This is a genomic window from Pseudoruegeria sp. HB172150 (assembly GCF_013184805.1).
In the GTDB taxonomy this organism is placed as follows: Bacteria; Pseudomonadota; Alphaproteobacteria; order Rhodobacterales; family Rhodobacteraceae; genus Psychromarinibacter.
This window is the reverse complement of record NZ_JAATNG010000001.1, coordinates 849,920-1,297,292: the sequence shown is the minus strand read 5'-3', so window position 1 is coordinate 1,297,292 and position 447,373 is coordinate 849,920. Positions and strand designations below refer to the sequence as shown.

The window sequence follows — 447,373 nt, the reverse complement described above, 5'->3', positions numbered from 1 at the left end:
GGCAACGGCTTCGGCTTGCATGCGGCGGGCTTCGCGTTCGATCTCGGCGAAGTCTACACGCCCTTGGTCAAGATGTTTCATCGGTTCGTTCCTCTGCTCGGGTCGCAATCAGCTTCCCCCCTTGACCCAGAACCTAGGCGCATAGCTTTCTGAGTAGGAGACCCAATACAGCAATTCCGCCATGCGTATGCTGCAACGCAGAAATATGGCTTGTTAGCGCTAACTTAAAATGGTACATTAACCTCAACCCCAGCCAGACCGGAGATCCCATGACCCTGAATCCCCGGATCGAAGCCGTGACAGAGCGCATCCGCGCCCGCAGCTCCGACAGCCGCCGCCGTTACCTCGACAAGATTTCCGCGCTCGCAGATGCAGGTCCGCGCCGCGCCCACCTCACCTGCGGCAACCAGGCCCATGCCTATGCCGCGATGGGTCAGGACCAGTCCGCGCTGGCCGAAGGGCGCGCGCCCAATCTGGGTATCGTGACGGCCTACAACGACATGCTCTCGGCGCATCAGCCGTTCGAACGGTTCCCAGACCTGATCCGCGCCACGGCACGCCGCGTCGGCGCCACGGCACAGGTCGCGGGCGGTGTTCCGGCGATGTGCGATGGCGTCACGCAGGGCCAGCCCGGAATGGAGTTGTCGCTGTTCTCCCGCGACGTCATCGCCCTAGCTGCCGGTGTGGCGCTGTCCCACAACTGCTTTGACGCGGCGGTCTATCTCGGCGTCTGCGACAAGATCGTTCCGGGCCTCGTGATCGCCGCCGCCAGTTTCGGCCACATCCCGAGCGTCTTCATGCCGGCAGGTCCGATGACCAGCGGACTGACCAACGACGAAAAGGCACGCGTCCGCCAGCAGTTCGCGGCGGGCGAGGTTGGCCGCGACAAGCTGATGGAGGCCGAGATGGCCTCCTACCACGGCCCCGGCACCTGCACCTTCTACGGGACCGCGAACACCAACCAGATGCTGATGGAGTTCATGGGCCTGCACCTGCCCGGCGCATCCTTCGTGAACCCGAACACGCCGCTCCGCGACGCGCTGACAGAGGCGGCCGCCGAGCGGGCACTGGCGATCACCGCGCTCGGCAATGAGTTCACGCCGGTGGCCGACATCCTCGACGAGCGCGCCTTCGTCAACGGCATCGTCGGGCTGATGGCGACGGGCGGGTCCACGAACCTCGTGCTGCACCTGCCCGCCATGGCGCGCGCGGCGGGCGTCATGCTGGATACCGAGGATTTCGACGAGATCAGCAACGTGGTGCCGCTGATGGCCAAGGTTTATCCCAACGGCCTCGCCGACGTGAACCATTTCCACGCCGCGGGCGGACTCGGTTACATGATCGGCGAGTTGCTGGGGGCCGGCCTGCTCCATCCCGACACCAAGACCGTCGCTGGCGAGGGCATGGCCCGCTACACGCAGGAGCCGGTTCTGCAGGACGGCGCACTGGCCTGGCGCGATGGCGCAAGCGAAAGCCTGAACGATCAGATCCTGCGCCCGGCTTCCGACCCGTTCCAGCCGACCGGCGGGCTGAAGGACCTGCAGGGCAACCTGGGCCGTGGCGTGATGAAGGTCTCGGCGGTGAAACCCGAACGGCACGTGATAGAGGCGAAGGCGCGGATCTTCCACGATCAGGCGGACGTCAAGACGGCCTTCAAGAACGGCGAATTCACCGAAGATACCGTGGTTGTAGTGCGATTCCAGGGGCCGAAGGCGAACGGCATGCCGGAACTGCATTCCCTGACGCCGATCCTGGCGGTGCTGCAGGATCGCGGGCTGAAGGTGGCGCTGGTAACCGACGGCCGCATGTCCGGCGCGTCCGGCAAAGTGCCGGCCTGCATCCATGTCTGCCCCGAGGCCGCGGCCGGCGGCCCCCTCGCCCGCCTGCGCGACGGCGATCTGGTGCGGGTCGATGCGGCGGCGGGCCGTCTGGAGGCTGTCGGCATCGACCTTGCGACGCGTAAGTCCGTCATGCCCGACCTCTCCGCCAATGGCATCGGCCTTGGGCGCGAGCTGTTCGAGGTATTCCGGCAATCGGCAGGCGACGCGGTGAACGGCGCGGGCGTGGTTGTCTAGGCACCGTCCCGGCGGCGCGCCGAAAAAGGTCTATGCCTCCGGCGGGGATATTTGTAGCCAGTAGAAGATGCGGATCTGAAGGAGCGACGGGGATGATCACTGCCAAGGAAGCGAGCGAACGGTCGCTGGAACTGTGCCGGCTAGCGCCGGTCATCCCGGTTCTGGTGGTCGATGACATCGCCGTTGCGGTGCCTTTGGCGCAGGCGCTGGTGGCGGGCGGCTTGCCCGTCCTCGAGGTGACGCTGAGAACTCCGGTGGCGCTGGAGGTGATCCGGGCCATGTCCAGCGTCGCGGGCGGCGTCGTCGGCGCGGGGACGGTCCTGAGCGAAGCGGACGTGATCGCGGCGAAGGCAGCCGGCGCGCTCTTCGCAGTCTCGCCCGGCGCGACGGACGCACTCTGCGCCGCCTGCGAGGCGCATGAACTGCCGCTTCTGCCGGGCGCGGCGACCGCGACAGAGATGATGCGCCTTATGGAACGCGGCTACACCACGGCGAAATTCTTCCCGGCAGAGGCCGCGGGCGGCGCGAAGGCGCTGAAGGCGCTGGGTGCACCCCTGCCGCAGATCACCTTCTGCCCGACAGGCGGCGTGAGCCCCGCGAATGCCGCGGATTACCTCGGTCTGTCGAACACGGCCTGTGTGGGCGGGTCGTGGGTTGCGCCGGGGGACAAAGTGAAGTCAGGCGACTGGGCCGGGATCGAAGCGCTGGCGAAGGGCGCGGCAGCCCTGCCCCGCTAACCCTGCGCGTTGGACACAGCCGCGCCAGCGGCGTCCGACCTCAGGTGCGCCGCGCCGCCCAGCCACCGCGGCGGCGTGGCTTTGGCTGAGGCGCAAGGCCTTCCTTGAGCACCTGTGTCATCGGATGGTCCGGATCGGCGTATTCCTGCAGCAGGCGAGTGATTGCCTCGTGCGGCGACGTACCCTCGGGCAGTTTCAGCGCCCATTCCATGAAGATGGATCGGCATTGGGCGGGCGTGATCCCCTCAATGCGGTAGGCCTCGCGGATAAGGCCGGAACGATCGATGTAATCCAGATCCATGGCACAGACGTAGTGCGGCGCCCGCGCCCAGCAAAGCGAAATTGCGACAGTCCCGCGGAAAAGAACGGCACGGCTTGCCCGAAAACGCTCCGCGACCGTATTCTGCGCCCGCAACCGGCAGGAATGGCCGGCGCATCGGAGGACAGAGCAATTACGACGCAAGCGCCGCGGGTCTCCGCCGTCGTCCCATGCTATCAGGAAGAGGCCACGCTGCCAGAGCTGCACCGGCGGCTGACCGGGGCCTGCGCGGACGCGGTGGGCGACGCCTACGAGATCGTGCTGATCGACGACGGCTCCTGCGACCGCACCTGGGAAACGATTGCGAAGCTCAGCGACGCCGACCCGAGAGTGGTGGGCGTCAAGCTGGCGCGCAACCATGGCCACCAGATTGCACTGACCGCGGGACTGGAACTGTGCCGGGGCGACCGCATCTTCATCCTCGATGCCGACCTGCAGGACCCGCCCGAACTGCTGGCGCCGATGATGGCGAAGATGGACGAGGGCTTTGACGTCGTTTACGGCCAGCGCCGGGAACGTGCCGGCGAAACCTGGTTCAAACGCGCTTCGGCCAAAGCCTTTTACCGGCTGCTCAGCCGGCTCTCCGACACTCCGATCCCGCGCGATACCGGGGATTTCCGGCTGATGTCCCGCCGGGTCCTCGATGTGCTCAAATCTATGCCCGAACGCCAGCGCTTCGTCCGCGGTATGGTGGCCTGGGCCGGGTTCTCGCAGGTGGCCTTTCCCTACGAGCGCGACGCGCGCCATGCGGGCGAGACCAACTATTCGCTGAAAAAGATGCTCGGGCTCAGCACCGATGCGATCACCGGTTTCTCGATCGTGCCGCTCAAGCTCGCCTCCTGGCTTGGCTTCGTCTTCGCGGCGATCGCGATGGGCCTGATCGTCTATTCACTCGCAAGCTGGCTGTTCTTTTCCACCGTATCGGGCTGGACCAGTTTGATTATCGTGTTCCTTGTCCTGAGTAGCGTACAGCTGTTGGTGCTCGGGGTGATCGGCGAATACCTCGGCCGGCTGTTCATCGAAGCCAAACAGCGGCCGGTCTTCATTGTTGACAGGGTACTCGTGGGAGGTACCGAGATGCCGCCCAAGCTGCGGCTGGAAGAAGCGTCCGGGAGTTCGCTGGCGTGAGCGAAGCGCGGGCAGCCGGCACACGTCTGGCGGTCGACTTCGCCAAGTTCGGCGCGGTCGGCGTCGTCAACACGCTGGTCGGTTACCTGACCATACTAGCTGCGATGACTTGGGCCGGCCTGGCGCCTGTGCCTGCGAATGTCGTCGGCTACGCCGTGGGGCTCTGCGTTTCCTTCGTGTTGAACCGGCGTTTCACCTTCGCCGGGCGCGGAGGTGGCGGCATCGGTCAGGTTCTGGGATTTTTCGCCGTGTTCGCACTGTCCTACGGCCTGAACCTGCTGGTGCTGCGGGAAGCGTTATTCCTCCTCGCACCCGCCTGGGCGCAGGCACTGGCGATGGTATCCTATACCGTCTGTTTTTTCCTCCTGTCGCGGGCATTCGTCTTTCCGGAAACCGAGGCAAAGGTGCCTCCGGTCTTCGCTGCACTCGATACCGTCGCGCGCTCCCCGGTAAGCTGGGCGTTCGGGCTGATCATCCTTGCCGTGCTGTCCGCACCGCTCGGACTGCCGCACGGCTGGGGCGGCAACGAGATCAATTATTTCGATCTCGGCCACCGCGTGATGCATCCCGAGAAATTCACCGAACTTCACGCCGCGAACGACGATTCCAATGCACGTCTGGTGAGCCTCGGGCTTATCGGCATTGCCATCGACCTGTTCGGCTTCGAGGGGGCGCATACGGTTCTGACGTTCCTTTGCTGGGCGGCGATGTGCCTGGGTCTCGTATACCTGGCGCGCGGCCTGAGACTTTCGCCTGCGGCCCTGATCCTTGGACTTGCTGCCTATTTCGGCGGGCGTCAGATGCTGATCGGCGGCGAATGGCTGTTTGGCGGCGTCGAGGGCAAGGTCCTGGCCTACGCGGCGGTCTTTTTCGCCCTGGGTCTCGCGTTGCGCGGCCGTTACATGCCTGCGGTCATGCTGGCAGCGCTGGCAGCCTATTTCCACTTCCTCGTCGGCGGCTTTTGGGGGCTCGCGCTTCTGGCTCTGGGCCGCCTCCAGGGCCGGTCCTGGCGCGATCTCGTTCCGCCCTTCGCGCTTTTCGTTCTACTGCTGCTGCCTCTGGCTGGACTTCTGGTTCAGGAAAGGCTGCTGGCCGAAAAGCCCGACCTGACCGGCCTGCCGTTCGGACCCGAGGTCATCTATGCGGTCTATCGGAACCCGCACCACCTGGCGCCCTATGCCTCGCCGGAATGGTTCGCGGCGAACTGGCGGCCCGGTCTGATCTGGGCCGGTCTCATGGCGATGACGCTGCTGATGCTGATCAGGATCGTGCCGGAACGCCGGGTCGCGATGAGCTGGGTGGCCGGGTTGAACATTTACATCGTCGCGGCCTTCGTGATCGCCTGGCTCGACCGGCACACACATGCACTTGCGCCGTTCTATCTGTTCCGTCCGATGTCGCTGACCACGCTTCTGACGCTGATGCTGGGAACTCAGGCCCTGATCGCCCCTCTGCCCGCAACCGGGCAACGACTGTTTGCCGCAGCAGCGGTTGCGGTATTCGCCGTCCTTTCGGTTCCCGCCGCGCTGACCGCCGCGCGCGAGGCATTCACAGAACCCGATCTGGCCGAGGAACTGGACGACGAGGAACGCGCACTGGTCGACTGGCTGCGGACCGAGACGCCCGGGGATGCCGTACTGCTATTCGACATCTGGCCGCAGCAATATGTGCGGCGGGCATCCGTGGCGTTTTTCGGGCTGGAGCGGCTGACCGAACGGCCCTTGATGGTAATGTTCAAGTTCGTGCCAACCGGCACAACCGGTCTGGTGCGGTGGTACCGGCTGATCCAGTGGCGGGAAGAAGTCTTCGCCGGCGATTGCGACGCGGTGCTGAAGGAGCCCGTGGATTATCTGATCACGCGGGAACTGCCGGCCGAAGGGCTGACTGCTTGTACCGAACCTGCCTGGCAGGACGGCAGCTTCACCGTGCTGAAGGTGATACGGGACTAGCCCGGCGTGCGGGTCAACGCAGCATCGATGATCGCGGCAGCTTCCTCCGCCAGTTCCGTCAGTTCCGCCGCCAGGCCGTCGAAGCTTTCGGCACCAGTCTGGCGCAACAGAAAGTTGCGGCCGCCCTCGCCCAGTTCCTCCACCTTCAGGCTGCCGCCGGTCAGCAGGCGCGAGGCTGCCTGGACCTGCCAGAAACGGCGATAGGCATGGGTAAGACGTTGGACGTCTTCGGGACTGAGCCAGCCGACGCCCTGTCCCGCCAGCAATTGCTCCGGTACGCGCCGCTCGGGTTTCCCGGCTAGCAGCGTGGCGGCCTGTGCGAGCAATTCGATATCAGTCATCCGCCCCGATCCCCGCTTGCCCTCCCATTGGGTCTCGGCAGGCTTCGCCTCGGCGACACGCTGGCGCATCTCGGCGACATCGTGAAGCACCTTGGCCGCATCGACAGCCTTCGATAGCAGCTCCTCCCGAAAAGCCTCTATCTCGGCACCCAGCGTTCGGGTGCCCGCGACCACACGGGCACGGGTCAGGGCGAGGTGTTCCCAAGTCCAGGCTTCCTCGCGCTGATAGGTCCGGAACGCGGACCAGGATGTGGCGACCGGTCCCTGCCGGCCCGAGGGACGCAGGCGCATGTCGATTTCATACAGAATCCCCTCTGCCATCGGTGCCGTCATCGCAGTGACAAAGGCCTGGGTCAGACGGGAATAATAGGTTCCGGCGGACAATGGGCGTCTGCCGTCCGAAACGGAATCGCTCTCTGCGTCGTAAATGACGATCAGATCGAGATCGGACCCGGCCGAAAGCTGGCGCGCGCCAAGCGATCCCATGCCCATGACTGCCGCGCCTCGGCCCGGCATGTCACCATGTTTGCGGGCGAAATCGCGTACCACCACGGGGCAGACGACATCCAGCACCGCCTCGGCCAGATCCGCATATTGCTGGCCCGCCTCCTCGGCGTCGATCAGCGCGCGCAGGTGGTGCACGCCGACGCGGAAATGCCATTCCTTCAGCCAGCGTCGCGCGGCATCCAGCTTTTGCTCGAAATCGTCCGCCGCGACGATCTGTGCGGTGAGGCGCTTCTTCAACGCTTGAAGACCGGGCCACGGTTCGAAAAAGGCGCCGCCGATCACCGCATCAAAAACCTGAGAGTTGCGGCCCAGATACTGCGCAAGACCCGGCGCCGTTGCGGCGATATCGGCGATCAGGTCGATCAGCTGCGGGTTCGCCTCGAACAACGAGAACACCTGAACACCCGCAGGCAGCCCGTGCAGGAACCCGTCGAAGCTTTCCAGCGCCTCCAGCGGCCTCGCCGACTGTTGAAGCCGCTCCAGAAGATCCGGCTTCAACCGCTCGAAGATCGCAACCGCGCGCGAGGAACGCAGCGCCGGATAGTTCGACCAGCGGTCGACAATGGCCTGAACATCCTCATCGATTTCCGGCGCTTCTCCGTTGTCATGCGGTGCAAAGAAGCTTTCCGTCAGTTCGTGTACCGTCGACAGCCGCTCGAACAGATCCTGCCGCAGATCGGCCTCGTCCCGGTCCATGAACGCGGCCAGCCGGGCAAACCCCTCGTCGTCCTGCGGCAGTTCATGGGTCTGCGCGTCCGCAATCATCTGCACCCGGTGCTCTACCTCTCGATGCGCACGGTAGGCGTCGGTCAGCGTGTCCGCGGCATCTTCCGGCACCCACCCGGCTGCGACAAGCCGCGCCAGCCCCTCGACCGTTCCACGTACCCGCAACGACGGATCGCGCCCTCCGGCGATGATCTGTCGCGTCTGAGTGAAGAACTCGATCTCGCGGATGCCGCCGCGGCCAAGCTTCATGTCATGGCCCTCGAGCGTAATCGGCCCGTGCAGCCCCTTATGGGCGCGGATCCGCAGCCGCATGTCGTGCGCGTCCTGTATCGCCGCGAAGTCGAGATGCTTGCGCCAGACGAACGGAGTGAGATGCTCCAGGAACCGTTCACCCGCCACCAGATCCCCGGCGCACGCCCGCGCCTTGACATATGCGGCACGCTCCCACGTGCGGCCGACGCTTTCGTAATAGGTCTCCGCCGCCTCCATCGACAGGCAGACCGGCGTTACCGAGGCATCGGGACGAAGCCGCAGGTCGGTGCGAAAGACGTAGCCGTCCCTCGTGATGTCCGACAGCGTATGCGCCATGTTGCGTGTGGCCCGCACCAGCGCGGCGCGGGCGTCGTGGTAATTCTCGCGATGCCGCTCGCCGTCAAACAGGACAATGAGGTCTATGTCGGAGGAATAGTTCAGCTCTCCCGCGCCCATCTTGCCCATGGCCAGCGCAAACGTACCCGCCGCGTCGGCCACATCCGCGTCGGTGGCGCCGGGAAGCTTTCCGCGAGAGATCTCTGTCGCGACCGCGGCCTTCAATGCCAGGTCGGTGGCGAGATCCGCGAAACCGGTCAGCGCGCCGGTGACCTGTTCCAGCGCCCAGACGCCGCCAAGATCCGCAAGCGCAATCAGCAACGCCGCGCGCCGCTTCGCCCGCCGCAGACCGGCGTGCAAGTCGCTGATTTCCAACGCGCTTGTATCGGACAGGATGTTTTCGAATGCGGCTTCCGGCGGCTGGGTCAAAGCCGCTTCCAGCCACTCGCTTTCCTTCGCGATCAGCCCGCCGAGATACGGGCTGCAACCCGCCGTTCCTTCCACCAGTGCGCGCAGTTCGGGGGCCAGCCCGGGGAACAACGCAGCGGCTTCCTTTCCTCTGTCCGCATCATACGGACGTGGGCAACGAGACAATCGGGACGCAAACACCATGCCAGATATCTGGGGTGCCCGGCCCTGCCGGGTCAAGCCTCAGACCGGGGCCGGGTCATCGGTGGAGCTGTCCTGACTGAACGTGTTCAGCCAGCGCCCCCCACGTTCCTCCCAGATCGAACTGACATACATCGCCTCGGACGTGTCCGCGCCCTTCCGGATGTAGTCGGCACGATACGCCAGCAGCGCCCTGCCCGGCCCCAGGGGCACCAGCCGCGGCGCGCTGATTTCATAAAGTTCAACAGTCGGGCCATCGGAAATCTGGTCCACATGGCAGGCGCGTTCGGCATAACCTGTGGAATAGACGCCAAGGAAATCCTCAGCCAGCAGCGCCTCGTCCGCAGCAGCATCGCCGGCCACCAGCGCCTCCCAGACCTGCGTTTCGAGGGAAAGGAAAAAGTCCAGATCATTCATGAGTCGAACGCTTGCACCCATTCTCCCGGTCCGTAAAGTGCCGCGACCGGCGAAAACGGAGGCGGGTATGAGCAAGAGCCTGAAACGCGTGCGCGCCGCCCTGGAAGCGGCACAGCTTGAGGCCGACATCCGCGAGGTCGGACAGGCCCGCACGGCAGCCGAAGCCGCCGAATCCGCAGGCTGTCATTTAGACCAGATCGCCAAGTCGATCATCTTTCGCGGCGAAGAGAGCGGCACGGCGCTGCTGTTCCTGACCGCGGGCGGTAATCAGGTCGTTGCCGACAAGGCCAGCGCGCTCGCGGGCGAGGCGCTCGGCAAGGCCGATGCCGACCTGATCCGCGCTCAGACCGGGTTTGCGATCGGCGGTGTTGCGCCGATCGGTCACCTCAACCCGATCCGCGCCTGGCTCGATCCCCGGCTCGCGGAGTTCGATGTTGTCTGGGCCGCTGCTGGTACGCCACGCCACATCTTTCCGATATCGCCTGCGGATCTGGAACGCCTGACCGGGGCAGCTAAGGCCGATTTCATCGCCTGAGGCAGTCGGATCAGGCCGCCGGCCCTCGTCCAGCCAGCCTTAAAATGTCTTCGCGATATACATCTATCCATTTGACGTAAAACGGTTTTCAAAATTAATGTAAAAAACATTCACATCCCCTCTTGAACGGCGGCCGGATTCGGCCAATCTAGGCAATGTGAAAGACATTCACATAAAGTCACACCGAACCGGAAAGGACAAGACAGTCATGAGTTCCGTCGCCACCTGGCCTTCGCAGGCCGAGACCTGGCTCGATGAGCGCGGAAAAGGAGCATGGATCATCGCGATGATCCTCGGCTTTATCGTCTTCTGGCCCATCGGCCTCGCCCTTCTGGCATACATGATCTGGAGCAAACGTATGTTCAATGGATGCAGCCGTCGCGGCCATAACCACCAGCACCGCCATATGCGGCACGGGCTGAAACCCACCGGCAACCAGGCTTTCGACAGCTACAAGTCGGAAACCCTGCGCCGCCTCGAAGAAGAACAGGAAGCCTTCGAAGCCTTCCTGCAGCGGCTTCGGGAAGCCAAGGACAAGGCCGAGTTCGACCAGTTCATGGAAGACCGTGCCAAACGTCAGCAGGATGACGAAGATATCAAGAACGGCGCCGAGCCCGTCACCATCTGACCGGCGCCCGTCAGAACCGGCCCCTTTGTCCCCAGGGGCCGGTTCACGTGTGGAAAAAAGCTTCACAATTGAATGATGTATCCCCATTTCGGGGGAGTCCGTAGGGGCTTGGCGACAGCGCCCGGCATTGCTAACCTCGCTGCAATTGACGAACTGCCGGGCTCATGCGCCATACACTCCCCATCGCGCCGCAATTCTATGTGACGGCTCCTCAACCCTGCCCCTATCTCGAGGGGCGGATGGAACGGAAGTTGTTCACGGCATTGCAGGGGGAATATGCCGAAAAGCTGAACGACACGCTATCTGCGCAGGGCTTCCGGCGATCGCAGAACGTGTTGTACCGCCCCTCCTGCGCAGAATGCTCAGCATGCCTGTCTGCCCGGGTACGTGTGGCAGATTTCAAACCGTCTAAAAGCCAGCGCCGCACTGAAAAGCGCAATTCCGATCTGAAACGCGAGGCGACCTCGCCCTGGGCGACGGAAGAGCAGTACCAGCTGTTCCGCGATTATCTCGACAGCCGCCACGCGGATGGTGGCATGGCTGACATGGATATCTTCGAGTTCGCCGCGATGATCGAGGAGACGCCGGTCCGCTCGCGCGTCATTGAATACAGTGCGCCCGACGAAAACGGCGTGGAGCAACTGGCGGCCGTTTGCCTGACCGACGTGCTCGATGACGGGCTGTCGATGGTTTACAGCTTCTACGATCCCGACCGGCCGCGGTCGAGCCTTGGCACCTACGTGATCCTCGATCACATCCGCATCGCGCAGGAGGCGGGGCTGCCCTACGTGTATCTCGGCTACTGGGTGCCCGGCAGCCCCAAGATGGGTTACAAGGCCAACTTTGCCGCGCTCGAGGTTTACAAGGAAGGCGAGTGGCAGGAGATCGGCGATCCGGCGCGGCATTCGGCGGCAACGCACCCGCTTTCTACCGATCCGATCGCCGAACAGGTCGCCCGCATCAACCTCCCCGGCAGTCATCCGGTCAAGGGCTGAGAGCTTCCGAAGGATCCAGCAACTGTTGCAGGTCTTGCTGAGGCGGCCGCGTGTGCCGGAAAGGCTATTCGCAGGGCCAGGCGGCCAAGGCCTGATCGACCGCCGGGTGACGCATCTCGCTGCCCGGTGTGATGCCAAGTAACGCCGCCATGCCGCCGTTGACCTCCAATACGAACTGGATGTCATTTCCACCGGGAATCGGGGTCTCGTCCAACGGCACCGCATTCTCATGCACCTTGCGCACGACCCCATCCGCACCCATGAAAATCATGTCGAGCGGAATCAGAGTGTTGCGCATCCAGAACGCCACCGTCGCCGGTTGCGGATAAACGAACAGCATTCCGGCCTTCGCAGGCATGCTTTCGCGATGCATCAGCCCTTGGGTGATTTCCTCGCGGTCATCTGCAATCTCGACAGTGAACTGGGTCTGGCCACTCTCGGTGCGGAACTCCGCCGAGCTATCCGAACAAGCGGCCCACGCACCACCCCCATGGGTCAGGGCGATCAGCGCCGCCCCGGCGAAGTATTGCTTCAAGGTTTCGTCCTCAGCACCGAATCCCAGGCCGCAACCTGCGCAGCCATGCGTCCACGATGCCCCTGCACCACCCGCAAGGCAACCGCCTCACCGGGTTGCAGGTCCGCCAAACCGGAACGACGCAGCACTTCTATGTGAACGAACACATCTTCGGGCCGGCCGAACACATTGGCGAAACCAAAGCCCTTCGCCTTGTCGAACCACTTCACCCGTGCCGGCTCGTAAGGGATATCGTCAAGCTGCACATCGCCAGCTTCGGCAGGGATTTCCGCAAGCGCCGGTGCGCCATCGTCCTCTGGCGGTTCGATGCTGCGGACCTCGACCGCCTGAACGCCGCGCGGAGTTTCCTGCACGAGAAGAGTTATTCGCGATCCGTCGGCGACCGAACTCTGTCCGAAATTGCGCAGAACATTTGCATGCAAAAGAATATCCGGCCCGCCGAAATCGGGTACCACGAAGCCGAAGCCTTTAGATGGGTCGAACCATTTAACCTGGCCCTCGACCGCATCAAAATTATGATTCCCGTCCGTCATCCCTAGTCATCCGGTCCCCCGGCCGCTTCACCGGGTGTCATTAATTAACACGTTGTCACAGATCGGAGGGAAGATTCCATCCTAAACACGAAAATAATTAACATTGCACCTCACTTTCGAGGTGGGGCTAGGGACTTAACCTGTCGACTGCCCAGTCCGACAGCAAATCGGTACGCCGCCATCGAAAGCGGTCATGCAGACGGAACTCCCCGTCTGCCCAGAACTCGAACTCCAATGGCCGGATCCGGAAACCGCCCCAGTGCGGCGGCCGGTTCGGAGCCGTCCCGTGGATAACACCTGCTCTGGCTACCTCGGCCATCAGTGCAGCGCGGCTCTTGAGAGGTTGCGACTGCTTGGAGGCCCATGCGCCCAGTCTGCTTTGCAGCGGGCGGTTCGCGTAATAGTCGTCGGCCTGGGCGCCATTCTCCTTCTCGACCAGACCACGCACGCGAATCTGTCGCTTGAGCGATTTCCAGTGCAGCACAAACGCCGCCTTACCGCTAGCGTCAAGTTCCCTGCCCTTTTGGCTATCGTAATTGGTATAAAAGACGAAACTGTCGTCGTGCAGCCCGCGCAGCAGCACCATCCGTACATTGGGAAGACCGGATTCGTCGACAGTGGCCAGGGCTATCGCATCGGGATCGGACGGTTCGCTCTCGCGCGCCTCGTCCATCCATGCGCGCACCAGCGCAAATGGATCGTCACCGGCAAACTTGCCGCTGCGTTCGCTGCCGTTGCCTCCGCTCATCGCGCCTCCCCCGATCCTGAACACCGCAACGGCGTAATCCGCTTCGCCTTTGGAAACAACCCTATTCGCAGTCGGCGGTACCCTTGATGCGACCGATCCAATGGCCTAAAGCAATCCGCACCGATTTGGACCGAGAGGCAGCCCATGACGACAAACCTGATGGCGGGAAAGCGCGGCTTGATCATGGGGCTGGCCAATGACAAGTCGATCGCGTGGGGTATAGCCAAGGCGCTGTCCGACGCCGGCGCAGAGCTTGCCTTCTCCTATCAGGGCGACGCACTCAAGAAGCGAGTTGACCCTCTGGCGGCACAACTTGGATCCGAGCTTGTGCTCCCCTGCGACGTTTCGGACGAATCCAGCATCGACGACCTTTTCGGCACACTTGCCGAAAAATGGGGCAAGATCGACTTCGCGGTGCATGCAATTGGCTTCTCGGACAAGAACGAGTTGCGTGGCCGCTACGTCGACACGAGCCGCGACAATTTCACGATGACGATGGATATCTCCGTCTTCTCGTTCACCGCCGTGGCAAAGCGCGCGGCGGCGATGATGCCCGATGGCGGTTCGCTGCTGACCCTCACCTACTACGGGGCCGAGCGGGTCATGCCGCATTATAATGTGATGGGCGTCGCCAAGGCGGCGCTGGAGGCATCGGTCCGTTATCTGGCGGAAGACCTTGGCAAGGACGGCATCCGCGTCAACGCGATCAGCGCCGGGCCGATCAAGACCCTGGCGGCCAGCGGCATCGGCGACTTCCGCTACATCATGAAGTGGAACGAGTACAACTCGCCGCTCCGCCGCAACGTGACGACCGACGACGTGGGCAATTCCGCGCTGTACCTGCTGTCCCATCTGGGAGCCGGGGTTACCGGAGAGACCCATCATGTCGATTCCGGCTATCACGTCGTGGGCATGAAGGCGGTCGACGCTCCCGATATCCAGAAGGCCTGAGGCGGCGCGATGGACCTCGCCCATCTCCTCGCTTTCAACATTGCCATCATAGGTGCGCTGGCGTCTCCGGGTCCCGCCTTCCTGTCAGTGATGCGAAGCTCCCTGACCGGCGGGCGCCGGGCCGGGATCCTTTGCGCCATAGGTCTTGCTGTGGCCGTGTGCGTCTGGAGCCTTCTGGCGATCGTCGGACTGACCGCGCTCTTCGCGCTGGTGCCATGGGCCTATCTGGCACTGAAGATCGCCGGCGCCGGCTATCTTATCTGGCTGGCGGTCTCGTTGTGGCGCAACGCCGACAAGCCGGTCGAGACCGGTGACGGCAAGGGGCTGTCGGGCTTCCGGCTTGGCCTCTTCGTCAATCTGTCGAACCCCAAGGCCGTGTTCTTCGTCGCCGCGATCTTCGCCACGGTGTTTCCGGAAATGCCGCGCGGCGCCGATGCAGCGCTGATCCTGGCCAACCACTTCGTGCTCGAAGCCCTGTGGTATTCCGGCTGCGCGCTGATATTCGCCTCGGCACCGGTTCGCAGCGCCTACATGCGCGCCAAGGCATGGCTCGACCGCGCCGCAGCCGCCATTCTCGGCCTTCTCGCCGTTCGCATCGCCAGTTGAGGACAGTTCCATGACCGACCGCCTGCCGCATGAAAAGGGATTTCACGTTTCCTGGGACCAGATTCACCGCGACTCGCGCGCCCTGGCGTGGCGGCTCGACGGCAAGGGACCGGATGAAGGTGCCTGGCGGGCGGTGGTCGCGATTACAAGGGGCGGCATGGCCCCGGCGATGATCGTCGCGCGAGAGCTGGATATCCGCACTGTCGATACGATCAGCGTCAAAAGCTACGACCACCAGTCGCAATCGGACGCGAAGGTACTGAAGGCGCCCGACGCGGACATGATGGGCGACGGCACTGGCATCCTCGTGGTCGACGATCTGGTCGATACCGGCAAGACGCTGGAACTGGTGCGCGATATGTATCCGCACGCGCATTTCGCGACGGTCTATGCCAAGCCTCAGGGCGAACCGATGGTGGATACCTTCATCACCGGGGTCAGCCAGGACACCTGGATCTTCTTCCCTTGGGACATGGCGCTGCAATACGTGGAACCCTACCGGGGCCGCGACTAGGACCAGCCCGCTTGGACAGAACGCCGGACCGATCAGTCCCGGCCAACAGGCGCACGGCAGCCCTTGCTCCCCTGTCCCGCCACCATTACACACCGCTGACACGCGCAAGAAACCGAAGGAACCCGGTCGATGGCTAAGAAGAAATCCGCATCCCAAGTCGCGGTCTGGGTCATCCTGGCTCTGTTGATCGTCGGCCTCGCGGGCTTCGGCGCGACGAATTTCGGAGGCTCTGTCAATTCCATCGGCACCGTCGGTGACCGCGAGATCACGGTGAACCGCTACGCGCGCGAACTGCAGCAGGAGATGAACCGCCTGTCGCAGCAGTTCGGCACCAATATCGGCTTCCCGCAGGCGCAGATGTTCGGCATCGACCAGGCGGTGTTGTCCCGCATCTTCGCCACGGCGGCGCTGGAGAACGAGGCCGAAGAAATCGGCATCTCGGTGGGCGACAACCGCGTGCGCGACCAGCTTACATCGATGCCCGGCCTGCAGGGGCTTGACGGAGAATTCGATCGCGAAGGCTATCGCTTCGCACTGCAGCAGGCGGGCATGAGCGAGGGCGAGTTTGAAGACGGTCTTCGCTCCGACATGTCGCGCGGGATCCTGCAAAACGCGGCCACAGCTGCCGCCGGGATACCGGAAAGCTACATCAACACGCTCCTGAACTACGGCGGCGAAACCCGCGACATCACCTGGACCTCGCTGACACCGGAAGATCTGGCGGAACCCATCGCAGATCCGACCGAAGAAGAGCTGCAGGCCTATTGGGAAGAGCATCAGGACGCCTTCATGCTGCCCGAGACCCGCGACGTCACCTATGCCTGGGTCACTCCCGCGATGATCGCCGGCACCATCGAAGGTGACGACGAGGCCCTTCGCCGTCTCTACGAAGACCACGCAGACGAATACATCCAGCCCGAACGGCGCCTTGTCGAACGGCTGAACTTCACTTCGGCGGATGCGGCGCAAGAGGCTCTGGACGCCATCGAAGCGGGCGAAAAGACTTTCGAGGACGTGGTCGCGGAGCGCGGCCTGACACTGGCCGACATCGACCTTGGCGACATGACCGAGGCCGATCTCGGCCCCGCCGGCGAAGCCGTCTTCGCGCTGACCGGGCCGGGCCTTGCCGGCCCCGTCGCCAACGACCTTGGGGCTGCGATCTACCGGATGAACGGCGTTCTCGAAGCGCAGGAAACGCCCTTCGAGGAAGCGCGCGAACAGCTGCTGGTCGAATACCGCACCGACGCCGCCCGCCGCGCAATCGCGGACATGATCGACAGCACCGACGACCTGCTCGCAGGCGGCGCCACGCTCGAGGAACTGGCGGACGAAACCGACATGGAAATCGGACAGATCGACTGGACCGACGGGTCCAGCGAAGGCATCGCCGCCTACCCCGAGTTCCGCGAGGCGGCTGCCGAAACCAATGTCGGCGACTTCCCCGAGATCCTGCAAACGTCCGACGGCGGCATCTTCGCCCTGCGGGTCAACGCCGTGAACGAAGCGCGCGTCGAACCCTTCGAGGACGCCCGCGACAAGGTCGAAGCCGAATGGCGCCGCGCCGAAACCGTGACGGCCCTCGCGGAACAGGCCGCATCGCTGGCCGCCGACATGGGTGAAGGCACCCTGCCGACCGGACAGGACACCGCGCCCGAAGTCGCTGCCGACGGTGACACAGCCGAGGAAACAGCCGAAGCCCCGGCGGACGACGACAGCACGGCCACCACCGAGGAAGCGACCGCCGAAGACACCGACGCCGCCACCCCGGAAGAAGAAACAGCCGAAGCGCCCGAACCGGCCGCGCCGGTCATGAACACCGAGACCCGCCTCGCCCGCGACGGTTTCGTCCCGGACACCCCGGATGATTTCGTCGACACCGTCTTTGCGATGGCCCCCGACGAGGTGAAGGTCATCGAAGGCAACGAAGGCGTCTTCGTCGTCCGCGTCGACGCAGTCACGCCGCCGGATCTCGACGATCCGAATATCGCGCAGATCGCCGATCAGCTGCGCACCCAACTGACCGGCGCCGTTGGCGACGACATTCTGTCCTCCTTCGCCAGCGCGGTTCAGACAGAGGCCGGAACGACCATCAACCAGTCGGCGCTGAATGCCGTCCACGCACAGATGCAGTAACCGATGGCACAGCTGATCCCTTCCTACGAAGCCTTCGCCAAAGGCTACGAAAGCGGCGCGAACCAGATTGTCTATGCCCGGCTGGCCGCCGATCTCGACACACCCGTGTCGCTGATGCTGAAACTGACCGAAGCACGTCAGGACAGCTTCATGCTGGAATCCGTGACCGGCGGCGAGGTGCGCGGGCGCTACTCGATCATCGGCATGAAGCCGGACCTGATCTGGCGCTGCAACGGCGAGGCATCCGAACTGAACCGGACGGCCCGCTTCGATCCCGACGCCTTCGACGTGCTGCCGGGCTCTCCGCTCGACACGCTGCGCGGCGTGATCGCCGAAAGCAGGATAGACCTGCCCGACGATCTGCCCGCGGCCTCCGCCGGCCTCTTCGGCTATCTCGGCTACGACATGATCCGGCTGGTGGAACGTCTGCCGGACATCAACCCTGACCCGCTCGGCCTGCCCGACGCGATGATGATCCGCCCCTCGGTGATCGCGGTTCTGGACGGGGTCAAGGGCGAGGTCACCGTCGTGTCTCCGGCCTGGGTCGGCTCCGGCCTGTCGGCCCGCGCCGCCTATGCCCAGGCGGCAGAGCGGGTGATGGACGCGGTCCGCGACCTCGAACGCGTGCCCGCGGATACCAGCCGGGACCTCGGCGAAGAGGCGGTCCTGGGAGAGATGGTGTCGAACTTCACGCACGAGGGCTATCTGGCCGCGGTGGAGAAGGCCAAGGAATACATCCGCGCGGGCGACATCTTTCAGGTCGTGCCGTCGCAGCGCTGGAAGCAGGACTTCCCGCTGCCGCCCTTCGCGCTCTACCGCTCGCTCCGGCGCACCAACCCGTCGCCCTTCATGTTCTTCTTCAACTTCGGCGGCTTCCAGGTCATCGGCGCGAGCCCCGAAATCCTCGTCCGCGTCTTCGGGGGCGAGGTGACGATCCGTCCGATCGCCGGCACCCGCCCCCGCGGCGCGACGCCGGAGGCCGACCGCGCCTATGAAGAAGAGCTGCTGGCCGACACGAAGGAGCGCGCCGAACACCTGATGCTTCTGGATCTCGGCCGCAACGACGTGGGACGCGTGGCCAGGATCGGCACCGTGCGCCCGACCGAGCAGTTCATCGTCGAACGCTACAGCCATGTGATGCACATCGTCTCGAACGTGGTGGGCGAACTGGCCGACGATCAGGACGCCCTGTCCGCCTTTCTCGCGGGCATGCCTGCGGGCACCGTGTCCGGCGCGCCGAAGGTGCGGGCGATGGAGATCATCGACGAACTGGAACCGGAAAAGCGCGGCGTCTACGGCGGCGGCGTGGGGTATTTCAGCGCCGGCGGCGACATGGACATGTGCATCGCGCTGCGCACGGCGGTTCTGAAGGGCACGGACCTCTACATCCAGGCCGGTGGCGGCGTGGTCTATGACAGCGATCCCGAGGCGGAGTTCCAGGAAACCGTGAACAAGTCCAAGGCGATCCAGGCAGCAGCGCAGGACGCCGGCCGGTTCACCGGGAACGGCAACCGCTGAGGCTAATCAGTTAAGAGCAATCAGTTAAGAGAGCGCCTGCGGCGCGATCTTTCTGGCACTTCGTGCGATTGGGGGCTCCGCCCCCGTCGCTGCGCGACTCCCCCGGGATATTTCCGACCAGAAGAAGCGGGCGCGACGGCCAGGTACCGCGGCAGGCTATTCCATCGCCATCAGCACCGCCGAGGCGGGCGCGACCGTCACCGTGGCGGCGCGGCTGCCAAGCAGCCATTCCGTCAGGGTCGAGATCGTTTCCGACCGAAGCTGACCGCTGACCAGCACCGCGCCTTCCTGCGCCGCCCGGAAGGCGCCGACGTCGAGGAAACGCTTCATCGCCAGCGGGTCGGTCTTGCCGTTGTCGAACTCGCGGAACACGGCGATGGCCGGGACGCCGGCACTGTTGGCGACCTGCAGGCCGGAGTTCAGACCGCGTTCATAGGTGATCAGCCCCTGCCCCGTCGCCTGCAGGATCTCGGTCACCTGACGGGCGCGGGCGCGGTTGGACTGCAGATCCGCCTCCGGCACATCGAGCACGGCAACCGCCTGCGGAACCGTGTCCATGTAAACTTGGAACGACTGCTCCACATCGCGCGGTCCCGCGCCTTCGGGAACCCGCGCCAGCATCGCCACCTCGTGGCCCGCGGCACGATAGGCCCGCATCGCATCGGCGGCGCCGGGCAGCGACGGATCGAGCCCGATGGTCAGCCGCACCGGAAACTCGGCCAGCGTCGCCGGATCGGGCCGCAGGTCCGGACCCGGATCGAGCAGCAGGATCGCCATCATCGGGCTGCCTTCCGCCGGCTCGAACGGCGCGGCATAGGCAGCCAGCGCGGGACGGTCGTCCTCGACGGCCTCTTCCTCGATCGCGGGTTCCGCGATCTCCGGTGTGTCGCCGATGCTGGGCAGCCGGTTGGTCAGAACGCCGGAGGCGACGCCGTTCAAGCCCGGCTCGGGCAGGCCGAGCGGCGCAGGGCTCTCGGCGGCGGCGGGTACGGCCAGCTCTGTTTCAGCGGGTTCTTCGGCTTCCGCCTCCTCTGCCGGGCTTTCGACAGCGGAGGGAGGCGCGGTCGTCGCCGATGCGACTGTGTCTTCCGACGGCGCATCGGGCGCGGCCGGCGGCGCTGTCGCCGCGATGGCCGTTGATGCGTTTTCCTCGGGCGCGGCGGTCACGTCCGGCGCAGCCTCGGGGGCAGCCGGCAGTGCCGGTGCATCCGCCGAGGTAATCGCGGCAGGTGCGCTGTCTGCGACGGGCGCGGCTTCCATCGCGGCGGGAGTAACCACACCGGGCGCAACGGCTGGCGAAGGAGCGGAAGTTTCGGCTGTGGCAGGCGCCGATACGCCTTCGTCGGGCGCGGCGGGGGCCGGTTCAGGCTCGGGGGCGGCCACCTCGACAGGCGTTTCGGCGTCCGGCGGCTGCACGGCGGGCGGTGCCTCTGCGGCGGGCGCCGCCGGCCGCACGGTTTCGGACGTGGGCGCGATCGGATCCGTCGCCAGCGCCATCTCGGGCCCCGCTTCGGGCGCAGCGGGCTGATCCAGCGCGGTCTCGGGCTCGGTTTCCAGATCGGGCGTCCCGGCGGGCACCGTATCGGGCACCGGCGGCATCGTGGACTCCGGCGCCGTCACCTCGGGCGCGGCGCTGGCCACGGGGGCGGTTTCCTCCGACGGCACGACCGGATCCGTTTCCGGCGGCGGGCGGTTGAATTCGGATCCGGCGGGCACTTCCACCGGCGCCGCTTCCGGCGCCTCGGTCCGCAGCTCCACCATCCGATTGCCGACTGACATCATGATCAGCGCCACCGCCCCGATGAGTACACCGAAGACTGCGCCCGACAGAAATCCGCGCAACTTGCCCGCGCCCCCTTGCGCCATTGTTATTCACGCCAGGCACCTTGACCCTTGGCCCGGCCTCTGAACATGTATAGCGCGATGCAAACCTCGGGGGCACCCCCTAACGAAAAGAGGCCCGCGTGATACTGCTGATCGACAACTATGACAGCTTTACATACAACCTCGCCCACTATCTGGGAGAGCTTGGGGCCGAAGTCGTCGTGCGCCGCAACGACGCTCTGGACGTACAGCAGGCGATGGGAATGAAGCCCGACGGGATCGTCCTTTCGCCCGGCCCCGGCGTACCGGATCAGGCCGGCATCTGCCTCGCCCTGACCGGCGCCGCCGCCGAGACGAAGACCCCGCTTCTGGGCGTCTGCCTCGGGCACCAGACTATCGGTCAGCTCTTCGGCGGCGACGTCGTCCGCTGCCACGAGATCGTCCACGGCAAGCTGGGCACGATCACCCATGAGGGCAAAGGCGTCTTCGCCGGCCTGCCCTCGCCCTTCCACGCCACGCGCTATCATTCGCTGGTCGTCGACCGCGACACCCTGCCCGACACGCTCGAAGTCACGGCAGAGCTGGAAGACGGCGTCATCATGGGCCTGAAACACCGCGAGCTGCCGATAGAAGGCGTCCAGTTCCACCCGGAATCCATCGCGACCGAACACGGCCACAAGCTGCTGCAGAACTTCCTCGGCAAGGTTGCGATCCCGGCATGAGCGACGCCCTGAAACCGCTGATCGGCGCCGCCGCCGACCGCCCGCTGGACCGGGAAGAGGCGATCAGGGCGTTCCAGATCCTGTTCGACGGCGAGGCGACGCCAAGCCAGATCGGCGGGCTGCTGATGGCGCTGCGCACACGCGGCGAAACGGTCGAGGAATATGCGGCCGCGGCCGGCGTCATGCGCGCCAAATGCCATCCGGTGAAGGCGCCCGATGGCGCCATCGACATCGTCGGCACCGGTGGCGACGGCAAGGGCACGCTGAACATCTCCACCGCCACCGCCTTCGTGGTGGCGGGCGCCGGAGTGCCGGTCGCCAAGCACGGCAACCGCAACCTGTCGTCCAAATCCGGCTCGGCCGACGCGCTGACCCAGGTCGGCATCAACGTGATGCTCGAGGCGGCGGCAGTCGAAAAGGCGCTGGAAGACGTCGGCATCTGCTTCATGATGGCGCCGATGCACCATCCGGCGATGGCCCATGTCGGGCCCACACGCGCGGAACTCGGAACCCGGACGATCTTCAACATCCTCGGCCCCCTGACCAACCCGGCGGGGGTCAAGCGGCAGCTGACCGGCACCTTCTCGAAGGCTCTGATCCGGCCGATGGCGGAAACCCTGCTGAAACTCGGCTCCGAAGCCGCCTGGCTGGTCCACGGCTCGGACGGCACCGATGAACTTTCCATCGCGGGCGTCTCCTGGGTGGCCGCGCTGGAGGACGGCTCGGTCCGCGAATTCGAGATTTCGCCAGAGGATGCGGGGCTTCGCGTCCACGCCTTCGAAGACATCCTTGGCGGCACACCAGCGGAAAACGGCAAGGCCTTCCGCGCCGTGCTGAACGGCGATGCCGGCGCCTATCGCGATGCGGTTCTGCTGAACTCCGCCGCCGCGCTGAAAGTCGCCGGCATGGTGAAGACCCTCAAGGAAGGCGTTGAAATCGCGTCGGAAAGCATCGACAGCGGCAAGGCCTGGGCAAAGGTCGATGCGCTGGCCAAAGCGACACAGGGGGCGAAATGAGCGGCACCGTTCTGGACCGGATCAAGGCCTACAAGCTGGAAGAGGTCGCCGCCCGCAAGGCGGCGCGGCCCCTGGCCGATGTCGAAGCAGCGGCGAAAGCCGCCCCCGCCACGCGCGGCTTTGCCGAATGCCTGCGGGAGGCGTCGGCCACCGGCTACGGCCTGATCGCCGAGATCAAGAAGGCGAGCCCGTCCAAGGGCCTCATCCGCGAAGATTTCGATCCGCCGGCGCTGGCGAAAGCCTACGAAACCGGCGGCGCGACCTGCCTCTCCGTCCTGACCGACACGCCCAGCTTTCAGGGCGCCGACGCATTCCTCACCGCCGCCCGGTCCGCCGTGTCCCTGCCCGCGCTGCGCAAGGACTTCATGTACGACACCTATCAGGTCGCCGAGGCGCGCGCGCTCCACGCCGACTGCATCCTGATCATCATGGCCAGCGTCTCCGACGCTCAGGCGGCGGAACTGGAAGACGCGGCCTTCGGCTGGGGAATGGACGTGCTGGTCGAGGTGCATGACAGCGCCGAACTGGACCGCGCGCTGGCGCTGAAATCGCCGCTGCTCGGTATCAACAACCGCAACCTCAAGACCTTCGAGACCACGCTCGACACCACGCGCACGCTGGCGAAACGGGTGCCAACGGACAAGCTGCTGATCTCGGAATCCGGCATCTTCACTCCCGCCGACATGGCCGACCTCGCCGGTCACGGCGCCCGCTGCTTCCTGATCGGCGAAAGCCTGATGCGGCAGGCGGACGTGGCGGCCGCCACGCGCACCATCCTGGCAGATCCGGTTCCCGCCTGATGCCCGATCTCACGCATTTCGACGCCAAGGGCGACGCCCACATGGTGGACGTCTCAGACAAGGAAGTCACCGCACGCACCGCCGTCGCTGGCGGCTGTGTGAAGATGTCCAGGGAAACCCTTGAAATGATTACCGAAGGACGCGCCAAGAAGGGCGATGTCGCCGGTATCGCCCGCCTTGCGGGGATCATGGGCGCCAAGAAGACGTCAGAGCTGATCCCGCTCTGCCATCCGCTTCCGATCACCAAGGCGTCGGTGGAAATCGTGCCGGACCCGGCGCTGCCCGGGCTCAGGGTTCAGGCCACCGTAAAGACGACCGGCCAGACCGGTGTGGAGATGGAGGCGCTGACCGCCGTCACCACCGCCTGCCTGACGATCTACGACATGGTCAAGGCGGCCGAGAGATCCATGGAGATCACCGATATCCATCTGCTCTACAAGGATGGCGGCAAGTCCGGGCGTTACGAAGTTCCATGATTACAGTCGCCGAGGCGCTGGACCGGGTCTTTTCCCTCGCCAGTCCGCTTGGCACGGAAACCGTGCCGCTCATGCGCGCCGCGGGCCGGGTCCTCGCCACCGATGCGGTGGCCTGTCGCGACCAGCCGCCATTTCCGTCCTCCGCGATGGACGGCTATGCCGTCCGCAACGATGAAGTGCGGCCCGGGGCAAGTTTCCGGGTCATCGGTCAGTCCGCCGCCGGGCACGGCTTTTCGGGCAGCGTCGGCGCGGGCGAGGCCGTGCGCATCTTCACCGGTGCGCCAGTTCCCGAAGGCGCCGACCGCGTGGTCATTCAGGAAGACACGGCCGCCGACGGCGATACGATCACCCTCGGGGATCAACTCGACGAACAGCTCTATGTCCGTCCCTCCGGCGGTGATTTCCATTCAGGAACAGTCGTTTCCGCGCCAAAGCTGATACGGCCGCAGGACCTGTCGCTGCTGGCCGCGATGAACATCGCGGAGGTCGAGGTAAGCCGCCGGCCCGTCGTTGCGCTGATCGCTACGGGCGATGAACTGGTAATGCCCGGCGAAGATCCCGGCCCGGACCAGATCATCGCGTCGAACACTTTCGGACTGAAGGCGATGCTGGAGGAAGCCGGCGCCGAGGCGCGCATGCTGCCCATCGCACGCGACAACGCGGCCTCTCTGAAGATGGCTTTCAAGTTCGCGGAAGGCGCCGACCTGATCGTCACCATCGGTGGCGCTTCGGTCGGCGACCACGACCTTGTGGCGCCGGTCGCCGAAGAGCTTGGGATGGACCGCGCCTTCTACAAGATCGCGATGCGCCCCGGCAAACCGCTAATGGCCGGCAAGCTTGGCGGGGCCGCCATGCTGGGACTGCCCGGCAACCCGGTGTCTTCCCTGGTGTGCGGCCATGTCTTCCTGCTGCCGCTCGTGCGCGCCATGCTCGGCCTCGGCCCGCATCCGGCACAGCGCCGGACCGCAGTTCTTGCCAGCGACATCGGACCCAATGGCGCGCGCGAGCATTACATGCGCGCTCACCTCACCGCCGACGGCATCGCGCCCTTTGATCGTCAGGACAGCTCGCTCCTCACGGTTCTGGCCGCCGCCGACGCGCTGCTGATCCGGCCCGTTCAGGACGGGCCGCGCAAGGCGGGCGAAACCGTCGACTACATCCCCCTCTGACGCAGAGCGTTGACACATAACGGGAACGGGCGTAGAACATTCCTCGAACGTGGGGCCGCGCGAACGATGGCCCGCGACCGAAGGGAAGAAGCCATGCTGACGAAGAAGCAACTGGAACTTCTGGATTTTATCAACAAGCGCATGCAGCGTGACGGTGTTCCGCCGTCTTTTGACGAAATGAAGGACGCGCTGAACCTTCGCTCCAAGTCCGGCATCCACCGCCTGATCACCGCACTTGAGGAACGGGGCTTTATCCGCCGCCTCGCCCACCGCGCCCGCGCGATCGAGGTGGTGAAGCTGCCCGACGCTCTGGACAAGTCCCCGGGCTTCACCCCTCGCGTGATCGAAGGCAGCCGCGGCGAGAAACCCCGCCACGCGGTCCCTGTCGAGACCGGCAATGCCATCGACCTTCCCCTGATGGGCCGGATCGCCGCCGGTGTCCCGATCGAGGCGATCTCGCACGCCGAACACGACGTCTCGGTGCCCGGCAGCATGATCTCCTCCTCCGGCCACCACTACGCGCTCGAGGTGCGCGGCGACTCGATGATCGACGCCGGCATCAACGACGGCGACATCGTGGTGATCCGCGAAACCTCGACGGCGGATAACGGCGACATCGTCGTCGCACTGGTCGAGGGGCACGAGGCGACGCTCAAGCGGTTCCGCCGCAAAGGCAGCGCCATCGCGCTCGAGGCGGCCAACCCCGCCTACGAAACCCGCGTCTTCCGCGACGATCAGGTGAAGGTGCAGGGCCGGCTCGTCGGCCTGATCCGCACATACTGACCGCCTCTCACGGCACGCTTCACGGCCCGGACCACAACCGGCGCGCCCGGCTGCGCGCGCCGACGATCCGCAGGCTGCCCACCTCGGCAAACACCGCCAGCGCCCCGGTTTCGCGCAGTTTTGCCTCGTCCATCAGCAGGCACGGCCCCGCCGCCTCCGCCGCGCGGTTGATGACGACCAGCGAGGCCGTGCGGCAGCTTTCCTCCACCCGCTCCGCCGCCCCCCGCCCGGTCAGGTGCACGATGCTCCCCGCGCCCAGGTCGTACCGCCCCGCCTCCGCCCGTCCGAACGCCGCCAGCTGTTCCGCTGCGTCGCCGTCATTCTCCAGCCAGCTCAGCGCGACGAACCCCTCGCCCCGCGGCTTCGAAAGCGCCCGCCCCTCCGGCGTCATCACACCCACCAGCCCCCCGGTTTCCGAGATCAGCACAGGCGGCCTCTCCGCCTGCGACCACAGCAAGAAAGCCAGCGCCACAGGCGCCAGCCCCGCGAACCGCGCACGACCCTGCCACAGGATCAGCCACAGCATCCCCAGCGCGAATAGCGGCAGCACCGCCGCCCCCGGCACCACCACCGGCGTCACTGCGCCCTCCCACGCCGCCACCCGATGCGCCACGCCCAGGATCCACTCCACCGCCGGGCGCATCACCCCCAGCGCCAGCCACGACAGCCCCAGCGGCCACAAAAGCCCCGCCAGCACCGCCGCCGGCATCACCACCGTGCCCATCAGCGGCACCGCCAGTAGGTTCGCGATCAGCCCGTAATCCGCAATGCGGTTGAAATGCGCCGCCGCCACCGGCGCGGTCGCTGCCCCAGCCACCGCCGAGGAGATCACCAGCGCCGCCACCGGCCGCAGCCAGCGCGGCACCGACCATCGGTTCCAGTCCCGCAGCCAGCCGAACACCGCCACCAGCGCCGTCGTCGCGGCGAATGACATCTGGAACCCCGGCTCGGTCAGCGTTTCGGGCCGCAGACACAGCACGATGATCGCGGCGATCGCCACCGCGCGCAGCGTGATCGCCCGCCGGTCGACCAGCACCGCCGTTAGCATCACGGAAATCATGATCATCGCCCGCTCGGTCGCGACATTCCCGCCTGACAGCAGGTAGTAAAAGAACGCCGCCGCCAGCGCGCCGACCGCCGCGATCTTCTTCACCGGCCAGTGCAGCGCGCAGAACGGCACCAGCGCCATCGCCAGCCGCACCGCGCCAAAGACGAACCCCGTCAGCAGCCCCATATGAAGCCCCGAGATCGCGAGCAGATGCGCCAGGTTCGACGCGCGTAGCGCCTCCAGCGTCTCGTGCCCCATTCCCGACCGGTCCCCGGTCGTGATCGCTGCGGCAAAGGCCCCGGCCTCCCCCGGCAGCGCCGCCTGCACCGCGGCCGAGATCCGCATCCGCAGCCGGTGAATGCCCAGCCCCGCCGCGCCTTCATCAGGCGGCGCCAGCACCAGCACCGGCGTGCGCGTATAACCCACGGCCCCCAGCCGGTCGAACCAGGCCAGACGCCGGAAATCGAACCCGCCCGGCTCCACCGGTCCCGCCGGCGGCGACAGGTTCGCGGTCATCATCACGGTCAGCCCCGGCTCCGGCGTGACCCAGCGCTGGTCTCCATGCAGCGAGACGCGCACCCGCGTGGGCGTCCGATCCGGCGCGACGCGTTCCAGCACCACACGATCCAGCGTCAGTCTCGGCACGTCCGAGACCGACCGGTCGATGGCCACGATCCGCCCCTCGACCGGCCCGTAATAGCGAAAACCCAGCACCGGCTCCGCCACGAGGTTCGCGCGCAGCCCGCCCAGGCACAGGCCCGCGAGCAGCAGCGCCGGGGCAAGGCAGAACGGCGCCGCGCGCGCGCCAGACCACAGCACGGCCACCGACAGCGCCGCAATTGCCACCAGACATCCGGCGTACTCCGCGGGCACCGGCTCCCGCAGCAACGCGAAATACAGCCCGATCCCTGCACCCAGCACAACCGGCACCCAGGGAAACAGGTGTCCCCGCTGAGCCTCCACCGCCGAGGCGAGCCAGCGGAACAGCGCCACACTTGTCCTCCCTCAGCCGATTGACTAGACCCTGCCGGGACTAGCCAATCATCCTTTCCAAAAAGTAAAAGCGCCCCCATGAACGACGCTCCCGTAGTCACCCGTATCGCCCCGTCGCCGACCGGCTACATGCATATCGGCACCGCCCGGACGGCGCTGTTCAACTGGCTCTACGCGCGCGGCCGCGGCGGAAAGTTCCTGCTTCGGATCGAGGACACCGACCGCGCCCGTTCCACGCCGGAGGCGACCGAGGCGATCTATCGCGGCATGCGCTGGCTCGGCCTCGACTGGGACGGCGACGCGGTCAGCCAGTTTGCCCAGGCGGACCGGCACGCCGAGGTGGCCCACGAACTGCTTGCCCGGGGCAAGGCCTTCAAATGCTTTTCGACGCAGGAAGAAATCGCCGAGTTTCGCGAGGCCGCTCGGGCCGCGGGCAAATCGACCCTGTTCAGGTCGCCGTGGCGCGATGCCGACCCGTCGACGCATCCGGATGCGCCCTACGTGATCCGTATCCGGGCGCCGCTGGAAGGCACGACCGTGATCAGGGACCGCGTTCAGGGCAACGTGACCATTCAGAATGACCAGCTCGACGACATGATCCTGTTACGATCGGACGGCACACCGACCTACATGCTTGCCGTTGTCGTCGATGACCACGATATGGGCGTGACCCATGTGATCCGGGGGGACGACCACCTCAACAACGCCGCGCGCCAGATGCTGGTGTTCGAGGGAATGGGATGGGATATTCCCGTCTGGGCGCATATCCCGCTGATCCACGGCCCCGACGGCAAGAAGCTGTCCAAGCGCCACGGCGCGCTGGGGGTCGAGGAATACCAGGCTATGGGCTTCCCCGCCGCCGCGATGCGCAACTATCTGGCCCGACTCGGCTGGTCCCATGGCGATGACGAATTCTTTACCGATGAGCAGGCAAAGGAGTGGTTCGACCTTGATGGAATCGGAAAGTCGGCGGCCCGCTTCGACATGCAGAAACTTGAACATCTGTCCGGCCAGCACATCGCCGTCGCCGGTGATGATGCACTCGTAGCGGAAATCGTCGCATATCTCGCCGTTGCCGGGCTTCCGGCGCTGGATGAACGGCAGATCGACGGCCTCAAGCGCGCCATGTTCTGCCTGAAGGATCGCGCGAAGAACTTTCCGCAGCTCCTTGAAAAAGGGCATTTTATCCTGTCCAAACGTCCGTTCGAACCGGATGAGAAGGCGGCGAAATCACTGGATGATGTATCCCGTGGTATACTGGCTGAATTGACGCCGCAGTTGCAAAATGCTAGCTGGAACCGCGACACTCTGGAAGGTGTCGTGGCGCAAGTGGCAGAGGCCAACGGCACCAAACTCGGTAAGGTGGCGCAGCCGCTTCGGGCCGCCCTCGCCGGACGCACGGTGTCTCCCAGCGTCTTTGATATGATGCTCGTAATCGGCCGCGAGGAAACCCTCGCACGGCTGAACGACGCAACCGCTTGACCCGGGCCTTCGGGTCCTATGGCCGCCCGCTTCTGGGCGCACCTTTACGAAAGGGGATGAGGATGGCAGACAGCAACAAGACGGCGACGCTGACCTTCGATAACAAGAGCTTCGAATTGCCTATGCACTCGCCGACCGCCGGGCCCGACGTCATCGACATCGGCAAGCTCTACGGTCAGGCTGACGTGTTCACCTTCGACCCCGGTTTCACCTCGACGGCGGCCTGCGCCTCGACCATCACCTTCATCGACGGCGACAAGGGCGAACTGCTGCACCGCGGTTACCCGATCGACCAGCTCGCCGAGAAATCCCATTTCCTCGAGGTCTGCTACCTCCTGCTTTACGGAGAGCTGCCGACCGCCGAGCAGCTCGAGGATTTCGAGAACCGTGTGACCCTCCACACGATGCTGCACGAGCAGATGACCTATTTCTACCGCGGCTTCCGCCGCGACGCGCACCCGATGGCCGTCATGGTCGGCGTGGTCGGCGCGATGTCGGCCTTCTACCACGACTCGACCGACATCAACGATCCGTGGCAGCGCGAAGTCGCCTCGATCCGGCTGATCGCCAAGATGCCGACCATCGCTGCCTGGGCCTACAAGTACCACATCGGCCAGCCCTTCGTGTATCCGCGCAACGACCTCGACTACGCGTCGAACTTCCTGCGCATGTGCTTCTCGGTCCCGGCCGAAGAGTATGAGGTGAACCCGATCCTCAGCCGCGCGATGGACCGGATCTTCACCCTGCACGCCGATCACGAGCAGAACGCCTCGACCTCGACCGTGCGCCTCGCCTCGTCGTCCGGCGCCAACCCCTTCGCCTGCATCGCAGCCGGCATCGCCTGTCTCTGGGGCCCCGCCCACGGCGGCGCCAACCAGGCCTGCCTCGAAATGCTGCGCGAGATCGGCACGCCCGACCGGATCCCGGAATTCATCGAACGCGCCAAGGACCGGAACGACCCGTTCCGCCTGATGGGCTTCGGCCACCGCGTCTACAAGAACTTCGACCCGCGCGCGAAGGTGATGAAGCAGTCCGCCGACGAGGTGCTGGAGCTTCTGGGGATCGAGGACAACCCGACCCTCCAGACCGCCAAGGAACTCGAAAAGATCGCGCTGGAGGATGATTACTTCATCGACAAGAAGCTCTATCCGAACGTCGATTTCTACTCGGGCATCATCCTCGACGCGATGGGCTTCCCGACATCGATGTTCACCCCGATCTTCGCGCTGGCCCGCACCGTCGGCTGGGTCGCGCAATGGAAGGAACAGCTGTCCGATCCGGCGCACAAGATCGGCCGCCCGCGCCAGCTTTATACCGGCAAGACGTTCAGAGATTACGTGGAGGTGGAGAACCGCTGACCTCAGCGGGACTTCGGCAGAGAGAGGGCGGGCCCAACCGGGCCCGCCTTTTTCTTTGAACCTTACGCTGCACCGGCGCGACCCATATCCGAAGGCGCTTGGATCGCGCCACCCGCGCCGTCTCTCCCCGGTGTGGGGGCAGGACCCCCAGGGCGGTCCCGGGCCCGCACGGCTTCCGCAAAAGCCGTGCGGGTTCCGCCTCTTACGGCAATCACCTCATCTGCTTTTACGCCAGCGCATCCGCCAGCCCGGTCAGGCTGTCGGTGACGAAATCCCAGTCCTCCTCAGCCTTCAGATCGGCTGTCTGCCCGGGCCCGTACTCTGTGGTCCGCAGGATGAACGCCGTCTGCAGCCCCAGCGCACGCGCCGCACGCAGATCGCCGTTATGCGCCGCCACCATCATGCAGTCGCCCGGCGCCAGATCCAGCGCCTCGGCCGCCCGCAGATAGACCGCCGCGTCGGGCTTGTACGCCCGCGCGATCTCCGCCCCCAGGATCGCGTCCCACACCAGCCCGCCATGCCGCGACAGGTTGACCATCAGCGCGATGTTCCCGTTCGACAGCGTCGCCACGATCCGCTGCTGCTTCAGCCGCGCCAGCCCGGCCGCACAGTCGGGCCATGGGTCGAGCCGGTGCCACACCGTCGTCAAGTGCCACAGATCGTCCCCGCTCAGCCCCCTGATCCCGTGCCGCGCCAGCAGAACCTCCAGGTTCTCCCGGTGCAGAACGTCCAGCGCCACGTACTCGCGCGCCCCGCTCCGCACCGCATCCATCGCCGGCTGGTACAGCGCCCGCCAGTCCAGCGCGAACTGCTCCCAGTCCAGCACGACCTCCCGCGGCGCAAAGAACGTCTCCAGCTCCGAAATCACCGAACTGCGCCAGTCCACCACCGTCCCGAATACGTCGAATAACAAAGCCTTGGGGCCCGTCATTGAAACCTCCTCCGTCTCCCTTTCCGCAAGCATACCGGCACGAGCCGGAACCCGAAACGGCCTTAATAACCTCCCGCGACAGCAGGGCGCGCACAGCAGGGACTCGCCCCCGATCCCGCCACGCGGTAGCTCTGACGCAGGAACGGAGCGGTACCGATGATGCAGACCCTACCCCTGACCCGCGAACTGGTGCTGATCGGTGGCGGCCACACCCATGCGCTGGTGCTGCGCCGCTGGGGGATGAAGCCGGTACCGGGCGTCCGCCTCACGGTCATCGACCCGAACCCCACCGCGCCCTATACCGGCATGCTGCCCGGACACATCGCGGGGCATTACGACCGCGACGCGCTGGAGATCGACCTTGTCCGCCTTGCCCGCTTCGCCGGCGAACGGCTGATCCTCGGCGCGGCGACGGGCATCGACCGCAACGCCCGCCGCATCCACGTCGCCGGTCGCCCGCCGATCCCCTTTGACATCGCCTCCATAGACATCGGCATCGGCTCGGCGCCGCCCGCCCTGCCCGGTTTCGCGGAACACGGGGTCGCCGCCAAACCGCTGGGCCCCTATGCCGAGGCCTGGGCCGCCTTCTGCGCCCGTGTCGCGGACGGTGTCGCACCCGACATTGCGGTGATCGGCGCAGGTGTCGGCGGGGTCGAACTGGCCATCGCCATTGCGCATGCGCTGCAAAACCAGCGCAAAACCCCGCAAATAACGGTCTTTGACAGCGCAAAAGCGCTGCCCGGCCTGCATTCCCGCGCGCGGGGCAAACTGCTGCAGGAACTTACCCGCCACGGCATCATCCTCCGGGAAGAAACCGGAATCACCGAGGTCACCGCCACAGAGGTCCGGCTTGCCGACGGCTCCACGGTCGCCTCACAGTTCACGCTGGGCGCCACCGGTGCGCAGCCGCAGGGCTGGCTCTCCGAAACCGGCCTCGACCTGACAGACGGCTTCATCACGGTCGGCCCGACGCTGCAAAGCTCCGATCCGCAGATATATGCCGCCGGCGACTGCGCCCACCTCTCCCACGCCCCGCGCCCGAAGGCCGGGGTTTATGCCGTCCGCGCCGCCCCAGTGCTCTATGACAACCTCCGCGCGGCGCTCACCGGCCAGAACCGCCAGCGCCCCTTCCGTCCGCAGGGCGACTACCTGAAACTCGTCTCGCTCGGCCGCAGATCCGCCCTGATGGAGAAATGGGGCATCGCTCTCGCCTCACCGGTTCTCTGGCGCTGGAAGGACGGCATCGACCGGAAATTCATGCGAAAGTTCCACGAGCTGCCGGAGATGCCGCAACCAGCATTGCCACGTACCCACGCCGAGGGCATGGCCGAGGCGCTCGGCGACAAGCCCGCCTGCGGCGGCTGCGGCGCCAAGATCGGTGGCGGCACGCTGGGGCGCGTTCTGGCCAGCCTCCCCTCCGCCCACCGCAAGGACGTTGAAACCCGCCCCGGCGACGATGCCGCCGTCCTGAACCTGAACGGAACCCGTCAGGTCGTCACAACCGACCACCTCCGCGCCTTCACCGAGGATCCGTGGCTGCAGGCCCGCATCGCCGCCGTCCATGCGATGGGCGACATCTGGGCGATGGGGGCGGAACCGCAGGCAGCGCTGGCGCAGGTGATCCTGCCACGCATGGCGCCGCCGATGCAGGAGGCGTGGCTGGCAGAGATCATGGCCGCCGCGGCGGACGTTTTCGGCGCGGCAGGGGCGGAAATCGTCGGCGGCCACTCCTCGCTTGGCACCGAGCTGACCGTCGGCTTCACCGTCACCGGCCTGTGTCACCGCCCGCCGATCACCATCGGCGGCGCGCAGCCCGGCGACACGCTGATCCTGACGAAACCCATCGGCTCGGGCACGCTGCTTGCGGGGGAAATGCAGGGCAAGGCCAGCGGCCGTGACGTGATGGCGGCTCTGGCGCTGATGGCGGAACCGCAGGGCCAGGCGGCAGAGATCCTGAGCACCGCCCACGCCATGACCGACGTCACCGGTTTCGGCCTCGCCGGACACCTGCAGGCGATCTGCGAAGCGTCCGGTGTCGCCGCCGAGCTAAGCCTCGCCGCCGTCCCGACCATGACCGGGGCCGAGGCACTGGCAGCCGGGGGCATCCGCTCCACGATCTACCCGGAAAACCGTGCGCTGGCCGCGCGCATCACCGTCGCTGAAAGCGCGAAAGCGGCGCTTCTTTTCGATCCGCAGACGGCAGGCGGGTTACTAGCGGCAGTGCCGCCGCAGGAGGCTGACCGCCTCCTGTTCCAGCTTCAGGATCGCGGCATCCCGGCGGCGCGCATCGGCGCGATCACCGATGGGGCGCCCTTCGTCACTGTGACCTGACCTGCCAGCCACTTACCGCGTCGGCGATCCGGTCTGCGGCCCGTTCCAGATCGTCGCCGTCCAGCGTTCCCGCCTCGACCTCGGCCAGCACCTCGCGGTCGTGGCCCGACCGCCATTTCTCGTAACGCGGATCGTAATGCCGGGCCATCAGCTCGCCCGCCAGCGAAACGTCGTCACCCACCGCCGCCATCGCCTGCCACGCCTCCACCTGCGCCCGGCCCTGATACGGGATCAGCTGGTCCAGCGTCGACGCCAGCAGCTCCCGGTCGGCGGTGATGTCGGCATAGGCCCGCGCCAGATAACGCGCCCGCGCGCGCAAGGATGCGACGATCCGGATCGCCGGCGCCGCTCGCATCGCCGCCCAGACAGAAGGCGGCACCAGCAGCTCGCCGATCTTCGACGACTCCGCCTCCACAACCACCGGCCGCGCCGGATCGGCCCGGGTGAATGCCTCTGCCAGCGCCGACTCGAACGCCTTCTGCGACGGCTGCCCGCCCGTCACCGCGCCGAACAGCGACCCGCGATGCGCCGCCAGCCCTTCCAGGTCCACCACCTGCACCCCGCGCACCGCCAGCAGTTCCAGGAACTCCGTCTTCGCGCTGCCGGTATTGCCGTCCAGCAGGATCAGCCGGTGCGGCAGCGCCGTCTCGTGCAGCATCCCCGCCACCAGCCGCCGGTAGGTCCGGTACCCGCCCTCGACGGTCTGCGTCCGCCAGCCGATCTGGCTGAGGATCGACGCGAAGGCGCCCGACCTCTGCCCGCCGCGCCAGCAATAGACCAGCGGCTGCCAGCCGCCATCCTTCTCCGCCAGCGGCCCCTCCAGATGCGCCGCAACGTTCCGCGCCACCAGCGCCGCGCCGATCTTGCGCGCCCGGAACGGGCTTTCCTGCGTGTAAATCGTGCCGACCCGCGTGCGTTCCTCGTTCGACAGCGCCGGCAGAGAGATCGCGCCGGGCACGTGATCCTCGGCATATTCCGCCGGAGAGCGCACGTCGATCAGCGTGTCGAACGGGGCCTCGTAGAACTCGGTAAGCGTGGCGAAACTCAGCGGCATGACCGTCTGGTTAGACGAAAACCCCGCCCGCTGGAATGCCCGTTTCGGCGCCCCGCCCGCTCAGCCGACGTGAAACAGCGACTCGAACAGCCGCGGGTCGAGGCTGGCATTGGCAAAGGTCCGCCCCTCCGTCAGCACGGACACCGCATCGTGCGAATGCAGGCTCTCCTGATGGCTCGCCACCACCCGGAAATCGCCGATCCGCGGGTCGGCGATCAGCTGCTCGGAAAACAGCCGCGCCGCATCCTCGACGAAGATCGGGTTCGCCGCGTTCAGCTCGGCAAAGGCCTGCTCGTCCTCGCGCTTGACCATCACCTGCGTCTCGGTCGGCACCGCCCGGCGGCACATGTCGATCAGGTCCTCGAACCACAGGATTTCCTGCCCTTCCGCCACCACGACCGACACCCGCGCCACCGACCGCTGCGAATGCGGCGTGGCCAGCTGACCGCGCGTCGCCCGGGCATGCTCGGACAGCTCCAGCGAGCACGGACAGGTCGACGAATAGACGTAATCCAGATGCACCACGCGATACTGCTGGCCGTCCTGCTCCACCAGTTCCAGCGCGATGTCGTAATACTGGTACCCTTCCAGCCCCGACCGCAGGCTTTTCACCTTCTCGGGAAACCGGAACCGCATCATGATCCGCGCGTCGAAGCTGCCCAGATCGGCCTTGTAGTCCTCTAGCGTGTCCTGAATCACCTCGAAACTGAAGGTCTTCTCCGAATGCCGGTAGAAAGACCGCATGATCCGCGACATGTTGATGCCCTTCTTCTCGGCCTCAAGGCTGACCGTACCGGTCACCGAGGTTTCAAGCGTCAGGTCGCCGTTGTTGCGGGTGTGATACCGGATCGGCAGGCGGAAGTTCGAGATGCCAACATGCTGGATCGCCCGCTTGGCGCCGCGGATCAGGCTTTCCGGCCCGTTCTGCAGGTCCGGCAGCGTCGCAAGATAGTTGGGACCGGCGGTGAAATCCTCCGGATAGGCCCGCGCCAGCGCCGGATAGGTTTCCGCGCCGGGCTCGGCCAGCAGCCGCGTCAGCGCCGGGTCCAGGGCGGTGATCTCCTGCGGATGCGCCGCAGTCGCCCAGTCGCGCAGCACCGCAAGCGCACGCTCCGCCGCTGCACGATCGGGTTTTCCATTGGGGATCTGGGTCCGCACGTTCATCTCTGCCTCCGAGTCTGCCGGATCGGAATTAGGGTCATCTGACCGTCGTTGTAATCGAACATACTACCATACGATGTCAAAGGCGTTTTGGATCATCCAACGCGAGAAATAGGTATCCGCCCACCTCCAGCCGATCAACGGGTCCGGATCGGTGGTGTTCAGATAGCTCGCCCCTGTTTCCGGAACAGGGGAAAAGAAAGCGAATGTCATCAACTGCAAATGAAACTGGAACGGGCGGGTGTGGTCAGGCTGTTCGACCCTGCGTTCCCAACCACGCTCCGGCAAGCCGCGATACGGCAGGCGGAACGCAGACCCGTTGGTCACATGCGCGCACCGAAAATCCTCCCGGCGGTTTACCAACGGTTAAGAAATCGGCGATAACCAATGTAACAGTGGTATGAAGGGGTAACGAGTTTGGCCGGCAAACCATTGGTTGCCGGCCTGTTTCTGCCCACCTTATCCGTCAGACTCGCGCCAGCGCCTGTTCCACGTCCTTCAGCAGATCGCCCGCGTCTTCCAGGCCCACGCTCAGGCGTACCAGCCCTTCGGTAATCCCCAGCGCCGCGCGCTGCTCCGGAGTCAGCCGCTGATGGGTCGTGGTGGCCGGATGCGTCACGATGCTTTTGGAATCGCCCAGGTTGTTCGAGATCGTGCAGATCTCCAGCGCATTCAGGAACCGGAACGCCGCCTCCTTGCCGCCGGCAATGTCCAGAGACAGCACAGTGCCGCCGCCCTCCATCTGCCGCTTCGCAAGGTCAAATTGTGGATGCGAGGCGAGGTGCGGGTAGATGACCCGCGACAGCTTGCCGTGCCCCTCCAGCGATTGCGCCAGCTTCAGCGCCGTGTCGGACGATGCCCTGACCCGCAGGTCGAGCGTATCCATACCCTTCAGCATCACCCAGGCGTTGAACGGCGACAGCGCCCCGCCGGTATGCTTCAGATAGGGCTCCAGCGTCTTGCGGATGAAGTCGCGCGTGCCCAGCACGACGCCGCCCAGGCAGCGCCCCTGCCCGTCGATATGCTTGGTCGTGGAATAGACGACGACATCGGCGCCCTGTTCCAGGGCACGGGAAAAGATCGGTGTTGCAAAGACGTTATCCGCGATCACCAGCGCGCCCACCTCGTGCGCCAGCGCCGAAACACCCTCGATATCAATCACTTCCAGCGTCGGGTTCGACATGGTTTCGAAGAACACCGCCTTGGTGTCGGGGCGCAGCGCCGCCTTCCACGCGTCCAGATCGGTGCCGTCGACGAAATCCACCTCCACGCCATAGCGGGTCAGGATGGTCTCGAGGATGTACAGGCAGGACCCGAACAGCGCCCGCGACGAAACCACGTGGTCGCCCGACTTCAGCAACGACATGACCGTGGCGTTGACCGCCGCCATGCCGGAGGCCGCAGCAAACGCATCCTCAGCCCCCTCCAAAGCGGCGATGCGCTCTTCGAACATGCGCACCGTCGGGTTGCCGTAACGGGCGTAGATGAACTCGTCATCGCCGACCTCGATGAAACGGGCCTCCGCCTGTTCAGCGCTGTCGTAGACGAAGCCCTGTGTCAGAAAGATCGCTTCGCTGACCTCGCCGTACTGACTTCGACGAATGCCCTCGTGCACCAGTTTCGTGCGGGTGTTCCAGTCCTTGCTCATGCCTCGCGCCTCCTTATGCGCATTAAAAAACCCCCACCGCAGAGAGCGTCGGGGGTTCGGGACCGGCCGCGACCTCTTTAGCGGCATATTTAACGTGGCCCGCAATCCGGTGAACAAATCGCCACGGTCCCCGCGATAGACGCATTTCCGCAACGGGTCAACACCGTCACATGGATGTAATAAGTTATTCACAGGCATGTCGTATGGGACGCTTATCCGGGCGCCACAAGATCTAGTAGTGGATGCTAGGGGCCATGCCACTCCTCAGGGTGAATGCCGGGGCCGACGGTCCGGTCCTTCACGGGGCCGGTAACCTGGAAGCCGAAGTCGCGCAGGCGGTTGCCCGCCTCGCGCCGGGGGATCCGATCATCCTGATCGTCCACGGCTTCAAGTTCTCGCCCGCCTCCGCAGAAACCAGCCCGCACGACCATATCTTCTCGCTCACGCCCGCGCGGACCTGCTGGAAGGCGCTGTCCTGGCCGCGCCATCTGGGCTTTGGCCGCGACCGCGACGGCGAGGGCCTGTGCATCGCCTTCGGTTGGGAGGCGCGCGGCACGATCTGGCGCGCCTGGTCAGAGGCACGGCAGGCCGGGCTGGCAATGGCGGACCTGATCACGATGATCCGCCGCCACCATGACGGTCCGGTGGACATGGTCGGTCATTCGCTCGGTGCGCGTGTCTGCCTGACCGCGCTGCGCTATGCCCCGCCGGCCAGCATCGGACGCATGGTACTGATGGCCGCCGCCGAATTCCGCGCCGCGGCCGCCGCGGCGATGGCGTCACCGGCCGGACGTACCGCGGAAGTGCTGAACATCACCACGCGAGAAAACGACGTCTTCGACGCGCTGATCGAATGGTTCCTGCGCGCACCGACCCGGGGAGACCGGGCGCTCGGCCTTGGCCTGCCGCATGCCAACTGGCTCGACATCCAGATCGACGCCGACCGCACCCGCGCCGCCCTCGACCGCCTCGGCTTCCGCATCCCGGCGCCGAAACGCCGCGTATGCCACTGGTCCTCCTACCTCAGGCCCGGCCTCATGCTGTTCTACGCCGACCTCCTGCGGAACCGCGAAACCCTGTCGCTCAACCGCCTGCGCCACGCCCTCCCGCGCGAGGCAGAACCCCGCTGGGCCCGCCTCCGCCCGCATCACGGGCTGTTCGACCACGACGACGATTGCCCCGTCATCCCGGAACCCCGAGGCCCGGGCCTGCTGCAATAGGCAGCTGCAGTTTCCACGAAATCTGCGTTATCAGGAAACCTGCCGATAATATCCCGGGCGCTTGATCACCGCTCACGCCCCGCCCGGCGTCCACGCCGGGCAGCGATCAACCAAAAAACCCAAGTCAGCGCGGCCCCAGGGCCCCGCTCACTCCTTCTCCACCCCGTATTCCTGGAACAGCTTCCCCTGCAGCATGAAGAACGCGAACAGCCCGATCGTCAGCCCGAAGGTCTTGAAGTTCACCCAGGCATCCGTCGACATCGTCCGCCAGATCACCTCGTTCAGCACCGCCAGCACCAGGAAGAACACCGTCACCCGCTTGGTCAGGATCATCCACCCCTCGTGCCGCATCGGCAACATCTCTTCCATGACCAGCTGCATGTAGCTCCTGCCCCGCAACAGCCCGAACCCGAGGATCCCCGCGAACAGCAGGTAGATGATCGTCGGCTTCATCTTGAAGAACCGCTCGTCATTCAGCCACACCGACAGCCCGCCGAAGATCACCACCAGCACCAGCGTCACGATCTGCATCTTCGACAGCGTCCCGGTCAGCCGCCACAGGATGAACGTCGTCAGCGCCAGCAGCGGAATGAAACACGCCGTCACCACGATGAACCCGGAATATTCCGTGCCCCCGATCATGAACACCCGGTCCCGCAGCAGGATATAGCCCACGAAAAACGCGATGATCGGCCCCATATCCAGCGCCAGCTTCACCCCGCCGTTGATCTTCTTCTCAGCCATAAGCTCTCTCTCAGCCCCCAAGTTCAACTATCACGGCGCCCGCCGCGATCAATGCCATCAGCAGAAGCCGCCGCGGCCCCACCGTCTCCTTCAGCACCACCCAGCCGATCAGCGCCGCGAACACGGTCGAGGTCTCGCGCAGCACCGCCGCCTCGCCCACCTTGTCCAGCCGCGTCGCCACCATGATCGACCCGAAGCTCGCAAAGGCCACCAGCCCGCCCACAACGCCCCGCCCCATCAGCGGCCCCAGCGCCGGGCGGTGGATCATCGACCGCCAGCGCAGGGCCGCCAGCACCGGCATCACCAGCCCGTCGATGAAGAAGAACCACGCAAGGAACGTGAACGGATCCGCCGTCGCGCGGATGCCATAGGCGTCATAGGTGGTGTAGAACGCGACGAACCCGCCCGTCACCACCGCCAGTCCCATCGCCACCGGCAGCCGCTCGCGGTCCACGTCCAGGAAAATCAGGTTGTAGACCGCCAGCCCGAAGATCCCGCACAGAAGCACCGCGACGCCCAGCCACTGCACCGGCGTGAACACCTCGCCGAAGATCAGGTAGGCGCCGATCACGGCGAAAAGCGGCCCGGTCCCGCGTACCACCGGATAGACGACGGTATAGGCGCCGCGCGAATAGGCCATCGCCTGCAGCAGCTTGTAGACAGAGTGAATGACGAAGGCCCCGGCAAGGATCGGCCACAGATGCGGCTCGGGCCAGGGCACCACGAAGAACGCGAACGGCGCCGCCATCGCGCCATAGCTGAAATCGATCGCCCCGCGCGACAGCCACGGATCGTGCCGGCCCTTCTGCAGCGCACCGAAGACCGCGTGCAGGAACGCGGCGATCACCGCCAGCCACAGCGCCAGCACATGCCCCGCCTCGGTCCCTTCCAGCGAGATCAGCCAGCCGCTCACGCAGGTTCCCCCTCGAATCCCGGCGCCGTCATGTTACCGTCACGCAATGAACCGCAATCCGGTGAACCGGCCATGTGGACTGAAATCGTCAACGAACTGACCGGCAGCTTCGCCTCGGTGCCGTGGCCCGTCGCGGCCATCCGGCTGATCTCGGCCATGGTGCTGGCGGGCCTTATCGGGTTCGAGAGGGAATGGCGCGACAAGCCCGCGGGCCTGCGCACACATATCCTTGTCGCGCTCGCCGCCTGCCTGTTCATCCTGGTCAGCCAGGAGCTGTCCGCCCTGCCCTTCGGCCCGTCCGAGGAGGCCCTGCGCATCGACCCGCTCAGGCTGGTCGAAGCGGTGACCGCCGGCGTCGCCTTCCTCGCCGCCGGCATCATCTTCGCCTCCGGCGGCAAGGTGCACCACGTGACGACAGGCGCCTCGATGTGGCTCGCCGGCGCCATCGGCCTCGCCTGCGGCGCCGGGCAGTTGCCGCTGGCGGCGCTCGCGACCTTCATCACGCTGGCCGTGCTGCTGCTCCTGCGGCTGTTCGAAAAGGGCATCGGCACGCGCTGAGCGTGCCGCCCGCCCCTGCCATGTCTCACCCGGCCGTCTCCAGCCCGGTCAGCGCGGCGGCGAACTCCTCGGGGTCGAACGGCGCCAGATCGTCGATCTGCTCGCCCACACCGATGGCATGGATCGGCAGCCCGAACTTGTCGGCCAGAGCCACCAGCACGCCGCCCTTGGCGGTGCCGTCGAGCTTGGTCATCACCAGCCCGGAGACATCGGCGATATTGCGGAAGATCTCGACCTGGTTCACCGCGTTCTGGCCCGTCGTCGCATCCAGCACCAGCAGAGTATTATGCGGCGCGCTTTCATCGCGCTTGCGGATGACGCGCACGATCTTCGCCAGCTCCTCCATCAGGTCGGCGCGGTTCTGCAGCCGCCCGGCGGTGTCGATCATCAAGAGGTCCGCGCCCTCCGCCTCGGCCCGCGCCATCGCGTCATAGGCCAGGCTCGCCGGATCGGTGCCCTGCGCCACTGTCATCACCGGCACCCCGGCGCGCTCGCCCCAGACCTGCAGCTGTTCGACCGCCGCGGCGCGAAAGGTGTCGCCTGCCGCGATCATAACCGACTTGCCCGCCGCGCGGAACTGGCTCGCCAGCTTGCCGATGGTGGTGGTCTTGCCGGACCCGTTGACACCCACGACCAGCACCACCTGCGGCTTTTTAGGATAAAGCGGCATCGGCTTCGCGACGGTCTCCATGATCCGGCCGATTTCCTTCGCCAGCAGTTCCTTGATCTCTTCGACCGACAGTTTCTGCCCGAACCGGCCCTCGGCCATGTTCGCGGTCACCCGCAGCGCCGTGTCGACGCCCATATCGGCGGTGATCAGCAGCTCTTCCAGGCTTTCGAGCATGTCGTCGTCCAGCACCCGGCGCACGACGGTCTTCTGCTCGCGGCCAAGGATACGCCCCAGAAAACCGCCGCGCGGCGCGGGAGCCGTCCGCTCCGTCGGAATCTCCATCGGCGCCGGACCCGTCGGCGTCTCCCGCGGCGGCGCGGGCGGCACCTCGGGCGGAGCGGGCGGCGTTTCGGCCGGCGCGGGCGGCACCTCGGTCGGTTCCGGAGGCCGCACCGGGTCCGGACCGGGATCGGGCGGGGTTTCAGGCGGCGTCTCCGGCTGCGGCTCAGGCGCAGGTTCCGGCTCCGGCTTCGGCGCGGGCGAAGGATCGGGCGCGGGCGTGTCGGGCACCGCCGCCTCGACCACCTCTTCCACGCCCCCGTCCTCGACGATCGCATCGAGCCCCTGCTCGAGCTTCGACGAGGATTTGAACATCCGCTCTTTCAGTTTTCCGAAAAAGGACATCCGCCCTCCTGTTCTCAGCGTTCCGTTCAGGTAATCCGTTCCGCCCGCCGTGGAAAGGCCCCCTCCCCGGAAACGCCGCGATGCCGATCCGCTTCGGAGCCACCCTTGCCTGAGACAGGGCGGACGGGCGGCGGGGCGGCGATCAAGGAGAATCGCCGAGGGGCCCCGCTTGCGGGGAGACGGCTATTCTCCTTGAGCGGCGTGCCGGCGGCTGTCAGCAAAGGCGAAGGCCAGGGAGGCTTCGAAGCGTGCATCCGCCTTGGTGAACCTGAAGCTGACCCGTAACCGCGCCACAGGCCCCCGGGCCGACAAAAGCGTCGCCCGACCGCAGGCCGGAATAGGCGCGCGCGGAAGCGCTCCGCTGACCCCGGCCACCGTGACGGAGGGACTGGTTCGCGCTGCCGCTTTCTGGCACTCTCGCGCCATGCGTTTGCTTGCATCCATTCTGCTCGCCGTTACCGTGCCTGCCTGCGTGCTGGCCGAGGACGTCATGAGCGGCGCCGAATTCGAGGCCTATGTCGAGGGCCGGACCCTGACCTATCACGATCAGGGCGTGGCCTACGGGATCGAACAATACCTGCCCGGACGGCGCGTCCGCTGGGCCTATATCGGCGACGAATGCTGGGACGGCTACTGGTACGAGGACACGCAGAGCAATATCTGCTTCGTCTACGAGGACAATCCGGAGCCGAAATGCTGGCGCTTCACCCGGCGCGAGGGCCGGATCTCGGCGCTGTTCATGGGAACCGATGAGGGCCGCGAACTCTACGAGGTGATGAACAGCCCCGAACCGCTGACCTGCATGGGACCCGACGTCGGGGTCTGAGGCCGGGGGCGCCTCGCCCCGGGTTTCCGGACGGCGCGCGCCATCCGAATTTCCCGCCCGCGAAACGCTAGGCGTCCCCACCCTACGTTTGCGCTAACATGCCTGAAATCAACCACTTGACCCCCCGTCCCCATGGGGACGCCTCAGAAAAGCGACCCCTGTTCCGGCGGCTCATCGGCCGGTTTGCCCCGCCGCGCCGGCCCGCCCCCGCCCAGCTTCAGCCGCCCGTCGGCGAACTCGATCTCCAGCCCGTGCGCCTGCTCCGCCGCCGCCTTCCGGGTCACCACCGCCCCGTCGCCCCGCACCACCGCATAGCCCCGCCGCAGCGTCTCGGTATAGCCCAGGCTCTGCCGCAGCCGCTCCAGCCCGTCGAGCCGCCGCGCCCAGCCCTCGACCTGCCCCCGGCCCGCCGCCGCCAGCCGCGCCACCACGCGCCCGAACGCCTCCGCCTGGCGCCTCAGATCCCTCTGCAGCACCGTCCCCCTGAGCCGCCCCGCCGTGCCCCGGAACCCGCGCTCCTTCTCCGCCGCGACCCGCCGCAGCGCCGGCGCCAGCCGCCCGGCGACCTGATCCACCGCCCGCCGCCGGTCCGCCACCGCCCGCCGCAGCATGCCCGGCCGCAGATGCACCGCCGCCTCCGCCAGCCGCGCCCGCTTCCGCTCCCGCGCCGCCTCCAGCGCCCTCGGCAGCCGTTCGCCCAGATAATCCAGCCGCTGCCGCGCCTGCCCGACCAGAGCCTCCGGCCGGGGCAGCGCCCGCGACAGATCCGCCAGCCTTTGCCGCCGCCGGGTGACGCCCAGCGTCACCGCCCGGCTCAGCCGCGCTTCCTGCTGGTCAGCCCACGCTAAAAGTTCCAGCCGCACCGGCACCGCCAGTTCCGCCGCCGCCGTCGGCGTCGGCGCCCGCCGGTCCGAGACGAAATCAATCAGCGTCGTGTCCGTCTCATGCCCCACGGCAGAGATCAGCGGGATCTCCGACGCCGCCGCAGCCCGCGCTACGCTCTCCTCATTGAAACCCCAGAGATCCTCGATCGACCCGCCGCCCCGCGCCACGATCAGCAGATCGGGCCGCGGCAGCGCCCCGCCCGGTGACAGCCGGTTGAACCCCTCGATCGCCCGCGTCACCTCGGGCGCGCATCGCTCACCCTGCACCGCCACCGGCCAGATCAGCACCTTCCGCGGGAACCGGTCCCGCAGCCGGTGCAGGATGTCCCGGATCACTGCCCCCGACGGCGAGGTGATCACCCCGATCACCTCCGGCAAGTAGGGCAGCGGCCGCTTCCGCACCTCGTCGAACAGTCCCTCCGCCGCCAGCGCCTTCTTGCGCTTTTCCAGCATCGCCATCAGCGCGCCAACGCCGGCGGGCCGGATGTCGTCGATCACCATCTGGTACTTGGACTGGCCGCCGAACGTCGTAAGCCGCCCCGTCGCCACGACCTCCAGCCCCTCCTCGGGCTGCGTCGCCAGCCGCGCCGCAACGCCTTTCCAGACAACCGCCGACAACACGTTCCGGTCGTCCTTCAGATCCATGTAGATATGGCCTGAGCGCGGCCGTGACACGCGCCCGACCTCGCCCTTGACCCGGACCTTCCCGAACTCGCCTTCGATAACGCGTTTCACCGCCCCGGAAATTTCCGAGACTGTGTACTCGTGGGCATTCTCGCCCGGGGCGGGATCGTCGATCAGGTCGGACATGGCCCCGATCCTGCCCCATCGGCGCGACGGGCGAAAGGCCCCGAAACCGGGTTGACTTGCATTTACGGATAATAGATATCCTTATGGATATTGAGTGTCTCCAATAAAAACGGACCAAGGAGCTGCCCCATGTCCCAACGACTCGATTACACGAACGCCGCCCCGACCCCGGCGCGGGCCTATTTCGCCTTCAGCCAGTCGCTCGACGGCAACCGGCTGGACCCGATCCTGCGCGAACTGGTCAACCTGCGCGCCTCGCAGATGAACGGATGCGCCTTCTGCACGGACATGCATGTGAAATCCGCCCGCATTCACGGCGAGCGCGAGCTGCGGCTGCACCACGTCGCCGTCTGGCGGGAATCTCCGCTCTTCGACGAACGCGAACGCGCCGCGCTGGAATGGACCGAGGCGCTGACCCAGATGACCCCGGCCGGCATCAGCGACGAGCTTTACAACCGCGTCAAATTCGAGCTGGGCGAGGATCTGCTGGCCGAACTGACCTTCGCCGTGGTGGCGATCAATGGCTGGAACCGCGTGGCCGTGGCCTTCACGCCGGTTCCCGGCTCGTCCGACCGGATGCTGGGCCTCGACAAGGCGGTGCTCGCCTGATGCAGATGCGCAACCAGGTCGAATGGGTGCTGCATTGCTGCTCCCTCCTGGCCGCGTTGCCCGAGGGCGGGCGCCTGTCGACCAAGGCGCTCGCCGATTTTCACGGCGTGCCGAAGGAATACCTGTCGAAGGCACTGCAAAGCCTGTCGCAGGCGGGGCTTGTCGAGGGCTCTCTGGGGCCCTCGGGCGGCTACAGGCTGGCAAAACCAGCCAGCGAGATCACGTTTCTCGATATCGTCGAAGCGGTCGAGGGCAAGGGCCGCAACTTTGCCTGCACCGAGATCCGGCGCAACAATCCCTGCCTGCAGGGCCATGACCCCAAGGGCCCCTGCCAGGTGGCACGGATCATGTGGCAGGCGGACGCGGCATGGCGCCGGGAGCTGGCCGCGGTGAAGCTGTCGGAACTGACGGTCACGCTGGAAAGGGAACTGCCGGCCGACCTGCAGGAACGCGCCACGACATGGGTCGCGGCGCGCCTTGGCGGCTCGGTCTAGACGCCCGGACGCACCGGGCGCCTCGTTCGTAAAACTCAGGCGGCTTCGCGCTGGTGCTCGCCTTCGGAAATCTCCTCGACCAGCTTGGCGCAGAACGCCTCCAGGTCGCCCGGATTGCGGCTGGTCACCAGCCCCTTGTCGGTGACGACCTCGCTGTCCTCCCAATTCGCGCCCGCATTCTTCATGTCGGTCGCGATGGATTTGTACGAGGTCAAACGGCGGCCATGAGCGATGCCGGTTTCCGCCAGCAACCACGGAGCGTGGCAGATTGCGCCAATCGGCTTGCCCGCATCGAACATCCGCCGGATGAACCGCAGCGCATCGTCATTGATGCGCAGCAGGTCGGGGTTGATCTGGCCTCCGGGCAGGACCAGCGCGTGATAGTCGTCAGAGCTGACATTGCTCAGCTTGCGGTGGACCTTGACCGGGCGGCCCCAATCCTTGCCTTTCCAGCCTTTGATTTCGCCGTCCTCCGGCGAGACCACGTGAACTTCGGCGCCCGCCTCTTTGAGCTTCTCAAGCGGAACCTCCAGTTCGGACTGTTCGAAACCGTCGGTTGCGAGAATGGCGACTTTCTTTCCGTCGAGCTTGGGCATGACATGCCTCCTTTCCTTCTCTCGATTGCCCTCTCAACGGTTGCCCAGCGGCCACAGTTCCATTTTGTCCTGCGTCGTCTTGCCACCTGCCGCCGCGCCGCCTAATCAGGCGCCGGACGGAACCTGGAGGCGGCGATGAACATCCTCATTCTCGGCGGCGGCGGGCGCGAGCACGCGCTGGCCTGGGCGGCGATGCAGAACCCGAAATGCGACCGGCTGATCGTCGCGCCGGGCAATGCCGGGGTCGCGGAGATCGCCGAATGCGCCTCGCTGAACATCGAGGATGGCAGCGCCGTAGCAGATTTCGCCTCGGCCAATTCCATCGACTTCGTGATCATCGGACCGGAGGCGCCGCTGGCGGCAGGCGTCGCCGACGACCTGCGTGCCTCGGGCATCCTCTGCTTCGGCCCGTCGAAGGCGGCGGCGGAACTGGAAGCGTCGAAGCGCTTCACCAAGGAGGTCTGCGACGCTGCGGGCGCGCCCACGGCCGCCTGGGCCAGGTTCGACGCCGCCGGGCCAGCCAAGGACTACATTCGTTCCCAGGGCGTGCCCATCGTCGTCAAGGCAGACGGCCTCGCCGCCGGCAAGGGCGTGATCGTGGCCATGACCGAGGCAGAAGCGCTCGCCGCCATCGACGAGATGTTCGGCGGCACCTTTGGCGAGGCGGGCGCCGAGGTGGTGATCGAGGAATTCATGCAAGGCGAGGAAGCGTCCTACTTCGTGCTCTGCGACGGCGAGACCGTGCTGCCAATCGGCACCGCGCAGGACCACAAGCGCGTGGGCGACGGCGATACCGGCCCGAACACCGGCGGCATGGGTGCCTATTCCCCCGCCCCGATCCTCGAAGGTGCGGTGGCGGAACGCGCGCTGGAGGAGATCGTGAAACCCACCATGGCCGAGATGGCGCGGCGCGGCACTCCGTATCAGGGCGTCCTATATGTCGGGCTGATGATCGAGGACGGCGCGCCGCGGCTGGTCGAATACAACGTCCGCTTCGGTGACCCCGAATGCCAGGTGCTGATGATGCGGCTCGGCGCGCAGGCGCTGGACCTGATGCTGGCCTGCGCCGAGGGGCGGCTGGGCGAGACACAGGTGAATTGGGCCGACGATCACGCCATGACGGTGGTGATGGCCGCGAACGGGTATCCGGGATCCTACGAGAAGGGTTCGGTGATCGGCGGGCTGGATGCGATGCCCGAGGACAGCGCGCACATGGTTTTCCATGCCGGCACCGCCGAGCGCGACGGCAAGGTCGTGGCCAATGGCGGCCGGGTGCTGAACGTCACCGCACGCGGCAGCGACCTGGCCGAGGCGCGGGAGCGGGCCTATGCGATGATCGACGGCATCGACTGGCCGGGCGGGTTTTTCCGCCGCGACATCGGATGGCGGTCTCTGGACGGTTAATTTCCGGCTTCACAGAACCAACCTGAATGTCCGGCATTAGGCATTCTTTTGGAAAGATCACATCACTTTTCGAACAATCCCGGCCTGCCGCCTAAGGCAACGTCGCAGGGGGCTGTCTGCCCCCATCGCCTCCGGCGATTCCTCCGAGGATATTTTTGACCAGAAGAAGGTGCGGATCAGTCGCAGGCCAGAGCCGCCGCGAAGGATGCCGGGCCGTCGAATGCGCCGATGTCCCGGAATTCCAGCCGGCCGTCCTTCAGCCTGGATGCAACAAGGCGGCTCCAGCCCCCATCGGCAGTGACAATTTCCAGCCCCTGCCCGCAGTCGCGGATACCGCCGGAAATGTGATCCTGTCCGATGCGGTGATTGGTCAGGCCGCTCGCCGCCGCGATCTCGGTCAGTTCGCCGTCTTCGTAACGCCAGACACGCAGGGTGCGCGCCAGGTGCGGCCGGTCGACATAGGCCAGCTCCATCAGGCCGTCTCCGTCAAGATCGGCGGCGCCAAGCGGCGCAAGCCAGCGGTGGCTGGTACCGATATAGGGCGTGGCGGCGTCGAGGATCAGGTCGCTGCCGGTCCAGCGGTAGACGGCCAGATGCGCGCCCTGCCGCACATGGCTTCGGACTACGATCACCTCGTTCGTCCCGTCGCCGTCGAGATCGACAAGCCGCGGTGCGATATCCTCAAATACGTGGGTCTTGTCGAGGGTGACCGAATGTCCGCAGGTCCCTTGATTGCCCTCGGCATCTACCCAAAGCGTCTCCGGCTCGGTGTCGCGCCCGAGGATGCCGTGCTGGTAGCGCGTCACGGGATCGGCGAACCAGGCGCGGCCGACCGGGCCGGCCTTGGTGGCATCCGTCACCACGCTGCCGGGATAGTCGGTCTCCCGCCAGGCCGGGGCCTCGCAGGCCGCCGCGCCCGCGCCGGTCAGGCACAGCAGCGCGACAAGCGCCTTCATCAGATCTGCTTTTCCGGCATCTGCACGACCAGACCGTCCAGCGCGTCGGTCACCTTGACCTGGCAGGTAAGACGGGAACGGGCCGGATCCGGTTCGAAGGCGAAATCGAGCATGTCCTCTTCCATCGCCTCCTTCTCCGGCAGTTTTCCGACCCAATCCGGGTGGACGTAAACATGGCAGGTCGAACAGGCGCAGGCGCCGCCGCAATCGGCCTCGATGCCCGGGATGTTATTGTCCCGCGCGCCTTCCATCACGGTCAGCCCGTTCGGGACATCGACCGTGTGCTCGGTGCCGTTGTGTTCGATATAGGTGATCCGCGCCATCCCGTCCTCTTGTCGTCCAACTGTCGTGTTCCCTGCGGGATAAGGGCTTCACTTGGGATTGGCCAGTCTCTTTCTGGTGAAAGCACTTTGCGCGGATCGCGAAGGGTTCTATATTTGTTCTCGTGACCGAGCACCCCAAACTCCTTCAGCACCCCCGCTGGCCGCGTCCGCCCGCCTGCTGCCCGCATGTGCTGCTGAATCTGCCGCCAGAGAAGGCCCGGGTTACGGTGGCGGGATTGGTGCTTGTGCGACAGCGCCCCGGAACAGCGAACGGCGTGATCTTCGTCACGCTGGAGGATGAAACCGGGATCTCCAACATCATCGTCTGGCGCACGATCTATGAACGCTTCCGCCGTGCGGTGATCGCAGGGCGGCTTTTGCGCGTCACCGGGAGGATCCAGCGAGAATCCGGCGTCACCCACATCATCGCCGAAGAAGTCGAGGATCTGTCCTGGATGCTCGACGATCTGCTCCGCCCGGAGGAGGCTCGCGCCGACGGCACGCCGTAATTCTTTCGCGAACGCGTGTTTTCCGGTACGATCCGCAACAGAGTGCCCCCGAAGAGGCCGCGAGCAGTGCTGGAAATCAGAAAGATCCTGGCAATCTGGGTGGTGACAGGCGTTGCCGCCTGCGGCGCGGACACTCCCGGTGCGGCCTCGCGCATGGACGACCACGGCTCGATCCCGACCTTCGCGCAGGAACCGTCCGGGCCAACCGGCACCTGCCACGCACAGGACACGCCCCCCACCCGCCGGCAGACCGTCACCGAGGACGTGATGGTCATTCCTGCCGAGACCGAAGCGGACGGAACCGTGATCAACCCGCCGGTCTATCGCAAGGAAACGGTCGAAAAACCTGTCGAAACGCGCCTGCCGCACTGGTTCGAAAGCGTCTGCTCGGACCAGTTCACGCCGGAATTCATCGCGTCACTGCAACGCGCGCTGGCGGCGCGCGGCGCCTTTTCCGGGCCCGATGATGGCGAGATGACCCAGGATACCCGCGACGCCATCCGCACCACGCAGGCCGCGCGAGGCGTCGACAGCGAGGTATTGTCGCTCGCCCTCGCCCGCGAATTCGGCCTCGTCCCGACGCCACTCGATAGCAACTGACCGCCAGCGCCGCTCAGATGGATCCTTCCGTCTCGATATGGATCAGCGCCCCGCAATGCTTGCAGTGAACCGCGTCGGGATCGTGCAGCAAAAGCCCGCACTCCTTGCATTCCTGGCGCACTTTTGGCGGGCGGAACAGAACCTGCGCCAGCCGCAGGAACAACGTCACGCCGAAGATCATCACCCCCACCGACAGCATCCGCCCCGCGGTGCCCGTCAGCGTAATGTCCCCGAAACCGGTCGTGGTGAGAGTCGTCACGGTAAAATACAGCGCATCGGCATAGTTCCGTATTTCCGGGTTCACCGAGACCTGCAGCGCATAGATCAGGCCCGTCATCACGAAGAGAAAGACGAACAGGTTGATGATGGCGAGAATGACCTCTTCATGCTGGCGGAAATGCGGGAAATCCTGCCGCAGGCGGCTGAGCAGCTGATAGGTATGCAACAGCCGCAGAGTCCGCAGGATGCGGAGAAAGCCAAAGCCCTCTCCCGCGATTGGCGCCAGGAAGGACACCATCGCCACGATATCGGCCCAGCTCGACAGCCGCGTGAAGTAGCGCAGCTTCTGTTGTTCCAGTACCAGCCGCACCAGGAAATCGGTGAGGATGACGACGCCGAGAATGACGTCCACCACTTCCACGACGGCGCTGTGCGGCAGGAACGAGGTGACGATGACGAAGGTGATCGTGACGATGTCGAAGGCCAGAAGGGCATAGCGGAACCTGTGGGCCGCGGCCGAATGCCCCTCGTAAAGGTTTCTCAGTCTTTCCAGCATTCCGGCTCCCCGCGCATCCGCAAGTGATGCCAAATCACCGGCATTATGACCAGAGACACTGGCAGGACCGGCACAGCCGGCGCCCGCGCAACGAAAAAGGGCGCCCTTGCGGACGCCCCTCTTCCATTCCGGGTGACGGAGATCAGCCTTCTTCGAGGCCCAGCGCAACGAAGCGGGGTTCGCCCTCGCGGCGGACCAGCAGCAGCAGCGACCGGCGGCCGGCCTCCTGTGCTTCCGAGATGCGATCCTCCAGGTCGGCGGCGGCCGAAACCTTCTGCTGGCCGGCTTCGGTGATCAGGTCACCGGCGCGCAGACCCTTCTCGTAGGCTTCGGACATTTCGTCGACCGACAGGACGACCAGGCCGGTCGCGTCCTCGTCAAGGCCCAGCTGGGTGCGCAGCTCGTCGTTCAGCGTGCTGACGGTGATGCCGAGGATCTCGGCCTCTTCCGGGTCGGCTTGCTGCTCGATAGAGGCAGGCACCGCGGTCTCGGCTTCTTCGCGACGGCCCAGCGTGACCATCAGGGTCTCGGTCTCACCATCGCGGAAGACTACGACACGAACCGATTTACCGATCGGAGAGCTGCCGACAACACGGACCAGCTGGCGGGTATCCTCGACATCGGTTCCGTCAAAGCTGAGGATCACGTCGCCCGACTGCATGCCGGCTTCCATGGCCGGACCTTCCGGCACATCGGTCACCAGCGCGCCGGCGGCTTTCTCGAGACCCAGCGCATCGGCCATGTCCTGATCGACGTCCTGGATGCGGACACCCAGCCAGCCGCGGCGGGTTTCGCCAAATTCCTGAAGCTGGTCGACCACGTTGGTGACGACATTCGACGCCATCGAGAAGCCGATACCGATCGAACCGCCGTTCGGCGACAGGATCGCGGTGTTCACGCCGATGACATCGCCGTCCATGTTGAACAGCGGGCCGCCGGAGTTGCCGCGGTTGATGGCTGCGTCGGTCTGGATGTAATCGTCATAGGTGCCGGACAGCGCACGGTTGCGGGCGGAAACGATGCCCACGGAGACCGAAAAGCCCTGGCCCAGCGGGTTGCCCATGGCCATCACCCAGTCGCCGACGCGCGCGGTGTCGCTGTCGCCGAAGGACACGAAGGGCAGCGCGTCGTCCGACTCGACCTTAAGCAGGGCGATGTCGGTGTTCGGGTCGGTACCGATGATTTCGGCATCGAGTTCCTCGCCCGAGAAGAATTCGATGGTCACTTCGTCAGCGCCTTCGATGACGTGATTGTTGGTGACGATGTAGCCGTCTTCCGAGATCACGAAGCCGGAACCCAGCGCCGAGGAGCGGCGCGGGCGGTTCGGACCCTGGTTGCGGTCCATGAAGTCGCGGAAGAAATCCTCGAAGGGCGACCCCTCGGGAACCATCGGGTTCGGGGCGGCAGGGCCGGAAACGCTGGTCGCGGTGGTGATGTTGACCACGGCGGGGCTGATCTTGTCCGCCAGATCGGCGAAGCTGCCAGGGCGCTCCTGCGCCAGAGCGACCATTGCCTGTGCAAGCAGGAAGGTCAAACCCAGCAGGGTCAGCCAGACCGCGCGAAGCCGTGGGCCTGATTGGGTTGGGACAGTGATTGCCTGAGGTGTCACAGTAAACTCCGTTTTGTTTGCGTCCCGGCGGAATGGCGGCCGGGTCGGTCTGTGCGTGGGAACATTCACCCCGATGCGAAAATGCACAACACAAACCCTATTCGCGATAACTCAACACAGTGTGAGTATCGCTTTATCGAAGTCAGTGTTGCACGGAGCCGGGCGCAACACCAGAGATGCATAATATTGCTTGAGGTGTGGCGCGATTCTCCGCCAGCGGCACAAACCGGTTCAGGCGCCGATAACTTTCGCTAGCCAGACCAGCGCCACGCCGCTCGCCAGTGCCGCAAGTCCCATCAACCGGCGGGTATCGACCGGGATCTCTGCCAGCAGCCGCAACAGATCTTCGAGTCGCGAAGGGACCAGTGCGAACACCAGCCCCTCGACGCATAAGACCAGCCCGAGGGCCAGAACGACCGTAGGCATCAGCCGCCCGTCGCTTCGTTTTCCGCCTCCGCCGGCACGTCTTCGGCCTGCTCGGGCGCGGCAGCTTCGGGCGCCGGCCCCGACGGGGTATCGGACGCGGCCTCTTCCCCGGCGGGCGCCTCGGTTCCTTCGGGCGCAGGCAGCGCCAGCGGGCGGCCATTGCGGCCCGCGGAACTGCCGAGGTAGTCGAAGAACTCACTGTCCGGCGTGATGACCAGCATCGAATTCTCGCCATGCAGCGCCGTGGAATAGGCCGACAGGGAGCGGTAGAATTCAAAGAATTCCTCGTCCTGTCCGAAGGCTTCTGCGTAGACGCGGTTCCGTTCCGCATCGGCTTCACCGCGGATGATCTCGCTTTCGCGGCGCGCGTCAGAGGTCAGCTCGATCACGGTACGGTCCGCCTGTGCCCGAACCCGCTGCGCCGCTTCTTCACCGCGCGCGCGCTCGTCCTCGGCTTCCCGTTCACGTTCGGCCCGCATCCGCGCGAAGGTCGCGTCGAGGTTCTGCGACGGCAGGTTCGTCTGCTTCAGCCGCACGTCGATCACCTGCAGCCCCAGCGGCGCCGCCCGTGCCCGCGCTTCTTCCGTGATCCGCGACATCAGGGCGGACCGGTCGGATGACAGGATCGTGTTCGACGTGACGCCCTCGGAACCCAGAACGGCGCGGATCTGCGCGTTCAGGATGCCTTCCAGCCGGTCCTCGGCCGAACGGACACCGCCGACGCCGACCGCCTGCCGGAACTGGACCACATCGTCGATCCGGTACCGCGCGAAGGCGTCGACAACCAGACGCCGGTCGTCCGAAGGCGTTACCTCGGTCGGCGGCGTGTCGAGCGACAGGATCCGGTCGTCGTAGTAGACCACTTCCTGGATGAACGGGATCTTGAACGAAAGGCCGGGTTCTTCCTTCACGTGCTTGATCTGTCCGAATTGCAGCACCAGGGCTTTCTGCTTTTCGTCCACGATGAAGATGGACGAGGCAAGCAGCGCGATGGCAACAACGATGATCGGGATGATGATAGTAGATTTACGCATCTTCTCTCTCCCTTACTCGCCGCGCCGCAATTCGTTGAGCGGCAGGTAGGGTACAATGCCCTGCCCCGCACCGCCTTCCGAGATGTTGCTGTCTAGGATGACCTTGTCGATGTCGCCCATCACCCCTTCCATGGTCTCAAGATACAGGCGCTTGCGGGTCACTTCCGGCGCGTTCTTGTACTCTTCAAGAACTGCCAGGAAACGGCTCGCCTCACCTTCAGCCTGGTTCACAACCTGCGCACGGTATCCTTCGGCTTCTTCGAGGATCTGTGCCGCCTCACCGCGGGCACCGGCCAACACCCGGTTCGCATAGGCATCCGCGGTGCGCTCCAGCCGGTCACGTTCCTGCTCGGCCGCCTGCACTTCGCGGAACGCGTCGATCACCTCGCCCGGCGGATCCGCCTTGTCGAGGTTGACCCGCAGAATGTTCACACCTGCGTTATAGGCATCGAGCGTGTCCTGGATCAGTTCCTGCGCGGTGTCGGAAATGATCGCACGATCGCGGTTCAGAATCGGGGCCAGTTCACTGGCCGCGATGATTTCCCGCATGGCGGATTCGGAAACCGCGCGAATTGTCGCCTCCGGATCAGCGAGGTTGAAAAGATATTGCGCCGGATCCTTGATGTTCCACACGACCTGGAAGTCCAGATCGACGATGTTCTCGTCCGTGGTCAGCATCAGGCCGGAATCGTTGCTACGAGAGCCGGAAGTTCCGATATTCTCGGTCTGCTCTCGCGTGACCGGCAAGACCTCGTAGGTCACCAGCGGCCAGGGAGCAAAGTTGAGGCCCGGATTTCCGGTGGCCGAATACTGACCCAGAAACAGCTCGACGGACTGTTCTTCGGGCTTGACCGTGTAAAGCGACGCAAACAGCCACACTGCCAATACAACAAGCGCGCCGATGGCGATCGTGCCGCGGGTAATCCGCGGGCCGCCACCGCCGCCGTTTCCGGAACCGTTCGGCCGTTTGCCGCCGCCTCCGCCCATCAGAACGCGCAGCTGTTCCTGGCCCTTTTTCATGATCTGATCGATCTCTGGGATCTGCGATCCTTCGCCCGGACGCCGCTGGCCCTGACCGTCAGCCGGGCGACGATCGTCGTCACCCCCGCCGCCGTTGCCGCGATTTCCGCCGCCGCCTCCCCCCCAGGGGCCGCCTGAATTACTGGCCATATACCTGTCTTTCCCTTGTATCTCGCGGATTGTTCGTAGCTACCTGTGCGTGCATGCGCAAGAAATCAAGCGGTGCGCGACGGGCTCCGCATGGTCACGAGTTCTTCAGCCATCGTCGGGTGCACCGCACAGACCCGATCGAAGTCTTCCTTCGTGGCGCCCATTTTCACTGCGATCCCCGCAAGCTGGATCATCTCGCCCGCCTCCGGGGCCACGATGTGACAGCCCAGAACCTTGCGGGTCTCCTTGCTCACGATGAGCTTCATCAAAACCCGGTCATTGCGTCCGGCGAACGCCTTGTTCATCGGCTTGAACGAGGTGCAGTAGATCTCGACCGGCTCCTGTTCGGCCGCCGCTTCCTCGGTAAGACCGACCGTGCCCAGCTCCGGCTGGGTGAAAACGGCAGACGGCACCAGGTCATGATCCGGCTTGGTCGGGTTCCCCTTGAACACTGTCTCGGTGAAAGCCATCCCCTCGCGGATCGCCACCGGGGTCAGCTCGATCCGCCCGGTCACGTCACCGATCGCATAGATCGAGGGCACCGAAGTCTGAGAGTAGTCGTCGACCACGATCTCGCCCTTGCGGCCCAGCTTCACGCCGGCCTCTTCAAGCCCCAGCCCCTCCGTCGACGGGCGCCGCCCGGTCGCAAAGAACACGTGGTCATAGACCGCCTCGGTTCCGTTCGTCGCCTTCACCCAGACCGGCTTGCCCTTGCCGTTGCCACGGGCGCCGGATTCCGGACCTGCGGCATCGCTTTCGGTTAGGTGCCCGATATGCGCGTCGCCGGCCGGCGCCATCTCGACGATATTCGTTCCAAGGTGCAGGTCGATACCCTGCGCTTTCATCTCCTCGGCCACGAGCCCGCGCGCTTCCTCATCGAACCCGCGCAGGATCTGCGCGCCGCGATAGAACTGCGTCACCTCGACACCAAGACCGTTGAGGATGCAGGCGAATTCGCAGGCGATGTACCCGCCGCCAATGATCAGGACCGATTTCGGCATCTCCTCCATCAGGAAGATGTCGTTCGACACGATCCCCAGATCGGCATTCGTGATCTCCGGTGTCACCGGATGCCCGCCGGTCGCGACGAGGATGTGTTTCGCCGTCACCCGCGTTCCGTCCGCCAGTTCCACCGTGTGCGGATCGGCAAGCTTGGCGCGCGTGTCGTAGACGGTCACCGCGCTCCGGTCGAGCAGCGAGCGGTATACGCTCTCCAGCCGGTCCAGTTCCGCATGCAGCTTGCCTCGGAACGTCCCCCAGTCGAACTTTCCCGGTTCCAGATGCCAGCCATAGGCCTGCGCATCCTCCATCATCGCCGAGAAACCCGAAGCGAATACCATCAGCTTCTTCGGCACGCAGCCGCGGATGACGCAGGTGCCGCCCATCCGGTATTCCTCTGCCAGCGCCACCTTGGCGCCGGTTTCTGCGGCCGTCCGCGCCGCGCGAACACCGCCGGACCCGCCGCCGATGACGAATAGATCATAGTCGAAGGACATGCGCCTGCCTTGTTCCGTGCTTAATCCGTGATATCCGAGAAGATGTTGTCGCTCTCGACAAACTCGATCCGGTCCTCTTCATGCGTCCCGGCATTGATATCGTCCACTTCCACGCGACCGTCGCCATAACCTACGACGACCACGTCGCAGATATCGACGAACAGCCCGTTTTCAACCACACCCGGGATCTGGTTCAGCACCAGACCCAACTGGCGGACATTGGAAATCCGCTGCAGGTGCAGATCCACGATGAAGTTGCCTTCGTCCGTGACGTAGGGCGCCTCGCCGTTCAGCCGCAGCGACACGCGGTCTCCCAGCACATCGAGCCCCGAGATCGTTTCCTCAATCAGCGCCTTTGTCGTCTGCCAGCCAAAGGGCACGACCTCTACGGGAAGCGGAAACAACCCCAAGGTTTCGACGCGCTTCGAGGCATCGGTGATCACGATCATCCGGTCGGACGCGGTCGCCACGATCTTTTCCTGCAGCAGCGCACCGCCGCCGCCCTTGATCAGGTTGAGATCCGGGTCGACTTCGTCGGCACCGTCAATTGTCAGGTCCAGCCATTTCGCCTCGTCAAGGCTGACGACATCGATCCCCACGCTGCGTGCCAGTTCGGCGGTCCGGCTCGAAGTCGGCACCCCCTTGATCCGCAGCCCGTCCTCGCGGACCATCTCGCCCAGGCACCGCACCATCCAGGCCGCAGTCGAACCCGTGCCCAGGCCCACCCGCATGCCGCTTTCCACGAAATCGACGGCCCGCTTGGCGGCGACGAATTTTGCGGTGTCGATGGGCGAAAGGTTCATCGGTTGCGCTCTCCTGGCAAGTCTCCGGGGTTATAGACAAGCTGCCCGCCGGGGGCGAGGGTGAATTGGCCGCAGCCGGAGACCGGTCGCAATCGCATGAATTCGGCATATGTTGCGCTCGATGGCGGGCGGCAGGCAGGCGAATGGGCAGGCATCTCTTTCTGGTCCTCGGATGGCTTTCGGTCGGGCTCGGCATGATCGGTGTCGTGCTCCCGGTGCTGCCGACCGTTCCGTTCATGATCCTCGCCGCCTTCCTCTTCGCCAAAGGCTCGCCCCGCGCCCGAGACTGGCTGCTGAACCACGCGCATTTCGGCCCGCATATCCGCGACTGGGAAGCCCGCGGCGCGATCTCGCGGCGCGCCAAGATCGCCGCCGCGGTGACCATGGCGGGCGTCTTCCTGCTGTCTGTGTTGATGGGCCTGCGCCCGATGCTGCTGGCGATCCAGGCCGCCTGCATGATACCTGCCGCGATTTTCGTACTGACCCGCCCCGAGTGATGCTTCCCTCATCACAAACCGGCAGCGACTCCGCCAACATGCCGGATTCCGTCGGTTTCCGGCTTATCCGCCCGGGCGACATCTGCCAGAACACGTGAAAAGGAACCGGCGCGCGCACTCATGTTCATCTCCGTCTTCGACATGTTCAAGGTCGGCATCGGCCCGTCCTCGTCCCACACGATGGGACCGATGGTCGCCGCCGCGCGCTTCCTCGACACTTTGCGCGCCTCACCCTTTACCCCGCACGGGCTCCGCGCCAGCCTGCACGGCTCGCTCGCCTTCACCGGCGTCGGCCACGCCACCGACCGAGCCACCATCCTCGGCCTCGCCGGCTTCACGCCGGAAGACTACGACCGCGACAAGGCCGAGGCCGCGCTTGCGGAGATAAACAAACGAAAGACGTTCACTCCCGAAGACCTCCCTGAATTGGCCTTCGACCCCGAAAACGACCTGCTTTTCGCCTATGGCGAGCCGCTGCCGGGCCATGCCAACGGCATGATCCTCGCCGCCACCGACGCCCAGGGCGATACGATCCTGCAGGAAACCTATTACAGTGTCGGCGGCGGCTTCGTCCTGACCGCCGCGGAACTGGCCGAGGGCCGCAACAGCGATGATGGCCCGCCCGTCCCCTACCCGTTCCATTCCGCCGAAGAGATGCTGCGGATGTGCGCCAACGAGGGCAAAAGCATCGCCGACCTCAAGCGCGCCAACGAACTAAGCCGAATCTCCCGTGCCGCGCTGGACACTGGGATAGAGCGGATCTGGGATGTCATGCGCGACTGCATGGATCGCGGTCTCAACGCCGAGGGCATCCTCCCCGGTGGCCTGAACGTCAAACGCCGCGCCGGTAAGATCCACCAGTCCCTCCTGGCCGAACGCGGCATGAACCTCGCCCCTCCGCACACCATAAATGACTGGATGAGCACCTACGCCATGGCGGTGAACGAGGAAAACGCCGCCGGCGGGCAGGTCGTCACCGCCCCCACCAACGGGGCCGCCGGCGTCGTGCCAGCCGTCATCCGCTACTGGCTCGACCATGTGCCCGGCGCCGCCCCCTCCCGGCTCCCCGATTTCCTGCTGACCGCCGCCGCAGTAGGCGGCCTCGTCAAGCACAACGCTTCGATCTCCGGTGCCGAATGCGGATGCCAGGCAGAGGTCGGCTCCGCCTCCGCCATGGCCGCCGCCGGTCTCTGCGCGGTATTAGGCGGCACACCTGAACAGGTGGAAAACGCCGCCGAAATCGCGCTGGAACACCACCTCGGCATGACCTGCGACCCGGTCCGCGGCCTCGTCCAGGTCCCCTGCATCGAGCGGAACGGCCTCGGCGCCATCAAGGCCGTCTCTGCCGCCTCCCTCTCGATGCGCGGCGACGGGACCCACCTCGTCCCGCTGGACGCCGCCATCGAGACGATGCGGCAGACAGGGGTGGACATGAGCGAAAAGTACAAGGAGACCTCGCTCGGCGGACTTGCGGTCAACGTGCCCAACTGCTGAAGATGCGCGCCGGGAGGCTCCGATGCGCAAACAGGTCCGGAACGACAATGTAACGCTCGCGACAGAGGCGTTCGGCGATCCATCCGATCCGCCGCTGGTCATGATCATGGGCGCCACAGCCTCGATGCACTGGTGGCCCACCGAGCTTTGCAAAGCATTGGCCGACAGCGGCCGCTTCGTCATCCGCTACGACAACCGCGACACCGGCGCCTCGACCGCCTGCCCGCCGGGGGAACCGGATTACGCGGTGGAGGATATGGCCGACGACCTGATCGCCATCCTCGACGCATACGGCATCGCCCGCGCCGACCTCTGCGGCATGTCACTTGGCGGCCTGATCGCCCAGATCGCCGCTCTCACCTGGCCCGCCCGCATCGGCCAGCTGATCCTGATCGGCTCGGAACCGCTCGGCTGGGAAGGCGATCCGCTGCCTTCCCTCGCCCCCGTCTTCCTCGATCACTTAGAGAACTTCGCAACGCTCGACTGGTCCGACCGCGCCGCCGTCATCGCCTTCCAGTTGGAAGGCGCACGCCTCAGCTCCGGAACCGGCGCGCCGTTCGATCCGGTTCTCGAAACCGCAAAGATCGAAACCGAACTCGACTGCAGCCCCGATCCGCGCACCGCCTTCAACCACGGAGCACTGACTTTGCGCGACGACTGGACCGGCGCCGTTTCCCGCATCCCGCAGCCCGCGCTGATCCTCCACGGCCGCGACGACCCGATCCTGCCGCTTCCGAACGGAGAAGCCCTCGCCGCGACGATCCCGGACGCCCGCCTGACGATCCTCGAAGGCGTCGGCCACGAACTGCCGCCAAGGGCGCTGCCACAGATAGTCGAAGAGATAACCGGGTTCCTCACCGACGCCCCGGCCTGACCTCAATCGCCATCCTTCCAGGCAAACTCGGGCCCGGTCCGGAAAAAGCTGACATTGTTGGAAAAATAGCTTTCCGGCACCAGCCGGATCATCCGCCCGTCCGGGTCCTCGATCCGCGCCACGTTCTCGATGAACCACGGGTTCCACGCCGCTTCGTCCGACCCGAGATACTTGGTCAGCAGCCGCCGGAACCGCGCCGCATCCATCGGCACCACCTCTGCCCGGCCGCGCAGCCCCAGATGCAGTAATATCCCTGTATCGTTCTCGAACCGCACGATCTCCACCGCGCAGCGCGGATCGTCCTGCAGCCGCTTCACCGACGATCCCGTCTTGTTCGCCAGCATCCAGAGCGCGCCATCCTCCCAGATGAACCACACCGGCGCATTGCGCGGGCCGTCCGCCGACATCGTCGCGAGGTTCGCCATCAGCGGCGCGGTCAGCACCGCCTCCGGATCAAAGCTCTGTCCCATCCGCCATCTCCTTGTCCTGTCGGGTAAACCCTAACCACGACCCGCGCGCACTTGCCACCGCACCGGCCCCGGCATAGCGTCCGCGCCGATGAACGCCGACCGCCCCCTCACCGGCATCCTCCTGATGCTCGCCTTCTGCGTTCTGGCGCCGCTCGGGGATTCGCTGGCCAAGCTCATCGGCGACGCCGTCCCGCTCACCCAGCTCATAACGCTGCGCTTCACCTTCCAGGCGCTGATCCTGATCCCCCTCGCCTGGGCTTCCGGCATCAGCCTCTCCATGCCGCCGCGCCTGCTCGCGCTCACGGCGCTGCGTACCCTGCTCCACATGACCGGCATCGGCGCGATGTTCCTCAGCCTCCGCTACCTGCCGCTGGCCGATGCCGTCGCCATCGCCTTCGTCATGCCCTTCCTGATGCTGCTGCTCGGCTGGCTGGTCCTCGGCGAAGAGGTCGGACCGCGCCGCCTTGCCGCCTGCGCCGTGGGGTTCGTCGGCACGCTGCTGGTCGTCCAGCCCAGCTTTGCCGCCGTCGGCCCGCCCGCGCTGCTGCCGCTTCTGGTGGCCGTGGTGTTCTCGTTCTTCATGCTCGTCACCCGCACCGTCGCCAAGCATGCCGACCCGATCGCGCTTCAGGGCGTCTCCGGTGTTATGGCGATGGTCCTCCTGCTGCCGCTCATGGCCTTCGGCGCGTTCCATGAAATCCCCGTCATTGAACCGGTCAGCCCGACACCGGAAATCTGGGCCTACCTCGTCGCCCTCGGCGTCCTCGGCACCTTCGCGCACCTGATGATGACCTGGTCGCTCCGCTTCGCCCCAGCGGCCACCCTCGCGCCGATGCAATACCTGGAGATCCCCTTCGCCACACTGATCGGCTGGCTGATCTTCCGCGACTTCCCGAACGGCCTGGCACTGCTCGGCATCGCCATCACCATGGCGTCCGGCCTCTACATCATCCTGAGAGAGCGCAACCTCAGCCGCGTCAGGATAAAAGTGCCCGCACCACCGAGCTGAGTTCGCTTCGCGGCAGAATCACCAGCATCCCGTCGCCGTCGAATTCCAGCGTCACTTCCGTCTCAACCGCCTCGTTAGAGGTCCCGACACGGCCATTCGGCGCGAAATGCAGTCCCTCGATCGGCCAGCGCAGGCCCTCCGACCGCCCCGTTACCGGCGCCATCGGGAACAGCGACACCCGCGAACCGACGGGCAAATCCAGCCGCAGCGACCGCGGCGCGTGAAAGCACACATCGTCGCTGCCCAGCACGACAACCCGCGCCTTGCGCCGTGCCATCACCGCGTAAACGGCAAGCTCATGATCCAGCCGTGCCCCGGTAAAACCCACCGCAATCACCAGCGGAGCCTCGATATTTCGCAGGGCCTTGTCGAAATCCGTGCTGTTCTGTTCCGCGATCTCGCAGATCGTTTCCGGGTCCAGTCGGGTTCGCGCTTCCGGCGGCAAGGAGTCCATGTCGCCGATGACAGCGGCGGGCACCAGCCCCTCCTCCAGGGCACGCATGGCGCCTCCATCCGCTGCGATCAGTAGCGGCGCCATATCCAATGATTCGCGCAAGCGCGCACTGTCCACGGGTGCGCCACCCAGCAACGTAACCATATGTTCGGATTCGACAAACGCGGTAACCATGACGATATTAATGGGATATTCGTGGAATGGTCACAATCTGACCCAGAAAAAATACCGCAAATACCCCGGTTCTGTTCCGATTCTGGAACCGCAACATGGTAAACGTTGTGTGCTGGATCGGGGGAGAAAGCGACGATCTTATGGTGAACGCCAGTAAAATTCTGACGGTATCCTACGGGACATTCTCCTGTACGCTCGAAGGATTCGACGACCCGTTCTCGGCGATGCGGTCGATTGCGGAGTATTTTCGCGATCTCGCGGCCGATGACCGCTATTTCGGGGCCGAACCTCCGCAGCCGGATGCCGAGATGCTGCACCAGATCGCCGAGCGTGAGATCAAGCGCCGGGTCGAGGCGCGGATTCAGGAAAACGGCGTTCACCTGCGTCAGATCGACGATGCGGCCGCTCCGGCCCCCGTCGCACCGAAGCCTGCCCCGTCACCCGTTCCCACAGCTGCCCACACGGCCCGCGCCACGCAGGAGCATCCTGCACCGGCGCCGCAATCCGATGCCGACGTGGCAGAGACCGTCGCCGAAAAGCTGAAGCGCATTCGCGCCGCCGTCGCACGTGCCCAGAATGAGCCGCAGCTCGGATCCGTCTTCGCCGAAGACGAAAGCCCGGCGGCACAGTCCGCCCCGGACATGGCCGAGGAAGCCGAGGATCCCGAGCCTGCGATTGCCGAAGACACTGCTGCCGAAGCCGAACAGGCTGCGGACGAACCCGTTGCCGAAGCCGAACAGGCTGCGGACGAACCCGTTGCCGAAGCCGAACAGCCGGCCGAGGAAACCGCCGCCGAAATCGAAGAAATCGCGGAACAGTCTGACGCTGGCGAAGAGTCCGTAATCGAAGCGCTGGCCGGAGCCGAACAAGAACTGCCCGACGCTGAAACCGAGGAAGCGGACGTCGCCGAAGCTGAAACCGACGTGGAAGTCGCCGAAGTCGAAGCTGAAGCCCACACCTTTGAGGAAGTGACCGACTTCAGCGAAGACTCGGCCTCCGACGAGAGCGAGACGACCGAAGAAACTGTCGATGCCTCCGACGATGAGGCCGAAGACGAACCCGCCGAAGAGCAAGGCTTCGACGCTGGCGCCTTTGCTGCGGTTCTCGCCGGTCAGGCCGCCGTCAACGCGATCCGCGAGGACGAAGACGAAGCCCGGCACGAAACGGACGATACGGACGAAAACGAACAGGACGACCTCGCCTCCCGCATCGCCAGCCTCACCCTGCCAGAAGACGCCAGCACCGAGGCCGAGGAAGACGATGCGCCGGAAGAGGCACCCGATCTCGCCGCCTTCGGTCGTGACAGCCTCGTCGGCGGAACCGACGAAGCAGACACCGAAACTGACACAGCCGACAACATCTTCCCGATCGCCGGCGCCGAACGCGCCGGGCCCGAGCAGGAAAACGACGCCGCTCTGACGGACGACGAAACGGCTGTTGTTGAAGAAGACCTGCCTGAAGTCGCCGAAGCGGCGGAGCCTGAGCCCGCCGAGGCGGACGAAGTCGCATCCGAAGAGGCCGAGACTACCGGAGAGCCTCTCGTTCTCGAAACGTCAGAAGACGAGCAGCCCGAGGAAGAGCCGGTCCTCGAGACCGACGGCGAAACCGAATCCGCGACGATCGAACCGGGCGAGGATGAGGTCCTTGACCTCTCCAGCCTTCTCGACGCCGACGACGACACCCCTGGCGACGCCGAAGAAGAAACCGCAGCCAGCGATGATGTCGTTCAACAGGACACGGCCGAAGAGCCCCAGGAAGAAGAGGAAACGGCTGCCAAGCTGCCGCCGCTCTCCCTTATGCCCTCCGCCCGCGTCGACGACGAGTCAGATGGCGGAACCGACACCCCCGCCGGCCCCACTGTCCGCGTCGTCAAGATGTCGCGCGAGGAGTTCGACGCCGCCCGCAGCGCCGCCGAAGCCGCGGGCGCGACCAACCGCGAAGAAATCCGCGCCGTCCTGGGCGAAACCGGCCTCTCCGCCGAGGACGAAGCCGAACTGATCGACGAACTGGTCGAAGCGCAAACCGACGATACGGCACCGGCACCGGCTGCAACCGACCGCGCTGCCATAGCTGCCGACCTCGCCACCGCAGCCGCGGAAGTCGAACGGCGCAGCGGCAAGAAAGGCTCCGACCCCAGCGTTCCGGTCAGCCGTCTGCTGGCCCAGGCCGATACAGAATTCCGCGCAAACGAGAACTCGCGCCGCCGGTCGGCCATCGCGCACCTCAAGGCCGCCGTAGCCGCCGTCCGCGCGGATGGCGGCAAGTCCGAGGCGGTCAAAGACGCCGAGACCGAACGCGCGATGGATCAGTACCGCGACGATCTCGCCAGCGCCGTCCGCAAGGAACTGCCGGCCGCGCCGGAAGAAGACCTGGAATTCTCGCAGGCGGAATTCGCCGATGACGGAGAGCCCGAGGCGGTCGTTGCCGAAACGCCGGCCGCGCCGGCCGAACAGTCGCGCCCCCGGCGCAAGCGCTGGATGGCGCCACTGATGCTCGTGTCGGAACAGCGCGTCGACAAACCGGATCCTGACCCGGCTGCGCGCCTCGTACGTCCACGCCGCATCCGGTCCGAAGACCTGGACCTGAAGGAACAGAAGGACGAAAGCAAGTCGCCCGCGATGGCGGAAAAGCACGTCGAGATCCAGGACGAGGAAGCCGCCTTCCAGCAATTCGTCGAAGATACGGCACCGGAAGGTTTGCAGGACATGCTTGAAGCGTCCGCTGCCTTCGCCAGTGTCATCGTCGGAGAAAGCTCGAACACCCGCCCGCAGATCATGGCCCGCGTCGCCGGCTCGATGCCCGACGGCGGCTTCAGCCGCGAAGAGGGCCTCCGCGCCTTCGGCGTGCTGCTGCGCGAGGGCCGGATCGTCCGGGTGGAACGCGGCCGTTTCACCGTGGCCCCGTCGAGCCGCTTCAACCGGGCAGAGCTGCGCACCGCAACCGGCTGATTTAAAATATTTTTCGAATGTTCGTGTGCTTGTAGACCAGCAAGCCGACTGGCGGAGTGTGCAGACACTCCGCCATTTTTCTTCCGCCCCGGCTAGCGCTCGTCGTCCGGCGGGGCCTGTCCCACGCCCTTGAACACCGCCTTGAACGGAAGCGCCCAAAGCACGCCGAGCCCGACGTAGATCAAAATCTCCAGCAGCACGTTCGGCCGCCCGATCAGGCTCGTCAGGTACCAGGCAAGACCCAGATAGACCGGCAGGCCCACCAACAGGATCAAAAGCGACAATCGCCGGCGCGTCTTGTACCTCAAAGCCATCAGTCAGCGAACGGATCGGTGACGAGGATCGTGTCCTCGCGCTCGGGGCTGGTCGACAACAAAGCCACCGGGCACTGGATCAGCTCCTCGATCCGCCGCACGTATTTCACCGCCTCGCCCGGCAGATCCGCCCAGCTCCGCGCGCCAGCGGTGGATTCGCTCCACCCCGGCATCGTCTCGTAAACCGGCGTGACCCGCGCCTGTTTCTCCGCCGCGATCGGCAGGTAGTCCAGCACCTCGCCGTCCAGCTCGTACCCGGTGCAGATCTTCAGCTCCTCGAACCCGTCCAGAACGTCCAGCTTGGTCAGCGATATCCCGTTCACGCCAGAGGTCGCACAGGTCTGCCGCACCAGCACCGCATCGAACCAGCCGCAGCGGCGCTTGCGCCCGGTCACAGTGCCGAACTCGCGCCCGCGCTCGCCCAGCCGCTGGCCATCCTCGTCGAACAGCTCTGTCGGGAACGGTCCTTCGCCCACCCGCGTGGTGTAGGCTTTCACGATCCCCAGAACGAAATCGATGGCGCCCGGCCCGATTCCCGTTCCCGTCGCCGCCTGCCCCGCGATCACGTTGGACGAGGTCACGAACGGATAGGTCCCGAAATCGATATCCAGCAGCGCCCCCTGCGCCCCTTCGAACAGGATGCGCTTCCCGGCCTTTCGGTTCTCATTCAGCACCTTCCAGACGGGGGCCGCATATTCCAGCACCTTCGGCGCGATTTCCCTCAGCCCCGCCAGCAGAGCCTCGCGATCCACGGGCTCCAGCCCCAGACCGCGGCGCAGCGCATCGTGATGCACCAGCGCCCGGTCGACGCGCTTCTCAAGCGTCTCGTCATCGGCAAGGTCCGCAACACGCACAGACCGCCGCCCCACCTTGTCCTCATAGGCCGGCCCGATACCGCGCCCCGTGGTGCCGATCTTCGCGACCGAGTTCTGGGCTTCACGCGCCCGGTCCAGTTCACCGTGGATCGGCAGGATCAGCGGCGTGTTCTCGGCAATCATCAGGGTCTCGGGGGTGATCTGCACCCCCTGCCCACGGATCGCCTCGATCTCGTTGATCAGATGCCAGGGATCCAGAACGACACCATTGCCGATCACCGATAGCTTGCCGCCACGCACCACGCCCGAGGGCAGCGCGTTGAGCTTGAAGGTCTCGCCGTCGATCACCAGCGTATGGCCGGCATTATGTCCGCCCTGAAAGCGCGCGATGACATCGGCCCGCTCAGAAAGCCAGTCGACGATCTTGCCCTTCCCTTCGTCACCCCACTGGGCGCCTACGACGACGACATTGGCCATGTTCCGTTCCCCGGATCGATTGCAAACGGCGCCGGTATACTGACCCGCCCGGCGCAGTAAAACCGAAATCTCGCGCGCCGGCCTGGCTCAGCTCAGAAACTCGATCATGTCCATGAACGTAATGACGCCGCGTTCCGCCAGTTCCCCGAACTGCTTCAGCATCACGCGCGCCGTCAGTTCCGTATCGACAAGCGCATCATGAAGGTCGCCTTCATTGAACGTCAGACCGTAGTGACTCGCGCAATCGGCCAGCCGGTGACGGTGCAGCTCCGGATGCAGGCGGCGCATCAGTTTCAGCGTATCGACGTAGTAGGTCGTCTGCACTTCCACGCCATGACGGCGCTCGGCGGCTTCCACAAACGGGATGTCGAAAACCTTTACGTTGTGGCCCGCCACGACCCGAGTGCCGACGCGGGTGCCGAAAGCCGGCAGAACCTCGTCCATCCCCGGCTGGCCCTGCAGGCGCGCGTCGGTAATCCCGGTCAGCCCGACGACCACCGGGTCCAGCGGCAAATGCGTCGTGCCCGGATTCACCAGTTGCTCCCAGCTTGCGCCGATCTCACCCTCATCCACCATGACCAGCGCAACCTGAATGATCCGGTCGCGATGCGGGAACAGGCCGGTCGTCTCGAGATCGAAAACCGCGATGTCCAGCTCTATCAGAGCCGCATCGAACAGCGGATGGCTCATAAGCGCCACCTCCCCTTGAACTCCTCCTGAACCACATTTGCAGGCAGGCGGCGATCCGCAAAGGCAATTCGCCTTCCGTATGGGAAAGTTCCTTCGTGCTGTTGCATCGGATCAGTGTGCGCCTTTCAGGCCCGCGTGCCGGAATCGAGGGGTTGCGGGCTGCCCGCCAAGCATCTAGATACCCCCCGTTGCAACGCCGAAGGCCCGACCACATGGAAAACGTCGTCCTCATCGTCCACCTCGTACTCGCGCTATGCCTGATTGGCGTGGTGCTGCTGCAGCGCTCCGAAGGTGGCGGGCTCGGCATGGGTGGCGGCGGCGGCGTGATGTCGGCCCGCGGCGCGGCCACGGCACTGGGCAAGCTCACCTGGGGCTTTGCCATCGCCTTCATCGCCACATCGATCCTGCTGACCGTGATCGCGGCCCGGAATTCGGCGGAAACCTCGGTTATAGACCGGCTTGGCATCGAATCCTCCGTCCCGGCAGAAGAAGACAGCGGCCCGGCCCTGCCGTCCTCCGGCGACCTGCTGCCGCCCACCACTGGCGACGCCCCGCTGACCCCGCCCCGCGCGGACTGAACAATCCACTAAACGTTGCGGGGACAATCTCCGCAGTCCACTGCATGTTGCGGTCGTATTGCGCGCCCCGCGGGAATCGGTTATTATCTAAGTCCCGTGGGTAAGCGTTTCTGAATGCGCCGCGCCTGCATGATTCTAGGCGACTTCACGGGAGTTCCACAGACAATGGCGCGCTTTGTTTTCATCACCGGCGGCGTGGTTTCCTCGCTTGGCAAGGGCCTGACCTCCGCCGCGCTCGGCGCACTGCTGCAGGCCCGGGGATTCACCGTTCGCCTGCGCAAGCTGGACCCCTATCTGAACGTCGACCCGGGCACCATGTCGCCCTTCGAACATGGCGAGGTTTTCGTGACCGATGACGGCGCCGAAACCGACCTCGACCTCGGCCATTACGAACGTTTCACAGGCGTCGCGGCGCGCTCGACCGATTCCGTATCTTCCGGCCGGATCTATTCCAACGTGCTCGAGAAGGAACGCCGCGGCGACTACCTCGGCAAGACCATTCAGGTAATTCCCCACGTCACCAACGAGATCAAGGACTGGATCGCCATTGGCGAGGACGAGGTCGATTTCATGCTCTGCGAGATCGGCGGCACCGTCGGCGATATCGAGGGGCTCCCGTTCTTCGAAGCCATCCGCCAGTTCAGCCAGGAACGACCCCGCGGCGAATGCATCCTGATGCACCTGACGCTCCTGCCCTATCTCGCCGCCTCCGGCGAGCTGAAGACCAAGCCCACCCAGCACTCGGTCAAGGAACTCCGCTCCATCGGCCTGCAGCCCGACATCCTGGTCTGCCGCTCCGAACACGAGATCCCGGAAAAAGAACGCCAGAAGATCGCGCTCTTCTGCAACGTCCGCCCCGACAGCGTCATTCCCGCCTATGATCTGAAATCCATCTACGAAGCGCCGATGGCCTACCACAAGGTCGGCCTCGACCAGGCCGTGCTCGATGCGTTCGACATCTCTCCCGCACCGAAACCGAACCTCAACCGCTGGATCGACGTCGAGGACCGCCTCCACCACGCCGAGGGCGAGGTCCGCGTCGCCATCGTCGGCAAGTACACCCAGCTCGAGGACGCGTACAAATCCATCGCCGAGGCGCTGACCCATGGCGGTATGGCGAACCGGGTGAAGGTCAAATCCGAATGGATCGACGCCGAGATCTTCGAACGCGAGGATCCGGCCCCCTACCTCGAAGGCTACCAGGCCATTCTCGTGCCCGGCGGCTTCGGTGAACGCGGCACAGAGGGCAAGATCCGCGCGGCCCAGTTCGCGCGCGAACACAAGGTCCCCTATCTCGGCATCTGCCTCGGCATGCAGATGGCGGTGATCGAAGCGGCCCGCAACCTCGCCGGCGTAAAGCGCGCCGGATCAGAGGAATTCGACCACGAGGCCGGCGAAAAACGCTTCGAACCGGTGGTCTATCACCTCAAGGAGTGGGTTCAGGGCAACCAGAAGGTCCAGCGCAAGGTATCCGACGACAAGGGCGGCACCATGCGGCTCGGTGCCTACGACGCGTCGCTCAAGGCAGGCTCGAAAGTCGCCGAGATCTACGGCAACCTCGCCATCGACGAACGCCACCGCCACCGCTACGAAGTCGACATCAAGTACCGCGAGGCGCTGGAGAAGCAGGGCATGTGCTTTTCCGGCATGTCCCCCGACGGCCGCCTGCCCGAAATCGTCGAATGGCAGGACCACCCGTGGTTCATCGGCGTCCAGTTCCACCCCGAGCTGAAATCCAAACCCTTCTCTCCCCATCCGCTGTTCGCGGATTTCGTCCGGGCGGCGAAGGAGATGTCGCGGCTGGTGTAATCCTGTCTACTCCTTGATTTCTTTTCTGGCGACTATGGGTACGTAAGTCGACGAGATCGCGGCAACATGGCTTTGAGGCAGCCAGTACATCTTTTTCTGGGCTTTCTTATCTGGGAATTTTTTCAAGATTAGCTCTGTTAAAACATTGCCATGAAAATCTCTAACCGCTCGGGTCGCTTCAAGATTCCATTCCATCCACTCACTGCTGATATTCAATCTCTCTTCGACGGTAGCCCTGTTCGATGTATGTCTGTTGAGTCGCCCTGAGAACATGACTTCTTCCCCGAGGGGATACCAACAATTTCCATCCATTGTATGTAAATGGAACGCTATTTCCGCGCCATCTGCGACGTGTTTCATGTTCTTCATGGCCGCGTCATAACTGTAGTGATTTGTGACTTCATGCCGTATCAGGCGCACTACGGAATATTTATCTTGGCTCCTAATTCGCGAGAATTCTTCCTGAGCGCTGGAGATTAGCTCCCGAAACTCTGCGCCCCAATCCGACTTAGGCACAATTTTCTCTATGAAACTGAAAAATTCGAAAATCTTGGCGGACCATGTTCGTAGTACAATGAATCTCTGAATGAAGTTTAACCTATCTATGACCTCCGCGCCGATTTCCGGAGGCGAGGCAAAAATGTAGACTCTTGAAAAGACATTAATCTCCGTTATTGCGAAGCAAGACATTGCGACCAGAACTTTTTCATGATCCTTCAACTGGTCGAATTGTGACTTAGATATCCTATACTCGTAGAGAAATTCGATCTGGGTCTCGTCTTCGTCCATGCAGCATTCTCACAGGGATTTCTACTCGAAACAACCTTTAGCTTGATAAGATTGTGTACTCTGATCAACTCCTTCCATTAAGCAAAGGCCCAGCGTACGATTACCTGTACCGCTTCAATCACGCCAGAAGACACAGTCATGGTCATTGAGCGGGACGGATGCTCCCACCTATCGCCTCGTCCCATCGGCTAGCACTCACCCCGCCAGCACCCGCTGCACGATCCCCGGCTCTTTCTCGATCATTGCCAGCAGTACCCGCGCGGGCCCCTCCGGCCGCCGCCGCCCGTGCTCCCAGTTCAGTAAGGTCGCCTTCTTCACCCCGATGCTGCGCGCGAACTGGGCCTGGCTCAGGCCCGTCAGCGTCCGGATCGCCTTGACGTCCGGTTCGCCCACCTCGATCTCGTGCAGCACACCCGGCCCCTCACCGCGGGCAATGGCCATCGCTTCCGTCAGCCCGGCTTCGATGCTCTTGAACGCTTCGCTCATTCTCGTCTCCCATAGCTCGCCGCCAGTGCGGCCCCCAAGCGTCGAACGGCCTCCGTCTCCGATGGGGTCAGGTTCGCCTTTTCGTTTTTGGCGAAGACCGTCAGCAGAAACACCGGCATGTCATCGCCACCGAAGAAATGGATCACCCGATAGCCGCCGCTCTTGCCGCCGCCCTGCCGGGCGAACCGAAATTTTCGGACGCCTCCGCCGATAGACACACCGGCCTCGGGGTCCTGCGCGACGAAATCGATCAGCGCGTGCCGTTCCTCATCACCCATCAACACACGAGCGCGCCGCTGGAATTCCGGCGTCTCTACCACTGTTACTAGTACCATGATTTTAAATAGGCGCCATTGGCGTATACGTCAATGACGCTCAGGCCCGTCAGTTCGGGTCCAACACGCCTCTAAAACCAGACGCTGGCGCTGCAACGCGCGAAAACAGGGACATACCCCCGTCCCTCACGGGGACGCTTCCCACGGCCTTCGAAATTGCTCCTGAAATGAGCGAGTGTAACCACCTCTGCCCGCGAGCCTTAACAGCCCGCGACACCCAACACTTTCACACTCGCCTACGCGGCAAAGCGTCGATACCCATGCATTCGACTGCCGCGTAGGGTCTTATTCCGCTGCCAGCAGCTGCTGCCCGGGCACCAGCACCGGCATCCGCATCACGGTATAGTTCCGCTTGTCCGCCGGGTCGTGATAGGGCTCGCCCATACGCTCCAAAGGAAAGCCCAGCTGCCGCAGCACCCGGATCAGGCCCACGGCGGAGATACCCATATACTCTGAAACGCCCTGCGCCTCGGCGATCTGGTACAGCCCGTCACCGATCACCTGCAGGCATTGCGCGCGGTCTTCCTGGGTCCTCAGATCCGGCGAGATGACAAGCCGGGTCATTTCCCAGACGGTCGGAGACACCACATCGGATCGCATGGCCGAAGGAGGAATCGAATCCAGCACGCCTTTCTGTGCATCGCGCAGCATGTAGGAATGCTTGCCCCAGCGCGACGTCGTCGGCATCACCCGCGTGCCCCCGATCACCTCACCGTCGCGAAGGCAAAGCGAGTACCAGGCAGTCGGGTTGTCGTACTGATCCATCTCGTACTCGTCGTTGTGCGGGATGTCCCAGTGAAGCACATCAACGAAGAATCGCTTCCGGAGTCGGAGATAGTCGAAGTAGGCCGAGCCGTGCTGATGGAGGCTCGACAAGTCGAAAGAGATGTTTTGCATGGGTCACTCTCCTATATGGAGAGCGATTTAACCCGTTTAATGAACAGTTGTTAATGACCATTCACCAAAAAACGCAATGGCCTGCGGATATTAGCGGAACGGGAAACCCGGTCAGATCAAACCATAACTTGTGGCCATCGTGGCGGCATGGGTACTAGTTTTAGCGTTAAGCTTCGATTTGGCGTTCTTGAGGCGCTGTTTGACGGCTCCCTCGCTTACGCCAAGTAAATCTGCGATTTCCTTCATCAAAAGGCCGTTCTTGACCATCCCAAGGGCCTCCAGCTCGGCTCTGGTGAGGTTCGTGGGGGGCACCAGCGAATCATGCATCGCCTTCAGATTGAACTCCAAAGTCTCAATCTCGTGACTGGTGAATTCGCGGTCTGACCGCGCGAAGGACCCGAATGAACGCTGCCCGTGCGGCCCGGCATCGGCGCAGCAAACGGCCACCCCGAAAGCGAGGCCGAATTCCGCAGCCTGATCCATCACTCCGCGTGGATCGTCGATGTCCATCGCGCTCCACCGGGTGGCCCCGGTATTGGAATAGAGCCAGTGCATCACCGGGTCGGCCAAAACGAGGCCGAGGCCCGAGTAGCGTTCGATCCATCGCGCCGGCAAGGAGTTCTGCTCAAAGATGGGAAAGGCAAACCCGATCCGCAGTGCCAGGAAGTGACCCGCAGGCGACAAGGCCGCGAAGCAGTCGGTGTCTAGGTCTAGCCCTTTGTTCATGCCCATATGCCACGCCTTTTTTAATCATCCGGTTTTTGTGCTAACAGACGGTTGGAATCGCCTTGCGGGACCTTAAAACGAACAAGGTAGACCGCGCAACTTTATAGAGAGTTCTCCGAAAAACCGTGGACAAAAGAGCGAGCATCGCCGGCCTGTTGTCTGAAATTGACGATATGTGCCCCCTCGGCTTCGCCATCGCGTTGCACATCAAGTACAACGCGCCGACGTTTCTGTTTCAGACGTTCCCTGAAAACTGGATGGAGAACTACTCCCGCAACGGCCTTGTGATCAGGGATCCCGCAGTGCGCTGGTCCTTTGAAAACACAGGGTTTATTCGCTGGCGCGACCTCGCGCTGGACGACCCGAGCGGGGTGATGGAACAGTCCCGCCTGTTCGGTCTGACCTACGGTTTCACCTACTCCATCCACAACGACACATCGCGTACTTTGGCCGGTTTTGCCCGCGCCGACCGGGACTACCTTGACGTCGAGATTCAGGACATTGCGGCCAAATTGCACGAACTCGATGTCGTAACTGCCGGAATTCAGGCGCTTTCTAGGACGGATACGGACGCTCTCCAAGAAATGTCCATACGGATGACACATAGGTAAGCGGACAATCCGTCGATTTCGCACGGATTATTTTCGCGTCGGAAACGGGCGGCCCTGCCAAATGCTTGGGCAACAACAAAACTTCCGCGACTTCCCAGCGAATCGCTCGCCCTTGGGTTGGGTCGATCTAGTCTTTCCGTCGTCTGCCACACGGCCTATATCTCACAGCCATGTTCGGAGATCTTCTCAAACGGCTGACACAGCCAGAGCCGCAGCAGCTGCCTGACACCGATGCCCGCCTTGCCCTGGCGGCGCTCCTCGTCCGCGTGGCGAAGTCGGACGACAGCTACGACGAAGCAGAGGCAGAGCGCATAGATCGCATCCTCGCGGCACGGTATGACCTGACGCCCTTCGAAGCACCGAAGCTCCGGGCAGAAGCGGAAGCACTGGAAGCAGAGGCGCCCGATACCGTCCGTTTCACCCGCGCCATCAAGGATGCCGTCGCCTACGAGGACCGCGAAGCGGTGATCGAGGCGCTGTGGTCGGTGGTTCTGGCCGACGGGGTGCGCGACCATGAGGAAGACGCGCTGTTGCGCCTCGTCGCGAATCTTCTGGGTATCAACGACCGCGACAGCGCACTCGCGCGGCAGCGGGTGGAGGCAAGGCAGGCATGATCGCCGCCCTGCCGATGTATGACTGGACCGAGGAAGAGCCTGCCATTGACGCTCTGTGGCAGCTGATCCGAAACGCACTCGACAACGTCGGGCTGGCCTCGCCGGAACGCCTCGCACGCGGTCAGTCGCTCTGGGACATCTGGGAAGCACCGGACCTGATCCTCGGCCAGACCTGCGGCCTTCCCTACCGGTCGCGCCTGCACGGCAACGCCCGGCTTGTCGGCACGTTCGATTATGGCCTGCCCGGCGCGCCGCCGGGACACTATTACAGCCATATCGTCGCCCGCGCCGACGACCCGCGACGCAGCATCGCGGATTTCGACGGCGTGATCCTCGCGCTGAACGGCTTCGACAGCCAGTCAGGCTGGGTAGCCGCCGCCGATGTCGCCGACATTGCTGGCCTGCATTTCCGCGATTTCCACCACACCGGCGCACATCGCGACAGCGCGCTGGCGGTTGCGGACGGCCGCGCCGGACTTGCCGCCATTGATGCAGTCACGTGGCGGCTCGTCGAACGGCACATGCCCGGGACGTCGGCGGACCTGCGAATCGTCACCTCCTCCACCCCAACTCCGGCGCCGCCTCTGATCTGCGGCGCGGATCTGCCTGTCGAATTGATCGCCGAGGCTGTGGCGACGGCAACCGCACAACTCCCGGAGTCACTGGCCGCCCGCCTTGGCATTACGGGATTCGTCAGGATCCCCGCAGAAGACTACCTGGCTGTGCACACGCCTTCAGCACCAACCCAGACAGAGCCCGTTCTTTAGGCATTTACCCCCGGGAACCCCCGGATTCGGCGTTGCATTCGCCCGCTTTTTCCGCACTACTTTCAGCCTGCGTAATTGGGAAAAGTCTGCCGAGTGACAGAAACACCGCCCGTCATCGAGATCACCGAGCTGCACAAGAGTTTCGGGTCGCTGGAGGTTCTCCGCGGCGTGAGCATGTCGGCTCCTCGCGGTCACGTGATTTCGCTGATCGGTTCCTCCGGCTCCGGGAAATCCACCCTGCTCCGCTGCGCCAACCTTCTGGAAGACAGCCAGCAGGGCGAGATCCGGTTCGAGGGAGAGCCGATCCGCTGGAAAGGCACCGGCGCCTCCCGGCACCCCGCCGACCGCGCCCAGGTCCTGCGCATACGCACCAACCTGTCCATGGTGTTCCAGCAGTTCAATCTCTGGTCCCACATGACCATCCTGCAGAACGTGATGGAAGCGCCGGTCACGGTGATGGGCCGCGACAAGGCCGAGGTAGAGGCGAAGGCCCGCGAATATCTCGACAAGGTCGGCATCGGCGACAAGTGCGATGCCTGGCCCGCCCAGCTATCCGGCGGCCAGCAGCAGCGCGCCGCCATCGCCCGCGCACTCTGCATGGAACCACGCGCGCTGCTCTTCGACGAGCCGACCAGCGCGCTCGACCCCGAACTCGAGCAGGAAGTCGTCAAGGTCATCAAGGCGCTGGCCGAGGAAGGCCGCACCATGCTGCTCGTAACCCACGACATGCGGCTGGCCAGCGATGTCAGCGACCATGTCCTGTTCCTGCACCAGGGCAGGATCGAAGAGGAGGGTCGGCCTTCCCAGGTCTTCGGCAACCCGCAGACCGCGCGCCTGCAACAGTTCCTGTCGGCCACCAGGGCCGCTTGATACCCATACCAAACAGGGAGAAACCCAATGAAAAAGCTACTCATCACCACAGCCGCCCTGGCTGTCTCGGCTTCGGCCGCGATGGCGCAGGACGTGATCCGCATGGGCACCGAGGGCGCCTACCCTCCGTGGAACTTCATCAACGACTCGGGCGAAATCGACGGCTTCGAGCGCGAGCTTGGCGATGAACTCTGCGCCCGCGCCGAACTGACCTGCGAATGGGTCAGCAACGACTGGGATTCGATCATTCCGAACCTGGTTTCCGGCAACTACGACACCATCATCGCCGGCATGTCGATCACCGACGAACGCGACGAGGTGATCGACTTCACCCAGGCCTATACCCCGCCCGATCCCTCCGCCTATCTGGCCACCAGCGAGGATGTCGATATCGAAGGCGGCGTGATCGCGGCGCAGACCAACACCATCCAAGCGGCCTTCATCGCCGAACAGGGCTGGTCGCTGCTCGAATTCGCCACGCCCGAGGAAACCATCGCCGCCGTCCGCGACGGCGAAGCCGACGCTGTGCTGGCGGACATGTCCTTCCTCGCCGCAGCCGCGGCCGAGGATGCCGATCTGATGCTCCTCGAGCGCACCGAGATGATCGGCGGCGGCGTGGGCATGGGCCTGCGTGAATCCGATGCCGAGCTACGCGAAAAGTTCGACGCCGCCATCCAGTCGATGAAGGACGACGGCACGCTGAACGAGATGATCACCAAGTGGGAAGTTTCCACCACCTGGTAAGCGTTTGCGGGCGGGCCGCACAGGCCCGCCCCAACTCGCATGTGGTCGCTGGACACGACATATGACACCTCGGCCGGGCAGGTTCGCGCGGGCAGCGCGGGCGACGGCCCGCCGCTGGTACTGGCCCATGGCTGGCCTTGGTCCTCCTATACCTGGCACAGGGTGATACCCGCGCTGGCGGGCGAATTCCGCCTCTATTACTACGACATGCCCGGTTTCGGCCGCTCGCAGATGGACACCGCCCGCCCCGCCTCGCTCGACACGCAGGGTGAGGTTATGGCCGAAATGCTGGAACACTGGGGCCTTACCGCTCCGCGCCTTGTCGCGCACGATTTCGGCGGCGCCGTCAGCCTCCGCGCGCATTTGCTGCACGGCCAGGAATACGACCGGCTGATCCTGATGAACGTCGTCGCGATGCGCCCGTGGGGATCCGAGTTCTTCGCCCATGTCGGCCGCCATATCGACGCCTTCACCGGCCTCCCGCCTCATATCCACGCCGCAGTCGTCGACGCCTATATCCGCAGCGCGCTCGCTTCACCCCTGCCCGACGAGGATATCGTCGCGCTGAAAGCTCCCTGGCTCGACGAGAGGGGCCAGCGTGCCTTCTACGCGCAGTTTGCCCTTGCCGACGAGCGTTTCACTGCCGAGGTCGAACCGCAGTTCGGCGCCCTGCGCTGCCCCACCGCCGTGCTCTGGGGCACCGAAGATCCCTGGATCCCGCTCGCCCGCGGCGAGGCACTCGCCGACCGCATCGGCGCGCCCCTGAAGCCGCTCCCGAGCCTCGGCCACCTGCCCCAGCTGGAAGCGCCCGAACAGGTCGCCGACCGGCTCCTGGCAGAGCTTCGGTAGGGCCCGCATATGTTCACCTATTGCACAGACCCCGACACGCTCGAAGGCCTCGCCTGGCTTGCCTGCTATCTCACCACGGGCAAGCACATGCTGTTCTACGTCTCATTCGGGACGGTCCTCGTGCTGCTTGCGATTACGGCGCCGGTCGCGCTGGCTTTCGGATTTTTAGGCGCGATCGCCGCGCGGTCCCGCTTCGCGCCACTCAGCGTGCTCGGCCGGATCTACATCGCCATGGTTCGCGGCGTGCCGGATATCGTCTACTTCATGTTCTTCGTGATCGCGCTGGATCAGGGGCTGGAATGGATCCGCCACAAGGTCAAATGCCCCGACTGGGATCAGCCGATCCGGCAGGGCAATGATTTCATCGTCTGCTCCGCCGCCAAGCTGCCGCTGTCCTCATCCGCGCAGTTCTGGCACGAGCTTTACAATTTCTCGCTCGCCGTCTTCACCTTCGGCATCGTCTTCGGCGCTTTCGCCGGCAACGTGCTTCAGGGAGCCATGCGGGCCGTGCCCCGGGCCCAGCTCGAAACGGCCGAAGCCTACGGCATGACGCCCCGCCAGTCCTTCTGGCGCATCCTCGTGCCGCAGATGTGGACCTACGCCCTGCCAGGCCTGTCGAACCTGTGGATGATCCTGATCAAGGCGACGCCGCTGCTGTTCCTGCTGGGGGTGGAGGATATCGTCTACTGGGCCCGCGAACTCGGCGGCACGGCCAACCCGCGCTTCACCGCCTATCCGCACGGCGACTGGCGCATGTGGTATTTCCTCGCGCTGCTCGTCTTCTATCTCGCCTTCACCAAGGTGTCCGAGGTCGTTCTGGCCCGGATCACCAAGCGGCTGTCCCATGGCCAGGCGACGCTCGGCGGCGTGAAACAGGCGAGGGCCGCATGAACAGCTGCTGGGACACCATCCAGGCCTATGCCTTCCGTTCGCTGGGCTACGGGGAACGCCTTCTTCCCCGCGACGGCTACACGCTCTGCGAACATTTCACCCTGATCGGCTCCGGGCTGATCTGGAACATCTACTACGGCACGCTGGCACTGCTCTTCGGCTTCTGCCTCGCGATCTCGCTGGCGATGGCCAAGGACGCCCACTCACCGTGGGTCCGCAAGCCCGCCGAATGGTTCATCTTCGTCTTCCGCGGCTCGCCGCTCTTCATCCAGTTCTTCCTCGCCTACTTCTTCTTCCTGTCCCTGAAGCAGTGGCAACCGTTCTTCAGCCCGCTGACCAGCGCCGCCCTCGGCGCGCTGATCGTGCTGTTCCTGAACACCGCCGCCTATGCCGGAGAGATCTTCTACGGCGCCCTGCGCTCGGTCCCCAGGGGCGACATCGAGGCCGCCGACGCCTACGGGATGACCGGATTCACCCGGTTCCGGCGGGTGCTGTTCCCGACCATGCTGCGTCTCGGCTGGCCCGCCTACACGAACGAGGCGATCTTCCTGTTCCAGGCCACGACGCTGGTCTTCTTCTCCGGCTTCCCGGCGCGGCAGCAGATGGGCGACGCGCTCTACTACGCGAATTACTTCGCCGACAAGACGTTCAACCCCTTCATCCCCTACCCCATCGTCGGGCTGTATTTCATCCTGCTGACCCTGACGCTCATCGGGATCTTCGGCCTGATCAACGCGCGCCTGAACCGCCACCTGCCGCAGGCCTACCGCAGCCGCGTCCGCTACAGGCCCGCGATCATCCGCTAGCGCCTCCCCTTGCCGCCGCTCCCGGCGGGCTCTAATCTCGCGCAAACCGACTTACAGGGGTTTCATGCACATCGGTATCCTGCAGACCGGGCACGCGCCGGAGGCACTGGTTGACCAGTTCGGCGAGTATCCGGCCATGTTCGAACAGCTTCTCTCCGGCAACGATTTCACCTTCGACACCTACCCGGTGGAAGATATGGTCCTGCCCGGCTCGATCCACGCCGCCGACGGCTGGCTGATCACCGGATCGAAGCACGGCGCGTACGAGGATCACCCCTGGATCCCGCCGCTCGAACAGTTCATCCGCAACTGCTACGGCGCCGAGGTTCCACTGGTCGGCATCTGCTTCGGCCACCAGATCATCGCCCAGGCGCTCGGCGGCCATGTCGAGAAGTTCAAGGGCGGCTGGTCCGTCGGCCGCAAGCTCTACGACTTCGACGGCATCGGCGACCTCGCCGTGCACGCCTGGCATCAGGACCAGGTCACTGCCCTGCCCTCGGACGCGAAAGTCGTCGCCTCGAACGACTTCTGCGCCAACGCCGCCCTTGTCTACGACAACCGCGCCTTCACCGTGCAGCCGCACCCCGAATACGGGGCAGGCTTCATCGAGGGCCTGATCACCCACCGCGGTCCCGGCGTCGTCCCCGACGCCCAGCTCGCCGCGGCCCGCGAAAGCCTCGCCGCCCCCGTCGACCAACCGAAACTCGCCGACATGATCGCCCGGTTCTTCAAGGAACGCCGCTATGCTTGACTGGACCACCGCCATTCCCGAAGCCGCGCAGGCTTATCTCGAAGGCCGCCGGCTCGACGAGGTCGAATGCCTCGTCGCCGACTTCGCCGGGGTCGCCCGCGGCAAGGCCATGCCGGCCAACAAGTTCGCCAAGCAGCCGCATTTCTACCTGCCGAACTCGATCTTCCTGCAGACCATCACCGGCGACTGGGTCGATGACGGCTCGGACTTCACCGAGCCCGACATGATCCTGAAACCGGACTTCACCACCGCCACCGCCGCGCCGTGGACCGCCGACTGGACCATGCAGGTGATCCACGACATCGAGGACCGCGAGGGCAACCCGGTCCCCATCGCGCCGCGCAACGTGCTGAAACGGGTCGTGGACCTCTACAACGCCAAGGGCTGGGAGCCCATCGTCGCGCCAGAGATGGAATTCTACCTCGTCGCCCGCAACGTCGACCCGAACCAGCCGGTCGAACCGCCGATGGGCCGCTCCGGCCGCCGCGCCGCCGCGCGGCAGGCCTATTCCATGTCCGCCGTCGACGAATACGGCACCGTCATCGACGACATCTACGATTTCGCCGAAGCGCAGGGGTTCGAGATCGACGGCATCCTGCAGGAAGGCGGCGCCGGCCAGATCGAGATGAACCTGCGCCACGGCGACCCGGTGAAACTGGCCGACGAAATCTTCTATTTCAAACGCCTGATCCGCGAGGCGGCGCTGCGCCACGACTGCTTTGCCACCTTCATGGCCAAGCCGATCCAGGACGAACCGGGCTCCGCGATGCATGTCCACCACTCGGTGGTGAACCGCAAGACCGGGCGGAACATCTTCTCCAACCCCGACGGGTCGGAAACCCCGTCCTTCGGCCATTTCATCGGCGGCATGCAAAAGCATCTGCCCTCGGTCATCGCGGTGCTGGCGCCATACGTGAACAGCTACCGCCGCTACGTCCGCGACCACGCCGCGCCGATCAACCTCGAATGGGGCACCGACAACCGCACCACCGGCATCCGCGTGCCGGTCTCGGACCCCGAGGCGCGGCGGGTCGAAAACCGCCTCGCCGGCATGGACTGCAACCCCTATCTCGGCATCGCCGCATCACTGGCCTGCGGCTATCTCGGCCTGATCGAACAGGAAGACCCGCGCCCCGCCTTCACCGGCAACGCCTACGACCTCGACCCGGCCCTGCCGCAGGTTCTGGGCGACGCGCTGGATCAGTTCGCCATAGCCGACAAGGTCCGGGACGTGCTTCACCCCGAATTCTGCCGCGTCTACGAAGCGGTGAAACAGGTGGAGTATCAGGAGTTCATGCAGGTCATCAGCCCGTGGGAGCGGGAACACCTGCTGCTGAACGTATGAGGCTGAAGGCACCCTGACACCGCTCGACCCGACGGAGGCTTCGACAACCGGCCTTCCATGAATTCCAGCACCTCCTGGCGAAGCATCGCATGAACCTCCTCCACTCCAACGACCGCCCGGGCCAGTACCCCGACAGCTGGTACGCCGCCAGCGCGACGCCGCTGCCGCCCTTCCCGCCGCTTCAGGGCGAAACCCGCGCCGACATCGCCATCGTGGGCGCCGGCTTCACCGGCCTTTCCACGGCACTCCACGCTGCGCAGAAGGGCTACGATGTTGTCCTGATCGATGCCCACCGGATCGGATTCGGCGCGTCGGGCCGCAACGGCGGGCAGGTCGCGGCGGGACAGCGGCAGGATCAGGACTATCTCGAACACGCCTTCGGCAAGGACGATGCCCGCAAGCTCTGGGACGTCTCGGTGGACTCCGTCGAACTGGTGAAATCCCTGATCGCCGCGCACGGCATCGACGCCGAATGGCGCGACGGGGTGGCCCATGCCGACTGGACCGAACCCGCCGCGACAGCCGCACGGGAATACTCCGAGCGCATCGCCCGCGACTATGATTACGACAAGCTGGAAGTGCTGGACCGCGACGGCATCCGCGCGCTGATCGGATCCGAGGCGTTCCATGGCGGCGCCGTCGACTGGGGTTCCGGCCACATGCACCCGCTGCGCTTCGCCATCGGCCTTGCCCGCGCGGCGCAGGCAGCGGGCGTGCGGATCCACGAGATGACAGAGGCGACAAGCGTCGAACAGGGCCTCGTCCGCACCGCCAACGGCACGATCCGGGCGGACCAGGTCGTTCTCGCCTGCAACGGCTATCTCGGCACGCTGAACCGCCCGACCGCGCGGCGCTTCATGGCGATCAACAACTTCATCGTCGCGACGGAACCGCTGGGCGACCGGGCGGCGCAAGTGCTGGCAAAGGACATCGCCGTCGCCGACAGCCGCTTCGTCGTCAACTACTGGCGCCTGTCCCACGACAAACGCCTGCTGTTCGGCGGTGGAGAGAATTACGGCTACCGCTTCCCGAAGGACATCGCCGGCCTCGTCCGCAAGCCGATGCTGGAGATCTATCCGCACCTTTCCCACGTGAAGATCGACTATGCGTGGGGCGGCACCCTCGCGATCACGCAGACCCGGATGCCCGATTTCTCCCGCCCCGCGCCGGGCCTCTGGTCCGCCTCCGGCTATTCCGGCCACGGCGTCGCGCTGGCGACGCTTGCTGGCAAGATCGTGGCCGAGGCGATCCACGGCGACCTCACGCAGTTCGACACGATGGCCCGCGCGCGGCCGCCGGCCATCCCGATGCCGCTGGCGCCGGGTCTGCGCATGGCCTCCGTCGCGGTGGTGATGTCGTGGTTCGCCCTGCGGGACCGGTTGGGGATCTGACTGGTAGCGCCGGCAGGCTGCATCGGGTGACACCCAGTAAACTCCCGGTTTTCTCCACATGATCTCCAAGCAGTCGGTCACGGAAACGCCCATTGTTCCCGCCGACTCGATTGACCTTATGCGGATGGAATAAATGACCCCGAAAACGAGCATCTTCGGCCTGATAGCCGCGGCATTGACCTTAGCGGCAGCGTTTCCCGACGCCGCGCGGGCACATCAGTGTACTTCTAGTGTCGGCGGGAAGTTCAAAGGTGACATCACCTACGAAGAGAGATCACTCTCGGATGACTTCGACGAGAAAAAAGGCAGCGAGATAGTAGGTGCCTACACAACTCCCGAATGGTTCTGGGTTCGCAACACCTCGAACTATGAAATGGATGACGTAAAAGTCTTTCTATACTGCGGGGATTCCGAAGATTCCAACTCCGAAGAGTACATAGGTGATGTAAAACGCGGAAAAAACGTGAAAAAGAATCACTTCGCCAAATTTCTGGTCCCCTGGACCAAAAACTGCAAATTCAAAGTCGAATGGAGGTGGTACGGAGGTTCCAGGAGCTACCAGAATAGATGGATCTCAATCGACACGACATCTTATACCAATCTTGGAGTGAACAACGGCCTTATTATCCGCCGGCATGGTAGCGACAAAACGGATAAGCTCTACAGCTGTGGGTAAATCGAACAGAGAGCGCTGCTTTCGCGTGACGCTCTCTGCTGGCGGACCGGCAATGCGGAATTGCCGGTCCGACGCACACGTTGCCGGAACCTTTTGACAGGCCATCGAAAATCGTTTGCCAAGTCCCGGCCGCGGGACTTTTCGTCATTCGTTTGAACGAGATGTTTTTTGGATCGACGAAAGACGATACCTGGCGACGGAACCGGCAACCGGCAGCAACCGCTGGACTCTGCCATCGGTAACCATCCCGAGGATCGCAAACGATACGCCGTGCGCCTTTCTCGGTGGACCTTTAACAGACCCTGATTACGTAAAAACGGCTCAGTACAGGCCGCCGGAAGACAGCGTACCGAAATCCGCCTTGTCGGGGATCACGGTCACCTGCCCGTCCGAGGTCTTCACCGTCACGCCTTCCTCGATGATTGTCGTGTCCTCTCCCGGCGCGAACAGCGGCAGGTTCGACCCCATCGCCCAGCCGCCATCGAACATCACGCCGAACAGCGGCTCCTCGCCGTCACGGAAGTATTCCGCAACCACGTTCTCGCCACTGGCTTCGTCCGGCAGGCGTTCGCCGGTATATCGGTCGATCTTGATGAAATGCCCGCCCGGCGGCACATCGAACGGCCCGCCGCCGTATTTTTCGACGGCATGCTTGATGAACTGGTTGAAGACCGGCGCGCACATGCCACCGCCCGAGGCGCCCGGCATCCGTTTCGGACGGTCGTATCCGATGTAGCACCCCGCGACGATGTCCGAGGTGAAACCGATGAACCATACGTCCTTCGCATCGTTCGTGGTCCCCGTCTTGCCGGCGACCGGCACACCGACGTTGACACGCCCCGCCGCCGTTCCGCGCTGCACCACGCCCTGCATCATCGAGGTCAGCTGATACGCCGTAATCGCGTTCATCACCCGTTCGCGGTTCGACGTGATCATCGGCGCGAAGCCAGCATCCAGCGACGCGATCTGACAATCCTCGCAGCTCCGGTCGTCATGCCGATACACGGTCTCGCCCCAGCGGTTCTGCACCCGGTCGACCAGCGTCGGCTCCACCCGTTCGCCGCCATTGGCGAACATCGCGTAGGCCGCGACCATCTTGAACAGCGTCGTCTCCTGCGATCCCAGCGCGTTCGCCAGGAACGGCTCCAGCCGGTCATAGACGCCGAACCGCTCGGCATATCCGGCAACCACGTCCATTCCGATTTCCTGCGCCAGCCGCACCGTCATCAGGTTCCGCGACCGTTCGATTCCCGTGCGCAGCGGCGTCGGCCCGTAGAACTGGTGGCTCGCGTTGGTTGGCCGCCAGATGCCGTCGCCGGTATCCACCTGGATCGGCGCGTCGATGATGATCGTGGCCGGCGTGAACCCGGAATCCAGCGCCGAAGCATAAACGAACGGCTTGAACGACGACCCCGGCTGCCGCGCCGCCTGCGTCGCCCGGTTGAACACCGAATCCTGGTACGAAAACCCGCCCTGCATCGCCAGCACCCGGCCGGTATGCACGTCCATCGCCATGAACCCGCCCTGCACCGTGGGCACCTGCCGCAGCGTCCACCGGATAAAGCTGCCATCGGCATCCTTGGTCATCCGCCGCACGAAGACGACGTCGCCGACCTCGAAATTGTCGTGGAAGCTGCCCTTGATCCACGAGATATCCTCCCGCGGCACGTAGAACGGCTCGGCATCGGTCTCTTCCACGCCCTCGATGCCGATCCGCATCCGCTGGTCGCCGATCTCCAGCACCACCGCCGGGAACCAGCCTTCGATATCGCGCGGCACGTCTGCCGAGGACAACGCCGCGCGCCATTCTTCTTCGGAACCAAGCTGATCCGGCTCGATGGACGCCTGCTTGCCATGCCAGATGCCCAGGCCCCGGTCATAGCTCTCAAGCCCCGCCTGCAAAGCCTTCGCCGCTTCGTCCTGCAGTTCCGGGTCCACCGTCGCGCGGATCGTCAGGCCGCCGCCGAAAAATTCGTCCTGCCCGAAGTCGCGGGAAAGCTGCCGCCGAATTTCATCGGTAAAGTAATCCCGTGGCGGAAGCTGCGCCCCGAACGGTTCGAAGTCGCCGTTCTGCACGGTCAGCAGCGGGTCGGCCGTCGCCACCTCATAGGATGCCTCGTCGATGAATCCGTTCTCCCGCATCTCGCGCAGAACGTAATCACGGCGCGAGATGGCGAAGTCCCGGTCGCGCACCGGATGGGTTTGCGCCGGCCGCTGCGGCAGCGCCCCGAGATAGGCGGCTTCCGCGACCGTCAGCTCCTCCAGCGTCTTGTTGAAGTAAACCTGCGCCGCGGCGGTCACGCCATAGGAGTTCTGCCCGAGGTAGATTTCATTCAGGTAGAGTTCTAGGATCTCCTCTTTCGACAGCGTGTTCTCCAGCCGCACGGACAGGATCAGTTCCTTGATCTTGCGCTCGGCCGACCGGTCCGAGGACAGAAGAAAGTTCTTCACCACCTGCTGCGGGATCGTCGACGCACCCCGCAGCCGCCCGCCGCGCGCCGCGTCAAGCGCCGCCGCCGCCATACCGCGCGCGTCATAGCCCTTGTGGTGATAGAAGTTCTTGTCCTCGGCGCTGATGAAGGCTTCCTTCACGATGTCCGGGATATCCTCGATCGGCGTGAACAGTCGCCGCTCCTTGGCGAATTCGTCGATCAGCCGGCCCTCGCCGTTATAGATCCGGGAAATCGTCGGCGGCGCGTAAAGGGCCAGCTGCTCATGGTTCGGCAGGTCCCGGCCATACATGTAGAACACCGCCCCGATCAGCAGGGCCGCCATGAACAAGCCATTGGTAATAAAACTGAAAATGGCGCCCAGGAAGGACGCGAAGAAAAGCAGCATGACTGCCCCCGGGCCAAGGTTGCGGTCGCCAATATATCCCCAACCCCGAAAGGTCAAAACCCCTATCGGCGGCATCGCGCGCATGTGATCCCGCCCGCGCCGAACCCCGCTTGCGCCGCCCCCGGCCGGGCCCTAACCGTCCCTCATGGGCCCGGAAGACATCCTGCACACCTATGAACGAGTCGCGCGCGGTTACGCCGCCTCGCGCAGCCGTTCCCTGTTCGAGCGGCGCTGGCTCGACCGCATGCTGAACCATGCCCCCGGCCGCCGGGTGCTCGACCTCGGCTGCGGCCCCGGCAAACCCATCGCCGAATATCTCTCCGACCGCCGCTGCGCCGTCACCGGCGTCGACGGCGCCCCCGCGATGGTGGCGCTGTTCCGGCAGAACCTGCCGCAGGCCCGGGCCGTCCATGCCGACATGCGCCATCTCGATCTGGGTGAGGAATTCGACGCCATCCTCGCCTGGGACAGCTTCTTTCACCTGTCGCCCGACGATCAGCGTGCCATGTTCCCGGTCTTCGCCGCGCATGCCGCGCCGCGCGCGGTCCTGATGTTCACCTCTGGCCCCGCCGCCGGCGAACCCATCGGCAAGGTAGAGGGAGAGCCGGTCTACCACGCATCGCTGAACCCCGACGACTACCGCGCCCTGCTCGCCGCAAGCGGGTTCGAGGTGATCGCCTTCCAGCCCCGCGATCCGGACTGCGCCGGCCACACCATCTGGCTGGCACGCCGCGCCTCTACTGCCTGAGCAGTTCCGCCTCTTCCGCATCCGCCCGCGACCAGGCGATCAGCGCGTCGCGGATACCCTCCGCCGCTCTCCCACGCCAGTCCTCCGACAGCAGCTTTTCGCGGTCCCGGTCCGATGACAGGAACCCCAGTTCCACAAGGACAGACGGGATGTCCGCCGCCTTCAGAACCGAGAAGGAGGCTTCCATCCTCGGCCGCTTGTGCAGGGTGCCGATGCTCTGCGTCAGCGCCGCGACCAGTTCATCCGCCAGCCGGTCGGCCCGCGGCGCGGTCTCGGTCCGCGCCATGTCCATCAGCACATGCGCCACGCGGTCGTCCTGCTCGGTCAGGTCCACCCCCGCCAGCAGATCGCCGCGGTCATGCCGCTCCGCCAGTTTCTCCGAGGCGACGTCGGTCGCCTCCTCGGCCAGCGTATAGATCGTGGCGCCCTGCGCGCGCCCCTCGGCCAGCGCGTCGGCATGGACCGAGATGAAGACGTCTGCGCCGGCCATCCGCGCCAGCGAGACACGCATCTCCAGCGGAACGAAGATGTCGTCGTCCCGGGTCATGAAAACCTCGAAACCGCCCGCCCGCTGCAGAACCTCGCGCAGTTCGCGGGCGAAGGTCAGCATCAGGTCGGCTTCGCGGTACCCGTCGCGCTCGGCCCCCGGATCGATGCCGCCATGGCCGGGATCCAGCACCACGACGACCGGGCGCGAACCGTCCTGCCGGCGATGCGGCGCTTCCATGTCCTTCGCCGGTTCCGGCAGCGAAAACAGCGCACTGGCGGGCGCTCCTGCCGCAAGTGCGAAATCCTCCGCGCTGGCAGGCTGCAGCCGCACGGTGACGGTGACATCCTCACCCGTTTCCATCCCGGCCTCGGCCACGATCAGCGGCGCATCCAGTTCCAGAACCATCCGCGACCAGCCCGGCCGGAACGCGCCCATGGTGACGCCGGCCACGGCCTCAGAGCCATCGAAGGCCTCCGCATCCAGTCCCGTCCAGTCCACGGTCGAGAAATCCAGCACCAGTCGCCGCGGCGCGTCGAGGGTGAAGACGCGATAGGGCACCGGCTGCGACAGGCCCAGCACCAGCTCCACGCCGCCGCCGGCATCGCGCAGCGAAGACGCCCCGGCGTCCACCCGCGCCAGTCCGGTCAGCACCTGCGCCGCCGCCGTTCCGCCCCAGATCAGGGCGATGAAAACCGCCAGTATCCTGCTCATACCGCCTCTTGTCATTTTTCCCGGACCTTACCCAATCCGTTTCCCCCGGAAAAGCATTGCTTCGGGGCCACCCTCGCCTGAGACGGGCTGGACGGGCGACGGCGCGGTGATCAAGAAGAATCGCCGAGGGGCCCCGCATGCGGGGAGACGGCTATTCTTCTTGAGCAGTGCGGCGGCGGCTGCCAGGCAGGGCTCAGGCGAGGGTGGATCGGATGCATTGCTTCGGTGAACCCGAGCCCTCTTCCACATCAGCCACGCCAGGCAAGCCGCCCTCCACCCGCTTGATTCCCCGAAATATCTTCACGGGCCGGCAGGCCCGTTCCGCCTAGCTACCGCGCAGCCATGAACGCCTTCAGCCGCGCCAGCCCCTCGCGGATATCCGCCGTCGACCGCGCGTAGGAGAACCGCAGCGTTCCCGCCCCCCGCGCCTCGTCGAAATCCAGCCCCGGCGTTACCGCCACGCCGGCCAGCGCCAGGATCTCCGCCGCGAAAGCGCGGCTGTCCGACGTGAAGTCCGACACGTCCGCATAGACATAGAACGCCCCGTCCGGCGGCGCGATATCGGTGAACCCGGCCTCCGGCAGCCCCTCCATCATCAGCCGCCGGTTCTCGGCATAGACCGCAAGGTTCGCCTGCAGTTCCACGCCGCAGTCCATCGCCGCCAGCGCCGCCACCTGGCTTACATGCGGCGCGCAGATGAACATGTTCTGCGCCAGCCGCTCCACCACCCGCACATGATCCTCCGGCACCACCATCCAGCCCACGCGCCAGCCGGTCATCGAGAAATACTTGGAGAACGAGTTGATCACGTAGACGTCGTCCGAGATCTCCAGCGCCGTCACCGCTTTCCGCTCGTACTCGATCCCGTGATAGATCTCGTCCGAGATGAACGCCGTCCCCCGCGCCGCCGCCGCCCCGATCAGCGCCTCCAGCGCCTCGCGATCCAGCATCGTCCCCGTCGGGTTCGCGGGCGACGCCACCATCAGCCCCGCCAGCCCCGCCGGCAGATCCTCCGGCACCAGCTGCAGCCGGTGCCGCGGCGCCGCCTCGATCATCATCGCCTCAAGGCCCAGGGCCGTCAGGATGTGCCGGTACGACGGATAGCCGGGCGCTCCGATCCCCACGCGATCCCCGGAATCGAACAATGCGCTGAACGCCAGCAGGAACGCCCCCGACGACCCCGCCGTCACCACCACCCGCGCCGGGTCCAGATCCACCCCGTACCACTCGCGATACAGCAGGGCGATCCGCGCCCGCAGCTCCGGCAGCCCCAGGGACACCGTGTATCCCAGGGCATCCGACGCCATCGCCCGCGACACCGCCTCAAGCGCGCCCTTCGGCGCCGGCGTTCCGGGCTGCCCCACTTCCATGTGGATCACGTGCCGCCCGGCCGCTTCCGCCGCCCGCGCCGCTTCCATCACGTCCATCACAATGAAGGGATCGACCTCGCTCCGGCTTGAGTTCCGCATCGTCCTCTCTCTATGCTCGCCCGAGGCAGGACCTGCACCCGGAAAGGCAGACAGTCAATGGCGAGACCCCTCGGCCAGAGGATACGCATGGCCCTGATGGCGCTGGTCTTTTGCGGGGTCGGTCTGCCCGCTGCGGCCATCGGCCTGATCCGCGACCCGGACATCGAGCACGCGCTCAAGGAACTGGCCCGCCCGGTCATCACCGCCGCCGGTCTCAGCCCGTCGCAGATCAAGATCCTCGTGGTAAACGACCAGAAACTCAACGCTTTCGTCGTCGACACCCAGCACATCCTTCTGCATTCCGGCCTGATCCTGACGGTCAAGACCGCCGAGGAACTGCAGGCGGTCCTCGCCCACGAGGTCGCCCATATCGCCAACGGCCACATCTCGCGCCGGATAGCCAACCTGAACACCGCCAGCGTCGCCGCCCGGTTCGGCCTGCTGATGGCGCTGGCCGTCGGCGCGGCCTCCGGCAGCGCCGAGGCCGGCGCGGCCGTCGCGCTCGGCACCGCGTCCAGCGCCAGCCGCGTCTTCCTGAGCCACACCCGCGCCGAAGAAGCCAGCGCCGACCAGTCCGCTCTTCGCTACCTCGCCACCTCCGGCATCGACCCGACGGCGATGTCCGACGTTCTGGACTATTTCCGGGGGCAGGAAGTGCTGTCCGAAACCCGTCAGGATCCCTACGTCCGCAGCCACCCACTGACCCGCGACCGGATCCGCGCCGTCGAAGGATACGCGGCCGCCTATGCCGGGCGCGCGCAGGAGCATCCTCAGGCGCAGTACTGGTTCCTGCGGGCGCAGGGCAAACTCTCCGCCTTCCTCCGGAAACCCGGCTGGACCCTCCAGCGCGTGAAATCTCCCAAAACCGACGTCGACCTGATGCGCCTCGCCGTGGCGCTGCACAGCGCCGGTCAGCACGAAAAGGGGATGGCCGCGATGAACCAGCTGATCGCCGCCCGCCCCGGCGATCCCTATTACCTGGAACTCAAGGGACAGCTGCAGCTCGAGGGACGGGAGTTCGCAGCGGCCGCCTCCACCTACGGCGCCGCCGCCAACGCCGCGCCCGGCGACCCGCTGATCCTTGCGGGCTATGGCCGCGCGCTCGTGGCGACCGGCCAGATGGGCAGCGCGGTCGGCGTGCTGGAACGCGCCCGCGCCCGCGACCCCGCCGATCCCCGGATGCTCCGCGACCTTGCCGTGGCCTATGCCAAGACCGGCAATAACGGCATGGCCTCCATCGTCACCGCCGAACGCTACGCCGTGCTCGGCAACCTCAAGACCGCCGCGATCCACGCAAAACGGGCCGAGGCCCTGCTGCCGCGCGGCTCGCCCGGATGGATCCGGGCCCAGGATGTGCTATCTGCGGCGAAATCCGCCGGAATCAAAATCAAAGAAGGATGAATTGATGCTTAGCCGTTTGCCTCTGGCTGCCGCGATGATCGCGCTGACCGCGAGCCCGCTTGCCGCGTTCGACATCAACGCGATGAACGATGCCGAGCGGGACGCCTTCCGTGCCGAGATCCGCGCCTACCTGATGGAAAACCCCGAAGTGCTGCTGGAAGCCATCGACGTGCTGGAACAGCGCCAGGCCAATGAACAGGCGGCCAGCGATGTCACGCTGGTAGAGACCAATTCCGACGACATCTTCAACGACGGCTTTTCCTATGTCGGCGGCAACCCCGATGGCGACATCACCGTGGTGGAGTTCATGGATTACCGCTGCGGCTACTGCCGCCGCGCGCATCCGGACGTGAACGCGCTGGTAGAGACCGATGGCAACATCCGCTACGTCATCAAGGAATTCCCGATCCTCGGCGACCAGTCGGTGCTGGCCGCGAAATTCGCCATCGCCGTGCAGCAGGTCGAGGGCGAGGACGCCTACTTCGAAACGCACAACGACCTGATGACGATGCGCGGCGACGTCACGCCCGAGGCGCTGACCGCCATGGCCAACGACAAGGGCTTCGATACAGAGGCCGTGATGGCCGCCATGGAAAGCCCCGAAGTGGCAGAGGTCATCAACGCAAACCACGCGCTGGCACAGCGGATGCAGATCTCGGGCACGCCCACCTTCGTGTTCGAAACCCAGCTGGTGCGCGGCTACGTCCCGCTGGACGGCATGCTGGGCCTTGTCGACGAGCTTCGCGGAGAGGGCTGAGCCGCCCCGCATGGAAGACGAGGATTACGCGCTTTACCTGGCCCGGCTGGGACTGGACGGGGTGCCGGTCTCGCCGGACGGCCTGCAACGGCTGCAACAGGCGCAGATGAACGCGATCCCCTTCGAGGGGATCGACGCCTTCCTCGGCCTCGTCCCCGACCTGTCGCTGAAGACGCTGGGCGACAAGATGCTGCGCGGCCGCCGCGGCGGGTATTGCTACGAGCTGAACACGCTCTACGGCGCGGCCCTGCACCGCGCCGGTTTCTCTGCCCGCCGTGTCCTCGGCCGCGTGCGGCAGCGCCGGCCCGTCCCCGGCCCGCGCAGCCACCTCGCCTGGATCGTCGGGACCGGCGGAAACCGCTACCTCTCGGATACCGGCTTCGGCGGTCCGATGCCGCGCCAGCCGCTGGCCATCGACATGGGCGAACAGACGGTCGCGGATGGCGCCTACAGGCTCTCGCAGGACGAAACCACGGGCGAGACAGTCGTGGAAAAGCGTGGCGATGACGGCTGGATGTCCTGCTACGGCTTCGACGAGGCGCATGTGACCGACAACGACATCGTCGCCGCGAACTACGTCTCCGCCACCTGGGCGGGCAGCCCGTTCGGCTCGAACCTGATGGTGGCGGGCTATGACGGCGACTGCCGCCTCGGCCTGTTCAACCGGATGTTCAGCGAGGACGGCCCGTCCGGCGCAATCCGCCGCGACCTGACCTCGGCCGACGAACTCGCCCGGGTCTTCGACCGCCTCGCCCTGCCCGCCCCCGACGCGCTGGCCGCCGCCTGCTGGGAACGGCTGTCCTGATGCCTCTGCGCCACTGGATGCTGCCGCTCCTGCTGGCCCTGCCCGTCCCGGCACCTGCGCAGAACGCGCTGGAACGCCTGAAAGAGCTTGCACCTCCCACCGCGCCATCCGCCGCCGACATCTATGCCGACGAGATCGCCGCCGACCGCGACTTGATCGCCAGCGAGGCGGATAGCCTGTTCGATCCGGCCCGCCCCGGCTACGGCCCGCAGGACGCGCCCGTGGCCATCGTGATCTTCACCGGCCCCGGCTGCGCCGAATGCGCACAGGCCGAGGATGAGATCGCCGCGCTGGCGGACAGCCTGAACATCCGCGCCTCGGTGATCGACACAGCCGAGGCAGAGAACGCGGCGCTGATGGACCGCCTGACGCTCGACCTTCTGCCGTCCTACGTGCTGCCCGGCAGCCTGATCCGCGGATCGATGCCGGCCATGGTGCTGGAGCGTTACCTGGCGCCATAACGTTTCGGCGCTTCAGGCGACCCGATCGCGGCTGACCGCAACACGCAAGGCGGGGACCACCTCAGTGGCAACCGGACAGGTCGTCATAACCGAACTTGCCTTTGCTCCCCAGCCAGACTTCGATCCCGGCCTTTTTGCCATCGTAAGCATCGTGGACTCGATGAAAGTCCCCGTGTTTCGACCACTTCACTTCCATCTGGAGCCTGCAGGTGTCATTCCACCGAATTCGGATCCTCGCCGCGTTTCTAAAGGCGATTTTATGATGGATGACCTCTCTGATGATGACCTCCTCACCGTTACTGTCTTCGCAGAATTGGAGAACTTGTACCTCCTTGATTGACCTCCCGAAAATAACGTCGGGGTGGTTACCATTTCGAAGCCAGAAGGTCGTGGATTTCGTATAGTCCAGTCCAAGACTATCAAATTGATCGCGCATGTAATTGTTGTTGAAATCCACATGTTCAGAGCCATCGTCGTCCTTACAAATGTATGTTCCGGCGCTACACATGGAAGTTGCAGCAAGCGACGCTGCGATGACATATGCAACAAGTGATTTCATTTTCGGATTCCGCTGCTTTAGTTCATTGTTGTAGTGGCAGATATTTTTGCGGGGAAAGGCGTCCGACCATCACTCCCAAAGATCCTTCGCCTGCCTGGCGCCATAGCGTTTTGGCGCTTCAGGTGACCCGATCGCGGCTGACCGCAACACGCAAGGCGGGGACCACCTCAGCGGCAACCGGACAGGTCGTCATAACCGAATTTGCCTGTCGTCCCGACCCAGACCGAGATCCCGGCCTTTTTGCCATCGTAAGCATCGTGGACTCGATGGTAGTCCCCGTGGCTCGACCACCGCACCTCCACCTGGAGCCTGCAAGTGTCATTCCACCTAAGTCTGTTCCTCGTCGCATTATAATAATGGATATCTTCGGTAAGAACTTGTCTGATAACGTAATCCTTTCCGTCACTGTCCTCACAGAATTGGAGAAGCTGTACGTCCTTGATCTTCTGCCCCCAAATAATTGTGGGATCGTTGCCATTTTGAATCCAGAAGGTCGCGGATTTCGTATATTCCAGACCAAGCTGATCAAATTGGTCTCGCAAGTAATTGTTGTTATACTCCACACCATAGCTGCTATCGTCACCGTCGCAAGTGTATGTCCCTGCGTCACACATGGACGTTGCGGCAAGCGACGTTGCGACTAAGTATCCCAGAAGTGCTTTCATTTTCGGGTTCCGTTACTTTTACTTCATTGTTGTAGCTGGCAGCATCTGTTACCGGGAAAGAAACGCCTGGCCGTCTAACTCACAGGTCATTTTCCGTTGCGGTTGGCAGGTACATTTGCCGCCGGACCGGGCCATTTTCCGTCACATCATCCTGGCGCGGGTCGGCTGCCGAAACTTGGAGTTTTCCTGCGGAGACTCTGGATTTTCGCCGCCGGCAGCACACGTATTCGTTTCTTTCGATAGGCTGTCGGGATTTCTTGCGACCAAGGCTAAGTCAACCCGACGCATCGCCCCAAAGGGCTTCGACGTCAGGTTGCGATCGGGCCGTCGGTCCGAAGACCCGCCGAAACCACCAGGAAGCGGGAAGGCCGCACAGGCGCGTTCACCAACCGTTACTTGCAATCGTGCATTGTTATGCTTTCCATGCCCGTGTCGGCAGCTTTGACGCTGATGCCGTTGTCTTCGCCATTGTAAGAATCGGAAACCCGCTGGTAGTGCGTGTATCCTTTCCAACGAATTTCGGTCTGAAGGCGGCAGCCATCTACCCAAGGAAGATCAAATATCGCTGCTGTGTTTGCCTTGGTGTAAAAGTAGCCGTTTATGTCCGGTCCACGAACGGTTCTTGCGACGTCCATGCCATCACAAAACAGGAGCATCTGAATGTCGTCGATTGATGTGAATGGGCTGTAGTTCATAACGTAGAACTTCACGATCTCTGCGCTTTCACTTCCGCCTGCGTCGTAGAAAGCTTGTTTCAGCGTCGTGTCTTCGTATTTCCTTGTCGCTCCCTCATAGACACTGTCGTCCGGAAACGTACAGCTCGTCGCAAATGCGGGCGACGTCGCGATGATGCTGAGGGGTACGCATGTGGCAGCGCATAGTAACTTGATGACCGGCTTCATTGATTTTTCCATTTCAGTTCTAATGACCGCAGAGTCACCCCGAGCTGCGGTTGAGCTTTCTGACGCTATTGGTCGCATACGTTCCGCGATATTTGCTTGGAGTAAATAGGTAGAAATATTGGAGAAATTCTGGAATTCGCTCGCCTCAGTCGGAAACCTATTGGCGCCTCGCGCCTGGTCCAATGGGCTCACACGTTACGCGGCGCGTCTCCAGACACCGGGTGCGACACCGTGCCAAAAGAGGAACCCGCCAGACATCTTCATCGGACAGGGCTGCACGAACTCAGGGTTGGGCTCGGGACGCCTCAACGGGACTCCCTTTGCTTGGCGCACCGAGTTCGTGTTTCCCGCTATCGGGAAGATATGCATCGCCCATCATCATTTCTGCCTGACAGAAGCGCAGGTCGACACGGGCGCATCCGTCATCGCGTAAAGTCACGACGTAACTGACGACAATCGAGCCTTGAAGCCAGCTTCCCGAACCGGCTCGCCCGCCCCACCGCGATGCAATTCACGGGCAGGGTCGATTGGCGTCCATGCTCCAGAAACTCTGCGCCTCGAAAAATACCTGAATTATCCAGCCGCTCTCCAAGATCGGGGGAAGCACCTGAGTATATAATCGCCATCGGTCAAATGCTGATTGGAAGCAGGGCCGGATCAAAGTCAAATCATAGAATCAGGATACGATCCTTGACTACACCTAACAGTACAATGTCGATCAAACCTGAAACAGGAGCATCATACGTGAAGAACACAAAAGAAACTGCAATCGGCATCACCGCGACCCTGTTTTCACTTGCAGCCGTGGCCCCCGCCCATGCCTACACTTGCGACGACTATGAAGGTAGAATGGGTAGCACGACATATTTTGATTCGACACTGGCTGACGACTACAGGGACAGGACAGGCGACGATGATCCGGAAATCCAATACTTCTGGGTAATGAATAGTAATACCTACGATCGGATCGACGATGTCCAGCTGCTCCTGTTTTGCCCCTACGACGACGGGGATCTCGTGGCGCGCACGGTGCGCGGCCCGAATATTCCCCTTAACGACGCCGCGAGATTCGAAATCCCCTGGCCTGAGAAGTGCAGACTTCAGGTCGAAGTGCGTTTTGAGAAAGGATCGAATGACTATCACCGCATCTCAGACTCGGAAGCCTTTACGTATGACGAAGACGCGGAAGAATATGGTCACCCCGTAAACGGCGTCCAGGTCAACGATTACCTTCAGTGGAATCATTGGACGCTTCACAACTGCCAATAACTCCATCGATTGGTCAGCGGGCGGATCAACCTGCCCGCTGCCAGCTAGCGGACGAGGTCCGTCTCGCTGCTGTCGTGCGGCCAGGTAGGGTGGGCAATCTGCCCGCCCCACCGGACCAGCCGCAGGCCGTGCATGTAAAAGCACCATCGTCGCACCGCCCTAAGAACCGCAGGCACTTTTCGGACCCTGTGCTGCCGCAAGCCGGCTGCTGCCCAATCGGCCAATGCGGCAACCGTCCTCACACCGACGTTTGCGCTAACATGCCTGAAATCAATGGGTTGACCCCCCGTCCCCATGGGGACGCTATTCGGCCGCCTGCTCCGCCGCCGCCGTTTCGGCCTCGATCTCGGCCGCCTTTTTCTCCACCTGCTCGACGATATGGTCGATCATCTGATCGTTCGACATCCGGTGGCTCTGCTTGCCCGCCAGATAGACCATCCCGTTCCCGGCCCCGCCCCCGGTGAAGCCCACATCCGTCATCAGCGCCTCGCCCGGCCCGTTCACCACGCAGCCGATGATCGACAGGCTCATCGGCGTCTTCACATGCTCCAGCCGCTTCTCCAGCGCCTCGACCGTCCTGATCACATCGAACCCCTGCCGCGCGCAGGACGGGCAGGAGATGATGTTGACCCCCCGGTGCCTAAGCCCGAGGCTCTTCAGGATCTCGTAGCCGACCTTCACCTCCTCGACCGGATCCGCCGACAGGCTCACCCGCAGCGTATCCCCGATCCCCATCCACAGGAGGTTCCCCAGCCCGATGGCCGACTTGATCGTCCCCGACATCAGCCCGCCCGCCTCGGTGATCCCGAGGTGGATCGGCGCATCCGTCGCCTCCGCCAGCGCCTGATAGGCCGCCGCGGCCAGAAACACGTCCGACGCCTTCACCGAGATCTTGAACTCGTGGAAGTCGTTGTCCTCGAGGATCCGGATGTGGTCCATCCCGCTCTCGACCATCGCGTCGGGACAGGGCTCACCATACTTCTCCAGCAGGTGCCGTTCCAGCGAGCCGGCATTCACCCCGATCCGGATCGAGCAGCCATGATCCTTCGCAGCCCGGATCACTTCCTTCACCCGCTTCTCGTCACCGATATTGCCGGGATTGATCCTGAGGCAAGCCGCCCCCGCCTCCGCCGCCTCGATGGCACGTTTGTAGTGGAAATGGATATCGGCGACGATCGGAACCGGGCTTTCGCTGACCACCTCGCGCAGCGCCTTGGTGGCGGCCTCGTCTGGGGTTGATACCCGGACGATATCAGCCCCGGCCTCGGCGCAGGCCAGCACCTGCGCCACTGTGGCCCCCACGTCCGAGGAGTCGGTGTTGGTCATGGTCTGCACCGTAATCGGCGCATCACCCCCGACCGGCACATTGCCGACCATGATCTGACGTGACTTCCGGCGGTAGATGTTACGCCAAGGGCGCACATGGTTCAGCGACACGGGGTTCCCCTCCGTCTGCGAATGCTTGTCTCTGAGGTAGTCCTTCGGGCCATCGCCTGCAACGCCCGATCAGGTCACTCCTCGGTGGGCAGCGCCTCGAGGCTGGCGACGATCTTGGCAAGCTCGCGGTCCTGCGTGAGGTCAGCGACCGCGTAATTGCCCCGCAGATCTTCATGACCAAGCGGAACATTCTTCACCACCGCCCCGCCTTCGCCGGCCGGACCATAGGTTTGACCGCCCACCAGGAAATAGACTGCTCCAGCATTGCCAGCGCGCAGTTTTGGCGCTTCTTCGGTCTGCGGCAACACATAGGGTTCGCCGGAATCCAGGATCTGCTCAAACAGCACCGTTCCGTCCTGCGAAGTTACACGCACCCAAGACGGGCGGACCGCGAACATGACGACCTTGGGTGCGGCATCCTCAACAACCTTGACCGGGGACGCGTCCGCGAGCATGCGCGGGTCTGGTTCAGCATTTGCCGGCGGCTCTGCTTCAGTCTGCGCGATCGAGTTGCTGGATTCGGCAGGGCTGGCGAACGTTCCGATGCTGGAGGGATCGAGCGTCGCAATCGGCCCATCACGCGCGGTGAGAACCGGTACATCAAGCGCCTGCGGCCGGTAGAGGCGGTCAAATGCATCCGCAGGCGGTGGCGCCAGACCGGCACTCTCCGTACCTATGGCCTCGGACGGCGCTAGACGGTCCACCTCCATGGCGACGCCGGGCGTCTGGTCGACCGGCGTCAATTGAACCTTCTGAACTTGCTGAAGAACGGCCCAACCACCATAGGTCAGTCCGGCTATCAGAGCGGCCAGAACGGTCAGCGAGCCAAGAGCGCCCGGTTCAATGCGCGCAAAAACACTTTCGCCGCGCGGAGCAAAGGGGGTGTTGGGATCTTCAAACGGATCGCGGGACACCGTCGCCCGTGCCGCTCCATCGGGCCTTTTGGGCTTCTCCTGCCGGTTGCGTGCCGCAGAAGAAAGTCCATGCGAAACCTGGAAGTTTCCTTCGTCGCAAAACTGCCCGTAGGCCCATTCCGGGTCGAGCTGCAGATACCGTGCATAACTGCGGACGTACCCGGCGACAAACCCGGGCGTTTCGAAAGCGGAGGGATCCGCATTCTCGATCGCGGCAATGTAACTTGCCTTGATCTTCAGTTCGCGTTGTACATCCAGCAAAGACTTGCCGAGCGTGGCGCGCTCGCCGCGCATCACGTCGCCCAGGCGCACCTCATAATCGTCGAAGCTTTTCGGCCCCATCGATTCTGCAACTACGCCGTCCGGTGGAGGAGCTGTCCGCCGCCCGATCATGCCCCGTATTACCCTTAACGTCCCGTTCGCTGCGGGTCATGATTCGCCTCCCGCAGTCATGTATTAGCAACACGCTAACATAGGCGGAGCGTCAATGCACTTTAGGAACAATCACGCCGACAATTCGGCGCGATTCAGCGCACAATGGGACCACAAGTCATCCAGCCCACGAATGAGGCGGTCGATCTCGTCCGGACCGTGGACCGGCGACGGCGTGAAACGCAGTCGCTCGGTCCCGCGCGGAACCGTGGGGAAGTTGATTGGCTGCACGTAGATGCCATGCTGATCCAGCAGCATGTCGCTGATCGTCTTCGTGTGGATCGGGTTGCCAACGATCACCGGCACGATGTGCGAGCCATGGTCGATGAACGGCAAGCCAAGTGCCCGAAGCCGAGTCTTAAGGATCTTCGCCTGTTCCTGATGCTTATCGCGCAGCCCCTGATCGGTCTTCAGATGCCGGACGGACGCAGCCGCGCCCGCCGCAACCGCCGGTGGCAGCGACGTGGTGAAGATGAAGCCCGGTGCATAAGACCGTATTGCATCACACATTTTCGCACTTGCGGCGATATACCCGCCAACCACACCGTAGGCCTTGCCCAGGGTGCCGTTGAAGATGTCGACCCGATGCTGCAGCCGGTCGCGCTCGGCCACGCCGCCGCCACGCGGGCCGTACATACCAACCGCGTGCACCTCGTCACAGTAGGTTAGCGCGCCGAACTCATCGGCGAGATCGCAAAGCTCCTCTATCCGCCCGAAATCGCCGTCCATCGAGTAGACGGATTCGAAGGCGATCAGTTTCGGCGCTTTGGGATCGTCGGCTTCCAGCAATTCGCGCAGATGTTCGATGTCGTTGTGGCGGAAGATGCGCTTTGCGCCGCCGTTACGGCGGATACCCTCGATCATCGAGGCGTGGTTCAACGCATCGGAATAGATGATCAGACCCGGGAACAATTTGGGCAGTGTGCTCAAAGTCGCATCGTTCGCAATATAGGCGGACGTGAACACAAGCGCGGCTTCCTTGCCATGAAGGTCCGCAAGCTCCGCCTCGAGCTGCTTGTGGTAGATTGTCGTACCGCTGATGTTCCGCGTCCCGCCTGAACCGGCGCCTGCAGAATCGATGGCGTCATGCATGGCCTGCAGCACCACGGGATGCTGCCCCATTCCGAGGTAGTCGTTGCCACACCACACCGTGACCGGACGTTCCGTCCCGTCGGGACGTTTCCACGTCGCGTTCGGAAATGCACCGCGCGTGCGTTCAATGTCGATGAAGGTGCGGTAGCGCCCCTCGTCATGCAACTGCTGCAGCGCCTGGTCGAGATGAGCGGTATAGTCCAACGTGATTCCCCCGCGGTCTTGATTTATTCTCATTAAAGGCTCGGGCCTCATATTCCAATGGCGGAATACCCGACTGATACCTTTTGCCGCCCTGACATGGATCAATTTCGGAGCGCGATCACGCAGTCCTTATCAGGTGCCCTTGCGTTACATTCTTCGAGCGCCGTGCTTTCGGCATCCTCCCCGGTTCCGACCGCGAACGCACCGGTTGTGGAAGACGAAGCAAGGGCTTTCTCACCGGCTTCTTCTAGATAGCCTTCGAATGCCCGGGTAGCATCCTGTGACAACTGGAACCTGGCGGGCCTCCATCGCTGCGGCAATAACTGAGCAGCGATAATGCAAGGTGAACCGTCCGGTTTCCTAGACGCCTCGCAGGCGGCACGTGCCGCTGCGTTTGCGTCTTCGACCGAATGAAAGTTGAAGGCGCCCTGAAGCGACTCTGACAAAAGCCCCTCTTCCGGTGCGAAGGAGATGGCGCCGTAGTACCCGAACCCATTGGATTCAACGAGAATGTCCAGGGTATTACGGTCCTTGTCCGACAGTTCGGCCGCCGGGTTTACCGCGACGACCAATTCGTCGGCATTGAACAGCAGGTCTTTTGCCTCCGCGCCAGTAAGCGGCTGGGCGAAGGCATGAGTTGCCATGCAAAGGCTCGGCAAAAAAACCATGGCGACGCGGCGCATCTCAGACTCCTGCAATTCGTTGCGCAACCAACCTAGCGCGCGGAGGCACTGTCGGCCACCTACGTCTCTGGACAGCCGTAGGACAATCGCTACCGTGCGCAGGGACTCACCCCGACTGAAGGACCGACGATGAGCCTCGACGCCGTACTCGCCCGCATTGATGACGACCTGCCCGCCGCGTTGGAGCGGCTGATGGAACTGCTGCGGATCCAGTCCATCTCCACCGACCCAGCCTACAAGTCCGCGTGCGATACGGCAGCGGACTGGCTGGTTGCCGACCTGCTTTCACTGGGCATCGCGGCGGAAAAGCGCGCCACGCCCGGGCATCCGATGGTCGTCGGCCACGTAGACGGCGACGGTCCGCATTTGATGTTCTACGGTCATTACGACGTTCAGCCAGTTGATCCGCTCAATCTCTGGAACAAGGACCCGTTCGACCCGCAAGTCGAGGAGACGCCGAAGGGCAAGGTTATACGCGGGCGCGGTGCATGCGACGATAAGGGGCAGCTGATGACCTTCATCGAAGCCTGCCGCGCCTGGAAGGCCGTTAACGGCACTCTGCCCTGCAAGCTGACCTTCTTCCTCGAAGGCGAGGAAGAGTCCGGTTCACCGTCTCTTGTCCCCTTCCTGAATGCGAACACTGAAGAATTCAGCGCGCCCGATCTCGCGCTGATCTGCGACACCGGTCTTTTCGACGACAACACTCCCGCCATCACCACCATGCTCCGCGGTCTGCTGGGTGAAGAACTTACCATCACCGGACCCGACAAGGATTTGCATTCGGGCATGTATGGCGGCATCGCGATGAACCCGATCCGGGTGTTGTCGAAGATCATAGCGTCCCTGCATGACGAGACCGGCAGGATCACGGTTCCCGGCTTCTATGACGGCGTCCCGGAGATCTCCGACGAAATACGTGCGCAATGGGAGCAGCTTGGCTTCGACGAGTCGGGATTCCTAGGCGGCGTTGGTTTGTCGGAAAAGGCTGGTGAACAGGACAGGTCCGGGCTCGAAATGATCTGGTCGCGGCCGACCTGCGAGGTGAATGGCATCTGGGGTGGCTACACCGGCGACGGCTTCAAGACGGTTCTGCCGTCGAAGGCACACGCCAAGATCAGCTTCCGCCTCGTCGGCACACAGGACCCGCTGGAGATCCGCGAAAGCTTCCGCGCGATGGTGCGGGACATGCTGCCGCCTGATTGCAGTGTTGAGTTCAAGGGCCACGGCGCCTCGCCGGCCAGCGTTATGGCCACCAGCGACCCTGCCTTTGAGAAAGCGCGCCTCGCTCTCTCCGATGAATGGCCGAACCCGGCGGCCTTTATCGGCTCCGGCGGTTCGATCCCGATCGCGGGCTACTTCAAGTCAATTCTCGGCGTGGACTCAATGCTGATCGGTTTCGGCCGCGACGACGACCAGATCCACAGCCCGAACGAGAAATATGATCTGGAAAGCTTTCATAAAGGCGCGCGCAGTTGGGTGCGCGTTCTGGACGCTCTGACACGCTAGGCGCGCCAGCCAAAGGCAAATGAAAGCCGGAGGCCCGAGGGCCTCCGGCTCTTCTGCGATCAGGATCGCGTCAGTTTGCGATTTTTACCGACGTGGCTTCATGGGCATGCTCGTTCATGTCCCAGACCACGCTGACCCTTTCGCCGACCTTCAGGCCAGGATCCTGAAAATTCGGCGGAAGCGTGTAGGAAATTCCGTTCTCCAGCGTCAGGCTGCGTTTTGCCATGTCCAGCGACTTGATCGTGCCAACGGTTGTGGTGGTGGCAAAGGCCGCACCGGACATAACGACACTGGCCGCCACGATGGCGGGCATCAGGAACTTACGCATTTTGAAGGGTCTCCAAATTCCTGCGGTCTTGGCCGCAGGGTCTTTGCGTCACCGTCTTGGCCTGTCGCGTCGGCTGATCTGAGAGAGCAGCCCGGCAGGTCCCGGTGGCGCTGGTATTGGATATAGGTGCGTCGGCCATCCGCATAGCCCTGCGCACAGCGAAGTGTTTGCATGCGACTGTGCGCGACCGGCTGGATAGCCAGCGCGAACCTTGCCAGGTCTGCGAAGCGCAACTCTCCAATATCTGGGGGAGTGGCGCGGTTGACGGGGCTCGAACCCGCGACCCCCGGCGTGACAGGCCGGTACTCTAACCAACTGAGCTACAACCGCGTGCCGACGGGACATATGCCACGGCGAAACGGGCGTCAAGCGACTTTGGCAAGGGATCTCGCGGAAACTTCTAGCTTGGCGAGAGAGCCGCGAGACGACCGGATTCAGTCCATTCAACCGGATATGTTTGCACCATTTCACCGTATAGGTTTTCAACCCGTTCCGGCCCCTCGACACCACCAATTTTCCTGTAAAATGCTCGCGCGCCAGCGTTTTCTCGGATGACCGTCAACCAGATGCGGCCGATACCCTCCTCCGCCAATTGTCGGGCAGCACGCGCCATCAGCGCTCGCCCCACGCCTTGTCCTTGCGCCCACCCGGCAACGTGGAGATTGTCGACATAGGCTCCGGCTCCTTTGTTGCGGTCGACCGAAACGAATCCTGCAAGTCGCGGACCAAGCCAGGCAGTGTCGACCGTCCAGCCAGTTCCGGGAAGGACACTCCAGCGCGTGCTCAGTTCGTCTACAATAGTCGACGAAAGAAAGTCTGCTGATAGGATTCCCTTATATGCTCTGCGCCAGCTTGCAATCTGGAGATCGCGAATATCAGTCAGGTCTCCCGTTGTCGCGGCACGCAATTCCAATGGCATAGCGGTTCCTCGGCGGCCAATCCAAAAGCAGGTCCTACGTCCCTTATCGCCGACGGACAACAGCCCAAAGCCCTCCCAAAAAGAACCGTATCTGCGTTAAGGGGAGTTTCATTCCCCGATGCCAGAACATGCTCCGACGGCGCGAACGATTCGGCGCAGATCCCGGTTAAGCGGAGCTTGCATTGTCCAACTTCAACTCCATGCAGACCAAGCAAATCCTAGCACGCTCGGGTTTGGCCGGCATGCATTCGTCGACCGCTGATATCGAAGATCTGTCATGACTGCCAGCAACCCCAAGGTCATCGCCGTCTGCCAAGGCGAATTGTCGGTGTCGGGCGATCCGAACGTGGTGCTTAGCTGCATTCTGGGGTCCTGCATCGCCGCATGCCTGTGGGATCCCACGGCTAGGGTCGGTGGAATGAACCACATCCTCCTGCCAGGCCGCCGGAATGACGCTTCCGGGCACAACAAGTTCGGTGTGTTCGCCATGGAAGCCCTGATCAACGAGCTGATGCATATCGGTGGGCGAAAGACAAATCTCGTTGCCAAGATCTTTGGCGGTGCGAACACGTTCGAGAACGGGCTTGGCATCGGCGAGGCAAACGCAGCCTTCGTGCGCGATTTCCTGGAAGCGGAGAGCATACCGATCAAGGCCGAGAGTATTGGCGGTCGCCAGGCCCGACGAGTCCGTTTCTTCCCGGAGAGCGGGCACGCGAAACAGCTTCTGACGGCCGAGGCCGTTCCAATAGAAGAGACAAAACCACCGAAGACACCGCCGCGTGATCGGCGCCCTGCAGTTCCGCCCGGCGGGTCGGGTGAAGTGGAGCTGTTCTGAACCCTTTCTCACTTAACTGCTCCTTAGGGAAAACGATGCAAACCTCATTCGAACAAAAGCCCAGCCGATGGAGATATTACGGGCCGCCACTTGGCGCCGGCAGGCTGATCAAGCCGTGCCGCCCGGGTTCACATCGTCTGTTGAGGAGCTGACCGTGATGGCCGGAAACGAAGATACGACGCTGCTTCAATTGCCCTCGAAGCTGAAAGGCGCCGAAGCGACAGGGTTGATGAACACATTGAAGGAAAGGCGCGGCCGCCCTGTTGCGCTGGACTTCGCCCCTGTCACGCAGATCGGCGCGCAATGCCTGCAGGTTTTGCTGGCAGCGAAGCTGGCCTGGCAGTCGGATGGCGTTCATTTCGAAATCCAAAACATGTCCGGAGATATACGGGACGGCCTGCGGATCTGCGGTCTGAACCCGTCGCAGGTCGGCGCGAAGGAGGCACAGAATGACACTTAAGGTGCTCGCAATCGATGACTCGCGCACCATGCGCGATCTTCTTCAGGTGTCACTTTCAGAATCCGGGTTCGACATCACGTTGGCAGAAGACGGTATCGACGGACTCGACAAGCTAGACGCTGCAAATCCCGACGTGGTGATTACTGACATCAACATGCCGCGTCTTGACGGCTTCGGCGTAATCGAAGCTGTCCGCGCCAAAGACGCGTACCGAGCCACCCCAATCCTGGTGCTGACCACGGAAAGCTCGCCGGCGATGAAGGCACGAGCCCGGGACGCAGGCGCCACGGGATGGATCGTGAAGCCTTTCGACGATGTCGCGTTGGCCTCGGCCATCCGCCGTGTTTCCGCATGAGGTGCGCCCATGAGTAAGACCGACGAACTGCGCGCCACGTTCTTCCAGGAATCGGAAGATCTTCTGGAACAGTTGACCGACGGACTCGACGAAATGTCCGGCGGCGAGGTCGATCCGGAGACGGTGAACTCCGTCTTCCGAGCAGTGCACTCAATCAAAGGTGGCGCCGGGGCATTCGCGCTGGATGCCGTGGTACGCTTCGCACACAGGTTCGAAAACGTTCTCGACGCACTACGCAACGGGGAACTGGCTCTGAACGGTAATGTGCTGGACGTGATGATGCGCAGTTCAGACCATCTGACCGTCCTTCTGGAAGCCGCCCGTGACGGCAGCGGTGATGAAGAGGATGCGGCGGGTGAGCCGTTGCTCGCCGAATTGCGCGCGCTCACTGGCGAAGAGGATGATACCCCGGCAGAGGTCGACGTCGACTTCACTCCAATGACATTGGCCCTGGACGAGTTCTCGGGGCCTGCAGCTTCGGAACTACGGTTTTCGGTCGACTTCCATCCAAACGACGAACTTTACAGGAGTGGCAACGAGGCCGTGTTCCTCCTGCGGGAGCTTTGCGCGCTGGGAGAGGCAGAGGTCGATTGCGACTTATCCGGCCTCCCGGAATTCGACTCTTTGGATCCGGAGCAAAGTGTTCTCAAATGGCACGTGGCACTGCAGACGGAAGCTTCGGAAACCGCATTGCGCGAGGTTTTTGAGTTCGTCGAAGGTCTTTGCGACCTGACGATCACCGAAACAGCTGGCGATGGAACAGCAGAGCTCCCACCGCTGCCGGACCTATCAGGGCAATCGGTAACCGAGACTACTGCGTCGGAAATGGAAGCGGTCGACGCGCCGGCACCGTCGGCCGCGGTTAACAGCTCAGCGCCGGCTCTTTCCGCTTCCCCTGCTGCTCCGGACAAAAAAGTCGCGGCTGATTCCGCTAAGGCCCAGCCCGTTGCCTCTACGATCCGTGTCGATCTGCACCGCATCGACCGGATGATCAATCTGGTGGGCGAGTTGGTGATCAACCAGGCCATGCTCACACAGGCCGTGAAGCGCGATGGTATTTCCCAGGGCAGCGATATCGATGTCGGCCTCGAGGAGCTTCGGACCCTTACCCGCCAGATCCAGGACAGCGTGATGGCGATACGTGCGCAGCCGGTCAAGGCACTGTTCCAACGGATGTCCCGGATTGCACGCGAGGCCGGAACGGACACGGGCAAGACCCTGCGCATGTTGACCGAAGGTGCATCGACCGAGATTGACAAGACTGTCATCGAAAAACTCGCGGATCCGCTGACCCACATGATCCGCAATGCGGTCGATCACGGGCTTGAGAATGCAGAGGACCGGATCTCCGTCGGCAAATCGCCCGAGGGAACGATCCGGCTGTCGGCGGCGCATCTCTCGGGCCGAGTGGTGATTGAGATTGCAGATGACGGTGCCGGCATCAATCGCGAAAAGGTCCGTAAGATCGCCGAGGAAAAGGGCTTGATCGCGCCTGATGCGCAGCTGACCGCGAACGACATAGACAACCTTATCTTTCAGCCAGGCTTTTCGACCGCAACGACGCTTACCGCGCTTTCGGGCCGGGGCGTCGGCATGGACGTGGTTAAAAAATCGATCCAGTCGCTTGGCGGTCGCGTCTCGATCGCGTCCGACCCGGGCAAAGGGAGTACCTTCTCGATCGTCCTGCCCCTGACCCTCGCGGTGCTGGACGGGATGGTGATCGAGGTCGGCGGCCAAACCGTCGTCGTTCCGATTTCGTCCATCGTCGAGACGATGCGTGTCCCCACCGACCAAGTATTCCAACTCGGCAAGAACAATGCCGTCGTTCGTATTCGCGGAAACTACGTCCCCATCGTCGATGTGGGCGCGGTCATGGGGTACCGTCCGCCCGTCGATATCACTGGCAGTCACGTCATCCTGCTGGTTGAAACCGCAGACGGGGTACGCGCCGCGCTGTTGATTGATCTGATCCACGATCAACGCCAGGTAGTAATCAAGGGGCTTGAAGAAAATTACGGCCAGGTACCCGGTGTGGCGGCAGCAACGATCCTCGGAGATGGCCGGATTGCCCTGATCCTTGATCCTTCGGCCATTGTCGGCAGTGGCGCCGGCGGTGGCGCGGTCCTTTCCACCCCAATTGCAGCGGAGTGACCAAATGTCAGAGATGAACGAAAACGATGCGGAAGACGTCAATGAACTGATCGCCTTCCGCATTGCCGAGCAGGACTTTTGCTTCAACATCATGTCCGTCCGTGAAATTCGTGGTTGGACGCCTGCCACAGTTATTCCACAGGCACCGCCCTATGTACGCGGTGTCATAAATCTGCGCGGCGCGGTAGTGCCCATCGTTGATCTGGCTGCGCGGCTAGGTTTGGAAGTGCCCGAGCCAAATGCGCGCAATGTCATCATCATTACCCAGATAGACGGTCCGATTGTCGGGCTCCTGGTGGATGCGGTATCTGACATTCTCAGCGCCACCGACAAGGAGGTTCAGCCGACACCGGACGTCGCCGGAACCGGTGCAGAGTTCCTGTCTGGAATCATCACCCGTGAGGATCGCATGATCAGGCTTCTCAACCTCGGGGCGATTCTGCCCGAAAAGACCGGTGCTGCTGCATGAATGAGCCTCTCGCTGCCAGCGTGATCCAAAACGCGTCGACAAAGTCGCGTGAGCTGTCGTTGGCCGAGTTCCATCGAATCGCTGACCTGTTGCTTCGTGAAGCCGGAATCGAACTGACAGAGAGCAAGCTTCCCTTGGTCCATTCGCGCCTTTCCGGCCGACTGCGTAGCCTCGGTCTAACAACTTACCGCGCATATTGTGATTTCATCGAGGGCATTGACGGAGAGACAGAGCGCTTGGAAATGCTGTCCGTTCTGACAACCAACGTCACCCGCTTTTTTCGCGAACCCCACCATTTCGATTATCTTCGACAGCACATGATCCCCGAATTGAGGATCACGCTACAGAGTGGAGGGAGCGTTCGAATTTGGTCCGCCGGCTGCGCATCCGGAGAGGAACCATATACACTGGCTCTGACTTTCCTACAGGAAATTCCTGATATCGCCCGATACGATTTTCGCATCCTAGCGAGCGATATCGATCCGGCCATTCTGCAACTGGCATCCGCAGGGACATACTCGTCCCGATCTCTGGCCCAAGTACCTCAAGACCAGAAGGACCGCTATTTTCGCCCCTGCACCGACGACCCCGATAGTTGGCAGGTCGGCTCGGAACTGCAGTCGCTGATTACGTTCCGGCGCCTGAACCTCATCGGTGAATGGCCATTCAAGCGAAAGTTCGATGTCATCATGTGCCGCAACGTTGTGATCTATTTTGGCGCCGAGACAAAAGCGGCTGTCTGGAAGAGGTTCGTTGAAAATCTTCATCCTGGCGGGTGGCTGATCACCGGACATTCTGAACGACTGACTGATTGCGCTGCAACCCTGACCGAACCGCTCTACACGACGACCTACCGCCGTCGTGAGGCGACCCCGAGGCCCAAGGAAGAACCGACATGTCATTGAGGGATAAACTGAAAATTCTCGTGGTCGACGATATGGCTGTAAGTCGCGGGCTTCTCACGCAGGCACTCGATCAACTCAACATCAAGAATTATGACTATGTGAGCAATGGGCAGGAAGCAATCCACTACTTGTCCAGAACGCCCGTTCACCTGGTAATCTCTGACTATAACATGCCACAAATGGACGGCCTGGGACTGTTGCGGGCAATTCGATCGACCGCGTCAACCGCGAAGACCGGTTTCATCATGGTAACCGGTTCGGAAGATGCCAGGGTCATCCAGCAAGGGGCACAGCTAGGTATGAACAATTTTCTGAAGAAGCCATTCACCGCTGCCAACCTTCGGGAATGCATCGAAAAAGTATTCGGCAGGCTTTGAATGACAGTGAATGACGACGACGTGCTGCCCGAGCCGATGCCGGTCACTGTCGACCGAAGCATATTTCTGAATCGTCTCTCTGAAGAGATTTCCGGGCTCGGCGCCATGTCCGCCGAACTGCAGGAGGCAATTCACAACCTGCCGTTGACCGGCAGCGATAGCCATACGCGGCAAGTCCTGCAATCAGCAGACATGCTGACGCAGAGCCTTGTCTGTCTTAGTGCCGCCGTCCACGGGTTGTCTGACCTTCCGGTGGCAACGCACGAGTACGACTTAACGCACGTACTTGACGGCGTTTTCCTGGAGGACATGCGAGATCGTTTGACCACTGGGCTAGAAGCCAGCTCTGGTCGCGACCGAGCACATCCTGGCAAGGTCGAGCTGTTCTGAGCCGTCCTAGCGTAAAGTCACATTCTATGTATTTTCGGATCAGGGCTAGGTTGGCCATTTTGCAGCACTACCAACCGACCCTTCTGACAATAATCCTTCTGGAGGGATGACGGGTGGAGCAAGAGAAGTGCATCCAACCAGGATCTTAAATATTTGAAAATCTGTTTCGACTAAAGAGGCGGTATGACTAGTCGCCTCACAAGAGCTGGCCGTCTCAATGCAGAGTGGAGTGTACACTTGAAAATCCTAGCCCTTTCTTCGGCCATCGTAATGCTGGCCGGCACGGCCGCAGCGGATGAGTTTCGCCCGGCTCTGGAAGCCTATCTCGAAGCTGAACTGCGCGGCTGGATCAATGATCCGGTACTTGTTGCAGCAATAAAAGAGCAAAACACGCGGACAATGGGCTTCAGTTCTGCCGACATCGATCAACTCGACCGTGAATGGCGTGACGGTCTCGCCAGCGGGTCATCCGACATCGTTGACGACGTATTGCGTAATCCAGCCGCCGATTTCTTGCGCTCACGTGTCGAAGAATCGGAAGGCGCCATCACCGAAGCATTCACGATGGATGCAATTGGTTTGAATGTATCGGCCAGTTCGGCGACCTCCGACTACTGGCAAGGAGATGAAGCCAAATTCCAAAAGACTTTTGGCCTCGGCGCTGGATCCGTCCACTACAGCGAAATCGAATTCGACGAGTCGAGCCAGACCTATCAGGGCCAAGTTTCCGTTGTCATCGTCGATCCGTCAAACAACGAAGCCATTGGCGCCATAACGATCGGCATTAACGCGGAATCGCTGCTTTAAGGCGTGTTGGATGAAACGGAAATACTGCGTGCCTGCATGATGCTCCTGCTACGAAGGTCACAGTGCAGAACCCCGCAGGATGTGCCCGAATAGAGCGTGCCATGTCAATTGAGCATCCAGAGTTCAGTCGGACCACGATCTACAGGTCAATTTTCTTCAAAAGCACCTTTATTGTCGCTCTTTGCACCGCCCTTGTAACCCTTTCTCTAGAGATTGCGTCATACTATTCCATTCGCGACTTTGCGGACAACGCGACACGAGCCCGAGGCGAAGAGGTCACTCGCTTGATCGGCCAGCAGGCCGGCGGTGCACTCCGTTTCGGAAAGACAGAGGCTCTGGAGGAACTGCTGGGTCGCAGCGCGGAAAGTGACGCCGTGAGCGGCGCAGCGGCGGTGAAACCGAATGGCGACCTGCTGACGTCTGTTGGCGCATTTGCCGAACTAAATGACATTGAAATGGCCCTGGTTCAGGAGACCCTCGCGACAGCCGGATTGCGGCAGGCCGAAGATGGATTTCTGATCGCGGCGCCTGCCGCCTTTGGCAACGGTGATGTTGCGGGCGTGATTCTCATCCGCTGGACCTCTGAACCGGCCCGCAGAGCAATGCTTGAGGAGCAAGGGCGTTCAGTTGTCATTGCGACCGCGATTTTTCTCGTGGCTTTAATCGGTGCCGCCTTTTTCCTTCGCGCTCAAGTCTCCAGACCGCTCATTCTCCTACAGGAGGCAATCGTCCGCATCGCCGGCAAGGCTTATGACACCCGAGTGCCCGGCGGCCGTCGAAATGACGAAGTCGGCCAGATTGCACGAACTGTCGAAACATTTCGCGACACATTGAGCGAGGCAGAAAATACCACGCGGGATGCTCAGTTCAAAAGCGCGGCCTTCGAGGAATCTCCGGCCCCGATGCTGATGACCGATACCGCGCTAAGGGTGCTTTATTCTAACGCGGCCTGCAGGGAGTTACTCGCAAAACACGCCGACTATTTTCGAGCGCGGGACGACGTGTTCGATGCTGAGTCTCTGGTGGGCAGATCCACCACAGATTTCATTGATCCAGAATACCTTTCGGCCGATATCGCTTCGGATCCTAACAGGCTGCCGAGGGAAACCGATCTGCGGATCGGCGCGAAACGTCTGAACCTCACGGTCAACGCGGTCCATGATGATGTTGGTGTCCAGATCGGCTGCGTTCTAGAATGGGCCGAAGTCACTGAAGCGCGCCTGAATGCGGCGATACTGAACGCATTGGATGCCGATCAGGTCCATTTAGAGTTCAGCGCGGATCGCAGACTGTCGCTGGCAAACCAGAACCTGCGAGACGCCCTTGAACTCAACAATGAAAATCTGCCGACCTTAATCTATCCGGACCTGGTCAAAGGCTATGTGGGCAATGGTGAGACCGAGCCCGTGGATTGGTCGGCACTGACGGATGGGGAACGCATCCACCGGCGGTTCCTTTTACAGGTTGAGGACGGCCCAAAGGTCATCGTGGAAGGTGCAATGTCCCAGGTACATGATTCCGGCGGACACCTTCTACGCGTTATTCTGATCGGCAATGACGTCACCCGTTCGCAGGAAGCACTAGAAGACGCCGAAAAAATTCGCGCAGAGATGACGGCGATGCAGGGGCGCGTGGTGTCGGCCGTGTCCGAAGCCCTCGATCAACTGGCGGATGGCGATCTCGCGTCGCGGATTTCGTATGACCTCGGAGAGGACTACGATAGGCTCCGCGTAAACTTCAACAATACTGTCAGCCAGTTGCACGGCACAATGGCGACGCTGATCGACAGCACCGCCAGGATCGGACGTGAAGCAGCAAGCATATCTTCCGGTGCCGATGATCTCTCTGAACGCACCGAGCGTCAGGCCGCGACGCTTGAAGAAACCGTCGCGGCTATCGGTGTACTGACCGCTTCAGTGCGCTCAGCCGCAAAAAGCGCAATGCATGCTAGCGAGATGGCAGGAGCTGCCCGCGACAATGCAGAACAGGGTGAAGCGGTTGCGAAGGACACTGTTTCAGCCATGGACCAGATAGCCAGAAGTTCCGAGGAAATATCGAAGATCATCAATGTGATCGAGGATATCGCCTTTCAAACGAACCTACTCGCACTGAATGCGGGTGTGGAAGCGGCGCGCGCGGGCGACTCGGGGCGCGGTTTTGCAGTTGTCGCTTCCGAAGTCCGTGCTTTGGCGCAGCGATCCTCCTCGGCGGCGCAAGAGATAAATACACTGATCTCGCAAAGTAGCCAACACGTCCACCGCGGTGTCGGGTTGGTCGATAACATGGGTGGCGCGCTTCGCGAAATCGTAGGTTCTGTTGCCGACATTTCGGCCCATGTCAGTGGCATCGCCGCCTCAGTGAAGGAACAATCCGGATCGCTGGACGAAATCAACATTGCGATGGGCGAACTCGATCGGGTGACCCAGCAGAATGCGGCCATGTTCCAGGAAACCACCGCTGCAAGCCACGCCCTTACCAGCGAGGCAACGGCCCTGGGCGAACTCACCGCTCGGTTCGGTCTCGGCGAGGCGAAATCTGCGAGGATCGGCGCCACTGAAAACACAACGCCTGAAGTGGAAACCACTACCGCAGCGACAGGTTAACCGCTCGTCCCTCCTGGTTTCGCCGTGCATCACCGCGCATACCAGTGGACACCCGCCGCCGGCAGGTCTTTTTCGCCGTAGCGTGCGGGTCCTGAACCGTAGTTGAAAACGAAGCGGTGAACGGAAGTGTCGCGGACGCGCACGCCTTCCGGCATATTTTCCGTCGCCACACCAGCACGATCACAAAGACGCTGCAGGATCCGAGCCAACGCACTCTCGTCCGGCCAACCGGGAAGGTAATGCAGACCGCCCACCCGCAGCATTGCGGGACGACCATCCGCAGTCACTTCCACCACGTCTGCGGCACCTTCCATAAGCTCGAACCAGCGGACGAACGCGCCACCCGCAGCCAGGCCGACAGATGCCCCCGGGGACAGGCTTTCCACACCTGTCACGACGGCATCAAGACCGGCCAGATTTGGCGGCAAAGGGACAGGAATCTCTATTTCCTCGGTCTTAGCGTTACTTCGTGGACCTACCAGCGCGACGCCGTCGAACCGTTCCAGCTGCTCAAGGAGATCCCCGGGCATCGTTGCAAGACCAGGCACCAGAACCAGCTTGTATGCGGACAGATCGCATGCATCCGCTGGAAGGATATCGATGGACAGCCCGAGCTTTCGAAGCCCCCTGTACATCGCAAACACAAGGTCGAAATAGTTGAAGTCCTGCCCTTGAGGCTGAATATCCCAGGCCCACGCCGCGGCATAGTCGAAGATCAACGCAACCGGTGCGGTCGTAATGTCGGTTTCCGGCAAGGCTTCCAGTTCTTCTGCAACCTGAACCGCCTCTGCCAGTGCCGGCGCCGGTGCGCCGTCGGGGCGCAAAAGCCCGGCATGCATCTGCTCTTGCGCAAAGGGTACCTGACGCCAGCGGAAGTAACAGACGGCCTCGGCGCCGTGGGCAAAAGCTTCCCAGGCCCACAGCCGTACCATTCCGTCCAGTGGCGCCGGGTTCCACGGCGCCCAGTTCACCGGCCCTGGTTGCTGCTCCATGACCCACCAACGCCCCCGCCCGACCGCCCGGTAGAGATCATGATGAAACGCCTGATTGTCCGGATCGCCCTGGCGCATGTAGCGCAGTTTGTGAAGTTCCGTCGCGCCCAACCGATCCGAAAGAAAGCCCAGAGGATAGCTGTCCCAACTGGCGATATCGAGATCGGCACCAACGTCGAAATGGTCGAAATCGAGGTAGCGCCCCATGTAATTGTGGATGATCGGCGCGTCGGTATGCCGGCGCAGAACGTCCACCTGTACCCTGTTGAACCGCACCACCTGGTCCGAACTGAAACGGCGAAATGCCATCGCGTGGGCCGGATTTGCCTCGGTAACGGTCAGGTTCGGCAGGCCGACCTGCGAGAAATCGGCATATTCCATCGACCAGAACACGTTGCCCCAAGCCCGGTTCAGCGCCTCCGGCGACTGATAGCGTTGCGCACACCAGTCGCGAAACGCCTTCTCCGCAGCCTTCGAATAGGACAGGACCGTGTCGTGACAGCCATATTCGTTGTCGGTTTGCCAGGCCTGGACATACGGGTTCCGCCCGTAGCGCTCCGCGAGAAGCGTCACGATACGCCGGCATTCCTTCATATAGCCCTCGTGGCTGAAGCAATAATGCCGACGCGAGCCGAAACCACGCGGACGCCCTTCTGCATCAAGCGCCAGCATGTCCGGATGCTTGTCCAGCATCCAGCGCGGCGGTGTGGCGGTTGGCGTACCAAGAACCACCTTCAGCCCCGCCTCTCCCAGCACATCGATGGCGCGGTCCAGCCAGTCGAACTCAAGCCGTTCGGGTACCGGCTCCAGCCTGGACCATGCAAACTCCCCGATGCGGACCCAGGTCAGACCGGTTTCCGCCATCCGTCGCGCGTCGTCGGGCCAATTCTCTTCTGGCCAGTGCTCCGGATAATAGCAGACGCCAAGCGCACGCCGTGTCATCGGTGGCTCCCTTTCAGGATCACAGCCTCTCGCCCTCCAGCACCCAGATACTCGCAGGGAAGCTCCATGGAAGCGACAGCCCCTGTGCCATCAGGTAGGCGCCGCTTAAAGCTACCGGACTGGATTTCAGCGCGGGGATACCGCGAGACAGCCCGACAGCATCTGACCGGTTTCGAAGGCTGACATGATACCGCGCATCGGGGTCGAGCCCAGTCAGGCGCAACGGACGCGGCGCAATCTGCAAAGACGTTCCGTCCTTTCCAGCAAATACCACGAAACGGCCGCCATTCCGCGCAATCTGCAATTCGGCCGTCACCGAAGGATCGGCACTGTCCAGCCGCAGGATATCGGCTCGCATCATCCAGTCGCGATTTGCCTTCCACCAGGCCGTGACATCGCGCAGCACACTCGCCTCTTCTTCGGTCAGTTCGCGCGGGTCCATCTCGAACCCCATGTGGCGCTGCGCAGCGATCCAGGCGCGCAGGCGAATATCCAGAACGCGGCCGCTGGTGTGGCACCTGCGCGGACCGACATGGCTGCCGGTGACAGCGGCGGGCAGGAATAGCGCGGCATCGTGCTGGATCCGAAGCCGTTCGAGCGCGTCGTTGGAATCCGACAGCCAAACACGGTGCGTCCGCGAAAGGATCCCGAAATCGATGCGTCCGCCGCCGGACGCGCAGCTTTCGAACTCAACCGCCGGGAAAGCTTCCCGCAGCCTGTCGAACAGGTCGTACGTCCCCCGCGTTTGCGCCGCGTCCGGCATCGGCAACACGCGGTTGTGGTCCCATTTGACATAATCGACAGGATACTCGCCCAGTACGGCCGCGATCCGGTCGAACAGATAGTCCCGCACCTCTGACAGCGCCATGTTCAGCACCACCTGCTGGCGGCCCGGGATCTGATCCGTCGGCCCAAGCACCCAATCCGGATGCGCGCGATACAATTCGCTGTCGGGGTTCACCATTTCCGGTTCGAACCAGATCCCGAACGTCATGCCCAGCGTCTGAATGTGGTCGGTCAGTGGCGTCAGGCCCTCCGGCCATTTGCGCCGGTCAACTGTCCAGTCGCCAAGCGAACTGGTATCGTCATCACGCCTCCCAAACCAGCCATCGTCCAGAACGAACCGCTCGGCCCCCATTTCCGCTGCTTTCGAGGCAATCTCTTTCAAAATTCGAACATCGTGATCGAAATAGACCGCTTCCCAGCAGTTGTAATGTACCGGACGGGGCCGCCGGGCATCGGGCCAGGAAACGATCCGGTCGCGCAAATGCCGCTGAAACGCAACGCCACAGCCATTCAGGCCGGTATTGGAATAGATCAGATACAGCGGTGCCGTTTCACACGTGGTCGCTGCGTCCAATTCGGTGCCGGAGGCATGCCCGAACTGAACCTGGCGGCGTCCGTCCGGCAACTCCTCGGCCACCATCCTATGACCGCCCGACCAGCCATATTGATAGCCCCAAGCCTCTCCATGCATGTTCGTCGTGCCATGCCCCAACACCAGCAGACCGGGGAAATGTTCATGCCCGGTCCGTCCCGTCCGGCTTTCCCGCATGTGGATACCCGGCGTCCAGCCCATACGGTTCAACTGAAACTCGCCGCACCACCTGCCCGAGACGTCGATCATCCCGTCCGACAGTTGCGGCGCGGGAATGACCGGCGCTGCCAGCCAGTGAAGTCGGATTGGCGCGTCCGAAGAAATCTGCGCGCTGACGGTAATCACGTGCGTCACATCGTCGATCGCGAACCGGCCGGAATAACGCAGGCCAAGTGCCGCATCGGTATAGTGTAGCACCAGCGCCCCGTCGCTCTCCTCCGCCGCTTCGTACAGCAGCTTCGGTACAAGCGGCGCGCCTGCCTCGTCCGCCAGCACCAGCCCCGACTGTCCGGGAAAGCTGCGAATAGCTTCCGGACTGATCGAAAGCGGCGGATGCTCGTCCAGCATGCCGCCGGTCACATCCTGAATGGCCGCTTCCGCCAGATCCGCCGCCTCATCCGCCACAGGCGGCCCCCAGTACACGACCTCCGGCAGAGCGTCACCCCGCGCCGCCAGCACCAGCGACTGCCGGGCGTCGTCGAGCCGCCAGGACCGGATCCCCTGCCCGCTCATCGCGCTACTTCACCGCGCCGAGGGTCAGGCCGGCGATGAAATGGCGCTGCATCGCGAAGAACATCAGCACCGGCGGCATCGCCGCGACGATGGAGCCCGCCGAAACCAGATGCCACGACGCGATCCACTGTCCATTCAGGGAGTACAGGCCCGCCGTCACCGGCTGTGTTGTCGCCGACGTCGTCAGCACTGTCGCCCAGAAGTAATCGTTCCAGATGAAGGTGAAGACCAGCACCGACAGCGCCGCGATGGCTGGCCTCATCAGCGGCAGTACGATAAACCAGAAGATCCGCCATTCCGCCACGCCTTCGACCCGCGCTGCCTCGATCAGTTCGCGCGGCAGCGCGCGGATGAAGTTCCGCATGAAGAGCGTGCAAAATCCCGACTGAAAGGCGACATGGAACAGCACCAGTCCGCTGACCTTGTTGTACAGCCCAAGGCTGACAGTCAGGTCGCGCACCGGGACCATCAGGATCTGGAACGGCACGAAGTTCCCGGCCACGAACATGAAGAAAATCAGCAGGTTGCTCCGGAACCGGTACACCCCCAACGCAAAGCCCGTCATGCAGGACAGTGCCACGGCACCGATCACCGTAGGGATCGTCACCTTGAACGAATTCAGGATGTACTGGCCAATCGGCGAATTCTGGAACACCTCGGCGTAGTTCGAAAACGCGATGGCAGAGGGCCAGCCGAAATAGTTCCCGGCCGCCAGATCGCTCGACGGCCGGAGCGACGTCATCGCCACGCCAAGAAGCGGCAGAAGCCAGATGAACAGGACGATCGGCAGGGCGATCTGATACCCGATGCGCGCAGCCGAGCTGCGGTCCTGAACCGGACGGGGAAACATCAATACCCCTCCTTCTCGTCGCGGATCATCTTCCAGATGAAGCCGGAAATGAACACCATCATGATCAGGAACAGGATCACCGCGATGGCCGCGCCATAACCCATGCGGTAGCCGTATTCGGACAGCGCCTGCTCGTACATGTAGAAGCTGAGCACGCGGGACGACCCGAACGGCCCGCCGTCGGTCATGATGGACACCAGATCGAAGGACCTGAGCGCCCCGATCACTGTGACCACGACTGCCAGGAAGGTCGCAGGACGAAGCTGCGGCAGGATCACATACCACAGCATTTTCAGGCCCTTCGCCCCGTCCAGCCGCGCCGCCTCTATCTGGTCGGGCGAGACGTTGTTCAATCCGGTCAGGTACAGGATCATGCAATAGGCGATCTGCGGCCAAAGCCCTGCGACGATGATGCCGTAGGTCACCAGGTCCGGGTCGGCCAGAACGGCAACGCCGGTGCCGGTCAACCATTCAACCAGCTTGTAGAACAGTCCGAACCCCGGTGCGTAGAACCATGAGAACATCAGACCGACGACGACCTGACTGATCACGAAAGGAAAGAAGAACAGTGACTTGTAGATACGAATACCGATGACCGCCTGGTTGAGGAACACCGCGATCGCCAGCCCTGCGGGCACCGCCAGCAGGTACAGCACCAGCCAGATCACGTTGTTCTTCAGAGACGTGTAGAAGGCATCGTCGTCGAACAGTTCGACATAGTTGCCCCAGCCCAGCCAGGTCTTCTCTCCCAGCCCGTCCCAGTCATAGAACGACAACCAGAACGACTGAAAAATCGGCAGGATGACGTAGATCACGAACATGACGATGCCGGGGGCCAGGAACAGCCAGGGCGTCAGGCTCTGCTGGTTCCGTCGCCACCAGGATCTGGTCCGTGGATTGGTGTCGGGAAGCACTGCGGTTGTCATGGCACGCGGTCTCGCATGTCGAAACGGGGCACGGCGACCCGCGAAAGCGGGCCGCCGCAGTCAGTTTACTTGTAGATCCGGCCGCGGGCCTTCTCGAGCCGCTCTAGAATGTTATCGAGCTGCTCCGGCTGCACCATGAACTGCTGGAAGCCTTCCATCCCGACCTTCGCCATTTCCGCCGGCGCATCACGGTCGAAGAACTGGGCAATGCCCCCCGGTGTCGTCGAAAGAAGCTCGAACCCGGCCTCGATGAACGGATCGTCGGCGACGGACGAGTCCTTGTTGATCGGCAACTGGCCCAGCGCCTCGTTTACCTTGGTCTGCGCGTCGGCCGTGGCGAGGTAGGCGAGGAATGTCTTCGCATCCTCGACATTCTTCGCACCAGCCGGGATATGCACCGTGTCGGTCGGCGCCTCTTCCGCGCGAGCCACGTCGGGATTGATCGTCGGGAACGGCATGAAGCCCAGCGTGTTGTCGGTCATGCCACCGTCCTTGAACACCGCCACGGCAAAGTTGCCCATGATATAGTTCGCGGCCTTGCCCTGGATCAGCAGCGACGCGGCATCCTGCCAGTCGAGCGCGGCATGGTTTTCGGTGATATAACCCGGCTCAACCAGTTCCATCCAGTTTGCGAAGACTTCGCGGACCCGGTCGTCGGTCCATTCCACCTCGCCATTGGTCAGCGCCATGTGAAAGTCGTAACCGTTGGTGCGCAGATCGAGATAGTCGAAAATGCCGGCTCCGGGCCACAGGGCTTTCGTCCCGGTGGTGACGCAGTCGATGCCGGCTTCCTTGAACTTGGCGCAGTTCTCGATGAACTGCTCCCAGGTTTCCGGCACCTCGGCGCCGACCTCGTCGTAGACTTCTTTGTTATAGTAGATGCCCCACTGGTAGTAAGTGTAGGGCACACCCCACTGCTTGCCGTCGATCGTCATCGACGCTTCGGCAGATCCCAGCGCTTCCGACAGGTTATTGTCTGCCCAGACATCCGAGACGTCTTGGAATTGCCCCGATTCCACAAAGGGCGCCATCCGGTTCCCCGCATACCAGTTTGCCAGGTCCGGCGCATCGGCGGTCAGGAAGTTACGGATCGCAGTCTTGTAACCTTCGTGGTCGAAGTTCTGCAGCACGACATCGATGTCGGGATTGGCCGCCTCAAAATCCGCGATGATCGCCTCGAAGGCCGCAAGCGGCGCCGGGTCGAAGTCGGCGTAGTAGGTCAGCGTGCGTTTGTCCTGCGCCAGCGACGCCCCGCCGGCCACGGCAAAGATCGCAAGCGCCGCGACGGACGCTTTTCTGATGGAACGCATGGTCTCCTCCCTATTTGTTCCAGTATGTGAAACTTAGTTTTGTATATTGAAAAAGATTTCATGAGTCGGTAATTCTGTCAACACGTTTCCACGGTGGGTTGTGTGAGTTCCGTGGGCAGGGAGGAATAGATGGCCGCGAAGGAAGCCAGCGACGAGAATGGCGCGGCGCCAAAGGGCGACGGCAGCGTCGCCAAGGCCTGTGATATTCTGGATCATGTAGCCCGGTTTGGCCGCCCGGTCCGGTATTCCGAGATCCTCGCAGAGTCCCCCTACCCCAAGGCCACGCTTTACCGGTTCCTGCAATCTCTGACGCGTCAGGGCATGCTGCGCTTCGACCCGGATATGCAGGCCTACACTCCTGGCCTGCGCCTCGTGCGGCTAGCACACGCAGCGTGGGAGCAGACATCGCTCGCGCCGCTCGCGCGGCCCTACGTCGACCGGCTCGCGCAACTTGTAGGTGAAACAGTGCACCTTGCGCAGCTCGACAACGGGCAGGTCCTCTATGTCGACAAGCGCAACGCCAACCGTCCCATCGAGATGTTCTCGGCAGCCGGCAAGGTCGGACCCGCCTATTGCACGGGCGTCGGCAAGGCGATGCTCGCCTATCTGGCAGAGGACGAACAGGCAGTTGCGCTGTCGCAGCAATCCTTCCACCGCTACACCGAACACACCCTGCCGGACGCCACTGCCCTGCGCAAAGAACTCGGGCAGATCCGTGCACGCGGCTATGCCTTCGACAACGAGGAACACGAACCGGGGATCATATGCATAGCGATGCCGATCCTGACACGCTCGGGCAAGGTCCTGGGCGCGTTGTCGGTCACCAGCTCAACGAACCGGACCGATCTGGGCGCACTGGAACAACTGGCACCAGTCATGCGGCCGGCCGCGGCGGACATCGCAGCGGATGCACAGCACTGGCGCTTCCCGGATCGCTCCGAAGGTTATTCAAGACGGGAGGCTTGAACACATGTCGGGAGTCACGCTGGAAGGCGCGATAAAGCGCTATGGCGAAACCCAGGTCATCCACGGGATCGACCTGGAGATCGAGGACGGTGAATTCTGCGTCTTTGTCGGTCCATCCGGCTGTGGCAAGTCGACACTTCTGCGCATGGTGGCCGGTCTGGAGAAGACAAGCGCCGGCACCATCCGCATCGGCGGCCGCGACGTGACCCACGATGATCCCGCCGAACGGGGCGTGGCGATGGTGTTCCAGACTTACGCCCTTTACCCGCACATGACGGTCGAGGAAAACATGGGTTTCGGCCTGAAAATGACCGGCCACCCCAAAGCCGAGATCAAGGAAAAGGTCACCGAGGCAAGCCGCATCCTCAAGCTCGACGACTACCTGAAGCGCAAGCCCAAGGCGCTGTCCGGAGGTCAGCGCCAGCGCGTTGCCATCGGCCGTGCCATCGTGCGCGGTCCCGAGGTTTTCCTGTTCGACGAACCGCTCTCGAACCTCGACGCAGAACTCCGCGTCGACATGCGTGTGGAAATCGCCCGTCTTCACAAAGAGATCGGTGCAACGATGATCTATGTCACCCACGATCAGGTCGAGGCGATGACGCTGGCCGACAAGATCGTCGTTCTGCGAACTGGACGGATCGAGCAGGTCGGTGCCTCCCTCGACCTCTACCGCGACCCGGACAACAAGTTCGTCGCAGGTTTTATTGGCTCCCCCTCGATGAACTTCTTCAAGGGCACGGTCGAGGATGGCAGCGTTCGCGTCGCGGGTCTGGGCGACGCCCTGATCCCGGCGGACGTGTCCTTGCCGGCCCCCGGTCAGACCGTCACGGTCGGCCTTCGCCCGAACCACCTGTCGATTGACCCGGACGGCGAGACCCACTCCGTCGACCTTACGGAGTCATTGGGCGGGGTCTCCTACATCTACCTCTTCGCGCCGAACGGCGACCGCCTGATCGCCGAAGTGCAAGAGGACGAACCGGCGCCAAAAGATGGCAAGGTCGGACTACGGTTCTCCCCGAACCACGCCTACTTCTTCGATGCCGGCAGCGAACAGCGCCTGCGCTGAACCTAACGCTCCGCCGCCTCGATCACCTCCCAGGCGCGCACCGAGAAACGCCGCGCAAGTGGCGCGAAGCGCATCGCCTGCGGGTCCGCAGCATTCCCGGCTCGTGCCCGATCGGCGATACCGACGAAGATCACTGCGAAGCGGAACAGCGAGAACGCAAGGTGAAACGCGGACGGCGGCGGCATGTCCGGCAAAATACTCCGATACCGCGTAACGAACTCCGCTTCCTCCGGAATGCCCAGCGCGGCAATATCCTCGCCGAGGATGCCTCCATACTCATCCGGTGAGCTGTGCCAGGGCAGACAGCAAAATGATAGGTCCGCCAACGGGTGGCCCAAAGTCGCGAGTTCCCAGTCCAGAACCGCGACAACATGCGGCTCGGTTGGATGAAACATCAAATTCCCGACGCGATAATCTCCGTGAACAACGGACACCCTCCCATCGTCTGCCGGAATCCGTGCGGTCAGCCATTCGCCCAGTTCTGCAAGCCCCGGAATCGCCTCGCCTGTCGACGCCTCCAGTGCCCGGCTCCACCGGCTGATCTGGCGCGCAAAATAGTCTCCGGGTTTCCCGAAATCCACCAGCCCTACCGCCGCCGGATCCCCCGCGTGCAGCCGCGCCAGCGTCTCGGCAATCGAACCATACATCGCGCGCCGCTCCTCCGGCGCCGCACCGGGCATCGACGCATTCTCGAACACGCGGCCGTGCACCTCTTCCATCAGGTAGAAGGGCGTGCCGAGCGGGTCCGGATCGTCATGATACAACAGCACCTCGGGTACCGGCACGTCTGTCTCGGCAAGCGCCTTCAGCACCCGGAATTCCCTGTCGATCGCATGCGCCCCGCGCAGCAGCTCTCCCGGAGGTTGCTTGCGCAGGATCATCCGCGTGCTCCCATGTCGCACGCGATAGGTCGGGTTCGACTGACCGCCGCCGATACGCGACACCTGCAGATCCTCGGATCGTCCAAACCATCCGTTCAGAAGTTCACCAAGCGCACCCGGTTCGATTTCCCCGCTTTCGGCGCTGCTCACTCTCGCCTCCGGTCAATCCGCATCGCCAGCGACATCCCAGCTCCAGAAACCACGCCCCTGCTCCGTCAAATGCCGGTTCAGCAGCATCTTGTGCACCTCGTCTGCGCCATCGACCAGCCGCGCCTGTCGAGCGTAACGATAGATCCATTCGAGCGGGGTATCCTGCGAATAGCCTCGCGCTCCGTTGATCTGGATCGCTGTGTCAGCGGCGGCATGCAGCAGGTTGGCCACATGGATCTTCGCCATCGACACCTCCTTTTGCGCATAACCGCCGCGGTCGATCTCCCAGGCTGCCTTCATCACCAGCAGCCGCCCGATCTCGATCCGCATCGCCAGATCGCCCAGCATCACCTGCACGCTCTCGCGGTCGGCGAGCCTGACCCCGAAGCCCTCGCGATGCGCCGAATATTCCGTCGCAATTTCCACGCAGCGCTTAGCCAGCCCCAGCCAGCGCATGCAATGGGTCAGCCGCGCCGTCCCCAGTCGGGTCTGCACCACCTTCAACCCGCGCCCCTCCTCCAGCAGCACATTTTCCTTCGGGATCCGCAGCCCGTCGAACCGCAACTCGCAATGCCCGCCATGCTCCTCCGGTCCCATGATCGGGATGCGCCGCACAATCTCCCAGCCGGGATCGTCCCGGTGGAACAGAAAGGCGGTGTGCCCGCGCCTCGCATCGTCGCTGGTACGAGCTAGCAGGATGAAAACCTCCGCACCCTCTGCCCCGGTGATGAACCACTTGTGCCCGGAGACAATCCAGTCACCGCCGTCCCGCACCGCCCGCGTCTGCATCATTCCCGGGTCCGACCCGCCGCCCGGATGCGGTTCTGTCATCGCAAAGGCCGACCGCGACTTTCCGTCGACCAGAGGCGCCAGGAACCGCGCCTTCTGCGTGTCTGTCCCCAAGGACTCCAGTACCATCATGTTGCCGTCATCTGGCGCCGCCGAATTGAAAACGACCGGGCCAAAGATCGAACGGTTCATCTCTTCATAGACGACCGCCATTCCGGTCTTGCCCAGCCCGCCACCGCCGGTCTCGCGGCGCAGCTGCAGGCACCAGAGCCCTTCTGCGCGCGCCTCGCCACGCAGCGCCTGCAACGGCGCACCGGCGATGTTCCCGTGACTGTCATAGGCAGCACGATCGGATTCGACGGGAAGGATGCGATCCTCCATGAACCGCGCGATCCGCATACGCAGACCCTCGACTTCCGGCGATATGGTGAAATCCATCGCTACGCTCCCGGCCTGGCCCGATGCGGCAGGTACGGCATGCTGTCATCCTCCCCCGGCACGCTCCGGTGCCATTGTCTTGAATGGACTATCGACAGCCGAACAGGGCCGGTCAATCCATGCCCTCATTACCAGCGCAATCCCGGTAAGCCACACCAAGAGGTCTTGGACATCCCATCCGCCTCAGCTATGGCCGCCGGAGGGGTGCAGCCGGCCATGACCGCGCCAGTCACCTCGCTTGCGCAGAGCAGGCCCGAAACAAGATGCCATGACAGGACGTTCCATGACCGCATATCCCAACACGCAACTCTTCATCGACGGCGCCTGGTGCGACAGCCAGTCCGGCAAGACGATCGACGTGGTAAACCCGGCAACCGAAGAGGTCATCGGCACCGTCGCCCATGCCGGCATCCCCGACCTCGACAGCGCGCTGGCCGCCGCCGAGAAAGGCTTCGCTGTGTGGTCCGCAACCCCGGCCTTTAACCGCTCAAAATTGATGCGCAAGGCCGCGGACCTGTTGCGGGAACGCGCCTCGGACATCGCCGTCCACATGACGCTGGAACAGGGCAAGCCACTCACCCAATCGAAATTGGAGGTACTGGGCGCTGCAGACACCATCGACTGGTTTGCCGAGGAAGCCCGCCGCACCTACGGCCAGGTGATCCCGGCTCGCGCAAACGGCGTCATCAGCATGACCATCAAAACGCCTGTAGGCCCCGTCGCCGCCTTCACGCCATGGAATTTCCCGCTGAACCAGATCGTCCGCAAGCTGTCTGCCGCGCTGGCAACCGGATGCTCGATCATCGTCAAGGCACCCGAAGAAACGCCCGCCTCACCTGCCGGACTGATACAGTGCTTCATCGACGCGGGCGTGCCGGAGGGTGTGGTTGGCCTCGTCTACGGCATTCCCGCCGAGATCTCTGAGTATCTGATCCCACACCCGGTAATCCGCAAGCTGACCTTCACCGGCTCCACCCCGGTCGGCAAGCACCTCGCCTCCCTTGCCGGTCTGCATATGAAGCGTGCAACGATGGAACTCGGCGGTCACGCTCCGGTCATGGTCTTCGACGATGCCGACATCGACACCGCGCTGGCGCAGATCGCGCCGCACAAGTACCGCAACGCCGGTCAGGTCTGCGTCTCGCCAACCCGTTTCCTCGTCCAGGAGAAGGTCGCCGACAAGTTCACCGAGGGCTTCATCGCCGCCTCAAAGGACCTGAATGTCGGTGACGGTATGGAAGAAAGCACCCAGATGGGCCCCCTCGCCAACGAGCGTCGTATCCCTGCAATCGAGGGGATGATCGCTGATGCGGTGGAACATGGCGGCGCGCTTGCCACCGGCGGTAAGAGGATCGGAAACAAGGGCTACTTCTTCGAGCCCACGGTGCTGACCGACGTGCCGACCAGCGCGAAGATCATGAACGACGAACCCTTCGGCCCGGTTTCCGTAATAAACCGCTACGGCTCACGCGACGAGATCCTCGCGGAGGCGAACCGCCTGCCCTTCGGTCTTGCCGCCTATGCCTACACGACCTCCTCGGCCAACGAGCAGGCACTGCGCAGCCAGGTGCAGGTGGGCATGCTGACGATCAACCACCTCGGCCTCGCCCTGCCGGAACTGCCCTTCGGCGGCATCCAGGATTCCGGCTACGGCACCGAGGGTGGTTCGGAAGCGGTCGAGGCCTATCTCGACACGCGGCTCGTCACCTCGATGAATGCCTGAAAACCGAAGGGCCGGTCTCCGGACCGGCCCATCTGGTACCCGCGGCCGGATTCGAACCGGCACGGCCTTTCGGCCTAAGGATTTTAAGTCCTCTGTGTCTACCATTCCACCACGCGGGCCCGGCGCGGACCATAGCGGTGGCAGTCACGGGCGGAAACCGCAAACTTGCCGGTACAAACCGTTTCGCACCTTACAACCCGCCTTCCTTCACCGTCTGCATCGCCACGTGGGTCGAGGTGTGCGCGACATGCGGCAGCGTCGAAATATCCTCCGCCAGCACGCGCCGGTAGCCGGCCATGTCAGAACAACGCACCTTCAATAGATAATCGAAACTCGCCGCCAGCATGTGGCACTGCTCGATCTCGGGCACCTTACGCACCGCCGCGTTGAACGAGGCCAGCGCCTTCTCTCGGGTGTCGTCCAGCTTTACCTCGACAAAGGCGACGTGATCGCGCCCGATCCGGATCGGATCCAGCATCGCCCGGTACCCGGTTATCACCCCCTCTCGCTCCAGCCGTTTCAGCCGCGCCTGTGTCGGTGTCTTCGACAGACCGATCCGCGCAGCTAGATCGGTAATACTGATGCGGCCATCGGCGGTCAGCGCATCCAGAATCGCATGATCGAAGCGGTCGAGTTGAGGAAGATCATTCGGCATGGATAGCACCGGAGAATTGGACGAATTCACCAAGATATGCCGGAGATAAGGAGAAATACCAAGGCCCGACTGCGCTACTCTGGCCGGAAAGGAGCCTCGCCCATGACGCTGACCGCCCTGCGCGACCGGATCGACGCCGCCACCTACTCCGACGAGGACGCGACCCTCTCCCGTCTGATCGCGACGGCAGATCTGGACGACAACGCCCGCCACCGCATCTGCACCCGCACCGCGCAGCTGGTCCGCGACATCCGCGCCTCTGCCCGTCCCGGATTGATGGAGGTTTTCCTCGCCGAGTATGGCCTGTCCACCGACGAGGGTATCGCACTGATGTGCCTCGCCGAGGCACTGCTCCGCGTCCCCGATGCCGACACCATCGACGCGCTGATCGAGGACAAGATCGCCCCCGCCGACTGGGGCCGCCACCTCGGCCATTCCTCCTCCTCGCTGGTCAACGCCTCGACCTGGGCGCTGATGCTGACGGGGCGCGTGCTCGATGACCGCCAGCCCGGCGTTGCCGGTGCCCTCCGTGGCGCAGTCAAGCGACTGGGTGAGCCGGTAATCCGCAAGGCGGTCGGCCGCGCGATGCGCGAGATGGGGCGGCAGTTCGTGCTGGGCGAAAGTATCGAGGCGGCGATGGAACGCGCCAAGGGCATGGAAGCAATGGGCTACACCTATTCCTACGACATGCTGGGCGAGGCCGCCCGCACCGACGCCGACGCGCAACGCTACTTCGATGCCTATGCGCGCGCCATCACCGCCATCGGACGAGCGGCGAAAGGCGATATCCGGGACACTCCCGGCATCTCGGTCAAGCTCTCCGCCCTGCACCCGCGCTACGAGGAAGCCCAGCGCGACCGAGTGCTGGCCGAACTCACGCCCCGCCTCGCCGCACTTGCGAAGCAGGCCGCTGACGTCAACATCGGCCTCAACATCGACGCAGAAGAGGCCGACCTCCTGTCACTGTCCCTCGACGTGATCGAAGCGGTCCTGCGGGACGAAGGCCTCGCCCAGTGGGACGGATTCGGCCTTGTGGTCCAGGCCTACGGCCCCCGAGCCCTACCCGTTATCGATTGGCTCCACGGACTTGCCGAAACCCTCGACCGCCGCTTCACGCTCCGCCTCGTCAAGGGCGCCTACTGGGACAGCGAGATCAAGCACGCGCAGGTGATCGGCGTCGACGGCTTCCCCGTCTTCTCCCGCAAACCCGCCACCGATGTCTCCTACATCGCCTGCGCCCGCCGCCTGCTGACGCTCACCGACCGCATCTATCCGCAATTCGCCACCCACAACGCCCACACCGCCGCCGCCATCCTCGAAATGGCCGATAGCCGCGAGACATGGGAATTTCAGCGCCTCCACGGCATGGGAGAGCGCCTGCATGACCTGCTGATGCAGGATCCCGGCGCCCGCTGCCGCGTCTACGCGCCGGTCGGCGCGCATCGCGACCTGCTCGCCTATCTCGTCCGGCGCCTGCTGGAGAACGGCGCTAACTCGTCCTTCGTGCACCAGATCGTCGACGCTTCGGTACCCCCCGAAACTGTCGCCGCCGATCCATTTACCGCGCTGGATTCCACCCCGGTCCGCGTCCGCAAAGGACCGGAGATCTTCCTCCCTGACCGCAGCAACTCTAAAGGCTGGGATCTCGCCCACCGCCCTGCGCTAAAGACGCTGAACAAGGAACGCGACGCACATCGCGCCACGCCATTCGCAGCCGCCCCGATCCTGGCAACGGACGCACTTCCACAGGGCAACGACGAGCCGCAATGCAACCCTGCCAACCCGGACGACCTGGTCGGCCACGTCAAGAACGCCACACCGGACGAGGTCGAAGCGGCCCTCGCCCAAGCCCGCCCGTGGGAGGCCCCGCTGGAGGAACGCCAGCGCATCCTGATCCGCGCAGCCGAGCTCTACGAGGAACACCATGCCCGCCTCTTCGCTATCCTCGCACGCGAGGCTGGCAAGTCGCTTCCCGACGCCATCGGAGAGCTGCGCGAGGCTGCCGATTTCCTGCGCTACTACACCGAGCGCGCCGCCGACCTCGACCGCCCGGCCATCGGCACCTTTACCTGCATTTCGCCCTGGAACTTCCCGCTCGCGATCTTCACCGGACAAATCGCGGGTGCCCTCGCTTCCGGAAATGCCGTGCTCGCCAAGCCCGCCGAACAGACCCCGCTGATTGGCCATGCAGCCATCGAACTGCTCCATGAGGCGGGCGTGCCGCGCCACGCCCTGCAATTCCTGCCGGGCAGCGGCCCTGTCGTCGGCGCCGCCCTTACCTCCGATACGCGTGTAAACGGTGTCGCCTTCACAGGCTCCACCGAAACCGCGCAGGCGATCCGCCGCGCCATGGCGAAGAACCTTACCCCAGGCGCCCCCTTCATCGCAGAAACCGGCGGCATCAACGCGATGATCGTCGACTCAACCGCCCTGCCCGAACAGGCCGTCCGAGACGTCCTCGCCTCCGCCTTCCAGTCCGCCGGCCAGCGCTGCTCGGCGCTCCGTTGCCTCTACGTGCAGGAGGATATCGCCGACAGCTTCCGCGCTATGCTCTTCGGCGCGATGGATACCCTGATGCTCGGCGACCCGTGGCACCTGGCAACGGATGTCGGACCGGTCATCGACGCAGAGGCGAAGAACAGCATCGACGCCTATATCGCAACGGCACGGGACCAGAACCGCATCCTGCACCGCCTGAATGCCCCCGCATCCGGCCATTTCGTCCCGCCCACCGTGATCCAGGTGCGCGGTATCGCCGATATCGAACGGGAAGTCTTCGGTCCCGTCCTGCACATCGCCACCTTCAAACCGGAACAACTCGACACGGTCCTGCAGGACATCCGTAATTCCGGCTACGGGCTGACATTCGGGCTCCACACCCGCATCGACGACCGCGTGCAATACGTCACCGAACGCCTCTCCGTCGGCAACGCCTATGTGAACCGCAATCAGATCGGCGCAATCGTCGGCTCGCAACCCTTCGGCGGCGAAGGACTTTCCGGTACCGGCCCAAAGGCTGGCGGACCGGAATATCTGGCCCGCTTTACTGCATCCGAGAGGGTAAGCTTTCCAGCCGACCGCGGCGACAGTCTTCCGCTTCAGACGGCACAGTCCCGCATCGACGCAGCAATTCAGGCGGTTAAGCCGATCGAAACCGTCAATCTTCCCGGACCGACCGGCGAGTCAAATCGCCTGACCCGCGTCGCCCGTCCACCGCTTCTCTGCCTCGGGCCGGGTGCACAGGCTGCCGAGAACCAGCTACAGGCCATCGAGCGTCTCGGCGGCACCGGCATTGCATACCCCGAGACACTGGCACCTGGGGATCTGACTGATCTTCAAGGCTTTTCCGGCGCCGTCTGGTGGGGCGACGATGGCACTGCGCGCAGCTTCGCTATGGCGCTTGCAGAGCGCGCCGGACCGATCCTGCCACTGATCACCGGGGCGCTCACCGCGCCGGACGTGCAGCTTGAGCGCCACCTCTGCATCGACACCACGGCGGCAGGCGGAAATGCCGCGCTTCTGGCAGAGGTATCAGGCGCTTGACCTTCCGGCGCCAGCCCCCAAGTTAGGCGCCATGTTTCCGATCCGCGATCACAACCCGTCGCAGAAGACACCCTATGTCACTTACGCGCTGATCGTGGTGAACATCGCTGTCTTTCTCCTCACGCTGCCGGCGATGTCCGACAATCGCGAGTCGATGAACCTGCTCTACCACTGGGCAATGATCCCCGCCCGCATATCCGAGGGCGAAGCGTTCTACACGCTGCTCACGTCCGCCTTCCTGCATGGCGGCGCCATGCACATCTTCGGGAACATGCTGTTCCTGTGGATCTTCGGCGACAACATGGAGGAGCATTGCGGCCGTGTCGGTTTTCTTGCCTTCTACGTGGCCTGTGGCGTCGGTTCGGGCCTGATCCACTATCTGACGGCCCCCTACTCCACCGTGCCCACCGTCGGCGCGTCCGGCGCGATCGCCGGGGTGATGGGAGGCTACCTGCTCCTTTTTCCCAAGGCGCGAGTGGACGTTCTGTTCATCTTCATCATCATCTTCAAGATCTTCCCGATACCGGCCTGGATCATGCTCGGCTTCTGGCTGGGCCTGCAGGTGGTAAACGGGTTCGGCACCGATGCGTCGGTCGCCGGAGTCGCGCATTGGGCCCATGTCGGCGGCTTCGCGATTGGATTTCTGCTGACCCTGCCGGGCTGGCTCAGACTCGGCGGAACCGGTTTCTGGAACCGTACGCACGGTCATCCCGACCATGAGCCAGTGCCCTACAAGTTGCAGCGCAGCAGCATTCCCCGCGTCAGCAGGAACCGCCGATGACCGAACAAAGGAAACTCAGCTGCCATTGCGGCGCCGTCGAACTGCGTATTCGCCCCAGTCAGCCGCTGACCGACGCCAAGCGCTGCGATTGTTCCTTCTGCCGCCGACGCGGTTCGCCGATGCTGTCGGTGCGGCTCGACGACCTGGAGGTCGTCCGTGGCGCAGACAAGCTTACGCTTTACACTTGGGGCACGGGCACCGCGCAGCATTACTTCTGCTCGGTCTGCGGGATCTACACCCATCACCGCCGCAGGTCCGACCCCAGCCAGTACGGGGTGAACCTCGGCGCCATCGAAGGCGTCAATCCTAGGGAAATCGGCGAATTCGCTTGGACCGACGGCGTCAACCACCCGTCCGACCGCAAACCCGTCTGACCGGATCAGCGGTCGCTGCGGATGACCCCCGCGAACTGGTCGAAGATCCGCTCGTTGCCACAGATCAGAGCGCCGTCTTCCAGAAGGTCGCCGCCCGGTGTAAGCGGTTCGATCAGCCCGCCCGCCTCGCGCACGATGACGACGCCCGCCGCCACGTCCCACGAATGCAGCCCGCGCTCCCAGAAGCCGTCCAGGCGCCCTGCCGCGACGTAGGCCATGTCCAGCGCCGCCGCACCCCAGCGCCGGACACCGGCGCAGACAGGCAGCAGGCGACCGAGGTCGCGCAGTGACGCAGGCAAGTTCGCACTGCCGCCGAACGGCAGGCCCGTGGCAAAGATCGACTCGATCATCCGGCTCCGGTTCGACACCCGCAGCCGGGTTTCGTTCATCCAGGCGCCGGCCCCCTTCTCGGCCACGAACATCTCGTCCTTCGCAGCGTCGAAAACCACCCCGGCCACGACCTCGCCTTTGAATTCCAGCCCTATGGAAACAGCCCAGTGCGGCAGCCCATGCAAAAAGTTCGTGGTCCCGTCCAGCGGATCCACGATCCAGCGCCTGGTCGGGTCCTTGCCCTCCTCGGCGTCGCTTTCCTCGGCCGCCCAGCCATAGTTCGGCCGCGCGCCCATCAGTTCCTCACGGATGATGGCCTCGGCCGCGATGTCGGCCCTGCTGACGAAATCGCCCGCGCCCTTCATCGAGACCTGCAGGTTCTCGACCTCGCGGAAATCCTTGACCAGCGACCGCCCCGCCTTGCGCGCGGCCTTGATCATGAGGTTGAGATTGGCACTGCCCTGCATTGTTCCGGCTCCTGTTAAGTCGCGCGCGACATAGGCCAGCCGGAGGCAATTGCCAAGGGCGGCTTAACCCTACAGCTGGCTGAATGCCCCGCCCCGAAGGTGCCAATGGGCAAACGCGATCTTGTCCCGCACCCGCTGTGACAGCACGAACGGGTAGACATCCGGCAGATCAAGCCCACGGTTCACGTGGTTCACAGCGATCGAAACGGCCACGGCCTCGCTGATCAGACGCTCGGTATCCACCTCTGCATAGGCATCGTATCCCGGGGGCGGCCCCTCGGGCAGTGACAGTCCGGCGGCCGCCGCACAGTCAAGCAGATCGACGAGGTGCAACAGATGCGCAATGGTCTCCGCCCAGTCCTCGTGCGGGTGTGCGCTTGCATAGCTGGTGATGTATTCGTCCCCGGCTTCCTTCGGCGCCGCGTAATGTGCCTTCAGCGCCTCGCCGTAATCCGCCCGCTCATCGCCGAACATTTCGCGAAATGCGTTGAGGAACTCCATTCGTTCCGCCAGCCGCAAAAACAGGAAATGCGCCGTTTCATGACGCATATGGCCCAGCATGGTCCGGTAAAGCTCGCCAAGATTTTCCTGTCGCTCCGCCAGCACCGCGTCGCTCGCTTCCGAGACGTTGATAGTAATCGTGCCCTGCGCATGGCCCATCGTCACGTCGGCCTCACCCGCCGCTGTCTGCTCCGACAACAGCTTGAACACCGGGCGCGCACCTTCGTCCGCAGAGGTGAACCACCCCCATCGCCCGAGGTTGGCCAGCATCCACCTTTTGGACAGTTCGGTCGCAGTCCAGAGCGGCAGGTTTGCCGGTTCGCCAAGGTCCGGCACGGTTTCTGTCATCGCACAGGACCGGCACAGTCCGCCACTTTCCGCAACCCAGTTGCAGCCGATCTCGGCCCGGTTCTTGCAGAACGCGCCACCAGTCTGCATCACCTGCCGCTCGGGATCGAACGTTACCTCCTGGCCGCAACTGCAGGCAGTGTTATGAAAATAGACCCGCGAGCTGCAGGTCGGGCATCGGAAAATCTGCATGAAGGCGACTCCTGTCTTGCGCCCTTAACTCGGGAGTGCGATCCCGGTTCCATTTTCGATTTCGCGGGTCGGCAAACTTCCTGTCGCACCGCTGTCAGCCAAATGGATGCGGGCCCAACCGCAATTGGACCTCGTCTGCGCTCACTCAAGCAAGGCAGGCTCGCCGCGCTGCAGCTTCATAGGAATTGTCCGTGCCAGTTTCAGAAGATGCGCCATGAAAGGTCGCGCAGTGTCCTCGCCCCGCGTCGCCGCATAAAGCCGCCGGGTCAGTCCCTTCTCTGTCAGCGGGCGCGTCACGTAGTCCGAATGGTAGCGCACTTCGCGCACCACCCAGTCCGGCAGCACTGCAACGCCGCGGTTCGATGCCACCAGCAGCAGGATCACCGCCGTCAGCTCCACCTGCCGCACCCCGCGCGGCTCTACCTTGGCCGGCGTCAGCAGCTGGCTGAACACGTCCAGCCGGGCCCGGTCCACCGGATAGGTGATCAGCATCTCGCCCCGGAAATCCTCCGCCTCGATGAACTCCTTCTGCGCCAGCGGGTGCTGTGACGAAGCGACGAAAACCGGCTCGTAGTCGAACAAGGGAGTGAAATCGACCGCATCGATCTGTTCTGGGTCAGAAGAAATGACCACGTCCACCTCTTCCCGCTTCAGAGCCGGCAATGCATCGAAAGCCAGGCCAGGACGTATATCCACGTCCACGTCAGGCCAGGCACGGCGAAACTGCTCCAGCACCGGGAACAGCCATTCAAAACAGGCGTGGCATTCGATGGCGATATGCAGCCGTCCGGACCTGCCCGATTCCAGCGCGCGAAACTCGTCCTCCAGCGCTTCGATCTCCGGCAGAATCCGCTCCGCCAGCCGCAACAGCTTCATCCCCGCCGCCGACAGGCGCAAAGGTTTGGTCCGCCGCACGAAAAGCTCGACACCCGCCTGTTCTTCCAGCCCTTTCACCTGATGTGAAAGGGCTGACTGTGTGATGTTCATCACCTCGGCCGCACGCGCCAGGCCACCCGCCTCGTGGATCGCCTTGATGGTGCGCAGATGTCGGAACTCCAGATGCATATTCCGGTCCTGCTCATAACCTTCTTGAGGATTATGAATTTGTCTCACATCGTGCCGCACCATACAACAGTCTCAACACGATTACCGGAGTCTGCCATGACAACCCCGCACCTTTCTTTCGAATTTTTCCCGCCCCAGTCCCTGGATGCGTCGTTCCGTTTGTGGGACACCGTGCGGACCCTCGCTCCGCTCGACCCGCAATTCGTTTCCGTCACCTACGGGGCCGGCGGCACCACTCGCGACCTGACTCACGATGCAGTCGCCACCATTCACAACCATTACGGCCTGAACGTCGCGGCGCACCTGACCTGCGTCGAGGCGACGAAGGCAGAGACGCTGGAGATCGCGGAACGCTACGCTCAAGCCGGCGTGACCGAGATCGTGGCACTCCGTGGCGACCCTCCGAAAGGCCAGGGCAAGTTCACGCCGAAGGCCGACGGTTTCGCCGACAGCTGCGAGCTGATCGAAGCACTGGCTGAAACTGGTAAATTCCACATCCGCGTCGGCGCATACCCGGATCCGCATCCGGAAGCCGCCGACGACAACGCGGATATCGACTGGCTGAAGCGCAAGGTCGACGCCGGCGCCAACTCCGCCATCACCCAGTTCTTCTTCGAGGCCGAGACCTTCTTCCGGTTCCGCGACCGCTGTGCAGAGGCCGGCATCGACGCCCCGATCATCCCCGGCATCCTGCCGATCGAGAACTGGAAGGGTGTCCAGAAATTCGCCGCCCGGTGCGGCGCGCAGGTTCCGGCCTGGGTTGGTGAGGCATTCGAGAAGGCAGAGCGTGACGACCGCCATGATCTGCTGGCCACCGCGATCTGCACCGAGCTTTGCTCCGACTTGATAGAGGGCGGCGTAGAGGATCTGCACTTCTACACCCTGAACAAGCCGGCCCTCACCCGCGAGGTCGCCCACGCTCTCGGGATCACTCCCAGGGTCGCCCTCCGCGACGTGGCGTAACGAAAACGCGGCGTTGCCCGCCGCGCAAGGCAGTGCTTAGGCTCCGGAACATCCCTTCCGGAGCCTTTCTCATGCCGCAATACGCCGCCCAGATTCCCGAAGAGCTCGCCACCTTCGAGCAACTCACCTCAATGTCCGGGCTCGACTTCATGCGGGCCGTTGCAAGTGGCGATATCGCCGGTCCGCCGATTGCCGGACACCTGAATTTCCGGGTCGACTCCGTGGATGAGGGTGAGGTGGTGTTTCGCGGCACACCAGAATTCGCAGCGCTGAACCCGATGGGAACGGTGCACGGCGGATGGTACGGCACACTGCTCGACAGCTGCATGGCCTGCGCCGTGATGACGATGGTTCCGAAAGGTCATGTCTACACCACGCTCGAGTATAAGGTGAACATTGTCCGCCCGATACCGGTCGGTATGACCGTCCTCGCCCGCGGCCGCGTCCAGCATGCGGGCCGTTCCACAGGCATCGCGAACGGAGAGATCACCGGCGCCGAGGATGGCCGGGTCTACGCCACAGGATCCACGACCTGCATCATCATGAAGCCCGGCTCGGCCTGAATCCGCCGATACCGCGTATCATATTCCACACAGCAAACCCTGTATCTGCCGTCGGGTCCTCCACAAGATGCGCGAAAGGGCTGGATTTGCAAATGCGCCCATTGTAGAGTTCCCGAAACTAGATTTCGGAAAAGGTGAAACCATGACGCTTGCCCCGAACGTCTATGACGCCGAACCCATCCCCGAAGCCGCCCGCGCCGAGATCGAGCGCCTTCTGACCAGCGGTGATCTCTTCCGCTACACCTCAGCCGACGACAGCCCGGTCGCCCTTCTCGAACGGGAGTTCGCCGACATGATCGGTGCCAAGTATGCGTTGGCCGTGGCTTCCTGCTCCGCCGCGCTGTTTCTCTCGCTCAAGGCGCTCGGCCTGCCCCGTGGCGCCCGTGTCCTGATCCCCGCCTTCACCTTCGCCGCCGTCCCCTCCTCCATCGTCCACGCCGACTGCGTGCCGGTGCTTGTCGAGGTTGGCGACAACTACCGCATCGACATCGCCGATTTCGAGGCGAAGCTTGATGGCGCCGACGCGGTCATGATCAGCCACATGCGTGGCCACACCTCGGACATGGATGCGATCATGGCGCTGGCCGAGGAACGCGGCCTGCCGGTGATCGAAGATGCGGCCCACTCGCTCGGCACTGAATGGCACGGCAAGAAGATCGGCACGATCGGCAAGATCGGCTGCTTCTCCTTCCAGTCCTACAAGCTCCTGAACGCCGGCGAGGGCGGCATCCTGATCACCGACGATCCGGATATCATTGCGCGCGCCGTGATCATGTCTGGCGCCTACGAGCACAACTGGAAGAAGCACAAAGGCCCGCATGGTGAGAACTCACCTGCCCTGCAGGAAGCCTTCGCCCGCTGGCAGAACCAGCTTCCGCTCTACAACACCCGCCTCGGCAACATGTCGGCGGCAATGGTACGTCCGCAGCTGGCCGAGGTACCGCGCCGCGTCCGTGACGGCCGCCAGAACCACGACTACGTCGCCGGGCAACTGAACGCCTCACCGTGGTTGACGGTGCCCAAGAAACTTGCCCCGGAAGACCGCGCCCCTGACTCCATCCAGTTCAACCTGGTCGGAATGACCGATGCCGAAGCCAAAGCCTTCCAGGACGCCGCCGCGCGCCGGGGCGTCAAGGTACAGATCTTCGGCTTGTCCACGGACAACGCCCGCGCCTTCTGGAACTGGCAGTTCCTTGGCGACCTACCAGAGCTTCCAAGGACCCGCGCTATGCTGATGCGCGCCTGCGACGCCCGCCTTCCAGCCCGGTTGACACGTGAAGACTGCGATTTCGTCGTCGAGGCGCTGGTCGGGGCCGCCGAGGATATCAAAAGCCCGGAACTGGCCTACGGCACCTGACTGGTTGACCCACAAGTCGCGCCGGGCTATCTGTCCGGCGCCGAAAAAAGGCTCACGCCGGGAAGGTCACCCGGCACGTGCTCTCCACGCGCCTTGTTAATCATCGAACCCGCGGCACCTGAACCCCAATCCGGGGCGGGTGCCGGCGCGCGTTCATGCGGCCGTTTCCTGTCCCGACAACAGGAGACGCGTATATGAAACCGCACCTGAAAATGACCCTTCTGACCACCGCAATGATGAGCTGCTTCATGTCGCTCTTCTTTTCCGGCTTCTTCACACTCCTGGCGTTTGGACCGACCGCCGCCTGGCTCGCAGCCTGGCTGCGTGGTTTCGCAATCGGCTGGCCTTTGGGCTTCGCACTGGCGATGGCCGTTGGACACCCCATTCGCAAGCTCTCGCTTCGGCTGGCAGGACTTGATCGTTGAACCAACACCTGGGCGGGGAAGTCATTCCCCGCCTTTCAGCTTTTCTCGACCCTCAACTGCCCTTCAAGCCAAGGCAGCCGCGCCAATCCCGGTGCGACGATCTTTTCCTGCAGGAGCACGCGGAGGCTCTGTGCGGTCCGCTCTGGTATATCCTCCATGACGCCCCGCCGGGCCGTCAGCGAGATACGCCGTGTCAACGGCGCCAGCGGCAGCGGCAGCACGTCCGCCTGGTCCCGGAACCGCGCAGCGTGCAGATAGCCCAGCGGCGTCAGGATCGTCCAACCCTCTCCCGCCGCGACCATCGCCATGATCGCATGGTAACTGTCCAGTTCGAACCTGTGCGACAGCCGGAAATTCTGTTGCGCCAGATGTGAGGCGATCATCCGCCCCATGTGATGCCGTTCGGTATAAAGGATCAGCGGAATACGCCGCAGTTCCGCCATCACGTCCGCATCCGCCGCGACCGATCCCTTCGGCACCGCAGCAATGAACGGCTCGGTCAGAACCGGATGCACCTCCATCCAGTTCGCTTCGCCTCCCAGTTCGGCGGCGATGATCATGTCCAGCGCACGTGTCTCCAGCTTGTCGAACAGGCGATGCGACGGGCCCGTTTCCAGCAGGAACTGACAGCCCGTCATCTCTTCGGCCATGTCGCGCAGCAGCCGCGGTGTCACCTCCGAGTCGAAGTCTTCAATCACACCCAGTCGCAGTCGCGTCAGCATCCGGGGGTCGCGGCGCGCAAGCTCGGCCCGCGCCCGTGCCGCCTCATTCAGGATCGCCTGCGCCCGCCGCAGGAACAGAGTTCCTGCCGGTGTCAGGCTCATCGGCCGTTCGTTTCGGTTGAGAAGCGCCGTGCCGAGCGCCGCTTCCAGATTAGTTAGCTGCTGGCTGACTGAGGAGGGGCTCGCACCCAGCCGTTGTGCCGCGGCTGAGATCGATGCCTCTTCCGCCGTCGCGACGAAGACCTCGATATGCCAGAGTGTTATGCGTCCTGCCGTCTCGGCCATCCCGAAGCGTCCTCGCTGCGCAATCTGACGCTACGGCCAATGCACCACTGGCGCAACGCACAGGTGAACCGGAATAGCGACATCGGGAAACATGGTAGAGCTACCAGGTTGAAAGCAATTGCTTCACGCCTACCCTCGATAAAAAAGCAACAGGCCGGTTTGCCGGCTATTGGGAAATTGCATGCTTCGCGCGCGCTGTGTAACTCTCCACCAGTGAGGGGGCCTTACACCGAGACCTGCGAGGTGGCAGTGCGGCTCTTCGGATCAATTGGGAATGTGAGTGGATTGAGTAAGCCAGGCAGCTTGGAACGGCTTTCCTACATGCCGAGAGTTCGCGCGGTGTCCACGATCGCCGCGCTTGCGCTCGCGGCATGTCTGTTACTGGTCGCGGCAATTGGTTTCAACAGGCTGATCTATCGCAACTACCTGCAGGAGTTACACCTCTCGGTAACACTCGAAATGGTCGAACTGAGGGAAGATCTGGAAAAGTCCGTTTTCGAACAGGTTCTCGCTCTTCAGCATCTCACCACTCTCATTTCGGAAGACCCCGATATCGACCAGGAAGGTTTTTCCAATGCCACCGCGCACGTGTTGGATGCGACGTCCCACACAAGGGATAGCGTCAGCGACCTGGTACTCATCGTCGCCGGAGCGCCGGATCTGGTTGTAAGGTACGCCCATCCGCTCGACGGCAACCAAGAAGTGTTGGGGTTCGACTACCGGGAACACCCGGAAAGAATGCAAAGTGTTCAGCAAGCCATCGATACCGGGATCAGCATTCTGCAGGGCGCCGTCGACCTGGTCATTGGCGGGCAGGGAATGGTTATCCGTCAGCCGGTCTTCATCGATACGGACGACACTGAAAACCCGGAACTCTGGGGCATCGTTTCGCTTGTCCTCGACCAAGACGCATTGTTCGACAGGTTGTTCAGCGAGGCCGACGCCGAGTACGATATTGCGATAGCCACCGGCAAAAATTTTGCAGCCGAGGGTGCACTGCTATTCGGCAATCCCAATGTGTTTCAACGCTCGCCCGCTATTCTGGAATTCGATTTTCCCGCAGGCAACTGGATCCTCGCCGCAACAACAGACGGTGGCTGGCCGAAATACGCCCCTCATCATCTCCGGAACTGGTTGATTTCGGGCGTTATCATCATTCTCATCCTCTTCGCGCTTGGCCGGATCATGATACTGTCGGAACGTCGCCGGATCACCGAACGCCGGTTCGAAAATGCCATCCAGGCCATGGACAGCGGCTTTTCGATGTACGATTCCGAAGGCAGGCTGATCGCCTACAATCGTAAGTACCTCGAATTCTACGATACCCTTGCGCCGTTCATACGCCGCGGCATCCACTACCGGGACCTGCTGCAAATCGCCCGGACTAAGGGCCAGCTCACCACAGACGCGGACCGCGAGACCGTCGACGGCCCGGCATTTCCAGAAGAGATAACCGCAGACGCCAATCGGGAAACGGAGCAACAACTTCCGAACGGCCGCCGCCTCCGAGCCACTGACCACGTCACCGACAGTGGCGATCTGGTGTGCCTGCGGGTGGACATAACCGAACTGAAACACGCCAAGGAGCAGGCCGAAGCCGCGAACCGGGCGAAGACGGAATTCCTGAACATCCTGAGCCATGAACTTCGGACGCCTTTGACCGTTATCCTGGGCATCTCCCGAATTTACGAAAACGTCGCCCGCCTCGACGCCTCCAGAAAGCTCATGGATGAAGCCTTCAAGCAAAGCCCTGACCTGCCCAGGATCCGGCAGCGAATTTCAGATCTCTTCGAGAACATCGAAAAGAACCTCGGCATCCAAAGCCGCTCCTGCAACCACCTGATGTTCCTTATTAATGAGATGCTCGACTTCGCCAAGATCGAAGCGGGGACCATGTCTGTGCACCTGAGCCCCTGCAACGCCCGCAACATCGTCGCCACCGTCGAGGAACAGATGCGTCCCGAGGCCGAAAGGAAAGGGTTGACGTTCGAAGTCGACTGCGACGACGAAATGGTCCTTGCCGACAAGGTCCGTACCCGACAGATCCTGCTGAACCTTCTCGGTAACGCCGTGAAGTTCACTGACAAGGGCAAGATCTCTGTCACCGTTCGCCGCGTGGGCCGGCACGTCCAGTTTGCGGTTCAGGATACCGGTATCGGCATGTCTCCCGAAGGTCTGGAGAAAGTGTTCCTGCCTTTTCTCCAGTTGGACTCCACGGACACCCGGGCACGCTCGGGCACAGGCCTCGGCCTGGCGATCTCGCTGGAACTGGCCAATGCGCAGGGCGGTAAGCTCAGCGTCGAAAGCAAACCCGGCGTCGGCAGCACGTTCGTCCTGTCGCTTAAGGGAGCAGAGTTCTTCACGCAGGACGATCCGGTCGAAACGGCCGTCGCCGGCTGAAAGATCCTTTTGTCAGCGGCCTACCGCGTAGGCCTGCATCAGGCGAGCGGTGGCGCCGGCGTATAGCTGGCCGTTGGGGCGCCTCAATGCCGCGGTCAGCCGTCCAACAGCCCAGGGTTCCGCCGCAGTAACCACGTGACCGCGGGCGCGCAACTCGGCCAAGGTCTCACCCGGGAACCGGGACTCTGCTATCAACTGGCCGGTCTGAACCCCGCGTGGGTAAAAGCTCGACTGCAAGTGCCCGGTATGAAACAGCGGCGCATCGATCGCCTCCTGAAGGTTCATTCCATGATGCAGGTGCCGCAGGAAAAAGCTCAGTTGCCACTGCTCCTGCTGGTCGCCTCCCGGCGTGCCGAATGCCATCCAGCTGCCATCCGGCCCTAGCGCCATTGACGGTGTCAGTGTCGTCCGCGGCCGCCGCCCCGGCGCCAGCGAATTCGGTAGCCCCTCGTCGAGCCAGAACATCTGCCCTCGCGTTCCCAAAGGCACACCGAGCCCAGGGATGACCGGGTTCGACTGCAGCCACCCGCCCGACGGCGTGGTCGATACGACGTTGCCCCACCGGTCGATAACGTCGATATGTACCGTGTCGCCCCGCCGGTCGCTCAGATGCGCCATCGTGGGTTCGCCCGCGCCGACAGCGGCCCCGGCATCGCTGTCGCGCGCAAGCCGATCGAGGTAAGCCGCCGCCAGCCCCTCCTGCCCCGGCACGGCGCCCGGCCGGTGATGCGCCGCCGCTTGCCCACCAATCAGCGCACGCCGTTCCACGCCGTATTGCACGCTCAGCAGACGATCCAGCGGAACGTCAGCCTTCGCCGGATCCCCGTAATAGGCTTCGCGGTCGTCAAACCCGAGCTTCAGCGTCTCGGTTACCAGATGCACGAAATCTGGCCCGACAGGGTCGAGCGCACCGACATCGTCATCCGCCAACGTATTCAGGCATTGCAGCAGCATCGGCCCCTGAGACCACGGCCCCGCCTTCCATATGGTCCAGCCGTGGTATCCGGTGGACACCGGCGTCTCGACCTCGGCCCGCCAGCCTGCGATGTCCTGCCCGGTCAGCACGCCCTTGCGCCGCTCTCCCGCGGCATCCATCACGCAGGCATCGCGCAGGTACGCGTCGATGGCCTCCGCCACGAACCCCTCATAGAATGCCCGCTGCGCTGCCTCGATCTGTGCCTCACGTCCTTCCACGGCCTCGGCTTCCCGCAACAGCCGCTTCCAGAAATCGGCCAGGGCGGGATTGCGGAACAGCTCCCCCGCCTTCGGCGCGGCACCCCCCGGCAGCCAGGTCTCGGCAGAGGTCGGCCACTCCGCGCGAAAGAAATCGGCCAGCCCGCTGATCGCGGCTGCTGCGCTTCCCAGCATCGGGTGCCCGGCCTCAGCGTAATGGATCGCCGGCTCCAGCACTTCACGCAGCGACAGCCGACCGTGATCCCTCAGCAGGGCCATCCACGCCCCGAACGCCCCCGGCACGGTCGCCGCAAGCAAACCCGACCCAGGGATCAGCTCTAGCCCCTCCGCTCGGTAATGCGCGATTGTCGCGGCGGCCGGTGCCACGCCCTGCCCGCAAATCACCACCGGCGCTTCGGAATCCGTACCGCGGACAAGCAGCGTCATGTCTCCCAGCGGACCATTCAGATGAGGTTCTACCACGTTCAGCGCGAACCCTGTCGCCGCTGCCGCATCGGCGGCAGTTCCGCCAGCCTCCAGGATCTTCATCCCGACCGCCGAACCGATCCAATGGGTCGAGGCCACCATGCCGAAGGTGCCGGAGAGTTCAGGTCGGGTGGTAAAACGCATCTTGGCCTCCGGTGATCGACGTCAGCCGGCCACCGGGCCAACCAACCCAGCCGAACCTATGTAATACCGTTTCCTAGGGCTGAACGAAGACGGCTACGGCTTCCTTATCTCTGCCAGCAGCAGGTCCGCAACCGCCGCCGCTCCGGCAGCCCGCGGATCTTCCGGCGGCTCGGCACTTGTGTCCGCCAGCCGCCGCTGCCAATCGACACAGGCGCGCGTCATGCCGTCGGGCAATCCGAGATCGGTCAGCGTCTTTGCCACCTCTTCCATCTCTGCCGCCCGGCGCGCGCCATGCACCATCGCGCGCTCCAGATTGTATCCCATCTGCGCGTCCCAATCGACGCCGGGATAATTGTTCGACAGCGACGGTACGACCTCGGCCGTGACGCCTGCTGCAACCGCAGCCAGCGCGCATTCCGCCGACAGTGCCTCGATCCCCTTGATCATCACCGAACGGATCATCTTGATAGACGACGCGCGGCCTACTTCGCCCTCGACCACGCGTAGTGACATCGGCAGCGCTTCCAGCAGCGGCGCAACTTCACCCGCGTGCGGACCCCCGATCAGCAATGGGACCATGTTCAGCTTCGGATGCACGGGAGACATGACCGCGACATCGACATACCGCACCTGCCCGGCCTCAATCACTCCGGCGGCCTCGCGCTTCGAGGACGGCGCGCAGGAATTCAGGTCCAGCCAGTAGGCTCCCTGCGACATGTGCGGCGCAGCGACCCGCGCAGCGATGACCGCCTGATCAGCTGTGACGGTGCAGAAAACCAGATCCGCACCGGCCACAGCCTCTGCCGAACTGGCGCAGCCCTGCACGCCCAACGCCGCATACCGCGCACGCATCGCGTCCGCCTGCGCCGCGTCCTCGGTCTTGATGTCATAAGCCCGGATCGTCCCGTGCGCCTCGCCCCATCCGGTCACCAGGGCCGACCCGGCCTCGCCAAACCCGATGATCGCGATCTGCATGGTCCTACTCCTTGCCAGGTACCGGTGGTGTCCCGTGGGTATGGAAGGTCTCGATTGTCTTCAAGCCCCAGGCCTGACCCTTCTTGCGGTCGCTCTCGGTCCAGGCCACGGGCTCCCAGCTCGGATCAAGGATCAGCCGCGCGCCTGCATTGGCCAGCTCGATCCGGTTCCCCGCGGGTTCCCAGACATACAGGAAGAACGACCCCTGAATCGCATGCTTGTGCGGCCCGGTCTCGATATGTACGCCGTTCTCAAGCATGATGTCCGCCGCCCGCAGAATGTCTTCGCGCTGATCCGTGGCGTAGGTGACGTGATGCAACCGCCCGGTCCCGCCGCCCCGCTCCTCGGAACAAACGAGGTCGTAGGTCTTGTTGTTGCAGGTGAACCAGACCCCGCCGAGCCGCCCGTTGTCGAGCTGGATGTACTCGGTCAGCTGGTGATCCAGACAGGTTCCGACGAATTCCGCGAATTCTTTCGCATTCTCGCCCAGCAGGTTCACATGGTCGATCCGCCGCGGGCAGGCACCCTGCGCATGGAACCGGCTCGACAGGTTCTTTAACGCCGACGCATCCTCCGGCGGCGCGATATATTTGTTGGTATCCCAGTAGAGTTCGAAGATATGACCGAACGGGTCCTCGAACCGGTAGGCCCGACCATGGCCCAGATCGCCGTCGACCCAGCCGATGCTCTTGTACGGACTTGCCTCGATGGCCTCCACCCGCCGCATCAGCGCTTCCTCGGAAGAGGTGCGATACGCGATATGCCCCACACCGGTGGTGTTAGCGGCCGTCAGCTTCATCGAATGAACTTCGTAATCATCCCAGGCCCGCAGATAGGCGCTATCACCCTCCTGCGCGCTCAGCTTCAGCCCATAGACCCGCGTGAAGAAATCGAGGCTCTCGTCGAACTTGTCCGTAAAGACCTCGACATGTCCCAGATGCGCGATGTCGTTCATGCCTTCCTCCCCGAGCAGATGTCGTCGCAGAGGCAATCTGGCACAGACGGCGGCAACTCCACCAGCAGAAATGAATACAAAAACCGCGAGTTTTTGCCGCAAGACGGGTCATTTCATTGAATTTGTATACACTACCGAAGAAAACAGGTTGTGAACCGACCCAATGCAGCGGTCTTCGCCTATCGCAACGACTGCAGCAACGCAGCCGTTGCCACTCCCGTCACCGGCAAACCGCGGCTCCGCTCATAGGCCTCGATTGCTGCTTCGGTATCCGGTCCGACAACCCCGTCCGTGCCATCCGTATCGAACCCTGCTGCTGTCAGCCGCCGCTGCAACTCCTTGCGGTCTTCCAGCGTCAGACCCTGCGCATCCGGCGGAAAACTGCTCCGGATCGGCCCGCCGCCCTTCAGCCGGTCAGACAGGTGCCCGACCGCGATCATGTAGTTCTCGGCATTGTTGTACCGGCCAATGACCCCGAAATTGTGGAACACCAGGAATGCCGGGCCGCCCGATCCTGACGGCAACAGTATCGCCGCCGACCCATAATCCGGCAGCGCCCCGCCGCCCGCCGTCGTCACGCCCTGGGCGGACCATTGCGATACGGCACGGTTTCGGCCCCGCCCTGCTTGCCCGGCATTGAATCCTGACGGCACACGCGCCTCCAGCCCCCATGGCTGCCCCGCCCGCCACCCGGCCTTCGCCAGGTAATTGGCAGTGGAAGCCAGTGCATCGCTCGGGTCGTCAGCCCATATGTCGCGCCTTCCGTCGCCGGTGAAATCAACTGCGTAGGCAATGTAGGAGGTCGGGATGAACTGCGTATGGCCCATCGCTCCGGCCCAGCTGCCGGTCATCCGCGCCGGAGTGGTGTCCCCTGCCTGCAGGATCCTCAGCGCGGCTATCAACTGCTGCTCGAAGAACGATCCCCGCCTCCCGTCATAGGCTAGCGTCGACATCGCCGAGATCACCGGGACGGTACCGCGCCGCGCGCCGTACCGGCTCTCGATCCCCCAGACCGCGGCCACCACGTGCCGGTCCACACCGTAGCGACCCTCGATCGCGGCCAGCGTGTCGCCATAGCGGCGCAGCATCGCCCGGCCCGTCGAAACACGCTCCTCGTCCGCCGTCAGCGCAAGGTAATCCTGCAGCGGCCGCTTGAATTCGGTCTGGTTCCGATCCCGTTCGATCACATCAGGCAGGTAGCCGACATTGCGAAACGCCGCGTCGAACGTGCCCGCGGAGATACCAGCGCCCAACGCCCGACCGCGAAACCCGGCAACCCAGGTGTCGAACCCGGCATTCGCCACCGGCTGATAGCTCGAGGCAGACACGTCGGGCGCCGCAGGTCCCAGCCTGCCGCCACCGGAACATCCGGCCAGAATCGCCGCCGACATCCCGAGCAGGGCTGCGCGCCGTGTGTGAATCATCCCCGTGGGGCCGGAGTGAGGGGGCTTATGCGCCATCCGATTATCCTCGCTCGAAATCTGCTCACCCCCACCCTATCGCGGAAGGCCGGCACACGTCGAGCGGCTCCGGCGAGACCGGCAATCCACCGCCCCTTTGCGGATCTCAGTAGGTCGCCCGCCCTCCTGACAGATCGAAAACGGCGCCTGTGGTGAACCCATTCTCGCGGGATGCCATCCAGACGATCATCTCCGCTGCTTCCTCGACTTCAAGGAACCGCCCGCGCGGGATCTTCGACAGCATATAGTCGATGAATTCCTGCTTCATCTGGTCGAAAATCCGCGTCCGCGCCGCCGCCGGCGTCACACAGTTGACTGAAATATCCTCGCCCGCCAGTTCCTTGCCCAGCGATTTGGTGAACCCAATCACCCCCGCCTTCGACGCCGAATAGGCAGACGCGTTGGGGTTCCCTTCCTTCCCGGCGATGGAAGCGATATTCACGATCCGCCCATATGCCTGCTGCCGCATCGCGGGCACCACCGCCTTGTTGGTGTGAAAGGTCCCCAGCAGGTTGATGGCGCAGATCCGGTGGAATTCCTCGACCGGATAGTCCTCGACGCTCGCATTCAGCCCAGCAATCCCGGCCGAATTCACCAGAACGTCAATCCGACCCGCTTCCTCCAGCGTTGCGCTGGCCGCCGCCTCGACGCTCACCCAGTCCGCGACATCGACCGCAAAGGCCAGCGTTTCACCGCCGATCTCCGCCGCCGCTGTTTCGGCAAGAGCGATATCCATGTCCCACAGAACGACCCGCGCGCCGCAACTGTACAGCCGCTCCGCAACCGCCCGCCCGATACCCTGCGCGCCGCCGGTGACAACGGCAACCTGTCCGGAAAAATCCATTCCGCTCCTCCCTCTGACCCGCGTCACAGTTCCGCGAAGTCAGGGAAGCGTCAAGCGGCCTCCACTCTCCGGGCACCGCCAGGGGTCGAGACCACCCAGACCTCGTCGTACGGGTAGCTGTCCTCCGGCCCGGCCGCGAGCTTGCGGATCACCTCCACCTGGAATTCGATCCAGCCCATCGCGTAGGGTTCCGCCCCGTTCCCCTTCAGCTCCGCATCCAGATCCCGCAGACGCCAGAATGGCACCGAGGGAAACGCATGATGCGCTGTGTGATAAGGCATCTGCCAGCACAGCCAGCGCATCGCCGCATTGGTCCGCGTCGATCTTGTATTGCGGAAGATGTCGTCCTCGTGACTCAGCCCCAGATGCTCGATTGTGTTCTGCAACTGGTGCACCGGCTTCATCACCAGCATCGGCGCAAGCCACAGGATCACCGCCGCCCAATTTTGCGCGGCCACCGATACCACCAAAACCGCCGCATACCCCGCCATGTGCCAGCGCGCCTCGCGGATCACCAACGCATGCTGCTCCGGCCGCACATAAGGCTCCAGCACGATCCCGCGCGAAAACCGCAGCAAACGTGCCACGCGACTGTGCCAATAGGTAATCCCCGACATCCACAGCAGGTAGGACCCGAGCGTATAGGGCTCCCGCACCAGCTCACCGTCCTTTTCCCAGTTCTGCGTCCACTGGTGATGCGCCGAATGCTGGATCCAGTCGAAATCCCGCGGATAGAGCAGCAGGAACCCGAACAGCCGCCCGAAGACCATGTTCGGCCACTTGGTCCGGAACACCGTCCCATGACTCAACTCGTGCTGCCCCGCATAAAGGAAGTTCAGCAGCACCCCGTGCACCATGAACACAGGCACCGCCCACAAGGTACCCCACAGCACCCACAAGGCTGAACCGCTGACGCCCAGCGCCAGCAGGTGCGAGCCCAGTTGCACCGCGCCTCGCACATCCGAGCGCTGCATCAGGGATCTCAGCCGAGCCGGCGCGATCAGGTTGCGCCGCGAAAACCGCATCTGCATTTCCGGCCTCCTTCAGTCCCACGCTCACCTATTTCCATCGCAGAACCAAGTGCTTCGCATGGCACCTGTCCCATTTGCGTCGCCCGGCGTCTCTTTTGGACTATCGCTGCCCGTTCCCCGTGCGAAAGGTGCAGACATGAAGCAAAGGTTCGCGACTCACGCGTCATGAAGTACTCCGCCGCGCAAATCCTCTGGCAAGGGCTGACCGGTAACAAGGGCTGGAAACCGGCCTGGCGCGACCCTGCGCCGAAACCATCCTACAGGGTCGTCATCATCGGCGGCGGCGGGCACGGCCTGTCCACCGCCTACTACCTGTCGAACGAATTCGGCATTACCGACGTCGCGGTGCTCGAAAAGGGCTGGCTCGGCTCCGGCAATATCGGTCGGAATACTACGATCATCCGCTCGAACTACCTGCTCGAGGGCAACCAGCCCTTCTACGAGTTGTCGATGAAGCTCTGGGAAGGGCTCGAGCAGTCCTTTAACTACAACGCCATGGTCAGCCAGCGCGGTGTGCTGAACCTCTGCCACTCCGATGGTCAGCGCGACGCCTACGCCCGGCGCGGAAACGCGATGATCCTGTCAGGCGCCGATGCCGAACTCCTCGACGCCGCCGGAGTCCGCGCCCTCTGCCCGTTCCTCGAATTCGAAAACGCCCGTTTCCCGATCAAGGGCGGGCTGCTGCAGCGCCGCGGAGGCACTGCCAGACACGACGCCGTCGCCTGGGGCTATGCCCGCGGCGCCGACCGGCGTGGTGTCGACATCATCCAGAACTGCGAGGTCACCGGCTTCGATATCGAGAATGGCACCGTCAAAGGCGTCCAGACCTCCCGCGGCGCGATAAAGGCCGACATCGTCGTCTGCTGCGCCGCCGGCTCTTCCTCCCGAGTCCTGTCGCTCGCCGGGCTGCGACTGCCGATCGAAAGCCACGTCCTGCAGGCTTTCGTCTCCGAAGGGCTGAAACCCACCATCCCCGGCGTCATCACCTTCGGCGCCGGCCATTTCTACATTTCGCAATCCGACAAGGGCGGGCTGGTCTTTGGCGGCGATATCGACGGCTACAACAGCTATGCCCAGCGCGGCAACCTGCCGGTGGTCGAGGATGTCTGCGAAGGCGCGATGGCCGTCATGCCCATGATCGGCCGCGCCCGTGTTTTGCGGAACTGGGGTGGCGTGATGGACATGTCGATGGACGGCTCACCTTTCATCGACCGCACGCCGGTCGATAACCTGATCTTCAACGGCGGCTGGTGTTATGGCGGTTTCAAGGCCACCCCGGCCTCGGGCTTCTGCACCGCGCATCTCGTGGCCACCGGCAACCCGCACCCGACCGCCACCGCCTACCGTCTCGACCGCTTCCGCCGGGGGGCACCTATCGACGAAAAGGGCGCCGGCGCCCAGCCGAACCTGCACTGACATGATCCAGACGTTCAGCCTTTCGCCACCCGCACTCGTTGCTTTGCAGAATGAAGCGACGGACACCGCGTATTTCCGAGGTCGCGCATGATCATCAATCACCCGCTCCTCGGCCCGCGCGATGCCTCCGAGTTCACCTATCTCGGCGATGCCAGCCTGATCGACCGCCCTGACGGCGGCGACATCGACGCCTTCCACGCCTACCTGCACCTGCGCGACAACCCCGCCGGCGAGCACCGCGAACTCTGGTACCACGAATACGGTGACCGCTCCTGGCTGGTAGTCACCCGCAACACCCTGACGCATGAGATCACCCAGGTCGAACTCGCCCGTGACGTAGCCCGCGCGAAAGGCCGGTCCCGATGACCCAGCCGTTTCGCCTCGGCACCGGCGGCCTCATAGACCGCGACCGCCCCCTCATCTTCCGTTTCAACGGCAGGACCTTCCAGGGCCATCCCGGCGACACGCTCGCCTCGGCCCTGCTCGCGAACGACCAGCGTCTTGTCGGTCGCAGCTTCAAATACCACCGTCCCCGCGGCATCTTCTCAGCAGGCAGCGAAGAGCCAAACGCCCTCGTCACCCTGCGCCGCGGCGCCCATGCAAACCCGAACACCCGCGCCACGATGGCGGAACTGTTCGACGGGCTGGAGGCCACCAGCCAAAACCACCGCGGCCCGCTCGAATGGGACCTCCTGTCAGTCAATAACATCCTGTCCCCGTTCCTCTCCGCCGGTTTCTACTACAAGACCTTCATGTGGCCCCGCGCCTTCTGGGAAAAGCTCTACGAGCCCGCCATCCGCGCCGCCGCCGGCCTTGGCAGGCTCTCCGGAGAGCCGGACCCCGACAGCTACGACCACGGGTTTCTGCACTGCGACCTGCTGATCGTCGGCGCCGGCCCCGCTGGCCTGTCCGCCGCGCTCACCGCCGCCGGAACCGGGGCCAAAGTCATCCTCGCCGACGAGGATTTCACGCCCGGCGGCCGCCTAGCTGCCGAGACGCATGAGATCGACGGTCAGCTCGGTTCTCAATGGGCCGCCGCCACCTGGGCCGCCCTCGCCGAGAACCCCAACATCCGCCTCCTGCCCCGCACCACCGTTTTCGGCACCTACGATCACGGCATCATGGGCGCACTGGAACGGAACACCGATCACCTCGCCGAAGCCCACGGCAAACCCCGCCAGACCCTCTGGCGCCTCTACGCCAAACGCACCCTCCTTTGCACCGGCGCCACCGAGCGCTCCATCGCCTTCGCCGACAACGATCGCCCCGGCATCATGCTTGCGGGCGCGGTGCGCGCTTATGCCAACCGCTACGCCACGGCTCCTGGCAGACGGGTAACGGTCCTGACAAACAATGACGACGGCCTCCGCACCGCCGTCGACCTCAAGGCCCACGGCATCGAGATCGCCGTCATCCTCGACACCCGCGAAGGCAAGGCCATCGCAGCCACCCACGGCCGCAAGGCGCTCTCCGCAATCACTCTGACCGACGGCACGAAGATCGAGACCGACTGCCTCGCCGTCTCCGGAGGCTGGAACCCGAACGTCCACCTGTCTTGCCACCACCGCAACCTGCCGGTCTGGAACGAGACGCTGGCCGCCTTCGCCCCCGGCCCTTCGCTGCCGCCCGGCATGTATTGCGCAGGTTCTGTCACAGGCGCCTTCTCAACCGCACGGGCCCTTGCCGAAGGTGCGTCGAAAGCCACGGAAATCCTTATCGACCTCGGCTACGCACCCGCCAACACAACGCCCCCGAAGGCCAGCGACGAACCCTCCGACATCACTCCCCTCTGGCACATGCCCAGCCGCAAGCGTGCGTGGGTCGACCTGCAGAACGACGTCACCACCAAGGATGTGAAGCTCTCCCATCAGGAAGGTTACCGCTCCGTCGAGCACCTGAAGCGCTACACAACCCTCGGCATGGCCACCGACCAGGGCCGAACCTCCAACGTCCTCGGCCTCGCCATCCTCGCCGAAGCCGCTGGAAAGACTATCCCGGAAACCGGCACCACAGTCTTCCGCCCACCCTACACGCCCGTCCCCATTGGCGCTTTCGCCGGACACGCTCGCGGCGAGCAATTCCGCCCGACCCGCCTGCCGCCGTCCCACGACTGGGCCGCCGTCAATGGCGCCAGCTTCACCACCGCCGGGCAGTGGCTCCGCGCCGAATGGTACGCTCGCCCTGGCGAGAATGGCTGGCGCGACAGCGTCGACCGCGAGGTCACAACGGTTCGCAAAAAGGTCGGCTTCTGCGACGTCTCGACACTCGGCAAGATTGACATCCAGGGCCGCGACGCGACCGAGTTTATCAATCGCGTTTACGCCAACCCCTTCGCCAAGCTTGCCGTTGGCAAAGTCCGCTACGGCCTGATGCTGCGCGAGGATGGCTTTGCCTATGACGACGGCACCACGGCGCGCTTTGCCGAAACCCACTACGTGATGACGACCACGACCGCCAACGCCGGCCTCGTCTTCCGTAACCTCGAATTCTACCGCCAGTGCCTCTGGCCCAATCTAGACGTTCACCTCGCCTCGGTCACCGACGCATGGGCGCAGTTCTCCGTCGCGGGCCCCAACGCACGAGACCTCCTCTCCCGCCTCGTCGACCTCGACCTGTCAAACGACGCCTTCCCCTTCATGGCCTGCGCCGAGACCACCTGCTGTGGCGTCCCAGCCCGCCTGTTCCGCATCTCCTTCTCCGGCGAATTGGCCTACGAGATCGCCGTTCCCGCCCGCTACGGTGCCTCCCTCGCAGAAACACTCGTAACGGCCGGCAAGGATCTCGGCATCGCCCCCTACGGCACCGAAGCGCTCTCGGTTCTTCGCATCGAAAAGGGCCACCCGGTCGGCAACGAACTCAACGGCCAGACCACCGCCGCCCAGCTCGGCCTTGCCCGCATGGTCTCGCAGGAAAAAGACGCCATAGGCACCACGCTGTCCCAGCGTGAGGAAATGATCCGCGACGACGACTTCCGCCTTGTCGGCTTCCGCCCCGTGGACCGCGGCACCCTGCTCAACGCTGGTGCGCATTTCCTCAACACTGGTGCCCCCGCCGACATGGCCCACGACCTCGGCTGGATGACCTCGGTGGCCTGGTCACCGACCTTTGGCTGCTCCATCGGCCTCGGCTTCCTGAAGAACGGCACCAACCGCATCGGCGACACGGTCCGCGCCTATGATCCCGTCCGCGCCAAGGACACGCCGGTCGAAGTCGTCTCGCCGCATTTCTACGATCCGGAAGGAGCGCGCCAGCGTGGCTGAGTACACCCTCACCCCGACGACACCTCTGGCCGGTCTCGATCTTCAGCAAGGCGAGACCCGCCTGCGCGAGATCACCGATCTCGCCCTGCTGTCCCTCGCGATTCCACAGAACGGCGAGGCGAAGGCGGTCGAAACGCTGAAATCCGCATGGAACCTCGAAACACCCAATTCGGGACGCTTCACCCAATCAGGTATACATAAGTTGATCCGCATCGCCCCCGATCAGCTGCTGCTCGCCACGCCGGACACCGCGCCCGACGCCGCCCGCAATCTCGCAGTCACCGCCCGCGACGCCTTATACTCCACCGAGCAAACCGGCGCCTGGACCGTTATGGAATTGACCGGAACGGGCAGCATTTCCACGCTCGAACGCCTCTGCATGCTCGACCTCGCAGAACCCGCGATGCCGGTGGGCGCCGCGAACCGCACCCTCATATCACACCAAGGCGTGATGCTCCTGAGGCTAGAATTGTATACATTTTGGTTGATGTCGGCGTCCAGCTCTGCCAAGAGCTTGGCACATTCGGTGGAAACCGCTATCGGGTCCGTCGCCTGAAACGGACCGAACCGGGAGGACAGGATGAGCGCCAAGATCATCGATGGCAAGGCCTTCGCCGCGACCGTACGAGAGAAGGTCGCCAAGCACGTCGCACAGCTGAAAACGCAGCACGGCATCACCCCCGGCCTCGCCGTGGTGCTGGTCGGCGAAGACCCCGCCAGCCAGGTCTATGTCCGCAACAAGGGCAAGCAGACCGCCGAAGCCGGCATGAATTCCTACGAGCACAAGCTCGACGTCACGACCTCGCAAGAGGAGCTGCTGGCGCTGATCGACAAGCTGAACAACGACGCCGACGTCCACGGCATCCTTGTCCAGTTGCCGCTCCCCGATCAGATCGACAGCGACACGGTGATCAACGCCATTGATCCGGCAAAGGATGTCGACGGGTTCCACATCTCGAACGTGGGCCTGCTCGGTACCGGCCAGAAATCCATGGTACCCTGCACCCCGCTCGGCTGCCTGATGATGCTGCGCGACCAGCTCGGTTCGCTCTCCGGCCTCGATGCCGTCGTCGTCGGCCGCTCGAACATCGTCGGCAAGCCGATGGCGCAGCTTCTGCTCGGCGACAGCTGCACCGTCACGATAGCCCATTCCCGGACCAAGGACCTGCCCGCCGTTGTTGGCCGTGCCGATATCGTCGTCGCAGCCGTTGGTCGCCCGCGGATGGTGAAGGGCGACTGGATCAAGCCTGGCGCGACCGTGATCGACGTCGGCATCAACCGCATCGACGCACCGGAGCGCGGCGAAGGCAAGACACGTCTCGTCGGCGACGTGGACTATGACAGCGCCGTGGAAGTCGCGGGCGCCATCACTCCGGTTCCCGGAGGTGTCGGCCCGATGACCATCGCTTGTCTGCTGGCCAACACCGTGACCGCCTGTTGCCGCGCGAATGGGATCGCAGAGCCGGAGGGGCTCACCGCCTGACACTCCGCAAATTGTCGCTTCAAAACGTCTTCAGCGAGGGCCCTTAAGACCCTTGCCAATCCCCGACAGTCAGGACCGCTCAAACCCGCGATTGATCTCCCAGTCGGTCACGCGCCGGTCGTATTCTGAAACTTCCCACTCTGCCGCATGGACGTAGTGATCGACTACATCATCCCCCATCGCCGCGCGTAGCATCTTCGACTTCTTCAACAGCGCCGCCGCATCCCGCAGCGTTCCCGGGATCTGCCGCGCCCGCCGCGCGGCGTAGGCGTCGCCGGTGAACTCGTCCTCCAGTTCCAGCCCTTCCTCGATCCCCGCCATCCCCGCGGCCAGCTGCGCCGCGAAGGCGAGATACGGGTTCAGGTCCGCCCCGCCGATCCGGTTCTCGATCCGGATCCCCTTGGTCCCCTCGCCCACCAGACGGAACCCGGCAGTCCGGTTGTCGCGCGACCAGACTGCCTTGGTCGGCGCGAATGTCCCGGCGACGTAGCGCTTGTAAGAGTTGATGTTGGGCGCCAGGAACAGCGTGATATCCGGCGCATACGTCAACAGCCCGGCGATGTAGCTCTTGAACGTCGCCGACATTCCGTGCGGATCGTCCTTGTCGAGGAATAACGGCGTCTTGCCGTCCGCCGACCACAGCGACTGGTGCACGTGGCAGGATGATCCCGCCGGCGCATCGTTGTACTTCGCCATGAAGGTCACCGCATGCCCCGCCTGCAGCGCGATCTCCTTGGTCGCGTGCTTGATTACGGTGTGATTGTCCGCCGCCTCCAGAGCGCCTGCATATTTGACGTTGATCTCTTCCTGTCCCGCCCAGGCCTCGCCCTTTGAGCATTCCACCGGAATCCCCGCGCCATAGAGCCCGTTGCGCAACGCGCGCATCACGACCTCATCCCGAGCGGTAGTGAGGATGTGGTAATCCTCGTTGTAAGGGCTCAGCGGCTCCATGCCGCGATAGCCGGCATCATGCGCTTCCTCAAAGCTCTGGCGGAACAGATAGAATTCCAGCTCAGACGCCATCACCGCCGACATGCCCTTTTCCGCCAGCCGGGCGAGCTGCCGCTTCATGACCGCGCGCGGCGAGATAGCGATATCGGCATTGCCGTGGTGATCCATCACGTCGCACAGAACCAGCGCGCAACCTTCCTGCCACGGCAGCCGCCGCAACGTGGAAAGGTCCGGCTTCATCATATAGTCGCCATAACCCTGCGCCCAGGACGCGGACTTGAAACCCGGGACAGGCTCCATCTCCATGTCCACTGTCAGAAGGTAGTTGCAGGAATGGGTTTCCTCATGCGCGCTTTCAAGGAAGTGCCGAACGTGGAACCGCTTGCCCATCAGCCGCCCCTGCATGTCCACCTGCGCCGCAATGACGGTGTCGATCTCGCCGGAATCGGCCGCCTCTTTCAGGGCGTCGAGTGTCAGGGGTGCGGTGGTCATTCGGTCTCTCCAGTCGGTTAGGTCCGGCAATTGCTGACGGTTTTTCACCGCCTTGTCGAGACTCGCGCAGGGGCAGCAGCCAGTTTCGCGCTGCCGGTCAACAGAAAGGCGAAAGGAAAGACCGTTTGCCCGCGCGCCGTTCAGTCCGCGCGCGGCGCGTTGTACTCCTCGTCGGTCACATGCTCTTCCCAGTCGATGTGCTTGCCGTCGAGCGCCTCGTGAATTGCAAGGTGGCACATCGCGATCTCCGGCGACGCACCGTGCCAGTGCCGCTCTCCGGGCGGGATCCAGACGGTGTCGCCCGGCCGGATCACCTGCACCGGCTCACCCTCCTTCTGCACCAGTCCGTAGCCCGAAAGCACATGCAGCGTCTGGCCCAGCGGATGCGTATGCCAGGCGGTGCGCCCGCCGGGCTCGAAAGTCACGATCACTGCGCGGGCGCGGGCCGGTTCCGGGCAGGTAACGATCGGATCCTGCCGGACCGTACCGGAAAAATACGCGGGGTCGCCATAGACTGACGGGCGTTCACCGTTTCGGACAATATCCATGGAAATCTCCTCTCTGTTGCGCGGATGAGAACACGTCCCGGCGTCGCTGCCAAGTGCCGCCACACGCCCAAGATGTGAGACATGATCTTGTACACGGAGGGCGCTAGACGGATCGCGCGGCAGTTGCAATTCACCCACCGTAAAGCATTGACCTGACGTCAAATTGGCCGACTAAAAGCGCCGATCCCATTGCCGACTGGCAGCCACTAATATAAGTATTTGATCCGTTACATGCGTGGGGGCATGGATGTTTACTAAAGAACTTTTGGCTTGCGCCGCGACGGCGCTGCTTGCGCTTGGAGTCGTTCCTGCGAACGCCTCCGCCGTTAGCTATGGTGGCAGGGATCCATTCCCTGGCACGCTCTTCGGATCCGCACATATGGTCCGGTGCGACGTCGAATCGCAAAGCGCGACGACGTCCTCACCGATCGCGTGCAGCGATTGGGACGACAGAACGTCGGCCGGGCACTACGTGTCTCCGTTCACCTTGCATTCGGGACCGGCCGGACGCGCGCTGCGAGCGTATGGTCCGACCGCCACGGAGGGTCCCGTTCTAGCCTCCAACCCTCCATGGCATGACGTAGACGGCCACGGACGGCACCGCAACGGCCCTGGCGTACAGTTCTTCGCGGGCGGCTTTGCTGGCGGGTCCGGCGGAAGCAACGTGGACAGCGCTGGCCCGGCGACCGGCACCTCCGGTGGCTCCAAGACGGTCGCAGGTTCCGGCGGTTCCAAGACTCCGGGCTTCATTCGGCCCCATCCGGACGAGGCCGGTTCGCCCAGCGACAATGACACCGAAGTCAGCGCGGTTCCGCTGCCGGCCACTGGGCTGCTGTTGCTGGCCGGTCTCGGCGGCCTCGCGGTTTTCCGACGCAAAATCCGGGCCTGAGTTCAGCTCTCGCTACTAGGCGGCGGGAACAGGATAAGCCGGTGCGCAAACAGCGCCCGGCCCCGGTAAGCAACCTGCGGTATCCCTAAAGCCGGACTACGATATTTCGTTGGAACCAATACCTGTTCGACAAGATCAGGGCTTGTGTCACACACCTTCAGGTTTATGCTGCCAGTACATTTTCTGGTCGGCTTGGAGCGTACCATGATGAGGCTTTTGATTTCCGCGGCGGCATACCTGATCTCCAATGCCGTCGGATTGCTTATTGCGATGCTTATCCTTCCGGGATTCACCATCAGCCCGGTCGCCTTTGTCGTCGCCGTGGCGATTTTCTGTATCGTGCAGACGCTGGCTGGCCCGCTCCTCACCAAGATCTCGCTCAGAAGCATGCCGCAACTCCGCGGCAGTGTCGCGCTTGTGACGATATTCGTAGGCCTCTGGATCACGTCGCTGATCGTCGACGGCATGGTGATCGGCGGGATCGCCAACTGGCTGGCGGCAACATTGCTGGTCTGGCTTGGCAGCCTGATCGCGACGATCCTGCTGCCGATCTACGTCTTCAAACAGCTGCGCGACAACCGCAACAGCGGTCCCGATATCGCGATCTGATCGCGGCCGAAGTTCACCGGCCGATGGAAACAAAAAAGGCGCGGGAACCACCCCGCGCCGTTTTATTTTTCCAGACCAGTAATTTACAGCGTCGAGTAGATAGGAAATTGCCGGCAAAGCTCGGCGACTTCGGCCTGAACCTTGGCCTCGACATCGCTGTTGTCATCCTCGCCATTCGCGGCCAGCCCGTCGATCACTTCGACAATCCAGTCGGCGATCTGCCGGAATTCCGGCTCGCCGAACCCGCGGGTCGTGCCCGCTGGCGTCCCCAGGCGGATACCGCTGGTGACAAAGGGCTTCTCCGGGTCGAACGGCACGCCGTTCTTGTTGGTGGTGATGTGAGCCCGGCCCAGCGCCTTTTCCGCGGCCTTGCCGGTCACGTTCTTCGGCCGCAGGTCGGCCAGCATCAGGTGGTTGTCGGTACCACCCGAAACGATATCGATACCGCCCTTCTGAAGCTGATCCGCCATAGCCCGGGCATTGGCCACCACCTGTGCCGCGTAATCCTTGAACTCCGGCCGCAGCGCCTCGCCGAACGCCACCGCCTTGCCGGCGATCGCATGCATCAGCGGCCCGCCCTGCAGGCCCGGGAAAACGGCGGAGTTGATCTTCTTCGCGATGTCCTCGTCATTCGACAGGATCATCCCCCCACGGGGCCCGCGCAGCGACTTGTGGGTTGTCGTCGTAACCACATGCGCGTGCGGCACCGGCGAGGGATGCACGCCGCCGGCCACCAGGCCGGCGATATGCGCCATGTCGACCATCAGGTACGCGCCGACTTCGTCCGCGATCTCGCGGAAGGCAGCCCAGTCCCAGACCCGGCTATAGGCGGTACCGCCCGCCAGGATCAGTTTCGGCTTATGTTCCAGAGCCTTGGCGCGGATGTCTTCCATGTCCAGCAGATGATCCTGGGCACGCACGCCGTAGGACACCACGTTGAACCACTTGCCCGACATGTTGACGGGCGATCCGTGGGTCAGGTGGCCGCCTGAATTCAGATCCAGCCCCATAAAGGTGTCGCCCGGCTGCAGCAGCGCCAGGAACACCGCCTGGTTCATCTGCGAGCCCGATGACGGCTGCACATTCGCGAAGCCCGCGCCGAAAAGCTCCTTCGCCCGTTCGATCGCCAGCGTCTCGGCGATGTCGACGTACTGGCACCCGCCGTAATAGCGCTTGCCCGGATAACCCTCGGCATACTTGTTCGTCATGATTGACCCCTGCGCCTGCAGAACGGCGAGGGAGACAATGTTTTCCGACGCGATCAGCTCGATCTCTTCGCGCTGGCGTCCAAGTTCCTTCTGGATCGCGCCGAACAGGTCGGGATCGCGGTCGGCAAGGGCTTCGGTGAAGAATCCGGCGTCGCGGTGGGGTGCGTTCATGAGCATATTCCCTTTGGGCTGCTGGCACTCCGCGGCGTCATACCTTAACGATGCCGGGGCTTGAAGCCCTCAAAACGACACCGCTACGACCGGTTCCGGCAAAGCCCGGTATCGCTTGTCTTTTTCCCGCACGGCTGCAATCTGGCGGCAGGAGACACGGAATGACCCGCATTGCCTTTGTTGCCAGCGAGATAGGCCCCGCCCGGGACGCCCTGTGCGAGCTGTCCGAGCGCTATGGAAACGTCCCACTGGAAGAGGCGGAGGTCATCGTGGCGCTTGGCGGCGACGGGCTGATGCTGCAGACGCTGCATGGAACAATGCACCTCGACGTGCCGGTATATGGCATGAACCGGGGAACAGTCGGCTTCATGATGAACGGTTTCGACGCCGAAAACCTACTGGAACGCCTGGCCGAGGCGGAAGAAACGGTGATCCACCCGCTGCACATGACCGCGGAAACGCCCGACGGAAAGCTGCATGAGGCGCTTGCGATAAACGAGGTCTCACTGTTGCGCGCCGGGCCGCAGGCGGCCAAGCTGAAAATCACCGTGGCGGGTCGTGTTCGGATGGAGGAACTGGTTTGCGACGGCGCGCTCCTGTCCACGCCGGCCGGCTCCACCGCCTATAACTATTCCGCCCACGGACCGATCCTGCCGATCGGCTCCGACGTGCTGGCCCTGACGGCCATCGCACCGTTCCGCCCTCGCCGCTGGCGCGGCGCGCTGCTGCCGATGAACGCGACGGTGCGCTTCGACGTGCTGGAGGCAGACAAGCGCCCCGTCCGGGCCGACGCAGATAGCCGCCCGGTCCAAAGCGTGGTCGCGGTCGAAATCCGCTCCGAACCCCATGTCCGCCGCCGCCTGCTGTTCGACCCCGGCCACGGGCTTGAAGAACGGCTCATCCGCGAGCAGTTCATCTAGCTTCGCGGCGCCCCACCATCGCGATGAACGCGCCGGATCACTCCGGCGCATCCTCCTTCTTCTCCTCGCGCACGATCTCGATCTTCACCTTCGCGAAGAAGGCCGCGATCACACCCAGCACCGCCAGCACAGGCGCGGCCAGAACGATCACGCCGCCGGCCACCGCACCGAATGTCAGCGGCAGGTCCACCGCGATGTCGCCATCCGGCTCCTTGATGCGGATCCGCCGGACAGAGGCTTCGGCCGCCAGTTCCTTGACCTTCTCCTGCAGCTTCTCGGCAGAAACTTCGATTTCTTCCGTCCAGGTCCGTTCGTCCTTGTCGGGGTCGCGCTTCATGTCATCGGTCATTTCGGCACCTCATCGTTTCTGGTGCGAGTCTATTCGTTTTGCACGACGCGACCATGATCTGGGTCAGCCGGAACGCCACTATCGTCAAACTCGGCCGTCTCGCGCTCATTTCCCCGCCCTCAAGGCCAGACCGCTTCGCACGACCACGCGCTCGGCATCTGGACGCCACCCCTGCATTCGCGCTAATGCCCCGGCCAGAAAAACTCCGGGAGGTTCCATGTCGTTCAGCCGCCAGATCAAGATCGCCCCGTCGATCCTGTCCGCCGATTTCGCCGATTTCGGGCGCGAGATCCGCGCCATAGAGGATCAGGGCGCCGACTGGGTGCATGTCGACGTGATGGACGGCCACTTCGTTCCCAACCTCACCTTCGGCCCGCCGGCGGTGAAGGCGTTCCGCCCGCACGTGAAGACGGTCATGGACGTCCACCTGATGATCGCACCGGTCGATCCCTATATCGAGGCCTTCGCCGAAGCGGGCGCCGACATCATCACCGCCCATGTCGAAGCCGGCCCGCACATCCATCGCACCCTGCAGGCAATCCGCGCCGCCGGCGCCCGGCCTGGCGTGGCGTTGAACCCCGGCACCCCGGCCGAGGCGGTCGAACATGTGCTGGATCTCGTCGACCTCGTGCTGGTGATGACCGTCAACCCCGGCTTCGGCGGCCAGAAGTTCATCGCATCGCAGATAGAAAAGATCCGCCGCCTCCGCACGATGATCGGCGACCGCGAAATCCATCTCGAGGTCGACGGCGGAGTGACCCCGGAGACCGCCCCCCTCGTTGCCCGCGCGGGCGCCGACGCGCTGGTCGCGGGCTCGGCAGTGTTCAAGGGTGGAACAGCGGACAATCCTGCCCCCTACGGAGAAAACATCCGCGCCATCCGCAATGCCGCCGAAACCGCCACAGCCCGCGCCGCCTGACGCGGGTTTCCGCGACCTGCTGAAAGAATCTGTAACAGACTCTTGATTTTCCCGGCAGATTTGCCAAACTCCGGCCCGAAGATCCGAAAAAGGATCGCGGCAGACAAAACGGCCGGGGACAGATGAGGGAAAATTTCGTTCAACAGCCGAACCGGCTGCGCCTGATGATGTTGGGCGCGCTATTGTTGCTGACCGCCGCCTGCGGCAAGGTCAGGGAAATCGAAAGCCCGTCGGTGAATGATGAACTTGTCAGCCGCGCCGTCATCATCGCCTCTGAAATGAACTCCGCCGGTCAGCGCGTCTGGTGCGTGCCCTTCGCCCGCAACGCCTCCGGCATCGACATCCACGGCAACGCGAATACCTGGTGGCGTCAGTCCGCCGGTGTCTACGAACGCGGCCACGCTCCGATCCCCGGCGCCGTCATGGCCTTTTCTGGCACCGGCAAACTGCCGATGGGTCATATCGCGGTGGTTTCCGAAATCGTCTCTGACCGCGAAATACTGATCGACCACGCTAACTGGAGCCGTAATCAGGTGTCGCTCGATATGTCGGTCATCGACGTCTCCCGCGGTAACGACTGGTCCAGCGTCCGGGTGATGAGCAATCCCGGCGCATATGGCAGCGTCTACAGGATCGACGGGTTCATCTCGCGCCCGCAGGGCTGAACCGCCGCTGCGCGCACCGCTCCTAACGGCTGGCCTCGCAGAACCGCAGCCCTATACTGCCGCGCATAGACCCGGAGGAGAGTCCCATGCCCAGCACCCCTGTCTGCGATTTCGGTACACCTGCAACGGATTTCACGCTGCCCGCCACTGACGGCAAGTCCTACTCGCTTCAAGACATCCGCGGCGAAAACGGCACACTGATCATGTTCATCTGCAATCACTGCCCGTATGTTAAAGGCATCCTCGACCGCCTCGTCACCGACATGAAGACCCTGCAGGACATCGGCATCGGCGTCGTCGCGATCTCAGCCAATGACGTAAACGACTACCCCGCCGACAGCTTCGAAAACATGAAGAAGGTGGCAGAGGCGAACAGCTTCCCTTTCCCCTATCTCTACGACGAAAGCCAGACGACCGCCCGCGCCTACGGTGCCGTCTGCACCCCGGATTTCTTCGGCTACAATCAGGACTTGGAACTGCAATATCGCGGACGTCTGGACGAGGCCGGCAAAAACCCCGCCGCCCCCGGCACGCCGCGCGAACTGGTCGACGCCATGCGCCGCATCGCCGAGACGGGCGAAGGCCCTCGCGAACAGGTGCCGTCGATGGGCTGCTCGATCAAGTGGAAGGCGGCGTGAGCGCTGTTATCTTCGACCTCGACGGCACCCTTATCGATGCCAGCCGCGATATCCACGCCTGCGCCACCGAGATGCTGGAAGCTGAAGGGCTGAAGCCATTGGACCTCGGAACCGTGACCAGCTTCGTTGGCAGCGGGCTCAGCCGCCTGATCTCAAGCTGTATCGAAGCCGAGGGTCTGGAGGACACACCCGAACGTCACGACCGCATGTACCGGAATTTCCACGCGAAATACGTGACCGCGGTCGAACACACGACCCTCTATCCGAACGTCATGGACGCGCTCGACGCCCTGAAATCCGACGGCTACCGCCTCGCGTTGTGCACCAACAAGCCCGAGGGCCCGGCCCGTGCCGTCACCGCGCATCTCGGCCTTGCGCCTTATTTCGACGCCTGGGCCTTCGGCGACGGCCCCTACCCGCGAAAACCCGATGCCGCAGCCGTCAACCACGTGATCGACCAGCTTCACGCCCGCCGGTTCCTGTTCGTCGGCGACAGCGAGGTGGACTCCGACAGCGCGAAGAACGCTGGCATCCCGATGGCGCTTTTCACCCACGGGTTCCGCAAGGCGCCGGTCGAGGATCTCTATCACGACGCGACCTTCGACGATTTCGCCGAACTGCCCGCCATCGCCGCCCGCCTAGCGCCGCGCCCGGAATGATCTCTGCCGATCAATTCCTCCCGAGGGCCACAGTTTCCAATTGCATAGTTTGCGGTTTTGCCGCTTAGGATGATCTTGCGAACACCGCTAGGCGCGGGGGCCTGCCCCCTACGTCACCGGTCCGGATCTGGCGGCCGGCCTTTCAGCACAGGATGGACCGCGCATGATGATGGTGCGCTGCTATCTCGCCCCTTCGCGTATCGAGGGGCTGGGTGTTTTCGCTCATACCGACATCCGCAAGGGTGGGCTGGTCTGGCTTTACGATCCGCGTTTCGACGTGTCCTACGAGCGCGAGGACATCGAGCGCGCGCCGAAGCATTTCCGCGAGTTCCTCGAACGCTATACCTACGAGCACCCCGGTGATCCGGACCGTGTCGTTCTGGACTGCGACGAGGGCCTGTTCATGAACCATGCGGACGTGCCGAATTTGGACCTGTCGAACCCGTCGCGCGGCGTCGCCACCCGTCTGATCCCGGCGGGCGAGGAACTGACCTGCCACTACGGCCAGTTCACCGTTGGCCGTGTCGAGTTCCAGCCGCCGCGCCATCGCGTCTCGCCAGTACATCTGGCTGCCGAGTAGCGCACGCATAGTTAACTGCGCGTGAACTGCGCCCAGGCTATTCCCCGTGCCGTGGCCACGGCGCGGGGGTAGCTTTCTGCGCAAATGACAGACGATCCGGTCCCCAAGACCACCTCTTCATTGGGTGCAGGGACGGTCAGCCAGGCAACCGGCGGAAACGCCGGGACCGAACGGGCATGTCGAGGGCGGCGCCGCCACTTTATCAGGTACGGCAGAACCTCAGGAACAGGCAGAGACGGATGGACCCCGGGGCGAGAGTGGCCTCGTCGGGTACATTTTCGCGTGGTTTTCCGTTGCCCGTTGACAGTGATTGCTCCAGCCTAGTGCGCCTCGGCCCAGTTCGCCCCCTGCCCGGCATCCACCACCAGCGGCACGTCCAGCTTAACCGCCGGCATCGCCGCGCCTTCCATGACGTCGCGGACGCGGGTAATCACGTCTTCCTCGGCGCCCTTATCCACCTCGAAGATCAGTTCGTCATGGACCTGCAGCAGCATTCTCGCGGGCAGCCCGTCGATGGCGTCGTCCATCCGGACCATCGCGCGCCGGATGATATCCGCCGCCGAGCCCTGGATCGGCGCGTTGATTGCCGCGCGCCGCGCGAAGCCCGCATGCGGCCCCTTGGCGTTGATCTCGGGCGTGTGGATGCGCCGACCGAAAAGCGTGGCGACATGCCCGTTTTCCTTGGCGTATTTCACCGTCGCATCCATATAATCCTTGATCCCCGGGAAGCGCTCGAAATAGCGGTCGATGAAGCCCTGCGCCTCGCCCCTCGGGATCCGCAGGTTCCGAGCCAGCCCAAAGCCCGAAATCCCGTAGATCACCCCGAAATTGATCGCCTTGGCCTGACGCCGGATATCCGGCGTCATCTCGTCCAGAGGAACGTTGAACATCTCCGACGCGGTCAGCGCGTGGATGTCGACACCATCCTCGAACGCCTGTTTCAGCTCGGGAATATCCGCGATATGCGCCAGGATGCGCAGCTCGATCTGGGAATAATCGAGCGACAGCAATAACTTGCCGTCCTCCGCCACGAAAGCCTCGCGGATGCGGCGGCCTTCCTCAGTCCGAACCGGGATGTTCTGCAGGTTCGGATCGGTCGAGGCGAGCCGTCCGGTGTTGGCGCCCGCGATAGAATAAGAGGTGTGGACCCGCCCGGTATCCGGGTTGATGTGGTCCTGCAGCGCGTCGGTATAGGTGGATTTCAGCTTCGACAGCTGCCGCCAGTCCAGCACCCGCGCCGGCAGTTCGTGGATCGTCGCCAGATCCTCCAGCACATCCGCCGGCGTCGAATAGGCGCCGGTCTTGCCACGTTTGCCACCCTCCAGTCCCATCTTGTCGAACAGGATCTCGCCCAGCTGCTTCGGCGAACCGACATTGAAAGTCTCGCCCGCCAGTTCATGGATCTCCGCCTCCAGCGCCGCCATCTTTTGCGAGAACGCGTTGGACATGCGCGACAGCGTGTTGCGGTCGACCTTGATGCCCGCCATCTCCATCCGCTTCAGCACCGGAACCATCGGTCGTTCCAGCGTCTCGTAGACGGTGGTGACGCGGGCGCGGTGCAACTGCGGCTTGAACAGCTTCCACAGCCGCAGCGTGATGTCGGCGTCCTCGGCGGCGTATTTCACCGCCTCGGCCACGTCGACCCGGTCGAAAGTGATCTGCGATTTGCCGGTGCCGATCAGCTCCTTGATCGGGATGGGCTGGTGGCCAAGATACTTCTCACTGAGCAGATCCATCCCATGCCCATGCTCGCCGCCATGCATCGCGTAGGACATCAGCATGGTGTCGTCGATCGGCGCCACCTCGATCCCGTAGCGAGCGAATATCTTGGCGTCGTACTTCATGTTCTGGCCAATCTTGAGGACGGCGTCGTTCTCCAGCACCGGCTTCAGCAACTCCAGCGCCTCGTCCAGGCCCATCTGCCCCTCGGCCAGTTGTCCGTCGTCGAACAGCCCGCCCTCGGCTGATGCCTTGTGCGCCACCGGGATATAGCAGGCTTCGCCCGGCTCCACCGACAGCGAGATGCCCACCAACCCCGCGATCATCTCGTTCAGGCCGGTGGTCTCTGTATCGACGGCGACCCAGCCGCGCTCGTTGATGCGGTCGACCCACACCTGCAGCGCTGCGGCGTCCTTCACCCATTCGTAGTCTTCGGGTTTGAAGGGGACCTGTTCCTCGGCCTCAGGCTCCTCAACCGGCGGGGCAGTATCCTCGATCACCGGCGCCTCGACGCCCAGCGCCTCTGCCACACGCTTGGTGACCGTCCGGAATTCCATCGCGGCGAGGAAATTCATTAGAACCGTGGCGTCCGGCTCTTTCACTTCCAGATCGTCCAGTGTCACCTCGACCGGCGTGTCGCAGTCGAGCGTGACAAGCTTCTTCGAGAGCTCGATCTGCTCGCGGTTGTCGATCAGGGTCTGCCGCCGCTTCGGCTGCTTGATCTCCTCCGCCCGGTCCAGAAGGTCCTCCAGCGAGCCGAACTCGTTGATCAGAAGCGCCGCGGTCTTGATGCCGATGCCCGGCGCACCGGGGACGTTGTCGACGGAGTCGCCGGCCAGCGCCTGCACGTCTATCACCCTGTCCGGGCCGACGCCGAATTTCTCCTCGACCTCCTCGACGCCGATGCGGCGGTTCTTCATGGCGTCGAACATCTCGACCCCGTCGCCGACCAGCTGCATCAGGTCCTTGTCGGAGGAGATGATCGTCACCCGCCCGCCGGCGTCGCGGGCCTGGCAGGACAGTGCCGCGATGATGTCGTCAGCCTCGTAGCCTTCCTGCTCGAGGCAGGCGATGTTGAAGGCGCGGGTGGCGTCGCGGGTCAGCGGGATCTGCGGGCGCAGGTCCTCGGGCATCTCGTCGCGGTTGGCCTTGTAGAGGTCGTACATGTCGTTCCGGAAGGTATGGGAGCCCTTGTCGAAGACGACGGCGACGTGGGTGGGGGCGTCGGGACCCTTGTTATCCTCGACCATCTTCCAGATCATGTTGACGAAGCCGGAGACGGCGCCGATGGGGAGGCCGTCGGACTTTCGGGTCAGGGGCGGGAGCGCGTGGAAGGCGCGGAAGATGAAGGCCGATCCGTCGATCAGGTGGAGGTGACAGCCTTTGCCGAAAGCCATGGATGGGGCCCCTTTTTCCGAGTGGCTCATTGGTAGCCTCATGGGGCGGGAGGGTCCAGATATGAGGTGCGTCCGGACGGGCTCTGTCGGGGCGTCCTCATGGGGACGCCTTTCAAGTGGTTGAAAGGGTGAGGGTAACGCGAAAGTAACGATTTGGGCGAGGTTTGGGGGCTGGTTTTTCGCATGGATCTGACGGCCAATAATCGCTGTTCAGTCACGCGAAATGGAGCGGCGTCCAGCGCAGGCTTTCAACGCTTCGACGAGGCGGGCGAAGGTACCCTTCGACATCCGGCCATAGACGTAGCCGCCGCCAGGCGCCGATCTGACCAGGTCGTAACCCGGCCAGTCGAACGAATTGATGTCGCGCAGGTTGATCCAGTGGTCCTGTCCATCGAGGCCCATCGTCCTGCATTCGGCTGGCGTCAGCTTCAGCCGGAAGGGTTCGTCGCCCGGACTTGGGGGAGAATGGCTGATCGCGACGAGGCTTACCCTTGTCTGCACCCCTGCCTTACCGCAACGAGGATCGCCGCCGGGTGGGGCTTGCCCGCGTTTTCCATTCCAGCATCGGCCTGTTCCCGGAACAGGAAGTCGTAGCCGATAACAAGGCCGGGCCGCGGTTCGGGAAGCGCCACCTGTCAGGCGGGATCGTCGTAGGATGCAACCGCGTCGTCCAGCGCCTCGAAGAAAGCATCGTCCGCTTCTTCGATACGGGTCAGTTCGCGCTGGCGGCGTCGGAGCGTCTCGAGTTCTTCCAGCACGGCCGGAGAAATGAAGGCTCCTACTGTCCGCTTGTGGCTGCGAACAGCTATGATGCCATGCTCGCGGACGTCTTCCTTCATCTTGGGGAAGTTGCGTGCGAACGTGGTAGCAGGGACTTCGACGGTCATGCGCTTGCGCTCCGGTTTTGCGTAAATTACGCATTTTACGCATTTTTGTCAAGGCTGGCGGCCCGCCTCCTCAGCACCCGAACCCTGCCCAGCGTGCCGCCGGGCGGAGCAGGTGGGATGGGCGGTGGCATCTCTTCACCGTGTCCGATCTCCGCCCGAACATCGCCTTGCCGACCACTGGCATTCTTGACTTGTACGGCGTTATACCGTACATATTTACCTCCGAAGGAGACCGACCATGTTTTCCATCAAGACTGTGACCCCGACCCCGGGCAAGATGGAAGCGCGCAAGGAACTGCGCATGCACCGCGCGGATGAAGAGCGCATCAGGGCCGCCGCCGCCGCGACCGGCCTGCAGGAAGCCGACTTCATCCGTCAGGCGGCTCTTCTGCGCGCGCAGGAGGTCGAGCAGCGTGCATCGCTTTCTGTCCTGCCTGTCGAGGCGTTCGATGCGTTCAGGGCAGCTGTCGAGGCTCCCGGCAAGGTCGTGCCCGGTCTGGCGCGTGCTGCGGAAGCCTCGAAGGGCCTTCTGAAGGATGCCGGCTGAGACCGCGGCTCACCTGCCCTCTCTGACGATCGCGAGGTTCGACAAGGCGCTGCATGACCGCAGCGCCTTCTCCTGTGGCTTCGGACCCATCGACAACTTCCTGAAATCGTCGCTCTCGGACCAGATCAGGGCCGGGATGGTCGCCGCATGGATCGCAACGGCAGAGGGCGATCCCGCCGTGCTGGGCTTCTATGCGCTCGGCGCAATGGCTGTCCGCGCAGAATTCGGCCCGGAGAAGTGGCAGCGCGCAGGCGTGCCAGACATACCGGTCATCTACATCCGCGCGGTGGCTGTGCGCGAAGACATGCAGGGCAAGGGGCTGGGAACCGCCCTCGTCGTGGATGCCATGAGGCGATGTCTGGGCATCGCCGATCAGATGGGCGCCGCAGCTATTGTCCTCGATGTCCTCAGGGACGACCACTTCGAACGGCGCTGGAATTTCTACGAAGATCTTGGGTTCCGGCCTCTTGGCGATCCTTTGAATCCGGAGAGGGTCTGTATTCCGATGGCGGACGTGCGCGCGACGCTTGGGTGAATTACTGCTGTTATCAAGATTCTTGGTCGGCACATCTGCCTCGATCAGCAGCGCGACACCCGAACATTGCGAAAAAGGCAGCGCCCGACCCTGGGTGGGCGCTTGCGGCGCCTGCCATGGGCGGTGGGTCATCGTCTGCCCGGCGGCAGTGCCGATTGCAAAGGTGCAGAAGCGCCCTCCCGGGGGGAGGGTCGGGCGCTGCCCGGCGTGCCGCCGGGCGGAGCGTCTGGCATAGGGTGCGCCGAGACTTCGGGCCATCGGCGCGGTTGGGGCGGAGGCTACGCCCAGTCCCGGCAGACGTACTTGATCTCCATGAACTCCTCCATTCCGCGCCGGGCACCTTCGCGGCCGAGACCGCTCTGCTTGGTGCCGCCGAAGGGGATCGGGGCGCCGGTCACCTTGGTGCGGTTGACCGCGACCATGCCGAACTGCAGGGCGCGGGCGACGCGGTAGATGCGGCGGGGGTCGAGGCTGTGGAGATAGGCGACGAGGCCGTATTCGGTGGCATTGGCGCGGGCTATCGCCTCTTCCTCTGTATCGAAGGGGGCAATGGCGGCGACCGGGCCGAAGGTCTCCTCGTGAAAGATCAGCGCCTCGGGCGGCACGTCGGTCAGCACCGTCGCCTGATAGAAGAGCGGCCCCTGCCCGTCCCGCCGGCCGCCGCAGGCGAGCGTCGCGCCATGCTCCAGGGCATCCGCCACATGCGCCTCCTGCTTGGCCACCGCCGCCTCGTTCATCAGAGGGCCGAGGTCGCAGTCGTCCATGCCCGGCCCGAGGGTCAGCGCCTTGGTCGCTTCGGTGAACCGCGCGCAGAACGCGTCATAGACGGAACGCTCCACGAAGATCCGGTTGGCGCCCAGGCAATCCTGCCCGGTCGTGGCGAACTTGGCCTTGATGGCTTCCGACACCGCCTCGTCCAGATCGGCATCGGCGAAGACGATCAGCGGCGCGTGGCCGCCCAGTTCCATCACCAGCTTCTTCACCGTGTCGGCGGAGTTGCGGTAGAGCAGCCGCCCGATCTCGGTCGACCCGGTAAAGGACAGCGCGCGGACGCGGGCGTCATCTGTCCACGGCGGCACCACCACGGGTGCGCTGCCGGTGACGATGTTGAAGACCCCCGGCGGAAACCCGGCGCGTTCGCCCAGTTCGGCCAGCGCCAGCGCGGAATAAGGCGTCTCGGCAGAGGGGTGCGCGACCACGGTGCAGCCGGCGGCCAGCGCCGCGGCGGCCTTGCGGGTCAGCATGGCGGAGGGGAAGTTCCACGGCGTGATCAGGGCCACCACGCCCATCGGTTCCAGCCACAGCTCGACCTCGGCATCGGGAAGGTGGCTGGTGACGCCCTCGATATTCGGGCGCTTGGCCTCTTCGGCGTAATACTCCACGAAGCTGGCGGCATAGTCGATTTCGCCCCGCGCCTCGGAGAGCGGCTTGCCCTGTTCGGCGACCATGATGCGGGCCAGATCCTCGCGATGGGCGATCATCAGCTCGAACCAGCGGCGCAGGATGGCGCTGCGCTCCTGCGGCAGCTTCGCAGACCAGTCTGCGAACGCCTCCTGCGCGACATCGACGGCGGCGGCGCTTTCCTCGGCCGAGAACGCAGCGACATCGCCGATGCTATGGCCGGTGGCAGGGTCGGTCACGGGGAAGGTATCGCCACCCGCCGCATCCGTCCAACTGCCCCCGACATAGGCGCGGCTCCGGATCAGGTCGGTGTCGGCGATATCGGTTCTGGTCGTCAGGGCGCTGCCCGGCATGGTGGTCCTTTCCGTTTCCTCTGTCTCATTCGGACCCCAATGGTAACGCACATGGCCCGGATGACCACCGGATCGCCCTGCCCCGATGCCGCATGGCGACGGCGGCGGCGGCCGCGCTATAGAAGGGCATGGACATGCACGGCGTCTTCATCATCATCGGGCTGTTCCTGCTGGCCGGGCTGGTCGCCGACGTGGTCGGGCGGCGCACGCGGCTGCCGCGGGTGACGCTGCTGATGCTGTGCGGCGTGATCGTCGGGCGGTCCGGGTTCGGCCTGATCCCGCCGGAGGTCGAGGCATGGTTCGAGTTCCTGACCATCGCGGCGCTGACCATGGTGTCGTTCCTGCTGGGCGGCTCGCTGACCAGGGCGAACCTGACGGCGCACGGGCGGACGATCATGTGGATTTCCGTCGCGATCGTGGTGGCGACCATCGTGCTGGTCGCGTTCGGACTGTGGCTGATCGGGATCGACGCGGCGGTGGCGCTGGTGCTGGGCGCGGTGGCGGCGGCGACGGACCCGGCGGCGACCTCTGACGCGCTGAAGCAGGCGCGGATCGAGGGCGATTTCGCCGACAGCCTGCGCGGCATCGTCGCCATCGACGACGCCTGGGGGCTGATGGCGTTCAGCATCGTGCTGGTGATCGTGAACGTGATGGGCGGGTCGGCGGATTTCTCGGCCCTTGGCGAGGGGCTGTGGGAGATCTTCGGGGCATTCGGGCTGGCGGCGGTGCTGGGATTTCCGGCGGCGTTCCTGACCGGGCGCATCCGGCATGGCGATCCGATGGAGGCAGAGGCCATCGGGCTGGTGTTCCTGACCGCCGGGCTGGCGCTGTGGCTCGACGTTTCCTACCTGATCGTCGGCATGGCCGTGGGGGCGATCATCGCGAATTTCGCCAGGCACCATAAGCGGACCTTCTTCGAGATCGACCGGTTCCAGTGGCCGTTCATGATCCTGTTCTTCATCCTCGCCGGGGCGTCCTTCGAGGTGCAGGCGCTGGTGCTGTTGGGATGGGTCGGGGTGGCCTATCTCGTGTTGCGCGTGGTGGCGCGGGTGATCGGGGGACAGGTCGGCGCGATGCTGGGCGGCGCGCCGAAGCTGCAGCGGCCGTGGTTTGGGCTGGCGCTGCTGCCGCAGGCGGGGGTGGCCATCGGCATGGCGCTGGTCGCGGCGGAGGAGATGCCGGAGCATGCGGCGACGATACTGAGCCTGACCATCGGCTCGACCATCGTGTTCGAACTGTTGGGGCCGGTGGCGACGATCTTTGCCGCGAAGCGCGTCGCGCGGCTGGAGTCGGCGGGTTTGTCCAGTTGATTACCCGGCTGCCTTCGATTAGGCGATGTGCGGGATTTTCATCATGTTAACGCCCCGGGTCGCGCGGCAGAGCGACCGCGCCATGCCGCGACCGGGATCGAGGGAGACAGAGAATGGGTAACACCCCCGACATCATCTACACCAAGGTCGACGAGGCGCCGGAACTGGCCAGCGCGTCGCTGCTGCCGATCATCCGGTTCTTCGCCGATGCAGCGGACGTGACCGTCGAGACCCGCGACATTTCGCTGGCGGGCCGGATCATCGCCGCGTTTCCGGAGCGGCTGACCGACGAACAGAAGCAGTCGGACGACCTGGCCTGGCTGGGGGAACTGGTGAAGACGGCGGAAGCGAACGTCATCAAGCTGCCGAACATCTCTGCTTCGGTGCCGCAGCTGACGGCGGCGGTGAAGGAACTGCAGGCGCAGGGCTATGACCTGCCGGATTACCCGGAAGCGCCCTCCACCGACGCGGAAAAGGCGGCGCGGGCGAAATACGACGCGATCAAGGGTTCGGCGGTGAACCCGGTGCTGCGCGAGGGCAACTCGGACCGGCGCGCGGCGGAGGCGGTGAAGAACTACGCCATGGCCAACCCGCACCGGATGGGCGAGTGGTCGCAGGATTCGAAGACGCGGGTGGCGTCGATGTCGGGCGGCGATTTCTTCTCGAACGAGGTGTCGGCGACGCTGGACGGCGCGGCGACCGCGAAGATCGTGCTGGAAACGGCGGATGGCGAGACGGTGCTGAAGGACGGCGTGTCCTACCCCGCCGGGACCGTGGTGGACGCGACCTACATGTCGGCGAAGGCGCTGGATGCGTTCCTGGCGGACGAGATCGAGAAGACCAAGACGGAAGGCACGCTGTTCTCGCTGCACATGAAGGCGACGATGATGAAGGTCTCGGACCCGATCATCTTCGGCCACGCGGTGACGGCGTGGCTGGCGCCGGTGTTCGAGCAGTATGGCGACAGGCTGACAGAACTGGGGGTGAACCCGAATTCCGGCATGGGCGACCTGCTGGAGCGGGTGAAGGGCGATGCGGAGATCATGGCGGCCATCGAGGCCTGCACTGCCAGCCGTCCGCCGATGTACATGGTCAACTCGGACCGCGGCATCACCAACCTGCATGTGCCGTCGGACGTGATCATCGACGCCTCGATGCCGGCGCTGATCCGCGCGGGCGGCAAGGGCTGGGGCCCGGACGGCAAGGAAGCGGACACCAACTGCGTGATCCCCGACAATTCCTACGCGCCGGTCTATGACGAGGCGGTCGAGTTCTTCAAGGCGAACGGCAAGCTGAACCCGGCCACCGCCGGCACGGTGCAGAATATCGGGCTGATGGCGCAGAAGGCGGAGGAATACGGGTCGCACCCGACCACCTTCGAGATCCCGGCGGATGGAACGGTGAAGATGGTGCTGGAAGACGGCACGGTGCTGCACTCGCATGCCGTCGAGGCGGGCGATATCTGGCGCTCTGCCTCGGCCCGGAAGGCGCCGATCGAGGACTGGGTGAACCTGGCCATCGACCGGCAGAAGGCGACCGGGTATCGCGCGATCTTCTGGCTGGACGCCAGCCGCGCGCACGATGCGGAGCTGATCAAGTACGTGAAGCCCATCCTCGAAGCCAGGGGCGTTGCTGACAAATTCGAGATCATGGCCCCGCGCGAAGCGACGCGGGCCTCGCTGGAGACGATCACCAGGGGCGAGTCGACCATCGCGATCACCGGCAACGTGCTGCGCGACTACCTGACCGACCTGTTCCCGATCCTGGAGCTGGCGACAAGCGCCAAGATGCTGTCGATCGTCAAGCTGATGCAGGGCGGCGGGCTGTTCGAGACCGGCGCGGGCGGCTCGGCTCCGAAGCACGTGCAGCAGCTGGTGGAAGAGAACCACCTGCGCTGGGATTCGCTGGGCGAGTTCTGCGCGCTTGGCGAAAGCTTTAAGTTCCTTGCCGATGCCAAGGGCAACGCGAAGGCGGCGGTGCTGGGCAAGGCGGTGGACGCAGCGACGCAGGGCATCCTCGACAACGACCGGTCACCCAGCCGCAAGGTCGGCGAGCCGGATAACCGCGACAGCCACTACTGGTTCGCCCGCTACTGGGCCGAGGCGCTGGCGGCGCAGGGCGAGGACGCCGCGCTGGCCGCGCATTTCGCGCCGGTGGCGAAGGCTCTGGCCGACGGCGAAGCCGCCATCGTGGCGGAACTGGCGGCGGCGCAGGGCAGCCCGGCGGATATCGGCGGTTACTATCACGCCGACCCGGCGAAGGTGGCGGCGGTGATGCGGCCGAGTTCGACGCTGAACGCGATCATCTCGTGATGGCAAAGGCCCCGGGAGACCGGGGCCTTTTGTTTGGGGGGGTCGCCCGTGCGTTTGGTCGGGGGGCTTTTCCGGCATTGGATCGTAAGCACGGAGCCGCGCGTCGGGGGGCCGCGGCGCGGCGATCTGTCTGTTGGGCTGTGGCGCTTTATGCTGGCCACGCCCCTCCTCGCTTTGAGCTATGCGCCTGTGGCGGCCAGATCGCCGGGCCCGGGGGGCGGCCCGGCGATGCGCGGCGGCTTCGCCGCTGTTCGCGCAGGGGGTTTAAGTCGGGCCGGAGAGAGCGCTCTGCGCTTTCGTCCGGCCAAAACGACAGCCGCCATCAGGGTTCGGTCAACGGGTAGTCCGGCGAATGGGCGAAATAGATGTCCATTCCGCCAATACCGCCGGGGCGGTCGGACTGGAAGATCAGGAGGCTGCCGTCGGCTGTGGGCGAGGGCATGATCTCTTCGTGCTCGGTGTTGATCCAGTCGCCGAGATTGACCGGCTGGGTCCAGCCGGAGGCGTAGTCGCCGTTCTGCGGGGCGTAGCTGGTCTGCCAGATATCGCTGCCGCCCTGCCCGCCGGGCCAGTCCATGCCCCAGATCAGGCCCTTCTCGGGTTCCAAATGCGAGTCGCCCTGGGGGGTGCTGATGCTGATCTTGCGGGGCAGCGCGAAGGCCTGGCGGTCGGGGTCCCAGTCGCTGGTCATGAAATCGGGCAAGGCGTCGGGTCTGCCGGAGATCTGGATGTAGAAGAGGTGGAGGGTGCCGTCGGTTTCCACCACGGTCGGGCAGGATTCGACGAAGGGGCCGTTGATGTCGGGCTCGAGATTGATGGCGGGCCCCCAGCCCGCGTCGTCGGCGGGGTCGGTCCGGTGGGAGACGTAGAGGTCGCCCTGCCCCGAGCCTCCCGGGCGGTCGCTCATGAAATAGAGGGAGAGGCCGTCTTCGGAGAGATAGGGGCTGTGGTCGGTGGAAGGGCTGTTGATGGGGGCCGGCAGCATGGTCAGGGGCGACCAGGGCGCGGCCGTGTCGGCGCGGTGGGAGACGTAGATGTTGTAGTTGGAAAAGAGGTAGAAACCCCCGGGCTCGCCGCCGCCCATGTCGCTGGGGCGGTCGGAGGAGACGTAGAGGGTCAGGCCGTCGGCGGTGATGGTCGAGAAGGCCTCGTGCCACTCGGAATTGATCGTGTCTCCGGCATTCTCGATGACCGGGGGCTCGCTGGCGTGGCCGGTGGATGTGACGGATGTGAGAGCCGTGGTCAGAAGGATGAGGTTTTTCATCGGTGCCTCCGCTGCGTGCAGGGTCGCGTTAACGCTCTACCTGAGTGAGAGCCGTCGCGGAAGTCGGACCGTATTAGCGGCCCCACGGCCTAGCCGTGCAGTCTGCGATAGAGCCCCGCGGCCAGGGCCATGTCCCAGTGGTCGCCCGGCACGTAGCAGTCCTGATCCCGCAGGACTTCCTGCCAGTTGCGCCAGCGTCCGTTGTCCCAGTGTTTCAGGAAATACCGGGCGAAGTGGCTGTGGACCGCGCAGGTGCGGCCGGCCAGCACCCTGCGGTCGCCGGCGGGGATCTTCAGGAGCGCCGCGCCCACCGCGTCGCCGGATGCCGGTGCGATCCGTGTCAGTTCCAGCCCGCCACGGGCGACCAGCCAGGGATGGAAACCGGCGGTCCAGCGCCAGGCGGGCTTGCGGGGTGTCCGGCGGAGTTTCTGGCGCCAGGTGGCCTTTTGCGGCAGGCATTCCATGTATCCGCACGCTGCCAGCGCCTCGCAGACACCGGTCAGCATCGGATCCGACGTCGCGACGATGGCGCCCATCGCGCGCAGATCCTCGACATCGGGGGCATGGCATACCAGCGCCTCGAGCAGCGTATCGAGATCGGCGCGGCGCGCGGTCTTGGCCAGGCCGTCAGGCTCGGCGTGCGGTTCCACGACACGCCAACGCTCCGCCTCCAGGCGCAGCAGGCCGATGCGGGACAACGACGCACAGACGATTTCCAGGCAAACCGGATCGTCATGGCGCGGAGCCCCCTCCTGCACACAGGGGACGGAAAGCGACAACCGCACCTCGCGCAGCAGCCACGCCGCCAGCACGGAGTGAAGCGTCCGCTCTGCGGGGCTCAGCAACCGGTTCCTGTCTGTCGAGTCGGCCAATACCACCTTCATGCTCTGATGACGTGGTTCAGGCGCGCGGGTCGGTGCTCGGTGGCATTCCTTACCCGGCACCTGCACCACACAGCGCAGCCTGGCGGGGTCCGCACCCGGCAGCGCGGCGCCATGCCTATTGGGCCTGACGATTTTTTCAACGTGGCGGTTCCGGCTGTTGAGACGGGCCGCCCGCCGGGGCGTACGGAAACGGGTCTGGTCAGGTGTCGGAATCACCGCAAAGGCTCCTTGTCGGTCCACGGGCCGATGCGGTCCGGGCGGGCAACCGCGCGTGTTGTCGGGGGGATATGCCACCGGGAAGGCTTTCGCGCTTGCAGGTGATCTGCCGATAAGCGGTATTTTTCGTGCAGACGGGCTGGAGACGGATGCGCGCCGGTATACGGAAAACCGGGGTCCTGGTGCATCCGGCGCGACCTTCACAAGGGCCGCATTACCGCAAGCCGAACGGTAAACCGGATCGTGATCCCGGAGCTGACAGGGATGAGTATCGGTACAGAATATACTGATATTATTTAATTAAATTTAGTAATAGCCTTCCCCTTGGCCGGCAGTCGCGGCGGTATGCCGCGGGCTTCCGTGGGATCAGGGAAAACTGTGAATTGACTTTTCCGATCAATTCACTCAACTAATAAGCCGTACCCAACGCGAAGACTCTGACGATGATCATCTGCCACTGCCAGAATATCTCGGATCAGGAAATCCACAGCGCCATCGACTGGATGCGCGCCGCCGATCCGGACACTCTGATCACGCCCGGCAAGGTCTATCGCGCTTTGGGGAAGGCCGCGGATTGCGGCGGTTGCCTGCCTCTGTTCATGGACACGATGTCCCGGAACGAGAACTTGGAAGTTCCTATGAACCTGCGTAATCTTCGCGGTGGAAGCAGGAAAGGATCCAAGCCATGCAAGGCGACAGCAAGGTCATCGAATACCTGAACAAAGCCCTTCGTAGCGAACTGACGGCGGTCAGCCAGTACTGGCTGCATTTCCGGCTGCAGGACGACTGGGGTCTGGCCCACATGGCGAAGAAAAGCCGTGAGGAGAGCATCGAGGAGATGAATCACGCCGACAAGCTGATCGACCGGATCATTTTTCTTGGCGGGCATCCGAACCTGCAGAAACTCGACCCCCTGCGCATTGGCCAGACCCCCAAGGAGACGCTGGAATGCGACCTTGCGGCGGAACTGGAGGCGGTGGCGCTTTACAAGGAGGCGCGCGCCTATTGTGAATCGGTCAGCGACTATGTCTCGAAGAACATCTTCGAGGAGCTGCTGACCGACGAGGAAGGCCATGTCGACTTTCTCGAAACCCAGCTCGACCTGCTCGAGAGTATCGGGGCAGAGAAATACGCCCAGCTCAACGCCGGAAAGATGGACGAGGCAGACTGAGTTTTTCTACCGTTTTCTGATGTTCTGGACCCGGCCGGTAATGCGGCCGGGTTTTTTCATGGCAGCGGACCGCTGTGTGGGACGGGCCCGGTTTCCGCGCCAGCATCTTTCCCCTAGGGTTCGCCGCAGACGCTTTCACCCGGCGGAGATATGCTGACGTACCGCATCCTTCTGAGCCTGGCATTTCCCTTTGTCCTGGCACGGCTTTGCTGGCGCGTGCTGCGCGGCCGGGAAACCGTGGCGGATCTCGGCGAACGGCTGGGCGGCGGGGGCGGCAGACCGGGGGCTGTCTGGCTGCACGGCGCGTCGAACGGCGAGCTGACCTCGGCCCGGCCGCTGGTGCTGGCGCTGATGGAGGCGCTGCCGGACATGCAGATGGTGGTGACCGCGAACACGGTGACGGGGCGCGACCTTGTGCGCGGCTGGGGCCTGCCACGTGTCGAGGCTCGGCTTGCGCCGCTGGATCTGCGGTGGGCGCTGTCGCGGTTCCGGCGCGCATGGGCCCCTAGCCTGCTGATCGTGATGGAAAACGAGCTGTGGCCGAACCGGATCGTCACCGAAACGGCGCCGGTGATCTGCGTCGGCGCGCGGATGTCGGCACGGAGCCATCGGCGCTGGAGCCGGTTCCCGGCGCTGGCGGCGCGGCTTTTGGGCGGGTTCCGGCGGCTCTGGCCGCAGGATGCGGCCTCGGGACGGCACTTCGCGGCGCTGGGATTGCCGGAGGACCGGCTGGGCGCGATCGGCACGCTGAAATCGGCGGTGGAACTGGCCGACCCGGATCCGGGCCTGCTGTTGCGCTATGGCGCTGTGTACCGCCGGACCGATACCGTACTGGCCGCCTCCACCCACGAGGGTGAGGAGGATATCGTGCTGGCCGCGTTCCTCGCCGTCCTGCGCTCGCGCCCCGGGCTGCGGCTGATCCTTGCGCCGCGCCACCCGAAGCGCGGGGCGGAGCTGGCGCAGATGCTGCGCCAGATGGAGTTGCGTTTTGCGCGCCGCTCTGTGGGGGAGGAACCGGACGAGACGACAGCGGTCTACCTGGCTGACACGCTGGGGGAGATGCCGCTGTGGTATTCGCTGGCCGGCGTCACGTTCGTCGGCGGTTCCTTTGTCGCGCGCGGCGGTCATACCCCGTTCGAGCCCGCCGCCGCCGGGTCCGCCATTGTCCACGGGCCGGACGTGTCGAATTTCGAGGGCCCATATGCCGCGCTGGACCGGACCGGCGGCGCGATGGCGGTGCTGGATGGCGGGGAGCTGACCAGCGCGCTCCTGCGGCTGTCGACGGCGGAGGCGCAGGAGGCTCAGGCGGCCCGGGCGCGGGAGATCCTCGACGAGATCGGCAGCAGCGGCGCGCTGATCGCGGAGATCACGGACGAGGTGCGCAGGCTGCTGGGGGAGCGGTGACGCCGGTGGTTCGGGTCAGTTGGCGCGCGGCAGGTGATCGGTGAAGCCTTTGGTTTTCAGGAGGTCGAATGCCGCCAGCACATGGTGGGGGATCGCCACTTCGGCCTGATAGCCGGGGGCCGGGTAGGTCCGCATACGTTCGACATCGCCCACCATCTCGCAGACGAGCGCGCGGAAGCCGTGATGGGCGGTGGGCTGATCCTCGAAGGCGGTTAGCGGCGCGGTGACCATCGCCCTTATTTCGGGCCACTGCGCCGCCAGCGTTGCACGGCAGCGAAGCTGCGTCTGCGGCTTGGTCACGAAGATGGCCGTGCGGATATCCGGCAGGAGGCGGGCGGAGAAGGTCACGTTCTCTCCGATATTTGTGGCGGCGGTTTCGATGGCGATGGCTTCCGGCGGCACGCCTGCGGCGGTGGCGCGGTCTGCGAAGGCTTCCGCCTCCGTGGCCGGGAACAGGTTCCGTGTCCAGTTGCCGGTGGCGCCGGTGAAGAGGAGCCGGGGGGCGTAGCCTTCGTTGTAAAGCCGGGCGCAGCGGTCGGCGACGCGCAGGTCGTAGGAGCCGAGGCCGACGATGACGTCGGCGTGTTCGACAGGGTCGGAGACGCTGTGGAAGGTCCAGAGGGTTCGTGCCGCCTGCCGGATGTCGTCGGTCACATCGTGCTCCGTTCGGGTCGCCCCGGGGAGTAGTGGCGGAAAACGGGACGGGTGGAAAGCGGCGGTGGGACTGTCTGTTGGCCTGATGCCCTGAAGCGTCCAGGGCAGCACTCCGGCGCGGGGCTGCGCCCTGCCCTTCGCGAGTCATGCCCTACCGGCATGAAAAAGCCGCCCGGACTTTCGTCCGGACGGCTTTCGATCTCACTTCATCGCGTCGTTACGCAGGCTCGGCGACGACGCCTTTTTCCTTCGCCAGTTCCTGCATGCGTTTCTGCAGCTTCTCGAAGGCGCGGACCTCGATCTGGCGGATACGCTCGCGGCTGACGTTGTAGACGCCGGACAGTTCCTCGAGCGTCACCGGCTGGTCCTGCAGGCGGCGCTGGGTCAGGATGTCCTGCTCGCGCTCGTTCAGCACGGACAGCGCCTCGGCCAGCAGCTCGCGGCGGACCTCAAGCTCGTCCTTCTCGGCATAGGCGCCGGCCTGGTCGGCGTCTTCGTCTTCCAGCCAGTCCATCCACTCGGTGGCGCTGTCGCTGTCGGAGCCGACCATCGCGTTCAGCGAGGCGTCGCCGCCGGACAGGCGCCGGTTCATCGAGATGACCTCGTCCTCGGTCACGCCGAGATCGGTCGCGATCTTGGCCACCTTGTCGGGGTGCAGGTCGCCCTCTTCCAGCGCGCCGATGCGGGCCTTGGCCTTGCGCAGGTTGAAGAACAGCTTCTTCTGCGCCGAGGTCGTGCCGAGCTTCACAAGCGACCAGGACCGCAGGATGTATTCCTGGATCGAGGCGCGGATCCACCACATGGCGTAGGTCGCGAGGCGGAAGCCTTTTTCGGGGTCGAACCGCTTCACGGCCTGCATGAGACCCACGTTCGCCTCGGAAATCACCTCGGCCTGCGGCAGTCCGTAGCCGCGATAGCCCATGGCGATCTTGGCCGCGAGACGCAGGTGCGACGTGACCAGCTTGTGGGCCGCGCCGGTATCCTCGCGCTCCACCCATGCCTTGGCGAGCATGTATTCCTCTTCCGGCTCCAGCATCGGAAACTTGCGGATTTCCTGCAGGTACCGGTTCAGCCCCTGTTCAGGAGACGGGGCGGGAAGCGTCGTGTAATTGCTCATAGATATCCCTCTCACCGCCCGATGTTTCGGGCTTTAACATTCTATTTAGGAATGCGACCGGGCCATTCAAGATGTCGCACACCTCTCAGGTCGATACGCAGCATGGTCCGTTTTCCGTCGCGTCGCCAGTCATGTCATCAAATCTCACGCCGACGTGTCGCCGGGTGACCGGGAACGGGTGATCGTTGCGGTCAGGGGCGGGATCTGGCCGGGAAAAGGGTATTTCCGAGGATTTTCTTAAGAAATCGTTACGTTTTGGCGCGCAGACCGTTGCTGCCGGATTCGCTATATATGCGTTTTTGCATGATTAATATCGGCATTTCGGCAATTCCCATACACTTCGACATAAGTATGTTGCGCCTCACCCGACACCGGAAGGAGGCCACCATGCACCGTATTTCCCCTGACTCTGCAGCATCGCACATGGACTATCGCATCTGCGCAGCCCTTGCGGGCACGCTTTATCTGGTGGTCATCGCGGCCGGGCTGAGCGCCGAGTTCGCGATCCGTCAGCCGCTGATTGTTCCCGGCGATGCCGCGGCGACGGCCGGAAACATCCGCGCCTCTGCCGGGCTGTTCCGGGCCGGGTTTGCGCTGGACGCCGCGATGGCCCTGGCGGATGTGGGGCTGGCGGTTGCGCTGTTCCTGCTGTTCCGTTCCGTGCAGCCGGGGCTGGCGCTGGCGGCGATGGTGTTCCGGCTGGTGCAGGCGGCGGTGCTGGCGATGAACCTGCTGTTCCACACGGGCGCGCTGCAGATGGCCCTTGGCGGTGGGTCGGACACGGCGGTGCTGTGGCTCGTGGAGACGCAGGCGGCGGGCTATGACCTCGGGCTTATCTTCTTCGGGGTGAACTGCCTGCTGATGGCCACGCTGATCCGGCGGAGCGGGTTCGCGCCGCGCGGGCTGGGTGTGCTGGTAGGGCTGGCGGGCGTCGTCTACCTGACGGGCAGCTTCACGCGGTTTCTGGCGCCGGAGATGCTGGCGCTGATGCAGCCCGCCTATGTCCTGCCGATGGCGGCGGAAATCTGGTTCTGCGGCTGGCTGCTGTGGACCGGCTTTGGCCGGACGCGGGCAGCGGTGGCCGCCTAGCCGCGCAGGGCGGCCAGCAGGGACTGCATATCTTCCGGCAGGGGCGCTTCGAAGCACATCATGTCACCACTCACGGGATGCTCGAAGCCGAGCGTGGCGGCGTGAAGCGCCTGACGCGGGAAGGCGGCGGCCGCCTCGGCGCCGCCGGGAGGGAGAGCGCGGGCAGACAGCCTGCGCTTTCCGCCGTAGACCGGGTCGCCGATCAGGCCGTGGCCGGCATGGGCCATGTGAACGCGGATCTGGTGGGTGCGGCCGGTTTCCAGCCAGCAGTCGACGAGGGAGGCCGCGACAGGCTGACCGAAGGTTTCCACCACGCGGGCGCGGGTGACGGCGTGCTTGCCGCCGTGAAAGGTCACCGCCTGCCGCTGCCGGTCGGTGCGGTGGCGGGCGAGCTGGGTGGTGATCTTGAGGATATTGCCATCCTCGAAGGACACGCCCCTGACCCCGCGCAGGCGCGGGTCGGCGGCATCGGGCGCGCCGTGGACCACGGCGAGGTAATGCCGCTCGACCGTGTGCGCCTCGAACTGGGCGGCGAGGGCATGGTGGGCCTGGTCGGTCTTGGCGGCGACAAGCAGGCCGCTGGTGTCCTTGTCGATGCGGTGGACGATGCCGGGCCGCGCCACGCCACCGACGCCCGACAGGCTGTCGCCGCAATGGGCCAGAAGCGCGTTGACCAGCGTGCCGCCGGGGCTGCCCGGCGCGGGGTGGACGACCATGCCGACGGGCTTGTCGATGACGATGAGTTCGGCATCCTCGTAGACGACGTTCAGCGGGATCGTTTCGGCCACCATGTCCGTCTCGGCGGCTTCCTCGATGACCAGTTCGTAGGTCTCGCCCTCGGCCGGTTTCGCCTTGGCATCGGTGACGGGATCGCCATCCTTCAGAACCGCGCCCTCGGCGATCAGCCGGGCCAGCCGCGAGCGGCTGAGCGCCGCCGCCTCTGGCACGTCGCGCGCCAGTGCCTTATCAAGGCGCGGCGGCGGATCGGCGGCGATCGTCACGCGCAGGCGGGAGACGGACATGGAGGAAGCTCCGGAACAGGCTGGCGATTTGCGGTCGCTGAAGCTCCTGAAAGGGCTGGTGACCGTGCTGATGGTTGTGATGATCGTCGGGTTCATAGTGCTGATCGCCGTGCTTGTCACCAACTTCCCCGGAACGCGCAGCGGCGGCGGGCCCGCCCTGCCCGACAGCATCGCCCTGCCCGAGGGCGCGGTGGCGGAGGCGTTCACGCAGGGCGACGGCTGGTATGCGGTGGTAACGGAGGATCAGCGCATCCTGATCTTCGATGCGGCGTCCGGCGACCTGCGGCAGGACGTGGAGATATTGCCGGCGGAGTGAGGGCCGGGTTTGCGCGGCTCAGGCGCCGACGGCGCGGCGCGCGAGCTTCCAGTAGATCCGTTCCACACGCTCCCGGCTCAGGCGGCCGCCCTCGCGGCACCAGCCGGTCACGCCGGTCATCATCGCCAGCAGCGCCTTGGTGGTCAGTTTCGCATCCGGGACGCGCATCAGGTTCTGCTGCATGCCGTCGCGCAGGATGCGTTCCAGCTCATGCTCGTAGGCGCCGCGCAGCGCGGTGATCGCGACGTAGTTCTGCGGCGCAAGGTTGCGGAGTTCCATATAGGCTACGAAGACGGCATCGGGCCGGGCGAGCATGTGGTCGATATGAAACCGGACGAAGGCCTCGAGCCGCTGCAGCGGGTCGTCGCCCTTCGGCATCGCGCGCCATTCGGCCAGCAATTCCTCGAGATGATCGCGCATCAGGTCGTAGAGAAGTGTCTGCTTGTCGGGGATGTAGATGTAGAGCGCGCCGGCCTGCACCCCGACTTCGGCCGCAAGCTGCCGCATCGAGACGGCGGCATAGCCATGCTCCGCAAACAGCTTGATCGCCGCATCGCGGATCCGTGTGGCGGTGTGGTGTTCTTTGTAATGCAAAGCCCTTACCATGCGTAATATAGTACCGTAGGCCAGCCCCCTATCAAAGCGTTCCTTGCGCAGAGGGGGATTTGGCCCATACTTGGGGCGCTGATCTCAACCCAAAGGCGCACCCATGCGGCCTGCTCTCTTATGCGTTGCCTGCGTGGCGATTCTCTCTGGCTGCTCGGATTTTCCCGACCTGGATTCGGCCGTCTCGCCCGAGGCGCGGCGGGCGGAGTATCCGGAACTGGTGCCGATCGACGGCATCCTGGCGCGGCGCGGCATGGCACAGCTTGACGGGTCCGAGGCGGAGATCCTGGCGGCGCGCGCGGCGAATTTGCGGGCGCGGGGCCAGCTCTTGCGTGACATCGCGGTCAACGAGGACACGCGGCTGCGCCTGACGCCGGAGCTGGAGCGTCTGGGCGGCTGACGCCGGTTTTGCCGCGTTGCACGGGGCCGGAAGACCGGCTAACCAATGCGCCGGAATGCAATCGCCAACGGAGATATCACCCATGTCCACCCCCCTGCGCCTTGGCATCGCGGGCCTCGGCACCGTCGGTGCCGGTGTCGTCAAGATCGTCCAGCGCAAGGCGGAGCTGCTGACGGCCCGAACCGGACGCAGCGTGGAGATCGTGGCGGTCTCGGCGCGGAACCGGGACAAGGACCGGGGCGTGCGGCTGAAGGACTATGCCTGGGAAGATGACCCGGTGGCGCTGGCCCGGCGCGACGACGTCGACCTGTTCGTGGAACTGATGGGCGGGTCCGACGGGCCCGCGAAGGCGGCGACCGAGGCGGCCATCGCCGGTGGCAAGGACGTGGTGACGGCAAACAAGGCGATGCTGGCGCTGCACGGGCAGGACCTGGCCCTGGCCGCCGAGGAGGCGGGCGTGGCGCTGCGCTTCGAGGCGGCGGTGGCGGGCGGCATCCCGGTGGTCAAGGCGCTGACCGAGGGGCTTGCCGGTAACGAGGTGCAGCGCGTCATGGGCGTGATGAACGGCACCTGCAACTATATCCTGACGCGGATGGAGCATGCCGGGCTGCCCTATGAGGAGGTGTTCGAGGAGGCCAATGCGCTTGGCTATCTCGAGGCCGACCCGACGCTGGACGTGGGCGGCATCGACGCGGGGCACAAGCTGTCGCTGCTGTCGGCCATCGCGTTCGGGACGCAGGTGGATTTCGGCTCGGTCGAGCTGGAGGGGATCGAGCGGATCGAGATCGCCGATATCGAGCAGGCCCGCGACATGGGGTTCCGGATCAAGCTGCTTGGGGTGGCGCAGATGACCGGCCGCGGGCTGGAACAGCGGATGGCGCCGTGCCTGGTTCCGGCGGACAGCCCGCTGGGCCAGCTGGAGGGCGGCACCAACATGGTGGTGCTGGAGGGCGACGCGGTGGGCCAGATCGTGCTGCGCGGCGCGGGCGCCGGTGAAGGGCCGACGGCCTCTGCCGTGATGTCGGACGTGCTGGATATCGCGCGGGGCATCCGCGTTTCGACCTTCGGGCAGCCGGCGTCTTCGCTGGAGAAACCGGTGCCGGCCAAGGCGACGGCCCCTGCCCCATTCTATCTGCGGATGGAGTTGCAGGACAAACCCGGCGCGCTGGCCAAGGTGGCGACGGTGCTGGGCGAGGCCGGCGTGTCTATCGACCGGATGCGGCAGTACCGCCACCAGCGCACGACCGCGCCGGTGCTGTTCGTGACGCACAAGTGCCCGCGCGAGGCGCTGGACCGGGCGCTTGTCGCCATGGGCGCGACCGGGGTGGTCGAGGGCCATCCGGTGGCGATCCGGATCGAGGAGGTCTGACGGGGCGGTCTTTCGCGGGCGACGGCCGTTGTAGGGCGAGCGCGACTGTCAGGCGCTGATCTCGATGCGCCACCATTTCGGCCTGCCGCCCCGGTACGAATGCGAAGCCGGCACGAGATCCTTGCGCCCCGTCCTGTCGAAGCTGGCCACCAGCAGGCCGACCGTCGGTGCATCGTCGATTGCGCCCAGCGTGCTGCCGCAGACCGGGCAGAAGGCGCGGCTGGAGTAATCGGAGGACCGGAAGGTTGCGGGCGCGCCACCGGGGCCGGTCCAGGTGACGGCTTCGCTTGGGAATTCGACCCATGCGGTGGTCAGCGCGCCGCTGTGGCGCTGGCACATCCTGCATGAACAGGTGTGCGGTTTCCGGGCCGGGCCCTGTGCCTCGAACCGGATATGGCCGCAGAGGCAGCCCCCGGTGTGGATCGTCTGTCTTGCCATAGCCTGCGCCTTTCCGGGACTGTCCCGTGTTCAGACCTGCATCGCGGTGCCTACCCGCTCCCCCTGCCCGGCCACCGCACCGCCGTGCCGCCGTCGATACGCGCCGGGCGGCAGGCCGTGGGCGCGGCGGAAGGCGCGGGTGAAGGAGCTGACGTCGACATAGCCCAGCACCTCGGCGATCTGTTTCAGCGGCAGGTTGCCGCCTTCGAGCAGTTCGCGCGCGCGGGCAATGCGCACGGCGCGGCAGTATTCGCCCGGGGTCATGCCGGTGGCGGCGGCGAAGCGGCGCAGGAAGGTCCGGCGTTCGAGCCGGGCGGCGGCGGCCATGGCGGCGAGTGTCACGTCCTGCCCGTCCTTCAGGTGCACCGCCTCCTGCGCGCGCAGGACGGCGGCGTCGCAATGGGCGTGCGGCGGGGTGAAGCGCGGCAGCGGCGCCGACCGGGCGGCGGGATCGGTGAGAATGAAGCGCGCGGTCTCGTCCCGGACGCGGGCGCCAAGCAGGCGTTCGACGAGCAGCAGGCCGACATCGACCCAGGCCATGAAGCCGCCGGCGGTGAGCAGGCCGGGGTATTCGATCAGGCGTTCCGAGATGTCGACGGCCACCTGCGGATGGCGCGCGGTGATCTCGGCCGCGTAGTTGCGGTGGGTCGAGACGGTGCGGCCGTCGAGCAGGCCGGTCGCGGCGAGCAGGACGACGCCGGAGCAGAGCGAGACCAGCTGGACGCCCTGCGCGTGGCGGTCGAGGAGCCAGGCGGCGATGCGGGCGGTGGTCGCCGGATCGGGAAGGTCGACCATGGTCGGCGGCACGATCAGGATGCCGGGCGGTGCATCGCCGGCGGTGCTGCGGTAGGTACAGACGAACTCCGCTGTGCCGCTACGGCCCGGGCTCCAGTGGGATACGGCGAGGGCCGGACCGCCGGTTTCGGCGGAAAAGCGGCTGGCGATGGACAGAAGATCGGTCAGCCCGTGGACCGCGGCGAGCTGGGCGCCCGGGTAGGCCAGGATACCGATTTCTTCGGGGGCAGCACCGGCGGACATCGGTGTCACTTTCGGTCAAGGAATTGACACCTGCCGTCATACCAGAAACGCCGAAGCACAGCCATCATGATGCATGTGTGACTCACCATTATCCGCGGCCTTTGCGGCTGCCTGCTCAATTATTCGCCTTGCACGGTGGCGATGGGTGCCACGCGGCGGGCCCGAGACAAGGAGGCACGACAATGCATGAGGAAGATTTCACCGGCGCCGGCAATGTAAAGGTTCACCTGCGATCCTGGGACCCGGCGGGCGCGCCGCGCGCCGTGGTCGCGATCTGCCACGGTCTGAATTCCCACAGCGGACAGTACATCTGGCCGGCGGAGCAGTTCGCGGCGCGGGGGTACGCGGTGTTCGCGGTCGACCTGCGCGGGCGCGGCAAGTCGGAAGGCGAGCGTTTCTATGTCGAGGACATCGCCGATTACGTGGCCGACGTGCGCGGCATGATCGGGATCGCGAAAGAGCGGCATCCGGGCCTGCCGGTCTACCTGCTCGGCCACAGCGCGGGCGGGGTGACGGTCTGCACCTATGCGCTCGACCATCAGGACGAGATCGACGGGCTGATCTGCGAGAGCTTCGCCTTCCAGGTGCCGGCGCCGGGTTTCCTGCTGTCGGCGATCAAGGGCCTGTCGCATATCTCGCCGCATCTTGGCGTGCTGGCACTGTCGATGAAGGATTTCTCGCGCGATCCCGCGGCGGTGGCCGCGCTGGAGGCGGATCCGCTGACCAAGGACGAGAAGCAGCCCGCGGCCACGGTCGCGGCGCTGGTGCGGGCGGACGAGCGGCTGCATGACAGTTTTGGCCAGATCACCCTGCCGGTGCTGATCCTGCACGGGACCGACGACAAGGCGACGGTGTGCAGGGGCAGCGAGTATTTCTACGAGCATGCCGGGTCGGCGGACAAGGTGCTTAAGCTCTACGAGGGGCATTACCACGACCTGCTGAACGACATCGGCAAGGAAGAGGTTTTCGCGGATATCGCGGGCTGGGTGGAGGCTCAGCTTGGCAAGCACGACCGTCAGCCGGTCAGCGCGGAACTGGCGGCCTCCTGAGCGGGAGGGCGGACACTGCTGCGCCCTGGGTCGGGCGCAGCGGGCAAGCTTTGGCGCGCCGCCCGTTTCCGGGCCGGCCGCGTCTCAGCCCTGGCCGCCCGTCGCCAGCTTTTCCGGCGCGCTGCCGTCAAGCAGATGCGCGATATCCTCTTCGGGTATCTCGAGGAATGTGGCCACATCGGCGGCGTTATCGACCACCGAGACGGTCAGGCGCGAGCCATCGGCCTCTGCCAGGGTCTGGAACATGCGCGCCATGCCGTAGCTGAGCGCATTCGGAGCGAAAAGGCACATGCGCGTCCAGACCTGCAACCTGTCGAAATACTGCTGAACGTCCTGCGCGCGGCGCATCATCGCGTTGAAATCGATATCGACCTCGGTCACGTCCGACATGTCGACCAGCCGCTTCATGCCGGGCCGGAATGCGTCCGAGGAGGTGGATCGCAGGAACGCGTCCCGCATGCTTGGCACGTCGACCCTGCCGTGGTGACGTGTGTAGACAAGCCCCAAACGGGGGATAATCATGGAATCCGTGGCCAGGGAAGTCCCCTTTCTTGCTGCATCTGCCATGTGCAAAGTTTCGAATATCAGGTTTGGCTGCACCGGGAAAACCGAAAAGCGCGGCCAGGTGCGGCCCTGACCCGGCTTCAACGTCAGCCTGTGTCCCGCAAGGCACTTTGCCGCCGGACCCGATGCGCGAAAAATGTTAGCGACCAAAGCGGTGGCGGCGCACCTTGCGGCAAACCGTGGGGCTGGTAGGAAGGTTGCACCAGTATTCATTGCCGCAGGGACATCCAGATGCCTGACACTTCCGCCGATATCGTCTTTCACGACCGCATGCTCTCGTTGGGGCTGGCGCGGGTTTCGGAGGCCGCGGCGATGGCCTCTGCCAAGCTGGTGGGGCGCGGCGACGAGAAAGCCGCCGACCAGGCCGCCGTCAACGCGATGCGCGACCAGCTGAACCTTCTGGACATCAGGGGCGTCGTCGTCATCGGCGAGGGCGAGCGCGACGAGGCGCCGATGCTGTATATCGGCGAGGAGGTCGGCAACGGCAACGGGCCAGAGGTGGACATCGCGCTGGACCCGCTGGAGGGCACCACACTGACCGCGAAGGACATGCCGAACGCGCTGACCGTGATCGCGATGGCGCCGCGCGGCACGCTGCTGCACGCGCCCGACGTCTACATGGAGAAGCTGGCGATCGGGCCGGGCTATCCGGTGGACGCGGTCAGCCTGGACATGTCGCCGTCGGAACGGGTGGCGGAGCTGGCGAAGGCCAAGGGCTGCGATCCGTCCGACATCACCGTCTGCGTGCTGGAACGGCCGCGGCACGAGGACATGATCGCCGAACTGCGCTCGACCGGCGCCGCGATCCGGCTGATCACCGATGGCGACGTGGCGGGCGTGATCCACTGCGCCGAGCACGAGAAGACCGGAATCGACATGTACATGGGCTCGGGCGGCGCGCCGGAGGGGGTGCTGGCCGCGAGCGCGCTGAAATGTATGGGCGGGCAGATGTGGGGCAAGCTGCTGTTCCGCAACGACGACGAGCGGGGCCGCGCCGCGAAGGCGGGGATCACCGATCTGAACCTGATCTATTCGCGCGACGACATGGTCACGCAGGACGTGATCTTTGCCGCGACCGGCGTCACCGACGGCTCGATCCTGAGCGGGATCAAGCGCGAGCCGGCCTTCCTTGAGACCGAGACGATCCTGATGCGGTCGAAGACCGGGTCGGTGCGGCGGATGGTCTATCGCAACCCGACATCGCGCCCCGCGACGGGGCGGTAGCGGCCGGGGATGCGGCTGTCGGGCTCCTGCCTCTGCGGCGAGATCGGGTTCGAGCTGGAAGGCTGGGTCTCTCCGATACAAGCCTGTCATGCGCGGCGCTGCCGGAAGGCGACCGGCGCGCTGTTCGCGCCGGAGATCGCGGCCTCGGCAGAGGCGTTCCGCTGGATCGGGGACGAAGGGCGGATCGCAAGTTACGAGGCGCCGGTCCTCGACCAGCCGCCGGCCTACCGGCGGAACTTCTGCAACAGGTGCGGCTCGCCGCTGCCGGTGGTGGTGGAGGGTGCCGGGATGGTCATCCTGCATGCCGGTATTCTGGATGATGCGCGCGGGCTGACGGTGTTCCGGCATGCGTTCACGGGGCAGAAATCCGAAGGCTACGTGATCCCGGACGGGGCGCCGCAATTCGAGGGGCAGCCGCCGGTTCCGGATCTTTCCGACCTGTTGGAGTAAGTCCGGGACGCCTTGGCTTAGGGTTGCGCCTGTGTCGGGCGCCGAGGGGGCTCTGCCCCCGTCGCCTGCGGCGACTCCCCCGGGATATTTCGGACCAGAAGAAGCGGGGGCGTGGCGCTTTGGCGAGCAGGTTGCACGCGGGCGTGCGCTACTTGTGACTTCGCTCCGGCGTGATGAGTAGCGGGCCGAGAGGGATCTCGTGGGCGGTGTTTTCCGTCAGGCGGAAACGGATGCCATGGCCGGCGCCGTCGGGCGGAAGGGCGCGGCCGGTTTCGATACGGTAGCCAGGGGCGGCGAGGCCGACATCGGCGAGGCCGGCGCCGAGGACGTTTTCGAGGACGAGGCCGTTCGGGATCGCGGGCAGCAGGTGGACGGCCCATTCGGCCATGTAATGCGGCGCAATCGGCAGGCCGGCGGCATGGGCCAAGTCGGCGGTGCGGAGCCACGGGGTGATGCCGCCGATGCGGGCGATATCGGCCTGGACGATGTCCACCGCTTCGGCGCGGAGGTAGAGGGCGATTTCGTCGGGGGTGTAGAGGCTTTCGCCGACCGCGACCGGGATGCCGGTCTGGGCGCGGAGGGAGGCGTGGCCGAGGATGTCCTCTGCCGGAAGCGGCTCCTCGAACCATGCGAGGTTGAAGGGGGCGAAGGCGCGGGCGCGGCGGACGGCTTCCTCGAGGTCGAGGCCCATGTTGGCGTCGACGGAGAGCTTCGCGTCCGGGCCGATGGCTTCGCGGGCGGCGGCGAGGCGGGCGAGGTCGTCGTCGAGATTCGGCAGGCCGACCTTGATCTTGAACCAGTCGTAGCCTTCGGCGCGGAGTGTTGCGAGATGCTCGCCAAGCGTGCCGGGGGGCCGGAGGTCGATCAGGCTGGCATAGGCGGGGATGCCGGGGGTCGCGGCGCCGGCCCGCTGCCAGAGCGGCTGACCGTCCGCCAGCCCGTTCAGCTCCCATAAGGCGGTGTCGATGGCGGCGAGCGCCAGCGTGGTCACGGCGCCGAAGCCGGTGCGGTAGAGATGGTCGCGCAGGTTCTGCCAGATCGCGCCAATGTCGCGGGCGTCGCGGCCGATCAGGTGCGGCAGGCAATCGTCGCGCAGCAGGGCCGCCGTGGCGGTGCCGCCGACCCCGGCGGTATAGCCGAGGCCGGTGGCTTTGCTGTCGCCGGAGGTGAGCTCGACGAGTATGAACTCGATGCGGGTGACGACATGGGTCGCATCCTCCATCGCCGTGGCCGGCGGGATGCGGAACAGGCGCACGGTGGCGCTGTCGATGGCGAGCGTGTCGGACATGGCTTCCTCCCGTTCACCAGGATGCGATGGAACGTGTGAAAGGGGAAGCGACGTCTGTGCTTGCCAATCGGCGCGCACCTTGCAACATCGAGACATGGGCGAGTTTTTGAATGTGTCCGCCTCTCTGACCGGGAGGCGTTGGGTGGGTCCGTCCGTCGAGGCGGAACGGCTGGCGCAGGCGATGGGGCAGAGCACCGGACTGCCCGACGCGGTGTGCCGGACCCTGACGCGGCTGGGCGTGCCGGAGATCGAGGCGGTGGCGTACCTGTCCCCTGCCCTGCGCGACCTGCTGCCGGATCCGCTGACGCTGAAGGACATGGGCGCGGCGGCGGAGCGGTTTGTGAAGGCGGTGAAGGGCCGCGAGCGGATCGCGGTGTTCGCGGATTACGACGTCGATGGCGGATCCTCGGCGGCGCTGCTGCTGACATGGCTGCGGGAGATGGGGCACGGAGCGACGCTCTATATCCCCGACCGGATCGACGAGGGGTACGGGCCGAACGTGCCCGCGATGCAGGCGCTGGCGCGGGATCACGACCTGATCGTCTGCGTCGATTGCGGAACGCTGTCGCATGAACCCATCGCGGCGGCGGAGGGGGCAGACGTGGTGGTGCTGGACCATCACCTTGGCGGCGAGACGCTGCCGCCGGCGCTGGCCGTGGTGAATCCGAACCGGCAGGACGAGGATGGCGAGCTTGGCCATCTCTGCGCCGCCGCCGTGGTGTTCCTGATGCTGGTGGAGGTGAACCGGCGGTTGCGTGGCGAGGGCGTCAAGGGCCCCGACCTGATGGCGATGCTGGACCTTGTGGCGCTGGCCACGGTGGCGGATGTGGCGCCGCTGACCGGGGTGAACCGGGCGCTGGTGCGGCAGGGCCTGAAGGTGATGGCGCGGCGGGCGCGGCCGGGGCTGGTGGCGCTGGCCGACGTGGCGCGGATGGATACGGCGCCGAACTGCTATCATCTGGGTTTTCTGCTGGGGCCGCGGGTCAACGCGGGCGGACGCATCGGCGCGGCCGATCTGGGCGCGCGGCTGCTGTCGACGGCGGATCCGCATGAGGCGGCGGCGCTGGCGGAGAAGCTGGACGCGCTGAACACCGAGCGGCGAGAAATCGAGAACCGGGTGCGGGATGCGGCGCTGGAACAGGCGGCGGCGCGCGGGCTGGACGGGCCGCTGGTCTGGGCCTGCGGTGCGGGCTGGCATCCGGGTGTCGTGGGAATCGTGGCGTCACGGCTGAAGGAGGCGACGAACCGCCCCGCCGTGGTGATCGGCGTCGAGGACGGGGTCGGCAAGGGATCGGGCCGGTCGGTTTCGGGGATAGACCTGGGGGCCAGCGTTCACCGTCTGGCGGCGGAGGGGCTGCTGGAAAAGGGCGGCGGCCACCGGATGGCCGCGGGGCTGACGGTGGCCGAGGACAGGATCGAGGCGGCGATGGAGCGGCTGGGCGAACTGCTCGCCCGGCAGGGCGCCGCGGAGGTCGGGCCGAAAGACCTGCTGCTTGACGGGCTGCTGATGCCCGGCGCGGCGCAGGTGGACCTGATCGACAAGCTTGAGGAGGCCGGCCCGTTCGGCGCCGGGGCCCCGGCCCCGCGCTTTGCCTTTCCGGAGCAGGCCATTCATTACGTTCGCAGAATCGGGGAAAACCACGTGAAGCTCAGCTTTTCCGACGGCATCGGGCCGCGGCTGGAGGCGATCGCCTTCGGCGCCTATGACGGGCCGCTGGGCCCGGCGCTGGAGGCGCATGGCGGCGCGCGGTTCCACCTTGCCGGCAAGCTGGAGGTCAATCACTGGCAGGGCCGGCAGACGCCGCAGCTGCGGTTGGAAGATGCCGCGAGGGCCGGCGCATGAGCGCGCTGCTGGTAGCGCTGGCGGGCCTGCCCGGGGTCGGCAAGACCACGATATCGCGCGCGGCCTCGGCGGAGGTTGGCGCGGTCTATTTGCGGATCGATTCCATCGAACGCGGCCTGACCACCAGCAGCCTGCGGCTGAAGGATGTGGCCGACGCCGGCTATGCCGCGGCGATGGCGGTGGCGCAGGACAACCTGTGCGGCGACACCGTGGTGATCACCGACAGCGTCAACCCGCTGCCCGCGACCCGTGCCGCCTGGCGCGCCGTGGCCGCCCATGCCGAGGCGGCGATCCTCGAGGTTGAGGTGATCTGTTCCGACCGCGACCTGCACCGGAAGCGGGTCGAGGCGCGGGCGGCGAGCCGGCAGGAGCTGACGGTGCCGCACTGGCCGCAGGTCGCCGCGCGCGACTACCGCCCCTACCCCGGCGCGCATCTGGTTCTCGACACGGCAAAGCTGGCCCCGGACGACGCAATCGCGGCGCTGGTCGAGGCAATCCGCGCCCGCTGCACCTGACCCGATTTCGCGCCGTTACGGAAATTTCATCAGCCGGAAAAATTCGCTTGCAGAGGCGCAGGGGCTCCACTAGATAACGCCCCACGCTACGGCCATGGCCCGTTCGTCTATCGGTTAGGACGCCAGGTTTTCAACCTGGAAAGAGGGGTTCGATTCCCCTACGGGCTGCCATATCTCCATCTAACATTTTGTTATACATCGGATTTTCCGCCCTTTTTGTCCAACCGATCGGAAAGGTTGGACACGTTTCCGCTTGAGAGTTTGGCAAATCCGCTGTCCGCAAGGCGTGAACGGTTTGCCTTCTTCGCATACGTTGCCGCCTGCTTGGTGTCAGTGTGGGCCAGATACGAGGCAATCTCCCATTCCGTAGCGCCCGCATTTGCCAAGCGAGTCGCCCCAGCCTTTCTCAGTCCATGCAGCGAACCAGGCACGTTGGCTTCCTTGCACCTGTCCCGAAACCAGTTTCCGAGCGAAGCCACTGCGTAAGGCGCATCGCGGTTGTCCTGAGTAATGAACAGCAATCTGTCAGACGGGACATGCCGCAGCTCTGCGGACAGCTCAGGCAGTATCGGCAGGTCTGCCGCCACCGATGTCTTCCCGCGGCGGTATGCTATCCGGCCGTCCCGAACATGCTGCCAGCCGACGCGTGCGAGATCCTGTCGAGCCATTCCTGTGTTGAGGGCTAGTAGCATTACCAGCCGCGCCTTCGTGCCCTCGCCATGCCGCTCGAGAAAGCGCGACACTTCCCCATCGGTCCAGGTGTGGTAACCATCCGGGTTGGTCTTCATCCGCTCTGCGAAGCGAGCAGGGTTTGGGCCGGTGTATCCGAGCTTTTTGGCCGCAAAGTTGAATAGCATAGAAAGATTCTTCTTGACCGTGTTCGCAGCGGTGGGTCCGTTCTTTTTCGCCATGAGAGCTTCAATATGTCGGACTTCCAGCCGCTCGAATTGATATTTCCCCGCTTCTTTGCGAAGCCAATCCAGCTCAAGCCGAATTGTCCTCTTGCGACTGTCGGACAGGTTCTGAAAGCGCAGGCTGCGAAGGTATTGCTCTATCAGCCACGCAAGCGTACCCGCCAAGGCGGTCGAGGCGCTGGTAGCCTTGGAACCGGCAAGCGCGGCCTCATAGGCCGCCAGAAACTCGGGTGATCCGTAGGGTCCGGGAATGTTGGTGCGAAAGTCGCCGCACTCAAACTTCCAATAGATACGCCCTTTGACCATGTTCTTGCGAACACCGGGATATGGGTTCTTGCGCCGCGTCATTTCAGCAGCTCGTCGGGATCGGGGCCGGCAGCTTGAGGTGCCGCGCCTTCCGGGAATACAACAACGCGGCCAGTAGCATGGTCCACTTCGACCCTACCAATACGCAAGCCGGCAGACAGGGCCGCTTGCAGAGTGCGCTTGATTTCGGCTTGCGAGACAAGGGACTGCCGGGTTGCCATCACTCTGCCCCCGTGGCCAATCGGATCGCGGGGCGCGGCAATCGGTCGATCACCATCTGTGCCAAGGCTCCAAGGCAAAACAGCATGACCGGGCCTTGAACGTAGGCTTCGCCGTGCTGGATGTTGCCGAAAAAACTATCGTCCGGGTCCTCATCGTCGTGGAAGAATTCCAGAGAACCGTCAGCCCAGATGACAAGCCAACTCGGATGCTTCATGCCCGAGATACCGGCGAGTTGTTCAGCCGCCTTGACCATAATTTCTTGGCTGCGGGCCACCTCAAGAAAATCAAGGCGAAAATCATCCCCGAGCTGCGCCTTGAAGTAGGAAACCTCGTCGCCGGATATCTCTCCAAGCTCGGCTTTGGCTTTATCCCGAACGGACTGCGAGAACGCTTTAGTGCTCCAGATCGTACTTTGAAAAATGGCGCGGGCGGCATGCCCCGCAAACTCTTTAGCGGCTTCCGGGCTGGTCCCACGCGAAACCAGCATTCCCATGACGAACATTACCAGCATGTCCGCCAAATTGTAGCGCGCATGGCCTTGTTGCCGAGGAAGGTGCCCCGCGCGACGCCAATTCCGAACCGTGGCCTGTTTGACCGCCGTGATCTCCTCGGCCTCACTCGGAGTGTAAGTCTCTAGTTCGAGTTGCATCGGCTCTGCCCTTGCTTTGTGTAGCCATACACGAAGCGAGCATATTGTGTCAATGTACACGTTTCCTGGTGTGTGAGACTCTCTCTACTGAGGCTAAGTCGCCAGGTAGGTGCTTCTCACGGTATGCGGCGAGTGCGGGCGAAACTGCGCCGCATACAAGCCAATCAATACACGCGCCCTCAGCTCTGACCCACTCGATCAACTCGTCGGTAACCAAAATCTCCTCCGGATGACCTGGATCGAACTCTAAAGCCGGGGCAACAACACCGAAGTGGTGACAGAACCAACAAATGCGTTCGAGCATTGTATTGAGGTCATTTTCGAGCAAGCGTTTTTCATTCGCGCGGGCGCGTTGTTCAGTCATTTTGAGATCTCCATTTGCATAAAAAGTTGCATCGTGAGATATATCAATCACACGTCTGTAACGCAATAGGATTATATCACTGTGAGCGTTTTATATCATGTCACGGGACGCCAACTGGCGGCAGGGCGAGTCCTCGCTGGCTTCTCACAGGAGAAAGTCGCGAAGGACGCCAATGTCTCTATCGCCACGTTGCGCAGAATCGAAGCAAGTTATGGAATACCGTCCGCATTACCAAACAATGTCGACGCAGTGAAACGCGCTATCGAAGGGCTTGGAATTGATTTCACATTTGATCAGCAGGGCCGCGAGGGTGTGAAGGTCAACGCTCGAGGTATAGCGCGGCCTCCCCAATAGACCTATATTCCCAGCAAAATATTACGTCAAACAAATGAGGACGAAGGATGTTCGAAGTTGGAAAAAGCTACCGAATCACAGAATTAGAAAGGGAATCCAACGGTCTTTACCGTAGTAACAACGATTGGAAGGTCACCGCGGTAGATGGTCATCTTGTGACCCTCGAAGCCTTTCACCACCCGGAACCAAGAACGCTGAACACAATGAGTGCGTTCTTCCATTCTGCTGTACCAGTGACAGGCGATCTGACCAAAGAGCCCGTATTCGAGGACGGCGAAGAAGAAAGCGAAGATGAGCAGGTGGGCCGTAACGAAACCACTGGGTACTAAACGCGCCGCGCCCTCGCAATCAGAAAAGGACCGCGCGCTGTCGGGGTTTTGCGGCACTCACCGACTGATCCGGGGTGCTTCGGGCTCGACGAGAACCCAGGCGCACCCAGCCATGTTCAGTACAGAGCGACGATCCCAGTCGCAGAGCTGGTTTCTAGAATGCGAGAGGGCCTGATCGGCAGCACTGCGCCAGCCGACAGGCCAGCAAAGGTCAGGTTAGTGCCGTCCATCATCGTTACGTCCAGCGACCCTGCGCCCCCTATGTAGAGGGCACGCGGGATTTCGGTCAGGTCGGTGTCATCGTCTGGCGTCACTGCGAAACCGCCGATCGCGGGACTTACGGGGCCGGTTTTGAACTGATCGTATCGGTCAGCCATTCTTGTCTCCTATTCTTTCCAATCGAGTAGATGCATCGCGCCGGAAAGTACTTCGGGCGAAATGCCTGCTTCCTTCGCTTCAGCCATCGTCTTGACGATCGCCGAGAGCGCACGAGCGCGACCGCCGGCGTCAAACGCCTGCAGCGGGCGGATCGTGTCGATCGCAACATCATTTCCCAGCTTGGCGGCCGCTTCCGCTGCCAGCAGCTCCGCAATTGGCTGAAGGGTCCAAATGGCCAATTGGCGCTGCGCCTCTCGAACCACTGGGCCGGTTGCAGCACGGTTTAGCAGGGCCGGTAACACGCCAAAGGCCATGGCGATTCCCTCGCGTGCCGCCGCCAATGTCTCATCCGTCATGGACCTCGATAGATCCGGCGAAAGCTGATCCGGCCGTTGCCCGAGTTGTGGGTTCATGCCCGCTGCGGTGGCCTGGGCAACGCCCTCGATCACAAGGGTGCTCCCGCGCCGACCCCGGAATGCGGATCGCATCGTTTCCATGTCATCCGCGCCAGTGTCCGGCAGAGGCACGATTTGCGAACCGAGAGGCGCATTCTCAAACGTTTCTGACAGGGCCGCCTCAACCGCGTGAAGCATTGCTCCGGTCAGGCTGGAACGGCGAAGTGGTGCGGTGCCGATCCATGGCGTCAGCGCGTCCGAGCCGATCCGCAGATGCAGTACCTCAGCCGCCAGTGCAGTCACAGTGCGACCACCACCGGCTTCAGGGATGGACAGGCGATAGGCGCGAGGCTGTCCGTCGCGAGTCGTCACGTCCCAGTCGGTCGCTGGCACAAGCCCCGTTCCAGTGATCAGGTGGACCGACTCTCCGTTAAGGGCGGCTGATCGCGCGATGATCGCCATGTTCTGCCGGGTCAACAGGTCGGTCCCGGCGACGTCAGCCATCGCGAAACCGCCCTCCCAGAGACTTATGCAACTTTGAACGGTCGCCGTCAGCTCTGCTACGCCGCGGCGACCACTGATATAGCTGTCGCGTGCCGCCATGACCTGCGCGGTATACCCCGAGCCACTGGAACGCGCCTCAATTGGCCGGAGCCGGTTCATCAACCATCCGAGCATCTATTCACCTCCAGCGGCTGGAAGGGTGGCGGTCGACAGCCTGTCGCGCGACCTGGCCGACGGGCTGCCAGTTACGGGCCTCAACCTGCGCCAGCGGATAAGCCGGCTTCGTGACCGCGGATATCTCGACCAGTTCGGCCGTGTTGACGACCCGCATGAGGCCCGTTCCATCGCGCTTCACGATCGCACCGCCGTCAGGGACACGGAAGCCGGGCGATATGCCGCCGACCAGGCCGGCCGCCAACGTTCCGAGGAAATCGGAGACATAGCTCACATTGCGCATGTCGGGTGCCAACCGTGCCTCAAAGGAGAGGGCGTCGTCGTCATCGATGAGTGTGAGACTGCCGGCCGATCGCGAAGCGAGCGGGCGATCGAAATCATGGTGCACCAGCAGATGAATGTCCGCCTCATCTGCCACGGAGTCGCCGAAAGCCCGTGCCTGGAACACCTCGCGGCGCCGATCCCGACCGCCCTGAAGGACGGTTGGCACCGAATACGGGAAGCGACCGGCGAGGACGGTCGAACCTTCCTCGCCAGACCGAACCTCGATCCCGCCTTTGGAACCGCCCCAAAGCATCACTGGATGCCCGAGACGACTTCGAGCTGCTTCGGCCGGGCAACCGTCACATCTGCGGTGACAAGCCCGGTGAGACGCAGCCCGCCCGATTGTGCGTCGGTGTAGGGGTCGCGGATCAGGTCCACTGCCCCCCAGGTGCCAACGAAAATCGGAGCGACGCCGCCCGCAGAGGTCGTCAGAAGTGCGATGCTCTCGGCCGGGTCACCGGCCGGGGCGGCCAGGCCGTTGGTGGTCATCGCGATGTTTTGCATCGGGATGTTCTTCACCAGGCGATCCCATTCGGTCACCCCCGTGCCGGTGTCGATGTACGTGTCATCCATCGTGTCCCAGACTTCGGGACGGATCATCATCCGAACCGCGGAAGGCGACCCCGCCGCGTTGGCCGTCATGAACCGGACCACGGCGGCGCGGAACGCTGACCAGGCAGCTGCGCCGGACAAATCCGTGTCGGTGATCCCGTAAGTCGATGCCCCGGTGATCACGCCGAGAGGTTGCCCATTGGCGCCCGTGCCCAGGAAGATTGCTGCGTCCAGCGCCTGAGCCATGCAGCTTTGCATATCCCGGCGGATGGCCGCCTCAAGCGCCGCTCCGGACTGTTTCAGCGACTTCCTGGTAACACGCATCTGGATACCAAGGTTCTGATCCGGCGCCAGCGCCTTGTCGGTCGTGGCGAAGGTCGTCGGACCGGCGACGTTGGCAGTTTCGCCATCGGCCCAGCCCGCTGCCACGCTCGACGTCACGACCGGCCATTCGACTTCGCCATGATCGATGTTGATCATTTGGGTTCCCATCCGAGAGGCAACCGAGTCCGGAAACAGCCGATCGATGATCGGTCGCGTCTGGATCGGATCGGGTGTGCCGCTGGCAACCGTTTCGCCTGCACGGATCTCCAGCGCCTGCCATGGCACGGGAACGCCGCGATAGCCGCCCTTTTCCCGCAGCTCTGTAACGATCTCGGCCGTCTGGCCGGATAGCGCCCGGCCTTCATCAAGGGCCAGCGCAACCTGGCGCATCTCAAACCGCGCCATCAGTTCGGACCATTCCTTGTCCGACCGGGTCTCCAGCTCATCGCCGGCTTCGCGCCGTTCCTCGTCTTCGGCGATCAGCGAAGCGCGGTAACGCGTCTCATTCTGCCGATACTCACGGTCCATGTCGTCCATGGAGCGTGTTTCATCGTCGGTAAGGTCCTCCTTACCGACCAGTTCCGCGAGGGCCTGACGGATTTCCGACTGGCGCCGCGCGATCTTCACAGAGTCAAGCATCGTTCAAGTCCTTCTGTATGATGCCTCGTTTGCCGGGGCGCGACAGCGCCTCGACCGCTTTCCGCCAGTCCTGGCGGTCCTCTCGGGGCGGGGGATGCCCGCACTCGATTCTTGTCTTTCTGGTGTGGCAACCGGGGCAAAGAGCCTGAAGGTTGCTTGCGTCATAGGACAGCTCGGGGTGCGTCCTAACCGGCTTGATGTGGTCCACCTCGAGCCGCCCGCCGCAGCCGCAGGACTGGCAGCGATATCGGTCCCGTTCGAGGATTTCGGCCCGTAGTGCCTTCCAGCGTTTGGTCCGAGTGACCTTGCGCGAATGCCGCTGATGTTCCTTACGGATGCTCATGCGATCTCATCCGTCTGGGCAGTGATTTCGAGGAAGCCTCTGTTATCGGGGACCTCTTTGATGCCGTCGATCTCGAAGGTGACACCCTCGTGGATGATCCGGTCAGTCCGATTGATACCGCGCCCGAATGCGGTTGCACGGACGACGAAGCGGCTCACCAGCTTGTTGTCCCAACCGCCGGCGCTCAGGCGCTCAGCGTCTGACACATCTCGACGCCGGGCGAAGATCGGCTGACCGTGATCGTTCCACTCGTTTTCGAAGCCGCCAGATCCGTCCGGCGTAGCGGTGGCCCGCTGAACTTGTATGCGTCGGTTGAGGCTTCCTGCGTTCAGAGCCATGCCATTCTCGCTTTTGTCTGGGGTTGGGCTGCGATACGCGCGCCCTGGGCAACCGCGAGGACCGCGGCTGCAGCGGCATCAATCCGTCCAGTGGAGCGGGCTTTCGCGATTTTGATATTGTTGGCCGGATCTCGCAGGCAGACCGTGTCTGCGAAGGCGGAGCGCAGCAGCAGCGAGGGGCGGGCTTTCACCTGACCGTCGAAAGCCGCGCGGCGGAACCGTTCCGCATCCTCTCCGCCGTCCCGGAAGCCCTGCCCTCGCCAGATCCACGGCGCACGTATTCCGGCGCGATTGAGCGCTTCCGATAGCTCAGCTTGCTTGTAGCGATCCATCGTGATCGCGCTGACATGTTCACCCTCGACATGGCGCATTACTTCCGCCAGCCACGGCGCCACGGGCACCGTCTTGTCGCCCAGGACGGTCAGTTCGCCTCGGTCGTGCATCTCGACATAGCGCCCGGCGACGCCGTCCGCCTGGCCCCGGTCCAAGAGACTGGGAACGGACGGGAAGGTTCCCAGGCATTCGAGCCTCCCGGTTTCAGGCCAATAGAATGCCGCCGCCGTCATCGAGGCAGAGCCGCCCAGGTCGATCCCGATTATCACGCTGCCCTGGCGTGGAGGCAGCGTGTCCGTCTCGCAATGCTGCCATTCGTCCGGCGTGATGAGCATGTCCCGCGACTCGCCGGAGATGCGCTCGTTTCGATTGTAGAGTCGGAAGCTGGTGAGGCTGGATCCGCCACGTGCGATCGCACGTTGCGCCTGGGCTTCGAGCCAGTTGATCGAACCACCGATGCCGTGAGGTGCGCCCGGGTTGGCGATCAGAAGCGATTCCCGGTCATCTGCCGGCAGTCCCGGCGAAGGACGATGCTCCTGCACATAGGAACCGGGTGCAGGATCATCGATCCACCGAGAAAACGGGTGCGTGTCGTCGCTGGCGGACGTGCTGATCAGGAAGGCACGCCCCGAACGTTTTCCGAGGCCGGATACCAGGGCGTGTTCGAGTTCGTCTCCGCGATCCAACGCCCAGTGCCCACGCTCGTCCAGGATCGCCATCGTCGGAGCTCCGCCCAGAGCGGACTTGCCGTCAGCAGCGATGACGCGCAGAACGTGCCCGCCGCCATCACCCTCAAATTCGATCTCGAGGCGGGGAGCGCGGCGATAGATCAAGCGGCGCTGAAGATCGAGAGGCAGGCTTGCAGCGAAGCCGGCGACGAAATCCCAGATGATCCGTCCCTGATCGCGGGTCCGCGCAGCTGCGACGATCTCACGGCGGGGCTGATGATCCCAAACGCCGAGAAGACCGCCCAAGCCAAGCCCAGCCGTTATCGCGGACTTCCCGTTGCCGCGTCCGATGCTGAGAACTGCGGCGGCAATGTCGGCAGCCAGCGCACCTTCGATGAATTTCCGTTGAAATGGTGCGAGCGAAACAGGCTTTCCGGCGTTCGGACCTTCCGGAATGGCGAGCGTTTCCATGAACCTGACCGCCGCGGCGGCCGGCGCCAGATCCTCGCCCTGCGCGAAAAGAGAAAACTCAGCAGCACGGTCACCGGAATTGGCCAAAGTCGCGGCATTGGGACCGCTTCCGAAGAGGTCTGGCTGTCCTGTACCGAAGTTCGTTCGCATTGCTTGCTCTCTCGCGCGTATCACTCAGTTCAACCGTTGCTCTCGCCTCACCTGCTCAATGGTGAGGTTCGGAGCGAAGGGCATAGGACGACTGCCCACAGCGCGCGGCCGTGTCAGTCCCTATGCCCTCCGCGTGAAGATCCTGCTCAACGGAGCCGGTCCATCGCTTTGGGCCCGTCCGGTCACGCGTTCCTGCCGGTCGGTCAGTTGCTGCTTTCGACGCACGAACGCTGCGCCGGGGATCGGGCCTCAACCTCGCGGACTGCCCTTGCCTTTGATCCCGCCCATGGTAAGCTGCACACAAGTGGTGCCACCGTTGGCAACCCGAACCACCACTTGTGGCCCTGCGTATGGTGGCGCGCAGGGTCGCTGTGTCTCACCCCTCGATCAGTTCGATTTCCTTAGACGGCTCAGTGCCCAGCTCGGAAACGAGGCGGCGCATGATCTGTTCTTGCTTCAGAGTCGGGGTCCAGGACGGACGCTTTCCGTGCCGGGCTATCGACCGGACGAACCCTTTCAGCCATTCGTCGGAGCCGTCGGCCATTACTCGGCGCACAACGATCGGCCAGTGATAGGTCAGGACTTCATCCAGCTCGCGCTCGCTCATACGTTCGCACGCATCGTCCACGTCGATGTCCTCGACGCGCCGCATGACTTGACGGACCCGCTCCAATCGACGGTCGTTCATACCTGCACCCCGCGATACCTGGCGCCGATCCGTGCCATGTGCGGCGATGCGGTCAGGGACTTGGAGTCCATTGGTGACCGCCCATCGTAATGCAGCGCGGCCTGATCCATGAGTGCTTGTGCGAGGTCCGGCGGAACATCCGATGCAGCGTCACCGAACCCGGCCATATACTCGATCGTCATCCGGCTGGGGGTCAGGCTGAAGTACGCCTCCTTCCACCAGATGTACGCCCGATTTCCGCCAGCAAACTCGAACTCACTGAATGCCTCGCCATCAATCGTAACGGTGGGCGTATTGTCATCGTCCACTGGGCCAATCGGCAGTCGTAGCCCCTGCTCGCCGCACGGATCGAAGATCGTCACGCGTATCGTTTGGGTCAGCAGCGCAATCTGAGCGAACTGCTCGATCTCAGCTGCCGCCGTCGCTCCGATGTTCTCGATCGCGCTATCTTCGGAGTCGTCAGGCGCACGAAGGTGAAGCTTCAGATCGTCGAGAACAAATGGCAGCTCAGCGCTTCCAGCAGTCCGGTGCACAAGCATCTTCATGCCGCGGCATCCTTCACAATACCCCACAGAGCGGCCTCGGCAGTCTGTTGAGCGTGGTCTTCATCGAGGCTGGAAAGAGCTGCAAAGGCGAGCGCGGCGCGCTCAGCCGGCGACAGTCTAACGTTAATGACGAAGCAAAACTGCCGCCATGCGGCTTCGCTGCCGAGCGTCAAAGCATAGCCGAGCATCCGTGATGCACGCTTGTGTACAGGCTTAATGAAAGCGGCGAAAATCGGACGCTTTCTCAGGTTGGACAAAGTGGGATTTTCCACTTTGATATCAAAAGGGGTATCTTTGCAGGTTGGACGACTTATGCCGTTGTTTTTGCTGGAAACTGTGACAACCCTACGGGCTGCCATTTCTCCGTCCATCTCATTGTCGGCGAAGGCTTTTCGGGCATCACCCGGAACGGCGCGGTAATCGATGACCTGTCCCGTTTGCCGGGCGCTCGATTCTCAGCGGCCGACGTGCTGCTGGCCCCACTTACATCAGCGACGGCAGCCACAGCGACAGCTCGGGGATCAGGATCAGCACGACCAGCACCAGAAGCTCCATCGCGATGAACGGCAGGAGGCCGGCGAAGATCGTTCGCAGCGGCACGCCGGTCTGTGAGGCGGCGACGTAGGCGTTGAGGCCCAGAGGCGGGGTCAGCAGGCCGATCTCCACCGATTTCGTCACGATGATGCCGAACCAGACCGGGTCGTAACCCAGCGCCATGGCCGCCGGAAAGGCCAGCGGCATCGCCAGCGACAGGATCGCCAGCTGGTCCATGAACATGCCCATGACCAGCAGCACCAGCACGATCAGCACAAGGATCACATGGCGCGGCATCTGGCTGGCCGAGACCGCCTCGAGCAGCGTGTGGGTGACGCGGGTGAAGGCGAGGTAGTTCGAGAAGATCGCGGAACAGGCGACGATGGCGACGATCATCACCGTGGCGGAGATCGCGCGGCTGACCGAGGTGCCGAAGCTGGCGGCGCGCAGGGTTCTCTGCGCGAGGCAGATGATCAGCGCTCCGAAGACGCCCAGCGCCGCGGCCTCTGACGGAGAGGCGATGCCGCCGTAGATCGCCCCGATTACCGCGACGATCAGCAGGATCATCGGCAGGACGTGGCGGCTGGACCTGAGCGCATGGCCCAGTTCGAACGGATCGCCCTGCGGCGCGTAATCGGTGCGGTGTGAGATCAGCTTGACCACGGTGGCGAGGCCCAGCGCGGTCAGGATGCCGGGGATCACCCCGGCGATGAACAGCTTGCCGATGGAGGTCTCTGTCAGCACGCCATAGACCACCAGCACGATCGAGGGCGGCACCACCACGGCAAGGGTGCCGCCGACGCTGACCACCGCCGCGGAGAGCCGGTCGTGGTAGCCGTGGCGCCGCATTTCGGGGAAGGCCGAGGACGCCATCGCGGCGGTCGAGGCGGTGGAACTGCCGACCAGCGCCGCCAGCAGTACCGAGGCGCCGATGGTCGCCATCGCAAGCCCGCCCTTCAGGTGCCCGATCCATGCCTGACAGGCGGTGATCGCGCGGCGGGTGACGTCGCCCGCCGTCAGCACCTCTGCCATCAGGATGAACAGCGGGATCGCCACGAGGATGAAGGACGAGGTGTTGTCGTAGAACGCCCGTTCCAGCACGGCCAGCGCCGGGCGCGGGCCAAGCTGCACCGCCAGCCCCGCCGTGCCCGCGATCCCCATCGCAAAGGCGATGGGTGTGCGCAGCACCATCAGGACCGCGAGAAGCAATAGGACGACGGCGAAGGATGTCATTCGGTCTGCTCGCTTGCACTTGCGGCGCGGACAGGTCCGCGCCGCGTGCCCTGTGCCTGTGTCCGGCGGATCAGTTCATGTTCATCGGCTTGAAGCCGTCGAGCACGGTCTGTGCCGCGTCGGAGCCGCCGCCGATCCGCGCCAGCCAGTCGGCGCTGACCTCTTCCAGCGCGGTGTTGACCGCCGACAGTTCCTCGTCGGTCAGTTCGTAGGTGTCGACGCCAGCGGCCTTCCATTCTTCCAGCAGCGTGCCGATGGAGTCGTCCTGCGCCTTGGCCACGTTCATCGCGGCTTCCTTGCCGGCATCGATCATCGCGGTCTTGGCCTCGTCCGACAGGCCGTCCCAGACGCTCTGGCTGACCACGACGACGAAGCTGTAGCCGCCGAAAGCGCCGTTGGTGGAGATGTGGCTGACGACCTCGTTCAGCTTGTAGGCGGGAACCGAGGCGAGCGGGAACAGGATGCCGTCGAGCCGGCCGCGTTCCACCGCCGTATAAATCTCCGGCCCGGGCAGAGAGATGCCCACGGCACCGAGGCTGCGGGCGGTCAGGCCCTGCGTCGCGCCGCTGGTGCGGATGTCGAGACCTTCCCAGTCGGCGGGCGCGCCGAGCCGGGCCTTGGCCAGCACCTGATACGGCGGCAGCACGAAGGCGAAGATCGGCACCACGCCCTGCGCCGTGAATTCGTCGCGGAGCGGCCCGTCCTCGAACATCGCCTGCAGCGCCTCGGTGCCTTCGGTGGCGGAGCCGTAGAGCCCCGGCAGGCCGATGACCGAATTGAGCGGCATCAGTTCGGAATGGTAGCTCGGCCCGATCAGCGCGGCATCGAGGATGCCGTTCTTGACCGCGTCGAGCAGCGCGTTCGCCTTGGCGGCCTGTTCTGCCGGGAAGTGCTCGAAGGTGATCTCTCCCCCCGTCGCTTCCTCGACCGCTTTCATCCAGTGGGTCGTGCCCTCGACGGATACGATATGCGTGGGCGACTGCCAGTCGCCGATGCTGAGCGATTCCGCCGAAACGGTGCCTGCGAGACCGATAAGCGCCGCCGAGGCGAGCGCGAGTGTCCTCAGTTTCATCTTCATTCTCCTCCCATTGCGTTGATTTCCATTCTGTCCGGCCCTGTTTCTTCCGGCCGGATCGCGTCGACGAGCAGCCGCAGGACCAGCACCCCGCAGCCGAGCGGGACGGCCGCGTAGGCCCATCCCAGGGGCCAGTCGACCGCCCCCCATTCCACGTCCCCGCGCTGAAACGCGCCGAGGGCGAATTGTCCGGATTTCCAGGTGACGGCGGCGAAGAACACCGCCGACACGATCAGGATGCCGCGATGCACCAGCGGCGAGGCCGCGCCGAAGGCGTCCTTCGGAATGAATTCCAGCGCGAGATGCCCGCCCTGCCGGTAGACTCGAGCCAGCGGCAGCATCGCCAGCGCCGGCATCAGGTAGATCTCTGTCAGTTCGAACTGGATCTCGACGGGCCGGTCGAACAGCAGACGCAGGATAATGTCGGCATTGATCAGCGCCGCCACCGCGACAAGGGCGAGGCATCCCGCGACATGCAGGATGTCCTCTACCACCGACAGTCCCTTTTCGAATGCGTGCAACCCGTCCTCCCCGGTCGGCCGCTGGTTCAGCGTTTCGGCAGCTCCACGATGGCCGAGCCCATGGCCGACAGTTCCTCGTCCTGCTGCACCGCCTGCTGGCGGATCTCGACGAGGTACTTGCCGCCTTCCTCGTACTTCCGCACCACCTGCCCGTGGATGAGGACGATGTCGCCCTCGGGGTTGTGGCGGCGGACCTGGCACTTCGCCTGCCGCAGGAAGCCGTCGTCGCCCATCCAGTTGGTGATGTGATGGGTCAGCCAGGAGCAACGCTCGGGCCCGTAGTCATAGGCGCCCGGCGCCCCGACCTCGAGCGCGAACTCCTCTTCCCAGTGCACCCGTTCGGGGCAGTCCGGGATGCCGAAGCGGTTCTTGATCCCGGCGCCCGGATGTTTCTGCTGCAGCTGCCAGGCCAGCTTGTTGGCGCGGATGTAGAGCCCGCCCCAGCCCTGCGCGTAGGCAATGAAGCCGGTGACGGTCATCGGGCCCTTGACCATGGTCGGCAGATCCTCACCCTCGGTCACGTCGTCCCAGTAGCGGGGTGTGGCGCCGCGGATCTCTTCCTGCTCGTAGTACTTCGTGAAGCTGTCCAGCTCTTCCTGCGTGTAGACCCGCGGTTTGCGGCTTTTCACGTCGGTGTACTTGGTGCCCTTTTCGCTGGCGTGGTTCCGTTCCGTGCGGAAGCACCAGCTGTCGGCGGCGGCCAGCATGTCGCCGCTTGCCGCATCGAAGAAATCCACGTGGTAGATCTGCTGGATCGCCCGGCCCGCGAAACGCGTCTCGTGCTCGATCAGGTCCTTCAGATAGGCCTCTGTCCGGATCTCGGTGTTGCGCGGGATCGGCTTGTGCCAGGTCCAGTCGGCGCCGGACCACATCGCGTGAACGCCCGACAGCCCGCCGACATAGCCGGAGATGATGCGGCTGGTCGCGAAGAGGAAGGACGGCAGGGCGATCACGTCGCCGAATTTCGTGCCCTTCGCGTAATCCGGGTCGCACCACAGCGGGTTGTCGTCGCCGATCCCGTGCGCGTAGTGCCGGATGTTGTCGCGCGTCGCCTCGTAGCACCACGGCTCAACCGTCTTTTCGATCTTCACGCCGATCCGCTGGCGCAGGTCCTCGAGCCCTTCGGGCGTGATCCTCGGGAACTGCCTGTGCACGGTCTCGTTCATTCGCTTCCTCCGTCTTCGTCGCTTGCCGGCGCTCAGGCCGTGTTTTCCGTCTGTTTCGCTTCCGCGTCGCGCAGGGCCTTGCGGTTCACCTTGCCGGCGGGGGTCTTGGGCAGGTCGGCCACGAAGGCGACCTGACGCGGGTATTCGTGCCGGGCCAGCCGGTCGCGGACGAAATCCTGGATCTCGGTGGACAGTCCTTCGGTCTCGTCGCCCTTCAGGACGATGAAGGCCTTCACGACCTGACCGCGCACCGGGTCGGGCACGCCGATCGCGGCGGCCTCGGCGACCTGCGGGTGTTTCAGGATGGCGTCCTCGACCTCGACCGCGCCGATGGTCCAGCCGGCGGAGATGATCACGTCATCGGCCCGGCCGCCGTGGTAGAAATAGCCGTCTTCGTCGGTTTTCCCGAGGTCCTTGGTCGGGAACCACTCGCCCTTGCGGCGCACCATCAGTTCGCCGATCTGGCCCGCGGGCATCTCCCTGCCCTCGGCATCCTGCACCTGCACCTCTACGCCGGGCACCGCCTTGCCGAGCGAGCCCTCGCGCACCTCGAAATCGTCCGCGCCGGGGTAGTTCGCGAGGATCACGCCGATCTCGGTCGTGCCGTACATCGAGCAGACCGGGGTGCCGAAGAGCTGGCCTATGTAGGCGCCGGTCTCGCTGTCGATGGGTTCGCCGGTGAAGGACAGCTTGCGAATGGAATAGCGGAAGTTCTCCGCCTCGCCCGAATTGCGCATCATCCGGTAGTGGGTCGCGGCGGCGGAGAGGTTGGTAATTTCGAAGTCCTGAAGCGCCTTCAGCAGGCGCACCGGATCGAACTTGCCGCTGAAAGTGCCGGTCGAGACGCCCAGCGCCAATGGCGCCAGTGTTCCGTGCCACAGGCCGTGGCCCCAGGCGGGCGAGGACGGGCAGAAGAACCGGTCGCCGGGGCGGATGCCCGTGGCATAGAGCGCCGCGACCATCAGGGTCACGATGGAGCGGTGCGTGTGTTTCACCGCCGCGGGCAGCGCGCGGGTGGTGCCGGAGGTGTATTGCAGCACGGCAAGATCGTTGCCGGATGTTGCCGGTTCGTAGCTTCCCGGCAGGTCCGACAGCCCGTCGAGGAACTGCTGATCCGCCACGACGACCTCGGCGCCGCCGGCTTCGCGGGCGTCGGCGGCCTTTTCGGCGTTGGTGAAGATCACCTTCGGGGCGCAGTCATCGACCCGCAGGCGGATCCCGTCGGGCCCGAACAGCGTGAACATTGGCACCGCCACCGCGCCCGCCTTCATCGCGCCGAACATGGCGACGTAGAAGGGCAGCGACGGCTCCAGCATCACCGCGACGCGGTCGCCGGGGGCGATGCCCCTGCCCCGCAGATGATGCGCGAACTGCGCCGAGCGGCGCGCGATCTCGGCGAAGGTGATCACCTCGTCACGCCCGTCCGCATGGGCCACCCGGATCGCCACGGCATCGCCATTCGCGTGCCGGTCGATGCATTCCTGCGCGATGTTCAGCCGCTCGCGGGTCCCGTCGAACAGCTTCCACAGCGCCTCGTTCGAGAAGTGCTGCTGAGCGTCCGAATAGGACGTGTAATCCGTGAGCTGCGGCATCGCGGCGGTGTCTCCCTGATCTCCTCCAGCGCCGTTGCGACTGTCGTCACCCGGCGCATTGACAAGGCTGCGGTGACTCGGGTTTATTGTCAATACGCCTATTTCATTGTATATAGACAACAAATGATGGGCGACGGGAGGAGACAGATCGCCATGGAAGAGGCTCAGGACGGCCCGAAAAAGCGCGCGGTTCCGGCGGTCACGCGGGCCGTCGCGATCCTGCGTGCGTTGGGAAAATCGGACGAGCCGATGGGCGTGCAGCAGCTGGCGCGGGAGCTGGGGCTGGTGCCCTCGACCGTACTGCACATCCTGCGGGTCCTGCACGATGAAGGCCTCGTGGCCTTCGATTCGCAGTCCAAGCGCTATTCCATCGATGTCGGCATCCTCGCCATCGCCCGCAGCGCGATCCAGAAGAACGCCTTCGTCTCGCTGATCCAGCCGAGGCTTGACGCGCTGGCGGTGGAATTCGGCGTCACCACCATCGCCACGCAGTTCACCGATCCCACGCATATGGTCGTGGTGGCGCTGAGCCAGGTGCAGCTTGCGTTTCGGCTGCAGGTGGACCTTGGCAGCCGCTTTCCGGCGATGATCTCTGCCACCGGGCGCTGCTTTGCGGCCTACAACCGGCCGGATGAGGCGGAAATGAAGGCGCGGTTCGAGCGGTTGAACTGGGATCATGCCCCCGATTACGCGCGCTGGCTGGCGGAGGTCGCCGAAACCCGTGCGCGCGGCTATTCGGTGGACCGGGGCGACTACATCTCCGGCGTGACGGTCGTGGCGGTGCCCTTCTTCGACGCCGCCGGGCGGATGGACCATTCCATGGTGGCCATCGGCATCACCGAGCGCGTGGACGCGATCGGGCAGACCGTGCTGGCCAAGGCGATGCTGAAGGTTCGCGACGGGGCGAGCCAGATGCTGCTGGGCGCCGGCGCAGCGCCGGGGGCGGCATGATGGACACGCCCGAGGGATGGAAAGCGATGAAGATCGGCGGGCTGTGGCAGACCATCGGTCCGCTGCTGGCGCGGCGGGATGGCGATGGCTGGCGTTATGGGCTGGCAACGGACGAACGGCACGGCAACGTGCTGGGCCTCGTCCACGGCGGCACGGTCACCTCGCTGATGGATCACGCGATGACTCTGGTTGCGTATGAGGCCTGCGAGCGGCAGCCTGCGGTGACCGTGCAGATGGAGACGCGGTTCATTGCGGCGGCCCGGCCGGGCGACCTGCTGGAAGCGGCAGCGGAGCTGCGCGAGAGGACCGGCAGCCTGCTGTTTCTCGATTGCCGAATCGCCGTGGGCGACCGCGCGGTCGCGGCGGGATCGGCAGTGATGAAGCTGCGGAGGACAGCGTGAGGGAGGAACGCATGCAGGGATGGGGCGCATCGGGGCGCGGCGGGCCGCTGGCCGGCGTGAAGGTGCTGGATTTCTCACGCATCCTGTCGGGGCCCTACGCCACCATGGTGCTGGCCGACATGGGCGCCGACGTGATCAAGGTCGAGCCGCTGGGCCGGGGTGACGAGACGCGCGGGTTCCCGCCGTTTCACGGGCCGCTCAGCCACTATTTCATCGCGCTGAACCGCAACAAGAAAAGCCTCGCGTTAGACCTGAAGGACCCGCGCGGGGCGGAGATCGCCCGCGCGCTGGCCGCGGAGGCCGATATCGTGATCGAGAATTTCCGGCCCGGCGTCATGGAGCGCCTCGGCCTCGGCTACGACACGCTGGCGGCGGACAATCCCGGCCTGATCTATTGCGGGATCTCGGGCTTCGGCGCCGACAGTCCGCTGCAGGACAAGCCCGCCTTCGACATCGTGGCGCAGGCGCTGTCCGGGGTGATGAGCGTGAACCGCGAGCCGGGGCAGCCGCCCAACAAGCTGGGCCTGCCGCTGGGCGACATGGCTGGCAGCATATTTTCCGTCTTCGGGGTGCTGGCGGCGCTGCACGAGCGCGACCGCACCGGCAAGGGCCGCCGGGTCGAAGTGGCGATGCTGGATTCGCTGATGGCGATGCTCGGTTATCTGTCGCAGATCTACTTCGTCACCGGCAACGCGCCGCAGCCGGTCGGCACAAAGCATCCCAGCATCGTTCCCTACGGCGCGTTTCCCACGTCCGACGGGCATGTCATCGTCGCCTGCCTGACAGAGACCTTCTGGAAGAACTTCGCCCGCTGCCTTGGCATGGAGGAGCTGACCACGGATCCCCGCTTTGCCGAGTATCGCGCGCGGCTGGCGAACCGCGAGGCGCTTGAGACGCTTATCGACGCGCGGATGCGGACCGAATCCACCGAACACTGGCTGGCACGGCTTGACGAATTCGACGTGCCGAACGCCCCGATCCTTGACGTGGCGCAGGCGCTGGAACAGCCGCACGTGGCCGCGCGCGGGCTGGTGGAGACCGTGACCCATCCGCAGGCCGGAGACATGCGGGTTCTGCGCGGGCCGATCCGCTTTGGCGGCGAACCGGCGGCGGCCAGCAGCGCGCCGCCGCTTCTGGGGGAAGACACGCTGGCCGTGCTGAGCGATATACTGGGGAAGGACCGGGCGGCCTGCGAACGGCTGGTCGCCGAGGGCGTGGTGGCGGTGCCCGAACGGGAGACCGCCCCGGCGGAGGAAGACTGAGGAGAGGCATGCAGATCAGATCGGGGTTCATTCCGGCGTCGGAAGAGGCGCGTGCCAACCGCGCCGCGCATCTCGCCGCGCTGGAACAGGTGGCAGAGGCGGCGCGTCTGGCGGCCGAAGGCGGCGGGACGCGCGCCCGCGACCGGCACCTGTCGCGCGGCAAGATGCTGCCACGCGAACGCGTGGCCAACCTGCTCGACGCGGGCTCGCCGTTCCTTGAGGTCGGCGCGACGGCGGCGCATGGCATGTACGACGATGCCGCGCCCTGCGCCGGTGTCATCGCCGGGATCGGCAGGGTCATGGGCCGCGACGTGATGGTCGTCTGCAACGACGCCACCGTGAAGGGCGGCACCTATTACCCGATGACGGTCAAGAAACACCTGCGCGCGCAGGAGATCGCCGAGGAATGCCGCCTGCCCTGCGTCTACCTTGTCGACAGCGGCGGCGCCAACCTGCCGAACCAGGACGAGGTGTTCCCGGACCGCGACCATTTCGGCCGCATCTTCTACAATCAGGCGCGGATGAGCGCGGCGGGCATTCCGCAGGTCGCCGTCGTCATGGGCTCCTGCACCGCGGGTGGCGCATATGTGCCTGCGATGTCGGACGTGACCATCATCGTGAAGGAACAGGGCACGATCTTTCTCGCCGGCCCGCCACTGGTGAAGGCGGCGACGGGCGAGGTGGTCACCGCCGAGGATCTGGGCGGCGGCGACGTGCACACCCGCCTGTCCGGCGTGGCGGATTATCTGGCCGAGGACGACGCCCATGCGCTGGCGCTGGCGCGGCGCGCGGTGGGCAATCTGGCGCTGGTCCGGCCCGAGGGGCCGCCGCGCGAGGCGCCGGAAGAGCCGGCTTACGATCCCGAGGAACTGCTCGACGTGGTCCCGGCCTCTCTGTCGACGCCCTACGACATTCGCGAGGTGATCGCGCGCGTGGTCGACGGCTCGCGCTTTGACGAGTTCAAGGCGCGTTTTGGCGAGACGCTGGTGACCGGTTTCGCGCATGTGATGGGCTGGCCGGTGGGGATCGTGGCGAACAACGGCGTCCTGTTCTCCGAAAGCGCCGCCAAGGGCGCGCATTTCGTCGAGCTCTGCTCGCAACGGAAGATTCCGCTGGTATTCCTGCAGAACATCACCGGGTTCATGGTCGGCCGGAAATACGAAAGCGAAGGCATCGCCCGCCACGGCGCCAAGATGGTCACGGCGGTCGCCACAACGTCGGTCCCGAAGATCACCATGATCGTCGGCGGCTCCTTCGGCGCGGGCAATTACGGGATGGCGGGCCGCGCCTATCAGCCGCGCTTCCTGTGGAGCTGGCCGAACAGCCGGATCTCGGTGATGGGCGGCGCGCAGGCGGCGGGCGTGCTGGCCACGGTGAAACGCGATGCGATCGAACGGTCGGGCGGCACGTGGACCGACGAGGAAGAGGCAGAGTTCAAGCGCCCGACGCTGGAGATGTTCGAGCGGCAGTCGCACCCGCTTTACGCCTCTGCCCGGCTCTGGGACGACGGTATCGTCGACCCGAGAAAAAGCCGCGAGGTGCTGGCCCTGTCGCTGCAGGCCGCGCTGAACGCGCCGGTAGAGGAAACACGCTTTGGCGTGTTCAGGATGTGAGGACGCCATGACTCTGGACGAAGCCCTCGCCAGGTATCCCGGCGCCGAGACCTTCCGCTTCGGCGACAGCGCAGAGCTTTGCGCGGAACTGCTGGCGCTTGTCCGTGCGGGCCGGAAGACCGCCACCTGCGGCGCCCTGCGCGACTTTCAGGCCGATGGCGAGGCGATGCCGGAGCCGGGCCGGAAGGACATTTCCCTGACATGGGACGGCGTCCCGGCGCTGGTGATCGAAACGGTGGAGGTCACGATCCGCCGGTACTGCGACGTCGACGCCGGGTTCGCGCTGGCCGAGGGGGAGAACGAGACGCTGGAAGGCTGGCAGGAAGACCACCGCCGGTACTTCGAGAGGAATGGTGGCTGGGATCCGGAGATGGAGCTGGTCTGCGAACGCTTCCGGCTGGTCGAGGATCTGGAGTAGGCGATGTTCAACAAGATCCTGATCGCGAACCGGGGCGAGATCGCCTGCCGTGTCATCGAGACGGCGCGGCGCATGGGGGTGGCCACGGTCGCGGTCTATTCCGACGCCGACGCCGCCGCGAAGCATGTGGCCATGGCGGACGAGGCGGTGCGGATCGGCACGGCGCCCCCCGCCGAAAGCTACCTGAAGGGCGATGCCGTGATCGCGGCGGCGCTGGAGACCGGCGCGCAGGCGATCCATCCGGGATATGGCTTCCTGTCGGAGAACCCGGTTTTCGTCGAGGCTGTGGAGGCCGCCGGTCTGACGTTCATCGGGCCGTCGGCCAAGGCGATCCGCGCGATGGGCCTGAAGGATGCCGCCAAGGCGCTGATGCACGAGGCGGGTGTGCCGGTGGTGCCCGGCTATCACGGCGAGAACCAGGACCCGGAGCATCTTTCCGGTGCGGCAGATGCCATCGAGTACCCAGTGCTGATCAAGGCGGTGGCGGGCGGCGGCGGCAAGGGCATGCGCCGCGTCGACATGCCGGCCGAGTTTGCCGAGGCGCTTGCCAGCGCACAGCGCGAGGCGCAGTCGGCGTTCGGCAATCCCGCCGTGCTGATCGAGAAGTTCATCGAGCAGCCGCGCCATATCGAGGTGCAGGTCTTCGGCGACGGGATGCAGGCGATCCACCTTTACGAGCGCGACTGCTCGCTGCAGCGCCGGCACCAGAAGGTGATCGAGGAAGCGCCCGCTCCCGGCATGACGCCCGAGATGCGCGCCGCGATGGGCGAGGCCGCCGTGCGCGCGGCGGAGGCGATCGGCTATTCCGGCGCGGGCACGGTGGAGTTCATCGTCGACGGCTCGCGCGGCCTGCGCCCCGACGGGTTCTGGTTCATGGAGATGAACACGCGGCTGCAGGTGGAGCATCCTGTGACCGAGGCGATCACCGGGCTCGACCTTGTCGAATGGCAGCTTCGCGTGGCATCGGGTGAGCCGCTGCCGATGCGGCAGGAGGATGTGCCGCTGACCGGTCACGCCTTTGAGGCGCGGCTTTATGCCGAGGATGTGCCTGCGGGTTTCCTGCCCGCCACCGGCACGCTGTCGCACCTGCAGTTCCCGCAGGATGCGCGGATCGACAGCGGCGTGCGTTCCGGCGACACGATCAGCCCGTTCTACGATCCGATGATCGCGAAGGTGATCGCCCACGGCCCCACGCGCGAGATCGCCCTGCGCCGCCTTGCCTCGGCGCTGGACCGGACGGAGGTGGTGGGCTGCGTCACCAACCTGTCTTTCCTCGCGGCGCTGGCGCGGCACAAGGGATTTGCGGCGGGAGAGGTCGATACCGGGCTGATCGCGCGGGACATCGACGGGCTGACGCGTGTCGAGGCGCCCTCGCCTGCCCGTCTCGCGCAGATCGCGATGGCGGGTGCCGGGCTGCTGGAGGATGGCGGCGCGGTCAACGGTTTCACCCTGTGGCAGCCGCTGGTCCGGTCCGTGGTGCTGGGTCTTGGCGAAACGGAGGTGACCGCGAAGATCGCCTGCCACGGCGCGGACGCGGCGGATGTCGATGTGGATGGGACAACCGTTTCCGCGGAGCGGGCGGGTGCAGGATGGCGGTTCGACGGCATGCCCGCCGCAGCCTGGCAAATCGCCAGCGGCGCGGTCACGCTGTTCGGCCCCGGCGGGTTTTCCGCGCGTATCGTCGATCCGCTGGAGCGTGACGCGGCAGGTGCTGCGGGCGCCGACGTGATCGAGGCGCCGATGCCGGGAATGCTGGCGCAGGTTCTCGTCTCTGCCGGTGATACGGTGTCGGCCGGGCAGAAACTCGCCGTGCTGGAAGCGATGAAGATGGAGCACGCGCTCACCGCCCCGCGCGAGGCGGTGGTGGCGGAGATTCTCGTCGCCGCCGGTACCCAGATCGAGGCACATGCGCCGCTGATCCGGTTCGAGCCGGAGGATGGCGGATGACCGACCTGGCGGAGATATTCGAGGTCGGCCCGCGCGACGGGCTGCAGAACGAAAAGGCGGTGATTCCGACCGACCGAAAGGTGGCCTTTGTCGACCTGCTGTCGCAGGCGGGGTTCCGGCGGATCGAGGTCGGGTCCTTCGTGAACCCGAAGCGCGTGCCGCAGATGGGTGACAGCGGTGCTGTTTTCGCGGCGATCCGGCGGGTGCCGGGCGTGTCCTATGCGGCGCTGGTTCCGAACCTGCGCGGGCTGGAGGCGGCGCAGGCGGCAAAGGTGGACGAGATCGCCATCTTCGCCTCTGCCTCGGAAGGCTTCAGCCAGGCGAATATCGGCGCCAGCATCGCGGACAGCCTCGACCGGTACCGCGAGGTTGCCGAAGCGGCCAATGCGGCGGGGCTGCCGGTGCGCGGCTATGTCTCCTGCGTCGCGGTCTGCCCCTATGACGGCGATGTGGCGCCGGAGGCGGTGGCCCGCACCGCCGCCGCGCTCGATGCGATGGGCTGCTACGAGATCAGCCTTGGCGAAACCCTGGGACGCGGTACGCCGGAGGCGATCGGCGCTATGCTGGCGGCGGTCACCGACCGCATCCCGCCGGGCCGGCTCGCCGGGCATTTCCACGATACCGGCGGCATGGCACTGGCGAATATCGAGGTCTCGCTGAAGGCGGGGCTGCGCGTCTTCGACGCCGCCTGCGGCGGGCTTGGCGGCTGTCCGTTTGCCCCCGGTGCGGCAGGCAACGTGGCCACGGACGCGGTGTACCGGCGGCTGACGGAGCTTGGGTTCGAAACCGGGCTCGACCCGGACATACTGGCGCGCGCCGAAGCAATTGCGCGCGGACTGACCACGGTGGGAGGCGAGGTTTGACCGGAACGATCAGGATCGAAACCGACGCGCGCGGCATCGCCACGCTGTCGCTCGCACGCGCGGAAAAGCACAACGCGATGTCCGCGGAGATGATCGAAGCGCTGACGGAGGCCGCCGCGACGCTGGGCGATGACCCGAAGGTCCGCGCAGTGATCCTTGCCGGGGACGGCCCGACTTTCTGCGCCGGTGGCGACCTTGGCTGGATGAAGGCGCAGATGGAGGCGGACCGCTCGGCGCGCATGGCCGAGGCGCGGAAACTGGCGGAAATGCTGAGGGCGCTGGACCGGATGCCGAAGCCGCTGATCGGCAGGATCCACGGCAATGCATTTGGCGGCGGCGTCGGGCTCGCCTCGGTCTGCGACGTCGCTATCGGCACGCCGGCGGTGAAGATGGGGCTGACGGAGACCCGGCTTGGCGTGATCCCCGCCACCATCGGGCCATACGTCGCCGCCCGCGTAGGGCCAGGCGCCCTGCGCGCGGTGTTCTTTTCCGGCCAGCGGTTCGACGCGCAGGAGGCGTTGCGGCTGGGGCTTCTGACGCGCTGCGTTCCGCCCGACGACTTGGACGCCGCCGTCGCGGCGGAGGCCGAAGCCTACCTTGCCTGTGCACCGGGGGCTGTCGCGGCGGCGAAGGCGCTGCTGCGAGGCTTTGCGCCTCCGGTGGACGACGCGCTGCTTGACCGGACCGTCGCCGCGCTGGCCGATGTGTGGGAAACCGAGGAGGCAGCCGCAGGCATCGCCGCTTTCTTCGACAGGCGTCCGGCCCCGTGGATCGTCGGATAGCGCCGGTTGACCGGCGGCGTACGCCATGTGATCCCGACTTGCGCAACAGGTGACGCCGGAGGCATTCTGCGAAGCACACGGCGAAAATGGATTTCAAGATTTCGCCGAAACGACAAGAATTCGTTGCGATACCGGGCGAAATTCGCCAGTTAGAAGAAAATCAGTTTCGCGGAGCCATACCATGACGATTCCCGGCATCACCCGTCTCGACGCAGCCGACGCGCAGGCCGGCGGGCAGGAGCGCCCGTTCTCCAAGGCCGTGCGTGCAGGCGATTTCGTCTACGTCTCCGGTCAGGTCCCGACCCGCGACGGAGAGGTCATCGCGGGCAACATCACCACACAGACCGAAGCGGTGATCGAGAACATCAGGGAAGTCCTGGCACTTGCCGGATGCGGTATGGAGCATGTGGTGAAGGTCAACGCATGGCTCGATGACGCGCGCGACTTTTCTTCCTTCAATGCCGTGTTCAAAAAGCATTTCTCGGCGCATCCCCCGGCGCGCTCGACGGTGCAGTCGCCGCTGATGGTCGATGCCAAGGTGGAGATGGACGTGATCGCCTACTGCCCGCTGGAAAGCTGAGCCCAGATGAAGATCCTGATCCTCGACGATGCCGGGGCCGCCTCGGCGCGCGCCGCCGGGCTGATCGCCGACCACGTGCGCGAGAAGCCGGAAACGGTGCTCGGGCTCGCCACCGGCGGCACGATGGAGGCAGTCTATGCCCACCTGATCGCGCTGCACCGGGCCGGCGAGGTCAGTTTCGCCGGGGTGTCGAGCTTCAACCTGGATGAATATGTCGGGCTGGCGGGCGATCACCCCTGCTCTTACCGGCGCTACATGGCCGAGAAACTCTTTGACCAGATCGACATGGCGCCGGGCGCCGGGCATCTGCCGAAGGGCGAGGCCGAGGATCCGGAGGCGGAGGCCGACGCCTACGAGGCCAAGATCGTGGCGGCCGGGGACCTTGACCTGCAGCTTCTGGGGCTGGGGCAGAACGGGCATATCGGGTTCAACGAACCCACCTCCAGCCTGTCGTCGCTGACGCGGCTGAAAACGCTGACCCGCTCCACCCGCGAGGCGAACAGCCGGTTCTTCCCGGCGGGCGAGGAACCGCCGCGACTGGCGATCACCATGGGCATCGGCACCATAATGCGGGCGCGCGAGGTGCTGCTGGTGGCGACCGGCGAGGCCAAGGCCGAGGCGGTGGAACAGGTCGTCGAAGGCGCGGTTTCGGCGCGCTGGCCGGGGTCGATCCTGCAGATGCACCGCAAGGCGACGCTGATCCTCGACCGCGCGGCGGCCTGCCGGCTGGAACTGACCGACTATTACATGGACGTGCACCCGGAATAGCGCGCCCGCGCGCCGGGTCAGTCCAGCAGCGCGCGCAGGGCGGCGACGGTCGCCGCGTCGGTGCGGCGCGCGCAGGCCTCCTGAAATCCGAATTTCGCGAGCTTCGCATCGGTCGGTGCTGGGGCTGACGCGGAGGCATGCACTTCAACCGGGTCGAGCGCTGTCAGCAGGGCGGGCAGTGTCGCGGGCGAGATCCCCGAACCGGGCATGATCACCAGCCGTTCCCCTGCCCTGTCCTGCATCGCTTTCAGGCGGTCGATCCCGTCCGCGGCCCGCAGCGCGCCGCCGGAACTGAGTATGCGCGAAATTCCAAGGTCCGCCGCCTGATCCACAGCGGTCAGCGGGTCGCTCAGCAGGTCGACGCAGCGGTGCAGGGTTATGTCCAGCCCCTCGGCGGCGCGCGTCAGGATGCGCAGCGCGGAAAGGTCCAGCGCGTCACCGTCGAGCGCGCCGATCACGATCCCAGCCAGCCCCGCCTCGGACGCCGCGACTATCTCTGTTTCCATCGCCGCGAGTTCGCGGTCGCACCACTCGAACCCGCCGGAGCGGGGCCGGATCATCGCCGTGACCGGGATCTGAGTCGCCGCCGCCTCGACCATCAGGCCCGGCGAGGGCGTCAGCCCGCCGAGAGACAGCGCGGAGCACAGCTCGATCCGGTCCGCGCCGCCTTCGACGGCGGCTTCCAGACCTTCAAGGTCGTCGACGCAGATCTCCAGAACGCGGTCCATGTCCGATCCTCTCACACCGCGGCCCGGATTTTCCAGCCTTCCAGCATGAGCAGCCCAATTCCGCCGATGGCCCCCGCCACGGCGCCCATCATGGCCACCGTCGGGTAGCCGCCGAAGGCGGTTCCGAGGGCGAAAAGGCCGGCGGCGAGCGCGCCCGCGAGGAACATGTTGATCGACAGCAGCGACGAGGACAGCCCCGGACGATCCGCGATCAGTTCCTGCAGATAGCCGAGCGGCAGGGTGATGATCGCCGCCGCCCCGACGCCGCCGACGCAGGAGGCCGCGATTACAGCGGCGGGCGACATCGCATGCGCCAGCCAGACGAGGTAGACGACGTAGAGCGCCACGCCGAGCCCGAGGCTGGCGACGATGGACAGTGTCTTCACGATCCGCGCCCAGACGAGGATGAAGGCAACCTCGATGGCGGCGACGAGGCCGACGATGACACCCACATCGCCCGGCACGCCGCCGGCCTGCCCAGTGACGATCAGGGGCATGACCGCGCCGTTCACGTGCAGCGTAGCGGTGATCAGCGCCGCCGCCAGCACCCGAAGCGCCACAGGCAGGCGCAGGAGCAGGCCGAATGCCACCAGCAGTGACACGCGTGGCGGCCGGGTGGAGGCATCGCCGCCGCCGCCGCGCGGCATCATCAGCTTGATCACCACGAGCACGACCAGCGCGACGATGGCTGCGATCAGGAAGGCCGGCAACAGAGTCTCGGACCGCGACAGCGCCAATCCAACCAGACCGGGCACGAGGATCCACGCGACCGAGATCAGGGCGCGCAGGACCGAGGAGACGGCGGCCTGCTCGGATTTCGGCAGCCCCAGCGAAAACACCCGCCCCGCCGCGAAGAGCAGCGAATAAAGGCCGCCATAGACCGACAGCGGGATCAGCACCGAGAACACGAAAACCCAGGGCGAGCGCACGAGGTAGATCGCCCCGAAGCCGAGGATGCCGCAGGCGGCGAGCCACATCAGCAACCTGCGATACCCGGAATCGCGGTCCGCCAGCGTGCCGAGGATCACCGAGACCAGCACGTTGATCACCGCCGCCATCAGCGTCACCGCCGAGAAGGCGGCGTCTGACAGTCCCAGTTCGCGGATGGCCACGACGGACTGGTAGGGCGCGGTCGCCGCCCCGGCGAAGCCGAAGAAGAAAATCGCGACCGCGCAGGCGCGCAGGCCGGGCGTGGTCCAGACGGTGGTCAGCGTGGAAAGCATGGGGTTGGGCTCGGCTCAAATTCGACTGGCGCGGGAACGCCACTGAAACGGAGGCGCGGCGGGCCCTGTTACAGGCCCGCCGCGAAGACGTCTATCGGCTGCGGCCGGGCGGCCGCGTTTATTCTGGCGCGCGGGCCGACCGGACCGGTGCTGGCGTGAAGGTGGCGTCGGGCGCCCACGGATAGATCCCCGTTGCGCGGTTACGGCTTTCCAGCCGCGGGATGTCCTGGTTCACCACCCCGTCGGTCAGCGCCATCAGGTTCGGGTTGGCCAGCGGCGCCAGTTCTGGCGACAGATAACCTGACTTCACCACCAGCAGCGCAACCGCCCCCGGGTCCAGCCCGAGTGCGGCCAAATCGGCGATGTCGTGATAGGGGCGGCGACGTGCGGCCAGCACCACGGTGATCCCGCCGGTGCGCACGACCGCCTGCCGGAACGCGCCTCCGGCACCTTCGTCCAGCCGCAGAACTTCGAACATCGCCTTGACCGACGCGCCCTTGGGATCGAGGTTGCCGCCAACGGTCAGCTCCAGAATTGCGCCCTTGCCTGCTGCAAAGCACAGGTCGACCGCCGGCGCGTCGGTGATCCCGGCGACCAGCGCGTCCTGCCAGTCGCGTTCCACCAGCGCCGCCAGCACATTGCCACGGTCGCCCACCCCGCCGCCTGTCGGATTGTCGCCGCTGTCGGCGAGGATCACGGGGCGCGTTTCCGACTTCGCCGCGATCTCGAGCATGTCTTCCAGCGGGCCCGTTACCGGACCGAAGGCGAATTTCGTCCGTGCGTCCCAGTAGGCCCCGGCCAGATCGCGCGCGGCCGCCTCGGCCTCGGCCTTGTCCGTCGCGGTCACGACGGCAGCGGCCGTGACGCGCGGTTCGTCGGCCCAGACGTACCCGACCATCTGATCGGCGCTCCAGATTCCGGGGCGTTCGTCGTGGCCCGGCAGGGCGGCGTAGAGCGACGCGGCGGGTTCGTCCTCGGTCGAGGAGCGTTCCCCCGGCATCAGGACGGGGATCTTCGCCCAGGTCACGAAGGGCCGCTCGCCTGTCCGCAGGCAGCGCAGCAGCATTGCCCAGGCCCGCTTCATCGTTTCTGCCACGTCGATATGCGGCGCGGTGCGGTAGGCGGCGAACATGTCGATCTGGTCGACGATCCGCTGGCTGACATTGCCGTGCAGGTCGTAGCTGACGGATATCGGAATGTCCGGGCCCACCAGATCGCGCACCGCCTTGATCCAGTCGCCCTCGGCATCCTGCATGTCGTCCACGAACATCGCGCCGTGCATGGCGAGGTACACGCCGTCGACCGGCAGCGCCGCCTTCAGCCGCGCCAGCAGATCCGCCTTGAACGCGTCATAGGCGGCGCGGTCCACCGGGCCGCCGGGCACGGCGCGGGCGTGCAGCAGCGGCAGGATTTCGACATCGTCTTCCGGCAGGAAGGCGAAATAGGCGGAGGCGGTCAGATCGTCGCCCCGCATCAAGTGGAAATCCGCTTCGCGGATCAGCACCGGGTTGTAGGTGGAGCACTCGGTATGGATGCCGCCGACGGCGATCCGTTTCTTCTCAGTCATTTACAGTCCCTGGTTGATGTTCTGCCTTAAGCGCGGGGCAAGTCAGCCCCGGCGGGTCAGAACACCGGATGCAGCTTTACGATGGCCGCGTAGCGGTAGAGGTCCTTGCGGTCCTTCGGTGTCCAGGCGGCTTCTGCCACGCCGCAGAGGCGCGGAAAGACCAGCCGGTTGAAATAGGCGCGCGAGGTGAAATGCTCGCACCAGATGCAGGACTGGATGCCCTTCATCCGGGGACGCAGTTCCTCGGGGAAATCGCCCTCGGCCTCGTAGGTGTAGGAATTCACCGGCGTCGAGGTTCCGGCCCAGCCCGCACCTGGCTCCAGCCATTCGTCCGCCTGCACCATGTCGAGGTAATAGGCCTGGCCCGGCGTCATCACGACGTCATAGCCCTGCCGCGCCAGCTCGATGCCGACCTCGGGCCGTTCCCACGCCATGAGGAGCGTGCCTTCGGGGTCGACGCCGCCGCCGTGGGCGACCTCGTTCCAGCCGGCCAGCTTCTTGCCGCGCTCTGCCAGCATCTTCGCCACGCGGCGCATGAAATGGCTCTGGAGTTCGAAGGTGCCCTTAAGCCCCTCCTTCTCCATCAGGAGCCGCGCATAGTGCGAGTTCAGCCAGGAGCCGTCAGCCACCTCGTCGCCACCGATGTGCAGGTATTCGCCGGGGAACAGGTCGACCATCTCGTCGAAGACATTGGCGAGGAAGTCGTAGGTCTCTTCCCGCGCGGGGTTGAGTGCATTGTTCGCGTAGCCCTGGATGGAATGGTAGCTGTGGGGCGCTTCCTGCGGATCGGCGAGACCGTCGATCACCGTCAGCGCGGCGGTGGAATGGCCGGGGATGTCGACCTCTGGCACCACGGTGATGCCCAGCGCCGCGGCATGCGCAACAACCGCGCGGATCTCTTCCTGCGTGTAGAATCCGTGCACCGGCTTCGCCCCGTTGCCGAGTTGCGGCGTCAGCGGCTCGTCCGGGCCGCGGGTCGCCCCAGCCTGCGTAAGTTGCGGATATGCCTTGATTTCCAGCCGCCAGCCTTCGTCATCGGTCAGGTGCCAGTGGAAGATGTTCATCCGGTGCCACGCGAGGATATCGAGGAAGCGCGAGACGTCCGTGGCGTTCCAGAACTGCCGCGACACATCCAGATGCGAGCCACGCCAGGAATAGCGCGGCGCGTCCGTGATGGTGCCGCTGGCGGGGAAGCGGAATGCATCGTCAACGACCGCGCCGTGCAGCATCTGGCCCAGCACGATCAGGCCGTGACGGATGCCGTCGTCATCGGCGGCTTTGACCGTGATCGTTTCTGCTACCTCGATGGCATAGCCGCCGGTCCCGAAGTCTCCGCCCCTGGCGATCGCGACGGGCCGGGTTCCGGGCATGGGGAGCATGGAGAATACCGCCCGCGCTTCGGGGTAGAGCCTGCGATGCAGCGCCTCTACCTGGCTGAAGGCGGCCAGCGCGGCGGCATCGCTGCCCGGAGCGGGGCACAGCGCCAGCGGGGTGTCGCCGGGCTGCAGATCCAGCGCGATCGGCCACGGCAGAACGGCATAGGGTTCGTCCAGCTTGCCTTCGGGCAGCAGCGGGCCGGGTTCCGGCAGGTCGCGGCCTTCGGGGAACAGGTCGGACACCTCGACATCCACATGGGTCGGTGTACCGGACGCAGTCAGCGTCAGGATCCCGGATTTCGCGCCATCGGTGCGGTGGCGCGGGTCGCGGTTCAGGTTCGTTACTTCGAAGGTCCAGCTTTCCCCCGGCGCTATTTCCAGCCCGGCGGGCGGCGCGAACCGGTGATAGTTGGCGTCGCGCAGCTCCAGCTCTGCCCCTTCGACCGCGAACGGGCGCATCGCGCGGGTCAGCGAGGTGTAGGCCAGGCGGAAATCGCTCAGCACTTCGTCCGAAAGGTTCCAGAGCGTGACCTTGAGCGTGCCGTAGGGCGCAGGCTCGGGCGACCAGGTGTTTTCCAGGCGGTATCGGTACATGTGACCTCGGTTCGTGGTGACTTGGGTTGTGGCGGGCTCAGTCGCCCAGAAGCTGGCTGTCGTCGCCGTCGCGGTGGCGGATCAGGCTCTCCTTGATCCGGCGCAGGGTGGCGGCGGTGGCGGTGCGGTCGGCATAGGCGACGAGGTTGGCAAGGATATCGAGCACGGCGAGCATCGCGTAGCGGGTCGAGGTCGGGCGGAAGATGTTCTCTCCCTCCGGCAGATCGACTGTGAGCACCAGATCCGCGGCATCGGCCACGGGCGAGCCCGACTGCGTCAGCGCGATGGTGGTGGCGCCCTGATCGCGGGCGAGGGCAAAGGCGCGCACCAGCTCGACATTCCGGCCCGAGAAGGACGATCCGAAGACCACGTCGTGCGGCGTCACGGCGGAGGCCTGCATCATCTGCATTCCGTGGTCGGTGCTGACGGTGATCCGGCAGCCCAGACGGAACAGACGGTTCTGCATTTCGTTCACGATCATCGAGGAATTGCCGCCCGACCCGAAGGCATAGATCATCCCCGCCCGCGACAGGACCGACGCCGCTTCCTCGACCGCCTTCAGGTCAAGCTGGCGGTGCACGACAAAGAGCGCGTTCTGCGCCTTGGTGACGATATCCTCGGCCACTTCCGGGGCCGTCCAGGATTTTGCGTCGGGCTTCAGGTAGCGCAGGCCGACATAGGACGACTTGGCCAGCGTCACCTTGAAATCGGAGAAGGAGTTGCAGCCCAGACGGCGGCAGAACCGGGTCACCGTGGGCGGCGACACCTCGGCCCGCGCGGCAAGGTCGGTGATTGAGGCGTTGACCGCGAAATCGAGATCTTCGAGGACGAGATCGGCAAGGCGCTGCTCGGATTGCGAGAGCTTCATTCCCTCCTGCATCAGCGTCGAGAAGATATCCATCGACCGTCCCTTTGCGCCCTGTTTCCGGACATTGCAGCGTGAAGGAAACCCGCCGAGTCCGAAAATGATTTTCTTATTTACGTTGACACTCTGGCATGCACTCCCAAAACTGACCAGTGAAAACCGCAATCCACGAAAAGAATTTCAACATGTCAGCCGAAACCGCCCAAAACCCGCGCGACCCGATGAAGAACCCCTTCGCGCCCGATGACAGCGCCCGCCATGCCATCTGGGAGATGCTGGTGCCGCGCGATATCGACGCCTTCCTCGCCGCCGACTGGTCGATGGTCGAAGGCGATTTCATCGCCGAGAATTTCACCGGCATGAACGGCAATTTCGACCCCAACCCGCAGAAATGGACGCTGTCCTTTGCCGCGCTCGACGCCTATCGCGACGAATGGCTGCGTCAGGCCACGGCGAACCGGTCGACCGAGTATGCCGAGGATCCGCGCGCCGCGATCTTCTCCGCGACCCGGCTGGAAGAGATAGAGATCGACGGCCCCGCCGCGCTTGTGCGAAAGAAGTTCGACGGGCGCATCAAACGCGCCGACGGAGGCGAGGACCGCATGCTCTGGCAAACGCTTTACTGGTGCCGTGAATCGGCCGAAGGCTGGAAGATCGCCGGCTTTGTCGGCTACCTGCCTTACGCGGGGTCCTGATGGACGCTCCCTGGCCCGCACCTGGAACGCCGCTGACCGAACTGATGACGCCGCTGCCGGTGATCGACGAGGCGCGGCTGGCCGGGAATATCGCCCGCGTGCAGGATTACATGACGGGCATCGGCCGGAATTTTCGTCCGCATATCAAGACGCACAAGCTGCCGGAACTGGCGGCGGCGCAGGTCGAGGCCGGTGCCGTCGGCATCAACTGCCAGAAGGTGACGGAGGCGGAGGTTTTCGCCGAGGCGGGCTTTGACGACATCCTGATCACCTACAACATTCTCGGGCCCGCCCGGCTGGCCCGCCTCAGGGCACTGAACGATCGGATCGCGGCGCTGTCGGTCACCGCAGACAACGCTGTCACGGTGCGCGGGCTGGCGGATACGTTCGGCCCCGACCGTCCGCTGACCGTGCTGGTGGAATGCGACACCTCGGCCGGGCGCTGCGGCGTGCAGACGGCCGGGGACGCCGTGGCGCTGGCGCAGGAGATCGCCAGAGCGGAGGGCCTCCGTTTCGGCGGGCTGATGACCTACCCGCCCAGCGGCGGCGCCGCTAAGGTCGAGGCGTTCCTGTCCGAAACCCTGACGCTGCTGTCGCAGGCTGGCCTGCCCTGCCCCACCGTGTCCATCGGCGGCACGCCGGACCTGTTCCTGTCCGATCAGGTGCCTTCCGCGACCGAGCACCGCGCGGGCACCTATATCTACAACGACCGCGCCATGGTCCGTGCCGGCCATGTCGGGCCGGAACACTGCGCCATGCATATCCTCGCGACAGTGGTGTCCCGCCCGACCGAGACCCGCGCCATTGTGGATGCCGGGTCCAAGGCGCTGACATCGGACCTGCTGGGGTTCCAGGATCACGGGCTGATCGAGGAATACCCCGATGCCCGCATCGTCGCCCTGTCCGAGGAGCATGGCACCGTCGACCTGTCCGCCGTGGAAGGTCCTGGCCCGCAGGTCGGAGAGATGGTGCGCGTCGTGCCGAACCACACCTGCGTGGTTACCAACCTGTTCGACCGGATGGTGTTTCACGACGGCGCGCGGGTGACCCGCGTGGTGGACGTCGCGGCGCGCGGCAAGGTCTGGTAGGGGGCTGCCACCGGCGCCAGCCGGATACGGAACCGCAGCCGGAAAGCGGGCCGGACCGCCGAGGCGCGATCCGGCCGTATCGCAGGTCTATTCGGTAACGGCATCCTCCGGCTCGGCCGCCGTCTCCGGCGCCGGCCTGATCCAGAATTCCGGCATCGCGGCCAGACGGCAGCGGTCGTCGATCTTCATGGTGGGATCGTTGATGAAAGCCACGCTCATATCCTGCACGCAGGGCTGATACGCGATTGCGCCGTGCCCGGCCTCGGGGATGATGATCGACTGACCGTTCGGCAGCGTTTCGACCGCCAGTTCGGCCCAGCTCGCCGCTGTCTGCGTGTCCCAGCCGGATCCGATGGAAAGCGTGGGAATGTCGCTGACCACCGGGTCCTGGAACCCCTCGCGCGGCGATTGGTCGAACGATTTGCACATCTCGAAGAAGATGCCGATTTCTTCCGCCCAGATACCGCGCACCGCCGGGAAATTACCCGCCGCCGTCGCCTCCTCGAACCCGTCCATGGTGTTGTAGGGAAGGTCCTCCTGACAGGCATAGACCCCTAGGTGCAGTGTCTTCAGGTACTCGTGCTCGGGGCGGTCGGCCGCCTTGGCAATGACGCGGTAAACCTGCTCCACCTCCGCTTCGTTCATCGCCTCGATCAGTGCCAGAAGCCGCTCCTCGTCTTCGAAATGCTTCGCCACGAAGGCCGCCAGCCGGACCTTGTTATGCGGCCCGTTCTGAAGTGCAAGGTAGTCCCGCGCCGCCGCCAGTGCCGCGTCGCGGTCGGTCTGCCACTCTCCGCCGGACCGCTGCAACTCGCGGTCGAACAGCGCGCCCAGCGGCCCGAGATCGCGGTCGCGCAGGACGGCAAGGCGTAGATCCTCGAGCGATTGCCGAAGCGCGACTTCGGCCGCGCGGAACAGGTCCGCCTCCGCCATGACGGTTTCGGCGGCGCGCAGTGGATCGCCTTCCAGTTCCTTAACCTGCGCTTTCACCTTCTCGGACCGGATGTTGCTGAGGCTGTCCAGGTCGAAACCCTCGACCTTGATCTTGTCCCATAGCGGCGTCTTGTCTTCGGTCAGTTCGTACATCAGCGCCGGGATGACGGGCGTTATGCTTTCCTTGCGGAATGACCCGTTGCGCACCATGAACGGCAGCAGGGCCACCTCCAGCGGAAGCGGTTCGCCGCCCACCTCCAGTTCGCCCGCCGCGGCAGCTTCCAGCACCCCGGTTATGACCGACCCAAGATCCGGATATGCCGCGTCGCAGGCGTCGTCCGCGGCGCACAGGTCCACGACCATCTGGATCGCTTCGTCCACCGGTTGCGCCACCGTATCGTAGAGCTTCACCGCCGGCGGCGCGACGCCGTCGATGACGACGGCCCGCAACCCTTCGGGCACCGAGCGCATGACCTCCAGCGACAGCTTTGTTCCGTAGGAAATGCCGTAGAGGTTGTAGGTGTCGTATCCCAGCCCGGTCAGGACCGCGCGCACGTCGCGGGCATTTTCCAGCGTGTTGTACTTCGACAGGTCAATGTCCATCGCCTTCAGTTCAGCGGTGCATTGCGCCGTCAGGCCAGGTCCGTCTTCGATCGGCGCGGTCCCGTATCCCTCGAACTCCGGATCGACCATCACGTCGATATGCGCGCGCATCGCTTCGAAGCAGGAGGTGCTGGCGCCGGACAGGCCGGCGGCGCGCTGATCGAACATCACGAGGTCGCGGGTCTGGCGAAATGGATCGAATACCTGCGCGAACCCGGCAAAATTGCCCATGATACCGCCGCCGGGACCTCCGTGAAGGTGCACCAGCGGATCCGGAGACGGGTAGTCGGAATGGGATTTCAGGACAGTGAAGGCAAGGTCGATCCGCCGGCCCTCGGGCGCTTCGTGATCCTCGGGCACCGAAATCGTGCCGCAGATGACGGTCTGCCCTTCGATCTCCTCCGTCAGAAGGGGACGGGCGCAGGGCGAAATCTCTACCGGATAGGCCGGGTCGAACCCGCCCGCCACAAGCTCCGGAAAGCCGCCGGCGCCGGGTTCACTGGCGAGAAGCCCCGCGACAGTGGCAATGATCTGATCGTAATTCATGGGAAAAGTCCTCTACTCTGGGGATAACTCGCATCGGGTCTGTTCACCGGAAGGTTATCTTGGCCATCCTCAAGCGACCAAACGGTTTTTCCCCTGTGGGCCAGAAATATCCGGTGCCAGGACACCGGATCGAATGAATGGCACCGGTCCGCCCCGCCCGCCGCCTCGTCCCCGGTTGTCTTTCCGGCGGCGGAGTGGTCTGGTGGCGCGGAAAAACTTTGGATGCCGGACGGATATACATCATGACCATCGAAACCACCCATGTCGGAAGCCTGCCACGCGGCGATACCCTTTCCGCGCTGCTGATCGCCAAGGACAAGGGGGAATCCTTTGATCCAGCCGAGTTCGAGGACGTTGTGCAGGAGGCCATCAACGAGGCCGTGAAACACCAGCGCGAGGCCGGCGTCACCATCGTATCGGATGGCGAACTCGGGAAGGTCGGTTATTCGACCTACATGCAGGAACGCCTCAGCGGCTTCGGCGGCCATATCGACCGCAAGCCCGCAAAGGACCTCGCCGCGCATCCCGGCCTCGCGAAGAAGCTGAGCGCCATCATGGGCAGCCAGGAATTCACCCGTGCCTCCTGCATCGGCGAGGTGAAGCTGGTCAACCTGCAGCCCGCGCTCGACGACATCCAGCGGTTCAAGACCGCACTGGAGGCCGAGGGCTACGGTACGCGCGCTTTCATGAATGCCGCGTCGCCGGGGCTGATCACGGCGTTCCAGGTCAACAAGTACTACCCGAGCCACGAGGCCTATCTCGACGCGCTGGCCACCGCGATGCGGCCGGAATACGAGGCCATCCTCCACGCAGGCTTCGATATCCAGTTCGACTGTCCCGACCTCGCGATGTCGGCACATACCGGGTATCAGGATCTGTCGCAGGACGAGTTCGTCAAGATCGCCGCGGCGAATGTCGAGGCGCTGAACGCCGCGACCGAAGGGCTGCCGAAGGACCGGATGCGGATGCACCTGTGCTGGGGGAACTACGAAGGCCCCCACGACCACGACATCCCGCTGGAAAAGGTGATCGACACTGTTCTTGCCGCAAATCCGTCGACGATCCTGTTCGAAAGCGCGAACCCCTGCCACGAACATGAATGGGTGGTCTGGCGCGACGCGGATATCCCCGAGGACAAGATCCTTGCCCCCGGCGTCATCGACACCTGCTCCAACTATGTCGAGCATCCGCAGCTTGTCGCTCAGCGGTTGCAGCGCTTCATCGACATTGTCGGCGCGGACCGGGTGGTCGCCAGCACCGATTGCGGCTTCGGCACCTTCGCGGGTTACGGCAAGATCGACCCCGAGGTGACATGGAAAAAGCTGCGCAACCTGCGCATCGGGGCGGATCTGGCGGCGGCCTGAGCGCCGGTCCTCGGATTGTCCCGCAGATGAAAAGGGCGGCCCTCTGGCCGCCCAATTCTCCGCGAGTGTGGGGTAATTTCATTGAACCGCCTGCACGGTTTCGGGCATCGGCAGGCCGGTATCGACCCGCCGCTCGAAGGCCATGCCGTCATCGCCGAACAGATGGCAGTCGGCCCCCTTGAAGGACAGGCTTACCGGCTGCTCCGGCGCCACCGGGGCGGATCCCGGAAGAAGCGCAGACACAGTGCCGACGCCGTCCAGATGGGCATAGGCCACCGTGTTCACGCCCAGCCGTTCGACGACGCTCGGAACCACCGTGATTGACAGCTCCGCCGGCGTCAGCGACAGGTGCTCGGGACGGATGCCCAGCGTCACCGGCTCGCCCACCTGCCCCGCAGCCGCAGCGACGGGAACGGTGATCGTGCCGCCCAACTTCAGTTCCACCTCCACGCCGGCATCGGAGACGCCGCGGCAGGTGCCGGGCAGGAAGTTCATCTTCGGATTGCCGATAAACCCGGCGACGAACAGGTTGTCCGGCTTGTGATAGAGTTCCAGCGGCGCGCCGACCTGGCTGACCCGGCCGGCATCCAGCACCACGATCCGGTCGGCCATCGTCATCGCCTCGATCTGGTCGTGAGTGACGTAGATCATCGTCGCCTTGAGCTTCTGGTGCAGCGCCGTCAGCTCGATCCGCATCTCTGCGCGCAGAGCGGCGTCGAGGTTCGACAAGGGTTCGTCGAACAGGAAGATCGACGGTTCGCGGACGATGGCGCGGCCGATGGCGACACGCTGGCGCTGGCCGCCCGAGAGGTTGCCGGGCTTCTGGTCCAGCCGGCTTTCCAGCTGCAGGACCGCCGCCGCGCGGTTCACGCGTTCGGTGAGCTGATCCTTCGGCATCTTCTCGACACGCAGCGGGAAGGCGATGTTCTCGAACACCGACATGTGCGGGTAGAGCGCGTAGCTCTGGAACACCATCGCGATGCCGCGCTTGACCGGCGGCAGGTCATTCACCCGGACGCCGTCGATGGTGCAGTCGCCCTCGGAAATTTCCTCGAGCCCGCAAATCATGCGCAGAAGCGTGGACTTGCCGCAGCCCGACGGGCCGACAAAGACGACGAACTCGCCATCCTTGATGTCGAGGTCGATGCCGTGGATGACCTCAAGGTGCTCGAAGCGCTTCTTGACACCGTTCAGGGCCAGCTGTCCCAAGGGGAATTCCTTTCTCCGTCAGGGGTCCGGGCCCGGAGGCCCGGACCAGAGAGCCTGTTGGCTCAGATCACTCCAGCTCTTTCAGCTCGGCATCGGCTTTGGCCAGCGCATCCGCCGGTTCGGCCTTGCCGGTCACGACCGACTGCACCATCTCGATCATGATGTTCTGGAAGGCGCGGTAGTCGGTGAACAGCGGCTCGGGTCCGCCATACTCGATGCCCTCGATGTAGGGCGCCCAGTAAGGCTTTTCCGCCACCAGCGCGTCGATGGTCGGCGACGGACGCAGCGGGGTCAGGCCGGCGTTCAGGTCGTATTCCTCCTGCGCGGCGGGCGCGGTGAGGAACTTGGCGAGGCTGATCGCCTGCTCTTCGACGCCGGTGCCCGAGAACACGGCCAGCGAGTCGGTGATCAGCAGCGTGCCGGGACCCTGTGCTTCGGGGCCGAGCGGCAGGTTGGCGACACCCCAGTTGATGTCGGTGTCGGCAAGGCGCGACACGGCGCCGATGGAGGCGTGGATCATCGAGACGCCACCGTCGAGGAAGATCGCGCGGACCTCGTTCTGCTCGTAGGCGGTCGGGCCTTCTTCCGAGTAGGGAACGAGGGTCTTGTAGGCTTCCAGCGCGGCCAGGTTTTCCGGCGAGTTCAGGACGATGTTGCCGTCGTCGTCGATGACCTTGCCGTTGTTGGTGTAAACCCAGTGCAGGAACTGGTGCATCGTGTTGTCGAAGGTCTTGGCGACCAGACCGAAGCCGGCGGCATCGGTGTTCTCGGTCACGGCCTTGGCGTCGGCGATCACCTCTTCCCAGGTTGCGGGCGGGGTTTCAGGATCAAGCCCGGCTTCCTCGAACAGGTCCTTGTTCCAGTAGAGCGCCTTGGTCGAGAAGGCGACCGGGATGCCCCACTGCTCGCCCTGGTAGGTCACAGTGCCGACCACGTTCGGGTAATAGGAGGCCTTTTCCTCGTCGCTCATCGGGATCGGTTCGATCAGGCCGAATTCCGCGAATTCCTTCAGCGTGCGCGAGCCGACATAGGCCAGCGCGACCGGCGTACCGGCGACGGCAAGGGTGGTCACCTTGTCCTGGCACTGGCCCCAGCCCACGACTTCGGGCGCGACAGTCCAGCCTTCGTTGGCCGCTTCCCATTCCCCGATGTACTTCTCGTGGATCGGGTCCATGGTGTCGCCGCAGACGATCATGGTGATCTCTTCGGCCGCAGCCGGCAGCGCCGCCGTCAGGGCGGCAACCGCGGCTCCGGTGCGCAAGATGGTTTTCGTCATGTCTTCCTCTCCTGTTGCTGCCTGTTCGGCGGTTCTAGAGTCTGGTTGGTGCCTCGTTGGAGGCCGGTTCACCCACGCTGGCTACTGCTTCACCGCCCCGGCGGTGAGGCCGGCCACGAGATAGCGTTGCAGCGCGAAGATCAGGATCATGGCGGGCGCGATGCCGACGAAGCTCGCCGCCATGAGTTCGTTCCAGATAACCTCCTGCCGGCCGAAATAGGCGAAAAGCCCGATCGGCAGCGGCATGAACTCTGTCTTGGAGTTGAAGGTCAGGGCAAAGATGAACTGCTGCGCGTAAGCGCCGATGAAAGTGGTGATCGCCACGACGATGATGCCGGGCATCGCCAGCGGCAGGATCACCCGGCGCATGATGTAGAAATGCCCTGCCCCGTCCACATAGGCGGCCTCGTCCAGTTCGCGCGGGATCCGGCGCATGTAGGTCTGCAGCAGCCAGATCGCCGTCGGGATCAGGAACGCGACACCGGGCACGATCATCGCCCAGTAGGTGTTCAGAAGCCCGTAGGTACGCATCAGCCGGAACAGCGGAATCAGCAGCACCGCGCCCGAGAACATGTTGACCGCGAGGAACGCGCCCAGCAGATAGCCCGCATTCTTGAACTCGATCCGGGCAAAGGCATAGGAGGCCGGAACCACCAGCAGCAGCACCACCAGCGTGATTACCGTCGAGATGAAGAACGAGTTGAAGATGTAGCGGCCGAAGCCCGGCACGCTTTCCCACATCGTGCGGTAGGCCGTGAAGGAGCCGTTCTCGGGGATGAACTTGTAGGGGGTCGAGAACAGCAGGCCGAGCGGTTTCAGAGAGACGAGGAACCCCTCGATGAACGGCGCCAGGATGAAGAACAGGAACAGCGCGATCCCGCAATACATCAGCACCACTTCCCACCAGCGGTAGCGGTTGATCATGGCGTTGTTCTTCATCATGTCGCCATCCTGTTGCTGAGCTTGGTGACCGCCCGGAAGTAGAGGATCGCAAAGGCCGACAGGAACAGGCAGATGATAACCGCCCGCGCCGCGCCCTCGCCGAATTTCTTCGACCCGATGGCGGTGGAATAGGTGTCGATGATCATCGTCGTGGTTGCGCCGGACGGCCCGCCCTGGGTCAGGATCCAGATGATATCGAAGGAGTTGAAGGTCGAGATCAGCGAGATCATCGACATCGTGATCGCCGCCGGGAAGATCATCGGCAGGGTTATGCGCCGCAGGCGGTAGAACCGGCTGGCGCCGTCGACCCACGCGGCCTCGTTCAGGTCCTGCGGCACCGCCTGGATCGCGGCCAGCATGTACATCGTCACCATCGGCACGCCGATCCACACGTCGGTGACGATCGTGGCCCAGAAGGCGGAACTGCCGTAGGCGAGGAAGGCGACCGGCCCGTCCGACAGGCCGAAGCGTTGCAGCAGGCCCGAGATCATCCCGAACTGGCCGTTATACATCCAGCCCCACATGAAGATGCCGATGGCCATCGGCACGATCCACGGCGGCATGGTCAGGATGCGGAACACGGCGCGTCCGGGCAGAGCGGCGTTCAGAAGCAGCGCGCCGCTGGTGCCGATAATCATCTTCAGAGACACCGACAGGAAGGTCCAGACGAAGGTGCGGATGATGATCGTGGCGAATTCCGCGTCGAAGATCTTTTCGTAATTCGCCCAGCCGATCCAGTTCGTCGTCTTGCGCAGCGACGCGTCGGTAAAGGAGAGGTAGAAGGTGTCGACCAGCGGATAGGCGACGATGGCCGCGACATAGAGCACGGCCGGAAGCAGCAGGAGCCAGGCGAAGAGGACGGCGGTCTTCTGCCCCGGCATGTCAGGCCACCACTTTAGCCATTAGCGCCTCGTCATATCGGTCCCAGACCGGCGCCATGTCGATCACGGTCCGTTTCGCGCGCGCCTCGTCCATCGCCATCGCCAGAAGCCCCGCCTCCAGCGCGTCGAGCACCGAGACCGGCTGTTCCGCGCCGGTGAGGACCGAGGCGACGACACCGGCCGCCATTTCCTCGTCCGCACCGTAATGCTGCGACAGGGCGGTGGCCTTGTAGGTCTTTTCGACCAGCGCATCCGAGGTATGGCTGTCGGTCACGTTGAGGAAACCACGCACGAAATCGCCTTCGGCCATGCCGCGGGTGCCGATCACCGCGAAGCGGCGGAAATCGTCGGGCACGTTCAGGTTGGTATGAAACGACAGCGCCGCGCCATTGGCGTATTCGACGATGGCCACCTGGTAGTCGATGATCTCGGCATCGCTGTCGAACACCTTGTCGGTGCCGTTCCAGCCCACCGGCTTGCGGTGATAGACCTCGAGATCGTTGATGCCCCGGTTGCGCGGGTCGTTTGCGGGCACGAAGGTACGGCGCCCGCCGAAGCTGCTGACCCGCGAAGGCCGCGCGCCGATCACGCCGTTATAGAGGTCGATGTCGTGGCAGCACTTTTCCAGCATGAAGCCGCCGGCGTAGCGGTCGTACCGCCGCCAGTCGCGCATGAAGAAGGCGCCGTGATAGGGCGGGATATGCTCGGACGCCTCGATGGAGACTATGTCGCCCAGATGCCCAGCCGCCTGCGCCGCGCGCAGGTCGCGGTAGAGCGGCGCATAGCGCAGCACCAGCCCGATCAGAAGGTTCTCGCGCCCGTAGCGCGACAGGAGCCCGGCCAGTTCGAGGCTTTGCGCGGTCGAGACGACCACGGGCTTTTCCGAGAACACCTTTACCCCCGCCTCGAACCCGGCGCGGATATGATCCAGATGCATGTGATTGGGCGAGCCGACCATCAGAAGGTCGAGCTTTTCGCCCTTCAGCATCTCCTCGACGGTGTCGTACCGGGTGCCTGCCGAGATGCCGGCCTTCTGCAGTCCTTCAAGGCCGGCGGGCGCCGGATCGACGTAACCGGCAATCCGGAAATCCGGATGCATTTCGGTGAAGACCTTGCCCAGATATCCAAGGCGATATCCCAGACCGGCAATGCCGACTTTCATTCCTGGCCCCTGTCTTTGCCTTACGGGATCCGTCGACCGGCGCTGGCGACTCCGCCCCGAATTGCGAAATTTATTTTCGTAGACTGCGGCGCGTTTTCATGGCAGTCAATAAGAAATTGCAAAACGCCAGCGGAAGATGAAATTCATTTTCATAATCAGCCCGATCAAGAGGCATGAAAACGCAACAGGGGCTCACGTGATCCGCACGAAAAAGGCTCAGGGCAGATGACGGACGGGGTTTCTCCGGGGGCGCGGCGCCTGTTCGACGGCGTGCGCTGGCATGAAAATGCCGCCCTGCGGATCGAAAATGGCCGCGTCGCGCAGGTGATTCCCGCCTCTCCCGAGGCAGACCTGATCGTTCCGGGGTTCGTCGACCTTCAGGTCAATGGCGGCGGCGGGGTGCAGTTCAACGACGCCCCCTCCCCCGAGGCCATCGCGACAATTGTCGCGGCGCACCGCAAGGGCGGCACCACCGCCATGCTGGTGACGCTGATCACCGACGCGCGCGAGGTGACCGAAGCCGCCATCGCTGCCTGCACGCAGGCGCGCGCCGCCGGTCAGGAGGGGCTCTGCGGCCTTCACCTCGAGGGGCCGCATCTGGACCCTGCGCGCAAGGGCACTCATGCGGGTGAGCTGATCCGCCCGATGGAAGATGCGGACCTGCAGAGGATCGTTGCCGCGCGCGAGGGCTGCGGCTGCCTTTTGACGACCGTCGCGCCGGAGGCGGTCAGCACGGCGCAGATCAGGACGCTCGCCGAGGCAGGCGTGATCGTCTCGCTGGGCCACAGCGACTGCACCGCCGAAACCGCGCAGGCGGCATTTGCCACGGGCGCCACTATGGCGACGCATCTTTTCAACGCGATGAGCCAGCTGGGCCACCGTGCGCCGGGTCTCGTCGGTGCGGTCCTCGATACCGGCGCGGTCTCGACTGGCCTTATCGCCGACGGCTTCCATGTCGCGCCCGAGTCCATGGCCATCGCCCTGCGCGGCAAGCGCGAGCCGGGGCGGATCTTCCTCGTCTCCGACGCGATGGCAGCGACCGGTTCAGACCTGACCGAATTCACCCTGAACGGCCGCACGATCCACCGCGCCGGCGGGCGGCTGACGCTGACCGACGGCACCCTTGCCGGGGCGGATATCACCATGCTCGACGCGGTGCGCTATTGCACCGGCACTCTCGGGCTGGATCTTGCAGAGGCGCTGCGCATGGCGTCCCACTACCCGGCGGAAGCGGCGGGCCTGCATGGAAAAGGCCATCTGGAACCCGGCGCGGACGCGGATTTCCTGTCACTCGACAAGGACTTGCAGCTAACCTCCCTGTGGGTAGGCGGCGAGGAGAAGGGTGCGTCATGATTGTCTGCTTCGATATCGGAGGCTCCGCCATCAAGGCAGCCTGGGCGACCAGCCCGAACAGTGTGCGCCCCACCTCGCGGCGCCCGACCCCCGTGGACGATTTCGACGCCTTCGTCGCCGCGCTGCGCGATGGCATCGCCGAGGCCGGTTCGCGCCCGGAGTCCGTGGCGATCTCCATCGCCGGGGTCGTCGATCCGAAGACCCTCGAAGCCACCGTCGCCAATATCCCCTGCCTGACCGGCCGCCGCATCCAGCCGGAGCTGACCGCAGCCCTCGGCCTGCCGGTCCGCATCGCCAACGATGCCGACTGCTTCGCACTGGCAGAGGCCACCGTGGGGGCCGGGATCGGGCACGAGGTTGTCTTCGGCGCGATCCTTGGCACCGGCGTGGGCGGCGGCCTTGTGGCGAATGGCCGGCTGGTCGCGACGCTGGGTTATGCAGGCGAATGGGGCCACGGCCCGGTTGCCGCGCGGATGCTGAACTGTCTCGACGCGCCCCTGCCCGTCTATCGCTGCGGCTGCGGGCTGGACGGCTGCCTTGACGCGATCTGCTCTGCGCGCGGCATCGAGCGGCTCTACAGGCACCTGACCGGCACGGATCTCGACTCGACCGCCGTGCTGCGTGCCTGGCACGCGGGCGACGACGGCGCCGCGCTGACGGTTACCGCGTGGCTGGAGCTGCTTTCCGGACCGCTCGCCATGGTCATCAACGTGACCGGCGCCACGGTCGTACCCGTGGGAGGCGGCCTGTCGAACGACCCCGCGCTGATTTCCGCTCTCGATGCCGCGACGCGCCCGCTGACTCTGGCAAAGCCGACCGAGCCGCTGGTCGTTCCTGCCGCCTGCCGCACCGAGCCGGGGCTGATCGGCGCAGCGATCCTGGCATTGCAGGAGACCCACCGCGATGCGGCGTGACAGGCAAAGCACGCCGCATCAGGCGTTCCGAACCCCATGGAAGGACACCGCGTGAGGATCTTCACCGCATCGCTGGCGACCGAGACCAACACCTTTTCGCCCCTGCCCACGGACCGCGCCGCCTTTGAGGCGTCGTTCTACGCGGGTCCCGGCGAGCATCCGGAAACGCCGACGCTGTGCTCCTCTCCCGTTCCGATCCTGCGCCGCCGTGGCGCCGACGAGGGCTTCACCGTGATCGAGGGCACCTCGACCTGGGCCGAACCGGCGGGACTGATCAAGCGCGAGACCTTTGAGGAACTGCGCGACGAGATCCTCGATCAGCTGCGCGCCGCGCTTCCTGTCGACGGCGTGGTGCTGGGCCTTCACGGCGCGATGGTTGCGCAGGGCTATGACGACTGCGAAGGCGACCTGCTGGAACGGGTGCGCGGCATCGTCGGGCCGGAGGTGCTGATCGCCGCCGAGTTCGACCCGCACAGCCACCTGACCCGGCGCCGTGTCGCGCAGCTCGACATCGCGGCCATGTTTCTTGAATTCCCACACACAGATTTCCAGGAGCGCGGGGAACATGTGGTAGACCTTGCCCTGCGGACCCTGCGTGGCGAGATCCGCCCGGTGATCTCGACCTTCGACTGCAAGATGATCGGCATCTACCCCACGAGCCAGCAGCCGATGCGCGGCTTTGTTGACCGCCTGAAGACGCTGGAGGGCAAGGTTACGATCCTGTCCGCGTCGGTCGTGCATGGCTTCATGGCCGGCGACGTGCCGGAGATGGGCACGCAGATCCTTGTCGTCACCGACAATGACCCCGAGGCAGGTGCGGCGCTGGCGCGGAAACTTGGGCATGAGCTTTACCGGCTGCGGGGCCAGACGGCGATGCCGATCCTCGACTACGAGGCCGGCATTGACGCGGCATTGGCGACCCGCCGGGATGATCCGGACCTGCCCGTAACCATTGCCGACACCTGGGACAATCCCGGTGGCGGCTGCGCCGGGGACGGTACATTCGTGCTGATGTCGCTGATCCGGCGCGGCATCGACCGCGTCGCCGTCGGTGCGATCTGGGATCCGATCGCGGTGTCCTTCTGCCATGCGGCGGGCCTTGGCGCGACGCTCAAGCTGCGGTTCGGCGGCAAGGCGGGGGCAGAGGCCGGGCCGCCCATCGATACCGAGGTGCAGGTGCGCCACCTCGCACAGGAAGGCTGGCAGAGCTTTCGCGCCAGCCGCGTCACTCTGGGCCGGACCGCGGTGGTGCGCATCGCCGGGACGGAGATCGACGTTGTCCTGATCTCCAGCCGCTCGCAGACCTACGAACCCACGATCTTTACCAATCACGGCATCGACTATGCCGAAAAAGAGATCCTGCTGGTGAAATCCACCAACCATTTCCACGCCGGATTCGCGCCGGTAACATCGCGCATCATCCATGTCGACAGCCCGTCGAGCTATCCGACCAACCCGGCCAAGACCGCATATCAGAAGGCAGGCGCCGATTTCTGGCCGAAGGTCGCCGATCCGCTGGGTCTTGGTGCCTGCGACGCCGCCGAAGAGGAGGCGGACGCGTGAACCTTAACGGCAAGCGTGTTGTCCTGACCGGCGCGGGTGGCGGCATCGGCAGCGCGCTGTTGGCGTCGCTGACGGCGGCGGGCGCACAGGTGGTGGCGTGCGACCGCGAGGGGATGGACATTCCGGACGCCGCCGAAACGGTGCTTTTCGACATTACCGACAGTGCGCAGACCGAGGCAGCGGCGGCGCGCATTGCAGACCGGCCGGTTGACGTGCTGATCTCCAATGCGGGCGGTACTCGGATCGAGACGCTGGACGCCACGGACACTGCCGGCATCCACTTTGACCTGACGCTGAATTTCACCGGCGCGGCGGTGTTTTCGCGCGCGCTGCTCCCCTCCCTGCGCAACCGGCCCGATGGAGCGGCAATGGTCTTTGTCGCTTCGGTGAACGCGCTCGCGCATTTCGGGAACCCTGCCTATTCGGCGGCCAAGGCCGGGCTGATCGCGTGGTGCCGCGCCATTGCAACCGAGGAAGGCCGGAACGGCGTTCGCGCCAACGTGGTCGCGCCCGGTTCCGTTCACACCCCAGCCTGGAACGAACGCAAGGCGCAGCAGCCCGAGATCTTTGACAAGGTCACTGCGCTTTATCCGCTCGGGCGTCTGGTCCGGCCAGAGGAGGTGGCGCAGGCCGCGCTGTTTCTCGCCTCGCCCGCCGCCAGCGGGATCACCGGGGCGGTGCTGCCGGTGGATGCCGGGCTGACCGCGGGCAACCTGCCGTTCCTCGACATCATCGCCGGCTGATCCGCCGGGACGCCCGACTGCTCATGCGGCGACGGTTTCTTCCGCTGTCAGGAAGGCCCCTTGTGCTCGGAGGAGGTCCTGCGTCGCACGCGCATCGAACCGGTTCTCTGCCGCCAGCGCCGCCGCACAGCCCGCTGCCTGCCCGGTGGCCAGCGAAGTGCCCATCACCCGGATTGCTGCCCCTGCCCGCCGGTCGCCATCGGCAAGCCGCCCCGCGCCGAACAGGTTTGGCGTGTCGCGGCTGGCAAGGCAGGACAGCGGGATCTGGTAGCTGCCGCGTTCCGGCGGGTAGTCGAAGCTGGACTTGTAGGTTTCGCGGTCGTGCCACTCTGCCCCCCAGGCGCCGATTGCGATGCAGTCGTCGAAGTGGCGGCGCGCTTCGATATCGGCCCAGGTGAAGCTGCGCTGTGCCTCGATATGGCGGGATTCGCGGGTGCCGAACTCGGGGCCTGTGGAGACGAGATATGCGTTCTCGCAACCCGGCAGGGTGCGCAGCGCGGCAAGGTAGCGCCAGGCCTGTGCGCGGCCGTTCGCCTCGGCGCGGGATTGCGAGACGGCGTCGCGCGGGTCGTAGGCGGCGGAGGCGACGAAGGCGATCAGGTCGCCGGAGATTGGAACACGGATCATCACGCTCTTGTCCTTGGTGACATCCGTGCCGTTGGGATACAGGCTGTGCACGGCTTGCGCGTAGTCTGCGGCCAGCACCTCTGTGCCCGGCGCGATGCCTCCGAACCGCGTTCCGAGCGTGCCGAGATTCACCCCGTCCGGATTCCCGTATCGCGTCGCGGCACCTCCGAAAGCGGCGAGATCACCGTCCCCTGTGCAGTCGACGAATGCGTTCGCAGCGAAGGTCTGAGCGCCACCATGCCCGGCAGTCGCGACACTGCAGATGCGGCCGTTCTCGCGCTCCGCCCCGGTGATCTGGAGGTTGAACAGGACCTCGACACCGGCATCCGCGCACAACTCGTCCAGAACGAGTTTGAGTGCCTCGGGATCGAATGGCGCGAAAACGCCGCGGAACCTCTGCGGCGGGGACAGGGCGCCCATGTTCCTGAGGCGATCCAGTATGTCTCCGCCGACGCCGTTGACGACACGGCGCGGTTCCTCGCCCAGCGTGTAGAGCCCGCAGAAGGTCGCGACGTTTCGCATCGTGGCCGCGCCACCGAGGCAGCCGTTGCGTTCGATCAGAAGCGTTTTCGCCCCGGTCCGCGCGCTGGCCACGGCCGCCGCGACGCCCGCGCAGCCGCCGCCCGCGACGATGACATCGTAGGTCATTCCCCTGCCTCCTGCCGTACCGGCCGCCGGATCTTGCGCAGGCTGGTGAACACGCCCCAGCCGATCAGCAGGATCGTTGCCGACAGGAACACCGCGCTGATCGGGCGTTCGAAGAAGACCAGCAGGTCCCCCCGCGACAGCAGCAGTGCCCGTCGCAGGTTCGTTTCGATCAGGGGACCCAGAACAAAACCCAGAAGAAGCAGCGCCGGGTTGAACCGCATCAGCGCCATGATGTAGCCGAAGGCCCCGATGAACACGACCGACATCACGTCGAAGGCCGATCCGCGCACCGAGTAGACGCCGAGGCAGACGAACACCGTGATCGCCGGATAGAGGTAGCTGAACGGGATCCGCAGCAGCGCCACCCAGATGCCGATCAGCGGCAGGTTCAGCACGATCAGGAACAGGTTGCCGATGCCGAAGCTGGCGATCAGGCCCCAGAACATCTCGGGTCGTTCAACCAGCATCAGCGGACCGGGCTGGACGCCGTGGATGATCATCGCGCCCAGCATCAGGGCCATGATCACGTCGCCCGGGATACCCAGCGTAAGTGTCGGGATGAAGGCGGTGATCGCCGCGGAATTGTTCGCGGATTCCGGGCCGGCAATGCCCTCGACCGCGCCCTTGCCGAATTCTTCGGGATGGCGCGACACCTTCCGCTCGACGGCGTAAGAAAGGAAGGTCGCGATGGTGCCGCCAGTGCCCGGCAGCGCGCCGAAGAAGGCGCCGAGGCCGGTGCCGCGCAGGATCGAGAACTTGACGCGCTTGAGCTGACGACGCTCACGCAGCAGGTCTTTCGGGCCGACCTTTTCCTCTACCTTCCGGGCGCCGGAGGTACGGACGTTCGAGATCACTTCGGAAATGCCGAAGAGTCCCATCGCAAGTGCAACGAGATTGACGCCGTCGAGCAGTTCCGTCTGGCCGAAGGTGAAGCGCAGCGCGCCGGAGTTCACATCGGCACCGACGCAGCCGAGGATCATCCCTACGACCACCATGGCCATCGCCTTGGCGGGCGCTTCGGAACCGACGGTGGACGCGGCGACGAGGCCGAGGAGCATCATCGAGAAGTACTCGGCGGCCCCGAATTTCGTGCCGATCTGCGCGAGGAGTGGCGCGAAAAGGACGAGAATGGCGATGCCCAGAATGGAGCCGATGAACGAGCTGGACATCGCCACGAACAGCGCCGCGCCCGCCTTGCCCTGCCGGGCCAGCGGGTAGCCTTCCAGCGCGGTGACTGCGGATTGCGGCGTGCCAGGCAGCCGGAGCAGGATCGAGGCGATGGACCCGCCGTATTGCGCGCCGTAGTAGACGCCTGCCAGCATCACCAGCGCGGCCTCGGGCGGCATGTAGAAGGTGATCGGCAGCAGCAGCGAGATCGCTGCCAGCGCGCCGACACCGGGCAGGACACCGATGAAGGTGCCGAGAAAAACGCCGAAAAAGCAGTAGAACAGGACCACCGGCTGGGTCGCGACGCCGAGGCCGTAGATCAGACCGTCGAGTGTGTTCATCTCAGCGGCCCCAGGGGAAGACGTCGAGCGGCATGCCGAGCCCGGCGACGAAGATCGCCCAGGAGATCGCCGACACGACGATGGCGGTGACGACGCGCCAGAGCAGCCCCGGTTTTGGCGCGGGAATGGTGGTGATCAGCACGGTGACGAAGGTCGACAGCAGGATACCAACCCGCTCGATCAGCACGGCGAAGACGACGACGGCGGCGAGGATGAACAGCGCTTCCTTCAGGTCCACCTTCGGGGTCGTCCCGCTTCGCAGGAAAGCAGGCACCGCCACGGCGATGCCGAGCAGCACGAGGATACCGCCCAGCACCGTCGGGAAGAACCCGGGGCCGATGCGCCGCAACTCGCCGAAGTCGTAGTGATTAACCGAGTAGAAGGCGACGGCGAGGCCGAACACGGCCAGGGCCACGCCGCCCCAGATGTCGAGATGATCGCGCTGCATAAGCCCTCCGCTACAGCCCGTAGAAGTCGATGACCGCGGGCAGCATGTCGTCCAGCAGGATCACCTTCTTCCGCGCGATCTTCCATCCGCCGGCAGTGTTGGCCAGCGTGAACTCGTAATGGCCGCAGTTGGAGGTGCGCTTGCCGACGCGGGGATCGTAGTGCTGCACATTCCAGGCGGCGGTGCCTTCGATTTCGGTATCGCTTTGCGACACGACCAGAATGTTGGAAACCATGTGGACCGTGCGCGGCAGCGGCATCGCGGTGACCGACTTGCGGGTGCGGATGCGCAGCACACGTTCCTCGAGCCCGGTGCGGCTGGTGTGATAGATCAGGGACATCTGGCTTTGCGGATCGGTGGTCGCGGTGTCCTCGTCCATCCAGATCGGCACCCAGTAGGTACAGTCGGGCGCATAGAGGTCGAGCCACGCGTCCCAGTCCTGCAGATCGAGGAACCGGCCTTCCATCGCCAGAACCTGCTCGGCGATGCGGGCGGCGCGGATGTCGGCGGTCAGCGCGTCGGGCTTCTGGTCAAGCATGGGCCACCTCCTCTGCCTCGGCGTCGCGGGAAAGGCCGCGTTCGATCAGACGAAGCCATTCGCGGTAGCCGGCATGGAACACGCTTTCGTCCCCAAAGGTGACGGGGCCGTATTTCCAGTCTGCTGTCGGGTGGTTCAGTTCCTTGGCAAAGGGGTCTTCGGCCAGCGCACCCTCCCCCAGACCACGCAGGTAACCGGAGGTGTCGCCCGCATCGCCTGCCTCGTAGCCGTACTGGACGTACTCATACATAAGGTTATCGTCGGACGCGCCGAGGCCGGTGGGATTGAAGAAATCCTCATAGTTCCGGATGCGAAGGGCGCGGGTTTCCGGCGCTTCTCCGATGGGGGCAAGGCAGTGCGTGCGCATCTCTGTCTTGCCCGGCGACAGCGGCCGCCAGGTGCGGAGCTGCATCGCCGAGATGTCGACGAGCTGCATGTTCGGAAAGACGGTCAGGTTACGCTGGCGGAGAATCCATTTGAGCTGATCCTCGCCGGCGCGGTCGCGGATCTCGTCCAGAACGGCAGGATCCTTGGCAATGGGGCGGACGTGCACCCTGCCCTGCTTGCGGATCGCGTACATCATGGCGTGGCCGTGAACGTAGCTGTAGGTGCCCGTCGCCTCGTCAACGCCGGCACCTTCGTAGGTCTTGCCGGGGGCCATGGTGCCGGTCTTTTCGCGGTGCTTCATCACCTCCATGTAGGAGGCGTGGGTGGCGGCGAAGTGGTAGAAGTCGAGCCCGTTCTCGAACTGCAGTTTCCAGTTGCCGTCAAAGGTATAGGCGACCTCTCCGGGGACGTATTCGACACCCTGCGGGCCCTGGTCCGCGGCAAGGTCGAGGAACTTGGCGGCGCCGCCGAGGTGGTCCTTCAAGGGCGGTACGTCGTCGGTCAGCGAGCCGAAGATGAAGCCGCGGTAGCTTTCCAGCCGGGCGATGCGCATCAGCGGCCAGTCGGCCTTGTCGAAGCTGTCGTGGTATTGGCCGTCCTCGGCCTGCGAGACCGCGACGCAATTGCCGGAGCTGTCGTAGCTCCAGGCGTGGTAGCGGCAGACGTGAACCCGTTTGTTGCCCTGCTTGTAGGGGCAGAGTACCGCGCCGCGATGGCGGCAGGTGTTGTAGAAGCAGTGGATCTCGCCGTCATGGTCGCGCTGCAGGATCACCGGATGCCGGCCGATATGGGCAGTCACATAATCGTCCGGGTTCGGGATCTGGCTTTCCAGCCCGATGAAATTCCAGGTGCCCTCGAAAACGTAGCGCATCTCTAGGTCGAATATCTCGGTGTCGGTGAAGATCTTGCGGTCGACGTGGAATTTTCCGCTGTCGGCTTCGTCGCGGATCATCCCGCGCACCATTTCGAGCTTTTCCCTCAGGGGCACTACGCTACCGGCCCCGCGCACGCGCTGGTTCATGGCTTTGCCTTTCGCTTCATCCGTGATGGGCGCGGCGGCGGTCCGCCGCGCCCGGCCAAATGGTCAGTTCGGCAGCAGACCAGCCTTTTCGAGCACCGCGCCCCAGACGCCGGTGTCCTTTTCGATACGCTCGGCCAGATCCGCGGTGGAGCCGCCCTGCGCCTGCCAGCCGATCGCCAGCATCTTTTCCTTCGCCTCGTCCGTCGCAAGGACTGCGTCGATCTCGGCGTTCAGCTTCTCGATGATCTCCGGCGAAGTTTCCGAGTTGCCGATGGCCGCGATCCACAGTTCGGCGCGGAAATCGTCGGGCATTCCGGCGGTGCCGGCAATCGGCGGAACGTCGGGGGCCAGGGGCGAGGATTCAGCCGAGGAGATGCCGAGGATCTTCAGGTTGCCCGCTTTGAACTGCGCCAGTGCGCCGGACGGGGCCATGAAGGCGGCATTGATTTCCTGACCGAGGATCGAGTTGGTGACCTCTGCAAAGCTGGCGAACGGGATATGCAGCATCTCTACGCCGGCAGTGGCGGCGAACAGCTCGGTCGTCAGGTGCGAACCGGAGCCCTGGCCGATGGAACCGTAGGTGATCTCGCCCGGCGCGGATTTGGCCCAGGCGATGAAGTCCTCGAGCGTGTCGGCCTCGGCATCGGAGTTCAGCGTCAGGATCAGCGGGCTGGTCCCGATCAGCGCGATGGGTGCGATGTCTTCCTCGACCGTGTAGGTGAGGTCGGGGATCAGCTTGGGCGACGTGGTCATCGGCCCGTTGGTGGTGATGCCGAACGTGTAGGCCGGATCGCCCTGCAGCATGGTCTGCACGCCGATGGCGCCGCCGGCGCCGGGCTTGTTCTCGATGACCACCGGCTGGCCGAGGCTGGCCTCGAGCCCTTCGGCGACGATGCGGCCCATCGTGTCGGGCGAGGAACCCGCAGGGTAGCCGATGATGAAGTGAATAGGCTCGCTTGGCCAGTCGTCCTGAGCGGCGGCGGGTCCGGTGATCGCGCCGAGCGCGAGGACAAGCCCCATCCCGGCACCCAGAGTGCGTGTTGATTTCATGATTTCCTCCCGAAAAATCGGCATCTGCCGTTGTTCTTTGAGAAGGGGTAGCACGGGGACCGCGTTGGACAAAGCGGCGGGATGGGCATAATCCTTGCGCGAAACGCGTAAGATGAAAGGGCGGAGAGTGGACACGCTCGAAAATCTCAGAACATTCGTCGCCGTGGCGGAGGCAGGCAGTTTTTCGGAAGCGGCGCGCCGGGCGAACATGTCTGTTTCCGTGGTGAAAAAGCGGGTCGACCAGCTGGAGCACAAGGTCGGTGTGCAGCTGTTCGAACGCAGCACGCGCAGCCTGAAACCGACCGAACACGGGCTGCGGCAGCTGCCGGCGGCAATGAAACTTCTGCGGGAAGCCTCGGATGTTCTGTCGTCTTTCAAGAAAGGTGGTACCGAAATCGCGGGCCATCTGCGGGTGAAGGTTCCGGCGACGATGGGACGCGTTCATCTGATGGATCTGCTGACCGAATTCCGGCGCGAGAATCCGCTTTTGAGCATGGAGATCTACGCTGCCGACCGCATGGTGAACCCGTTGCAGGAAGGCTTTGACGTGGCGGTCGGTGCGATACCCGGCAGCTTCGGCGGCGTCGACGAGATTGCGCTGCACCCGATGCGGCGGCTGGTGGTCGCCTCGCCCGGATACCTGCAGCAACGCGGTATGCCACAGACGCCACGAGAGCTAAGCGAGCACGACCTGCTGAATTACAGCCCGGCAGGCGAGACATGGGAATTCGAGAAGGATGGCGAGCATTTCAACGTGCGGGCGCGCTACCTGATTACCTGCAATGACGGCATGCAACTGATGAAATCCGCGAGCCAGGGCGATGGCATCACCTGTTTGTCGGAGTATCTCGTCAGCGAACCGCTGGCGCGGGGCGACCTGGTTGAGGTGCTGCCTGGTTACACGGCCAAGACCTACTGGATTTACTTGCAGATCCCGCACTCTGTGCAGAATGCGCCAAGCGTGCGCGCGTTGGTCGAGCATCTGAAGGCAGCCTTTCGCGGACCGGGACCGTGGGAGCGGAGTGGCGCGGCGGCCGGATCGTAGGCTCCGGCGACTGGTGCAGGCGGCCAGAGCATGCAACATGTTATCGAAATTTCGGACAGGGAGGCAGGCTGGTGATGGAACTGGAAGGCAAAAGCATCGTCGTGACCGGTGCGGGGCGCGGGATCGGACGGGAGATTGCGCTGGAGATCGGGCGCAACGGCGGCAAGGTGATCGTCAACGACATCGGCGCCTCGCTGAGCGGCGAAGGCACCGACAGTTCGCCCGCCGACGAGGTCGTCGCGGCGATCCGGGACGCCGGGGGCGAAGCGGCCGCCGTTTATGACAGCGTGGCCGACTGGGAAGGCGCGGGCCGCATCGTGCAATGTGCGCTGGACAGCTTCGGGCGGATCGACGGCGTCGTGAACAACGCGGGCATCCTGCGTGACCGATTCTTCTTCAACATGTCGCTGGAGGAATGGCGCGCGGTCATCGACGTGCATCTAAACGGCTCGTTCTACGTCGCCCGGGCCGCTGCGCCGCATTTCAAGGCGCAAAGCTCTGGCGCCTATGTGCATTTCGTCTCCACCTCCGGACTGATCGGCAATATCGGGCAGGCCAATTATTCGGCGGCCAAGAACGGGATCGCCGCTTTGTCGAAATCCATTGCGCTAGACATGGCGCGCTACAACGTGCGCTCGAACTGCGTCGCGCCTTTTGCGATGAGCCGGATGGTGGGCTCGATCCCCACTGACACGCCCGAAGCCAAGGCGGAGATGGCGAAGATGGAGGCGATGGAACCGGCGAAGATCGCACCGCTGGTGGCCTATCTGTGCTCCGATGCGGCGGAAGGCGTATCCGGGCAGATCTTTACCATGCGGGCCAACGAGATCTTCCTGATGAGCCAGCCCCGCCCTATTCGGTCGATGCATGCGGATGGCGGCTGGACGGTCGAGAGCATCGCGGAACGGGCGATGCCGGCGCTGGCGCCGAGTTTCTACCCGCTGGAGATGTCGCAGGATGTGTTTTCTTGGGACCCGGCGTGAAGTGATTGCCGCGCAATTCGCTCATGCGAAGCTTGCATGGCCGCCTCAAATAGTATGACTTATTAAGCGAGGGAAATGGCGATCCCGGATGTCATGAGCGACCTGCTTCTCAATTCCGCCTCGCAGACTACTGCGCGGAACAACCACGACAGGGTTCTGGCGGCGCTTGGGCAGGCCATCGTTTCAGGCGGTCATCCTCCGGGCAGCGTGCTGCCAAAAGACGAACAGCTGCTCGAGCAATTCGGAGTCTCGCGCACCGTGCTGCGGGAGGTGATGAAGACGCTGGCCGCCAAGGGGATGATTTCCGCCAAGGCACGGGTCGGGACGACCGTCAGACCGGCGCTGGACTGGAACATGTTCGACGCGCATGTGCTACATTGGCATCTCAACAGCTCCCATAGCGAGGATTTCTACCGCCAGCTCTTCGAGATGCGCCTGTCTTTCGAGCCATTCGCCGCCCGGCTGGCCGCTGCGCGTGCGACGCGGGAACAGATTGCGGCGATGCAGGAGACCGTTGCAGACATGGCAGCGGCGGAAACCGCCAAGGCTTTCGCGCTGGCGGATCTTGCGTTGCATCGTGCCGTTCTGGACGCGGCGGACAACGCCTTTTTCCATTCTGTCGGAGCATTGATCGAGGCGGCGTTGCTGGCGGCGATGCGGCGAAGCTCTCCAACCGAGCGCCCGGAATCGCAGGCAGGCGTGGTGCGGGAGCACGGGCTGATTGTAGAGGCGCTTCAGCGTGGCGATGCGGATGCGGCGGAAACCTGCATGCGAGCGGTGATCTCTTTCGGCTGGGCCCGGATCGCAGAGCTGAATACGCGGGGCTAGGTCAGGATGCAGATGCGACGGCGCCTCGTTTCGCCGCAGGTGCCTGCACATCCGCAGCCGGCGTCGACGCCCGTGCCGCTGCATCCGTCCGGCGGCGCCAATCGCCAAGCCACGCGACAGCGACCAACACCGTTGCGCCAATTGGCGGCAGCAGCCAAGGCAGCGCCTCGATATCGGAAAATCCGGCCAGCAGGACCTGGAAGCTGAGCGCCATCAGCGTGCCAGCCGAGAACACCAGCAGTCCTTGCCGACCCATCAAGCGCAAAGGCTCCGCCAGCTTATGACCGCAGGCGCGGGTGATCACGGGCAGGCATGAGACGACGTAGACCATCGCAAGAATGTGCAGTAGCCGCGGCATGGCCAGATAGGCTTTCTCGTGCGTGACGATGTGGAACGGCGCACCAAGCTGGCCAAGACGCCACATCTGGTGGTTCATGAAGTCGCCAACCTCGGGGATGTATTTCCACGCCAGGACGAAGACCAGGGTGAAAGCGGCGATGCCGAACAGGATCCAGTTCTTCGGCACGAACCGCTCGTCGCGCCGCATGTGAATGCCGATCAGCAGCCCGACCACGAAGACGAACTGCCAGGACAGCGGATCGAAAAACCATTCTCCGGTGCCCGGCGCGTTGGGTATGTTCAGGCGCCAGACTCCAGCGGCGAACCAGACCGCAAGCGAGAGGCCGGCCACAAGCCAGGGCCGCCACAAACCGCCGAGGATCATCAGCGGACCGAACAGCAGAAGGACCGAGTAGACTGGCAGGATATTCACGTAGCCGATCTGGTGCAGCAGGGCGATGACACCGGGCAGCGCCGCCTCTGGCGCTTCGAAGACGAGGCCGAGATTATGCTTTTCCAGAAGCTCGGGCATTGCGAAATAGTGCGCCCCAAGGGCAAAGATCGCGATGACCGAGAAAGTCAGGAAGATGTGGACGATATAGAGCGTCCAGGCGCGGCTCCACATCGGAGCGACGGCGGGCATCAGGCCGTTCGCTGCCCGCGCCTCGGGCAGGAAGCGGCCGGAATAGGCGAGCCCGGCGGCGATGCCAGACATAACGAAGAACGCCTCTGCCGCGTCTGAAAAGCCCCAGTTGCGGATCGTGTAATCTTCGTAGGGGTTCCCTGGCATATGGTCGATGAAAATCATCAGCAGCGCGAGGCCCCGGAATGCGTCTATCCGGGGATCGCGCGGCCGTCCCGAATGGCTCTTCGCTTTCGGGAAGCGAACAAGTTTGCCGTCAGGCTGCTGCATCAGCCATCTCCGGCATCATATCCGGCTCGGGGCGCCGAGGCGCGATCCACCGGTCCACGATGCGGTGGTATTCGGAAACGACAGGCGGCAGGCTGGTCTCTTCCGGCACCCGGAACAGAGCGTGTGTCAGCGGTCGCGAACTCCAGGCGATCAGGATCGGCGCGGCGATCATGGGAACGCAGACCGGCAGCAGCCAGAACGTGAGATCGGGCGAGATCCAGGACACCGCGAGCAGCGTGGCGGCCCCGAAAAAACTGATCCAGAGGCTGGCGCCCATGGCCTGCCAGATCGACAGGTGACCCTCGGCCCGGTTGCTGGCGGGCCAGCCGCCATCGCTGCGCAGTAGGACCTGCAGCACCGCGCGTGACTGGTACATCAGCATGACCGGCGCGAGCAGCGACGTCAGCAATATCTCGGCCAGGACCGAGACGAGTGCACGGGCGGTACTGCCGAACGAACGGACGCGGCGCGTCAGCGCGGCCTCCGCCAGAATGGCGAATTTCGGCAGGATCAGCAGGCCGACGATCCCGACGGCGAGCGCGGTGATTTCCTTGGTGCGGTCGCTGGGGAAGGACGGGAACAGCTGATGCGGGTCGGGGAAATAGTCGGGTGCCGGAGCCCAGACGGTCGCCGCCAGCGATGCCAGCAGGAAGCCTGCCCAGAACAGCGAGACAAGGTAGGCCATTATCCCTTGAAGGAAAACGAAGCGGCTCCACGGCGCGAGACCGGGAGCGCCAAGGAGGCGGATGTGCTGCAGGTTTCCCTGGCACCACCGACGATCACGCTTGGCGTAGGAAAGCACGTTTTCGGGACCTTCCTCGTAAGACCCCTCGATGCTGCCGTCGACCTGCACCTTCCAGCCGGCGCGTGCCAGCAGGGCCGCTTCGACATAGTCGTGGCTGAGTATGTGGCCGCCGAACGGCGGCTTACCGGACAGCTCCGGAAGGCCGCAGCTTTCGGCGAAAGCGCGAATGCGGACGATGGCATTATGGCCCCAGAACGGGCCCGTCGCGCCCTGCATCCGGGCGAGGCCACGCGTGAAAACAGGGCCGTGGAAGGCTGAAGCGAACTGCATCGCGCGGCCGAAGAAAGATCGCGCGGAAACGATCCTGGGAAGTGTCTGCAGCAGGCCGAGTTGAGGGTCCGCCTGCATCCGGGCGATCATCTCGCGGATCGCGGAGCCTTCCATAAGGCTGTCGGCGTCCAGAATTACCGCGAGATCATAAGCACCGCCGGAGCGGCGGATGAAATCCTCGACATTGCCGGCCTTGCGACCGCGCCCGTTATCCCGGCAGCGGTAATAAATGCGGCCGGCGCCGTCGGCCTCTTCCAGAAGTCGGGCAAAGGCGGCCCGTTCCCTGTCATTGGCAGCCGGCTCACGCGTGTCCGAAAGGACGGCGATATCGCAATTCAGCCCGGCCTCGCGAATAGACCGATCCATCGCCGCGACCCGGGCGAAGGTGCAGATCGGATCTTCGTTGCAGATTGGGACCAGCACCACCGTCGCGGGCTGCGGCGAATGCAATTCCGGCGCCGGTTGCCGGCGCAAAGGCAGGATCCCGGCAAAGGCCAGCATCGCCCCCCAGGCAAGCCAGCCGGTAGTGACGAAGATCAGCAGCGCCCTGACGAGGTCCAGAATATCGACGCCGTCCTGCACCGACGCATCCATCATCAGCACCGAAGCAACAAGGGCAGCGAGCGCCGCTGTTACCAGCGACGCTGCACGCACAAATTGGGTTCGTGTGTCGGCGCGAGGGATGGGGCGCATCGGCGACATGTGTCAGGCCCGGAGACGTGGAAACAGCACATTCAGGAACATGGCCGGGCGAAAGCCCCGTCTATCCCGCTCGAGCGCCTGCTGCGGCATCTCAAGCTGTGCCTCGGGCGGCAGCCAGGCATGACCGGGCATGTGATCCAAATTGCCTGCGCCGTTGTTAGCTTCCTCGATCATTCTTTCACCCATTGATATAGCCAAGTCTCGGTCAGCTCCCGACCGTATCCGGTGAGCCCGGCCTTCAGTTCGGCTGTCGTGCCACTGTCCGCACTCGCTTCGATCACAAGGCGCCACGCCCCTGTTTCGTCGATGCGCGACAGCACGACCTCCGCGACTTCACCCCGCAGCATGCTGACGTTAGGCGTAACTTCCGCGTCGCCGGGAAGTTCCTCCAAAAGACCGCCTTGGAAATCGATGACGAATTTCCGCCGATCGGTCTCTTCTTCGACGCCGGCAACGCCGCCTTTTCCGACACGGGTGCGCAAAACGCGGGCACGCTGAGAAGACGCCTCGCCCGGCGGTGTCAGCCCCCAATGGAGACGGTAACGGAACTCCAGCTCGCCGCCCGCCTGGGTCGGCGCTTCGGGTATCCAGTAGGCGACGACGTTGTCGTTCACTTCCAGATCCGAGGGGATTTCCATGAGGCGCACGGTTCCCCTGCCCCAATCTCCGATCGGCTCTACCATCAGGGACGGACGACGTTCGTAATGCGCCTGCGCATCCAGGTAGGTGTCGAAATCACGGTCGCGCTGCACCAGCCCGAAAGACAGCGGGTTTTCTGCCCAGAGATAAGAGCTCGCCAGGCGTGCCGGGTTCGCGAGTGGGCGGAAGAAGGTTTCGCCCGAGCGGATGTTCATCACCAGTGCTTCGCTGTCGTGAACGGCTGGCCGGAAATCGTCGAAATTGCCCGGATCAGCCTCGCCGTAGAGGAACATCGAGGTCAGGGGGGCAATCCCAAGCTGGTCTATGTCGCTGCGCAGGAAAATGCGCGCGGTCACATCCATTTCAGTGGTGTCACCAGGCGTTATGACAAAGCGGTAGGCGGCGGTAACGGACGCGCTGCGCAGCGCGGCGTAAAGCGTCACACCGTTGACACCGGGGGCCGGGCGTTCCAGCCAGAAATCGGTGAAACGCGGGAATTCCTCGCCGTCGGAGCTACCGGTATTCACCGCGAGCCCGCGCGCGCTGAGGCCATAAGCTGTGTCCCGGCCGAGCGCGCGGAAATAGCTGGCACCGAGGAAGGCGACGAGTTCATCGAACTTGTCGGGCCGGTTCAACTGCGTCAGCAGGCGGAAGCCTGCCACGCCGGGCAATTCGTAGTCAGCAGGGACTTTGGAGCCGAGGTCGCCGTAGTCGAAGTCGGCCGTCGAAAAGGCCATCGGCACCGCTTGTCCATTCCTCACCTCGTGCATGTGCACGGGCTCCTTGAAAAGCCAGCCGGGGTGGAACGCGTTGACCTGGAAGTGCGAGGGCTCTTCGTCGTCCCAGCGCATTCGGTCACGCTGGAAGCGGATGCGCTGATAGTCGTCGTAGTGCAGGTCCGCCGAGAAGTCGTCGACCTGCTCAGGTTCGGCTGGCGGTTCCTTGCTGGCGGCTCTCATACGTTCCGTCAGAACGTCGAAAGAGAACGGTTCGCCTTCCACGGGCGCAGCTGCGGTTTCGGAATCCTGCGCGAACAGGCGTGCCGGGGCTGTCAGAGCAGGAAGTGCCACGGAACTCGAGAGACCGGCTAGAAAACTTCTACGATTGGCGCGGCGACCGGAAATGCCGCCAGCGGGTAATGACCTTTGCAATGGAATCTCCGTCCGTGGTGTCCCGGCAAAAGATGGTGGTTTCCGCAGTGCGGAAATCAATAGTCCCCGCTAAGCCGCGCGGAACCTTGCCGAATTTTAAACGCGTTTTGGCATCGTTTTGCTGTGGCAGCATGAAAACCGGCCCGACCGAGCCGCGAAACGAGACTGCCAAGTTCGGCCTGCCGCCTAAATTTAGGGCAGCGCGGTGGGAAATCAGCAATGCCCCGCGAAGAATCGATCGATTTCGGCGTGCCGCCGCCGAAAAACCGGGCAGGCGTTGGCTTTTCAGTGCGACTGCTACAGGTCTCGGGCGTGAAAGATAACCAAAGCGCTTGCTCAGGCATGTACCAAAACGCCGCAATAACGGTAACTAATGGCATAAAATCGCCCACCCCCGGAGGTTGTACGATTGCAGCTATGCTGCAGTCGCAGAATTCTGCAGAGTCAAATGAGGGGGTGAGCGTTCTTGGGACCGGCAGCAGCCCGGTCGTCCGTTCGAAGCGAGAGGGTAATACGTGACTGCCAATCTACCCGAGTCGGCTGTACCGCTTGTCGTCATTCCCTGCCTGAACGAGATCGATCATATCGAAGCGCTCGTTCGGCAAATGGCCAAGCAGACCGAGGCATTCGGTGGCAGCGTGGTCGTGGCCGACGGCGGCAGCGAAGATGGCAGTATCGCCGCGGTCGCAGAACTGTCCCGGGAACTGACCGGCGTGCACCTGATCGACAACCCGCGCCAGATACAGAGTGCCGGGATCAATACTGCTGTCGCAGCATTTGGCGCCGGGCATTCACATCTCATCCGGGTGGATGCGCATAGTTCATATCCGGATGATTTCATCCTGAGGTTGCTGGAGGAAGCAGAGCGCACCGACGCCGCATCCGTGGTGGTCGGCATGGTAGCGGAAGGTCGCACAGCCTTTGAAAAGGTTTCAGCGCTGGCGCAGAATTCCCGTGTCGGGAATGGAGGTTCCAAACACCGCAATGCGGCGTCTGGCGAATTCGTCGACCACGGCCATCATGCGCTTATGCGACTGGATGCGTTCAACGAAGTGCATGGCTATGATCCTACTTTCACCCATAACGAGGATGCGGAACTCGACCACAGGTTGCGCGCGGCCGGCCATGAGATCTGGCTGACCGGGCAGACCGAGATCGTTTATTATCCCCGCTCCACGGCCGCCGGGCTGGCACGGCAATACTTCAACTACGGTCGCGGCCGGGCGCGGAACGTCTACAAGCACGGTACGGTCCCCAAACTGCGTCAACTGATCATGGCTTCGGTGCTGCCGGTCGTTCTGTTGGCCCTTCTTGCGCCGATCAGCGGATGGTTCGCGGTTCCGGCGCTGGCATGGGCTTTTGCCAGCATTGCCGCGGGATTCTCACAGGCGGTCGCCGCGCGTGACTTGCTGACGGTTGCGACGGGGCCATTGTCGATGCTTATGCACCTGTCCTGGTCGGCAGGATTCTGGCGCGGGCTGATGGGTGCGCGCCCTGTCCCTACCCCCGAAGTCAGCGCATGACCGAGATCGACATCGGCATCTGCACATACCGGCGGCAATCGCTGAATGACACGCTGCGATCGCTGGCGGCCCTAGAGGTTCCGGACGGCGTGAGGCTGCAGATCCTCGTGGCGGACAACGACATCGACCCCAGCGCGCGAGACCGGGTTTCCGCGTTCGCGAAAACGGCGCCATGGCCGGTGCACTACCTGCACCGCCCGCATGGGAATATCTCGATCGCCCGCAACGGCATTCTCGAAGCCTCCACGGCCCGCTACCTCGCCTTCATCGACGACGACGAGACCGCCGCACCCGGCTGGATCGCCGCGCTGCTGTCGGAGCATCAGGAAAGCGCGGCTGAAGTCGTGCTCGGGCCGGTCGAGCCAGTCTATTCGCAGAACGCCCCGGCCTGGATGCAGGAAAGCGGCATCCACGAGACACAGCCCGTCTGGGTCGGCGATCGGATCGTGACCGGCTATACCTGTAACGTGCTGATCGACCGCGGCCGACCGCGTATTCGTGCATTGCGGTTCCACCTTGCGCTTGGCCAGACCGGCGGCGAGGACACGATGTATTTCAGCAGCGCCCACAAGGCAGGAGCGGAGTTTGCCTTTGCCGAGGCTGCGACCATCTTCGAGCCCGTGCCGGAGGGCCGCGCCAACCTGAAATGGCTGGCCACCCGGCGCTATCGCATGGGCCAGACTCATGCCCGCACCGAGCGCAGCACCGGTCAGCGCGGCTATCTACCGTTGCTGGGATCCGCGGCGGCGAAACTGACCTATTGCGCCGGCAGCTATCTGCTGGCCCTGCCTAACGAGCGGAGACGCAACGCTGCCTATCTGAGGGGCTGCCTGCATGCGGGCGTAGTGTCCGCCCTGCTCGGCGGCAGCAATGTCCGCCTTTACGGCTCTGACGCGGCGGATCTCGCCGACATATCGGTAAGGTAATGAGACAGATGACAAAATTCCAAAGCCTGCCGCATGACCGTGCCTACGAAGTCAGGCCGGAACCACAAAGATCCGAACTGGCCGAGTTCCTTCTGGCCGCCCGGCGGCAGAAATGGGTGATCTTCATCTGTGTCCTGATCGGTCTGATGGCCGGGGCGGTACATTATGCAACCAGCCCGAAGGAGTTTTATGCCTCTGCAACGGTGCTGCTGAGCGAACAGCAAAGCGATCTGGAGCAGGAAATCAGCAGCGCCCTGCCCATAGGGCGTGACGAGACGGCGGTGCTGAACGCGCTTCAGGTCCTGCAGTCGCACGAGCTGGCCCGGGAGGTTGTGCAGACGCTATCGCTGCAGGATAACGAGGATTTCCTGTTTCCTGAACGCTCGCTGGCCAGCCTGCTCAAGGAAAGCCTGATGGGGTCGATCAGCGATCTTCCCGACAAGATTGCACCGCCCAATGAAGCGCCGGTGGCGGGACCGGACCCCACTGAGGAAGACCGGATCGACAACGTTGCTCAGGTGCTCCGGGCTAACACCGTTTTCACACGGCTGGGCCGAAGCTATGCCATCGAGATCAGCTATATCTCGCATGATGCCGCACTGGCGACCTCGATTGCCAACGCTTATGCCGAGGCCTTCATGGCCGACGAGATGCGCGCAAAGACCGAGGCGTCGGACAGAACCTCTGTCTGGTTGGAAGCACGGATGGAAGAGCTGCGCACCGCAGCTTCGGCGGCCGCCCAGGACGCCCGCGATTTCCGCGCGGAAACCGGTGCAATGGATCCGCAGGGCCTGCGCGAACGCGAGGAACGCGCCAACACGCTGAACGAACTATACCTGACGATTCAGCAGCGCTATCAGGAAAGCGTGATGGAAGGCAGCTTCCCTGTCTCGAACGGGCGGATCCTGTCGAAAGCGGTGCAGCCGCGCCGTCCGGCGTTGCCAAAACTCTGGCAGGTTCTGGCAGTGGGTTTCGCGCTAGGCGCAATCATGGGTCTGGCCATCGCGGTGCTGCGCGAGATGCGCGAGACCGGGTTCCGCACCGGGCCGGAGCTGCGCAATTCCACCGGGCTACGGTCCTTCGGTTACATGCCGCGGCTGAAAAAACAGCGCGTAACGATCTTTGACCGACCGAGCGCCGTGGAACCGGACGACACCACTGTCAGTTCCACCGCTGCGCCGACTGCAGACGATTCGGTGGGGAATGCTCAGACCGCAGCAGGCGAAGCGCCCATGGCAGAGGACGTACAACTGCCCGACCTCCCGTTTATCCGCATGCGACCGAAGAAGATGTCTGTTCCGCTCGCGGCGCCGGGCTCTGGCGAGAACAAGACGTTCCGCAATCTGCTTGCCTCGCTCGATCTGCATCGCACCGAAGACCGCGGGATGGTCGTGGGCGCATTCGGTGTCCTGCCCGGTGAAGGCGCAACGACGACAGCATTGAATCTGGCGATGGTCGCCGCCCAGGAAGGTCGCGACACGCTGCTGATCGATTGCGGCCAGCGTGGCGGCGACGTGCATTCCGCGCTGGAAGCGACCGATCGCGGTGTTGGCGACATTGTCCTGGGCAAGCGGCCCGAGGACGCCGGGGTGCGATGCATCTCGCTGGAAAACCTGAAGGATTTTGACGCGCCGGGCCGCACGCCGGCGGACCGGCGGCAAGGTCGCACCTCGCTCGACGCGATTGCACGGGCCCGGGAAAGTTATGACCTGGTGGTGCTGGATCTGCCCGCCGCCGCAACCGATCCGACGGCGAAGTTCCTCTACCCTGTGGTCGATGGCTTCCTTCTGGTCGTGCGTTGGGGCCGGACGCCGCGCAAGTCGGTGAACGGTTTGCTGGAACGAGAGCCGGAGTTGCGGGACAAGGTGGTTGGAACACTGCTGAACCGGACCGTGTATAGTCGGCTGCCCAGCTATGGTGTGCGCGTCGGTCGTTCGGGCCTGCTGGAGCGCGGAATCCCTGTCTAAACGCCGCACCCGTATGGGTTGACCGTTGCGTCACATAAAATGCATATTGCTGCCCCAGCGAGCCTCTATACGGATACGGGTTTGCGGGGGAGGAGATCTGCAAGAATGTTGCCGCAATGCATATAGGGGTATTTGCGATTGTCATGGTCGCAACCGCAGCTGTGTTCACCGTCACCGGTATTGTGAATGACCTGACACTGGGCGCGATCCTGGTGCGCGTGGCACTGTCACTGGTGGTGCTTCAAGTGGCCTACTTCGTGCTACTCGTACTTCGCGCGAGAACAAAGCGTGACGATAAGCAAGATCGTACGTTCGGCGGAAACGACGTCGAGGACGGCCGCAGCCGCAAGGTTACATCTTCGGAGGCGTCGCACTGACACCCGGGCGGCGCTGAAGGAACGGCGTCAGCGCCGGTTCCGGGCGGCCAAGCAGGCGGATCAGACTGCCGCGCAGCAGCAGACGTGCCTTCTCGGTGGCCCCGAGCGAGCCATTCTTCCACCGCACCGACAGGAGCGACTTGGTCAGACCGCGTTCACGGTCGTCCTGCGGGTAGAGGAACGACATGTCGCGCAGGTATCCCTGCCGCTGTTCCGGCGAGGCGAGCCGCCAGGCAGTATGCTGCAGCTTCGCGATGGAATGCTTCAGCCGAAGCTCGCGCCGAAACCAGCCGGCAGTGGCGCCGAGATCCCTCGTCGTCGACTCGCCGTTCAGGGCCCAGACGGCCAGAGGCTCCATGGCGACGAAAATCGGATCCTCGATGGCGAAAGTGCGGAGGTACTCCTGGAATGTCGCGGAGCAATCGAAATGCACTTCGAGGTCCGAGACCGCCTTGTGCGACCAGAACAACCCGCCGTTAGATACCCCAATGTCCGAAATCAGTGCCAGCCGGAAATGTTCGGGCGAATAGACCCGCTCGGTCAACTTGTCGTCCAATATGCCGCGTTCAGAAAAATAGGCACCTTCGGATTCAGCCTCGTGCTCGATCAACTGGTTGCGGAAGACGATGTTTACGCCATGTGCCCGCGCCGCAAGGATGTTTTCCTCCATGAAAGACGTCAGCATCAGGTTGTCGTCTTCCAGGACGCAGAAGAATTCCGCCCGGTTCGGATTGGCCCGAGTGAAACAACGGTCGATGTTCTTCGAGGCGAAATTCTGTTTCGGGTTCAGGTGGTAGCGAATGCGCGGATCATTCATCCGGCGCACGACCGCTTCGCCGCTGCGGCCGCGGTCGTCATCATAGACGTCGCAGACCCAGTCGGTATGAGTCTGATCCTGCAGCGAGCGAAGGCAGCGTTCGAGAGACTCCGGGCGTTTGTAGGTTGGTGTACGAACCTGCACGCGGCCTGGCACGACGGGTCTAGACATATCTGTGACAGTCCAGGGCAAGGATCGGATTGCTGCCTCCTCGCGAGCGCTCCAGCCATCGGCAGGCGGCAACAACACCGCATTTCGCCAGCCCGGCACGTGGGTTAGGGCAGCAAGCCCGGCACGGCCCTCTGCGTGCAGTTCCAAAAGGTCTTCGTTGCCCAGGGCTGCGAGACGCACCGCTTCGGCACGCGCGGGCACGCGGCCCGAGATCTCGAAGCGGCGATATCCCGGCGGGATGTCGGCTCCGGATTCGGCGAGTGCGACGAATTCCGGCTGTTCGCCGGTCGTGCGCTGCCGGACCCGGCGCGTGACGCCTTCGCGCGCGGAGCGGGCCAGCGGCACGACCAGTTCAGGCGAATGCAAGAGCTGGCCGCTGGCACGGCCCAGCTTTTTTTCCTTTGCAGTTGCGACGAGCCGCGCGAACTCCAGCTCCGACAACAGCTTGCTCTGCCGGTGCTCGACGGCGCGCTCCAGTTCCGGCGAAAGCCGGAAATCCTCGCGGATGCGATTGTAGGCGGCGATCATCGCTTCGACGTCCATCGGGGCCAAACGGTACGAGATCGAGCTAGCGTGGCGGCGGTAGAGGTAGGTCGGCTCGGGTACCGCGAACATCTTTGCGCCACTCAGGGCAATCCGCAGCAGCAAATCGAAATCCTCTCCGATCCGCAGGCTTTCGCGGTAGAACATTCCGGCCAGCGCCTCGCGACGTATGACAGGCTTGAGGTATCCGAGCACAGGCCCCGCTCCGCGCGGTCCGCCTTTCAGCAGGCATTCAGGCGTCAGTTCAAGCGGACCGTCCAGGCCCATCGGGCCCAGCAGGCTGCGCCCTGTTTCGCCACCGAAATAGATCAGGTCATCGGCGATCCCGTCGGCGCCCAGCACCTCTGCCCGCGCCAGCAGCCGTTCGAGGCGGTCAGGATGCAACAAGTCATCGGAGTCGACAACCGCGATCCACTGACCACGTGCGAGGCTCAGACCACGGTTACGCGCCGTTGCCGGCCCGCTGCTGACAGCTGCGGTCACCACGCGCAGCCTCGGGTCGCGTTCTGCGATCTGCTTTGCGACGGCGACGCTGGAATCGGTGGAGCCGTCGTCGCACAGGATCAGTTCCAGGTCTTCAATGGTCTGCGCCATGACAGAGGCAATGGCCTCGGCCAGATAGTGCTCGCCATTGCGATGGGCCATCACGATGGAGACGAGGGGCGGCTTGGCGGCCCCGGGCTCTTTCGGCAGCATTGCTCATTCTTTCGTTCTGCTCGTGCCGCAATGCAGCACAGTTAGCTCCTCATCCGCAAAGAACAGTAAAGGATTCGTTAGAAAAATCCCGCCCTTGCCTAAGGATGCGCCGGTTTTAAGCGGGCTTTCGCCGAATTCTGCACTCGCGCTATAGGTGTTGCATTTTTTCTGGACGCCCGATGCAAAAGCCGGTTCGTTGAGGCCATGAAACAGGCATCGAAACCGCTATCGATCGGTGCTGCCGCAGTCGTGGCAGTGGCCATTGCAACCTCCGGATCGGCGCAGGAAAGCGCCTCGTTTTTTGACGATTTTAACAAGTTCGACTGGAGCCTCTGGAACAAGTCAGACGGCTGGTCCAACGGCGAATGGATGAGCTGCCAGTGGCAGGGTGGACTGGTGTCGATATCAGGTGGCAATCTTCTACTTAAAGTTGAAAAAAGACCGACCAGTAACGGCCGAGACTATGCATGTGCAGAAATCCAGACGCGGCAGGAGGTCGGCTATGGTACCTACGAAGTGATGATGAAGACGGAAACCGGCTCCGGCCTTAACGCGGCGCTGTTCACGTATATTGGCCCCAGCCACGGCCAGCCGCACCACGAGATCGATATCGAAGTCCTGACGCGCGACACCAGCGGCGTCAGCCTGAATACCTATGTCGATGGCGCGCCGACAAATGGTAAACGTGTTCCGGTCTCGCCCCCGACCGACAGCGCCTTCGCGCATTTTGCCTTCACCTGGAGCGCGGAAGAGATCATCTGGTACGTCAATGGAGCCGAAGTACATCGTACCGCGCCGGGCACTCCGATCCCGCAGGCTCCGCAAAAACTGTTCGCCAGCTTCTGGAGCAGTGAAAGCTTCCCGAACTGGATGGGGCCGTTCGAACCATTCGAAGGCAGCAAGACCATGACGGTCGACTGGATCGCCTACACGCCTGAAGGCGAAGCGTGCCGCTTCCCCGAGTCGATTCTGTGCTAGGTTTCCCTTCATGACGCAGGCAGAGATCCCGGTAGGCCGTCTACGTGTGCCCGAGGCGACGATCGACGCCTGGCTCGGCTTTGGCGTCCTGTTGTCGCTGATCATGGTTCCCGCCCTTGGCAAGCTGGCTGTTCTGGGCTTGCTCGGCTGCGGCATGATGCTGATCGTGATGCGGCCGGCATCGAGCCTGTCCGCCCTTCTTCGCCATTGGTATGTGATGCTGATGCCGCTGTTCTGCACGGCCAGCGCGATCTGGTCGCGGCTGCCTGAAGAGTCCTTTCGTGCGGGAATTCAGCTGTCGGTTTCGGCGGCGATCGCGGTGGTTCTGGCGACGCGGATGCCTTTGCGAAGTTTCATTGCAGCCCTGTTCTTTGGTCTGGGTACGATGGTGGTCATGGGATTCCTGTTCGGCAACGTGCGCGGCGACACCGGTGCATTGCTGGGCTTCTACAACAGCAAGAACGCAATGGCGGGTGCCGGTGCCCTGTTCGGGCTGGTCGCCTTCGCAGTGGCCGCGATTCCGGGATACGGCAAGCTGTCCTGGGTGGCGGCAGCCTGCGTCCCAATTGCAGTCTATACTGTCTATCTTGCGCAATCGGTAAGCGCGCTGGCGGTGCTGCCGCTTGGTATTGGCGGCTACCTACTCGCCACGCAATTGCACCGCTTCGGCCTGTCGGCGCGTATCGTGATAATCCTTTTCGCCGTCCTCTTCGCCCTGCTTGTCGGTGTTCTGGTGGCCATGCACTGGAATTCCGTTGTCGGCGGCCTTCTTGATGCCACCGGTAAGGATCTGACGCTGACCGGACGCACGGACCTGTGGCGCGAGGCATTCGGCTTCATCTCTGAACGACCGCTGCTTGGAATTGGCTTCAACGCCTTCTGGACCCGCGGCCATGCTCCCGCAGAAGCCTTGTGGCTTATGTTCGGGATCGAGAGCCGCTCTGGCTTCAACTTCCACAACACCTACTTCTCGAACGCAGTGGAGATCGGGATCATCGGCACCGGCATGCAAGTGCTGATGATCCTGGCGTCCGTGGCTCTGCCGTTGTGGCGGTTCATTCAGACTGGCGATCAGACCTTCGCGTTCCTTTTCGGCTCGGCCCTGATGCTGCTGGTGACGACAATGGTCGAGGTACCGATCTTCATCCAGTTCAGCCTGCGGACTTTCCTGGTTTTCACCACGCTAGTCTACGCAGTCGAAGGCCGGAGTGAAGCTATGCCGGAACGGACTGGTCCGCGTAGTCCCTGACGAAGCGGTTGACCGCGGCCAGCGCCCGTTCGGTCGCGCGCTCGATTGCTGCGTCGGAACTGAGCGAAGGCCTACCACGGGCGATGCGTTTCATGCTGCGGGCCGAACTGTGCAGCAGCCCGAAATTCGCCGGTGCGGCAATCGGACCTTCAAGCAGCATCCGCGCTTTCGGACCGGACCCCCAGCGACCGGTTGTGAAGGCCCACGCCTCGCGCCCGTTCGACGGCCACAGCGTGACCGGCTGATAGTCGATGTCCAGCGAACGCGCCCAGTCGTTCCACTTGTAGCGATGAACGTGGTGCATGGTACGCACGCCGATCCAGGGCGTGCGCATCGCATCCGACACGATGGCGCCGTGCATTGCCTCTGTGATTACCAGATTGGCGCCCCGGATCTCTGCGATGGTCTGCTCGTGCGGGGCGGAAGGATCGAGGAAATGTACCCCGGCAATTTCGCAGACGCGCTTCCAGTTGCCGCGCTCGAGGCTTTCGTAGTGGGGCATGAAAGCCACGTCGATGCCTTCTGCGGGAGCGGGCAAAGGCGTTGAACGGAGCAACACGGCGGCATCGACGATGGCCAGGTCAGGCGACAGGCCCATGTCCTCGGCCGTCTGCGGCCCGCGGACGAAGCGGAAATCCCAGGTGCCGTCGTGCACGTCGGGCTTCTTGGTGTATCCGCCGTAGCCGGAACCCACGACCACCTTTCGCGCCTTCGGATCATAGCCGTGCTGAATGATCGAGCCGATGCCGAGGAAAAGCGTCGACTCGTCGTCGTCCAGCATTCCCTCTGGCAGCAGGTGCTTCCACATGGTTGCGTTGATTTCATCGCCGAAGTTGGGCGGATCGCCGCGAAAGAAGAAATGTTTCACGAGCTTGCGCTCCTATTGCGGATGATGGTGAGAAGATCGGCGACGCGTCGCCGGGAGAGAAGGTAGAGAACAGGGAGGTAGACCGCTGCGCCGGTGAGCCCGGTGACAAGCAGACGCAGGCCCGCCGGATCGTCCGCCATGGCATATTCCACCGCAAGCATGGCCGCGACCATGGCCGCGACGGAGACAAGCGGTGCGGCGAAGCTCTTCAGGTAGTCCCATACCGGGATGTCGATCGCGCGGACCGTTAGCACGACAGAGATCGGCCAAAGCAGGTAGGTCTTGACCACGATGGCCGTCACGATCGCCGTGAGCCCCGCCTTCGAGAAGATCGCGAGCATTGCCAGCGTCCCGAATTGCTGCGCCAGCAGGTAGTAGAACCACAGGTCCGCCCTGCCCCGGCTCTTGATCGCAGAACCCTGAACCGAGCCGATTGCTGACAGCAAGCCGACAAGACAGAACAGCTGCGCCGCAAGAGACGCCTCGGCCCAACGGTCATCAAACGCCCAGACAATCAGGTCGTCGATCAGGAGCGCCGCGCCTGCAAAACCGGGAATGCCGATGGCAGCCGAGCCGAAGGAGGCGAGACCGAACGCCTGACGTGTCTTTTCCTTGCTCGTTTGCAGCGAAGACAGAAGGACATGGGTCACCGATGCCCAGGCGCCGGTAAAGACCATGGTCAGCATCTGCTGCAGCCGTTGGGCCAGCACAAAGAGACCAAGCGCGCCTTCTCCGGCCAGCAGGCCCAGTATAACGTGATCCAGACGCAGGCTTGGCAGCATCTTGCTTCCCGATGCGAAAGCCCCATAGCGGAACAGCTCTCGCCCGGCGGCAAGGGTCGGGCCGCCGCTAGGGCGCCAGCGGGCAACGTAGAGCGACACGATCAGAATGACGGCACTGCCCGTCACTTGCCCAACCGCTAGAGCCCAGATGCCATATCCATTCAGCAGCATGTAGATTGCAATGCTGGCGTTCAGGGAGAAGGCCAGAGCTGTCCGGACTGCAACTGCGCGGAACTGCATCGACCGGACGATCAGCGCAGAGGGCGCCGCGACGGCCACGTCCAGCGGCACCTTGAGCGCCATGAACCAGAGCAACTGTTGCAGTTGCGGCTGGCCGGTCCAGCCTGCGAGGAGCGGTGCCGCGGCCCAGAGCGCGAGACCAGCCAGCACGCCATAGCCGACGGTCAGAGCGAATACCGTGTCGACATGGGACTTGGTCAGTGTCTCGCGCTGCACGAGAGCCTCGCTGAAGCCCAGCGGCGATAGCGCAATCACTGTCGCGACGATGCCTGCTGCCAAGCTGAAAAGGCCGAACTCCTCCGGCGAGACCAGCATCGCGCAGAGAAAGAACAGCACCGTCGAGCTGACAAGCGGCAGCGCCGTGTGGACCGCAGACCAGAAAACTCCGGTGATCGCGGCACGCGACCGGCCGGCATTCAATTGCGGTCGAAACCCGCCCCCCCCGGTTGCGCCGGGGGGGATGGAGGAGGTCGAGTCTGCCAACGGCTTAGTAGGCGCCGCGGCTGGCCACTACGGCCGGGATCGTACGGGCCATGATCGCGATGTCCTGGGAGAGGCTCCAGTCCGCGACATAGCTGACGTCCAGACGCACCCGGTGATCGTAGCTAACATCATTACGCCCAGAGACCTGCCACAGGCCGGTGATTCCGGGCCGCGCTGACAGGTAGTACCCGGCATGGGAGTTGTAGTTTTCCAGTTCCGCCTGAACCACTGGACGTGGGCCTACAAGGCTCATATCGCCGCGGATGACGTTAAGGAGCTGGGGAAGTTCATCGACGCTGTACTCTCGCAGGACTCTCCCGATGGTTGTTACCCGGGGGTCGTCCTTAAGCTTGCGCGTCAATTCCCATTCCCGCCGCGCTGCATCGTTGTCGGCGAGATGTTCGGCCAGCACGGCATCGCCGTCCTGGCACATCGTGCGGAACTTCCAGCATTTGAAGCTTCGCCCTCCAAACCCGATACGGGAGTGACCGTACAGGATCGGACCTGGTGAGGTTAGTGCAACCGTGGCCCCGACCATAAGGAACAGCGGAGACAAAATTGTAAGCACCGTGACAGCAGCAATCAAATCCAGGCACCGTTTGGCACGCCCGCCAACAGCCCGACTGGAGGAGTTTCGGCTGGAATCGATACGACCTTTCGGGTCGATATGGGCCAGCTGGTGAGTGATCGGCATTGGACCCTTTCCTTGGTTGGAACCCACCCATGCGGGCACCTTTGACCAGCAATGTTGCATTTGCAGCATCGATCTCAAGTCATCGGCGGAATTCGGCAGTAACTCGCCGATGAGTTGAATTCGGTTCTGCTTATTTGAGCGTCGTCGTGCAACTTGACTGGACCCTATTCAGTTATTTGGTACATGTTAGCGCATGTCACACCACATCTTGTGGTAAACTCCCAAGGCGGGTGGTTGCTCAATTATGTGGCGGCATGTCGCCCGAACGTTTGTTCATTGTGCAGGCGCAGCATTGAGGTAGGCCGAAGCCTGCCGACGGCAATGGACTTTCTGCTGCGAATCGTGACGGTTGGCCTGGGCGGGGGCACATTGGAGAGTGATTTCATGGGCACCGACACCAGCGAAAAAAGGTCCGAAACGGCCACTTCCGGCCCATGGCAGCGCCAATTCGATCCCGTCTACGATTTCCCCCCGACACTGGTGACGACGAAACTGGCCCTGTTGACTACGCCCCGCTGCGGGAGCCATTTCCTGGGCCACCGGCTGCGCGAAACCGGCGGCTTCGGATATCCGCTGGAATACTGCAACTCTGGTAATTGGCGGCACTGGCGTCATCGCGCCCGTGAAGCAGGCGCGGCTGGGGTACTGGACTATATCAAGTCGGTCCGCACAGGCCCGAACGGCGTTTTCGCAATCAAGCTGCATTTCGAGCATCTGGAGAAATTCCTGGCGGAAGAGGATGACCCGCTTTCCTACGTTTTTGTGCATCTTCGGCGGGAGAATCTGCTGGCGCAGGCGGCGTCCTTCGCCCGCGCCCAGCAAACCGGAGCCTGGATCTCGGACATGCCCGAGCGCGGCGCGGCGCGTTACGACTACGACCTGATCGCTTCCAAAGTCACCGCCGTCGCTACCGGCAATGCCGGCTGGGAGGCATTTCTGGCTGCGACCGGCCGCGAGGCACTGCAGATGACATATGAGCAGGTCGCGCGTGACCCAAGCGCCGCAGTCCGGGCGATCGCCGATCATGCCGGCGTGACGCTGGCCGAAGCGTCCTTGCCCGCGGATTTCGCGCCGGAACGGCAAAAGAGCGGCAAGCGTGAGGACTGGCCGGCAATGTTCCGGGCGGAAACCGAAAAACGACTACGGAGCGGCCAATTCGCGTTGCCTGGCCTCAGCCAGGGCGACACGAGCAAAAAGGAGCGGCTAGTCGACTGGGCGCGGATGCGGCTCGACGACCTGCGTGGTGCCTCCGGCGGGCGGGACTAAAGGTTCAAGAAGCGCCTCTATGTCTTCCGGATACAGGCGGAATTCCTTATCTGGATGAGACAGGACATACCGCGAGATCTCTGTTATCTCGGCGCGCGTCAGGTCGTCGATTCGCTTGCACAATGCCTCTGCCGAGGTATCCTCGATCGCAAGCCCCAGCCCTTTATCGGCCACCCGACGCCCAGTCTCCGTGGTTTTTACCGCGATGCTCGGACAGCCGAACCAGCTCGCCTCGTAGATCCTGTTGGGAAGCAGCCAGTCGGAATTCGCACCCGACTGCCATAGGTCCTGCGACCAGACCAGATCGCAACTGCCGTAAATTGCGCCAAGATCGTCCGGATAGCGGTAGGCGCCGTGGTAAGACATGTTCGTGTGCGCCGCGACAACCTCGTCGAAATCCGGCACAGCATGACGGTGGACGTTGCCGTGGAATGCGATCTGCACCTTGTCGCCCATCCGCTCGGCGGTTTCGGCAAGGATCTTCAAGCTCTTGCGGCAACGTATTGAACCGACGCTGCCGATCACGAACGGCCCTTCGGCCTTTGCCCGCGGCGGGGACGCGGGACGAGGTAGCACTGAGTTGCCGAGCCACAGCTTGTTTTCGATTAGTGCGACACGACCCTGATAACCCTGCACCTTCTCGAAATACTCCCGGACAAAGCCCGGCGAAGATACAATCAAAAGGTCGCTTCGAGCAAGCAGCCGCCGTTCGACCCAACGCATCACGCTGCCGACGGCATCCTTGCGTGTGAAGAGGCTGTGGATGTCGAGACATTCGTAGGCAATGCGCACATCCCGCCTGAACATCAGCAACCGCGCCGCATGCGCCAGCAGCAACAAGTCGATGTTCCGGGCGATCCACAGCTTGCTACCTCTGGCCAACGAAGCATTGCGAAGAACGCGGGCCATCGCAGGGAACAACAGCAGCACACGCTTCACGTAGCTTTCGTTCGGTGCCAGCCCAAGCGGCACGTCTGGCCAGGGCGGCGTGTAGTCGCTGTTCATGTTGCCGCGCCGGAAAGAATAGGAGGCAGCGTTATAGCCGACCGACCGGACGCTCTCGATGCGGCGGATCTGCGACGCCTCCGAGATGTCGAAGGCGAAGAACACGATATCGGCCATGCAAGGCTCCTTCCGGCGCCCTCCCCGCGCCTATCAGACACTCGCCCAATGCGGGAATACAAGCAGTCTATGGCAGTTTGGCGGTGTTATGCCGAGGCCTTGGCCGCCTTTTCCCGCTCTTTCTGCTCCATGAACTCCTTGGAAAGATGCAGCGCGTCGGTCTGTTCCGGATCTACGAGCCGTTCATAAAGCGCGCGGTAATCCGGATCACTCATCAGGTGCGTTATGCGGTTTCGATGCCAGGCGACTGCTTCCTCATGTAGATCATGAAGCTCCGAATCGGCATGAAACTCGTCGAGTATCGTCCGCATGCGGGGCAGCCGCGCGAGGATGCGGGCGTCCGTCTCGGTACAATAGTTCCTGCGGGTCCAATACTGGATGCCCTGATCCTGCTCGGTGTGATTGATCCGCCCGCGCTCCCGTTTCACCAGGAAGCTTTCGGCTGAGCGCAGAATGTAATGATTCAGAGTCACCAGCCGGTAGCCGAGCGACCGCTTCGAGGACATCCAGCCGTTCTTGGCCTGATCCTCGGCGGGCATTACCCGGCCCGAGCCATTGACCCAGCGCAGTTTCGGCCTGTCTTCCTCGTTGATCCCCAGCGGACGATGCACACCCAGCCGGCGGAACGGCGCGGATTTGTGGAACATCGATTTAAAGCCCCAGCCAAGACGCGGTTTCGGGATGAATTCCGGGGCACAGGCGGTGAACTGTTCCGTGATTGGGCGGTCTTCGTAGCCGAGCACACCTCCGTTGCCGAAGAATTTCCACGTCAGCGAGATCACGTTCGGGTAGTTTGCCGCCTCGAACAGGTCCGCGAAGGTACCGTTGCCGACATGAATATTCACGAACTCGTCGCAGTCGCTCACCAGCACCCAGTCCGCAGCCTTGTAGCAGGGCTTTTTGACCGCATCCTTCAATGCCTCGTGTTGAGGTTTCTTGCCCGAGGCGGGGTCCCATGGATTCACCGCCCGAGTCACGTGGCCCAGCTCCTGCAGGCGGTCGAGGATGGCGTTTGTGTTATCGGTGCAGTCGTTGGTGTAGACGAGGAAATGGGTGGCCCCGATTGACAGGTGATAGGCGACCCATTCCAGGATGAATGGCGCCTCGTTCTTCATCGATGTGACGACAAGGATGTTGTTGTTCTTCGGCACCTCTTCGGGCGCATCCAGCCATCCGTTCAAGCGCCCGCCACGCTCCTCCAGCCCGTCGATGGCTTCCTGAAAGACTTCGGTCTGTGCCAGCTTCATCAGCGGCATGGTTGCCAGAACCGGCGGTGGCGCACCAACGGCATGAGGGTTATCGTTCACCGGTTTCGGCGCGGTGCGGATGGCGGCGGCTGCCGCCTTGGCACGCTCCGCCACCACGTGCGGGGGCGGCTGATCCGGGATCGGTGCGGCGCGCGGGTCGACCTCGTGCCGGATCAGGGCGCGGCCCAGACAGCTGTCGGGATGCGGGATGCCATTTTCGTGAGTCACGATCCGCCGCCGGATGCGCCGGTTCCACAGATGAACGCCGTAGCAGCCCTCGCCCAGTTGCGCTTCGATATCCACGCTAGGGTTCAGCAGGTCGCGGCGGTCCTTGAAGGAAATCGGATAGAAGGCGTTCTGCGGCAGGGCATGTTCCACCTCGCCGGTTTGGGCCAGGAACCAGGTCAGTGCCGCCGGACCCCAAACGCCCCATTTCAGCTCGGTCACATGAACCGGATTTCCGGCCTTGTGCGCCGCCTTCAGCTGCTCGATTTCGGGTTCGGAGAGCCAGGGGGGGATTGGGTACTCTTCCTCGCAGAATTCCAGTAGGGTGGCGAGGGTCTTGGACTCTTTCGGGAAGCCCAGGACCGCACCGCAGATCAACCGTTTCGGCTTTTCCCAGCCATAGATAAACGGTGTGTCAAATTCCCACGGCTGCGTGCAAAGCACATCGGCGTCGATCCAAACGACGCCTTCCTTGGCGATCATGTGGTAGCGGAACACGTCGGAATGCAGTGCCGGTGATCCGCTGTCCTTATGCTTGATGTAATTGCCCTGCGGGAAGACCGCATTGGCGTCCATCACCTCGACGCCCTCGGGCACCCCGGTCACCTCACCGTAGGTGTAAAGCAGTGTCCGGTGTCCGAAATCGAGGAATGATTTAAGACAAACCTGTTCCAAAAAACTCAACTGCCCCCCGATCCAAAGGGAGGCGACGGTTGGAAGGGTCATTACACCGCTCTTTCTGACTGCTGCGCCGCTCTGCCGACGGCTTTGCACCCCACTGGAATTGTTGCCGAGGAGCGGCGCTTATTTCAAGAGTGGCGTGGGTCAGAGACCGCCTTCCTCCTGCAGGAATGCCACGATCTCGGGGATGCCCTTGCCGGATTTCACGCCAGCCATGACGAAGGGGCGATCCCCACGCGCGGTTTTTGCATCCTGCTCCAGCAGGTCCAGGTCAACACCGACATAGGGCGCGAGGTCAGTCTTGTTGACGATCAGCAGGTCGGAACGTGTAAGCCCGGGTCCTTTCTTGCGGGGGATGTCCTGCCCTGCCGCCGTGTCGATGACGTAAAGTGTCAAGTCGGCCAATTCCGGGCTGAAGGTCGCGGCGAGATTGTCGCCACCGGATTCGATGAAGATAATGTCGAGATCATCGAAGCTCTGCCGAAGTTCCGCCACGGCGGCGAGGTTTATCGAAGCATCTTCGCGGATTGCAGTGTGCGGGCAGCCACCAGTTTCCACGCCCCTGATGCGCTCGAGCGGCAACGCCTGCGCCCGCATCAGGTATTCGGCGTCCTCGCGGGTGTAGATGTCATTCGTGATGACCGCGACGGAATAAGAATCTGCCAACGCTCGGCAAAGCTGTTCGGTCAGGGTGGTCTTGCCGGCGCCCACCGGGCCGCCAATACCCACGCGCAATGGGCCATTCCCGCTCATGTTCGGAATATCCTAACTTCGAGTTCTTCATGTCGCATCGCCGCCAAATCGCCGCCTGGCACGAAAGAGGCAATCTCGTCGACTGGTGTCAGCGCAACCATCTCTGCCACCTCGGCCATCGCGCCATGCAAACCTGCGAGCACGCGCTGTCCATCGGCCTGACCGAGCGGCACGAAACGTACAGCGGCGCTGACGAGGTTCGACATCGTCGCATGAAGGAATAATTTCACTACTTCGGCAGTCGGCAGGCTCAGTTGGCGCGCCGCCACGCCCACAGCGACCGGATACGGCATCGGATCGAGCGGAACCCCAGTCGCGCCGGTAACCGCTTCGGAAAATGCGCGGCCTTGCGCGATGGTTTCTTCCCAGCGTTCCTTCGAGGCGGCGAGTGCGCGCGCCTTGTCGCTCAGTGCGTGTGCATCCTCGCCGCGATGCGCGGCCGCCAGCAGAAGGCCGTCCGTGCGCCCCGCTCCCATCCAAAGGATGTCGTTCAACCATTCGGCGAGGTTATCGGCCGTGGTAATATCCCCGTCCACCACGACCTGTTCCAGACCGTGTGAATAGGCATAGCTGCCCACCGGAAAGGTGGGCGACATCCACTGTACAAGGGTCAGCAGGTCGCTCAAACCTCGTCCTCGTCTTCCTCGTCATCAATGTGGATGGTGGCACCGTGATGATGCACGTGGGAATGGCCGTGCCCGTGGTCATGCGCGTCTTCCGGGCCGTGTGAATGGCCCATAGTTCGTCCGTGCCCGTATGCGCCGCCCTCTGGTGTGAAGGGCTCCATTACCTCCGCGACCACGGCGCCCAGACCCGCCAGCATTTTCGCCAGAACGTGATCACGCTGGATCAGGAGCCTGTCGGTTTCGATCTGACAGGGAGTATGACGGTTGCCGACATGCCAGGCCAAACGGGGAAGGTCGCCGGTGACGGCCAGCAATTCCTCTTCGGCGGCGGCTATTTCAACGAGGCGACCGTCCTCCAGTTCGAAGGCGTCGCCATGGCCGAGGCTCACAGCCTCGGACAAGTCGGCAAGAAAGGCGATGCCCTGTGCCGTGCGCAGTTTCTTGCGGCGCAGCAGGCGGGCGTCATAGGTCAGCACCACCGTATCGGACGGCGGAACGTCGAGGGGTGCGCGCCGCACCCGCAGGGATTTCAGCAGGCCGTCGCTCATAGCGCGGCCTCCGAAATCAGCAGTAAGCGCGGCCCGACAGGAAGCTGCGGGTCAGACCATCGCGCGACAAGCCACGGACAGCCAGCTGTGCGTCGGTCATAGAGAACAGGTCTTCGTAGCGGCCGGGCGACGTGACGCTCCGGAGGAAGTTGCCAAGCCCTTCGCTTAGCATTTGAAAGGATCTGGTGGTCATTTGAGCATTCCTGCACATTTTGAGGGCGGTTTGTGAATCGTCCTCCATGTGCCTCCGCGCGGGTGATTTGGCTAGGGGGAGAATCAGATACCCGCCCTGCGGTTTTTGCATGGCTTCCCAGTGCGCTCATTTCACCGCCTCGATCAATTTGATTTCTACTGTGTAATCAGGATCCTGCCCGATGGCGCCGCTGGACGCGAGATAGGCGAAACCCAGTTCGGGAAGATATTCATACACATTCTGGAAGGAAATTTCCGTGTTTCGAAACGTGGCGATCACGGGTAGCGAAACGTAAGCACAACCGGCAATGTCAAGCTCCCTCGTTTCACCGAAGGCATAGCTCTGGCTCTCGGACGCACGCGGCGCATCTCCGTGCACGGCGATCTGGCCCTCCCAAACGGCGCCAGGCGCCGGATCCGGAAGCTGCTCAGTTGAAACCGGGTATTTGTAGACTGCTGTGGAGTTTTCGACGATCTCACCACTCACGATGTTCTCGTGGTCGAGGAGGTAGGTACCCTTGGCGAGATGATAGCGCGAGCCCATGCCCGGCGCGTAGAAAAAGAATACCTCGATTGTTCCGTCGTTCTGAAGTGTGAACGTCTCGGCGGCGCCGGCGGTAGAGATCAGGCGCACGCCACCGGCGAGATCAGCCGCCACCGGGCAATCAGCCAACGCCGGCAACGGTGCCAGCGCCAAGCCAACTATCAACAAGTGACGCATCACATCTCTCCCCGGTCAGGGGAGAGTTTCCGCGCATTCCCGCGCGGAGACAAGGGGCGCTCAGATGTAGAAGATGTCGCGGAAGACGTGCCGCGGAATATCTTCGCGCTTGAGTCCCATCGCGGCGAGTTGCGCGTCGCTTTTTGCGTTCAGGGCTTCGATTTCGCCCATGCGCGAACGGGCGGTGAGGTAGGCGTTGAAGCCCTGCCCGAGCCCGGCGAAGAAGGTGTCGAGCATGGCCTTGACGCTTTTCCGGTCGTGGGTGGCGCTGCTCGTTATGTCGTAGGTCTGTGCCATTGGAAACCTCGCAGTGGTCTGTTCCGGTTTCCTCCCGTGGCCCTGATACTAGTTTCGCTGCACTGCAGCGACAACTGCGGGGTCGGAAAAGCCGCCATGCACTGAAAACATGGCAGATTAACTGACCTTTTGCGGAGACATCGAAAGCGATCAGATGTCGCGGAAGACATGTCGCGCGATGTCTTCGCGCTTCAAACCCATGCGGGCCAGTGACTCATCGCTTTTGGCAAAGAGCCGTTCGAATTCGACCTTGCGATCACGCGCGTCAAAAAGGAGCTCGATCGGGCTGATCAAAACAGCGAACAGCTTGCTAAGGCTAAATGGCGCCGGCCGGGCGTGGCTGACTGATTGTATACTCATGTGGAACCTCCGGAATTGGTCAAGGTTCCTCCCCTGCGCCAATACCTAACCGGGGCGCGGTATGGCGACAACGACGCGAAGGGAAAAGCCGGTATGAGGCCGGAGCATGGCGCCTCGACCTTCAGAACATGAAGTATCTCTGCGCCATTGGCAGAACTTTCGCCGGTTCGCAGGTAAGCAGCTCGCCATCCGCGCGGACTTCGTAGGTCTCTGGATTCACATCCATTGCCGGCGTGGCGGAATTGAGAACCATGTCCGACTTGCCGATGCCGCGGGTGTTTTCAACTGGAAGCGTGTCTTTTGCGAGGCCCAGGCCCTGCCGGATGCAGGCCGCGTTCGCCGCGTGGCTGACGAAGAGAACCGCGGAGTTTTCGACGGAGCGCCCGAAAGCGCCGAACATCGGTCGGGTATAGACCGGCTGCGGCGTCGGGATCGAGGCATTGGGATCACCCATCTGCGCGCAGGCGATAGAACCGCCAATCAGCACCATTTCGGGCTTCACGCCGAAGAAGGCGGGGTTCCACAGCACGAGGTCGGCGCGCTTGCCCTCCTCGACGGACCCGATGTGCGCGCTCATCCCATGGGCGATGGCCGGGTTGATCGTGTATTTCGCGATATAGCGGCGGACGCGGAAATTATCATTGTCGCCGGTCTCGTCGGCCAGCCGCCCGCGCTGTTTCTTCATTTTATCGGCGGTCTGCCATGTACGGATGATGACCTCTCCGACCCGACCCATCGCCTGGCTGTCCGAGGCGATGATCGAGAATGCGCCGAGGTCGTGCAGGATGTCCTCTGCAGCGATGGTTTCCCTGCGAATTCGGCTTTCCGCGAAGGCCACGTCCTCGGGGATGCCTTTGTCGAGGTGGTGGCACACCATGAGCATGTCGAGATGCTCTTCCAGCGTGTTCTGTGTGTAGGGCCGCGTCGGATTGGTGGAAGACGGCAGCACGTTCTGTTGTTCCACCACCTTGATGATATCGGGCGCGTGACCGCCGCCAGCCCCCTCAGTATGAAAGGCGTGAATCGTCCGGCCCTTCATTGCCGCTACGGTGTTTTCCACGAATCCACTTTCGTTCAGCGTGTCGGTGTGGATCATCACCTGCACGTCCATCTCGTCGGCGACCGACAGGCAACAGTCGATGGCGCCCGGCGTGGTGCCCCAGTCTTCATGCAGTTTCAGCGCGCAGGCGCCGCCTTCGACCATCTCGACCAGCGCGCCGGGCTGACTGGCATTGCCCTTGCCCGCGAAGGCGAGGTTCATCGGGAAGGCATCCGCCGCCTGCAGCATCCGCGCCAGATGCCAAGGGCCGGGAGTGCAGGTCGTGGCGAGCGTGCCATGCGCAGGGCCGGTGCCGCCGCCCAGCATGGTCGTCAGGCCCGAATGCAGCGCGTCGTCGATTTGTTGCGGGCAGATGAAGTGGATGTGGCTGTCGAAGCCACCAGCGGTCAGGATCTTGCCCTCGCCCGCGATCGCCTCGGTTCCCGGACCGACGATGATATCGACGCCGGGCTGCGTGTCGGGGTTGCCGGCCTTGCCGATCTTGACAATCCGACCGCCCTTCAGGCCGACATCGGCCTTGTAGATTCCGGTATGGTCCACGATCAGCGCGTTGGTGATCACCGTGTCCACGGCACCGCCTGTGCGGGTCACCTGGCTCTGCCCCATCCCGTCGCGGATCACCTTGCCGCCACCGAACTTCACTTCCTCGCCATAGGTGGTCAGGTCCTTCTCCACCTCGATGATAAGGTCGGTATCGGCCAGCCGTACCTTGTCACCCGTAGTGGGTCCATACATGTCGGCATAGGTGGCGCGGGATATCGTGGCGGGCATGGCGTCTCCTGTAACTCGCGGTCCGGGGCCACCGCCCCGCGCCGCCCACGTTAGGGTGCTGCAACGGGCGGCGTCGAGTCTCCCTGAGCGCTTGGCGGCGTTTTTTCCAGCCCCTGCTCAAGCTTCGGGCAGTGCCTCACGGCCCCCGCCAGCCCGTCGCGGCACAGCTTAAGAAACATTTAGCATTTCGTGACGGTTACGCCGCTGAAATCCGATTGACCGGCAGCCAGCCGGCATCCTACGCCATCGCCATTCTTAAGCCAGATGCATTTCCGACCGGGCACGCCCTTCGCCCGGTCACACATGAGGAGACACCAAAAGATGCAACGAGCCATCGTCCTGACCGCAGCTCTGCTGGCGGCTCGCGCTGCTGGCGCCGAGCCCAGTCTCGAGCGCGGCGAATACCTGGTCCGCGGCCCGATGGGCTGCGGCAACTGCCACTCCCCACTTGGCCCGGAGGGACCGGTTCCGAGTATGGAACTCGCAGGTCGCCTCGTCGAGGATAACGAGATGTTCACGGCCATCGCGCCGAACATCACACCCTTCGGTGCCGTCGCCGACTGGAGCGACGAGGAACTTGCCCACGCCATCCGCGAAGGTATCCGCCCCGACGGCAGCCTTATCGGCCCGCCGATGCCCTTCACGTTTTACCGCGGCCTCGGCGACGACGACCTGATGTCGGTGGTCATGTTCCTGCGCACGCTGCCGGAGGTCGATAACGACCCAGGCAAGTCTGACTATCGCATCCCCCTGCCCCCGGCCTATGGCCCGCCGGTGGAAAGTGTCACCGCGCCCGAGCGCGGCGTGACGGTCGAGTACGGCAAGTATATGGCCGGGACGATTTCCCACTGCATGGAATGCCATACGCCGATGGGACCGCAGGGTCCGATGGTCGAAACCGACCTCGGCCGCGGCGGGTTCGAGTTCCACGGACCGTGGGGCACCTCCGTCGCCGCCAACCTGACATCGCACGAAGACGGCCTTGCCGGATACTCGGACGACGACCTCAAGACAATGATAACCACGGCCGTCCGACCCGACGGTACGGCTATGCTGCCGCCGATGCCCTACGGCTACCTGTCGAAGATGACGCCCGAGGACCTCGATGCGATCATCCTGTACCTGCGCACGCTGCCGCCGCTGCCTGACGCCAGCTAACGATTCTAACCGCAGGCGCGAACTGTCCTGCCGGGGGGACACTACCCTCCGGCCAGGATGGCTCACGTTATAAGAGGCTGCGTTTCGGGTCTTGCGCGCAATCGACGGTCAGGCAGGTACTTCAGCCAGATCCAGCCGCATGTGGATCACGCGCGGGTCGTGGGCGTTGAAGAGATCCGGCGCGTGGTATTCCACGAAGCCCAGCGAACGATAGAGCGGCAGTGCCTCGACATGCCGGTAGAGAGCGTCCAGCAGGACCGTCTGGTAGCCGAGCGCGCGGGCTTCCTCGATGCAGGCGCCGCACAGCTTGCGCCCGACACCCTTACCGCGTCCCGCTTCGCGCACGTACATGCGGTTCAGTTCCGCGGCGCCGTCCTTTGCGGGGCGCAGCTTGACGATGCCGAGCGGATTGTCGCCTTCCAGAGCCAGAAAGCATTCGCCATGTGGAGGAATGAAGTAGGCGTCGAAATCGGCGAGCTGACCGGCAAGGTCCTGATGCACGATGTAATCGTCGATCTCGCCGGTCATGTCAGGGTAGCGCGCCTTCATGGCGTCGAAGAATTCCCAGACCATGCTGCGTACCGCATCGCGATCGTCCTTGCTGCGGACGCGCCGAACTTCAATCTCGCTCATCAAATCAACTCCATAACCACACGGCCGCCTGAATGGTAGCGGCCGGGCAGCATCATAGCCGCTTTGCTACACCACGGCCAGCACCCGCGCGGGCCCGCCTGTCCCTTTCGCATGTTTCGGCACGCCCACGAACACCGTGGCCCCGGTCGTCGGCATCCGGTCCAGGTTGGCGAGGTTCTCGATCCCGTAGAATCCCGCCGGCAACCAGCTGTTGTGAACTGCGAAATCGGCAGAGCTGCCGGGATCGAGCGACAGTGTGTCGACACCAATCGCCGCAGCGCCAAGTTCCATCAGCAGGTCCGTGGCCGACTTGCCGAAACCCGGAAAGGCGAATTTGCCCTCCGCATCGTTGCGGAACGAAGGATCGCCCAGCTTGGCCGACCAGCCGGAATTCACGGCGACCAGCGCGCCGGAAGGTATCTCACCATTTTCAGACACCCATGCCTCTATGTCTTCGGCCTCTAAAGCCGCATTGGCGTCATCCATCGCTTTGGCTTTGATATCGACCACGCAAAGCGGGCACATCAGGTTTTCCGGGGCCAGTTCGGCCACCGAGGTTCCATCCCGGGAGAAGTGCAGCGGCGCGTCGATATGAGTGCCGGTGTGTTCGAAAATAGTCAGTTTCCACAATTGGTAGCCGGATTCGTCGAAATTCACCGCTTCTTCGTACAGTATACCCGGCACACCGTCGAAAGTCGGAAAGTCGCTGTCATACGCGTGGGTCAGGTCGATGACCGTTCCGCCGGACTGGGCCAGAGCAGACCGCGCCGACAACGCTCCTGCCGCTATCGCCGCAGCCCCGGCCGCAGCGCCGCCACGGAACAGATCCCGCCGCGACAGCATATGTTTCCTAGCTCCTTCAATGACGCACGCGTGACACATGATGCAACTCCCTGTCATGAGGCCGGACATCCGGCGTTGAGGCGGTCACATCGCGCGACCGTCGTACATCACTGTCTCGATTTCCCTTGGTTCCACCCCATCGAGGCAATTGATATTTATGGCAACCATCGCCGTGCCATCCGGCATGGCACCATAGGAAAAGCTCTGAATGCCACAGGTGCTGCAGAACTGGTGCCGTATCTGATGCCGGTTGAAGGTGTATTCCGTTACCGCGTCGGCGCCTTTCTCCAGCGTGAAGTTGTCACGCGGTGCAAAGGCAAGAACCGAGCCCAGTTTCTGGCAGCGAGAGCAGTTACATGTGATACCCTGAGCGATTTCATCCATTTCGACCGAGTAGCGTACCGCACCGCACTGGCATCCGCCGGCGTAGGTTGTCATCGCATCCTCCCTTCGTGAAAGTCCTCAGGCTTTCCGCTGTGTGCCACGCCTGGACAACCGGCGCGCGTTCGCCCGCGTCCGTTTGCGGTAGGGCTTCATTGCTGCCTCTGCCGCAGCCACAGGCGCGGCCAGCATCGCCGCAGTCCCGGCGTGGACAGCCTCGTTCCACGCATCGGCCTTTTCCTGCACCATGCGCGTTGTTTCGGCTGGCGAGACCGGCCACAGGCCGGCCATCCCGAGCGTGCGCATTCCGATGACCGCCTGCGCCTCGGCGCCCATGCGGGCCATGTCGATCCAGAACCGCCAGACGCGGAACGGATCCATCACAGCGCTCCCATGACTTTCTGGTTGAAACCGTAGATCTCGCGCTTGCCGCCATATGGAACCAGCCTGACCTCGCGGGTTTGGCCCGGCTCGAACCGCACAGCGGTGCCGGCGGCGATGTCGAGCCGCATGCCCATCGCCGCATCGCGGTCGAAGTCCAGCGCGGTGTTCGTTTCGGCGAAATGGTAGTGGCTGCCAACCTGCACTGGCCGGTCGCCGGTGTTCGATACGGTCAGCGTGATCGCCTCGGCGCCTTCGTTCAGGGTGATGTCGCCGGGAGCGGTAATGATTTCGCCTGGGATCACTTGGGTAACTCCTTGAAATTCAGTCTTTGTTGCTTGACACAAAACCGTCGATGGCGCGCGGGATGAAGATGCCCAGCATCGCGCCGAAGATCAGTGGGACCGCGCCGCCATTGCCGATGACCCATGAAAGTAGCGCCGCCAGCATCAGATAGGCCAGCAGCGCGAAAAGTCTCAACTCGGCGGGACTCAACCTCTGTTCCGCCATCAGGAAATCGTCCAGCCATTCCTTGACCTGGTCCTCGGTGTAAGTCGCGGCTACCGCGGCCAGCAGGCCCAGTACCATCGTGATCAGCAGTCCCATCCTTGCCTCCCTCGGTTCAACGGATCGGGTGGTGCACCGTCACCAGCTTGGTTCCATCCGGAAAGGTCGCCTCGACCTGCACGTCATGGATCATCTCGGCGATGCCTTCCATGCACTGCTCTGCACGCACCACATGTGCCCCGGCCTCCATCAGCTCGGCCACGGACCGGCCGTCGCGCGCGCCCTCGACCACGTAATCGGTGATCAGCGCAATGGCCTCGGGATGGTTCAGCTTCACCCCCCGTTCCAGCCGGTTGCGCGCCACCATCGCCGCCATCGAGACCAGCAGCTTGTCCTTTTCGCGGGGCGTCAGATTCATGCGTACTCCTTCAGTTCTGCCATACCCGGGGCAAGGATCCGGGCCGAAATGCCATGAGAACCCGCGCTACCAAACGGCGCAGGGGGAAGGCGTCGCCGGCCAGCGCGCGAACGACGCATTTACCGTCCCAGCCCGAAGCCGCGGCGCGGGTGCCTTCGACGTCCAGCACAGCGCGGACCCGGCTCAGCGCGTCCTCGCCGCCGGGAGCAACCAGCGCCACGGTCGCCATCGCACGTGCACCGCCCAGTACTGCCGCGCCATCGCGCCGTGCAAGTACGTCCGTGCCAATCCGCAAGGGTTCCAGCAACACCGGCCGCCCGTCCCGTGTCACCTCGCGCCGATCGGTCAGATCCAGCGTCTCCACCGTCTCGCCCATCGCCGCGCGGCCCAGCACCAGCGTCTCTGCCATCAGGCAGGACGCATCGCCTTTCAGCGCGATCCGCGTGCGCCGGTCCAACCCGGCCCGGTCGAACAGGATGGTTTCCTGCGGCAGCCAGGCGATTTCTGCCCCCGCTCCCGCCGATATCTCGACGTCCAGCACGGCACATCCGCCCGAGGACGCGTAAGCCCGCTCCGCCGTCTGCGTCGTCGCCACCGCCTTCGCGCCTAGTCCGACGTTCAAACCATAGGACATCCGGTCGCCGCCGGTCAGCCCGCCCGCGGTGTTCAGGAATACAACCTCGGGCACCGCGCCGTGGACCTTCGGCAGGAACGCCTTCGCCGATCCCGACTGGTGCAGATCCCTCAACCGCACCCGCCCGTCCACGCAGGCAAGTGTCACCGCCGCCCGCCCGCGGGCGCGCTGCATCTGCGTAGGGGTATGCGACTGATCGTACATTCGGCTTCCGGCTCTCCGCTCTCCACGCTATGGGCCCGGTTCGGTCCCGGCAATGCCCGCCGACCGTCTGATGGAACATCCCCACTGCCCGGCCAGCCATTCGCTGCCAGATTGCCCAAACCCAAGGCGGTTTGTGAAGCCCATCTTTGCCGTGGCACGCCCGCCCGCCATTGTGTATGGCCAAGGCCCATGACCCAGAGCTTCACGATCCGCCGACCCGATGACTGGCACCTGCACCTGCGCGACGGCGCGATGCTGCGGGCTGTCCTGCCGGAAACCGCCCGCCATTTCGCCCGCGCCATCATCATGCCGAACCTCGTTCCCCCCGTTGTGACCGGCAAGGACGCCGCGGCCTATCGCGACCGCATCCTCGCCGCCCTACCCGACGGCATGAGCTTCGAGCCGCTGATGACACTCTACCTTACCGAGACGACCGATGCCGCCGACGTCGCCGCCGCCGCAAAGTCGGGTCTGGTCAAGGCGGTGAAGCTATACCCCGCCGGCGCCACCACCAACTCCGCCTCGGGCGTCCGCGACTTCGACAAGGTGCGCGGCGTTCTCGAAAAAATGGCAGAGGTCGGCCTGCCGCTCTGCGTCCACGGCGAGGTCACCGACCCCGCCGTCGACATCTTCGACCGCGAAGCCGTCTTTATCGACCGCGTCCTCGATCCCGTCCGCAAGGCGACCCGTGGCCTGCGCGTGGTGATGGAGCATATCACGACCGCGAACGGCGTGGACTACGTGAAGTCGCAAGACGACATGGGCGGCACGATCACCACCCATCACCTCGTCATCAACCGCAACCACATCCTCGTCGGCGGCATCAAGCCACACTACTACTGCTTGCCGGTCGCAAAGCGCGAGGAACACCGCCTCGCCCTGGTCAAGGCCGCCACCTCCGGCGATCCGCATTTCTTCCTCGGCACCGACAGCGCCCCGCATATCGACGCGCTGAAGGAACACGCGTGCGGCTGCGCCGGCTGCTTCACCGCGACCAACACCATGTCGGTCCTAGCCGAGGTCTTCGAAGCCGCCGCCGCGCTGGAAACACTCGAAGCCTTCGCCTCCCTGAACGGCCCCGCCTTCTACCGTCTGCCGCCGAACGAAGAGACCATCACGCTGACCAAGGGCGACCCGGTCACCTACCCGGACAGGGTCGACAGTGGCGACGGCCCGGTCACTGTCTTCGACCCCGGCTTTCCGCTGCATTGGCGGGTTTCCTAGTCCAACCTGCGCGAAACCCGGTCCGGTCACGGCCGTTACCGCCACTTGCTTGACACTACGGCAGGCGCCCACCAAAAGGCGGCACCCGACCCGGAGAAGACCGCCAGCCCCCGCACAATCGAAAGGTTCGCCCAGTGATCCCCTCCGCCTTCCCCGCCAAGGATGAAATCGCCCGCCTGACCGCCACGATGCTGCTGGAAATCGGCGCCGTCGATTTCAACGCCCGCGAGCCCTTCATCTATGCCTCCGGCCTGCCCGGTCCGACGTATGTCGACTGCCGCAGGCTTATCTCCTTCCCACGGATCCGCGCGACTCTGATGGATTTCCTCGCCATGACCATCATGCGCGATGCGGGGTTCGAAGCCTTCGACAACGTCGCCGGGGGCGAGACCGCTGGCATCCCCTTCGCGGCCCTCGTCGCCGAGCGCCTCGCCCTGCCGATGACCTATGTCCGCAAGAAGCCCAAGGGCTACGGCCGCAACGCCCGCATCGAAGGCGTGATGACCGAGGGCCAACGCGTGCTGCTGGTCGAGGACCTGACCACCGACGGCGGCTCCAAGATCTCCTTCGTCGACGCGATCCGAGAGACCGGGGCCACCTGCAACCACACCGCGGTTCTGTTCTATTACGGAATCTTCCCCGGCACAGTCGAAGCACTGGCGGAGCACGATGTCGCCCTGCATTACCTCTGCACCTGGTGGGACGTGCTTAATGTCGCCCGCTCGCGCAAGGCCTTCGACGTGGAGACGCTACGCGAGGTCGAAGAATTCCTCACCGCGCCGCGTGCCTGGCAGGAAGCACACAAGCAGTAACCGCGCCAGAATATTTGTGGAGCTTTTGTGAATGAAAGCTCCACAGAATCGTTTTTCTCCTCTACATTTTGTTTAGAGCAGCATTCGATATCCTAAATATCGACAGAAACGCGTAACAGGACCGCGACCCACCGGCTTATCGGCAGCTTATCCACAAGGATTTCCCGATTTCCGAGCGGCCCGGCCTTCGCTATGTAGCCCGAACCACCTAGGGACAGGGGCAAAAAATGAACCAGTTAAGCGCCGTTCAACAGGCGCCGGGCACGTCTGAGCAAGACGGCGTGCTCCCCCACAATATCGAGGCAGAACAACAGCTTCTGGGCGCCATCCTCACGAACAACGAGTCTTATGATAAGGTCTCCTCGGTCGTGCAGCCGCAGCATTTCTACGATCCGGTCCATGCCCGGATTTACGAGGTAGCCGCTGCTCGCATCGCCAAGAACGCTCTGGCGTCCCCCGTAACGCTGAAAGCGTTCCTCGAGGATGACGAGGGCCTGAAGGAGCTGGGTGGGGCCGCCTATCTCGCGCGCCTCGCCGGCGCAGCGATCTCTACATTTGCTGTGCGCGACTACGCGCAGATGATCTACGACCTAGCAATCCGGCGGGAGCTTATCCGCCTTGGTCAGGATATCTCGGCCAAGGCGCAGAAGGTCGACGTGGCATCGGAGCCCAAGGAACAGATCGTCGAGGCGGAACAGGCGCTCTACAAGCTGGGTGAGGAAGGCCAGGCCGACAGCGGCTTTCAGTCTTTCCTGCGCGCAGTCACCGATGCGGTGAACGTCGCCAACGCGGCATACCAGCGTGAAGGCGGTCTCGCGGGCCTTTCAACCGGGCTGACTGACATGGACAAGAAGCTCGGCGGTCTGCACAAGTCCGACCTGCTTATCCTCGCCGGCCGCCCGTCGATGGGGAAAACGTCGCTCGCCACCAACATCGCGTTCAACGTCGCCAAGGCCTACAAGAAGGGCCTGCTGCCCGATGGTAGCGAAGGTGCTGTCGATGGGGGCGTTGTAGGGTTCTTCTCGCTCGAGATGTCCGCCGAGCAGCTTGCCGGCCGGATCCTCGCCGAAGCGTCAGAGATCTCCTCGCACCAGATCCGACAAGGCGACATGTCCGAGGCCGAGTTCCGCCGCTTCGTTGAGGCTGCGAAAGAACTAGAAGCCTGCCCGCTCTTCATTGACGACACGCCAGCAATCCCGATTGCACAGCTTGCCGCCCGTGCGCGTAGGCTGAAGAGGACCCACGGGTTGGATTTGCTGATCATCGACTATCTGCAACTGGTGCGCGGCAATGCCGAAAACCGCGTGCAGGAAATCGCCGAGATCTCGATGGGACTCAAGGCCGTCGCGAAGGAGCTGAATATCCCCGTCGTGGCGCTGTCCCAGCTCTCCCGTCAGGTGGAAAGCCGCGACGACAAGCGGCCGCAACTGTCGGACCTGCGAGAATCCGGGTCGATCGAGCAGGATGCCGACGTGGTGATGTTCGTGTTCCGTGAAGAATACTACGTGGAACGCGAGAAACCGTCGGACGAGAAGCTTGAGGAAATGGCCGGGTGGCAGGAACGGATGTCGCGGCTTCACGGCAAGGCCGAGGTAATCATCGGCAAACAGCGGCACGGTCCGATCGGCACGGTGGAACTCAGCTTTGAAAGCCAGTTCACGCGCTTCGGGAACCTTGTGAAGCCCTGGCAACAGGGCGGTGAAGCCGACTTCTGATCCTTGCGAGATCGTCAAAAGTAGGATTCGGCGTTCAGAAGGCACTACAGACTGAACTATCGCAATTTCATCTCCTCACCGCCGGTGAAATAGGCGCGTGGGGCGACTGTTCGTCAAACTAGGTCACTTCCCCGACATGTGATTGGACAGGAATCGTTCCCGGCGCCTCAATGGGTTATGCGCCGGATTTTTGCTCTTCTGCTCAGCATGATTGGTGTGCCTGCCCATGCCGACGGCATCGAAGTCGACCTGGAACTGATCCTGATGGTCGATGTTTCCCGCTCAATGACCCCGAACGAACTGGAGATCCAGCGGCGCGGCTATGCCGAGGCGCTGAATTCGCCAGAAGTGTTCACGGCCATGCAATCGGGTCTGCTGCAGAAGGTCGCAATGGCCTATGTCGAATGGGCCGGGTGGGGCAGCCAACGGGTGATCGTCGACTGGCGCCTGCTGGAAACGCAGGAGGATCTGGCCGCGTTTGGCAACACGCTGACCAACGAATTCACCCCGACCCTGCGTCGCACCTCGATCTCCAGCGCGCTGCTCTATGCCGGCGACAGTCTGGAAGACAACATCTACGACGGGCTGCGCCGGGTGATCGACGTTTCCGGCGATGGCCCGAACAACCAGGGCGAGCTGGTCGAGCCCGCACGCGATTCGGTGCTCGCCAAGGGCATCACCATCAACGGTCTCCCCCTGATGACGCGCGAGGGGATGGGGACGCAGTGGCATTTGGACGATCTCGACCTTTATTACCGCGACTGCGTGATCGGCGGTCCAGGCGCCTTTGTCATCCCTGTGACCCGCTGGGACGATTTTGCCGGTGCGGTTAAGCGCAAACTGGTCCTGGAAATGGTCTGGCGCGACTTGGACGAGCCGAAACACGTCCCGGTGCAGTTTGCTCCGATAAAGAAAGCCGATTGCCAGATCGGTGAGAAAATCTGGCAGCGCCGCAACGACACCTGGATGCCCTGAGGTCCAACCTGCCTTCACCACGCGAGGTTTCCTCGCACCAGTGTACGGCTGCAAGAAAACGGCCCAGCTACGGCCCCTTGCACCTGCCGCCCCTGCCCGGCAAAACGGCGCGCATGAGCACCGGACGCCTGACCATCGACCTGCAAGCCATCGCCGAGAACTGGCGCGCGCTCGACGCGCGTTCCGCGGCGACCGTGGAAACCGCCGCTACGATCAAGGCGGATGCCTACGGGCTGGGCGTAGGCCCTGTCGCCCGGGCATTGCACGCGGCGGGCGCGCGGACTTTTTTCGTCGCCGTCGCCGAGGAAGGCGCCGGCCTGCGTGAAGCATTGGGGCCATCGCCCCGGATCTTCGTCTATGGCGGGCACATGCCGGGCGACACCGACATGATCGGCGACCTGGGGCTGATCCCGCTTCTGAACTCCATCGAGCAGCTCACGCGCCATTTCGAGGCGCTGCCGGGCGCGCCCTTCGGCATTCAGCTCGACAGTGGCATGAACCGGCTGGGGCTGGAGCCCGCCGAATGGGCCGCCGTCCGCGATCTCGTGATGAAGCAGGGCCCGCACCTGGTGATGAGCCACCTCGCCTGTGCCGATGAGCCGGAGCACGACATGAACGCGCAGCAACTCCGCGTCTTCCGTGAGATGACACAAGGCCTTGGCGTGCCGTTATCGCTTTCGGCTACTGGCGGCACCTTGCTCGGCTCGGATTACCACTTCAGCATGACCCGCCCCGGCATCGGCCTTTATGGCGGCCGGCCATTCGAGGATGCCGCCGCCGTTGTCCGTCTGTCATTGCCAGTGATCCAGCTTCGCGACCTGGAAGCGGGCGAAACCGTTGGCTATTCCAACACCTTCACGGCGCAGCGCCCAACGCGCCTCGCCACCGTGGCCGCCGGATATGCAGACGGCATTCATCGCGCGCTCTCCGGCAGGACCCAGATGTTCCACGGCAGCCAGGCCTGTCCAGTCGTCGGTCGCGTCTCGATGGACCTGATCACCGTCGACGTCACCGATCTCGACTCGGATCCGCAGGCGCTGGACCTGATGTCGACGATGCAGACCATCGACGACCTCGCCGACGCCGCCGGCACCATCGGCTACGAGATCCTGACCTCGCTCGGCCCCCGCTACACCCGGCGCTACACTGGCGTGACCACATGAACCCGCTTTCGCCCGTCGCAGCCGTCGGCCGCTCCACGCTGGCCCTGCTCGCCGCGATAGGGCGCGTGACACTCTACACGGGCGCGACGCTCAGCCACCTGGTACGGCCGCCCTTCTATTTCCGCGAATTCCTCAACCAATTGATGGTGATCGGCTATTTCAGCCTGCCGGTCGTCGGCCTGACGACGCTGTTTACCGGCGGCGCGCTTGCGCTGCAGATCTACGCCGGTGGCGCGCGCTTCAATGTCGAGGCCGTGGTACCGCAGATTGTCGCCATCGGCATCGTGCGCGAACTGGGACCGGTCCTCACCGGCCTGATGGTGGCAGGCCGCGTCTCTTCCGCCATAGCCGCAGAGATCGGCACCATGAAGGTGACAGAGCAGATCGACGCACTGGTTACGCTGTCGACCAACCCGATGAAATATCTGACTGTCCCACGCGTGGTCGCCGCGACCATCGCCCTTCCGCTGCTGGCGGCGGTGGGCAACGTGATCGGTATCCTCGGCGGCTACCTCGTCTCGGTTCTGCGGCTGGATTTCAACGGCGCAACCTATATCCGCAACACCGTCGAGTTCCTGGAACCCTCCGACATCATCTCCGGCTTGGTGAAGGCGGCCGTGTTCGGCTTCATCGTCGCACTGATGGGCTGTTTTCACGGTATGGCGTCGGGCCGCGGCGCCCAGGGCGTCGGCCGTGCGACCACCAACGCCGTCGTCTCCGCCTCGATCCTGATCCTCGCCTCGAACTTCATACTGACGGGGGTCTTCTTCACCGAATGATCGAGTTGCGCGACGTCCACAAAGCCTTCGGTTCCAACAAGGTCCTTCAGGGTGTCGACCTGAAGATCGACAAAGGCACATCGATGGTCATCATCGGCGGCTCCGGCACCGGCAAGTCCGTGACGCTGAAATGCGTGCTGGGCCTTGTGACGCCGGACAGCGGGCAAGTTCTTCTCGAAGGCCAGGATGTCGCCAGCAACCGCTCCAACGCCGAGCGCGACGCCTTCCTCGCCCGCTTCGGCATGCTGTTCCAGGGAGGCGCGCTGTTCGACTCGCTGACGGTCTGGCAGAACGTCGCCTTCCGCCTGCTGCGCGGTTCGCTGAAAAAACCGAAAGAAGAAGCGCGCGCGATCGCTGTAGAGAAGCTGCGTCGCGTCGGGCTTAAACCAGAGACAGCGGATATGTTCCCCGCAGAACTCTCCGGTGGCATGCAGAAACGCGTCGGCCTCGCCCGTGCCATCGCCGCGGAACCCGAGATCATCTTTTTCGACGAACCCACGACTGGCCTCGATCCGATCATGGCCGGCGTCATCAACGAACTGATCCGCGAGATCGTGGTGGAAATGGGCGCGACCGCCATGACCATCACCCACGACATGTCCTCGGTCCGTGCAATCGCCGACAATGTCGCGATGCTGCACGGTGGCGTGATCCACTGGACCGGGCCGGTAAGCGAAATGGACGATGCGTCGGATCCCTACCTTCGCCAGTTCATTAACGGCTCCGCCGAAGGGCCTATCGAAGCGGTACGCTAGCTTGGAGCTGTTTGTTTCCCAATGACCGGCGCGTGGAAGCGGACCATAATAATTCTTTCCATACCCTTCGTTTCACCGCATACTGATGGTGCTTGTTGAGAAATGATTTCTCGACCAATCGGCGAACGACCTATCCCGCAAACGTCGCCACAATTGTTTTTTGAGTATATCCGCCGCATTTCACCAACTTCGCGCTTGGCGGGGCGCCTATGCGATGCGAAAATCGACAGGTTACGCGTTACGGGATTATCGATTGAACAGACCACTCCCCCCCGAGACAGCCTTTCTCCGTGGCGGAGGCACCGCCAGTGCCTTTATTGCCGAACATGACTGGATCTCAACGTCTCTCGGCCCCATCCAGGATTGGCCGCCTGTCCTGAAGATCGCCGTCAGTACAATGGTCAACTCGACCTTCCCCAAGTGCCTTTGTTGGGGTGACGATCTGATCATGATCTACAACGATGCCTTCGTGCCGATCCTCGGCAACAAGCACCCTTGCCTGGGTAAGCCTTTCCTGGAAGTCTGGGCCGAAACCGCCGAGACGATCCGCCCAATCGCCGCGCGTGCTCTCGCAGGCGAGTCGACCTTTGTCGAAGACTTCGTCATCGAGACGAACCGTTCCGGCAAGCTCGAACCCGCGTACTTTACTTTCTGCTACAGCCCGATCCGGGACGAGCACGGCGTGGTGCGCGGTATGCTTGATACCGTGATGGAAACCACCGGCAAGGTGAAGGCAGAGCGCATGGCCGATCTTCGCAACCGCGAACTGATCCACCGCTCGCGCAATGCGTACGCGCTGATCTCCATTGTGGTCAATCAGTCCTTCCGCAGCGGCGGGTCGGTCGAGGATATCAAAGCGGCGTTGCAGGCCCGCATCAATGCCCTGGTTGAAGCGCAGGACATCCTGATGGAGACCGATTTCGCCAATGGCTCGCTGGATATAGTGGCGCAACGGTCCTTGCAGCCGTTTCTTGAAGGCGTCGGGAGGATCGAGCTTCGCGGCGATCCGCTTGAGATCGGCCGCGAGCAGGTAACCACACTCAGCCTGGCGCTGCACGAACTAGCGACGAACTCGGTCAAATACGGTGCTCTCAGCACCCATACCGGAAAAGTTGTCGTGGAATGGGGCTTGAACGAAAGCCCCGGCGAGCAACCGCATTTCCGCCTGAGCTGGACAGAAACCGGCGGGCCCGAGGTGAAGGAGCCGACCCAGCAGGGATTCGGCAGCCGCATCATCACTCAGTCGTTGCCGGCCTCCTTTGGAGGAACACTTACCTTGCTCTATGCGCCTGAAGGTCTGTCCATGGTGCTGGAAGCAGACGCGCCGTTTCTCCTGCAGCACGAACTTCGCGCCGCCGAGTAATCGAACCGAAACTCAGGAGAACTCGGTAAACCGCATCTCTGTCTCGCCCACGCGGATCATGTCACCGCTTTCCAGGAAGGCCAGTTCCGGCACGACCTTGTCGTTGACCCAAATCGGATTGGCCTTGCCGCCATCGAAGAACGCGAACCGCCGCACTTCGTCGATATAAGCCATGATTGCATGATTCTTGCGCGAGACGGTGTCGTCGCCTGCAATCCGGATGTCCTGCGTCTCGCCGCGGCCAATAGTGAATATCCCGAAGGCCAGATCAAACACCTGCCCCTTGTCCGGTCCGGACATGACGACAAGGCGACCGCCTAGCTGCGGCGCTGCGCTGTTACGAGGCTTTTCAACCGGCCGATCGTCCTGTGAATAGGTGCGTGCTACCCTCGGAGAAAGGAGCCGCGTTTTCGTCCTGCCGGTCTGAGGGCGCGCCTGCCCCTGTCCGCCCACATCGTGCACGTCACCCATTACTTACCTCTACGCGATTTGCGTCACACCTCTGATTGCCAACAACGGCCAATATGCATCTTTGAGATGATAAGCGTGGCTTCGGAAAAAATACTGGCAGAAAACGGGCCTATTTTGGGCATGTGTCCTGTGGCCGCATCTCACGGTGCGGCGCTCGGCCACAGGTCCACTATTCCGGACCCAGCGCAAACCCGCGAGCGATTTCGGCGGCTGACCTATTCCGAAACCTCTCAACTGATCCTACATGGGGCCAGCCATGACGCTGAAACTCGCCAACCTGATCCTGCTGATCCTGTTTCCAATCGCCTGGTTCGCGCCGCTGATGCGCGCCGGGCTATTGCCGCTATTCGGATTGTCAGAGATCTCGGTTATCTCCGGCCTGCAGGCACTTTGGGATACGGACGTCTTCCTTGCCTTACTGGTCACAGCATTCGCACTTTTCGCGCCCTATCTGAAGACCATCGGCCTCGCGCTGGTGCATTTCGATCTGGGATCACCGAAATTGCTGCCCGCGCTGCACATCCTAGGCAAGCTGGCCATGGCCGACATATTCCTGATCGCGCTCTACATCGTTCTCGTAAAGGGGATCGGGCTGGCGACGGTAGAGACGGCTTGGGGCCTTTACCTGTTCACCGGCTGCATCCTTGCCTCGCTGCTTATCGGCTTCCTGACCGAGCGGTCGGTCAAGCGTCAGCCTGCCGAAGCCCTGATCGGGTAAGCAACTCTGCAGTTGCCGCGTCCCACTGTGCGCCAAGCCGGTCACCTGCTTCGGCGCGCGGCCGCTTCCAGTCGGTCGAGATGTGCTCGCAATGCAAGAACCGAACATCCCGTACCATTGCCAGGCGGTTGAATTGGTATCGTCCGATCCCGTGTACGTCCCAGCTTATTCTGCCCAGTCGGCCACCTGGAATTACCGCCCACTTTTCCTTGCAGGTCCTCTCCGGCTGCCAAGCCAGCACGTGATCACCGTGACTGGTGGGCCCTTCCCCATGCGGTGCAGCACGCCAATTGCCCTGTGCTGTCGCATAGCCGAACCAGCTTTCCGCCGCCGCGTCGTAGATGGTGCGGTCGTCCTGCGAGACAAATAGCTCGTCAATGTCGTTCACCGCGACGGCTGCCGCGCGTCGCAGCACCCAGTGTTTTGCCAAGTTAAGCGTTGCGGACTGGAAATACCGCGCGACATTCCGGGGAGATTTCGTCGCGGTGGGGCCGAATGGCAGGTCGGCAGAGATCACCAGCGCCGCCTTCAGTCCCGGCACGGATGCGAGCCGGTCTGTCACATCATCGGGCGCATAGCGGGTGGAGCCATTGTCAAACAGAACGATAGCCTCTGTACCCTGCATCCTCACATGGTGCTGAGCCCAGTCGCCGATCCAGTCCAGTTGATTATCCTTCGACTTGGTCAGCAGACACCGCAAATTCGTGAAAGCATCAACGCGAGGCATCACCGGAAAGCTCAACTGTGCGCCGCCTGCGTAGTCCGGCAGTGTGACTGTCAGTTCCGGCCCCGGATCGTCATCGACGTAACAGGTGACCGCCTGCCACCGGCGGTATCTGGTCACCCGACCAAAACGCAAGCGCCCCGCCGCGCTTGCGACAACGGCTTCTTTCAGAACAGCCGCGAGGTTCATCAGGCGTGGGCAGATCAGCAGAACCGTCTTCCGGTCCGGTAGCCAGACCGCACCGTAGACGAGCGTGTGAAAATCAAACTTGGCATCGTAATCCGCCCCCCTTGCCGCTTCCGGCGCGGGCCTCTCCCGCCGCACCAGCGCGCCTTCGGGCAGCCGCAGCGGGCGTAATGTCAGCGTCTGAAACATACCTCGCCTTACCTGCCCCGCTGGGCTGCCGCAATGGCGCCCTTGGCAAGCGCGGCGCCAAGCGTCAAACAACGAGCATGGCCAAGTCCCCTTCCTTCACCTGTACCAGTTGCGGCGCCGCCTACTCGAAATGGTCCGGCCGCTGCGAGGCATGTGGATCATGGAACACCATCGTCGAGGAAGCGCCGCTATCCTCCGCCGGTCCCGCCGGCAAGACGCTGGGTGGCGCCAAAGGCGCCAACGTAACGCTGTCCGATCTGGCGACCGAGGAAACACCGCCGCCACGCGCGCAGAGCGGCATCGAAGAACTCGACCGCGTGCTCGGTGGCGGGCTGGTTCCAGCCTCCGCGATCCTTGTCGGCGGGGATCCCGGCATCGGCAAATCAACGCTTCTGCTGCAGGCAACCGCCCGCTTCGCCGCGAACGGATTGAACGTGCTGTATATCTCCGGCGAGGAAGCCTCGGCCCAGGTTCGCATGCGGGCACAGCGCCTCGGCCTAGCGCAGGCACCGGTGAAACTCGGCGCCGAAACCAACCTTCGCGACATACTGACGACGCTGGAGGCGGAAAAACCGCACCTCGCCATCATCGACTCGATTCAGACGATGTGGGCCGACAACGTCGATAGTGCCCCCGGCTCCGTCTCGCAGGTCCGTGCTGCCGCCCATGAGCTGACGCAATTTGCCAAACGTCGCGGGACCGCGATCATCCTGGTGGGTCACGTGACCAAGGAGGGCCAGATAGCAGGCCCTCGCGTAGTCGAACACATGGTCGACACGGTGCTCTATTTCGAAGGCGAGCGCGGCCACCAATTCCGCATCCTCCGCGCGGTCAAGAATCGCTTCGGCCCGGCGGATGAGATCGGCGTGTTCGAGATGACCGGCAGTGGGCTGCAGGAGGTCGCCAATCCTTCCGCTTTATTTCTGTCAGAGCGCGGCCAGCCTTCCCCCGGCTCCGTCGTCTTTGCCGGGATCGAGGGCACGCGACCTGTCCTGACCGAATTCCAGGCACTGGTTGCGCCCACGCCGCACAGTCAACCAAGGCGATCCGTCGTCGGCTGGGACGGTGGCCGCCTTGCGATGATCCTCGCAGTCCTGGAAGCCAGGTGTGGCATCCCCTTCGCTGGACTCGACGTGTATCTTAACGTCGCCGGCGGAATGAAGATCGCCGATCCGGCCGCAGATCTCGCTGTGGCCACCGCGCTACTTTCTGCACGCGAAGATGCAGCGCTGCCTGTCGATACTGTCGTTTTTGGCGAAATCAGCCTATCAGGTGCCTTGCGGCCCGTGGGGCAGACCGAAAACAGGTTGAAAGAGGCCGTGAAACTTGGTTTCAGCACCGCCATTGTGCCGCAGCGCAGCAAGGCGGGCGGGACTGGACTGACACTGCGGCCAATGAACGATCTGGCCCAGGTTGTCGGAGAAGTATTCGGAGCGGGCTGAACGGGCCCAGGGCGGGAGTTGCCATGGACGGCTTTACTTGGGTCGACGGTGTCGTCGCATTCATCATCATCCTTTCCGGGATTCTCGCTTATTCGCGCGGTTTCGTGCGCGAGGCACTGGCCATCCTCGGCTGGATAGCCGCGGCCGTGGTTGCATTTCTCTTCGCCGGGAAAGCGGAACCCCTGATACGGGAAATACCGGTGGTCGGCGACTGGCTTCGAGATAGCTGCGAATTGTCGATCATTGCTGCTTTTGCCGCAGTCTTCGCGATCGCGCTGGTGGTCATCTCGCTCTTTACGCCTTTGTTCTCATCGGCTGTTCAGCGTTCCGCCCTCGGTGGTGTCGACCGTGGCCTCGGGTTTTTCTTTGGCGTCCTGAGAGGCATCCTGCTGATCGCGATTGCCTTTGTGGTTTATGACCGAGTGGTGGTGAGTGAGGAGATTCCGGTGGTCGACGACAGCCGCACTGCGCAGATCTTTGAAAATGCCCGCACCCGTATCGACGAGCAGATTCCCGAAGACGCACCGGGCTGGATCGTGTCGCAATATGAAAAGCTGGTGAGCGCCTGCACAGGCGACACGACCGAATTGTAGTGGCGGCGGAGGCGCTTGGCGTCTCCTCGCTCTGCAGTGACGTTTCAGGAAATCTTCAGATTGTCTTCAAGTCTTTCCGGTCGCCGAGGGTCATACAGCCCGCATTGCAACGGAGAGATTGAGATGAACGAATACCATTGGATTCGCCGCCGACCCGACGGCTCTATCGACACAACGCACTACATTGCTCTCGGTCGCCGAAAGCGCAGTAAAAGTGCCGCGCGTTTTGCCACACGGTGGAGCGGAATCGATCACGGCTGAGGCATTGCCTCCCCACTGTCGCATAACCTTAGCAATTTCGTGATCCTCCCGTGACAGGCTGGCTTCGAAGGACTATGTGGGGGCAACCGCTGCCCACAGGGATTCGGAGCTTCGCACGCATGCCCGCGACCGACCCGGACATTTCGCCCGACGACAACAGGCTGCCCCGCCACCCATTCGACGACGACAAGCTGCATGAGGAATGCGGCGTCTTCGGCGTAATTGGCGTATCCGAGGCAGCGAATTTCGTGGCCCTCGGCCTCCATGCCCTACAACACCGGGGGCAAGAAGCCGGTGGCATCGTTAGTTATCACCCGGACAGCGGCTTCAATTCCGCCCGCCGTTTCGGCTACGTCCGCGACAATTTCACCAAGGCGTCGCTGATGGAAACGCTGCCCGGCAGCCTGTCCATCGGCCACGTCCGATATTCCACGGCCGGTTCCAAGGGCGCGACGCAGATCCGCGATGTGCAGCCCTTCTTTGGCGAGTTTGCCATGGGTGGCGCCGCCATCGCCCACAACGGCAACATCACCAATGCCGACGCCCTGCGCCGCGAGCTGATCGAGCGTGGCTCGATCTTTCAAAGCTCTAGCGACAGCGAATGCATCATCCACCTAATGGCTCGCTCGCTTCAGCGCACAATCCCCGAGCGGATGAAGGATGCCCTGCGCCGGGTCGAGGGCGCGTTCTCCGTCGTGGCGATGACGCGAACCAAGCTGATCGGCGTCCGCGACCCGCTGGGCGTACGCCCGCTCATGCTGGGCAAGATCGGCGACGGCTGGGCGCTGTCCTCGGAAACCTGCGCCTTCGACATCATCGGCGCGGAGTTTGAACGGGAAATCAAACCTGGCGAGATGGTCGTCATCACCTCAGAAGGCGTCGAAAGCTTTAAGCCCTTCGAGAAGAAGCGCGCCCGCTTTTGCATCTTCGAGCATGTGTATTTCAGCCGCCCGGATTCGATCCTGGGCGGCCAGTCAGTCTATGAGACCCGCCGCCAGATCGGCGTCGAACTGGCGCGTGAAGCACCCGTTGACGCGGACCTCGTCTGCCCAGTCCCCGACAGCGGTACACCCGCCGCCATCGGCTATGCCTCGGAAAGCGGTATTCCGTACGGCATGGGAATCGTACGCAACCAGTACATGGGCCGCACCTTCATCGAACCGACCGAGCAGATCCGCAACATGGGCGTCCGGCTGAAGCTGAACGTCAACCATGCCCTGATACGAGGCAAGCGCGTGATCCTGGTCGACGACTCGGTGGTCCGCGGCACCACCTCGCGCAAGATCAAGGAAATGATCCTCGACGCAGGCGCGAAGGAGGTGCACTTCCGCATCGCCAGCCCTCCGACTGCCTGGCCCTGTTTCTACGGTGTCGACACGCCGGAACGCTCCAAGCTTCTGGCTGCGACCATGAGTGAGGATGAGATGCGCGAATACCTGGGCGTCGATTCGATCCGTTTCGTGTCTCTCGACGGCCTCTACCGCGCCGTCGGGGAGGTCGATGGCCGCAATGACAAAAAGCCGCAGTATTGCGACGCGTGCTTCTCAGGCGACTACCCGGTTGAGCCGGCCGATCAGATTGAAAAGGGTTTTGCCCTAAAAGCTGCGGAATAACACTCCGCGCGGCGCATCTGGGGCCCAACATCATCAAACGCAGGCATCGGCACGTTTCCGCTGCGACGCAGCGTCCCTCTTTACCCTGCGACTACCTGGTTCTATTTGCCCGTTTCGGTCGCACGTCCACCCGTGCGGTTACCGCAAAATCAATCATACAGGCAGATACCGAATGGCTTCTATTCGGCTGGCGAAAGGCGCCGGCATTCCGCAATCTCAGGTCCACAGCGTCGCAGCGGATCAGGCAACACTCGAAGCGCTACTCGTGAACGACAGCCCAATGTTGATCGCGATCTCAGGGAAGCCCGAAGACCGCACCGCGCTCATCCTTACTAAACGAGGGAACATCCAGCGCGCGAAGCGTGGCGACAACACCGATGCCGGTACCGTGCTGGCGATTGGCGACACCCAGGTCCAGTTCCAGACGAATGGCGGACGGGTCATCGCATTGGCGCTGCCCTAACAGCGGGCAGCGCCGAAAGGTTCAGGCCTTGCGGGACTTCATCGCTGCCCAGCCACCGGTAACCACCAGCGCGGCCAGTGCCGCCTTGATCACGTCGCCCAGCAGGAATGGACTGACCCAGCCGGTCCAGATTCTTGCGGCAGAAGTGCCGACCCAGCCAGCGTCGATCCCGAAGAGAGTCGCCGCGCCCATCGGCCATGCGACACCCGGGATGTACATTGCTGCGCCGGCTACCAATGCCACCAAAAACGCCGGCAGAAACCGCTTCGTCAGTCCCCTGTCGGCGCCCAGACCAGCGACCCAGGCGGTCAGCACGAACCCTACGAGAAAGCCGCAGGTCGGCCCGAAGAAATACGCGACTCCAGCACCGCCATTGGAAAACACCGGCAGTCCGGCAAGCCCCTGCGCCAGATAAGCCAGCAACGTGATCGCACCCAGCCGCGCGCCGTAGGTCAGGCCAACGATGATGATGGCCAGTGACTGCAGCGTCATCGGCACCGGCCACATAGGGATGCTCACCTGCGCCGCAAGCGCGATGAACAGCGACCCGCCGATTACCAGTCCGGCATCTTTCAGAAGGCTTCTCTGGCCAAAGGCGGCCTGTGTCAGGGTCATTTGGGCGTACTCCTCTGCACGTCTCTTTCGCTTTTGAACCGTTCTGCGGCGCGGCAGGCGCCAAGTCAAGGAATCTGCAGCAACGGGGAGAAATACAGCGTTTTGGCCCGCAACTTCTTGACCTTTTGGTACGAGCGAGACAGTTGAGTTTTATGACAGTGACACGATCCAAGCTCGCTCTCGTTACAGGTGCTTCACGCGGTCTTGGCGCCGCCATCGCCGAAGCACTGGCCCCTGTCCACCACGTCGTCGCTGTTGCGCGCACCGTCGGCGGATTGGAAGAGCTTGACGACCGAATCCAGGCTCGCGGCGGTAGCGCAACACTGGCGCCTATGGACATCACCATTCCCGACGCGATGGCGCATCTCTGCCGCAACATTTACGATCGATGGGGGGTACTGGACCTTTGGGTCCACGCCGCGATCCACGCGCCGCCGCTCTCACCCGCCGACCATATCGATGCGAAAGAGATGACAAAATGTATGGCGATCAATGTGCAGGCGACCTCCGTCCTCATCCCCATGGTCGCACCGCTTTTGCGTGGTGAGGCGGCACAGGCCGTCTTCTTCGACGATCCGCACCTGGATGAGAAATTCTTCGGCGCGTATGCCGCGAGCAAGGCCGGCCAGATGGCCCTGGCCCGGGCCTGGGCTGCCGAGTCCGCCAAACTGGGGCCCCGCGTCCGGATCCTGAAGCCGCAGCCGATGCCGACTGCCACGCGTGCACGGTTTTTCCCGGGTGAGGACCGCAAGAAACTACACGAAACGCGGGACGAGGCAGAGCGGCTGTTGGTGGAACTGGGCGTCATGGGGCACCTGGTCAACTGACTGTTCCGGCACCGAACAGCTCAGGCAGACGCGCGTTCCCAGACCTGCAACACGTCCCCAGCAATCGCTGTAACCTCAGCAAGCGCGAAGCGCGGTGCCTCAGCCAGCCGGTCGACACCCATAGCCCCAAGTGACGGTCGCCCCTCCGCCCCCAGCGCCACACCGGCGGAAAAAGTGATCAGCTGATCTACGAGATTCGCGGTCAGCAGCGACGCCGCAAGCGCGCCACCGCCCTCGCAGAACACCCGTGTCAGCCCGGCATCGCCCAGCGCCTGCAGGGCCGTGGCCGGATCGATCTGGCGGGAACGACCGGTGTCCAGCGGGATCATCTGCGCTCCCAACCCCTCCCACGCCGCGCAAAGGTCAGGATCGGCATCGTCTCCGTGACAGAGCCATAGGGGCACCGTCCGCGCCGAAGCGGCCAGCTTGCCAAGCAATGGCAGATCCAAATGACGAGACCACACTACTCGCACCGGTTGCCGCACATCACCCAAGCCGCGCACCGTCAGTTCCGGATCATCCGCCCTCGCCGTACCACCTCCTACCAGCACCGCATCATACGTAGCCCGCAGCGCATGTACGCGCCGCCGGGCCCCCGGCCCTGTGATCCACCGGCTTTCCCCGGTCGCCGTCGCGATGCGACCGTCCAGTGAGCTTGCCAGCTTCAAGGTGACCATCGGTCGCCCGCGTTCCACACGGCTTAAGAACCCTCGTTGCAGTCGCACAGCTTCGGCTTCCATCACACCTGTTGCTACAGAGACCCCGGCCCGGCGCAATGCCGCCAGACCGCCGCCATTGACCCTCGGATCCGGGTCCTGCAACGCCACCACCACCCGAGCCACCCCCGCCGCGATCAGCGCGTTGGTACATGGCGGCGTCTTTCCATGATGTGAACAAGGCTCCAGCGTGACATAGGCCGTAGCCCCGCGAGCCGCGTCGCCTGCCTGCGCCAGGGCAACCACTTCAGCATGGGGTCGCCCGCCCGGCTGTGTCCAGCCGCGACCGACGACGCGCTTTTCGTTTACGAGAACGCATCCCACCGCAGGATTCGGCCATACATTGCCAAGCCCACGCGATGCCAGCGACAGCGCGTGCGCCATGTGGCGTGCGTCGTCGACGCTCACTCTTCCGTTTGGACGTGCGGGCGCAGCTCGCTGACGAATTCCTCGAAGTCATCAGCGGCCTGGAAGTTCTTGTAAACGCTGGCAAACCGAACGTAGGCGACAGTGTCGATCCGCGCCAGGCTTTCCATCACGATCTCACCAATCGTTTTCGAGGGAATGTCCGTTTCGCCCATCGATTCCAGCCGCCGCACGATGCCGGAGATCATCTGGTCGATGCGTTCGGGCTCAACCGGCCGTTTCTGCATGGAAATCCGGATCGACCGTTCCAGCTTGTCGCGGTCGAAATCCTCGCGCCTGCCGTTTGACTTGATGACCACGAGATCGCGCAATTGCACCCGTTCATAGGTCGTGAACCGTCCACCGCAGGCCGGGCAAAACCGCCGCCTCCGGATCGCCACGTGATCCTCGGCGGGCCGTGAATCCTTCACCTGAGTGTCGATATTTCCACAAAACGGGCAGCGCATGGCCTCTCCCTTGGTCCCGGTCCCCTATTGTCCACAGGCACTATAGGGGACACTCCAGACGTTGGGTAGGTGGGAAATGCCGCTACTTCATTTAGCCCGGAAATGTGTTGCCCGGCTGCGGCTTCCTGTGATCTGACCAAGAGATGTGCCTATCAGGCAATGGTTTACATCATCCCTTTCGACCCTATCCTAGGCGCCGATGGTCTCCTCGTCTCCGCGCCACGACACAGTGCGGGAAGTCACTCGCTCAACCAGCAGGCAACAGCAGCGCCGCAACTTCGCGCCGGTGCGGGCGTGTGCGATGTTCGAACAGGTAGATGCCTTGCCATGTCCCAAGCCGCATCTTCCCCTGAGAGACAGGGATCTGCAGGCTCACCGGTAGCATCGACGCCTTGATATGGGCGGGCATGTCGTCCGGCCCTTCCATCGTGTGGCGCAGGTAGGACATCGACGGGTGATCCGAGGGCGGCACGAGCTGGTCGAAATAGGCGACGAGATCAGTACGCACGTCCGGATCAGCATTCTCCTGAATAAGCAGCGAACAGGAGGTGTGCTGCACGAGCAGAGTCAGCAGACCATCACCCGCGACCCACTCGGCCGCCTGCCGTGTGAACATGTAGAGCCCCGGACCCTCAGTTTGAATCGTGAACGTGGTCTGCACCCGACTACTCCCCATCGAACCGATGCCGCGCTGCGTCGATGCCTGGTCGATTGTCCAACGCCCAGCCGATTAAATGCGACAGCGGCGCCAGGAATGACCGGCCCATTTCGGTCAGAGAGTACTCCACGCTCGGCGGCTTGGTGTCGTAAACCTGCCGTGAAACCAGCCCGTCCCGTTCCAGTTCCCGCAGCGACTGCGTCAGCATTCGCTTTGAAATATCCGGAAGTGCCCGCCCTAGCGAATTGAACCGTTTCGGCCCGTCCTCAAGTTGAAGTAGCAACAGCGAGGTCCATTTCGCGGCCACATGGTCCAGCACATTGCGCACCGGACAGTTCGCCAAATTGTTTCCCGCTTCCCAGTCGGGCGTCGCGATTTCGGTCATGCCGGTTCCCTTCATGTTACCTGGACAGGAAATCCTGCCTTCTTGCGGCCACCGCATTCGGTCTCTTAATGAGACCTATATCCGATTCCAGACCACTAAGGAACCATCATGACTTCCCCAACAATGCTTGTCGCGGGCGCATCAGGCGCCCTCGGCCGTCTCGTTGCAAATGACCTTTCAAGCCAGACATCAAAGGAAAACTTCGCCTTGATGGTCCGTAAGCCCGAGGATCTCACAGCCTACGAGACGCAGGGTTTCACCGTCCGCACCGGAGACTATGAGGACGCCGCCAGCCTCGCCACCGCGTTCTCTGGCATCGAGCGGCTGCTTCTGATCTCCACAAACGCCCTCGGTAAAACACGCGCGCGCCAACATGGCAACGTCATCGATGCCGCGGTGGCTGCTGGAATTGGCTTCATCGCCTATACCTCGATCCTGAAGGCAGACAGCTCGCCTATGAAGCTCGCGGTCATGCATCGCACCACCGAAGAGGCGATTTCCACCTCCGGCATCCCGCATGCCTTCCTCCGCAATGGGTGGTACTCGGAAAACCTCCTTGCCGCCCTACCCCAGACACTGGGCATGGGTCAGCATTTCGGCTCTGCAGGGACAGGACGCTTCTCCACCGCGCCGCGACGCGACTATGCCAAGGCCGCGGCCAAGGTGCTGATCGGGGAGGGCCATGAAGGTAAGACCTATGAATTCGCAGGCGACACTGCGTTTGATCTAACCGAATTCGCGGCGATGGTCAGTGATGCGTCGGGAACGCCCGTCACCTACACGGACATGCCGCCGGACGCCTACCGCAACGCACTGGTCGGTGCCGGCCTGCCTACCGAGATGGCGGCAGTTCTTGTCGACAGCGACGTCGGCGCTTCACATGGCTGGCTGGAGGATCACTCCGGTACATTATCACGTCTGATCGGACATCGGACTGAGCCGATGCTCGAAACGATCCGGGCCAACCTGCTGGGCTAAAATGCAAACGCCGCGTCTGAAGACAGGCGCGGCGTTTTTGACCCAATGGCGTGCGCATCAACCGAAAATCCGGTCACCCTGTTCGTCGATCACCTGCCGCGCTTTAGCGGCGGACGCCTTGATCGCGGTATCCTCGACCTCGACCGTATCCGCCCGGATCAACTTGTGCACCTTACGCTCGCCATCCACATCCTTCTCGATGCGCGCCGCCACCCGCCAAGTAGAACCTTCTCGCACCGGTTCAGGATAGATTGCGAAGCCCTTGTACTCCTCGGGCTCCACCTCCACCTCGGGCTTGCTGCCGAACAGTCGCGAGAGCAGGGACATGCGACGCCCCTACCCTTATTGATCCAGGAACGAGCGCAACTTGCGCGACCGGCTCGGATGCTTCAGCTTGCGCAGCGCCTTCGCTTCGATCTGCCGAATCCGTTCCCGTGTGACCGAGAACTGTTGGCCGACCTCTTCCAAAGTGTGGTCGGTGTTCATGCCGATTCCGAAGCGCATCCGCAGGACCCGCTCCTCTCGCGGGGTGAGGGAGGCTAGGACGCGCGTCGTGGTCTCCTTGAGGTTCTCCTGGATTGCGCTGTCGAGTGGCAGAACTGCGTTCTTGTCCTCGATAAAATCACCGAGCTGGCTGTCTTCCTCGTCGCCGATCGGCGTTTCGAGCGAGATTGGCTCCTTGGCGATCTTCATCACCTTGCGAACCTTCTCGAGCGGCATCTGCAGCTTTTCCGCCAGTTCCTCCGGTGTCGGCTCGCGGCCGATCTCGTGCAGCATCTGGCGTCCGGTACGGACCAGCTTGTTGATCGTCTCGATCATGTGGACTGGGATCCGGATGGTCCGAGCCTGATCGGCGATCGACCGCGTGATCGCCTGGCGAATCCACCACGTTGCGTAAGTGGAGAATTTGTAGCCGCGCCGATACTCGAACTTGTCGACGGCCTTCATTAGGCCGATGTTACCTTCCTGAATTAGATCAAGGAACTGCAATCCACGGTTCGTGTATTTCTTGGCGATGGAAATCACCAGCCTCAGGTTTGCCTCGACCATTTCCTTCTTGGCCGCGCGCGCTTCTTTCTCACCCTTCTGAACCTGCTGTACGATGCGGCGGAATTCGCTGATGTCGACGCCAACATACTGGCCGACCTGCGCCATTTCCGACCGTAGCTGCTCCACCTTGTCGGTCGAACGCTCGATCAGCGCCTGCCAGCCGCGGCCCGACTTTTCGGCCATCCGGTCCAGCCAGGTCGGGTCCAGTTCAGCGCCTTTGTATTCCTCGATAAATTCGCGCCGATTGATCCGCGCCTGGTCGGCGAGCTTCACCATGCTGGAATCGATCGACATTATTCGCCGGTTGATCCCGTAAAGCTGGTCGATCAGCGCCTCGATCCGATTATTGTGCAAGTGCAGTTCATTGACCAGCAGCACGATTTCCGACCGCAACTTCTGATAGTCGCCTTCCGCCGACTCGCTGAACGACCCGTCCTCGTTCAGGGTTGCAGACATCCGCAGGTCCTGCATCTCGGACAGACGCGTATAGTCGTCCGCAATCCGGTCCAGCGTCTCTAGCACGCGAGGTTTCAGGGCCGCTTCCATCGCTGCCAGCGACATGTTGGCCTGATCTTCGTCCTCGTCGTCGTCGTCGCTGCGCAGCGGATTGCCGTCAGCATCCAACTCGGGCTGGCTCTCTTCCTTTTTCTGCGCAGGCGCTTCCCCGACCGAAAGGTTTTCAACGACGCTTTCATCGTCCTCGTCGCCCATCGACCGACCAAACGTCGTTTCAAGGTCAATAACGTCGCGCAGCAGGATGTCTTCGTTCAGTAATTCGTCGCGCCAGATCGTGATCGCCTGGAAGGTCAGGGGCGACTCGCAGAGCCCCGCGATCATCGTGTTACGGCCTGCCTCGATGCGCTTGGCGATGGCGATCTCACCTTCGCGCGACAGCAATTCGACAGATCCCATCTCGCGCAGGTACATGCGCACCGGGTCGTCGGTGCGGTCGAGCTTCTCGCTCTCCGTCTGGGCGACCGCGACTTCGCGTGAAGTCGAAGTCTCGACCACCTCGGTCGAGCCCTTGTTCTCGTCGTCTTCCGCTTCCTCGTCCTCAATGATGTTGATGCCCATCTCGGACAGCATCGACATCACGTCCTCAATCTGGTCTGTGCTCACCTGATCCGGCGGCAGCACCTGATTGAGTTGATCGTAGGTGATGTATCCCTTCTCGCGAGCTTCGGCGATCATCTTCTTGACCGCCGCTTGGCTCATGTCGAGCATCACTTCCGACTCTTGTTCGTCCTGCTTGCGGTCGTCCGTGTCCTTGGCGGCCATTGGCGCTCCTTCCAAAAGCGGGCTGTGATTCGCGGCAGTTTATCGAATCACACACTGCGAATCACTGATTCGCAATCCGTTTACCTTGTTTTCTTTACTTGTTCGTCACCGAATCGCGTCAATCCGACCGTCTTCCGGGCTTCGTGAACTGGATATTGCTGATCAGAGCATCGAATGCACTGCGTTCCTCTCGGTTCATCCGGGCACCGCTGGGCGCCGTGTCGTAGACGGTCTTGTCCTCGCTGCTCCCATGTTCCGCCCTTTCCTTAGCTAGGGCTGCCTGTGTCAATCGCCACGTCAAACCCTCGTCGGCCAGCCGGTCGATATCCTGCATCGCCTCGCTGACTTCGCGCGCTGCACCCCGGCGCGCGCCAAGCTTCACGAATTCCTCGTGCAGACACTGCCTTGCTGCGCCAACATCGCTGGAATGACGGATAGCGGGAATGACGGCTATGTGGCTTTGAGTGAAAAGCTTTTCAAGGGCATCTGCGCCAGTTTCACCAACCACCTTCGCCTTCAGTTCATTCGGCTCGCAGCCGCCATGCCGCAGGACCGCATCACGGATTCGCGCATGGTCTGGCAGCGAACAATCCAGACGGTCCAGTTCGTCCTCGAAATCGGGCAACAATGCCGGATGCGTCAGCAGAACGGCCAGGATCACTGCCTCGCGCAATTGATCCTCAATTTCGCCTGCAGTTGCTGCCAGCAGCGAGGCCCGCGCTCCCGGCGTGGCGCCCGCGGGGTCCTTGTTCCAATTCCCCCGTAATCGGCCGCCCTGCCTCTGACCTTTCGAACGGTTACCGAATAGTTCCCAGCGCAACCGTTGGATTTCATCGCCGTAGTGGCGCTTGAGAGTGGCATCGGGGATCTTCTGGATCGCCGAACGCAGTGCCTTGTCGAGTGCCGCCTTGCGCTCGGGGCTGTCAAACACCTTGCCCTCAGTCTCGCGCCGCCAAAGCAGGTGCACAAGTGGCTGTGCCTGATCGAGGATCTTCTGCATGGCGCCGGCACCGCCGGTGCGGATCACATCGTCGGGGTCCTGGCCAGGCGGCATGATCGCGAACCGCAACGATTTTCCGGCTTCCAGCTGCGGCAGAACCATGTCTATCAGCCGCATTGCGGCACGCAGCCCAGCTGTATCACCGTCGAGCGCAATCACCGGTTCCGGAGCGATCCGCCAAAGCATCTGCAATTGGTCTTCTGTGATCGCGGTGCCGAGCGGCGCCACGGTGGCGGTAAATCCTGCTTCTGATAAAGCGATCACATCCATGTAGCCTTCTGCCACCAGCAGCGATTGCCCCTTGCCTGCAGCTTCTCGCGCACTCCGAACATTGAACAGCGACCGGCCCTTGTCGAACAGTTCGGTCTCCGGCGAATTCAGGTATTTTGCATTGTCCGTCGGATCCATCGCCCTGCCACCAAAGGCAATGGCGCGGCCTGGCGCGTCGCGGATCGGAAACATGATCCGGTTTCGGAAAGTGTCATAGGGCGCCTTGCCCTGGTTCGACGGCTTCGCCAGCCCGGCGCCAAGGATCAGGTCCTCCTCGACACCCTTGCCACGTAAGTGATCCCAAAGCCCCTGCCAGCCCGGCGGCGCGAAACCGATTTCCCAGCGTTCCTGCACATCACTGCTTAATCCGCGTCCCGCCAGGTAGTCCCTCGCCTCCGCCGCCGCGCCGGTTTTTAACTGCAGCCGAAAATGCTGAACGGCCCGCTCCATTACCTCGGCAAGGCGCGTGCGTCGGTCCGCTTTTTCCTGCGCTTTCGGATCGCGTTCGGGCATCGGCATACCAGCCTCGCGCGCCAGGATCTCGATTGCTTCGATGAAGCTGACATTCTCGGTCTCGCGCACGAAGGAAATCGCGTCCCCCTTCGCGTGACATCCAAAGCAGTAGTAATAGCCTTTGCGGTCATCCACATGAAATGACGCTGTTTTTTCCTGGTGGAACGGGCACGGTGCCCACATATCGCCCTTGCCCTGGTTAGACTTGCGCGGATCCCACATGACCTTGCGCCCGACCACCTGCGCAAGCGAGGTGCGACTGCGTAGCTCGTCCAGGAAACCGGGAGGCAGACTCATCCTCGTAATATCGGCCGCAGTGCCTCCGCTGTCGAGTCCACCAAAGGGCAGTTTTGGCAGGATCAACCCGAAGTGGTCCAACTGCTTTTCCGCCGCACAGGGCGGCAACAGGGTCAGCTCCCCCGCAGACCGGTTTCAGACTATGCGGCTGCGCACCGTCTGCCGGCGCGCAGTCGGTAGATCAGAGGCCCTTCGCCCGGTAGCTCAGCGCCACCCGGCCAATGGCAACGAGGTAGGCCGCGGTCCGCAGATCCGACACGTCATCTCGTGTGCGCCAGACCTCGGCCATGGACTGATAGGCGACACGCATCGTGTCATCTAGGCCGGATCGCACAAGCTCCAGTTCGTCGGCTCCGCGCAGGTACTTCTGCTTGAAGTCCGGGGTCATTGACCATGCACCGCCCAGATGCTCATCGAGCCGCGCCAGTTCGTCGACGATCAGCTGATGTCGCGCCTCCTCCTGGCGCCGCCCCATCCGACCGAAACGGATATGGCTGAGGTTCTTTACCCACTCGAAGTAGGACACCGTGACACCGCCGGCGTTGGCATACATGTCCGGAATGATCACCGTGCCCTTCTCACGCAAGATCTCGTCCGCACCAGCCGTGATCGGGCCGTTCGCCGCCTCGATTATCAGCGGCGCCGCGATGCGGTGTGCGTTGGCAAGGTTGATCACCCCTTCCATTGCCGCCGGGATCAGGATGTCGCACTCTTTCTCCAGTATCTTGGCACCCTCCGCCACGTATTCGGCGTCTGCATAACCCTTGACGCCGCCGTGGTTCGAAATCCAACTCCGCACCGCCTCGACATCCAGTCCTTTGTCAGAGATCAGCGCCCCATCCCGTTCGATGATGCCAGTGATTAGCGCGCCATCTTCTTCGCGCAGGAATTTGGCCGCGTGATAACCTACGTTCCCGAGCCCCTGTACAACGATTCTCTTACCGTCTAGCTTGCCCGACAGCCCAGCCTGCGCCACATCCTCCGGGTGCCGGAAATACTCCTTCAGCGCATATTGCACACCGCGTCCCGTCGCCTCGACCCGGCCCTGGATGCCGCCCGCATGCGTCGGCTTGCCGGTGACGCAGGCGTTGGCATTTATGTCGGTCGTGTTCATACGCCGGTACTGATCGGCGATCCACGCCATCTCACGCTCGCCCGTCCCCATATCCGGCGCCGGAACGTTCTGACTGGGATGGATCAGATCGCGTTTCGCCAGCTCATAAGCAAAGCGCCGAGTGATCAGTTCCAGCTCATGCTCTTCGTACTGCCGGGGATCGATCCGCAGACCGCCCTTTGAGCCGCCGAAAGGCGCCTCCACCAACGCGCATTTGTAGGTCATCAGCGCCGCCAGCGCCTCGACCTCATCCTGATTCACCCCCATTGCGTAGCGGATGCCACCTTTTACCGGCTCCATGTGCTCGGAATGTACCGACCTGTACCCGGTGAAGGTCTGGATCTGGCCCCGCAACCGCACACCGAACCGCACCGTGTAGGTCGCGTTGCAGACACGGATCTTCTCTTCAAGTCCCGGCGGCAGATCCATCAGAGCCACCGCGCGATTGAACATCAGGTCGACTGACTCGCGGAAGCTCGGTTCCTTGGACGACATATTCATTGATCCCTCCTCGCCGCCGGCACGCGGCCTGTCTTGCTTTTCAGCCACTTCGCCACCTGAGTGGCCCGGTCTCCTCCCGGCAGGCTATGCCGAATCCTGTGAATGTCATGTAACGTCATGACGCTTGCTCTCCTTACGTCACCACCGAAAGGCGACGCAATCTTCGCTTATGGTTTCCGCCGGTCCAGCAATCCGCCCGATGACGGAAACACTGTCGCCAAAAACCACCCTGATAGTTCCAAGACCCACAAAATGCCATTTTTCGAGCCCAGGTTGGCCGGAAATAGGCCGCATTACGCCGCGCATATAATGCGTGGCCGGAGTTCCGTCCGGGCGTAGGTCGGCCACTTGGCGGGAAATAGATTGCGATGCACAAAGAGTACAATATCGACGACTGCCTTCATACCGGCGACCTGCGCCGGGTCCATACCACCTGCGCCTGTCCCATCTCGGACAGTCCGCTCGAAACCGGCTCCAGGCACGAGCGGGCATTCGGCCTACCTGCTCGCGCGCGAATGTTCCAGCGTGATGAAGACGGATCACTGATCATCTTCTCGCTTTTCATCTTCATCCTGATGCTGATCATAGGCGGCATCTCGGTGGATATCGAACGCTTCGAAACGGCACGCACCACGCTGCAGAACACCGCCGACGGCGCAGCGTTGGCTGCCGCCTCGCTGTCCCAGGAAGTCGATGGGGAGATCTTGGTACGCGACTACTTCACCAAGGCCGGGATGGACCCCTTTATCGAGAACATTACGGTGGAAGAGGCGATCAACTTCAAGCGGGTTACCGTCGACGCCGACATTACCGTGCCAACACATTTCATGAGCATGGTAGGTACCGAGGCGCTTGGCACCATCGTGGACTCCATTGCCGAAGAAGCCATCGGTGATGTCGAGATCTCGCTAGTGCTCGACGTGTCGGGTTCGATGAGAAACAACAGCAAGATGGGCAACCTCATAACCGCAGCCCAGGATTTCGTCGAAACGGTATACGAGAGTTCCGAGGAAGGCTCCGTCTCGACCACGATCGTTCCCTATTCCACGCAAGTCTCCGCAGGTGCCGACGTCATGGCCTTGCTGAACCGGTCGCCGCTGAGTCACGAACTCTCGCACTGTCTGAACTTCTCAACTGCTGAATTCAGCTCCGCCAGCATCTCGACCAGCGACGCGGTTGAGCAGACGCTTCACTTCGACCCGTATACAGACAGTAACTGGGACGGCCTCGACGGTTCGCCAGACCCGGTCTGTCCGCAGAGAAGCTGGGCAGAGATCCTGCCGTTCTCGCAGGATACCGTCAAGCTGGACGACTACATCGGGGACTTCACCCATACCGATTTCACCTCGATCGAAATCGGCGTGAAATGGGGTTCGGCGTTTCTCGATCCTGCATTCCAGCCGGTGGCGTCCGGACTGATCGAAGCTGGTCTGGTCGACGAGGATTTCGAGGGACGTCCAGTCGCCTACAGCGACACCAACACGCTGAAAGTCATGGTTGTCATGACCGATGGTCAGAACACCCAGCATTACGAGATGAATGATCCATATCGGACCGGGAACACAGAAATCGTGTTTGTCTACTACGACGATAGCGGGCGCCCCTACTATTCAATCTGGCAAGGCGAGGGCGAGCCGCGCTTCGAGGTGGAATACGAAGAGGTCGAAGTTACAGAGTGCGTGGAGCAAGAATGGAACAGACGCCGCCGCCAATGGGAGTGCGTTTCATGGGAGACAAGCACGGTCATGGAAGAGGTGCCGAACTGGTACCTCACCAATGACTACAGCTATGACGGCGTCAGCACGGGTGATCGATCTACTCCGTACGGAGAGTCCGATGCGGTCATGATGACGTGGGACGCACTCTGGGCAAACGTCCCCGTCGAGATCTTCTTCGATTGGCTGGACGATGTGGGTGGCATGTATTCCCTCAAGAACGACATCGACGACGCGCTCTCATATGTCACCAGCGGCACAAAGGACACACGCACACTGTCGATCTGCAGCGCGGCCAAAACTGCCGGCACGATCATCTACGCGATCGGGTTTGAGGCACCATACAACTCTCAGGTGCTTTTGGCGAACTGCGCCACTTCCGCCGGGCACTACTTCAACGTGAGCGGTACGGATATCTCGCTGGCTTTCTCCGCCATCGCTGCCGACATCAACAGGCTGAGGCTCCTGCAATGATGAAGCGCATGATGGCTGCTCTCGCACGGTTGCGCCGGGACGAGAGCGGCAGCACGACCATCGAGTTCTGCATTCTGTTTCCGGTCTTCATCGCCATCTTCGGCTCCAGCTTCGAGGCCGGACTTCTGAATACGCGGCACGCGATGCTTGAGCGGGCGACCGACCTGGCCGTGCGCGAACTGCGGCTGGGCGAAGATCCGACGCCGACTTTCGAAGAGCTTCGTGCGAACATCTGCAACTACGCCGCCATAATTCCCGATTGCGACGAAGCGTTACATGTCGAACTCGAGACCATCAGCACCGATACATGGCAGTTCCGCACCGGCGATGTGCAATGTGTGGACCGGGAAGAGGAGATTACTCCGGCTGTTCAGTTCAATGCCGGCACGATCAACGAGCTGATGCTCGTGACCGTCTGCGCCGTATTCGAGACAATGATCCCCACCACGGGCCTGGGACTGAAACTGCCCAAGGTCAGCGGCAACGACTATGCGCTGATCGCGAAATCGGCCTTTGTCAACGAGCCCTGAGATGCGACCTTTCAATCCCTTCCGTCTTCTACGTCGGTTCCGTCGCTCCGATCGGGGCAGCCTTTCTGTCGAGGCGGTTTTGGTCTTTCCGATTCTGATGTTCGCCTACGCCGGGCTGTTCACGATCTTCGACGCGTTCCGCACCAAGAACGTGAACGTTCGGGCATCTTATACGATCTCGGACATGCTCTCTCGCGAGAATGCCTGTATCGACCAGGAATACATCGCCGGGCTTAATTCTCTGCTGGCGCTACTGACACAGTCCGATTACCCAACGATCATCCGGGTTACCGTGGTTCAGTATGTCGAGGATGAGGAACTGAATGAGCTCGTCTGGTCCGCGGTCGACGGGGGAACAGGGATCTATATTAAACCTTATACACAGGCCACGCTGACTGAAGAGATGGATCAATACATTCCCATCATGGCGGACGGGGACCAAAATATCATTGTCGAAACCTGGTCTGGTTTCGTGCCGATCTTCGAGTTCGGACTTGATTCCTTTTATTTCGAAAACCGTGTCGTCAGCCGGAAACGCTGGGCGCCTCAGCTGGTCTGGGATACCGGGACGACACCCGGCTGCTGAGTCGGTCGCCAGAGAGTTACATCTAGTTGCGCAGGTTTGTTTCGGCGGGGTCGCCAAACAGGGTTTGCCTCAGATTGACCTAGACCGGGATGAATAGTGTCCCTGCCGCATAGCCGACGATACCTACAACAACCCCTGCCCGCCCTTTAGCCGCAGCGCAATGATATCCGCCATGACCTTGGCCTGCGCAGCGGGAGTAACACCACCGATCCCGAGCCTGCGGCCAAGCCGCCACCAGAGGCCCGGCTGCCACGCTCGCTCCCCCGGCGTCTTCAGCCGCACGAGAAACCCGTTCGACGGCTTGAACGCGAATGCTCCGCGCTCGACACCCTCGATCTCGTCCATGCGGCAAAGCACACGGCCGTGACCGTCGCGAAGTCCATCTTCAGTCAATTCAACCCAGGTCTCTGTGGCTTTCCTGATCCGGTCGCCCATCACTACCGATCCGATGCCAAGCACCAGCAACAGCCCCTGTACTAATAGTCCAGCCTCGGCGGACATGACGGACAGGTAAACCAACAGCCCGCCAAGCACGATCAGTATGGTGACCGCCAGCCAGCGGCGGGCCGGCGACGGCCCAACCCTCGCAAGGACCTCTTCGGACATTGGCTAAGACCGCGCCTAACTCAACTTTGAAAGCTTGGCCTGCAAATCGGCGAGCTGCTTTTTGATCTCGTCGAGATCATCTGCCGAGCTTTCCTCGCTCGGGCGCGGCGGCATCTTGCCAGCGCCGCTCCAGCCGCCGGTCATCGCCTTGAGAAAGGCTTCCTGCTGCGCTTGCATCGCTTCGAACCCGGGCATCGCCGCCATCGGATTGGCGAAATTTTCCATCATCTTCGATTGCCCGTCCCGCAGCATCTCAAACGACATCTGTAGGAACTGAGGTACCACAGAATTGACGCCTGTCGTGTAGCTACGCACCAGATCCGTCAGGACGTTTATCGGCAGCACGCTTTCGCCGTGGCTTTCATGATCTGCAATGATCTGAAGCAGATATTGCCGGGTCAGATCATCCCCGGTCTTCAGATCTATGATCTGAACTTCACGCCCCTCCCGGATGAAACCGGCGATGTCTTCCAAAGTGACATAGTCGCTGGTCTCGGTGTTATAGAGCCGGCGGCTGGCATATCGCTTGATCAGCAGCGGAGACTCATTGTCAGCCATGCGGACCCCCTCCTTATTTTTGCGATGCAGAAAGAAGCTTAGGTTGCTCTTTCCCAAAATGAAAGGGCGGGCTTAAAGCCCGCCCAGTTTCGTATGCCGGCAGGGAGGAATCCGGCACACGTCAGTTCCTTGGCGACATCCGCTTATTTCGCGGCGGTGGTCGCTTTCTTCGCGGCCGCGGTCACTTCGGCGGTGGCCTTTTTCACGGCGGCGGTGGCGTCTTCCGACATGTCTTTGCCGGCAGCCAGCAGAAGCTCGACGGTTTCCATTTGGACTTTTTTCGCAACTTCAGCGAAGGCGGCCATGGTTTCGGCCGACATTTCGGCCTGGGCCGAAGCGAAGTCGGTCATAGCTTTGGTGTAATCAGCCGGATCTTCCTTGACAGCGGTGATCGCGGACAGCTTGCTCAGCGTGTCTTTGGTCCACTTCGAGGAAATCTCGGTGGATTTGTCAGCGGCTTCCAGAGCAACCTTCGACAGCTTGTCCGAGAGGGTAGCCTGGGTTTTGAAGGCGTCCTGCATTGCGGTCATGTCGACCGGGAACGCGCCCATCATGTCTTTCATCATCTTGGTGTAGTCCGGGGTCTTCGCAGCCATTGGTTCCTCCTAAGGGTGCTCAGGGTGTTATGCGTTTCTTCATTCGAGAGAGAATATGATTGCTGCAGCGCGGCATTTCAAGGTTTTTTCGCTGCGCTGCAGCATTTTTTTATTCTCTTTACGTTCAGTATCTTGCACAGCCATCCGATACGTTCGCCGAGGAAAGTGACTCAAAGTCGATTCGTCGGGGCTTCCCTTGCGGCACTGCTCTCGTAACGAACGGGCCATTGGGCCTGCTTGTGCTTTTAAATGTCGGAGCCTCACAGTCGGGCAGCTACCGGCGATCAGATCACTTGGAACCGGTGGCCTTGTTCATGGCATCTGCGGCATCCTCCGCAGCGGCCTTGCCTGCGTTCAGCATGATCTCGATTGTCTGCTCCTGCACAGACCGGGCAATCTCTGCGAAAGCCATCAGGTTTTCGCTGGCAAGAGTACCTTGCGACGAGAAGAAAGTGCCGGCGGCTTGCGCGTAGGCGGAAGGTTCGTCCTTGGCCGAAGCGACACTTCCTAATTCGGCGATCGTCTCCTTGGCCCACTTGGTCGACAGATCGTTGGAACGTTCAGCAGCCTGCAGCGCGACCTTCGCAAGCTTCTCCCCGAGCTCGGCCGAAGTACGGAATTGCTCCACAAGAGTGGACATGTCCAGTGCTGCAGTGGTGGTGTCGGCTTTAGTCTTGGTAGGCATACTTGCTTCTCCCATGTGGCGGAAATATCCCGCCTTGCGACATGGGTTTCGTACTATGCTGCACCGCAGCGCATCAACTGATTTTCCCGCTTTTCGCGAACCGGTTGTTATGCCTCAGTTTCTGCGTGTAGCGGCTTGGCGACAACATATGTGCCGGGTGCATCACCGAGTATCGATTGCTCCGAATCGCCTGGGTGGCGGGCCGGTACGGACTTGCCAGAGCGCTTCGACAGCCAGACCTCCCAACGGGGCCACCATGACCCTTCGTGGAACTCTGCACCCTCCATCCAGACATCGGGCGCAAGCGTGAGGTCATCGTTGATAAAGTGGCCATACTTGTTTTTCGTTGGCGGGTTCACTATCCCGGCGACGTGCCCGGACTGCGAGACAATGAAGGTCTTGCTGCGACTGCCCATCTGCCGAAAGCCATTGTAACAACTCTTCCAGGCGGCAATATGGTCATTCTCGCAGGCGATTGAGCAAATCGGCACACGCACGTCCTTGATAGACAAGGTCTCGCCGCGAATGTCGATTCCACCTTCGGCAAATCGGTTGCCCTGGCACAGCCAACGCAGGTACTCGGTCGTCATGCGCGCCGGCAGGTTCGCCCCATCGCCGTTCCAGAAAAGCAGGTCGAAGGCTGGTGGCGCCTCTCCCATCATGTAACTGCGGATCGCGGGCTGGTAGACAAGATCGTTCGCTCGCAGGAATGAAAAGGTCCGCGACATAATCGAGGAATAGAGGACGCCCTTTTCTTTCATTTCCTCTTCCAGCGAGTCCACGAAGTCGTCCGAAAGGAACGGGGTGAACTCCCCCTGGTCCGAGAAATCGGAGAGCATTGTAAAAAATGTCGCCGACTTGATCGACTTGTCCTTCTGTTTGTGCAGGTAGGCCAGCGTCAGAGACAGCATTGTTCCGGCTATACAATAACCGACCGTATTTACCTGATCTCGGCCAGTGATCTCCTTGACCTGCTCGATCGCGGCAAGGAAGCCCTCTTCCATATAGGTGTCGAGCCCGACATCGGCATAGGACGCATCCGGGTTGACCCAGCTGACGACGAACAGCGTGTAGCCCTGTTCCACGACCCACCGGATCAGCGAGTTCTGTGGCTTCAAGTCCATGATGTAGTATTTGTTGATCCAGGGCGGAAAGATAAGCAGCGGCGTCTCGTGGACAGATTCCGTCTGCGGCTCGTATTGGATCAGCTCGAACATCCGGTTACGGAAGACCACCTTGCCCGGCGTCGCGGCGATATTGCTGCCCAGTTTGAATGCGTTCTTGTCGGCCAGGGTTACGGAGAGAGAGCCATCGCTCGCCTCCAGATCGCGCACTAGGTTCTCCAAGCCATCGACGATGCTCTGCCCGTTCGTTTCCACGGCACGGGTAAGCGCGTCGGGGTTCGATCCAAAAAAGTTGGCCGGACTGTAAAGATCCACGATCTGCTGGCTGAAATACTCGAGCCGTTTCTTCTCGCGAGGTTCCAGACCCTCCAGCTGCGCCACGGCCGACTTCACCGCTTCCGAGTTCAGCATGTACTGCTGTTTCAGGAAGTTGAAATACGGGTGAGACTGCCAGAGCGGATTCGAAAACCGCTTGTCGGTCGGGGTCGGATCGTCTGGTGCTTCGAATTTGCCGCGGACCAGCGCCTGTTGCGCGTCGATGTAATGACGCAGTGCTTTGCCCCAGTAGGTCACCTGCTGTTCCATCAACTTGGCCGGATTACTCATGACCTCGGTCATGTAGGCCGTGAATGCCTTCAGGTAGAGATCTTCCCCGGGACCCTGCAGACCCGGTCTCTGGGGTTGCTTGCTCGCAAGCGCCGTAACCAGGCGTTGAGAAAGCGCTTCAACTTTCTCCAGATTGGCGTTCAAAACGTCCAGTTCTTGTCCGACTTCTGTTTCCTTAGTTGCCATTTTAACATTTCCGGCTATTTTGCACGTGCAGCATACAGCGTCTCCGATTTCGGGAGGGGATGGCGACGCGACGGCAAGTTGCCTGATCCGAGGATCCTATCCATGCGCTATTTAGCCACATACGACCTTATGGAAACCGTGCGGAACACCAACCAGTGGCTGGGAGCAACGGCCTTTGCGTTCGGATCCTATCCGATCACCGGGATTTTCCCTACCCCCCTGTTTCAAATGATTTCCGCTTGGGGCGAAGTGACCGAACGGTCATTTGCGCGGATGGTGGCGAAACCCGACTGGGGCATCAGCTCGGTCGTTGGTGAAGACGGACGCGATCACGTCGTCCAGGTCGATACGCTGGTGCGCCGCCCGTTTGGTGATCTGGTCCACTTCAAGGTTCTCGGCCGGCCCGAGCGCAAGCGTCGCGTCCTGCTTGTGGCGCCAATGTCGGGCCACTATGCCACCCTGCTTCGGTCGACTGTGGTCAGCCTGCTACCAGACTGCGAAGTCTACATCACCGACTGGCACAATGCCCGCGACATCCCTGTCAGCAAAGGCAAGTTCGATGTCGAAGACTACTCGATGTACCTCGTCGAGTTTATGCGCGCGCTCGGCCATTCGACTCATGTGATCGCCATCTGCCAGCCCGCGCCGCTGGCACTGGCGGCCACCGCCTGGCTGGCCGAACATGATCCGTTGGCGCAGCCCCGGTCGCTAACCCTGATCGGCGGTCCGATCGATCCGGACGCGGCAGATACCGACGTCACCGATTTCGGCCGGCGTGTCACGATGGGCCAGCTTGAAGAATACGTGATCCAGCGGGTGGGCTTCAAATACGCAGGTGCCGGGCGCCTCGTGTATCCGGGGCTTCTGCAACTCGCCGGCTTCATGTCGATGAACATGGACAATCACGCACAGGCGTTCTTCAATCAGGTCATGCGCGTAGCCAAGGGCGAAGCGAGCGAACACGACCGCCACAACCGCTTCTATGACGAGTACCTCGCGGTGATGGACATGACGGCGGAGTTCTACCTTTCGACGGTCGAACGGATCTTTAAGACGCGCGAGGTCGCGAAGAACGAATTCATGATTGAAGGCAAGCCAGTGGATATGGGCGCGATCACCGACGTCGCGGTGAAGGTCGTCGAAGGCGAACAGGACGATATTAGCGCGCCTGGCCAGTGTCTTGCGGCGCTAGACCTTCTGACCAACCTTCCCGCCAGCAAAAAGGCCGCTCACCTGGAACCGGGCGCGGGCCACTACGGTATCTTCGCGGGCAAGTCCTGGCGCAACAACATCCGTCCGCTGGTTCTGAACTTCATCGACTCCAATGCGGCTCCGGCGTCGGTGTCGTCGAAGCGCAAGGCAGAGACCGCCAAGCGCGAGGAAGAACGCGCTGCGGACACAACGGCTAAGGCGAAACCTGCGAGGGCAGCGAAGGTCGAGGCAAATGGTGCCACCACTCAATCCGAGGATGGAGAGGTGACAGATCTGACAGCGACCTCGGAAAAACCAGCGCCGAAGAAAAAGGCCGCCCCTAGGACCAGGAAGGCGCCGACGAAGAGCTCTGGCCGGAAACCGGCCACGAAAGCCAATTCCGCAGGCTCGCAGACACGGCACTAGGATTCTCCAGCGCCGGCAGGTGGCCGGCGCCGGCGACGACGTCGAGCTTTGCATTTGGCATCAGATGCGCCATGAACTCGTGGCGCCGCAGCGGAAACAGCGGGTCATCCTCGCCGCACAAGATCAGGGCCGGTGTCCGTGCCTTTCGCAGCGCGCCCTGCTGATCGGGCCGTTTCTGCATCGCCCGCGACTGCCGCTGAAACAGTTCGGGACCAAGGTCTTCGGCCATTTCGTACATCGCATCGAGGATGCCGCTGCGAACCGGATCCGGCACTGCAAGATGGTCGGGTTTCAATTCTCCCCGTATCGCTTCGGACACACGGCCTGCACGCGCTGCGACAATGAGGGCCTCACGGGTTGCGGCGACTTGCGGCAGTTCCGGCTGGCAGCCTGTACTCATTAGTGCGACACGGGACACACGATCCGGCGCACGGCGCAGGATTTCCATCGCGACAATGCCGCCCAGCCCGTGCCCGCAAAGGGCAAACCGCTGCGGTGCACCGGTCAGGATCGACGTCGCCATGTCTTCGACGGTGGAGCCATGGAGCGGAGCCGACACATGCACTGCGGTCTCCCAGCTAAGCTCCACGATCTGAGGTAGGAATGCGCGGGCGTCACACATGAGGCTCGGAATCAGGACGAGTGGATCGGTCATTTTCGCTGCGAGCTATTCGGTTTGTGCATGCTTCCAGATTTTTTTTCCGCTGGTAAGCACGAATTTATTGAAATTGTGAGGTTCTGTTTATCCGTCCGCCGAGATTTTCGGATATCTGATCGCGCGGAACGGCGGAAAATCGGCATAGCGCTGGTGCCGCATCGGATCGGGGACAAGGTCACGATCTGCAAGGCGCCCTTTCGGTGCGATGTAGCTGAGGATCCGGTGCTCCGGCTCTTCGCGCCAGTGCAAGTTACAAGCTGCATTCTTCGGAAAGAACCAGATCTCGTGAAACGAGATATGATCATATAACCACCATGCAAGGTCTCGCCAGTCGCGACCGGCGTTGTACTGCGCTGCAAACCAAGGGATGACGACAGAAACACAGGCTCCCATCCGACCCTGCGCATCCCGCTGGTCCCAGATACGGCTGGCCATGTTCTTTTCGTTGGCAGAACATTTCTGCGGCCGCACCTCGGTCGCCCCGAAATGGTTCAGCGCGGGCGACCGATAGCCTGATCGAATGTCTACCGGCCCGAAGGTTTCCACCAGTGGGTCAAGGCAGTTGCGCGCCAGGCATCGTCCGGCTTCGATCATCAGATCCGGATCATCGGGGATATTCGGCTTCGCATAATGATTGCCGATCTCCGAATACAGAAAGTTTCGCAGCGCGAAGTAGGGTGAGAGCCGAACCCGGCCAAGATCCTCAAGCGCCGTATAAGTTGCTGGCCGCCTCACGCCCCGCCCCACTGAAATGCGCCGTCCGGCGCGAGGGGAGAGAACGGGTTGAAAGCGATCTCCCAGACGTGACCGTCAATATCGGAGACATAGGACGTGTATCCGCCCCAGAATACGTCGTGCGGTTCCTTGATCCCGCGGCCGCCCGCATCGAGAAACCGCTGATACAGCGTATCGACCTCTTCCTTGGACGGCAGGTTATGGGCCAGCGTGATGCCAGAAAATCCTCCGATCTCCGATGGCGCGAACCCCATGTCTCGGGCAAGTTCTTCACGGGAATACAGACCCAGCGTCTGACCGATCAGGTTGAAGGCGACGATCCCCGGTTCCGATGGCTCCTGCTTCCAGCCAAGCGCTTCGTAGAACGCCGCCGCGCGCTCCAGATCCTCAACCGCAAGGGTAATCAGGCTGATACGCTGCTCCATGTCAGGCTCCCGTTCGTTCCAGCACTTCTTCGACCGAGCACTCGATCAGCGCCAGGCAGTCGGGGGTCGAAAACCGATGGTCGACACCTTTGACCAGTGTCAGGCGGATGTCGTCGCCATCGGCGTGATCCAAAAGTCTCAGGGCCACGGACATGTCCACATCCTCATCGGCTGTTCCCTGCAGCAGGCGCACCGGGAATGGCAGGGGCAGCGGGCTGCGCAGGACAAGCCGATCTCGGCCTTCCTCGATCAGACGGCGTGTGATCACATATGGTTCATCGGAATATTCCGAAGGCGTTTCGACACGCCGACTTTGCAACAGCTCGGCCCGCTGCGCCTCTGAGAATCCGGCCCACATCGAGTCCTCTGTGAAATCCGGTGCTGATGCAATTCCAACAAAACCGGCGAGTTTTCGTGGCAGTTTCTGCGTAAGAATTAGACTTATCCAACCTCCCATCGAAGACCCGACGAGAACAACCGGACCGTCGACAAGTCGCGATACGACCTCGAACGCATCCTCCGCCCAGTGACCAATACAGCCGTCCAGAAAGTCCTCAGAGGACTGACCATGTCCCGAATAGTCCATGCGCAGGAACCCGCGTCCGCGGGACTGAGCCCAGGACTCGAGATGCAATGCCTTCGTCCCAGCCATGTCGGAGCGGAACCCGCCGAGGAAGACTACATAAGGCGACAGCCCGTCAGTCAGATGATAGGCAATGCGCCGGCCCTGAGGCGTCTCCAGATAGCTTGGCTGCATAGGATCCTCCGTTCCGGCCCCTGACTAATCACGGCTGGCAACGGCAAGAAAGCAATAACTTCGGAATGGCAGGTTGACTTCATAAACCCGCGCATCCCATATGCGCAGGCACATAACCCGCAACCGGGCGTTCCGTGGGCGCCAAACCGACGAGGAGAGCCGATATGGCCCAGATTTCCCTCACCTTTCCCGATGGCAATGCGCGCGAGTACGATGCTGGCGTGACCCCTGCCGATGTCGCTGAGTCGATATCCAAGTCGCTTTCCAAGAAGGCGATCAGTGCGACCGTGAATGGCGCGCATTACGACCTGCAGTGGCCGATCCAGAATGACGCCGAGATCGCGATCCACACGATGGATGACGACGCACAGGCGCTGGAACTGATCCGTCACGACTGCGCCCATATCATGGCCCGCGCCGTGCAGGAGCTGTGCCCGGACGTGAAGGTCACCATCGGCCCTGTGATCGACAACGGCTTCTACTACGATTTCGACCGGAAAGAGCCGTTCACGCCGGAAGATCTCGGCTCGATCGAGAAAAAGATGAAGGAAATCATCAACGCGCGCGATGAAGTCCGCACCGAGGTTTGGGACCGGGATCGCGCAGTTGCCTACTACGAGGAAAATGGCGAGCCGTATAAGGTCGAGCTGGTTCAGGCAATCCCGGATGATGGCCAGCCGATCCGAATGTACTGGCACGGCACCTGGCAAGACCTATGCCGCGGCCCGCATTTCCAGCATACCGGCCAGGTACCGGCCGACGCCTTCAAGTTGATGCGCGTTGCGGGCGCCTACTGGCGTGGAGATTCGAACCGCCCGCAACTGCAGCGGATCTACGGCATCGCCTTCAAGAACAAGAACGACCTCAAGGCGCATCTGACATTCCTCGAGGAGGCTGAAAAACGCGACCACCGCAGGCTCGGCCGCGAAATGTCGCTGTTCCATTTCCAGGAGGAAGCGCCGGGCATGGTGTTCTGGCATCCGGACGGATGGACGATCTACCGCCAACTCGAGGACTACATGCGCCGCCGACTGACCAAGGCCGGCTATCGCGAGATCAAGACACCCCAGGTGGTCGACCGCAAGCTTTGGGAGGCCAGCGGTCACTGGGACAAGTACCGCGAGAACATGTACATCACCGAGATCGACGAGGAGCATGCGAACGAAAAGCGCGTGAATGCTCTGAAGCCGATGAACTGCCCGTGCCACGTTCAGGTGTTCAATCAGGGCATCAAGTCCTACCGTGACCTGCCTTTGCGGCTGGCCGAGTTCGGCTCGTGCCATCGGTACGAACCGCACGGAGCGCTGCACGGGCTGATGCGGGTGCGCGGCTTCACCCAGGACGACGCTCATATCTTCTGCACAGAGGATCAGATCGAGGCCGAATGCGGATCCTTCATCGACCTTCTATCCGGAATCTATCGCGACGCGGGCTTCGCCAAGTTTGACATCAAATTCTCGACTCGTCCCGATGTGCGTATCGGATCCGACGAACAGTGGGACAAGGCCGAGGCGGCGTTGGAAAAGGCTATCCTGTCGGTCCGCAACGACTACGAGGTCGATCCCGGCGAAGGCGCTTTTTACGGCCCGAAGCTGGACTTCAAGCTGACCGACGCGATCGGGCGGGAATGGCAATGCGGCACATTCCAGGCCGACTTCCAGCTGCCGGAACGCTTGGATGCAACCTACATTGGCGCCGATGGCGAGCGGCACCGACCGGTTATGCTGCACCGGGCGATCCTCGGGTCGTTCGAGCGGTTCATCGGCATCATGATCGAGAACTACGCGGGCAAGCTGCCATTCTGGATGGCGCCACGCCAGGTCGTAGTGGCCTCGATCGTGTCAGATGCCGACGAATACGTGCATCAGGTTGTCGCCAAACTGAAGGAACACGGCATCCGGGCCGAGGCAGATATCCGCAACGAGAAAATCAATTACAAGGTCCGCGAACATTCGGTGGCGAAGGTGCCCGTGATTCTTGCCTGCGGGATGAAGGAAGTCTCGGATCGCACGGTATCGGTCCGGCGCCTCGGCGAAAGAGCAACTTCGGTCCAGGAACTGGACGCAATCACCGAAGCACTGGTGACAGAGGCACTGGCACCGGACCTCGCGGCCTGAGCCGAAACAGGAAGGGCGTCCTCGGGCGCTCTTTTCAGTTCAGTTTTTAGCGCGATTACCAGCGCAGGTATCGCATGCCAAGCAAGGCGCCGATTCCCGTGGCGATACCGATCCCGAGGCTGTACCAGACGGCATAGAACAACGGCGAATCCTCGACACAGAAGGTCGAATATATCGCCGTCGCGATTCCCGCCGATGCCAGACCTGCCAAGGCGCCGCATCGTGCCGGCCGCACCGGAGCTCCATGGCGCAGCGCGCCAAGAAGTCCCGCAATTATCGGTAGCGACAGAATCGTGATTGCCGGCAGACAAACCTGGATCGAGTGACCGATAAACAGCGCAAAGCGGTCACCGGCGCCCGTGGTCGAAAACGCCCATAGGAACAGTCCCGCAGCTGACACGGGCGGGATTAGCGCCAGCCACCTTACTACGCCCAACGGCACCGCGGGCCGTGCCGCGTGGAGCGACATGATCAGCGCCAGTGGAGCTAGCAGCAGCGGCAGTATCGTCTTGGCCAGCGTGAACGGGTCCGACATGGCGATCAGAAGTCCCGGTCGCGGTCCCAACACGACGAAGAAAAGTGTAAGGGTGACAAGCCCGCCAAATGCCACGCCCAGCCCCGCCCGCCGCTCCAGCGAGGCAGACGGCGCCATCGGGGCCTCCGTGGCCAGCGTAGCTATCAGGTCTTCAGTCTTCATTCCTTGGTCTCTTCCGTTAACCCTTCCGTCCCGGCCAATTTGCGCAGCCGGGCAAGCGCACGGTGATAGGCAACCCGCACCGCGCCTTCACTCATTCCCAAACGGGCACCTACTTCGCCCGCGCTCTCCCCCTCAATCCCGACAGCCCGCACGATGCTGGCAGACCGGTCGTCGATCTCGTCCAGCAGTCGGGCCAGATCGCGGGCGGCGGTGGGATCGCCGCTGCCATCGTCGGCCAACTGCTCCGCCAGATCCTCCAGAGGCACCTGCGTACCGCCGCGTTTTCTGCTGCGGAATGCATCAGCCGTTTTGTAACGCGCGATGGCATAGAGCCAGGGCGTTACCGGATCGGACTCGCGCCATGTATGGCGCTTCGCGTGGATCGCAAGCAGGACCTCCTGGACGATATCCTCCGTCCCGGCATCCATACCCGCGCGCCCGCGGACAATATTGCGGATCACAGGCGCGGCTTCCGTCAGAAACCTTGCATAAGCCGCAGCCTCCCCCCGGTTCGCCCGGCGAAGGAGGTCCCCCCAGCGGTCATTGCGATCCGTCATTGCCTCTCCATTCGTGCGTATCGCGGCAAACGTTACAGTCTGCTGTGGATTACACGTCGTTTTTTCACCTGTTCGTGAGCAACGTAACATCCGCGCCTCCCGGATCGAACAGGAAAGCACGGACGCCATGACGGCGCTCTGATAACGGAGGATAGACATGAACTCGACGAACAAAACCCTTCTCGCCACCGCTGTTGCCACCGCCCTCGTGGGCCTCGGCGCCGCGGGCGTTGCCAACGCGCAAGCTCAGGAAAAATGCTACGGTGTTTCCATGGCTGGTGAGAACGACTGTGCGGCCGGTCCCGGTACCACCTGCGCCGGCACGTCGAAGGTCGATTACCAGGGCAACTCCTGGACCCTGGTCGATGCCGGCACCTGCGCAGAGATCGAACTGCCGGCGATGGCAGATGGTACCGCGCGCATGGGTTCGCTTGAGCCGCTGGATCGCGACATCCCGTCCTGATCGGATCGTCCCACCGGGCGCGGCGGCCTGCCGCGCCCGGGCCTCACCGTTTTTTCGCAGACGACTGCCAGAGCGAGGACTCCGATGCTCGACGCAACCACATCCCGGTTCGACAGGCTGCCCGACGCGCCCGGCGTCGGATACAAGCCCCAGCACTTTTCAGACATTCTCAGGGCAGCAAACCCGGTGGACTGGCTGGAGATTCACGCAGAAAACTATATGGGCGATGGCGGCCGGCCAATTGCGCAACTGCGGCATCTGGCAGAACGGTTCCCGATCTCCGTACATGGCGTGGGTCTGTCCATCGGCGGCGAGGGTCGCCTGGATGCGGATCATCTTGCGCGCCTTAAGCATCTGGTGACCTGGCTGCAACCGGCAAGTTTTTCCGAGCACCTGGCGTGGTCGACCCATGACAGCCATTTCCTGAACGACCTTCTGCCACTGCCCTATACCGAAGAAACCCTGACCCGCGTTTGCCGCCATATCGACGAGCTGCAGGAAGCGATCGGTCGCCGGGTGCTGCTCGAGAACCCTTCCACCTACCTCGCCTTTGCCGAAAGCGAGATGGCAGAGGTCGAATTCCTGGCGGAAATTGCCCGTCGCACGGGCTGCGGACTGCTGCTCGACGTCAACAACGTCTTTGTCTCCGCTACAAACCAGCAGACCGACCCGGTCGCCTATATCGAGGCTTTTCCGCATGCCCAAGTCGGTGAAATCCACCTTGGCGGACATGACGAGGATGCCGACGAAACCGGCGCACCTCTACTGATCGACAGCCACGGCCGCGAAGTGATCGATCCGGTCTGGGCACTCTACGCCCACACAATCGAGGTCGGCGGCGCCAAGCCCACGCTGATCGAATGGGACACGGATGTGCCCGACTGGCCCGTCCTCGCCGCCGAAGCGCATCGCGCCGCGCAGATTTTGGAACAGGCTGAAACGTGATGGTCTCGCAGGACGATTTCACCCAGGCGATCCTCGATGCCGGTCGCGCAGTTCCGTCCGGCCTCATCAATCCTAGCGGGGCCCCGGCCAATAAACGGTTCGACGTTTACCGCAACAACGTAGCGGTGAGCCTGACCGAGGCCCTCGAAAGCGCGTTCCCGATTTTGCGGAAGCTTTTGGGGGAGCCCAACTTCAAGCTTCTCGCCGGGGCGTACCTGCGCAAGCATCCCCCGTCTTCGCCGCTGATGATGTTCTATGGCGAAGCGATGCCCGAATTCCTCCGGTCCTTCGACCCAGTCCGCGACATCGGTTACCTGCCAGACGTGGCGCGACTGGAGCTAGCCATGCGCCAGTCCTACCACGCGGCTGACTCAGAACCGATCAAACCGGAATCATTGCATGGCATGCCCCCGGAACATCTTATGGCGGCTAGGCTGGAATTGGCCCCAGCCGCCCGCCTGATCCGCTCGCGCTGGCCAGTCTATTCCATCTGGCGCTACAACACCGAGTCCGACGCGCCAAAACCGGCGGCGGAAGGGCAGAACGTGTTGATCACGCGAGCGGAATTCGATCCGGCTCCGAACCTGCTCCCCCCCGGTGGCGGAACATTCCTCGCAGCGCTCCTGACCCGCGAAACTTTCGGCGCAGCACTGGAATCTGCGGTCGAACAGGTGCCGGACTTCGACATCCGCTCAGTGCTCACCCTGTTGCTACAAGGCGGCGCGATTGCCGCCATCACCAACGAGGTTCCCGCATGAACCGGCTGATATCCCTACATAATAACGCATTCGCCCAGATTGAGCGGCTGGAATGGATCGTCATGCCGACGCTTGCTCGCCTGGTTTTTGCTGCGGTGCTACTGATCTATTTCTGGAACTCTGCTTTGACCAAAATCGGCGACGGCGTCTTCGGGTTCTTCCGTTTATCATCAAGCGCCTACGCGCAGATGTTCCCGAAACAGTTCGAATTCGTCGGCTACGATCCCTCGGCCCTCGGCTTCGGTTACAGGTTGATCGCGGTATTCGGCACTTGGGCTGAGTTTGTTTTGCCCCTTTTGATCCTTATTGGGTTGTTCACGCGACTGGCCTCGATTGGGATGATCGGCTTCGTCACCGTGCAGAGCCTCACCGATATCTATGGTCACGATGTTGACGCTGAAACCGGGGGCCACTGGTTCGACCGGATGTCAGACGGGCAAATAGCAGATCAGCGCGCCCTCTGGGTCTTTTTGCTTCTGTATCTGGTGTTCCGTGGTGCCGGACCGGTCTCCGTCGACCGGCTGGTGCTGGAAGGTGACCGCCCGGCCAAGTCTCAGACCGTGTCGGGTTGACGCGCGCCAAGCGCCAGCAGCCCACCCAGCCCGCACATGCCCAGCGGGAACATGGTAAAAACGTTGAAACCAAAGGCGTAATACATTCCCGCGGTCGAAATCAGCATTAATGCGCCGCCCATCATCGCCTGGCTGCGTGCCATAGCGCCTCCGGCAACTGCCAGGATCGGCGCGAAAAAGCTTACAGCCTTGATGATCTCGGGGTTCTGCACCTGGTTAACCACGTCGTCAACTTCGCCAAACCACTCCACGAAGGACACATAGCCGAAGCTGAAGAAGCCAACGATCATTCCGACAATTCCGCCGATAATCCCAAGTATCAGCGCCGCGTTCCGCATAGTAATCTCCTTGTTAACGGCATTCACATAGGAGGCGCGATCCCTCTATCCAAGGAGGGCCGACCTGACGTCACCTCCCCAGCCAAGGTAAAGCTTGCCGTCGCTTTCGATCACCGGGCGCTTCATCAGCGTGGGGTGCTCGCGCAACAATACCAGCGGGTCCTTTGCCCTGTCTTCTTCAGACAAACCACGCCAGGTGGTAGATCTTCGATTGAGCAAATCGCTGCCGAACGCATCTAGAAAACGCTTCAGATCCTCGCCGGAAACGCCGTCGACCCTTACATCGATAACTGACGCTTTGTAACCCGCTGCGCGCAGGGCCTTTTCCGCCTTCCGGCAAGTATCGCAGGTTTTCAGGCCGAAGAAACGCATTGCCTATCCTCTTTGCTTCCGGGGTATGTGTTATGCTGCAACTTTTCCTGACATCAACAAATCACTTGCGAAATTTAGTGAATGGGCCATGCTTTTTGGTGTGACGACGGACTTTCTTCGAAGACGGCTCCTGTCAGGGAGCAGCCTCTGAGACTTGGAAGACCCTGGCTGCACCGACCCGTCGCAATTCCGCGGGCGGGGGAAATGACAAGGAGAGACGGAATGCCGACCGGCACCGTGAAATGGTTTAATACGACCAAAGGCTATGGCTTTATCGCCCCGGATGAGGGCGGCAAGGATGTTTTCGTGCATATTTCGGCGGTGGAGAGGGCTGGATTGACGGGGCTCGCCGACAATCAGAAGGTCAGCTACGAGCTGAGGGAAGGCCGGGACGGGCGGTCTTCGGCGGGGGAACTGAAGCCGCTCTGAGGGACGATTTCCGGATAGGTCCAGCGGCCCCGATGGGGGCCGCTTTGCGTATGTTGAGAGAGCGTCCCCATTAGGACGCCTTGCAAGTCATTGATTTCAGGCGTGTTAGCGCAAACGTCCGATTGGGGACGCATGTACGGACCCCCTCCGCAGCCTCAACTTTCCGACTTCGGCGCGTTGTACCAGTCCTCGCCCATTGCGACGATGCAGGACCGGCCATTGGCGTAGGTCATCAGCAGCGTCCACTCGCCGGTCGACGGTGCTTCCCAGATCTCCATGATCTGGTCCGGCGCGCGCATGCCGGTGCCGCGCCGTTCCGCCAGGTATTCCCGCGACAGCCGCGTGTACATCGTGCCCGTGGGGGCGCAAATGATCTCGGGGATCGGGTTGGCCTTCGCCGGTGCGGCGGCGAGACAGGCCAGTAGGACGAATGCCCGCATGCTCATGGGTTATCTCCCGGAGTCGTTGACCTCAGGGCCCGAGTGTAACGGATTCATGACAGTTTGTATATACGTTTGTTATACGTTTAAGCAAATTCCCGGCAGGTCCGACGCCCGCATCCGGTGTGTTTTGACACGCCCGGCGCCCGGTGCCACTGTCCGCGCAGGCGGGCACAGAAAGGAATCCTGGCATGAAGATCATGGCATTAGCGGGCCTTGCCGCCGTGGCGCTGGTCTCTGCCTGCACCACCGCCGCGGTCTACCAGCGCAATGACACCCTGCCGGTGCAGCAGCAGGCGGATCTTGTGCAATGCGAGGCGCGGGCGACGCAGCTGTTCCCGGTGAACATGCAGCCCCGCACCACCGCCGGGTTCAGTTCCTATCCGCTGCGCCGGGCCTGCCGCGGGCCGACCTGCCGGGGCGTCCGCTTTGGCGTGCAGACCGTGGTGCCGGTCAGCACCTATGACGCCAACGAGGCGGCACGGTCCCGCGCGATCCAGAGCTGCATGGCGCAGCTGAACTACCGCCGCCTGACGCTGGACCGCTGCACGCCGGAGGAACTGTCCGGCGCCACGTTCCGGCCCGGCGGGCCGTCGGACGACGCCTGCGCGGCCCGGACGGAAAGCGGCAGATGGATCGTGGTGGACCCGTGACACGGCAGGCGCGCCCTGCCCTTACGGCTTTGACAATGGCGGGGGCAGGTGCAACTCTTGCCTGTAACGTCCTGGGGAGAACTGAACGATGACCGGCAAGTACCTTGCCCTGATCTGCACCGCCGCCGTCCTGGCCGGCTGTGCCTATGACGGCGACACCGTCACCCGCCGCAACGGCAACCTGCCGGTGTCGCTGCAGGCCGATCTGCGCGGGTGCGAGGCGCAGTCCTTTGTCGCCTATCCGATCGACGAGACCCTGCGCGGTCGCATCGGCTATGGCGCGGTGCCCTATGAATGGGCCTGCGACGGCGAGCGCTGTGTCAATGCCGAGACCTTCACGCCCATCGCGATCCGGGATTACGCCGCAGGCCCGCGGGTGCGCTATGTGACGAATTGCATGGCCGAGCTGGGGTACACGCGGCTGGTCCTGCCGCAATGCGCGCCGGACGAGGTTCCGGGCTCGACCTACCGCCTGAGTTCCGCCACCGAAGGCGCCTGCGCCGCGCGGGTCAAGGATGACGGGTGGGTCGCGATCATTCCGTGAGGAGTGGAGTGTTGGTGTGAGGTTTTGGTGGGCAGGATTGCCCACCCTACGGCTCTCTAGCGATTGAAGGGTAAATTTCGCAGCCAAATTTTCGTCGTTAAGACCTTTAATCAGTATAATTTCTTGATTTTCTCAATTCTCTGTTGCCTTCAAGAATTCGTCTCAGCTCCGTCCTCGATGTTAACCCTGCGAAGAAAGGGGGAACGAGAGCTGAAAGCATCATGAACAAATCATTGTTGGTTTCTATCAACGCATTAAATACTGCCGGTGATAATGGGAGCCCAAGCAACAAAAATGCAGCGATGCAAAATGCTACTAAATTCCAAAGCCCCAATGGAGTATCGCCTTTCAAACGTCCACTGACCCAAACACCAAGAAAGAAAAATAAAATTACCACTATCAAAACAATACCCTGAGCGATAATGATTCCACCGCCAATTTCGCCACCCATTTCAACCTCCAGATTTCCGCAGATCAAGATACATAGGGCCAATAACTTCAAAGTTACTTAGCTCAATAAACTCAGATCGACTCAAGTTATTTCCAGGAGGGAACGCTCCAAATAAAACCCAGCACGTAGTACCTCCCTCACAAGAAACAGTATTGTTTTCTTGGATAACTCCGACCTCGATCCATAGCTGATTACCCTGTGTTGAGGGCAGTATCTCGGAATCCAAGACTAAGAGAACTTCACCACCTTCCAAATACCCTTTCACTGGGTTAAACAAATTTCCCGTTAAACGGGAGGGAACGTGTCGACGAAAAGGCACTTCTTGTTTTGGACTCACCTGAATACCACGTGGGTCTAGCAAAAAATTGTTCAGATTTTGAGCAGGTGTCGGTGTCGGTGACGCGAAAAAAAATCCATAAATCACAACCACAAAAATACATCTAAATAAATATTTCATTCCTTGACCTCAATGAGTATCGCAAAAAGAACATCTAGCTCAAGCGACTGAAAATCAAAAAGCAACATTCTCAAACCAAAATCAACCTACTTCATTAATTGTCACGCCGAGATTTTCAGCGATTTATTTAAGGGATTGAAAACAGGCGCTCAAACTCCCGCCATTCCCCTTTAGACATCCCCGATGTCTCCTGGGTCACTTCCTCCCGGTTCAGCATCCTCTTAACACAGTCCAGTGCTTTCGCCGACAAAGTAACGCCGCCCATCCGGTAATCCTCGAAAGCATTGTAGGCGAAGGGCACCCAGTCTTTCACGATCTCGCACATGGCCTCGGCATAGACCCGGATCTCAAACTGCGCGTGAGCGTCGGCCCGGAGCCGCAGGAAGTGGAACAGGTTGTGCAGGTCGATCTTCCAGTACCACTGCGTGTAGATGTTGGCGGGCAGGTTCATGCGGGCGAGTTCGCGGGCCAGCCCCTGCTGCCCGTCCTGCGACAGCATTTCCTCGTAATGGTCATAGGCGCGGGCGGAGTCGGTTTTCAGCCAGTCGAGCACGCGCGCCGCCTCTTCCCCGTACAGCACGTCGCCGCGGCCCTGGTTGTTGACGGTGGACTGCGCCGCCAGCGCGTCGCGTTCGGGGATGTAGAATTCGCGGTCGAGGATCGAGTAGCGGGCGGAGTATTCGTTCACGTTGGCGGTGCGGTGGCGGATCCACTGGCGGGCCACGAAGACCGGCAGCTTGACGTGGAACTTGACCTCGCACATCTCGAACGGGGTCGAGTGCCAGTGCCGCATCAAGTAGCGGATCAGCCCCTCGTCGTTCTGCACCGACTTGGTGCCGCGGCCGTAGGAGACGCGGGCGGCCTGCGTGATCGCCGCGTCGTCGCCCATGTAGTCGATGACCCGGACGAAGCCGTGGTCGAGCACCTGATGCGCCTTATAGAGATGCGCCTCCATCCCTTCGGAGACGGCGCGGAGGGTCTGGCGCGGGGCGGCGCGGAGGGCGTCGATTTCGGCTTGCTGCTCGGCCGTGAGGGGCATTGGGGCGTCTCCTTCTGAGCGGGTGAGTACCGGAAGGCCATACTACATCTATGCGCGGGAAAGGGAAGTTCCGCGATATGGAGTGGGGCCAAAAGTTGTGGGCAAATAAACCCGCGATATTCCTGCATCACTTCAAAGTTTCACACAGGCAGATTCGTTGACTTGTGGAGAAGTGTTGGGCACGTTTCGAAAAAAACGCAGGCAACGAGCAGTACAATGAAAAAATCGATGGCAGCTATGGCCGTCGCGTGTGCCTTGACGGCCTGCGGCGGGAACCCGTTTCTAGACGACGGTGACGACGGCGACAGTTCGTCGATCGGCGACGTCACGTTGCCCGAAGGTGACGAGACGACGGCCAGCTCGAGCGTCGAACGCTATGAGACGGAAGGCGAGGCCCGGGATATCGTCTACGATTCCTCGTCCGACACGATCTCGATCAACAACCTCCCGTTCGACGCCGACGGCGTCTACGACAGGGACAACGTCCTGCCGACCCTGCTGAAAACGCCGGACGGCACGTATACCTTGTACGAGAACAACAACAAGACCGAGCGCCGTGCCTACAAGGCCCTGCGCGGTGAGAGTCCGAGTGGCGAGACCAGCTTTACCGTGGTCCGTACCGGTGACTACATAGAATACGGGTTCGGCGGTTTCGTCTACGCGCGGAACGGCGGGGTGAACCTGCCCTCCAGCGGTCAGGCGACGTTCGAGGGCGATTACGCAGGTATCCGCGTCTTCAACGGTGTCGGCGGTCTGGAATACACTACCGGTGACGCAATCCTCGAGGTCGACTTCGAGGACTTCGATGCCACGGATGCGGTCGAAGGCTTCATCTACAACCGCCAGATCTTCAACCAGGCCGGAACCGCCATCGGGACCCTTCCGTTCCTCACCCTGCGCACCGGGTCGATTTCCGATGCGGGCGAGATCGCGGGGACTCTCGGCAGCGAGCTGATCCCGGCGGGCGAAACCGAACTGCAGGCATTCGAGTCTGGTCAATACTACGCCGTTCTGTCGGGCAATCCGGCCGACGAGATCGCGGGTATCATCGTGATCACTGGCGACGACCCGGACGATGTACTAGATGGCGGCTTCACCGTTCAGGAAACCGGCGGCTTCATCGTCAACCAGACCAACCCCTGACCGTGGGTGAAACGCCGCGCCTGATGATGCGGGCGGCACTCGCGGCCTGCACCGCGCTCTGGATGGGGCTGGGGAACACCCCGGCCCCTGCCGCCGAGATAGAGCTTGCCCCGGGCGAAGCTTACGAAACCGCAGTCGCGAGCCTGCTTAGCGGGCAGCCGCAACTGGCGGACGGGCTGGCCGATGCCCTGCTCGACCGCAGTCCGCGCGATTTCAATACTCTGCTGCTGAAATCCCGCACCGCAATCGAAATGGGCAAGATGCGGGAGGGGCTGCAGGCGGCGCAGGCGGCGCATGTCGTGGCGGATACCGACGACGAAAAATACGCAGCATCCATGGCCATCGCGCAGGCACTTGCAAAGGACGGCAAGGACACCTTCGCGCAGTTCTGGCTGCGCCGTGCGGTGGATCTGGCGCCAGACGAGGTGTCGCGCGCGCAGGCGGTCAAGGATTTCCGCTATGTCCGAGCCCGGAACCCCTGGTCGACCGAGCTCAATTTCAGCATCTCGCCGACCAGCAACGTCAACAACGGCAGCCGACGCGAGACTACCCGGCTATACGGCCTGCCCTTCGAATTCCAGTTGAGCGGCGCTGCGCAGGCACTGGAAGGCGTCGAGTACTCGCTGGGCTTTGCCACACGCTACCGCGTGCACCAGACCGACAGGACCGCCCACGATTTCGTTTTCCAGTTCGACCATCGCAGCTATGTCCTCTCCTCGGAGGCCAAGGAACAGGCGCCGGACGTCGATGGGAGCGACTTCGCCCTGACCCAGACCTCGCTGGGCTACGTGTTCCGCGCAAGGCCCGAACACTGGATCGGTCCCTATGAGCTGGCCGCGATCGGCGGCTACAGCTGGTATGGTGGCGAACCTTACCTCAGCTATGTCCGCCTCGGCGGTGGCCAGCAGTACAAGCTGACTGACAACACCATTCTCTCCTTCAGCGGATCGGCGGAGCGGCAATACGGCGAGAACGCCCCGGATGCCGACTTTCTGCGCGGCGACATCCGCCTGCTGCGCCTTGTCGACGGCCTGGGTGCCGTCGGATTTTCCGTCGGGCGTACTGTGGCGGACTCCGAAAGCGAAGCCGTCGATTACGGCGAGTGGCGCAGCGGCATCGACGTTTCGCTGAAGAAACCGATCCTCGGTGCCAAGGTGCGGCTGGGCCTCGAGTGGAGCTACCGTGACTACCCGGAATCGCGCTATGCGCCCGGCGAAGGCCGCCAGGACCGCACCCTCGAAGCATCCGTCGATTTCACCTTCACCCAGATCGAACGATACGGTTTCAACCCGACGCTGACGATCAACGGCCGCAGCACCGACAGCAATATCGGCATCTACGAGAACGAAGAGGTCGGGGTCGCCTTCGGCATCCGTTCCGCGTTCTGAGATCGGCTTTCTGACGCCGGTTTTCCGCTTCCCCCTGTCCCCTGCTCCGGATCATGCTACGCTCCGCCCAACAAATCGGAGGTATCCATGAGCATTACATATCTGCACACCATGGTTCGCGTGAAAGATCTGGAGAAATCCAAGGCTTTCTATGAACTTCTCGGGTTGGAAGAGACCCGCCGCATCGACAACGACAAGGGCCGATTCACCCTCGTCTTCATGTCGCCCCCGGGGCAGGACAATGCGTCGGTCGAACTGACATATAACTGGGACGGTGACGAAGGGCTGCCCTCGGACAGCCGGCACTTCGGCCACCTCGCATATCGTGTCGATAACATCTACGAGATGTGCCAGTCCCTGATGGACAATGGCGTAACGATCAACCGGCCGCCGCGCGACGGGCACATGGCCTTCGTTCGCTCACCAGACAACGTGTCCATCGAACTGCTTCAGCTTGGCGACAGCCTTGAGCCGGCGGAACCCTGGGCCAGCATGGAGAACACGGGGCATTGGTAAAGGGTCTGGCAGCGGCGCTCGGCCTGGCGCTGGCCTTTGCCACGCCGGTTCAGGCGCTGTGCCGACAGGCGCTGGCGCTGGCGGTCGATGTATCGGGCTCGGTCGACGGGTTCGAGTACCGGCTGCAGCGGCAGGGCCTGGCCTCTGCCCTGGTGGCGCCCGAGGTACAGGCGGCGTTCCTGTCGGTTCCCGGCGCGCCGGTGCGTCTTTACGTTTATGAATGGGCCGGATCCGACCTGCAGCGCGAACTGGTCGGTTGGACCGAGATCGACAGCGCCGCCGCCCTGAATTCCGTGGCAGAGCGCCTGCTTTCGGCCCCGCGCAGCACCGGGCCGTCAGGCACCTCGACCGGCCAGGCGATGCTGTTCGGTGCACTGCAGCTGGAATCCCAGCGTGACTGCGGCAAGCTGGTCCTGGATATCGCGACGGATGGCATTTCCAATGCCGGTCCGGAGCCCCGGCAAGTCCGCATGCTGCCGGAATTCCGCGACATCACCATAAACGGCATGGCCATTGGCGCCGGCTGGGTCAACGTGACGCCGATGCGGGGTGGCGCAATGGACCCGCTGCTGGATTTCCTGACCGGCGAGGTGATCCACGGTCCCGGCGCCTTCGTCGAGGTCGCGGTCGATTATTCCGATTTCCGCGAGGCGATGCGGCGCAAGCTTTTGCGCGAGGTGATGGTGTGGATCGTCGGCGACGTGCCACCGGCACCGCGGAGGCCGGCGGGATGAGGCTGATGGCCCCCCTGTTTTTTGGGCTCTTCGTCCTCGCCTCCCCCGCGGCGGCGCAATGCCGGCTGGCCCTGGCGCTGGCTCTGGATATTTCGTCTTCCGTGGACCAGGTCGAGGACCGGCTGCAGCGCGAAGGGCTGGCGGCGGCGCTGACCTCGGACGATGTCGTCGAGGCCTTCCTGGCGGTCCCGGGGCAGGAAGTGACGCTGGCGGTGTTCGAATGGAGCGGTCGTTACCAGCAGGACGTGATCCTGAGCTGGCGGAAGATGGCGAGCCGGTCGGACATCTTCGCGGCCGCGCAGCGGATCGCCGGATCGAAGCGGAACTACACCGAGTTCCCGACCGCGATCGGCTATGCGCTGGGGTTCGCGGCGGGCCTGTTCGAAGACGCCCCGCCCTGCCTGTTCCAGACGCTCGACGTCTCGGGCGACGGCCGCAACAACGAGGGCTTCGGCCCGGCACTGGCCTATGCGAATTTCCCGCTGGGCGAGGTGACCGTAAACGGGCTGGTGATCGGCCAGGGCGACGACGACCTGATGGGCTATTACGAGCGCGAGGTGATCAAGGGGCCGGGTGCCTTTGTCGAGGAAGCGCGCGATTTCCAGGATTTCGAGCGCGCGATGCGGCAGAAGTTGCTGCGCGAGCTGATGGTGCGCGCGGTGGGTGCGCTGCACGGCGCCGGGGCCAGGGGCGGCTGAGATGCGCGGGTTCGCGGTCGCGCTGGCCCTGCTCGCCGCCCTGCCCGCCCACAGCAACTGTCGCCATGCGCTTGCGCTGGGGCTGGACGTGTCAGGCTCGGTCGACGCGCGGGAGTACCGGCTGCAGCTGGACGGCCTTGCCGCGGCGCTCCTGCGGCCGGGTGTGCAGCAGGCATTCCTGGCCTTTCCCGATGCACCTGTGCGGATCTACGTCTTCGAGTGGGCCGGCAGCGGCAGCCAGCGGCTGCTACTGGACTGGCGCGAGATCGGTGGCGCCGGCGACCTGGCCGAAGCGGCGGCGGTGCTGAACGGTACCGGTCGGGCTGCCATGGACCCGTCGACGGCGATCGGCGAAGCGATCGCTATGGGCGCGGCGGCCCTGGGAACGCAGGGCACCTGCTGGCGCCGCACGCTGGATATCTCGGGCGACGGAAAGTCGAATTCCGGGCCGCGGCCGCGCGATCTGCCGGAGGGCGGCGACCTGGCGGGCGTGACCGTGAACGGGCTGGTCATCGGCGCCGACCCGAGGAATGCCTCGGACCGGCGCCAGGCGGAGATCGGTGAACTGCAGGCCTATTACCACAGCGAGGTAATCCGCGGCCCCGGCGCCTTTACCGAGGTCGCGCTCGGCTTCGAGGATTTCGAGGAAGGGATGGCGCGGAAGCTCCTCAAGGAGCTCGAGAGCCTGGCGGTAACGCAGAACGGTCCACTGCCGGACCTGCGCTGACCTGCATCCGATTGGCACCGCCGCGCGCATTCGCTATCGTCCCGGCTCAGGGACAGGGTCAAAGGGCGAATGACGGCTCTCAAGGAGTATCAGCGGCTGGAATCGCCGGGGGTCTGGCGGGCGACGCCCGAGGATCAGCGGCGTGACGTGATCGTATCGGTCGGCGATGCGACGCTGGTGATCTATGACAGCGCCGGGCGTCCGCTGACCCATTGGTCGCTGCCGGCGCTGGAGCGGCAGAACCCCGGTCTCAGGCCTGCCATCTACAGGCCCGGCCCGGATTCGCCGGAAGACCTGGAACTGACCGCGCCCGAGATGATCGACGCGATAGAACGTGTCCGGCAGGCGGTGGAGAAGCGAAAGCCGCACAGGGGCCGGCTCAGGAACGTGCTGCTGCTCGGCGGACTGGCAATTGTGCTGGCGCTCCTGCTGCTCTGGCTGCCGAGCGCGCTGATCCGCCATGCATCTGGCGTGCTCCCGGAGGCCAAGCGCGAGGAACTGGGCGAGCGGCTTCTGACGGAAATCCGCCGCGTGGCGGGTTCACCCTGCACCACCTCCCTTGGCAACCGGGCGCTGGCGCAGCTCGACGAGCGGCTGCTGGGCGGCGGCGGACGGATCGAGGTTCTGCCCGGCGGCATACCGGAGGCGGCGCATCTGCCCGGCGGGATCATCCTGTTGAACCGGACACTGGTGGAGGATTACGAGGATCCCAGCGTGGTGGCTGGCTATATCCTTGCCGAGGATGCGCGTGGCCAGCGCGCCGACGCAGTGCAACAGCTTCTGGATTTTGCCGGGCCGCTTGCCGCTTTGCGCCTGTTGACGACGGGCGACATTCCCGAGGAACGCCTCGCCGCCTATGCCGAAACGCTGATGTCGGCGGAACCCGATCCGCTGCCCGACGCGGTTTTGCTGGAACGCTTCGCAGAGGCAGATGTCCCGGCGAGCCCCTATGCCTACTCTGTCGACATGACCGGGGAGGCGACCGTCGGCCTTATCGAGGCCGATCCCGTGCAGGAGCTCGACGCGCTGCCGGTCCTGCGCGACAGCGACTGGGTGAGCCTGCAGGGCATCTGCGGCGAATAGCAGGCATCGGCGCGCCAGAAGAACTTTCTGCCTCCGGCGGGGATATTTTTGAGCCAGAAGAAGCAGTCAGGAACGATCCGGTCTTCTTCTGGTTCCAAATATCCCCGCCGGAGGCTCCCGAAGTCGACACCCGCGCAAGGACGGGCGGGCGCGCCGACATAGGGGATTTCACGGTCTTTTCCGCCAGCCCGGCATCTGCCAGTCTTCCGCCAAAGGGAGGACTGAACATGCCGGTGACCACTTGCGTCTTCGACGCCTATGGCACGCTTTTCGACGTCTCCGCCGCCGCGCGGGAGGCGGCGCAGGAGCCGGGGAACGAGGCGCTGCGCGATGTCTGGCAGGGGCTGGCCGCCAACTGGCGGCTGAAGCAGCTGCAATATTCATGGCTCCGCGCCGTGGCCGGGGCGCATTGCGATTTCTGGAAGGTGACGCAGGATGGGCTGGACTGGGCGATGGAAGCGGCGGGGCTGAGCGATCCGGAACTGCGGGAACGCCTGCTGGCGCTCTATTTCGAGCTGTCGGCCTATCCGGAGGTGCCGAAGATGCTGGCGACCCTGAAGGAGGAAGGGTTCGCGACCGCGATCCTGTCGAATGGCGAACCGCGGATGCTGGCCGGTGCGGTGGAGAGCGCTGGCGTGGGCGACGTGCTGGACGATGTGCTGTCGGTCGAGGATGTGGGCGTGTTCAAGCCGGACCGCCGTGTTTACGAGCTGGTCGGCAAGCGGTTTGGCACGGCTCCCGGCGAGGTGCTGTTCGTTTCCTCCAACGGCTGGGACGCGGCGCATGGCAAGGGCTTCGGTTTCGTCACCGCGTGGGTCAACCGCGCCGGTGAACCGGTCGACCGGCTCGACTGGCGGCCGGACCATATCCTGTCCGATCTGACCGACATTCCCGTCTTGGCAAAGGCAGCCTGATGCAGACTTTCGATACCTTCGACGGCGTGAAACTCGCCTATTCCGACGCGGGCGCGGGCCTGCCCGTGCTGTGCCTGTCCGGGCTGACGCGGAACATGAGCGATTTCGACTATGTCGCGCCGCATCTGGGCGACGTCAGGATGATCTGCCTGGATTACCGCGGGCGTGGCGGGTCGGACTGGGCGGATCCCGCGACTTACACCGTTCCGGTGGAGGCGAAGGACGCGCTGCTGCTGCTGGATCATCTGGGGGTGGAGAAGGCGGCGGTCCTCGGCACCTCGCGCGGCGGGCTGATCGCGATGCTGCTGGCGGCGACCGCGAAGCAGCGTCTGATCGGCGCGTGCCTGAACGATATCGGGCCGGTGGTGGCACCGGAAGGGCTGGACGTGATCGAGAGTTATGTCGGCAAGAACCCGAAATGGAAAACCTACGAGACCGCTGCGGAGGCGATGTCGAAGCGGATGGCCGGGTTCGACGGCGTCCCCGACAGCCGCTGGATGGAGGAGGCGCGGAAGCATTATGTCGAGACGACCGAGGGTCTGAAGATCAACTACGATCCGGATCTGGCTCAGATCTTTGACGCCGCAGATCCGGAGGCAAATCCGGCGCCCCCGGATTTCTGGCCGGTCTTCGATGCTTTCGCCGGTCTGCCGCTCGCTACGATCCGCGGCGCGAATTCCGACCTCTTGAGCCCGGAGACGTTTGCTGAAATGAAACGCCGGAGGCCCGACATGATTGCGGCGGAGGTTCCCGGGCGGGGCCATGTGCCGTTCCTTGACGAGCCGGAAGCGGTGGCGGCAATCAGGGAATGGGTCGGGCAATGCAAATCGATATCGGGCTGATCGAAGCGGCGAATGAACGGCTGGCGCCGGTGGTGCGGCGGACGCCGCTGCTGGGGTCGCCGTTTCTGGACGAGATCGCGGGGCGGCGGCTGCTGGTGAAGCCGGAGTGCCTGCAGCACACCGGATCGTTCAAGTTCCGCGGTGGCTGGTCAGCGGTGTCGGCCCTGCCGCAGGAGGTGCGGGCGCGCGGCGTGATCGCCTATTCCTCTGGCAACCACGCGCAGGGCGTGGCGATGGCGGCGAAGATGCACGGCGTGCCGGCGGTGATCGTGATGCCGGCGGATGCACCGAAGCTGAAACTCGAGAACACGGCGGCGCTGGGGGCGGAAGTGGTCCTCTATGACCGCGTTGGCGGCGAAAGCCGCGAAGAGGTCGGCACCAGCATCGCGACCGCGCGCGGTCTGACCTTGATCCGACCCTATGACGAGCCGCAGGTGATCGCGGGGCAAGGCACCTGCGGGCTGGAGATCGCCGAGCAGGCGAAGGCGGACGGCGTGGAAACGGCGGACGTGCTGGTCTGTGCCGGTGGCGGCGGCCTGACCTCTGGCATCGCGCTGGCGCTGGAGGCGCGGGCGCCGGGGCTGCGGGCGCGGCCGGTGGAGCCCGAGGATTTCGACGACGTGAAACGCTCGCTGGAAAGCGGCGGGATCGAGCACAACGACCGCCAGTCCGGTTCTATCTGCGATGCGATCATCACGCCGGCGCCGGGCGAGATCACCTTTCCGATCATGCAGCGGCTTTGCGGGCCGGGGATCGCGGTGCCGGAAGAGCTGTGCCTGCGCGCGATGGCAGCCGCCTTTACCCGGCTGAAGATCGTGGTGGAACCGGGCGGCGCGGTGGCGCTGGCGGCGGCGCTCTACATGCCGGAGACGGTAGAGGGCGACGCGGTGATCGCGGTGGCCTCGGGCGGCAACGTGGACCCGGAGATGTTCGCGACGGCGATCCAGAAATACGGCGACGGCGCGTGAAACGGGTCGAGGGCGATCTGATCGCTCTCGCACTGGACGGGGCGTTCGACGTGATCGTCCATGGCTGCAACTGCTTCTGCTCGATGGAGGCCGGGATCGCGCGAGTGATTGCGCGGGAATTCCCCGAGGCTTTGGCGGCGGATATGGCGACGGCGGAAGGCGACCGCGGAAAGCTTGGCTCGCTGTCCTGGGCGGAGGTGGCGCGGGAAGGTGCTGGCCTGACGGTCGTCAATGCCTACACTCAGTATCACTGGGGCGGCGCCGGGCGGCTTGCCGATTACGGGGCCATTTCGGCGGCATTTCTGCAAGTCGCCGCGTCGTTCAACGGCGCGCGCATAGGCTATCCGTTGATTGGCGCGGGGCTGGCGGGCGGCGACTGGGACGAGATCGCGCCGCGGATCGATGCGGCGCTGGCGGGACAGGATCATACGCTGGTCGTTCTGCCGCGCAGGGTTTGAGGAGAGGATTCGATGGCGGATTTCACCATCGCCAGTTTCAACGTGAAGAACCTGATCGCGGCGGAGCAGGAATATTACCGCTTCGAGAGGTACACCGCCGAGGAACACGCATGGAAAGAGGACTGGCTGGCGGATCAGCTTATGACGCTGAACGCCGATGTGGTCTGTTTTCAGGAGATCTTCGACGAGGCGCCGCTGCGTGCAGTGATCGACGAGGCGGACGCGCGCGGGCGGGTGCTGAACGATGCGGTGGTGCCGGGACCGGAGGCACCGTACCGGAAGAAGGCGATCTTTCGAAAATTGCGGTACGCGCCTTACGACGGGGCCGGGCTGGCCTTTGCGCGCAATGCCAATGACGGGGAGCCGGGCAAGCGGCGGCCGGGGGTGGCGGTGCTGTCCCGCTTCGGCTTTGCCGAGGAACCGGTCATCGTGCAGGATATCCTGCCTGCCATCGAGATCCCGTTCCGGGAACTGACGGGCGAGGATGGTGGCGTTTACCGCCTGTCGCGGCTGTCGCGACCGATCCTGATGGTGCGCGTGCCGGTGAACGGTCATATCGTGACGATCTTCAACGTTCACATGAAGTCGAAACTGGGCGAGTTCCTGAAGCCCGAGGGTGCGGAATTCGCGCCTGCCGAGAACCTGCTCGACTACAACCCGGTCGGCCGGGCGCTGGGGTCCTTGCGCGCCGGGCTACGACGGATGGCGGAAGCGTGGGTCCTGCGCGGGCTGGTGGTGAAGGAGCTGGAGGCGGGCCACCCGGTGATGGTGCTAGGCGATCTGAACGATGGCGAGCATGCGGTGTCGAGCGAGATCATCGCGGGCGAACGGCCCTTCGTGAACTATGCCTGGATGCGGCGGCACGACGCGCAGTCGGAAAACGACCGCTACACACCCGAGGAAGCGGCGCGTATCACCGAGAGCATCGAGCGGGTGCGGCTGCATTCGGCAGAGAAGCTGTTTGTGCAGAAATCGGCGCGCGACATGGTCTATACCTCTGCCTTCGGCGGCGTCTATGAAAGCATCGACCAGATCCTGGTCTCGCGGCATTTCCTGCATGACTACGAACGCACTATCGGCGAGATGGAGTATTTCAGCGTGCTGAACGACCACCTGACCGATGGCGCGCATCCGGAAGCGCCCTATAACAAGCTGGCCTCGGATCACGGGCAGATCATGGCGCATTTCCGGATGCGGCGGCGCGGGTAGAGCCGGACGACCGCGGGAACAGACCAATGTGATTGTCGACAATCTGTGCGCGATTTGCGACTGTCGCCGCAGCAAAGGGAGGGACGTGGTTGCGTACTCAGGTCTGTATCATCGGCGGTGGTCCATCGGGGCTGCTATTGTCGCAGCTTCTGCATCGCAAGGGCGTCGACAGCGTTGTTCTTGAGAGAAAATCCCGCGCTTACGTCCTTGCCCGCATCCGCGCCGGCGTGCTCGAGAACGGTACCGTAGAACTGCTGCGCGAGGCGGGCGTCGGCAGCCGGATGGACAAGCTGGGGATTGTCGACGAAGGCATCGTGATCGGGGCTGAGAAGCATGGCTTCCGCATCGACATCAAGGCGCTGGCCGGCAAGCCGATGATGGTCTGGGGCCAGACCGAGATCACACAGGACCTGTACGATGCGCGGGATGCGATGGGCGGCGTCGTGATCGACGAGGCGGAGGCGGTGACCCCGCACGACCTCGACACGGATGCACCCTACGTGACCTGGGTGAAGGACGGGACCGAGCACCGGGTCGACTGCGACTGGGTGGCGGGTTGCGACGGGTTTCACGGGGTCAGCCGGCAGTCGATCCCGAAGGACGTGCTGAAGGAGTACGAGCGTGTGTATCCGTTCGGCTGGCTCGGCATCCTGTCGGAGACACCGCCGGTTACCCACGAGATCCTCTATGCCTCTCATTCGCGGGGTTTCGCGCTGGCATCGCTCCGGAACGAGAACCTCAGCCGGTACTACGTGCAGGTGGACCAGGGCGACGTGGTGGAAAACTGGTCGGACGCGCGTTTCTGGGACGAGTTCCGCACCCGGATCCCGGCCTACATGGCCGAGCGGCTGGTGACCGGGCCTTCGATCGAGAAATCCATCGCGCCGCTACGGTCCTATGTGGCGGAGCCGATGCGCTGGGGGCGGCTGTTCCTGGTGGGGGATGCCGCGCATATCGTGCCTCCCACGGGGGCGAAGGGGCTGAACCTGGCCGCGTCTGACGTGCATTACCTGTATGATGCGCTGACGGCGCATTACCTGGACGACGAGGATGGCGGCGTGGAAACCTATGCCGAGAAAGCCTCGGCCCGGGTGTGGAAGGCGACGCGGTTTTCGTGGTGGTTCACGACGATGATGCACCGGTTTCCGGAGCAGTCGGAATTCGACCGGCGGATGCAGGAGACGGAGCTCGATTTCCTTGAAGGCTCGCAGGCGGCGCAACTGGCGCTGGCGGAGAACTACGTCGGGCTGCCGCTTTGAGCCGTTGAGGGCTGGCGGCGCAGGACCATTGCGAGGTCCCAGTCGTAGAGCAGGACGAAGAACAGGAAGGACGAGATCGTCACCGGTTCGGTCGTGACGTAGATCAGGTAGACAGTGTCCTTCCACGCGCCGAGGTCGAAATCCTTGACGACGAACAGGGTCACGTAGGCGAGGACCAGGGCGACAGAGGCGCTGCCGGCCCAGAGGCGGACGCGGTTGGCGCCCGGATGCAGGACGCCCGCCGCCTGCATGGCTGCGCGTGTGTCGGGGTTTACCTGCACGTTGATGCTGGCGATGAGGCCGGTGAGCACCGTGAACGCCTGGGCGGCGAAGAAGATGTAGCTGCCCATCATGTGGCCGTCGTGGTTGTTGTGGAAGGTGAAGTTGCTGAGCATCGTCATGCCGACGCTGGCGGTGGCCTGGAACAGCACGACGAGCCCGCAGAGGATGCGGAGCGGCCAGGCATTGCGGGGGATGCCATGCCAGCTGACCGCGACGAGGGCGGCGACGCCGAGGAAGAGGAGGATCGCGGAGCCGGTGACCCAGATCGCGAAGATATCGCCGACGTAGGGATCGGAGATGGCGCGGCTGATCGTGGCGGGACCTTCGGCGATGTATTCCGGATTGCGCGCGGCAAAGGCTGCGCGGGCCCAGTAGATGCAGATGTTTACCACGACGAAGACGGTCGTGTTGGCGAGGATCGCGAAGGCGGCGAGCCGGGGTGCCCAGGGCGGGAGTGGTCTTGTGGTCTGCACGGTGCCTGTCCTGTCGTCTCGCCCCGGATCAGGACCTATCGCTTGTGGGGGCGTCGGGGCAAGGGTTCAGGCGCGATCCGGCGCGAGGCGGGTCAGCCGTGCTTGAGGAAGGCGGCAAGCAGGTCGGAACGGTGCAGCATGCCGACGAGGGTGCCTGCATCGGTGACCGGGTAGGCTCGGTAGGGCTTTTCGATGAAAGCCTCGGCGGCGGTGACGAAATCGGTTTCCGCCTCGAGCGTCGCGGGCTCTTTCGACATGAAATCGCCGACAGCGCCGCGCCATTGCTGGTAGTAGCTGGCGTTCAGCGCCGAGCGGAAGCAGTCCTTCTGGGTCAGCACGCCGACAAGGCTGCCGGTGGGGTCGGTCACCGGTGCGGCGGAGGCGCCCGCGTCGAGCAGCGCGGCGATGGCCTCGCGGATTGGCATGGTTTCGGAGAGGCGCAGGAAGTCGGTCTGCATGACCGAAGCGATATGGGTATCCTCAGGCATTTTCGGCCTCCGCCTCCGCTTCTGCCGCCAGACGGCGCGGGCAGGTCTCGCATTTCGCTCCCTTGATGCAGGAGATGCCGCTGCACGAGGTTTCGGGCGGGCGGCCGCCCAACATCAGCCCGGCGGCGAGGCCGCAGGCGGCGAGGGTGAAGAGCAGGATGGCGAGGAGGATTTCCATATCTCTACGCCAGGTGGGTGTCGAAACCGCCGGTGGCAAGGCGGGTGAGGCCGGACGCGGAGGCGGTGAGGAAGAGGGCGGCGATGCCATGCTTGCGGGCGAGCGCGGGGCCGTGGGTGTCGCCCGCGGCAAAGAGTGCGGTGGCCCAGGCGTCGGCGGTCATCGCGTCGGGAGCTATGACAGAGACGGAGGCGAGGTTGCCCTTCACCGGCTCCATCGTAGCCGGGTCGATGATGTGGCTGTAGCGGCGCGTTCCCAGCGTGTAGCCGTTTGCGCGGTTGCCGGATGTGGCGACCGCCATGCCGTTCAGCGCCAGCACCTCTGCCATGCCGGCGGAATCGGGGCGCGGATCCTCGACGCCGACGTGCCACGGGCGGCCTTCGGGGTGCGTGCCCCGGGCGGCGAGTTCGCCGCCGAGATCGATGAGGAAGTTCTCGTGACCGGCGTCCAGCAGGTGGGTCACCATCAGGTCCAGTGCGCGACCCTTGGCGATGCCGCAGAGGTCGAGGGTCAGGCCGGGATGCGCCTTGGACAGGGTCTCTCCCTCGATGGCAAGGCCGTCGGCACTGGAGGCCGCGCCTTCGATTGGGCCGAAACCCCAGCGGGCGACGGCGGGGCCTATGGCGGGGTCGAAGGCACCCTGGGTTGTCTGCGCGAGATCAAGTGCGGCGGCGGTGACGCGTGCAGTCTCGGCGGGGACGTCGATGCTCCCTGCCCCGGCTTGGTTGAAGCGCGTGATCAGGCTGTCCGCGCGCCAGGGAGACATCTGTGCGTCGATCTCGGCGAGCAGCGCATCGATGGGCGCGCGATGGCGTTCCGGGTCGGTGCCGGCGGGCAAGGCGATATGCCAGCTTGTGGCGAAGGCCTCGCCAGTGAGGGTCGCGACGGCGGGGGCCGCCCGCGTGAGCTCTGGCAAGACCGAACCTATTGCGGCGGTGCCGGTGAGGGCCAGGAAGCGGCGGCGGGCGGGGCTGAATGCGTCTGGCATGGTCATATCCCGAAATCGTCGTTGTAGATGTTCTTGCGCTCGACCCCGAGCTTGTCGAGCATGTTGAAGACCGCCGAGATCATCACCGGAGGGCCGCAAAGATAGTATTCGCAGTCTTCCGGCGCGGGGTGTCCGCGGAAATGGTTGCGCACGATCTCGTGGATGAAGCCGGTCTCGCCGGTCCATCGGTCGCCCGGCGCGGGATCCGACAGCGCCGGGTGCCACGAGAAGTTTTCGTGCTGTGCGGCGATGGTCTCGAATTCCTCGACGTAGAACAGGTCGGCGACGGAGCGGGCGCCGTAGTAGTAGGACATCTTGCGATGGGTGCCCTTGCCGATCTGGTCGTGGATCATCGAGCGCAGAGGCGCCATGCCGACGCCGCCGCCGATGAAGACCATCTCGGCATCGGTATCTTGCACGTGGAACTCGCCGAACGGGCCCGACACGCCGATGGTGTCGCCGGGTTCCAGCGAGAAAATGTAGGAGGATACGACGCCGGGCGGGATGTCGCCTTCATGCCCCGCGGGTGGCACGGCGAGACGGATGTTGAAGATGATCTTGCCCGCGTCGGCGGGCCGGCTGGCGATGGAATAGGCGCGGGTCACCGGTTTCGGCGAATTCGACTGCAGGTCGGTCCAGCCGGAAATGTCCCAGGTTTCCTTGAATCGGTCGGGCACGTCGATGTCGCGGAAGCGCAGGTTGTAGGCGGGCGCGGTGAGTTGGCCGAAGCCGCCCGCGATGAAATCCCACGGCACGCCCTTGGGCAATTCCAGCACGAATTCGCGGATCAGCGGCGCGACCATTGTGTTTGACAGGACCTTGCAGTCGAAGGTTTCGGCCGACAGGACGCTGCCGGGTACGGTCACATCGGCCGGGCCGCGCAGGCTGACCTGGCAGGCAAGCCGGGTATGGGCGCGGCGCTCGGCGGCGGACAGAATACCTTTCTCGGTTGCCTGCGGCTCCCCTGCCCCCTCGCCGGTGGCGGTGACGCGGCAGAGGCCGCATGTGCCGGAGCCGCCGCAGCCTGCAGGGATGCCGATACCGGCATTGTGGAGGGTCGTGAGCAGCGTGTCACCGCGCTTGGCCTCGATCTGCTTGGTTTCGTTCACTGTAACGACGACATTGCCGCCCGGCATCAGGTTGGTGCGCGCGACGAGCAGCCCGACCGTCAGGATCAGGATCAGCGCGATGACAACGACGCTGCCTATGACGATCTCGCCCATCATTGCGTCACCATCTGCGCGAAGGAGGAAAAGCCGAGCGACATCATCCCGGCCAAGATGAACGTGATGCCGAGGCCGCGAAGGCCCGCCGGCAGATCTGCATAAGCCAGCCGGGTACGGATCGCCGAGAGCATGATCACGGCCACCGCAAAGCCCGCGCCGCTACCCATTCCGTAAGCGATGGAATCGGTGAAGTCGAAGCGGCGCTCGACCATGAACAGGCTGCCGGCGAGGATGGCGCATTGCACCGTCAGCAGCGGCAGGAACACCCCGAAGGCGGCATAGATCGCAGGGAAGAACCGGTCGAGCAGCATTTCGATCAGTTGCACCGTCGCGGCTATGACCCCGATGAAGACGATCAACGACAGGTAAGACAGGTCGATATCCGGAAATCCGGCCCAGCGTAGGGCGCCAGGGGCGAGGATCGCGTTATAGAGAAGCTGGTTCAACGGCACCGTCACCGCCATCACCGCGGTTACGGCTATGCCCAAACCAACCGCTGTGCCCGGGCGGCGCGACAGGGCGAGGAAGGTGCACAGGCCCAGGAACAGGGTCAGCGGCATATTCTCGACCAGCGCCGCCTTGATGAAGAGAGAGAAGAACTCGCTCATCCGGCACGCTCCGCGGTTTCGGGCGGCGCGTATTCGGGCGCTTCCGCCTGATCGGTGCGGATGGAACGGATCGCCCAGACGAGGCCCCCCAGCAGGAAGAAGGCCGAGGGCGCCAGCAGCATCAGGTTCATCGGCACGTACCAGCCGCCCTGATCGACGGTGCGCAGGATCTGGAAGCCGAGGATGCTGCCATTTCCGAACAGCTCCCGCAGGGAGCCGATAATGCAGAGGATCAGCGAATAGCCGAGGCCGTTGCCCAGCGCGTCGACCATCGACGGGAATGGCGGGTTGTTGCGGGAGAAGCTCTCTGTCCGGCCGAGGACGAGGCAGTTGGTGGTGATCAGGCTGACGAAGACCGAGAGCCTGCGGCTGATATCGAAGAAGAACGCCTGCAGGAACTGGTCGATCACGATCACCAGCGAGGCGACGATGACGATCTGCACGATCAGGCGGATCGTACCGGGGATATGCTTGCGGATCAGGCTGACAACCAGTGCCGACAGAACCAGCACCACGGTCAGCGAGATCGCCATGGTCAGCGCCGTGTCGAGAGAGGTCGTCACCGCCAGCGCCGAACAGATACCGAGGATCTGCAGCGTGATCGGGTTCTTGTCGACCAGCGGCTCGGTCAGCGTATGCCAGAGGTTTCCCGCAGCCATGGCCTAGAACTCCCCGCGGCGGATCGCGTCGAGCAGCGGACCGTACCCCATCGGGCCAAGCCAGAAGCGGACGATGCGCGTCATCGAGTTGCCGGTGCGGGTGGCGCCGGTGATGCCGTCGACCTCGAAGTCGCTTGTGGCGGGGCCGCGGGCGACAGCGAATTCGATCTCGCCGGCATCGTTGGCGAAACGGGTGCCGTTGAAATTCGCCTGCCAGCCCGGTTCCGTGATGCGGGCGCCGAGGCCGGGAGTTTCCACATGGTCGATGATGGTGATGCCGGCGAAAGTCTCCATGTCGCCGTCGATCGCCAGCATCGCAGAGATCTCGCCCTGCGCGCCGGCGCCGAAGACCGGCAGGATCACCAGTTCGATATCGTCGCCGTCGCGGACGATGTAGATCTGCTGATAGTTCGGGCGGACGCCGATGTTCGCCATGTCCTGCTCGGGCGTCAGCGTCGTCCAGTTCGCCGGATCGTCCAGCGCCGCCTGCAGCGTCTCTGGCGTGATGTCCTGCGAGGCGCGGCCGGTGTCGAGGTCGACGACGACAGTGGAAATCTCGGCATCCTCGGAGTCCGCCAGCAGTTCGGACATGCCGGGAATGCCGTTGAGCATCGTCTCCAGCCGCAGCTGCTGCTCCGCGGCGCGGTTGGCCTGCTGAATCGGGCGCAGCACGACCGTCGCACCGGTGACCACCACGGCGCATATCGCGGACACGAGGAAGGCGACCAGCAGGGTCTTGAACCGGCTGTCGTTCGGGGCAGCCAGAAAGCGTTGCCATGCGGATACGGGGTTGCTGTCAGCCAATGCGCCGGTTCCTCCGGTAGAGCCAGATCGAGATGGCGATTTCGTCGAAGAGCGGTGCGGCGAGCGAAGCGAGCAGCGCCGCCGCGACCGCGATCTGTATCGGGGCGGCATCGCCCCACTGGCAGGTAAAGAGCACGAACATCGCGGCATAGAAGGCGCCGTAGGCCCAGCGCCCCAGCCGGGTGGCGGACGCGGTCACCGGGTCGCAGACCATCAGCACCAGCACTACGGCGCCGGCGATCCAGGTCTCTGAAATGTCGACCCCCGCATATAGGGTGATCACCGTCACCACCGCGACGCCAAGCAGGAGCCGAAGCGACATCACACCGGTCAGCACGCCGATCAGCGCGGCGGGGAACGCCGCCCAGCCGATCTGTACCGCCAGTTCCGGCCAGTTCGACGCCGGGTAGCCGAAGCTGATGAAAGCCAGCGCCACCACCGCGGGATTCAGCACGTTTCGCCCCCAGCCGCCGAAGGCCAATTCCGCCATCACCACGCCAAAGCTGGTGCCGAGCAGCAGGGCGAAGATACCGAGGTCATGCGGCGCCAGGATGGCGATCGTAAGCGCGGTCAGCGCACCGGCGAAGGACGGCGGCTGCGCACGGGCGAGCATGAAGATCACATGCCAGATACCAGCGACGACGAGGAAGAAGATCAGTCGGCCGATGGCATACCAGCCGTCGGCCTGCACCCAGGCCACGAAGACCGGGAACGCCGCCGCAAGCAGCATCAGCGCGACGGTCTCGCGATCCCAGATACCCCGGATCATGCGGCCTCCTCCGCCTCTATGCGGTCGAGCATGCCGTTCAGCAGATCCGACAGGCGCGGTTCGGCGCAGGTGACGTAGTCGGCCAGCGCGAGGTCTTCGGTCAGCAGCGACAGAACGCCGAGTTTGGTCGCCGTTTCTGCGTCCCCGGACGACAGCGCCCGCAGGAAGGGCATGACCGGGAAGGCGCCGCCAAGGGATTGCTCGACGGCGGCGTTCGGGACCAGCGGCAGGGGACGGCGGGCGCGGTGCAGCGCCGACAGGAACCAGTGGCCGCCCTGCCCCGCGCCATCCGGCACCATGACGGCCACCTGCCGGTCGCGATGCCGCAGCCAGCGCGCCCGGCGCCCGTCCAGCGCCGATCCCGAGAGGATCGAATGGAGGCCCGGTTTGACGTGGGAATAACACAGGCTGCGCAGGTCGGCGCCCGGCTGGCAACGCACCAGCCGCGGCTCGCGCAGCGCCGTGCCGGTGACCGATAAGGTGAGCGTTTCCGGCACCATGCCGGTGCGAAGGAATTCGCCGATACCGGCCACGTCCTCGGCATGAATGTCCCAGACCGGGCGGTTGATCGCGGCGGGGTAATGCGCATGGATCTGCAGCCCGGCCAGCCCCCACGGATGCTGACCGCCATTGCGGATCAGGCGGAAGTTACCGGGGAAGTCCGGCGGGCCGACGAGTTCGTCTCCACTGTCCTGGCACAGGTGGACCGGACCCTCTGTCATGCCGAGCAGGGCGCGCAGCCCATGCTCGAAATCGCCGATCCGGTCATGCAGCGCCAGTCGCGGATCCGGCGCCGCGGGGCGGGTGTCGAGGGCCATGACGAAGATCGCCGACGGTATCTCGGCGGGCACCGGCGTCTTGCCGAAGGGCCGGGAGCGGAAGAAACGCCATAGCCCAGATGCCAACAGGGAGGCGCGCAGTGCGACCGCGTCGCCACTGGCTGCGGCCTTGGTGTCGTACTCGTGTCGGCCAGGAGCCGCTTCCTTGAAAAAGACCATCGAGGACAACCGATGACCGGGCCCCAGATCGACGGACGCGACACGCGCCGCCATCGGTGCGGTGGCCACGATTTCCGGCTGACGACGCGAACGCAGGACCGGTGCACCCTGCGCGACGAGGTCCCCCTCTTTGACCAGCGAATCGATTCGGAAGTCTTCTACTGGTTGTGCCGTGAGTGCAGCTTCCTCCGAAATCTGCATCTCAAATGCACCAAACGCAAATTGCGAATTATTAGGCAAAACAGGCAATCCACTTTTAAATTGCCATGGCAATGCCGGATCTCCTTCGCAAAAAATTGGCGTTTTGGCGGAATGCTGCATTGCCGCAACGCCCACCTGTTTGCTAGCTTTGTCTTAAACAATTCTCCAACCAACCATCAAGGTCAACGATGCAGCTAAATGATTATCGCCACATCGTTCTTGCTTCCGCCTTCCGGATCGTCGCGATTGCGGCACTCGGCATCGGAATTGGGACGGTCCAGGTTCACGCGCAGTCCGACTCCGACAGCGAAGCCGAAGAAGCCACAGTTGAAACGGGTGAAGAGCCGGCATTCGTCATGCCGCGAAGCGGCCCGTTCTCGCCACAGACCATCGCCATTCCGAATTCCCGCGCCATCGGCGCCTGGGCCCGATCCGGCCATTCCGACGCGTCGGCCGAGGCATTCCGTCACTGGGACGAGGATGGGGAAATCCCGCCGGTCTGCGCGGTCTGCCACTCCGGCGCCGGGTTCCGGTCTTTCCACGGCCTGGATGGAACCGACCCCGGCATTGAAGGGCCGGTGGCGATTGGCGGCGTTGTCGATTGCGAGACCTGCCACAACCCGCAACTTGGCAATATCACCGAGATCACCCTGCCCTCAGGCGTGGTGCATCCGGTAAGCGGCGCCGAAGCCGCCTGCACCACCTGCCACCAGGGCCGCGCCGCCGGTGCGACGGTTGAAAAGGCTACCGGGGACCTGCCGGCTGACGAGGTCAACGAGGAGATCGGGTTCATCAACCCTCACTACGCGCTCGCCGCCTCGACCAACCTAGGCGGTTACGGCCAGGTCGGCTACCAGTACCCCGGCAAGGATTATTCCGGCCGCTTCATGCACGCCAAGCCGATTACCGGCTGCGTGTCCTGCCATAGCCCGCACAGTCTGTCGGTGCGCGAGGATACTTGCCTGACCTGCCACACCACCAGCGACTCGAAGGCGATCCGGATTTCCCGGTTCAGCTTTGACGGCAGCGGCGACACCACAAAGGGTATCGCGACAGATATCCAGGCCAATGCCGACCTGCTGATGTCGATGATCCAAGACTATGCAAGCGACGTAGTCGGCACCGCGATCATCTTTGACGGGGCGCATTACCCCTACTTCTACGCCGACGCGAACGGCGACGGGGTGATCGACCAGGCCGAGGGCCGCAACGTGGCCTACAACACCTGGACGCCGCGTCTGGTGAAGTCAGTCTTTAACTGGAAAGTCGTGACCGCCGACCCGGGCATCCACGCGCACAACCCGCATTACGCGCTGGAACTGCTCTACGACTCGATCGAGGACCTGTCCGGACCGCTGAATGTCGACATGGCGTCGCTGGGGCTGCTTCGGTAGCTTCAGACGCCAAGGAAGATGCGAAAACGCCCGCCAAATTCGGCGGGCGTTTTTTTTCGGTTACTGGTCCTGTTCATCCCTGTCACCCGGCGGGTCCGAATAGAGCGACCAGCCGTAATCCCGCTCGCTCCCCGGCAGGTCCTCGGGCCGGATATGCGCCTGCATGTAGGTCTTGGCGATGAAGTTCGCCGTGATCGGCGCGGTCAGGAACAGGAACAGGGTGATCAGCAACTCGTGGAACGAGATCTTTCCGGTGTCGACGTAGAAATAGATCATCGAGGCGATAAGCACGCCGCCGACGCCAAGCGTCGTCGCCTTGGTCGGCGCGTGCAGCCGCTGCATCGTATCGCGCAGCTTGAGCATTCCGAAGGATCCGACAAGGCCGAACACCCCGCCGACGACCAGGAAGAAAGCGATCAGGATTTCCGCGATAAGGGGCATGCCCGCTCTCCTTACTCGATGATGTCGCCGCGCAGGACGAAGCGGCAATAGGCGACGGTGGAGACAAAGCCGACCATGGCGATCAGCATCGACGCCTCGAAGTAGATCGCGGTGCCGCGCCAGATGCCGTAGAGCACCATCAGCGAGATCACGTTGATCACCATCGTGTCGAGCGCGAGGATGCGGTCGGAATTGTCGGGCCCGCGTGTGATGCGCCACAGGTTGCACAGCAGGCCAAGCCCGAAACAGCCCAGGGCGAAGAACAGGGCATAGGTCACGATCACTGGAAGATCTCCTTCAGCCGGCCCTCGTAGCGGGACTTGATCGACGCGCGGATGTCGTCGGGATCGTCGGTGTGCAGGCAGTGGACAAGAATGCTGCCCCCATCCGCCGCGAGCGTGGCGGACACGGTGCCGGGGGTCATCGTGATGGTCCCGGCGAGAACCGTGATCGCCTCGGGCGAGGTCAGTTCGAGGGGAACGCAGACCCAGTGCGAATGGATATCCGGGTTGCGCTTGAACAGGATGATCAGGGCGACCTCGACATTTGCGACCACGATGTCCCAGATGACGATCAGGATGTACTCGATCACCTTCAGCGGCCGGTGCACGGTCGGCCGGTCCGGCCAATAGGGCCGGGTCATTGCCGGGATGACAATGCCGATGATCAGGCCCAGCAGCACATTGCCCGGAGTGACCTTGTTGACCAGCGCAAGCCAGACCACCAGCAGCGTCGGCGTCAGCATCGGGTGCGGCAGGAACTTTTTCAGCATGGCCTACTCCTCCTCTCCGGTGCCCAGAACCGCCTCGATATAGGCGGTCGGATCGAACAGCTCTGCGACAGTGGACTCGAGATAGCCGGAGACGCGGCCGGCAAAGATTGTCAGAAGCACCAGCATCGCCAGCGCCGCGATGGCAGGCGCGAAGACGGCCGATGTCGCCGGCGGCGCGACGACCTGCGGTTCGGGCGCCTCGGCCGGCATCGCCGCGATCGCCGCGGGCCGCCAGAACAAGGAACTGCCGGCGCGGGCGAAACCGACTATGGTCAGCAATGAGCCGCCAAGCACGGCGGTCCATGCAACGGCGATGACCTGCGGGTCGCGTAGCGCATCGAGCACCAGCAGCTTGCCCAGGAAGCCCGACAGCGGTGGCATCCCGGCCATGCCGATTGCGCCTGCAAAGAACAGCGCCGTCAGGAGGCCATTCTGGCTGATAGCGGGGTGCAGCATACGCAGGTCCTCACTGCCGCGACGGATCACCACAAGATCGGCCATCAGGAACAGCGCGGCGGCGGCGAAAGTGGAATGCAGCAGGTAGTAGAGCGCGGCAAGCAGCGCCTCGGGCGTGAAAGCCGAGATGGCGATCATCAGGGTTCCCATGGAGCCCACCACCGAGAAGGCGATCAGCTGCAGCAGCTTAGTCGAGCCGAGAACGCCGAAGGCCCCGATCGCGATGGTGACCACGGCGGCTGGGTACAGCCAGTCACCTGGCATGCCTGACAGCGCAGGCACGTCGGGACCGAACACCATGGTGTGGATCCGAAGGATGGCATAAGCACCCACCTTCGTCATGATCGCGAACAGCGCGGCGACGGGACCTGGCGCATTGGCATAGGTCGCGGGCAACCAGAACTGCACCGGGAATAGCGCCGCCTTGATCGCGAACACGATCATCAGCAGCATCGCCGCGACCCGGATCATGGCTGCGTCTTCTACGGGAATTTCGCGCACCTTCACCGCGAGGTCTGCAATGTTGAGCGTACCGGTCGAGGCATAAAGCGTGCCCAGCGCGAAGAGGAACAGCGTCGAACCGGCAAGGTTCATCACCACGTATTGCAGACCTGCACGTAGCCGCTCCTTGCCGCCTGAATGGATCATCAGGCCGTAGGAGGCGATCAGCAGGATCTCGAAGAACACGAACAGGTTGAAGGCGTCACCGGTCAGGAAGGCACCGCAGATGCCCATCAACTGGAACTGGAACAGCGCGTGAAAATGTCGCCCCCTTGTGTCCCATCCGGTTGCTGCGGCATGGATCGCGACGATAAGCCCGAGGACTGCCGTCACCAGCACCAGCATCGCGGACAACCGGTCGAGCACCAGCACGATGCCGAATGGCGCAGGCCAGTCCCCCAGCTTGTAGACATGCACGGTGCCGTCGGCGGCAATGGAAACAAGCCCCATCGCGATACAGGTCAGCAGCAGCGTTCCGGCGATGGAAAATACGCGCGACAGAACGATGTCGTGGCGCATGACGAAGGCGATGATCGGCGCCAGCATGGCCGGCAGAACGACCGGGGCAATGATCCAGTGGTTCATTCGTCGACCTCTAGCGTCTCTGCTTCGTCTTCGCCAATCATGTCGATCCGGTCATGGGCGGACTCGAGAAAAGAGCCCAGAGAGATCAGCACCAGCACCGCCGTCATCCCGAAAGAGATCACGATGGCAGTCAGCACCAGCGCCTGTGGCAGCGGGTCGGTATAGGTCAGGTGTTCGCCGTGATCCTGCAGGATAGGCGGCGCATCAATCGTGATCCGCCCGGTGGCGAACAGGAACACGTTCACCGCGTAGGACAGCAGCGACAGTCCCAGGATCACCGGGAATGCCCGCAGGCGCAGCAGAAGGTACACCCCACCCGCCGTGAGGATGCCGATGGTGCTTGCAACGACGATTTCCATCTCAGTGCACCTCCTCGGCGTCGGATTCGGTGTATTCGGGATGCGAGGGGTCGTAGTCCATCGCCGTTATGTTCACGGTCTCGCCGGCGTAGCGCGCGATGCGCGACAGCGAGAACAGCATCAACATGACGGCGCCCAGCACGGTCAGGAACACGCCGAGATCGAAGAGCGCGGCGGTGGCCCATTCGAATTCCTCGATGGGCGGTATGTGGATGTAGCCATAGGCGCTGGTCAGGAATGGCTTGCCGGCGAACCAGGCCCCTACCCCGGTCAGCCCCGCGACAATGACGCCCCAGCCGATCATCGAGTGATACTCGATTTTCTGCCGGCTCATCGTCCAGGCAAAACCCGACGCCATGTACTGCATAAGCAGCGCGATTGAGATCACCAGCCCCGCGACGAAGCCGCCACCGGGCATGTTATGGCCGCGCAGAAAGATGAAGATACCCACGACGCAGGCGATGGGCATCATCACCCGGGTCGCGACCACCATCATCAGCGGGTGGCGATCCCGCGACCGGTCCTGCGAGAAATCCCAATTCCGCAGCCGAGCTGCGGCGGGTCCGTTCAGCAGTGCCTCCATCAGCGCGAAGATGATGAGGCCGGCGATGCCGAGCACGATGATCTCGCCGTAAGTATCGTAACCACGGAAGTCCACGAGGATCACGTTGACGACGTTATGCCCGCCGCCGCCCTTGTAGGAATTGGCGAGGTGATATTCGGAGATCGAGCTGAAGTCGCGGGTAAGGAAGGCAAAGGACAGCGCCGCAACCCCCACGCCTGCCGCCAGCGCGATCACGGTGTGGCCGGATTTCAAGCCCCGGCTGCTTTCGTTCGGCGTGGATTTCGGAAGAAAATGCAGCGCCAGCAACAACAGCATTATGGTGACCGTTTCGACCGAGATCTGCGTGAGGGCCAGATCGGGCGCGGAGAGAAACACGAAACCCGCCGAGATCATCAGCCCGATGACCCCGATCAGGACCAGCGCCCGGAACCGGCGGCGGTGCATGGTGGCGACCGATATGGTGGCGACAAGCAGCAGCACCCAGCCGACGGCGACAATCGCGGGAATGGGCTGGATCGGGCGGGTCGCGGGCATCGTGCCGCCACCCATCCAGGCGATAACACCCATGATCACCGAAGTGACGACGAAGATCGCCAGGTACCGGCTGATCGCGCCGTTATGGGTGAAGGTGGTGATCCAGCGGCAGCCATCGGCGCAGGCGCGGATCAGCGCGTCGAAGATCGCCTTCGCCTCCGGTCGCGGCGTGCGCAGCCAGATCGCATCCAGCGGGCGGTGCAGCAGCATCAGGACGATACCGCCGAGGATGGCGATGCCGGACATGTAGAGTGCCGGCGTGATGCCGTGCCAGATCTTCAGATGCGGATGCAGGTGCGCGCCGGCGGTCGCGCTCGATGCAACCTCGACCAGCGGTTCCACAAGCCACGGCATGACCCCGATCAGGACAACCAGCACCGCCAGCAGCCCGGGTGCGGCATACATGCCGAACGGAGGATCGTGCGGCTTGTGGGGGTAGTCCTTGCGAACCGGCCCACCGAAAGTGTGGAAGATGAAACGCAGCGAATAGGCGACCGACAGCAGCGCGCCCAGCGTGGCGAGGACCGGTACGAAGTAATGGCTGTGCCACCACTCGGTGTGCGATGCTTCCTCCAGCATCATCTCCTTTGACAGGAAACCGTTGAACAGCGGGAACCCTGCCATCGAGAAACCGGCGATCGTTGCGATGGTCGCCGTGATCGGCATCAGCCGCGCCAGCCCGCCGAGCCGCTTGATATCTCGGGTATGCGCCTCGTGATCGACGATCCCGGCGCTCATGAAGAGCGCGGCCTTGAAGGTCAGGTGGTTGATGATGTGGAAAATCGCGGCGATGACGGCGGCTTCTGTCCCGAAGCCCAGCAGCATTGTCAGCAGCCCGAGGTGACTGACCGTGGAGAAGGCGAGCAGCGCCTTCAGGTCGTCCTTGAACAGCGCAATCAGCGCGCCGAGGATCATGGTGATCAGGCCGACTGTAGCGACGATGTAAAACCACTCGTTCGTTCCGGCGAGGACCGGCCACATCCGGGCCATCAGGAACACGCCGGCCTTCACCATCGTGGCGCTGTGCAGGTAGGCGGAAACGGGCGTCGGCGCGGCCATCGCGTGCGGAAGCCAGAAGTGGAACGGGAACTGTGCCGATTTGGTGAACGCGCCGGCGAGGATCAGGATCAGCGCCGGCAGGTACCATTCGGAAGCGCGGATTTCTTCGCCATGCTCGAGGATGTCGGTCAGGTGATAGCTGCCGGCGATGTTGCCTAGGATCAGCATGCCGCCGATCATCGCAAGCCCCCCGGCGCCGGTCACCGTAAGCGCCATGCGGGCGCCCTGGCGGCCCTCGGGCAGGTGCTTCCAGTAGCCGATGAGCAGGAAGGACGAGAGGCTCGTAAGCTCCCAGAAGATCAGCAAAAGCAGGATGTTATCCGAAACCACGATACCCAGCATCGCACCCTGGAACAGCAGCAGATAGGTGTAGAACTGCCCCATCGGGTCCTTGGGGCTGAGGTAGAAGCGGGCGTAGAGAATGATCAGCAGCCCGACGCCCAGGATCATCCCCGCAAAGAGCAGACCGAGCCCGTCGAGGAAAAAGCCTGCGGTCAGGCCAAGCTGCGGCAGCCAGTCGATCCGTGCCTCAAGCACCTCGCCGCGCATCACTGCGGGAGCCATGACAAGCAGCATCACGATGGCGAGGATCGTCGTGGCCATGGTGATGGTGGCACAGGCATTCCGCCCCGCGCGGATGAAAAGGCCGGGAAGAAGCGCACCCAGAAACGGCACAAGCGCCATGATCGGTAACAAGCTGCCTGCGCCTTCCATACGCACTCCCTCTTCCGCCACACACCCCGGTTTCCCCGGGGTACAAGGCGAGTGTGCCCGCGCAAGCGGTGCCGTCAACCGTTTCCGGCCGCCGGTCCGTCCCGGACCTTCGAGGATTGCGCGCGCCCCGCCTGTCGTCCCTGTCCGGGGATGACTACGCAGAGCGGCCGCGGGAGACAAGGGGCAAGCGGCCGCACCCCACACACGCAACTGATGAAAACGCTTGGGCTTTCCGGCGCGGCGCGCGCGGGCTAACAAGGCCGCGTCGCACCGAACCCGAGAGAGGCGCCGTGACCCGTGTCCTGATCACCGGAACCGCCGGATTTATCGGCTTTCACCTTGCAAAGCTGCTGCTGGACGAGGGCATGCAGGTGTACGGGTTCGACGGGATGACCGATTACTATGACGTCGCACTCAAGCGGCGGCGCCATGCGATCCTGCTGCAGAATCCCGGATTTGCCGCGACCGAGGGCATGCTGGAGGACGAGGCGCTGGTCTGGCAGGTCGCCGAAAGCTTTCAACCCGACGTGATCGTCCACCTCGCCGGGCAGGCCGGTGTACGTTATTCGCTGGAGGCGCCGCGCGCCTATCTTGACAGCAATGTGATCGGCACATTCTCGGTCATGGAGGCGGCACGGAAGCTGGAGGTACGGCATCTGCTGATGGCGTCCACCTCCTCTGTCTACGGCGCGAACGAAGACATGCCGTATCGCGAGACCGACAAGGCCGACCTGCAGATGACGATCTACGCGGCCACCAAGAAGGCGAACGAGAGCATGGCGCATGCCTATGCTCACCTTCACGGGCTGCCCACGACGATGTTCCGCTTCTTCACCGTCTACGGACCCTGGGGCCGGCCGGACATGGCGCTCTTCAAGTTCGTCGACGCGATCCTCGAAGGCCGGCCCGTCGATATCTACAACCACGGCGAGATGTACCGGGATTTCACCTATGTCGAGGACCTAGTGCGCGGCATCCGCGGGCTGATAGACGCGGTGCCGGAGCGCGTGTCGTCGCCTGATGAGATCACCGAAGGCGACAGCCTGTCCCCGGTAGCGCCCTGGCGTATCGTGAATATCGGCAATTCCGACAAGGTGCGGCTTCTGGATTTCGTCGAGGCCATCGAGGCGGAACTGGGTGTGAAGGCCGAGCGGAACTACATGGAGATGCAGCCGGGCGACGTGCCGACGACCTGGGCCGACGCCTCGCTGCTGCAGCACCTGACCGGATACCGGCCGAACACCGATGTTCGGGAGGGGATCGCCCGTTTCGTGGCCTGGTTCCGGGAGTATTACGGGAAGTAGGTGCCTTGGGCCGGTTTCGGAGGGAGCTCTGCCCCCGCGCCTCCGGCGCCCCCGGGATATTTTCGACCAGAAGAAGCGGGCGGATATTTCTGTTTCCTGCGAGCTGTGCTTAGCCTCTGCGGGTCATCGAGGGAGGAATGAATGGCAGAACTGCGGATTGCGGTGATTGGCGCCGGCATTATCGGCGGCACGCACATGGCGAGCCTGGAAAAGGTGGAAGGGATGTCGCTGTCCGCCATCGTCGATCCCACAGACGCGGCGGCCGAGGTGGCGGCGGCGCGCGGCGTGCCGCATCTGCGCGATGTGGAGGAACTGATCGCTTCAGGTCTGGCCGACGGGGCTATTGTCGCCACTCCAAACGAGACGCATGTGCCCATCGGCGAAGCGTTGCTGCGCGCGGGCATCCCGGCGCTGGTGGAAAAGCCGGTGGCGAATTCCATCGACGAGGGCGAGCGGCTGCTGAAAACGGTCGAGGAGACCGGCGTTCCGCTGCTGGTGGGACATCACCGGCGGCACAACCCGATGATCCGCGCGGTGCGCGCGGCTATCGACGACGGAAGCTTCGGCCGGCTGGTGACGGCGAACGTGATCGCGACCATGGCCAAGCCAGCCTTCTATTTCGACGTGAAATGGCGCATCGCGGAGCGCACGGGCGGGCCGCTGCTGATCAACATGATCCATGAGATCGACATGCTGCGCTTTTTCTTCGGCGAGGTGGCGCAGGTGACCGGGCGCGTTTCGAACGAGTTCCGCGGCAACCCGGTGGAAGATATCGCCGCGGCGATTCTAAATTTCCGTCAGGGCGGAATTGCGACGCTGACGGTGACCGATGCGGGTTGCGGGCCGTGGTCGTACGATCTGTCCTCCGGCGAAAGTCCGCGCCTGCCCCGGCATGACATTTCCGCCCACCTGTATGCCGGAACCAAGGCGGGGATTTCGCTGCCCGACGCGTCTTTCTGGACCTATCCGGGCACGCCGGACTGGGCGGTGGAGATGCAGCGCGGCAAGCTTGATTTCACGCCTGCCGATCCCTTCCCGCTGCAGATGGCGCATTTCGGCGCGGTGATCCGTGGCGAGGAAAAACCGCGGGTCAGTTGCGCCGACGGCGTCGCGAACATGCACGTGATCGCGGCAATAAAGCAGTCCGCAGCGGAAGGGCGACCAGTGGATCTCTAGCCCCAGATTTCGTGGCAAAGCGGCGCAAATTCGCGCGATCCGGGGCGGTTTGGCTTGACATTTCGGCAAGATCGTGCGGGCATATGCTCATTCGGTGAGTAAATGCTCACCCGGATCAGGGAGGATCCCGGAGAATGACGCGGCTTGCCCCGGCGGAAGCCATTTTGTCGGCTTGCCAGCGCCCGGCCCCTCTGTCCTGTGCCCGGATTCGTACCATTGAGGAGGCGCGTCAATGCCCCTGCAACTGAACCAAGCCAATCTTCAGAGAATGCCCGCGCCGATTGCCACCCCGTCCTATGACCGGGCGGCGGTGAGGCGCGGTATCCTGCATATCGGGCTTGGAAATTTCCACCGCGCACATCAGGCGATCTATCTCGACGACCTGCTGAACCGCGGGCTCGCGCAGGACTGGGCGCTGGTCGGCGCCGGTGTGATGTCCGGCGACGCAGCCATGCGGGAGGACCTTGCAGCGCAGGACAACCTGTTCACCGTGGTGGAACAGGATGCAGCCGGCGACAACGTGCGCATCGTAGGAGCGATGGTGGATTTCCTTGCCGTCGAGGACGGTCACGCCCCGCTTCGTGCCGCGATGGAGGATCCGGCAATCCGCATCGTCTCTCTGACCGTAACCGAAGGCGGCTACTACGTGTCGGCAGAGACCGGGACCTTCGACCCGTCGCACCCGGCGATTCAGGCGGATATCGCCAATCAGGGTGCACCGCAGACCGTGTTCGGGGTGATCGTGGCCGGGCTGCGGGCGCGGCGCGCGGCGGGCGTTGCGCCATTCACGGTCATGTCCTGCGACAACGTTCCCCATAATGGCGATGTCTGCCGGGCGGCGGTGATGGGGATCGCCGAACCGCAGGACGCGGAGCTGGCGGGATGGATCGCGGAGAATGTCGCCTTTCCGAACGGGATGGTCGACCGGATTACGCCCGCGACGACCCCGGCGCGGCAGGCCTATCTGGCGCAGGAGTTCGACCTGCAGGACGCGCGGCCTGTGTTCTGCGAACCGTTCCGGCAATGGGTGCTGGAAGACAGGTTCACGGCCGGACGACCACCTTTCGAAGAGGTCGGCGTGCAGTTCGTGCCGGATGTCACACCCTACGAGCACATGAAGATCCGCATCCTGAACGGCGGCCACGCGATAATCGCCTATTCCGGCGGGTTGATGGGGATCGAATATGCACATGAGGCGATGCAGAACGACCTCGTCTCGCGCTTTCTTGCCAAGGTGGAAACCGAAGAGATCATCCCGATCGTGCCGCCTGTGCCTGATACCTCGCTGACCGAATACTTCGAGCTGATCCGCGACCGGTTCTCGAACCCGCGGGTGGAGGACACCATCCGCCGACTCTGCCTCGACGGGTCGAACCGGCAGCCGAAATTCATCGTGCCGTCCATCGCCGACAACCTGAAGGCCGGGAAGCCGGTGCCGGGGCTCGCGCTCGAAAGTGCGCTTTGGTGCCGGTACTGCTACGGAACCGACGAGAACGGCGCCGAAATCGCGCCGAACGATCCGAGCTGGGACCGGCTTACGGCGCAGGCAAAGCGTGCCAAGGATGAACCCGACGCCTGGCTGGAGATGGGCGACATTTACGGGTCCACGGCCCGCGACCCGGCGTTCCGCGAGTCATTTACCGCAGCCCTGAAAGCCCTGTGGCGGGATGGGACCGAAACAGTGCTGCGCGCCTATCTGGACGGATAGCGCTTAGCCGGCCATCGCGCTCAGTGCCTCGCCCCCCGCGAAACAGTAGCGGGCCCGCCCGGCATTCTTGGAAACGTAGAGCGCCATGTCGGCGTCGCGCAGCATCTGTTCTGCGTCGGGACTCTCATAATCTTGGGACACCGCAATACCGATACTGCCGGAGATCCGGCATATCCGCTCGCCGAAGGCAATGGGCTGTTCCAGCCGCCTGAGCAGCCGCGTCGCGATCCGGGCAAGCCGGTCCCGGTCGGTCAGGCGATAGAAGATCAGCACAAACTCGTCGCCCCCGGCCCGGACAACCGTGTCGGACTCGCGCGTCTCCTCGACCAGAATGGCGGCAACCTCCTGCAAAACATGATCCCCCGCCGCATGGCCATGCGCGTCGTTCACCTGTTTGAAAAAGTCCAGATCCACATGCATCAGGCTAAACCTGTCCCGACTCCTGGTGTATCGCTCCAGCACCATATCCATCTCGCGCCTGTTGCGCAGGCCGGTCAGCATGTCGGTATGTGCCTGCTCCTCCGCTACGACCCTGGCGCCCTGAAGCCGCCGGTTGTGCCCCCTCAATTCACCTTGAACCGCAGCGTTCGCCTCCACCAGGTACAGCATCTCGACCGTCAGATCGGTGGGCGGGAAATCGGCGCTGGTCAGGTCATAGACACCCAGAGCCTCCACCGCGCCAATGCCGAAGGACAGGTTGATCAGCAGACCGGCGCCGTCGCGCAACGGCACGGCAAGGCCTTTGAACGCGGTCGCCGGCGGGTCAAGGAACTGAAGTTGCAGAGCGCCTCCGCCCCGCGTGGCGAGATCGGTGAAATCTGTGATGCTGCGCGGCCGGCGAAGTGCGAACAGATGGAAGAAGCCGCAGCCGCGGAGGTCCACCCCTTCGCGGAGCTTCCGAAGCGTCGGTCCGGCATGAATGATATGGCCTGCCGCATCGATGATCACCGCAAGCGGCATCACGGCGTCCAGCGCCTCCACATCCAGCTCTGCCGCCGGTGCGTCGTCCAGCTTTGGGAAAGCCGTCATCCCGTGCGCCGGCGCAGGTCGAACCGGCGGCCTTCGGAAAACGCGGTTTCAGCAAGCTGGATCGATATCGTCTCCGTATCCCCGCGCCGCTCGTCGAACTCCAGCAACACCAGCGCCCCGTAATCGTCCGCGAGTGCCCGCAGGACACCCATCAGGACATAGGCAAAGCCGTCCGGACCATTCCGCACCCGCAACGTGAAACTGGCTGTGTCTGTTTCCTCCAGTTCCAGTGCGGGCAGATCGAGGTCGGGCAATGCAAGGCGGGCCCGGTCCGGCAGTTCGTCAAGCGAGTAAAGAAATGCAACAAAGTTCGCGCCGCCGAAACGCAGGAGACGTCGGATCATCTGCATGTTTTCATGGCTGACGAGGTAAGTACCGATGTCCTCCAGTATCATCTGGCGCGGCTTGCCGAGGACCTGTGCCGCCGCCTGCAGAACCGCCTCCGTCAAAATGGGATCGTATTCCAGCATCGGCTCGAACCCGGCAAAGTCGAGCCCGGCGGAGGCTGCAATCGCATCCCATTTCTCTCGCCCGTAGGTGTCCGTCAAAAAGCACTGAACGGATCGATTGATCATCCCGTGCACGATTCGCGCCTCGTCTGTTTGCGGCAGCCTAGGCGCGGCTCGTTAACAAAGCCCCAATTCGTCAGGGTATGATGAAAATTTCCACCTTTCCAAGATCGAGCGAGCGGACGCTCGGCACACCGACGCTGTAGTTTCCGGCGAGGATGTCGTCGATCACCTGCGGCTGCAGGCTTACCGCGCCACCACGCAGGAAGGCCGGTGACTGGCGTGTCCCGTCCTTCAGCGCCGTGACGTAGACATAAGGGCCATTTTTCCAGACCAACAGCGTCTCATCGCCCGGGCTCTCGAGGTCCAGATCGGCGGCGAGGAACAGGCAGGCGGGATTTCCGGCAGGCGTTTTCTCGCGGCAGGCTTCGGCCCATTGCTGCAGGTCGTAGGGCGCTGCCCTGTCCAGCAGGCCGTCGGGCAGCCTACCCCCTTCGGGCACGACCGGCGCAGTCACGAGTATTTCCTCGCGCAAGCTGTCCTGTGTGGGGCCGGTATCTGTGCGCTCGAAGGCATAGCGGCTGTCGGCTGCCTCCAGCAGCGCCAGCCGTTCCGCGATCACATCGGCCTCCGGGTGCTCTATCGCGGCAAGCTCCGCAATGGCCGCCTCGCCCGCGACACCGATTTCGCGGCCTAGGAACCACAGGTCGAGATCCTCTGCCGCGACCTTACCCGCATCGAACCGCGCCATCTGGTTGCGGGCCGAAATGCGTTCAGCGTTCAGGATGGGCGTCAGCCACAAGGCCGCCAGCGCGATGGTTATCAGTGCCATGACGATGTTCGCCTGCCGGATCCGTTCCATCCAGTCGCGGCGGCGTATCACGGAGACCGCGTAAAGCAGGCCATAACCGAGCCCGACGATGCCGGCGCATGTGGCGGCGATTCGGTCCGGGCTCCAGCCGTAGTCGGCGACACGGATCCAGACCGCGTAGAGAGCAAGGGCGGACAGGATCGGGATGACCACGGCGAGCAGCTGTGCAGATACCAGGAGGATGCGGGAATCGGCAGCTTCCTCGTCATTGCGCTCGATGGCCGAGGTGATCAGCGTCGCGATGCCCACGGCCATCGACAACAGGACGGCCGCCGCGGACAGGCCACCGAACACATCGGAAAGCCCCCGGAACGGGATCGCGATCAGGAAGACGCCGGCAACGACGACGACCACCGGAAGGAGCAGGCGCAGCAGGCGCAGGATCAGGAAGGGCGAGATGTAATCGGCAAGCTCCGCCACCACGGCAAGCGCAAGGCCGATTATCGCGCCGGTCAGGACAGCCGGCACGGCGTCGATTTCGAGCAGGTCCTCGATGATCTCCAGCCCGACCAGTTTGAACAGCGCGTCGGAGAGAAAGATCACACCCCAGAAGATGCCGACAAAGACCAACGCGGCGGCGTAGCGCACGGCAATGTCCCAGGACTGCCGGAACAGCGCCGGATAGCTGCGCCAGCCCTCGCCCGAACGCAGCGCGACGATCAGAAATGGCAGCGACAGGAACACGATCAGACCGTAGGCGAAGACCGCGTGCCCGGTCTCCAGGAAGTCGTCGACGTCGGCGTATCTTAAGCTGGCCCAGGTCAGCAGGCAGGCGGCCGGAAGAGAGGCGCCCGCTGCTGCAAGGACAGCGCGCGGAAGAGCCAGTGCGCCGGCTGCGGCAAGAAGGGCTGCAAAGAACCCGCTCGCTCCGGCAGAGAGGAACAGCAAAAGCCGTTCATTTTCAACATGGTCCGGCAGAACGTCCCACAGCAGCCAGGCAGCAAGCCCGGCCAGCGCGCCGATCGCTGTCATCCAGACACGTCGGTTGACGGTGTATTCCCCGGGCTCGGTCATAGCGGTCATCGCGGCTCCTCCGCTGAAAGTCGCAGGCAGCCTAGGCGCGGCGGCGCCGGCGCAAAAGCCAGCAATTCCCTACCGCGCCGATATGTCCGAGTAGCTCAGAAGTCGGTCGGGGCGCCGCCCTCGGCCTTGCGGCGCTCGACAAAGGCGGAAAGTTCGTCGCGGATCGCGACATCCATCGGCGGCTCCTCGAAGCTTTCGATGATGCGCTTGAACATCACGTGCGCACGCTCGGTGGTCCAGACAGCTCCATCGAGATTCCACGCCTCGTAGTTGCGCCAGTCGGCGAGGAAAGGCTGGTAGAAAGCAGTCTCGTAACGCTCCTGCGTATGGTCTATCCCGAAGAAATGGCCGGATGATCCGACCTCGCGGATCGCGTCCAACGCGATATCGTCAGGGCCGGTGGCCGTGATCTCAGGCTCGAAATAGCGCTGGATCATCTGCAGGATCTCGCAATCCATGATGAACTTCTCGGGGCTTGCGATCAGTCCGCCCTCCAGCCAACCGGCGGCATGGTAAACCATGTTGGTGCCAGACTGGACTGCGGCCCACAGGCTGTTCGAAGTCTCCCACATCGCCTGCCCGTCGGGGATGTTCGCGGCGCAGACGCCGCTCGACCGCAGTGGCAACCCGTAGAAGCGGGCAAGTTGCCCGGTCATCTGGGTGGCTCGCATGTATTCCGGCGTGCCAAACGCAGGCGCGCCCGATTTCATGTCGACGTTGGAGGTGAAAGTGCCGATGGCACTCGCGCATCCGGGGGCGACATACTGGAACAGCGCCAACGCAGACAACGCCTCGGCGATCGACTGCGCCACGGCGCCGGCCATGGTGACCGGGGCCATCGCGCCCGCCAGCGTGAAGGGCGACACCACCACCGCCTGCCCCTTGCGGATACAGCGTAGGCAGCCGTCGATCATCGGCATGTCGTGCTTCAACGGCGAGGTGGAGTTGATATTGGTGTACATACGCGGCTTGGCCACGAACTCCTGGTGTGTGACGCCGCAGGCGATGCGGATCATCTCCATCACGTCCTCGACCCGCTCGGCGCCAAGGCTGTAGGCATGTGCCACCTTGTCGGTCAGCGTCAGCTTGTCGAACAGCACGTCGAGGTGCCGGACGGATGGGTGAATGTCGATCGGCTCCACCGGGTAGCCGCCGGCGAAATGGATGCAGTTGAAATACTGGGTCAGTTTCAAAAGGTTCCGGCACTGTTCGCTCGTACCGGGCAGCTTGCCGGTCTCGAGCGACCAGTAGTTCGGCGGCGAAGAGACATTGCCGAACAGCATGTACTTGCCGCCCATGACCAGCTCACGGTCGGGGTTGCGCGGGGTCAGGGTAAAAGTCGAAGGCGCCTTGCCCAGCATCTCCATCACGAAATCGCGGCCCATGCGGACATTAGTACCGTCCACGGTCATGCCCGCCTCGCGGAAGATCGCCAGCGCCTCGTCGTTCAGGAACTCGATGCCGATTTCCTCGAGAATGCGCATCGCCCCATCATGGATCGCGGCGATGCCTTCCTCGGTCAGCGGTTCAGTGGGCCGATCGGTGTTGACCGGCAGCCGCCAGGGCATCTGGCGGATCACCGCGGGATTGTTGAGCCGCCGGTTCCCTGAATGCCCGCCGGAGCGTTTGCGGCGCTTGACCACTGTATCCATGTCGCGACTCCTGTTTGGCCTAGCAAACAGGAGCGGCCGCGAGCAAGGTCGAGGGAATGCGACCAGTCAGGTCGTTTTTCTACAATTCCGTCATGTCCGAATTGGCCGGTTCTGTGCGGCGATCCAGTCGCTCAGATATCCGATGCTCGGCAATACGGCATCGGCCAACGGCGCCAAGTCTTCCTCCTCCGCCATCCCGGTCAGCACCGCGATACAGCGCATGCCCGCCGCGCGTCCCGCAACCAGATCATGCGTGCTGTCCCCCACCATGGCAATGGACGAAGGCGACAGGTCCACGGCGCGCGCGAACGCCAGGCACATACCGGGTTCGGGCTTGCCGCCGAAGCCGGAATCATAACCGGCGATGAAGTCGAAGGCATCTTCCTGTCCCACGGCAGCAAGATGCGCCCGGGCCGGTACTTCGGCATCGTTGGTCGCGACACCGAGTTTCAGACCTACAGACCGAAGCTCCGCGATCAACTGCTTCAGCGGCACGGCTTCGACCAGCGGAGCCGCTGCGGCCGTGGCGTTCAGCCGGGCGACCAACTCGTCTGGCGAGAATTCCGGAACGCCTGGCCCGAGCAAAGCCACGAGTTCATCCGGGGTTCCGGCGATAACCGGGCTGAGCGGATCGAACCTGCGCGCCGCGTAATCGAAACCGATGCGGTCCCCAAGGGACGTCGCCCTCTCAGCATCGCCCCCGGCGAAATCCAGCAGCATCGTCGCCGCCCAGGCGCTCCACGTTGCCTCGAAATCGAATAACGTGCCGTCCTTGTCGAAAAGCACCCCACGGATTGCCGTCATCCCTGTCCCCTTCTGCTGCCAGTCTTGCCACAGGTCGCAGGGCGTTGACATGGCACATCGATTTGATTGACAATGACAACTATGTCGTCACCATACCGTCTTCACGATTCCCTCGGTTATCAGTTGTCACTTGCCGCGCGCATACAGCAGCGACGGCTGGAGGACGGTCTGCGCAAGCTGGGTCTGCCAAGGACATTCTGGGCGATCCTGCTCGCGGTCGGCAATGAGGAATTGCGACAACCGTCTGAAATCGCGAATTATGTCGGTATCGACCGCACAGCAGTCAGCCGCGCGCTGCGCAATATGGAGGTCGCTGGGCTGATCGCCCGACAGGACGGAAACGGAGATGGCAGAACCCGTACGGTCGCCGTTACCGAAACGGGCTACGAACTGCTGGCGCAGGCGACGCCTATTGCCCGCAGCAATGCGGCGGTCATGGCCGAACGGCTCAGCCCGGAAGAGCGGCAGGACCTAAAGGACCTGCTAAAGAAACTGATGACGGGAGAGGACCTGCCGCCAACGCATCTTTGAGGAGGAGATGGGTAAGCTATTTTCATACCGGAACCGTCCGGTGCATCTGGGCCCGTACCCGCTGGAAAAGCTGGCGCGGACGGGGGTGACCGTCGATCTCGACAGGCTGGGGCCGATGCAGGGGCTGAGCTTTCGCCGCCCCGAGGACCCGCTGTCGATCGTTAACGCGATGCAGGAATATCAGGCGATGCTCGACGCCACCCGCGACGGGGTGACGAAGGCACGCGCGACAATCCCCGAAGACCCGGAGGAACGGGCGCGGCACCTGAAGGCATTCGGCTATTACCTCGACAGTGCGATGGTCGGCGTCTGCGAGATTCCGGCATCCGCATGGCTGGATGAGCCGCTGGCGAACCCGGATGTGGACCGGCTGGCCGAGAAGATCCGCACCATGCAGCCGAAGACACTGGCAGCCGGGATCGACGTGATCATGGCCGGCCTGCGCGAAGCCCTCGCCGCCCCGCCGAAAGAGTGCCGGCATCACACGCATGCCCTCGTGCTGCTTTGCGATTATCCGCGCGATCCGCGCGCGGACGAGCCCGGAACCGACTGGATCCTCGACGCGCAGTCGCACCGCGCCTGCCTGCGGACCATGGAAACGGCGGTGACGCTGTCGAACTACATCCGGCTTCTGGGCTACGAGGCGCGCGCCCATTCCGGTGCCGCGTCGGAGGTGCATCTGGAAAAGCTCGCGGTCGCGTCCGGGCTTGCGGCTGTGGAGAATGGCGAGGCGATGAACCCATTCCTGGGTACGCGGTTCGGGCTTGCGGTGATTACGACGACGCTGGAAATGGAGCCGGACAAGCCGATTCTTCCGGGCCAGAAGCCGGGGCTCGGCTGGCAGGCAGGGCTCGGCCATCAGGCAAAGAACGCCCGGAACGCGGACCCATTCAAGTCGCGCGAGTTCAAGGATGGTCCGCATCCGTTCGAACGCCTGAAACGGGTGGACGAACCCACTACGTATATCGACCGCGCGAATGTCCCTCGAGTCCCGAAACGGGCGAACATGTTTGCGCGCTCGCTCTTCGGCGATCTTGGCCGTGCGGCGCAGGAGGGGGCGAAGAACGGCAACTATGTGCGCAAATCCGCCTCTGCCTTTGCGTTCCGCCCGTCTCTGGGTGCATTCATATTGCTTCAGGACGGCGAGACGCGAGAGATTCACCCCTCCACCTCGGACCCACAGCGCAATGCCGACAACATCAAGGCCGCGCTCTATTTCATCGGGCAGGACGCAGTTGGCCTCAGCGACTGCCCGGACTGGGCATGGTATTCGCATGACGCCGCCGGCAAGCCGATCACGCCCTACCACGACCAGGCGATTTCTATGATCGTCGATCAGGGGCACGAGACGATGGAGGGCGCCTCCGGCGACGACTGGATCAGCTGTGCCCAGTCGATGCGCGCATACCTGCGTTTTTCGCTGGTCGGCGGCGTGCTTGCGCAGCACCTTCGCAACCTCGGGTTCTCGGCCCGGACGCACACGGTTATGGACGACGAAGTTCTACACCCGCCGCTGCTGCTGCTGTCGGGTCTGGGCGAGGTCAGCCGTATCGGCGAGGTGATCCTGAATCCGTTTCTCGGCCCCCGGCTGAAATCCGGTGTCGTGACCACGACGATGCCGATCACCCACGACAAGCCGATCGACTTTGGCCTGCAGCGGTTCTGTAACTCCTGCAACAAATGCGCCCGCGAATGTCCTTCCGGCGCCATCACGGCTGGTCCAAAACTGATGTTCAACGGTTACGAGATCTGGAAATCGGACAGCCAGAAGTGCACCACCTACCGTGTCAGCCAGAAGAACGGCGCCATGTGCGGGCGGTGCATGAAAACCTGCCCGTGGAACCTCGAAGGGCTCTTCGCCGAAAGCCCGTTCCGCTGGGCTGCGATGACGGTGCCCAAGGCCGCGCCGGTGCTGGCGAAGCTCGACGATATGGTCGGGAAGGGTGATATCAACCCGGTCAAGAAATGGTGGTGGGACCTCGAGATGACCGACGAAGGGCCCTACGGCCCGCCCGCCGAACCGCCCAACACGCGCGGTCTGCAGCGGGATCTCGACCTGCGCTACGAGGACCAGACGCTGGCCGTGTACCCGGCTCCGCTGGCGCCGCCGCCCTATCCCTGGCCTTTCCCGATGGACCGCGAAGCAGGGATCGAGGCGTACCAGGCGATGATCCCGGCCGAGGAGCACAAGACCCGGCGGGCAAATGGCGTGCCGCCCGAGCATGTCTACACCGCCGATCAGGGCGAGAGCCCGGTGCTGCAGGTTGTGGTTTCGCGAGCCGAGCAGATGACCGGCGGCGTCAGCAAATATGAGTTCTCGCTACCTGACGGCGCGGATCTGCCGCCCTTCACCGCGGGCGCTCATATCGACGTCGTCGTCGCACCCGAGTTCTTCCGGCAGTACTCGCTGTCCGGCGACCCGGCGGACCGGTCGAAATACCAGATCGCCGTCTTGCGCGAGGATGCAGGACGCGGCGGCTCGAAGCTGATGCACCGAATCTTCCATGAAGGCCGCCGGGTATTCATCTCCCATCCGATCAACCACTTCCCGCTCGATGAGACTGCCAGCTTCACCTACCTGATGGGCGGCGGCATCGGTGTGACGCCGATGATCGCCATGGCCCACCACCTGCATGCCATCGGTGCGGAATTCGCGCTGCACTATTCCTGCTCGCGGCGAGAGGATGCAGGTTTTCTCGAGGACCTTCGCCACGTGCCCTGGGGCAACCGCCTGCACCTGCATTTCAGCGACGAGGGCAGCCGGGCGGATCTGTCCCGGGTGCTGAGGTATCGGGCCGGCGCGCATGTCTATACCTGCGGCGGCGATGCCTACATGGCGGCAGTGATGGTCGCAGCCGAAGCCAACGGCTTCCCGGAAGAGGCACGGCATCTGGAATACTTCTCTGTCCCCGAACTGCCGGAATACGAGAACCACCCATTCACTCTGAGACTCACCAGATCCGGGCGGGAGATCGAAGTTACCGAAGACATCTCCGCCTCCGACGCGCTGCTCGCGGCGGGCGTGCATGTTGATGTCAAATGCTCGGACGGGCTGTGTGGCGTCTGCAAATGCGGTGTCATCTCGGGCGAGGTGGAACACCGCGACTTCGTGCTGTCGAAGAAGGATCGCGAGAGCCAGATAATCCTGTGCCAGAGCCGCGCGGCGGAACCGGACGGCGTGCTGGAGATCAACCTCTAGGTCAGGTCCAGTGCACCTGCGCGCCGCCCGGCAAAGCAGCCCGCGCCTGCATGACAGTCTCGTAGGGTAGACTGCCGGAATCGCAGAAGGCCACGACCCAAGTGTCGTCCATCATCAAGAAATCCAGCACCGACCCCAGGAATTCCGGATCGCCCGAGCGCGCGCGGATATCGTCCACAGAAGCGCCGGTCGCGCCAAGGAAAACGCCAATCATGTCGTCGCTTGCCGCGAGCCAGGCAAGCGCCTGTGCAGCCACTGTCTCGGCGCGATCCTGCTGCATAATACTTTCTCCACTCAACCCGAAACGTTTTCTTAACCTGTCCCAACGAAAGAATAAATCGAACGAAACGCACACAAGCTGGAAGTGCGAGGACACCATGTCGGGCCGTATCCTTATCGCCGATTCCGTAGCGGGAGAGCGCATCGTCCTCAAGGCCCGCCTCGCGCCTTTCGCCTACGAGACCGTGCAGGCCGCGGATTTCGATGAGATGCTGCAGATCGCGCAGTGCGATCCGCCCGACCTGATCCTTCTTCCGCAGCGGCTGGGCAGTCTCTACGGCGCGGAACTCTGCGCCAGGTTGCGAACCCACCCACAAACGCGCTCGATCCCCCTGATCCTGCGGCTCGACGGCTCCGACTGCCGGATGCGGATCGATGCGCTGGAGGCCGGCGCCGACGCGGTGGTGGACACGAAATCGGAACCGGCCCTGCTCTCTGCGCGGATCCGCAATCTGTTACGCCGCCATGCCAGCGAGGCCGAAATGGCCAACGCCACCGATACCGATCAGGGTCCCGGCTTTGCCGAGGCGGTGCCGCCATTCGCACCGGCCGGCGACATCGTCCTGATCGTCCCGAACCTGGCAGAGGGCGTCGTCTGGCGGCAAAAACTGGCGCCCCGCATACGCGGAAAGATCCGCATCATGCAGGAGGGATCGGCCCTACCCGCCCTGCGCGGCGAAACGGCACCTGATGCCATCGTCGTCGCGGAAAACGTCGGGTTGCCGCAACGAACCCTGCGCCTGATCTCGGATCTGCGTTGCCGCAGCCAGACCATGCACGCGGCGATACTTCTGGTGCAGCCGGCCCCCGCACCCGAACGGGCGGTCACCGCACTGGACGTCGGCGTCAGCGACCTTGTCGAAACCGGCTTCGACGCCGAAGAGGTCGCGCTGCGGCTGCGGCGCGAATTGGCGCGCAAAGCGCGGGCTGACGGCCAACGCGCAGCCCTGCGTGACAGACTGAAGATGGCGGTGACCGACCCACTGACCGGCCTGTTCAACCGCGGATACGCGATGAACCGCATGGAGGTGATCGCAAGGGAAGCCCGCCGCGCCGGCGAGTGCTTCGCGGTGATGATGCTGGATCTCGATCGGTTCAAGACAATCAACGACACCTTCGGCCACGCGGCCGGAGACGCGGTTCTGGTCGAGGTGGCCCGCCGGATGAGCGGCTGCCTGCGCAACGGCGATCTGCTCGCGCGCATTGGCGGAGAGGAATTTTTGGCCGTCGTACGCAACGCTGCTCTGGACGATGCCCGCACGACTGCGAACCGGATCCGCTGTGCCATAGCCGAGCCGTCGGTCGAATTGCCTAACAGCGCCGGCAGTGTCACGGTCACCGCAAGCATCGGGCTGGTGACGAGCGATCTCTACCAGGCCGAAACCGCAAAGATGCTGGAGGCCGCCGACCGCGCGCTTTATGCGGCCAAGGCGGATGGGCGCAACCTGGTCATGGTTCAATCGAACGCCGCCTGAGGACGGGTCTCTTCAACCAGGCCTGGCGCGGCCTCAGTCCTTCTTCGGCGGCGGCGGACGGTCCGGCTTCCACCTACGCAATCCGCTCTCCAGCGATTCCGCGTAGGCCGCGCGTTCGCCATCGTCCATACCGGCGATCTGATCGAGCAGCAGGTCGCGGCCTGCCTGAAGGCTCTCTGCGATCTCGTTCTGCTGTGACTCGATGATCTGCACCAGCGCCTGGTGATCGTAAGGTTCGGCGCGCAGGGCCGCGAGGAAGGCATCGAATTGTCGACGCAGCTCGGACCGACGCGACTGGAAACTGCCTTCCTGCTCGCGGATCGCCTCTGCCAGTGCCTGCCGGTCGCCGTCGGGAAGTGCGGCGACGAACGGGCCGAAGCCCAGGTCGCGCATCGGCAGCCCGTGGTCCCGCTTCGGGGGGCCCTTGATCAAAGCACCCGCTATCAGGCCCACGACGAGAAGGTTCAACGCAAGCGACAGGATCAGGACCAGCCGGCCCCAGCGAAAACGCCGTTTCGGTTCTGTTACGGGATCGCTCATCGGTCAGCTTTCTCCCAGCAATCCGGCATAAGAGGGCATCAGGTCCTCCGCCGTCGTCCAGTCGGCAGAAAGGTAACCGTTCGACAGCGAGTCCACGGTGTCCGGCGTGACCACACCAATGGTCAGGCCAGTCACGGCCGCCGCCGCCAGGCCCACTGCAGCGGGCCAGCCGCCGATACCGGCAAACAGGCCGCCGAACAGGCCCCGCGGTCGCGTGTCCGCGGCGGTCGGCACCGCCCGTGCCGCCAGTTGCGCATCGGCATCCGCCAGTATTCGCTCGAACAAGGCACCCGAAGGATCGGGCGCTTCGGCCCGTGCGGCGGAGAAGAGAGATTCCAGCTCCGTCTCGTCCAGTGGTTTTCCAGCCGTCTCAGCCATCTTCGTACCCCAGTTCTGCGCGCCGCGGCGCCAGATTGGCCGCCAGCGCCCTCTTGCCGCGGGCGGTCAGACTTTCGACCGCCTCAACGCCTATGTCCATCACCTGCGCGATTTCAGGGTTCGAGAACCCCTCGATGTGGCGCAGGATCACCGCCTGCCGCTGCCGCTCCGGCAGCTCTTGCAGCGCTTGTTCGAGCGCCTTTGCCCGTGCCTCCTGCTGCAGCCCCGCTTCTGCCCCGGGGCTCTCGTCCTCGGGCTCGGGCACACTGTCGAGCGCCTGCCCCCTGCTCTTGCGCAACCGGTCAGTGCACAGGTTCGACACCACCCGGTAGAGCCATGTCGTCACCTTCGCCTCGCCCTGCCGCCACTCGGGCGCCTGTCGCCAGAGCCGCAGCATCGCCTCCTGCGCCACGTCCTCCGCCTCGGCCCGATCGTTCAGCATCCGTGCGGCGAAACCAAGGACGCGCGGAGTCAGCCGCAAGGTCAGTGCCTGCGCGGCTTCGCGGTCGCCATTGCCGAAAGCGACGAGCAGCGCCTCGTCAGAGACGTCAGACAGAGCGTCCAGAGCCATGTTCATCGTCCGGATGGCGTATCCCGAAAGGGTTTGGGCAGCAATATGCGCGGCGGCGCGCTTTGTTCGGGGAGAGACCTGCGCGCCGCCGCATCGGAGTCAGGGCGTCAGCGCTCGCCCTGGCCCCAAGGACCTTGCTGCGGGCCGTGTCCGTAGCCCGGCATCATACCGTAGCCCTGCATCGGACCGTAGCCCGGCATAGGGGCATAGCCGTAACCCGGCATCATCCCGTAACCCGGCATCGGCATGGGCATTGGCATGTAGCCCTGCATCTGGCCTTGGCCCTGACCGCGTTCGCCTTCATGGCCACGCTTCATGAAGCCCTGGCGGTCGCCGTGATTGCCACGCCCGTCCTTGCCGTGGCCGCGGAACATGCCGCGTGCGTCTTCCAGCTCGGCCTGCGTGATGGAGCCGTCACCATCCGTGTCGAACCGCTCGAAAAGGTCCGGGCGGTCGCCGCGCGGTCCGGCATCCGCCAGTTCCTCGGCGCTCAGCAGGCCGTTGCCGTCTTCGTCGAGCTGTTCGACCATACGTGCCGCGCGCTCCTGCTGCCGTTCTACCCGGCGCGCTTCCTGCGCGGCGAACAGTTCCTCGGCCGAGACCTGACCGTCGCTGTCGGCATCCATGCCGGTGAAGCGTTCGGTCTTCAGCGCGTCCACCTCTTCGCGGGTGACGGTGCCGTCGCCATTGGTGTCATACCGCTCGAAGACCATCATCGCTGGCCCTGCGGGACGCTCCGGCTGGGCCGGCGGCGTGTTGCTCTGGGCGGTGGCGATCACGCCGGTCGAGGCGATAGCAATCGCGGCCGTCGCGGCCAGTAGGGGGATGCGTTTCATTGTCTGCTCCTGTTTCAAGGTTGCTCCTCCGACGCGCGGTGCATCTGTCTTGCGCGTTCTGATAGTGAAACGGGCGCAGTCCGGACTTCCGTCGCCGGGGGCGCAGATTTTTTCACAACGTCGTCCGGGCTCTTTTGCGACAGAGCGCCGCAATGACGATGCGCGCGGTTACTAACCTGGCCAATGCGCCTATGTTGGGGGACATCAGAATTCACCGGATCAGAGCATGACGGATATGACCGCGGACCAGCACGCCCTAGAGGACCGCCCGGTAAAGCCCGCCCTTTGGCGCGGCTGGCGCCGGCGCTGCCCGAATTGCGGGTCGGGCCCGATGCTGCGCGGCTATCTGAAGGTGCGCGACGAATGCCCGGTCTGCGGCGAGGAATTGCACCATCACCGGGCCGATGACGGGCCGGCCTACCTGACGATCCTCATCGTCGGCCACCTGATGGCACCGGCGATCCTTTTCGCGTACTCGACCTGGCGGCCGGAGCCTCTGATGCTGGCCTCGGTCTTCTCGGTTGGCTGCGTGGCGCTGTCGCTGTACCTTCTGCCGAGGCTGAAGGGGCTGATCGTGGCGCTGCAATGGGCCAAGCGGATGCATGGTTTCGGGGACGGCAGCTGATCCTCGCCCTTGGGGAGGATCGGAAATGGACAAGACAGCCATAAGAAATGCGGCAACGGTGGTGCTGGTGCGGGATGCCGCGACAGCGCCTCGTGTGCTCATGGGTCAGCGCGGATCCAAGGCGGCGTTCATGCCGGACCGGTTCGTGTTCCCGGGCGGCGCGGTGGACGCGGGCGATGCATTCGTGCCGATGGCAGAGCCGCTGCCGGACGGCTGCCTCGCGCGGATCGACGAGCGAAGCGTGCCGGGCCTCGGGCCCGCCCTTGCGGCGGCGGCGATCCGGGAGTTGTGGGAGGAGACCGGGCTGGCGCTGGGGCTGCCGGGCATTTGGTCCGGCGACGTACCGGAGGACTGGCTCGGCTTCGCCGGAGCCGGGTTCGTGCCCGCCGCCGGGGCGCTGTCCTTTGTCTTCCGGGCGATCACGCCGCCGGGGCGGCCGCGGCGGTTCGATGCCCGGTTCTTCGTGGCAGATGTGGCGGCGGTGCAGGGCGATCCGGATGATTTCTCGCGCGCCTCGGGCGAACTCGGGCACCTGCAATGGATCCCGCTGGAGCGGGTCAGGGAGTTCCACCTGCCCTTCGTGACCGAGGTGGTGCTGGCCGAGGTGGCGGCGGCGCTGCCGGATCTGGGGCCGCCGGAGACGGTGCCTTTCTTTGACAACGGGGCGGAGGAGAGCCTGTTCAGAAGGCTGGGCGGCGTGGGGCCGATGCAGGGGTATGGCGGATAGCGTCCCCATGGGGACGGGGGGTCAAGTCATTGATTTCAGGAATGTTAGCGCAAACGTAGAGTGGGGACGGTATGTGCAGGGTGCCGTTTGCGCAGGTCGCACGACCGTGACACCGACGGGGATGGCCGACCCGTTTCCGGGCCGGTCACCCAGAAAGCTGCCAAGGCGGACGCTGGCGCCGCTCGGGCAAATCAGGCTCGTCAAAAGTTCCGCCTCGCTCCGCGTGCCCGCCGCATTGGAGCGGGAACGCGGAGCAGGCATTCCCAACCGCGCTAAAACGCGATCTCCGCGCTCAGGCGGATCGAGCGACCGGGCTCGTTCAGGGGCACGACCTCTCCCACGAACTCCTGGCCGTAGGTCGCACGGCTCGCATAGGTCTCGTCAAAGAGGTTGTTCACTTCCGCCCTGAACGTCAGGTTCTGCATCTGCGGCGGCGTGTATTCGGTGAAGATGTTGACCACCGTGTATCCCGGCAGCGTGGGCCCCTGTCCACCGGTGTCATAATCGTAGGTGTCGTCATAATCGAACGCGATCTGCGCGTCGCCGCCCACAAGCACCCCATTGTTGAATTCGTGGGCGGCCTGAACGGTCAGGAAATCGCCCATCGGCATCGTCAGGTAGTTGCCGGTGTAGGAATCCGCAGTGCGCCCGTCGAGTTCGGTGTCGATGCTGGCAAAGCCCACGCGCAGGAAACCACCGTTCCAGCCGTAACCGAACCCGACCTCGTAGCCGCGGGACTGCAGGTCGGTCGTCAGTTCCGGACCGCCGGAATAGCTGGCGGCGCGGGCGTTGTTGATGTCGGTGCCGAAGATCTTGCCATCCACAATCCAGTTACCGAAATCATAGGCGGCGGCGACATAATAGTTTTGCGCAGTGACCGACTCGATCCCGCTATCGGCATAGCTCCAGGCAGGATTCATGATGAAGTTCTCGGCCAGTTCGATACCGCCCCAGACATGCGCATAGCCCGCGCTGACCGTGAACCGGTCGGTCACGTCCCATTCGCCGGAAACGTTGCCGGAAACGCCTGATGCCGACTGGGTCGAGCCATCGACGCCGGTGAATTCCTGAAAGTCGGCGCGCGCGCCGAAGGACAACCGCGTGTCGACCGTGGGTTCCAGCCGGGCCTGCGCGAAGACGCCGAAGTTCCGCAGCTTTTCCTTTGCCGCCTCGTTCCACGCGGAATTCGGCAGGTAGACATAGTCTGTCTCGGCCGTGTCCGAGAAGAAATCGACGCCCGCGTTGATCGAGCCCCATCCGAGGTCGAAGCGGTTGGAAAACACGCCGCTGATGCTTTCCGTAACACCCTCGACGGTCTGCGCCGTGCTGAGGTCGCTCTCGTCTATGAAAAGATCCGTTCCGCTGTAGGCGATCTGGATCCTCGGATCCCAGAGCCCGTCGGGCGCCGTTTCGGTGTAGGTCAATGCAACGTTCGTCCGGGTCATCTCGTAGGGCCGGGTCGGCGGCACCGGGCGTCCGCCGATGATCTGCCCGATATTCGCCCGGTATGGACGCGCCTCGTCATCCTCGACCTGCTCGAAGGACAGCTCGATCCGGCTGCCGGTATCGCTTTGATAGGCAAGCTTTGCGAGCCCGCTGAACACGCCTGTACCCGAGCCGACTATTTCTACACCGTCGCCGTCTTTCCGCGGGTTGCCGTCGGCGTATTTCAGGAAAGCCAGGTAGTCCCATCCGCCCTGCATCCCGTAGAGTGTGAGGCTGTTCGACACGATATTGCCGTTGGTGTCGAACTCGAACTTGTAGCGGCCGCCGAACGTATCTCCGGCACCCCGAAGATCGGCGGCATCCTTGGTCTCGTAGGCCAGCGCCCCGCCGAGCGCACCCGGACCTGCATCGGCGGGAGCCACGCCCGGGTCGATCCGCACCACCTTGAGCAGCGCCGGATCGATCAGCGTGGTGGTGTTGTGGTGGAAGATCTTGTTGTTCTGCCGCGCACCGTCGATGCTGATGGCGAGGTTGTTTTCCTCGATGCCATTGACATAAACCTTCTGCGACATCGGGATCGAACTGCCGACGGCAATCGTTGGTTCCGCCACGAACAGCTCGGACAGGTCCGCCGGGTTGCTTAGCGCGATTCCCGCGCTGGAGATGTTGATGACATCATCGGCCAGGTCGGGAATGCCAAGGATCTCGCCATCCGGGTCCGGGCCTGCCGGCGCGGCAAGGACGATGGTTCCGAGGAACGCCTCGCCGTCCTGGGCCGCCGCCTCCATAGGCACGACAGTGGCCGCAATCAAAATAGGTGCCCTCAAGCTCCGCATACGCTTTCCCCCGGTCGGATCTTGTTGAAATTTTCTGGATTTCGGGTGGCTGCGGAGCACGTCCGGTGGCGGCCTTCGGCGAGGTGAGCATGCCGTTGGCTTTACGTCAACTGCCGTGAGGTTTGGAACGGTCCCATTCCCTGCTGGACACGGTTTCGGCTGTTTACTGAGTTACGCCAGCCCGCCGTCGGAACGTGCGGAAGCCTCCGGCGGGGATATTTCTGACCAGAAGAAGCAGGCGGGTTGCGCGCCGGTCAGAGGTACAGGACCAGCATCACCACACTGAGCCCGAGCAGCGCGATGCCGGTCAGTTCGCGACGGCTGACGGCCTCGTGGAAGACGAGCGTCGTTATCAGGAAGCTGAATATCAGCTCCACCTGCCCCAGCGCGCGGACATAGGCCGCGTTCTGCAGCGTAAAGGCGGTGAACCAGCCAAGCGAACCCAGCATGCCGGTGACGCCGACAAGCGCGGTGGTGCGCCATTTGCGGAAGACCTGAGTGATCTGGCCCGGCTCGCGCACCCGCAGCAGGATCAGCATGACCACGGTCTGCATCGCAGTGACGGCGGCCAGCGTGAAGGCCGCGCGGAAGACATAGTTGCCGTCGCCCAGTTCCAGCGCCGCGCCGCGATAGCCGATGGCGGACCCGCCGAAGGCCGCGCCGCCCAGGAGGCCCAGCGCCATGGACCGGTTGAAGATGCCGCCGCCAAGCCCCTTGCCCTTCAGCGATATCAGCACCACCCCGGCAAGCCCTATCAGGATCGCGACCAGCCCGGTGCCGGACACCGCTTCGCCGAGAACCACGGCCGAGAACAATGCGACCTGGATGGTCTCTGTCTTGGTGAAGGCAATACCGACCGCGAAGTTGCGGAACCCGAACAGCGCGACGGTGCAGAGCGTTCCCGCGATCTGGCCGAGCCCGCCGAAGAAGGAATAGGCCCAGAAGGTGCCGGTCAGGGGCGGAAAGGGTTCCTCCAGCGCCCGCATCAGCGCAAAGGCGGTCAGCGCCGCCAGCGGCGCGGCGAAGACGAAGCGCGAGAAGGTTGCGCCGCCGGTCGACAGGCCCGCCGCCTTGATCTGCTTCTGCAGCATGAAGCGCACGGTCTGTATTGCAGCCGCCGCGATGGTAACGATGATCCAGAGGTCCATACGGGCGCTATGGCACAGCTGGACGGCAGCCGGAAGTCGCCTTTTGCCAGAGGGTTAGAAGATGTCGCGGCTTACCGCTTCCACAGCGGATGCGGCACCGGATCCTTCGGCGTGAGGAAATAGCGCCGGAAGATCTCGGCATAGGACCGGTAGACGTAATTGCCGTTCCGCCGCGTGTACCGCTCGCGGTTCTGCGAATAGAGCTGCGGCAGCCGGTACCACGGCACGCGCGGGTGCATGTGGTGGACCACGTGCAGGTTGTTGTTCAGGAACAGGAGCGACAGCGGCCCGCGATCCTCGATGATCGCGGTGCGGGCTGAGGCGCGTTCCGCCGCCTGGTGTTCGAGGAAGGTGCGGATGCGTACCAGCGACAGGCCCGCATAGACGGCGATCAGGTAGCCCCAGACCGGCATCTGCGCCACGAAGGCGAACCACAGCGCGACCGGCACCAGCGCCGGCAGGTTCCACAGCCAGCCGCGGATGATACGGCGGTCGCCTTCGCGCATCCGGCGGACATCTCCCTGGATGAAGGCAAACATGCCGATGGCTGTTCCCACGGTCAGGCGGCCGAGCAGCGTGTTGTTGAAGATCAGCAGGGTCTGAAGCCAGCGCGGCAGCGTCTGCCACACCGCCGGGTCGAGATAGTTCGATTCCGGGTCGTCATAGGGATCGGTCAGTTCCGCGTCGTTGTGGTGATCCAGATGCGAATCCCGGAACCGGATATAGGGCACGATCAGCGTCAGCGCCGGAAAGACCAGCGCGGCGTTGACCGTGGCATTGCGCGTCGGGTGGCCATGTATCGCCTCGTGCTGGAGAGAGGAAAACTGTGCAATCGCCAGCGCCGTCAACGCGATGCCGAAGGCAAGGTTCCATTCCGCGGCAGCGGTGGTGCCGAGGGCCCAGACAGCGTAGCAGAAAGTCAGCAGTCCCAGCGTCGGCCATTCGATACGGCCGCTCATGCGCGGCCCCACGCGATGTTGGTCCAGATCCGTTCGTAGATGACGTAGCTCAGAAGGCCGAGCGCGGTGTTGATCGCGGCCATCGTGCCGCTTGTGGTGAGAGAGCCGGTACAGGTCAGCCCGACCAGAGCCATGATGATCCATCCGAGTACGGACCACAGAACTGCTTTCACCACGGTACGTTGCCGCGTCTCCATCATCCCTCCGGATTTTCTCGATGTCCCCGTTAACAGGGTAACGAGAGCGGCCGGCGCTGCGAATTCGGGATATGATTAACTTTTCCCCTCAATCCGTGATAAAAATCAACAAATGGCCAGATTCGACAAGAGAGACCGCGCTTACCTGTTCCGCCGCCGCCTGAGTCAGGCGATGGAAACCGGCGATGTCAGCCAGAGCGGATTGGCGCGCGGCATCGGCGTGGACCGTTCGACCGTGTCGCAGCTGCTGTCCGACGGGGGTGCGCGGCTGCCAAATGCGCAGGTCGTCGGCGAATGCGCCTCTTATCTCGGCGTCTCCGCGGACTGGCTTCTGGGCCTGTCGGAACGGCCAGAAAGTGCCGCGGACCTGCTGGCGAACAGCCTAGAGGTGACCGAGGCGCCTCGTGCGCTGGTGGACGAGCAGATATTCGACTGGCACCGCGAGGCGGCGGGCTACAAGATCCGGCACGTTCCGGCGTCGCTGCCCGACCTGCTGAAGACGCGCGCGATGCTGGAATGGGAATACAGCCCGCATCTGGGCCGCACCACCGAACAGGCCATCGGCGCGTCGGAGGACCGGCTGAACTTCATGCTGTCGGCGCAATCGGACTACGAGATCGCCTTTCCGATCCACGAAATGGAAAGCTTCCTGCGCGCCGAGGGCTATTACCGCGATCTGCCCGAAGACCTGCGGCTGGCGCAGACCGAGCGCATCCTCTCGCTCTACCGGCAGCTCTATCCGCGCCTGCGCATCTATCTTTTCGATGCACGGCGGCTGTTTTCCTCTCCGGTCACGATCTTCGGCCCGCTGCTGGCGGTGATCTATGTCGGGCGCAATTACTTGGCGTTCCGGGATTCGAACCGGGTTCAGACCATCCTTGCGCATTTCGACCAGCTGGTGCGCGAGGCAAGCGTGCCGGATCGCGCGTTTCCCGGCTATCTGGAGGAGATGGCGGACAGCGCGCTGGCGAGGAAATCGTAGACGAGGCGGATCCTGCGGCTGCTTTGCAGCTCGCGGTGGCAGATCAGCCAGACCGGCACCGGGATCGCCGGCAGTTCCGGCACCAGCCGCTCCATCTCGGGGAACTGCCTTGCGATCTGGTGGTCCATGATCCCGATGCCGAGCCCGGCGCGCGCCAGTTCCCAGGCGACGATGCCGCTCTCTGTCGCAAGCCGGATCTGGTGCGGTTCCACGGGAATGCCGAGGCGGTTGATCTCTGCCAGGAACCGGTCGACGGGCTGAAACCCGATGATGTCGTGCTGGCGCAGGTCGTCGGTCGTGGTGGGGCGTCCACGCGCGTCGATATAGGTGCGGGAGGCGTAGAGATGCGCGGAAGATGTCATGATCAGCCGCGCGATGAGGTCGGGCTGTTCGGGCCGGACATGGCGGATGGCGATATCCGCCTCGCGCCGCTGCAGGTCGCGGATGTCGTTGGCGGCGACGATGTCCACGGTGATCCCCGGCGCCTCGGCGCGGAGCCGGGCGAGGATGTCGGGCAGGAGATAGGCCGACATCGAGTCCGAGGCGGTGATGGACACCGGGCCCTCGATGGTTTCCGAATGGCCGGAAGCGGCCAGCGATATCCGTCCCGCGGCCTCCCCCATCTCGCGCACATGGGCGACGAGATCGCGGCCCGCCGGGGTCAGCGACAGCGACCGGCCGAGCCGTTCGAAGAGCGGCAGGCCGAGATCCTCCTCCAGCGCCGCGATCTGGCGGCTCAGCGTCGGCTGGGTCTGGCCCAGCGCGCGGGCGGCGGCGGATAGCGATCCCTCCTCGACTGTGGCGAGGAAGGCGCGGAGGTGGTTCCAGTCAAAGGCGGCGGCGGGCCATGTCATGCGTTTTCGTATACTGCAGATACGGAATTCGGCAATTCCCTTGTCAATCCTGTATGGATAGAGGGGCGCCAAAAGGAGTTTCAATCATGAATAGCGATGCAGCATTCTGGGACCGCGCCGCGGCGCGCTATGCCAAAAGCCCGGTCAAGAACGTACCGGCCTGGGAGGCGACGCTGACACGGGTCCGCGCCTACCTGAAGCCGGAGGACAGGGTGCTGGAAACGGGCTGCGGCACCGGATCGACCGCGCTGAAGCTGGCGGGTTCGGTCAGGGAGTACGTCGCCACGGATGTGTCGGCCGAGATGATCGCCATTGCGCGCGAAAAGGCGGCGGCGGCCGGCGCGGCGAACGTGGCGTTCGCGGTGGCTCCGGCTGAGGCGGATGCGGCCGAAACGGAAAGCTTCGACGCGGTGCTCGGCTTCAACCTGCTGCACCTCGTCAGCGATCTCGACGCCGCCATCGCCCAGGCCCGCGCGCAGCTGAAAACCGGCGGTTACTACATCACCAAAACCGCCTGCCTCCGCGAGATGAACCCGCTGATCCGGCTGGTCCTGCTGCTGATGCGCGCCGTCGGAAAGGCACCGAACGTGCTGATCTTTAGCCGGGAAGAGCTGGAAGCGGCGATCCGCAACGGCGGTTTCGAGATCGTCGAAATGGCGGAATTCGAGGGCGCCAAGAACGTCCGGTTCCTCGTTGCAAAGAAGGTCTGAGCCACCTCCGCCTGCTTCTTCTGGTTGAAAATATCCCAGGGGGGGTCCGGGGGGACAGCGCCCCCAGCGCACTATTTTCAGTCGTCCTATCGTTAATTCTCGCACTGTCTCGCCACCTCTCGCACTCACATCTTAACTATTTGTTGTCAATTACTTTTCTTCCCTGAGATCAGGGATTGCCTTTGACTTTTCGTCCCGCAGCGTCTCTTTTTGACAGCGATCTCTTCCAATCCGAGCGATTCTTTTGGCTAGGAATTGCCCAGACAGAGGAATGAGAATGGGACGAATCTCTGACACCAGACTGACCGACTCTTACATCCGCAGGAACCTCCCCCAGAGTGGACCCGCTTCTACCCTGACTGATGCTGCGGTGTCAGGTTTGAGTGTCACAGGACATCGCGACGATGCGAAGTGGCAGATGAGGAAGACCTTCAGAGGCACACGGCATCGGGTACACCTCGGCAGTTGGCCCCATCAGGGTGTGGAGGATGCAAGAGCCGCCGCTCAAGCCGCTCTTGCCGCCATACGCGCGGGCGCAGAGATACCAACGGGTAGGACAAACGCATCGCCCACACTGGAACAGGTCATCGACAATTGGGCAGAGGCGAAGGCGCAGCGCAGAACCATCCGTGAAGCTGTGCGGGATTTGAAGCGCGACCTGAAGCCGTTACTGAAACACCCCGCGAATGCGATTAACCGGAAAGACCTGGTTCAGATCTTCGACCGCAAAGCTGCCACAGCGCCAACTTCCATGCGTCGAACGCTTCAGGAGACGAAGGCACTCTGGGGGTGGGCATCAGAACGAGAACTCGTTGACGCGCAGGTCGTGCGTTCCATCCGATCAACTCCTACCAAGCCAAGGGAGCGCTACCTCTCCATGGAGGAAGCCAAACAGGTATACGAAGGTGCCGGAAAGCTGCCTCAAGTCTGGCAGAGCTACTTCCGCCTCCTGCACCTATCCGGCCTGCGTCGGACGGAATGCTCCTGTCTATGGTGGGAGCACATCCAAGGCGATCAAATCGTACTGCCGGCCAAAATCACAAAGTCGTCGCGAAGCTTCATCGTGCCTCTCGCCCCCCAAGCTATGGGGGTGTTGGAAGCTGTGAAGCCGCTTACCATCGACACTGGCTGGATCTTCACCAGCACTGGCACATCGCCCATCAAGCAGTTCACCAAGTTCAAGACCCGGCTGGACGAGGCATGTGGCGTTACCGACTGGCAGCTGCACGATCTTCGCCGCACACTCATGTCATGGCTTGCGGCCGAGGGATGTCCACTCGAAGTCGCTGACAGGATGCTGAACCATAGCGCCAGTGCCTCTGTCTCAGGTGTGATGCGCCACTACCTGAAATACGACTTCCTTGCCGAGCGCAGGGAGTGGCTGACGAAGTGGTCAGACGCACTGACCGAACAGTAATGCCGCACGATATCGCACTCTGCGTCGAAGCTTGACTGCACCTACCCCCATGCCATGCTGTGACTATGGCTAGCGGTGAAAGAAGCGCACAATTGAACCCACTTGGTGCTGAGTTTCAAGCGGAGCTCGGCACAATATCAGATATGCTCAACAAAGAAAGTGCTCGAGGAGCTGTTCTTGTTGCAACGGGTTTTGTTGAGCAACAGCTGCGCGATGTACTGGTTGCATATCTGCGGCCAGGCAAGAGCAGCAAAGAACTTTTAGATAACCACAACGCGCCGCTTGGCAGCCTGCACGCGCGGATAGAAGCCTGTTACGCCCTTCGATTGATTGATGACGCTATACATGACCAGCTTCAAATTCAACGGAAAGTACGAAATGAATTTGCCCACATGAGAGATGCTTCATTTGAAAAAGATCGCATTAAGGATCTCTGCGATAACACATCGCACAACATTGAGATGGACCTTCCGAGAAAGGAGAAATTCTTAATGGCCTGTGCGGCAACAATGGTCTTGTTAGAACATATTAGAATGAATGCGGAGCAAGAACCACTTAAGGATATTAGCTTTATTGACAGGTCAACCAGTGATTAAATTTTAGAAGTTTCCTAATTTCAGCGGCTCGCTTTATTTTACTTCGAACATTGCCGCCTGAACAATCCGCAAAATCTACTGTCCTATTCGAGAGAAAGCGTGCTCTACATCCCTTGCTTCAACTGAAACCAGTCGATTGCCAATTGTGGCTGGTTGCTTTGAATTAACCACATCAGCCAAATGACCATAAATGCGTTCCGCCATCGAGTCCGGTGCCTGTTGAAGTTTCGCAACTATATTTTCTATAGCAAAGATTGCCGTAGCCCCTCGGCCAGTTCGAGAACGACTCTGCGACAGCTTCTTTTTCAGCAGTTTCAAACCGGCAGATCGTAAAGTAGCGGATTGATTGGTCGTAACCTTTTCGGGCAGGAACAGCGCGAAATCTAAGAATTCATCGAGCGTTTGTGCCTTGGACGCAGCCGAGACCATGTAGGAGACTACGTGACTGGTCTTCCCGAACTCAGCAACCAGTTCAGTCAACAGCTTTTGACGAGGCTCTGGCCCGGATGCCGCTTCCACTTCCTGCATCTTCATCACGATTGGCAAAGTTTCGACGTCTATCCACTCAACTAAGGCGTCATCAAAGACGGTTGTATCGTCAATCAGCGTATTGCCGTTTCGCACACATTGGCGCAGATCCGAGCCAGTGAAATCAAATCCCCTTAGATCCGCACCGCATAGATTTAATCTTCTCAGGTCCGAGAATTTGAAGTCGTTTCGAGGGTCTAAACCGGACAAATCTACCAAAAGGTCAAATCTCGGACTATCGCCAGAAAGTACATCGTCAATTGCCTTCAGCTCATCCTCGGTAAGAACATCTTCTAGAAGTTGCGTCACTCTTCCGAAACCTCGCTTCGAGATATTGCCACAATAGATTTTGGTCGGCCGGGCACATTGCTAGCTGCCTCACGGAGAATGGCCTTCTTCAATATCTGGGCAACGATTGCATCCTTGTTTTGGTACTCATTCATCGCTCTGTTAAGACGATTACCTCCCTTGGCAGATACACGGATCACGCTCTTTGCAACTTGCACCTCACCAGCAATTACCATGCGGTTCCCTCCATGGAGACGGCGAACTCCGCAAAGGCGAACTCCCGGTATTGCGGTACCTTCGAGCAAGGTTGTGGCACCTTCGGTTACGGACTTCGGCTGGATTTCCCAACTATCGTTCGGGCGTGCTTCAACAGGCAAATGCACCTTGCTTTGCGAAATCTTGCGTTTTCGCATCGCTCCAACACCTACTCCAGCATTCGCTTTGGCATTCGCCCCGGCATCCGTAGCCGCCTCAACAGCACCGGCGAACTTCGCTGCGGTCTCTATTTCTAAGGCGTCTTCCTCCAGAACCGACTCTAGCCCACTTTCTCCGAAGACTTCGTCAAACGTGCTTTCGCAACCTTCGAGTGACAAGCGTAAGTGAGCCTTTGACACACCGACCCATATTCTCGGTCTTTGTGCTCATACTGCATAACGCCGAACCGCAACCGGCAGGTTAGATCGAAGACCTCGTCTTTCGGCCCAATTTCGAGCCGGAGTTCTGAGAGTTCTGTCAACGGGTTTCGGTGATTGGTTTTGAATTCAGGTTCTTCCAAAATCCTACCCATGATTTCGACATGTACGGTTCAAACAATATAGGGAGCATGTGTCGTTGCCTCAATAATTTGCGGCCGTTCACTCTCAGGGACGAAATCGCGCTATTACTATGCCCCCAGACAGGGTATGTGCGTGCGCAGCTGGTGCGTGGCCAAGGCATTTTGAACGATATCGTGCGGAATAATGTCTTGGTGTAGTGGGTCAGCGGGCCAAGTTGACCCTCTGATGTCTTCAGAGAAGATGCTCTTAATTGGTGGTCAGCGGGCCGACTCGGCCTAATGAGCTTTTGGTAAAAGTTAGCGTACTGCTTATTTGAAGGGATCAGCCGGTCAAGTTGACCGGCTGTGGTTCATGGTGAAGGAGGCACATAGTACTCCACGATCGTCGCACTATCGGCGGCCAAAACCTCGGACAGACTGTTCATCAAACATACTTCTGAGGTCATTCGGGATCGCTTGCTACATCATGAGCTGTGTGAGCCGTTGACGACAATATGTCGTAATTTCTTGCAGATATCTATAGATTTTGTGGTGTCCAATGTCCGCTTTGGCGATCCCCGCGAGTTCTCGCTGCCATGCGGCGAACGACTGTCTCCCGCCCGTCGCGCCGGTTGCCGCGCAGTTCACCGACGTCTGAAATGGGCTCGTCTCGGACCTTCTCCGAGCCGCAGGATGTGCCATAACTCAACCGTTTGCGTCACCAGCGGAAGCGACCGTTTTTGGCAGGTCACCTGCGTAGCGGTACAATTTCAAGTTGCAAGCTCTCAGAGTCGCCGGCTACGAGTTCGAAGCGGACGTTTTGAAGTTAGGAGAACTGCTTTAGCCGCTTGATCAGGTCGTCATACGCATCGTCGCTCTTTTCCTCGTACTTTGCGGTTTGATCAGCGTCCGAGCGCTGAACATCCACAGATGGTGCTGGGAATAGGAGGTAAGAAAGGGCGATGCTAAGCTGTAGAATTTTTTTCATTTCCTCAACTCCTCATCGAGCATCAAGCCGCGCTTAGTTACCCTAATCGCGTTTGCCCGGGATTTCGGGTTGACCTGATGGCGCGCACGCCGTCGTTCCACGACTCCCATCGCCTCAAGGGCAATTGTGACTGAACGTAGAGTCGAAGCCGGAAAGTGGTTAGCTAGCAGGTGATTCAGCACAGGCACGGGCCACCACATTCCCGGTGCCCCTTCGTCGCTTAGCTCCAGCCAGTCAGACCAGAAGTGTTTAGCCCAGCCGCTCAGCGGCTCGGTATTCTCCAGTAGGCGGGTCATGCTTTTCTCCGAAAACACTTCAACTGTTTCAGGACTAGCTTTCAGGTAGCGCAGCATGGACTCGGTTGCTTCCAGCCCAGAACGTGATCTGGCCAGACTTTGGACGACCGGTGTTGACACATCGAAGGCTGTGAGCCCGAACATATGTCGATGTGCGCAGCGTAACGAAGGCGTCAATGTCGAAGTATCAACGTTCTCAGCGTACCAATCGCTGAGAACTTGCAGCTTCCGGATGGTTTCTCCCGCGTTGTCGGTCGAGTGGAACATCAAACCGTCCTCCGAGGCCGAAGCTACCAGAATCCGGCTTAACAAGCAAAAGAAGCTTGTCTTGCGTGTTAAGCCTTAACACCCGTGATCAGAGGTGCTTCCGAATCTAACAGCACTGCAAGCATCGGAGGTGTAGCTTGCAGTACAGAGGAGAACCTACCCATGAAGACATGCCTTAAGGGTCTAAGAATCGGTACGCTGGCTTGTGCACTCGCACTGTCGACCGCGGTCTATAGCGCAACGGCCAATCGCGCCGAGGCTTTCGTTGTCGCCTTTGTAGTCGCGACTCCGACGATCTGGGCTGTAAGAGTTCTACTGTCACCGCGCAAGGCATACTAAGGGAGCTAATAGAACTTGAACCGGGCCGGGGCGGCACCTGTAGATCGCTGCCTCGGTCTTATTGTTTGACGAAGCTGGCGCTCCGCTGACATGCCCACTCACGCCAAAGTTGAGGTGCCGAAGAAGGTCACAAACGACCGATCTAGGCACGAAATCGTTCCTGAAGTATGCAGTTAAGTGACTGAATTCATGGGGATAATTAAGAATGCCGTTGCTGGCCCAGATGAACGCGCCCGGTGTGGGCCGTTGGCCACGAACGCCACGCGCCGGGTTTGGCGTGGTTAATGCGCTTGTTAAGTCACTGAATTAATGGGGAAATTTTCCCGCGCTTTGGGTCAAGTTGGGCCGTGAAAACGTCCAAATTGATGGTTTTCCGGGTGAAGTCGCCGGGGCGCGAATCCGGCGGGTGTGCCGGGCGGAAGATCTTCACACACCCCCAGATCAAGGTTCGACCACATCAACTCTGCGGTTGGAACTCAGAGTCGTGCTGTAGCCGCGTTTAGTGAAGATGCTCACCCTTCCGCCCGGCACCGCAACCGAAGTCACCACGAGCTGCCCATCAAGACGTGGATCTTCGGCGCATTTCTCAATCAACATGCCGGATGTGAGATCGCTGGCCGGAATGGTAGCAATCTTATCCTGTTCCGGTCTGGGTTCTGTCCAAAGTGGCCTCGGCATCGTTGATCTCTTCTTTAGGTCTAATGTCCGGTACCTTGTCGGCAGGTGCATCTATATATGTCCAGACAGGGAGAGGGATGTTGGTAAAAGGTGCCACTGTAATAGTCTCTCTTCCTGCTAGCATAGCAGCGAACAACTCACGTATGGGTGCTTCTATGGCCTTCCAGAGTTCCTTGGATTCGAGGATGTAAATTCCCTCTTCATCTGAACCATCTTCCAGTGCTGCATTCAGAACGTTGGATTGGTGGAACCAACTGGACATGAAGAACGCCACCCCAAGGATGGAACGTATATGAGGATCTTTTTCTGAACGTGCAGACATGCTTTGGAATGCCTCGACATCTTCGACAGAGAGGCAGCATTCCTGCATATTGATGTGACCATTCCCTGCATGAACTTCAGACAGGAAGACAAATGCCGTATCGAACTCGCTTCCATCGGCTTTGAACAATGCGTCCGGTGGCTGCACGATACAGCAATAATGGCTTTGTTGTGGTTCTGTATGGCCGGCCAGAATGTCTGCGATTACATGGCCCAGAGCGTGCAGATATTCGTGCCGTAGAAGGTCTTTGATGTCGCTCATTGCGGAATACCCGAAGTAGCAGACAACTCGTCCTGTGCTGCCTTCAGGGCTGCAGCTGCATACTTGCGTGGAACCAATTCTGCTAGGCCGAACTCTTCGACGTGCTGGTTATGCGCTGTGCGCAGCTGCTTCGCGAGAATGTCGAAACCTTTGTCGCCTAAGACCTCCTGCAAGTCTTTGGTGGCAAGCAAAATCTTGATCGGTTCCATAGGTGGACCGTCAAACTGTGCAGCCGCATCGAGGTCTTCGGGGGAGAGGTTTCCTGCTTTGCGCAGGGCTTCCTTGTTGCCTTCACGAATTAGGTCGAAAAGGTCTCCGTCGAACTTCACCACCGGACCTAAAGCTGCCAGCTGTGTTACCTTCTTAGGCAAGTCTTCGGTGCTAGGATCTTCGATTGCGAAGTGGACGGTAGCGCCTTCATCCGTGAAGTCGAAGTGGACTATCGTGCTCTTGTAGTCGGCAGCTGTGCCGTTCTGCATGAGGGCTGTGGAAGCTGCGAGGATGTGCCGTAGCTCATGTGCAGCGACATCTTCAGGAGAAAGATCAAGCATCGAGAATTCCCCCCAGAAGTGCCGGAAGTGGCTCCGTACCTTCGATATGCTTTGCTCGTCGAAGCGATATATTACCTGCATACTCCCGCAGTGCTGCGAGGTTGGCAGCGAGGATGGCTGCGGAAGCTGACTTAAGGATGGTGTTCCCATCGAGCGATGCGAACTTCTCGGTCAAGTCGCTGTCGCGCTTCTCTAGTTCTTCTTTGATGATGCGACCTACTGCAGAAAGTATCGCATCGCTATGCAAGTCTTTACTGCCCTTGGTGCCTCTTGCGGGAGTCGGAAGCGATGGCTGCACAGGTGCATTGGTGGGCTGATTAGAGACGGGTCGGGTGCTGGTGAAGGTGACGGGGAAGTTGCTGTTACCGGGCATTGCTGAAGTCTCCCTCCCAGATCCTTGCAACCTTGCTGGCAATGTCTCGTCGGAGCGTGTCCCTTCGGTTTGCCTTGTCCTTCTGGCGTTTGATCTCTTTCCGACTGAGGTAACTCTTGCAGAGTGCCTTGCAGTTGTCGGATGTAGCCACAGACAGTTCGTGCGGTAGCTCGTAAAGTTCGAACAATCTGGCAGGTCGATCTGCGTGCGCGATGACGATCGCCGTTCCTTCGCGCAGGACCATATCAAGCTTCTCTCTGCGCTTAATGGCCGTGTCTAGGTCCTGCGTAATGTCGGCGTAAGTGCTACGCAGAACTTGCAGAGTCTCGTCCAACTCCCCCAGATCAAATTCTGGTACAGCAGCTCCTAAGGCATCCGCTAAGGCGCGGGTGGTTGCTGCGTTTTCAACTACCGGGCCGGTGCCATCCGTAGGGTTGCCTTCCAGCATCCGAATAGCGGAAAGAAGGTTCTCTGCGATGAGAGTTGCAGCTGCAATAAGCTCATCCAGCAGATCGAGATTCTGGTGCTGAATCTCCAGCAGTTCCTCTGCATCTTCTGCCTTTTCGTATTGCTGCAAGGCACGTACAGCAGAGGAATGTGCTACCTTTGCAGTGGTGCCCGTTATGCGCTTAGACAGGGTGAGGTGGCAGCCATTTTTTAGTTTGATGGTGGCTGGTGGCAATCGTCTTACAAGCATAGTGCTTTACCTCGCTTGAACGGTGTTCGAAGGAGTGAATGAACGATAGGAGGAACGATATCGTTCCTAATGTTGGTTAGCTTTGCCTCTATTGGTCGAAGTCAGGCGGCATTCTGTTGAGCAAGACGCATTCCATCTTCCCAAGATAGTTTTGCCCACTCCCCCACAGTACGTTCAGGGAACCTTTCGTCCTCGTCGTAGTCTTCTGCATTGATCACGTAGATGAGAATGCTGGTGTCGCGGTCAACACCAAGATCGAGCAACCTACGTGCAAGAGCCCATAGAGGCATCTCATGTTGCACCAGAAGATTGTATTTAGGACAACCTACGGTACTATCGTTTTCGATGTGGACCTTGATGGATCTAGCCATTGGTAAACCCATGAAATTGCGGAACGAAGTTTGAGCCAACTATCATGTTCCCGTGATCGAGAATTGACGCAGTGGGCGGCGGGTGCCTGGGTACATGGATGGGCGCATTGTCAATGTCCGTGGCTCTCCGTGGCGCTAACGCGCGCTTCCGGGGGTGGCCGGCGACGCCGTTGCGCGTCGCGCGCGCCTCGCGTTTGGACATGCCGAAGACGTGGTTAATCTGGCCTTTGAAGAACCTATTTTTCCTGCTCAAGCGACCTCTCTTTCCTCTACTAGCTGTTCTGAATAAATCTCGTGCGTTGCAGTCAATTCATCCAGAAGCACTAGGAGACCTGCGATGTTCTTTCTGTCTTTGATGTCCATCTCTGCGATCTTCAGAACGAGTTCGTCCACTCGGTCGAGGAATTCTTCCTCGGATTCGAACTCCTTAAGCTTGAGAAGTTCTTCTACGTTAATAGGCATGCTTTGGTTCCCGTTGTGGTTTGGTTAGCTGGCGAGAAGTTGGATCATCTCTTGGTGTTTTTCTTCTTCATTGGCTTTTTCTTGTTCAGGGTGTTCGCCGCGCAGCTTCATAGCCTTTTCGAGACGTGCGAGGCGGCGTTGCGCGGACATGGTCGTAGCGCCCGAATTCAGACCAAGATCGCGGATCACCCCCCGCATCTGCGTCAACACCTTCGACTGTATTGCTAATCTTGGGTCTGGTTTTTCCCACCAGCCACTCCGCGTGTTGACGTCTTGAAACAGGTTGTTCTCGTCAATCTCCTGCTGGATGTTGAAGAACCTCGCAGACAAGACGCACAGCTGGGACAGCTGCAGAAGCGACGTTGGGCACAACCAATCCGCAGGTGCTTTTGATTTCACCAGAATGCGCCAGAATTTCTGTTGGTCCTCGTCCAGCCATTCAGGCGGATCGGGGTGTTCAGCATGGACATTCTCTTGGAGGAATTCCAATTCCTTCTGTCCGTCGCCAACACGATCTGAGTTAATGTCCTTCATCTAAGTCCATAACCTTTATCGTTTTCTTCACTAACCAACGGTTTTCTTGCAGCCCCCAGAGCGGTTCCGGCCCCCCGTCGCTCCGGAACTGATGATCCCCCCGGCCCACCGCACACCCCGGCGTGACGACGTTGTCGCGTGCCCACAACGCATTAGGGGATCAATTGGATTGTGCGATGGCGCCAATTCTTGGGAGGTTGCTTGTCCCTTTGGGCCTCCAATGGCACGGCGCCTTGAGCATCCGCGCCTAAGGTGGTGACAAACGCTATGTCTTTCCAAGATACTACTGGTACGTCCACAAGGTATGCGACGATAGTTCATGAAGATCGTGCTGAGCAGGAAGGGGTTTGACACTGGTGCCGGCGGAGCCCCGTCGCCGATTATCGACGGAAAGCCGATCAGCCTGCCTATACCGACAAGACATCGCTCCGAGACTACATATGCGGACCTCGGACTTTCGAAGATAGTTGAAACTGCGACCAAGTCGCGAATATCAGGCACCAGTCTTTGCCATCATGACCCCATGTTTGATCAGGGGCGGTGCGCCTTTGGCCAAACCGGAGCTGCGCAGTCCCACCTCGCGAACAACGCCGTTGGGATAGGAGATATCTTCCTGTTCTTTGGTTTGTTTGCAGAGCCCGATGGCAGCGACCGGCACCACCGTTTTTTTGGTTTTCTGGTGGTTGAGGAAACTGTTTCTCTGGGAGCGAATCCACGAGCAACTGATCAGCCGTCCGGCTTCGCAATGCGGCATCCACATACTCTTGGAGAATGGAACGCCAATAATACGCTTTATCTCGGTCGTGGAGGAACCGCCAACGAAGCGAGAGACGAGCAAAGGCTTTCATTGCCGGGAGGTGCTGTCAGTCGTTGGCGCGTCCCTACATGGCTGCACGAAGTTGGCCTGACTTACCACGCGCGCGCAGATCGTTGGGAGGCCCACGACAGGCTCAATGCCGTTGCGCGCGGGCAAGAATTCGTCGCGGACATAGGACAGCGCGATGACGCCTCTCGGTGGTGCGAAGATCTTACCTCGTCACTGAGCGGATTGGGCACAGATGGATAGCCTTCGCGTTGTCATAGTCATGCTCAGGCAACCTCGTCTCGATGATCCGAACGAGATGAGAACCGATCCCTTGTGGGAATTTGGCAGTTTCGGTTGCACTGGGTGCCATCGGAAAAACTTAATGAACCCCAAAAAACTCGCCGAACTTGACGGGACACGGTTCGCCTTTGCGCAGAACGGAGCATTAGGAGTGAAGCTTGTTCATGTCACGCCACCGATCCAAACGCTTCACCATGGCATTTTCGGTGAAGCTAAATGGGATCCGGCTGCAATGCCACTCAGCTACGCCAGTGCTCCAACGCTCGTGAACAATTTTGGCGTGACTGATGTGCCTGCCTTGATCGACGTTTTCAGCAACGCGCGGCGAGCGACTCCGGTCGCGAAATTCGCCAGCAAATTTCGGTCACGCAGGAAACCTTTGCCGGAGCACGTTGGACGAGAGTTGCTGAACGTCTATCATGAATTACGATCAAGTGATGCTTCCATAGCCGACAGCTATGTGGATGCGCTTCCGTATCCACCACCGCAGATCGATGCGGATCGAAAAATGACATATCGTCGTTTGATCGCTCGAGGCATCGGAACATGACCAGAGGCCAAATTACATGCTTCGAACATGAAATAGTGTTGAATAGGTTGGGCACCAGACGCGCAAAGGTTGCGAAATGCAGTCGGTCCGCCAAGGTCAGCGTTTTCGAAAACTGAAGGCTTACCGCTTTGGGTGGAAACCACCACGACCATGATATCGATACTTGCTCGATGGAACTGAATCTATAATGGCGAATTACCCAGTTACGCAAAGTATAAAAATGATAAAATATTCTCAGGAATTCCAATCCAATTCAAGAAGAAGTTCCATACAGCCTCTTTCCAAGTATACCAATGTATCCTCCAAAAAACGTTTCTATTACACCCAAGGATAACTTCAGCCTGTCTAGAGTGCTCACAGCAAGTGCGAACAAAGTAAAAATATACAATATTATGATGATGAGAATAACGGGAAGCGATACAGTGATCACTGTATACGTCAAACCTACTCTCCTTCCACGCGGCCCTCTTCCCCCGTCGTCTAACAATTTAACGAAGGCCAACATGGACGTCGTTGCAAGAACCGGGCTCGCCATAAGTACCAATTGGAAAAAGTCGGAATCTAGTATTTCACCCGCTCTAAAATACGGAACCACCAAAAAAGCGTAAAGAAAAATACCTACATGACCAAAAATAACAATTACAGTGATTAGATTCCTATGTGTGCGGCTATACATATTACGACTCAATCTCCTCGCTCTGCTTCGTTCCAGGGACATCTACCGAAATTATCTTTAAAAATAATTGATCTTTCCGGCTCAAGATAGTTCTCCACCGATAATGGCTCAACACTACATCGCCCTGAATATTCATTGGCAAAAAAATCCGACAATAGAAGAGCAATGATGCCTTCCTCGCCGGGACCCGATAAAATATTAAGAAAACTTTCATGCGGTGGATCTACATTGGGACGAGCTACGACACTTCCCGTATAGAGATCTTCGACCCAAATAATAATTGTGGTTTCATTTACAGACTGAGGGGAAATGTCGGCCACTGCTGCAAATACTTCAAATCGATCCCAATTGTTGTCCGCGCGTCGTGTAGCTCTCGACCAGGCGGTAACGGACAGCCGAGCGCTCACTGTGGCTCCCAGAAAAGGAGATTCGGCAACTCCAATAATATCTATTTTGTATCTTATGTCGCTTTCTCCTTGATTAGCCTCGAGAAAGGTTTTGACGCCTTCCTTTAAAAAATCTGCTAATTCCGACGAACTAATGTCGGAATCCTCCGAAATAACACTTTTCGGCAAGGTGAAGTTCGTTGCCTCCTCCGGGCCACAGCCGGAAAAGTATGAAACACTATGTACAGAGTTAATTTGTCTAACCAGCTGCGCTGCCCGCGCCTCTTCTCCAAGTGGAGTAGTCAAGTATATCTGCCCACCGCTACTCATAATGGTGAATTCGGAGATCTTCCCTCTTAATATGCTGTCAATTTCTGGAGTTATGTTTTCCGAATCTTCATTTAGAAAGACTTGCAACAACTGGGTTCTAACCGAACAACTGCCGTACGAAAATGTCAAAGATGCCTCGGAAAATGGACCGCTTCTCAACCTAAAAAAATTACTCGCCGTTTCAGATTTCCATATGATTTTGTCTCTTGTGATTTCCTTTTCATAGATGTTTGGCCTCAAAATGCCTTCTTCGTTAGGAAGGAACAATCGCATCTTTCCCTCTTCAAAATTCTCCCCGTATACATATCTGGCCTCTCCATTTATACCTTTCATCGGCAATATTGTGCCGCTTACATAATTTCCGTGAAAATCAAGAAGCAATCTCGCATGTCCATGGTAGTTCCAAACCACTTGACCTTCGTTGTACAGAAGATACTCTTCACAGTCTGCTGGAGTAGACAAAAGCGCTAGGGCGATAGGAATCAAAAAAACCTTGAGAATTCCGTGTTTTTCCTTGTGATTGCGCGAGTGTTCCTTTTGCAATCTGAGACTCCTCCAAATTATTGGTAGCTTTTAAATATCCTTAAAAATACCTGTCGGCTAAGCTTTCTAATTACCGGCTCTTTCAATGACGTCTTTTACTTTCCCCGATAGATAATATTTCACACGTGGGCATCTGTGTTCTGCGTAATTTCTCCAATTCATATCTCTCCTAGGATAGCGGGACATGCAAACGCTGCACAAGCTTTTTCTGTGCACTAGCTCAATTGCCGTTTTAACATAGACTTCGACTAGTGGTCTGTTAATTCCGTTTTAATGATGCTCGGAGTGCATCTTTCCCCAACGCATTTCCCCGTGGAACCCCGTGGAAGTCGGTGGAATTCACCCGGTTCGGAATTGATCAATGGCGGCGTTCGCCGTTTGTATGGCAAGCCCCCCGTTCCATGGGGTCCATGGGGACCATGGGGCCCAAAGACTTAGTATAATTGAATTCAGTAACTTACGGGTCTCCAAGCTCCCCGTGGATGGAATCTTCCATGGGGATTCCATGGGGAGGAGATACACCGGCATTCATGCAGCAACCCTGCAGAACTCTGCCTGTCACAGCGCGATATCGTCGGCCGTTCCTACGGTTTCAATGAAGAATATTGTCTTTTTACGTGATTTCAGATCGCGCCCGTCTTTGGTCCTTAGCCGTCCAACATTCGCGGACCCGATGAGCCGGGCTTTATGGTTCAGGTGCAATTGGCTCAGCCGCGCGCTGTGCCGTCGGTTTAGAGGAACGGAATCCTCAATGCCCAGAGCATCGCGAAGCTCCTCCTCAAACAGAGTTTCCAATTCCGCCCAGTAGTAACCGCCTCGGGCGGCAATCTCGTCCAGGTCTACTGTCTCACCCGTCTTGCCTTCTTCCCCATCGGCCATGGCCTCTCCATCGACACTGGCCGCATTCTCATAAACACCCCCTCGTGCCATCATCTCTAGCATCGCACTGAACAGGTTCGATCGCGGACCACTGTAGCCACCGCCTACACCACCTTCCATGTCATCCACAGCGAACAGTTCTGACACCTGAGAAGCTGTGCTCAGCGGGCCACCGACAACCTCCCACCACTCTGGAAACCGCATTCCTTTAGGCGCTTGTGCTGGCGGACACTCCAATATCTTGAGATACGCTCCAATGATCGCTGGTCGCTCGTCCTCGATGAACTGAAGGACACTCTCTACCCAATCCGCTGGCACTTCCTGGTTCCTCTCAAGATTGATGTCGAAGAACCTCGTCCGCGTATCTGGCGTACGATAGTAGTATCCGTTTCCTGTGATCACGGGAACGCCAGAGAACCGGACTTTGACGTTGTGCGAGCGACCCAGTTCGCGTGCTTCAAGGACACCATCTGTCATTAGCTTGTCCAACGAAGCCTGGCCGAACGCATGGCCGTTCGGCAGGTTGTCGAGAAACAACAGGTCGGGGTCAGTCCGAACAGTCGCCAACAACTGCTTGTCAAACTCCTCCGGCCGAGGACTGTAAGCATGCGTCGCGGGGAGATACGTCAACACCGTTCGGCTGAGATTCTGTACCAAAAAGGTCTTGAAGGAATTCGCCTCGCTCGCCCGAAAACCAAACCCCGGGCACTGTCCTGTCGTCAGCAGAAGACGTCGCACCATCAGCGTCAGCGGAAGTGCCAGCGCGCGGATCCGGTCCGCCTCGGAAACGAACGGGAACCCAACCAACATATGATCTCGAAGGAACTGGAGGGCCTCTTCTCCGGCTCCTTCGAACCTTGGCTCAACGGGATCGCATGCCCACCAAAGTTTCGTGCGCTCGTCGTAGCCCGTGTGCCCGCTCACAAGCCCATTTTTGGTCATCATCGGGTAGCGCGCAATCCCGAGGAGATCCTGCATGAACCGACCTGAGTTCCGGACGATGCCGTTCGTCAACCATACTGGGATCGGCTTTCTGACTTCCTCATCCCGGTTGATGCCGAAGGCATGAACCTCTTGCTCGATCTCGATTAATGCCAGGACTTCGTTAATTTCGGCTGGCACCAAAACGGCTTCGGGAACGCGCGTGCCATCATCGAGAAGATGGATCACGCCTGTGGAGTCGGACAATACCGTCACTGGACTCGATCCGAACCGAAACATTTTGCGCTTCGCGCTCAGGTGCTCGGAGACGGACCGGATGATTTCGCCGCGTCTGTGATCGCCGACGTTGATCCTAAGGAGGTCAATTCGGTCGGACCTCTGAATTGATCTGTCGCGGATTGTTTGCATGGCCTTTTGGGCGCATCTTCGGATGCTGGCGATGGCCTTCTCAGTGTGGCCATCTCTAGCCACCGTGCCGTGGTCGAAAATCTCGTAGATCAGCCAGACAAGTTCGTGATAACCGAAGCCGCCTCGTGCAAGCATCAGGGCAAGCGTGTAGTCCTTGCCTGACCTAGTCTGATCACCGTGCGCCTTTTCGCCCCTATGCCAAAGGGCTGACAGCGACTCGTCATTGAACAATAGCTCTTCAAGCCGCTCCGTGATCCGTCGCTGATCTTCCGCAGACGGCTGGCAGTAGTCGGGCGGATTTGCTCGCTTCTTCCCCGTACTTGATAGTTGCTGAAGTTCTTCGCACACCGCTTCAGGTAGATAAGCGGGCTCGCGGTCATCAATGACTTCGTATCGCCGGTCGTCAACACCACCTGCCCAGACGATGTAGCCGCCTTCGCCACGCGTATCCAAACCACGGGCCAAACTGCCACCAGTGCTTGGTAGATCGCAGAACTCTTTTGGAAGCCGGTAAATCCAGTGTTCGCCGCCGCTCATTGTGGAGTGTTTGCGGGTGGGGGGCAGATCGCGACTCTTGAGCCAATTGTCCGCTTCGTTGCCCTCTTTGTAGCTATCCAGGTCGAAGGCGAAAAGGCCGCTGCGCTCACCCATGGGAACGCCAATCGCACTAATCCGAGTTCTGCCTCTAAGTGACCCGACCGTGCTGCCCAAAGCGCCTGACCATCTGACCAGCGGCTTCTTTTCCCAGCGCTCCCTCATCCTGTTCCACGACAGGCCAACAGGGAACGCAGGTAGTTCGTCCTCCCTGTACATCTGCAGCGTCGTAGTGTCGCCGCCTCGCTGATCCTCAATGACGTGGGTATCCAGGTCTTCTCGTTCTCGACGGCGGATTTCATCATCATCCACGGGCATCCTCATCCTCCAGATTGACCGCCGAGACCTCGCGCGGTCGGTTTCAGACTTCTTAACCACCCCGCCGAAACGGCAGGAGGAACGATATCGTGCCAATGCGCTTGGGAATTTGGTTTTCGATTAATGACTTACCGACATCAAACTTCCGCTTTGAACTTCGCGAGCTAACAACCCATCCCAGAAACAATTAACGTTCGCTAATGCGCCAGCGCCGCGCGATAATTGGGTACAGCGGGTTCGCTATCCGCTGTTCCAATACTCTGCAGCTATCGAACGCTCCCAGTTTGGGGGCGTTCGTTCTTTGCGTGAGACAATGTTTGGGGCTCCCCCAATATCTCTGCCAGCCGCGCTATGCCCGGACCACCTTGCCATCTGGTGCAGTTCGCTAAGCTGCACGGCAAACCGTCTCGGCCGCTCTAACGCGCAACTCCCAAGGGAGTTACCGCCATTATCGCCCGAAACGGACGCAGACGCCCGCAGTATTGGGGAATGCTATGGGCCGGTGCCTGCCCCCGAGCTTTGATCTTCTATTTGAGCAACTTGCAGCTTCATCGTCCGAGCACCGGGAGTGCCAAGAACTGTAGGTGCGTCTTCGATTAAAGACTTGCAGATTTCATCGGCTGATACTGTACTATAGCGCCTCTTTCCAGCTATCAGCTTCGACTCAAGCGGCATTCTTTCGACGCTGCGAGGCGTAACATCGAAGAACCGCTTCGTAATGTATCGGGCGATTTGTGGTTTCGAGTACCAGCGTTCACGCATCATTCGTCTCCATTGGATCAATCAGAGAGGGGTGGACCCACGTAACCCGATGAGACAAGGGGCAGATTTGATCGGCGGCCTGCGATCCGCCAACGAGTCTTTCGACCCGCCTCTGCATCGACCATCCGAAGATGCGCTACGCATTTCATCCCAAGGATAGGCCGATCATAAGACCACGGTCAACTTCGAAGAATTGCCCGTGAATTGCCCACACCAGCACTACGACACTGGCCAATTCACTAGAAATCAGCGCTTTTACAGAGCCTTATCGGAAACTGCATTTTCGGGGACCGAGGGGACAGCGTCCCCCCGCGGGTCGGATCGCGCAAGCGATCCGAAGCCGCTCCGAGGGATGCGCCTAGGCGTCCTCCCCGCGCAGCCGGGCGTCCTGTTCCTTCAGCACCTGCCCGGCGCCCCAGCCCTGACCTTTCAGCGCCTTCAGGATCGCCACGAGATTGCCGTCGCGGATCCGCTCCAGCTCTGAGATTTCATGGGCCCCGGACTGGGCGTCCGACTGCGATGCGATCGTGTCGATCAGTTCGTCGTCCAGATCGGGCACGTCCGTCAGTTTCGTCCACGGCCACTGCAGCGCCGGACCGAACTGGTGCAGGAAATGCCGCATCCCCGCCTCGCCACCGCCGAGCCGGTAGGTCTCGAACAGGCCCATCTGCGCCCAGCGCAGGCCAAAGCCCATGCGGATCGCGTTGTCGATATCCTCGGTCGTCGCGATGCCGTCCTTCACGAGCCACAGCGCCTCGCGCCAGACCGCCTCGAGCAGCCGGTCGGCGATATGGGCGTCGATCTCCTTGGCAAGCCGCAGCGGGAACATCCCGATCCCGCGCAGGATCTCCTCGGCCCGGTCGAGCGTCTCCGGCGGGTTGGCGGCGCTGCCCACGATCTCGACCGCAGGCAGCAGGTAGACCGGCACGAAGGGATGCGCTACGATGATTTGGTCGGCGCGGTGCGAGATCGCCTGAAGGTCCGAGGGCTTGAACCCCGAGGTGGAGGAGCCGATGATCGCGTCCTCGCCGCAATGGGACTGAAGGCGCTGATACAGCGTCTGTTTCAGCTCCAGCCGCTCCGGCACGCTTTCCTGGATCCACCGGGCGCCGGCGACCGCTTCGGACATGGTGCCCGAAAAGATGACCTCGCCTTCCGGCGGCAGCGGTGCGTCGATTACCGCGGGCAGCGATGCGCGGGCATTTTCGAGGACCTGATTCACCTTGCGCGGTGCGTCCGGGTCCGGGTCGAAGACGCGGACCTGCCAGCCCATCAGTGCGAAGCGCGCGGCCCAGCCGCCGCCGATCACGCCCCCGCCGACTATGGCTGCCTTCTTTTCCATTCTTACTCCAGACAGATGGTCTGCCGGGTGCCATTGTCGGTCAGGACCTCGTGGCAGCCGTAGAGCGGGGTGAAGGGCGCGCAGGTGCCCGAGCGCGCAAGGCAGTAGCCCTCGCATTGCGTGGCCCTGGTACAGGCCTTGTTGCCGTCGCGCGTGGTGCTGACGCAGACATGGGCGCCGGAGGAACCCGCGGCGGACCATTTGCCGCCCTTCGCCTCGCAGATCACCCGTTCGCTGTCGAGCGCATCGGTATTCGAGGGGTCGAGGTCGATGCGGGCGGGCCGCGCCGCCGGGGCGGGCGATGTCGTTTCGGTCGCGACGGGTTCGGCGGTTTCTGCGGCGGGGTCGGTTTCGATCACCACTTCGGGCGCTGCTGCACTGCCCTTCATGCTGTCAGGCAGGCTGTCGCCTATGTTGAACCCGCCACAGGATGCGGTCAGCAGGAACAGGGCGATGGGGATGAGGAAACGGAAATGCATCTGCGTCGGCCTCCCTTTAAGGCTTTTTCAGCCCCAGTCTGTCGCGGGTCTCTTGGGGTCCGATGACCCGCGCGCCGAGGCTTTCGATGATGGTCAACGCACGATCCACCAGTTGTGCGTTGGTCGCAAGCTGTCCCTTGCCCAGCATCAGGTTATCCTCGAGCCCGACGCGCACATTGCCGCCCGCCAGAACCGAGGCCGCAACGTATGGCATCTGGTTCCGGCCCAGCGAAAAGGCCGAGAAAGTCCAGTGATCCGGGACGTTGTTCAGCATCGCGAGAAACGTGTTCATGTCGTCCGGCGCGCCCCAGGGAACGCCCATGCACAGCTGCACCAGCGCCGGATCTTTCAGGATTCCATCCGCGACGAGTTGCTTCGCGTACCACAGGTGACCGGTGTCGAAAGCCTCGATCTCCGGCTTCACGCCGAGATCGGTCATGATCTGTCCCATAGCGCGCAGCATGCCGGGCGTGTTGACCATCACGTAGTCGGCCTCGGCGAAATTCATCGTGCCGCAGTCGAGCGTACAGATCTCCGGCAGGCAGTCGCGGATATGGGCGGTGCGCGCCTCGGCGCCGATCATGTCGGTGCCCGCGCCGGGCGGAAGCGGCCGATCGGAAGACCCCAGCACGAGGTCGCCGCCCATGCCGGCGGTCAGGTTCAGGATCACGTCCGTGTCCGAGGCGCGGATCAGGTCGGTCACCTCACGGTACAGTTCCAGCCGCCGTGACGGTGCGCCGGTGTCGGGTTCGCGCACGTGGCAGTGAACGATCGCTGCACCGGCCTTCGCCGCGTCGATGGCGCTTTCGGCGATCTCCTTTGGTGAGCGGGGAACATGCGGCGACCGGTCCTGCGTCGCGCCCGAACCGGTCACGGCGCAGGTGATGAAGACGTCCCGGTTCATGGTCAGCGGCATGGGCCCCTCCGTTCCCCGCCACAAGGGGGGGATTCGGGAAGCCGTGCAAGCCGGCCGTCTCAGGCAGCGGCGAGGGTATCCGCGACTGTGGCATTGCTGCGCGTCTGGCCCTGCCGTGCGCAACCTGCGGCGGTGATCGCGAAGAGCGTCAGCATGGTCAGCGTGCCAATTGCGGCGCGGGCAAAGTCGCCCGGAATGGTCAGGGCCACCCCCAGCATCACCGGCCAGCTGGCGACCACGAGGAAGGCGGCGATGGTCCACCCGGCCAGCCGAACCGGCAGCAGTCCGATAAGCGACGGCAGAAGGAACAGGGGCAACAGGTAGTAGTGCGCCCAGCCCAGCGGCCCGAACAAGGCCAGGAGCATCGACAGCAGGAACAGACGCGCGACCAGCCGCTTGTCCGACGGCAGGGCGGCGGTGGCGCGCACCATCCACACCAGCGCGGCCAGCAGCAGCGCCTTGCTGACCACCGTCATCAGGAACGGCGTTTCGAGCAGTCGGATACCACGCTGCCACGGATCGAAGGCGGGCGTGAAGCCCAGCGCCGAACTGATCGCCTGCAGCAGGACCTCGATGTTATAGGTCACGGCCGTGATGTGGATGCCCTGCCCCGCCGCCATCAGGCTGTCGAGATAGGCGAAATGCAGGTCCGGACCGGCGATGATCAGGCTCAGACCGGCAAGCAGCAGTCCGACGACCGCAAACGCGCCAAGCGCGCGCCAGTTGCGGTCGAGCAGGAAGATCAGCGCCAATCCCGCCGGCGTCAGCTTCAGCGCCGCGGCGAATGCAAGGCATATTCCCGCCGCAACCGGTTTGCCCGCCCCGTACCGCTCGAAGGCCACGAGGCACAGGAAGGCCACCACGATCTGCGGCTGCAGTTGCGCCAGCGCGATATAGGCGGTGACGGAGGTCGCCAGCGCCACGGTGCTCAGCGCCGTCCACCCCCAGAGCGGAATGGCCCAGCGCCGCGCCAGGCGCCATGCGACGAAGACCGACGCCACCATGAGCCCGACAAGCACCACGTCGAAGACCCGGAAAAAAGTGAGCGGGTCAGTCGCGCCCGCAATCGGCGACAGGACTGCCGCCCAGAGCGGCGCATAGACGTAGGGCAGGACCTCGTTGCCATAGAGGCCGACCTGCTCCAGCGGTTCCATCCAGTCCGGCGGCGTACCGCCGAAGAAATAGTCCGGCGTCGCATAGATCAGGTCGTAGAGACCGTGCGCGTAAAGCCAGCCTGACATGTAGAACCCTGACATGTCCGGGGGATGCGGCGTCCACATGAAGAGGATGGCGAAACGCGCCAGCGCCGCCAGGAAGATCAGGGCGACGACCAGCCGCGCCTTGGATTGTCTGCCTTCCGTCGTCATGCACTCTGCCCCGCGGCCTGCCCGGACGGCGGTTTTCCCCGCCTGTTCGCGCCGGATTAACCGAAAATTCGGGCGAGAGTTTGGCGCAGGGTCAGTAGGGCATCGGATGCGCCTTGTTGACGGCGTCGATCGCTTCCAGCGCCTGGTCGGACAGTTCGATCGCGTCTGCCGTCATCGCGATTTCCAAGTGTTCCGGCTTCGAGGCGCCGAAGATCGGCGCGGCCACGAAATGCCGGGTCAGAGTCCATGCGAGCGCCATGGCGGACGGATCGAGACCGTGATCCCTGGCGATCTTGATATAGGCGTCGACCGCGGGCCAGACCTTGGGATTGATGCGGCCGTTCAGCGTGGCCTCGACGGCGCGGCGGGTGTCGGGCGGTGTCACGTCGCCGTTATACTTGCCGGACACCAGCCCCATGCCGAGCGGTGAGAACGGCAGGACGGGTATGTTCTCAGCCACGCAGACCTCTGACAGGTCGGTGTCCGCGGTGCGGCACAGCAGCGAATACTCGTTCTGGATGGTGATCGGGCGCGGCAGCCCGTTCTCGTCAGCCAGGCGCAGCCATTGCGCGGTGCCCCAGGCGGTCTCGTTCGAGAGGCCCCAGTAACGGATCTTGCCGGCCTCGATCAGCTTCTGCATGCCGCCCATCACGTCGAGCATGTGATCGGCGACGGCCGCCTTGTCGACACTGGCCTGGTTGAACCGCCAGTTGGCGCGCATGTGGTATTGCGGGCGGGTCGGAAAATGCAGCTGGTAAAGGTCGATCACGTCGGTCTGCAGCCGCTTCAGCGAGCCGTCTGCCGTCTTCGGCAGAACCGCGCCGCTATAACCCTCGCCGCCGCGTGCGACCTTCTGGTTCGGACCGGACACCTTTGTGGCAAGAACCATCCTGTCGCGATTGCCTGTCTTGGCGAACCAGGTGCCGATGATCTCTTCGGTGCGGCCGACGGTTTCGGCGCTGATCGGATAGGTCGGATAGACCTCTGCCGTGTCGATGAAGGTGATGCCGCCGGCAAGCGCCTGGTCGAGTTGGGCGTGACCCTCGGCTTCGGTGTTGCGGCTGCCCCAGCCCATGGTGCCAAGGCAGAGGCGCGAGACCTCGAGGTCGCTTGCGCCGAGTTTGATCGTCTTCATGGCTGTCCCCCTGTTCGTCGTTGCCGGAAAGCTAACCTGTGTACCACCGGGGGCAAGAGCGGATTGCCCTGCGGTATTGGAGAACGAAAAGCGAACATCTATATTGGCTGCATGAATCATCCGCTGCTGTCACGCCAAAGCCAACGCGACCGCCCCGCCCTGTCCTTCCTGGACGAGCTGGCGCTGCCGATGGCCCGCGCGCACGAGGTCTGCGGCGACGCGCGGCGCACGCTGGCCTCGGTCGTCGCGGCGCGGCTGGAGGGGCCGGTGCTCTGGATCGTGCCCAGCTGGATGCCGGAACGGCTGAATCCCGAAGCGGCGCTCCACCTGTTCGATCCGGCGCGGCTGATCTTCCTCGAACCGGTGCGCGAGGAGGATGTGCTGTGGTGCATGGAGGAAGTTCTGCGCGCCGGCGTGGTACCGCTGGTGGTGGCGGACCTGCCGGCGGTGCCGGGGCTGACCTCGGTCCGGCGGCTGCACCTGGCCGCCGAAACCGGGGCAGAGGAACACGGCACGCATCCGCTGGGCCTGCTGCTGACGCCGGGCGACGGCGGCGCGCCGGGGGTGGAAACGCGGTGGCAGATGTGCTCGGACCACGGCGCGGGGCGGCGCGGCTGGCTGCTGCACCGCCGGAGGGCGCGGACAGCCCCGATGAAAACCTGGCGGGTGACGCGGGAAAACGGCAGCTTCCGGGCCCATGCCGCCGCAATGGCGGAATGACCCTGTAACAAAAAACAGCCCGGTCCGCCGAAAATACTCAGCGAACCGGGCCAGATGCTCCCCCTTAGGGTAATCAGGAGGAGCGCGCCGAAAAACGATTGGCTAATGAAAATAGATGGGGTGAAAGTCTTTCGTAAAAAGGCTCAGGTAAAACGGTAACGTACTGAAACGGCTTATTTAATCACGTGCCAGACACCACCGACGCCGTCGCCGTTGACGTCACCGGCCTTGCGGTCGCCGGCCCAGTAGTAAAGCGGCATGCCGTTAACGGCCCACTGCTGCGCCCCGTCCTTGCGGGTCACCAGGGAGAACGGGCCTTCGGCCGCGGCGCCAGCCTGGGCGATGAACGGGGGCCAGCTTTGCGCGCAGCCGCCATAGCAGTTGCTGGTGCCAGCGGTATCATTGTCGAAGGTGTAGAGCGTCATACCCTTGAGGTCGGTCATCACGCCGCCGGCCATGCCGGCAGGCGCCGCGGCGGCAACGCCGGCGACCAGGGAAAGAGCAGCTGCGGTAACAAAGGTCTTCATCGTCATCAAAACGATCTCCTGAATATATGACCGGCCGGAATGGCCGGGGATTGTCGGAAGCAGCGGCAGGGAGGGCGCGGCCGGGTCGTAACGGACTTGGACCCGACCGCATGCAGAGTGCTGCTGCGAGGCGGCATGTCGGACACAACCGTTGTAACCACCGTTGTAATGCGGGTGGTAAAGCCGGTTCGGGAGCGTTGTTTTTTCCAAGCGGTCAAATTTTTCCCACATTTCCCGAACCTGTTCCGGTCAGGCGGGATGCTCCGCCGCATCCCGCCGGCGAATTCCGTCAAGACGCAGAAGCAGCAGGAAGGCGGCCGCTGCCAGCCCTGCGAGACCGGCGAGCACGGCCGCGGGACCGGCGCGTGTCAGTAGCGCGGCAAGTGCCGGCGGCGCGGCGGCGCTGGCGAGGTTGAGTGGCAGCGCGATAGCCGACATCGCGGCGGCATAGTCGTCCTTGCGGTAGAAGACGAGCGGCATCGTGGCACGGGCCACCGCGAAGGCGCCGCTGCCGATGCCGAACAGGATCAGCAACGCCGCCAGCGCACCCCACGCCGCCCCGCCGAGCCACAGCGACGCAAGGCCCAAGGGCATCATCGCTCCCGCGATGAGGGCAGTCGTCATCGCGTCCCAGCGTCTGCCGCCCGCCAGATCCACCAGACGGCCGCCGACCTTGAAGAGCCCAAGAAGAGACGCCGCCGCAACGGCCCCGGCCGTGCCGGTGCCGAGCGCCTGGAACAGTTCGATCCCGATAGCCTCGAACCCGAAGGTGACGAAGCTGTTCAGCGCGACCACCGTGACGATCAGGCGGAAAGTGGCGGTTCTGCGAATATCGGCGCGCGGGAAGGTTTCGGCGGACACGCGCTGGCGGCGCGCTTCGGGCAGGCCAATCAGGATGAGCGGCGCGACGAGGACCAGCATCAGCACGGCGAACGCGAAGGTGGTCGCGCGCCAGCCGAGCAGGTGGTCGAGAAAGGCAGTCACCGGCCAGAACAGGCTGCCTGCGAGCGCGGTCGCCAGCATCAGCATGCCGATCATGCCGCGGGCGCGGTCCCCGGCATGGTCGGACAGGTAGATATAGGCTGCTGTGGTCAAGAGCATCGCCCCGGCGATGCCGATCACGATCCAGGCCGCGAAGTAGACCGGTCCGGTCATTGCCAAGGCAAGAAGCGCGAGGCCGGCGGCTGTCTGCACCGCTCCGGCCGCCATCACCCGCCGGGCGCCGAACCGCTGGAACGCCCGGCCGGCCAGCGACGCCGTGACGCCCATCGCCACGAACATAGCCGTGGCTCCGAAGAACACCGTGGCAAGCGGCAGCTCGAGGGCTTCGGCAATCCCTGACGCCAGCACCGGCAACAGGCCCACTGCACCCCAACTGACAAGCTGGGTGACGGCGAGAACGGCAAAGACGCGAAGGGCAGGCATTGGATGGCTCTACGCCTGGTATGTAACGGGAATGTTTCGGCAATACGGTCGGGCGCGCCGATGTCCAGGCGGTGCGTGGGCGGATGTTTCGGGAGCCTCCGGCGGGGATATTTTCGACCAGAAGAAGCGGGCGGGTCTGCGTGCTTTTCCGCTGGCGGTGCCGGGATCGGAGGCCGGGACCGTGGTTTGACGGCGCGGTGTCGGGAAAACGCCGCTGTGGCGTCGCAAAGCGGCTTGCGGACCGCGACCCGGGCTGGAAAGCAATGCGGCATGCGCCTGTTGATTTCCTTCGCTGCCCTGTTCCTGTCAGTCGTGCTCTTGCAGCTGGGAAACGGGGGCGTGGGGCCGCTCGACGCGCTGTCCGGGGTGAAGCTGGGCTTCACGCCGACGCAGGTGGGCCTGCTGGGTTCGGCGCATTTCGTGGGCTTCTTCATCGGCTGCTGGCAGGCGCCGCGCCTGATGGGCGCGGTCGGCCATTCGCGCGCCTTCGCCGCCTTCACCGCCGCCGGCACCATCGGCCTGCTGGCGCATATGCTGGTGGTCGACCCGTATTTCTGGGCCGCGATGCGTGTGGCCAGCGGCATCTGTGTCGCCGGGTGCTACACGGTGGTCGAAAGCTGGCTGCAGGCGAAGGTGACGAACGAGACCCGGGGCCGGGCGATGGGCGCTTACCGGGGCGTCGACATGGGCGCGGCGCTGATGGCGCAGCTGCTGATCGGCGTGCTGGAGCCGGCGCATTACGTGTCCTACAACCTGCTCGCCCTGTTCTGCAGCGCGGCGCTGCTGCCGCTGACCCTGTCGCGGCTGAAACAGCCCGAGGTGCCGGACGCGCCACGGCTTAGGCCGCGCCTGGCCTGGGCGATCTCGCCGCTGTCGGTGGCAGGCGTGATCGTCGCCGGTCAGACCAGCGCCGCGTTCCGGATGGTCGGGCCGCTTTACGGGCAGGAAGTCGGCCTTGCCCCGGGGCAGATCGCATGGTTCCTGGCCAGCTTCGTCCTTGGCGGCGCGCTGGCGCAATGGCCGACGGGATGGCTTGCAGACAAGTTCGACCGGCGCTGGGTGCTGATCTGGATTTCCGGGGCGGCGATGGTTGCCTGCGGCGTCACCGTCGCGGTCAGCGGCGGCGGCACGGTGATGGTGCTGCTGGGCGCCGGGTTCTTCGGTTTCTCCACCTTTCCAGTCTATTCCGTCGCCGCATCCCACGCCCATGACTTCGCCAAGCACGAGGAACGCGTGGAGCTGTCCGCCGCGCTGATGTTCTTCTTCGCCATCGGGGCCATCGCGTCGCCGCTCATCGCGTCCGCCCTGATCGGCGCGTTCGGGCCCTGGGCGATGTTCGCTCTGGTCGCGGCCGGGCACCTGTTCCTGGTGGTCTACGGGCTGATGCGGATGCGTGCGCGCCCGACCGTCGAGGAACGCACGCAATATGTCTATTCTCCGCGCACCTCGTTCCTGATCGGGCGACTGATCGGCCGTCTACGCGAGGGCGACGGCGAGCCGCACTAGATCGCGACTGGCACCGACCGGACGAATGCGTTAGAGCGCGCGGGACTTTCACACAGGAACGATCGCATGGCGCGGATACTCATCACTTCGGCGATCCCCTATATCAACGGGATCAAGCATCTGGGCAATCTCGTGGGCAGCCAGCTGCCCGCCGACCTCTATGCCCGGTACATGCGCGCGCGGGGTCACGAGGTGATGTTCATCTGCGCGACCGACGAGCATGGCACCCCTGCCGAACTGGCCGCCGCCAAGGCGAGCAAGCCGGTGGCCGAGTACTGCGCCGAGATGTGGCAGGTCCAGAAGGATCTGTCGGATGGATTCCGGCTGTCCTTCGACAAGTTCGGGCGCTCGTCGTCAGAGCAGAACCGCAGGCTGACGCAGTACTTCGCGGGGCGGCTGGCCGAGAACGGGTTCATCGAGGAGGTGACCGAAAGCCAGGTCTATTCCAACGCCGACGGCCGCTTTCTGCCCGACCGGTATATCGAGGGCACCTGCCCGAACTGCGGCTACGACAAGGCGCGGGGCGACCAGTGCGAGAACTGCACCAAGCAGCTAGACCCGACCGACCTGATCAACCCGCGTTCCGCGATTTCCGGGTCGACGGATCTGGAGGTGCGCGAGACCAAGCACCTGTACCTGCGGCAATCGCTGCTGCGTGAGCGGCTGGACAAGTGGATTTCGTCCAAGACCGACTGGCCGGTGCTGACCACTTCCATCGCCAAGAAATGGCTGCATGACGGCGACGGGCTGCAGGATCGCGGCATCACCCGCGATCTTGACTGGGGCGTGCCGGTGATGAAGGGCGAGGAGCCGTGGCCGGGCATGGAGGGCAAGGTCTTCTACGTCTGGTTCGACGCGCCCATCGAATATATCGCGGCGACCAAGGAATGGTCCGATGGCGAGGGGTTGGACGACAGCGCCTGGCGCCGCTGGTGGCGCACCGACGAGGGCGCGGAAAATGTCCGCTACGTCCAGTTCATGGGCAAGGACAACGTGCCGTTTCACACGCTGTCGTTCCCGGCGACGATCATCGGATCGGGCGATCCGTGGAAGCTGGTCGACTACATCAAGTCGTTCAATTACCTGAACTACGATGGCGGGCAGTTTTCGACCTCGCAGGGCCGTGGCGTGTTCATGGATCAGGCGCTGGAGATCCTGCCGGCGGATTACTGGCGCTGGTGGCTGCTGAGCCATGCGCCGGAAAACTCGGACAGCGAATTCACCTGGGAGAATTTCCAGGCTTCGGTGAACAAGGACCTTGCCGACGTGCTGGGCAACTTCGTCAGCCGCGTCACCAAGTTCTGCCGCTCGCGCTTTGGCGAGGAGGTGCCGAAGGGCGGCGCCTATGGTCCCGGCGAGGTGGAAGTGATCCGCGAGCTGACCGAACGGATGGACGCCTATTCGGCGCATATGGAAGCCATCGAGGTGCGCAAGGCCTCCGCGGAACTGCGGGCGCTGTGGGTGATCGGCAACGAGTACCTGCAGGAGGCCGCGCCGTGGTCGGTCTTCAAGGAAGACCCTGACCGGGCGGCGGCGATCATCCGGTTCTCGCTGAACCTGATCGCCTTCTATGGCGCGGTGTCGGCACCGTTCATCCCGGATGCCTCCGCCGCGATGCTGGAGGCGATGGGTGCCGACGGCATGGGCTGGCCGGACGACATGGAAGCCGCGCTGAAGGGTCTGACTCCGGGGCGTGCCTTTACCGTTCCGGAAAATCTGTTCCGCAAGATTTCGGACGAAGAGCGCGAGGACTGGCAAAGCCGCTTCTCGGGCGTACGCACCTGATCCCCCTGCCCCGCGCCGCTGTGCGCGGGGCGCGCCGGACTTGTGCGGCGGCGGCGGTGGAAACCCGTTAACGCGCGACATAGATCTTGGGGACGGTCAGCCGAGGAGCATCGCATGGTCCCCTTTTCCGTTCTCGATCTATCGCCGGTGCCGGCAGGGTTCACGCCTGCCGATGCGCTTCGGAACACCATCGACCTCGCGCAGCATGCCGAGCAGTGGGGCTACACCCGTTACTGGATGGCGGAACACCACAACATGACCGGCATCGCCTCTGCCGCGACCTCGATCCTGATCGGGCATGTGGCGGGGCATACCAGCACGATCCGCGTCGGCGCCGGCGGTGTGATGCTGCCGAACCATGCACCGCTGGTCATTGCCGAGCAGTTCGGCACGCTGGCGACGCTTTACCCGGATCGCATCGACCTTGGCGTCGGCCGGGCGCCGGGCACCGACATGCGAACCGCGCGCGCGCTGCGGCGAGGCATGGAGAATGCCGACAATTTCCCGAACGATGTTGTCGAACTGATGAGCTATTTTGCGCCCGGTGAGGCCACGCAGGGCGTCCGCGCCGTGCCGGGCGCCGGAACGAACGTTCCGGTCTGGATGCTGGGCTCCAGCCTGTTCGGCGCACAGCTTGCCGCGCATCTCGGCTTGCCCTACGCCTTCGCCTCTCATTTCGCGCCGCAGATGCTGGAACAGGCCATCGCCACTTACCGCGAAACCTACCGCCCGTCGGAGGCGTGGCCGAAGCCGCATTTCATGCTGGCGGTCAACGTGTTCGCCGCCGACACCGATGAAGAGGCGGTGAGGTTGCGCACCTCGATGCAGCAGGCGTTCATCAACCTGCGCACCGGCAAACCCGGCCCGCTGCCTGCCCCGGTGAACGACATCACCGAGGTTGCCGATCCCTCGGCCATCGCGATGGTGGACGAGGCGCTGCGCATCTCGGCCGTCGGCGCCCCAAATACCGTAAAGGCCGGACTTCAATGGCTAATCCGGGAATTCGAACCGGACGAGGTGATCCTGACCGGTCAGATCCACGACCACACCGCGCGACTCCACTCGTTCGAAATCGCGGCGGACGCGCTGCGCTAGGACTTACTCGGTCTCACGTACCATGTGCGTCGGCGAGACCTGCCGCATCGGCAGTTTCTTCGGCACGAAATCCGGCGGGCGGACGGCGCTCGGGATCTCTTCGGTCATCAGCATCCGGTCTTTCGGACGCTTGTTCGGATCGGCCACCGGGACGGTGGACAGCAGCTTGCGCGTATAGGGATGCCGCGGGTTGTTGAAGACCGAACGCCGGTCTCCGATCTCGACGATTTCACCGAGATACATGACGGCCACGCGATGCGCCATGCGCTCGACCACCGCCATGTCGTGGCTGATGAACAGTATCGAGATTCCAAGGTCCCGCTGCAGATCGATCAGCAGGTTGATCACCTGCGCCTGGATCGTCACGTCCAGCGATGCGACGGCTTCATCGGCGATGATAAGGCGCGGATCCAAGGTGAGCGCGCGCGCGATGCAGATACGCTGCCGCTGGCCGCCGGAGAAGGCATGCGGGAAGCGGTCGAGATGATCGCCCGACAGCCCGACACGTTCCAGCAGATCGGCGGCGCGGGCGCGGAGATCGGACGATTTTCCAAGGCCGTGCACCCGCATCGGATCCATCATCGCCCGGCCAATCGTCATGCGCGGATTGAGCGACGAGAACGGATCCTGAAACACCATCTGCACTTCGCGGCGGAACTGCAGGATGGTCTTCCGCTCGGCGCCGACCAGTTCCACGCCATTGTAACGGATTGAACCGGCAGTGATCTTTTCCAGCTGCATCAGGCTGCGGGCGACGGTGGACTTGCCGCAGCCGGACTCGCCGACGAGCGCAAGCGTCTCGCCCGGCGCGATGTCGAAGGTCACACCCTCGACCGCGTGCACGCGGCCGGCAACCTTGCCGAACAGTCCGGACTTCAGGTCGTAGCGGGTGACAAGGTCGCGGACTTCGACCAGTGGGCGGGCGGTGTCGGTTTCCCTGCTGAGTTCCGGAGCGGCGGCGGTCATGCGGCGTCACCTTCTGCCGTGTAGGTGACGAGCGGGAATTTTTCGGGCGCGTCCTTGTCGGACATGCTGCCAAGGCGCGGCACGGCGGCGATCAGCGACTGTGTGTAGCGGTGCTGCGGGTTGCCGAAAATCTCGTAGACCGTGCCGCTTTCGATGATTTCGCCCTTCAGCATCACGCAGACACGGTCGGCGATCTCTGCCACCACGCCCATGTCATGGGTGATGAACAGGGCGGACATGCCGATTTCCTTTTGCAGCGCGCGGACGAGATCGAGAATCTGGGCCTGGATCGTGACGTCCAGCGCCGTGGTCGGTTCGTCAAGGATCATCAGAGACGGCCGGCAGGCCAGCGCCATGGCGATCATGACGCGCTGGCGCATGCCGCCGGACAGCTGGTGCGGATATTGTTTCATCCGGCGCTCGGCATCGGGCACGCGCACGAGCTTGAGCATCGACAAGGCGATGGCTTCGGCTTCGGCCTGCGTCTTGTCCTGGTGCCGGACGATGCCTTCGGCGATCTGTTCGCCAACGCGGAAGACCGGGTTCAGGCTCGACATCGGGTCCTGGAAGACGATGGAGATCTCGGAACCGCGCAACTGCTCGATCCGCTGCTCGGAGAGTGTGGCAAGGTCCTCGACCTTCCCCGACTTCATGCGCATCCGGACGCGGCCGCCGTCGATCCGGGCGCCGTCGTATTCGGTCAGGCGCATGACGGTCATCGCGGTCACCGACTTGCCGGAACCGGATTCACCGACCAGCGCCAGCGTTTCGCCGCGCTTGATCTGGAATGATACGCCCCGCACCGCGTGGAGCGTTTCGGTCTTGGTGAGGCGGAAGCTGACGCGCAGGTCCTCGACTGAGAGGATCACGTCGTCGTCGGTATCTATCGTCTCGGGTGTCCCGGTCACGTTGGGGATCCGTTGCATGGTGTGGTCACGGCAGTCCGCGCATAGCGCCACCGGGCTGTCAACACGCGCCGCATCGGGTAAGCTGTTCGGAGCGAACCGGCGAAACGGATCGCCGAGGGCGGCCGCCGAACGCTGTGATTACAATGCAGGCTGCGTTCCCTGGCGCCGACCGCGCAGATGGCAGTTTTGGAAAGACCCCTATGCATGATTTGCATAAGGACTTAAATTTGTACGGGCCGCAACCAGTTTTGCCAATTTCTTGGGCGCCGCCCGTTTCTGCGGCAACCGGCTAGGGTCGAATCGGCAGCCGCGTGCGGCTTGCCGCCTCTTTCAGCACCAGCTGCTGCCAGAACGCTTCGATGGTTGCGCTCTGATGGCCGGAGCGCCGGAACAGGCGGATCTGGATCTCTATGGTCATCTGGCTGCCGCCGATCTGGACCAGCTTCCCCTCGGCAATCGCGTCGCGGACGCAGATCTGCGGCAGCCAAGTGATGCCGCTGCCAACGATGGCCATCTGTTTCAGTCCTTCCGCGAGGGAGGACTGATAGACGGTCGACAGGGGCAGTTCGGTTGACCGGCGTGACAGGATCAGGCCGATGAGCTTGCCGAGATATCCGTCGTTCCAGGCATAGGCGAGATAGGGGATCGGCTCGGATATCTCGCCTTCATCGACGGAATAGAGCGGCTTGCCATTCGCATCGCAGCCGCAGACGAGGATCAGCCGGTCCGTGCCGACCTGAACGGATTCAAACGGGCCGGTTTCCAGTACAGGCAGGCCCGCCGGGTGATCGTAGACCAGCGCAAAGTCGCATTTCCGCAGGGAAAGCTGTTCGATGGATTCCAGGAAATCGCCCGCATGCATCACGCAGCGCGTGGGCTCGGGCCAGGCGGCCAGCGAACGGAGCCAGCGCGGGAAGAAGTAGATGGCGAGGGTGTGGAGCGCGGAAAACGCGAGTGGCGGCTCGTTCGTGCCCGATAGGTTCCGGCATTCGGCGCGGAGCTGGTAGATGTCGCGCACCAGCTCCTGCGCGCGTGGCAGAAAGATGTTGCCGGCGCCGGTCAGGCGCACCGGATAGGTGCTGCGGTCGATCAGTTCGGCGCCGAGCCACGCTTCGAGCGACTTGATCCGGCGGCTGAAGGCGGATTGCGAAATATGCCGGGCTGAGGCCGCCGCGGAGAAGTTCCGGGTGGCGACGATCTCGACAAAATCCTCCAGCCAGGCCAGTTCCATTGGGTGCCTCATGCATTTTTTGCATAACCGTTCCTATCTTAGCATTGGACAGTCCGGCAAGCCCCGTTCCATCCTTTTGGGGCACTTGCACAAAAAACAACGCGACAGGGATTGCCATGAAACGTGCCGTAGCCGCGTCGCTGGGTCTGTGTCTTGGGCTGACGGCCGCGAGCGCCATCGCCCAGACGAAGAACCCGGGGACTTTCGTTTTTCTGTGGGCAAGCGACGTTCAGTCCTTTGACCCCGCCTATATCGCCGACACTCCCAGCTCTTACGGGGTGCTGAACGTCTACAACCGGCTTCTGAACTTCAAGGGTTCCGAGATCTCGGAATTCGTGCCGGCGCTTTCAACCGAGGTCCCGTCGCTGGAAAACGGGCTGATCGTCGAGAACGACGACGGGTCCGTCAGCTACAGCTTCCCGATGCGCGCCGACGTCCACACCCACTATGTCGGGGTGAAGGGCGACGACGGCTCGATCTCGTGGGAACTTTATGACGAGCTGAGCGAAGACAAGATGGCGGCCATCGAGCCGGGCTATGGCGAGATCACGGCCGAGGACGTGAAGTATTCGCTGCTGCGCGCGATGCTGATGGGTCAAAGCTGGATGTCGAACGCCATCACCGAGGTGGTGACAGCCGGCGAATACAACAGCATCGCAACCTGGGTTAAGGAAGTCGGTGGTGTTGAGGATATCGCCGACGCGAGCCCCGAAACGCTGCGCGAGGTCTATGACGCGCTGGCGTCACAGATCGTCGTCGAAGGCGACACCGTGACCGTTACGATCCCGTCCTCGTTCCCGGCGACGCTGGGGATCATGGCCCTGCCCTTCGGCACGTCCATCGTCGACGCGGAATGGACCGCGGATGTCGGCGGCTGGGATGGCGATGGCGACACCTGGTACGAATACTACCGCCCCGAGCTGAGCGAGGACGCGCTGTTCGACGTCGAGAACGGCTCTGGCCCGTTCATGCTGGAAGAATGGGACAAGACCGACCGGCGCATCACGCTGAAGCGGTTCGAAGGCTACTGGGACGAGCCCGCCTCGCTGGAACGCGTGGTGATCCGGACCGTGCCGGAATGGACCACCCGGCGGCTGCAGCTGATCTCGGGCGATGCCGATTTCGTTGAAACTCCCATCGAGTTCCTCGAGGAGATGGCTGCGACCGAAGGCGTGAAGGTCATCGACGGCCTGCCCAAGGTGTTCGGACGTGGTCTGTTCTTCTTCTGGCCGCTGGACGAGGTCGACAACCCGGCTATCGGTTCGGGGCAGCTGGACGGCGCCGGCATTCCGCCGGACTTCTTCGCCGATCTCGATGTCCGTCAGGGCTTCAGCTATGCGATGAACTACGACATCCTGATCGACCAGGTTCTGCTGGGCAAGACGGTGCAGTCGCACGGCCCAACGGTGCGTGGGATCATGGGGTACCGCGAGGACTCGCCGGTCTACGAATGGGATCCCGAGAAGGCCACCGAGCACTTCAAGGCGGCATTTGACGGCAAGCTCTGGGACGTAGGCTTTGAGATGACGGCCTATGTGCAGGAAGGCGCGACGAACGGCGTGGCCGCCCTGTCGATCCTTCAGCAGGGGCTGCAGCGGATCAATCCGAAGTTCAAGCTAAAGATCCAGTCGCTGCCGCCCTCGTCGCTGTCCGCCCTGCGGAACAACCGCGAGGTACCCGCTGCGCCGATGATGTATATGGGCTGGGGCCCCGACTATTCCGACCCGGGCGGTCCGCTTGGCGCTGCGACCTACTACCTGTCGCCGACGGGGCTGGTCGCCGGGTTTTCGGGTCAGGGTTATCGCGACCTGATGTCCGAGGAATTCGAGCCCCTGCTGGATGAAGCCTGGGCGTCTTCGGACCCGGAAGTGCGCGAGCCGATTTATGCCAAGCTGCAGGAAATGTCGCACGACTTTGCCACGACGATCTTCCTCTACGAGGAATTCGGCTTCATCGTCGTGCGGGACAACATCGACGGCTACGTTCACAACATGATCACCTACGGTGCCTGGGACTTCTATCCGGTCACCAAGTCGAACGACTGATCACAAGATCCGCGACGCCGGGCGGCATGTCCGCCCGGCGCCCGATACGACGACCTTTCCGGACCCGACCCCCGCATGATGACCTATGCCCTGCGACGGCTGATTATGCTGCCCGTCGTGCTGTTCGCCCTCTCGCTGATGATCTTCGGCCTGCAGATGTCGCTGAGCCCGACGCAGCGGCTGGCAGCCTACGCCCCCACCGACGACTACCTGAAGGGCGGGCAGGAGATGATCCGGACCATGATCGAGCAATATGGTCTGGATGACCCGTTTCCGGTGCAATACGCGCGCTGGCTCAGCAACATCCTGCACGGCAATCTCGGCTGGTCCGAGACAGCGCGGCAGCCGGTGGCAACGGCACTTTCCTCTCTTTTCCCCGCAACGATGGAACTGGTCTTTTTCGCCTTTGTCCCCGGGCTTCTATGCGCGATCTGGCTCGGCTCGCGGGCGGGGACGAACCACAACAAATGGCAGGACCATTCGATCCGGGTCTTCGCGATCCTCGGCTGGTCTTTTCCCACTTACGTCTTCGGCCTGCTGATGCTGCTGATATTCTATTCCACGCTTGACTGGTTCCCACCCGGGCGATTGAGCCAATGGGCCATTACCGAGGTCAACTCTGACGAGTTCACCCGCTACACCGGCGCCAACACGATCGACGCGCTGCTGAACTGGAACTGGCCGATCTTCTTCGACGCGATACGGCACCTCGTGGCTCCGGTGATCACGCTGATGTACGTCAACGTCGCCAGCATCACGCGGGTGATGCGCACCTCGATGCTGGAAACGTTGCGGCAGGATTACGTGCGCACCGCGCGCGCAAAGGGGATGCCGCGCAAGGTGGTGGAGCTGCGCCACGCGCGGCGCAATGCGCTGCTGCCGGTTGTGACGGTCGCCGGGATGGAGCTGGCCTACATGATGGGCGGAGTGGTCATCACAGAGACGATCTTTGACTTCCCCGGTCTTGGCCAGTTCGCCGCGAAATCCGCGGCGGGGCTGGATTTCCCTGCGGTGCTGGGCTTCGGCATCTATTTCGCCCTGGTGCTGGTGGCGCTGAACCTGATCGTCGACCTGATCTATCCGATGCTCGACCCGAGGGTGAAGACGCGATGAGAGTGGTTCGTTACCTGCTGCAGAACCCGATGTCGCTGTTCGGCCTGCTGTTGCTGCTTGCCTTCGTGCTGATCGCGGTTTTTGCACCACTGCTGGCACCGCCGACCGAGTTCCAGCTGTCGCCCTACGACACGCCGCGCGCGGGGTTCTGGGCGACGCCGCAGCCGCCCTCGCCCGAGGCGCGGTTCGGCACCACGCAGGGGCAGTACGATATCTACTATGCGGTGATCTGGGGCACCCGCACCGCGTTCAAGATCGGGCTTGGCGTCGTCATCATTTCCGCCTTGATCGGCACCGCCATCGGCGCCATCGCGGCCTACTACGGCGGCATCATCGACGAGCTGCTGATGCGTCTTGTGGACGTGTTCCTTGCCGTTCCCTTCCTGATCGCCGCGCTGGTTCTGACCGTGATCCTGGGTAAGGGCCTGGTCCCGATCATCGTCGCGCTGACCGCCTTCGGATGGATGGGCTATGCCCGCGTGGTGCGCAGCGAAATCCTGCGGATACGCGAGATGGATTACGTCAGCGCCGCGCGTGCCTATGGCGCCAGCGACCTGCGGCTGATCGTGCTGCACATCCTTCCCAACGCCTTCTTCCCGGTGCTGGTGCTGGCGACGATGGCCACCGGTTCGATGGTGCTGTCGGCTTCGGCGCTGTCCTTCCTGGGCGTCGGTACCGAGGAAGGCTATGCCGACTGGGGCAACCTGATCGCCTATTCCCGGAACTGGATCGTCGGCCAGGCCGGCAACCCGTTCCAGTTCTGGTACACGCTGGTCTTTCCGGGGGCCGCAATCTTCCTTTTCGTTCTGGCCTGGAACCTCGTGGGCGATGCGCTTCGCGATGTTCTGGACCCGCGCCACCAAGTCTGAAGGACGCCCGCGATGACTATTTCCGACGATGCCAAGAGCCTGTTCGAGGACCTGATTTCCTACGAGGTCGAGGACAAGGCGATCCCGTCGATTTCCTACGCTCTGGTCGACCGCGACGGGCTGATGGCCGAGGGACATATCCAGCGTTCGGACCTGTCGTTTCCGATGAAGGGAGATACCTGCTTTCGGATCGGGTCGATCACCAAGACGTTCACCTCGATGGCGATCATGCAGCTTGTCGAGCAGGGCAAGATCGACATCGACGCCGATGTGTCCACCTATCTGCCGGGCTTCGCGCCGACCAACCCGTTCGCGGGCCGCGAATCCGGGCCGTTCGGGCCGGAGGTCACGCTGCGCAAGCTGATGAGTCATACCGCAGGACTGGTCCGCGAACCGAAGAGCGGGCATTACCTTGACGCGCATCGCCCGCCGCTGGAGGAGACCGTGGCGGAACTGGCCCAGTCGACCCTGAAGCAGGATCCGAGCGCGGGGGTCATGCATTATTCCAACGCCGGCATCGCCGTGGTCGGGCTGGTGATCGAGAAGGTCACCGGGACGAGTTACTCCGACTACGTCCACAGCAACATCATGGCGCCGCTTGGCATGAGCGACACGTCGTCCGGGATGGCGCCGGGTATCAGAGAGCGGCTGGCACCGGCTGACATGTGGACGCTGGAAGGCGACAGCCCTGCCCCGGTTTTCGACCTCGGCGGTTCGCCGGCCGGGAACATCTTTTCCACGACCGGCGACATGGCGCGATATGCCCAATGCCTGCTGCGCGGCGGATTCGCGCCGGACGGAACCCGCGTAATCTCCCCCGCCTCCTTGCGCGAGATGTGGACACCCGTGGGCCAGCGGAAGGCCCATGGCAAGGTGATCAACGGCTATGGTCTGTGCTACGGCATCGGCGAGCTGGACGGCTGGACCACGGTGGGCCACGGCGGTGCGGTCTATGGCTATGCCTCGCAGATGGCGCTGCTGCCCAGCGCGGGGCTTGGCGTCCTGATCTTCGCCACGCTCGATTTCGCCAACCAGATCGCCAACCGGCTTGGCAACGAGGGGCTGCGGATCGCATTGGCGGAGCGGAAGATGGGCAAGGCACCGGAGCGCAGCCAGCGTCCTGCCCCGATCACCGCGGAACAGTTCGCCGATCTGCCCGGAAACTACCACGAAGCGGAGTCCGGCGAGGTCGTGGAGATCAAGGAGAAGGACGGCAAGCTGTACCTGATGGGCGACGGCGTGCCGCTGCAGATCCGGCCGGCGGGCGGGTCGAGCTTTGTCATCGACGGACGGATCTATGGCAAGGGCGCCGACTATCCGCATATGGAGCTGAGCTTTCCATCGGCCGGCAAGTTGCGGTGGAAAGAGACCGAGTGGACCAAGTCCACCGACATCCCCGATGAAGCACCGCCGCCGGAAATCGCGCCGCATCTGGGTGAATACGGGCCGGACTTCAACGTCACGTACCTGTCCTACAGCCACGGCAAGCTGCTGTGCCTGATCGAGTATTTCTGCACCCATTCCTGCGAGCCCATCGACAAGGACCGGTTCCGGATGCACGGGCTGCTCTACGAGGAAGAGGTCCTTGAGCTGGGGGCGGTGGACGAGGCCGGGCGGCAGGGCATCCGCGTCGGTCCGATGTTCCTTGAACGCCGTGCCGCGTGACGCCGCAGTAGGCGCGCCGATGGCCATGGACGGGCCTATCGGCCCGCGCATGCGCATCGACGGGCGCGAGGTCGATTACTTCTGCGGCACAAGCTATTACGCGATGCACGGACGGCCCGAGGTGATCGAGGCGGCCTGCGAGGCGACGCGGCGTTTCGGCATGGGGCCGGGAACGCTGGCGGCGATGGAAGTGTATCAGGAGCTGCAGGAGGCGCTGTGCGCCTGGTTCGGCGCCGAATACGTCACCTACCTGATCTCCGGCTATGCCAGCCCGATGGCGTTGATGCAGGGGATCTGCGAGCCGGGCGACCTGATCCTGATGGATGCCGCGACGCATTACAGCATCCGCGACGCGGTGCCGTCGCTGGACCTGCGCGTCGTGACCTTTGCTCATCGGGATACGTCCGCGCTGGAAGACGTGCTGAAAGCGGAGCTTCGATCCGGCGAACGGCCGGTCGTTGTGACCGACGGGGTGTTTCCTTCCGGAGGCGCCCTGGCCCCGCTCGCTGACTATCGCGCCATTCTAGACAGATACGAGGATGGCCGGCTGGTGGTCGACGACAGTCACGGTGTCGGAGTGCTGGGCACCCATGGGCGCGGCTTGCTGGAGCATTTCGCTGCGGAGGGACCGCGCAGCCACGTGGCCGGAACACTCAGCAAGGCATTCGGTGGCCTGGGCGGGATCATTCCGGGCGACGAGGCGCTGAGAGACCGGATCAAGGAACGCGCCCGGATCATGCGGGGCGCCTCGCCTCCCCCGCCCGCGGCTGCCGCCGCCGGGCTGACGGCGCTGCGGCTGCTGACGGCCGATCATTCGATCCGGCGGCGTCTCGGCGCCAATGTCGCGCAGATGCGGTCCGGCCTGAGAGCGCTTGGTTTCGACGTCGCCGAAACTCCGGTGCCTATCGTGACATTGACCGATGCCGGCCGCGATCTTGCGGCGATTGCCGAAGGGCTGGCCGTGCGGGATATCCTGGTGAAACTCGTGGCCCCGGGCGGCTATTCCGATGCGCCGGCAGACAGGCCGTCCCTGCGGATCGCGGTGTTCTCGGAACACACACCCGAACAGATCGACCGGCTGATCGCCACTGTCGCGGAACTGGCGTGAGAAAAGGAACCAAGCATGAAGATCTTCATCAGCGCCGATATCGAGGGAACGGCCGGCATCACCGACTGGAACGAGGCGTTCAAGGACAAGCCGGAATACGCCGAATTCCGTGAATACATGACCGATGAGCTGGTTGCGGCCTGCGAAGGCGCCAAGGCAGCCGGGGCCGAGGAGATCCTGGTCAAGGATGCCCATTCCACGGCCCGCAACCTGATCCTGTCGCGCCTGCCCTCTTATGTCAGCATTGTCCGCGGCTGGAGCGGCCATCCCGACCTGATGATGTTCGGCATCGACGACAGCTTCGATGCAGCACTTTACACCGGCTATCACAACAAGGCCGGCTCCGACACGAACCCGCTGGCGCATACGCTGACCGGTCGCGTGTCCCGCCTGCTGATCAACGGCGAAGTCGCGTCGGAATTCACGCTGAACGCACTCTGCGCCGCCCGCTACGGCGTGCCGTCGGTGTTCCTGTCCGGCGACATGGGCATGTGTGCCGAGGCGGAAGCCTTTGTGCCCGGCATCGCCACCGTGGCGACCAGCGAAGGGTTCGGCCCGGCGACGAAGTCGCTGAGCCCCGCCGCAGCGGTCGAGGAGATCCGCGACGGCGTCGAAGCCGCGCTGACCGGTGGCGTCGCCGGTGGACTGCCCCAGCAGACGCAGGAATGGGAGCTGCGCGTCGAGTTCACCAATCCGGTCGAAGCCTACAAGGGCAGCTGGTATCCCGGAATGGAACATCCGGAACCACGAGTGCTGGAGTTCCGGGCGACGGATTTTTTCGAGATCCAGCGCGCGATCCGTTTCGTTGTGCTGTCGTAAAACGTTGACCGCCGGGCATTGACCGCATAGCGCAATCACCGCGGCTCTGGTATCAGAGCTGTTCTGTGACCTTGGAGGCTTGCTGAATGTCGCCATCGGAAAAAACGGCTACCGACCGGCTGGACATCGACGCAAACCGCAAGGCCATCAAGTACAGCAAGCAGGAGCAGCTGACACGGATACTCTGGTGGCTGTTTTGGCCGCTGTTCCGGTTCACGCCGCGCCCGTTCTTCTGGTCGTGGCGGGTGTTCCTGCTGCGCATGTTCGGAGCCAGTGTCGGCAAGAACGTCCGCATTAACCCGGGCGCGGATATCTTCATGCCGTCGAACCTGACCCTTGGCGACCACGTCACCGTGGGATACGCCGCCAGGCTCTATTCGATCGGCCGGATAACCGTGGGGGCGCGGGCAACCATATCGCAATACGCGCATATCTGCGCCGGCAGCCACGACATATCCAGCCCGACCTTTGACCTGACACGCCCGCCAGTCACCATTGGTGAAGACGCATGGATCGCAGCAGACGCGTTCGTGGGTCCCGGCCGGACCATCGGTCGGGGCGCAGTGGTGGGCGCGCGGGCCGTCGTGCTTTCGGACGTCGAAGATTACGCCATCGTCAGCGGCAATCCGGCTGAACCGCGCGGGTACCGCGTGCTGAGCGACAAACCGTAGGCCGAAGGACTGGTGTGGCTTCAGGGATCGGGTCTCGCGGCCGCATTGACCACGCAGGTCCGTCTCGGTCGTGTGGTCGACCCGCCGCTCCCACCTGCCCGTTCAATATTGTCCTTGTTTCTCTGGCACCGGACATTTAGGAGGGTCGGCGGAGACGTGGCCGAGTGGTCGAAGGCGCTCCCCTGCTAAGGGAGTAAACGGGAAACCGTTTCGAGGGTTCGAATCCCTTCGTCTCCGCCACGACATAAGGCATTGATATTGAGCGATTTTATACCTCACGTATTGTGGCGTGTTTTCCGCGACTTGTGCGGGGCGTTGGCCTCAAGAGACTCGAATTCACAGGCGAAATAGCCGCCCAATACGGCCCGAGTCTCTGTTTGGCGTTTGGCGCGATACGGTTGTCGGCGGCCGCTTCCGGCGCTGGACTTGACTTTCGGTTGAATGAAAGCTGATGGCCACCTAATTCCCAGGCAGCCCGCCGACCCAGCCAGCCTCGTATGGCATAAGATGCAGCCTGCCTGCAGACGGGCCTCAACTTGGGTTCGCAGGGCGTTTTTTATCCCGATACCGGGCAACGCGAAGTGCACCGACTTCAAAGTACCGTAGTTCGAAGAAGCGCGATTCATGCACGACCTGCCGCCAACTGCTGCATCCATATTTCTCGGGCCGTTGTTCTGGATACCGCTCCGCAATCCACCTGCCAGCCTCCGCGACGGTCGTCCAACCCTTGACGGCCAACACTCCAGAAGCTTCCTGCAGCGCGCGCACAATGCCTGCGCCAGGCCAGAACACTGTGCCATCCGGGTGAATGCCATTCACCACGAGGTCGTGGAATGCATCTGATTGGACGACCCCCGCGAGCGCCCGACGAGCGTCATGCATGCCTTTGGCCCATGCCCGGAGTTCTTCGAAATGCCGGTCAATCCGGGTGTAGGCTTTGATCAAGGCATCGCGGCCGCCACGGCATCCGTCCAGGGTTCTGATGTCGTGCTGGTCAATGAAATGATGGACCAGGTTGTTCCGCAGAAGCACCAAATCCCTCAGGTCATTCTCAGTCCGGGCGAAATCCGCGTCCGATAGTTGCAGCCGGCTGCCGATTGAGATGTGGCCATCAGAGGTATCGGTTGAGGTCGGTATCGGAGTGTCGACCTCATTGGGAACAACATACGATCCCAGGAGTTCGCCGACTATGGTTCCGAGCGTCTTGCCGGCGGTGGCGGTCATGCGCGCGGCCCTCACTTCCTCCAAGGCATGAGCCGGCCCCGAGATTTCGCAGTCCCCCATAATAGCTTTGATCAGACGTTCGTATTGCTGTAACCGCAGCAAACACCGACCCAGTAATCGCTGGACCTCATGCTGAAGCGCCTGCATTGTTTCGTCAGAATTTGCCGTCATGCTTCAACCGAACTCTAATTCACTTACGTCAACCATATATTGACCCGAGACACTGTACAGGCTGGTGTCTTGTCGTCGTGCCGGGAGGGAACGACTGAGGCGGCACTCGGCGACAGTTTGAACGGGCGCTGCCACGGCGCCGGTTAACAGATGACGTTTGGCAAAAGGAACGACGTGAAGGGACCATTGCGCTCATCGGACAAGCGAGCCCTAAAGATCTGAAAAGTTGTTCAAAATCAAACGTCTACCCAATTCCTACGCTGAGTTTGTGCCGTGTTTTCCGGAGGTTGGAAAAAAGGAACATATCTCTGGTTCGATTTCTTTCGTCTCCGCCACTGCCTTGCCTAAGTTGTTGTGTATTAAAATAAAGTACTGCATACGCACACCTACTACCACCCAACCCACCAAAAACCACAAGATTGCTGTTCTGTGCAAGAAGCGGCCAATGATGACTATTTCGATAGTGTGAAGTGGACTGTGTCGAGCTTCATCAATGTATCTCCAGGCACAAACCGATACCCGCAAGACTGGAAGGATCTCGGGGTAGACCGTAACTAAAGAAGCCCTGAATTTCGCCCATGCCCAGCTTCTCCTGTGGTGCGGCAAAGTCGCCGAGCGCGGCTGGGCAGAGCCCGGGGCGATGCACTTGGAGCCAATTATTCAGCAAGCGGACCTAGCCGGCGTTTTGCGGAATGTCATACCGTAAATCGTCCGCCCGCTCCGATGCGTGTATCCCGAGGACAATCAGGCCCGGCCAGAGCATGTACGCCTCGATCTCGATGTTTTCTCCGAACGAGAGCAGAACCATGGTCATCGCGATGCCGAGCGGCAGGTAACCGCGACGGGATCTTGCGGCATCCGCGGCGGCGAGAAGGATCTGCCATGTCATCGGAACCAGCATCGCGAGAAATCCGACCAGCCCCTTGACGAAAAGCAGGCCCCACCAGGTGTGATGGCTGCCGATGGGCATGTATTCGACGAGATGCGCGCCGGGCTGAACGGTGCCGTGGCCGAACCAGTAGGCCTCGTTCTGCCAGCGTTCGCCGGCGATGCGCTGCAGCGTTTCGCGGACACGGGTGCTGTCGGCACGGGCGCCCTTGAAGGCCGCGACCGCATCCTTGACGGCCTGGGCGAGGGCCGTTCCGAAGACCGCGAGCGAGGCGGTCGCGGCGGCGAGCGCGGTCCATGCCCATCCGCGCAGGACAAGCGGCAGCAGGCGCGGACCAACCGTGCATGCGACAAGACCGACAAGGCCCATGCGCGACTTGGAGAACAGGATCATCGCGGCGCCCGCCGCCAACCCGATGGTACGCCAGCGAATGTTGCGTTCTTCGAGGGCGAAGCAGACCTGCACGACCCCCAGGAGGGCCGCGAACGGCGACCAGGGCGCGTAGAATTGCCAGCGTGGGGTCCAGCTGGCGGGATCCCAGGTGAAGAAGTAGACGGAGAAATATTCCGGGCCGGGGCCGCCAACAGCTTTCAGGGGCGATGTGAATATGCGTTCCGGCATGCCGGCATAGGGCGCGGCGAGGAGAACCGGCAGTAGCAGCAGGGTCCAGAGACCGATGATGCACTGTCCGCGGATCAGGATCTCCCGCCGGATCGGCAGCACCGCGCCTATGAAGGGGAAGAGTGCCAGGAGCGCCCAGCCCTTGGCCCAGCCTATCGTGGACTTGATCGTCTGCTTCAGGCCGAGCCCCCAGTCGAGATGCCCGACCCACAATGCGACGAGCATAACCGCCATTCCCGCGATCCAGGCAAGGACCACCGGCGGTACCTTACCCCGCGCACGCAGGTCCGGGCGGATCGCGGGGCCGAGGTAGAGCGACAGCGCGGCCAGCCCACCCAGAACCCAGGCAAGGACCGGCCCGACGACGTAGAGCGCGCCGAGAAAGTAGAGCGGCCAGGTCCAGCAGAGGGTTTTCAGGATCAATGCCTCCGCCGGATTGGCCGGTGTTGTATCGGCCGATCCGCTCATTCCGCGGCCATCAGAACGGTCGCATCGGCGCCCGGCGCCAACAGGCGGTCGATCAGCGGGCGGCGGATCCAGCCTAGGAAGAGGCCGACGAGCAGAAAGAAGGTCGCGGCGATCCCGGCGGCGACGGCCAGTTTGCGCTTCGGCGAGGTCGGCTCGGTCGGCAGGCTGGGATCTTCGAGGACCTGAACCAGCGGGTAGGACGCATAGAGATCGGTCTTGGTGGTCTGGGTTCGCGCCATGGCGGAGGCGAAGACGGCTTCGGCCACGGCGAAGTCGCGTTGCAGGTCTTCGAGGCGGGCGGCCGGCTCGATCAGTTCGACGCGCCGTGTCTCGGCGGCGTCCAGCCGGGCGGTCAGGGCCCTGTGCTCGGCCGCCAGCCCGGCACGCTGCGCCTCGAAGGTGACCAGATCGCTAAGCAGGGCGGCGCGGCTGCCGACATGGGAGAGGTCGAGTGCGGCAAGGTCGTCGGATGTCAGGCCGGTCAGGGTCATGGCACGGCGCAATGCCTCGATCCTCGCGGCCTCGTGCCCATCGCGGGCCGACAGCACCTCGGGGTGGTTTTCGCCGTAGCGGCTGCGTGCCTGGGACAGTTCCGCCGCGCGTTCGGACATTTCCTTGACGAGCGCCGCGAATTCTATGTCGGCGTGGAGCCGCAGTGCGGCGGCGGCCAGCCGCGGGTTCAGGCCGAGCGATGTCTCCAGCGCCCTGACCGCGCTGGTCTTTTCCTCGAGCTGCACCCCCATGTCGCGGACTCGCTGCGCCAGCGTGTCCGTTTCGGCGACTAGGGACTCATACTGGACGGTAGAAATAAGTCCGTTCTCTCTCTGGAGGCGCGAGATCTCTTCGCGGGTGGCGAGGACGGAGTTGCGGTACTCTGCTATTGCCGTTCCGGCGCTGGTTTCGCGCATCTGCGCCTCGTCGGTGCGCAACGCCTCGATCTCTGCGAAAAACGACGCCAGAAGCGCCTCGCCGCGGGCCTGCGCGTCTTCCGGCGCGCCGCCGGCTATGGACACGTGGATAAGGCTGGTCTGGTCCACCAGTTCCACGCGCGGCTGGCCGAAATCGCGGGAGCGCATCGACAGCGACGAAGCGGCGGCGGCCACGATCCGTTCCGCTGCGAGCAAGCGCTTGTAGGTCTCTGTCGGACTGACGGAGGATGAGGCGAAGGGCGAGTTGGCGTAGGAAGATGCCTGCCCGATGCTGTCGAGGTTGACCGAGGCGGAGGCGCCCGAGCCGGGCAGGATCAGCGAAAAACCCGACGTATAGCGCAAGGGCGCGGTCGTGAGATAACCGTAGATCGGCGCCCAGATGCATGCGGCCCCAATGGCGAATATCCCGGCATAGCGCGGCAAGCGCCCGCCATCGGAAAGACGACCGCCGCGCAGCAGCCGCGCGATGGACAGCTGACGGAATGGCAGCCGGACAAGCGGCGGGACGCGGAGTATGCGGCGGCGGGTCTGGTCGGGTTTCATGGGCAAGTCTCCTTGCCCGCGTTCTACATTCCTCGCCCTTCCGGATCGCCTGCGCGGCTGGATTGTCCGGGGGAGAAATCGGAGTGCCGGGCCTATCCGTACGGATAGGTCAGAACAGGCCTTCGTCCTTTGCGATCATCGCGGCCTGCGTCCGGTTGGACGCGCCGATCTTGCGGTAGAGGGTCTTGACGTGCAGCTTCACCGTCGGCTCGCGGATGTCGAGATCGCGTGCGATCTCCTTGTTCGACTTGCCCTCGGTCAGCCCCTTGAGAACCTCCTGTTCGCGCTGGGACAGTTTCTCGGCCAGCGGGTGGGCCGGCTCGTTCTCTGCCGCGCGCATGAAATCGAGCGGCGCGTATTGCTCGCCCATGGCCATGAAGCGGATCGCGTTCACCAGCGACTTCGCCGACAGCGTCTTGGGAAGGAAGCCGGCCGCGCCGGCCTCGAGCGCAGTTTCGGCGACCTCGCGATTGGCGGTTCCCGAAATGATCGCGACCCTGTGGTCGCCTGGGATTTCCCGGATCCGCTGCAGGCCGTTGAGGCCGTTCATGCCCGGCATGGTGTAATCGAGTAAGACAAGATCGTAGGGCGCATCGGAAACCTTCTGCGCGGCTTCTTCCAGATCCATCGCGGTATCGGTCTCGATGCCGTCCTCGGACTCGAAGAACATGACAAGCGTGTCGCGAAGCAGATCGTGGTCGTCGGCAATGAGTATCCGCATTCTCGCTCCTTACTCGTTCCTACCGGGATCTGCCGGTCACACAGCAACCGCCGGCAGAATTACTTGTCCTTTGTACACTTTAGGCCCGTCGGCACATGTTTCCATTCTTCATCTGATAACTCCTACACCATCGGTGGGCGGTATCTGAACAGGAATCCTGGTTACTCCGGCTATCCCTTCGGATAGTGGGCATCAGTTCCATCGGATGTGACTTTGCTCGATTGGGCAGAGGATTCTCCTGAAAGTTCAAAGGGTAATCCTACCGGGTCTGGAGACTGTCCCGCTGCTTCGTTGCCGGAATCGGGGGCGTCGCGGCATCTCGACGGCAGACAAACCGAAGGACTGCCCCCATGACTTTTGCACATCACGGAATGGCCGGTTTCCGCAATGACAGCAGCGTCTCGCCCGTTGCTGCACCGGCGCGCGGCATCGAAACGATCCCGCTTTTCGGACTGGACGTCATCTCTGCCGACGCTCAGACCGTGATCACCGAATTGCTCACGCCCGGCAGGCGCAGCCGCGTTGCCTTTCTCAACGCCCATTGCGCCAATGTTGCCCGCCGCAACCCGGACTATCATGACGCGCTGGCGACGGCGGACATGGTTCTGCCGGACGGTATCGGCGTCGAGCTGGCCGCGCGGATGCAGGGGCGTCGTTTCCTTGCCAACCTGAACGGCACCGATTTCACGCCTGCCCTGCTGTGGCAGGCCGCGGCGCGCGGTCTGACCGTGTTCCTGCTGGGCGGCCAGGATGGCGTCGCAGAGGTTGCGGCTGACAAGCTGTGCCTGCAGATCCCCGGACTGAGGATCGTCGGAACGCGTGACGGCTATCGGGGGATGGAGGACGAGACCGCCGCGATCGCCGCGATCAACGCCGCCCGGCCCGACATCCTGCTGGTCGCCCTGGGCGTGCCGCAGCAGGACCTTTGGCTGGCCCGCAACGCCCGCCGCATCGACGCCCGCATTACCATGGGCGTCGGCGCCCTGTTCGACTTTCTCGCCGAGCGCGTGAAGCGTGCGCCTGGCGCGGTGCGAAAGGCGAAATGCGAATGGATCTGGCGGCTGGCGATGGAACCGCGTCGGCTGGCGGGGCGCTACCTGATCGGAAACGCGACCTTCCTCGCCCATGCGGCGGTCGCCGCGATGGCGAAGGCGGATCGCATGTTGGCCACGCGCCGCCTCATCGACATCGCATTGGCTGGCGGCGCGCTTGCGGTCCTTTCGCCGCTGGTGGTCTTGCTCGCCCTGGCGATCAAGATCGACAGCCGCGGTCCGGTGCTGTTCCGGCAGGCGCGGATCGGCAAGGATGGCACGCCCTTCACCATGTTCAAGTTCCGCTCCATGCATGTCGATGCCGAAGCGCGGCGTGCGGCCCTGCTGGCGCGGTCCGACCGCGAAGGCGTGTGCTTCAAGTCGCGCAACGACCCGCGGGTAACGCGGGTCGGAAGGCTGCTGCGGCGCTTTTCCATCGACGAGTTGCCGCAGATCCTGAACGTGCTGCGCGGAGAAATGTCGGTGGTCGGGCCGCGCCCGGCGCTGCCGGAAGAGGTCGATGCCTATCCGGAACGCGCACTCGGCCGCCTGTCGGTCAAGCCGGGGCTTACCGGCGTGTGGCAGGTCTCCGGCCGCGCCGAAATCGGGTTCGACAAGATGGTCGACATGGACCTTGCCTATGCCCGTTCACGCACGATCCTGCTGGATCTCATCCTAATCGCCATGACCTTCCGCGCCGTGCTTGGCGGCCGCGGCGCCTATTGAAAGCCTGAAAGGAACACAGACATGACCCACGTCAAGATTGCCGTCTTTCCCGTTGCCGGCCTCGGCACCCGGTTTCTGCCTGCGACCAAATCGGTCCCGAAAGAGATGCTGCCGCTCGTCGACAGGCCGTTGATCGAATACGCGGTCGAAGAAGCCCGCGAAGCGGGGATCGAGGAGTTCCTTTTCATCACCTCGGCCGGGAAGACCGCGCTGGAAGACCACTTCGATGCCTCGCCGGAACTGGAAAGGCGCCTGTCGAATGCCGGCAAGGCCGACCAGCTTGCCGCGATCCGTCGCAGTGCCTTGCCGGCGGGCAGCCACAGCTTCATCCGCCAGGACAGCCCGCGCGGGCTTGGCCATGCGGTCGGGCTGGCGCGGCGGATCGTCGGTAACCGGCCATTCGCCGTGCTGCTGCCGGATGACGTCATCCGCGCACCGCAGGGATGCCTGGCACAGATGGTCGACGCACATGCCCGGACAGGTGGCCACCTGGTGGCCGCGATGGAAGTCGCTACGGCGGATGTCTCTTCCTACGGGATACTGGACGTCGCATCGGAAACCGGCCGTGTCGCCCATGCGCGCGGGCTGGTGGAAAAGCCAAGCCCTGAGGACGCGCCCTCACGTCTCGCGGTTGTCGGCCGCTACATTCTCGACCCGGTCGTGTTCGACCGCGTTGCGACGCAGCGCCTGGGCGCCGGGGGAGAGATCCAACTGACCGATGCGATCACGGCCGATGCCGGAAACCTGCCGGTATCGGGTTTCCGGTTCGAAGGCCAACGGTACGATTGCGGGTCCGTCGCGGGATTTCTGAAGGCGAATATCGCCTTCGCGCTGGATCGGCCCGGCCTGCAGCCGGAGCTGTCGGACGCGCTCGACATGATCGGCTCGCTCCGAATGCGCCATGCGGCCTGAGGGCCAAATCCATGCCCACCTATCCGATCGGATAGGTGGGTACCTCCGATGCCCCGATGCGCCAACAAGGCGGATGTGGCATTACCGGTTCAAACAACCCTGAGGAGGAGCCATGCATTCGTTTCTCACCCGCGCCGCACTGGCCATGCTGCCGATGTTACCAATGGCGGCTGTTGCCGATGAACTGGCCGCGCCCGAAGGCCATGTGATCCTGACGATCACAGGAGCCATCGCCGAAACCAATGACGGCGACGCCGCAGTCTTCGATCTTTCTATGCTCGAAGCCTTGGAAGCCGTGACATTCGAGACGTCGACGATCTGGACGGAAGGGATCCAGAGCTTCACCGGCGTGCCGCTGGCCACCCTGATGGAGGCAGTTGGTGCCGAAGGCGATGTTCTGAACGCCACTGCAATCAACGACTATTCCGTCGAGATTCCGCGAGAGGACTGGGTCGAGGACGGCCCGATTGTTGCCTATCTGAACAACGGCGAAACGATGTCGGTTCGCGACAAGGGACCGCTGTGGGTGGTTTACCCGTACGATTCAAGCTCCGACTACCAGACCGAGTTGATCTATTCTCGCAGCATCTGGCAACTGGACCGTATCGTCGTCGGGGAATAACCCGGTCGACGCGGCAAAGACGTTCGGAGACCGCAGTGGCAGGCACCGACAGGACCGAGACCAGCACCCAGCCGTGGCTCCGCACCGGGGTCACGGCCTTTGCACTGGCCGCCTGCATCGGGCTGATCACCTTCATGGCCTGGGTGCTGCTGCGCGAAATCGAGGAGGTTTCGACCGCCAACTCCGATAACCTGCAATGGAGCCTGGCACAGGCGGATGTGGAGTTTCTGCGCTTCGAGCTGGCTTTGCAGCGTGCGCAGGATGACCCTGCCCTGCTGGACCAGGTACGCCGACGGTTCGACGTCTTCTACAGCCGGATGGATACGATCGAGAAGGGCGTCGTATTCCGCTCGCTGCGCAGGGACAGCACCTATGACGAACCGCGGAGCCGGGTTCGCGCATTTCTCGACGATACTGTTCCGCTGATTGACGGCGATGATGCCGCACTCCTATCGGCGCTGCCGGATATCGTCAGGAGCGCCGAAGACGTCTCTGATGAAGTAAGAAGATTCTCTCTCGCCGGGCTAGGGGCCTTTGCGGAGGTGTCTGACAGCCGGCGCGAGGGGCTGGTCCGAACACTGATCCTGCTGGCAATTGTATTGGCGGTCCTTTTTGCGGGGCTGGTGCTTGTCGCCATGGCAATGTTCCGGTTGTCCAGCCTTTCGGCCAGCCGCGCCGAAGAAGTGCAGCGAACTTCGGCAAGGATGCGGACGATTGTCGAAACCTCGCAGGACGCGATCGTCGTCGCCAACGCCCGGGGCCTGATTCTGGAGTTCAACCCGGCGGCGGAGCAGACGTTTGGGCTTTCCCGGGAACAGACATTGGGTGAGAAGCTGATCGATACGCTGTTGCCGGAGCACATGCGCGAAAAGGCCCAGCAGGATTATTTCCGCTTTCTCCGAGACGGTTCGCGACCGACGGCCGGTGCCCGGCAATTCGAAGTGACTGCCGTAGACAGCTCGGGGCGCGAGTTTCCTGCCGAGGTGTCGGTCGATCAGGCAGAAGATGCCGGCGGGCGTGTCTTTGTCGCTTATATCCGCGACATTTCGCGGCGGCGCGCTGCGGAAGACAACCTGACCGAGGCACGGGACAGGGCGCTGGCGGGAGAACGGTCGAAGGCGGAGTTCCTTGCGGTCATGAGCCACGAGATGCGGACGCCACTGAACGGTCTGCTCGGTTCGATGCAGTTAATGCAGGACGAACCGATGTCAGACCGGCAGCAGGAATTGCTGAACCGCATGCAGTTCTCCGGTCGGCTGCTTCTTTCCCTCGTCAACGATGTCCTGGACCTCGCAAAATACGAGGCGGGCAAGATGGAGGTGGTACGCAAGGCCTACTCCATCCCGCAATTGCTGGACGGGGTAGTCGAGACGACGGCGCCGCTGGCCGCCAAGAACGGCAATACTCTCGAATGGCGTTGGGTAGGCGATCCGTCCGAAGGGGCCGTCGGCGATCCCCGCCGGCTTCGGCAGGTGCTGCTGAACCTTGTCGGGAACGCGGTGAAGTTCACGCGAGCCGGAAGCGTCGAGATCGAAGTCGAACTGATTGGGTCTGCCAGTCCACAGATCGAGTTCAGGGTCATCGACTCCGGTATCGGTATCGCCGAACAGGATCTGGACCGAATATTCCGCGATTTCGAGACACTGGATTCATCCTATGCGCGGCAGGCGGGCGGAACGGGTCTTGGCCTCGGGATCGCGCGCCGCTTTGCCAAGCTGATGGGCGGTGAGACCGGTGTGGAAAGCGTGCGCGGCGAAGGCAGCCTGTTCTGGCTGCGCCTGCCGTTCGAACGTGCCGTTTTCCCGCTGGCGACGCCGAGGGCGCGTGTTGAAAACACAGCGATATCGCAAGTATCGCCGCTCGACGTCCTGCTTGTCGAGGATAACGAGATCAACCGTCTGGTCGCGAGAGAGATCCTGGAGGCCGACGGGCATACCGTTACCGAGGCCGTGAATGGACGCGCCGGCGTGGAATGGGCGGCGGCGAAACAGTTCGACGTTATCCTGATGGATGTCTCGATGCCGGTGATGGACGGGCCGGAAGCCGCCCGGAACATCCGCGCCGGTGACGGGGCTTCAGCAAAAACACCAATCGTTGCCATCACGGCCCACGCATTACCGGAGGAAATCGCCGGTTTTCGCGAGGCGGGCATGTCGCATTGCATCAGCAAACCGCTTGACCGGGAGACTCTTCGTCAGACCCTTGCCGTGGTCGCCGGAGAAACCGAACAGAGCGACATTCCAGCGCCCAAGGATTCCGTCCGCCGATGCGAGTCTGCTTTGCTTTCGACCGAGAACCTTGAGCGTTTCGTCACCAAGGGAAGCACGGCCCTGCTGGACCGGAGCATCGCAGAGATCACGTGGGACATAGATCGCATAGGCGGTGGGCTGCAGAACGACGAGCTCAGGCGCGCAGTGCACAAATGCGCGGGAACCTGCGGCGTTTTCGGTTTCTCGGCCCTGCGTGATGCGTTGGCAGCGATCGAGACCAAGCTCAAGCGCGGAGGCGCCATCGAGTCCCGGGATTTGCGCGAGGTGGCGGATCTTTGGGAAGAGACCCGTACAGCACTGCTGGAATGGAGCAGCGAACGCTGAGCGTCGCCTGCTGCTCCTTCACGGGATAGCGGCAATCAATCCGGCAAGGCCGATAATCCGCCCGATCTCGGCAACGTTCGTAACGCTACTGTCATAACATGCGATCGCATCGCCCGGTAGCAAGTACGGATCGTAGTCGTCGCGGTCGGCCCGCTGGCGCATGGTTTCCACCTTGCGTTCGATCACAACCGATACGCCGGTTATCGGGTTGCGCGAGAACAACGCCGCAGAGCGGTCGGCACTTGTCGCGCGCGCGCCGCCAACGCAATTCGCATCGACGACCGCCTGCAGGAAGCGGGTGCCGTAGGGGACTTCGCGCACGGTCTGGCCGATGGCGGACGGCGCATTGCCCGTTGCCGGAACCGTCAGGTTAGACAGATAGAGCGATATCCCCGGCGGGCTGATCGGACCGGGCACCATCAGGTCGTCCTGGAAGCACTGGCGCGATGGTAAGTGGATCAGATCGCCGGTGATCAGCAATGGGTCCTCGGACCGGAACCCCTGCAGCGAACCGCGCAGATCCAGCGTGTAGGTCGTGCCGTTCCGTGTGATCCGGACCGCCGAGAGGTCGGCATCCGGGCGGATGCCGCCGGCACTGCGCAGCGCGACCGAGAGGTTGCGGCCCTCAGTCGAGGCGCCGAGCGCCACCTGGCGCAGCGTATCGACCTGATCGCCGGGCACGCCGCCGATGTTGACGGTCTGCGGTTCGAACACAGCGCCTGACACGGCGATGCGGACCGGGGCGAAATCCTTGACCAACAACGAGGCCGAGGGGCTTGAACCGTAGTAACCGCCGGACACCAGCGCAGCGCGCGCATCCGCGATAACCTGTTCGGTCGTTCTCCCTTGAGCGGGTATCGGGGCGATGAAGGGCAGCTTCAGGGTCCCGTCGCGGGATACGACATAGTCGCCGGAGAACGTGTCGTCGCCGGGCAGAAGCAGTTGCACCAGATCGCCGCGCGAGAGCACTTCGCCGCGCAGCACGTCAGGCAGGTAGCCACCGAAGCTTGCCTTAGATCCGGTTGGCCGGTCTCCGCCATAGGGGCGGCATTTCGCGGCGTTCATCCGCGGAGAGACCAGTATCGGTGCGGCAGCGTCCCGCGACATGTCGATGTCCCGATACTGCGCCTGATAGGCGCCTCCGGTCGCGGCTGGTTCGATGTTCGCGGCCTCGCGCGGCGCGGTGCAGGCCGTGGCCATCAGCGCCGACATTAAACCGGCTGTAAGGTCGCGGCGGCGGGCAATCATTACTCGTACCCCGGGCTCGATTTCTGTTTTGACCCGGAATAGCGCGCCGCGTGGATCGCGGTCCATCCCTTCGGCCGGATCGGCCGATAATCCAATCGGATAGGTTGCATATCAAACGCACCACCCAACTGTCCGGTGGCGTGCGCGACCGGCTGAACAGGCTGGATTACAAGCCCGGCAATGCCAGCGCGGCAGTCAAACTCACGGAACCCGATCATGCCAGACGTCCATCGCCCGGTCCCCTTCCTGCGCAACCTGCTTGCCTATTGCCTGTCCGAAGTGGCGGCAAAGGCTTCGCGGCTTGTCGTCGTGGTGGCGGTTGCGCGGACGATGGACGTGGCCGCGATCGGTGTTGCCGCCGCCGCGCTGGCAGCCGCCGATATCCTGAAGGCCCTGACCGAAAACGGGGTGGGCCAACGGATCATCGCCGCGTCCGAGGACAGGCTGGAAGCGACCTGCCGCACGGCACGGCGGCTGTTCTGGGTCTGGTGCATCGGGCTGTTCACACTGCAGCTGGCAATCGGGGCGGCGGTCTTCGCCGTTACCGCCGATGCCCAGCTCTTCGCCCTGATCGCGATCCTGGCAGGCGAGTACCTGTTCATGCCGGCGGGCCTCGTGCAATGCGCGCTCGCCATGCGGGACGGCAAGATGAAGCAGACTGCCGCCATTGCGGGCGGGCAGGTCGTCGGCGCCAACCTGCTTTCGGCGATCCTGGCTGTCCTGGTGCCCGGGCCGGTCGCGCTGATATTGCCGCGCCTCCTCGCCGCGCCGGTCTGGCTCGTCGCGATGCGCCGCCTGCATCCGTGGCAACCGACCGCCGGCCCGCGTGCGCCGATTGCACCCTTCATCCGGTACGGATGGGCCGTGCTGGGCGTCGAGGTCGTCAAGGCGCTGCGCCTGCAGGCGGACAAGCTGGTGATCGGCCTGCTGCTCGGTGCCGAGACGCTGGGGCTCTACTTCATGGCGTTCAATGCCGGTCTCGGCCTCGCCACGTCTTTTTCGCAGGCGCTCGCCACCGCTCTGTTCCCGCATCTCTGTTCCGCCGAAAACCGTGCCGCGGCCTTGCGCCAGGCAATCGTCCTGAGCGTTGCCCTGATCGCGCCGGTCGTCGTCCTGCAGGCGTTCGCCGCACCGCTTTACGTGCCGATCCTGTTCGGCGCGGGTTGGGACGGCATCGCCGAGGTCGTCTCGATCCTTTGTCTTGCCGCAGTCCCCGCGGTGATCTGGTCCGCGGTCGCGCAATGGCTGCGCAGCCATGAGCGTCCGCAGGTCGAATTCTGGGTCACCATCAGCCTGACTGCCGCGCTGACCGCCAATACCGCGCTGATGGCGCCCCACGGTCTGACCGCGATTGCCACCGGCTATCTGGTGCTCGCAACCCTGATCCAGGTCGGCGCCGCGCTGCCGGTGCTGCTGCCATCCCTCCGCTGTTCCTTGCCGAAAGTTGCCTGACATGCCCCGCATTTCGATCATCGTCCCGTTTTTCAACGCCGTGCATACACTAGCGGCGACGGTCCTGAGCCTGAGATCGCAAACGTTCGAGGACTGGGAGTGCCTGTTGGTCGACGACGGCTCGACCGATGGATCCCGCGCGCTGGCGGCAATGCTGCTGTCTCGCGACGCGCGCATCCGTTTGCTCCGGAACCCCGGAAAGGGCCCGAGCGCGGCCCGTAACTTCGGCGTGTCGCAGGCACAGGGGGACATCATCGCCTTCTGCGACGCGGACGATCTGTGGATGCCGTCCAAGCTGGCCGAGATCGACACGGCCATTCGTGGCGGCGCCGATGCCACCTATGGAGCCATCGCCTTTTTCGACGGGCAACGCGCACGCACGCAATCCACCGTTCCACCGGAACCGTTGACCATCGCGATGCTGCTTGGCGAGAACCCGGTCTGCACGATGTCGAACCTCGCCGTGCGCCGCGACGCCTTCCTTTCGACCGGGGGCTTCGACGAGACACTCGTTCACAACGAGGATCTCGAATGGCTGATCCGGCTGACTGGGCAAGGGGCCAGCGTCACGGGCATCGACAAACTCCTGGTAAGCTACCGCACCAGCCCAACCGGCCTCTCCTCTGACCTTTCGGCGATGCGGAAGGGCCGGGAGGCCGCACTCGCTACCGCGGCGCGTTTCGGGCACCAGCCCGATGCCCGGGCCGAGGCCATCCACCTGCGGTATCTCTCCCGTCGCGCGCTCCGGGTGGATGCGCCTCGGGCCGAGGCATTGCGCCTTGCGCTGTCCGGGCTTGCCACCAGCCCGCGCGGCTTTCTTTCCGACCTTCGCCGCGGCGGACTGACACTGACCGGCGCACTCGTCGCGCCATTGCTGCCCCGCCAGTTCCGCCGCCGCCTCTTCGCTGCCTGAAAGGATCCATCCATGCCCCGTGCCAGCATTATCGTTCCCGCCTACAATGTCGCCAAAACCCTGCGTGAAACGCTGCACAGCCTGCTTGGCCAGACCTTCACGGATTTAGAGGTGGTCGTGGTCGACGACGGCTCGACCGACCGGACCGTCGCGGTCGCCCGCAGTTTCGGAGACCCGCGCATCCGCGTCATCCAGCAGCCGAACCGCGGCCTTGCCGGGGCCCGCAACGGCGGGATCGCTGCGGCGCGCGGCGAATACATCGGATTCTGCGACGCCGACGACCTTTGGCGACCGACCAAGCTTGCCGCGCATATCGCGCATCTTGAGGCCAATCCACATGTCGGGCTCAGCTATTCCGGTTCTGAACTGATCGACATGTCGGGCCGGCCGCTGAAGATCGCCCAGCGCCCCCGCCTGAAGAACGTGACCGCCGCGCATGTGTTTCTACGCAACCCGGTCGGCAACGGCTCTGCGCCGGTTTTCCGCCGCGCGGCGCTCGATGCCATCGCGTGGCGCCCGGCGCATGAAACCCTGCGTGACTGGTGGTTCGATGAGACCTTCCGCCAGTCCGAGGACATCGAGTGCTGGCTTCGCCTGGCCCTGACAACGGACTGGGAGATCGAGGGCATTCCGGGTCTGTTGACCCGGTATCGCATAGCACCGGGTGGCCTATCGGCGGGGCTGCGGAAGCAGCTTGAATCGTGGGAACGGATTGCCGGGAAACTGGAGCCTCTCGCACCCGAATTCTTCGTCCGTCATGCCGCCGCCGCCCGCGCCTATCAGCTGCGCTATCTGGCGCGCCGGGCGTTCAGTTCCGGCGACGGTGCGGCGGCAAGCCGGATGATCCGGGCGTCGCTCGCCACCTCCCGCCGTCCACTGCTCGAAGAACCGGGCAAGACCCTGACCACGCTGGCCGCATCGCTTGCGCTGGCCCTGCTCGGACACGGCGGCGCCCGTGTCATGCAGTCGCGCCTGAAATCCCGCCAGCAATCCTGAAACCTAGAAAGAGGATCTGACCATGCTTCGCATCGCCCATCTCGTCGATGACACCAACCCGGGCGGGGTAACCCGTTACCTCGATTTCCTGGCCAGCGATCCCGGCATGGCGGAACTCGCACACCACCAGATCGTCGTCGTACCTCGCAACCGGCCCGCGCGCGTTGCGGTCGAGGCCGACGTGATCGTCTCGCACCTTGCGATTTCCTGGCGTGGTCTGCCCGGCCTCATGTCGCTAAGGGCGCGCCATTCCGGTATTCCCCTGATCCATGTCGAACACAGCTATTCGGCGGGTTTCGTTACTGCGAACGTCAAGGCGCGGCGACGCTTCCATACATTGCTGCGAACGGCATATGCGCTATTCGAGCGGGTCGTGGCGGTAAGCCATGCCCAGGCAAACTGGCTGCTGCAGCGTGACCTCGTCCAAAATGACGTCCTTTCCGTCATCCAGCCGCAGGTCGACCTGACCCGGCTCCGCGCGCTGCCGCGCCCGTCCGGCCCCATCCGCACCATCGGCGCGATCGGCCGGCTGGATCGCCAGAAGGGCTTTGGGCCGCTGATACGTGCCTTCCGCGAGCTGGAGGGCAAAGATCTGCGCCTGCGCATCTTCGGTGACGGACCGGAGCGCGAAACACTTGAACGCCTGGCCGGCGATGACCCGCGAATTCGGTTCGAGGGCTTTGTCGCAGACCCATGCGAAGCCTACGGGTCCTGTGATGCAATTGTGATGCCGTCGCGCTGGGAACCCTACGGTCTCGTCGCCGCGGAAGCCCTTGCAGCCGGTAGAACCGTCATGGTTTCGGGCGTTGACGGACTAATGGATCATGTTGCGACTGGTGCACATTACTTCGGCGCCCCTACTATCGAAAACCTGAGGAAAGCACTCATGGACACATGTAAGGAGTCACAGCCGACCGAAGTAATTCACGAAGTCGGGCCCTTGCATCCAGGTCTGGCTGTTCAGTGGCGACAGTTGCTTTTCAAGACACTTCCGAATCTGAGCATTTCGGGGCGAGTGGCCGATGCAACTAGTTAGATCGACCGATATGGTACCCTGGCGAGTGGAGTCCGAAAGATCCGAATTGAATACCGGGGCGAGACCTGCGCCGGTTGCAACGCGACGATGGCTTCGGAAAGAGGTTGCTTGACGTTCCAATCTCGCAGGCAAGATCAACACCAACCTAATCTGCACCCGCAAAAAACCTCACAGCGCCAATGGGTGTGCCATCGTTCGAACCCGGCTGGTTCCATCGCAATCAGCGCATCCGCAAGGCGCCGCATCGACACGTCATGCGGCCAGGCACCATTAGCTGTTGAAGCAGCAGCCATTTCTTCGCAGCCAAAACAGGCAATCGCTTCGTAAAGCTGCCCGCTATCTGAGCCACCTGCCCGAACATGGTGCATTAGTCCTGACCAGAACGTTAAATATCGGGATTCCGATACTTTTTTTCTGGAGGCCTTGGGGTTGCGCCGGTGCGCGGTTAACAATGCCGGCACACGTTGCTTGGGAAGATCCCGAGCACTGAATGACCTCCGAGCCCGGAGCGCCTGTGCCGACCTACGGCGCGGCGAATGTCAAAAAAGCTGGTGGTTCGTTGTTAGACCGCGTCCCAGCCGGGGAGTTCCGGGTGGGCCCTGAGACGACCCAGTTGCATGTCACGCCGGCCTCTTCCGGGTCGCGAGTCGGCTTTGCATGCAAGATGAGCGAAAAAGGGAGGCGCAGGCCTGATGGATACGATTGTCGAAGCCAACCACGCAAAAGGCGAGCTTCAGAATTCCCGGACCCTGTCCGAAGCCGATGCTCGGCACGTCCTGCATCCGTGGGCCGATCTGAGTTCGCTCGGAGATGACGGCGCGCTGGTTGTACGAGACGCGAAAGGCGCACGGGTGCGCGACGCGGACGGGAAGACCTATCTGGATGCGATCGGCGGCATGTGGTGCATGACCGTTGGCTACGGTCGTGAGGAACTGGTCGAGGCGATGGCCGACCAGGCACGACGCATGGCCTATTATACGCCGTTTGGCGACGTCTCTAGCGAGCCTGCTGCGCGTCTGGCGGAGATGCTGGCCGAGTTGTCGCCCGGCGATCTGAACCGCGTGCATTTTACGACCTGCGGCTCCACCGCGAACGACTCGGCGGTGCGCATCGCACATTACTATTTTGCCGCTCAGGGGCGGCCGGAGAAACGTCATGTGCTGTCGCGGCGCAACGCCTATCACGGCAGCACCTATCTGGCCGCGTCGCTTTCGGGCAAAGCGGCAGACCGGACGCATTTCCAATACGAAAGTGAGTTCGTCCACCATCTGTCCAGCCCCGGCCATGACCCGGACCGCAGTCAGATCAGTGCCGAGACGCGGCTGGAGCAGTTGCTTGCCGAAATGGAGGCGGAAATCGCCCGTATCGGCGCGAACAATGTAGCCTGCTTTGTAGCCGAGCCGATCCTTGCCTCTGGCGGCGTACTGACGCCGCCGGAAGGTTATCAGAAGGCCACGTTCGAACTGTGCCGGAAGCACGACATTCTTTACGTGTCAGACGAGGTCGTGACGGGGTTCGGCCGTCTCGGACATTTCTTCGCCACAGAGGCCCGGTTCGGTTTCGTGCCCGACATGATCGTGACCGCCAAAGGGATCACCTCGGGCTATCAGCCTTTGGGCGCGGTGCTGATCTCGGACCGGATCGCCGACGCCATGTCGGAGGCGGCCCCTGCGCACAAGCCGGTGTTTTCCAACGGATTCACTTATTCCGGCCACCCCGTCGCCTGTGCCACCGCGATTGCGAATATCGAGCTAATGCAGCGCGAGAATATCTGCGGCCATGTTCGCGAGGTTGGCCCTTATTTCATCGAACGGCTACGGGAACTGCTGGACTCTCCAATCGTTTATACCGTGCGCGGGGACCATCTGATGGCCTGTGTAGAGTGCTGGACCGGTGGCGAAGCCGGGCCCAATGCCGCGAACATGGCATTGGCGCAGCGGGTGGACGCCTATTGCCAAGAAGCGGGCCTGCTCGTCCGGCCCTATGAAAACCTTTGCATCCTGTCGCCACCGCTGATCGTGGAACGGTCGGACATCGACAACATCGTCAGCATCCTGACCGATTCCCTTGACCGGGCTGCCGCCGACCTGCGGGCCGGAAAGACATGACACAACCTCATCGCTCCGGCGTTTCGCGGGCGCGGTGATCATTACAGTGACGAGTATTGAGGAAGGTAAGCCACGCGGCTTCGGGCCGCAGAAAATCAAACCAGAGGATGGGACATGAGCCAACCTACGAGCATTATCGACTGTCGCGGACTTTCCGCCCCCCTGACCGTACTTCGTATCAAGCAGGCAGTGATCGGAAGAAGCGATGTTGGGCTTCCACTGGATGTTCTGGTGGACCGCACCTGTTGCGACGGCGCCCGCGTTTCCGAGTGCCTGACTGGCGAAAGCACGGATGTTCGGCTGTTGTATCTGACGAGTGATGACGAGCACGCCGCACCCGTCCGCGAAACTGTGACGGGCGAACCGCGGCATGTCTGACGGAACCGTCGCGGAAAACGCGACCGATGCCGACAGCCCGTTCGCTCCTACAATCGAACCATGGTGGCAGCGCGATGATCTTGGCTATCGCGAGGGTCGACTTCACCTTGGCACCGCGGACCTTGATGCTGTGGCACGCAGGGTCGGAACACCGGCCTATGTGATCCGCGCGCCGCGCGTCGCAGAGAATCTGCGTCGGTTGCAGGCAGCGCTCGATGGCGAGGGGTTGGATCACCGCATCTATTTCGCGATCAAGGCGAACCGTACGCCGCAATTGCTTTCGTATCTGGCGGCGCAGGGGCTTTGCGGGGCAGATATCTGTTCTCCCGACGAGTTGCTGCATGCGCTCGCTTGCGGATTCCGCGAAGAGGATATCTCTTTCACCGGCACATCGCTCGGTGCGGCGGATATCGAGGTT

448 protein-coding genes, 4 tRNA genes, 2 pseudogenes and 1 riboswitch (2 of these 455 cut by a window edge) are annotated in these 447,373 nt (G+C 63.4%); of the genes and pseudogenes, 214 read left to right on the top strand and 240 right to left on the bottom strand.

Annotated features, from left to right (window positions below; all coding sequences use genetic code 11):
• On the bottom strand, window positions 1-81 hold the 5' portion of the coding sequence (locus tag HCO70_RS06295) for an RSP_7527 family protein (protein WP_172294113.1). It extends 72 nt beyond the left edge of the window; 81 of the gene's 153 nt are visible here — the first part of the coding sequence; it begins with the start codon at window positions 79-81; its stop codon lies beyond the left edge, outside the window.
• Window positions 82-269: 188 nt separating this feature from the next.
• Here HCO70_RS06295 and edd point away from each other — a divergent pair, with 188 nt between their 5' ends.
• On the top strand, window positions 270-2,075 hold the full coding sequence (gene edd, locus HCO70_RS06290; RefSeq protein ID WP_172294111.1) for a phosphogluconate dehydratase: 1,806 nt from the start codon (window positions 270-272) through the stop codon (window positions 2,073-2,075).
• Between the two features lie 92 nt (window positions 2,076-2,167).
• A complete protein-coding gene (gene eda, locus HCO70_RS06285; RefSeq protein WP_172294109.1) occupies window positions 2,168-2,812 on the top strand; it encodes a bifunctional 4-hydroxy-2-oxoglutarate aldolase/2-dehydro-3-deoxy-phosphogluconate aldolase in 645 nt (214 codons plus the stop codon).
• A gap of 40 nt (window positions 2,813-2,852) precedes the next feature.
• Here eda and HCO70_RS06280 read toward each other — a convergent pair whose 3' ends face one another.
• Complete coding sequence (locus tag HCO70_RS06280) at window positions 2,853-3,113, bottom strand: hypothetical protein (RefSeq protein ID WP_172294107.1); 261 nt, start codon at window positions 3,111-3,113, stop codon at window positions 2,853-2,855.
• Between the two features lie 123 nt (window positions 3,114-3,236).
• Here HCO70_RS06280 and HCO70_RS06275 point away from each other — a divergent pair, with 123 nt between their 5' ends.
• Window positions 3,237-4,259, top strand: coding sequence for a glycosyltransferase family 2 protein (locus tag HCO70_RS06275; protein ID WP_172294105.1), 1,023 nt, complete (start codon window positions 3,237-3,239; stop codon window positions 4,257-4,259).
• Window positions 4,256-6,208 carry a GtrA family protein gene (locus HCO70_RS06270; protein ID WP_172294103.1) on the top strand — a complete coding sequence of 651 codons (1,953 nt, stop codon included), beginning with the start codon at window positions 4,256-4,258 and terminating at the stop codon, window positions 6,206-6,208. Before HCO70_RS06275 ends, HCO70_RS06270 begins: the two co-directional genes overlap by 4 nt.
• On the opposite strand, the gene HCO70_RS06265 is transcribed toward HCO70_RS06270, so the two are convergent.
• Both HCO70_RS06265 and HCO70_RS06260 read right to left on the bottom strand, forming a co-directional pair.
• Entirely contained in the window at window positions 6,205-8,982 is a 2,778-nt protein-coding gene (locus HCO70_RS06265) for a glutamine-synthetase adenylyltransferase (protein WP_172294101.1), read from the bottom strand. The genes HCO70_RS06270 and HCO70_RS06265 overlap by 4 nt on opposite strands.
• A gap of 39 nt (window positions 8,983-9,021) precedes the next feature.
• Window positions 9,022-9,396: a DUF4440 domain-containing protein gene (locus HCO70_RS06260; RefSeq protein WP_253913124.1), complete on the bottom strand. Its 375-nt coding sequence runs from the start codon at window positions 9,394-9,396 to the stop codon at window positions 9,022-9,024.
• Between the two features lie 67 nt (window positions 9,397-9,463).
• Between HCO70_RS06260 and HCO70_RS06255 the strand changes: the two genes are divergently transcribed.
• From HCO70_RS06255 to HCO70_RS06245, 3 genes are all read left to right on the top strand, one after another.
• Window positions 9,464-9,931 carry a YbaK/EbsC family protein gene (locus HCO70_RS06255; protein ID WP_172294097.1) on the top strand — a complete coding sequence of 156 codons (468 nt, stop codon included), beginning with the start codon at window positions 9,464-9,466 and terminating at the stop codon, window positions 9,929-9,931.
• Window positions 9,932-10,139: 208 nt separating this feature from the next.
• A complete protein-coding gene (locus HCO70_RS06250) occupies window positions 10,140-10,559 on the top strand; it encodes a DUF2852 domain-containing protein (RefSeq protein ID WP_172294095.1) in 420 nt (139 codons plus the stop codon).
• Window positions 10,560-10,723: 164 nt separating this feature from the next.
• Complete coding sequence (locus HCO70_RS06245; protein WP_172294093.1) at window positions 10,724-11,554, top strand: arginyltransferase; 831 nt, start codon at window positions 10,724-10,726, stop codon at window positions 11,552-11,554.
• Between the two features lie 64 nt (window positions 11,555-11,618).
• On the opposite strand, the gene HCO70_RS06240 is transcribed toward HCO70_RS06245, so the two are convergent.
• The 3 genes from HCO70_RS06240 to pdxH form a co-directional block, all read right to left on the bottom strand.
• Window positions 11,619-12,062: a DUF192 domain-containing protein gene (locus HCO70_RS06240; protein WP_371742195.1), complete on the bottom strand. Its 444-nt coding sequence runs from the start codon at window positions 12,060-12,062 to the stop codon at window positions 11,619-11,621.
• Between the two features lie 23 nt (window positions 12,063-12,085).
• The gene (locus HCO70_RS06235; RefSeq protein WP_172294091.1) at window positions 12,086-12,622 is read right to left on the bottom strand and encodes a cold-shock protein; all 537 of its coding nucleotides are present in this window, start codon (window positions 12,620-12,622) and stop codon (window positions 12,086-12,088) included.
• A 127-nt stretch (window positions 12,623-12,749) separates the two neighbouring features.
• A complete protein-coding gene (gene pdxH, locus HCO70_RS06230; protein WP_172294089.1) occupies window positions 12,750-13,370 on the bottom strand; it encodes a pyridoxamine 5'-phosphate oxidase in 621 nt (206 codons plus the stop codon).
• 144 nt (window positions 13,371-13,514) lie between these two features.
• On the opposite strand from pdxH, the gene fabI reads away from it, so the two are divergent.
• From fabI to trpE, 5 genes are all read left to right on the top strand, one after another.
• Window positions 13,515-14,321, top strand: a complete 807-nt coding sequence (gene fabI / locus HCO70_RS06225) for an enoyl-ACP reductase FabI (RefSeq protein WP_172294087.1) — start codon at window positions 13,515-13,517, stop codon at window positions 14,319-14,321.
• Between the two features lie 9 nt (window positions 14,322-14,330).
• Window positions 14,331-14,927 (top strand): LysE family translocator, encoded by a 597-nt coding sequence (locus HCO70_RS06220; protein WP_172294085.1) that lies wholly within the window; start codon window positions 14,331-14,333, stop codon window positions 14,925-14,927.
• Between the two features lie 10 nt (window positions 14,928-14,937).
• Complete coding sequence (gpt, locus tag HCO70_RS06215; RefSeq protein WP_172294083.1) at window positions 14,938-15,441, top strand: xanthine phosphoribosyltransferase; 504 nt, start codon at window positions 14,938-14,940, stop codon at window positions 15,439-15,441.
• 129 nt (window positions 15,442-15,570) lie between these two features.
• Window positions 15,571-17,574, top strand: coding sequence for a peptidyl-prolyl cis-trans isomerase (locus tag HCO70_RS06210; protein WP_172294081.1), 2,004 nt, complete (start codon window positions 15,571-15,573; stop codon window positions 17,572-17,574).
• 3 nt (window positions 17,575-17,577) lie between these two features.
• Entirely contained in the window at window positions 17,578-19,092 is a 1,515-nt protein-coding gene (gene trpE, locus HCO70_RS06205; protein ID WP_172294079.1) for an anthranilate synthase component I, read from the top strand.
• A 156-nt stretch (window positions 19,093-19,248) separates the two neighbouring features.
• On the opposite strand, the gene HCO70_RS06200 is transcribed toward trpE, so the two are convergent.
• Complete coding sequence (locus tag HCO70_RS06200; protein ID WP_216665281.1) at window positions 19,249-20,934, bottom strand: divergent polysaccharide deacetylase family protein; 1,686 nt, start codon at window positions 20,932-20,934, stop codon at window positions 19,249-19,251.
• 122 nt (window positions 20,935-21,056) lie between these two features.
• On the opposite strand from HCO70_RS06200, the gene HCO70_RS06195 reads away from it, so the two are divergent.
• From HCO70_RS06195 to lexA, 6 genes are all read left to right on the top strand, one after another.
• Window positions 21,057-21,638, top strand: coding sequence for a gamma-glutamyl-gamma-aminobutyrate hydrolase family protein (locus HCO70_RS06195; protein WP_172294075.1), 582 nt, complete (start codon window positions 21,057-21,059; stop codon window positions 21,636-21,638).
• Window positions 21,635-22,654: an anthranilate phosphoribosyltransferase gene (trpD, locus tag HCO70_RS06190; RefSeq protein WP_172294073.1), complete on the top strand. Its 1,020-nt coding sequence runs from the start codon at window positions 21,635-21,637 to the stop codon at window positions 22,652-22,654. The genes HCO70_RS06195 and trpD overlap by 4 nt, the downstream gene beginning before the upstream one ends.
• Window positions 22,651-23,454: an indole-3-glycerol phosphate synthase TrpC gene (trpC, locus tag HCO70_RS06185; RefSeq protein WP_172294071.1), complete on the top strand. Its 804-nt coding sequence runs from the start codon at window positions 22,651-22,653 to the stop codon at window positions 23,452-23,454. Before trpD ends, trpC begins: the two co-directional genes overlap by 4 nt.
• Complete coding sequence (gene moaC, locus HCO70_RS06180; RefSeq protein WP_172294069.1) at window positions 23,454-23,930, top strand: cyclic pyranopterin monophosphate synthase MoaC; 477 nt, start codon at window positions 23,454-23,456, stop codon at window positions 23,928-23,930. Before trpC ends, moaC begins: the two co-directional genes overlap by 1 nt.
• Window positions 23,927-25,099 (top strand): gephyrin-like molybdotransferase Glp, encoded by a 1,173-nt coding sequence (gene glp, locus HCO70_RS06175; protein WP_172294067.1) that lies wholly within the window; start codon window positions 23,927-23,929, stop codon window positions 25,097-25,099. The genes moaC and glp overlap by 4 nt, the downstream gene beginning before the upstream one ends.
• A 93-nt stretch (window positions 25,100-25,192) precedes the next feature.
• Window positions 25,193-25,882, top strand: coding sequence for a transcriptional repressor LexA (gene lexA, locus HCO70_RS06170; RefSeq protein WP_172294064.1), 690 nt, complete (start codon window positions 25,193-25,195; stop codon window positions 25,880-25,882).
• Window positions 25,883-25,901: 19 nt separating this feature from the next.
• On the opposite strand, the gene HCO70_RS06165 is transcribed toward lexA, so the two are convergent.
• On the bottom strand, window positions 25,902-27,923 hold the full coding sequence (locus HCO70_RS06165) for a ComEC/Rec2 family competence protein (protein ID WP_172294062.1): 2,022 nt from the start codon (window positions 27,921-27,923) through the stop codon (window positions 25,902-25,904).
• 78 nt (window positions 27,924-28,001) lie between these two features.
• Between HCO70_RS06165 and gltX the strand changes: the two genes are divergently transcribed.
• Window positions 28,002-29,405, top strand: coding sequence for a glutamate--tRNA ligase (gene gltX, locus HCO70_RS06160; RefSeq protein ID WP_172294060.1), 1,404 nt, complete (start codon window positions 28,002-28,004; stop codon window positions 29,403-29,405).
• Between the two features lie 62 nt (window positions 29,406-29,467).
• A complete protein-coding gene (gltA, locus tag HCO70_RS06155) occupies window positions 29,468-30,763 on the top strand; it encodes a citrate synthase (protein WP_172294058.1) in 1,296 nt (431 codons plus the stop codon).
• A 226-nt stretch (window positions 30,764-30,989) separates the two neighbouring features.
• On the opposite strand, the gene HCO70_RS06150 is transcribed toward gltA, so the two are convergent.
• Window positions 30,990-31,694, bottom strand: a complete 705-nt coding sequence (locus tag HCO70_RS06150) for a haloacid dehalogenase type II (RefSeq protein ID WP_172294056.1) — start codon at window positions 31,692-31,694, stop codon at window positions 30,990-30,992.
• Window positions 31,695-31,850: 156 nt separating this feature from the next.
• On the opposite strand from HCO70_RS06150, the gene selD reads away from it, so the two are divergent.
• Window positions 31,851-34,025, top strand: a complete 2,175-nt coding sequence (gene selD / locus HCO70_RS06145; RefSeq protein ID WP_371742168.1) for a selenide, water dikinase SelD — start codon at window positions 31,851-31,853, stop codon at window positions 34,023-34,025.
• Here selD and mnmH read toward each other — a convergent pair.
• From mnmH to metZ, 4 genes are all read right to left on the bottom strand, one after another.
• The gene (gene mnmH, locus HCO70_RS06140; RefSeq protein ID WP_172294054.1) at window positions 34,012-35,079 is read right to left on the bottom strand and encodes a tRNA 2-selenouridine(34) synthase MnmH; all 1,068 of its coding nucleotides are present in this window, start codon (window positions 35,077-35,079) and stop codon (window positions 34,012-34,014) included. The genes selD and mnmH overlap by 14 nt on opposite strands.
• A 60-nt stretch (window positions 35,080-35,139) precedes the next feature.
• Complete coding sequence (folE2, locus tag HCO70_RS06135) at window positions 35,140-36,243, bottom strand: GTP cyclohydrolase FolE2 (protein WP_172294052.1); 1,104 nt, start codon at window positions 36,241-36,243, stop codon at window positions 35,140-35,142.
• Between the two features lie 63 nt (window positions 36,244-36,306).
• The gene (locus HCO70_RS06130) at window positions 36,307-36,567 is read right to left on the bottom strand and encodes a hypothetical protein (RefSeq protein ID WP_172294050.1); all 261 of its coding nucleotides are present in this window, start codon (window positions 36,565-36,567) and stop codon (window positions 36,307-36,309) included.
• Between the two features lie 139 nt (window positions 36,568-36,706).
• Window positions 36,707-37,888 (bottom strand): O-succinylhomoserine sulfhydrylase, encoded by a 1,182-nt coding sequence (gene metZ, locus HCO70_RS06125; protein ID WP_172294048.1) that lies wholly within the window; start codon window positions 37,886-37,888, stop codon window positions 36,707-36,709.
• A gap of 56 nt (window positions 37,889-37,944) precedes the next feature.
• Window positions 37,945-38,023: riboswitch (SAM riboswitch) on the bottom strand.
• A gap of 119 nt (window positions 38,024-38,142) precedes the next feature.
• Between metZ and HCO70_RS06120 the strand changes: the two genes are divergently transcribed.
• Window positions 38,143-39,108, top strand: coding sequence for an alpha/beta fold hydrolase (locus tag HCO70_RS06120; RefSeq protein WP_172294046.1), 966 nt, complete (start codon window positions 38,143-38,145; stop codon window positions 39,106-39,108).
• 147 nt (window positions 39,109-39,255) lie between these two features.
• Here the strand turns inward: HCO70_RS06120 and HCO70_RS06115 are convergent, their stop codons facing one another.
• Both HCO70_RS06115 and HCO70_RS06110 read right to left on the bottom strand, forming a co-directional pair.
• Window positions 39,256-39,852 (bottom strand): inner membrane-spanning protein YciB, encoded by a 597-nt coding sequence (locus HCO70_RS06115; protein ID WP_172294045.1) that lies wholly within the window; start codon window positions 39,850-39,852, stop codon window positions 39,256-39,258.
• Window positions 39,853-39,862: 10 nt separating this feature from the next.
• A complete protein-coding gene (locus tag HCO70_RS06110) occupies window positions 39,863-40,765 on the bottom strand; it encodes an EamA family transporter (protein ID WP_172294043.1) in 903 nt (300 codons plus the stop codon).
• Window positions 40,766-40,837: 72 nt separating this feature from the next.
• On the opposite strand from HCO70_RS06110, the gene HCO70_RS06105 reads away from it, so the two are divergent.
• Entirely contained in the window at window positions 40,838-41,323 is a 486-nt protein-coding gene (locus HCO70_RS06105) for an MgtC/SapB family protein (RefSeq protein WP_172294041.1), read from the top strand.
• 25 nt (window positions 41,324-41,348) lie between these two features.
• Here the strand turns inward: HCO70_RS06105 and ftsY are convergent, their stop codons facing one another.
• Window positions 41,349-42,617, bottom strand: a complete 1,269-nt coding sequence (gene ftsY / locus HCO70_RS06100; RefSeq protein ID WP_172294039.1) for a signal recognition particle-docking protein FtsY — start codon at window positions 42,615-42,617, stop codon at window positions 41,349-41,351.
• A gap of 424 nt (window positions 42,618-43,041) precedes the next feature.
• On the opposite strand from ftsY, the gene HCO70_RS06095 reads away from it, so the two are divergent.
• On the top strand, window positions 43,042-43,443 hold the full coding sequence (locus tag HCO70_RS06095; RefSeq protein WP_172294037.1) for a hypothetical protein: 402 nt from the start codon (window positions 43,042-43,044) through the stop codon (window positions 43,441-43,443).
• 143 nt (window positions 43,444-43,586) lie between these two features.
• Here the strand turns inward: HCO70_RS06095 and xseA are convergent, their stop codons facing one another.
• Window positions 43,587-45,137 carry an exodeoxyribonuclease VII large subunit gene (gene xseA / locus HCO70_RS06090; protein ID WP_172294035.1) on the bottom strand — a complete coding sequence of 517 codons (1,551 nt, stop codon included), beginning with the start codon at window positions 45,135-45,137 and terminating at the stop codon, window positions 43,587-43,589.
• 129 nt (window positions 45,138-45,266) lie between these two features.
• Here xseA and HCO70_RS06085 point away from each other — a divergent pair, with 129 nt between their 5' ends.
• Window positions 45,267-45,746, top strand: coding sequence for a carboxymuconolactone decarboxylase family protein (locus tag HCO70_RS06085; RefSeq protein WP_172294033.1), 480 nt, complete (start codon window positions 45,267-45,269; stop codon window positions 45,744-45,746).
• Complete coding sequence (locus HCO70_RS06080; protein WP_172294031.1) at window positions 45,746-46,240, top strand: Rrf2 family transcriptional regulator; 495 nt, start codon at window positions 45,746-45,748, stop codon at window positions 46,238-46,240. The genes HCO70_RS06085 and HCO70_RS06080 overlap by 1 nt, the downstream gene beginning before the upstream one ends.
• Window positions 46,241-46,275: 35 nt before the next feature.
• On the opposite strand, the gene HCO70_RS06075 is transcribed toward HCO70_RS06080, so the two are convergent.
• Window positions 46,276-46,836, bottom strand: coding sequence for a type 1 glutamine amidotransferase domain-containing protein (locus tag HCO70_RS06075; protein WP_172294029.1), 561 nt, complete (start codon window positions 46,834-46,836; stop codon window positions 46,276-46,278).
• Window positions 46,837-46,971: 135 nt separating this feature from the next.
• On the opposite strand from HCO70_RS06075, the gene purD reads away from it, so the two are divergent.
• Window positions 46,972-48,240 (top strand): phosphoribosylamine--glycine ligase, encoded by a 1,269-nt coding sequence (gene purD / locus HCO70_RS06070; RefSeq protein ID WP_172294027.1) that lies wholly within the window; start codon window positions 46,972-46,974, stop codon window positions 48,238-48,240.
• A 176-nt stretch (window positions 48,241-48,416) separates the two neighbouring features.
• Here purD and HCO70_RS06065 read toward each other — a convergent pair whose 3' ends face one another.
• Together HCO70_RS06065 and HCO70_RS06060 are read right to left on the bottom strand one after the other, a co-directional pair.
• The gene (locus HCO70_RS06065; RefSeq protein ID WP_172294025.1) at window positions 48,417-49,196 is read right to left on the bottom strand and encodes a VCBS repeat-containing protein; all 780 of its coding nucleotides are present in this window, start codon (window positions 49,194-49,196) and stop codon (window positions 48,417-48,419) included.
• Entirely contained in the window at window positions 49,196-49,519 is a 324-nt protein-coding gene (locus HCO70_RS06060) for a 2Fe-2S iron-sulfur cluster-binding protein (RefSeq protein WP_172294023.1), read from the bottom strand. Before HCO70_RS06060 ends, HCO70_RS06065 begins: the two co-directional genes overlap by 1 nt.
• Window positions 49,520-49,641: 122 nt before the next feature.
• Between HCO70_RS06060 and HCO70_RS06055 the strand changes: the two genes are divergently transcribed.
• Window positions 49,642-50,028 carry an OB-fold nucleic acid binding domain-containing protein gene (locus HCO70_RS06055; protein WP_371742167.1) on the top strand — a complete coding sequence of 129 codons (387 nt, stop codon included), beginning with the start codon at window positions 49,642-49,644 and terminating at the stop codon, window positions 50,026-50,028.
• A gap of 66 nt (window positions 50,029-50,094) precedes the next feature.
• Window positions 50,095-50,628, top strand: a complete 534-nt coding sequence (locus HCO70_RS06050; RefSeq protein WP_172294021.1) for a peptidoglycan-binding protein — start codon at window positions 50,095-50,097, stop codon at window positions 50,626-50,628.
• Between the two features lie 13 nt (window positions 50,629-50,641).
• On the opposite strand, the gene HCO70_RS06045 is transcribed toward HCO70_RS06050, so the two are convergent.
• The 7 genes from HCO70_RS06045 to rpiA all read right to left on the bottom strand — a co-directional run bounded on the left by HCO70_RS06045 (window position 50,642) and on the right by rpiA (window position 57,941).
• Window positions 50,642-51,403: an ion transporter gene (locus HCO70_RS06045; protein WP_172294019.1), complete on the bottom strand. Its 762-nt coding sequence runs from the start codon at window positions 51,401-51,403 to the stop codon at window positions 50,642-50,644.
• A gap of 142 nt (window positions 51,404-51,545) precedes the next feature.
• On the bottom strand, window positions 51,546-52,913 hold the full coding sequence (locus HCO70_RS06040) for a Do family serine endopeptidase (RefSeq protein ID WP_172296175.1): 1,368 nt from the start codon (window positions 52,911-52,913) through the stop codon (window positions 51,546-51,548).
• 330 nt (window positions 52,914-53,243) lie between these two features.
• Window positions 53,244-53,438, bottom strand: coding sequence for a DUF2065 domain-containing protein (locus HCO70_RS06035; protein ID WP_172294017.1), 195 nt, complete (start codon window positions 53,436-53,438; stop codon window positions 53,244-53,246).
• Complete coding sequence (gene hflC / locus HCO70_RS06030; RefSeq protein ID WP_172294015.1) at window positions 53,438-54,472, bottom strand: protease modulator HflC; 1,035 nt, start codon at window positions 54,470-54,472, stop codon at window positions 53,438-53,440. Before hflC ends, HCO70_RS06035 begins: the two co-directional genes overlap by 1 nt.
• A 12-nt stretch (window positions 54,473-54,484) precedes the next feature.
• Window positions 54,485-55,642 (bottom strand): FtsH protease activity modulator HflK, encoded by a 1,158-nt coding sequence (gene hflK / locus HCO70_RS06025; protein ID WP_172294014.1) that lies wholly within the window; start codon window positions 55,640-55,642, stop codon window positions 54,485-54,487.
• A gap of 65 nt (window positions 55,643-55,707) precedes the next feature.
• A complete protein-coding gene (locus HCO70_RS06020) occupies window positions 55,708-57,138 on the bottom strand; it encodes an FAD-dependent oxidoreductase (RefSeq protein WP_172294013.1) in 1,431 nt (476 codons plus the stop codon).
• Between the two features lie 20 nt (window positions 57,139-57,158).
• On the bottom strand, window positions 57,159-57,941 hold the full coding sequence (rpiA, locus tag HCO70_RS06015; RefSeq protein WP_172294012.1) for a ribose-5-phosphate isomerase RpiA: 783 nt from the start codon (window positions 57,939-57,941) through the stop codon (window positions 57,159-57,161).
• Between the two features lie 143 nt (window positions 57,942-58,084).
• On the opposite strand from rpiA, the gene HCO70_RS06010 reads away from it, so the two are divergent.
• From HCO70_RS06010 to HCO70_RS06000, 3 genes are all read left to right on the top strand, one after another.
• On the top strand, window positions 58,085-58,438 hold the full coding sequence (locus HCO70_RS06010) for a YbaN family protein (protein WP_172294011.1): 354 nt from the start codon (window positions 58,085-58,087) through the stop codon (window positions 58,436-58,438).
• Window positions 58,439-58,558: 120 nt separating this feature from the next.
• Entirely contained in the window at window positions 58,559-59,932 is a 1,374-nt protein-coding gene (locus HCO70_RS06005; protein ID WP_172294010.1) for an L-serine ammonia-lyase, read from the top strand.
• 22 nt (window positions 59,933-59,954) lie between these two features.
• On the top strand, window positions 59,955-60,806 hold the full coding sequence (locus HCO70_RS06000) for an alpha/beta fold hydrolase (RefSeq protein WP_216665280.1): 852 nt from the start codon (window positions 59,955-59,957) through the stop codon (window positions 60,804-60,806).
• 2 nt (window positions 60,807-60,808) lie between these two features.
• Here HCO70_RS06000 and HCO70_RS05995 read toward each other — a convergent pair whose 3' ends face one another.
• A complete protein-coding gene (locus HCO70_RS05995) occupies window positions 60,809-61,276 on the bottom strand; it encodes a pyridoxamine 5'-phosphate oxidase family protein (RefSeq protein WP_172294009.1) in 468 nt (155 codons plus the stop codon).
• Between the two features lie 88 nt (window positions 61,277-61,364).
• Here HCO70_RS05995 and HCO70_RS05990 point away from each other — a divergent pair, with 88 nt between their 5' ends.
• Window positions 61,365-62,285 (top strand): DMT family transporter, encoded by a 921-nt coding sequence (locus HCO70_RS05990; RefSeq protein WP_172294008.1) that lies wholly within the window; start codon window positions 61,365-61,367, stop codon window positions 62,283-62,285.
• Here HCO70_RS05990 and HCO70_RS05985 read toward each other — a convergent pair.
• Entirely contained in the window at window positions 62,254-62,883 is a 630-nt protein-coding gene (locus tag HCO70_RS05985) for a thiamine diphosphokinase (protein WP_371742194.1), read from the bottom strand. The two genes, HCO70_RS05990 and HCO70_RS05985, sit on opposite strands and share 32 nt — an antisense overlap.
• Before the next feature lie 125 nt (window positions 62,884-63,008).
• On the opposite strand from HCO70_RS05985, the gene HCO70_RS05980 reads away from it, so the two are divergent.
• Entirely contained in the window at window positions 63,009-65,861 is a 2,853-nt protein-coding gene (locus tag HCO70_RS05980; RefSeq protein ID WP_172291861.1) for a hypothetical protein, read from the top strand.
• A 92-nt stretch (window positions 65,862-65,953) separates the two neighbouring features.
• On the opposite strand, the gene HCO70_RS05975 is transcribed toward HCO70_RS05980, so the two are convergent.
• The 3 genes from HCO70_RS05975 to HCO70_RS05965 all read right to left on the bottom strand — a co-directional run bounded on the left by HCO70_RS05975 (window position 65,954) and on the right by HCO70_RS05965 (window position 68,157).
• Window positions 65,954-66,145, bottom strand: a complete 192-nt coding sequence (locus HCO70_RS05975) for a DUF2842 domain-containing protein (RefSeq protein WP_371742165.1) — start codon at window positions 66,143-66,145, stop codon at window positions 65,954-65,956.
• Between the two features lie 29 nt (window positions 66,146-66,174).
• Window positions 66,175-67,467 carry an adenylosuccinate synthase gene (locus HCO70_RS05970; RefSeq protein WP_172294005.1) on the bottom strand — a complete coding sequence of 431 codons (1,293 nt, stop codon included), beginning with the start codon at window positions 67,465-67,467 and terminating at the stop codon, window positions 66,175-66,177.
• Between the two features lie 87 nt (window positions 67,468-67,554).
• Window positions 67,555-68,157, bottom strand: coding sequence for a PolC-type DNA polymerase III (locus tag HCO70_RS05965; protein WP_172294004.1), 603 nt, complete (start codon window positions 68,155-68,157; stop codon window positions 67,555-67,557).
• Window positions 68,158-68,369: 212 nt separating this feature from the next.
• Between HCO70_RS05965 and secG the strand changes: the two genes are divergently transcribed.
• Entirely contained in the window at window positions 68,370-68,735 is a 366-nt protein-coding gene (secG, locus tag HCO70_RS05960) for a preprotein translocase subunit SecG (RefSeq protein WP_172294003.1), read from the top strand.
• A gap of 165 nt (window positions 68,736-68,900) precedes the next feature.
• Entirely contained in the window at window positions 68,901-70,544 is a 1,644-nt protein-coding gene (locus HCO70_RS05955; protein ID WP_172294002.1) for a CTP synthase, read from the top strand.
• A 6-nt stretch (window positions 70,545-70,550) separates the two neighbouring features.
• Here the strand turns inward: HCO70_RS05955 and HCO70_RS05950 are convergent, their stop codons facing one another.
• The 5 genes from HCO70_RS05950 to HCO70_RS05930 form a co-directional block, all read right to left on the bottom strand.
• Window positions 70,551-71,333: a hypothetical protein gene (locus tag HCO70_RS05950; RefSeq protein WP_172294001.1), complete on the bottom strand. Its 783-nt coding sequence runs from the start codon at window positions 71,331-71,333 to the stop codon at window positions 70,551-70,553.
• 195 nt (window positions 71,334-71,528) lie between these two features.
• Window positions 71,529-71,819, bottom strand: coding sequence for a DNA-binding transcriptional regulator (locus tag HCO70_RS05945; RefSeq protein WP_172294000.1), 291 nt, complete (start codon window positions 71,817-71,819; stop codon window positions 71,529-71,531).
• Window positions 71,816-72,154, bottom strand: a complete 339-nt coding sequence (locus tag HCO70_RS05940) for a type II toxin-antitoxin system RelE/ParE family toxin (protein WP_216665279.1) — start codon at window positions 72,152-72,154, stop codon at window positions 71,816-71,818. Before HCO70_RS05940 ends, HCO70_RS05945 begins: the two co-directional genes overlap by 4 nt.
• 285 nt (window positions 72,155-72,439) lie before the next feature.
• Complete coding sequence (locus tag HCO70_RS05935) at window positions 72,440-73,051, bottom strand: acyl-homoserine-lactone synthase (protein WP_172293999.1); 612 nt, start codon at window positions 73,049-73,051, stop codon at window positions 72,440-72,442.
• 111 nt (window positions 73,052-73,162) lie between these two features.
• On the bottom strand, window positions 73,163-73,783 hold the full coding sequence (locus HCO70_RS05930; protein ID WP_371742164.1) for an autoinducer binding domain-containing protein: 621 nt from the start codon (window positions 73,781-73,783) through the stop codon (window positions 73,163-73,165).
• Between the two features lie 119 nt (window positions 73,784-73,902).
• Here HCO70_RS05930 and HCO70_RS05925 point away from each other — a divergent pair, with 119 nt between their 5' ends.
• The 12 genes from HCO70_RS05925 (at window position 73,903) to HCO70_RS05870 (ending at window position 84,092) form a co-directional block, all read left to right on the top strand.
• Window positions 73,903-74,388, top strand: a complete 486-nt coding sequence (locus HCO70_RS05925; RefSeq protein ID WP_172293998.1) for an autoinducer binding domain-containing protein — start codon at window positions 73,903-73,905, stop codon at window positions 74,386-74,388.
• 170 nt (window positions 74,389-74,558) lie between these two features.
• Window positions 74,559-75,002 carry a TerB family tellurite resistance protein gene (locus HCO70_RS05920; protein ID WP_172293997.1) on the top strand — a complete coding sequence of 148 codons (444 nt, stop codon included), beginning with the start codon at window positions 74,559-74,561 and terminating at the stop codon, window positions 75,000-75,002.
• On the top strand, window positions 74,999-75,769 hold the full coding sequence (locus HCO70_RS05915; protein WP_172293996.1) for a phosphate/phosphite/phosphonate ABC transporter substrate-binding protein: 771 nt from the start codon (window positions 74,999-75,001) through the stop codon (window positions 75,767-75,769). The genes HCO70_RS05920 and HCO70_RS05915 overlap by 4 nt, the downstream gene beginning before the upstream one ends.
• 93 nt (window positions 75,770-75,862) lie before the next feature.
• Window positions 75,863-76,639, top strand: coding sequence for an ATP-binding cassette domain-containing protein (locus tag HCO70_RS05910; RefSeq protein ID WP_172293995.1), 777 nt, complete (start codon window positions 75,863-75,865; stop codon window positions 76,637-76,639).
• Between the two features lie 27 nt (window positions 76,640-76,666).
• Window positions 76,667-77,383, top strand: coding sequence for a transporter substrate-binding domain-containing protein (locus HCO70_RS05905; RefSeq protein WP_172293994.1), 717 nt, complete (start codon window positions 76,667-76,669; stop codon window positions 77,381-77,383).
• Window positions 77,384-77,422: 39 nt separating this feature from the next.
• Entirely contained in the window at window positions 77,423-78,232 is an 810-nt protein-coding gene (locus HCO70_RS05900) for an alpha/beta fold hydrolase (RefSeq protein WP_172293992.1), read from the top strand.
• Window positions 78,233-78,241: 9 nt separating this feature from the next.
• Window positions 78,242-79,123, top strand: coding sequence for an ABC transporter permease (locus HCO70_RS05895; RefSeq protein ID WP_172293990.1), 882 nt, complete (start codon window positions 78,242-78,244; stop codon window positions 79,121-79,123).
• Window positions 79,120-79,929, top strand: a complete 810-nt coding sequence (locus HCO70_RS05890; RefSeq protein ID WP_172293988.1) for an ABC transporter permease — start codon at window positions 79,120-79,122, stop codon at window positions 79,927-79,929. The genes HCO70_RS05895 and HCO70_RS05890 overlap by 4 nt, the downstream gene beginning before the upstream one ends.
• A 64-nt stretch (window positions 79,930-79,993) precedes the next feature.
• The gene (locus HCO70_RS05885) at window positions 79,994-80,680 is read left to right on the top strand and encodes a type 1 glutamine amidotransferase (RefSeq protein ID WP_172293986.1); all 687 of its coding nucleotides are present in this window, start codon (window positions 79,994-79,996) and stop codon (window positions 80,678-80,680) included.
• Window positions 80,673-82,025 carry a glutamine synthetase family protein gene (locus tag HCO70_RS05880; RefSeq protein WP_172293984.1) on the top strand — a complete coding sequence of 451 codons (1,353 nt, stop codon included), beginning with the start codon at window positions 80,673-80,675 and terminating at the stop codon, window positions 82,023-82,025. Before HCO70_RS05885 ends, HCO70_RS05880 begins: the two co-directional genes overlap by 8 nt.
• Before the next feature lie 89 nt (window positions 82,026-82,114).
• A complete protein-coding gene (locus HCO70_RS05875; protein WP_172293982.1) occupies window positions 82,115-83,416 on the top strand; it encodes an FAD-binding oxidoreductase in 1,302 nt (433 codons plus the stop codon).
• A gap of 133 nt (window positions 83,417-83,549) precedes the next feature.
• Complete coding sequence (locus HCO70_RS05870) at window positions 83,550-84,092, top strand: hypothetical protein (RefSeq protein WP_172293980.1); 543 nt, start codon at window positions 83,550-83,552, stop codon at window positions 84,090-84,092.
• A gap of 321 nt (window positions 84,093-84,413) precedes the next feature.
• Here HCO70_RS05870 and HCO70_RS05865 read toward each other — a convergent pair whose 3' ends face one another.
• Window positions 84,414-86,930, bottom strand: coding sequence for a penicillin-binding protein 1A (locus HCO70_RS05865; protein ID WP_172293978.1), 2,517 nt, complete (start codon window positions 86,928-86,930; stop codon window positions 84,414-84,416).
• Window positions 86,931-87,075: 145 nt separating this feature from the next.
• Between HCO70_RS05865 and HCO70_RS05860 the strand changes: the two genes are divergently transcribed.
• Window positions 87,076-87,678 (top strand): trans-aconitate 2-methyltransferase, encoded by a 603-nt coding sequence (locus HCO70_RS05860; protein ID WP_172293976.1) that lies wholly within the window; start codon window positions 87,076-87,078, stop codon window positions 87,676-87,678.
• Here the strand turns inward: HCO70_RS05860 and HCO70_RS05855 are convergent.
• Complete coding sequence (locus HCO70_RS05855; RefSeq protein WP_172293952.1) at window positions 87,668-88,879, bottom strand: N-acetylmuramoyl-L-alanine amidase; 1,212 nt, start codon at window positions 88,877-88,879, stop codon at window positions 87,668-87,670. The two genes, HCO70_RS05860 and HCO70_RS05855, sit on opposite strands and share 11 nt — an antisense overlap.
• A 329-nt stretch (window positions 88,880-89,208) precedes the next feature.
• The gene (locus HCO70_RS05850; RefSeq protein ID WP_172293950.1) at window positions 89,209-90,348 is read right to left on the bottom strand and encodes a pyridoxal phosphate-dependent aminotransferase; all 1,140 of its coding nucleotides are present in this window, start codon (window positions 90,346-90,348) and stop codon (window positions 89,209-89,211) included.
• Between the two features lie 57 nt (window positions 90,349-90,405).
• On the opposite strand from HCO70_RS05850, the gene HCO70_RS05845 reads away from it, so the two are divergent.
• From HCO70_RS05845 to HCO70_RS05830, 4 genes are read left to right on the top strand one after another with little or no spacing between them, the layout of a single operon-like run.
• Entirely contained in the window at window positions 90,406-91,749 is a 1,344-nt protein-coding gene (locus tag HCO70_RS05845; RefSeq protein WP_253913123.1) for a M48 family metalloprotease, read from the top strand.
• 4 nt (window positions 91,750-91,753) lie between these two features.
• Window positions 91,754-92,506, top strand: a complete 753-nt coding sequence (locus HCO70_RS05840; RefSeq protein ID WP_172293948.1) for a DsbA family protein — start codon at window positions 91,754-91,756, stop codon at window positions 92,504-92,506.
• Window positions 92,507-92,516: 10 nt separating this feature from the next.
• Complete coding sequence (locus tag HCO70_RS05835) at window positions 92,517-93,311, top strand: arylamine N-acetyltransferase (RefSeq protein WP_172293946.1); 795 nt, start codon at window positions 92,517-92,519, stop codon at window positions 93,309-93,311.
• Complete coding sequence (locus HCO70_RS05830; protein ID WP_172293944.1) at window positions 93,311-93,772, top strand: hypothetical protein; 462 nt, start codon at window positions 93,311-93,313, stop codon at window positions 93,770-93,772. The genes HCO70_RS05835 and HCO70_RS05830 overlap by 1 nt, the downstream gene beginning before the upstream one ends.
• A gap of 61 nt (window positions 93,773-93,833) precedes the next feature.
• Here the strand turns inward: HCO70_RS05830 and HCO70_RS05825 are convergent, their stop codons facing one another.
• From HCO70_RS05825 to HCO70_RS05815, 3 genes are all read right to left on the bottom strand, one after another.
• A complete protein-coding gene (locus HCO70_RS05825) occupies window positions 93,834-94,331 on the bottom strand; it encodes a hypothetical protein (RefSeq protein WP_172293942.1) in 498 nt (165 codons plus the stop codon).
• 167 nt (window positions 94,332-94,498) lie between these two features.
• Window positions 94,499-94,996 (bottom strand): hypothetical protein, encoded by a 498-nt coding sequence (locus HCO70_RS05820; protein WP_172293940.1) that lies wholly within the window; start codon window positions 94,994-94,996, stop codon window positions 94,499-94,501.
• Window positions 94,997-95,388: 392 nt separating this feature from the next.
• The gene (locus HCO70_RS05815; RefSeq protein WP_172293938.1) at window positions 95,389-95,898 is read right to left on the bottom strand and encodes a hypothetical protein; all 510 of its coding nucleotides are present in this window, start codon (window positions 95,896-95,898) and stop codon (window positions 95,389-95,391) included.
• A 711-nt stretch (window positions 95,899-96,609) separates the two neighbouring features.
• Between HCO70_RS05815 and HCO70_RS05810 the strand changes: the two genes are divergently transcribed.
• On the top strand, window positions 96,610-97,167 hold the full coding sequence (locus HCO70_RS05810; protein ID WP_216665277.1) for a hypothetical protein: 558 nt from the start codon (window positions 96,610-96,612) through the stop codon (window positions 97,165-97,167).
• A gap of 303 nt (window positions 97,168-97,470) precedes the next feature.
• Here HCO70_RS05810 and ispG read toward each other — a convergent pair whose 3' ends face one another.
• The 4 genes from ispG to HCO70_RS05790 form a co-directional block, all read right to left on the bottom strand.
• Window positions 97,471-98,604, bottom strand: coding sequence for a flavodoxin-dependent (E)-4-hydroxy-3-methylbut-2-enyl-diphosphate synthase (gene ispG, locus HCO70_RS05805; RefSeq protein WP_172293934.1), 1,134 nt, complete (start codon window positions 98,602-98,604; stop codon window positions 97,471-97,473).
• A 74-nt stretch (window positions 98,605-98,678) separates the two neighbouring features.
• Window positions 98,679-99,911 (bottom strand): RodZ domain-containing protein, encoded by a 1,233-nt coding sequence (locus tag HCO70_RS05800; protein ID WP_172293932.1) that lies wholly within the window; start codon window positions 99,909-99,911, stop codon window positions 98,679-98,681.
• A gap of 111 nt (window positions 99,912-100,022) precedes the next feature.
• Complete coding sequence (gene hemA / locus HCO70_RS05795) at window positions 100,023-101,246, bottom strand: 5-aminolevulinate synthase (RefSeq protein ID WP_172293930.1); 1,224 nt, start codon at window positions 101,244-101,246, stop codon at window positions 100,023-100,025.
• Window positions 101,247-101,347: 101 nt separating this feature from the next.
• Window positions 101,348-101,929: a 5-aminolevulic acid synthase gene (locus tag HCO70_RS05790; RefSeq protein WP_172293927.1), complete on the bottom strand. Its 582-nt coding sequence runs from the start codon at window positions 101,927-101,929 to the stop codon at window positions 101,348-101,350.
• A gap of 129 nt (window positions 101,930-102,058) precedes the next feature.
• Between HCO70_RS05790 and HCO70_RS05785 the strand changes: the two genes are divergently transcribed.
• Window positions 102,059-103,435, top strand: coding sequence for a M20/M25/M40 family metallo-hydrolase (locus HCO70_RS05785; RefSeq protein WP_172293925.1), 1,377 nt, complete (start codon window positions 102,059-102,061; stop codon window positions 103,433-103,435).
• Between the two features lie 70 nt (window positions 103,436-103,505).
• Here the strand turns inward: HCO70_RS05785 and HCO70_RS05780 are convergent, their stop codons facing one another.
• The 3 genes from HCO70_RS05780 to HCO70_RS05770 all read right to left on the bottom strand — a co-directional run bounded on the left by HCO70_RS05780 (window position 103,506) and on the right by HCO70_RS05770 (window position 104,682).
• Entirely contained in the window at window positions 103,506-103,763 is a 258-nt protein-coding gene (locus HCO70_RS05780; protein WP_172293923.1) for a DUF1344 domain-containing protein, read from the bottom strand.
• A 253-nt stretch (window positions 103,764-104,016) separates the two neighbouring features.
• Window positions 104,017-104,093, bottom strand: a tRNA-Asp gene (locus HCO70_RS05775).
• Between the two features lie 70 nt (window positions 104,094-104,163).
• A complete protein-coding gene (locus HCO70_RS05770) occupies window positions 104,164-104,682 on the bottom strand; it encodes an N-acetyltransferase (protein WP_172293921.1) in 519 nt (172 codons plus the stop codon).
• Between the two features lie 277 nt (window positions 104,683-104,959).
• On the opposite strand from HCO70_RS05770, the gene HCO70_RS05765 reads away from it, so the two are divergent.
• The 10 genes from HCO70_RS05765 (at window position 104,960) to HCO70_RS05720 (ending at window position 114,034) form a co-directional block, all read left to right on the top strand.
• Window positions 104,960-105,517 carry a chemotaxis protein CheD gene (locus HCO70_RS05765; protein ID WP_172293919.1) on the top strand — a complete coding sequence of 186 codons (558 nt, stop codon included), beginning with the start codon at window positions 104,960-104,962 and terminating at the stop codon, window positions 105,515-105,517.
• Between the two features lie 157 nt (window positions 105,518-105,674).
• The gene (locus tag HCO70_RS05760; protein ID WP_172293917.1) at window positions 105,675-105,977 is read left to right on the top strand and encodes an STAS domain-containing protein; all 303 of its coding nucleotides are present in this window, start codon (window positions 105,675-105,677) and stop codon (window positions 105,975-105,977) included.
• Window positions 105,967-106,332, top strand: a complete 366-nt coding sequence (locus HCO70_RS05755) for a response regulator (protein ID WP_172293915.1) — start codon at window positions 105,967-105,969, stop codon at window positions 106,330-106,332. Before HCO70_RS05760 ends, HCO70_RS05755 begins: the two co-directional genes overlap by 11 nt.
• A gap of 9 nt (window positions 106,333-106,341) precedes the next feature.
• The gene (locus HCO70_RS05750; protein ID WP_172293913.1) at window positions 106,342-108,483 is read left to right on the top strand and encodes a chemotaxis protein CheA; all 2,142 of its coding nucleotides are present in this window, start codon (window positions 106,342-106,344) and stop codon (window positions 108,481-108,483) included.
• A 4-nt stretch (window positions 108,484-108,487) separates the two neighbouring features.
• Entirely contained in the window at window positions 108,488-108,952 is a 465-nt protein-coding gene (locus HCO70_RS05745; RefSeq protein WP_172293911.1) for a chemotaxis protein CheW, read from the top strand.
• Window positions 108,949-109,857 (top strand): protein-glutamate O-methyltransferase CheR, encoded by a 909-nt coding sequence (locus HCO70_RS05740; protein WP_172293909.1) that lies wholly within the window; start codon window positions 108,949-108,951, stop codon window positions 109,855-109,857. The genes HCO70_RS05745 and HCO70_RS05740 overlap by 4 nt, the downstream gene beginning before the upstream one ends.
• Window positions 109,848-110,234 (top strand): response regulator, encoded by a 387-nt coding sequence (locus HCO70_RS05735; protein ID WP_172293907.1) that lies wholly within the window; start codon window positions 109,848-109,850, stop codon window positions 110,232-110,234. The genes HCO70_RS05740 and HCO70_RS05735 overlap by 10 nt, the downstream gene beginning before the upstream one ends.
• Entirely contained in the window at window positions 110,235-110,624 is a 390-nt protein-coding gene (locus tag HCO70_RS05730) for a hypothetical protein (RefSeq protein ID WP_172293905.1), read from the top strand.
• A gap of 237 nt (window positions 110,625-110,861) precedes the next feature.
• The gene (locus HCO70_RS05725; protein ID WP_253913122.1) at window positions 110,862-111,431 is read left to right on the top strand and encodes a hypothetical protein; all 570 of its coding nucleotides are present in this window, start codon (window positions 110,862-110,864) and stop codon (window positions 111,429-111,431) included.
• 101 nt (window positions 111,432-111,532) lie between these two features.
• Complete coding sequence (locus HCO70_RS05720) at window positions 111,533-114,034, top strand: methyl-accepting chemotaxis protein (protein ID WP_172293903.1); 2,502 nt, start codon at window positions 111,533-111,535, stop codon at window positions 114,032-114,034.
• A gap of 29 nt (window positions 114,035-114,063) precedes the next feature.
• Here HCO70_RS05720 and HCO70_RS05715 read toward each other — a convergent pair whose 3' ends face one another.
• From HCO70_RS05715 to HCO70_RS05695, 5 genes are all read right to left on the bottom strand, one after another.
• Window positions 114,064-115,968: a beta-galactosidase gene (locus HCO70_RS05715; RefSeq protein ID WP_172293901.1), complete on the bottom strand. Its 1,905-nt coding sequence runs from the start codon at window positions 115,966-115,968 to the stop codon at window positions 114,064-114,066.
• Window positions 115,969-115,987: 19 nt separating this feature from the next.
• Window positions 115,988-118,078 carry an alpha-galactosidase gene (locus tag HCO70_RS05710; protein ID WP_172293899.1) on the bottom strand — a complete coding sequence of 697 codons (2,091 nt, stop codon included), beginning with the start codon at window positions 118,076-118,078 and terminating at the stop codon, window positions 115,988-115,990.
• A gap of 4 nt (window positions 118,079-118,082) precedes the next feature.
• Entirely contained in the window at window positions 118,083-118,928 is an 846-nt protein-coding gene (locus tag HCO70_RS05705; RefSeq protein ID WP_172293897.1) for a carbohydrate ABC transporter permease, read from the bottom strand.
• A complete protein-coding gene (locus HCO70_RS05700) occupies window positions 118,928-119,854 on the bottom strand; it encodes a carbohydrate ABC transporter permease (protein ID WP_172293895.1) in 927 nt (308 codons plus the stop codon). The genes HCO70_RS05705 and HCO70_RS05700 overlap by 1 nt, the downstream gene beginning before the upstream one ends.
• 65 nt (window positions 119,855-119,919) lie before the next feature.
• Window positions 119,920-121,164 carry an ABC transporter substrate-binding protein gene (locus HCO70_RS05695; protein ID WP_172293893.1) on the bottom strand — a complete coding sequence of 415 codons (1,245 nt, stop codon included), beginning with the start codon at window positions 121,162-121,164 and terminating at the stop codon, window positions 119,920-119,922.
• A gap of 129 nt (window positions 121,165-121,293) precedes the next feature.
• On the opposite strand from HCO70_RS05695, the gene HCO70_RS05690 reads away from it, so the two are divergent.
• Window positions 121,294-122,130, top strand: a complete 837-nt coding sequence (locus HCO70_RS05690) for an IclR family transcriptional regulator (RefSeq protein WP_172293891.1) — start codon at window positions 121,294-121,296, stop codon at window positions 122,128-122,130.
• Window positions 122,131-122,134: 4 nt separating this feature from the next.
• Window positions 122,135-123,196, top strand: a complete 1,062-nt coding sequence (locus HCO70_RS05685) for an ABC transporter ATP-binding protein (protein ID WP_172293889.1) — start codon at window positions 122,135-122,137, stop codon at window positions 123,194-123,196.
• Between the two features lie 2 nt (window positions 123,197-123,198).
• Here HCO70_RS05685 and HCO70_RS05680 read toward each other — a convergent pair whose 3' ends face one another.
• A complete protein-coding gene (locus HCO70_RS05680; RefSeq protein WP_172293887.1) occupies window positions 123,199-124,227 on the bottom strand; it encodes a phosphotransferase in 1,029 nt (342 codons plus the stop codon).
• 12 nt (window positions 124,228-124,239) lie between these two features.
• On the bottom strand, window positions 124,240-125,454 hold the full coding sequence (locus tag HCO70_RS05675; RefSeq protein ID WP_172293885.1) for an acyl-CoA dehydrogenase family protein: 1,215 nt from the start codon (window positions 125,452-125,454) through the stop codon (window positions 124,240-124,242).
• A 283-nt stretch (window positions 125,455-125,737) separates the two neighbouring features.
• Between HCO70_RS05675 and HCO70_RS05670 the strand changes: the two genes are divergently transcribed.
• Complete coding sequence (locus HCO70_RS05670) at window positions 125,738-127,177, top strand: NAD-dependent succinate-semialdehyde dehydrogenase (protein ID WP_172293883.1); 1,440 nt, start codon at window positions 125,738-125,740, stop codon at window positions 127,175-127,177.
• Window positions 127,178-127,210: 33 nt separating this feature from the next.
• On the opposite strand, the gene HCO70_RS05665 is transcribed toward HCO70_RS05670, so the two are convergent.
• A tRNA-Leu gene (locus HCO70_RS05665) sits at window positions 127,211-127,296 on the bottom strand.
• A 71-nt stretch (window positions 127,297-127,367) separates the two neighbouring features.
• Window positions 127,368-127,832 carry an Lrp/AsnC family transcriptional regulator gene (locus tag HCO70_RS05660; RefSeq protein WP_172293881.1) on the bottom strand — a complete coding sequence of 155 codons (465 nt, stop codon included), beginning with the start codon at window positions 127,830-127,832 and terminating at the stop codon, window positions 127,368-127,370.
• Window positions 127,833-127,934: 102 nt separating this feature from the next.
• On the opposite strand from HCO70_RS05660, the gene putA reads away from it, so the two are divergent.
• The 3 genes from putA to HCO70_RS05645 are packed head-to-tail and all read left to right on the top strand — an operon-like array spanning window position 127,935 to window position 132,530.
• Window positions 127,935-131,375 (top strand): bifunctional proline dehydrogenase/L-glutamate gamma-semialdehyde dehydrogenase PutA, encoded by a 3,441-nt coding sequence (gene putA / locus HCO70_RS05655; protein WP_172293879.1) that lies wholly within the window; start codon window positions 127,935-127,937, stop codon window positions 131,373-131,375.
• A 31-nt stretch (window positions 131,376-131,406) separates the two neighbouring features.
• The gene (locus tag HCO70_RS05650) at window positions 131,407-132,156 is read left to right on the top strand and encodes a rhomboid family intramembrane serine protease (RefSeq protein ID WP_172293877.1); all 750 of its coding nucleotides are present in this window, start codon (window positions 131,407-131,409) and stop codon (window positions 132,154-132,156) included.
• Window positions 132,153-132,530: a GFA family protein gene (locus HCO70_RS05645; protein WP_172293875.1), complete on the top strand. Its 378-nt coding sequence runs from the start codon at window positions 132,153-132,155 to the stop codon at window positions 132,528-132,530. Before HCO70_RS05650 ends, HCO70_RS05645 begins: the two co-directional genes overlap by 4 nt.
• Before the next feature lie 5 nt (window positions 132,531-132,535).
• Here HCO70_RS05645 and HCO70_RS05640 read toward each other — a convergent pair whose 3' ends face one another.
• The 3 genes from HCO70_RS05640 to HCO70_RS05630 all read right to left on the bottom strand — a co-directional run bounded on the left by HCO70_RS05640 (window position 132,536) and on the right by HCO70_RS05630 (window position 135,433).
• Complete coding sequence (locus tag HCO70_RS05640) at window positions 132,536-133,327, bottom strand: inositol monophosphatase family protein (RefSeq protein WP_172293873.1); 792 nt, start codon at window positions 133,325-133,327, stop codon at window positions 132,536-132,538.
• 69 nt (window positions 133,328-133,396) lie between these two features.
• Window positions 133,397-134,368 (bottom strand): putative zinc-binding metallopeptidase, encoded by a 972-nt coding sequence (locus HCO70_RS05635; protein ID WP_172293871.1) that lies wholly within the window; start codon window positions 134,366-134,368, stop codon window positions 133,397-133,399.
• Between the two features lie 141 nt (window positions 134,369-134,509).
• Window positions 134,510-135,433, bottom strand: coding sequence for a LysR family transcriptional regulator (locus HCO70_RS05630; protein WP_172293869.1), 924 nt, complete (start codon window positions 135,431-135,433; stop codon window positions 134,510-134,512).
• A 96-nt stretch (window positions 135,434-135,529) separates the two neighbouring features.
• On the opposite strand from HCO70_RS05630, the gene metF reads away from it, so the two are divergent.
• From metF to HCO70_RS05610, 4 genes are all read left to right on the top strand, one after another.
• Window positions 135,530-136,396: a methylenetetrahydrofolate reductase [NAD(P)H] gene (metF, locus tag HCO70_RS05625; protein ID WP_172293867.1), complete on the top strand. Its 867-nt coding sequence runs from the start codon at window positions 135,530-135,532 to the stop codon at window positions 136,394-136,396.
• Between the two features lie 71 nt (window positions 136,397-136,467).
• On the top strand, window positions 136,468-136,959 hold the full coding sequence (locus HCO70_RS05620) for a PaaI family thioesterase (protein WP_172293865.1): 492 nt from the start codon (window positions 136,468-136,470) through the stop codon (window positions 136,957-136,959).
• A 142-nt stretch (window positions 136,960-137,101) separates the two neighbouring features.
• Window positions 137,102-138,316, top strand: coding sequence for a DegT/DnrJ/EryC1/StrS aminotransferase family protein (locus HCO70_RS05615; RefSeq protein ID WP_172293863.1), 1,215 nt, complete (start codon window positions 137,102-137,104; stop codon window positions 138,314-138,316).
• A gap of 194 nt (window positions 138,317-138,510) precedes the next feature.
• Entirely contained in the window at window positions 138,511-138,741 is a 231-nt protein-coding gene (locus HCO70_RS05610; protein WP_172293861.1) for a DUF2798 domain-containing protein, read from the top strand.
• Between the two features lie 35 nt (window positions 138,742-138,776).
• Here the strand turns inward: HCO70_RS05610 and HCO70_RS05605 are convergent, their stop codons facing one another.
• Entirely contained in the window at window positions 138,777-139,748 is a 972-nt protein-coding gene (locus tag HCO70_RS05605; RefSeq protein WP_172293859.1) for a LysR family transcriptional regulator, read from the bottom strand.
• Window positions 139,749-140,051: 303 nt separating this feature from the next.
• Here HCO70_RS05605 and HCO70_RS05600 point away from each other — a divergent pair, with 303 nt between their 5' ends.
• Window positions 140,052-142,148 (top strand): ATP-binding protein, encoded by a 2,097-nt coding sequence (locus HCO70_RS05600; RefSeq protein WP_216665276.1) that lies wholly within the window; start codon window positions 140,052-140,054, stop codon window positions 142,146-142,148.
• Window positions 142,149-142,160: 12 nt separating this feature from the next.
• On the opposite strand, the gene HCO70_RS05595 is transcribed toward HCO70_RS05600, so the two are convergent.
• From HCO70_RS05595 to HCO70_RS05570, 6 genes are all read right to left on the bottom strand, one after another.
• Entirely contained in the window at window positions 142,161-143,951 is a 1,791-nt protein-coding gene (locus HCO70_RS05595; RefSeq protein ID WP_172293855.1) for a gamma-glutamyltransferase family protein, read from the bottom strand.
• A gap of 93 nt (window positions 143,952-144,044) precedes the next feature.
• Complete coding sequence (locus HCO70_RS05590) at window positions 144,045-144,926, bottom strand: NAD(P)-dependent oxidoreductase (protein ID WP_172293853.1); 882 nt, start codon at window positions 144,924-144,926, stop codon at window positions 144,045-144,047.
• A gap of 4 nt (window positions 144,927-144,930) precedes the next feature.
• Window positions 144,931-145,881 (bottom strand): VOC family protein, encoded by a 951-nt coding sequence (locus HCO70_RS05585; protein ID WP_172293851.1) that lies wholly within the window; start codon window positions 145,879-145,881, stop codon window positions 144,931-144,933.
• A gap of 179 nt (window positions 145,882-146,060) precedes the next feature.
• Complete coding sequence (locus tag HCO70_RS05580) at window positions 146,061-147,305, bottom strand: lytic murein transglycosylase (RefSeq protein ID WP_172296164.1); 1,245 nt, start codon at window positions 147,303-147,305, stop codon at window positions 146,061-146,063.
• A 142-nt stretch (window positions 147,306-147,447) separates the two neighbouring features.
• The gene (locus HCO70_RS05575) at window positions 147,448-148,185 is read right to left on the bottom strand and encodes an SDR family NAD(P)-dependent oxidoreductase (RefSeq protein ID WP_172293849.1); all 738 of its coding nucleotides are present in this window, start codon (window positions 148,183-148,185) and stop codon (window positions 147,448-147,450) included.
• A 50-nt stretch (window positions 148,186-148,235) separates the two neighbouring features.
• The gene (locus HCO70_RS05570) at window positions 148,236-149,216 is read right to left on the bottom strand and encodes a fatty acid desaturase (RefSeq protein WP_172293847.1); all 981 of its coding nucleotides are present in this window, start codon (window positions 149,214-149,216) and stop codon (window positions 148,236-148,238) included.
• 165 nt (window positions 149,217-149,381) lie between these two features.
• Between HCO70_RS05570 and HCO70_RS05565 the strand changes: the two genes are divergently transcribed.
• The 5 genes from HCO70_RS05565 to folD all read left to right on the top strand — a co-directional run bounded on the left by HCO70_RS05565 (window position 149,382) and on the right by folD (window position 155,375).
• Window positions 149,382-150,632, top strand: a complete 1,251-nt coding sequence (locus tag HCO70_RS05565) for a sarcosine oxidase subunit beta family protein (RefSeq protein WP_172293845.1) — start codon at window positions 149,382-149,384, stop codon at window positions 150,630-150,632.
• Between the two features lie 87 nt (window positions 150,633-150,719).
• Window positions 150,720-150,998, top strand: coding sequence for a sarcosine oxidase subunit delta (locus HCO70_RS05560; protein ID WP_172293843.1), 279 nt, complete (start codon window positions 150,720-150,722; stop codon window positions 150,996-150,998).
• Window positions 150,995-153,892, top strand: coding sequence for a sarcosine oxidase subunit alpha family protein (locus HCO70_RS05555; RefSeq protein ID WP_172293841.1), 2,898 nt, complete (start codon window positions 150,995-150,997; stop codon window positions 153,890-153,892). The genes HCO70_RS05560 and HCO70_RS05555 overlap by 4 nt, the downstream gene beginning before the upstream one ends.
• Window positions 153,885-154,448, top strand: a complete 564-nt coding sequence (locus tag HCO70_RS05550) for a sarcosine oxidase subunit gamma (protein ID WP_172293839.1) — start codon at window positions 153,885-153,887, stop codon at window positions 154,446-154,448. The genes HCO70_RS05555 and HCO70_RS05550 overlap by 8 nt, the downstream gene beginning before the upstream one ends.
• Before the next feature lie 24 nt (window positions 154,449-154,472).
• Window positions 154,473-155,375, top strand: a complete 903-nt coding sequence (gene folD / locus HCO70_RS05545) for a bifunctional methylenetetrahydrofolate dehydrogenase/methenyltetrahydrofolate cyclohydrolase FolD (RefSeq protein WP_172293837.1) — start codon at window positions 154,473-154,475, stop codon at window positions 155,373-155,375.
• 69 nt (window positions 155,376-155,444) lie between these two features.
• Here folD and HCO70_RS05540 read toward each other — a convergent pair whose 3' ends face one another.
• Both HCO70_RS05540 and HCO70_RS05535 read right to left on the bottom strand, forming a co-directional pair.
• On the bottom strand, window positions 155,445-156,818 hold the full coding sequence (locus HCO70_RS05540) for a glutamine synthetase family protein (RefSeq protein ID WP_172293835.1): 1,374 nt from the start codon (window positions 156,816-156,818) through the stop codon (window positions 155,445-155,447).
• A gap of 140 nt (window positions 156,819-156,958) precedes the next feature.
• Window positions 156,959-157,366: a cupin domain-containing protein gene (locus HCO70_RS05535; RefSeq protein ID WP_172293833.1), complete on the bottom strand. Its 408-nt coding sequence runs from the start codon at window positions 157,364-157,366 to the stop codon at window positions 156,959-156,961.
• Between the two features lie 664 nt (window positions 157,367-158,030).
• Here HCO70_RS05535 and HCO70_RS24765 point away from each other — a divergent pair.
• Both HCO70_RS24765 and HCO70_RS05525 read left to right on the top strand, forming a co-directional pair.
• The gene (locus tag HCO70_RS24765; RefSeq protein WP_172296163.1) at window positions 158,031-158,255 is read left to right on the top strand and encodes a VPLPA-CTERM sorting domain-containing protein; all 225 of its coding nucleotides are present in this window, start codon (window positions 158,031-158,033) and stop codon (window positions 158,253-158,255) included.
• A gap of 204 nt (window positions 158,256-158,459) precedes the next feature.
• Window positions 158,460-158,864, top strand: a complete 405-nt coding sequence (locus tag HCO70_RS05525) for a phage holin family protein (protein WP_172293831.1) — start codon at window positions 158,460-158,462, stop codon at window positions 158,862-158,864.
• Window positions 158,865-158,947: 83 nt separating this feature from the next.
• Here the strand turns inward: HCO70_RS05525 and glyA are convergent, their stop codons facing one another.
• Window positions 158,948-160,243 carry a serine hydroxymethyltransferase gene (gene glyA, locus HCO70_RS05520; RefSeq protein ID WP_172293829.1) on the bottom strand — a complete coding sequence of 432 codons (1,296 nt, stop codon included), beginning with the start codon at window positions 160,241-160,243 and terminating at the stop codon, window positions 158,948-158,950.
• Window positions 160,244-160,404: 161 nt separating this feature from the next.
• Between glyA and HCO70_RS05515 the strand changes: the two genes are divergently transcribed.
• Window positions 160,405-161,163 (top strand): NAD kinase, encoded by a 759-nt coding sequence (locus HCO70_RS05515; protein ID WP_172293827.1) that lies wholly within the window; start codon window positions 160,405-160,407, stop codon window positions 161,161-161,163.
• Window positions 161,164-161,200: 37 nt separating this feature from the next.
• Here HCO70_RS05515 and HCO70_RS05510 read toward each other — a convergent pair whose 3' ends face one another.
• The gene (locus HCO70_RS05510) at window positions 161,201-161,512 is read right to left on the bottom strand and encodes a DUF4342 domain-containing protein (RefSeq protein WP_216665274.1); all 312 of its coding nucleotides are present in this window, start codon (window positions 161,510-161,512) and stop codon (window positions 161,201-161,203) included.
• A 217-nt stretch (window positions 161,513-161,729) separates the two neighbouring features.
• Here HCO70_RS05510 and rpe point away from each other — a divergent pair, with 217 nt between their 5' ends.
• From rpe to HCO70_RS05485, 5 genes are all read left to right on the top strand, one after another.
• Window positions 161,730-162,431, top strand: coding sequence for a ribulose-phosphate 3-epimerase (gene rpe / locus HCO70_RS05505; RefSeq protein ID WP_172293825.1), 702 nt, complete (start codon window positions 161,730-161,732; stop codon window positions 162,429-162,431).
• Between the two features lie 122 nt (window positions 162,432-162,553).
• On the top strand, window positions 162,554-163,096 hold the full coding sequence (locus tag HCO70_RS05500) for a CHAP domain-containing protein (protein ID WP_253913121.1): 543 nt from the start codon (window positions 162,554-162,556) through the stop codon (window positions 163,094-163,096).
• 86 nt (window positions 163,097-163,182) lie between these two features.
• Complete coding sequence (locus HCO70_RS05495; RefSeq protein WP_172293823.1) at window positions 163,183-163,734, top strand: thioredoxin family protein; 552 nt, start codon at window positions 163,183-163,185, stop codon at window positions 163,732-163,734.
• Window positions 163,731-164,393: an HAD-IA family hydrolase gene (locus tag HCO70_RS05490; RefSeq protein ID WP_172293821.1), complete on the top strand. Its 663-nt coding sequence runs from the start codon at window positions 163,731-163,733 to the stop codon at window positions 164,391-164,393. The genes HCO70_RS05495 and HCO70_RS05490 overlap by 4 nt, the downstream gene beginning before the upstream one ends.
• Window positions 164,394-164,556: 163 nt before the next feature.
• Window positions 164,557-164,973, top strand: a complete 417-nt coding sequence (locus HCO70_RS05485) for an SET domain-containing protein (protein WP_172293819.1) — start codon at window positions 164,557-164,559, stop codon at window positions 164,971-164,973.
• A 320-nt stretch (window positions 164,974-165,293) separates the two neighbouring features.
• On the opposite strand, the gene polA is transcribed toward HCO70_RS05485, so the two are convergent.
• The 3 genes from polA to HCO70_RS05470 all read right to left on the bottom strand — a co-directional run bounded on the left by polA (window position 165,294) and on the right by HCO70_RS05470 (window position 168,976).
• Complete coding sequence (gene polA, locus HCO70_RS05480) at window positions 165,294-168,089, bottom strand: DNA polymerase I (protein WP_172293818.1); 2,796 nt, start codon at window positions 168,087-168,089, stop codon at window positions 165,294-165,296.
• Between the two features lie 210 nt (window positions 168,090-168,299).
• Window positions 168,300-168,491, bottom strand: coding sequence for a hypothetical protein (locus tag HCO70_RS05475; RefSeq protein ID WP_216665273.1), 192 nt, complete (start codon window positions 168,489-168,491; stop codon window positions 168,300-168,302).
• 233 nt (window positions 168,492-168,724) lie between these two features.
• The gene (locus HCO70_RS05470) at window positions 168,725-168,976 is read right to left on the bottom strand and encodes a hypothetical protein (protein WP_172293815.1); all 252 of its coding nucleotides are present in this window, start codon (window positions 168,974-168,976) and stop codon (window positions 168,725-168,727) included.
• A gap of 238 nt (window positions 168,977-169,214) precedes the next feature.
• Here HCO70_RS05470 and HCO70_RS05465 point away from each other — a divergent pair, with 238 nt between their 5' ends.
• Together HCO70_RS05465 and HCO70_RS05460 are read left to right on the top strand one after the other, a co-directional pair.
• Window positions 169,215-169,523, top strand: a complete 309-nt coding sequence (locus tag HCO70_RS05465; RefSeq protein WP_172293813.1) for a DUF1778 domain-containing protein — start codon at window positions 169,215-169,217, stop codon at window positions 169,521-169,523.
• Window positions 169,513-170,058 (top strand): GNAT family N-acetyltransferase, encoded by a 546-nt coding sequence (locus tag HCO70_RS05460; RefSeq protein WP_172293812.1) that lies wholly within the window; start codon window positions 169,513-169,515, stop codon window positions 170,056-170,058. The genes HCO70_RS05465 and HCO70_RS05460 overlap by 11 nt, the downstream gene beginning before the upstream one ends.
• Before the next feature lie 278 nt (window positions 170,059-170,336).
• Here the strand turns inward: HCO70_RS05460 and HCO70_RS05455 are convergent, their stop codons facing one another.
• Complete coding sequence (locus HCO70_RS05455; protein WP_172293810.1) at window positions 170,337-171,812, bottom strand: NAD-dependent succinate-semialdehyde dehydrogenase; 1,476 nt, start codon at window positions 171,810-171,812, stop codon at window positions 170,337-170,339.
• Window positions 171,813-171,940: 128 nt separating this feature from the next.
• On the opposite strand from HCO70_RS05455, the gene HCO70_RS05450 reads away from it, so the two are divergent.
• Both HCO70_RS05450 and HCO70_RS05445 read left to right on the top strand, forming a co-directional pair.
• The gene (locus HCO70_RS05450; protein WP_172293809.1) at window positions 171,941-173,122 is read left to right on the top strand and encodes a cation:proton antiporter; all 1,182 of its coding nucleotides are present in this window, start codon (window positions 171,941-171,943) and stop codon (window positions 173,120-173,122) included.
• 113 nt (window positions 173,123-173,235) lie between these two features.
• A complete protein-coding gene (locus tag HCO70_RS05445; RefSeq protein ID WP_172293807.1) occupies window positions 173,236-175,434 on the top strand; it encodes an NADP-dependent isocitrate dehydrogenase in 2,199 nt (732 codons plus the stop codon).
• A gap of 322 nt (window positions 175,435-175,756) precedes the next feature.
• Here the strand turns inward: HCO70_RS05445 and HCO70_RS05440 are convergent, their stop codons facing one another.
• The gene (locus tag HCO70_RS05440; protein ID WP_172293806.1) at window positions 175,757-176,698 is read right to left on the bottom strand and encodes a PD40 domain-containing protein; all 942 of its coding nucleotides are present in this window, start codon (window positions 176,696-176,698) and stop codon (window positions 175,757-175,759) included.
• A gap of 89 nt (window positions 176,699-176,787) precedes the next feature.
• Window positions 176,788-177,570 carry a hypothetical protein gene (locus HCO70_RS05435; protein ID WP_172293805.1) on the bottom strand — a complete coding sequence of 261 codons (783 nt, stop codon included), beginning with the start codon at window positions 177,568-177,570 and terminating at the stop codon, window positions 176,788-176,790.
• A 671-nt stretch (window positions 177,571-178,241) separates the two neighbouring features.
• On the opposite strand from HCO70_RS05435, the gene HCO70_RS05430 reads away from it, so the two are divergent.
• The 3 genes from HCO70_RS05430 (at window position 178,242) to HCO70_RS05420 (ending at window position 180,373) form a co-directional block, all read left to right on the top strand.
• Window positions 178,242-178,517, top strand: a complete 276-nt coding sequence (locus HCO70_RS05430) for a (2Fe-2S)-binding protein (RefSeq protein ID WP_172293803.1) — start codon at window positions 178,242-178,244, stop codon at window positions 178,515-178,517.
• On the top strand, window positions 178,484-178,969 hold the full coding sequence (gene bfr / locus HCO70_RS05425; protein WP_172293802.1) for a bacterioferritin: 486 nt from the start codon (window positions 178,484-178,486) through the stop codon (window positions 178,967-178,969). Before HCO70_RS05430 ends, bfr begins: the two co-directional genes overlap by 34 nt.
• A 150-nt stretch (window positions 178,970-179,119) precedes the next feature.
• The gene (locus HCO70_RS05420) at window positions 179,120-180,373 is read left to right on the top strand and encodes a 3-deoxy-D-manno-octulosonic acid transferase (RefSeq protein WP_172293800.1); all 1,254 of its coding nucleotides are present in this window, start codon (window positions 179,120-179,122) and stop codon (window positions 180,371-180,373) included.
• Between the two features lie 15 nt (window positions 180,374-180,388).
• Here the strand turns inward: HCO70_RS05420 and HCO70_RS05415 are convergent, their stop codons facing one another.
• Together HCO70_RS05415 and rpoH are read right to left on the bottom strand one after the other, a co-directional pair.
• Window positions 180,389-181,027: a YdcF family protein gene (locus HCO70_RS05415; protein ID WP_172293799.1), complete on the bottom strand. Its 639-nt coding sequence runs from the start codon at window positions 181,025-181,027 to the stop codon at window positions 180,389-180,391.
• A 217-nt stretch (window positions 181,028-181,244) separates the two neighbouring features.
• Window positions 181,245-182,144, bottom strand: a complete 900-nt coding sequence (gene rpoH / locus HCO70_RS05410; protein WP_172293798.1) for an RNA polymerase sigma factor RpoH — start codon at window positions 182,142-182,144, stop codon at window positions 181,245-181,247.
• Window positions 182,145-182,531: 387 nt separating this feature from the next.
• On the opposite strand from rpoH, the gene HCO70_RS05405 reads away from it, so the two are divergent.
• On the top strand, window positions 182,532-183,233 hold the full coding sequence (locus tag HCO70_RS05405; protein ID WP_253913120.1) for a DUF4386 domain-containing protein: 702 nt from the start codon (window positions 182,532-182,534) through the stop codon (window positions 183,231-183,233).
• Here HCO70_RS05405 and HCO70_RS05400 read toward each other — a convergent pair.
• The gene (locus HCO70_RS05400; RefSeq protein WP_172293797.1) at window positions 183,230-184,255 is read right to left on the bottom strand and encodes an RluA family pseudouridine synthase; all 1,026 of its coding nucleotides are present in this window, start codon (window positions 184,253-184,255) and stop codon (window positions 183,230-183,232) included. The genes HCO70_RS05405 and HCO70_RS05400 overlap by 4 nt on opposite strands.
• Between HCO70_RS05400 and HCO70_RS05395 the strand changes: the two genes are divergently transcribed.
• Window positions 184,254-184,571 (top strand): DUF6476 family protein, encoded by a 318-nt coding sequence (locus HCO70_RS05395; RefSeq protein ID WP_172293795.1) that lies wholly within the window; start codon window positions 184,254-184,256, stop codon window positions 184,569-184,571. The two genes, HCO70_RS05400 and HCO70_RS05395, sit on opposite strands and share 2 nt — an antisense overlap.
• Before the next feature lie 18 nt (window positions 184,572-184,589).
• Here HCO70_RS05395 and HCO70_RS05390 read toward each other — a convergent pair whose 3' ends face one another.
• On the bottom strand, window positions 184,590-185,177 hold the full coding sequence (locus HCO70_RS05390) for a TetR/AcrR family transcriptional regulator (protein WP_172293794.1): 588 nt from the start codon (window positions 185,175-185,177) through the stop codon (window positions 184,590-184,592).
• 133 nt (window positions 185,178-185,310) lie between these two features.
• Between HCO70_RS05390 and HCO70_RS05385 the strand changes: the two genes are divergently transcribed.
• The gene (locus tag HCO70_RS05385; RefSeq protein WP_172293792.1) at window positions 185,311-185,577 is read left to right on the top strand and encodes a hypothetical protein; all 267 of its coding nucleotides are present in this window, start codon (window positions 185,311-185,313) and stop codon (window positions 185,575-185,577) included.
• An 82-nt stretch (window positions 185,578-185,659) separates the two neighbouring features.
• Window positions 185,660-186,946 (top strand): homoserine dehydrogenase, encoded by a 1,287-nt coding sequence (locus tag HCO70_RS05380; protein WP_172293791.1) that lies wholly within the window; start codon window positions 185,660-185,662, stop codon window positions 186,944-186,946.
• Window positions 186,947-186,994: 48 nt separating this feature from the next.
• On the opposite strand, the gene HCO70_RS05375 is transcribed toward HCO70_RS05380, so the two are convergent.
• On the bottom strand, window positions 186,995-187,384 hold the full coding sequence (locus HCO70_RS05375; protein ID WP_172293790.1) for a GFA family protein: 390 nt from the start codon (window positions 187,382-187,384) through the stop codon (window positions 186,995-186,997).
• A gap of 30 nt (window positions 187,385-187,414) precedes the next feature.
• On the bottom strand, window positions 187,415-188,422 hold the full coding sequence (locus HCO70_RS05370) for a GlxA family transcriptional regulator (RefSeq protein ID WP_253913206.1): 1,008 nt from the start codon (window positions 188,420-188,422) through the stop codon (window positions 187,415-187,417).
• Window positions 188,423-188,604: 182 nt separating this feature from the next.
• On the opposite strand from HCO70_RS05370, the gene HCO70_RS05365 reads away from it, so the two are divergent.
• Entirely contained in the window at window positions 188,605-189,471 is an 867-nt protein-coding gene (locus HCO70_RS05365) for an alpha/beta hydrolase (RefSeq protein ID WP_172293787.1), read from the top strand.
• Between the two features lie 84 nt (window positions 189,472-189,555).
• Here HCO70_RS05365 and HCO70_RS05360 read toward each other — a convergent pair whose 3' ends face one another.
• Window positions 189,556-189,993, bottom strand: coding sequence for a hypothetical protein (locus HCO70_RS05360; RefSeq protein ID WP_172293785.1), 438 nt, complete (start codon window positions 189,991-189,993; stop codon window positions 189,556-189,558).
• Between the two features lie 273 nt (window positions 189,994-190,266).
• Here HCO70_RS05360 and glpX point away from each other — a divergent pair, with 273 nt between their 5' ends.
• Window positions 190,267-191,259, top strand: coding sequence for a class II fructose-bisphosphatase (gene glpX / locus HCO70_RS05355; protein WP_172293783.1), 993 nt, complete (start codon window positions 190,267-190,269; stop codon window positions 191,257-191,259).
• Between the two features lie 9 nt (window positions 191,260-191,268).
• Window positions 191,269-191,709, top strand: a complete 441-nt coding sequence (locus HCO70_RS05350; protein WP_172293781.1) for a GFA family protein — start codon at window positions 191,269-191,271, stop codon at window positions 191,707-191,709.
• Between the two features lie 148 nt (window positions 191,710-191,857).
• Here the strand turns inward: HCO70_RS05350 and HCO70_RS05345 are convergent, their stop codons facing one another.
• Entirely contained in the window at window positions 191,858-192,997 is a 1,140-nt protein-coding gene (locus HCO70_RS05345; protein ID WP_216665272.1) for a mandelate racemase/muconate lactonizing enzyme family protein, read from the bottom strand.
• 94 nt (window positions 192,998-193,091) lie between these two features.
• Between HCO70_RS05345 and recJ the strand changes: the two genes are divergently transcribed.
• The 3 genes from recJ (at window position 193,092) to HCO70_RS05330 (ending at window position 195,526) form a co-directional block, all read left to right on the top strand.
• The gene (gene recJ / locus HCO70_RS05340) at window positions 193,092-194,840 is read left to right on the top strand and encodes a single-stranded-DNA-specific exonuclease RecJ (protein ID WP_172293779.1); all 1,749 of its coding nucleotides are present in this window, start codon (window positions 193,092-193,094) and stop codon (window positions 194,838-194,840) included.
• Window positions 194,837-195,355, top strand: coding sequence for an AAA family ATPase (locus tag HCO70_RS05335; RefSeq protein WP_216665271.1), 519 nt, complete (start codon window positions 194,837-194,839; stop codon window positions 195,353-195,355). Before recJ ends, HCO70_RS05335 begins: the two co-directional genes overlap by 4 nt.
• A gap of 96 nt (window positions 195,356-195,451) precedes the next feature.
• Window positions 195,452-195,526, top strand: a tRNA-Glu gene (locus tag HCO70_RS05330).
• A gap of 20 nt (window positions 195,527-195,546) precedes the next feature.
• Here HCO70_RS05330 and HCO70_RS05325 read toward each other — a convergent pair.
• From HCO70_RS05325 to HCO70_RS05315, 4 genes are read right to left on the bottom strand one after another with little or no spacing between them, the layout of a single operon-like run.
• The gene (locus HCO70_RS05325) at window positions 195,547-196,617 is read right to left on the bottom strand and encodes a tyrosine-type recombinase/integrase (RefSeq protein ID WP_172293777.1); all 1,071 of its coding nucleotides are present in this window, start codon (window positions 196,615-196,617) and stop codon (window positions 195,547-195,549) included.
• On the bottom strand, window positions 196,614-196,796 hold the full coding sequence (locus HCO70_RS24595) for a hypothetical protein (RefSeq protein ID WP_216665270.1): 183 nt from the start codon (window positions 196,794-196,796) through the stop codon (window positions 196,614-196,616). The genes HCO70_RS05325 and HCO70_RS24595 overlap by 4 nt, the downstream gene beginning before the upstream one ends.
• Window positions 196,796-197,446 (bottom strand): MerR family transcriptional regulator, encoded by a 651-nt coding sequence (locus HCO70_RS05320; RefSeq protein WP_172293775.1) that lies wholly within the window; start codon window positions 197,444-197,446, stop codon window positions 196,796-196,798. The genes HCO70_RS24595 and HCO70_RS05320 overlap by 1 nt, the downstream gene beginning before the upstream one ends.
• A 49-nt stretch (window positions 197,447-197,495) precedes the next feature.
• Complete coding sequence (locus tag HCO70_RS05315) at window positions 197,496-197,810, bottom strand: hypothetical protein (RefSeq protein ID WP_172293773.1); 315 nt, start codon at window positions 197,808-197,810, stop codon at window positions 197,496-197,498.
• 81 nt (window positions 197,811-197,891) lie between these two features.
• On the opposite strand from HCO70_RS05315, the gene HCO70_RS25095 reads away from it, so the two are divergent.
• Entirely contained in the window at window positions 197,892-198,164 is a 273-nt protein-coding gene (locus tag HCO70_RS25095; protein ID WP_172293771.1) for a helix-turn-helix transcriptional regulator, read from the top strand.
• 47 nt (window positions 198,165-198,211) lie between these two features.
• Window positions 198,212-198,493 carry a hypothetical protein gene (locus HCO70_RS05305; protein WP_172293769.1) on the top strand — a complete coding sequence of 94 codons (282 nt, stop codon included), beginning with the start codon at window positions 198,212-198,214 and terminating at the stop codon, window positions 198,491-198,493.
• 116 nt (window positions 198,494-198,609) lie between these two features.
• Here the strand turns inward: HCO70_RS05305 and HCO70_RS05300 are convergent, their stop codons facing one another.
• From HCO70_RS05300 to HCO70_RS05230, 15 genes are all read right to left on the bottom strand, one after another.
• On the bottom strand, window positions 198,610-198,870 hold the full coding sequence (locus HCO70_RS05300) for a hypothetical protein (protein WP_172293767.1): 261 nt from the start codon (window positions 198,868-198,870) through the stop codon (window positions 198,610-198,612).
• Window positions 198,871-198,879: 9 nt separating this feature from the next.
• Window positions 198,880-199,944: a phage portal protein gene (locus HCO70_RS05295; RefSeq protein ID WP_172293765.1), complete on the bottom strand. Its 1,065-nt coding sequence runs from the start codon at window positions 199,942-199,944 to the stop codon at window positions 198,880-198,882.
• Window positions 199,945-199,948: 4 nt separating this feature from the next.
• Complete coding sequence (locus tag HCO70_RS05290; RefSeq protein ID WP_172293763.1) at window positions 199,949-200,521, bottom strand: HK97 family phage prohead protease; 573 nt, start codon at window positions 200,519-200,521, stop codon at window positions 199,949-199,951.
• A complete protein-coding gene (locus HCO70_RS05285) occupies window positions 200,521-201,783 on the bottom strand; it encodes a phage major capsid protein (protein ID WP_172293761.1) in 1,263 nt (420 codons plus the stop codon). The genes HCO70_RS05290 and HCO70_RS05285 overlap by 1 nt, the downstream gene beginning before the upstream one ends.
• Window positions 201,776-202,126 (bottom strand): HNH endonuclease, encoded by a 351-nt coding sequence (locus HCO70_RS05280; RefSeq protein WP_172293759.1) that lies wholly within the window; start codon window positions 202,124-202,126, stop codon window positions 201,776-201,778. Before HCO70_RS05280 ends, HCO70_RS05285 begins: the two co-directional genes overlap by 8 nt.
• A complete protein-coding gene (locus tag HCO70_RS05275; RefSeq protein ID WP_172293757.1) occupies window positions 202,123-202,464 on the bottom strand; it encodes a head-tail adaptor protein in 342 nt (113 codons plus the stop codon). Before HCO70_RS05275 ends, HCO70_RS05280 begins: the two co-directional genes overlap by 4 nt.
• Window positions 202,455-204,023: a terminase TerL endonuclease subunit gene (locus HCO70_RS05270; protein WP_371742163.1), complete on the bottom strand. Its 1,569-nt coding sequence runs from the start codon at window positions 204,021-204,023 to the stop codon at window positions 202,455-202,457. The genes HCO70_RS05275 and HCO70_RS05270 overlap by 10 nt, the downstream gene beginning before the upstream one ends.
• Window positions 204,024-204,462: 439 nt before the next feature.
• Window positions 204,463-204,738: a hypothetical protein gene (locus HCO70_RS05265; protein ID WP_253913118.1), complete on the bottom strand. Its 276-nt coding sequence runs from the start codon at window positions 204,736-204,738 to the stop codon at window positions 204,463-204,465.
• Between the two features lie 32 nt (window positions 204,739-204,770).
• Entirely contained in the window at window positions 204,771-205,319 is a 549-nt protein-coding gene (locus HCO70_RS05260; protein ID WP_172293753.1) for a phage head-tail connector protein, read from the bottom strand.
• Window positions 205,316-205,690, bottom strand: a complete 375-nt coding sequence (locus tag HCO70_RS05255; protein WP_172293751.1) for a hypothetical protein — start codon at window positions 205,688-205,690, stop codon at window positions 205,316-205,318. The genes HCO70_RS05260 and HCO70_RS05255 overlap by 4 nt, the downstream gene beginning before the upstream one ends.
• A gap of 112 nt (window positions 205,691-205,802) precedes the next feature.
• Window positions 205,803-207,086, bottom strand: coding sequence for a TRAP transporter large permease (locus HCO70_RS05250; RefSeq protein ID WP_172293749.1), 1,284 nt, complete (start codon window positions 207,084-207,086; stop codon window positions 205,803-205,805).
• Window positions 207,087-207,156: 70 nt separating this feature from the next.
• A complete protein-coding gene (gene dctP, locus HCO70_RS05245; protein ID WP_253913117.1) occupies window positions 207,157-208,158 on the bottom strand; it encodes a TRAP transporter substrate-binding protein DctP in 1,002 nt (333 codons plus the stop codon).
• 2 nt (window positions 208,159-208,160) lie between these two features.
• Complete coding sequence (locus tag HCO70_RS05240; protein ID WP_172293745.1) at window positions 208,161-208,682, bottom strand: TRAP transporter small permease; 522 nt, start codon at window positions 208,680-208,682, stop codon at window positions 208,161-208,163.
• Window positions 208,683-208,708: 26 nt separating this feature from the next.
• Complete coding sequence (locus HCO70_RS05235) at window positions 208,709-209,848, bottom strand: MaoC family dehydratase N-terminal domain-containing protein (protein WP_172293743.1); 1,140 nt, start codon at window positions 209,846-209,848, stop codon at window positions 208,709-208,711.
• 32 nt (window positions 209,849-209,880) lie between these two features.
• Window positions 209,881-211,440, bottom strand: a complete 1,560-nt coding sequence (locus HCO70_RS05230; protein ID WP_172293741.1) for an acyl-CoA synthetase — start codon at window positions 211,438-211,440, stop codon at window positions 209,881-209,883.
• A 153-nt stretch (window positions 211,441-211,593) separates the two neighbouring features.
• Here HCO70_RS05230 and HCO70_RS05225 point away from each other — a divergent pair, with 153 nt between their 5' ends.
• From HCO70_RS05225 to nagB, 10 genes are all read left to right on the top strand, one after another.
• Window positions 211,594-212,391, top strand: coding sequence for an IclR family transcriptional regulator (locus tag HCO70_RS05225; protein ID WP_172293739.1), 798 nt, complete (start codon window positions 211,594-211,596; stop codon window positions 212,389-212,391).
• Window positions 212,388-212,792 carry a PaaI family thioesterase gene (locus tag HCO70_RS05220; protein ID WP_172293737.1) on the top strand — a complete coding sequence of 135 codons (405 nt, stop codon included), beginning with the start codon at window positions 212,388-212,390 and terminating at the stop codon, window positions 212,790-212,792. Before HCO70_RS05225 ends, HCO70_RS05220 begins: the two co-directional genes overlap by 4 nt.
• Window positions 212,789-214,054, top strand: a complete 1,266-nt coding sequence (locus tag HCO70_RS05215) for a CaiB/BaiF CoA transferase family protein (RefSeq protein ID WP_371742162.1) — start codon at window positions 212,789-212,791, stop codon at window positions 214,052-214,054. The genes HCO70_RS05220 and HCO70_RS05215 overlap by 4 nt, the downstream gene beginning before the upstream one ends.
• Before the next feature lie 8 nt (window positions 214,055-214,062).
• Complete coding sequence (locus HCO70_RS05210; protein WP_172293735.1) at window positions 214,063-215,667, top strand: carboxyl transferase domain-containing protein; 1,605 nt, start codon at window positions 214,063-214,065, stop codon at window positions 215,665-215,667.
• 7 nt (window positions 215,668-215,674) lie between these two features.
• Window positions 215,675-216,085, top strand: coding sequence for an ASCH domain-containing protein (locus HCO70_RS05205; RefSeq protein WP_172293733.1), 411 nt, complete (start codon window positions 215,675-215,677; stop codon window positions 216,083-216,085).
• A 3-nt stretch (window positions 216,086-216,088) separates the two neighbouring features.
• Window positions 216,089-218,032, top strand: a complete 1,944-nt coding sequence (locus tag HCO70_RS05200) for an acetyl/propionyl/methylcrotonyl-CoA carboxylase subunit alpha (protein WP_172293731.1) — start codon at window positions 216,089-216,091, stop codon at window positions 218,030-218,032.
• Entirely contained in the window at window positions 218,029-218,895 is an 867-nt protein-coding gene (locus HCO70_RS05195) for a hydroxymethylglutaryl-CoA lyase (protein WP_172293729.1), read from the top strand. Before HCO70_RS05200 ends, HCO70_RS05195 begins: the two co-directional genes overlap by 4 nt.
• A complete protein-coding gene (locus tag HCO70_RS05190) occupies window positions 218,892-219,677 on the top strand; it encodes a crotonase/enoyl-CoA hydratase family protein (RefSeq protein ID WP_172293727.1) in 786 nt (261 codons plus the stop codon). Before HCO70_RS05195 ends, HCO70_RS05190 begins: the two co-directional genes overlap by 4 nt.
• 181 nt (window positions 219,678-219,858) lie before the next feature.
• A complete protein-coding gene (locus HCO70_RS05185) occupies window positions 219,859-220,257 on the top strand; it encodes a RidA family protein (protein WP_172293725.1) in 399 nt (132 codons plus the stop codon).
• 6 nt (window positions 220,258-220,263) lie between these two features.
• The gene (gene nagB / locus HCO70_RS05180; RefSeq protein WP_172293723.1) at window positions 220,264-221,025 is read left to right on the top strand and encodes a glucosamine-6-phosphate deaminase; all 762 of its coding nucleotides are present in this window, start codon (window positions 220,264-220,266) and stop codon (window positions 221,023-221,025) included.
• A 17-nt stretch (window positions 221,026-221,042) separates the two neighbouring features.
• On the opposite strand, the gene HCO70_RS05175 is transcribed toward nagB, so the two are convergent.
• The 5 genes from HCO70_RS05175 to HCO70_RS05155 form a co-directional block, all read right to left on the bottom strand.
• Complete coding sequence (locus tag HCO70_RS05175) at window positions 221,043-221,753, bottom strand: copper homeostasis protein CutC (RefSeq protein WP_172293721.1); 711 nt, start codon at window positions 221,751-221,753, stop codon at window positions 221,043-221,045.
• 11 nt (window positions 221,754-221,764) lie between these two features.
• Window positions 221,765-222,976, bottom strand: coding sequence for an MFS transporter (locus HCO70_RS05170; protein ID WP_172293720.1), 1,212 nt, complete (start codon window positions 222,974-222,976; stop codon window positions 221,765-221,767).
• Window positions 222,977-223,094: 118 nt separating this feature from the next.
• Entirely contained in the window at window positions 223,095-224,543 is a 1,449-nt protein-coding gene (locus HCO70_RS05165; RefSeq protein ID WP_172293718.1) for a M81 family metallopeptidase, read from the bottom strand.
• A gap of 56 nt (window positions 224,544-224,599) precedes the next feature.
• Window positions 224,600-226,513 carry a beta-N-acetylhexosaminidase gene (locus tag HCO70_RS05160; RefSeq protein ID WP_172293716.1) on the bottom strand — a complete coding sequence of 638 codons (1,914 nt, stop codon included), beginning with the start codon at window positions 226,511-226,513 and terminating at the stop codon, window positions 224,600-224,602.
• Between the two features lie 37 nt (window positions 226,514-226,550).
• Window positions 226,551-227,414: a MurR/RpiR family transcriptional regulator gene (locus tag HCO70_RS05155; RefSeq protein ID WP_172293715.1), complete on the bottom strand. Its 864-nt coding sequence runs from the start codon at window positions 227,412-227,414 to the stop codon at window positions 226,551-226,553.
• A 149-nt stretch (window positions 227,415-227,563) separates the two neighbouring features.
• Between HCO70_RS05155 and HCO70_RS05150 the strand changes: the two genes are divergently transcribed.
• Both HCO70_RS05150 and HCO70_RS05145 read left to right on the top strand, forming a co-directional pair.
• On the top strand, window positions 227,564-228,073 hold the full coding sequence (locus tag HCO70_RS05150) for a hypothetical protein (RefSeq protein WP_172293713.1): 510 nt from the start codon (window positions 227,564-227,566) through the stop codon (window positions 228,071-228,073).
• Complete coding sequence (locus HCO70_RS05145; protein ID WP_172293711.1) at window positions 228,073-229,161, top strand: D-TA family PLP-dependent enzyme; 1,089 nt, start codon at window positions 228,073-228,075, stop codon at window positions 229,159-229,161. The genes HCO70_RS05150 and HCO70_RS05145 overlap by 1 nt, the downstream gene beginning before the upstream one ends.
• Before the next feature lie 87 nt (window positions 229,162-229,248).
• On the opposite strand, the gene HCO70_RS05140 is transcribed toward HCO70_RS05145, so the two are convergent.
• Complete coding sequence (locus HCO70_RS05140; RefSeq protein ID WP_172293710.1) at window positions 229,249-231,243, bottom strand: alpha/beta fold hydrolase; 1,995 nt, start codon at window positions 231,241-231,243, stop codon at window positions 229,249-229,251.
• A gap of 242 nt (window positions 231,244-231,485) precedes the next feature.
• On the opposite strand from HCO70_RS05140, the gene HCO70_RS05135 reads away from it, so the two are divergent.
• Window positions 231,486-232,607, top strand: coding sequence for a cobalamin-independent methionine synthase II family protein (locus HCO70_RS05135; protein ID WP_172293708.1), 1,122 nt, complete (start codon window positions 231,486-231,488; stop codon window positions 232,605-232,607).
• Between the two features lie 78 nt (window positions 232,608-232,685).
• On the opposite strand, the gene HCO70_RS05130 is transcribed toward HCO70_RS05135, so the two are convergent.
• From HCO70_RS05130 to HCO70_RS05110, 5 genes are all read right to left on the bottom strand, one after another.
• Complete coding sequence (locus HCO70_RS05130) at window positions 232,686-233,816, bottom strand: ABC transporter ATP-binding protein (protein WP_172293706.1); 1,131 nt, start codon at window positions 233,814-233,816, stop codon at window positions 232,686-232,688.
• Window positions 233,817-233,883: 67 nt separating this feature from the next.
• Window positions 233,884-235,092: an extracellular solute-binding protein gene (locus tag HCO70_RS05125; protein WP_172293704.1), complete on the bottom strand. Its 1,209-nt coding sequence runs from the start codon at window positions 235,090-235,092 to the stop codon at window positions 233,884-233,886.
• Between the two features lie 81 nt (window positions 235,093-235,173).
• On the bottom strand, window positions 235,174-236,034 hold the full coding sequence (locus tag HCO70_RS05120) for a carbohydrate ABC transporter permease (protein ID WP_216665269.1): 861 nt from the start codon (window positions 236,032-236,034) through the stop codon (window positions 235,174-235,176).
• The gene (locus HCO70_RS05115; protein WP_172293703.1) at window positions 236,031-236,915 is read right to left on the bottom strand and encodes a carbohydrate ABC transporter permease; all 885 of its coding nucleotides are present in this window, start codon (window positions 236,913-236,915) and stop codon (window positions 236,031-236,033) included. The genes HCO70_RS05120 and HCO70_RS05115 overlap by 4 nt, the downstream gene beginning before the upstream one ends.
• A 1-nt stretch (window position 236,916) precedes the next feature.
• The gene (locus HCO70_RS05110; protein ID WP_172293701.1) at window positions 236,917-238,077 is read right to left on the bottom strand and encodes a Gfo/Idh/MocA family protein; all 1,161 of its coding nucleotides are present in this window, start codon (window positions 238,075-238,077) and stop codon (window positions 236,917-236,919) included.
• A 225-nt stretch (window positions 238,078-238,302) separates the two neighbouring features.
• Here HCO70_RS05110 and nagA point away from each other — a divergent pair, with 225 nt between their 5' ends.
• From nagA to HCO70_RS05090, 4 genes are read left to right on the top strand one after another with little or no spacing between them, the layout of a single operon-like run.
• On the top strand, window positions 238,303-239,430 hold the full coding sequence (gene nagA, locus HCO70_RS05105; RefSeq protein ID WP_172293699.1) for an N-acetylglucosamine-6-phosphate deacetylase: 1,128 nt from the start codon (window positions 238,303-238,305) through the stop codon (window positions 239,428-239,430).
• Entirely contained in the window at window positions 239,427-240,344 is a 918-nt protein-coding gene (locus tag HCO70_RS05100; RefSeq protein WP_172293698.1) for an ROK family protein, read from the top strand. The genes nagA and HCO70_RS05100 overlap by 4 nt, the downstream gene beginning before the upstream one ends.
• A 51-nt stretch (window positions 240,345-240,395) precedes the next feature.
• Entirely contained in the window at window positions 240,396-241,907 is a 1,512-nt protein-coding gene (locus HCO70_RS05095) for a M81 family metallopeptidase (RefSeq protein WP_172293696.1), read from the top strand.
• Window positions 241,904-242,650, top strand: coding sequence for an SDR family oxidoreductase (locus HCO70_RS05090; protein WP_172293694.1), 747 nt, complete (start codon window positions 241,904-241,906; stop codon window positions 242,648-242,650). Before HCO70_RS05095 ends, HCO70_RS05090 begins: the two co-directional genes overlap by 4 nt.
• 21 nt (window positions 242,651-242,671) lie before the next feature.
• Here the strand turns inward: HCO70_RS05090 and HCO70_RS05085 are convergent, their stop codons facing one another.
• The 6 genes from HCO70_RS05085 to HCO70_RS05060 form a co-directional block, all read right to left on the bottom strand.
• Window positions 242,672-243,925 carry an FAD-dependent oxidoreductase gene (locus tag HCO70_RS05085; protein ID WP_172293693.1) on the bottom strand — a complete coding sequence of 418 codons (1,254 nt, stop codon included), beginning with the start codon at window positions 243,923-243,925 and terminating at the stop codon, window positions 242,672-242,674.
• Window positions 243,922-245,433: a tripartite tricarboxylate transporter permease gene (locus tag HCO70_RS05080; RefSeq protein WP_172293691.1), complete on the bottom strand. Its 1,512-nt coding sequence runs from the start codon at window positions 245,431-245,433 to the stop codon at window positions 243,922-243,924. Before HCO70_RS05080 ends, HCO70_RS05085 begins: the two co-directional genes overlap by 4 nt.
• A gap of 1 nt (window position 245,434) precedes the next feature.
• Window positions 245,435-245,881, bottom strand: coding sequence for a tripartite tricarboxylate transporter TctB family protein (locus tag HCO70_RS05075; RefSeq protein ID WP_172293690.1), 447 nt, complete (start codon window positions 245,879-245,881; stop codon window positions 245,435-245,437).
• A gap of 10 nt (window positions 245,882-245,891) precedes the next feature.
• A complete protein-coding gene (locus HCO70_RS05070) occupies window positions 245,892-246,419 on the bottom strand; it encodes an aromatic-ring-hydroxylating dioxygenase subunit beta (protein ID WP_172293688.1) in 528 nt (175 codons plus the stop codon).
• On the bottom strand, window positions 246,412-247,827 hold the full coding sequence (locus HCO70_RS05065) for an SRPBCC family protein (RefSeq protein WP_172293686.1): 1,416 nt from the start codon (window positions 247,825-247,827) through the stop codon (window positions 246,412-246,414). The genes HCO70_RS05070 and HCO70_RS05065 overlap by 8 nt, the downstream gene beginning before the upstream one ends.
• 63 nt (window positions 247,828-247,890) lie before the next feature.
• The gene (locus tag HCO70_RS05060) at window positions 247,891-248,877 is read right to left on the bottom strand and encodes a tripartite tricarboxylate transporter substrate binding protein (RefSeq protein ID WP_172293684.1); all 987 of its coding nucleotides are present in this window, start codon (window positions 248,875-248,877) and stop codon (window positions 247,891-247,893) included.
• A gap of 127 nt (window positions 248,878-249,004) precedes the next feature.
• Here HCO70_RS05060 and HCO70_RS05055 point away from each other — a divergent pair, with 127 nt between their 5' ends.
• From HCO70_RS05055 to HCO70_RS05045, 3 genes are all read left to right on the top strand, one after another.
• Entirely contained in the window at window positions 249,005-249,922 is a 918-nt protein-coding gene (locus HCO70_RS05055; protein WP_172293682.1) for a LysR family transcriptional regulator, read from the top strand.
• A 74-nt stretch (window positions 249,923-249,996) separates the two neighbouring features.
• Window positions 249,997-250,905 carry an SDR family NAD(P)-dependent oxidoreductase gene (locus HCO70_RS05050; protein WP_172296154.1) on the top strand — a complete coding sequence of 303 codons (909 nt, stop codon included), beginning with the start codon at window positions 249,997-249,999 and terminating at the stop codon, window positions 250,903-250,905.
• A 93-nt stretch (window positions 250,906-250,998) separates the two neighbouring features.
• Window positions 250,999-251,733, top strand: coding sequence for a FadR/GntR family transcriptional regulator (locus HCO70_RS05045; protein WP_172296152.1), 735 nt, complete (start codon window positions 250,999-251,001; stop codon window positions 251,731-251,733).
• A gap of 1 nt (window position 251,734) precedes the next feature.
• Here HCO70_RS05045 and HCO70_RS05040 read toward each other — a convergent pair whose 3' ends face one another.
• From HCO70_RS05040 to HCO70_RS24590, 5 genes are read right to left on the bottom strand one after another with little or no spacing between them, the layout of a single operon-like run.
• Entirely contained in the window at window positions 251,735-252,985 is a 1,251-nt protein-coding gene (locus HCO70_RS05040; RefSeq protein ID WP_172293680.1) for an OpgC family protein, read from the bottom strand.
• Window positions 252,972-254,762 (bottom strand): glucans biosynthesis glucosyltransferase MdoH, encoded by a 1,791-nt coding sequence (mdoH, locus tag HCO70_RS05035; RefSeq protein WP_172293678.1) that lies wholly within the window; start codon window positions 254,760-254,762, stop codon window positions 252,972-252,974. The genes HCO70_RS05040 and mdoH overlap by 14 nt, the downstream gene beginning before the upstream one ends.
• A 3-nt stretch (window positions 254,763-254,765) precedes the next feature.
• Entirely contained in the window at window positions 254,766-254,936 is a 171-nt protein-coding gene (locus tag HCO70_RS05030; RefSeq protein WP_172293676.1) for a hypothetical protein, read from the bottom strand.
• Window positions 254,933-256,471, bottom strand: coding sequence for a glucan biosynthesis protein (locus tag HCO70_RS05025; protein ID WP_371742161.1), 1,539 nt, complete (start codon window positions 256,469-256,471; stop codon window positions 254,933-254,935). The genes HCO70_RS05030 and HCO70_RS05025 overlap by 4 nt, the downstream gene beginning before the upstream one ends.
• Before the next feature lie 28 nt (window positions 256,472-256,499).
• Window positions 256,500-256,913: a hypothetical protein gene (locus HCO70_RS24590; protein ID WP_216665266.1), complete on the bottom strand. Its 414-nt coding sequence runs from the start codon at window positions 256,911-256,913 to the stop codon at window positions 256,500-256,502.
• 154 nt (window positions 256,914-257,067) lie between these two features.
• Between HCO70_RS24590 and HCO70_RS05015 the strand changes: the two genes are divergently transcribed.
• The 4 genes from HCO70_RS05015 to HCO70_RS05000 all read left to right on the top strand — a co-directional run bounded on the left by HCO70_RS05015 (window position 257,068) and on the right by HCO70_RS05000 (window position 261,345).
• Window positions 257,068-258,075 carry a glycosyltransferase family 2 protein gene (locus tag HCO70_RS05015; RefSeq protein ID WP_172293674.1) on the top strand — a complete coding sequence of 336 codons (1,008 nt, stop codon included), beginning with the start codon at window positions 257,068-257,070 and terminating at the stop codon, window positions 258,073-258,075.
• On the top strand, window positions 258,072-259,001 hold the full coding sequence (locus tag HCO70_RS05010) for a glycosyltransferase family 2 protein (protein WP_172293672.1): 930 nt from the start codon (window positions 258,072-258,074) through the stop codon (window positions 258,999-259,001). Before HCO70_RS05015 ends, HCO70_RS05010 begins: the two co-directional genes overlap by 4 nt.
• Before the next feature lie 8 nt (window positions 259,002-259,009).
• Complete coding sequence (locus tag HCO70_RS05005) at window positions 259,010-260,968, top strand: GNVR domain-containing protein (RefSeq protein ID WP_172293670.1); 1,959 nt, start codon at window positions 259,010-259,012, stop codon at window positions 260,966-260,968.
• A 143-nt stretch (window positions 260,969-261,111) separates the two neighbouring features.
• On the top strand, window positions 261,112-261,345 hold the full coding sequence (locus HCO70_RS05000; protein WP_216665265.1) for a hypothetical protein: 234 nt from the start codon (window positions 261,112-261,114) through the stop codon (window positions 261,343-261,345).
• On the opposite strand, the gene HCO70_RS04995 is transcribed toward HCO70_RS05000, so the two are convergent.
• Complete coding sequence (locus HCO70_RS04995; protein ID WP_172293666.1) at window positions 261,320-263,572, bottom strand: glycosyltransferase; 2,253 nt, start codon at window positions 263,570-263,572, stop codon at window positions 261,320-261,322. The genes HCO70_RS05000 and HCO70_RS04995 overlap by 26 nt on opposite strands.
• Window positions 263,573-263,776: 204 nt before the next feature.
• On the opposite strand from HCO70_RS04995, the gene HCO70_RS04990 reads away from it, so the two are divergent.
• Window positions 263,777-264,550 carry a family 16 glycosylhydrolase gene (locus tag HCO70_RS04990; RefSeq protein ID WP_172293664.1) on the top strand — a complete coding sequence of 258 codons (774 nt, stop codon included), beginning with the start codon at window positions 263,777-263,779 and terminating at the stop codon, window positions 264,548-264,550.
• A 10-nt stretch (window positions 264,551-264,560) separates the two neighbouring features.
• Entirely contained in the window at window positions 264,561-265,799 is a 1,239-nt protein-coding gene (locus tag HCO70_RS04985; protein ID WP_172293662.1) for an O-antigen ligase, read from the top strand.
• Here HCO70_RS04985 and HCO70_RS04980 read toward each other — a convergent pair.
• The 3 genes from HCO70_RS04980 to HCO70_RS04970 all read right to left on the bottom strand — a co-directional run bounded on the left by HCO70_RS04980 (window position 265,765) and on the right by HCO70_RS04970 (window position 268,866).
• Window positions 265,765-266,667 carry a polysaccharide pyruvyl transferase family protein gene (locus HCO70_RS04980; protein WP_371742160.1) on the bottom strand — a complete coding sequence of 301 codons (903 nt, stop codon included), beginning with the start codon at window positions 266,665-266,667 and terminating at the stop codon, window positions 265,765-265,767. The two genes, HCO70_RS04985 and HCO70_RS04980, sit on opposite strands and share 35 nt — an antisense overlap.
• Window positions 266,664-268,109 (bottom strand): oligosaccharide flippase family protein, encoded by a 1,446-nt coding sequence (locus HCO70_RS04975; RefSeq protein ID WP_172293660.1) that lies wholly within the window; start codon window positions 268,107-268,109, stop codon window positions 266,664-266,666. Before HCO70_RS04975 ends, HCO70_RS04980 begins: the two co-directional genes overlap by 4 nt.
• 67 nt (window positions 268,110-268,176) lie before the next feature.
• Window positions 268,177-268,866: a sugar transferase gene (locus HCO70_RS04970; protein WP_172293658.1), complete on the bottom strand. Its 690-nt coding sequence runs from the start codon at window positions 268,864-268,866 to the stop codon at window positions 268,177-268,179.
• Window positions 268,867-269,049: 183 nt separating this feature from the next.
• Between HCO70_RS04970 and HCO70_RS04965 the strand changes: the two genes are divergently transcribed.
• Window positions 269,050-270,132, top strand: coding sequence for a Stf0 family sulfotransferase (locus HCO70_RS04965; RefSeq protein WP_172293656.1), 1,083 nt, complete (start codon window positions 269,050-269,052; stop codon window positions 270,130-270,132).
• Here HCO70_RS04965 and HCO70_RS04960 read toward each other — a convergent pair.
• The 10 genes from HCO70_RS04960 to ureC all read right to left on the bottom strand — a co-directional run bounded on the left by HCO70_RS04960 (window position 270,070) and on the right by ureC (window position 278,735).
• Window positions 270,070-271,254, bottom strand: a complete 1,185-nt coding sequence (locus tag HCO70_RS04960) for a glycosyl transferase (protein ID WP_172293654.1) — start codon at window positions 271,252-271,254, stop codon at window positions 270,070-270,072. The two genes, HCO70_RS04965 and HCO70_RS04960, sit on opposite strands and share 63 nt — an antisense overlap.
• Before the next feature lie 86 nt (window positions 271,255-271,340).
• Entirely contained in the window at window positions 271,341-273,452 is a 2,112-nt protein-coding gene (locus HCO70_RS04955) for a glycosyltransferase family 2 protein (RefSeq protein ID WP_172293652.1), read from the bottom strand.
• 99 nt (window positions 273,453-273,551) lie between these two features.
• Window positions 273,552-274,160, bottom strand: coding sequence for an urease accessory protein UreG (gene ureG / locus HCO70_RS04950; protein WP_172293650.1), 609 nt, complete (start codon window positions 274,158-274,160; stop codon window positions 273,552-273,554).
• Entirely contained in the window at window positions 274,157-274,756 is a 600-nt protein-coding gene (locus HCO70_RS04945; RefSeq protein WP_172296146.1) for an urease accessory UreF family protein, read from the bottom strand. The genes ureG and HCO70_RS04945 overlap by 4 nt, the downstream gene beginning before the upstream one ends.
• Before the next feature lie 26 nt (window positions 274,757-274,782).
• Entirely contained in the window at window positions 274,783-275,334 is a 552-nt protein-coding gene (ureE, locus tag HCO70_RS04940; protein ID WP_172293648.1) for an urease accessory protein UreE, read from the bottom strand.
• A gap of 16 nt (window positions 275,335-275,350) precedes the next feature.
• Entirely contained in the window at window positions 275,351-275,527 is a 177-nt protein-coding gene (locus HCO70_RS04935; protein WP_172293646.1) for a hypothetical protein, read from the bottom strand.
• Between the two features lie 126 nt (window positions 275,528-275,653).
• On the bottom strand, window positions 275,654-276,247 hold the full coding sequence (locus tag HCO70_RS04930; protein WP_172293644.1) for a hypothetical protein: 594 nt from the start codon (window positions 276,245-276,247) through the stop codon (window positions 275,654-275,656).
• A 60-nt stretch (window positions 276,248-276,307) separates the two neighbouring features.
• Window positions 276,308-276,544 (bottom strand): hypothetical protein, encoded by a 237-nt coding sequence (locus HCO70_RS04925; RefSeq protein WP_172291857.1) that lies wholly within the window; start codon window positions 276,542-276,544, stop codon window positions 276,308-276,310.
• Between the two features lie 150 nt (window positions 276,545-276,694).
• Entirely contained in the window at window positions 276,695-276,904 is a 210-nt protein-coding gene (locus tag HCO70_RS24760) for a DUF1127 domain-containing protein (protein WP_253913114.1), read from the bottom strand.
• A 121-nt stretch (window positions 276,905-277,025) separates the two neighbouring features.
• Complete coding sequence (gene ureC, locus HCO70_RS04915; protein WP_172293642.1) at window positions 277,026-278,735, bottom strand: urease subunit alpha; 1,710 nt, start codon at window positions 278,733-278,735, stop codon at window positions 277,026-277,028.
• A 321-nt stretch (window positions 278,736-279,056) separates the two neighbouring features.
• Here ureC and HCO70_RS04910 point away from each other — a divergent pair, with 321 nt between their 5' ends.
• On the top strand, window positions 279,057-279,893 hold the full coding sequence (locus HCO70_RS04910; RefSeq protein WP_253913113.1) for a cytochrome c: 837 nt from the start codon (window positions 279,057-279,059) through the stop codon (window positions 279,891-279,893).
• Between the two features lie 108 nt (window positions 279,894-280,001).
• Here HCO70_RS04910 and HCO70_RS04905 read toward each other — a convergent pair whose 3' ends face one another.
• The 8 genes from HCO70_RS04905 to HCO70_RS04870 all read right to left on the bottom strand — a co-directional run bounded on the left by HCO70_RS04905 (window position 280,002) and on the right by HCO70_RS04870 (window position 283,894).
• Complete coding sequence (locus tag HCO70_RS04905; protein ID WP_172293640.1) at window positions 280,002-280,526, bottom strand: GNAT family N-acetyltransferase; 525 nt, start codon at window positions 280,524-280,526, stop codon at window positions 280,002-280,004.
• A 66-nt stretch (window positions 280,527-280,592) separates the two neighbouring features.
• Window positions 280,593-281,408, bottom strand: coding sequence for a cyclase family protein (locus tag HCO70_RS04900; protein ID WP_172293638.1), 816 nt, complete (start codon window positions 281,406-281,408; stop codon window positions 280,593-280,595).
• Window positions 281,409-281,453: 45 nt separating this feature from the next.
• A complete protein-coding gene (locus HCO70_RS04895; RefSeq protein WP_172293636.1) occupies window positions 281,454-281,807 on the bottom strand; it encodes a GFA family protein in 354 nt (117 codons plus the stop codon).
• Window positions 281,808-281,831: 24 nt separating this feature from the next.
• Complete coding sequence (locus HCO70_RS04890; protein ID WP_172293634.1) at window positions 281,832-282,131, bottom strand: antibiotic ABC transporter; 300 nt, start codon at window positions 282,129-282,131, stop codon at window positions 281,832-281,834.
• On the bottom strand, window positions 282,131-282,436 hold the full coding sequence (locus HCO70_RS04885) for an urease subunit beta (protein ID WP_172293632.1): 306 nt from the start codon (window positions 282,434-282,436) through the stop codon (window positions 282,131-282,133). The genes HCO70_RS04890 and HCO70_RS04885 overlap by 1 nt, the downstream gene beginning before the upstream one ends.
• Before the next feature lie 19 nt (window positions 282,437-282,455).
• Window positions 282,456-282,737 (bottom strand): hypothetical protein, encoded by a 282-nt coding sequence (locus HCO70_RS04880; RefSeq protein ID WP_172293630.1) that lies wholly within the window; start codon window positions 282,735-282,737, stop codon window positions 282,456-282,458.
• A 16-nt stretch (window positions 282,738-282,753) separates the two neighbouring features.
• Window positions 282,754-283,056 carry an urease subunit gamma gene (locus HCO70_RS04875; protein ID WP_172293628.1) on the bottom strand — a complete coding sequence of 101 codons (303 nt, stop codon included), beginning with the start codon at window positions 283,054-283,056 and terminating at the stop codon, window positions 282,754-282,756.
• A gap of 10 nt (window positions 283,057-283,066) precedes the next feature.
• Window positions 283,067-283,894, bottom strand: a complete 828-nt coding sequence (locus HCO70_RS04870) for an urease accessory protein UreD (protein ID WP_172293626.1) — start codon at window positions 283,892-283,894, stop codon at window positions 283,067-283,069.
• Window positions 283,895-284,083: 189 nt separating this feature from the next.
• Here HCO70_RS04870 and pyrC point away from each other — a divergent pair, with 189 nt between their 5' ends.
• The 8 genes from pyrC (at window position 284,084) to HCO70_RS04830 (ending at window position 292,680) form a co-directional block, all read left to right on the top strand.
• A complete protein-coding gene (gene pyrC / locus HCO70_RS04865; protein ID WP_172293624.1) occupies window positions 284,084-285,118 on the top strand; it encodes a dihydroorotase in 1,035 nt (344 codons plus the stop codon).
• Between the two features lie 134 nt (window positions 285,119-285,252).
• Window positions 285,253-285,930 carry an orotate phosphoribosyltransferase gene (locus HCO70_RS04860; RefSeq protein WP_172293622.1) on the top strand — a complete coding sequence of 226 codons (678 nt, stop codon included), beginning with the start codon at window positions 285,253-285,255 and terminating at the stop codon, window positions 285,928-285,930.
• A 227-nt stretch (window positions 285,931-286,157) separates the two neighbouring features.
• Window positions 286,158-287,645, top strand: a complete 1,488-nt coding sequence (locus HCO70_RS04855) for a replicative DNA helicase (RefSeq protein WP_172293620.1) — start codon at window positions 286,158-286,160, stop codon at window positions 287,643-287,645.
• A gap of 177 nt (window positions 287,646-287,822) precedes the next feature.
• A complete protein-coding gene (locus tag HCO70_RS04850; protein ID WP_172293618.1) occupies window positions 287,823-288,620 on the top strand; it encodes a DUF1194 domain-containing protein in 798 nt (265 codons plus the stop codon).
• 113 nt (window positions 288,621-288,733) lie between these two features.
• Entirely contained in the window at window positions 288,734-289,783 is a 1,050-nt protein-coding gene (gene alr / locus HCO70_RS04845; RefSeq protein ID WP_172293616.1) for an alanine racemase, read from the top strand.
• Entirely contained in the window at window positions 289,780-290,562 is a 783-nt protein-coding gene (locus tag HCO70_RS04840; protein WP_172293614.1) for an ABC transporter permease, read from the top strand. The genes alr and HCO70_RS04840 overlap by 4 nt, the downstream gene beginning before the upstream one ends.
• Window positions 290,559-291,317, top strand: a complete 759-nt coding sequence (locus tag HCO70_RS04835; protein ID WP_172293612.1) for an ABC transporter ATP-binding protein — start codon at window positions 290,559-290,561, stop codon at window positions 291,315-291,317. Before HCO70_RS04840 ends, HCO70_RS04835 begins: the two co-directional genes overlap by 4 nt.
• 448 nt (window positions 291,318-291,765) lie before the next feature.
• A complete protein-coding gene (locus HCO70_RS04830) occupies window positions 291,766-292,680 on the top strand; it encodes an HWE histidine kinase domain-containing protein (protein WP_172293610.1) in 915 nt (304 codons plus the stop codon).
• Between the two features lie 12 nt (window positions 292,681-292,692).
• On the opposite strand, the gene HCO70_RS04825 is transcribed toward HCO70_RS04830, so the two are convergent.
• On the bottom strand, window positions 292,693-292,980 hold the full coding sequence (locus HCO70_RS04825) for an FHA domain-containing protein (protein WP_172293608.1): 288 nt from the start codon (window positions 292,978-292,980) through the stop codon (window positions 292,693-292,695).
• A gap of 427 nt (window positions 292,981-293,407) precedes the next feature.
• Between HCO70_RS04825 and HCO70_RS04820 the strand changes: the two genes are divergently transcribed.
• Complete coding sequence (locus tag HCO70_RS04820; protein WP_172293606.1) at window positions 293,408-293,869, top strand: paraquat-inducible protein A; 462 nt, start codon at window positions 293,408-293,410, stop codon at window positions 293,867-293,869.
• Here the strand turns inward: HCO70_RS04820 and HCO70_RS04815 are convergent.
• Complete coding sequence (locus tag HCO70_RS04815; RefSeq protein ID WP_172293604.1) at window positions 293,835-294,968, bottom strand: hypothetical protein; 1,134 nt, start codon at window positions 294,966-294,968, stop codon at window positions 293,835-293,837. The two genes, HCO70_RS04820 and HCO70_RS04815, sit on opposite strands and share 35 nt — an antisense overlap.
• Window positions 294,969-295,045: 77 nt before the next feature.
• On the opposite strand from HCO70_RS04815, the gene radA reads away from it, so the two are divergent.
• The 4 genes from radA (at window position 295,046) to HCO70_RS04795 (ending at window position 299,340) form a co-directional block, all read left to right on the top strand.
• Window positions 295,046-296,410: a DNA repair protein RadA gene (gene radA / locus HCO70_RS04810; protein WP_172293602.1), complete on the top strand. Its 1,365-nt coding sequence runs from the start codon at window positions 295,046-295,048 to the stop codon at window positions 296,408-296,410.
• Window positions 296,411-296,433: 23 nt separating this feature from the next.
• Entirely contained in the window at window positions 296,434-297,003 is a 570-nt protein-coding gene (locus HCO70_RS04805; RefSeq protein WP_172293600.1) for a CvpA family protein, read from the top strand.
• A 380-nt stretch (window positions 297,004-297,383) separates the two neighbouring features.
• The gene (purF, locus tag HCO70_RS04800; RefSeq protein WP_172293598.1) at window positions 297,384-298,877 is read left to right on the top strand and encodes an amidophosphoribosyltransferase; all 1,494 of its coding nucleotides are present in this window, start codon (window positions 297,384-297,386) and stop codon (window positions 298,875-298,877) included.
• Between the two features lie 172 nt (window positions 298,878-299,049).
• Window positions 299,050-299,340 (top strand): hypothetical protein, encoded by a 291-nt coding sequence (locus HCO70_RS04795; RefSeq protein ID WP_172293596.1) that lies wholly within the window; start codon window positions 299,050-299,052, stop codon window positions 299,338-299,340.
• A 21-nt stretch (window positions 299,341-299,361) separates the two neighbouring features.
• On the opposite strand, the gene HCO70_RS04790 is transcribed toward HCO70_RS04795, so the two are convergent.
• The gene (locus HCO70_RS04790) at window positions 299,362-299,955 is read right to left on the bottom strand and encodes a biotin transporter BioY (protein WP_172293594.1); all 594 of its coding nucleotides are present in this window, start codon (window positions 299,953-299,955) and stop codon (window positions 299,362-299,364) included.
• 152 nt (window positions 299,956-300,107) lie between these two features.
• On the opposite strand from HCO70_RS04790, the gene HCO70_RS04785 reads away from it, so the two are divergent.
• On the top strand, window positions 300,108-300,782 hold the full coding sequence (locus HCO70_RS04785) for an SDR family oxidoreductase (RefSeq protein ID WP_172293592.1): 675 nt from the start codon (window positions 300,108-300,110) through the stop codon (window positions 300,780-300,782).
• A gap of 20 nt (window positions 300,783-300,802) precedes the next feature.
• Here the strand turns inward: HCO70_RS04785 and ribD are convergent, their stop codons facing one another.
• From ribD to HCO70_RS04765, 4 genes are all read right to left on the bottom strand, one after another.
• Window positions 300,803-301,906, bottom strand: a complete 1,104-nt coding sequence (gene ribD / locus HCO70_RS04780; protein ID WP_371742159.1) for a bifunctional diaminohydroxyphosphoribosylaminopyrimidine deaminase/5-amino-6-(5-phosphoribosylamino)uracil reductase RibD — start codon at window positions 301,904-301,906, stop codon at window positions 300,803-300,805.
• The gene (gene nrdR / locus HCO70_RS04775) at window positions 301,903-302,370 is read right to left on the bottom strand and encodes a transcriptional regulator NrdR (RefSeq protein WP_172293590.1); all 468 of its coding nucleotides are present in this window, start codon (window positions 302,368-302,370) and stop codon (window positions 301,903-301,905) included. Before nrdR ends, ribD begins: the two co-directional genes overlap by 4 nt.
• A gap of 247 nt (window positions 302,371-302,617) precedes the next feature.
• Window positions 302,618-303,031: a secondary thiamine-phosphate synthase enzyme YjbQ gene (locus HCO70_RS04770; RefSeq protein WP_371742158.1), complete on the bottom strand. Its 414-nt coding sequence runs from the start codon at window positions 303,029-303,031 to the stop codon at window positions 302,618-302,620.
• A 4-nt stretch (window positions 303,032-303,035) separates the two neighbouring features.
• Window positions 303,036-303,413: a helix-turn-helix domain-containing protein gene (locus tag HCO70_RS04765; RefSeq protein ID WP_172293586.1), complete on the bottom strand. Its 378-nt coding sequence runs from the start codon at window positions 303,411-303,413 to the stop codon at window positions 303,036-303,038.
• Between the two features lie 108 nt (window positions 303,414-303,521).
• Here HCO70_RS04765 and HCO70_RS04760 point away from each other — a divergent pair, with 108 nt between their 5' ends.
• Window positions 303,522-304,391: an SDR family oxidoreductase gene (locus HCO70_RS04760; protein WP_172293584.1), complete on the top strand. Its 870-nt coding sequence runs from the start codon at window positions 303,522-303,524 to the stop codon at window positions 304,389-304,391.
• A gap of 57 nt (window positions 304,392-304,448) precedes the next feature.
• On the opposite strand, the gene HCO70_RS04755 is transcribed toward HCO70_RS04760, so the two are convergent.
• From HCO70_RS04755 to HCO70_RS04740, 4 genes are all read right to left on the bottom strand, one after another.
• On the bottom strand, window positions 304,449-304,718 hold the full coding sequence (locus HCO70_RS04755) for an HlyU family transcriptional regulator (RefSeq protein ID WP_172293582.1): 270 nt from the start codon (window positions 304,716-304,718) through the stop codon (window positions 304,449-304,451).
• 15 nt (window positions 304,719-304,733) lie between these two features.
• Window positions 304,734-306,719, bottom strand: coding sequence for an RNA polymerase sigma factor RpoD (gene rpoD, locus HCO70_RS04750; protein WP_172293580.1), 1,986 nt, complete (start codon window positions 306,717-306,719; stop codon window positions 304,734-304,736).
• A 118-nt stretch (window positions 306,720-306,837) separates the two neighbouring features.
• Window positions 306,838-308,799: a DNA primase gene (dnaG, locus tag HCO70_RS04745; RefSeq protein WP_172293578.1), complete on the bottom strand. Its 1,962-nt coding sequence runs from the start codon at window positions 308,797-308,799 to the stop codon at window positions 306,838-306,840.
• Window positions 308,800-308,980: 181 nt separating this feature from the next.
• Complete coding sequence (locus tag HCO70_RS04740) at window positions 308,981-310,408, bottom strand: Glu/Leu/Phe/Val dehydrogenase (RefSeq protein ID WP_172296140.1); 1,428 nt, start codon at window positions 310,406-310,408, stop codon at window positions 308,981-308,983.
• Window positions 310,409-310,782: 374 nt separating this feature from the next.
• Between HCO70_RS04740 and HCO70_RS04735 the strand changes: the two genes are divergently transcribed.
• The 3 genes from HCO70_RS04735 (at window position 310,783) to HCO70_RS04725 (ending at window position 313,719) form a co-directional block, all read left to right on the top strand.
• The gene (locus HCO70_RS04735; RefSeq protein WP_172293576.1) at window positions 310,783-312,603 is read left to right on the top strand and encodes a pilus assembly protein TadG-related protein; all 1,821 of its coding nucleotides are present in this window, start codon (window positions 310,783-310,785) and stop codon (window positions 312,601-312,603) included.
• 8 nt (window positions 312,604-312,611) lie between these two features.
• Window positions 312,612-313,133, top strand: a complete 522-nt coding sequence (locus tag HCO70_RS04730) for a TadE/TadG family type IV pilus assembly protein (RefSeq protein ID WP_172293574.1) — start codon at window positions 312,612-312,614, stop codon at window positions 313,131-313,133.
• Between the two features lie 97 nt (window positions 313,134-313,230).
• Window positions 313,231-313,719, top strand: a complete 489-nt coding sequence (locus tag HCO70_RS04725; protein ID WP_216665263.1) for a hypothetical protein — start codon at window positions 313,231-313,233, stop codon at window positions 313,717-313,719.
• 123 nt (window positions 313,720-313,842) lie between these two features.
• Here HCO70_RS04725 and HCO70_RS04720 read toward each other — a convergent pair whose 3' ends face one another.
• The 5 genes from HCO70_RS04720 to phaC all read right to left on the bottom strand — a co-directional run bounded on the left by HCO70_RS04720 (window position 313,843) and on the right by phaC (window position 318,080).
• Complete coding sequence (locus tag HCO70_RS04720) at window positions 313,843-314,325, bottom strand: hypothetical protein (RefSeq protein WP_172293570.1); 483 nt, start codon at window positions 314,323-314,325, stop codon at window positions 313,843-313,845.
• 15 nt (window positions 314,326-314,340) lie between these two features.
• Entirely contained in the window at window positions 314,341-314,883 is a 543-nt protein-coding gene (phaR, locus tag HCO70_RS04715; RefSeq protein ID WP_172293568.1) for a polyhydroxyalkanoate synthesis repressor PhaR, read from the bottom strand.
• Window positions 314,884-315,026: 143 nt separating this feature from the next.
• Window positions 315,027-315,479 (bottom strand): Phasin, encoded by a 453-nt coding sequence (locus HCO70_RS04710; protein WP_172293566.1) that lies wholly within the window; start codon window positions 315,477-315,479, stop codon window positions 315,027-315,029.
• Window positions 315,480-315,768: 289 nt separating this feature from the next.
• Entirely contained in the window at window positions 315,769-316,164 is a 396-nt protein-coding gene (locus HCO70_RS04705; RefSeq protein WP_172293564.1) for a Phasin, read from the bottom strand.
• Window positions 316,165-316,271: 107 nt separating this feature from the next.
• Complete coding sequence (gene phaC, locus HCO70_RS04700; RefSeq protein WP_172293562.1) at window positions 316,272-318,080, bottom strand: class I poly(R)-hydroxyalkanoic acid synthase; 1,809 nt, start codon at window positions 318,078-318,080, stop codon at window positions 316,272-316,274.
• 102 nt (window positions 318,081-318,182) lie between these two features.
• On the opposite strand from phaC, the pseudogene phaZ reads away from it, so the two are divergent.
• A pseudogene (gene phaZ / locus HCO70_RS04695) lies at window positions 318,183-319,409 on the top strand (polyhydroxyalkanoate depolymerase); the annotation flags it as partial.
• 202 nt (window positions 319,410-319,611) lie between these two features.
• Here the strand turns inward: phaZ and HCO70_RS04690 are convergent.
• The 4 genes from HCO70_RS04690 to HCO70_RS04675 form a co-directional block, all read right to left on the bottom strand.
• Window positions 319,612-320,352 (bottom strand): alpha/beta fold hydrolase, encoded by a 741-nt coding sequence (locus HCO70_RS04690; protein ID WP_172293558.1) that lies wholly within the window; start codon window positions 320,350-320,352, stop codon window positions 319,612-319,614.
• 87 nt (window positions 320,353-320,439) lie between these two features.
• Window positions 320,440-321,090 carry a hypothetical protein gene (locus HCO70_RS04685; RefSeq protein WP_172293556.1) on the bottom strand — a complete coding sequence of 217 codons (651 nt, stop codon included), beginning with the start codon at window positions 321,088-321,090 and terminating at the stop codon, window positions 320,440-320,442.
• The gene (locus tag HCO70_RS04680) at window positions 321,087-321,515 is read right to left on the bottom strand and encodes a VOC family protein (protein ID WP_172293554.1); all 429 of its coding nucleotides are present in this window, start codon (window positions 321,513-321,515) and stop codon (window positions 321,087-321,089) included. Before HCO70_RS04680 ends, HCO70_RS04685 begins: the two co-directional genes overlap by 4 nt.
• Before the next feature lies 1 nt (window position 321,516).
• A complete protein-coding gene (locus HCO70_RS04675) occupies window positions 321,517-322,272 on the bottom strand; it encodes a carboxylesterase (RefSeq protein WP_172293552.1) in 756 nt (251 codons plus the stop codon).
• 164 nt (window positions 322,273-322,436) lie between these two features.
• Here HCO70_RS04675 and thrS point away from each other — a divergent pair, with 164 nt between their 5' ends.
• Window positions 322,437-324,389: a threonine--tRNA ligase gene (gene thrS, locus HCO70_RS04670; protein ID WP_172293550.1), complete on the top strand. Its 1,953-nt coding sequence runs from the start codon at window positions 322,437-322,439 to the stop codon at window positions 324,387-324,389.
• 55 nt (window positions 324,390-324,444) lie between these two features.
• Here the strand turns inward: thrS and HCO70_RS04665 are convergent, their stop codons facing one another.
• Window positions 324,445-325,086, bottom strand: coding sequence for an NrsF family protein (locus HCO70_RS04665; protein ID WP_172293548.1), 642 nt, complete (start codon window positions 325,084-325,086; stop codon window positions 324,445-324,447).
• Window positions 325,083-325,643 carry a sigma-70 family RNA polymerase sigma factor gene (locus HCO70_RS04660; RefSeq protein WP_172293546.1) on the bottom strand — a complete coding sequence of 187 codons (561 nt, stop codon included), beginning with the start codon at window positions 325,641-325,643 and terminating at the stop codon, window positions 325,083-325,085. Before HCO70_RS04660 ends, HCO70_RS04665 begins: the two co-directional genes overlap by 4 nt.
• 157 nt (window positions 325,644-325,800) lie before the next feature.
• Here HCO70_RS04660 and HCO70_RS04655 point away from each other — a divergent pair, with 157 nt between their 5' ends.
• The 4 genes from HCO70_RS04655 (at window position 325,801) to HCO70_RS04640 (ending at window position 328,381) form a co-directional block, all read left to right on the top strand.
• Complete coding sequence (locus tag HCO70_RS04655) at window positions 325,801-326,106, top strand: DUF2282 domain-containing protein (RefSeq protein ID WP_172293544.1); 306 nt, start codon at window positions 325,801-325,803, stop codon at window positions 326,104-326,106.
• Between the two features lie 84 nt (window positions 326,107-326,190).
• Window positions 326,191-327,051, top strand: a complete 861-nt coding sequence (locus HCO70_RS04650) for a DUF692 family multinuclear iron-containing protein (protein ID WP_172293542.1) — start codon at window positions 326,191-326,193, stop codon at window positions 327,049-327,051.
• Window positions 327,051-327,809 carry a DUF2063 domain-containing protein gene (locus tag HCO70_RS04645; RefSeq protein ID WP_216665262.1) on the top strand — a complete coding sequence of 253 codons (759 nt, stop codon included), beginning with the start codon at window positions 327,051-327,053 and terminating at the stop codon, window positions 327,807-327,809. The genes HCO70_RS04650 and HCO70_RS04645 overlap by 1 nt, the downstream gene beginning before the upstream one ends.
• Window positions 327,806-328,381, top strand: a complete 576-nt coding sequence (locus HCO70_RS04640) for a DoxX family protein (RefSeq protein ID WP_172293538.1) — start codon at window positions 327,806-327,808, stop codon at window positions 328,379-328,381. The genes HCO70_RS04645 and HCO70_RS04640 overlap by 4 nt, the downstream gene beginning before the upstream one ends.
• On the opposite strand, the gene HCO70_RS04635 is transcribed toward HCO70_RS04640, so the two are convergent.
• Together HCO70_RS04635 and HCO70_RS04630 are read right to left on the bottom strand one after the other, a co-directional pair.
• A complete protein-coding gene (locus tag HCO70_RS04635) occupies window positions 328,363-328,719 on the bottom strand; it encodes a hypothetical protein (RefSeq protein ID WP_172293536.1) in 357 nt (118 codons plus the stop codon). The two genes, HCO70_RS04640 and HCO70_RS04635, sit on opposite strands and share 19 nt — an antisense overlap.
• 45 nt (window positions 328,720-328,764) lie before the next feature.
• Window positions 328,765-329,091, bottom strand: coding sequence for an ArsC/Spx/MgsR family protein (locus HCO70_RS04630; protein WP_172293534.1), 327 nt, complete (start codon window positions 329,089-329,091; stop codon window positions 328,765-328,767).
• 222 nt (window positions 329,092-329,313) lie between these two features.
• Here HCO70_RS04630 and HCO70_RS04625 point away from each other — a divergent pair, with 222 nt between their 5' ends.
• Window positions 329,314-329,520: a cold-shock protein gene (locus tag HCO70_RS04625; RefSeq protein ID WP_172293532.1), complete on the top strand. Its 207-nt coding sequence runs from the start codon at window positions 329,314-329,316 to the stop codon at window positions 329,518-329,520.
• Between the two features lie 155 nt (window positions 329,521-329,675).
• Here HCO70_RS04625 and HCO70_RS04620 read toward each other — a convergent pair whose 3' ends face one another.
• A complete protein-coding gene (locus tag HCO70_RS04620) occupies window positions 329,676-329,966 on the bottom strand; it encodes a hypothetical protein (RefSeq protein ID WP_172293530.1) in 291 nt (96 codons plus the stop codon).
• Between the two features lie 185 nt (window positions 329,967-330,151).
• Between HCO70_RS04620 and HCO70_RS04615 the strand changes: the two genes are divergently transcribed.
• Together HCO70_RS04615 and HCO70_RS04610 are read left to right on the top strand one after the other, a co-directional pair.
• On the top strand, window positions 330,152-330,613 hold the full coding sequence (locus tag HCO70_RS04615; protein ID WP_172293528.1) for a hypothetical protein: 462 nt from the start codon (window positions 330,152-330,154) through the stop codon (window positions 330,611-330,613).
• 88 nt (window positions 330,614-330,701) lie between these two features.
• Window positions 330,702-331,157, top strand: a complete 456-nt coding sequence (locus tag HCO70_RS04610; protein WP_172293526.1) for a hypothetical protein — start codon at window positions 330,702-330,704, stop codon at window positions 331,155-331,157.
• Between the two features lie 106 nt (window positions 331,158-331,263).
• Here the strand turns inward: HCO70_RS04610 and HCO70_RS04605 are convergent, their stop codons facing one another.
• The 3 genes from HCO70_RS04605 to thyX all read right to left on the bottom strand — a co-directional run bounded on the left by HCO70_RS04605 (window position 331,264) and on the right by thyX (window position 333,104).
• Window positions 331,264-331,608, bottom strand: a complete 345-nt coding sequence (locus HCO70_RS04605) for a hypothetical protein (RefSeq protein ID WP_172293524.1) — start codon at window positions 331,606-331,608, stop codon at window positions 331,264-331,266.
• A 1-nt stretch (window position 331,609) separates the two neighbouring features.
• Window positions 331,610-332,065 (bottom strand): hypothetical protein, encoded by a 456-nt coding sequence (locus HCO70_RS04600; RefSeq protein WP_172293522.1) that lies wholly within the window; start codon window positions 332,063-332,065, stop codon window positions 331,610-331,612.
• A 127-nt stretch (window positions 332,066-332,192) separates the two neighbouring features.
• Window positions 332,193-333,104: an FAD-dependent thymidylate synthase gene (gene thyX / locus HCO70_RS04595; RefSeq protein ID WP_172293520.1), complete on the bottom strand. Its 912-nt coding sequence runs from the start codon at window positions 333,102-333,104 to the stop codon at window positions 332,193-332,195.
• Window positions 333,105-333,320: 216 nt separating this feature from the next.
• Between thyX and HCO70_RS04590 the strand changes: the two genes are divergently transcribed.
• From HCO70_RS04590 to pobA, 13 genes are all read left to right on the top strand, one after another.
• On the top strand, window positions 333,321-334,247 hold the full coding sequence (locus HCO70_RS04590; protein WP_172293518.1) for a hypothetical protein: 927 nt from the start codon (window positions 333,321-333,323) through the stop codon (window positions 334,245-334,247).
• A gap of 2 nt (window positions 334,248-334,249) precedes the next feature.
• Window positions 334,250-335,635: a surface lipoprotein assembly modifier gene (locus HCO70_RS04585; protein WP_172293516.1), complete on the top strand. Its 1,386-nt coding sequence runs from the start codon at window positions 334,250-334,252 to the stop codon at window positions 335,633-335,635.
• Between the two features lie 87 nt (window positions 335,636-335,722).
• A complete protein-coding gene (locus tag HCO70_RS04580) occupies window positions 335,723-336,151 on the top strand; it encodes a VOC family protein (protein WP_172293514.1) in 429 nt (142 codons plus the stop codon).
• The gene (locus HCO70_RS04575) at window positions 336,145-336,885 is read left to right on the top strand and encodes a DUF1194 domain-containing protein (RefSeq protein ID WP_172293512.1); all 741 of its coding nucleotides are present in this window, start codon (window positions 336,145-336,147) and stop codon (window positions 336,883-336,885) included. The genes HCO70_RS04580 and HCO70_RS04575 overlap by 7 nt, the downstream gene beginning before the upstream one ends.
• Window positions 336,886-336,890: 5 nt before the next feature.
• Complete coding sequence (locus HCO70_RS04570; RefSeq protein WP_253913112.1) at window positions 336,891-337,583, top strand: DUF1194 domain-containing protein; 693 nt, start codon at window positions 336,891-336,893, stop codon at window positions 337,581-337,583.
• A 1-nt stretch (window position 337,584) separates the two neighbouring features.
• The gene (locus HCO70_RS04565) at window positions 337,585-338,310 is read left to right on the top strand and encodes a DUF1194 domain-containing protein (protein WP_172293508.1); all 726 of its coding nucleotides are present in this window, start codon (window positions 337,585-337,587) and stop codon (window positions 338,308-338,310) included.
• A 69-nt stretch (window positions 338,311-338,379) separates the two neighbouring features.
• Window positions 338,380-339,393, top strand: coding sequence for a hypothetical protein (locus HCO70_RS04560; protein ID WP_172293506.1), 1,014 nt, complete (start codon window positions 338,380-338,382; stop codon window positions 339,391-339,393).
• 227 nt (window positions 339,394-339,620) lie between these two features.
• Window positions 339,621-340,307: a haloacid dehalogenase type II gene (locus tag HCO70_RS04555; RefSeq protein WP_172293504.1), complete on the top strand. Its 687-nt coding sequence runs from the start codon at window positions 339,621-339,623 to the stop codon at window positions 340,305-340,307.
• Window positions 340,307-341,149, top strand: a complete 843-nt coding sequence (locus HCO70_RS04550) for an alpha/beta fold hydrolase (RefSeq protein ID WP_172293502.1) — start codon at window positions 340,307-340,309, stop codon at window positions 341,147-341,149. Before HCO70_RS04555 ends, HCO70_RS04550 begins: the two co-directional genes overlap by 1 nt.
• Window positions 341,128-342,117: a threonine/serine dehydratase gene (locus HCO70_RS04545; RefSeq protein WP_172293500.1), complete on the top strand. Its 990-nt coding sequence runs from the start codon at window positions 341,128-341,130 to the stop codon at window positions 342,115-342,117. The genes HCO70_RS04550 and HCO70_RS04545 overlap by 22 nt, the downstream gene beginning before the upstream one ends.
• Window positions 342,114-342,575: a macro domain-containing protein gene (locus tag HCO70_RS04540; RefSeq protein ID WP_172293498.1), complete on the top strand. Its 462-nt coding sequence runs from the start codon at window positions 342,114-342,116 to the stop codon at window positions 342,573-342,575. The genes HCO70_RS04545 and HCO70_RS04540 overlap by 4 nt, the downstream gene beginning before the upstream one ends.
• A gap of 12 nt (window positions 342,576-342,587) precedes the next feature.
• Window positions 342,588-343,784 carry an endonuclease/exonuclease/phosphatase family protein gene (locus HCO70_RS04535; RefSeq protein WP_172293496.1) on the top strand — a complete coding sequence of 399 codons (1,197 nt, stop codon included), beginning with the start codon at window positions 342,588-342,590 and terminating at the stop codon, window positions 343,782-343,784.
• Between the two features lie 89 nt (window positions 343,785-343,873).
• On the top strand, window positions 343,874-345,043 hold the full coding sequence (pobA, locus tag HCO70_RS04530; RefSeq protein ID WP_172293494.1) for a 4-hydroxybenzoate 3-monooxygenase: 1,170 nt from the start codon (window positions 343,874-343,876) through the stop codon (window positions 345,041-345,043).
• Here the strand turns inward: pobA and HCO70_RS04525 are convergent.
• From HCO70_RS04525 to HCO70_RS04480, 10 genes are all read right to left on the bottom strand, one after another.
• Entirely contained in the window at window positions 345,022-345,798 is a 777-nt protein-coding gene (locus tag HCO70_RS04525) for a hypothetical protein (protein WP_172293492.1), read from the bottom strand. The two genes, pobA and HCO70_RS04525, sit on opposite strands and share 22 nt — an antisense overlap.
• A 92-nt stretch (window positions 345,799-345,890) precedes the next feature.
• The gene (locus tag HCO70_RS04520) at window positions 345,891-346,286 is read right to left on the bottom strand and encodes a CBS domain-containing protein (RefSeq protein ID WP_172293490.1); all 396 of its coding nucleotides are present in this window, start codon (window positions 346,284-346,286) and stop codon (window positions 345,891-345,893) included.
• Window positions 346,279-346,464, bottom strand: a complete 186-nt coding sequence (locus tag HCO70_RS04515; RefSeq protein WP_172293488.1) for a hypothetical protein — start codon at window positions 346,462-346,464, stop codon at window positions 346,279-346,281. Before HCO70_RS04515 ends, HCO70_RS04520 begins: the two co-directional genes overlap by 8 nt.
• A 4-nt stretch (window positions 346,465-346,468) precedes the next feature.
• Window positions 346,469-347,452 (bottom strand): FAD:protein FMN transferase, encoded by a 984-nt coding sequence (locus HCO70_RS04510; RefSeq protein ID WP_172293486.1) that lies wholly within the window; start codon window positions 347,450-347,452, stop codon window positions 346,469-346,471.
• A gap of 2 nt (window positions 347,453-347,454) precedes the next feature.
• Window positions 347,455-348,675, bottom strand: coding sequence for an NADH:ubiquinone reductase (Na(+)-transporting) subunit F (gene nqrF / locus HCO70_RS04505; RefSeq protein ID WP_172296138.1), 1,221 nt, complete (start codon window positions 348,673-348,675; stop codon window positions 347,455-347,457).
• Window positions 348,675-349,286 carry an NADH:ubiquinone reductase (Na(+)-transporting) subunit E gene (gene nqrE, locus HCO70_RS04500; protein ID WP_172293484.1) on the bottom strand — a complete coding sequence of 204 codons (612 nt, stop codon included), beginning with the start codon at window positions 349,284-349,286 and terminating at the stop codon, window positions 348,675-348,677. Before nqrE ends, nqrF begins: the two co-directional genes overlap by 1 nt.
• Entirely contained in the window at window positions 349,283-349,945 is a 663-nt protein-coding gene (locus HCO70_RS04495; protein WP_172293482.1) for an NADH:ubiquinone reductase (Na(+)-transporting) subunit D, read from the bottom strand. Before HCO70_RS04495 ends, nqrE begins: the two co-directional genes overlap by 4 nt.
• A 3-nt stretch (window positions 349,946-349,948) precedes the next feature.
• Window positions 349,949-350,749: an NADH:ubiquinone reductase (Na(+)-transporting) subunit C gene (gene nqrC / locus HCO70_RS04490; RefSeq protein WP_172293480.1), complete on the bottom strand. Its 801-nt coding sequence runs from the start codon at window positions 350,747-350,749 to the stop codon at window positions 349,949-349,951.
• Window positions 350,742-351,518, bottom strand: coding sequence for an RnfABCDGE type electron transport complex subunit D (locus tag HCO70_RS04485; protein WP_172293478.1), 777 nt, complete (start codon window positions 351,516-351,518; stop codon window positions 350,742-350,744). Before HCO70_RS04485 ends, nqrC begins: the two co-directional genes overlap by 8 nt.
• On the bottom strand, window positions 351,515-352,717 hold the full coding sequence (locus HCO70_RS04480; RefSeq protein ID WP_172293476.1) for a Na(+)-translocating NADH-quinone reductase subunit A: 1,203 nt from the start codon (window positions 352,715-352,717) through the stop codon (window positions 351,515-351,517). Before HCO70_RS04480 ends, HCO70_RS04485 begins: the two co-directional genes overlap by 4 nt.
• 188 nt (window positions 352,718-352,905) lie before the next feature.
• Here HCO70_RS04480 and HCO70_RS04475 point away from each other — a divergent pair, with 188 nt between their 5' ends.
• On the top strand, window positions 352,906-354,111 hold the full coding sequence (locus tag HCO70_RS04475; RefSeq protein WP_172293474.1) for a cytochrome C: 1,206 nt from the start codon (window positions 352,906-352,908) through the stop codon (window positions 354,109-354,111).
• 60 nt (window positions 354,112-354,171) lie between these two features.
• Here HCO70_RS04475 and HCO70_RS04470 read toward each other — a convergent pair whose 3' ends face one another.
• Genes HCO70_RS04470 through HCO70_RS04445 form a run of 6 tightly spaced genes read right to left on the bottom strand, consistent with a single transcriptional unit; the run spans window position 354,172 to window position 360,097 of the window.
• Complete coding sequence (locus HCO70_RS04470; protein ID WP_172293472.1) at window positions 354,172-354,552, bottom strand: Na+/H+ antiporter subunit G; 381 nt, start codon at window positions 354,550-354,552, stop codon at window positions 354,172-354,174.
• 11 nt (window positions 354,553-354,563) lie between these two features.
• Window positions 354,564-354,833 (bottom strand): K+/H+ antiporter subunit F, encoded by a 270-nt coding sequence (locus HCO70_RS04465; RefSeq protein ID WP_172296136.1) that lies wholly within the window; start codon window positions 354,831-354,833, stop codon window positions 354,564-354,566.
• The gene (locus HCO70_RS04460) at window positions 354,833-355,324 is read right to left on the bottom strand and encodes a Na+/H+ antiporter subunit E (RefSeq protein WP_172293470.1); all 492 of its coding nucleotides are present in this window, start codon (window positions 355,322-355,324) and stop codon (window positions 354,833-354,835) included. Before HCO70_RS04460 ends, HCO70_RS04465 begins: the two co-directional genes overlap by 1 nt.
• 3 nt (window positions 355,325-355,327) lie before the next feature.
• Window positions 355,328-356,866: a monovalent cation/H+ antiporter subunit D gene (locus tag HCO70_RS04455; RefSeq protein ID WP_172293468.1), complete on the bottom strand. Its 1,539-nt coding sequence runs from the start codon at window positions 356,864-356,866 to the stop codon at window positions 355,328-355,330.
• Entirely contained in the window at window positions 356,863-357,225 is a 363-nt protein-coding gene (locus HCO70_RS04450; RefSeq protein WP_172293466.1) for a Na+/H+ antiporter subunit C, read from the bottom strand. The genes HCO70_RS04455 and HCO70_RS04450 overlap by 4 nt, the downstream gene beginning before the upstream one ends.
• A 1-nt stretch (window position 357,226) precedes the next feature.
• Window positions 357,227-360,097, bottom strand: a complete 2,871-nt coding sequence (locus HCO70_RS04445) for a monovalent cation/H+ antiporter subunit A (protein WP_172293464.1) — start codon at window positions 360,095-360,097, stop codon at window positions 357,227-357,229.
• Between the two features lie 290 nt (window positions 360,098-360,387).
• Between HCO70_RS04445 and HCO70_RS04440 the strand changes: the two genes are divergently transcribed.
• The 3 genes from HCO70_RS04440 (at window position 360,388) to HCO70_RS04430 (ending at window position 364,285) form a co-directional block, all read left to right on the top strand.
• Window positions 360,388-361,401, top strand: coding sequence for an NAD-dependent epimerase/dehydratase family protein (locus HCO70_RS04440; protein WP_172293462.1), 1,014 nt, complete (start codon window positions 360,388-360,390; stop codon window positions 361,399-361,401).
• A gap of 141 nt (window positions 361,402-361,542) precedes the next feature.
• Window positions 361,543-362,577 carry a Gfo/Idh/MocA family protein gene (locus HCO70_RS04435; RefSeq protein WP_172293460.1) on the top strand — a complete coding sequence of 345 codons (1,035 nt, stop codon included), beginning with the start codon at window positions 361,543-361,545 and terminating at the stop codon, window positions 362,575-362,577.
• Between the two features lie 268 nt (window positions 362,578-362,845).
• Complete coding sequence (locus HCO70_RS04430; RefSeq protein WP_216665261.1) at window positions 362,846-364,285, top strand: mannitol dehydrogenase family protein; 1,440 nt, start codon at window positions 362,846-362,848, stop codon at window positions 364,283-364,285.
• Window positions 364,286-364,288: 3 nt separating this feature from the next.
• Here HCO70_RS04430 and HCO70_RS04425 read toward each other — a convergent pair whose 3' ends face one another.
• The 5 genes from HCO70_RS04425 to HCO70_RS04405 all read right to left on the bottom strand — a co-directional run bounded on the left by HCO70_RS04425 (window position 364,289) and on the right by HCO70_RS04405 (window position 370,173).
• A complete protein-coding gene (locus tag HCO70_RS04425; RefSeq protein ID WP_172293456.1) occupies window positions 364,289-365,314 on the bottom strand; it encodes a GGDEF domain-containing protein in 1,026 nt (341 codons plus the stop codon).
• The gene (locus HCO70_RS04420) at window positions 365,311-365,889 is read right to left on the bottom strand and encodes a heme NO-binding domain-containing protein (protein ID WP_216665260.1); all 579 of its coding nucleotides are present in this window, start codon (window positions 365,887-365,889) and stop codon (window positions 365,311-365,313) included. The genes HCO70_RS04425 and HCO70_RS04420 overlap by 4 nt, the downstream gene beginning before the upstream one ends.
• A gap of 70 nt (window positions 365,890-365,959) precedes the next feature.
• The gene (locus HCO70_RS04415) at window positions 365,960-367,717 is read right to left on the bottom strand and encodes a DUF4153 domain-containing protein (RefSeq protein WP_172293453.1); all 1,758 of its coding nucleotides are present in this window, start codon (window positions 367,715-367,717) and stop codon (window positions 365,960-365,962) included.
• Window positions 367,718-367,812: 95 nt separating this feature from the next.
• The gene (locus HCO70_RS04410) at window positions 367,813-369,369 is read right to left on the bottom strand and encodes a trimethylamine methyltransferase family protein (RefSeq protein WP_172293451.1); all 1,557 of its coding nucleotides are present in this window, start codon (window positions 369,367-369,369) and stop codon (window positions 367,813-367,815) included.
• Between the two features lie 90 nt (window positions 369,370-369,459).
• Complete coding sequence (locus HCO70_RS04405; RefSeq protein ID WP_172293449.1) at window positions 369,460-370,173, bottom strand: HAD family hydrolase; 714 nt, start codon at window positions 370,171-370,173, stop codon at window positions 369,460-369,462.
• A gap of 81 nt (window positions 370,174-370,254) precedes the next feature.
• On the opposite strand from HCO70_RS04405, the gene HCO70_RS04400 reads away from it, so the two are divergent.
• Both HCO70_RS04400 and HCO70_RS04395 read left to right on the top strand, forming a co-directional pair.
• Entirely contained in the window at window positions 370,255-370,704 is a 450-nt protein-coding gene (locus tag HCO70_RS04400) for a MarR family winged helix-turn-helix transcriptional regulator (RefSeq protein ID WP_253913111.1), read from the top strand.
• A gap of 7 nt (window positions 370,705-370,711) precedes the next feature.
• Window positions 370,712-373,903, top strand: coding sequence for a 2Fe-2S iron-sulfur cluster-binding protein (locus tag HCO70_RS04395; RefSeq protein ID WP_172293445.1), 3,192 nt, complete (start codon window positions 370,712-370,714; stop codon window positions 373,901-373,903).
• A gap of 1 nt (window position 373,904) precedes the next feature.
• Here the strand turns inward: HCO70_RS04395 and HCO70_RS04390 are convergent, their stop codons facing one another.
• Window positions 373,905-374,183: a DUF3572 domain-containing protein gene (locus HCO70_RS04390; RefSeq protein WP_172293443.1), complete on the bottom strand. Its 279-nt coding sequence runs from the start codon at window positions 374,181-374,183 to the stop codon at window positions 373,905-373,907.
• A 97-nt stretch (window positions 374,184-374,280) separates the two neighbouring features.
• Here HCO70_RS04390 and HCO70_RS04385 point away from each other — a divergent pair, with 97 nt between their 5' ends.
• On the top strand, window positions 374,281-375,657 hold the full coding sequence (locus HCO70_RS04385; RefSeq protein WP_172293441.1) for a diguanylate cyclase: 1,377 nt from the start codon (window positions 374,281-374,283) through the stop codon (window positions 375,655-375,657).
• 33 nt (window positions 375,658-375,690) lie between these two features.
• Here the strand turns inward: HCO70_RS04385 and HCO70_RS04380 are convergent, their stop codons facing one another.
• The 4 genes from HCO70_RS04380 to HCO70_RS04365 form a co-directional block, all read right to left on the bottom strand.
• Window positions 375,691-376,197 carry a periplasmic heavy metal sensor gene (locus HCO70_RS04380; RefSeq protein ID WP_172293439.1) on the bottom strand — a complete coding sequence of 169 codons (507 nt, stop codon included), beginning with the start codon at window positions 376,195-376,197 and terminating at the stop codon, window positions 375,691-375,693.
• A 3-nt stretch (window positions 376,198-376,200) separates the two neighbouring features.
• The gene (locus HCO70_RS04375; RefSeq protein ID WP_172293437.1) at window positions 376,201-376,575 is read right to left on the bottom strand and encodes a hypothetical protein; all 375 of its coding nucleotides are present in this window, start codon (window positions 376,573-376,575) and stop codon (window positions 376,201-376,203) included.
• Window positions 376,568-377,152 (bottom strand): RNA polymerase sigma factor, encoded by a 585-nt coding sequence (locus HCO70_RS04370; protein ID WP_172293435.1) that lies wholly within the window; start codon window positions 377,150-377,152, stop codon window positions 376,568-376,570. The genes HCO70_RS04375 and HCO70_RS04370 overlap by 8 nt, the downstream gene beginning before the upstream one ends.
• Window positions 377,153-377,253: 101 nt before the next feature.
• A complete protein-coding gene (locus HCO70_RS04365; protein WP_172293433.1) occupies window positions 377,254-377,982 on the bottom strand; it encodes an EF-hand domain-containing protein in 729 nt (242 codons plus the stop codon).
• A 226-nt stretch (window positions 377,983-378,208) separates the two neighbouring features.
• On the opposite strand from HCO70_RS04365, the gene HCO70_RS04360 reads away from it, so the two are divergent.
• Window positions 378,209-378,607: a DUF983 domain-containing protein gene (locus tag HCO70_RS04360; RefSeq protein WP_172293431.1), complete on the top strand. Its 399-nt coding sequence runs from the start codon at window positions 378,209-378,211 to the stop codon at window positions 378,605-378,607.
• 25 nt (window positions 378,608-378,632) lie between these two features.
• Window positions 378,633-379,334, top strand: coding sequence for an NUDIX hydrolase (locus HCO70_RS04355; protein WP_172293429.1), 702 nt, complete (start codon window positions 378,633-378,635; stop codon window positions 379,332-379,334).
• 272 nt (window positions 379,335-379,606) lie between these two features.
• On the opposite strand, the gene HCO70_RS04350 is transcribed toward HCO70_RS04355, so the two are convergent.
• From HCO70_RS04350 to HCO70_RS04335, 4 genes are all read right to left on the bottom strand, one after another.
• Entirely contained in the window at window positions 379,607-381,592 is a 1,986-nt protein-coding gene (locus HCO70_RS04350) for a TonB-dependent receptor domain-containing protein (protein WP_172293427.1), read from the bottom strand.
• A gap of 278 nt (window positions 381,593-381,870) precedes the next feature.
• On the bottom strand, window positions 381,871-382,764 hold the full coding sequence (locus HCO70_RS04345) for an EamA family transporter (RefSeq protein WP_172293425.1): 894 nt from the start codon (window positions 382,762-382,764) through the stop codon (window positions 381,871-381,873).
• Between the two features lie 71 nt (window positions 382,765-382,835).
• The gene (locus HCO70_RS04340; protein WP_172293423.1) at window positions 382,836-383,723 is read right to left on the bottom strand and encodes a fatty acid desaturase; all 888 of its coding nucleotides are present in this window, start codon (window positions 383,721-383,723) and stop codon (window positions 382,836-382,838) included.
• Window positions 383,720-383,920 carry a DUF2061 domain-containing protein gene (locus HCO70_RS04335; RefSeq protein ID WP_172293421.1) on the bottom strand — a complete coding sequence of 67 codons (201 nt, stop codon included), beginning with the start codon at window positions 383,918-383,920 and terminating at the stop codon, window positions 383,720-383,722. Before HCO70_RS04335 ends, HCO70_RS04340 begins: the two co-directional genes overlap by 4 nt.
• A gap of 112 nt (window positions 383,921-384,032) precedes the next feature.
• On the opposite strand from HCO70_RS04335, the gene HCO70_RS04330 reads away from it, so the two are divergent.
• On the top strand, window positions 384,033-384,902 hold the full coding sequence (locus HCO70_RS04330) for a helix-turn-helix domain-containing protein (protein ID WP_172293419.1): 870 nt from the start codon (window positions 384,033-384,035) through the stop codon (window positions 384,900-384,902).
• Here HCO70_RS04330 and HCO70_RS04325 read toward each other — a convergent pair.
• Window positions 384,857-385,756 carry a LysR family transcriptional regulator gene (locus HCO70_RS04325; RefSeq protein ID WP_172293417.1) on the bottom strand — a complete coding sequence of 300 codons (900 nt, stop codon included), beginning with the start codon at window positions 385,754-385,756 and terminating at the stop codon, window positions 384,857-384,859. The genes HCO70_RS04330 and HCO70_RS04325 overlap by 46 nt on opposite strands.
• A gap of 86 nt (window positions 385,757-385,842) precedes the next feature.
• On the opposite strand from HCO70_RS04325, the gene HCO70_RS04320 reads away from it, so the two are divergent.
• The 3 genes from HCO70_RS04320 (at window position 385,843) to HCO70_RS04310 (ending at window position 388,479) form a co-directional block, all read left to right on the top strand.
• The gene (locus HCO70_RS04320) at window positions 385,843-386,466 is read left to right on the top strand and encodes a bifunctional 2-polyprenyl-6-hydroxyphenol methylase/3-demethylubiquinol 3-O-methyltransferase UbiG (RefSeq protein ID WP_216665259.1); all 624 of its coding nucleotides are present in this window, start codon (window positions 385,843-385,845) and stop codon (window positions 386,464-386,466) included.
• A 271-nt stretch (window positions 386,467-386,737) separates the two neighbouring features.
• Window positions 386,738-387,883 (top strand): tyrosine-type recombinase/integrase, encoded by a 1,146-nt coding sequence (locus tag HCO70_RS25090; RefSeq protein ID WP_371742157.1) that lies wholly within the window; start codon window positions 386,738-386,740, stop codon window positions 387,881-387,883.
• A gap of 65 nt (window positions 387,884-387,948) precedes the next feature.
• On the top strand, window positions 387,949-388,479 hold the full coding sequence (locus tag HCO70_RS04310; protein WP_172293411.1) for a hypothetical protein: 531 nt from the start codon (window positions 387,949-387,951) through the stop codon (window positions 388,477-388,479).
• 75 nt (window positions 388,480-388,554) lie between these two features.
• On the opposite strand, the gene HCO70_RS04305 is transcribed toward HCO70_RS04310, so the two are convergent.
• From HCO70_RS04305 to HCO70_RS04255, 12 genes are all read right to left on the bottom strand, one after another.
• Window positions 388,555-389,316 (bottom strand): pentapeptide repeat-containing protein, encoded by a 762-nt coding sequence (locus HCO70_RS04305; protein WP_172293409.1) that lies wholly within the window; start codon window positions 389,314-389,316, stop codon window positions 388,555-388,557.
• A complete protein-coding gene (locus HCO70_RS04300) occupies window positions 389,313-389,888 on the bottom strand; it encodes a hypothetical protein (protein ID WP_172293407.1) in 576 nt (191 codons plus the stop codon). Before HCO70_RS04300 ends, HCO70_RS04305 begins: the two co-directional genes overlap by 4 nt.
• Before the next feature lie 987 nt (window positions 389,889-390,875).
• Window positions 390,876-391,037 (bottom strand): hypothetical protein, encoded by a 162-nt coding sequence (locus tag HCO70_RS04295; RefSeq protein ID WP_172293405.1) that lies wholly within the window; start codon window positions 391,035-391,037, stop codon window positions 390,876-390,878.
• Window positions 391,034-391,600 (bottom strand): hypothetical protein, encoded by a 567-nt coding sequence (locus HCO70_RS04290; RefSeq protein ID WP_172293403.1) that lies wholly within the window; start codon window positions 391,598-391,600, stop codon window positions 391,034-391,036. The genes HCO70_RS04295 and HCO70_RS04290 overlap by 4 nt, the downstream gene beginning before the upstream one ends.
• Window positions 391,601-392,380: 780 nt before the next feature.
• Window positions 392,381-392,536, bottom strand: a complete 156-nt coding sequence (locus HCO70_RS24585) for a hypothetical protein (protein WP_216665258.1) — start codon at window positions 392,534-392,536, stop codon at window positions 392,381-392,383.
• 37 nt (window positions 392,537-392,573) lie between these two features.
• Window positions 392,574-393,200 carry a hypothetical protein gene (locus HCO70_RS04285; RefSeq protein WP_172293401.1) on the bottom strand — a complete coding sequence of 209 codons (627 nt, stop codon included), beginning with the start codon at window positions 393,198-393,200 and terminating at the stop codon, window positions 392,574-392,576.
• On the bottom strand, window positions 393,197-393,751 hold the full coding sequence (locus HCO70_RS04280; RefSeq protein ID WP_172293399.1) for a hypothetical protein: 555 nt from the start codon (window positions 393,749-393,751) through the stop codon (window positions 393,197-393,199). The genes HCO70_RS04285 and HCO70_RS04280 overlap by 4 nt, the downstream gene beginning before the upstream one ends.
• Window positions 393,744-394,124 carry a hypothetical protein gene (locus HCO70_RS04275; protein WP_172293397.1) on the bottom strand — a complete coding sequence of 127 codons (381 nt, stop codon included), beginning with the start codon at window positions 394,122-394,124 and terminating at the stop codon, window positions 393,744-393,746. The genes HCO70_RS04280 and HCO70_RS04275 overlap by 8 nt, the downstream gene beginning before the upstream one ends.
• Window positions 394,114-394,821: a hypothetical protein gene (locus tag HCO70_RS04270; RefSeq protein ID WP_172293395.1), complete on the bottom strand. Its 708-nt coding sequence runs from the start codon at window positions 394,819-394,821 to the stop codon at window positions 394,114-394,116. Before HCO70_RS04270 ends, HCO70_RS04275 begins: the two co-directional genes overlap by 11 nt.
• A 101-nt stretch (window positions 394,822-394,922) precedes the next feature.
• Window positions 394,923-395,192: a hypothetical protein gene (locus HCO70_RS04265; RefSeq protein WP_172293393.1), complete on the bottom strand. Its 270-nt coding sequence runs from the start codon at window positions 395,190-395,192 to the stop codon at window positions 394,923-394,925.
• 249 nt (window positions 395,193-395,441) lie between these two features.
• A complete protein-coding gene (locus tag HCO70_RS04260) occupies window positions 395,442-395,654 on the bottom strand; it encodes a hypothetical protein (protein ID WP_172293391.1) in 213 nt (70 codons plus the stop codon).
• 24 nt (window positions 395,655-395,678) lie between these two features.
• Complete coding sequence (locus tag HCO70_RS04255; protein WP_172293389.1) at window positions 395,679-396,188, bottom strand: P27 family phage terminase small subunit; 510 nt, start codon at window positions 396,186-396,188, stop codon at window positions 395,679-395,681.
• Window positions 396,189-396,507: 319 nt separating this feature from the next.
• Here HCO70_RS04255 and HCO70_RS04250 point away from each other — a divergent pair, with 319 nt between their 5' ends.
• Together HCO70_RS04250 and HCO70_RS04245 are read left to right on the top strand one after the other, a co-directional pair.
• Window positions 396,508-397,254 carry a hypothetical protein gene (locus tag HCO70_RS04250; protein WP_172293387.1) on the top strand — a complete coding sequence of 249 codons (747 nt, stop codon included), beginning with the start codon at window positions 396,508-396,510 and terminating at the stop codon, window positions 397,252-397,254.
• A 121-nt stretch (window positions 397,255-397,375) separates the two neighbouring features.
• Complete coding sequence (locus tag HCO70_RS04245) at window positions 397,376-397,843, top strand: hypothetical protein (RefSeq protein WP_216665257.1); 468 nt, start codon at window positions 397,376-397,378, stop codon at window positions 397,841-397,843.
• 684 nt (window positions 397,844-398,527) lie between these two features.
• Here the strand turns inward: HCO70_RS04245 and HCO70_RS04240 are convergent.
• The 7 genes and pseudogenes from HCO70_RS04240 to HCO70_RS04210 form a co-directional block, all read right to left on the bottom strand.
• Window positions 398,528-399,778 carry a hypothetical protein gene (locus HCO70_RS04240; RefSeq protein ID WP_172293384.1) on the bottom strand — a complete coding sequence of 417 codons (1,251 nt, stop codon included), beginning with the start codon at window positions 399,776-399,778 and terminating at the stop codon, window positions 398,528-398,530.
• Between the two features lie 558 nt (window positions 399,779-400,336).
• A complete protein-coding gene (locus HCO70_RS04235) occupies window positions 400,337-402,919 on the bottom strand; it encodes a bifunctional DNA primase/polymerase (RefSeq protein WP_172293382.1) in 2,583 nt (860 codons plus the stop codon).
• Window positions 402,920-404,054: 1,135 nt separating this feature from the next.
• Window positions 404,055-405,023, bottom strand: a pseudogene (locus tag HCO70_RS04230) (3-hydroxyacyl-CoA dehydrogenase NAD-binding domain-containing protein); the annotation flags it as partial.
• A 2-nt stretch (window positions 405,024-405,025) separates the two neighbouring features.
• Window positions 405,026-405,502 (bottom strand): hypothetical protein, encoded by a 477-nt coding sequence (locus HCO70_RS04225; protein WP_172293378.1) that lies wholly within the window; start codon window positions 405,500-405,502, stop codon window positions 405,026-405,028.
• Between the two features lie 16 nt (window positions 405,503-405,518).
• Window positions 405,519-406,418, bottom strand: a complete 900-nt coding sequence (locus HCO70_RS04220; protein ID WP_172293376.1) for a 3-keto-5-aminohexanoate cleavage protein — start codon at window positions 406,416-406,418, stop codon at window positions 405,519-405,521.
• Window positions 406,419-406,477: 59 nt separating this feature from the next.
• A complete protein-coding gene (locus tag HCO70_RS04215; RefSeq protein WP_172293374.1) occupies window positions 406,478-407,785 on the bottom strand; it encodes a glycosyltransferase family 87 protein in 1,308 nt (435 codons plus the stop codon).
• Between the two features lie 91 nt (window positions 407,786-407,876).
• Complete coding sequence (locus tag HCO70_RS04210) at window positions 407,877-408,920, bottom strand: aldo/keto reductase (RefSeq protein ID WP_172293372.1); 1,044 nt, start codon at window positions 408,918-408,920, stop codon at window positions 407,877-407,879.
• A gap of 111 nt (window positions 408,921-409,031) precedes the next feature.
• Here HCO70_RS04210 and HCO70_RS04205 point away from each other — a divergent pair, with 111 nt between their 5' ends.
• Window positions 409,032-409,640: an ImuA family protein gene (locus tag HCO70_RS04205; protein ID WP_172293370.1), complete on the top strand. Its 609-nt coding sequence runs from the start codon at window positions 409,032-409,034 to the stop codon at window positions 409,638-409,640.
• Between the two features lie 173 nt (window positions 409,641-409,813).
• Here HCO70_RS04205 and HCO70_RS04200 read toward each other — a convergent pair whose 3' ends face one another.
• On the bottom strand, window positions 409,814-410,173 hold the full coding sequence (locus HCO70_RS04200; protein WP_216665256.1) for a hypothetical protein: 360 nt from the start codon (window positions 410,171-410,173) through the stop codon (window positions 409,814-409,816).
• A gap of 243 nt (window positions 410,174-410,416) precedes the next feature.
• Window positions 410,417-411,592, bottom strand: coding sequence for an MFS transporter (locus HCO70_RS04195; RefSeq protein WP_172293368.1), 1,176 nt, complete (start codon window positions 411,590-411,592; stop codon window positions 410,417-410,419).
• 270 nt (window positions 411,593-411,862) lie between these two features.
• Between HCO70_RS04195 and HCO70_RS04190 the strand changes: the two genes are divergently transcribed.
• From HCO70_RS04190 to HCO70_RS04180, 3 genes are all read left to right on the top strand, one after another.
• A complete protein-coding gene (locus HCO70_RS04190) occupies window positions 411,863-413,098 on the top strand; it encodes an MFS transporter (RefSeq protein ID WP_172293366.1) in 1,236 nt (411 codons plus the stop codon).
• A 66-nt stretch (window positions 413,099-413,164) separates the two neighbouring features.
• On the top strand, window positions 413,165-414,883 hold the full coding sequence (gene metG / locus HCO70_RS04185) for a methionine--tRNA ligase (protein WP_172293364.1): 1,719 nt from the start codon (window positions 413,165-413,167) through the stop codon (window positions 414,881-414,883).
• A 114-nt stretch (window positions 414,884-414,997) separates the two neighbouring features.
• A complete protein-coding gene (locus HCO70_RS04180; protein ID WP_172293362.1) occupies window positions 414,998-415,978 on the top strand; it encodes an LLM class flavin-dependent oxidoreductase in 981 nt (326 codons plus the stop codon).
• A gap of 3 nt (window positions 415,979-415,981) precedes the next feature.
• Here the strand turns inward: HCO70_RS04180 and HCO70_RS24750 are convergent, their stop codons facing one another.
• The 3 genes from HCO70_RS24750 to HCO70_RS04165 form a co-directional block, all read right to left on the bottom strand.
• Window positions 415,982-416,944 (bottom strand): ABC transporter ATP-binding protein, encoded by a 963-nt coding sequence (locus tag HCO70_RS24750; RefSeq protein ID WP_172293360.1) that lies wholly within the window; start codon window positions 416,942-416,944, stop codon window positions 415,982-415,984.
• On the bottom strand, window positions 416,941-417,870 hold the full coding sequence (locus HCO70_RS24745) for an ABC transporter ATP-binding protein (RefSeq protein WP_172293358.1): 930 nt from the start codon (window positions 417,868-417,870) through the stop codon (window positions 416,941-416,943). Before HCO70_RS24745 ends, HCO70_RS24750 begins: the two co-directional genes overlap by 4 nt.
• Before the next feature lie 271 nt (window positions 417,871-418,141).
• A complete protein-coding gene (locus HCO70_RS04165) occupies window positions 418,142-419,083 on the bottom strand; it encodes a LysR family transcriptional regulator (RefSeq protein WP_172293356.1) in 942 nt (313 codons plus the stop codon).
• A gap of 116 nt (window positions 419,084-419,199) precedes the next feature.
• Here HCO70_RS04165 and HCO70_RS04160 point away from each other — a divergent pair, with 116 nt between their 5' ends.
• The 8 genes from HCO70_RS04160 (at window position 419,200) to HCO70_RS04125 (ending at window position 427,613) form a co-directional block, all read left to right on the top strand.
• Window positions 419,200-421,128 carry an ABC transporter substrate-binding protein gene (locus HCO70_RS04160; protein ID WP_172293354.1) on the top strand — a complete coding sequence of 643 codons (1,929 nt, stop codon included), beginning with the start codon at window positions 419,200-419,202 and terminating at the stop codon, window positions 421,126-421,128.
• Window positions 421,129-421,203: 75 nt separating this feature from the next.
• Window positions 421,204-422,241 (top strand): ABC transporter permease, encoded by a 1,038-nt coding sequence (locus tag HCO70_RS04155; RefSeq protein ID WP_172293352.1) that lies wholly within the window; start codon window positions 421,204-421,206, stop codon window positions 422,239-422,241.
• On the top strand, window positions 422,238-423,110 hold the full coding sequence (locus HCO70_RS04150; protein ID WP_172293350.1) for an ABC transporter permease: 873 nt from the start codon (window positions 422,238-422,240) through the stop codon (window positions 423,108-423,110). The genes HCO70_RS04155 and HCO70_RS04150 overlap by 4 nt, the downstream gene beginning before the upstream one ends.
• Before the next feature lie 12 nt (window positions 423,111-423,122).
• Window positions 423,123-424,775, top strand: coding sequence for a serine hydrolase (locus HCO70_RS04145; RefSeq protein WP_172293348.1), 1,653 nt, complete (start codon window positions 423,123-423,125; stop codon window positions 424,773-424,775).
• A 25-nt stretch (window positions 424,776-424,800) separates the two neighbouring features.
• Entirely contained in the window at window positions 424,801-425,883 is a 1,083-nt protein-coding gene (locus tag HCO70_RS04140) for a pyridoxal phosphate-dependent aminotransferase family protein (protein WP_253913110.1), read from the top strand.
• 15 nt (window positions 425,884-425,898) lie between these two features.
• Window positions 425,899-426,702: a M55 family metallopeptidase gene (locus HCO70_RS04135; protein WP_172293344.1), complete on the top strand. Its 804-nt coding sequence runs from the start codon at window positions 425,899-425,901 to the stop codon at window positions 426,700-426,702.
• Window positions 426,703-426,788: 86 nt separating this feature from the next.
• Window positions 426,789-427,373 (top strand): hypothetical protein, encoded by a 585-nt coding sequence (locus HCO70_RS04130; RefSeq protein ID WP_172293342.1) that lies wholly within the window; start codon window positions 426,789-426,791, stop codon window positions 427,371-427,373.
• Between the two features lie 150 nt (window positions 427,374-427,523).
• Window positions 427,524-427,613 (top strand) — tRNA-Ser (locus HCO70_RS04125).
• Window positions 427,614-427,904: 291 nt separating this feature from the next.
• Here HCO70_RS04125 and HCO70_RS04120 read toward each other — a convergent pair.
• The 4 genes from HCO70_RS04120 to HCO70_RS04105 all read right to left on the bottom strand — a co-directional run bounded on the left by HCO70_RS04120 (window position 427,905) and on the right by HCO70_RS04105 (window position 432,939).
• On the bottom strand, window positions 427,905-428,597 hold the full coding sequence (locus tag HCO70_RS04120; RefSeq protein ID WP_253913109.1) for an OST-HTH/LOTUS domain-containing protein: 693 nt from the start codon (window positions 428,595-428,597) through the stop codon (window positions 427,905-427,907).
• Window positions 428,598-429,441: 844 nt separating this feature from the next.
• Window positions 429,442-430,746, bottom strand: coding sequence for an O-antigen ligase domain-containing protein (locus HCO70_RS04115; protein WP_172293340.1), 1,305 nt, complete (start codon window positions 430,744-430,746; stop codon window positions 429,442-429,444).
• Window positions 430,743-432,218 (bottom strand): hypothetical protein, encoded by a 1,476-nt coding sequence (locus tag HCO70_RS04110; RefSeq protein WP_172293338.1) that lies wholly within the window; start codon window positions 432,216-432,218, stop codon window positions 430,743-430,745. The genes HCO70_RS04115 and HCO70_RS04110 overlap by 4 nt, the downstream gene beginning before the upstream one ends.
• 109 nt (window positions 432,219-432,327) lie before the next feature.
• Window positions 432,328-432,939 (bottom strand): response regulator transcription factor, encoded by a 612-nt coding sequence (locus HCO70_RS04105; protein ID WP_172293336.1) that lies wholly within the window; start codon window positions 432,937-432,939, stop codon window positions 432,328-432,330.
• A 350-nt stretch (window positions 432,940-433,289) separates the two neighbouring features.
• Between HCO70_RS04105 and HCO70_RS04100 the strand changes: the two genes are divergently transcribed.
• From HCO70_RS04100 to HCO70_RS04085, 4 genes are all read left to right on the top strand, one after another.
• Window positions 433,290-434,696: a WecB/TagA/CpsF family glycosyltransferase gene (locus tag HCO70_RS04100; RefSeq protein ID WP_253913108.1), complete on the top strand. Its 1,407-nt coding sequence runs from the start codon at window positions 433,290-433,292 to the stop codon at window positions 434,694-434,696.
• Between the two features lie 21 nt (window positions 434,697-434,717).
• Window positions 434,718-435,608, top strand: coding sequence for a UTP--glucose-1-phosphate uridylyltransferase (locus HCO70_RS04095; RefSeq protein ID WP_172293334.1), 891 nt, complete (start codon window positions 434,718-434,720; stop codon window positions 435,606-435,608).
• A gap of 112 nt (window positions 435,609-435,720) precedes the next feature.
• Window positions 435,721-436,230, top strand: a complete 510-nt coding sequence (locus tag HCO70_RS04090) for a molybdopterin-dependent oxidoreductase (protein ID WP_253913107.1) — start codon at window positions 435,721-435,723, stop codon at window positions 436,228-436,230.
• 35 nt (window positions 436,231-436,265) lie between these two features.
• Window positions 436,266-438,824: an ATP-binding protein gene (locus tag HCO70_RS04085; protein WP_172293332.1), complete on the top strand. Its 2,559-nt coding sequence runs from the start codon at window positions 436,266-436,268 to the stop codon at window positions 438,822-438,824.
• A gap of 18 nt (window positions 438,825-438,842) precedes the next feature.
• Here HCO70_RS04085 and HCO70_RS04080 read toward each other — a convergent pair whose 3' ends face one another.
• Window positions 438,843-440,036 carry a polysaccharide biosynthesis/export family protein gene (locus HCO70_RS04080; RefSeq protein WP_172296126.1) on the bottom strand — a complete coding sequence of 398 codons (1,194 nt, stop codon included), beginning with the start codon at window positions 440,034-440,036 and terminating at the stop codon, window positions 438,843-438,845.
• A gap of 35 nt (window positions 440,037-440,071) precedes the next feature.
• Entirely contained in the window at window positions 440,072-440,290 is a 219-nt protein-coding gene (locus tag HCO70_RS04075) for a hypothetical protein (RefSeq protein ID WP_172293331.1), read from the bottom strand.
• On the opposite strand from HCO70_RS04075, the gene HCO70_RS04070 reads away from it, so the two are divergent.
• The 7 genes from HCO70_RS04070 to HCO70_RS04040 form a co-directional block, all read left to right on the top strand.
• Window positions 440,289-441,524: an oligosaccharide flippase family protein gene (locus HCO70_RS04070; RefSeq protein ID WP_172293329.1), complete on the top strand. Its 1,236-nt coding sequence runs from the start codon at window positions 440,289-440,291 to the stop codon at window positions 441,522-441,524. The genes HCO70_RS04075 and HCO70_RS04070 overlap by 2 nt on opposite strands.
• 1 nt (window position 441,525) lies before the next feature.
• A complete protein-coding gene (locus tag HCO70_RS04065) occupies window positions 441,526-442,437 on the top strand; it encodes a glycosyltransferase family 2 protein (protein ID WP_172293327.1) in 912 nt (303 codons plus the stop codon).
• A 12-nt stretch (window positions 442,438-442,449) separates the two neighbouring features.
• Window positions 442,450-443,433: a glycosyltransferase family 2 protein gene (locus HCO70_RS04060; protein ID WP_172293325.1), complete on the top strand. Its 984-nt coding sequence runs from the start codon at window positions 442,450-442,452 to the stop codon at window positions 443,431-443,433.
• 22 nt (window positions 443,434-443,455) lie between these two features.
• Window positions 443,456-444,469 carry a glycosyltransferase gene (locus HCO70_RS04055; protein WP_172293323.1) on the top strand — a complete coding sequence of 338 codons (1,014 nt, stop codon included), beginning with the start codon at window positions 443,456-443,458 and terminating at the stop codon, window positions 444,467-444,469.
• Window positions 444,470-445,161: 692 nt separating this feature from the next.
• Window positions 445,162-446,577 carry an aminotransferase gene (locus tag HCO70_RS04050; protein WP_172293321.1) on the top strand — a complete coding sequence of 472 codons (1,416 nt, stop codon included), beginning with the start codon at window positions 445,162-445,164 and terminating at the stop codon, window positions 446,575-446,577.
• 114 nt (window positions 446,578-446,691) lie between these two features.
• Window positions 446,692-446,955, top strand: coding sequence for a hypothetical protein (locus tag HCO70_RS04045; protein WP_172293319.1), 264 nt, complete (start codon window positions 446,692-446,694; stop codon window positions 446,953-446,955).
• A protein-coding gene (locus HCO70_RS04040; RefSeq protein ID WP_172293317.1) for a diaminopimelate decarboxylase crosses the window boundary here: on the top strand, window positions 446,948-447,373 show its 5' portion. The gene runs 831 nt beyond the window's last position; the window shows 426 of its 1,257 coding nt (coding positions 1-426); its start codon is at window positions 446,948-446,950; its stop codon lies beyond the right edge, outside the window. Before HCO70_RS04045 ends, HCO70_RS04040 begins: the two co-directional genes overlap by 8 nt.

What these genes read in the sequence shown, in the direction of transcription:
- HCO70_RS05890 (WP_172293988.1), top strand. Translation starts at nt 79,120, where the DNA reads ATGAACAGCTGCTGGGACACCATCCAGGCCTATGCCTTCCGTTCGCTG.
- HCO70_RS05935 (WP_172293999.1), bottom strand. Translation starts at nt 73,051, where the DNA reads ATGCAAAACATCTCTTTCGACTTGTCGAGCCTCCATCAGCACGGCTCG.
- folD (WP_172293837.1), top strand. Translation starts at nt 154,473, where the DNA reads ATGAGCGCCAAGATCATCGATGGCAAGGCCTTCGCCGCGACCGTACGA.
- HCO70_RS05405 (WP_253913120.1), top strand. Translation starts at nt 182,532, where the DNA reads ATGCACCGTATTTCCCCTGACTCTGCAGCATCGCACATGGACTATCGC.
- HCO70_RS05265 (WP_253913118.1), bottom strand. Translation starts at nt 204,738, where the DNA reads ATGCGGCGCGTCGAGGACATCGACGTGGACGATGCGTGCGAACGTATG.
- HCO70_RS04645 (WP_216665262.1), top strand. Translation starts at nt 327,051, where the DNA reads ATGGTCTCGCAGGACGATTTCACCCAGGCGATCCTCGATGCCGGTCGC.
- folE2 (WP_172294052.1), bottom strand. Translation starts at nt 36,243, where the DNA reads ATGAACGTGCGGACCCAGATCCCCAATGGAAAACCCGATCGTGCAGCG.
- HCO70_RS04545 (WP_172293500.1), top strand. Translation starts at nt 341,128, where the DNA reads ATGCAAATCGATATCGGGCTGATCGAAGCGGCGAATGAACGGCTGGCG.
- rpoD (WP_172293580.1), bottom strand. Translation starts at nt 306,719, where the DNA reads ATGGCCGCCAAGGACACGGACGACCGCAAGCAGGACGAACAAGAGTCG.
- HCO70_RS24745 (WP_172293358.1), bottom strand. Translation starts at nt 417,870, where the DNA reads ATGCAACGGATCCCCAACGTGACCGGGACACCCGAGACGATAGATACC.
- metZ (WP_172294048.1), bottom strand. Translation starts at nt 37,888, where the DNA reads ATGAGCAAGGACTGGAACACCCGCACGAAACTGGTGCACGAGGGCATT.
- HCO70_RS05050 (WP_172296154.1), top strand. Translation starts at nt 249,997, where the DNA reads ATGGAACTGGAAGGCAAAAGCATCGTCGTGACCGGTGCGGGGCGCGGG.
- HCO70_RS05930 (WP_371742164.1), bottom strand. Translation starts at nt 73,783, where the DNA reads ATGGGCATGAACAAAGGGCTAGACCTAGACACCGACTGCTTCGCGGCC.
- polA (WP_172293818.1), bottom strand. Translation starts at nt 168,089, where the DNA reads ATGGCTTTCGGCAAAGGCTGTCACCTCCACCTGATCGACGGATCGGCC.
- HCO70_RS06005 (WP_172294010.1), top strand. Translation starts at nt 58,559, where the DNA reads ATGTTCATCTCCGTCTTCGACATGTTCAAGGTCGGCATCGGCCCGTCC.
- HCO70_RS05000 (WP_216665265.1), top strand. Translation starts at nt 261,112, where the DNA reads ATGGTCGCAACCGCAGCTGTGTTCACCGTCACCGGTATTGTGAATGAC.
- HCO70_RS04425 (WP_172293456.1), bottom strand. Translation starts at nt 365,314, where the DNA reads ATGACGGCTTTCCCAAAGCTGGACGACGCACCGGCGGCAGAGCTGGAT.
- HCO70_RS05920 (WP_172293997.1), top strand. Translation starts at nt 74,559, where the DNA reads ATGTTCGGAGATCTTCTCAAACGGCTGACACAGCCAGAGCCGCAGCAG.
- HCO70_RS05780 (WP_172293923.1), bottom strand. Translation starts at nt 103,763, where the DNA reads ATGCGTAAGTTCCTGATGCCCGCCATCGTGGCGGCCAGTGTCGTTATG.
- HCO70_RS06105 (WP_172294041.1), top strand. Translation starts at nt 40,838, where the DNA reads ATGTGGACTGAAATCGTCAACGAACTGACCGGCAGCTTCGCCTCGGTG.
- HCO70_RS24595 (WP_216665270.1), bottom strand. Translation starts at nt 196,796, where the DNA reads ATGGCAACCCGGCAGTCCCTTGTCTCGCAAGCCGAAATCAAGCGCACT.
- pyrC (WP_172293624.1), top strand. Translation starts at nt 284,084, where the DNA reads ATGACCCAGAGCTTCACGATCCGCCGACCCGATGACTGGCACCTGCAC.
- selD (WP_371742168.1), top strand. Translation starts at nt 31,851, where the DNA reads ATGATGCAGACCCTACCCCTGACCCGCGAACTGGTGCTGATCGGTGGC.
- purF (WP_172293598.1), top strand. Translation starts at nt 297,384, where the DNA reads ATGCCCGCGACCGACCCGGACATTTCGCCCGACGACAACAGGCTGCCC.
- HCO70_RS05760 (WP_172293917.1), top strand. Translation starts at nt 105,675, where the DNA reads ATGGCCGGAAACGAAGATACGACGCTGCTTCAATTGCCCTCGAAGCTG.
- recJ (WP_172293779.1), top strand. Translation starts at nt 193,092, where the DNA reads ATGGGCGAGTTTTTGAATGTGTCCGCCTCTCTGACCGGGAGGCGTTGG.
- HCO70_RS05730 (WP_172293905.1), top strand. Translation starts at nt 110,235, where the DNA reads ATGACAGTGAATGACGACGACGTGCTGCCCGAGCCGATGCCGGTCACT.
- HCO70_RS05030 (WP_172293676.1), bottom strand. Translation starts at nt 254,936, where the DNA reads ATGATCGAGGAAGCTAACAACGGCGCAGGCAATTTGGATCACATGCCC.
- HCO70_RS05085 (WP_172293693.1), bottom strand. Translation starts at nt 243,925, where the DNA reads ATGACCTACGATGTCATCGTCGCGGGCGGCGGCTGCGCGGGCGTCGCG.
- gltA (WP_172294058.1), top strand. Translation starts at nt 29,468, where the DNA reads ATGGCAGACAGCAACAAGACGGCGACGCTGACCTTCGATAACAAGAGC.
- HCO70_RS04910 (WP_253913113.1), top strand. Translation starts at nt 279,057, where the DNA reads ATGCAACGAGCCATCGTCCTGACCGCAGCTCTGCTGGCGGCTCGCGCT.
- HCO70_RS04620 (WP_172293530.1), bottom strand. Translation starts at nt 329,966, where the DNA reads ATGAGCATGCGGGCATTCGTCCTACTGGCCTGTCTCGCCGCCGCACCG.
- HCO70_RS04140 (WP_253913110.1), top strand. Translation starts at nt 424,801, where the DNA reads ATGGACGGGCCTATCGGCCCGCGCATGCGCATCGACGGGCGCGAGGTC.
- HCO70_RS05170 (WP_172293720.1), bottom strand. Translation starts at nt 222,976, where the DNA reads ATGCTTTCCACGCTGACCACCGTCTGGACCACGCCCGGCCTGCGCGCC.
- HCO70_RS05750 (WP_172293913.1), top strand. Translation starts at nt 106,342, where the DNA reads ATGAGTAAGACCGACGAACTGCGCGCCACGTTCTTCCAGGAATCGGAA.
- HCO70_RS04075 (WP_172293331.1), bottom strand. Translation starts at nt 440,290, where the DNA reads ATGATCGGGTTCCGTGAGTTTGACTGCCGCGCTGGCATTGCCGGGCTT.
- glyA (WP_172293829.1), bottom strand. Translation starts at nt 160,243, where the DNA reads ATGAACGCACCCCACCGCGACGCCGGATTCTTCACCGAAGCCCTTGCC.
- HCO70_RS05195 (WP_172293729.1), top strand. Translation starts at nt 218,029, where the DNA reads ATGACCGACCTGGCGGAGATATTCGAGGTCGGCCCGCGCGACGGGCTG.
- HCO70_RS04890 (WP_172293634.1), bottom strand. Translation starts at nt 282,131, where the DNA reads ATGGATCCGTTCCGCGTCTGGCGGTTCTGGATCGACATGGCCCGCATG.
- HCO70_RS04990 (WP_172293664.1), top strand. Translation starts at nt 263,777, where the DNA reads ATGAAACAGGCATCGAAACCGCTATCGATCGGTGCTGCCGCAGTCGTG.
- HCO70_RS05845 (WP_253913123.1), top strand. Translation starts at nt 90,406, where the DNA reads ATGGCGAGACCCCTCGGCCAGAGGATACGCATGGCCCTGATGGCGCTG.
- HCO70_RS04285 (WP_172293401.1), bottom strand. Translation starts at nt 393,200, where the DNA reads ATGAGCGACATCAAAGACCTTCTACGGCACGAATATCTGCACGCTCTG.
- HCO70_RS05250 (WP_172293749.1), bottom strand. Translation starts at nt 207,086, where the DNA reads ATGACATCCTTCGCCGTCGTCCTATTGCTTCTCGCGGTCCTGATGGTG.
- HCO70_RS04395 (WP_172293445.1), top strand. Translation starts at nt 370,712, where the DNA reads ATGGGTAAGCTATTTTCATACCGGAACCGTCCGGTGCATCTGGGCCCG.
- HCO70_RS04625 (WP_172293532.1), top strand. Translation starts at nt 329,314, where the DNA reads ATGCCGACCGGCACCGTGAAATGGTTTAATACGACCAAAGGCTATGGC.
- HCO70_RS05640 (WP_172293873.1), bottom strand. Translation starts at nt 133,327, where the DNA reads ATGCAGGGCAGTGCCAATCTCAACCTCATGATCAAGGCCGCGCGCAAG.
- HCO70_RS05140 (WP_172293710.1), bottom strand. Translation starts at nt 231,243, where the DNA reads ATGAATTACGATCAGATCATTGCCACTGTCGCGGGGCTTCTCGCCAGT.
- HCO70_RS06150 (WP_172294056.1), bottom strand. Translation starts at nt 31,694, where the DNA reads ATGACGGGCCCCAAGGCTTTGTTATTCGACGTATTCGGGACGGTGGTG.
- HCO70_RS04905 (WP_172293640.1), bottom strand. Translation starts at nt 280,526, where the DNA reads ATGAGCGAGATTGAAGTTCGGCGCGTCCGCAGCAAGGACGATCGCGAT.
- HCO70_RS04760 (WP_172293584.1), top strand. Translation starts at nt 303,522, where the DNA reads ATGACTTCCCCAACAATGCTTGTCGCGGGCGCATCAGGCGCCCTCGGC.
- HCO70_RS05460 (WP_172293812.1), top strand. Translation starts at nt 169,513, where the DNA reads ATGCCGGCTGAGACCGCGGCTCACCTGCCCTCTCTGACGATCGCGAGG.
- ftsY (WP_172294039.1), bottom strand. Translation starts at nt 42,617, where the DNA reads ATGTCCTTTTTCGGAAAACTGAAAGAGCGGATGTTCAAATCCTCGTCG.
- xseA (WP_172294035.1), bottom strand. Translation starts at nt 45,137, where the DNA reads ATGTCCGACCTGATCGACGATCCCGCCCCGGGCGAGAATGCCCACGAG.
- HCO70_RS05825 (WP_172293942.1), bottom strand. Translation starts at nt 94,331, where the DNA reads ATGAAATCACTTGTTGCATATGTCATCGCAGCGTCGCTTGCTGCAACT.
- HCO70_RS05860 (WP_172293976.1), top strand. Translation starts at nt 87,076, where the DNA reads ATGGGCCCGGAAGACATCCTGCACACCTATGAACGAGTCGCGCGCGGT.
- HCO70_RS04435 (WP_172293460.1), top strand. Translation starts at nt 361,543, where the DNA reads ATGGCAGAACTGCGGATTGCGGTGATTGGCGCCGGCATTATCGGCGGC.
- HCO70_RS05745 (WP_172293911.1), top strand. Translation starts at nt 108,488, where the DNA reads ATGTCAGAGATGAACGAAAACGATGCGGAAGACGTCAATGAACTGATC.
- HCO70_RS04205 (WP_172293370.1), top strand. Translation starts at nt 409,032, where the DNA reads ATGAATCATCCGCTGCTGTCACGCCAAAGCCAACGCGACCGCCCCGCC.
- HCO70_RS05060 (WP_172293684.1), bottom strand. Translation starts at nt 248,877, where the DNA reads ATGAAATCAACACGCACTCTGGGTGCCGGGATGGGGCTTGTCCTCGCG.
- HCO70_RS05915 (WP_172293996.1), top strand. Translation starts at nt 74,999, where the DNA reads ATGATCGCCGCCCTGCCGATGTATGACTGGACCGAGGAAGAGCCTGCC.
- HCO70_RS05940 (WP_216665279.1), bottom strand. Translation starts at nt 72,154, where the DNA reads ATGGTACTAGTAACAGTGGTAGAGACGCCGGAATTCCAGCGGCGCGCT.
- HCO70_RS05620 (WP_172293865.1), top strand. Translation starts at nt 136,468, where the DNA reads ATGCCGCAATACGCCGCCCAGATTCCCGAAGAGCTCGCCACCTTCGAG.
- HCO70_RS04235 (WP_172293382.1), bottom strand. Translation starts at nt 402,919, where the DNA reads ATGCCCGTGGATGATGATGAAATCCGCCGTCGAGAACGAGAAGACCTG.
- HCO70_RS05770 (WP_172293921.1), bottom strand. Translation starts at nt 104,682, where the DNA reads ATGCCATTGGAATTGCGTGCCGCGACAACGGGAGACCTGACTGATATT.
- HCO70_RS04830 (WP_172293610.1), top strand. Translation starts at nt 291,766, where the DNA reads ATGATCTACAACGATGCCTTCGTGCCGATCCTCGGCAACAAGCACCCT.
- HCO70_RS05380 (WP_172293791.1), top strand. Translation starts at nt 185,660, where the DNA reads ATGTCCACCCCCCTGCGCCTTGGCATCGCGGGCCTCGGCACCGTCGGT.
- HCO70_RS05455 (WP_172293810.1), bottom strand. Translation starts at nt 171,812, where the DNA reads ATGCCGGGCAGCGCCCTGACGACCAGAACCGATATCGCCGACACCGAC.
- HCO70_RS05755 (WP_172293915.1), top strand. Translation starts at nt 105,967, where the DNA reads ATGACACTTAAGGTGCTCGCAATCGATGACTCGCGCACCATGCGCGAT.
- HCO70_RS05120 (WP_216665269.1), bottom strand. Translation starts at nt 236,034, where the DNA reads ATGATGAAGAACAACGCCATGATCAACCGCTACCGCTGGTGGGAAGTG.
- HCO70_RS05675 (WP_172293885.1), bottom strand. Translation starts at nt 125,454, where the DNA reads ATGGATTTCACCATATCGCCGGAAGTCGAGGGTCTGCGTATGCGGATC.
- HCO70_RS04215 (WP_172293374.1), bottom strand. Translation starts at nt 407,785, where the DNA reads ATGACGACGGAAGGCAGACAATCCAAGGCGCGGCTGGTCGTCGCCCTG.
- HCO70_RS04485 (WP_172293478.1), bottom strand. Translation starts at nt 351,518, where the DNA reads ATGATCCGGGGTATCTGGGATCGCGAGACCGTCGCGCTGATGCTGCTT.
- HCO70_RS04255 (WP_172293389.1), bottom strand. Translation starts at nt 396,188, where the DNA reads ATGAAGGACATTAACTCAGATCGTGTTGGCGACGGACAGAAGGAATTG.
- HCO70_RS04615 (WP_172293528.1), top strand. Translation starts at nt 330,152, where the DNA reads ATGAAGATCATGGCATTAGCGGGCCTTGCCGCCGTGGCGCTGGTCTCT.
- HCO70_RS05790 (WP_172293927.1), bottom strand. Translation starts at nt 101,929, where the DNA reads ATGCGCCGCGTCGCCATGGTTTTTTTGCCGAGCCTTTGCATGGCAACT.
- HCO70_RS04815 (WP_172293604.1), bottom strand. Translation starts at nt 294,968, where the DNA reads ATGTTTCAGACGCTGACATTACGCCCGCTGCGGCTGCCCGAAGGCGCG.
- HCO70_RS05630 (WP_172293869.1), bottom strand. Translation starts at nt 135,433, where the DNA reads ATGCATCTGGAGTTCCGACATCTGCGCACCATCAAGGCGATCCACGAG.
- HCO70_RS05285 (WP_172293761.1), bottom strand. Translation starts at nt 201,783, where the DNA reads ATGCTTGACTCTGTGAAGATCGCGCGGCGCCAGTCGGAAATCCGTCAG.
- HCO70_RS04105 (WP_172293336.1), bottom strand. Translation starts at nt 432,939, where the DNA reads ATGCGGATACTCATTGCCGACGACCACGATCTGCTTCGCGACACGCTT.
- HCO70_RS04415 (WP_172293453.1), bottom strand. Translation starts at nt 367,717, where the DNA reads ATGACCGCTATGACCGAGCCCGGGGAATACACCGTCAACCGACGTGTC.
- HCO70_RS05465 (WP_172293813.1), top strand. Translation starts at nt 169,215, where the DNA reads ATGTTTTCCATCAAGACTGTGACCCCGACCCCGGGCAAGATGGAAGCG.
- HCO70_RS05440 (WP_172293806.1), bottom strand. Translation starts at nt 176,698, where the DNA reads ATGAAAAACCTCATCCTTCTGACCACGGCTCTCACATCCGTCACATCC.
- HCO70_RS05070 (WP_172293688.1), bottom strand. Translation starts at nt 246,419, where the DNA reads ATGCTTGACCAGAAGCCCGACGCGCTGACCGCCGACATCCGCGCCGCC.
- HCO70_RS04930 (WP_172293644.1), bottom strand. Translation starts at nt 276,247, where the DNA reads ATGCGTCACTTGTTGATAGTTGGCTTGGCGCTGGCACCGTTGCCGGCG.
- HCO70_RS04080 (WP_172296126.1), bottom strand. Translation starts at nt 440,036, where the DNA reads ATGTCGGCGCTGATGGCCACGGCCTGCACCGCGCCGCGCGAGGCCGCG.
- HCO70_RS04900 (WP_172293638.1), bottom strand. Translation starts at nt 281,408, where the DNA reads ATGTGTCACGCGTGCGTCATTGAAGGAGCTAGGAAACATATGCTGTCG.
- ureC (WP_172293642.1), bottom strand. Translation starts at nt 278,735, where the DNA reads ATGCCCGCCACGATATCCCGCGCCACCTATGCCGACATGTATGGACCC.
- HCO70_RS05295 (WP_172293765.1), bottom strand. Translation starts at nt 199,944, where the DNA reads ATGCTCGGATGGTTGATGAACCGGCTCCGGCCAATTGAGGCGCGTTCC.
- ureE (WP_172293648.1), bottom strand. Translation starts at nt 275,334, where the DNA reads ATGAGCGACGGCCTGCTGAAATCCCTGCGGGTGCGGCGCGCACCCCTC.
- HCO70_RS04470 (WP_172293472.1), bottom strand. Translation starts at nt 354,552, where the DNA reads ATGCCCCTTATCGCGGAAATCCTGATCGCTTTCTTCCTGGTCGTCGGC.
- HCO70_RS04345 (WP_172293425.1), bottom strand. Translation starts at nt 382,764, where the DNA reads ATGGACCTCTGGATCATCGTTACCATCGCGGCGGCTGCAATACAGACC.
- HCO70_RS04160 (WP_172293354.1), top strand. Translation starts at nt 419,200, where the DNA reads ATGAAACGTGCCGTAGCCGCGTCGCTGGGTCTGTGTCTTGGGCTGACG.
- HCO70_RS05305 (WP_172293769.1), top strand. Translation starts at nt 198,212, where the DNA reads ATGTTCGAAGTTGGAAAAAGCTACCGAATCACAGAATTAGAAAGGGAA.
- HCO70_RS04420 (WP_216665260.1), bottom strand. Translation starts at nt 365,889, where the DNA reads ATGATCAATCGATCCGTTCAGTGCTTTTTGACGGACACCTACGGGCGA.
- HCO70_RS04275 (WP_172293397.1), bottom strand. Translation starts at nt 394,124, where the DNA reads ATGCCCGGTAACAGCAACTTCCCCGTCACCTTCACCAGCACCCGACCC.
- HCO70_RS24750 (WP_172293360.1), bottom strand. Translation starts at nt 416,944, where the DNA reads ATGACCGCCGCCGCTCCGGAACTCAGCAGGGAAACCGACACCGCCCGC.
- glp (WP_172294067.1), top strand. Translation starts at nt 23,927, where the DNA reads ATGATTACAGTCGCCGAGGCGCTGGACCGGGTCTTTTCCCTCGCCAGT.
- HCO70_RS04995 (WP_172293666.1), bottom strand. Translation starts at nt 263,572, where the DNA reads ATGCTGCCGAAAGAGCCCGGGGCCGCCAAGCCGCCCCTCGTCTCCATC.
- HCO70_RS06020 (WP_172294013.1), bottom strand. Translation starts at nt 57,138, where the DNA reads ATGTCCTTCGACTATGATCTATTCGTCATCGGCGGCGGGTCCGGCGGT.
- HCO70_RS04220 (WP_172293376.1), bottom strand. Translation starts at nt 406,418, where the DNA reads ATGCCGCTGACCATGAACCGGGACGTCTTCATCACCTGCGCCGTGACC.
- HCO70_RS24760 (WP_253913114.1), bottom strand. Translation starts at nt 276,904, where the DNA reads ATGAGTATACAATCAGTCAGCCACGCCCGGCCGGCGCCATTTAGCCTT.
- HCO70_RS05005 (WP_172293670.1), top strand. Translation starts at nt 259,010, where the DNA reads ATGACAAAATTCCAAAGCCTGCCGCATGACCGTGCCTACGAAGTCAGG.
- HCO70_RS06085 (WP_172294033.1), top strand. Translation starts at nt 45,267, where the DNA reads ATGTCCCAACGACTCGATTACACGAACGCCGCCCCGACCCCGGCGCGG.
- HCO70_RS05590 (WP_172293853.1), bottom strand. Translation starts at nt 144,926, where the DNA reads ATGCAGATCGCGATCATCGGGTTTGGCGAGGCCGGGTCGGCCCTGGTG.
- nagA (WP_172293699.1), top strand. Translation starts at nt 238,303, where the DNA reads ATGACGGACGGGGTTTCTCCGGGGGCGCGGCGCCTGTTCGACGGCGTG.
- HCO70_RS04985 (WP_172293662.1), top strand. Translation starts at nt 264,561, where the DNA reads ATGACGCAGGCAGAGATCCCGGTAGGCCGTCTACGTGTGCCCGAGGCG.
- HCO70_RS04475 (WP_172293474.1), top strand. Translation starts at nt 352,906, where the DNA reads ATGCAGCTAAATGATTATCGCCACATCGTTCTTGCTTCCGCCTTCCGG.
- HCO70_RS05100 (WP_172293698.1), top strand. Translation starts at nt 239,427, where the DNA reads ATGATTGTCTGCTTCGATATCGGAGGCTCCGCCATCAAGGCAGCCTGG.
- HCO70_RS05080 (WP_172293691.1), bottom strand. Translation starts at nt 245,433, where the DNA reads ATGAACACACTCGACGGTCTGATCTACGGCCTCGGCGTCGCGACCCAG.
- HCO70_RS05880 (WP_172293984.1), top strand. Translation starts at nt 80,673, where the DNA reads ATGCTTGACTGGACCACCGCCATTCCCGAAGCCGCGCAGGCTTATCTC.
- HCO70_RS04535 (WP_172293496.1), top strand. Translation starts at nt 342,588, where the DNA reads ATGGCGGATTTCACCATCGCCAGTTTCAACGTGAAGAACCTGATCGCG.
- HCO70_RS05895 (WP_172293990.1), top strand. Translation starts at nt 78,242, where the DNA reads ATGTTCACCTATTGCACAGACCCCGACACGCTCGAAGGCCTCGCCTGG.
- HCO70_RS05575 (WP_172293849.1), bottom strand. Translation starts at nt 148,185, where the DNA reads ATGGATTTTTCCGGACAGGTTGCCGTTGTCACCGGCGGCGCGCAGGGT.
- HCO70_RS04590 (WP_172293518.1), top strand. Translation starts at nt 333,321, where the DNA reads ATGAAAAAATCGATGGCAGCTATGGCCGTCGCGTGTGCCTTGACGGCC.
- HCO70_RS05075 (WP_172293690.1), bottom strand. Translation starts at nt 245,881, where the DNA reads ATGCAGCGCGATCATCTCGACATCTGGGGCGGCGTGGCCCTGGCCGTG.
- HCO70_RS05840 (WP_172293948.1), top strand. Translation starts at nt 91,754, where the DNA reads ATGCTTAGCCGTTTGCCTCTGGCTGCCGCGATGATCGCGCTGACCGCG.
- HCO70_RS04735 (WP_172293576.1), top strand. Translation starts at nt 310,783, where the DNA reads ATGCACAAAGAGTACAATATCGACGACTGCCTTCATACCGGCGACCTG.
- HCO70_RS05390 (WP_172293794.1), bottom strand. Translation starts at nt 185,177, where the DNA reads ATGGTAAGGGCTTTGCATTACAAAGAACACCACACCGCCACACGGATC.
- HCO70_RS04120 (WP_253913109.1), bottom strand. Translation starts at nt 428,597, where the DNA reads ATGACCGCCACCGCCGGCAAGACGCTCGGAACCATAGTCGGCGAACTC.
- HCO70_RS05995 (WP_172294009.1), bottom strand. Translation starts at nt 61,276, where the DNA reads ATGGGACAGAGCTTTGATCCGGAGGCGGTGCTGACCGCGCCGCTGATG.
- HCO70_RS04135 (WP_172293344.1), top strand. Translation starts at nt 425,899, where the DNA reads ATGAAGATCTTCATCAGCGCCGATATCGAGGGAACGGCCGGCATCACC.
- HCO70_RS05160 (WP_172293716.1), bottom strand. Translation starts at nt 226,513, where the DNA reads ATGTACCGATACCGCCTGGAAAACACCTGGTCGCCCGAGCCTGCGCCC.
- HCO70_RS04570 (WP_253913112.1), top strand. Translation starts at nt 336,891, where the DNA reads ATGGCCCCCCTGTTTTTTGGGCTCTTCGTCCTCGCCTCCCCCGCGGCG.
- HCO70_RS04655 (WP_172293544.1), top strand. Translation starts at nt 325,801, where the DNA reads ATGAACTCGACGAACAAAACCCTTCTCGCCACCGCTGTTGCCACCGCC.
- rpoH (WP_172293798.1), bottom strand. Translation starts at nt 182,144, where the DNA reads ATGAGCAATTACACGACGCTTCCCGCCCCGTCTCCTGAACAGGGGCTG.
- edd (WP_172294111.1), top strand. Translation starts at nt 270, where the DNA reads ATGACCCTGAATCCCCGGATCGAAGCCGTGACAGAGCGCATCCGCGCC.
- HCO70_RS06045 (WP_172294019.1), bottom strand. Translation starts at nt 51,403, where the DNA reads ATGCTGGAAAGACTGAGAAACCTTTACGAGGGGCATTCGGCCGCGGCC.
- HCO70_RS04825 (WP_172293608.1), bottom strand. Translation starts at nt 292,980, where the DNA reads ATGTCCGGACCGGACAAGGGGCAGGTGTTTGATCTGGCCTTCGGGATA.
- HCO70_RS04110 (WP_172293338.1), bottom strand. Translation starts at nt 432,218, where the DNA reads ATGAAACCCGACCAGACCCGCCGCCGCATACTCCGCGTCCCGCCGCTT.
- HCO70_RS04190 (WP_172293366.1), top strand. Translation starts at nt 411,863, where the DNA reads ATGCGCCTGTTGATTTCCTTCGCTGCCCTGTTCCTGTCAGTCGTGCTC.
- HCO70_RS04600 (WP_172293522.1), bottom strand. Translation starts at nt 332,065, where the DNA reads ATGAAATATTTATTTAGATGTATTTTTGTGGTTGTGATTTATGGATTT.
- HCO70_RS04460 (WP_172293470.1), bottom strand. Translation starts at nt 355,324, where the DNA reads ATGCTGAAAAAGTTCCTGCCGCACCCGATGCTGACGCCGACGCTGCTG.
- HCO70_RS05950 (WP_172294001.1), bottom strand. Translation starts at nt 71,333, where the DNA reads ATGGACGAAGACGAGACCCAGATCGAATTTCTCTACGAGTATAGGATA.
- HCO70_RS04360 (WP_172293431.1), top strand. Translation starts at nt 378,209, where the DNA reads ATGACGGATATGACCGCGGACCAGCACGCCCTAGAGGACCGCCCGGTA.
- HCO70_RS04090 (WP_253913107.1), top strand. Translation starts at nt 435,721, where the DNA reads ATGCATTCGTTTCTCACCCGCGCCGCACTGGCCATGCTGCCGATGTTA.
- HCO70_RS04060 (WP_172293325.1), top strand. Translation starts at nt 442,450, where the DNA reads ATGCCCCGTGCCAGCATTATCGTTCCCGCCTACAATGTCGCCAAAACC.
- HCO70_RS05565 (WP_172293845.1), top strand. Translation starts at nt 149,382, where the DNA reads ATGAAGTACTCCGCCGCGCAAATCCTCTGGCAAGGGCTGACCGGTAAC.
- HCO70_RS04565 (WP_172293508.1), top strand. Translation starts at nt 337,585, where the DNA reads ATGCGCGGGTTCGCGGTCGCGCTGGCCCTGCTCGCCGCCCTGCCCGCC.
- HCO70_RS06265 (WP_172294101.1), bottom strand. Translation starts at nt 8,982, where the DNA reads ATGGTGTTTGCGTCCCGATTGTCTCGTTGCCCACGTCCGTATGATGCG.
- HCO70_RS05040 (WP_172293680.1), bottom strand. Translation starts at nt 252,985, where the DNA reads ATGCAGCAGCCTGACGGCAAACTTGTTCGCTTCCCGAAAGCGAAGAGC.
- secG (WP_172294003.1), top strand. Translation starts at nt 68,370, where the DNA reads ATGGAAAACGTCGTCCTCATCGTCCACCTCGTACTCGCGCTATGCCTG.
- HCO70_RS05685 (WP_172293889.1), top strand. Translation starts at nt 122,135, where the DNA reads ATGTCGGGAGTCACGCTGGAAGGCGCGATAAAGCGCTATGGCGAAACC.
- HCO70_RS04650 (WP_172293542.1), top strand. Translation starts at nt 326,191, where the DNA reads ATGCTCGACGCAACCACATCCCGGTTCGACAGGCTGCCCGACGCGCCC.
- HCO70_RS05615 (WP_172293863.1), top strand. Translation starts at nt 137,102, where the DNA reads ATGACGCTTGCCCCGAACGTCTATGACGCCGAACCCATCCCCGAAGCC.
- dctP (WP_253913117.1), bottom strand. Translation starts at nt 208,158, where the DNA reads ATGAAACTGAGGACACTCGCGCTCGCCTCGGCGGCGCTTATCGGTCTC.
- HCO70_RS05375 (WP_172293790.1), bottom strand. Translation starts at nt 187,384, where the DNA reads ATGGCAAGACAGACGATCCACACCGGGGGCTGCCTCTGCGGCCATATC.
- HCO70_RS04265 (WP_172293393.1), bottom strand. Translation starts at nt 395,192, where the DNA reads ATGGCTAGATCCATCAAGGTCCACATCGAAAACGATAGTACCGTAGGT.
- rpiA (WP_172294012.1), bottom strand. Translation starts at nt 57,941, where the DNA reads ATGAACCTTTCGCCCATCGACACCGCAAAATTCGTCGCCGCCAAGCGG.
- HCO70_RS04340 (WP_172293423.1), bottom strand. Translation starts at nt 383,723, where the DNA reads ATGAGCGGCCGTATCGAATGGCCGACGCTGGGACTGCTGACTTTCTGC.
- HCO70_RS04225 (WP_172293378.1), bottom strand. Translation starts at nt 405,502, where the DNA reads ATGCATTTCCGTTTCCTCATCCCCATCGCCCTGTTCCTGCTGACCGCA.
- HCO70_RS05510 (WP_216665274.1), bottom strand. Translation starts at nt 161,512, where the DNA reads ATGACCGATGACATGAAGCGCGACCCCGACAAGGACGAACGGACCTGG.
- HCO70_RS06060 (WP_172294023.1), bottom strand. Translation starts at nt 49,519, where the DNA reads ATGGCGCGGATCACCTATATCGAACACAACGGCACCGAGCACACGGTC.
- HCO70_RS06010 (WP_172294011.1), top strand. Translation starts at nt 58,085, where the DNA reads ATGGGCAGGCATCTCTTTCTGGTCCTCGGATGGCTTTCGGTCGGGCTC.
- thyX (WP_172293520.1), bottom strand. Translation starts at nt 333,104, where the DNA reads ATGCCCCTCACGGCCGAGCAGCAAGCCGAAATCGACGCCCTCCGCGCC.
- HCO70_RS06075 (WP_172294029.1), bottom strand. Translation starts at nt 46,836, where the DNA reads ATGCCCAAGCTCGACGGAAAGAAAGTCGCCATTCTCGCAACCGACGGT.
- HCO70_RS05865 (WP_172293978.1), bottom strand. Translation starts at nt 86,930, where the DNA reads ATGCTGCTTTTCTTCGCGTCCTTCCTGGGCGCCATTTTCAGTTTTATT.
- HCO70_RS04765 (WP_172293586.1), bottom strand. Translation starts at nt 303,413, where the DNA reads ATGACCGAAATCGCGACGCCCGACTGGGAAGCGGGAAACAATTTGGCG.
- eda (WP_172294109.1), top strand. Translation starts at nt 2,168, where the DNA reads ATGATCACTGCCAAGGAAGCGAGCGAACGGTCGCTGGAACTGTGCCGG.
- HCO70_RS05945 (WP_172294000.1), bottom strand. Translation starts at nt 71,819, where the DNA reads ATGAGCGAAGCGTTCAAGAGCATCGAAGCCGGGCTGACGGAAGCGATG.
- HCO70_RS05560 (WP_172293843.1), top strand. Translation starts at nt 150,720, where the DNA reads ATGATCATCAATCACCCGCTCCTCGGCCCGCGCGATGCCTCCGAGTTC.
- lexA (WP_172294064.1), top strand. Translation starts at nt 25,193, where the DNA reads ATGCTGACGAAGAAGCAACTGGAACTTCTGGATTTTATCAACAAGCGC.
- HCO70_RS05820 (WP_172293940.1), bottom strand. Translation starts at nt 94,996, where the DNA reads ATGAAAGCACTTCTGGGATACTTAGTCGCAACGTCGCTTGCCGCAACG.
- HCO70_RS04370 (WP_172293435.1), bottom strand. Translation starts at nt 377,152, where the DNA reads ATGAACATGGCTCTGGACGCTCTGTCTGACGTCTCTGACGAGGCGCTG.
- phaR (WP_172293568.1), bottom strand. Translation starts at nt 314,883, where the DNA reads ATGGCTGACAATGAGTCTCCGCTGCTGATCAAGCGATATGCCAGCCGC.
- HCO70_RS04660 (WP_172293546.1), bottom strand. Translation starts at nt 325,643, where the DNA reads ATGACGGATCGCAATGACCGCTGGGGGGACCTCCTTCGCCGGGCGAAC.
- HCO70_RS05585 (WP_172293851.1), bottom strand. Translation starts at nt 145,881, where the DNA reads ATGAACGACATCGCGCATCTGGGACATGTCGAGGTCTTTACGGACAAG.
- HCO70_RS05300 (WP_172293767.1), bottom strand. Translation starts at nt 198,870, where the DNA reads ATGGCTGACCGATACGATCAGTTCAAAACCGGCCCCGTAAGTCCCGCG.
- HCO70_RS04955 (WP_172293652.1), bottom strand. Translation starts at nt 273,452, where the DNA reads ATGACCCTTCCAACCGTCGCCTCCCTTTGGATCGGGGGGCAGTTGAGT.
- HCO70_RS04935 (WP_172293646.1), bottom strand. Translation starts at nt 275,527, where the DNA reads ATGACCACCAGATCCTTTCAAATGCTAAGCGAAGGGCTTGGCAACTTC.
- HCO70_RS05720 (WP_172293903.1), top strand. Translation starts at nt 111,533, where the DNA reads ATGTCAATTGAGCATCCAGAGTTCAGTCGGACCACGATCTACAGGTCA.
- HCO70_RS05855 (WP_172293952.1), bottom strand. Translation starts at nt 88,879, where the DNA reads ATGAGCAGGATACTGGCGGTTTTCATCGCCCTGATCTGGGGCGGAACG.
- HCO70_RS05715 (WP_172293901.1), bottom strand. Translation starts at nt 115,968, where the DNA reads ATGACACGGCGTGCGCTTGGCGTCTGCTATTATCCGGAGCACTGGCCA.
- gpt (WP_172294083.1), top strand. Translation starts at nt 14,938, where the DNA reads ATGACCGACCGCCTGCCGCATGAAAAGGGATTTCACGTTTCCTGGGAC.
- HCO70_RS04495 (WP_172293482.1), bottom strand. Translation starts at nt 349,945, where the DNA reads ATGGCTGCGGGAAACCTCTGGCATACGCTGACCGAGCCGCTGGTCGAC.
- HCO70_RS06220 (WP_172294085.1), top strand. Translation starts at nt 14,331, where the DNA reads ATGGACCTCGCCCATCTCCTCGCTTTCAACATTGCCATCATAGGTGCG.
- HCO70_RS06275 (WP_172294105.1), top strand. Translation starts at nt 3,237, where the DNA reads ATGGCCGGCGCATCGGAGGACAGAGCAATTACGACGCAAGCGCCGCGG.
- HCO70_RS05875 (WP_172293982.1), top strand. Translation starts at nt 82,115, where the DNA reads ATGAACCTCCTCCACTCCAACGACCGCCCGGGCCAGTACCCCGACAGC.
- HCO70_RS06000 (WP_216665280.1), top strand. Translation starts at nt 59,955, where the DNA reads ATGCGCAAACAGGTCCGGAACGACAATGTAACGCTCGCGACAGAGGCG.
- HCO70_RS04155 (WP_172293352.1), top strand. Translation starts at nt 421,204, where the DNA reads ATGATGACCTATGCCCTGCGACGGCTGATTATGCTGCCCGTCGTGCTG.
- HCO70_RS04100 (WP_253913108.1), top strand. Translation starts at nt 433,290, where the DNA reads ATGACTTTTGCACATCACGGAATGGCCGGTTTCCGCAATGACAGCAGC.
- HCO70_RS05395 (WP_172293795.1), top strand. Translation starts at nt 184,254, where the DNA reads ATGGAGGAAGCTCCGGAACAGGCTGGCGATTTGCGGTCGCTGAAGCTC.
- HCO70_RS04795 (WP_172293596.1), top strand. Translation starts at nt 299,050, where the DNA reads ATGGCTTCTATTCGGCTGGCGAAAGGCGCCGGCATTCCGCAATCTCAG.
- HCO70_RS05110 (WP_172293701.1), bottom strand. Translation starts at nt 238,077, where the DNA reads ATGAAAGTCGGCATTGCCGGTCTGGGATATCGCCTTGGATATCTGGGC.
- HCO70_RS04710 (WP_172293566.1), bottom strand. Translation starts at nt 315,479, where the DNA reads ATGGCTGCGAAGACCCCGGACTACACCAAGATGATGAAAGACATGATG.
- HCO70_RS05970 (WP_172294005.1), bottom strand. Translation starts at nt 67,467, where the DNA reads ATGGCCAATGTCGTCGTCGTAGGCGCCCAGTGGGGTGACGAAGGGAAG.
- HCO70_RS05965 (WP_172294004.1), bottom strand. Translation starts at nt 68,157, where the DNA reads ATGAGCCATCCGCTGTTCGATGCGGCTCTGATAGAGCTGGACATCGCG.
- HCO70_RS05850 (WP_172293950.1), bottom strand. Translation starts at nt 90,348, where the DNA reads ATGCGGAACTCAAGCCGGAGCGAGGTCGATCCCTTCATTGTGATGGAC.
- HCO70_RS05955 (WP_172294002.1), top strand. Translation starts at nt 68,901, where the DNA reads ATGGCGCGCTTTGTTTTCATCACCGGCGGCGTGGTTTCCTCGCTTGGC.
- HCO70_RS05115 (WP_172293703.1), bottom strand. Translation starts at nt 236,915, where the DNA reads ATGCCGGGGCAGAAGACCGCCGTCCTCTTCGCCTGGCTCCTGCTGCTT.
- HCO70_RS04130 (WP_172293342.1), top strand. Translation starts at nt 426,789, where the DNA reads ATGTCGCCATCGGAAAAAACGGCTACCGACCGGCTGGACATCGACGCA.
- HCO70_RS05400 (WP_172293797.1), bottom strand. Translation starts at nt 184,255, where the DNA reads ATGTCCGTCTCCCGCCTGCGCGTGACGATCGCCGCCGATCCGCCGCCG.
- HCO70_RS05260 (WP_172293753.1), bottom strand. Translation starts at nt 205,319, where the DNA reads ATGAAGATGCTTGTGCACCGGACTGCTGGAAGCGCTGAGCTGCCATTT.
- HCO70_RS04510 (WP_172293486.1), bottom strand. Translation starts at nt 347,452, where the DNA reads ATGCCAGACGCATTCAGCCCCGCCCGCCGCCGCTTCCTGGCCCTCACC.
- HCO70_RS05800 (WP_172293932.1), bottom strand. Translation starts at nt 99,911, where the DNA reads ATGATCGGGCGGCGGACAGCTCCTCCACCGGACGGCGTAGTTGCAGAA.
- HCO70_RS04635 (WP_172293536.1), bottom strand. Translation starts at nt 328,719, where the DNA reads ATGCGGAACGCGGCGCTGATACTTGGGATTATCGGCGGAATTGTCGGA.
- HCO70_RS04390 (WP_172293443.1), bottom strand. Translation starts at nt 374,183, where the DNA reads ATGCAGCAGGATCGCGCCGAGACAGTGGCTGCACAGGCGCTTGCCTGG.
- hflC (WP_172294015.1), bottom strand. Translation starts at nt 54,472, where the DNA reads ATGCGTAAATCTACTATCATCATCCCGATCATCGTTGTTGCCATCGCG.
- HCO70_RS04410 (WP_172293451.1), bottom strand. Translation starts at nt 369,369, where the DNA reads ATGGATACAGTGGTCAAGCGCCGCAAACGCTCCGGCGGGCATTCAGGG.
- HCO70_RS05610 (WP_172293861.1), top strand. Translation starts at nt 138,511, where the DNA reads ATGAAACCGCACCTGAAAATGACCCTTCTGACCACCGCAATGATGAGC.
- HCO70_RS05230 (WP_172293741.1), bottom strand. Translation starts at nt 211,440, where the DNA reads ATGCCGCAGCTCACGGATTACACGTCCTATTCGGACGCTCAGCAGCAC.
- HCO70_RS05595 (WP_172293855.1), bottom strand. Translation starts at nt 143,951, where the DNA reads ATGCGTTTTACCACCCGACCTGAACTCTCCGGCACCTTCGGCATGGTG.
- HCO70_RS04380 (WP_172293439.1), bottom strand. Translation starts at nt 376,197, where the DNA reads ATGAGCGATCCCGTAACAGAACCGAAACGGCGTTTTCGCTGGGGCCGG.
- HCO70_RS04960 (WP_172293654.1), bottom strand. Translation starts at nt 271,254, where the DNA reads ATGGCCGATATCGTGTTCTTCGCCTTCGACATCTCGGAGGCGTCGCAG.
- HCO70_RS05690 (WP_172293891.1), top strand. Translation starts at nt 121,294, where the DNA reads ATGGCCGCGAAGGAAGCCAGCGACGAGAATGGCGCGGCGCCAAAGGGC.
- HCO70_RS06120 (WP_172294046.1), top strand. Translation starts at nt 38,143, where the DNA reads ATGCCACTCCTCAGGGTGAATGCCGGGGCCGACGGTCCGGTCCTTCAC.
- HCO70_RS05470 (WP_172293815.1), bottom strand. Translation starts at nt 168,976, where the DNA reads ATGACCGTCGAAGTCCCTGCTACCACGTTCGCACGCAACTTCCCCAAG.
- HCO70_RS05710 (WP_172293899.1), bottom strand. Translation starts at nt 118,078, where the DNA reads ATGAGCGGGCAGGGGATCCGGTCCTGGCGGCTCGACGACGCCCGGCAG.
- HCO70_RS05135 (WP_172293708.1), top strand. Translation starts at nt 231,486, where the DNA reads ATGACCATCGAAACCACCCATGTCGGAAGCCTGCCACGCGGCGATACC.
- HCO70_RS05045 (WP_172296152.1), top strand. Translation starts at nt 250,999, where the DNA reads ATGAGCGACCTGCTTCTCAATTCCGCCTCGCAGACTACTGCGCGGAAC.
- HCO70_RS04320 (WP_216665259.1), top strand. Translation starts at nt 385,843, where the DNA reads ATGAATAGCGATGCAGCATTCTGGGACCGCGCCGCGGCGCGCTATGCC.
- trpE (WP_172294079.1), top strand. Translation starts at nt 17,578, where the DNA reads ATGGCACAGCTGATCCCTTCCTACGAAGCCTTCGCCAAAGGCTACGAA.
- HCO70_RS04970 (WP_172293658.1), bottom strand. Translation starts at nt 268,866, where the DNA reads ATGCCGATCACTCACCAGCTGGCCCATATCGACCCGAAAGGTCGTATC.
- rpe (WP_172293825.1), top strand. Translation starts at nt 161,730, where the DNA reads ATGTCGTTCAGCCGCCAGATCAAGATCGCCCCGTCGATCCTGTCCGCC.
- HCO70_RS05420 (WP_172293800.1), top strand. Translation starts at nt 179,120, where the DNA reads ATGCTGACGTACCGCATCCTTCTGAGCCTGGCATTTCCCTTTGTCCTG.
- HCO70_RS04835 (WP_172293612.1), top strand. Translation starts at nt 290,559, where the DNA reads ATGATCGAGTTGCGCGACGTCCACAAAGCCTTCGGTTCCAACAAGGTC.
- HCO70_RS05705 (WP_172293897.1), bottom strand. Translation starts at nt 118,928, where the DNA reads ATGTTTCCCCGTCCGGTTCAGGACCGCAGCTCGGCTGCGCGCATCGGG.
- HCO70_RS05500 (WP_253913121.1), top strand. Translation starts at nt 162,554, where the DNA reads ATGAGGGAAAATTTCGTTCAACAGCCGAACCGGCTGCGCCTGATGATG.
- HCO70_RS04250 (WP_172293387.1), top strand. Translation starts at nt 396,508, where the DNA reads ATGAAGATCGTGCTGAGCAGGAAGGGGTTTGACACTGGTGCCGGCGGA.
- gltX (WP_172294060.1), top strand. Translation starts at nt 28,002, where the DNA reads ATGAACGACGCTCCCGTAGTCACCCGTATCGCCCCGTCGCCGACCGGC.
- HCO70_RS05870 (WP_172293980.1), top strand. Translation starts at nt 83,550, where the DNA reads ATGACCCCGAAAACGAGCATCTTCGGCCTGATAGCCGCGGCATTGACC.
- HCO70_RS04050 (WP_172293321.1), top strand. Translation starts at nt 445,162, where the DNA reads ATGGATACGATTGTCGAAGCCAACCACGCAAAAGGCGAGCTTCAGAAT.
- HCO70_RS05525 (WP_172293831.1), top strand. Translation starts at nt 158,460, where the DNA reads ATGATGAGGCTTTTGATTTCCGCGGCGGCATACCTGATCTCCAATGCC.
- HCO70_RS05315 (WP_172293773.1), bottom strand. Translation starts at nt 197,810, where the DNA reads ATGACTGAACAACGCGCCCGCGCGAATGAAAAACGCTTGCTCGAAAAT.
- HCO70_RS04200 (WP_216665256.1), bottom strand. Translation starts at nt 410,173, where the DNA reads ATGACGATGAAGACCTTTGTTACCGCAGCTGCTCTTTCCCTGGTCGCC.
- HCO70_RS05700 (WP_172293895.1), bottom strand. Translation starts at nt 119,854, where the DNA reads ATGACAACCGCAGTGCTTCCCGACACCAATCCACGGACCAGATCCTGG.
- HCO70_RS05580 (WP_172296164.1), bottom strand. Translation starts at nt 147,305, where the DNA reads ATGATTCACACACGGCGCGCAGCCCTGCTCGGGATGTCGGCGGCGATT.
- HCO70_RS05785 (WP_172293925.1), top strand. Translation starts at nt 102,059, where the DNA reads ATGAGCCTCGACGCCGTACTCGCCCGCATTGATGACGACCTGCCCGCC.
- HCO70_RS04095 (WP_172293334.1), top strand. Translation starts at nt 434,718, where the DNA reads ATGACCCACGTCAAGATTGCCGTCTTTCCCGTTGCCGGCCTCGGCACC.
- HCO70_RS25090 (WP_371742157.1), top strand. Translation starts at nt 386,738, where the DNA reads ATGAGAATGGGACGAATCTCTGACACCAGACTGACCGACTCTTACATC.
- HCO70_RS04690 (WP_172293558.1), bottom strand. Translation starts at nt 320,352, where the DNA reads ATGACCGATCCACTCGTCCTGATTCCGAGCCTCATGTGTGACGCCCGC.
- HCO70_RS04055 (WP_172293323.1), top strand. Translation starts at nt 443,456, where the DNA reads ATGCTTCGCATCGCCCATCTCGTCGATGACACCAACCCGGGCGGGGTA.
- HCO70_RS04290 (WP_172293403.1), bottom strand. Translation starts at nt 391,600, where the DNA reads ATGTTCCACTCGACCGACAACGCGGGAGAAACCATCCGGAAGCTGCAA.
- HCO70_RS05225 (WP_172293739.1), top strand. Translation starts at nt 211,594, where the DNA reads ATGGAAGAGGCTCAGGACGGCCCGAAAAAGCGCGCGGTTCCGGCGGTC.
- HCO70_RS04310 (WP_172293411.1), top strand. Translation starts at nt 387,949, where the DNA reads ATGGCTAGCGGTGAAAGAAGCGCACAATTGAACCCACTTGGTGCTGAG.
- glpX (WP_172293783.1), top strand. Translation starts at nt 190,267, where the DNA reads ATGCCTGACACTTCCGCCGATATCGTCTTTCACGACCGCATGCTCTCG.
- mdoH (WP_172293678.1), bottom strand. Translation starts at nt 254,762, where the DNA reads ATGTCGCCGATGCGCCCCATCCCTCGCGCCGACACACGAACCCAATTT.
- HCO70_RS05280 (WP_172293759.1), bottom strand. Translation starts at nt 202,126, where the DNA reads ATGAGCATCCGTAAGGAACATCAGCGGCATTCGCGCAAGGTCACTCGG.
- hflK (WP_172294014.1), bottom strand. Translation starts at nt 55,642, where the DNA reads ATGGCCAGTAATTCAGGCGGCCCCTGGGGGGGAGGCGGCGGCGGAAAT.
- HCO70_RS05810 (WP_216665277.1), top strand. Translation starts at nt 96,610, where the DNA reads ATGTCGATCAAACCTGAAACAGGAGCATCATACGTGAAGAACACAAAA.
- HCO70_RS04430 (WP_216665261.1), top strand. Translation starts at nt 362,846, where the DNA reads ATGCCCGCGCCGATTGCCACCCCGTCCTATGACCGGGCGGCGGTGAGG.
- HCO70_RS05275 (WP_172293757.1), bottom strand. Translation starts at nt 202,464, where the DNA reads ATGGCTCTGAACGCAGGAAGCCTCAACCGACGCATACAAGTTCAGCGG.
- HCO70_RS05515 (WP_172293827.1), top strand. Translation starts at nt 160,405, where the DNA reads ATGACCCGCATTGCCTTTGTTGCCAGCGAGATAGGCCCCGCCCGGGAC.
- HCO70_RS06080 (WP_172294031.1), top strand. Translation starts at nt 45,746, where the DNA reads ATGCAGATGCGCAACCAGGTCGAATGGGTGCTGCATTGCTGCTCCCTC.
- HCO70_RS05650 (WP_172293877.1), top strand. Translation starts at nt 131,407, where the DNA reads ATGTTTCCGATCCGCGATCACAACCCGTCGCAGAAGACACCCTATGTC.
- HCO70_RS05985 (WP_371742194.1), bottom strand. Translation starts at nt 62,883, where the DNA reads ATGGTTACGTTGCTGGGTGGCGCACCCGTGGACAGTGCGCGCTTGCGC.
- HCO70_RS06235 (WP_172294091.1), bottom strand. Translation starts at nt 12,622, where the DNA reads ATGACGGACGGGAATCATAATTTTGATGCGGTCGAGGGCCAGGTTAAA.
- HCO70_RS05990 (WP_172294008.1), top strand. Translation starts at nt 61,365, where the DNA reads ATGAACGCCGACCGCCCCCTCACCGGCATCCTCCTGATGCTCGCCTTC.
- HCO70_RS04365 (WP_172293433.1), bottom strand. Translation starts at nt 377,982, where the DNA reads ATGAAACGCATCCCCCTACTGGCCGCGACGGCCGCGATTGCTATCGCC.
- HCO70_RS05220 (WP_172293737.1), top strand. Translation starts at nt 212,388, where the DNA reads ATGATGGACACGCCCGAGGGATGGAAAGCGATGAAGATCGGCGGGCTG.
- HCO70_RS04895 (WP_172293636.1), bottom strand. Translation starts at nt 281,807, where the DNA reads ATGACAACCTACGCCGGCGGATGCCAGTGCGGTGCGGTACGCTACTCG.
- HCO70_RS04855 (WP_172293620.1), top strand. Translation starts at nt 286,158, where the DNA reads ATGAACCAGTTAAGCGCCGTTCAACAGGCGCCGGGCACGTCTGAGCAA.
- HCO70_RS04335 (WP_172293421.1), bottom strand. Translation starts at nt 383,920, where the DNA reads ATGGAGACGCGGCAACGTACCGTGGTGAAAGCAGTTCTGTGGTCCGTA.
- HCO70_RS04325 (WP_172293417.1), bottom strand. Translation starts at nt 385,756, where the DNA reads ATGACATGGCCCGCCGCCGCCTTTGACTGGAACCACCTCCGCGCCTTC.
- pdxH (WP_172294089.1), bottom strand. Translation starts at nt 13,370, where the DNA reads ATGAGCGGAGGCAACGGCAGCGAACGCAGCGGCAAGTTTGCCGGTGAC.
- nrdR (WP_172293590.1), bottom strand. Translation starts at nt 302,370, where the DNA reads ATGCGCTGCCCGTTTTGTGGAAATATCGACACTCAGGTGAAGGATTCA.
- HCO70_RS05900 (WP_172293992.1), top strand. Translation starts at nt 77,423, where the DNA reads ATGTGGTCGCTGGACACGACATATGACACCTCGGCCGGGCAGGTTCGC.
- HCO70_RS04150 (WP_172293350.1), top strand. Translation starts at nt 422,238, where the DNA reads ATGAGAGTGGTTCGTTACCTGCTGCAGAACCCGATGTCGCTGTTCGGC.
- HCO70_RS05445 (WP_172293807.1), top strand. Translation starts at nt 173,236, where the DNA reads ATGGGTAACACCCCCGACATCATCTACACCAAGGTCGACGAGGCGCCG.
- HCO70_RS04295 (WP_172293405.1), bottom strand. Translation starts at nt 391,037, where the DNA reads ATGAAAAAAATTCTACAGCTTAGCATCGCCCTTTCTTACCTCCTATTC.
- HCO70_RS06065 (WP_172294025.1), bottom strand. Translation starts at nt 49,196, where the DNA reads ATGAAGGCGCTTGTCGCGCTGCTGTGCCTGACCGGCGCGGGCGCGGCG.
- HCO70_RS04375 (WP_172293437.1), bottom strand. Translation starts at nt 376,575, where the DNA reads ATGGCTGAGACGGCTGGAAAACCACTGGACGAGACGGAGCTGGAATCT.
- HCO70_RS05235 (WP_172293743.1), bottom strand. Translation starts at nt 209,848, where the DNA reads ATGAACGAGACCGTGCACAGGCAGTTCCCGAGGATCACGCCCGAAGGG.
- purD (WP_172294027.1), top strand. Translation starts at nt 46,972, where the DNA reads ATGAACATCCTCATTCTCGGCGGCGGCGGGCGCGAGCACGCGCTGGCC.
- HCO70_RS05320 (WP_172293775.1), bottom strand. Translation starts at nt 197,446, where the DNA reads ATGCAACTCGAACTAGAGACTTACACTCCGAGTGAGGCCGAGGAGATC.
- HCO70_RS05815 (WP_172293938.1), bottom strand. Translation starts at nt 95,898, where the DNA reads ATGAAGCCGGTCATCAAGTTACTATGCGCTGCCACATGCGTACCCCTC.
- HCO70_RS05335 (WP_216665271.1), top strand. Translation starts at nt 194,837, where the DNA reads ATGAGCGCGCTGCTGGTAGCGCTGGCGGGCCTGCCCGGGGTCGGCAAG.
- HCO70_RS05540 (WP_172293835.1), bottom strand. Translation starts at nt 156,818, where the DNA reads ATGACCACCGCACCCCTGACACTCGACGCCCTGAAAGAGGCGGCCGAT.
- HCO70_RS04725 (WP_216665263.1), top strand. Translation starts at nt 313,231, where the DNA reads ATGTTCGCCTACGCCGGGCTGTTCACGATCTTCGACGCGTTCCGCACC.
- HCO70_RS05605 (WP_172293859.1), bottom strand. Translation starts at nt 139,748, where the DNA reads ATGGCCGAGACGGCAGGACGCATAACACTCTGGCATATCGAGGTCTTC.
- alr (WP_172293616.1), top strand. Translation starts at nt 288,734, where the DNA reads ATGAGCACCGGACGCCTGACCATCGACCTGCAAGCCATCGCCGAGAAC.
- HCO70_RS04880 (WP_172293630.1), bottom strand. Translation starts at nt 282,737, where the DNA reads ATGGGACTGCTGATCACGATGGTACTGGGCCTGCTGGCCGCGGTAGCC.
- HCO70_RS05205 (WP_172293733.1), top strand. Translation starts at nt 215,675, where the DNA reads ATGACTCTGGACGAAGCCCTCGCCAGGTATCCCGGCGCCGAGACCTTC.
- HCO70_RS04355 (WP_172293429.1), top strand. Translation starts at nt 378,633, where the DNA reads ATGGACAAGACAGCCATAAGAAATGCGGCAACGGTGGTGCTGGTGCGG.
- HCO70_RS04755 (WP_172293582.1), bottom strand. Translation starts at nt 304,718, where the DNA reads ATGTCCCTGCTCTCGCGACTGTTCGGCAGCAAGCCCGAGGTGGAGGTG.
- radA (WP_172293602.1), top strand. Translation starts at nt 295,046, where the DNA reads ATGGCCAAGTCCCCTTCCTTCACCTGTACCAGTTGCGGCGCCGCCTAC.
- HCO70_RS05350 (WP_172293781.1), top strand. Translation starts at nt 191,269, where the DNA reads ATGCGGCTGTCGGGCTCCTGCCTCTGCGGCGAGATCGGGTTCGAGCTG.
- HCO70_RS04705 (WP_172293564.1), bottom strand. Translation starts at nt 316,164, where the DNA reads ATGCCTACCAAGACTAAAGCCGACACCACCACTGCAGCACTGGACATG.
- HCO70_RS05535 (WP_172293833.1), bottom strand. Translation starts at nt 157,366, where the DNA reads ATGGATATTGTCCGAAACGGTGAACGCCCGTCAGTCTATGGCGACCCC.
- HCO70_RS04455 (WP_172293468.1), bottom strand. Translation starts at nt 356,866, where the DNA reads ATGAACCACTGGATCATTGCCCCGGTCGTTCTGCCGGCCATGCTGGCG.
- HCO70_RS05255 (WP_172293751.1), bottom strand. Translation starts at nt 205,690, where the DNA reads ATGGACGGAGAAATGGCAGCCCGTAGGGTTGTCACAGTTTCCAGCAAA.
- HCO70_RS04610 (WP_172293526.1), top strand. Translation starts at nt 330,702, where the DNA reads ATGACCGGCAAGTACCTTGCCCTGATCTGCACCGCCGCCGTCCTGGCC.
- HCO70_RS04385 (WP_172293441.1), top strand. Translation starts at nt 374,281, where the DNA reads ATGTCGGGCCGTATCCTTATCGCCGATTCCGTAGCGGGAGAGCGCATC.
- HCO70_RS04945 (WP_172296146.1), bottom strand. Translation starts at nt 274,756, where the DNA reads ATGTCGCCCACCTTTCCGGTGGGCAGCTATGCCTATTCACACGGTCTG.
- HCO70_RS04740 (WP_172296140.1), bottom strand. Translation starts at nt 310,408, where the DNA reads ATGTCGTCCAAGGAACCGAGCTTCCGCGAGTCAGTCGACCTGATGTTC.
- HCO70_RS04145 (WP_172293348.1), top strand. Translation starts at nt 423,123, where the DNA reads ATGACTATTTCCGACGATGCCAAGAGCCTGTTCGAGGACCTGATTTCC.
- HCO70_RS05570 (WP_172293847.1), bottom strand. Translation starts at nt 149,216, where the DNA reads ATGCAGATGCGGTTTTCGCGGCGCAACCTGATCGCGCCGGCTCGGCTG.
- HCO70_RS05290 (WP_172293763.1), bottom strand. Translation starts at nt 200,521, where the DNA reads ATGCTTTGGGGCGGTTCCAAAGGCGGGATCGAGGTTCGGTCTGGCGAG.
- HCO70_RS05430 (WP_172293803.1), top strand. Translation starts at nt 178,242, where the DNA reads ATGATCATCTGCCACTGCCAGAATATCTCGGATCAGGAAATCCACAGC.
- HCO70_RS05635 (WP_172293871.1), bottom strand. Translation starts at nt 134,368, where the DNA reads ATGCAGATTTTCCGATGCCCGACCTGCAGCTCGCGGGTCTATTTTCAT.
- HCO70_RS04550 (WP_172293502.1), top strand. Translation starts at nt 340,307, where the DNA reads ATGCAGACTTTCGATACCTTCGACGGCGTGAAACTCGCCTATTCCGAC.
- HCO70_RS04580 (WP_172293514.1), top strand. Translation starts at nt 335,723, where the DNA reads ATGAGCATTACATATCTGCACACCATGGTTCGCGTGAAAGATCTGGAG.
- HCO70_RS05885 (WP_172293986.1), top strand. Translation starts at nt 79,994, where the DNA reads ATGCACATCGGTATCCTGCAGACCGGGCACGCGCCGGAGGCACTGGTT.
- HCO70_RS04280 (WP_172293399.1), bottom strand. Translation starts at nt 393,751, where the DNA reads ATGCTTGATCTTTCTCCTGAAGATGTCGCTGCACATGAGCTACGGCAC.
- HCO70_RS04245 (WP_216665257.1), top strand. Translation starts at nt 397,376, where the DNA reads ATGAACCCCAAAAAACTCGCCGAACTTGACGGGACACGGTTCGCCTTT.
- putA (WP_172293879.1), top strand. Translation starts at nt 127,935, where the DNA reads ATGACGCTGACCGCCCTGCGCGACCGGATCGACGCCGCCACCTACTCC.
- HCO70_RS04450 (WP_172293466.1), bottom strand. Translation starts at nt 357,225, where the DNA reads ATGGAAATCGTCGTTGCAAGCACCATCGGCATCCTCACGGCGGGTGGG.
- HCO70_RS06210 (WP_172294081.1), top strand. Translation starts at nt 15,571, where the DNA reads ATGGCTAAGAAGAAATCCGCATCCCAAGTCGCGGTCTGGGTCATCCTG.
- HCO70_RS04555 (WP_172293504.1), top strand. Translation starts at nt 339,621, where the DNA reads ATGCCGGTGACCACTTGCGTCTTCGACGCCTATGGCACGCTTTTCGAC.
- HCO70_RS04630 (WP_172293534.1), bottom strand. Translation starts at nt 329,091, where the DNA reads ATGCGTTTCTTCGGCCTGAAAACCTGCGATACTTGCCGGAAGGCGGAA.
- HCO70_RS05645 (WP_172293875.1), top strand. Translation starts at nt 132,153, where the DNA reads ATGACCGAACAAAGGAAACTCAGCTGCCATTGCGGCGCCGTCGAACTG.
- HCO70_RS04730 (WP_172293574.1), top strand. Translation starts at nt 312,612, where the DNA reads ATGATGGCTGCTCTCGCACGGTTGCGCCGGGACGAGAGCGGCAGCACG.
- HCO70_RS04115 (WP_172293340.1), bottom strand. Translation starts at nt 430,746, where the DNA reads ATGAGCGGATCGGCCGATACAACACCGGCCAATCCGGCGGAGGCATTG.
- HCO70_RS04330 (WP_172293419.1), top strand. Translation starts at nt 384,033, where the DNA reads ATGGCCAGATTCGACAAGAGAGACCGCGCTTACCTGTTCCGCCGCCGC.
- HCO70_RS24585 (WP_216665258.1), bottom strand. Translation starts at nt 392,536, where the DNA reads ATGTTGATTGAGAAATGCGCCGAAGATCCACGTCTTGATGGGCAGCTC.
- HCO70_RS05660 (WP_172293881.1), bottom strand. Translation starts at nt 127,832, where the DNA reads ATGCCGAATGATCTTCCTCAACTCGACCGCTTCGATCATGCGATTCTG.
- HCO70_RS04605 (WP_172293524.1), bottom strand. Translation starts at nt 331,608, where the DNA reads ATGGGTGGCGAAATTGGCGGTGGAATCATTATCGCTCAGGGTATTGTT.
- HCO70_RS04790 (WP_172293594.1), bottom strand. Translation starts at nt 299,955, where the DNA reads ATGACCCTGACACAGGCCGCCTTTGGCCAGAGAAGCCTTCTGAAAGAT.
- HCO70_RS05370 (WP_253913206.1), bottom strand. Translation starts at nt 188,422, where the DNA reads ATGTCCGCCGGTGCTGCCCCCGAAGAAATCGGTATCCTGGCCTACCCG.
- HCO70_RS05010 (WP_172293672.1), top strand. Translation starts at nt 258,072, where the DNA reads ATGACCGAGATCGACATCGGCATCTGCACATACCGGCGGCAATCGCTG.
- HCO70_RS05360 (WP_172293785.1), bottom strand. Translation starts at nt 189,993, where the DNA reads ATGATTATCCCCCGTTTGGGGCTTGTCTACACACGTCACCACGGCAGG.
- HCO70_RS04195 (WP_172293368.1), bottom strand. Translation starts at nt 411,592, where the DNA reads ATGCCTGCCCTTCGCGTCTTTGCCGTTCTCGCCGTCACCCAGCTTGTC.
- HCO70_RS04180 (WP_172293362.1), top strand. Translation starts at nt 414,998, where the DNA reads ATGGTCCCCTTTTCCGTTCTCGATCTATCGCCGGTGCCGGCAGGGTTC.
- thrS (WP_172293550.1), top strand. Translation starts at nt 322,437, where the DNA reads ATGGCCCAGATTTCCCTCACCTTTCCCGATGGCAATGCGCGCGAGTAC.
- HCO70_RS05555 (WP_172293841.1), top strand. Translation starts at nt 150,995, where the DNA reads ATGACCCAGCCGTTTCGCCTCGGCACCGGCGGCCTCATAGACCGCGAC.
- HCO70_RS04925 (WP_172291857.1), bottom strand. Translation starts at nt 276,544, where the DNA reads ATGGCACAGACCTACGACATAACGAGCAGCGCCACCCACGACCGGAAA.
- HCO70_RS05830 (WP_172293944.1), top strand. Translation starts at nt 93,311, where the DNA reads ATGCCTCTGCGCCACTGGATGCTGCCGCTCCTGCTGGCCCTGCCCGTC.
- HCO70_RS04165 (WP_172293356.1), bottom strand. Translation starts at nt 419,083, where the DNA reads ATGGAACTGGCCTGGCTGGAGGATTTTGTCGAGATCGTCGCCACCCGG.
- trpC (WP_172294071.1), top strand. Translation starts at nt 22,651, where the DNA reads ATGAGCGGCACCGTTCTGGACCGGATCAAGGCCTACAAGCTGGAAGAG.
- HCO70_RS04820 (WP_172293606.1), top strand. Translation starts at nt 293,408, where the DNA reads ATGACGCTGAAACTCGCCAACCTGATCCTGCTGATCCTGTTTCCAATC.
- HCO70_RS04870 (WP_172293626.1), bottom strand. Translation starts at nt 283,894, where the DNA reads ATGTACGATCAGTCGCATACCCCTACGCAGATGCAGCGCGCCCGCGGG.
- HCO70_RS04965 (WP_172293656.1), top strand. Translation starts at nt 269,050, where the DNA reads ATGTTAGCGCATGTCACACCACATCTTGTGGTAAACTCCCAAGGCGGG.
- HCO70_RS05145 (WP_172293711.1), top strand. Translation starts at nt 228,073, where the DNA reads ATGGACGCTCCCTGGCCCGCACCTGGAACGCCGCTGACCGAACTGATG.
- HCO70_RS05765 (WP_172293919.1), top strand. Translation starts at nt 104,960, where the DNA reads ATGACTGCCAGCAACCCCAAGGTCATCGCCGTCTGCCAAGGCGAATTG.
- fabI (WP_172294087.1), top strand. Translation starts at nt 13,515, where the DNA reads ATGACGACAAACCTGATGGCGGGAAAGCGCGGCTTGATCATGGGGCTG.
- metF (WP_172293867.1), top strand. Translation starts at nt 135,530, where the DNA reads ATGACAACCCCGCACCTTTCTTTCGAATTTTTCCCGCCCCAGTCCCTG.
- HCO70_RS05185 (WP_172293725.1), top strand. Translation starts at nt 219,859, where the DNA reads ATGACGATTCCCGGCATCACCCGTCTCGACGCAGCCGACGCGCAGGCC.
- HCO70_RS04665 (WP_172293548.1), bottom strand. Translation starts at nt 325,086, where the DNA reads ATGAAGACTGAAGACCTGATAGCTACGCTGGCCACGGAGGCCCCGATG.
- HCO70_RS04045 (WP_172293319.1), top strand. Translation starts at nt 446,692, where the DNA reads ATGAGCCAACCTACGAGCATTATCGACTGTCGCGGACTTTCCGCCCCC.
- HCO70_RS04850 (WP_172293618.1), top strand. Translation starts at nt 287,823, where the DNA reads ATGCGCCGGATTTTTGCTCTTCTGCTCAGCATGATTGGTGTGCCTGCC.
- HCO70_RS04640 (WP_172293538.1), top strand. Translation starts at nt 327,806, where the DNA reads ATGAACCGGCTGATATCCCTACATAATAACGCATTCGCCCAGATTGAG.
- HCO70_RS05450 (WP_172293809.1), top strand. Translation starts at nt 171,941, where the DNA reads ATGGACATGCACGGCGTCTTCATCATCATCGGGCTGTTCCTGCTGGCC.
- HCO70_RS05125 (WP_172293704.1), bottom strand. Translation starts at nt 235,092, where the DNA reads ATGACGAAAACCATCTTGCGCACCGGAGCCGCGGTTGCCGCCCTGACG.
- nqrE (WP_172293484.1), bottom strand. Translation starts at nt 349,286, where the DNA reads ATGAGCGAGTTCTTCTCTCTCTTCATCAAGGCGGCGCTGGTCGAGAAT.
- nagB (WP_172293723.1), top strand. Translation starts at nt 220,264, where the DNA reads ATGAAGATCCTGATCCTCGACGATGCCGGGGCCGCCTCGGCGCGCGCC.
- trpD (WP_172294073.1), top strand. Translation starts at nt 21,635, where the DNA reads ATGAGCGACGCCCTGAAACCGCTGATCGGCGCCGCCGCCGACCGCCCG.
- phaC (WP_172293562.1), bottom strand. Translation starts at nt 318,080, where the DNA reads ATGGCAACTAAGGAAACAGAAGTCGGACAAGAACTGGACGTTTTGAAC.
- HCO70_RS05210 (WP_172293735.1), top strand. Translation starts at nt 214,063, where the DNA reads ATGCAGATCAGATCGGGGTTCATTCCGGCGTCGGAAGAGGCGCGTGCC.
- HCO70_RS04065 (WP_172293327.1), top strand. Translation starts at nt 441,526, where the DNA reads ATGCCCCGCATTTCGATCATCGTCCCGTTTTTCAACGCCGTGCATACA.
- HCO70_RS05155 (WP_172293715.1), bottom strand. Translation starts at nt 227,414, where the DNA reads ATGGATATCTTCTCGACGCTGATGCAGGAGGGAATGAAGCTCTCGCAA.
- HCO70_RS06260 (WP_253913124.1), bottom strand. Translation starts at nt 9,396, where the DNA reads ATGAATGATCTGGACTTTTTCCTTTCCCTCGAAACGCAGGTCTGGGAG.
- HCO70_RS04520 (WP_172293490.1), bottom strand. Translation starts at nt 346,286, where the DNA reads ATGCCTGAGGATACCCATATCGCTTCGGTCATGCAGACCGACTTCCTG.
- HCO70_RS06095 (WP_172294037.1), top strand. Translation starts at nt 43,042, where the DNA reads ATGCGTTTGCTTGCATCCATTCTGCTCGCCGTTACCGTGCCTGCCTGC.
- HCO70_RS04070 (WP_172293329.1), top strand. Translation starts at nt 440,289, where the DNA reads ATGCCAGACGTCCATCGCCCGGTCCCCTTCCTGCGCAACCTGCTTGCC.
- HCO70_RS05150 (WP_172293713.1), top strand. Translation starts at nt 227,564, where the DNA reads ATGTCAGCCGAAACCGCCCAAAACCCGCGCGACCCGATGAAGAACCCC.
- HCO70_RS04675 (WP_172293552.1), bottom strand. Translation starts at nt 322,272, where the DNA reads ATGCAGCCAAGCTATCTGGAGACGCCTCAGGGCCGGCGCATTGCCTAT.
- dnaG (WP_172293578.1), bottom strand. Translation starts at nt 308,799, where the DNA reads ATGAGTCTGCCTCCCGGTTTCCTGGACGAGCTACGCAGTCGCACCTCG.
- HCO70_RS05835 (WP_172293946.1), top strand. Translation starts at nt 92,517, where the DNA reads ATGGAAGACGAGGATTACGCGCTTTACCTGGCCCGGCTGGGACTGGAC.
- HCO70_RS05325 (WP_172293777.1), bottom strand. Translation starts at nt 196,617, where the DNA reads ATGACGCGGCGCAAGAACCCATATCCCGGTGTTCGCAAGAACATGGTC.
- HCO70_RS05345 (WP_216665272.1), bottom strand. Translation starts at nt 192,997, where the DNA reads ATGTCCGACACGCTCGCCATCGACAGCGCCACCGTGCGCCTGTTCCGC.
- ureG (WP_172293650.1), bottom strand. Translation starts at nt 274,160, where the DNA reads ATGAGCGGGAATGGCCCATTGCGCGTGGGTATTGGCGGCCCGGTGGGC.
- HCO70_RS04875 (WP_172293628.1), bottom strand. Translation starts at nt 283,056, where the DNA reads ATGAATCTGACGCCCCGCGAAAAGGACAAGCTGCTGGTCTCGATGGCG.
- HCO70_RS04560 (WP_172293506.1), top strand. Translation starts at nt 338,380, where the DNA reads ATGACGGCTCTCAAGGAGTATCAGCGGCTGGAATCGCCGGGGGTCTGG.
- mnmH (WP_172294054.1), bottom strand. Translation starts at nt 35,079, where the DNA reads ATGCCGCTGAGTTTCGCCACGCTTACCGAGTTCTACGAGGCCCCGTTC.
- nqrF (WP_172296138.1), bottom strand. Translation starts at nt 348,675, where the DNA reads ATGGGCGAGATCGTCATAGGCAGCGTCGTTGTCATCGCGCTGATCCTG.
- HCO70_RS04840 (WP_172293614.1), top strand. Translation starts at nt 289,780, where the DNA reads ATGAACCCGCTTTCGCCCGTCGCAGCCGTCGGCCGCTCCACGCTGGCC.
- HCO70_RS04480 (WP_172293476.1), bottom strand. Translation starts at nt 352,717, where the DNA reads ATGCAGATTTCGGAGGAAGCTGCACTCACGGCACAACCAGTAGAAGAC.
- HCO70_RS05905 (WP_172293994.1), top strand. Translation starts at nt 76,667, where the DNA reads ATGAAAAAGCTACTCATCACCACAGCCGCCCTGGCTGTCTCGGCTTCG.
- HCO70_RS04805 (WP_172293600.1), top strand. Translation starts at nt 296,434, where the DNA reads ATGGACGGCTTTACTTGGGTCGACGGTGTCGTCGCATTCATCATCATC.
- HCO70_RS05670 (WP_172293883.1), top strand. Translation starts at nt 125,738, where the DNA reads ATGACCGCATATCCCAACACGCAACTCTTCATCGACGGCGCCTGGTGC.
- HCO70_RS04785 (WP_172293592.1), top strand. Translation starts at nt 300,108, where the DNA reads ATGACAGTGACACGATCCAAGCTCGCTCTCGTTACAGGTGCTTCACGC.
- metG (WP_172293364.1), top strand. Translation starts at nt 413,165, where the DNA reads ATGGCGCGGATACTCATCACTTCGGCGATCCCCTATATCAACGGGATC.
- HCO70_RS05735 (WP_172293907.1), top strand. Translation starts at nt 109,848, where the DNA reads ATGTCATTGAGGGATAAACTGAAAATTCTCGTGGTCGACGATATGGCT.
- bfr (WP_172293802.1), top strand. Translation starts at nt 178,484, where the DNA reads ATGCAAGGCGACAGCAAGGTCATCGAATACCTGAACAAAGCCCTTCGT.
- HCO70_RS04680 (WP_172293554.1), bottom strand. Translation starts at nt 321,515, where the DNA reads ATGGAGCAGCGTATCAGCCTGATTACCCTTGCGGTTGAGGATCTGGAG.
- HCO70_RS06250 (WP_172294095.1), top strand. Translation starts at nt 10,140, where the DNA reads ATGAGTTCCGTCGCCACCTGGCCTTCGCAGGCCGAGACCTGGCTCGAT.
- HCO70_RS04445 (WP_172293464.1), bottom strand. Translation starts at nt 360,097, where the DNA reads ATGGAAGGCGCAGGCAGCTTGTTACCGATCATGGCGCTTGTGCCGTTT.
- HCO70_RS05475 (WP_216665273.1), bottom strand. Translation starts at nt 168,491, where the DNA reads ATGGGCCTCGATGGACAGGACCACTGGATCAACCTGCGCGACATCAAT.
- HCO70_RS04210 (WP_172293372.1), bottom strand. Translation starts at nt 408,920, where the DNA reads ATGAAGACGATCAAACTCGGCGCAAGCGACCTCGAGGTCTCGCGCCTC.
- moaC (WP_172294069.1), top strand. Translation starts at nt 23,454, where the DNA reads ATGCCCGATCTCACGCATTTCGACGCCAAGGGCGACGCCCACATGGTG.
- HCO70_RS05495 (WP_172293823.1), top strand. Translation starts at nt 163,183, where the DNA reads ATGCCCAGCACCCCTGTCTGCGATTTCGGTACACCTGCAACGGATTTC.
- HCO70_RS04270 (WP_172293395.1), bottom strand. Translation starts at nt 394,821, where the DNA reads ATGCTTGTAAGACGATTGCCACCAGCCACCATCAAACTAAAAAATGGC.
- HCO70_RS05485 (WP_172293819.1), top strand. Translation starts at nt 164,557, where the DNA reads ATGATGATGGTGCGCTGCTATCTCGCCCCTTCGCGTATCGAGGGGCTG.
- HCO70_RS06040 (WP_172296175.1), bottom strand. Translation starts at nt 52,913, where the DNA reads ATGGTCGCTCTGGCGCAGGAGCGCCCTGGCAGCTTCGCCGATCTGGCG.
- HCO70_RS04720 (WP_172293570.1), bottom strand. Translation starts at nt 314,325, where the DNA reads ATGTCCGAAGAGGTCCTTGCGAGGGTTGGGCCGTCGCCGGCCCGCCGC.
- HCO70_RS04515 (WP_172293488.1), bottom strand. Translation starts at nt 346,464, where the DNA reads ATGGAAATCCTCCTCGCCATCCTGCTCTTCACCCTCGCCGCCTGCGGC.
- HCO70_RS06245 (WP_172294093.1), top strand. Translation starts at nt 10,724, where the DNA reads ATGCGCCATACACTCCCCATCGCGCCGCAATTCTATGTGACGGCTCCT.
- HCO70_RS06035 (WP_172294017.1), bottom strand. Translation starts at nt 53,438, where the DNA reads ATGCCTACGGTCGTTCTGGCCCTCGGGCTGGTCTTATGCGTCGAGGGG.
- HCO70_RS06115 (WP_172294045.1), bottom strand. Translation starts at nt 39,852, where the DNA reads ATGGCTGAGAAGAAGATCAACGGCGGGGTGAAGCTGGCGCTGGATATG.
- HCO70_RS05200 (WP_172293731.1), top strand. Translation starts at nt 216,089, where the DNA reads ATGTTCAACAAGATCCTGATCGCGAACCGGGGCGAGATCGCCTGCCGT.
- HCO70_RS05740 (WP_172293909.1), top strand. Translation starts at nt 108,949, where the DNA reads ATGAATGAGCCTCTCGCTGCCAGCGTGATCCAAAACGCGTCGACAAAG.
- HCO70_RS04260 (WP_172293391.1), bottom strand. Translation starts at nt 395,654, where the DNA reads ATGCCTATTAACGTAGAAGAACTTCTCAAGCTTAAGGAGTTCGAATCC.
- HCO70_RS05980 (WP_172291861.1), top strand. Translation starts at nt 63,009, where the DNA reads ATGGTAAACGTTGTGTGCTGGATCGGGGGAGAAAGCGACGATCTTATG.
- HCO70_RS05365 (WP_172293787.1), top strand. Translation starts at nt 188,605, where the DNA reads ATGCATGAGGAAGATTTCACCGGCGCCGGCAATGTAAAGGTTCACCTG.
- HCO70_RS05175 (WP_172293721.1), bottom strand. Translation starts at nt 221,753, where the DNA reads ATGGACCGCGTTCTGGAGATCTGCGTCGACGACCTTGAAGGTCTGGAA.
- HCO70_RS05695 (WP_172293893.1), bottom strand. Translation starts at nt 121,164, where the DNA reads ATGCGTTCCATCAGAAAAGCGTCCGTCGCGGCGCTTGCGATCTTTGCC.
- HCO70_RS04405 (WP_172293449.1), bottom strand. Translation starts at nt 370,173, where the DNA reads ATGACGGCAATCCGTGGGGTGCTTTTCGACAAGGACGGCACGTTATTC.
- HCO70_RS06280 (WP_172294107.1), bottom strand. Translation starts at nt 3,113, where the DNA reads ATGGATCTGGATTACATCGATCGTTCCGGCCTTATCCGCGAGGCCTAC.
- HCO70_RS04400 (WP_253913111.1), top strand. Translation starts at nt 370,255, where the DNA reads ATGTCGTCACCATACCGTCTTCACGATTCCCTCGGTTATCAGTTGTCA.
- HCO70_RS06255 (WP_172294097.1), top strand. Translation starts at nt 9,464, where the DNA reads ATGAGCAAGAGCCTGAAACGCGTGCGCGCCGCCCTGGAAGCGGCACAG.
- HCO70_RS05165 (WP_172293718.1), bottom strand. Translation starts at nt 224,543, where the DNA reads ATGACTGAGAAGAAACGGATCGCCGTCGGCGGCATCCATACCGAGTGC.
- HCO70_RS05065 (WP_172293686.1), bottom strand. Translation starts at nt 247,827, where the DNA reads ATGAACCAGCGCGTGCGCGGGGCCGGTAGCGTAGTGCCCCTGAGGGAA.